395 protein-coding genes and 7 pseudogenes (2 of these 402 running past the window's edge) are annotated in these 457660 nt (G+C 67.8%); 179 read left to right on the top strand and 223 right to left on the bottom strand.

What is annotated here, in order from left to right:
• Positions 1-462, top strand: partial view of an ATP-dependent zinc metalloprotease FtsH gene (ftsH, locus tag MRS60_RS20150; protein WP_243566514.1) — the end only. The gene continues 1446 nt to the left of window position 1, outside the view; 462 of the gene's 1908 nt are visible here — the last part of the coding sequence; its start codon lies beyond the left edge, outside the window; it ends in the stop codon at positions 460-462.
• Between the two features lie 56 nt (positions 463-518).
• Here ftsH and MRS60_RS20145 read toward each other — a convergent pair whose 3' ends face one another.
• Positions 519-2312 (bottom strand): adenosylcobalamin-dependent ribonucleoside-diphosphate reductase, encoded by a 1794-nt coding sequence (locus tag MRS60_RS20145; protein ID WP_243566513.1) that lies wholly within the window; start codon positions 2310-2312, stop codon positions 519-521.
• 115 nt (positions 2313-2427) lie between these two features.
• On the opposite strand from MRS60_RS20145, the pseudogene MRS60_RS35185 reads away from it, so the two are divergent.
• From MRS60_RS35185 to MRS60_RS20110, 7 genes and pseudogenes are all read left to right on the top strand, one after another.
• Positions 2428-2532 (top strand): annotated as a pseudogene (locus MRS60_RS35185) (1-phosphofructokinase family hexose kinase); the annotation flags it as partial.
• A 117-nt stretch (positions 2533-2649) separates the two neighbouring features.
• Positions 2650-3438 carry a polysaccharide deacetylase family protein gene (locus MRS60_RS20135; RefSeq protein ID WP_243566511.1) on the top strand — a complete coding sequence of 263 codons (789 nt, stop codon included), beginning with the start codon at positions 2650-2652 and terminating at the stop codon, positions 3436-3438.
• A complete protein-coding gene (locus MRS60_RS20130; protein ID WP_243566510.1) occupies positions 3431-4678 on the top strand; it encodes a putative glycoside hydrolase in 1248 nt (415 codons plus the stop codon). The genes MRS60_RS20135 and MRS60_RS20130 overlap by 8 nt, the downstream gene beginning before the upstream one ends.
• The gene (locus tag MRS60_RS20125; RefSeq protein ID WP_432207845.1) at positions 4624-7002 is read left to right on the top strand and encodes an exo-beta-N-acetylmuramidase NamZ domain-containing protein; all 2379 of its coding nucleotides are present in this window, start codon (positions 4624-4626) and stop codon (positions 7000-7002) included. The genes MRS60_RS20130 and MRS60_RS20125 overlap by 55 nt, the downstream gene beginning before the upstream one ends.
• Before the next feature lie 336 nt (positions 7003-7338).
• On the top strand, positions 7339-7803 hold the full coding sequence (locus MRS60_RS20120) for a hypothetical protein (RefSeq protein WP_243566508.1): 465 nt from the start codon (positions 7339-7341) through the stop codon (positions 7801-7803).
• 13 nt (positions 7804-7816) lie between these two features.
• Positions 7817-7966, top strand: coding sequence for a BON domain-containing protein (locus MRS60_RS20115; RefSeq protein ID WP_235212438.1), 150 nt, complete (start codon positions 7817-7819; stop codon positions 7964-7966).
• Between the two features lie 91 nt (positions 7967-8057).
• The gene (locus tag MRS60_RS20110; protein WP_034179488.1) at positions 8058-8507 is read left to right on the top strand and encodes a CBS domain-containing protein; all 450 of its coding nucleotides are present in this window, start codon (positions 8058-8060) and stop codon (positions 8505-8507) included.
• 516 nt (positions 8508-9023) lie between these two features.
• On the opposite strand, the pseudogene MRS60_RS20105 reads toward MRS60_RS20110, so the two are convergent.
• From MRS60_RS20105 to tssJ, 19 genes and pseudogenes are all read right to left on the bottom strand, one after another.
• Positions 9024-9659, bottom strand: a pseudogene (locus MRS60_RS20105) (ISNCY family transposase); the annotation flags it as partial.
• Between the two features lie 178 nt (positions 9660-9837).
• Entirely contained in the window at positions 9838-11328 is a 1491-nt protein-coding gene (locus MRS60_RS20100) for an ISNCY family transposase (protein ID WP_243566507.1), read from the bottom strand.
• Positions 11329-11512: 184 nt separating this feature from the next.
• The gene (locus MRS60_RS20095; RefSeq protein ID WP_243566506.1) at positions 11513-16066 is read right to left on the bottom strand and encodes an RHS repeat-associated core domain-containing protein; all 4554 of its coding nucleotides are present in this window, start codon (positions 16064-16066) and stop codon (positions 11513-11515) included.
• 14 nt (positions 16067-16080) lie between these two features.
• Positions 16081-17346 (bottom strand): hypothetical protein, encoded by a 1266-nt coding sequence (locus MRS60_RS20090; RefSeq protein ID WP_243566505.1) that lies wholly within the window; start codon positions 17344-17346, stop codon positions 16081-16083.
• Between the two features lie 15 nt (positions 17347-17361).
• The gene (gene tssI, locus MRS60_RS20085; protein ID WP_243566504.1) at positions 17362-19566 is read right to left on the bottom strand and encodes a type VI secretion system tip protein VgrG; all 2205 of its coding nucleotides are present in this window, start codon (positions 19564-19566) and stop codon (positions 17362-17364) included.
• On the bottom strand, positions 19563-22214 hold the full coding sequence (gene tssH, locus MRS60_RS20080) for a type VI secretion system ATPase TssH (protein ID WP_243566503.1): 2652 nt from the start codon (positions 22212-22214) through the stop codon (positions 19563-19565). Before tssH ends, tssI begins: the two co-directional genes overlap by 4 nt.
• 12 nt (positions 22215-22226) lie before the next feature.
• Entirely contained in the window at positions 22227-23333 is a 1107-nt protein-coding gene (gene tssG / locus MRS60_RS20075; protein WP_243566502.1) for a type VI secretion system baseplate subunit TssG, read from the bottom strand.
• Positions 23330-25201: a type VI secretion system baseplate subunit TssF gene (gene tssF / locus MRS60_RS20070; protein WP_243566501.1), complete on the bottom strand. Its 1872-nt coding sequence runs from the start codon at positions 25199-25201 to the stop codon at positions 23330-23332. Before tssF ends, tssG begins: the two co-directional genes overlap by 4 nt.
• 4 nt (positions 25202-25205) lie before the next feature.
• A complete protein-coding gene (tssE, locus tag MRS60_RS20065) occupies positions 25206-25763 on the bottom strand; it encodes a type VI secretion system baseplate subunit TssE (RefSeq protein WP_243566500.1) in 558 nt (185 codons plus the stop codon).
• Positions 25764-25789: 26 nt separating this feature from the next.
• Positions 25790-26281: an Hcp family type VI secretion system effector gene (locus MRS60_RS20060; RefSeq protein WP_152865349.1), complete on the bottom strand. Its 492-nt coding sequence runs from the start codon at positions 26279-26281 to the stop codon at positions 25790-25792.
• Between the two features lie 47 nt (positions 26282-26328).
• Positions 26329-27837, bottom strand: coding sequence for a type VI secretion system contractile sheath large subunit (gene tssC, locus MRS60_RS20055; RefSeq protein ID WP_243566499.1), 1509 nt, complete (start codon positions 27835-27837; stop codon positions 26329-26331).
• Positions 27830-28384, bottom strand: a complete 555-nt coding sequence (tssB, locus tag MRS60_RS20050; protein WP_034179510.1) for a type VI secretion system contractile sheath small subunit — start codon at positions 28382-28384, stop codon at positions 27830-27832. Before tssB ends, tssC begins: the two co-directional genes overlap by 8 nt.
• A gap of 77 nt (positions 28385-28461) precedes the next feature.
• Positions 28462-29577, bottom strand: coding sequence for a type VI secretion system protein TssA (gene tssA, locus MRS60_RS20045; protein ID WP_243566498.1), 1116 nt, complete (start codon positions 29575-29577; stop codon positions 28462-28464).
• Complete coding sequence (locus MRS60_RS20040) at positions 29564-31924, bottom strand: serine/threonine protein kinase (RefSeq protein ID WP_243566497.1); 2361 nt, start codon at positions 31922-31924, stop codon at positions 29564-29566. Before MRS60_RS20040 ends, tssA begins: the two co-directional genes overlap by 14 nt.
• Positions 31925-31964: 40 nt before the next feature.
• Positions 31965-32657 carry a type VI secretion system-associated protein TagF gene (gene tagF / locus MRS60_RS20035; RefSeq protein ID WP_374955254.1) on the bottom strand — a complete coding sequence of 231 codons (693 nt, stop codon included), beginning with the start codon at positions 32655-32657 and terminating at the stop codon, positions 31965-31967.
• Complete coding sequence (tssM, locus tag MRS60_RS20030; protein WP_243566496.1) at positions 32654-36280, bottom strand: type VI secretion system membrane subunit TssM; 3627 nt, start codon at positions 36278-36280, stop codon at positions 32654-32656. Before tssM ends, tagF begins: the two co-directional genes overlap by 4 nt.
• Position 36281: 1 nt before the next feature.
• Entirely contained in the window at positions 36282-37616 is a 1335-nt protein-coding gene (locus tag MRS60_RS20025) for a DotU family type VI secretion system protein (protein ID WP_243566495.1), read from the bottom strand.
• A gap of 14 nt (positions 37617-37630) precedes the next feature.
• On the bottom strand, positions 37631-39028 hold the full coding sequence (tssK, locus tag MRS60_RS20020) for a type VI secretion system baseplate subunit TssK (protein ID WP_243566494.1): 1398 nt from the start codon (positions 39026-39028) through the stop codon (positions 37631-37633).
• Positions 39025-39540, bottom strand: a complete 516-nt coding sequence (gene tssJ, locus MRS60_RS20015; RefSeq protein ID WP_243566493.1) for a type VI secretion system lipoprotein TssJ — start codon at positions 39538-39540, stop codon at positions 39025-39027. Before tssJ ends, tssK begins: the two co-directional genes overlap by 4 nt.
• Positions 39541-40177: 637 nt before the next feature.
• Here tssJ and MRS60_RS20010 point away from each other — a divergent pair.
• Together MRS60_RS20010 and tagH are read left to right on the top strand one after the other, a co-directional pair.
• Entirely contained in the window at positions 40178-40564 is a 387-nt protein-coding gene (locus tag MRS60_RS20010) for a TssQ family T6SS-associated lipoprotein (RefSeq protein WP_034179517.1), read from the top strand.
• 48 nt (positions 40565-40612) lie between these two features.
• Positions 40613-42082: a type VI secretion system-associated FHA domain protein TagH gene (tagH, locus tag MRS60_RS20005; protein WP_243566492.1), complete on the top strand. Its 1470-nt coding sequence runs from the start codon at positions 40613-40615 to the stop codon at positions 42080-42082.
• A gap of 43 nt (positions 42083-42125) precedes the next feature.
• On the opposite strand, the gene MRS60_RS20000 is transcribed toward tagH, so the two are convergent.
• Together MRS60_RS20000 and MRS60_RS19995 are read right to left on the bottom strand one after the other, a co-directional pair.
• Positions 42126-42497: a DUF4430 domain-containing protein gene (locus tag MRS60_RS20000; protein WP_034179519.1), complete on the bottom strand. Its 372-nt coding sequence runs from the start codon at positions 42495-42497 to the stop codon at positions 42126-42128.
• 146 nt (positions 42498-42643) lie between these two features.
• The gene (locus MRS60_RS19995) at positions 42644-42910 is read right to left on the bottom strand and encodes a hypothetical protein (RefSeq protein ID WP_131948374.1); all 267 of its coding nucleotides are present in this window, start codon (positions 42908-42910) and stop codon (positions 42644-42646) included.
• Between the two features lie 163 nt (positions 42911-43073).
• On the opposite strand from MRS60_RS19995, the gene MRS60_RS19990 reads away from it, so the two are divergent.
• Both MRS60_RS19990 and MRS60_RS19985 read left to right on the top strand, forming a co-directional pair.
• Complete coding sequence (locus MRS60_RS19990) at positions 43074-43334, top strand: hypothetical protein (protein ID WP_243566491.1); 261 nt, start codon at positions 43074-43076, stop codon at positions 43332-43334.
• A 362-nt stretch (positions 43335-43696) separates the two neighbouring features.
• The gene (locus MRS60_RS19985) at positions 43697-44746 is read left to right on the top strand and encodes a hypothetical protein (RefSeq protein WP_243566490.1); all 1050 of its coding nucleotides are present in this window, start codon (positions 43697-43699) and stop codon (positions 44744-44746) included.
• An 82-nt stretch (positions 44747-44828) separates the two neighbouring features.
• Here MRS60_RS19985 and MRS60_RS19980 read toward each other — a convergent pair whose 3' ends face one another.
• The 9 genes from MRS60_RS19980 to MRS60_RS19940 all read right to left on the bottom strand — a co-directional run bounded on the left by MRS60_RS19980 (position 44829) and on the right by MRS60_RS19940 (position 55539).
• Positions 44829-46274 (bottom strand): NAD-dependent succinate-semialdehyde dehydrogenase, encoded by a 1446-nt coding sequence (locus MRS60_RS19980; protein ID WP_243566489.1) that lies wholly within the window; start codon positions 46272-46274, stop codon positions 44829-44831.
• Positions 46275-46427: 153 nt separating this feature from the next.
• Positions 46428-47726 (bottom strand): c-type cytochrome, encoded by a 1299-nt coding sequence (locus MRS60_RS19975; RefSeq protein ID WP_243566488.1) that lies wholly within the window; start codon positions 47724-47726, stop codon positions 46428-46430.
• 13 nt (positions 47727-47739) lie between these two features.
• Positions 47740-49974 (bottom strand): xanthine dehydrogenase family protein molybdopterin-binding subunit, encoded by a 2235-nt coding sequence (locus MRS60_RS19970; protein WP_243566487.1) that lies wholly within the window; start codon positions 49972-49974, stop codon positions 47740-47742.
• A 1-nt stretch (position 49975) separates the two neighbouring features.
• Entirely contained in the window at positions 49976-50431 is a 456-nt protein-coding gene (locus MRS60_RS19965) for a (2Fe-2S)-binding protein (protein ID WP_034179524.1), read from the bottom strand.
• A gap of 140 nt (positions 50432-50571) precedes the next feature.
• Positions 50572-50871 (bottom strand): putative quinol monooxygenase, encoded by a 300-nt coding sequence (locus MRS60_RS19960; protein ID WP_034179525.1) that lies wholly within the window; start codon positions 50869-50871, stop codon positions 50572-50574.
• A gap of 99 nt (positions 50872-50970) precedes the next feature.
• Complete coding sequence (locus MRS60_RS19955; protein ID WP_034179526.1) at positions 50971-52029, bottom strand: NADP-dependent oxidoreductase; 1059 nt, start codon at positions 52027-52029, stop codon at positions 50971-50973.
• A gap of 234 nt (positions 52030-52263) precedes the next feature.
• Positions 52264-52884, bottom strand: coding sequence for a TetR/AcrR family transcriptional regulator (locus MRS60_RS19950; protein WP_131948380.1), 621 nt, complete (start codon positions 52882-52884; stop codon positions 52264-52266).
• Positions 52885-52984: 100 nt separating this feature from the next.
• Positions 52985-54004 (bottom strand): DNA-binding protein, encoded by a 1020-nt coding sequence (locus MRS60_RS19945; RefSeq protein WP_034179528.1) that lies wholly within the window; start codon positions 54002-54004, stop codon positions 52985-52987.
• A 188-nt stretch (positions 54005-54192) separates the two neighbouring features.
• Positions 54193-55539 (bottom strand): PLP-dependent aminotransferase family protein, encoded by a 1347-nt coding sequence (locus MRS60_RS19940; protein ID WP_243566486.1) that lies wholly within the window; start codon positions 55537-55539, stop codon positions 54193-54195.
• Between the two features lie 133 nt (positions 55540-55672).
• On the opposite strand from MRS60_RS19940, the gene MRS60_RS19935 reads away from it, so the two are divergent.
• From MRS60_RS19935 to MRS60_RS19915, 5 genes are all read left to right on the top strand, one after another.
• Positions 55673-56077 (top strand): VOC family protein, encoded by a 405-nt coding sequence (locus MRS60_RS19935; protein ID WP_243566485.1) that lies wholly within the window; start codon positions 55673-55675, stop codon positions 56075-56077.
• Complete coding sequence (locus MRS60_RS19930; RefSeq protein WP_235212441.1) at positions 56074-56742, top strand: LysE family translocator; 669 nt, start codon at positions 56074-56076, stop codon at positions 56740-56742. The genes MRS60_RS19935 and MRS60_RS19930 overlap by 4 nt, the downstream gene beginning before the upstream one ends.
• A gap of 54 nt (positions 56743-56796) precedes the next feature.
• A complete protein-coding gene (locus MRS60_RS19925; RefSeq protein ID WP_243566484.1) occupies positions 56797-57642 on the top strand; it encodes a PhzF family phenazine biosynthesis protein in 846 nt (281 codons plus the stop codon).
• Between the two features lie 177 nt (positions 57643-57819).
• Positions 57820-58395, top strand: coding sequence for a DinB family protein (locus tag MRS60_RS19920; protein WP_243566483.1), 576 nt, complete (start codon positions 57820-57822; stop codon positions 58393-58395).
• 204 nt (positions 58396-58599) lie between these two features.
• Entirely contained in the window at positions 58600-59265 is a 666-nt protein-coding gene (locus MRS60_RS19915) for a cation diffusion facilitator family transporter (protein ID WP_175748408.1), read from the top strand.
• Positions 59266-59480: 215 nt separating this feature from the next.
• Here MRS60_RS19915 and MRS60_RS19910 read toward each other — a convergent pair.
• Positions 59481-59658 (bottom strand): annotated as a pseudogene (locus MRS60_RS19910) (helix-turn-helix transcriptional regulator); the annotation flags it as partial.
• Positions 59659-59848: 190 nt separating this feature from the next.
• On the opposite strand from MRS60_RS19910, the gene MRS60_RS19905 reads away from it, so the two are divergent.
• Both MRS60_RS19905 and MRS60_RS19900 read left to right on the top strand, forming a co-directional pair.
• The gene (locus MRS60_RS19905) at positions 59849-60283 is read left to right on the top strand and encodes a helix-turn-helix domain-containing protein (RefSeq protein ID WP_243566482.1); all 435 of its coding nucleotides are present in this window, start codon (positions 59849-59851) and stop codon (positions 60281-60283) included.
• Between the two features lie 2 nt (positions 60284-60285).
• On the top strand, positions 60286-61626 hold the full coding sequence (locus MRS60_RS19900) for a type II toxin-antitoxin system HipA family toxin (protein WP_131948386.1): 1341 nt from the start codon (positions 60286-60288) through the stop codon (positions 61624-61626).
• A 24-nt stretch (positions 61627-61650) separates the two neighbouring features.
• Here the strand turns inward: MRS60_RS19900 and MRS60_RS19895 are convergent, their stop codons facing one another.
• Positions 61651-62778 carry a 4-hydroxyphenylpyruvate dioxygenase family protein gene (locus MRS60_RS19895; RefSeq protein ID WP_217587128.1) on the bottom strand — a complete coding sequence of 376 codons (1128 nt, stop codon included), beginning with the start codon at positions 62776-62778 and terminating at the stop codon, positions 61651-61653.
• A 356-nt stretch (positions 62779-63134) separates the two neighbouring features.
• Between MRS60_RS19895 and shiA the strand changes: the two genes are divergently transcribed.
• Positions 63135-64442 (top strand): shikimate transporter, encoded by a 1308-nt coding sequence (gene shiA / locus MRS60_RS19890; protein ID WP_243566481.1) that lies wholly within the window; start codon positions 63135-63137, stop codon positions 64440-64442.
• A gap of 204 nt (positions 64443-64646) precedes the next feature.
• Positions 64647-65948 (top strand): UDP-N-acetylglucosamine 1-carboxyvinyltransferase, encoded by a 1302-nt coding sequence (locus MRS60_RS19885; protein ID WP_034179537.1) that lies wholly within the window; start codon positions 64647-64649, stop codon positions 65946-65948.
• 128 nt (positions 65949-66076) lie between these two features.
• Here the strand turns inward: MRS60_RS19885 and MRS60_RS19880 are convergent, their stop codons facing one another.
• The 3 genes from MRS60_RS19880 to MRS60_RS19870 all read right to left on the bottom strand — a co-directional run bounded on the left by MRS60_RS19880 (position 66077) and on the right by MRS60_RS19870 (position 67487).
• Positions 66077-66688 carry a hypothetical protein gene (locus MRS60_RS19880; protein WP_243566480.1) on the bottom strand — a complete coding sequence of 204 codons (612 nt, stop codon included), beginning with the start codon at positions 66686-66688 and terminating at the stop codon, positions 66077-66079.
• Positions 66689-66853: 165 nt separating this feature from the next.
• Positions 66854-67267, bottom strand: a complete 414-nt coding sequence (locus MRS60_RS19875) for a PIN domain-containing protein (protein ID WP_243566479.1) — start codon at positions 67265-67267, stop codon at positions 66854-66856.
• Positions 67254-67487 carry an AbrB/MazE/SpoVT family DNA-binding domain-containing protein gene (locus tag MRS60_RS19870; protein WP_034179540.1) on the bottom strand — a complete coding sequence of 78 codons (234 nt, stop codon included), beginning with the start codon at positions 67485-67487 and terminating at the stop codon, positions 67254-67256. Before MRS60_RS19870 ends, MRS60_RS19875 begins: the two co-directional genes overlap by 14 nt.
• Before the next feature lie 161 nt (positions 67488-67648).
• Between MRS60_RS19870 and MRS60_RS19865 the strand changes: the two genes are divergently transcribed.
• The gene (locus MRS60_RS19865) at positions 67649-68419 is read left to right on the top strand and encodes an IclR family transcriptional regulator domain-containing protein (RefSeq protein WP_072436791.1); all 771 of its coding nucleotides are present in this window, start codon (positions 67649-67651) and stop codon (positions 68417-68419) included.
• A 99-nt stretch (positions 68420-68518) separates the two neighbouring features.
• On the opposite strand, the gene MRS60_RS19860 is transcribed toward MRS60_RS19865, so the two are convergent.
• From MRS60_RS19860 to MRS60_RS19840, 5 genes are all read right to left on the bottom strand, one after another.
• Positions 68519-70819 carry an ATP-dependent DNA helicase gene (locus MRS60_RS19860; RefSeq protein WP_243566478.1) on the bottom strand — a complete coding sequence of 767 codons (2301 nt, stop codon included), beginning with the start codon at positions 70817-70819 and terminating at the stop codon, positions 68519-68521.
• Positions 70816-72510, bottom strand: a complete 1695-nt coding sequence (locus MRS60_RS19855; protein WP_243566477.1) for a VRR-NUC domain-containing protein — start codon at positions 72508-72510, stop codon at positions 70816-70818. Before MRS60_RS19855 ends, MRS60_RS19860 begins: the two co-directional genes overlap by 4 nt.
• 91 nt (positions 72511-72601) lie before the next feature.
• Positions 72602-73480, bottom strand: a complete 879-nt coding sequence (locus tag MRS60_RS19850; protein ID WP_034179543.1) for a MipA/OmpV family protein — start codon at positions 73478-73480, stop codon at positions 72602-72604.
• A 209-nt stretch (positions 73481-73689) separates the two neighbouring features.
• Positions 73690-74001 (bottom strand): hypothetical protein, encoded by a 312-nt coding sequence (locus tag MRS60_RS19845; protein ID WP_034179544.1) that lies wholly within the window; start codon positions 73999-74001, stop codon positions 73690-73692.
• Between the two features lie 303 nt (positions 74002-74304).
• The gene (locus MRS60_RS19840; protein ID WP_243566476.1) at positions 74305-74604 is read right to left on the bottom strand and encodes a hypothetical protein; all 300 of its coding nucleotides are present in this window, start codon (positions 74602-74604) and stop codon (positions 74305-74307) included.
• 142 nt (positions 74605-74746) lie between these two features.
• On the opposite strand from MRS60_RS19840, the gene MRS60_RS19835 reads away from it, so the two are divergent.
• From MRS60_RS19835 to MRS60_RS19825, 3 genes are all read left to right on the top strand, one after another.
• Complete coding sequence (locus MRS60_RS19835; RefSeq protein ID WP_034179546.1) at positions 74747-74998, top strand: hypothetical protein; 252 nt, start codon at positions 74747-74749, stop codon at positions 74996-74998.
• Between the two features lie 340 nt (positions 74999-75338).
• Positions 75339-75770, top strand: a complete 432-nt coding sequence (locus MRS60_RS19830; protein WP_243566475.1) for a CBS domain-containing protein — start codon at positions 75339-75341, stop codon at positions 75768-75770.
• A gap of 123 nt (positions 75771-75893) precedes the next feature.
• Positions 75894-76400, top strand: a complete 507-nt coding sequence (locus tag MRS60_RS19825) for a PRC-barrel domain-containing protein (protein ID WP_034179548.1) — start codon at positions 75894-75896, stop codon at positions 76398-76400.
• Between the two features lie 22 nt (positions 76401-76422).
• Here the strand turns inward: MRS60_RS19825 and MRS60_RS19820 are convergent, their stop codons facing one another.
• Both MRS60_RS19820 and MRS60_RS19815 read right to left on the bottom strand, forming a co-directional pair.
• Entirely contained in the window at positions 76423-77043 is a 621-nt protein-coding gene (locus MRS60_RS19820) for a DUF4142 domain-containing protein (RefSeq protein WP_034179549.1), read from the bottom strand.
• A 129-nt stretch (positions 77044-77172) separates the two neighbouring features.
• Positions 77173-79158, bottom strand: coding sequence for a hybrid sensor histidine kinase/response regulator (locus MRS60_RS19815; RefSeq protein ID WP_243566474.1), 1986 nt, complete (start codon positions 79156-79158; stop codon positions 77173-77175).
• A gap of 388 nt (positions 79159-79546) precedes the next feature.
• On the opposite strand from MRS60_RS19815, the gene MRS60_RS19810 reads away from it, so the two are divergent.
• On the top strand, positions 79547-80584 hold the full coding sequence (locus MRS60_RS19810; protein WP_105390016.1) for a sigma-54 interaction domain-containing protein: 1038 nt from the start codon (positions 79547-79549) through the stop codon (positions 80582-80584).
• Positions 80585-80614: 30 nt separating this feature from the next.
• Here MRS60_RS19810 and MRS60_RS19805 read toward each other — a convergent pair whose 3' ends face one another.
• Together MRS60_RS19805 and MRS60_RS19800 are read right to left on the bottom strand one after the other, a co-directional pair.
• On the bottom strand, positions 80615-82414 hold the full coding sequence (locus MRS60_RS19805) for a methyl-accepting chemotaxis protein (RefSeq protein WP_131948395.1): 1800 nt from the start codon (positions 82412-82414) through the stop codon (positions 80615-80617).
• Positions 82415-82758: 344 nt separating this feature from the next.
• A complete protein-coding gene (locus MRS60_RS19800) occupies positions 82759-83013 on the bottom strand; it encodes a DUF3562 domain-containing protein (RefSeq protein WP_243566473.1) in 255 nt (84 codons plus the stop codon).
• A 566-nt stretch (positions 83014-83579) separates the two neighbouring features.
• On the opposite strand from MRS60_RS19800, the gene MRS60_RS19795 reads away from it, so the two are divergent.
• Entirely contained in the window at positions 83580-84014 is a 435-nt protein-coding gene (locus MRS60_RS19795) for a hypothetical protein (RefSeq protein WP_105389990.1), read from the top strand.
• 528 nt (positions 84015-84542) lie between these two features.
• On the opposite strand, the gene MRS60_RS19790 is transcribed toward MRS60_RS19795, so the two are convergent.
• The 4 genes from MRS60_RS19790 to MRS60_RS19775 all read right to left on the bottom strand — a co-directional run bounded on the left by MRS60_RS19790 (position 84543) and on the right by MRS60_RS19775 (position 88288).
• Entirely contained in the window at positions 84543-85478 is a 936-nt protein-coding gene (locus MRS60_RS19790) for a universal stress protein (protein ID WP_034179554.1), read from the bottom strand.
• 247 nt (positions 85479-85725) lie between these two features.
• Positions 85726-86751, bottom strand: coding sequence for a DedA family protein/thiosulfate sulfurtransferase GlpE (locus MRS60_RS19785; protein ID WP_034179555.1), 1026 nt, complete (start codon positions 86749-86751; stop codon positions 85726-85728).
• Between the two features lie 187 nt (positions 86752-86938).
• On the bottom strand, positions 86939-87445 hold the full coding sequence (locus MRS60_RS19780; RefSeq protein ID WP_072436775.1) for a cupin domain-containing protein: 507 nt from the start codon (positions 87443-87445) through the stop codon (positions 86939-86941).
• Positions 87446-87808: 363 nt separating this feature from the next.
• Complete coding sequence (locus MRS60_RS19775; RefSeq protein WP_034179557.1) at positions 87809-88288, bottom strand: universal stress protein; 480 nt, start codon at positions 88286-88288, stop codon at positions 87809-87811.
• Positions 88289-88608: 320 nt separating this feature from the next.
• On the opposite strand from MRS60_RS19775, the gene MRS60_RS19770 reads away from it, so the two are divergent.
• Both MRS60_RS19770 and MRS60_RS19765 read left to right on the top strand, forming a co-directional pair.
• Complete coding sequence (locus tag MRS60_RS19770) at positions 88609-90723, top strand: PAS domain S-box protein (RefSeq protein ID WP_243566472.1); 2115 nt, start codon at positions 88609-88611, stop codon at positions 90721-90723.
• Positions 90720-91367, top strand: coding sequence for a response regulator (locus tag MRS60_RS19765; protein ID WP_034179559.1), 648 nt, complete (start codon positions 90720-90722; stop codon positions 91365-91367). Before MRS60_RS19770 ends, MRS60_RS19765 begins: the two co-directional genes overlap by 4 nt.
• Positions 91368-91445: 78 nt before the next feature.
• Here the strand turns inward: MRS60_RS19765 and MRS60_RS19760 are convergent, their stop codons facing one another.
• Positions 91446-91850, bottom strand: coding sequence for a lysozyme inhibitor LprI family protein (locus MRS60_RS19760; RefSeq protein ID WP_034179560.1), 405 nt, complete (start codon positions 91848-91850; stop codon positions 91446-91448).
• Between the two features lie 342 nt (positions 91851-92192).
• Here MRS60_RS19760 and MRS60_RS19755 point away from each other — a divergent pair, with 342 nt between their 5' ends.
• Genes MRS60_RS19755 through MRS60_RS19745 form a run of 3 tightly spaced genes read left to right on the top strand, consistent with a single transcriptional unit; the run spans position 92193 to position 94509 of the window.
• The gene (locus MRS60_RS19755; protein ID WP_175748425.1) at positions 92193-92795 is read left to right on the top strand and encodes a DUF1326 domain-containing protein; all 603 of its coding nucleotides are present in this window, start codon (positions 92193-92195) and stop codon (positions 92793-92795) included.
• Between the two features lie 23 nt (positions 92796-92818).
• A complete protein-coding gene (locus tag MRS60_RS19750) occupies positions 92819-93607 on the top strand; it encodes a DUF2182 domain-containing protein (protein ID WP_034180075.1) in 789 nt (262 codons plus the stop codon).
• Between the two features lie 8 nt (positions 93608-93615).
• On the top strand, positions 93616-94509 hold the full coding sequence (locus tag MRS60_RS19745; protein WP_051983617.1) for a DMT family transporter: 894 nt from the start codon (positions 93616-93618) through the stop codon (positions 94507-94509).
• 129 nt (positions 94510-94638) lie between these two features.
• On the opposite strand, the gene MRS60_RS19740 is transcribed toward MRS60_RS19745, so the two are convergent.
• From MRS60_RS19740 to lhpH, 4 genes are all read right to left on the bottom strand, one after another.
• Positions 94639-94968, bottom strand: coding sequence for a DUF4148 domain-containing protein (locus MRS60_RS19740; RefSeq protein WP_034179562.1), 330 nt, complete (start codon positions 94966-94968; stop codon positions 94639-94641).
• Positions 94969-95192: 224 nt separating this feature from the next.
• Positions 95193-96062 (bottom strand): PilZ domain-containing protein, encoded by an 870-nt coding sequence (locus MRS60_RS19735; protein WP_243566471.1) that lies wholly within the window; start codon positions 96060-96062, stop codon positions 95193-95195.
• Between the two features lie 79 nt (positions 96063-96141).
• Complete coding sequence (locus MRS60_RS19730; protein ID WP_243566470.1) at positions 96142-98721, bottom strand: penicillin-binding protein 1A; 2580 nt, start codon at positions 98719-98721, stop codon at positions 96142-96144.
• Between the two features lie 174 nt (positions 98722-98895).
• A complete protein-coding gene (gene lhpH, locus MRS60_RS19725; RefSeq protein ID WP_034179564.1) occupies positions 98896-99903 on the bottom strand; it encodes a trans-3-hydroxy-L-proline dehydratase in 1008 nt (335 codons plus the stop codon).
• Positions 99904-99992: 89 nt separating this feature from the next.
• On the opposite strand from lhpH, the pseudogene MRS60_RS19720 reads away from it, so the two are divergent.
• Positions 99993-101043 (top strand): annotated as a pseudogene (locus tag MRS60_RS19720) (RNA-guided endonuclease InsQ/TnpB family protein).
• Between the two features lie 92 nt (positions 101044-101135).
• On the opposite strand, the gene MRS60_RS19715 reads toward MRS60_RS19720, so the two are convergent.
• Entirely contained in the window at positions 101136-102257 is a 1122-nt protein-coding gene (locus MRS60_RS19715; RefSeq protein WP_243566469.1) for a branched-chain amino acid ABC transporter substrate-binding protein, read from the bottom strand.
• Between the two features lie 121 nt (positions 102258-102378).
• A complete protein-coding gene (locus MRS60_RS19710) occupies positions 102379-103116 on the bottom strand; it encodes a FadR/GntR family transcriptional regulator (RefSeq protein ID WP_034179566.1) in 738 nt (245 codons plus the stop codon).
• A 265-nt stretch (positions 103117-103381) separates the two neighbouring features.
• Between MRS60_RS19710 and lhpI the strand changes: the two genes are divergently transcribed.
• The 3 genes from lhpI to MRS60_RS19695 all read left to right on the top strand — a co-directional run bounded on the left by lhpI (position 103382) and on the right by MRS60_RS19695 (position 105687).
• Entirely contained in the window at positions 103382-104317 is a 936-nt protein-coding gene (gene lhpI / locus MRS60_RS19705) for a bifunctional Delta(1)-pyrroline-2-carboxylate/Delta(1)-piperideine-2-carboxylate reductase (protein ID WP_034179567.1), read from the top strand.
• A gap of 169 nt (positions 104318-104486) precedes the next feature.
• Positions 104487-104891: a response regulator gene (locus tag MRS60_RS19700; RefSeq protein ID WP_131948407.1), complete on the top strand. Its 405-nt coding sequence runs from the start codon at positions 104487-104489 to the stop codon at positions 104889-104891.
• 16 nt (positions 104892-104907) lie between these two features.
• Positions 104908-105687 carry a helix-turn-helix domain-containing protein gene (locus tag MRS60_RS19695; RefSeq protein WP_243566468.1) on the top strand — a complete coding sequence of 260 codons (780 nt, stop codon included), beginning with the start codon at positions 104908-104910 and terminating at the stop codon, positions 105685-105687.
• A gap of 53 nt (positions 105688-105740) precedes the next feature.
• On the opposite strand, the gene MRS60_RS19690 is transcribed toward MRS60_RS19695, so the two are convergent.
• From MRS60_RS19690 to MRS60_RS19665, 6 genes are all read right to left on the bottom strand, one after another.
• On the bottom strand, positions 105741-106091 hold the full coding sequence (locus tag MRS60_RS19690; RefSeq protein ID WP_034179570.1) for a hypothetical protein: 351 nt from the start codon (positions 106089-106091) through the stop codon (positions 105741-105743).
• Positions 106092-106247: 156 nt separating this feature from the next.
• Positions 106248-106487, bottom strand: coding sequence for a hypothetical protein (locus tag MRS60_RS19685; protein ID WP_034179571.1), 240 nt, complete (start codon positions 106485-106487; stop codon positions 106248-106250).
• Between the two features lie 16 nt (positions 106488-106503).
• On the bottom strand, positions 106504-106794 hold the full coding sequence (locus MRS60_RS19680) for a DUF1488 domain-containing protein (protein ID WP_034179572.1): 291 nt from the start codon (positions 106792-106794) through the stop codon (positions 106504-106506).
• Positions 106795-106925: 131 nt separating this feature from the next.
• The gene (locus MRS60_RS19675) at positions 106926-107324 is read right to left on the bottom strand and encodes a DUF488 domain-containing protein (RefSeq protein ID WP_034179573.1); all 399 of its coding nucleotides are present in this window, start codon (positions 107322-107324) and stop codon (positions 106926-106928) included.
• Positions 107325-107486: 162 nt separating this feature from the next.
• The gene (locus tag MRS60_RS19670; protein WP_243566467.1) at positions 107487-108689 is read right to left on the bottom strand and encodes an amino acid aminotransferase; all 1203 of its coding nucleotides are present in this window, start codon (positions 108687-108689) and stop codon (positions 107487-107489) included.
• Between the two features lie 46 nt (positions 108690-108735).
• Positions 108736-110121 carry an amino acid permease gene (locus tag MRS60_RS19665; RefSeq protein ID WP_243566466.1) on the bottom strand — a complete coding sequence of 462 codons (1386 nt, stop codon included), beginning with the start codon at positions 110119-110121 and terminating at the stop codon, positions 108736-108738.
• Positions 110122-110440: 319 nt separating this feature from the next.
• On the opposite strand from MRS60_RS19665, the gene MRS60_RS19660 reads away from it, so the two are divergent.
• The 4 genes from MRS60_RS19660 (at position 110441) to MRS60_RS19645 (ending at position 112652) form a co-directional block, all read left to right on the top strand.
• Positions 110441-110914: an Lrp/AsnC family transcriptional regulator gene (locus MRS60_RS19660; protein WP_034179576.1), complete on the top strand. Its 474-nt coding sequence runs from the start codon at positions 110441-110443 to the stop codon at positions 110912-110914.
• Positions 110915-111123: 209 nt separating this feature from the next.
• Positions 111124-111684: a PAAR domain-containing protein gene (locus MRS60_RS19655; protein WP_235212442.1), complete on the top strand. Its 561-nt coding sequence runs from the start codon at positions 111124-111126 to the stop codon at positions 111682-111684.
• 3 nt (positions 111685-111687) lie between these two features.
• Complete coding sequence (locus MRS60_RS19650; protein ID WP_243566465.1) at positions 111688-112320, top strand: type VI secretion system amidase effector protein Tae4; 633 nt, start codon at positions 111688-111690, stop codon at positions 112318-112320.
• The gene (locus tag MRS60_RS19645) at positions 112317-112652 is read left to right on the top strand and encodes a hypothetical protein (protein ID WP_034179578.1); all 336 of its coding nucleotides are present in this window, start codon (positions 112317-112319) and stop codon (positions 112650-112652) included. The genes MRS60_RS19650 and MRS60_RS19645 overlap by 4 nt, the downstream gene beginning before the upstream one ends.
• Positions 112653-112878: 226 nt before the next feature.
• Here MRS60_RS19645 and MRS60_RS19640 read toward each other — a convergent pair whose 3' ends face one another.
• Positions 112879-113736 carry an EamA family transporter gene (locus MRS60_RS19640; protein WP_034179579.1) on the bottom strand — a complete coding sequence of 286 codons (858 nt, stop codon included), beginning with the start codon at positions 113734-113736 and terminating at the stop codon, positions 112879-112881.
• A gap of 402 nt (positions 113737-114138) precedes the next feature.
• Between MRS60_RS19640 and MRS60_RS19635 the strand changes: the two genes are divergently transcribed.
• Both MRS60_RS19635 and MRS60_RS19630 read left to right on the top strand, forming a co-directional pair.
• Entirely contained in the window at positions 114139-115812 is a 1674-nt protein-coding gene (locus tag MRS60_RS19635) for a phospholipase C (protein WP_243566464.1), read from the top strand.
• Between the two features lie 100 nt (positions 115813-115912).
• Positions 115913-117334, top strand: a complete 1422-nt coding sequence (locus tag MRS60_RS19630; protein WP_243566463.1) for a cytochrome-c peroxidase — start codon at positions 115913-115915, stop codon at positions 117332-117334.
• A gap of 24 nt (positions 117335-117358) precedes the next feature.
• On the opposite strand, the gene MRS60_RS19625 is transcribed toward MRS60_RS19630, so the two are convergent.
• The 5 genes from MRS60_RS19625 to MRS60_RS19605 all read right to left on the bottom strand — a co-directional run bounded on the left by MRS60_RS19625 (position 117359) and on the right by MRS60_RS19605 (position 121749).
• Positions 117359-118090, bottom strand: a complete 732-nt coding sequence (locus MRS60_RS19625) for a class I SAM-dependent methyltransferase (RefSeq protein ID WP_131948416.1) — start codon at positions 118088-118090, stop codon at positions 117359-117361.
• 78 nt (positions 118091-118168) lie between these two features.
• Positions 118169-119479 (bottom strand): NAD(P)/FAD-dependent oxidoreductase, encoded by a 1311-nt coding sequence (locus tag MRS60_RS19620; RefSeq protein WP_243566462.1) that lies wholly within the window; start codon positions 119477-119479, stop codon positions 118169-118171.
• Positions 119476-120231, bottom strand: coding sequence for an amino acid ABC transporter ATP-binding protein (locus MRS60_RS19615; protein ID WP_217587056.1), 756 nt, complete (start codon positions 120229-120231; stop codon positions 119476-119478). Before MRS60_RS19615 ends, MRS60_RS19620 begins: the two co-directional genes overlap by 4 nt.
• The gene (locus tag MRS60_RS19610) at positions 120228-120884 is read right to left on the bottom strand and encodes an amino acid ABC transporter permease (protein WP_111018094.1); all 657 of its coding nucleotides are present in this window, start codon (positions 120882-120884) and stop codon (positions 120228-120230) included. The genes MRS60_RS19615 and MRS60_RS19610 overlap by 4 nt, the downstream gene beginning before the upstream one ends.
• Positions 120885-120972: 88 nt before the next feature.
• Positions 120973-121749 (bottom strand): ABC transporter substrate-binding protein, encoded by a 777-nt coding sequence (locus MRS60_RS19605; RefSeq protein ID WP_243566461.1) that lies wholly within the window; start codon positions 121747-121749, stop codon positions 120973-120975.
• Between the two features lie 160 nt (positions 121750-121909).
• Here MRS60_RS19605 and MRS60_RS19600 point away from each other — a divergent pair, with 160 nt between their 5' ends.
• Complete coding sequence (locus MRS60_RS19600; protein WP_217587054.1) at positions 121910-122701, top strand: IclR family transcriptional regulator; 792 nt, start codon at positions 121910-121912, stop codon at positions 122699-122701.
• A gap of 39 nt (positions 122702-122740) precedes the next feature.
• On the opposite strand, the gene MRS60_RS19595 is transcribed toward MRS60_RS19600, so the two are convergent.
• From MRS60_RS19595 to MRS60_RS19575, 5 genes are all read right to left on the bottom strand, one after another.
• Positions 122741-123193, bottom strand: a complete 453-nt coding sequence (locus MRS60_RS19595; protein WP_175748444.1) for a type VI secretion system amidase immunity protein Tai4 — start codon at positions 123191-123193, stop codon at positions 122741-122743.
• A 200-nt stretch (positions 123194-123393) separates the two neighbouring features.
• A complete protein-coding gene (locus tag MRS60_RS19590) occupies positions 123394-123741 on the bottom strand; it encodes a DUF1493 family protein (protein WP_105389973.1) in 348 nt (115 codons plus the stop codon).
• The gene (locus MRS60_RS19585) at positions 123734-124171 is read right to left on the bottom strand and encodes an STM2901 family protein (RefSeq protein ID WP_243566460.1); all 438 of its coding nucleotides are present in this window, start codon (positions 124169-124171) and stop codon (positions 123734-123736) included. The genes MRS60_RS19590 and MRS60_RS19585 overlap by 8 nt, the downstream gene beginning before the upstream one ends.
• A gap of 300 nt (positions 124172-124471) precedes the next feature.
• Positions 124472-125806, bottom strand: a complete 1335-nt coding sequence (locus MRS60_RS19580; protein ID WP_243566459.1) for a chloride channel protein — start codon at positions 125804-125806, stop codon at positions 124472-124474.
• A 234-nt stretch (positions 125807-126040) separates the two neighbouring features.
• Positions 126041-126502, bottom strand: coding sequence for a VOC family protein (locus MRS60_RS19575; RefSeq protein ID WP_243566458.1), 462 nt, complete (start codon positions 126500-126502; stop codon positions 126041-126043).
• Positions 126503-126811: 309 nt separating this feature from the next.
• Here MRS60_RS19575 and MRS60_RS19570 point away from each other — a divergent pair, with 309 nt between their 5' ends.
• Both MRS60_RS19570 and MRS60_RS19565 read left to right on the top strand, forming a co-directional pair.
• A complete protein-coding gene (locus tag MRS60_RS19570) occupies positions 126812-127954 on the top strand; it encodes a porin (protein WP_243566457.1) in 1143 nt (380 codons plus the stop codon).
• 215 nt (positions 127955-128169) lie between these two features.
• Positions 128170-128472, top strand: coding sequence for a DUF4148 domain-containing protein (locus tag MRS60_RS19565; RefSeq protein ID WP_034179597.1), 303 nt, complete (start codon positions 128170-128172; stop codon positions 128470-128472).
• A gap of 132 nt (positions 128473-128604) precedes the next feature.
• On the opposite strand, the gene MRS60_RS19560 is transcribed toward MRS60_RS19565, so the two are convergent.
• Positions 128605-129552, bottom strand: a complete 948-nt coding sequence (locus tag MRS60_RS19560) for a LysR family transcriptional regulator (RefSeq protein ID WP_034179598.1) — start codon at positions 129550-129552, stop codon at positions 128605-128607.
• A gap of 201 nt (positions 129553-129753) precedes the next feature.
• Here MRS60_RS19560 and MRS60_RS19555 point away from each other — a divergent pair, with 201 nt between their 5' ends.
• Together MRS60_RS19555 and MRS60_RS19550 are read left to right on the top strand one after the other, a co-directional pair.
• Positions 129754-131937, top strand: a complete 2184-nt coding sequence (locus MRS60_RS19555; RefSeq protein ID WP_243566456.1) for an FUSC family protein — start codon at positions 129754-129756, stop codon at positions 131935-131937.
• Between the two features lie 136 nt (positions 131938-132073).
• Positions 132074-132286, top strand: coding sequence for a hypothetical protein (locus MRS60_RS19550; RefSeq protein ID WP_152857228.1), 213 nt, complete (start codon positions 132074-132076; stop codon positions 132284-132286).
• Positions 132287-132412: 126 nt separating this feature from the next.
• On the opposite strand, the gene MRS60_RS19545 is transcribed toward MRS60_RS19550, so the two are convergent.
• Positions 132413-133522 (bottom strand): P1 family peptidase, encoded by a 1110-nt coding sequence (locus MRS60_RS19545; protein ID WP_243566455.1) that lies wholly within the window; start codon positions 133520-133522, stop codon positions 132413-132415.
• A gap of 64 nt (positions 133523-133586) precedes the next feature.
• A complete protein-coding gene (locus MRS60_RS19540) occupies positions 133587-134993 on the bottom strand; it encodes an APC family permease (protein WP_243566454.1) in 1407 nt (468 codons plus the stop codon).
• A gap of 132 nt (positions 134994-135125) precedes the next feature.
• On the opposite strand from MRS60_RS19540, the gene MRS60_RS19535 reads away from it, so the two are divergent.
• Positions 135126-135926 carry a helix-turn-helix transcriptional regulator gene (locus MRS60_RS19535; protein WP_034179603.1) on the top strand — a complete coding sequence of 267 codons (801 nt, stop codon included), beginning with the start codon at positions 135126-135128 and terminating at the stop codon, positions 135924-135926.
• A 187-nt stretch (positions 135927-136113) separates the two neighbouring features.
• Here the strand turns inward: MRS60_RS19535 and MRS60_RS19530 are convergent, their stop codons facing one another.
• Both MRS60_RS19530 and MRS60_RS19525 read right to left on the bottom strand, forming a co-directional pair.
• Positions 136114-136419 carry a panthothenate synthetase gene (locus MRS60_RS19530; RefSeq protein ID WP_034180078.1) on the bottom strand — a complete coding sequence of 102 codons (306 nt, stop codon included), beginning with the start codon at positions 136417-136419 and terminating at the stop codon, positions 136114-136116.
• Between the two features lie 188 nt (positions 136420-136607).
• Positions 136608-137285, bottom strand: a pseudogene (locus MRS60_RS19525) (cytochrome P450); the annotation flags it as partial.
• Between MRS60_RS19525 and MRS60_RS19520 the strand changes: the two are divergent.
• Positions 137246-137401: pseudogene (locus tag MRS60_RS19520) on the top strand (AraC family transcriptional regulator); the annotation flags it as partial. The pseudogenes MRS60_RS19525 and MRS60_RS19520 overlap by 40 nt on opposite strands.
• Positions 137402-137471: 70 nt before the next feature.
• Here the strand turns inward: MRS60_RS19520 and MRS60_RS19515 are convergent.
• A complete protein-coding gene (locus tag MRS60_RS19515) occupies positions 137472-137849 on the bottom strand; it encodes a nuclear transport factor 2 family protein (protein WP_243566453.1) in 378 nt (125 codons plus the stop codon).
• A gap of 306 nt (positions 137850-138155) precedes the next feature.
• On the opposite strand from MRS60_RS19515, the gene MRS60_RS19510 reads away from it, so the two are divergent.
• From MRS60_RS19510 to MRS60_RS19495, 4 genes are all read left to right on the top strand, one after another.
• Complete coding sequence (locus MRS60_RS19510; protein WP_243566856.1) at positions 138156-139040, top strand: LysR family transcriptional regulator; 885 nt, start codon at positions 138156-138158, stop codon at positions 139038-139040.
• Positions 139041-139204: 164 nt separating this feature from the next.
• Positions 139205-140137 (top strand): AEC family transporter, encoded by a 933-nt coding sequence (locus tag MRS60_RS19505; protein ID WP_034180081.1) that lies wholly within the window; start codon positions 139205-139207, stop codon positions 140135-140137.
• A gap of 124 nt (positions 140138-140261) precedes the next feature.
• Positions 140262-141194 (top strand): DMT family transporter, encoded by a 933-nt coding sequence (locus MRS60_RS19500; protein ID WP_243566452.1) that lies wholly within the window; start codon positions 140262-140264, stop codon positions 141192-141194.
• Positions 141195-141494: 300 nt separating this feature from the next.
• Positions 141495-141869, top strand: coding sequence for a COG4315 family predicted lipoprotein (locus MRS60_RS19495; protein WP_034179605.1), 375 nt, complete (start codon positions 141495-141497; stop codon positions 141867-141869).
• 150 nt (positions 141870-142019) lie between these two features.
• Here the strand turns inward: MRS60_RS19495 and MRS60_RS19490 are convergent, their stop codons facing one another.
• Together MRS60_RS19490 and MRS60_RS19485 are read right to left on the bottom strand one after the other, a co-directional pair.
• Complete coding sequence (locus MRS60_RS19490; protein ID WP_243566451.1) at positions 142020-143537, bottom strand: CoA-acylating methylmalonate-semialdehyde dehydrogenase; 1518 nt, start codon at positions 143535-143537, stop codon at positions 142020-142022.
• 49 nt (positions 143538-143586) lie between these two features.
• Positions 143587-144945: an aspartate aminotransferase family protein gene (locus MRS60_RS19485; RefSeq protein WP_152857215.1), complete on the bottom strand. Its 1359-nt coding sequence runs from the start codon at positions 144943-144945 to the stop codon at positions 143587-143589.
• A gap of 105 nt (positions 144946-145050) precedes the next feature.
• Here MRS60_RS19485 and MRS60_RS19480 point away from each other — a divergent pair, with 105 nt between their 5' ends.
• Entirely contained in the window at positions 145051-146004 is a 954-nt protein-coding gene (locus MRS60_RS19480) for a LysR family transcriptional regulator (RefSeq protein ID WP_131946782.1), read from the top strand.
• A 154-nt stretch (positions 146005-146158) separates the two neighbouring features.
• Positions 146159-146650, top strand: coding sequence for a 2,4'-dihydroxyacetophenone dioxygenase family protein (locus MRS60_RS19475; protein WP_243566450.1), 492 nt, complete (start codon positions 146159-146161; stop codon positions 146648-146650).
• A gap of 101 nt (positions 146651-146751) precedes the next feature.
• Here MRS60_RS19475 and MRS60_RS19470 read toward each other — a convergent pair whose 3' ends face one another.
• Positions 146752-147900 (bottom strand): epoxide hydrolase family protein, encoded by a 1149-nt coding sequence (locus MRS60_RS19470; RefSeq protein ID WP_243566449.1) that lies wholly within the window; start codon positions 147898-147900, stop codon positions 146752-146754.
• Between the two features lie 77 nt (positions 147901-147977).
• The gene (locus MRS60_RS19465) at positions 147978-148937 is read right to left on the bottom strand and encodes a GlxA family transcriptional regulator (RefSeq protein ID WP_105389961.1); all 960 of its coding nucleotides are present in this window, start codon (positions 148935-148937) and stop codon (positions 147978-147980) included.
• A 135-nt stretch (positions 148938-149072) separates the two neighbouring features.
• Here MRS60_RS19465 and MRS60_RS19460 point away from each other — a divergent pair, with 135 nt between their 5' ends.
• Together MRS60_RS19460 and MRS60_RS19455 are read left to right on the top strand one after the other, a co-directional pair.
• Positions 149073-149873: an SDR family NAD(P)-dependent oxidoreductase gene (locus MRS60_RS19460; RefSeq protein ID WP_034179612.1), complete on the top strand. Its 801-nt coding sequence runs from the start codon at positions 149073-149075 to the stop codon at positions 149871-149873.
• A 321-nt stretch (positions 149874-150194) separates the two neighbouring features.
• The gene (locus tag MRS60_RS19455; RefSeq protein WP_243566448.1) at positions 150195-151961 is read left to right on the top strand and encodes a sensor domain-containing diguanylate cyclase; all 1767 of its coding nucleotides are present in this window, start codon (positions 150195-150197) and stop codon (positions 151959-151961) included.
• Between the two features lie 73 nt (positions 151962-152034).
• Here the strand turns inward: MRS60_RS19455 and MRS60_RS19450 are convergent, their stop codons facing one another.
• On the bottom strand, positions 152035-153402 hold the full coding sequence (locus tag MRS60_RS19450) for an MFS transporter (protein ID WP_243566447.1): 1368 nt from the start codon (positions 153400-153402) through the stop codon (positions 152035-152037).
• Between the two features lie 182 nt (positions 153403-153584).
• A complete protein-coding gene (locus MRS60_RS19445; protein WP_034180082.1) occupies positions 153585-154544 on the bottom strand; it encodes an MBL fold metallo-hydrolase in 960 nt (319 codons plus the stop codon).
• A gap of 177 nt (positions 154545-154721) precedes the next feature.
• Between MRS60_RS19445 and MRS60_RS19440 the strand changes: the two genes are divergently transcribed.
• Positions 154722-156371, top strand: a complete 1650-nt coding sequence (locus tag MRS60_RS19440) for an IclR family transcriptional regulator (RefSeq protein WP_243566446.1) — start codon at positions 154722-154724, stop codon at positions 156369-156371.
• Positions 156372-157179: 808 nt separating this feature from the next.
• Here the strand turns inward: MRS60_RS19440 and MRS60_RS19435 are convergent.
• Positions 157180-157662, bottom strand: coding sequence for an Lrp/AsnC family transcriptional regulator (locus MRS60_RS19435; RefSeq protein WP_034179616.1), 483 nt, complete (start codon positions 157660-157662; stop codon positions 157180-157182).
• Between the two features lie 287 nt (positions 157663-157949).
• On the opposite strand from MRS60_RS19435, the gene MRS60_RS19430 reads away from it, so the two are divergent.
• From MRS60_RS19430 to MRS60_RS19420, 3 genes are all read left to right on the top strand, one after another.
• A complete protein-coding gene (locus MRS60_RS19430; protein WP_243566445.1) occupies positions 157950-158600 on the top strand; it encodes a LysE family translocator in 651 nt (216 codons plus the stop codon).
• 375 nt (positions 158601-158975) lie between these two features.
• Positions 158976-159404, top strand: a complete 429-nt coding sequence (locus MRS60_RS19425) for a YqaA family protein (RefSeq protein WP_034179618.1) — start codon at positions 158976-158978, stop codon at positions 159402-159404.
• Positions 159405-159568: 164 nt separating this feature from the next.
• Positions 159569-161551, top strand: a complete 1983-nt coding sequence (locus MRS60_RS19420; RefSeq protein WP_243566444.1) for a methyl-accepting chemotaxis protein — start codon at positions 159569-159571, stop codon at positions 161549-161551.
• 35 nt (positions 161552-161586) lie between these two features.
• On the opposite strand, the gene MRS60_RS19415 is transcribed toward MRS60_RS19420, so the two are convergent.
• The gene (locus MRS60_RS19415) at positions 161587-163239 is read right to left on the bottom strand and encodes an acyl-CoA synthetase (RefSeq protein WP_105389954.1); all 1653 of its coding nucleotides are present in this window, start codon (positions 163237-163239) and stop codon (positions 161587-161589) included.
• 168 nt (positions 163240-163407) lie between these two features.
• Between MRS60_RS19415 and MRS60_RS19410 the strand changes: the two genes are divergently transcribed.
• The 7 genes from MRS60_RS19410 (at position 163408) to MRS60_RS19380 (ending at position 173276) form a co-directional block, all read left to right on the top strand.
• A complete protein-coding gene (locus MRS60_RS19410) occupies positions 163408-164163 on the top strand; it encodes a Crp/Fnr family transcriptional regulator (RefSeq protein ID WP_034179621.1) in 756 nt (251 codons plus the stop codon).
• Between the two features lie 229 nt (positions 164164-164392).
• Positions 164393-167641, top strand: coding sequence for an efflux RND transporter permease subunit (locus tag MRS60_RS19405; RefSeq protein ID WP_243566443.1), 3249 nt, complete (start codon positions 164393-164395; stop codon positions 167639-167641).
• Positions 167642-167667: 26 nt separating this feature from the next.
• Complete coding sequence (locus tag MRS60_RS19400; RefSeq protein WP_105389952.1) at positions 167668-168897, top strand: efflux RND transporter periplasmic adaptor subunit; 1230 nt, start codon at positions 167668-167670, stop codon at positions 168895-168897.
• Positions 168894-170408, top strand: a complete 1515-nt coding sequence (locus MRS60_RS19395) for an efflux transporter outer membrane subunit (RefSeq protein ID WP_243566442.1) — start codon at positions 168894-168896, stop codon at positions 170406-170408. Before MRS60_RS19400 ends, MRS60_RS19395 begins: the two co-directional genes overlap by 4 nt.
• A gap of 22 nt (positions 170409-170430) precedes the next feature.
• Complete coding sequence (locus MRS60_RS19390; RefSeq protein ID WP_034179625.1) at positions 170431-171126, top strand: heavy metal response regulator transcription factor; 696 nt, start codon at positions 170431-170433, stop codon at positions 171124-171126.
• Positions 171123-172589 carry a heavy metal sensor histidine kinase gene (locus tag MRS60_RS19385; protein ID WP_243566441.1) on the top strand — a complete coding sequence of 489 codons (1467 nt, stop codon included), beginning with the start codon at positions 171123-171125 and terminating at the stop codon, positions 172587-172589. The genes MRS60_RS19390 and MRS60_RS19385 overlap by 4 nt, the downstream gene beginning before the upstream one ends.
• 99 nt (positions 172590-172688) lie before the next feature.
• Positions 172689-173276, top strand: coding sequence for a LysE family translocator (locus MRS60_RS19380; RefSeq protein ID WP_111018135.1), 588 nt, complete (start codon positions 172689-172691; stop codon positions 173274-173276).
• Between the two features lie 74 nt (positions 173277-173350).
• Here MRS60_RS19380 and MRS60_RS19375 read toward each other — a convergent pair whose 3' ends face one another.
• Positions 173351-174196 carry an AraC family transcriptional regulator gene (locus tag MRS60_RS19375; protein ID WP_243566440.1) on the bottom strand — a complete coding sequence of 282 codons (846 nt, stop codon included), beginning with the start codon at positions 174194-174196 and terminating at the stop codon, positions 173351-173353.
• Between the two features lie 171 nt (positions 174197-174367).
• Here MRS60_RS19375 and MRS60_RS19370 point away from each other — a divergent pair, with 171 nt between their 5' ends.
• A complete protein-coding gene (locus MRS60_RS19370; RefSeq protein ID WP_034179633.1) occupies positions 174368-175162 on the top strand; it encodes an SDR family NAD(P)-dependent oxidoreductase in 795 nt (264 codons plus the stop codon).
• A 28-nt stretch (positions 175163-175190) separates the two neighbouring features.
• On the opposite strand, the gene MRS60_RS19365 is transcribed toward MRS60_RS19370, so the two are convergent.
• The 5 genes from MRS60_RS19365 to MRS60_RS19345 all read right to left on the bottom strand — a co-directional run bounded on the left by MRS60_RS19365 (position 175191) and on the right by MRS60_RS19345 (position 180341).
• Positions 175191-175565 (bottom strand): hypothetical protein, encoded by a 375-nt coding sequence (locus MRS60_RS19365; RefSeq protein WP_051983619.1) that lies wholly within the window; start codon positions 175563-175565, stop codon positions 175191-175193.
• Between the two features lie 223 nt (positions 175566-175788).
• Positions 175789-176859, bottom strand: coding sequence for an AI-2E family transporter (locus MRS60_RS19360; RefSeq protein ID WP_243566439.1), 1071 nt, complete (start codon positions 176857-176859; stop codon positions 175789-175791).
• Positions 176860-176995: 136 nt separating this feature from the next.
• Positions 176996-178105: an NADH:flavin oxidoreductase/NADH oxidase gene (locus MRS60_RS19355; protein ID WP_243566438.1), complete on the bottom strand. Its 1110-nt coding sequence runs from the start codon at positions 178103-178105 to the stop codon at positions 176996-176998.
• Positions 178106-178246: 141 nt separating this feature from the next.
• The gene (locus tag MRS60_RS19350) at positions 178247-178933 is read right to left on the bottom strand and encodes a type 1 glutamine amidotransferase domain-containing protein (protein ID WP_034179637.1); all 687 of its coding nucleotides are present in this window, start codon (positions 178931-178933) and stop codon (positions 178247-178249) included.
• A gap of 394 nt (positions 178934-179327) precedes the next feature.
• The gene (locus tag MRS60_RS19345; RefSeq protein ID WP_243566437.1) at positions 179328-180341 is read right to left on the bottom strand and encodes a substrate-binding domain-containing protein; all 1014 of its coding nucleotides are present in this window, start codon (positions 180339-180341) and stop codon (positions 179328-179330) included.
• A gap of 218 nt (positions 180342-180559) precedes the next feature.
• On the opposite strand from MRS60_RS19345, the gene MRS60_RS19340 reads away from it, so the two are divergent.
• Positions 180560-182146 (top strand): glycoside hydrolase family 68 protein, encoded by a 1587-nt coding sequence (locus MRS60_RS19340; RefSeq protein ID WP_243566436.1) that lies wholly within the window; start codon positions 180560-180562, stop codon positions 182144-182146.
• A 167-nt stretch (positions 182147-182313) separates the two neighbouring features.
• The gene (locus MRS60_RS19335) at positions 182314-183960 is read left to right on the top strand and encodes a glycoside hydrolase family 32 protein (RefSeq protein ID WP_131948365.1); all 1647 of its coding nucleotides are present in this window, start codon (positions 182314-182316) and stop codon (positions 183958-183960) included.
• A gap of 119 nt (positions 183961-184079) precedes the next feature.
• Here the strand turns inward: MRS60_RS19335 and MRS60_RS19330 are convergent, their stop codons facing one another.
• On the bottom strand, positions 184080-184829 hold the full coding sequence (locus tag MRS60_RS19330; protein ID WP_243566435.1) for an SDR family oxidoreductase: 750 nt from the start codon (positions 184827-184829) through the stop codon (positions 184080-184082).
• A 139-nt stretch (positions 184830-184968) separates the two neighbouring features.
• The gene (locus MRS60_RS19325; RefSeq protein WP_034179642.1) at positions 184969-185886 is read right to left on the bottom strand and encodes a LysR family transcriptional regulator; all 918 of its coding nucleotides are present in this window, start codon (positions 185884-185886) and stop codon (positions 184969-184971) included.
• A gap of 215 nt (positions 185887-186101) precedes the next feature.
• Here MRS60_RS19325 and MRS60_RS19320 point away from each other — a divergent pair, with 215 nt between their 5' ends.
• From MRS60_RS19320 to MRS60_RS19285, 8 genes are all read left to right on the top strand, one after another.
• Positions 186102-187586, top strand: a complete 1485-nt coding sequence (locus MRS60_RS19320) for a PLP-dependent aminotransferase family protein (RefSeq protein ID WP_243566434.1) — start codon at positions 186102-186104, stop codon at positions 187584-187586.
• Positions 187587-187680: 94 nt separating this feature from the next.
• Positions 187681-188118 (top strand): carboxymuconolactone decarboxylase family protein, encoded by a 438-nt coding sequence (locus MRS60_RS19315; RefSeq protein ID WP_034179644.1) that lies wholly within the window; start codon positions 187681-187683, stop codon positions 188116-188118.
• Between the two features lie 10 nt (positions 188119-188128).
• Positions 188129-188548, top strand: a complete 420-nt coding sequence (locus tag MRS60_RS19310) for a cupin domain-containing protein (protein ID WP_243566433.1) — start codon at positions 188129-188131, stop codon at positions 188546-188548.
• A 299-nt stretch (positions 188549-188847) separates the two neighbouring features.
• Positions 188848-189546: a TetR/AcrR family transcriptional regulator gene (locus MRS60_RS19305; RefSeq protein WP_034179646.1), complete on the top strand. Its 699-nt coding sequence runs from the start codon at positions 188848-188850 to the stop codon at positions 189544-189546.
• Complete coding sequence (locus MRS60_RS19300; protein WP_243566432.1) at positions 189543-190505, top strand: HlyD family secretion protein; 963 nt, start codon at positions 189543-189545, stop codon at positions 190503-190505. The genes MRS60_RS19305 and MRS60_RS19300 overlap by 4 nt, the downstream gene beginning before the upstream one ends.
• The gene (locus tag MRS60_RS19295) at positions 190502-191452 is read left to right on the top strand and encodes an ABC transporter ATP-binding protein (protein ID WP_243566431.1); all 951 of its coding nucleotides are present in this window, start codon (positions 190502-190504) and stop codon (positions 191450-191452) included. Before MRS60_RS19300 ends, MRS60_RS19295 begins: the two co-directional genes overlap by 4 nt.
• Positions 191449-192603, top strand: coding sequence for an ABC transporter permease (locus tag MRS60_RS19290; RefSeq protein WP_131948358.1), 1155 nt, complete (start codon positions 191449-191451; stop codon positions 192601-192603). The genes MRS60_RS19295 and MRS60_RS19290 overlap by 4 nt, the downstream gene beginning before the upstream one ends.
• A gap of 10 nt (positions 192604-192613) precedes the next feature.
• On the top strand, positions 192614-194104 hold the full coding sequence (locus MRS60_RS19285; protein ID WP_243566430.1) for an efflux transporter outer membrane subunit: 1491 nt from the start codon (positions 192614-192616) through the stop codon (positions 194102-194104).
• 196 nt (positions 194105-194300) lie between these two features.
• Here the strand turns inward: MRS60_RS19285 and MRS60_RS19280 are convergent, their stop codons facing one another.
• Both MRS60_RS19280 and MRS60_RS19275 read right to left on the bottom strand, forming a co-directional pair.
• Positions 194301-195518 (bottom strand): porin, encoded by a 1218-nt coding sequence (locus MRS60_RS19280; RefSeq protein ID WP_243566429.1) that lies wholly within the window; start codon positions 195516-195518, stop codon positions 194301-194303.
• A gap of 477 nt (positions 195519-195995) precedes the next feature.
• Positions 195996-197060 (bottom strand): phytoene/squalene synthase family protein, encoded by a 1065-nt coding sequence (locus MRS60_RS19275; RefSeq protein ID WP_243566428.1) that lies wholly within the window; start codon positions 197058-197060, stop codon positions 195996-195998.
• Positions 197061-197440: 380 nt separating this feature from the next.
• Between MRS60_RS19275 and MRS60_RS19270 the strand changes: the two genes are divergently transcribed.
• A complete protein-coding gene (locus tag MRS60_RS19270) occupies positions 197441-198583 on the top strand; it encodes a glycerophosphodiester phosphodiesterase (RefSeq protein WP_105389932.1) in 1143 nt (380 codons plus the stop codon).
• Positions 198584-198650: 67 nt separating this feature from the next.
• Here the strand turns inward: MRS60_RS19270 and MRS60_RS19265 are convergent, their stop codons facing one another.
• A complete protein-coding gene (locus MRS60_RS19265) occupies positions 198651-200276 on the bottom strand; it encodes a rhodanese-related sulfurtransferase (protein WP_243566427.1) in 1626 nt (541 codons plus the stop codon).
• A 109-nt stretch (positions 200277-200385) separates the two neighbouring features.
• Entirely contained in the window at positions 200386-200952 is a 567-nt protein-coding gene (locus tag MRS60_RS19260) for a cysteine dioxygenase (RefSeq protein ID WP_034179655.1), read from the bottom strand.
• Between the two features lie 17 nt (positions 200953-200969).
• On the opposite strand from MRS60_RS19260, the gene MRS60_RS19255 reads away from it, so the two are divergent.
• Positions 200970-201944: a LysR family transcriptional regulator gene (locus tag MRS60_RS19255; RefSeq protein ID WP_243566426.1), complete on the top strand. Its 975-nt coding sequence runs from the start codon at positions 200970-200972 to the stop codon at positions 201942-201944.
• A 61-nt stretch (positions 201945-202005) separates the two neighbouring features.
• On the opposite strand, the gene MRS60_RS19250 is transcribed toward MRS60_RS19255, so the two are convergent.
• Positions 202006-203346, bottom strand: coding sequence for an acyl-CoA dehydrogenase family protein (locus tag MRS60_RS19250; protein ID WP_243566425.1), 1341 nt, complete (start codon positions 203344-203346; stop codon positions 202006-202008).
• Between the two features lie 298 nt (positions 203347-203644).
• Here MRS60_RS19250 and MRS60_RS19245 point away from each other — a divergent pair, with 298 nt between their 5' ends.
• The 8 genes from MRS60_RS19245 to MRS60_RS19210 all read left to right on the top strand — a co-directional run bounded on the left by MRS60_RS19245 (position 203645) and on the right by MRS60_RS19210 (position 211809).
• Positions 203645-204730, top strand: coding sequence for an LLM class flavin-dependent oxidoreductase (locus tag MRS60_RS19245; RefSeq protein WP_131948352.1), 1086 nt, complete (start codon positions 203645-203647; stop codon positions 204728-204730).
• A 20-nt stretch (positions 204731-204750) separates the two neighbouring features.
• Positions 204751-205590: a class II aldolase/adducin family protein gene (locus MRS60_RS19240; protein ID WP_243566424.1), complete on the top strand. Its 840-nt coding sequence runs from the start codon at positions 204751-204753 to the stop codon at positions 205588-205590.
• A gap of 33 nt (positions 205591-205623) precedes the next feature.
• Positions 205624-206658, top strand: coding sequence for an ABC transporter substrate-binding protein (locus MRS60_RS19235; RefSeq protein WP_131948351.1), 1035 nt, complete (start codon positions 205624-205626; stop codon positions 206656-206658).
• Between the two features lie 4 nt (positions 206659-206662).
• Positions 206663-207805 (top strand): ABC transporter permease, encoded by a 1143-nt coding sequence (locus tag MRS60_RS19230; RefSeq protein WP_243566423.1) that lies wholly within the window; start codon positions 206663-206665, stop codon positions 207803-207805.
• Positions 207799-208626 (top strand): ABC transporter ATP-binding protein, encoded by an 828-nt coding sequence (locus MRS60_RS19225; protein WP_243566422.1) that lies wholly within the window; start codon positions 207799-207801, stop codon positions 208624-208626. The genes MRS60_RS19230 and MRS60_RS19225 overlap by 7 nt, the downstream gene beginning before the upstream one ends.
• A gap of 50 nt (positions 208627-208676) precedes the next feature.
• A complete protein-coding gene (locus MRS60_RS19220) occupies positions 208677-209858 on the top strand; it encodes a c-type cytochrome (RefSeq protein WP_243566421.1) in 1182 nt (393 codons plus the stop codon).
• A gap of 37 nt (positions 209859-209895) precedes the next feature.
• Complete coding sequence (locus MRS60_RS19215; protein WP_034179663.1) at positions 209896-210849, top strand: ABC transporter substrate-binding protein; 954 nt, start codon at positions 209896-209898, stop codon at positions 210847-210849.
• 93 nt (positions 210850-210942) lie between these two features.
• Positions 210943-211809: an MOSC domain-containing protein gene (locus tag MRS60_RS19210; protein ID WP_034179664.1), complete on the top strand. Its 867-nt coding sequence runs from the start codon at positions 210943-210945 to the stop codon at positions 211807-211809.
• A gap of 278 nt (positions 211810-212087) precedes the next feature.
• On the opposite strand, the gene MRS60_RS19205 is transcribed toward MRS60_RS19210, so the two are convergent.
• The 3 genes from MRS60_RS19205 to MRS60_RS19195 form a co-directional block, all read right to left on the bottom strand.
• Positions 212088-213509 carry a sensor histidine kinase gene (locus MRS60_RS19205; RefSeq protein ID WP_243566420.1) on the bottom strand — a complete coding sequence of 474 codons (1422 nt, stop codon included), beginning with the start codon at positions 213507-213509 and terminating at the stop codon, positions 212088-212090.
• A gap of 79 nt (positions 213510-213588) precedes the next feature.
• Positions 213589-214260, bottom strand: a complete 672-nt coding sequence (locus MRS60_RS19200; protein ID WP_034179665.1) for a response regulator — start codon at positions 214258-214260, stop codon at positions 213589-213591.
• Between the two features lie 125 nt (positions 214261-214385).
• Positions 214386-215621: a multidrug effflux MFS transporter gene (locus tag MRS60_RS19195; protein ID WP_243566419.1), complete on the bottom strand. Its 1236-nt coding sequence runs from the start codon at positions 215619-215621 to the stop codon at positions 214386-214388.
• A gap of 102 nt (positions 215622-215723) precedes the next feature.
• On the opposite strand from MRS60_RS19195, the gene MRS60_RS19190 reads away from it, so the two are divergent.
• The 5 genes from MRS60_RS19190 (at position 215724) to MRS60_RS19170 (ending at position 222718) form a co-directional block, all read left to right on the top strand.
• On the top strand, positions 215724-217211 hold the full coding sequence (locus tag MRS60_RS19190; RefSeq protein ID WP_243566418.1) for a PLP-dependent aminotransferase family protein: 1488 nt from the start codon (positions 215724-215726) through the stop codon (positions 217209-217211).
• A gap of 208 nt (positions 217212-217419) precedes the next feature.
• Entirely contained in the window at positions 217420-218520 is a 1101-nt protein-coding gene (locus tag MRS60_RS19185) for an ABC transporter substrate-binding protein (RefSeq protein WP_105389921.1), read from the top strand.
• Between the two features lie 100 nt (positions 218521-218620).
• Positions 218621-220393 (top strand): ABC transporter permease, encoded by a 1773-nt coding sequence (locus MRS60_RS19180; RefSeq protein ID WP_034179669.1) that lies wholly within the window; start codon positions 218621-218623, stop codon positions 220391-220393.
• Positions 220386-221453, top strand: coding sequence for an ABC transporter ATP-binding protein (locus tag MRS60_RS19175; RefSeq protein WP_034179670.1), 1068 nt, complete (start codon positions 220386-220388; stop codon positions 221451-221453). The genes MRS60_RS19180 and MRS60_RS19175 overlap by 8 nt, the downstream gene beginning before the upstream one ends.
• 173 nt (positions 221454-221626) lie before the next feature.
• A complete protein-coding gene (locus MRS60_RS19170; protein ID WP_243566417.1) occupies positions 221627-222718 on the top strand; it encodes a porin in 1092 nt (363 codons plus the stop codon).
• A gap of 148 nt (positions 222719-222866) precedes the next feature.
• Here MRS60_RS19170 and MRS60_RS19165 read toward each other — a convergent pair whose 3' ends face one another.
• Positions 222867-223829 carry a quinone oxidoreductase family protein gene (locus MRS60_RS19165; RefSeq protein WP_243566416.1) on the bottom strand — a complete coding sequence of 321 codons (963 nt, stop codon included), beginning with the start codon at positions 223827-223829 and terminating at the stop codon, positions 222867-222869.
• A gap of 46 nt (positions 223830-223875) precedes the next feature.
• Complete coding sequence (locus MRS60_RS19160; RefSeq protein WP_034179673.1) at positions 223876-224127, bottom strand: hypothetical protein; 252 nt, start codon at positions 224125-224127, stop codon at positions 223876-223878.
• A 95-nt stretch (positions 224128-224222) separates the two neighbouring features.
• Between MRS60_RS19160 and MRS60_RS19155 the strand changes: the two genes are divergently transcribed.
• Complete coding sequence (locus tag MRS60_RS19155) at positions 224223-225032, top strand: AraC family transcriptional regulator (RefSeq protein WP_243566415.1); 810 nt, start codon at positions 224223-224225, stop codon at positions 225030-225032.
• A gap of 246 nt (positions 225033-225278) precedes the next feature.
• On the opposite strand, the gene hpaI is transcribed toward MRS60_RS19155, so the two are convergent.
• From hpaI to MRS60_RS19120, 7 genes are read right to left on the bottom strand one after another with little or no spacing between them, the layout of a single operon-like run.
• A complete protein-coding gene (gene hpaI, locus MRS60_RS19150; protein ID WP_243566414.1) occupies positions 225279-226085 on the bottom strand; it encodes a 4-hydroxy-2-oxoheptanedioate aldolase in 807 nt (268 codons plus the stop codon).
• Between the two features lie 7 nt (positions 226086-226092).
• Positions 226093-226896 carry a 2-oxo-hept-4-ene-1,7-dioate hydratase gene (hpaH, locus tag MRS60_RS19145; RefSeq protein WP_034179676.1) on the bottom strand — a complete coding sequence of 268 codons (804 nt, stop codon included), beginning with the start codon at positions 226894-226896 and terminating at the stop codon, positions 226093-226095.
• Between the two features lie 19 nt (positions 226897-226915).
• Positions 226916-227308: a 5-carboxymethyl-2-hydroxymuconate Delta-isomerase gene (locus MRS60_RS19140; protein WP_034179677.1), complete on the bottom strand. Its 393-nt coding sequence runs from the start codon at positions 227306-227308 to the stop codon at positions 226916-226918.
• A gap of 41 nt (positions 227309-227349) precedes the next feature.
• Entirely contained in the window at positions 227350-228198 is an 849-nt protein-coding gene (hpaD, locus tag MRS60_RS19135; RefSeq protein WP_243566413.1) for a 3,4-dihydroxyphenylacetate 2,3-dioxygenase, read from the bottom strand.
• Positions 228199-228248: 50 nt separating this feature from the next.
• Positions 228249-229712, bottom strand: a complete 1464-nt coding sequence (gene hpaE, locus MRS60_RS19130) for a 5-carboxymethyl-2-hydroxymuconate semialdehyde dehydrogenase (RefSeq protein ID WP_105389914.1) — start codon at positions 229710-229712, stop codon at positions 228249-228251.
• 22 nt (positions 229713-229734) lie between these two features.
• Positions 229735-230499, bottom strand: coding sequence for a fumarylacetoacetate hydrolase family protein (locus tag MRS60_RS19125; protein ID WP_243566412.1), 765 nt, complete (start codon positions 230497-230499; stop codon positions 229735-229737).
• Positions 230496-231185, bottom strand: a complete 690-nt coding sequence (locus MRS60_RS19120) for a fumarylacetoacetate hydrolase family protein (RefSeq protein WP_243566411.1) — start codon at positions 231183-231185, stop codon at positions 230496-230498. The genes MRS60_RS19125 and MRS60_RS19120 overlap by 4 nt, the downstream gene beginning before the upstream one ends.
• 153 nt (positions 231186-231338) lie before the next feature.
• On the opposite strand from MRS60_RS19120, the gene hpaR reads away from it, so the two are divergent.
• Positions 231339-231779, top strand: a complete 441-nt coding sequence (gene hpaR / locus MRS60_RS19115; RefSeq protein WP_034179682.1) for a homoprotocatechuate degradation operon regulator HpaR — start codon at positions 231339-231341, stop codon at positions 231777-231779.
• Positions 231780-231834: 55 nt separating this feature from the next.
• Here the strand turns inward: hpaR and MRS60_RS19110 are convergent, their stop codons facing one another.
• Entirely contained in the window at positions 231835-233049 is a 1215-nt protein-coding gene (locus MRS60_RS19110) for an SDR family oxidoreductase (protein WP_034179683.1), read from the bottom strand.
• Between the two features lie 648 nt (positions 233050-233697).
• Between MRS60_RS19110 and MRS60_RS19105 the strand changes: the two genes are divergently transcribed.
• Both MRS60_RS19105 and MRS60_RS19100 read left to right on the top strand, forming a co-directional pair.
• Complete coding sequence (locus tag MRS60_RS19105) at positions 233698-234042, top strand: DUF3564 family protein (protein WP_034179684.1); 345 nt, start codon at positions 233698-233700, stop codon at positions 234040-234042.
• Positions 234043-234464: 422 nt separating this feature from the next.
• Positions 234465-236360: a peptidoglycan D,D-transpeptidase FtsI family protein gene (locus tag MRS60_RS19100; protein WP_217586865.1), complete on the top strand. Its 1896-nt coding sequence runs from the start codon at positions 234465-234467 to the stop codon at positions 236358-236360.
• Positions 236361-236518: 158 nt separating this feature from the next.
• Here the strand turns inward: MRS60_RS19100 and MRS60_RS19095 are convergent, their stop codons facing one another.
• From MRS60_RS19095 to MRS60_RS19080, 4 genes are all read right to left on the bottom strand, one after another.
• Positions 236519-238237, bottom strand: coding sequence for a cation:proton antiporter (locus tag MRS60_RS19095; RefSeq protein WP_034179686.1), 1719 nt, complete (start codon positions 238235-238237; stop codon positions 236519-236521).
• Positions 238238-238443: 206 nt separating this feature from the next.
• The gene (locus tag MRS60_RS19090) at positions 238444-239868 is read right to left on the bottom strand and encodes a cytochrome c (RefSeq protein ID WP_243566410.1); all 1425 of its coding nucleotides are present in this window, start codon (positions 239866-239868) and stop codon (positions 238444-238446) included.
• Positions 239865-241643, bottom strand: a complete 1779-nt coding sequence (locus MRS60_RS19085; RefSeq protein WP_243566409.1) for a GMC family oxidoreductase — start codon at positions 241641-241643, stop codon at positions 239865-239867. Before MRS60_RS19085 ends, MRS60_RS19090 begins: the two co-directional genes overlap by 4 nt.
• Positions 241643-242383, bottom strand: a complete 741-nt coding sequence (locus MRS60_RS19080) for a gluconate 2-dehydrogenase subunit 3 family protein (RefSeq protein ID WP_105389907.1) — start codon at positions 242381-242383, stop codon at positions 241643-241645. Before MRS60_RS19080 ends, MRS60_RS19085 begins: the two co-directional genes overlap by 1 nt.
• Positions 242384-242984: 601 nt before the next feature.
• Here MRS60_RS19080 and MRS60_RS19075 point away from each other — a divergent pair.
• Positions 242985-243569, top strand: coding sequence for an RNA 2'-phosphotransferase (locus MRS60_RS19075; RefSeq protein WP_131948336.1), 585 nt, complete (start codon positions 242985-242987; stop codon positions 243567-243569).
• A gap of 12 nt (positions 243570-243581) precedes the next feature.
• Here the strand turns inward: MRS60_RS19075 and MRS60_RS19070 are convergent, their stop codons facing one another.
• Entirely contained in the window at positions 243582-243998 is a 417-nt protein-coding gene (locus tag MRS60_RS19070) for a DUF3995 domain-containing protein (protein WP_034179690.1), read from the bottom strand.
• A 322-nt stretch (positions 243999-244320) separates the two neighbouring features.
• Here MRS60_RS19070 and ald point away from each other — a divergent pair, with 322 nt between their 5' ends.
• Positions 244321-245436 (top strand): alanine dehydrogenase, encoded by a 1116-nt coding sequence (gene ald, locus MRS60_RS19065; protein WP_243566408.1) that lies wholly within the window; start codon positions 244321-244323, stop codon positions 245434-245436.
• A gap of 39 nt (positions 245437-245475) precedes the next feature.
• Here ald and polX read toward each other — a convergent pair whose 3' ends face one another.
• The 5 genes from polX to MRS60_RS19040 form a co-directional block, all read right to left on the bottom strand.
• On the bottom strand, positions 245476-247242 hold the full coding sequence (gene polX / locus MRS60_RS19060; protein WP_175748504.1) for a DNA polymerase/3'-5' exonuclease PolX: 1767 nt from the start codon (positions 247240-247242) through the stop codon (positions 245476-245478).
• 178 nt (positions 247243-247420) lie between these two features.
• Complete coding sequence (locus MRS60_RS19055; protein ID WP_034179693.1) at positions 247421-247813, bottom strand: TraR/DksA family transcriptional regulator; 393 nt, start codon at positions 247811-247813, stop codon at positions 247421-247423.
• Between the two features lie 304 nt (positions 247814-248117).
• On the bottom strand, positions 248118-249290 hold the full coding sequence (locus MRS60_RS19050) for a glycosyltransferase family 4 protein (RefSeq protein WP_432207844.1): 1173 nt from the start codon (positions 249288-249290) through the stop codon (positions 248118-248120).
• A 151-nt stretch (positions 249291-249441) separates the two neighbouring features.
• Positions 249442-250827, bottom strand: a complete 1386-nt coding sequence (locus MRS60_RS19045; RefSeq protein ID WP_243566407.1) for an undecaprenyl-phosphate glucose phosphotransferase — start codon at positions 250825-250827, stop codon at positions 249442-249444.
• A 32-nt stretch (positions 250828-250859) separates the two neighbouring features.
• Positions 250860-251642, bottom strand: coding sequence for a Crp/Fnr family transcriptional regulator (locus MRS60_RS19040; protein ID WP_175748506.1), 783 nt, complete (start codon positions 251640-251642; stop codon positions 250860-250862).
• 920 nt (positions 251643-252562) lie between these two features.
• On the opposite strand from MRS60_RS19040, the gene MRS60_RS19035 reads away from it, so the two are divergent.
• From MRS60_RS19035 to MRS60_RS19010, 7 genes and pseudogenes are all read left to right on the top strand, one after another.
• Complete coding sequence (locus tag MRS60_RS19035) at positions 252563-253345, top strand: Crp/Fnr family transcriptional regulator (protein WP_034179697.1); 783 nt, start codon at positions 252563-252565, stop codon at positions 253343-253345.
• A gap of 168 nt (positions 253346-253513) precedes the next feature.
• Positions 253514-253765, top strand: coding sequence for an acyl carrier protein (locus MRS60_RS19030; protein ID WP_034179698.1), 252 nt, complete (start codon positions 253514-253516; stop codon positions 253763-253765).
• Positions 253762-254016, top strand: a pseudogene (locus MRS60_RS35180) (acyl-CoA dehydrogenase family protein); the annotation flags it as partial. The gene MRS60_RS19030 and the pseudogene MRS60_RS35180, both read left to right, overlap by 4 nt.
• 462 nt (positions 254017-254478) lie before the next feature.
• Positions 254479-254958: an acyl-CoA dehydrogenase family protein gene (locus tag MRS60_RS35175; RefSeq protein ID WP_374955221.1), complete on the top strand. Its 480-nt coding sequence runs from the start codon at positions 254479-254481 to the stop codon at positions 254956-254958.
• Entirely contained in the window at positions 254955-255929 is a 975-nt protein-coding gene (locus MRS60_RS19020; protein WP_105389900.1) for an amino acid--[acyl-carrier-protein] ligase, read from the top strand. The genes MRS60_RS35175 and MRS60_RS19020 overlap by 4 nt, the downstream gene beginning before the upstream one ends.
• Positions 255926-256990: a DUF1839 family protein gene (locus tag MRS60_RS19015; protein ID WP_243566406.1), complete on the top strand. Its 1065-nt coding sequence runs from the start codon at positions 255926-255928 to the stop codon at positions 256988-256990. The genes MRS60_RS19020 and MRS60_RS19015 overlap by 4 nt, the downstream gene beginning before the upstream one ends.
• Positions 256991-257019: 29 nt before the next feature.
• Positions 257020-259470, top strand: a complete 2451-nt coding sequence (locus MRS60_RS19010) for a glycoside hydrolase family 2 protein (RefSeq protein WP_243566405.1) — start codon at positions 257020-257022, stop codon at positions 259468-259470.
• Between the two features lie 46 nt (positions 259471-259516).
• On the opposite strand, the gene MRS60_RS19005 is transcribed toward MRS60_RS19010, so the two are convergent.
• A complete protein-coding gene (locus MRS60_RS19005; RefSeq protein ID WP_034179702.1) occupies positions 259517-260908 on the bottom strand; it encodes a sigma-54 dependent transcriptional regulator in 1392 nt (463 codons plus the stop codon).
• A gap of 689 nt (positions 260909-261597) precedes the next feature.
• Positions 261598-262821, bottom strand: a complete 1224-nt coding sequence (locus MRS60_RS19000) for a glycosyltransferase family 4 protein (protein WP_081938393.1) — start codon at positions 262819-262821, stop codon at positions 261598-261600.
• Positions 262822-263037: 216 nt separating this feature from the next.
• Here MRS60_RS19000 and MRS60_RS18995 point away from each other — a divergent pair, with 216 nt between their 5' ends.
• Positions 263038-263700, top strand: a complete 663-nt coding sequence (locus MRS60_RS18995) for a GNAT family N-acetyltransferase (protein ID WP_243566404.1) — start codon at positions 263038-263040, stop codon at positions 263698-263700.
• Positions 263697-265277, top strand: a complete 1581-nt coding sequence (locus tag MRS60_RS18990) for a mannose-1-phosphate guanylyltransferase/mannose-6-phosphate isomerase (RefSeq protein ID WP_175748510.1) — start codon at positions 263697-263699, stop codon at positions 265275-265277. Before MRS60_RS18995 ends, MRS60_RS18990 begins: the two co-directional genes overlap by 4 nt.
• Positions 265278-265322: 45 nt before the next feature.
• On the opposite strand, the gene MRS60_RS18985 is transcribed toward MRS60_RS18990, so the two are convergent.
• From MRS60_RS18985 to MRS60_RS18965, 5 genes are all read right to left on the bottom strand, one after another.
• Positions 265323-266579 (bottom strand): right-handed parallel beta-helix repeat-containing protein, encoded by a 1257-nt coding sequence (locus tag MRS60_RS18985; RefSeq protein ID WP_243566403.1) that lies wholly within the window; start codon positions 266577-266579, stop codon positions 265323-265325.
• The gene (locus MRS60_RS18980; RefSeq protein WP_243566402.1) at positions 266572-267654 is read right to left on the bottom strand and encodes an acyltransferase family protein; all 1083 of its coding nucleotides are present in this window, start codon (positions 267652-267654) and stop codon (positions 266572-266574) included. Before MRS60_RS18980 ends, MRS60_RS18985 begins: the two co-directional genes overlap by 8 nt.
• A 109-nt stretch (positions 267655-267763) precedes the next feature.
• Complete coding sequence (locus tag MRS60_RS18975) at positions 267764-269116, bottom strand: oligosaccharide repeat unit polymerase (RefSeq protein ID WP_243566401.1); 1353 nt, start codon at positions 269114-269116, stop codon at positions 267764-267766.
• Positions 269117-269181: 65 nt separating this feature from the next.
• Entirely contained in the window at positions 269182-271449 is a 2268-nt protein-coding gene (locus MRS60_RS18970) for a polysaccharide biosynthesis tyrosine autokinase (RefSeq protein WP_243566400.1), read from the bottom strand.
• Positions 271450-271504: 55 nt separating this feature from the next.
• Positions 271505-272713 carry a polysaccharide biosynthesis/export family protein gene (locus MRS60_RS18965; RefSeq protein WP_131948323.1) on the bottom strand — a complete coding sequence of 403 codons (1209 nt, stop codon included), beginning with the start codon at positions 272711-272713 and terminating at the stop codon, positions 271505-271507.
• A 127-nt stretch (positions 272714-272840) separates the two neighbouring features.
• Between MRS60_RS18965 and MRS60_RS18960 the strand changes: the two genes are divergently transcribed.
• Positions 272841-273257 carry a hypothetical protein gene (locus tag MRS60_RS18960; protein WP_243566399.1) on the top strand — a complete coding sequence of 139 codons (417 nt, stop codon included), beginning with the start codon at positions 272841-272843 and terminating at the stop codon, positions 273255-273257.
• A 160-nt stretch (positions 273258-273417) separates the two neighbouring features.
• Here the strand turns inward: MRS60_RS18960 and MRS60_RS18955 are convergent, their stop codons facing one another.
• The gene (locus MRS60_RS18955; protein ID WP_243566398.1) at positions 273418-275274 is read right to left on the bottom strand and encodes a serine aminopeptidase domain-containing protein; all 1857 of its coding nucleotides are present in this window, start codon (positions 275272-275274) and stop codon (positions 273418-273420) included.
• Between the two features lie 639 nt (positions 275275-275913).
• On the opposite strand from MRS60_RS18955, the gene MRS60_RS18950 reads away from it, so the two are divergent.
• The 3 genes from MRS60_RS18950 to MRS60_RS18940 all read left to right on the top strand — a co-directional run bounded on the left by MRS60_RS18950 (position 275914) and on the right by MRS60_RS18940 (position 280978).
• Positions 275914-277170: an oligosaccharide flippase family protein gene (locus MRS60_RS18950; protein WP_034179711.1), complete on the top strand. Its 1257-nt coding sequence runs from the start codon at positions 275914-275916 to the stop codon at positions 277168-277170.
• A gap of 75 nt (positions 277171-277245) precedes the next feature.
• Entirely contained in the window at positions 277246-278325 is a 1080-nt protein-coding gene (locus tag MRS60_RS18945) for a glycosyltransferase family 2 protein (RefSeq protein ID WP_243566397.1), read from the top strand.
• A 451-nt stretch (positions 278326-278776) separates the two neighbouring features.
• Positions 278777-280978 carry a glycoside hydrolase family 3 C-terminal domain-containing protein gene (locus MRS60_RS18940; protein ID WP_243566396.1) on the top strand — a complete coding sequence of 734 codons (2202 nt, stop codon included), beginning with the start codon at positions 278777-278779 and terminating at the stop codon, positions 280976-280978.
• 87 nt (positions 280979-281065) lie between these two features.
• Here MRS60_RS18940 and MRS60_RS18935 read toward each other — a convergent pair whose 3' ends face one another.
• A complete protein-coding gene (locus MRS60_RS18935) occupies positions 281066-282325 on the bottom strand; it encodes an NAD(P)/FAD-dependent oxidoreductase (protein ID WP_034179713.1) in 1260 nt (419 codons plus the stop codon).
• A 104-nt stretch (positions 282326-282429) separates the two neighbouring features.
• Here MRS60_RS18935 and MRS60_RS18930 point away from each other — a divergent pair, with 104 nt between their 5' ends.
• A complete protein-coding gene (locus MRS60_RS18930; protein ID WP_105391225.1) occupies positions 282430-283149 on the top strand; it encodes a class I SAM-dependent methyltransferase in 720 nt (239 codons plus the stop codon).
• A gap of 48 nt (positions 283150-283197) precedes the next feature.
• Here MRS60_RS18930 and MRS60_RS18925 read toward each other — a convergent pair whose 3' ends face one another.
• Genes MRS60_RS18925 through MRS60_RS18840 form a run of 18 tightly spaced genes read right to left on the bottom strand, consistent with a single transcriptional unit; the run spans position 283198 to position 300093 of the window.
• Entirely contained in the window at positions 283198-283632 is a 435-nt protein-coding gene (locus MRS60_RS18925; protein WP_217586810.1) for an excinuclease ABC subunit A, read from the bottom strand.
• A gap of 13 nt (positions 283633-283645) precedes the next feature.
• Positions 283646-284071, bottom strand: coding sequence for a signal peptidase (locus MRS60_RS18920; protein WP_034179716.1), 426 nt, complete (start codon positions 284069-284071; stop codon positions 283646-283648).
• A gap of 32 nt (positions 284072-284103) precedes the next feature.
• Positions 284104-285342 (bottom strand): beta-ketoacyl-[acyl-carrier-protein] synthase family protein, encoded by a 1239-nt coding sequence (locus MRS60_RS18915; RefSeq protein WP_243566395.1) that lies wholly within the window; start codon positions 285340-285342, stop codon positions 284104-284106.
• Positions 285339-286568 (bottom strand): beta-ketoacyl-ACP synthase, encoded by a 1230-nt coding sequence (locus tag MRS60_RS18910; RefSeq protein WP_105391229.1) that lies wholly within the window; start codon positions 286566-286568, stop codon positions 285339-285341. The genes MRS60_RS18915 and MRS60_RS18910 overlap by 4 nt, the downstream gene beginning before the upstream one ends.
• Entirely contained in the window at positions 286568-287293 is a 726-nt protein-coding gene (locus MRS60_RS18905) for a 3-ketoacyl-ACP reductase FabG2 (RefSeq protein ID WP_034179719.1), read from the bottom strand. Before MRS60_RS18905 ends, MRS60_RS18910 begins: the two co-directional genes overlap by 1 nt.
• Entirely contained in the window at positions 287290-287793 is a 504-nt protein-coding gene (locus MRS60_RS18900) for a hotdog family protein (protein ID WP_072436623.1), read from the bottom strand. Before MRS60_RS18900 ends, MRS60_RS18905 begins: the two co-directional genes overlap by 4 nt.
• Position 287794: 1 nt before the next feature.
• On the bottom strand, positions 287795-288982 hold the full coding sequence (locus MRS60_RS18895) for a beta-ketoacyl-[acyl-carrier-protein] synthase family protein (protein WP_243566394.1): 1188 nt from the start codon (positions 288980-288982) through the stop codon (positions 287795-287797).
• Positions 288979-291384, bottom strand: a complete 2406-nt coding sequence (locus MRS60_RS18890; protein ID WP_243566393.1) for an MMPL family transporter — start codon at positions 291382-291384, stop codon at positions 288979-288981. Before MRS60_RS18890 ends, MRS60_RS18895 begins: the two co-directional genes overlap by 4 nt.
• Positions 291384-292058: a LolA family protein gene (locus MRS60_RS18885; protein ID WP_105391232.1), complete on the bottom strand. Its 675-nt coding sequence runs from the start codon at positions 292056-292058 to the stop codon at positions 291384-291386. The genes MRS60_RS18890 and MRS60_RS18885 overlap by 1 nt, the downstream gene beginning before the upstream one ends.
• Positions 292055-292477: an acyl-CoA thioesterase gene (locus MRS60_RS18880; protein WP_243566392.1), complete on the bottom strand. Its 423-nt coding sequence runs from the start codon at positions 292475-292477 to the stop codon at positions 292055-292057. Before MRS60_RS18880 ends, MRS60_RS18885 begins: the two co-directional genes overlap by 4 nt.
• Positions 292474-294081 carry an HAL/PAL/TAL family ammonia-lyase gene (locus MRS60_RS18875; RefSeq protein WP_243566391.1) on the bottom strand — a complete coding sequence of 536 codons (1608 nt, stop codon included), beginning with the start codon at positions 294079-294081 and terminating at the stop codon, positions 292474-292476. Before MRS60_RS18875 ends, MRS60_RS18880 begins: the two co-directional genes overlap by 4 nt.
• Positions 294068-295771: a glycosyltransferase family 2 protein gene (locus MRS60_RS18870; protein ID WP_243566390.1), complete on the bottom strand. Its 1704-nt coding sequence runs from the start codon at positions 295769-295771 to the stop codon at positions 294068-294070. The genes MRS60_RS18875 and MRS60_RS18870 overlap by 14 nt, the downstream gene beginning before the upstream one ends.
• Positions 295768-297459, bottom strand: coding sequence for an AMP-binding protein (locus tag MRS60_RS18865; RefSeq protein WP_243566389.1), 1692 nt, complete (start codon positions 297457-297459; stop codon positions 295768-295770). The genes MRS60_RS18870 and MRS60_RS18865 overlap by 4 nt, the downstream gene beginning before the upstream one ends.
• Positions 297456-298073, bottom strand: a complete 618-nt coding sequence (locus MRS60_RS18860; protein WP_243566388.1) for a hypothetical protein — start codon at positions 298071-298073, stop codon at positions 297456-297458. Before MRS60_RS18860 ends, MRS60_RS18865 begins: the two co-directional genes overlap by 4 nt.
• Positions 298074-298087: 14 nt before the next feature.
• A complete protein-coding gene (locus tag MRS60_RS18855) occupies positions 298088-298339 on the bottom strand; it encodes an acyl carrier protein (protein ID WP_034179728.1) in 252 nt (83 codons plus the stop codon).
• 3 nt (positions 298340-298342) lie between these two features.
• Positions 298343-298642, bottom strand: coding sequence for a phosphopantetheine-binding protein (locus MRS60_RS18850; RefSeq protein ID WP_034179729.1), 300 nt, complete (start codon positions 298640-298642; stop codon positions 298343-298345).
• Entirely contained in the window at positions 298617-299411 is a 795-nt protein-coding gene (locus MRS60_RS18845) for a lysophospholipid acyltransferase family protein (protein ID WP_034179730.1), read from the bottom strand. Before MRS60_RS18845 ends, MRS60_RS18850 begins: the two co-directional genes overlap by 26 nt.
• Positions 299395-300093, bottom strand: coding sequence for a beta-ketoacyl synthase chain length factor (locus MRS60_RS18840; protein WP_034179731.1), 699 nt, complete (start codon positions 300091-300093; stop codon positions 299395-299397). Before MRS60_RS18840 ends, MRS60_RS18845 begins: the two co-directional genes overlap by 17 nt.
• 497 nt (positions 300094-300590) lie before the next feature.
• Here MRS60_RS18840 and MRS60_RS18835 point away from each other — a divergent pair, with 497 nt between their 5' ends.
• Positions 300591-301178, top strand: coding sequence for an IMPACT family protein (locus MRS60_RS18835; RefSeq protein ID WP_034179732.1), 588 nt, complete (start codon positions 300591-300593; stop codon positions 301176-301178).
• Positions 301179-301444: 266 nt separating this feature from the next.
• Positions 301445-301735: an H-NS family nucleoid-associated regulatory protein gene (locus MRS60_RS18830; RefSeq protein WP_243566387.1), complete on the top strand. Its 291-nt coding sequence runs from the start codon at positions 301445-301447 to the stop codon at positions 301733-301735.
• Positions 301736-301790: 55 nt separating this feature from the next.
• Here the strand turns inward: MRS60_RS18830 and ppk2 are convergent, their stop codons facing one another.
• The 3 genes from ppk2 to ggt are packed head-to-tail and all read right to left on the bottom strand — an operon-like array spanning position 301791 to position 305031.
• The gene (gene ppk2, locus MRS60_RS18825) at positions 301791-302741 is read right to left on the bottom strand and encodes a polyphosphate kinase 2 (RefSeq protein ID WP_034179734.1); all 951 of its coding nucleotides are present in this window, start codon (positions 302739-302741) and stop codon (positions 301791-301793) included.
• Positions 302742-302798: 57 nt separating this feature from the next.
• Positions 302799-303278 carry a hypothetical protein gene (locus tag MRS60_RS18820; protein WP_243566386.1) on the bottom strand — a complete coding sequence of 160 codons (480 nt, stop codon included), beginning with the start codon at positions 303276-303278 and terminating at the stop codon, positions 302799-302801.
• Between the two features lie 31 nt (positions 303279-303309).
• A complete protein-coding gene (gene ggt, locus MRS60_RS18815) occupies positions 303310-305031 on the bottom strand; it encodes a gamma-glutamyltransferase (RefSeq protein WP_034179743.1) in 1722 nt (573 codons plus the stop codon).
• A gap of 398 nt (positions 305032-305429) precedes the next feature.
• Between ggt and MRS60_RS18810 the strand changes: the two genes are divergently transcribed.
• The 3 genes from MRS60_RS18810 to MRS60_RS18800 all read left to right on the top strand — a co-directional run bounded on the left by MRS60_RS18810 (position 305430) and on the right by MRS60_RS18800 (position 312044).
• Positions 305430-305954, top strand: coding sequence for a metal-dependent hydrolase (locus MRS60_RS18810; RefSeq protein ID WP_243566385.1), 525 nt, complete (start codon positions 305430-305432; stop codon positions 305952-305954).
• A gap of 225 nt (positions 305955-306179) precedes the next feature.
• On the top strand, positions 306180-310634 hold the full coding sequence (locus MRS60_RS18805; RefSeq protein ID WP_243566384.1) for a DEAD/DEAH box helicase: 4455 nt from the start codon (positions 306180-306182) through the stop codon (positions 310632-310634).
• 135 nt (positions 310635-310769) lie between these two features.
• Entirely contained in the window at positions 310770-312044 is a 1275-nt protein-coding gene (locus MRS60_RS18800; protein ID WP_034179746.1) for an APC family permease, read from the top strand.
• A 141-nt stretch (positions 312045-312185) separates the two neighbouring features.
• Here MRS60_RS18800 and MRS60_RS18795 read toward each other — a convergent pair whose 3' ends face one another.
• The 4 genes from MRS60_RS18795 to MRS60_RS18780 all read right to left on the bottom strand — a co-directional run bounded on the left by MRS60_RS18795 (position 312186) and on the right by MRS60_RS18780 (position 314841).
• The gene (locus tag MRS60_RS18795; protein ID WP_011355454.1) at positions 312186-312482 is read right to left on the bottom strand and encodes an XRE family transcriptional regulator; all 297 of its coding nucleotides are present in this window, start codon (positions 312480-312482) and stop codon (positions 312186-312188) included.
• Between the two features lie 71 nt (positions 312483-312553).
• Positions 312554-312913, bottom strand: a complete 360-nt coding sequence (locus MRS60_RS18790; protein WP_105391246.1) for a type II toxin-antitoxin system RelE/ParE family toxin — start codon at positions 312911-312913, stop codon at positions 312554-312556.
• A gap of 126 nt (positions 312914-313039) precedes the next feature.
• A complete protein-coding gene (pcaQ, locus tag MRS60_RS18785) occupies positions 313040-314026 on the bottom strand; it encodes a pca operon transcription factor PcaQ (RefSeq protein WP_034179748.1) in 987 nt (328 codons plus the stop codon).
• A 77-nt stretch (positions 314027-314103) separates the two neighbouring features.
• On the bottom strand, positions 314104-314841 hold the full coding sequence (locus MRS60_RS18780; protein WP_243566383.1) for a helix-turn-helix domain-containing protein: 738 nt from the start codon (positions 314839-314841) through the stop codon (positions 314104-314106).
• Positions 314842-314961: 120 nt separating this feature from the next.
• On the opposite strand from MRS60_RS18780, the gene MRS60_RS18775 reads away from it, so the two are divergent.
• The 3 genes from MRS60_RS18775 to pcaG all read left to right on the top strand — a co-directional run bounded on the left by MRS60_RS18775 (position 314962) and on the right by pcaG (position 317108).
• Entirely contained in the window at positions 314962-315525 is a 564-nt protein-coding gene (locus tag MRS60_RS18775) for a YiiX/YebB-like N1pC/P60 family cysteine hydrolase (RefSeq protein WP_217586789.1), read from the top strand.
• Between the two features lie 278 nt (positions 315526-315803).
• Positions 315804-316511 carry a protocatechuate 3,4-dioxygenase subunit beta gene (gene pcaH / locus MRS60_RS18770; protein ID WP_034179751.1) on the top strand — a complete coding sequence of 236 codons (708 nt, stop codon included), beginning with the start codon at positions 315804-315806 and terminating at the stop codon, positions 316509-316511.
• Positions 316512-316514: 3 nt separating this feature from the next.
• Positions 316515-317108 carry a protocatechuate 3,4-dioxygenase subunit alpha gene (pcaG, locus tag MRS60_RS18765; RefSeq protein ID WP_243566382.1) on the top strand — a complete coding sequence of 198 codons (594 nt, stop codon included), beginning with the start codon at positions 316515-316517 and terminating at the stop codon, positions 317106-317108.
• A gap of 458 nt (positions 317109-317566) precedes the next feature.
• Here pcaG and MRS60_RS18760 read toward each other — a convergent pair whose 3' ends face one another.
• Positions 317567-318346 (bottom strand): AraC family transcriptional regulator, encoded by a 780-nt coding sequence (locus MRS60_RS18760; protein WP_034179753.1) that lies wholly within the window; start codon positions 318344-318346, stop codon positions 317567-317569.
• 142 nt (positions 318347-318488) lie between these two features.
• Between MRS60_RS18760 and MRS60_RS18755 the strand changes: the two genes are divergently transcribed.
• Complete coding sequence (locus MRS60_RS18755) at positions 318489-319268, top strand: alpha/beta fold hydrolase (RefSeq protein WP_243566381.1); 780 nt, start codon at positions 318489-318491, stop codon at positions 319266-319268.
• A gap of 35 nt (positions 319269-319303) precedes the next feature.
• Here MRS60_RS18755 and MRS60_RS18750 read toward each other — a convergent pair whose 3' ends face one another.
• The 8 genes from MRS60_RS18750 to MRS60_RS18715 form a co-directional block, all read right to left on the bottom strand.
• Positions 319304-320131 (bottom strand): M55 family metallopeptidase, encoded by an 828-nt coding sequence (locus tag MRS60_RS18750; RefSeq protein ID WP_175748532.1) that lies wholly within the window; start codon positions 320129-320131, stop codon positions 319304-319306.
• Positions 320128-321210, bottom strand: a complete 1083-nt coding sequence (locus MRS60_RS18745) for a P1 family peptidase (RefSeq protein ID WP_131948702.1) — start codon at positions 321208-321210, stop codon at positions 320128-320130. The genes MRS60_RS18750 and MRS60_RS18745 overlap by 4 nt, the downstream gene beginning before the upstream one ends.
• On the bottom strand, positions 321210-322103 hold the full coding sequence (gene gsiD / locus MRS60_RS18740; protein ID WP_072436596.1) for a glutathione ABC transporter permease GsiD: 894 nt from the start codon (positions 322101-322103) through the stop codon (positions 321210-321212). The genes MRS60_RS18745 and gsiD overlap by 1 nt, the downstream gene beginning before the upstream one ends.
• Positions 322104-322110: 7 nt before the next feature.
• The gene (gene gsiC / locus MRS60_RS18735) at positions 322111-323031 is read right to left on the bottom strand and encodes a glutathione ABC transporter permease GsiC (protein ID WP_243566380.1); all 921 of its coding nucleotides are present in this window, start codon (positions 323029-323031) and stop codon (positions 322111-322113) included.
• A gap of 67 nt (positions 323032-323098) precedes the next feature.
• Positions 323099-324661 carry a glutathione ABC transporter substrate-binding protein GsiB gene (gsiB, locus tag MRS60_RS18730; protein WP_034179759.1) on the bottom strand — a complete coding sequence of 521 codons (1563 nt, stop codon included), beginning with the start codon at positions 324659-324661 and terminating at the stop codon, positions 323099-323101.
• A 129-nt stretch (positions 324662-324790) separates the two neighbouring features.
• Complete coding sequence (locus MRS60_RS18725; protein WP_034179760.1) at positions 324791-326677, bottom strand: dipeptide ABC transporter ATP-binding protein; 1887 nt, start codon at positions 326675-326677, stop codon at positions 324791-324793.
• Between the two features lie 25 nt (positions 326678-326702).
• Positions 326703-327701 (bottom strand): isoaspartyl peptidase/L-asparaginase family protein, encoded by a 999-nt coding sequence (locus MRS60_RS18720; RefSeq protein WP_204422756.1) that lies wholly within the window; start codon positions 327699-327701, stop codon positions 326703-326705.
• Complete coding sequence (locus tag MRS60_RS18715; protein WP_034179762.1) at positions 327698-328642, bottom strand: MurR/RpiR family transcriptional regulator; 945 nt, start codon at positions 328640-328642, stop codon at positions 327698-327700. The genes MRS60_RS18720 and MRS60_RS18715 overlap by 4 nt, the downstream gene beginning before the upstream one ends.
• A 467-nt stretch (positions 328643-329109) precedes the next feature.
• Here MRS60_RS18715 and MRS60_RS18710 point away from each other — a divergent pair, with 467 nt between their 5' ends.
• From MRS60_RS18710 to MRS60_RS18690, 5 genes are all read left to right on the top strand, one after another.
• Positions 329110-330381, top strand: a complete 1272-nt coding sequence (locus MRS60_RS18710) for an MFS transporter (protein ID WP_243566379.1) — start codon at positions 329110-329112, stop codon at positions 330379-330381.
• A gap of 27 nt (positions 330382-330408) precedes the next feature.
• Positions 330409-332829 (top strand): glycoside hydrolase family 31 protein, encoded by a 2421-nt coding sequence (locus tag MRS60_RS18705; RefSeq protein ID WP_243566378.1) that lies wholly within the window; start codon positions 330409-330411, stop codon positions 332827-332829.
• A gap of 113 nt (positions 332830-332942) precedes the next feature.
• Complete coding sequence (locus MRS60_RS18700) at positions 332943-334130, top strand: porin (RefSeq protein ID WP_243566377.1); 1188 nt, start codon at positions 332943-332945, stop codon at positions 334128-334130.
• A gap of 387 nt (positions 334131-334517) precedes the next feature.
• Positions 334518-336539, top strand: coding sequence for a BCCT family transporter (locus MRS60_RS18695; RefSeq protein ID WP_243566376.1), 2022 nt, complete (start codon positions 334518-334520; stop codon positions 336537-336539).
• A 61-nt stretch (positions 336540-336600) separates the two neighbouring features.
• A complete protein-coding gene (locus MRS60_RS18690) occupies positions 336601-336912 on the top strand; it encodes a hypothetical protein (RefSeq protein ID WP_243566375.1) in 312 nt (103 codons plus the stop codon).
• 96 nt (positions 336913-337008) lie between these two features.
• Here the strand turns inward: MRS60_RS18690 and MRS60_RS18685 are convergent, their stop codons facing one another.
• Positions 337009-337857: a class I SAM-dependent methyltransferase gene (locus tag MRS60_RS18685; protein WP_243566374.1), complete on the bottom strand. Its 849-nt coding sequence runs from the start codon at positions 337855-337857 to the stop codon at positions 337009-337011.
• A gap of 179 nt (positions 337858-338036) precedes the next feature.
• Here MRS60_RS18685 and MRS60_RS18680 point away from each other — a divergent pair, with 179 nt between their 5' ends.
• Genes MRS60_RS18680 through MRS60_RS18670 form a run of 3 tightly spaced genes read left to right on the top strand, consistent with a single transcriptional unit; the run spans position 338037 to position 341287 of the window.
• On the top strand, positions 338037-339500 hold the full coding sequence (locus tag MRS60_RS18680) for a metallophosphoesterase (RefSeq protein ID WP_204422751.1): 1464 nt from the start codon (positions 338037-338039) through the stop codon (positions 339498-339500).
• A 47-nt stretch (positions 339501-339547) separates the two neighbouring features.
• A complete protein-coding gene (locus MRS60_RS18675; RefSeq protein ID WP_243566854.1) occupies positions 339548-340996 on the top strand; it encodes a cytochrome-c peroxidase in 1449 nt (482 codons plus the stop codon).
• Positions 340997-341011: 15 nt separating this feature from the next.
• The gene (locus tag MRS60_RS18670) at positions 341012-341287 is read left to right on the top strand and encodes a hypothetical protein (RefSeq protein ID WP_034179770.1); all 276 of its coding nucleotides are present in this window, start codon (positions 341012-341014) and stop codon (positions 341285-341287) included.
• A 64-nt stretch (positions 341288-341351) separates the two neighbouring features.
• Here the strand turns inward: MRS60_RS18670 and MRS60_RS18665 are convergent, their stop codons facing one another.
• On the bottom strand, positions 341352-342836 hold the full coding sequence (locus tag MRS60_RS18665) for a PLP-dependent aminotransferase family protein (RefSeq protein WP_414436953.1): 1485 nt from the start codon (positions 342834-342836) through the stop codon (positions 341352-341354).
• A gap of 203 nt (positions 342837-343039) precedes the next feature.
• Here MRS60_RS18665 and MRS60_RS18660 point away from each other — a divergent pair, with 203 nt between their 5' ends.
• Positions 343040-343390, top strand: a complete 351-nt coding sequence (locus tag MRS60_RS18660; RefSeq protein WP_175748541.1) for a hypothetical protein — start codon at positions 343040-343042, stop codon at positions 343388-343390.
• Between the two features lie 400 nt (positions 343391-343790).
• Here MRS60_RS18660 and MRS60_RS18655 read toward each other — a convergent pair whose 3' ends face one another.
• From MRS60_RS18655 to MRS60_RS18625, 7 genes are all read right to left on the bottom strand, one after another.
• Positions 343791-344213 carry a DUF6691 family protein gene (locus tag MRS60_RS18655; protein WP_034179773.1) on the bottom strand — a complete coding sequence of 141 codons (423 nt, stop codon included), beginning with the start codon at positions 344211-344213 and terminating at the stop codon, positions 343791-343793.
• Position 344214: 1 nt separating this feature from the next.
• The gene (locus MRS60_RS18650) at positions 344215-344649 is read right to left on the bottom strand and encodes a YeeE/YedE family protein (protein ID WP_034179774.1); all 435 of its coding nucleotides are present in this window, start codon (positions 344647-344649) and stop codon (positions 344215-344217) included.
• Positions 344639-344989, bottom strand: coding sequence for an ArsR/SmtB family transcription factor (locus tag MRS60_RS18645; protein ID WP_105391262.1), 351 nt, complete (start codon positions 344987-344989; stop codon positions 344639-344641). The genes MRS60_RS18650 and MRS60_RS18645 overlap by 11 nt, the downstream gene beginning before the upstream one ends.
• Before the next feature lie 379 nt (positions 344990-345368).
• Positions 345369-346637: an NAD(P)/FAD-dependent oxidoreductase gene (locus MRS60_RS18640; protein WP_243566373.1), complete on the bottom strand. Its 1269-nt coding sequence runs from the start codon at positions 346635-346637 to the stop codon at positions 345369-345371.
• A complete protein-coding gene (locus tag MRS60_RS18635) occupies positions 346634-346867 on the bottom strand; it encodes a 2Fe-2S iron-sulfur cluster-binding protein (RefSeq protein WP_243566372.1) in 234 nt (77 codons plus the stop codon). The genes MRS60_RS18640 and MRS60_RS18635 overlap by 4 nt, the downstream gene beginning before the upstream one ends.
• Complete coding sequence (locus tag MRS60_RS18630) at positions 346864-347991, bottom strand: NAD(P)/FAD-dependent oxidoreductase (RefSeq protein WP_243566371.1); 1128 nt, start codon at positions 347989-347991, stop codon at positions 346864-346866. Before MRS60_RS18630 ends, MRS60_RS18635 begins: the two co-directional genes overlap by 4 nt.
• Entirely contained in the window at positions 347988-348920 is a 933-nt protein-coding gene (locus tag MRS60_RS18625) for a 4-hydroxyproline epimerase (RefSeq protein WP_243566853.1), read from the bottom strand. The genes MRS60_RS18630 and MRS60_RS18625 overlap by 4 nt, the downstream gene beginning before the upstream one ends.
• A 251-nt stretch (positions 348921-349171) precedes the next feature.
• Here MRS60_RS18625 and MRS60_RS18620 point away from each other — a divergent pair, with 251 nt between their 5' ends.
• The 5 genes from MRS60_RS18620 to ilvD all read left to right on the top strand — a co-directional run bounded on the left by MRS60_RS18620 (position 349172) and on the right by ilvD (position 356772).
• Positions 349172-350092, top strand: a complete 921-nt coding sequence (locus MRS60_RS18620; protein ID WP_059591384.1) for a dihydrodipicolinate synthase family protein — start codon at positions 349172-349174, stop codon at positions 350090-350092.
• Positions 350093-350322: 230 nt separating this feature from the next.
• On the top strand, positions 350323-351948 hold the full coding sequence (locus MRS60_RS18615; protein WP_243566370.1) for an APC family permease: 1626 nt from the start codon (positions 350323-350325) through the stop codon (positions 351946-351948).
• A gap of 76 nt (positions 351949-352024) precedes the next feature.
• Positions 352025-353617, top strand: coding sequence for an aldehyde dehydrogenase (NADP(+)) (locus MRS60_RS18610; protein ID WP_217590671.1), 1593 nt, complete (start codon positions 352025-352027; stop codon positions 353615-353617).
• Positions 353610-354632, top strand: coding sequence for an Ldh family oxidoreductase (locus MRS60_RS18605; protein ID WP_217590670.1), 1023 nt, complete (start codon positions 353610-353612; stop codon positions 354630-354632). The genes MRS60_RS18610 and MRS60_RS18605 overlap by 8 nt, the downstream gene beginning before the upstream one ends.
• 280 nt (positions 354633-354912) lie before the next feature.
• Entirely contained in the window at positions 354913-356772 is a 1860-nt protein-coding gene (gene ilvD, locus MRS60_RS18600) for a dihydroxy-acid dehydratase (RefSeq protein WP_152857685.1), read from the top strand.
• Between the two features lie 158 nt (positions 356773-356930).
• On the opposite strand, the gene MRS60_RS18595 is transcribed toward ilvD, so the two are convergent.
• Both MRS60_RS18595 and MRS60_RS18590 read right to left on the bottom strand, forming a co-directional pair.
• Positions 356931-357857 carry an SH3 domain-containing protein gene (locus tag MRS60_RS18595; protein WP_243566369.1) on the bottom strand — a complete coding sequence of 309 codons (927 nt, stop codon included), beginning with the start codon at positions 357855-357857 and terminating at the stop codon, positions 356931-356933.
• 32 nt (positions 357858-357889) lie between these two features.
• On the bottom strand, positions 357890-358321 hold the full coding sequence (locus tag MRS60_RS18590; protein ID WP_243566368.1) for a hypothetical protein: 432 nt from the start codon (positions 358319-358321) through the stop codon (positions 357890-357892).
• Between the two features lie 297 nt (positions 358322-358618).
• Here MRS60_RS18590 and MRS60_RS18585 point away from each other — a divergent pair, with 297 nt between their 5' ends.
• Together MRS60_RS18585 and MRS60_RS18580 are read left to right on the top strand one after the other, a co-directional pair.
• Positions 358619-360157 (top strand): sigma-70 family RNA polymerase sigma factor, encoded by a 1539-nt coding sequence (locus tag MRS60_RS18585; protein ID WP_243566367.1) that lies wholly within the window; start codon positions 358619-358621, stop codon positions 360155-360157.
• Between the two features lie 174 nt (positions 360158-360331).
• Complete coding sequence (locus MRS60_RS18580; protein WP_034179786.1) at positions 360332-361213, top strand: helix-hairpin-helix domain-containing protein; 882 nt, start codon at positions 360332-360334, stop codon at positions 361211-361213.
• Positions 361214-361268: 55 nt separating this feature from the next.
• On the opposite strand, the gene MRS60_RS18575 is transcribed toward MRS60_RS18580, so the two are convergent.
• On the bottom strand, positions 361269-361694 hold the full coding sequence (locus tag MRS60_RS18575; RefSeq protein WP_034179787.1) for a helix-turn-helix domain-containing protein: 426 nt from the start codon (positions 361692-361694) through the stop codon (positions 361269-361271).
• A 348-nt stretch (positions 361695-362042) separates the two neighbouring features.
• A complete protein-coding gene (locus MRS60_RS18570) occupies positions 362043-363557 on the bottom strand; it encodes an acetyl-CoA hydrolase/transferase family protein (RefSeq protein ID WP_243566366.1) in 1515 nt (504 codons plus the stop codon).
• Between the two features lie 653 nt (positions 363558-364210).
• On the opposite strand from MRS60_RS18570, the gene MRS60_RS18565 reads away from it, so the two are divergent.
• Genes MRS60_RS18565 through MRS60_RS18535 form a run of 7 tightly spaced genes read left to right on the top strand, consistent with a single transcriptional unit; the run spans position 364211 to position 371426 of the window.
• The gene (locus MRS60_RS18565; protein WP_243566365.1) at positions 364211-364891 is read left to right on the top strand and encodes a CDP-alcohol phosphatidyltransferase family protein; all 681 of its coding nucleotides are present in this window, start codon (positions 364211-364213) and stop codon (positions 364889-364891) included.
• Positions 364888-365697 carry a HalD/BesD family halogenase gene (locus MRS60_RS18560; RefSeq protein ID WP_034179790.1) on the top strand — a complete coding sequence of 270 codons (810 nt, stop codon included), beginning with the start codon at positions 364888-364890 and terminating at the stop codon, positions 365695-365697. The genes MRS60_RS18565 and MRS60_RS18560 overlap by 4 nt, the downstream gene beginning before the upstream one ends.
• The gene (locus MRS60_RS18555; protein ID WP_105391271.1) at positions 365694-366695 is read left to right on the top strand and encodes an HpnL family protein; all 1002 of its coding nucleotides are present in this window, start codon (positions 365694-365696) and stop codon (positions 366693-366695) included. The genes MRS60_RS18560 and MRS60_RS18555 overlap by 4 nt, the downstream gene beginning before the upstream one ends.
• Before the next feature lie 36 nt (positions 366696-366731).
• Positions 366732-367499, top strand: a complete 768-nt coding sequence (locus MRS60_RS18550; protein ID WP_034179792.1) for an NTP transferase domain-containing protein — start codon at positions 366732-366734, stop codon at positions 367497-367499.
• Positions 367496-369184, top strand: a complete 1689-nt coding sequence (gene aepX, locus MRS60_RS18545) for a phosphoenolpyruvate mutase (RefSeq protein WP_105391273.1) — start codon at positions 367496-367498, stop codon at positions 369182-369184. The genes MRS60_RS18550 and aepX overlap by 4 nt, the downstream gene beginning before the upstream one ends.
• A complete protein-coding gene (gene aepY / locus MRS60_RS18540) occupies positions 369181-370362 on the top strand; it encodes a phosphonopyruvate decarboxylase (protein WP_243566364.1) in 1182 nt (393 codons plus the stop codon). The genes aepX and aepY overlap by 4 nt, the downstream gene beginning before the upstream one ends.
• Complete coding sequence (locus tag MRS60_RS18535) at positions 370362-371426, top strand: 2-aminoethylphosphonate aminotransferase (protein WP_131948683.1); 1065 nt, start codon at positions 370362-370364, stop codon at positions 371424-371426. Before aepY ends, MRS60_RS18535 begins: the two co-directional genes overlap by 1 nt.
• Positions 371427-371637: 211 nt before the next feature.
• On the opposite strand, the gene MRS60_RS18530 is transcribed toward MRS60_RS18535, so the two are convergent.
• Positions 371638-372321 (bottom strand): glutathione S-transferase, encoded by a 684-nt coding sequence (locus tag MRS60_RS18530; protein ID WP_131948682.1) that lies wholly within the window; start codon positions 372319-372321, stop codon positions 371638-371640.
• 146 nt (positions 372322-372467) lie between these two features.
• Here MRS60_RS18530 and MRS60_RS18525 point away from each other — a divergent pair, with 146 nt between their 5' ends.
• Both MRS60_RS18525 and MRS60_RS18520 read left to right on the top strand, forming a co-directional pair.
• Positions 372468-373043, top strand: a complete 576-nt coding sequence (locus MRS60_RS18525) for a TetR/AcrR family transcriptional regulator (protein WP_034179797.1) — start codon at positions 372468-372470, stop codon at positions 373041-373043.
• A 174-nt stretch (positions 373044-373217) separates the two neighbouring features.
• Positions 373218-374027, top strand: a complete 810-nt coding sequence (locus MRS60_RS18520; protein WP_243566363.1) for a multidrug ABC transporter ATPase — start codon at positions 373218-373220, stop codon at positions 374025-374027.
• A 46-nt stretch (positions 374028-374073) separates the two neighbouring features.
• Here MRS60_RS18520 and MRS60_RS18515 read toward each other — a convergent pair whose 3' ends face one another.
• A complete protein-coding gene (locus MRS60_RS18515; protein WP_243566362.1) occupies positions 374074-375225 on the bottom strand; it encodes an acyltransferase family protein in 1152 nt (383 codons plus the stop codon).
• A gap of 329 nt (positions 375226-375554) precedes the next feature.
• On the opposite strand from MRS60_RS18515, the gene pip reads away from it, so the two are divergent.
• Positions 375555-376487, top strand: coding sequence for a prolyl aminopeptidase (gene pip / locus MRS60_RS18510; protein WP_105391278.1), 933 nt, complete (start codon positions 375555-375557; stop codon positions 376485-376487).
• 72 nt (positions 376488-376559) lie between these two features.
• On the opposite strand, the gene MRS60_RS18505 is transcribed toward pip, so the two are convergent.
• The 7 genes from MRS60_RS18505 to MRS60_RS18475 form a co-directional block, all read right to left on the bottom strand.
• The gene (locus tag MRS60_RS18505; protein ID WP_034179800.1) at positions 376560-376832 is read right to left on the bottom strand and encodes a hypothetical protein; all 273 of its coding nucleotides are present in this window, start codon (positions 376830-376832) and stop codon (positions 376560-376562) included.
• 184 nt (positions 376833-377016) lie between these two features.
• Positions 377017-378060 (bottom strand): transglutaminase family protein, encoded by a 1044-nt coding sequence (locus tag MRS60_RS18500; protein ID WP_217590662.1) that lies wholly within the window; start codon positions 378058-378060, stop codon positions 377017-377019.
• Positions 378054-380660, bottom strand: a complete 2607-nt coding sequence (locus tag MRS60_RS18495) for a circularly permuted type 2 ATP-grasp protein (RefSeq protein WP_243566852.1) — start codon at positions 380658-380660, stop codon at positions 378054-378056. The genes MRS60_RS18500 and MRS60_RS18495 overlap by 7 nt, the downstream gene beginning before the upstream one ends.
• A 214-nt stretch (positions 380661-380874) precedes the next feature.
• Positions 380875-384291: a DUF2126 domain-containing protein gene (locus tag MRS60_RS18490; protein WP_243566361.1), complete on the bottom strand. Its 3417-nt coding sequence runs from the start codon at positions 384289-384291 to the stop codon at positions 380875-380877.
• A gap of 93 nt (positions 384292-384384) precedes the next feature.
• Positions 384385-385380: a transglutaminase family protein gene (locus MRS60_RS18485; RefSeq protein ID WP_105391281.1), complete on the bottom strand. Its 996-nt coding sequence runs from the start codon at positions 385378-385380 to the stop codon at positions 384385-384387.
• An 8-nt stretch (positions 385381-385388) separates the two neighbouring features.
• Positions 385389-386330, bottom strand: coding sequence for an alpha-E domain-containing protein (locus MRS60_RS18480; protein WP_034179805.1), 942 nt, complete (start codon positions 386328-386330; stop codon positions 385389-385391).
• Positions 386331-386394: 64 nt separating this feature from the next.
• Complete coding sequence (locus MRS60_RS18475) at positions 386395-387810, bottom strand: circularly permuted type 2 ATP-grasp protein (protein WP_034179806.1); 1416 nt, start codon at positions 387808-387810, stop codon at positions 386395-386397.
• Between the two features lie 606 nt (positions 387811-388416).
• On the opposite strand from MRS60_RS18475, the gene MRS60_RS18470 reads away from it, so the two are divergent.
• The 10 genes from MRS60_RS18470 to MRS60_RS18425 all read left to right on the top strand — a co-directional run bounded on the left by MRS60_RS18470 (position 388417) and on the right by MRS60_RS18425 (position 401994).
• Positions 388417-389412 (top strand): LysR substrate-binding domain-containing protein, encoded by a 996-nt coding sequence (locus MRS60_RS18470; RefSeq protein WP_243566360.1) that lies wholly within the window; start codon positions 388417-388419, stop codon positions 389410-389412.
• A 720-nt stretch (positions 389413-390132) separates the two neighbouring features.
• Complete coding sequence (locus tag MRS60_RS18465) at positions 390133-390543, top strand: hypothetical protein (protein WP_034179808.1); 411 nt, start codon at positions 390133-390135, stop codon at positions 390541-390543.
• A gap of 63 nt (positions 390544-390606) precedes the next feature.
• Complete coding sequence (locus tag MRS60_RS18460; protein ID WP_131948677.1) at positions 390607-391392, top strand: hypothetical protein; 786 nt, start codon at positions 390607-390609, stop codon at positions 391390-391392.
• Between the two features lie 103 nt (positions 391393-391495).
• Complete coding sequence (gene pgaA, locus MRS60_RS18455; protein WP_243566359.1) at positions 391496-393823, top strand: poly-beta-1,6 N-acetyl-D-glucosamine export porin PgaA; 2328 nt, start codon at positions 391496-391498, stop codon at positions 393821-393823.
• Between the two features lie 15 nt (positions 393824-393838).
• Positions 393839-395929 (top strand): poly-beta-1,6-N-acetyl-D-glucosamine N-deacetylase PgaB, encoded by a 2091-nt coding sequence (gene pgaB / locus MRS60_RS18450; RefSeq protein ID WP_243566358.1) that lies wholly within the window; start codon positions 393839-393841, stop codon positions 395927-395929.
• Positions 395926-397197 (top strand): poly-beta-1,6-N-acetyl-D-glucosamine synthase, encoded by a 1272-nt coding sequence (pgaC, locus tag MRS60_RS18445; protein WP_034179812.1) that lies wholly within the window; start codon positions 395926-395928, stop codon positions 397195-397197. Before pgaB ends, pgaC begins: the two co-directional genes overlap by 4 nt.
• Positions 397175-397663: a Biofilm PGA synthesis auxiliary protein PgaD gene (locus MRS60_RS18440; protein WP_105392169.1), complete on the top strand. Its 489-nt coding sequence runs from the start codon at positions 397175-397177 to the stop codon at positions 397661-397663. The genes pgaC and MRS60_RS18440 overlap by 23 nt, the downstream gene beginning before the upstream one ends.
• A gap of 118 nt (positions 397664-397781) precedes the next feature.
• A complete protein-coding gene (glmS, locus tag MRS60_RS18435; RefSeq protein WP_105392168.1) occupies positions 397782-399605 on the top strand; it encodes a glutamine--fructose-6-phosphate transaminase (isomerizing) in 1824 nt (607 codons plus the stop codon).
• Positions 399602-400858: a hypothetical protein gene (locus MRS60_RS18430; protein WP_243566357.1), complete on the top strand. Its 1257-nt coding sequence runs from the start codon at positions 399602-399604 to the stop codon at positions 400856-400858. The genes glmS and MRS60_RS18430 overlap by 4 nt, the downstream gene beginning before the upstream one ends.
• Before the next feature lie 281 nt (positions 400859-401139).
• Positions 401140-401994: a c-type cytochrome gene (locus MRS60_RS18425; protein WP_243566356.1), complete on the top strand. Its 855-nt coding sequence runs from the start codon at positions 401140-401142 to the stop codon at positions 401992-401994.
• A gap of 155 nt (positions 401995-402149) precedes the next feature.
• Here MRS60_RS18425 and MRS60_RS18420 read toward each other — a convergent pair whose 3' ends face one another.
• From MRS60_RS18420 to MRS60_RS18410, 3 genes are read right to left on the bottom strand one after another with little or no spacing between them, the layout of a single operon-like run.
• On the bottom strand, positions 402150-403400 hold the full coding sequence (locus MRS60_RS18420; protein ID WP_243566355.1) for a Zn-dependent hydrolase: 1251 nt from the start codon (positions 403398-403400) through the stop codon (positions 402150-402152).
• A complete protein-coding gene (locus MRS60_RS18415) occupies positions 403393-403917 on the bottom strand; it encodes an L-2-amino-thiazoline-4-carboxylic acid hydrolase (protein WP_175748561.1) in 525 nt (174 codons plus the stop codon). The genes MRS60_RS18420 and MRS60_RS18415 overlap by 8 nt, the downstream gene beginning before the upstream one ends.
• Positions 403918-403936: 19 nt before the next feature.
• Positions 403937-405103 (bottom strand): branched-chain amino acid ABC transporter substrate-binding protein, encoded by a 1167-nt coding sequence (locus MRS60_RS18410; protein ID WP_034179819.1) that lies wholly within the window; start codon positions 405101-405103, stop codon positions 403937-403939.
• A gap of 177 nt (positions 405104-405280) precedes the next feature.
• Here MRS60_RS18410 and MRS60_RS18405 point away from each other — a divergent pair, with 177 nt between their 5' ends.
• The 3 genes from MRS60_RS18405 to MRS60_RS18395 all read left to right on the top strand — a co-directional run bounded on the left by MRS60_RS18405 (position 405281) and on the right by MRS60_RS18395 (position 406881).
• Complete coding sequence (locus MRS60_RS18405; RefSeq protein WP_034179820.1) at positions 405281-406177, top strand: LysR substrate-binding domain-containing protein; 897 nt, start codon at positions 405281-405283, stop codon at positions 406175-406177.
• Between the two features lie 126 nt (positions 406178-406303).
• A complete protein-coding gene (locus tag MRS60_RS18400) occupies positions 406304-406522 on the top strand; it encodes a ribbon-helix-helix protein, CopG family (RefSeq protein WP_034179821.1) in 219 nt (72 codons plus the stop codon).
• Positions 406516-406881: a type II toxin-antitoxin system VapC family toxin gene (locus MRS60_RS18395; protein ID WP_034179822.1), complete on the top strand. Its 366-nt coding sequence runs from the start codon at positions 406516-406518 to the stop codon at positions 406879-406881. Before MRS60_RS18400 ends, MRS60_RS18395 begins: the two co-directional genes overlap by 7 nt.
• A 30-nt stretch (positions 406882-406911) precedes the next feature.
• Here MRS60_RS18395 and MRS60_RS18390 read toward each other — a convergent pair whose 3' ends face one another.
• Positions 406912-407235, bottom strand: a complete 324-nt coding sequence (locus tag MRS60_RS18390) for a GNAT family N-acetyltransferase (protein WP_235212450.1) — start codon at positions 407233-407235, stop codon at positions 406912-406914.
• A gap of 65 nt (positions 407236-407300) precedes the next feature.
• Here MRS60_RS18390 and ahpC point away from each other — a divergent pair, with 65 nt between their 5' ends.
• Together ahpC and ahpF are read left to right on the top strand one after the other, a co-directional pair.
• On the top strand, positions 407301-407864 hold the full coding sequence (gene ahpC / locus MRS60_RS18385) for an alkyl hydroperoxide reductase subunit C (RefSeq protein WP_034179823.1): 564 nt from the start codon (positions 407301-407303) through the stop codon (positions 407862-407864).
• 119 nt (positions 407865-407983) lie between these two features.
• Positions 407984-409582 carry an alkyl hydroperoxide reductase subunit F gene (gene ahpF, locus MRS60_RS18380; protein ID WP_175748562.1) on the top strand — a complete coding sequence of 533 codons (1599 nt, stop codon included), beginning with the start codon at positions 407984-407986 and terminating at the stop codon, positions 409580-409582.
• A gap of 97 nt (positions 409583-409679) precedes the next feature.
• Here the strand turns inward: ahpF and MRS60_RS18375 are convergent, their stop codons facing one another.
• The 7 genes from MRS60_RS18375 to glnH all read right to left on the bottom strand — a co-directional run bounded on the left by MRS60_RS18375 (position 409680) and on the right by glnH (position 415867).
• Positions 409680-410492: an extensin gene (locus MRS60_RS18375; RefSeq protein ID WP_243566354.1), complete on the bottom strand. Its 813-nt coding sequence runs from the start codon at positions 410490-410492 to the stop codon at positions 409680-409682.
• 163 nt (positions 410493-410655) lie between these two features.
• Positions 410656-411210 (bottom strand): carboxymuconolactone decarboxylase family protein, encoded by a 555-nt coding sequence (locus tag MRS60_RS18370; protein ID WP_175748564.1) that lies wholly within the window; start codon positions 411208-411210, stop codon positions 410656-410658.
• Between the two features lie 36 nt (positions 411211-411246).
• Positions 411247-412581, bottom strand: coding sequence for an aspartate aminotransferase family protein (locus tag MRS60_RS18365; protein WP_175748565.1), 1335 nt, complete (start codon positions 412579-412581; stop codon positions 411247-411249).
• A 15-nt stretch (positions 412582-412596) separates the two neighbouring features.
• Positions 412597-413646 (bottom strand): C45 family autoproteolytic acyltransferase/hydolase, encoded by a 1050-nt coding sequence (locus tag MRS60_RS18360; RefSeq protein ID WP_243566353.1) that lies wholly within the window; start codon positions 413644-413646, stop codon positions 412597-412599.
• 20 nt (positions 413647-413666) lie between these two features.
• Positions 413667-414395, bottom strand: a complete 729-nt coding sequence (glnQ, locus tag MRS60_RS18355) for a glutamine ABC transporter ATP-binding protein GlnQ (protein ID WP_243566352.1) — start codon at positions 414393-414395, stop codon at positions 413667-413669.
• Positions 414392-415048 (bottom strand): glutamine ABC transporter permease GlnP, encoded by a 657-nt coding sequence (gene glnP, locus MRS60_RS18350; RefSeq protein ID WP_034179830.1) that lies wholly within the window; start codon positions 415046-415048, stop codon positions 414392-414394. Before glnP ends, glnQ begins: the two co-directional genes overlap by 4 nt.
• 66 nt (positions 415049-415114) lie before the next feature.
• Positions 415115-415867, bottom strand: coding sequence for a glutamine ABC transporter substrate-binding protein GlnH (gene glnH / locus MRS60_RS18345; RefSeq protein ID WP_034179831.1), 753 nt, complete (start codon positions 415865-415867; stop codon positions 415115-415117).
• Between the two features lie 585 nt (positions 415868-416452).
• Here glnH and MRS60_RS18340 point away from each other — a divergent pair.
• Positions 416453-416731, top strand: a complete 279-nt coding sequence (locus MRS60_RS18340) for a type II toxin-antitoxin system RelE/ParE family toxin (RefSeq protein ID WP_074803724.1) — start codon at positions 416453-416455, stop codon at positions 416729-416731.
• 49 nt (positions 416732-416780) lie between these two features.
• On the top strand, positions 416781-417092 hold the full coding sequence (locus MRS60_RS18335; RefSeq protein ID WP_065503714.1) for a HigA family addiction module antitoxin: 312 nt from the start codon (positions 416781-416783) through the stop codon (positions 417090-417092).
• Positions 417093-417126: 34 nt separating this feature from the next.
• On the opposite strand, the gene MRS60_RS18330 is transcribed toward MRS60_RS18335, so the two are convergent.
• Both MRS60_RS18330 and MRS60_RS18325 read right to left on the bottom strand, forming a co-directional pair.
• Positions 417127-417537, bottom strand: a complete 411-nt coding sequence (locus MRS60_RS18330) for a hypothetical protein (protein ID WP_105392157.1) — start codon at positions 417535-417537, stop codon at positions 417127-417129.
• 72 nt (positions 417538-417609) lie between these two features.
• Positions 417610-421149: an ABC transporter ATP-binding protein gene (locus tag MRS60_RS18325; protein WP_243566351.1), complete on the bottom strand. Its 3540-nt coding sequence runs from the start codon at positions 421147-421149 to the stop codon at positions 417610-417612.
• A 120-nt stretch (positions 421150-421269) separates the two neighbouring features.
• Between MRS60_RS18325 and MRS60_RS18320 the strand changes: the two genes are divergently transcribed.
• Positions 421270-422217, top strand: coding sequence for a LysR family transcriptional regulator (locus MRS60_RS18320; RefSeq protein WP_105392155.1), 948 nt, complete (start codon positions 421270-421272; stop codon positions 422215-422217).
• 35 nt (positions 422218-422252) lie between these two features.
• Here the strand turns inward: MRS60_RS18320 and MRS60_RS18315 are convergent, their stop codons facing one another.
• The gene (locus MRS60_RS18315; protein ID WP_105392154.1) at positions 422253-422624 is read right to left on the bottom strand and encodes an MAPEG family protein; all 372 of its coding nucleotides are present in this window, start codon (positions 422622-422624) and stop codon (positions 422253-422255) included.
• Between the two features lie 301 nt (positions 422625-422925).
• Here MRS60_RS18315 and alr point away from each other — a divergent pair, with 301 nt between their 5' ends.
• Positions 422926-424047, top strand: a complete 1122-nt coding sequence (alr, locus tag MRS60_RS18310) for an alanine racemase (RefSeq protein ID WP_243566350.1) — start codon at positions 422926-422928, stop codon at positions 424045-424047.
• A gap of 166 nt (positions 424048-424213) precedes the next feature.
• Here the strand turns inward: alr and MRS60_RS18305 are convergent, their stop codons facing one another.
• The 8 genes from MRS60_RS18305 to MRS60_RS18270 form a co-directional block, all read right to left on the bottom strand.
• On the bottom strand, positions 424214-425008 hold the full coding sequence (locus MRS60_RS18305) for an enoyl-CoA hydratase (RefSeq protein WP_243566349.1): 795 nt from the start codon (positions 425006-425008) through the stop codon (positions 424214-424216).
• A 148-nt stretch (positions 425009-425156) separates the two neighbouring features.
• Positions 425157-425609 (bottom strand): DUF3592 domain-containing protein, encoded by a 453-nt coding sequence (locus MRS60_RS18300; protein WP_243566348.1) that lies wholly within the window; start codon positions 425607-425609, stop codon positions 425157-425159.
• A 10-nt stretch (positions 425610-425619) separates the two neighbouring features.
• Positions 425620-426204 carry a hypothetical protein gene (locus tag MRS60_RS18295; RefSeq protein WP_243566347.1) on the bottom strand — a complete coding sequence of 195 codons (585 nt, stop codon included), beginning with the start codon at positions 426202-426204 and terminating at the stop codon, positions 425620-425622.
• A gap of 270 nt (positions 426205-426474) precedes the next feature.
• Entirely contained in the window at positions 426475-426840 is a 366-nt protein-coding gene (locus tag MRS60_RS18290; RefSeq protein ID WP_243566346.1) for a response regulator, read from the bottom strand.
• Between the two features lie 36 nt (positions 426841-426876).
• On the bottom strand, positions 426877-427836 hold the full coding sequence (locus MRS60_RS18285) for a chemotaxis protein CheX (protein WP_243566345.1): 960 nt from the start codon (positions 427834-427836) through the stop codon (positions 426877-426879).
• 22 nt (positions 427837-427858) lie between these two features.
• Positions 427859-428431 carry a hypothetical protein gene (locus MRS60_RS18280; protein WP_243566343.1) on the bottom strand — a complete coding sequence of 191 codons (573 nt, stop codon included), beginning with the start codon at positions 428429-428431 and terminating at the stop codon, positions 427859-427861.
• Positions 428428-429156, bottom strand: a complete 729-nt coding sequence (locus MRS60_RS18275; protein ID WP_243566851.1) for a methyl-accepting chemotaxis protein — start codon at positions 429154-429156, stop codon at positions 428428-428430. Before MRS60_RS18275 ends, MRS60_RS18280 begins: the two co-directional genes overlap by 4 nt.
• A gap of 22 nt (positions 429157-429178) precedes the next feature.
• Positions 429179-431557, bottom strand: a complete 2379-nt coding sequence (locus MRS60_RS18270) for an MCP four helix bundle domain-containing protein (protein WP_243566342.1) — start codon at positions 431555-431557, stop codon at positions 429179-429181.
• Positions 431558-431614: 57 nt separating this feature from the next.
• Between MRS60_RS18270 and MRS60_RS18265 the strand changes: the two genes are divergently transcribed.
• Both MRS60_RS18265 and MRS60_RS18260 read left to right on the top strand, forming a co-directional pair.
• On the top strand, positions 431615-431842 hold the full coding sequence (locus MRS60_RS18265) for a hypothetical protein (RefSeq protein WP_243566341.1): 228 nt from the start codon (positions 431615-431617) through the stop codon (positions 431840-431842).
• Between the two features lie 259 nt (positions 431843-432101).
• On the top strand, positions 432102-432785 hold the full coding sequence (locus MRS60_RS18260; protein ID WP_131946184.1) for an alpha/beta hydrolase: 684 nt from the start codon (positions 432102-432104) through the stop codon (positions 432783-432785).
• Between the two features lie 52 nt (positions 432786-432837).
• On the opposite strand, the gene MRS60_RS18255 is transcribed toward MRS60_RS18260, so the two are convergent.
• Positions 432838-434343 (bottom strand): amino acid permease, encoded by a 1506-nt coding sequence (locus tag MRS60_RS18255; RefSeq protein ID WP_243566340.1) that lies wholly within the window; start codon positions 434341-434343, stop codon positions 432838-432840.
• A 103-nt stretch (positions 434344-434446) separates the two neighbouring features.
• Positions 434447-435853 carry an aspartate ammonia-lyase gene (gene aspA, locus MRS60_RS18250; protein ID WP_034179844.1) on the bottom strand — a complete coding sequence of 469 codons (1407 nt, stop codon included), beginning with the start codon at positions 435851-435853 and terminating at the stop codon, positions 434447-434449.
• Between the two features lie 142 nt (positions 435854-435995).
• Here aspA and MRS60_RS18245 point away from each other — a divergent pair, with 142 nt between their 5' ends.
• The gene (locus MRS60_RS18245; protein ID WP_034179845.1) at positions 435996-436970 is read left to right on the top strand and encodes a LysR family transcriptional regulator; all 975 of its coding nucleotides are present in this window, start codon (positions 435996-435998) and stop codon (positions 436968-436970) included.
• A 106-nt stretch (positions 436971-437076) separates the two neighbouring features.
• On the opposite strand, the gene MRS60_RS18240 is transcribed toward MRS60_RS18245, so the two are convergent.
• From MRS60_RS18240 to MRS60_RS18220, 5 genes are all read right to left on the bottom strand, one after another.
• Complete coding sequence (locus tag MRS60_RS18240; RefSeq protein WP_034179846.1) at positions 437077-438141, bottom strand: asparaginase; 1065 nt, start codon at positions 438139-438141, stop codon at positions 437077-437079.
• A gap of 291 nt (positions 438142-438432) precedes the next feature.
• Positions 438433-438756, bottom strand: coding sequence for a hypothetical protein (locus MRS60_RS18235; protein WP_034179847.1), 324 nt, complete (start codon positions 438754-438756; stop codon positions 438433-438435).
• Positions 438757-438875: 119 nt separating this feature from the next.
• Complete coding sequence (locus MRS60_RS18230) at positions 438876-439898, bottom strand: DUF2891 domain-containing protein (protein WP_243566339.1); 1023 nt, start codon at positions 439896-439898, stop codon at positions 438876-438878.
• 19 nt (positions 439899-439917) lie between these two features.
• Positions 439918-440868 carry a DUF979 domain-containing protein gene (locus MRS60_RS18225; protein WP_034179848.1) on the bottom strand — a complete coding sequence of 317 codons (951 nt, stop codon included), beginning with the start codon at positions 440866-440868 and terminating at the stop codon, positions 439918-439920.
• Positions 440865-441554, bottom strand: coding sequence for a DUF969 domain-containing protein (locus tag MRS60_RS18220; protein ID WP_034179849.1), 690 nt, complete (start codon positions 441552-441554; stop codon positions 440865-440867). The genes MRS60_RS18225 and MRS60_RS18220 overlap by 4 nt, the downstream gene beginning before the upstream one ends.
• A gap of 344 nt (positions 441555-441898) precedes the next feature.
• On the opposite strand from MRS60_RS18220, the gene MRS60_RS18215 reads away from it, so the two are divergent.
• Positions 441899-442123 carry a hypothetical protein gene (locus MRS60_RS18215; protein WP_034179850.1) on the top strand — a complete coding sequence of 75 codons (225 nt, stop codon included), beginning with the start codon at positions 441899-441901 and terminating at the stop codon, positions 442121-442123.
• A gap of 49 nt (positions 442124-442172) precedes the next feature.
• Here the strand turns inward: MRS60_RS18215 and MRS60_RS18210 are convergent, their stop codons facing one another.
• Positions 442173-442601 (bottom strand): hypothetical protein, encoded by a 429-nt coding sequence (locus MRS60_RS18210; protein WP_105392143.1) that lies wholly within the window; start codon positions 442599-442601, stop codon positions 442173-442175.
• 345 nt (positions 442602-442946) lie between these two features.
• Here MRS60_RS18210 and MRS60_RS18205 point away from each other — a divergent pair, with 345 nt between their 5' ends.
• Positions 442947-443951, top strand: coding sequence for a chemotaxis response regulator protein-glutamate methylesterase (locus tag MRS60_RS18205; RefSeq protein WP_034179852.1), 1005 nt, complete (start codon positions 442947-442949; stop codon positions 443949-443951).
• A 58-nt stretch (positions 443952-444009) separates the two neighbouring features.
• Positions 444010-445077 (top strand): diguanylate cyclase, encoded by a 1068-nt coding sequence (locus tag MRS60_RS18200; RefSeq protein WP_034179853.1) that lies wholly within the window; start codon positions 444010-444012, stop codon positions 445075-445077.
• Positions 445078-445099: 22 nt separating this feature from the next.
• On the opposite strand, the gene MRS60_RS18195 is transcribed toward MRS60_RS18200, so the two are convergent.
• Both MRS60_RS18195 and MRS60_RS18190 read right to left on the bottom strand, forming a co-directional pair.
• Positions 445100-447349, bottom strand: a complete 2250-nt coding sequence (locus MRS60_RS18195; protein WP_131945701.1) for a putative bifunctional diguanylate cyclase/phosphodiesterase — start codon at positions 447347-447349, stop codon at positions 445100-445102.
• A 205-nt stretch (positions 447350-447554) separates the two neighbouring features.
• Positions 447555-448448, bottom strand: a complete 894-nt coding sequence (locus MRS60_RS18190; protein ID WP_243566338.1) for a LysR substrate-binding domain-containing protein — start codon at positions 448446-448448, stop codon at positions 447555-447557.
• Between the two features lie 198 nt (positions 448449-448646).
• On the opposite strand from MRS60_RS18190, the gene MRS60_RS18185 reads away from it, so the two are divergent.
• Together MRS60_RS18185 and MRS60_RS18180 are read left to right on the top strand one after the other, a co-directional pair.
• The gene (locus tag MRS60_RS18185; RefSeq protein ID WP_034179856.1) at positions 448647-449285 is read left to right on the top strand and encodes a hydrolase; all 639 of its coding nucleotides are present in this window, start codon (positions 448647-448649) and stop codon (positions 449283-449285) included.
• Between the two features lie 204 nt (positions 449286-449489).
• Positions 449490-450212: a haloacid dehalogenase type II gene (locus MRS60_RS18180; protein WP_105392139.1), complete on the top strand. Its 723-nt coding sequence runs from the start codon at positions 449490-449492 to the stop codon at positions 450210-450212.
• A 67-nt stretch (positions 450213-450279) separates the two neighbouring features.
• Here the strand turns inward: MRS60_RS18180 and MRS60_RS18175 are convergent, their stop codons facing one another.
• Positions 450280-451239 (bottom strand): LysR family transcriptional regulator, encoded by a 960-nt coding sequence (locus MRS60_RS18175; RefSeq protein WP_217590637.1) that lies wholly within the window; start codon positions 451237-451239, stop codon positions 450280-450282.
• Positions 451240-451396: 157 nt separating this feature from the next.
• Here MRS60_RS18175 and MRS60_RS18170 point away from each other — a divergent pair, with 157 nt between their 5' ends.
• The 3 genes from MRS60_RS18170 (at position 451397) to mmsB (ending at position 455464) form a co-directional block, all read left to right on the top strand.
• Positions 451397-452716 carry an MFS transporter gene (locus tag MRS60_RS18170; RefSeq protein WP_034179859.1) on the top strand — a complete coding sequence of 440 codons (1320 nt, stop codon included), beginning with the start codon at positions 451397-451399 and terminating at the stop codon, positions 452714-452716.
• 117 nt (positions 452717-452833) lie between these two features.
• Complete coding sequence (locus tag MRS60_RS18165) at positions 452834-454360, top strand: CoA-acylating methylmalonate-semialdehyde dehydrogenase (RefSeq protein ID WP_217590636.1); 1527 nt, start codon at positions 452834-452836, stop codon at positions 454358-454360.
• 213 nt (positions 454361-454573) lie between these two features.
• The gene (mmsB, locus tag MRS60_RS18160; protein WP_243566337.1) at positions 454574-455464 is read left to right on the top strand and encodes a 3-hydroxyisobutyrate dehydrogenase; all 891 of its coding nucleotides are present in this window, start codon (positions 454574-454576) and stop codon (positions 455462-455464) included.
• 131 nt (positions 455465-455595) lie between these two features.
• Here mmsB and MRS60_RS18155 read toward each other — a convergent pair whose 3' ends face one another.
• Positions 455596-455928: a hypothetical protein gene (locus MRS60_RS18155; protein WP_034179862.1), complete on the bottom strand. Its 333-nt coding sequence runs from the start codon at positions 455926-455928 to the stop codon at positions 455596-455598.
• A gap of 224 nt (positions 455929-456152) precedes the next feature.
• Positions 456153-457660: the 3' portion of a c-type cytochrome gene (locus MRS60_RS18150; RefSeq protein WP_243566336.1), read on the bottom strand. 910 nt of this gene lie beyond the right edge of the window; only the last 1508 of its 2418 coding nucleotides appear in the window; the start codon falls outside the window, past its right edge; it ends in the stop codon at positions 456153-456155.

Raw genomic sequence — 457660 nt, 5'->3', positions numbered from 1 at the left:
CGGCTCGACGTATTGCTTGGCGGGCGGGTGGCCGAGGAAATCGCGTTCGGCGACGTGTCGACCGGCGCGCAGAACGATCTCGAGCGGGCGACCGCGCTCGCCCGGCACATGGTCATGCAGTACGGGATGAGCGACAAGATCGGCCTGTCGACGTTCGACGACGCTGCATCGCAGGGCCGGGCGCCCGGCGTATGGACGCCGGGCGACGGCCGTTGCAGCGAACACACGGCGCAACTGATCGACGAGGAGGTGCGTGCGCTGCTCGAGGATGCGCACGTGCGGGTCGCGGCAACGCTCGGTGAGCACCGCGACGCGCTCGAACGGATTGCCCAGTGCCTGTTGCTGCACGAGTCGATCGATCACGACATGCTGATGGCGCTCATTGCGGGGCCGGACGATGCCGACGAGCCGGGCCGGCCCGCGGAAGCGGAATCGGCGGCGACAACGGGCGCTCCCGTCTGAACGGTTGCCCGCTTCGTGCCGAACTGCCGAACGCTTCCGGCCGGCTATCGTGTCGTTCAGCAGTTGATGCAGACGGTGCCGTCGCGCTGTTGCGCGGCGTCATCGGTGACGACCGACGCGAGCTGTGGATCGGGCCGGAACACCGTGATCCCCTTGAGCCGCTCGCGCCACGCCAGAAAGAACAGTTCGTCGACCTGGGAAAGCGAACACTGGCCGGGCATCGTCACGGTCTTCGAGATGCCGGCGTCGATGCAGGGCTGCAGCGCAGCGAGCATCGCGACATGATCGGCCGGTGCGATATCCGCCGCGGTGACGAAATAGTCGGGCAGCCGGACATTGTCGCCATGCAGTTCGCGAAACAGCCGGTAAGCGTGATTCTCGACACGAAACGGACGGACGCGTCCGCCCGCGGTGCGGACCATTCGACGCTGCGTCCAGCCGACGGCCGGTTCGATCCCGTTCGAACAGTTGTCGCAAAACGCGAGACTCACGCTGCCGGCCGGCGCGAACGACAGCAGATGGCTGTTGCGCAGCCCGTGCCGTGCGATCGCGTGATGCACCTTCAGCGGCAGGAGCATGCGGTTTGCGGGGCCGGCCAGATAGGCGGCCGGATCGTAGGCCGGAAACGCGCCGCGCTCGGCGGCAAGCGCGGCCGATGCGGCAAACGCATGCTCGCGCATCGTCAGCGCGATACCGCGCGCAAACGCGCGCGCTTCGGCGCTGTCATAGCGCAGCCGCAGCATCGTCAGCGCATCGCCAAGCCCCGTTACGCCGACACCGATGCGCCGCTTCCGGTGCGCCTCGCGCTCGTGCGCGGCGAGTGGCCAAGCGGTCAGGTCGAGCACGTTGTCGAGCATGCGTACCTGGATACGCACCGCATCGGCGAGCGTCGCGAAGTCGAAGCGTGGCTTGCCGTCGACACCGAACGGGTGGTGAACGAAGCGCGACAGGTCGATCGGCCCCAGCACACAGCTGCCATGGGACGGCAGCGGCTGCTCGCCGCACGGGTTCGTCGCGTCGATCCGCTCGTGTTCGCGCAGCGGATTCGCATCGCGGATCGTATCGAGGAACAGCAGTCCGGGCTCGGCGCTGTCGCGCGCGGCGTTGACGATCTCATGCCACAGCGTACGGGCCGGAACCGTCGCGTAAAGGTAACGCCCGTCCGGCTGCCGGGACGGTGCGCCGGACGCGCAATAGCGCGGCGCATCATGGACGAGCGCCCACGGCCGGTCGTACGCGACCGCCTCCATGAACGCGTCCGTGATGCCGACCGACAGATTGAACGTCGACCAGCGCGATCGTCCGCGCTTGGCCGTAACGAACGCGACCAGGTCCGGATGATCGCATCGCAGCACACCCATTTGCGCGCCCCGGCGCGGACCGGTGAACGGCAGCGCGCGGCACATCGCATCGAAGCGGTCGATTGCCGCGCACACGCCTTGTTCGGATGAGAGACGTCGCTGGTAAGCGTCCGCGGGTGGCACCGGCGAGAAGTCGTAGCCGATTCCGCCCCCCATCAGCAGCGTGTGCCGTGCGTCGTCGAGTGCGCGCTCGAGCGCTGCGTCGACGGCCTGCACGGGCATCTCGGCTGGAATCTCGAGTGGATGGACGAAGCAGTTGATCATCGTTCCGCCCGTCTGCGCGCCTGCGTTCGCGAGGATGCGGCCGGCGCCGATCGCCCCGCGCATCAGATTCAGAAAGAACGCGCGCTCGGCCTGCATGTGAAGCTCCGCCGGTTCGGCGAGCGACAGCGCATGGGCAACGCGCCGGAATACGGCTGCGTGGGACGTTTCGCCGGACTGCGCATAGCGTTCGGCGAACACGGTGGTGCAAAGCGACTGCTCGTCCATGGCGAGGCTCCGCGACGGCGAATGATTCACTGTAAGGGCCTGCCGGCACGCGTCGTTGATCGAGCGCAATCCGGCGCCTTTGCGGCATTGCTTGACCGCCGTCAACGCTGCGCCCGCGCTGGCAGCATCGGCTGCTTCGGTCGAGCATCCCGGCACGGCGCTTTGCACACGCGCCGATGTCGAGCGGATTCATGTCGAACTGGTTGCCGAAGCAACCTGACGCGGATGCCGCCAGGCACGTGCGCGGTATCGTCGTCGTGCGAACGGTTGTTGACCTGGCTCAGCGAGCGCGCGGCGCGATCGGGAAGAATAGGGCAGCGATTCCCCGAGGTGCGCCATGGTCTTACGCTTGATCGTCTGTCTGTTCGTTCTGTCGTGCGTGCTGCCGGCCGCGTCGGCCGACGCCGTCGTGCCGGCGCCGCAACGCGTGCTGATTCTCGTCTATCACCGGTTTGCAGCGGAGCGCCTGGATTCGATGACGGTGCGTACCGAGACATTCCGCAACCAGTTGCATGCGATCGAGGCAAGCGGCTATCGCATCGTGCCGCTCGCCGACGTGGTGCGCTGGCATGGCGGCCAGACGGATGCGGTGCCGGCGCGGGCGGTCGCGATCACGGTCGACGACGGTCACCGTTCCGTCTACGAGATACTGCGCCCGTTGCTGGCCCGGCACCCAATACCGGTCACGCTGTTCGTCTATCCGTCGGCAATCTCCAACGCCAGCTACGCGATGACGTGGGACCAGCTGCGCGCGCTTGGCGGATCCGGCGGAGTCGACATCGAGTCCCATACGTACTGGCATCCGAATTTTCACACCGAACGCGCCCGGCGCACCACGGACGACTACCGGCGCTTCGTGTCCGTCCAGTTGAGCCGCTCCCGCGAACGGCTCGAGTCCGAAACCGGCAAGCCGATCCGGCTGCTGGCCTGGCCATTCGGCGTCCACGATGAAGAAACCGACCAACTGGCCGCTCGCGAAGGTTATGTCGCCGCCTTCACGCTCGATGCGCGTCCCGTTCGGCTCACGGACCCGGCCATGACGCTGCCGCGTTATCTGATGACGGATGCATGCGACGCACGATGCATGAACGGATTGCTGCAAACCGCCGGGGGAAGCCATGATTGACCGCCTGATCGCCTGCGTCCTGCTGTTGCTCGCCGGTTTCGCCGCGCAGGCGGCACCGGTGGCGATCACGGTCGTCGATGCCACGAACGGGCACCCGCTGGCCGGTGCGATCGGCTATGCGTCCGGCGTGAGCCGAACCGCGGACGGCGACGGAGCGTTTTCACTGGAGGTCGAGACGACCGGTACACGCTTGAGCGTGCGTGCGCCGGGCTACGCACGAACCGAAGTCGAACTGACGGCGGCCGGGGTCACGCATACGATTCGCATGACACCCGTGCGTCCGAAAGCGGTCTACCTGTCCGCCTACGGCATCGCGGACCGTACGCTGCGCGACGCGGCGCTCGCGCTGCAGGGCCGCACGGCAGTCAACGCGTTCGTGATCGACGTGAAGGGCGATCGCGGAATGACCCCTTATCGCAGCGCGGCACGCGAAGCGATCGGCGCGGCAAGCGATCCGGCACCGCGCGTCGCCGACCTGGCGGGCCTGATCCGCACGTTTCATGCGCGCGGGTTGTACCTGATCGCCCGCATCGTCGTGTTCAAGGACGATCCGCTCGCGGCTGCCCGCCCGGACTGGGCGGTGCGCGATGCGGCCGGCGGGATCTGGCGCGATCGCGAGCATTTGCGATGGATCGATCCGACCGTGCAGGCGGCGTGGGCACACAACTTCGACGTCGCGGAAGAGGCGGCGAAGCTGGGTTTCGACGAGATCCAGTTCGACTACCTGCGCTTTCCCGATGCGAACAACCTGCGCTTCAGCGAGCCCAATACGGAAGCGAACCGCGTGGCCGCGATCACGGGATTCCTGGCGGGGGCGCGCGAGCGGCTGCGGCCGTACAACGTTTATGTGTCGGCCGACATCTTCGGCTACGTGTGCTGGAACGAGGACGACACGCACATCGGGCAACGGCTTGGCGCATTGGGCGGGGTGGTCGACTACATTTCGCCGATGCTGTACCCGTCGGGCTTTACGTGGGGCTTGCCCGGCTGCCGCAAACCCACCGATCATCCGGGCGAGATCGTCGAACGTTCGCTGACCGAAGCGATGCACCGCACGGGGCTCGCCGGCGTGCGCTTTCGGCCCTGGCTGCAGGCGTTTCGCGACTACGCGTTCGACCACCGGGAATTCGATGCGGATGAGATTCGCGCGCAGGTCGACGCCGCCGATACGGCCGGCACGGACGGATGGATGCTGTGGAATCCGCGCAATCGCTACGATCCCGCTGCGCTGCCGCGCTGACCGGCGCGCTGCTGCTCGCGCTGGCGCCCGTCTGCGCGCGGGCGGAAGTCGACCCGGCCGCGGCGCTACCGCCGGCCGCCGCGATCGACGCTGTCATTGCCGCCGAGATCGCCGATCGCCATCTTGCCGGCGCGGTCGTCGTGACGGGCGATGCGGACGGTGTGCGCGTACGTGTGGCCCGCGGCTTTCGTGTGACGGGCACGGCCGCCGAAGCGATGACGGCCGATACCGTTTTCGATCTCGCGTCGCTGACGAAGCCCGTGGCGACGGCCGTCGCCGTCATGCAGCTCGCGGAGCGCGGGGAGCTCGATCTCGATACTCCGGCCGCACACTACTGGCCTGCGTTCGCCGCGCGCGGCAAGGCGGACGTCACGCTTCGGCAGTTGCTCGCGCATACGTCCGGGCTGCCGCCCGGCGTGTCGTCGTCTCGCGCGCTGCGCAGCCGCGCGGCGGTGCTGGCCGACATCGTCGCGATGGCGCCCGATGCGCGGCCCGGCGCGCGCGTACGGTACAGCGACGTCAACTACGTGGTGCTCGGCCAGATCGTCGAGCGCGTGTCGCGACGGCCGCTCGACGCGTGGTGCGCGATGCACATATTCGCGCCGCTCGGCATGGCGAGCACGGCGTTTCGGCCGCCTGCGTCGTTGCTGGCGCGCGTCGCGCCCACGGTCGTCCGGGATGGCCGCCTGATCAGGGGCCGGGTGCACGATCCGATCGCCGCCGCGATGGGCGGCGTGGCGGGCAACGCGGGCCTGTTCGCGAGCGCGGACGATCTCGCGCGCTTCGCACGCATGCTGCTGAACGGCGGCACACTCGGCTCGGCACGCGTGCTGAGCCGCGCCAGCATCACGACGCTCGAGACGCCGGCCACGCTCGATGCCGAAGGCGACCTGCGCACGACCGGCTGGGCAGTCGCGGCGCCGCTCGTCGCGAACCGCTACCGGCTGCCCGCGGTCGGCGTGCTGCAGCATCTCGGCTACACGGGCACCGCCCTGTGGATCGATCCGGTGACGCGCCGCTTCGCGGTCGTGCTGACGAGCCGGCTGTATCCCGATGAAACCGGCACCGCCGCGCCGTTGCGCGAGCAGGTGCTCCGCATCGTATCGAGCGGGGCGGGGCCCTCGACGTTGCCGCAGATCGCCACGCGCGCACCGACGATGGCCGAGGCCGTCGCCCGTAGCGGCCGGCTGCCGGCATCGCACGGACCGGTGCTGGCCGGCATCGACGTGCTCGCGGCGGACGGATTCGCGGCCGTGGCCGGCAAGCGCATTGCGCTGATCACGAATCGCAGCGGCTTCGACCGGTTCGGCACGCGGACCGCCGACCTGCTCGCGCACGCGCCGGGCGCACGGCTCGTTGCGCTGTTCGCGCCCGAGCACGGGCTCGGCACCGACGTGGACGAAACGTTCGGCGACACGATCGATGCCGCGACCGGCGTGACGGTTCACAGCCTCTACGGCAGCCACCGCCGGATCGCCCCCGAGTTGCTCGCCGATGCCGATGTGCTGGTGATCGACCTGCAGGATGCCGGCGTACGCTTCTTCACTTACCTGGCCACGCTTGGTTATGCGCTCGAGGCGGCGGCTGCCGCGCATCGTCCGGTGCTCGTGCTGGACCGTCCGAATCCGCTGGGCGCGGATGTCGTCGGCGGCCCGGTGGCGGATCCGGGGCCGCGCACGTTCACCGGCTATTTCCCGCTGCCGCTTCAGCACGGGATGACGATCGGCGAACTCGCGCGCCTGTTCAATGACCGGATGCGAATCGGCGCCGCGCTCACCGTGGTACCGATGGCGCACTACGCGCGCGCGATGCGCTTCGACGCCACCGGGCTGGGCTGGGTGCCGCCGTCGCCGAACCTGCGCGATACCGGCGCGCTGTCGCTGTATCCCGAGACGGGGCTCGTCGAAGGTGCGGCGCTCAGTGTCGGGCGCGGCACCGCAACGCCGTTCGGCGTGGTCGGCGCGCCGTGGATCGACGGCCATGCACTCGCCGACGATCTTCGTGCGATGCGGCTCGGCGCGACCTTCGCGCCGGTTCGCTTCGTGCCGGCGGAAGGACCTTATCGCGGTGTACCGTGCGACGGTGTGCGCATTGCGCGACTGCCCGGCGCGGCAAAACCCGGCGAAATAGGGCTCGCACTTGCACTCGTTTTGCACCGTCGGTATCCCGGACTGTTCCGGATCGACGCGATTCGCGCGTCGGTCGGTTCGCGCGAGGTCGCCGACATGCTGGAAGCGGGGAGGCCGCTCGACGACATCGAACGGGTCGTCGACACGCAGACGGCGGCGTTCGCGCAAGCGCGGGCGGCGTTTCTGCTGTACTGAATCCGCCGCGCGGGCGCGTCGTTTGATACGCGCCGACGTAGGGCGAGTGCATTCAACCGAGTGTCCGGATAGGGCGCGAACGGCAATCCGAGGTGCTGCGCCAGGATCCGTCGCATGCTGTCCGCTTTCGTAAGACAACACCTCCATTCGCACTTTCGATTTTATCGACGGTGACACGCGGACCTGCTCGCCAGCAGAGCCACGCGCTCAACGTGACACGCAGGTTCGTGCGAAGGCGCTTCGTCTGGAGTTTGGGTGCATCCCGATCACCTTCGATCGATTGCTGACCTGCATCAAGAACGATTGGCCGACAAGCGCGAACATTGAGCGTTGTGCGTGGCGGTCAAGATCGACGTCGACACGGTTTCGTCCCGTTTGCGTCTTCACGTTCACGATACGGATCACATCATGCCCTCGACTTTCAAGGACACGGCCAATCACCCGATCATTTCCCGCTCGGGATCTGTCGCGCCTCATGGCGAACGGCCGGCCGATACGAATGCAGACAGGCTGCTTAGCCCCCATGAAATCGCGATCATGATGGTTCTCGCGAGCGAGCCGCGGTGCCGACCGGGCGACCCTGCCGATCTTCACTGCCTGGCCGAGCGTGGTCTCGTTCGGCTGGATACGACGTCGATAGCGGAAGCGCACGCCAGCCTGTCGACACACGGACGCCGGATCGTCCTGCGCCTCATTGAACCGGGCCGGACGGATCAAAGCCGCGGCGAGGCCGTAGCGGCCGCGCGCCGGACGACGCCGGTCGCGACATCTACCGCGCGCACGCACGGGCTTTCACACTGACCTGCATCAATTCTTGCCGGCGGTACTGCGCCTACCGTTGTTTTACCGGATGCGAAAAGGAGCCGACGATCATGATTCGCTGAGCGAACGGCAGCTTGTGTTCGATGCCGCCTGGCAGGCGCCGGGCGTGCGCGAAGTCGTCGATCGACTGTCGATCGCTTGATCGGTCAGGAGCAGGACAGACGTTGATCGACGGTCAAGGATGTCCGAGCCGCGGTGACGATTTGCGTCGCCCGGGACAACCAGGAGATGACATGAATGCTGCGATGCTCTGCACTCGCGATGTCGCCACGTGTTTCGCAACGATCACGGTCGTCGAGGCAGCCGAACGGATGCGCGATGCGCACGCTGGCGATCTGGTCGTGGTGCGTGAACGGGAAGGGCACCTTCTGCCGGTCGGCATGGTGACCGACCGCGACATCGTGCTCGCCGTGGTGAGCCCGGACGCGGAGGCGGGTGCGTTGTTCGTCGGCGACATCATGTCGGAACCCGTCGCGATCGCAAACGGCGACGAAGATGTCTGGCTGCTCGCAAAGCGCATGCGGCAGCATGGCATACGCCGGCTTCCGGTCGTCGGCGACGACGGCCAACTGGTCGGCATCGTCACGCTCGACGATCTGTTGCGTGCTGCCGCGGCGTTGCTCGACGAGTTGCGTCTCGTCGCGGCACGTCAGCCGTATTTCGAGGAGAAGCAGCGTGGGTAGCGCGCTCCGGCGCGCTTTCCGCTTTCCGATGCCGCGCCGCTGGCTTGCCGGCATCGGTCTTTGCGTACTGCTGTCGAGTGCCGTTACGTGGATCGGCGCGATTTACGACCACCCGATCAGCACGGCAATCGTTGACGGAATGAATACGGCGGAATGCGCGGCCGTGGGACAGCTGCGGGCAGGATCATTGCTGACTTCACCGATACCCGAGCACGACGTGTGCATGCCGCTTTTCGTTTATCGCGCGTCGTATGCCGACGCAGCGAGCAACGTGACGTCTTATCGCGCATGGATACTGGAGCAGCGCGTCGCAGAATTCTGGCGACTGATCGGATACGTGTTGCTGCTATCTGCAGCAATCTCGGCCGTCGTCGCGGTCTCGGCGGTGATCGTTCGTCGGCTGAGGTGACGGAGCGTGAAGGGCGGGGTATGGGCGCCGGGAAACCGGCAGGGACCGCACGCGGCAATGAACGGAGAATGGCGGTGGTGCAGCTCGGGCTGCGAAACGCGCTTGTGCTTGTCGCTGTCGGGCGCCCCAGGTTTGCCGTGCCGTTCGATGTACGCGCGCGTCGCTTCGAAGTAGCTGAAGGTCGATTCCGTCTGCGTGAAGTGCAGCATCATCAGCCGGCTCGTCGCGTCGTCCACATACACCAGCAGCGTGCAGGCTGGCGCCCGCTCCTCGAACCACCGATGGTCGTTGCCGTCGATCTGGATCAGTTCGCCGAGGCACGCCCGGCGCGCACGCGGCTGATAAATCTTCGGCGGTCGTTGCCGACGCGGAATCCATAACCCAGCCTCCGTCATTAGCTTCCTGACCGTCTCCTTGGCCAGCCGAATGCCGTGACACTCCCAGAGCTTCTCGCAGGCCAGCGTCGGCCCGAAATCGGCGTAGCGATCACGGATGATCGACAGCGCCCGGTCAGCGGCTCCTGGATCCAGGCGGCGGTTGCCGGGCTTCGACCGGTGTCCCGACACCAATCCCACCGGGCCGTGCTCACGTAACCGGGCGACCAGTCGGCGGACCTGCCGGCTCGTCAATTCCAGCCGTTCCGCTGCACGCCATGGTTTGAGCTTGCCGTCGGCTACGTCCTGAATGACCTTGAATCGGTCCAGCTCTCGCATCGTCATCGTGATCCGCTCCGTTGCAGCCATCGCAGCCTCCGGCGCCGGATACCCGGCGACCGGTCAGCTTACGCGGCCCGAAAGCGGACATTTCAATCTAGCCACTACACGATTTGTCATACCCGGATTCAGATGTCCACCTGCCAGCTATTTAAAAATGTCCGGTTTTAAGGTTGGTTTTGCAGCGTCTCTTTCTTCGCTTTAACCGTTACGCAGTGTCGAAGGTCGGCGCCTGAACGGGCAGGGCGCTTACGCTCGCTTCCTCAGCTTTTGCAGACCGACGGCCAGGTTTGTCCGCTGGCTTGGCGGTTTGACGACGTTGCGCCAGATCGACGATCACATGCTCGACGTCGGCCTGTGTGATCTTGCGTTGCTTCTTCTTACCCGGCTCGGCCTCGTTTCGGTTAGTCCGCGTCGAGTCGCCACGATGCGTTCGAGACGGCGCTTTACCGATTCGGCGGTTATCGCGTTGCGCCTGAAGCGCTTGCGCGACCTGCAACACATGGCTCAAACGCTTGTGCTCGACGACGGCACCCTGATCGATTTCAGCCAAACGATCGTACTGCCGGCAGCGCAGCACGCGATCGTCAGCACGGAGCTCGATCCGTCCATCCGGGTACTCCCACACCTCGATCTGCCGGTCGATCAGCTTCCTGTTCTCCGGCGTGTCGTCCAGTAAGTACATCACCCGGTCATACTGTACCGTCAGCGACTTCGTCACTTTCCGCGGCTCACGCCATGTCAGCACCACGTCCAGACTCTCGTCGGGCCGCAGCGGCCGGTGTGCATTGAAGTCGCTCTTCGGCGGCTTCGCGAAGCGTGTGTTGTAGGCGGCCATGAAGGAGGGCGCGTATGCGTTGGCGTCGGCCACCGTGTTAATTCCGCGCAATCGCATCTCCTTGACCAAGCGGTCCTGCAACGTCAGATGCGCGCGCTCGACGCGCCCCTTGGCCGAGCTGCTGTTCGCGCAGAACGTGTCGATGTTCAGCTCGTACATCGCGCGGCCGAACGGCGTCACACGGTTACCGGTCTTTCCTGGCTTCACGTTGCGGAATACGCTGGCCTTGTCGCTGTAGAACGCCCCAGGTTTGCCGTGCCGTTCGATGTATGCCCGTGTTGCCTCGAAGTAGCTGAACGTCGATTCGGTCTGCGTGAAGTGCAGCATCATCAGCCGGCTCGTTGCGTCGTCCACATACACCAGCAGCGTGCAGGCCGGCGCCCGTTCCTCGAACCACCGATGATCGCTGCCGTCGATCTGAATCAATTCACCGAGGCACGCCCGGCGCGCACGCGGCTGATAAATCTTCGGCGGTCGTTGCCGACGCGGAATCCATAACCCAGCCTCCGTCATTAGCTTCCTGACCGTCTCCTTGGCCAGCCGAATGCCGTGACACTCCCAGAGCTTCTCGCAGGCCAGCGTCGGCCCGAAATCAGCGTAGCGATCACGGATGATCGACAGCGCCCGGTCAGCGGCTCCTGGATCCAGGCGGCGGTTGCCGGGCTTCGACCGGTGTCCCGACACCAATCCCACCGGGCCGTGCTCACGTAACCGGGCGACCAGTCGGCGGACCTGCCGGCTCGTCAATTCCAGCCGTTCCGCTGCACGCCATGGTTTGAGCTTGCCGTCGGCTACGTCCTGAATGACCTTGAATCGGTCCAGCTCTCGCATCGTCATCGTGATCCGCTCCGTTGCAGCCATCGCAGCCTCCGGCGCCGGATACCCGGCGACCGGTCAGCTTACGCGGCCCGAAAGCGGACATTTCTATGTAGCCAAAAGCGGACATTTCAATCTAGCCACTACACGATTTAATTTCGATAATTCACGTTATGTCAACTAATATAGTCGTGGCGACGTGCATTACGGAGGCTGCACAACCCCACGATTACGGCGGCGCCCAGCCGATGCTCTTCGGCGCATTTGTGACCGTGCCAGTGGGTAAATGTCCGTACAATTCCCATTCCTCGGCCGAGCGCGTATGGACTGGAACCCCGCCGATTTCGATGATGCCGTGGCGAGTCACGATGACACCATGCTTTTCGCCGAACCAGTTGTCCATTTGATTTTCCCAGGCATCTTGCAGCCCGAGGCGTTCCGGCTCTCCGGAATGCTTGCTTGTAACGTGACCGGCTTCGATTGTCGGACCGTTCGCCCAGTTGATCAGGTCCTCATGCTTACGTGAAGGTGGCCGCGTGAATGCCTTGAGTTCGTTTCCCTGCGCGTCGCGCGCGAGAAGGAACCGCAGCGGATGGTTCGCTTCGGTCCAGATCTTTTCCAGTGCCCATTTTCTGAAATCGCTCTTGCAGTCCGTGCCAAGCGGATCGATCCATGAATACGGGTTCGGCGCATACATGTATGGGTTTTGCCCTCCTTTGAGACCAATCGGGTCCTGGCTGACAAAGCTTCCGGTAGCGGGATCGTAGTAGCGATACCGGTTGTATTGCAGACGCGACTCCTCGTCGAAATACTGTCCCTGCAACCTGAGCGGCTGCGTCATTGCCTGGGCGCTGACGCATGCTTCCGCGCCTCCTGTCGGGCCGTAGCGCGTTTCCCAAACACGCCCTCCCTGCAGATCATGCAGTCGCACGGGTGCCCCGTTGGGATCATTCAGGAAGAGATAGGCCGCCCGGGAGTGCGGCAATGCGTGTCCGGATGTCCGTGCAGACGCGACATCTGCCGTCCAGTCGCAGTGCACCGTTGCCAGCGGCCGAAACGTCTCCGGGTAGTAGACCCATTCACGCGCAAAAGCACGTGCTGGTGTCTGCCCGGCCGGATCGCCAGGCTTGCCATCTCCTGTGGTGTACTCGCTCACGAGCGCATTGCCGTCCCAGAAGAAGCGACTGGTACTGGACGGCTGCAGTTCCTTGCCGGCCGGCCCGACATGTACTGTTTTGCGCACGCGTCGCTGGAACGGATCGTATTCGTACCGTGCTTGGATACGCGCCTGCGTTCCCGCCATGTCGGCCGCCGCCGATCGTATCGCCACCGTTTCCTCCAGTTGACCCGCAGCGTCCCAACGCAACGTCAGGTCCTGTGTGGCGTCATGTCGGCGGATCAGGTTGCCCATGCGATCGTAGGCCAGATAGTGGCCATCGAATTCGCCTTCGCGGACCCACTGCGTCGCATTGCTGCCGATCGCCGTGCGGCGTTCGCAAACACGCGTCTTCAGTAGGTCGCCCGTTGAATCGCGAAGCAATCGGCGCAGACGCCCCCCGGGATCGAGGTGAGTTGTCAGACGCCCCATCGGATCGTAATGAAACTGCTCGACGTTGTCGTGAGCGGTCCGCCTTTCAACCATCTCGCCATTCGCATCATGCACGTACTCGCATGCGAACAGCACGTCGGTGGTCGTCCGCAGTGTCTGCGACGCAAGCTGGCCACCTGCCTCATGCGACAGTTCGCGCCACAAGTCCGTGCCCAGATGTTCAGTACGGATCCGGCCGAGCGAATCGCGTTCGAGGACGACCGGTGGTGCATCGTCGATCCGGATCGACGTGACCGCGTTCAATGTGTCGTACTCGTAGCGCACGACATGCTCGACGACCTCGCCGCCCGCAGCGAGTCGGGTTTTGCGTTCGGTCCGGTTGCCGGATGCGTCATAAGTGCTTGCGATCGTGAAGATATCGCCCTGCGTGTCGTCGCTCTGACGTTCCTCGATTACCCAGCCATCCGCGTCATAGCAAAATTCGACGCGGCCGGCCGGATTCCGTGCCAGTACCAGATCGCCGTGCGGACCGTACGCGAAGCTGTCCGTGCGCACGCCGTCATCATGCCCGGGGGTCGTCGCACGTTTCTGAACGAGGCGGCCGGATCGGTCGTACCGGTATTCGATGGCCTGTCCCAGCGGATCGACGCTGTGGAGCAGTTCACCTGATATCCCGTACCGGTAGCATCGCGTCTGCCCCCAGTAGTCCGTCTCCTCGACGATCCGGCCGACGGCATCGCGTTTGAATCGATACAGTTCGCCGCGTTCGTTGGCGACGCCAATCAGCCGCTGCTCGGTGTCATACCGATACTCCACAACGCCCCCGTCAGGCGCCACCCTCTTGCTGATCTGGCCCAACGCGCCATACTCCAGTTGCGTGAGCTGGCCATTCGGATCGCGAAAGTGCGTCAGGTTTCCGTCGGCATCGTAAGTACAACGGATTTCCTGTCCACCCGGCTCGATTGCCCGCGTCAGGTTACCGTTTCGATCGTATTCGTAGCAGCTCACCTGCCCCATTGCACTGACGGTCTGGATGATATTGGCCCGTGCATCATGGAGGTAGCGGGTGCGCCGGCCGAGCGCGTCGGCGATTTCCGCCAGATTGCCATCACGATCGTAGTCGAAGTGCGTCACCGCTCCTCGCGGCCCCGTATGCGATGCAAGTTGCCCATGACGGTTGTAGTCGTATCGTGAGCTTGCGTGCCCGGGTGTGGTTTGCTCGATCAGCTTGCCGTGCTCGTCCCATGCATAGCGCCACTGCCTGTCGCCCGGGGCGGTCAGGCACACCGGTCGATGGTCCGCGTCGTACTCGGCACGCACAGCGCTCCCGTCCGAAAACGTATGGCCAAGCAAATTGCCGTACGCGTCATACTCCCATGTGGATGTTCGCGCTGCGGGATCGGTGACGCCGTTCGTGCGCCCGTGCGCGTCGTATCGGTAACTCGTTACCCCTCCAAGTGGATCGATCCGCACGACGGGCAGACCGCGCTCGTTCGTCTGCAGGATCGTTAGGTTCCCGATCGAATCGGTGATCCGCGTTTCGCGATGGTCGATATCGTAGGAAAAGCGGTAATCGAACAGTCCATCCTCGCCCCACGCCCGCTCGACTCGCCACACTCCGTCGCGACGCGGGCGATAGCTATAACAGAAAGAGATTCCGCGGGGGCTCGCGTGATGGACCATCCGATGATCGTCGGCATACGCAAATCGATGCGGCTGGCCCATGGCGTCGAGGGCTGAAACCAGATTGCGGTTCCGGTCGTGCTCGTAGCGGACGAGTGGATGTCCGAGCCCCTCGCTGTCGACCAGCGTCAGCGCGGCGAGTTGGCCTGCGTGCGTGTCGCATTCGATCACGCGCCCGCTCGCCTCCTCGCCCTTCCACTCGACCACGCGCACGAGGCTGCTTTCCGGCCCGTACTCGAACGCCCAGGCATTCCCGTGGCGGTCGGTCATTCTGTTGAGAGGGAGCGCCAGCGCAGCGTTTTCCACAAGCTCCGTCACCGCGCGTTGCCATCCGGCGGGCAACGCGAATACATGTTCGATTCCGGTACGTGTGCGCAGGACGAGCCACGCGTCCCGTCGATACAGGGCATGGCCATATTGCCAGTCATGGACGTGTGCTGCCCATCCCGGTGCGTCCGGCATCGCATCGAAAGCGGTTGCGTGATCGGGGAAATACGCAGCGACCCCGACCGAATCTCCGTTCCGCGTCAGTTCGAGCCGGATGTCGGCGGGTGTCCGCCAACCCATGCCGACGGCGCCGCAATGCATATCGTGACTCGCGTAGTAGCGCTCCCAGACGAGCGGCAGGCGTCCGGCCACTGTGAAATCGTGCTGATGGACGATCACCTCGCCGGTGGTCGAATCGACGGGTTCCGCATCGAGCACCTTGCACCGCAAGAATCCCGATTTCAAATTCAGCTTGTCCGCCAGCGCCTTCGCCCACTTCGACCCTTGAAACGCCTTGAACAACCCCTTCGCCGCCGCAGCCATATTCATGACCGGCGGCCCGCCGACCATCACCGGACGCCCTGCCGGAATCGGCAGCATCACCGAACTCGGCATGGACGGATAAGTCCGCTCCGTATGCGCGCTGTTGTGACCGGGCGGCTCCATGCCGATCGACCAGCAGCTCAACGCCGGTAGCGCCATGAACGACATCGGATCGTTGTTGGCCAGTACCGTCCGGCTGCCCATGTACGACTCCGCGTCGTCCGAAGGGATGGGATCCGGCGCCGGCGGAGGTGCAAACGACTCCCCGAGCGGAAAATGCAGCCCCGGAACGTGATACGAATGCGTTCCGACCGTGGCCCGCATCAAGCCGTTCACGAATATCGGCCTGCCGGCGGCGCCTCCCATTCCGACGCCTGCGCCGAGCACGCTTCCAATGCTGCTCTGTAGTGCCGCGGCTTGCTGCTCGAGTTTCAGCCCCTCCGCAACGATCGCGTTGTCCTGGATATCCGTCAGCTTCCCCGATGCGAACTCGGCGGCATCGTCGAGCTTTTTTACGACGTCCGGATGATCCTCGAGATACTCACTTACCTTCTCCTGGACAATCGCCATCGCAATGCTGCCGACCACGCCCTTCGCCGCCTCGACATACTCGCGCAAATCGAGCATGAACCCGACATGCGGATGCGGCAGGAATACGGGCGTCGGACTCGGAGCGACCAATACGGAGTGGACGTCGATCCCGACGACAGGATCCAGATGCTTGACCGCCAGCAGTCCCACGTCGCCCTCCCCGCTCAGCGTCCGCCACGCAACGCAGCGACCTTCTCGCTGAGCGCATTGCGCCGCCGGTCCATTGAACCCAACTGCGAGACCATCCACTCGACGACGAGCGGCAGGTTGCTGTTCGCGCGCATCGGCTCGTCGATCATCAATCCCGCATCGAGTGCATTGAATCCCGCCTCCAGCGCATGCTCGCGCTCCCCTGCCCGCTCCCAGCACACGGCGCTCATGCGCCACGCCTCGACCGTCATCAGCCCGTCCTTTGCAGCCGTGGTCGACGCCGCCGCACGCTCATAGCAATACGCCGAGTGCGCGTAATCCTTGTGCGTCAGATGCACGCTCGCCTCGCCGAACAACCCGTTTGCAACAAGCTTGTGCCCCGCCGGATGCCCGGCCTCAACCGCACGCATCCCGCTGCTGGCCGCGCTCCGATAAGCATCGATCGCGCGCTCCCGATCGCGCCACTTCAGATACGCAGCACCGGCAATCAAATGCACGACGACACACTGATCAAACCACTGCTCGCGTTCCGCGACCTTCAGCGCAGCCGCACGCAATTCTTCGAGCCGCGACGGGTTACCGCCTTCGATCGTCTCGGTCAGCATCACGAAATGCCGTCTAAACTCACCACTCGGCCCGCGCTCGCCCGATTCCGCCAGCAATTCGCGCGGCACGCTCGCCATCGAATACTTGCCTTGTACAACGCGCACCGCAGCCCGATGCCGTTGCATCAACGCTGCAAACGGCGCGATATCGATACGCGGCACGACAAAGCGCACGCGCTCGCCAAGCTGCGGAGCGACCGCAATGATCGTCAGCAAGCCATCGATCCACTGCACCCATGCCGCGTCATCCCGCACTTTCGCCGGCTCCAGCACGAAGACCATCGACGGAAAAACATCCGGATGGTGCTGCATCAGGCTGTCGGCAACCGTGAACAGATACAGCAAAGGATTCTTGCCATCGTCGTACGGCGCTTGCCAGTCGGCTCGCACGCCTTGCGCATCGGACGCCTCACGCCGGCTGTCGTAGAACGCAATGAGCTCGTCCGTCAGCGCCTTCGCATAGCTCGATTCATTGACGAACGACGCACGCATCGTCCTGACCGCGCACGACGTTTCATCCTGAACCTGGAAATACAGCCGCACGAGCTGCGCATCCGTCTCATCGGTCTGCCAGATCATCAATCGTCCGTCGCGTTCCTTCGCGAAACTCATCCAGTCCGTATGCGCGTCCATGAACCTGCGCTCCACCGGATTGGTCGGCTGCCAGTTCTGCATTCGTGCGAACCTCCGTCACGGATTCAGTTTCAGGATCGTGCCTTCGACCGTATGCTCGCCCGTCGCCGACGACGTCACCGTCTTGCCGTTCACGCTGTGGGTGTCCGTGCCGGTCGATGCGACGTTGACACCTTGAATCGTGATCGTGCCATTGCTCATCATCACGATGCTCGACTTCCCGCAGACGAGCGCAAGCTGGTCGCCGGCATTGACGAGCACCTGATGCCGCACGCTCGTCGTATGGTTCGCGCCGACGCTGACGGTGTGTTCACCGCCGACCGTGAGCGTATGCGCGTTCGTAATCGTCGACGTGCGCGCACCGATTTCCTCGGTATGCGATGCTGCAACCAGCGTCTTCATGTCTTGCGATGTCGTTTGATAAAGCTGTCCGACGTTCAGCGTCTTGCCTTCGCCGATCGTTTCCGTCTTGCCCTTCGCAACCGTCTCGTTGTGAATGCCGCCGATGGTCGCGTCGCGATTGGCGGCAATCGTCACGGTTTCGTTTTGTCCGACCGTCCGCGTTCGATTCCCGACAACCCCATGCGTCTCGTTCGCCCCAATCTGTGCAACCCGGTTCTGCCCGATATTCACCGTCTCGTTCTGCCCGACACTCCGTTGCCGGTTGTTCTTCACCTGCATCGTTTCGTCGTTGCCGACCGTATGCGTATGGTTGTTCCCCACAGAAAGCGAATGATCGGCCTCCGTCTCCGCATCGAAATTCCGTTCCGCATGCATCCACAGCTGCTCAGCGCCCTTCTTGTCCTCGAAGCGGAACGCATTCGCATGCTCGGTCGTCCCGCCCGGCGACGACCGCGACAGCAGCCCGCTCTGCGTCGCACTCCCCGGCAGCCCCCACGGCGGCATCTTCTCGCCGTTATAAACGCGCCCCGTCACGATCGGCTCATCCGGATCACCGTTGAGAAAATCGACCACGACCTCATCGCCCACACGCGGAATCTGTACCCCTCCGAATCCACCGCCGGCCCACGGGCTCGACACTCGCACCCAGCACGACGAATCCTGGTTGCTCTGTCCATACCTGTCCCACCGGAACTGCAGCTTCACGCGCCCGTATTGATCGGTCCAGATTTCCTCACCCGGCGGCCCGACGACGGTCGCCGTCTGCGGCCCGTTGGTCCGCGGCCGCGGCGTCTCACGCGGCGACCGGAAAGGCAAACTCGACGGCTGCACGAGCATCATCGTCTGATGCACCACAGCCTCCGCGCCCTGATCGCTCGCATAAGCGTTCTCCTGAAAGCGGTACTGGCACCGCACGATCAGGTACTCGCGGTTCTGGTCGGCACGCGGGCAATGCGCGAGCGTAAACAGATAACCCGGCGCGGCGCCGCGCACATCCGTATCGGCACTCGCGCGTTCGTGCTCGGCCTGCTGTTCCTCGAGCCGCACGCGGCTGTAATGCGCGCCGGGCGCATCGTCGCGATAGCCGCCCGGCCACTCGAACGACGCGAAGCCATCGTGATCGTGGCCGCGCGGATCGACCTTCTGCGATGAAAGATCGGCGCGCGGCTTCGTATAGTCGTAGTCGGTGGTCTGGTGCTTGCCGACGCTCACCTCCTGCGCAGGCAGCCAGCCGTCGATGTGCTCTTCGTCGGCGATCGCGGTGCGGTCGCGCGCGATGTACGGAATCGTCTCGTAGCCGGGCAGCGCCGTATGCGACGACATCGCGTCGCTCAGCATCAGCGTATGCGTGTCCTCGGCGTGCCGGAACCAGTAATAGATGCCCTCGAACTCCATCAGCCGCGACACGAACGCGGCATCCGTTTCGTTGTACTGCACGCAATACTCGCGCGGCACATACGATTCGGCGAGGTGGTTCTCGATCGGAAAGCCGTACGTCGACAGCACCTCCTGCACGATCTCGGGCACGGTCTTGTTCTGGAAGATCCGGCAATCGGACCGGCGCGTCGCGAGCCACAGCCATGGGCGCACGACCAGCTCGTAGCCGTAGTGCCGCTCGGCACGCCTGCCCGCAAGCGATGCGCGCGCAACGATCCCGTTCAGGTAGCGCGTCGACTGGTCCTGCTGTTCGATCCGGACGGTCACAGGCTTGCCGAGCATGTCCTTCAACGACAGGCTATGGCTGTCCGCCAGCGCCTCGATCCGGAATTCGAACAGCCGGCCGAGCTCGTCGCTGCCGTCGAGCGTGTGGAATTTCAGGTCGTCGCCGTGCGGGCTGTCGAGAGTGAATACGCGATTCACGTCGTTGCCTCCTCGTCGAACCGGTAAGCGAATTCGCCGTCGGCCGCGCTGACCTCGATCGACGACAACGCGCGGCCTTCGAGCGTGGCCTGCAGGATCGCGCGGCCGATGCGCGGCATCACGGTGTGCGTGAGGATCGCGTCGACCATCCGGCCGCCGGATTCGATCGTCCGGCAGCGCTCGACGATCAGCGCGGTCGCCGCGTCGGTGCAGCGCAGCCGGATGCCGTGATGCGCGTCGATCCGCTTCTCGATCCGCCGCAACTGCAACGCAACGATCCGCGCGAGCGTCGCATCGGTGAGCGGGTAATACGGCACGACGGTCAGCCGGCCGAGCAGCGGGGCCGGGAACACGTCGAGCAGCGGCGCGCGCAGCGCATCGGCAAGCGTCTGTACGTCGGGCAGGCGCTCGGGGTCGCGGCAGAGCTGCATCACGCGATCGGCGCCGACGTTCGACGTCAGCAGGATCACCGTGTGCCGGAAATCGATGTCGCGCCCCTCGCCGTCCTCCATCCAGCCCTTGTCGAACACCTGGAAGAAAATCTCGTGCACGTCGCGGTGCGCCTTCTCGATCTCGTCGAGCAGGACGACGCTGTATGGCCGGCGGCGCACGGCCTCGGTGAGTACGCCGCCCTGCCCGTAGCCGACATAACCGGGCGGCGCGCCCTTCAGCGTCGATACGGTATGCGCCTCCTGGAACTCGCTCATGTTGATCGTGATCGCGTTGTGCTCGCCGCCGTACAGCGTGTCGGCCAGCGCGAGCGCAGTCTCGGTCTTGCCGACGCCGGACGGGCCGCACAGCAGGAACACGCCGTGCGGCTTGGTCGGATCGTCGAGTTTCGCGCGCGCGGTCTGGATGCGCTGCGCGATCAGTTCGACCGCATGCCGCTGGCCGACGACGCGTTCGCCGAGCGTATCGGCGAGCTTCAGCACGGCTTGCGTCTCGTCGCGCACCATCCGGCCGAGCGGAATGCCGGTCCAGTCGGCGACCACGGCCGCCACCGCGTGCGTGTCGACGGCGGGCAGCACGAGCGGCGCGTCGCCCTGCACGTCGGCCAGCGCCTGTTGCGCGGTCGCGAGGTGTGCCTGGATATCGGCGCGCGTGGCGGCGTCGAGTTCGCGCGACGGATCGTCGTCGAGCAACGCGGTGCGCGATTCGACGATCGCCGCCAATGCATTGCGTTCGGTTTGCCAGCGCACGTCGAGCTGGTCGAGCGCGGCCTGCGCGGCGGCAATGTCCGACTCGATCGCGTCGCGCCGCGCGGCGTCGCCGGTGCCGAGCGCGCATTCGCGCCCTATCCGCTCCTGCTCGACACGCAGGCTGTCGATGCGGCGGCGCGCGTCCTCGATCGGCGCGGGCACCGCATGCTGGCTGACGGCGACGCGCGCGCAGGCCGTATCGAGCAGGCTGATCGCCTTGTCCGGCAACTGCCGGGCGGGGATATACCGGTGCGAAAGCGTGACGGCGGCCTGCAGCGCGTCGTCGAGCACGAGTACGCGGTGATGGGCCTCGAGCTTCGCGGCGAGGCCGCGCAGCATGGTCAGCGCGGCCGCTTCTTCCGGTTCGTGCACGTGCACGAGCTGGAAGCGCCGTGTCAGCGCGGGGTCCTTCTCGATGTATTGCTTGTACTCGGACCACGTGGTCGCGCCGATCGTGCGCAGCAGGCCGCGCGCGAGCGCGGGTTTCAGCAGGTTCGCGGCGTCGCCGGTGCCGGCCGCCCCGCCCGCGCCGACGAGCGTATGCACTTCGTCGATGAACAGGATCGCCGGTCGCTCGGACGACATCGCTTCGTCGATCACGCCGCGCAGCCGGCTCTCGAACTCGCCCTTCACGCTCGCACCGGCCTGCAGCAACCCGATGTCGAGCAGGTACAGCGCGACGTCGCGCAGCGACGGCGGCACGTCGCCGGCAGCGATCCGCAGCGCGAAGCCTTCCGCGACGGCTGTTTTGCCGACGCCGGCCTCTCCGACCAGCAGCGGGTTGTTCTGGCGGCGGCGCAGCAGGATGTCGACGATCTGGCGGATCTCGGCGTCGCGGCCGACGACGGGATCGATCTCGCCGGCCCGCGCGCGGGCGGTCAGGTCGACGGCGAAGCGTGCGAGCGCCGAGTCGTCGGCGGGCGCGGCGCGCAACGCGTTGCCAGCCTTCGTAGCCTGCGCGGCCGGTTGTGCCTCGGGCGAGCCTTCGACGATCGATTCGAGTTCGTCGGCGAGCAGATCAGGCACGATGCGCTCGAATTCACGCGTGATACCAATCAGCACGTTACGCAACTGCGGTGTCTTCAGGATCGCGAGCAGCAGCACCGCGCCGCGAATCCGTGTCGCGTCGTATTTCAGCGTCGCATAGACCCACGCGCGTTCGACCGCGTCGTCGATGTGCACGGACAGGTCCGACACCGAGCCCGCGCCGCGCGGCAGCCGGTCGAGCGCGGTGACCAGCGCGCGGTCGATCGCGGCCTCGTCGATGTCGAAGCGGCGCAGCGCGCGCTGCAGGTCGCCGTCGGGCCGCTGCAGGATCTGCTTGAACCAGTGCGCGAGCTCGACATACGGATTGCCGCGCAGCCGGCAGAACCCGGTCGCCTGCTCGAGCGTCTCGTAGAGGAACGGATTCAGTTTTCCGAACAGGTTGACGCGGCCGATATCGGACATGGCGGCTCCCGTTTAGGCGGTTTCGCGATGAAGGGGGGCACCGCCACGCCGCACGTCGTAGCGGACGACGAGGTCGCGCGCGGGGCCCGGTTCGAGCCGCTGCCCGAGCCACGCGGTGCGGCCGATCCCCTGCCGCGCGCCGAGCGCGATCGCCGGCACCGCGTCGGCGGCCAGTTCGAGCTGCACGTCCCAGTCGAACTCGATGCCGACGTATTCGCGCACCCATTGCGCAAGCTGCCGCGCATGCGGGCCGCCCGGCAGGAAGCCGCGGTAGGCGTCGAGCGACAGCGGGCCGAGCACGATCCGGAAACGCGACTGCGCATCGCGCACCGCGACGCCGAGCGCGACGGCGCCGACACGCAACGTCGGCCGCGTCGCGCGGATCGTGCAGCGCTGCGAGCGCTCGATCGCGACCCACTGCGGCACGTGCTCGACGATGCGCACGTCGACGCCGAAATGCCGGCGCAGGATCTGCACGAGCCCTTCCGGGTTGCGTGTGTGCCGCACGAGATGGCCGGCATGGAAATAGCGTGCATGCGGCGCGAGCGTGTCGGCGGTTGCCGTGGCCGAGGCACCGGCTTGCGCGGCCGGCCTGTCGCCGTGCGCCGCGCGCCCGATCAGGCTCGCGATATAGCCGTCGAACCGTGCGCGCTCCGGGCGATCGAGGCTCACCGTCGGCTGCGCGTCGGCCCACGCACGGTAGAACAGCAGGATCAGCCGGTGATGGAACAGGTCCGCGAACGCGGCAAAGGTCGGGTCGTCGTGCTGCGCCGCGCGCTCGTGCGCGTATTCGGTCAGGTGCGTCGGCAGTGGCCCGTTCGGCCCGAACAGCCCGAAACCATGGATCGCGATGCGCGGCGGCGCGGTTCCGTTCTCGTGCACGCCGGCCAGCATCGACGCCGCGAATGCGAGCGACGGCTGCTGCCCGAGCCGCACCGGCTCGTCGCGCGGCCGCGCGGCATGGCCGAGCGGCGCGCGGCCGGGCGACAGCGCGTCGAGCCAGCGCAGCGCCTGGAACAGGTCGTAGCCGTGCGGCGCGGCCCGCAAGCGAGCCCACCACGCATCGCGGCGGGCGTCGGCGGCGGTCGGCTGCACGCCGGGCGTCGTGTCGCGTTTCATATCGCGGGCCGCCTGCCGATGCGCGCAGGCCAGTGCGCGAGCGTGCCGCGCTGCGCGCTGGTCAGCACGCATTCGGCGAATGCGTTGATCGACACATGGCGTGCGAAGAACTGTTCGAGCACCGCGCCGAGCAGGAACGGGCTGTCGCCGGAGAACGCATGGTCGTCGACGGTCACGTCGACCTGCACGCCGCGCCCGAACATCAGCGGCCCGAGCGCCGGCAGCCGGCGGAACACCGGCGAGAACGCGACGCGCTGCACGCCGTCGATCTGCCGGCGCATCGCGGCGTCGGCCGGGTCGGCATGCAGGCCGAGCAACTCGCGCAGCGCATGCGCGCCCTCGTCGTCGTCGAGATCGGTCAGCGTGTGGCGTGCCAGGCCGAGATGGCGGATCAATCGCCACGCGGTTTGCGCGTCGGCGATCGGCGGGCGCGGCCGCGACGGGCCGCGGATCGCGACGATGCGCTCGACCGGGGCCGACACGCGCAGCGTGAACGTGTTCGCGTCGCCGGGCGGCTGCAGCAGCACGAGATCGCGGTTCGTGCACAGCGTATCGGCGGACAGGTAGCGCATCGTTTCGTCGTACGGCGCACACTGGCTGTCGACGAGCGACACGTAGGTCTCGCTACCGACATAGCCGGTGCGCGTGCCGTTCGCGCGCGCCTGCGCGGACACCAGCCGCGGCTCGCGCCGCACCGTGTAGTACGCGCCGTGGTTGCCGTCGTCGCCGGCGAACGATGCGTGAAACGGCCGGAATTCGCGCGACTGCCCGTCGTCGCGCTGCTCGCTTGCGAGCCGCTGCACCGCATAGACCTCGTAGTCGAGCGGCCGGCTGCGGTCGACGACGACATGATGCTCGCGCGCGCCCGGCTGCAGCGGAATCCGATCGGCGCGGCGCGCGAACAGGTTCACGGCCGGCGTGCAGTTCAGCGCGAGATGGCGCGCGTCGACGGCCGCTTCGAGCGCCGCGTCGTGGCGATCGAACAGCACGGTCAGCTCGCACTCGTCGCCGGTCGCGCGCGCGAGCGCGGCGCGCAGCCCGCCGATGCTGAAGAACAGGAAGCGCGCCGGAAACGCGAAATACTCGCGCAGCAGCCGGTAGCCGTGGAAGCTGCGGCCGTCGTCGGGCAGGATCGCCTGCGCCGGATCGAAACCTTCGTGGACGATCGCGTCGGCGTCGAGCGTATGCAGCCAGCGCGGCGGCTGGGCCGGGTCGTGACACACGACGCCGAGCGCATGCGCGGCGATCAGTTCGAGCAGGTGCAGCGCGTCGCGCTCGGGACCCGCGAGATGGAACGTCAGCCGGTCGAGCGGCAGTTGCGACAGCTTCGCACCGCCGCGCGCCTTCAGCCGGATGCGCAGCGCGCCGCGCACGTCCTGCCGCGCCGCGACGGCGCCGCGCGGCAGCCACGACGGCGCGCCGGTGACGGTCGCATCGGTCAGTTCGAGCGGCCACAGCGTCAGGTCGTGCGCGGTACGGAATTCGCACGCGGTCTGCTCGGACGCGGCCGGTCGCGCGCGCAGCGCGGTGCCGGCCGGCAGCCGCCAGCCCTGTGCGAGGCTGCCTTCGTTCATCATCGGCGCGAACCGGACGATCGCCATCGACGGCAGCGGCGCGATATAGCCGGGATACACGGCATCGAGCAGCGCCTGCGTGAAGCGCGGGAATTCTGCGTCCATCTTCAGCTGCACGCGCGCGGTGAGGAAGCTGAAGCCCTCGAGCAGCCGTTCGACGTACGGGTCGGGCGGCCCCGATTCGTGCAGCCGCAGCCGCGCGGCGACCTTCGGGAACTGCTGCGCGAATTCGCCGCCGAGCTCGCGCAGGTAAGCGAGTTCGCGGTTGTAGTAGTCGAGCAGGCGCGTATCCATCGCGTCAGGCCCCCGCCGCGGATTGCAGCGACATCGCGCCCGTTTCCAGATCGAGGTCGGAGCGCAGCACGAATTCGAGCGGATGCGGGATCGACCACAGCGTGCCGCGGATCTCGAACAGCAGCACGTTGTGGCGCCGTTCGCCGGCCCGGCCGCCCGGCGCGTCGATCACGCTGTGCACTTCGACGCTGTCGGGCGCGATGCGCGGCTCGAAGCGGACGATCGCATCGCGGATCGACGCCTCGACCGACATCCGCTCGACGCCCGACATCGGCTTGCCGACGAGCGGCCGCATCCCGTAGTTCAGCACCGACGCCTGCGCGTGCGCGAACGCGGCCCAGTCGACGAAACCGTCCTCGGCGTTGCGCGTGTTGAGCAGCCACGCGAGATCGCGCAGCACGGCGGTGCGCAACCGCTCGGTGCCGATCCATTGCGCGCCGGGCGCTTCGGCCGCGCGCTGCGACGCGTCGTCGGTGAGCCGGTCGAGCAACGCGGGCTGCAGCCGGTCGCGCAGGCTGCCTTCCCGGCCCTCGCGGCCGTCGCGGGTTCGCGGATCGTCCATCGTCGTCTCCGTGCGTGCCCGCCTCGTCACATCTCGGTGTTTTCCTTGATGTTCCAGCCGACCGTCACCTCGGCGCCCTTGCCGCCGTTGTCGTTCTGCTGCCAGTACTGCTTCTTCACCTTCGCGGCCTGGAAGCCGTAATGCATCATCAGCCGGTCCGCGACGTCGCCCGGATCGATGCCCGCGACCTGCGCGGACGTGACGAGCACCTCCTGCAGCGTCACGCGCATGAATTCGACCTGCGTGCCGCCCGTCTTGCACGCCGAAATCTCGACCGACGACAGGTGCTTGCCGTTCGCGCAGTTCTTGATGATCGCTGGCGCGCCCTTGTCCATGTATGCGGAAACGACGAGATCGTTGAAGCTCGCCTTGCCCGCGTTGCCGCCGCTGCCGCTCGCCATCGCGCCCGGCTGGCTCGCGCCCCACGTGAACGACTGGATGTCGGTCCAGCCCTTGTGCTGCGCGTCCGCCGATTCGCCGGTCACGCCGTCCACCTTCATAAACATTGCCACGCCCATTGCCGTCTCCGTTTCGGTTCGAGGTCAGGTTGAATGCCGGTTGCAACTCATTCGTTCGCCGCCTTCGCGGTCGGCAGCCGCGAGATCAGCCGCAACGACACGGTGAGCCCTTCGAGCTGGTAGTGCGGCCGCAGGAAGAATTTCGACGTGTAGTAGCCGGGGTTGTCCTCGACCTCGTCGACGACCACCTGCGCGGCCGCGAGCGGCTTGCGCGCCTTGGTTTCCTGCGACGAGTTCACGGGGTCGCCGTCGACGTAGTTCATGATCCAGTCGTTCAGCCAGCGCTCCATGTCGTCGCGCTCGCGGAACGAGCCGATCTTGTCGCGCACGATGCACTTCAGGTAATGCGCGAAGCGGCAGCACGCGAACAGGTACGGCAGGCGGCCGGACAGCCGTGCGTTTGCGGTCGCGTCGGGATCGTGGTATTCGGCCGGCTGGTACAGCGACTGCGCGCCGATGAACGCCGCGAAATCGGAGTTCTTCCGGTGTACGAACGGCATGAAGCCGTTCTTCGCGAGCTCGGCCTCGCGGCGGTCGCTGATCGCGATCTCGGTCGGGCATTTCTGGTCGATGCCGCCGTCGTCGGTCGGGAACGTATGGCTCGGCAGCCCTTCGACCGCCCCGCCCGATTCGACGCCGCGGATCGACGAGCACCAGCCGTACTGCTTGAACGAGCGGTTGATGTTCGCGGCCATCGCGTACGCCGAATTCGCCCATGTATAGCGGTCGTGGTTCGCAGCGTCGGTGTCTTCCTCGAAGTCGAATTCGTCGACCGGATTGGTGCGCGCGCCGTACGGCAGCCGCGCAAGAAAACGCGGCATCGCGAGGCCGACGTAGCGCGAATCCTCCGACTGCCGCAGGCTGCGCCACGCCGCGTATTCGGTGTTCTGGAAGATCTTCGTCAGGTCGCGCGGGTTCGACAGCTCCTGCCACGAATCCATCTGCATCAGCTCCGGCGACGCGCCGGCAATGAACGGCGCGTGCGCGGCCGCCGCGATCTTCGACAGCTCGCCGAGCATCTCGACGTCGGGCGGGCTGTGGTTGAAATGGAAATCGCCGACGAGGCAGCCGAACGGCTCGCCGCCGAACTGCCCGTATTCCTCCTCGTAGATCTTGCGGAACAGTGGGCTCTGGTCCCACGCGACGCCCTTGTAGCGCTTCAGCATCCGCGCGACCTCGTTGCGCGACGCCGGCAGCGCCTTGATCTTCAGCAGCTCGTCGGTCTCGGTATGCGTGACGAGGTAATGCAGGCCGCGCCACGCGCCTTCGAGTGTCTGGAACTCGTCGTGATGCAGGATCTGGTTGATCTGGTCGGACAGCTTCCGGTCGATCTCCGCGATGATCTGCTTCACGCTGCCGTACGCGTCGGTCGTCATGCCGACCGTATGTTCGAGCGCCTGCTGCGCGAGCGTGCGCACCGCGCGCTCCACCGATTCGCGCGCCTCGGCCGTCTTCGGCTTGAATTCCTTTTGCAGCAGCGCGGCGAACTCGTCGTGCGCGACGGCCGGCTGCGCGGCGTCGCGCGTGTCGGCGCGGGTTTGGACGGGGTCATTCATCGCGGGCCTCCGGTTGGGTCGCATCGCCGCGCTGCGCGGATTCGTGAGGATTGCGCACGAGCGTCTTCAGCAGGTCGGGATCGTTGATCGCGCGCTCGATCAGCTGTTCGGCGCCGTGCTTGCCGTCCATGTACGACAGCAGGTTCGACAGCTCGGTGCGAGCTTCCAGCAGCCGGCGCAGCGCGTCGACGTTGCGCGCGATCGCGGCCGGCGAGAAATCGTCGATCTGCTCGAACGTCATGTCGACGTTGAGCATCCCTTCGCCCGTCAGCGTGTTCGGCACCTGGAACGCGACGCGCGGCGCGACCGACTTCATCCGCTCGTCGAAGTTGTCGACGTCGATCTCGAGGAACTTGCGCTCCGGCAGATCCGGCAGCGGCTCGGCGCGCTTGCCCGCCAGGTCGGAAATCACGCCCATCACGAACGGCAACTGCACCTTGCGCTCGGCGCCGTAGGTTTCGACGTCGTATTCGATCTGCACGCGCGGCGCCCGATTGCGCGCGATGAACTTCTGTCCGCTGCCCGCTGCCTTGGTTCTGTCAGTCATCGTCCACTCCTTCACGTCGATCAGGTTGCTCAGTACGTTGCCGCCGCCCGCGCGGCGGCTTCCTTAGTTCGTTCGTTTCATTCGCTTCGCTCGCCGCTCAGCAGGTCCAGTTTCGGCAGGCTCTCCGGCGCGAGATCGCGGATGATTTCGTAGAAGTCGAGCGCGAGCAGCCGCTGCGCACGCCGCAGCAGCAGCGGCGCCGGATGGCCCGGCTCGTGCAGCTCGAAATAGCGGCACATCTTGTCGAGGCCGAGCCGTACGTCGTCGCGGCTCGCTAGCTCGGCATCGCGCCATGCGTGTGCGTTCGGCATCGCCGCGGGCGCAACAGGTGTGACGCCGGCCTGCGATGCGTCACCGGATACGGCCTGCAGCGTGGAACCCGGATCGTCCAGCGCGTCCGGTTGCGGCTCGGGCACCGGCACTTCGCGCACGATCCGTTGCAACGCCTTCTCCGCATCGCCTGCATCGGGCGCCCACTCGCGGCCGAGCTTGTCGATCACGCACGCGCGGATCGTGTCCAGCGCTTGCAGCGCGGCGCGCGCGGCGTCGAGCGGCGTCGTGCCGTCGCCGCGCACGGCCGACAGCGCGGCAATCAGGCTCGCGCGGCCACCGGCTTCGTCGCGGCCGTCGAGCAGCCGTTCGGCATCGCGCACGCTCGGGCCGCCGTCGAACAGCGGCTGGCGGCGCGCCGCACGTGCGCAGTCGTGCGCGCCGGCCACGTCGGCGAGCGCGTTCATCCGCGGTGTCGGGTCCGGTTCGCCGTCGGCGTCGAGCCTTGGATGCAGATCGTCCCAGCGGCGCTCGAGCAGGATCGCGACGACCGCGAGCGCGTCCGCATAGCCGGGCATGCCGTGTTGCTCGATCCAGCTGCGCGCGAGGTGCGCGACGACGCGCAAGTCCTTCGTGCGTGCGGACAGCGCCAGCGCGAGCCGCTCGACCGCGCCCCAGTCGGGCGCCTCGGCCGGGATCACGGTGTCGCCATACTGCTGCTCGGCGCGCGGCGTCGCGCGCTCCTGCAACTGCAGGAACTCGGCGTCGTATTCGAGGTTCGCGCCGCACGGCGCATCGGGCGCGACGTCCGCGAGCAGCCGGCCGATCAGGTCGGCGCGCGGCGACGGCGCCGGCAGAACAGGCGACCCAGGGGAAAGCACGGCGGCGGCGAGTGCCGCCTGGCTGATGTCATTCGAATGCATAGTCAATGTTGATCGGTTTGCTGCCGAAATCGACCGCCACGGTGCGGTGCAACGGCGGCAGCGAGCCGTTGCGGATCTCGATCTGGTAGACGCCCGGCGTCAGCGACACGGAACGCAGCGGCGGGCTCGCGCCGCGCCGCGCGCCGTTCACGTACACGTCGCCCCACGGCCGCACGTTGAAGCGCACCTGGACGGTTTCCTGCGCCTTCGGCGGGCGCTGCTCGGCAGGCAGCACGTTCACGGCGGCGACGGCCGTATCGGCTTCCGACGGCGGCTTCGGCGCCGGGGCGGGCGTCGCCGCCGGTGATGCGGCCGCTTCCGACGGCGACACGCTGACGACGCGCTCCGACGTGTCGAGACTGCCGGCGGGCGCGATGGTCGAGCTGGAGCCGGATTGCGACGGGGCCGGGTTCGTGACGGTGGTCGCGACCTGCGGTGCGGTTGCGGCGGCGTCGACGGCCGGTGTGCTGGCCGGCGCGGCGGCAACTGGCGGCGGCGGAACCTGCGCCGACGATCCGGCCGGCAGGCTCGACGGCGGCACGACGATCGGCGTCGGTCCGTGCTGGGCCAGCGTGGTGTCCGGCGTACTGGCGGGCGACGACGTGCCGGCCTGCGGCTGGCTCGCGCCCGGTGCGGCCTCGTCGGCGACGCGCGCGGGACGCGACAGATAGTTTGCGGCGAGGCCGACGGCGATCAGTGCGACGAGCGCGCCACCGATGTAGGCCGGTATGCGGCGGCGCGATCCTGCGAATAAGGGGCTGCGTTGGGTACCGGACGGCGCGGATGCCCGGCTCGATGGCGATGCAGCGGGATGCGGTGCGGTCGTATCGGCGGCGCCGGCAGACGCGTACGTGTTCCCGTTCCCGTTCGTGTTCCCGGAATCCGCTGCGCTGTGCTTGCCGATGTCTGCGTCGGCACTCGTGGATCGTGTATCTGCTTCGTGGTGCGTATCGGTTCTTGCGGAGGCCGGCTCCTTTGCACGCTCAGCGTTTCCGTTCGGCGCACCGGATTCAACCGGCTTCTCCGCCGGCTGTGACGCATGCGAGGCCGACGATGCCAGCGCGCTCGTTGCCGCAATCGTGGCGCCCTCTGCAGCCGCCTTCGATGCTGAAGGCGCGCCGGCCTCCGGCTTGGCGCCGGACTCGGCAGGCGAAGCAGATGCGGTGTTCGTCGGTGCCGACACATCGTCCTGACGCTCAGGCGTTGACGACTGCACATCCGACGCAACCTTGCCCGAAGCCGTCCCGCCCTCGCCGATCGCAGCAGCAGCACCAGCAGCAGCAGCCGACGCGATGCCCGACGCAGCGGCACCCGCCGACGCCTCGCCCTTCCCTTCGCCGCCGCTGCCCGCATCACCCACCGGCGGCACGACCGCCGCGCCATACCCGGCACCCGTCCGGTCGAAGTCCCGCAACCCGAGCTCCGCCGCGAACGCCGCGACCGACTCCGGCCGATCGGGAATCCGCAGCTGCAGCGCATGATCGACGGCCGCGAGAAACGCCGGGCTGTACACCTCGCCGGCCGGCAACTCGCGCGACGCGAGCGGCCGGTACGTGTCCTTGATGCTGCGCACGACGGCCGCGGGCGGCAGTTCGCCGGTAATCATCGCGTGCATCACCGCGCCGAGCGCATAGAGATCGGTCCATGGCCCCTGGCTGAACGCCGGATCGTCGGTGTACTGCTCGATCGGCGCGTAGCCGGGCTTGATCATCATCGCGCCGTCGTCGACGAGATCGCCGATCCGTTTGCGCGCCGCGCCGAAGTCGAGCAGGATCGCGCTCCCGTTCGGGCGGATCAGCACGTTGTCGAGCGCCACGTCGCGATGGAAGCACTGCGCGCGATGCAGCGTGTCGAGCGCGCCGAGCAGCGCGCCGACGATGGTGCGCAGTTGCGTCTCGCTGATCCGCATGCCGCCGTCGAGCAGCTGCTTGAGCGTGCGCCCCTCGTAGAACGGCATCACCATGTACGCGGTGCCGTGGCTTTCCCAGAAGTGCAGGACCTTGACGAGCCCCGGATGATCGAATTGCGCGAGCAGGCGCGCCTCGTTGAGGAACGCGCCGCGCCCTGCGTCGAACGCCTGCGCGAACCGCTCGGAACGCAGCGACACCGTGTAGTCGCCGCCGCGCGTCGCGAGCATCGACGGCATGTACTCCTTGATCGCGACCGCGCGCCGCAACGTGCGGTCGAATGCGCGATAGACGATCCCGAAACCGCCGATCCCCAGCACCTCGTCGAGCTGCAGCTCACCGAGGCGATGGCCGAGCGGCAGCGGCCGCACCGTGAATTCGGATGCGTCGCCGCGTGTCGCCGTGTCGTACTCGTTGTCTCTCGATCCAGCGTCCTTCATGTCCACCTCTTGAAACCGTGTGCCTTCTGCCCGTCGCGCTTCAGCCGGGCTGTTGACCGCCGCCGAACAGCGTCAGAAACAGCGCGTTGTCGGGCGTGCCCGTATGCGCATGCGTGCGCAGCGGCGATCCGTCGGCACGATTGGTCCACCAGAAGCTGGTGCCGCCGTGCGGATCGAAATAGCCGGACAGCCCCGGCCACGCGGCCGGCGCCGGCTGCTCCGGCAGCGTCGCCGGCATGCCGTCGACGCGTTCCGCATGCCTGCCGCCGCCCGGCACGAGCCGCACGCGTTCCAGTGTCCGTTCGAGATCGCCCGGCGCGCGCGCATGGCGGATCGCGTCGAGCAGCGCATGGCCGACCTGCCAGTAGAACGCGTCGGCGGTGTCCGGCAGCCCGTTCCAGTAATCGGCCGCGCGCATCGGCAGCGTGACGATCACCGGGTAGTAGCGCCCCACGCGGTCGCAGCTCGGCGCGAGGCAGCCCGGCTGCACGCACGACGCGCCGGCGCCCGTCGGGATCAGGAAATTCCATACCGGCGCGACCGTGTAATGGCGCTCGATCTCGTCCGCGCCGCGCTGGCGCATCGCGGCCATCCCCTGCTGGAGCCAGCGTTCCCACCACAGCGCGAGCGCATGCGGCAGCCGGCTGTTCACGAAGTCGCCGGCGCCGGGAATCTTCCCGTACCAGGCCGGCGCGTCGCCGGCGGCGCGCGCGAGCGGCGGTGTGGGGCTCATGGCTTCGGAGGGCATGTAAAGGACTCCATCTGGGCCAGCCTGAACGGGTTGCGGACGCTGCCCGCATTCACCTGCAGCACGATCGGTTTGCCGTCGACCGTGAAGCGCGCAATCATCTGGTCCGAGCCGCGCCCGGCCGACACGGCCGCACGGTCGAACAGCCGGTGCAGCGCCCACGGCCCGCCGGTCGTGAAGCCGTCGGCCGCGCCGGCCTGCGCCGACACCTGCAGCCGCACCTGGTTGCTGCCGCGCGGGCCCGGCCAGTCCACCGCGCTCTGCACGAGCGGGCCGTGCGCGTAGCGGACGATCTGCCCGTCGACGTCGAGCACCATCTCCGTGATCGACGGGTCCATTTCGAGCGGCTGGATCTGCACCTTCAACTGCGCGGTGCGCGCCCCGCCGCCGAAATACGCGTCGCGGATCACCGCGGCCTTCTCGAACGACGCGAGCATCGCGGCCGCCGACGGGTCGGCGTCCGCATTGCGGTTCGCGAAGCGCCACGGGTGCGACGTCGTATCGACGATCGACTGCAGGTTCTTCTGGAAGAAATCGTCCATCAGGCCGCCCGGCGCGAACATCTGCGCGAAATCCGCCGGTGCGACGTCGCGCGACGATCCGCGCGCGAACGGATAGCGGCCCGCGATCGCCTGCCGGCAGAAGTCGCCGACATTCGCGCCGGCCCGCAGCGCGACGCTGCGCTGCTCGACGGTCGCGACGCTGCCGTTCGCGACGTTCGACAGGTCGTCGAGCACTTCGCGGAACGGCGTCGGCAGGCGGCCGGCCTGCGCGCGCAGCCGCGCGGGCGCGTCGGACGGCGGCGGTTGCGCACCGCTGCGCAGCGCGTCGTCGGTGGCCGTCAGGTACGTGTACAGCGCGTCGATCGACTTCAGCACCGCGTCGAATCCCTGCGCCTGGTCGCCGCTGCCCGGCGCGAACGCGCGCAAGCCGGCGAAGTGGCTGTCGACGATCTGCTCGGGGCTCGCGGGCGCCGCTGCGGACGGATTCGCGTCGCTGGCCTGGCCCGCGAAGATCTGCGACAGCGAACTGCGCGCCTCGTCGACCTTGTCCTGCGCACGCGCCGCCAGATTGCGCGCGCCGCCCGGCGCATCGCCGAGCGCCGTATCGCGCGCGAGCGCGACCATCAGCCGCGTGAGCGGCGAATCGGCCGACGACAGCGCACGCGCCACCTGGATGCTCTGCGCGAGCGTTGCGGTGCGTTGCAGCTTGATGTCGGCAAGATAGTCGTCCCAGATCTTCAGGTAGTCGTTCAGGTAGAGCTGGCGGATGTCGCGCGCCCACGCGGCCGCGTCGTTCGGCCCGGGGATCTCCGACAATCCGAGGTTCAGCACCCATACCTCTTCGCGCCCGTATGCTTCGACCTCGCCGGCCAGGCGCGGCGCGAACACGTTGCGATAGCCGTTGCGCGTATAGAGGCCCGGCACTGCTTCCGACAGCGGCTTGCCGCTCTGGCGCCGGAACACCAGCGACGCGTCGGGGCCGACCGCACGCGCGACGCTGAAGTCGAACGCGGACGTCGCCGGGCGCAGCGTGCGCGTGAGCTGCCGGTACAGCCGCTGCGAGAACGGCACCTGTCGCAGCCGGTCGCGCACGTCGGCCACGAGCCGCTCGTTCATCGGATACGGCGACACCGCGACGCGGTTGCCGAACAGTGCGGCGAGATGCGCGCGCAGCGCGGACCGTTCGGCCGGCGAGAAATCGGGCGGCAGCGAGCGCTCCATTTCCAGATCGACGACGGCCTGCACGAATGCGGGATCGTAGTGCGCGCTGTCGTACAGCATCAGGTACGCCTTCAGCGCCGCATACGCGTAGTCGGTTTCGTCGGGCCGCGCGTCGCGCAGCGCGGCTTCCATCCGGCTCGCGGCGATCGGCAGCAGCACGTCGTCGAGCGCGCGCCGGTACACGGCATCGACGGCTTCGTCGATCTTCTCGCCCTGGAACAGCCCCCACCGATATGCGAGCGGCGGATGCTGCAAGTCGACGCCGCCCGCATTCGCGAGCCCGCCGAGCGCGTCGAGCACGGGCAGCAGCCGCGCGATGTCGGACGCGTCGGAGAATTTCGCGCCGGCGATCCGTGAATCGACGGCCGGCACACGCGCGGCGATCTGGTCGAGATACGTGCGATTGTTCGAATAGCTGCGCAGCCACGCGACCAGCACGGCCACGCATGCGAGCGCAAGCAGCGCGTAGCCGGCTATCCGCAGCACACGCCGCTTCTGATGCCAGCGCAGGTCGCTGCCGGCGAGCGCGGCTTCGCGGAAGATGTGCTCCTGCAGCAGCGACTTCAGGAAGAAACTGCGCCCGGTCGAGCCGACCTGCGCGACCGGCGGCACGCCCTCGATCTTCAGGAAGCGCTTGATGCCGCTCATCACGCGATCGAACGCGGTGCCCTCCTGCGTGCCGCTCGTCAGGTAGACGCCGCGCAGCATCGGCATCGGCTCGAAGCTCGATACGGAAAACACCTCGGCGACGAACTGGCCGAGCATGTCCTGCAGGTCGGCGATCTGCTGCGGCAGCAGGTAGGTCATCTCGCGCTGGCGCGCATCGGTCTGCGCGGCGAGCAGTTCGGGCAGCCCGTCGTTCAGCCGCTGGTGCAGCAGCCGGTATTCGCGGTCGAATGCCGCGCGCAGGTCGAAGCCGGGCGCCTCGCTCTGCGCGAGCGGGAACGTGAAGCCCCACACCTGCGCGCATTCCGCGCGGCCGTAGCCGCCGAAATACTCGGCAAAGCCCGCGAGCAGGTCGGCCTTCGTCACGAGCAGGTACACGGGAAAACGGATGCCGAGCTGCGCGCGCAGTTCGAGCAGCCGCTTGCGCAGCACCATCGCGTGCTGCGTGCGTTCGGCTTCCGACGCGCCGAGCAGGTCGGCCACGCTGATCGTCAGCATCGCGCCGTTCAGCGGCTGGCGCGTGCGGTATTTCTTCAGCAGGTCGACGAAGCCTTTCCACTCGGCTTCGTCGAGCGCGCGGTTGCCTTCGTGCGTCGTATAGCGGCCGGCCGTGTCGATCAATACCGCGTCGTTCGTGAACCACCAGTCGCAGTGCCGCGTGCCGCCCACGCCGCGAATTGCCGCGCGGCCGAACTGCTCGGCGAGCGGAAAGCTGAGCCCGGAATTCACGAGCGCGGTCGTCTTGCCCGAGCCCGGCGCGCCGATGAACACGTACCACGGCAATTGATACAGATACTGGCGCGACATCCGGTCGAACCAGCGCGGCAGGCCCTTGCGCACGGCATCGGCTTGCCCGAAGCGGACCTTCTTCAGCAGCGTTGCGGCTTCGTCGAAGCGACTGCGCAGTTCGTCGAGCTGCGCCTTCGCCGGATCGTCGGCGGTGGCCGGCCCCGGCACGGCCTCGCGAAGCTGGTTCAGCAACTGCGCATTGAGGCGGCCCGCGCGCCAGCTTCGCCACGCGACACGCGCACCCCACGCGGCGAACAGCACCGCGATCGTCAGCCCGCGCGCCCAGCCGCTTTCGAGCGGCCGGATCTCGGCGAACGCGAACAGCGGGCCCGCGAGCCACACGAAGCACGCGAGCACGACGAGACCGGCGAAGGTCCAGATCTCCCGCGACGGCAACGGCCGGACGAAACGCGCGACAGCCTGGTTCATGTCAGTTCGCCCCCTGCGTCGCGCCGACGGCGGCGCTGCCGGGCGCCGGCAGCAGCGTGATCTCGACGCGCCGGTTCAGCGCGCGGTTCGCCAGCGAATCGTTCGGCGCGACCGGATCGAGCGTGCCGCGCCCTTCCGCAGCGAGCCGTTCCGGATGGTCGAGCCGCGCGGCGATCATGCTGCGCACGGCCTCCGCGCGTTCGCGCGACAGGTCCCAGTTCGACGCGAAGCGCGCGGTATGCACGGGCGTGTCGTCGGTGTAGCCGGTCACGCGCACGTTGCCGGGCACCTTGTTCAGCGCGTCGGCGACGCGCGCGAGCACCGGCACGTAGCGGTCGATCACCGACGTCGAGCCGGACTTGAACAGCCCGTCGCCGCGCAGCACGATCACGCTGCGATCGGCGTCGTCGCGCACCGACACGAGGCCGGCCGCGATCTCGGGTGCCAGAAACTTCGCGACGCGCGGCGCCGGCGCCGGGCGCGGCGGCGCCTGCGCGGGCTGCAGCTTTGGCACATGCAGCGCGTCGATCGACGCGAACAGTTGATCCGAATGCCCGGCAAGCGCGATGCGCAGCCCGACGAACACGCCGAAGCCGATCAGCAGCGCGAGCGCCACGCACACCCACAGCGGCACGGTGAAACGGCGCGCGACGTCGCGCGTGACGACGTCGCGCCAGTGCGGCGACAGCGCGGGATCGAATTCGCCGCGCACCGAACGGATCGTCTGCGCGAGCTGGCGCCGCAGCCCGTCGAGCTGCGCGTGGCCGTTGTCGAGCACGCGATAGCGGCCCTCGAAGCCGAGCGCGAGACAGAAATACAGCAGCTCGAGCAGGTCGAGATGCTGGCGCGGCTGTTGCGACAGGCGTTCGAGCAGGTGGAAGAACTTCTCGCCGCCCCACGTCTCGTTGTGGAACGACACGAGCAGGCTGTGCGACGACCATACGCTGCCGCCCCACGGCGTCAGCGCGGCCGCTTCGTCGAGCGCCGTGCACAGGCAGTAGCGCGCGCCGATGATCGCCTCGGACGGCACGCCGGCTTCCTGCGCGCGCGCCTCGAACTGCCGGATCTCGACGACGAGATGCTCGCGCAGCCACGCCGGGTTCGGATGATGGACGGTCGAGCGGATCTGCGGCACGAGGTTGAGCAACGGGTTCGCGGCCGCGACGAGCGGGTTCGTTCCGCTCGCGGCCCAGCGGCCCGGCCGCGGCTGCGTGGCCGTCGGCCCGGCCGCGCCGGAGGTACCGGATGCGGCGGCCGGATGCATGCCGCCCGGATTCGGCGGCACAAAGCCGCCCGCGCCTGCGCCGGTGGCGATCGAATCGGAAGAACTATTCATCGCGATGCCCGCCCTCACCCGCGGATCGCCCAGAACTCCATCGAGAGCCCAGGGAATTCGCCGGCGAAATGAAATGCGAGACCGCCGGAGCGCGCCAGTTGCTTCCACAGGTCGCTGCCCTTGTCGATCTCGAAGTACGTATGACCCGCGTGATACGGGATCTGCCGCGGTGCGACCGGCAACTGGCGCATCGTGATGCCCGGCAGTTGCAACTGCACCAGATCGCGAATCCGCTCGACCGGCCCGAGCTTCGCCTGCGCGGGAAAGCGCGCGCGCAGGCTGTCGGCCGGCACGTCCGCGCGCACCGCCAGCACGAAGCCGGCCGTGTCGCGCAGCGCCGGGTCGGCCAGCGTCGCGACCCGGATGCCGTTGCCCGCGTCGCGCAGCTCGATCTGGATTGCGTTCTGTTCGAGCACCGTCGACAGCGACCGGCGCAGTTCCGTCATCAGTTCCGCGAAACTCGTGCGCAGGTCGTCGTGCACGTAGACCGCGAGCGACTGCGGGCGGCGGCCGGCCGCCGTGAACGTGCTCAGGTCGCATGCGAGCTTCAGCCAGTCGCAGAACAGCGCTTCCGGATGCGTCGACACGTGCTGCTGCGCATGCCAGGTCAGTGCGAGATAACGGTTCACGAGCTGCAGCAGCAGGAAGTCCGCGACTTCCGACACGCCGCCGCGCCCCGGCTCCGACAGCCGTTCCGCGAGCGCCTCGCTGCGCTGCGTGAGCAGCCCGTGCAGCTCGCGCGCATACGCCAGCAGCACGGCATCGTGCTGCGCGACCAGCCGCGGCGGAATGTAGCCGTCGTCGACGAGCAGCCGCGCGTCGGTGCGCCGCTCGACGACCCGTGCGATGCCGAGCGCGTGCCAGTCGCCGGTCAGCTCGGCTTCGAGCATCAGCCGCACGTTCAGGCGCCCCGTCTGCAGCAGCGCGGGGCCGAGCGCGACCGCGTTCGCATCGGCCACTTCGTATTCGCGCACGACGTAGCGTGCGACGTCGGCGTTGCCGTTTGCGCCATTGCTACCGTTTGCTGTACCCGCACCGAACGACACCTCCTCGCCGCCGCCGCGCCACAGCGGCAGCGCAAGCACGACGAGCTGATCCTTCGCGTCGGCCGGTACGTCGAGCGGTTCGGGGAGATCGTCCGGATGCGACAGGTCGAACGGCGTACCGTCGCGCATCACGCCCGACGCGGCGCGCAGCGCGACCTTGCCGAGCGCGAGCTGCTCGCGATCGATTTCCAGCGTATCGAAGCCCCAGTAGAACCCTTGCAGCGGCAGGCAGCGCAGCGCGACGTAGCGTTCCCAGTGCCGTTCGAGCTGCTGGAAATGCTGCGGCCGCAGGAACATCCCCTCGGTCCATACCACGCGCTGGCGGAGGGCCGCGACCGGCGTCGCGGACATCGTCGGTTCGGTCATGGGCGCCCCTGCGCGTCGTTCAGTGCGATGCCGCCGTTCCGGACCGCGATCGACAGCTTCAGCTCGCCCGGCGACGTCTGCCAGAACTTGTAGAGGTTGAGCTGCTTCGCGCGCGGCAGCGGCACCGTCAGCCGCCAGCGGTTCTTTTCGAGCATCCGGTATTCGGCGACGACACCGATCGCGCCGGCCTCGACGTTGCCGCGATAGTGCAGCGTGCGCGATTCGCCCGGCCGCAGGATCACGCGGTCGGTGCCGAGCAGATCCGCGCCGAGTACGTTCCCGGGCTTGTCCTGCAGCGAGAAGAAATCCGCGCTGTCGAACGCCGACGCCGCGCGAAGCTGGAACACCTTCAGCACGATCGGCGAAGGCTTGCGATTCATGTCAGGGTTGACGTCCGGCGCAACGTCGACCGTGATCGCATACGGCACCGCGGCTGAGTGCTCCGTCGCGCCGCACCCCGGAAACAGCAATACGCATCCCCATACGATGAAACTGCTCGACCGCCATTGCATATTCCACCCTCGCCACCCAATAGCCATCCGCCGGTTGCCGAGTTCGAAACCGGTTGATCGGATTAAAAAGGGACAATTAATTGACCGGTAATTATGTGTTTGGCATATCCTTCCGCTGAAATTTTTTCCGGCAAATTCTTATCGTAAAAACCGGGGCAAATCATCCTGGATTTATGAAAGTTGAATTGTCGAGGTGAAAGGTAATTGAATCGAGATTGGTTATTAATCGAAAAAACTTACCCGACCGGTTCGCCGTGGCGGCCCGGTTCTATTGCATGGACACCTGTCGGATGGGCGTAGGGCGCAAGCCAGCCGGCCGCCGGGCAAGGGATGCTCGCGACGCTGATGGTGTGCCAGGCTGTTCGTGCCGCCCGAACGGACGGTCCGGTTTTTCGTGCATTGCCGAGCGCCGATAAAACAACTGACGAATCCGAAAAACACAGCGAACTATAGGTCGTTTTTTAGGATTAACAAGTGCTGAAGTTCGTAGTCTATTTTTCGATTTAAATGGAATCGGATCGTCCAGTTGAAACAAAACGTAACAGCGGCATCGATGCCGATGATTGGCACTAGAATCCAACAGCGCTTGTGTGCCACCTTTCACATTTTCCAATTACGCCGAATTTTCATTTCAAAAATGAAAGGCCGTTCATTGCTCGTTATTTTCCTCGGCGCCTTGTTGCTGGGGGCCGGCGGGTGCGGCACGTCCCCGACCCGGTCGGCCGCGCATGCGACGGTCGACAGCGCGCGCGCCGCGTACGCCGCCGGCGACTACGGGCGCACGATCGCGCTGCTGAGCCGCGCGAAGGAGATCGACGGCGCCGACACCGACACGCAGGTCGCCGCGCACAAGCTCCTCGCGTTCAGCTATTGCGTGACGAACCGCGTCGCGCAGTGCCGCGCCGAATTCTCGAAGATTCTCGACCTCAACCCGCGCTTCGACCTGTCCGCCGCCGAGAAGGGGCATCCGGTCTGGGGGCCCGCGTTCGAGTTCGCGCGCCGCAGACATGCGTCGTCATCCTGAACGAACCGGTTTCCACGCGAGCGCTTCATCCACCGAGCGACGTATGACATGCAACTGATCGTGATCGAACATGCCGGCGAACCGGTCGAAAACGACTCCTGCGAAGCCGTCGTGTTTCACCCGCCGGGCGGCACCATCGGCCGGGCCAGCGACAACCATCTGGTGCTGCGCGACGACACGCGGCAGATTTCGCGGCTGCAGGCGCTGCTGCAGGTCGGCGACGACGCGTGCCTGCTGAAGAACCTGAGCAGCGTGTCGACGATCGAGGTGAATCGCGAGCCGGTCGGCTATGCGCAGGAACGCCCGCTCAATACCGGCGACATCATCCGCATCGGGCCGTACGTGCTGCGGGCCGAACGCGACGACGGCAGCGACGCGCCGGTCATCGACATGGCGCCCGATACCGGCGGCGTGCACGTCGACAGGCGCGGCGCGCCGGAGGCGGCCGGATCGGCGCAGCCTTCGCCGCCCCCCTCGCCCTCGCCTTCGCGCGACGACACGAAAGGCGCCGGCAACCGGCTGTGGGCGCTGCTCCAGGATCGTCTCGCCCCGCGCGGCAAGGCGGCGGATACCGGCGCCGGGCCGGGCGGTCCTGCCCGCGCCGATGCGGCGCAGCCGGCGAACCGTGCCGCACGGCACGCCATGCCATCCGCGCCGTCGCAGCGCGACCTGGATCAGCTATCGACCGATCCGCTCGATCTGTTCGCGCAGTCGTCCGGCGATATCGGCGCGGCGGGCACGGCGCCGTCGGCCGATCGACGCAATGCGGATCGCGAGGCGTCGTCGTCCGCGACGCAGGCGGACCACGCACCCGAGTGGACGCAGCACGTGCGCGTGCAGCCGGCGGCCGCGCGCGCCGACGTGCGTCCGGTCGACGAACCGGCGCCGCAGGCCGCGCGTGCGCCGGCGCCGCCGACACCCGACGAATTGCTGAACGCGTTCTTCGAAGGTGCGGGGCTCGATACGGCCGCCGAATCGCATCAATGGTCGGCCGAACAGCTCTACATCGCGGGCCAGTTGCTGGCGCTGTTCGCGAACGGCACGGTCGAGCTGCTGTCGTCGCGCAGCATCCTGAAGCGCGAGGTGAAGGCGCACATGACGATGCTGCTCGATCGCGAGAACAACCCGCTGAAGCTGCTACCGGACGGCGGCGCGGTGCTGCGGCAGATGTTCGGGCTGCCGCTGCCGGGCTTCATGTCGCCGCAGAGCGCGGTCAGCGATGCGTTCCAGGATCTGCACGCGCACCAGATCGGCATGGTCGCCGGCATGCGCGCCGCGCTGATGGATCTGCTGACGCGCTTTTCGCCGCAACGGCTGCGCGAACGCGACGATGCGATGCGCTGGTACGAGAAGCGCGTGCCCGCGCTGTACAAGGCGCGGATGTGGGATCGCTACGCGGCGACCCATCGCGATACGGTGTTCGCGATCGAGGACGATTTCGCGTCGGTGTTCGGCAAGGCGTTTCTGGCGGCGTACGACGCGGAAGTGGAGAGCTATCGGGGGAGCGGCCGGCATTGAAGGGGCCGATGCCGGCCGCGTCGCATGGATCGCGCGACGACCGTCAAGCCAGCGGCGGATGAACCGCCTGCTTCAAGCCGCTCGAGTAGTGCTTGTAGTCCCAGGCCACGCTATCGCCGGGTTGCAGCGTGTAGACCGCACATGAGACGTCGGGCATCCGGCCGTTGACGAAATACACCCACCAGTAGCCGTTGCCGCCCTGGTTGGCCTCTACTCCACCCAAGGCCGTAATGAACAGGTTCGCGCCTGAACCCTGCGATTGCGGGTTGAGAGCGGGCGACACGCCGTCGGCCGTCAGCAGATCGAATACGGTTGTCACGCCGGGGGCAATCGCGATGCTGTCGTTCGCTTGCCACGGCGGATTGTGAAATTCCGAACCCCAATCGACGAATTGATTCGCTATCGAGTTGGCCATGAAGATATCTCCGTAGTGGTGGTTAATGCCTGAACTGCGTCCCTCTGCTCTTTTTCTTTGTTTGTTGAAAGTGCCAGGTTCTGACCTGGGTGCCTGAAAGCTGTATCGATCGTTTGCCGATCGCTCAATTCAAGCCGATCGCCGAATCACAGGCAGACTGTTTCAATCAGATGGCGTCGCTCGGTGATTGTTGCAAGTTCTGTCAGCATGATCCCCGTTTCGTATGGCGCATTTTCCGTTCTTCTATTACAGGCGCCTTTGCCGTCCGTGAAATCCTGATATTCGTACTGATCGGAGAATAGGCGATGGACCGCCCCCCCGCAATGACAGTCACTCGACTGGTCCGGGTTTGCTTCACCGCGGACGTTGCTCGTCACGACAAACAAAGGAACCCCGACGATCATCGGTGCCAACGGCGCGCTCGGTGTGGCGACTGCACGGTTTCGCCCGCGATGGCTGAAAAGTCATTTCCCGTCGCTTTAAAAAGATGGGCTTCAAACCGTGTCGCGCGTTCAGGATTGTCCCACTCGAGCCGGTCGTTGTTCCGCACGGATTGGCTGGAAGTGCGTCAGACAGGTGTTGAATGCACATTGGGAACTGGAATCTACTATTGAAGGGCCGTCGCCCCGATTCGACGGGGATTACGGACGATATTTTTCCCTGTTCCTCGTGCCGGGTTCTACACGAATTTCCTCACTGCTCAATCAAGAAGCGAGAATGAATGTCATTGGCGCCCGCATGCCGGAAGACAAGCACGATACCCGCACGATCGCCGTAACCTGCTCGGATGGCGGTCGCTACGTGATCGTCGTGGACGAGGCAACGATCACTCCGTGATCTGGATTCGAACCTGTCCGCATTTTTGTGGGCGAGGCAGTTGAAGAGCCTATGGCGCAATCGTCATTTCTCCATTACGCGCGCGTTGCCGTCCGTGAAAATCCCGATACTCGTATCGATCAGAGAATAGCCAATGGACCGGCGGCCCGTCATACCGCTCGGGCGTGACTGACGCACAGCGCCCCTCCGCTCCCCGGGCAGGTCACAACCGCTCGCCCCGAACGTCCCTTCCTCCTGTGTCCTTCGCCCGATGATGTCGGGCAGCGCTTTCGGCCCATAGGCCGTCTGCGTGCGCCTGCTTGTCGTTGACGCATGCCCGCTCGTGGGCCCTCTCCCATCCACGAAATCACTGGAGCCCGTTCATGGATATCGATCGTAAACTTATCGGCGGCACCCTGGGGATCGCCGCATGTTCGTTTGCCGCCGCACTTTCTTTCGCCACGCAGGCGCAGGGGGCGACCGCCTGCTATGCCGTCGGCATGCGCGGAGGGCCGCTCTACGTGACGTCGGATGTATTGCGCGACGCCGCGCTCAAGGTCGCGAACGCGCGAGTCACCGCCGCCGGGAATACGTCGTTGACGCCGGTAACGCCCCCGCCCGACCCGAAACGTTGCGACGGGGCGAACGATCACCTACCTGCAGAGGGTCCCGGCACCCGCAACTATTTCGGCAACGTCGTGAGCCCGTTGAAGTTCCTGCGTCTCGCAGCCTATCAATGCGCGGGAACAGGAGGCCAGAGTCAGTTCTTCTCGATGAACCAGGCCATTTATTATCGCCAGTGTGGCGGCGGGCAATACTCGAACTACATTCACTTCTGGGGACGCGCGTACGGGAACCCGAGCACGTGTTTCGCCAGCGACTACCCGACGATGTTTGCCAGGGCCACCAAAGACAGGAAGCAGGCGGACCTGCTCAACGCGATGAAGACGGTTTACTCGGGCGGCCTGAGCGGAACCGCCGCGAACGATCAGGCGCTCGGCAACGCGATGGCGGCGATCCTGATCGCCGAAAGCAATCGCGACTATCTGGTCAATCTCGAGAACTACATGCTGATGGACCTGGCCGACGTGAAGAAGGCCGCGCCGGAGCAAATCATCGGGGGCCACTGCGTGCCGAATGCCGGGTCCTGCCAGAACCGCGGCGAGTCGCAGAACGGCAAGCACCCGATCGCGTGGGGCGGAGCGCAGGAAGCGATGATGGTGAACGGCTGGGGTCAGGCGGCGGGTGCCAATAGCCGCTTCGGCATGATATTCGAAGGCAATCTGTCGGCCGAATGGGCAGTCGCGAAAGGAAAGGTCGCAAGCGCGGAGGTCGCTCAATGCGGCGCGGTTCCGCGAACCTACGGAGATCTGAACCCCGGCGAGCAGGACGCAGTGAAAGGCGTCTTCGAGGGCATTCTGCCGGCCCGCTGAGATTCGCCGCCGGTCAACGCGCGAAGAAAAGGCCGCCGCCCCCATACGCGGAAGCGGCGGCCTCGCTACGCTCAACCGGTTGTCAAACCGCCATCACCGTCACCGACTTCGTCACGAGATACGGCTCGAGCGCTTCCGGCCCGCCTTCCGACCCGTAGCCCGAGTCCTTCACGCCGCCGAACGGCATTTCCGGCCACGGCGTGGCCGGCTGGTTGATCCAAAGCATCCCGACTTCGAGGCGCTGCGTGAGCAGGTGCACGTTCGCGAACGAACGCGTGAACGCGTAGCCGGCCAGCCCGAACGGCAGACGGTTCGCTTCCGCGATCGCGTCCTCGAGCTTGTCGAAGCCGCGAATCGCCGCGACCGGGCCGAACGGCTCGTTGTTGAACACGTCCGCTTCGAGCGGCACGTTCGCGATCACGGTCGGCGCGAAGAAGTTGCCTGCCGAGCCGATCCGCTCGCCGCCCGTCTCGATGCTCGCGCCGACCTTGCGCGCGTTCTCGACCACCGACGCCATCGCGGTCAGCCGGCGCGGGTTCGCGAGCGCGCCGAGCGTCGTGCCTTCCTCGAGGCCGTTGCCGATCTTCAGCCCTTCGGCGTGCTTGACCAGCGCGCGCGTGAACTCGTCGCGGATGCTGTTGTGCACGAGGAAGCGCGTCGGCGAAATGCAGACCTGCCCCGCGTTGCGGAACTTCGCGCCGCCGGCGGCCTTCACCGCGAGCGCGACGTCGGCGTCCTCGGCGACGATCACCGGTGCGTGCCCGCCCAGCTCCATCGTCGCGCGCTTCATATGCTGGCCAGCCAGCGCGGCGAGCTGCTTGCCGACCGGCGTCGAACCCGTGAACGTGACCTTGCGGATCACCGGGTGCGGGATCAGGTACGACGAGATTTCAGCCGGATCGCCGTACACGAGGCCGATCACGCCGGCCGGCACGCCTGCGTCGACGAACGCGCGCAGCAGCGCGGCCGGCGATGCGGGGGTTTCCTCCGGCGCCTTCACGAGGAACGAGCAGCCGGTCGCGAGCGCGGCGCTCAGCTTGCGCACGACCTGGTTGACCGGGAAATTCCACGGCGTGAACGCGGCGACCGGGCCGACCGGCTCCTTCACGACCGTCTGCTGCGCGCCGAGGTTGCGCGGCGGCACGATCCGGCCGTACACGCGGCGGCCTTCGTCCGCGAACCATTCGATGATGTCGGCCGCCGACAGCACTTCGACGCGTGCCTCGGTGAGCGGCTTGCCCTGTTCCTGCGTCATCAACTGAGCGATCGCGTCGGCGCGCTCGCGCACCAGCGCGGCCGCCTTGCGCATCGTCGCCGCGCGTTCGTGCGCGGGCACCTTGCGCCACGTTTCGAAACCGCGCTGCGCGGCGGCGAGCGCGCGGTCGAGATCGGCGATGCCCGCGTGGGCCACCTTGCCGATCGTGTTGCCGGTCGCCGGGTTCACGACGTCGATCGTCTTGCCGCTCGCGGCGTCGACCCACTCGCCGTCGATCAGCAGTTGCGTATCCGTATAAGTCACGTTAGCCATCCAGACACCCCTACATTGCGTCGATAAAACGCGCGCTGCCGCGAGCGGCAGCGCGCCGGTTGACAGAAAGAGCAAAGCCGCCGGGGCTGACAACCACCCGGCGGTGCAGACGGCAGGCACACCGGCCTGCCGTCGTCCCGCATGGGGCCGCGCTCAGTGCGCGGCCGCCGTCGCCTTGCGGAGTTTCGCGACGTCCGCCGCCTGCACGGCCGGCGCGCCGTTGTTCCAGCCGGCGCGCATGAACGTCAGCACGTCGGCGATCTGCCGATCGTTCAACTGGTTCGAGAACGCCGGCATCGGATACGCGGACGGCACGCCGTCGATCACGAGCGTGTCGCTGCCGTTCAGCGTCACGTTGATCAGCGACGATGCATCGGTTTCGAGCACGTTCGGATTGCCGGCGAGCGGCGCGAGCAGCGGCGCGTAACCGCGCCCGTCCGCGCCGTGGCAATGCAGGCAGTAAGCGTTATACACCTTCGCGCCCGGGTCGGCTGCCGGCCGGCCCAGCACCACCTGCGTCGGCTTCGGATCGTAGCTGTACGGCGGCGCGCCCGTGCCGCCCGCGGCCGGCAGCGATTTCAGGTAGCGGGAAATCGCTGCCAGATCGTCGTCGCTCAGCGCCTGCGTGCTGTGGTTGATCACGCTCACCATCGAGCCGAACGCGGTCGCGTGGCGGTTCGCGCCGGTCTTCAGGAACTGCGCGACGTCGGCCTCGTTCCAGCGGCCGAGCCCCGTGTTGTGCTCGCCGGTCAGGTTCGACGCGAACCAGTTGTCGATCGCCGCGCCCGACAGGAACGCCGTGCCGCCTTCGTCGAGCGCCTTCTCCTGGAAGCCGACACCGCGCGGCGTGTGGCACGACCCGCAGTGTCCGAGCCCCTGCACGAGATATGCGCCGCGGTTCCACGCCGCATCCTTGCCCGGCTTGTCGGCGTATGGCGTCGTGTCGAGGAACACCGCGTTCCACAATGCGAGCGGCCAGCGCATGTTGAGCGGCCACGGGATGTCGGACGGCCGGTTCGCCTGCTTCACCGGTTCGACGCCGTGCATGAAGTACGCGTACAGCGCCTTCACGTCGTCGTCCTTCAGCTTCGCGTACGACGGATACGGCATCGCCGGATACAGGTGACGGCCGTCCTTCGCGACGCCCTTACGCAACGCGCTCGCGAAATCGGCTTCCGTATAGCCGCCAATGCCCGTGTCCGGATCGGGCGTGATGTTGGTCGTGTAGATCGCGCCCATCGGCGTGGCCATCTTCAGGCCGCCCGCGAACGGTGTGCCGCGCGGCGCGGTATGGCATGCGACGCAATCGCCGGCTTTCGCGAGATACGCGCCGCGCGCGACGAGCGCGCTGTCGGCCGGTGCCGCCTGCGCGGCGTGCGCGGCCGTGCCGGCCAGCAGCGCGGACAGTGCGAGCAGCGATGCACCGAGCGTGTTCAGGTTGAGGTTTCGCATGTTCGTCTCCCCCTCAGGCCGTCTTCAGCTGGTTGCCGACCGGCAGCTTGCGCAGCCGCTTGCCGGTTGCCGCGAAGATCGCGTTCGACAGCGCCGCCGCGGTCGCGGCCGTGCCCGGTTCGCCGATCCCGCCCGGCGCTTCGCCGCTCTTCACCAGATGGACTTCGATCGGCGGTGTCTCGTTGATTCGCATCATCCGGTAGTCGGTGAAATTGCTCTGCGCGACGCGGCCGTCCTCGATCGTGATCTCGCCGTACAGCGCGCCCGTGATCCCGAAGATGATGCCGCCCTGCACCTGCGCCTCGATCGTGTTCGGATTGACGAACATCCCGCAGTCCACCGCGCACACGACGCGCTTGACCTGCACCTCGCCGTCGTCCACCGCGACGTCGATGACGATCGAGAAGAAGCTGCCGAACGCGTGCATCACCGACACGCCGCGCCCTTGCCCCTTCGGCAGCGACGGTCCCCAGCCGGCCGCCTTGGTCGCGACGTCGAGTACGTTGAGCGCGCGCGGCGTCTTGCCGAGCAGTGAGCGGCGGTATTGCACGGGGTCGGTCTTGGCCTGCGCGGCCAGTTCGTCGATGAAGCTTTCGACGACGAAGGTGCTGCGCGTCGGCCCGACGCCGCGCCAGAACGCGGTCGGCACGTGGCGCGGCTCCTGCCGCACGTAGTCGATCAACTGGTTCGGCAGGTCGTATGGCAGGTCGGTTGCGACCTCCACCGCGTCGGGATCGACGCCGTCCTTGAACGCGGGCGGCGCGAAGCGCGCGAGAATCGACGAGCCGACGATCCGGTGCTGCCACGCGACCGGCTTGCCGTTCGCGTCGAGGCCCGCCGAGATCTTGTCGTAGTAGTACGGGCGATACATGTCGTGCTGGATGTCCTCCTCGCGCGTCCAGACCACCTTCACCGGCGCGCCGACCTGTTTGGCGATCTTCACCGCCTGGCCGATCATGTCCGTCTCGAGACGCCGGCCGAAGCCGCCGCCGAGCAGGTGGTTGTGCACGACGATCTTGTCGGGCGGCAGGCCCGTGAGCTGCTGCACCGTATCGCGCGCCCGCGTCGGCACCTGCGTGCCGACCCAGATTTCGCAGCCGTCGCCGCGCACGTGCACCGTGCAGTTCACGGGCTCCATCGTCGCGTGCGCCAGGAACGGCTGTTCGTAGACGGCGTCGATGCGCGTCTTCGCGTTCGCGAACGCCTTGCCGACGTCGCCGTCCTTGCGCGCGACCGCGCCCTTGCCGTTCGCGGCGGCCTGCGCGAGATCGGCGACGATGTCCTTCGTCGACACCTTCGCGTCCGCGCCTTCGTTCCACTTCACGACGAGCGCCGACGCGCCGCGCTTCGCGGCCCACGTGTGATCGCCGACTACCGCGACCGCGTTGTCCGCGCGCACGACCTGGCGCACGCCGGGGATCTTCTTCGCGGCCGTGTCGTCGACGCTTGCGACCGTGCCGCCGAACACCGGGCTGTTCACGATCACCGCGTACAGCATGCCGGGCACGCGCACGTCGAGCCCGAACTGCGCGGTGCCGTCGACCTTCTCCGGCGAATCGAGCCGCTTCGCGGGCGTGCCGATCAGCTTGAAATCCTCCGGCTTCTTCAACGCGACGTCCTTCGGCACCGGCAGCTTCGCCGCGGCGTCGGCCAACTGGCCGTACGATGCGCGCCGGCCGCTCGAAGGATGCTGCACTTCGCCGTTCGCGGCGCGACAGGATGCCGGATCGACATTCCATTGCTTCGCGGCCGCCGCAACCAGCAGCGTGCGCGCGGTTGCGCCCGCGCGGCGCAGCGGTTCCCATGCGTAGCGCACCGACGTCGAGCCGCCCGTGAGCTGGCCGCCGAGCAGCGGATCGAGGAACAGCTTCTCGTTCGGCGGCGCATGATCGAGCGTCACGCTCGACAGCGGCACTTCGAGCTCCTCGGCGATCAGCATCGGCAGCGCCGTATAGACGCCCTGTCCCATCTCGACCTTCGGCATCACCAGCGTGACCTTGCCGCCGCGGTCGATCTGCACGAACGCATTCGGCGCGAACACGCCGGCGCGCGCGGTTTCATCGCCGTCGCCGCCGATCACCGAACGGCGCGTGTCGTCGCCCGCCGCCGGCAGGCTGAAGCCGAGCAGCAAGCCGCCGCCCGCCGCCGCGCCGAGCGACATGCCGAGCTTGAGAAACCCGCGGCGCGACACGCCGGCGCCGGCCGCTTGCCCGGCGGCCTTGCCTGCTTCGATCAGTCCTCGCGACATGTCACGCTCCCTTGGCGGCTTGCTTGACCGCCGCGCGAATCCGGTTGTACGTGCCGCAGCGGCAGATGTTGCCGGCCATCGCCGCGTCGATGTCGGCGTCGCTCGGGTTCGGGTTCGATGCGATCAGCGCGGTGGCCGCCATCACCTGCCCCGACTGGCAGTAGCCGCACTGGACGACGTCGAGCTCGCGCCACGCCTGCTGGACCTTGTGGCCGGCCGGCGTCGCGCCGACGGCCTCGATCGTCGTGATCCTGCGGCCCGCGACGGCCGCGACCGGCAGCACGCACGAGCGCGCGGCGACGCCGTCGAGATGCACGGTGCACGCGCCGCATTGCGCGATTCCGCAGCCGAACTTCGTGCCGGTGAGGCCCACGACGTCGCGCAGCACCCAGAGCAAGGGCATGTCGTCGGGGGCGTCGACCGTGCGGTTCTCGCCGTTGATGTTGAGGGTGACCATTCAGCCTCCGGGGCCGTTGTATTGGGGAAGCGGCGCGCATGGCGCGCCGCGCGGGTCGTCGTTGTCATCGCCGTCGCGCGGTGCGCGACGGGTGCCGCGCGGCCCGGATGGGGGCGGGCCGCGGCGGTGGTCCTGCGTCGTTACTCGGCCACGTCGATGCCCGACAGCACCTTGATCACCGGCGGTGCCGTGAACCAGTCGGCCGACTTCGTGCGGAATTCGCCGAAATAAGGGCTGGCGAGGTGTGCGTCGAATGCGGCCTGATCGTCGTAGATCTCGTACAGGTGCAGGTTCGGCGAGCCGTCTTGCTCGCGGAACAGGTCGTAGCGCCGGTTGCCCGGTTCGGTGCGCGTCTTGACGACCATGCTGCGCAGTTCGGCCTCGGCGGCCTGCGCGTGTTCGGGTTTCAGGAACAGCGAAGCAATCACGTGAAGCGCCATCTTGTCACTCCTTTCGAAACGGAATCGAGCATGCCACAAGCCGGCGTCGCGCGACGCCAGCGTGCAACCGTGGTGTGTTTGTGTTGCCGTGCCGCAGCATCAGGCCAGTTCGTCCGGGCCCACGCGCACGACGACCTTGCCGAAGTTCTTGCCGGCCAGCAGGCCGATCAGCGCTTCGGGTGCGTCAGCCAGGTCGGGGACCACATCTTCCCGCGTCTTCACCTTGCCCTGCGCGACCCATTCGCTCATCTCCTTCAGGAACGGCGCATAACCGGTCGCATAGTGATCGAGGATGATGAAACCCTGCACGCGGATGCGCTTGCGCAGGATCGCACCCATCAGCGCCGGCACGCGATCACGGCCGGTCGACACTGCGGTGTCGTCGTATGCCGCGTCGTTGTAATGCGCAATGATTCCGCACACGGGCACGCGCGCATGGTCGTTGAGCAGCGGCCAGACCGCGTCGAACACGGCCCCGCCGACGTTCTCGAAATAGACGTCGATGCCGTTCGGACAGGCTTCCTTCAGCTTTGCGGCAAACGCCGGATCGCGGTGGTCGACGCACGCGTCGAAGCCGAGCGTGTCGGTCACGTACGCGCACTTGTCGGCGCCGCCCGCGACGCCGATCACGCGGCAGCCCTTCAGCTTCGCGATCTGCCCGACGACCGAGCCGACCGCGCCGCTGGCTGCCGCGACGACCACGGTCTCGCCGGCCTTCGGTTCGCCGATCTTCAGCAGCCCGGTGTATGCGGTGAAGCCCGGCATGCCGAGCACGCCGAGCGCGTACGACGGATGCGCGAAGTCGCGGCCGAGCGGAATCAGGTCGCGGCCGTCGGACAGCGCATAGTCCTGCCAGCCGGCGCCGGCAACGACGAGATCGCCTTCGCGGAACGCGGGCAGGTTCGACGACACGACGCGGCTGACAGTGCCGCCAACCATCACGTCGCCGAGTTCGACCGGCGCGGCATAGGACGGCGCGTCGCTCATCCGGCCGCGCATGTACGGGTCGAGCGACAACCAGACCGTGCGCAGCAGCACCTGGCCGGCGCCGGGCGTCGGCACGTCGCCGGATTCGGTGCGGAAGTTGCCCGGCGTCGGCGCGCCGACCGGGCGCGACGTCAGGATGATCTGGCGGTTTGCGGTCTTGCTTTGCGGCATGTGAGTCTCCGTCAACAGGAATAAACGTGCTTCGTGGGCACGATCGGATCAGGGATGGACCGACAGAAGGCGCGCACGCGTGGCAGCGTCGGCGGTCAGGCCGGCGTGGTTGCACGCGTGCGGTTGGAACAATCGGGACAGAGTAACGCGGAGCGAGGTATTCGTCATGCGTGGATAAGTAGACCAGTCGTCTAGAATCGGGGCAAAAACAAGGCGCGCCGATGCGCGCCCGGGTTACGACTGCGCTCCGTCATGCGCGGCCGGCGGCAGGTTGAGCATGCGCCGCGTTTCGGCCATCGCCCTTTCGAGCGGTTTGCGGTTGCGGTGAATCTTTTCCAGCAGCGTTGCGCCAAGCCACAGCTCGTAAAGGATCGCGGCCGTGTGCGGCGGATCGTCGACCGCACGCAGCGAGCCATCGGCGAGCCCTGCCTCGATGCCGCCCGCGAGCCGTTCGATGATCTGGCTCGTGCCACGCCGCAGCACCGCGCGCATCGCTTCCGACAGGTCCGACACTTCCGCGCCGAGCTTCACCGCGAGGCACTTGCCCTCCGGATCGTCCGCGCATTGCGTGTGCAGCCAGTTGCCCCAGTACGTCATCAGGCGCTCGGCGCCCGTGCCGGCCTGATGCTTGAGCAGGTTGTCGAGATGCGCGAGATAACCTTCGAAATACGCTTCGAGCAACGCTTCGCCGAATGCCTCTTTCGAGCCGAAGTAATGATAGAACGAGCCCTTCGGGATGCCCGCCGCGGCGAGAATCTCGTTCAGACCGACCGCCGAGAACCCCTTGTGGAGCATGATCGGCTTCGCGATATTCAGGATGTGCTGGCGGACTTCCGCGCCTGAAGATGCATTCATGATGGCGTATGGTAGCAACGATTAGACCGGTCGTCTAGTAATGCTGGGCCGGCATGTTGAGCGGCACTTTACCCGATCGCGACCGGACAATCGATCGCCGTCAGCGCACCGCTTCGTCGGCACGCTTCCTCGTGCGCGCCCGCCGCTCGCTTCGCTGTGCGGCCGGAGCCGTTTTCGTGCCGCGCAGCGGTGCCCGCCGCGCGAGCACAGTCATCTCCCGCCTCAACGCATCGAGCTCCTTGACGCGCGCCGCATCGGTCGCCTGCGCGCCGTCGAGCTGCCCCTGAAGCACCCCGCATCGATGCAGTGCATCGCCGAGTTGCGCCTGCAGCGCGGCGACATCCTTCCGCTGCTGCGCATCGCGCTGCTCGGCGCGCGATGCCGTCGCGTCGAGTTCCTTTTGCAGCCGGGCGGCGGCGAGCCGTTCGCGATCGATCTCCTGAAGCGCGCGCTTCTCCGATGCGCGCAAGCGTTCCTCGGCCCGGCCTGCGTCGTCGCGCAGCCGGTCGAGCTGGGTCGTGAAATCCGCACGCGCCTGCGCAAGTGCGCGGTCGCCTTCCGCGTTGTCGGCTTTCAGGCGCTCGATCTCCGCTTGCAGCGCGCGCCGCGATGCGTCGTCGGCCGCCCTCGCCTGCTCCAGTTCCTGAATGCGCACCTGCGCGGCCAGCAGCGCGGCCGTGCGTTGTTCGAGCGCGGTTTCGGTGCGGGCCAGCTCGGCCTGCAGCGTCGCGACTTCCGCGTTCGCCGCCGTTCGTTCGGCTTCGACTTCCGCGCGCAGTGCGTCGAGCGCGGCGGCCGCGTCGGTGCTCGAACGATTCCACAATGCCGCGACCAGCTCGCCGGCTGCCGCCTGCAGATCGGCCGGCAGGTCGGGATGTTCGATCCGCACGCGACTCTTTTCCCGCAGCTCGGCCCAGAACTCGCCGAGGACAGCCGTCGGCGTGCTCATGCTGCCCTTGCGGACGAGCTGGTACAGGCGGTTCGCGGTAGGTGTGATGCCGAAGCGGAAGAACAGCAGCGCGCAGACCTCGCGGTATAGCTCGCGGGTTTTCGGGAAGTCGGCCTTGAGGCGCTCGATTTCGGCGGTCAGGCGGGGTTCGTCGGCGGCGAGATCGGACATGGTGGGGTTTTGTCGGGGATTTCGTAAATAATATAACGTAAACCGTTAAATATCCAATTCTCGCTGCCTGATGATTTGACATTATTTCTATAATGTCGAGATGATCGAGGGGCGTGGCGCGTGGAATCGAAGCAGATCGTTTGCACGGTTTTGAGCCGCCAATTACCTCCGGCGCTCGTCCGGTGGCGTCAAGCGCGCTGCTTCAGCAGCCCCGCCAGAAGCGTCAGTGCTTCTGTCAGATCTTCGAACGACGGGCCGCCGAGGCAAAGTCGAATCCCGCTCGCCCGATCTTCCGGGTTCACCATCATGGATACCGGCGGGGTCAACTTGATGCGCATCGCTGCAGCGACGGATGCGACACGATTGGCAGCGTCACGCTCCATCGGCAGCCACGCGTTGTAGGCGCCGGGATGCGAGACCAGTTCGCTCGCGCCGAGCAGAGAGATGGCCAGATTGGATCGACGCCGCGCCTCATGGTGCAGATCCCGCTGGATCGAGGAGATGACGCCGGTGGCCAGCCATTCCTCAACCACTGCGCAAGAGAGCGGCGACGGCGCCATTGGCAGGTCCCGCAGCGCGTCTTCCGCTGCGTCGTCGAGTCCGGTCGGCAGCACGAGCATGCCGATCTGCAAACCGGGGCCAAGCGATTTGGACAGCCCGTTCACATGAAAGGTGATCTCGGGCGCCAACGCCGCAAGCGGCGGCAAAGCCGGCTCTGCCGACGCATAGACGCCGTCCTCGATGATCCACGCGCCCGCCCGGCGGCAAATATCCACGATGGCCTGCCTCCGTTCCGCGCTCATCGTTGCGGTGGTCGGGTTCTGCAGCGTCGGCGTGAGATAGACCGCCTTGCTGCCGGTCGATGCGGTGCCGTCGAGTGCGTCCGCCAGTGCCCCCGGCGCCATCCCTTGCGCGTCGGTGTCGACGCCTTGGATCCGATATCCGTTGCGCCGAGCCAGCGCGATCGCGCCAGGATAGGTGATCCGCTCGGTCAGAAGCAGCCCTTGCGAGCCGCAGGCAAGATCGAAGGCCAATGACAGCGCCTGGCGGGCGCCGCTCGTCAGCACCAGATGCGACGGTTCCACCATCAGGCCCAGCGTTTCGAGCCAGCGAGCCAGCACACGTCGGTGCTCCATATGCCCGGCGGGCGGGGCATAGAGATTGAGATGGTCCGCATCGATCTTGCGTGCGATCCCCGTCAATGTTCGCGCCAGCAAGCGAGCGTCGAGCATGGCTGGCGGCACATTGGACGAAAGGTCGATCTGGCGATCCTGATGCGCCTGGCGGATCGCCACGAAGGTTCCCCGGCCCTTGATGCTGCGCGTCAGGCCTCGCCGTTCAAGCGCGGCATAGGCTTTCGTCACCGTGCCAAGGCCGATCCCCAGTTTCAACGCGAGATCGCGATGAGCGGGCAGACGGTCGCCTCCCGTCAGCCGCCCCTCGACGATGTCGTCGGCCAGCGCGAGGACCAACCGCTCGGCGGTATTCGCGTCGATGTCGGCAAGCCGTGGTGACCAGGGAGATTGCAGGAGCATGTTCGCCGCCTAGATATTAGTGTCACGTGACACTATTTATATAAATGAAAAGAGTAACATGCGCGATGTGATTGGATGAAGTCATGCATTTCTGGAGGCGCCTGATCGCCATGACGGGCGCATGGAGAGTCAAATGTTCAGCCACGTAACTGTTGGGGCGCGTGACCTTGGGCGGGCAGGCCGTTTCTATGACGCGGTGCTCGCTCCGCTCGGACTGAAGCGTCGCGTCGTCATGTCCGATGGCGGGCCTCCGGCGCTTTGCTGGGTAATCGGTCAAGCGCCGCTGCCGCGTTTCTATGTCTACATCCCTTACGACGGCGAGCCGGCGACCACCGGCAACGGCAGCATGGTCGCCTTTCTGGCCCCGTCGCAAGAAGCCGTGAACACGGCCTACGCGAATGGTCTCGAGCACGGTGGGACGGGCGACGGTGCACCCGGGTTACGCCCCCACTACGGGGACGGCTACTTCGGCGCGTATCTGCGCGACCCCGACGGGAACAAGGTTCATATCGTTCATCGCGGAGACCTCCGGCCATGACGCTGGAGACGCCCCGCATCTCTGGAGAAACTCGAATGATCGCCAGTCAGATCGCACTCGCCTACGGCACCTATCTCATCGCCACCGCCAGCCCCGGGCCGAGCAACATGGCGATCATGGGAACAGCGATGCGCGACGGCCGTCTGCCGGCCCTCGTTCTGGCTGCCGGCGTCATCACGGGCTCGCTCTTCTGGGCGATCCTGGCGGCGACCGGCGTTTCCGCCGTGCTGGCGGCCTATGCCGAGGCGCTTTTCATCATAAAGATGGTTGGGGGTGTCTATCTGCTCTACCTAGCGTTCCGCACGGGCAGGTCGGCGCTGAAACCGGGCTCCGGCTTCGCGAAGATCGAACCAGGACGCTCGACACCTCGTTATCGGCGGCTCTATCGCCAGGGCATTCTCATGCATGTCGGAAACCCGAAGGCGGTTCTCGCCTGGATGGCAATCATGTCCCTTGGGCTTCAGGAGCACGCCCCCGGCGGCACCTTGCCGGCGATCATCGGTGGTTGCGCGTTCCTCGGCGTCATCGTGTTTGGTGGTTATGCGGTCCTCTTCTCGACCGCCCGGATGATCGCGCTGTATACCAGCCTCCGGCGCTGGATTGAAGGCACGCTATCCGCGGTGTTCGCCGTTGCGGGAGTCAATCTGCTTGCCTGGCAACGTTGATATTCCGGTTTGTCGGCGCCATCACGAACCGATCTGAATTGAAAGAGCGATGTCATGACCTTTGCGATCCATATGATCGATGTCTTCGGCGCCGGGCCGCTTTCGGGCAATCCGCTGGCGGTCGTCATCGGTGCCGATGCGCTGGCAACGGATGACATGCAGCGGCTGACGCGGTGGTTCAACCTGTCCGAGACCGCTTTTCTCTTGCCACCCACGCATCCTGAGGCCGACTACCGGGTCAGGATCTTCACGCTGGACAGGGAGATGCCTTTTGCCGGGCACCCGACGCTCGGCAGCTGTCATGCGTGGCTCTCGACGGGGCGCGTGCCGAAGAGCGAAGCGGAAATCGTCCAGGAGTGCGGAGCCGGGCTGGTTCCGATCCGACGCAATCACGAGCGGCTTTCCTTCGCCGCCCCGCCGCTGATCCGCTCCGGCGCGCCTGCACAGGATGAACTGGACCAGGCTCGGCGACTGCTGGGGATCGAATCCGGCGATGTCCTTGATGCCGCCTGGATCGACAACGGCCCCGGATGGCTGGGCATCAGGCTGGTATCGGCGGAGATGGTGCTTGCCCTCGATCCGCTCCGCAACTGGCCCGGCCGGATCGATGTCGGCGTTATTGGCCCTCATGCAACAGGCGGCAACGCGGCCTTCGAGGTTCGCGCCTTCTTCAGCGACCATCTGGGCGCTATCGTCGAAGACCCGGTCACTGGGAGCCTCAATGCTTCAATGGCGCAGTGGCTGTTCGCGACAGGTGTGGTTGAGGACGACTATGTCGCCGCCCAGGGGACACGCGTCGGCCGCCATGGCCGCATTCATTTGACCCGCGACGAGGCTGGCCAAATCTGGGTCGGCGGCAAGACGCGTACGCATGTCGAAGGCCGGCTCCGCGGCTTTTGAAAAGGCAAACGAGAAAGCGGCAACCTGATGTTCGGGCGAGCTGGCGCACATGACGCCTGTCCGGGTCGCCCCATACGCCGAACAGCTTGCTCGCAAGCCTGCTTGCCGGCGTGACGCGACAGTACCGGATCAACCTGAGCGTTGTCTGACGCTCGAAAACACGCAAGGAGTTTCAGCATGTCTGCCCCCTCGCAGAACCGGATTGCTCCATCCGTAACCACCGATCGCATCACACCGCCAGCCTCGGCAGCAGACACCTTGAGAATGCTGGTGCGCTACAAGTCCTGGGCGAATGGACTGACGTTCAAGAGCGTGATGGGCCTGCCGGCCGGCGAAGCCCTTCGGCAGAGACCGACACGGTTCGGAAACATGGTGCATACCTTGAATCACGTCTACGTGGTCGACGACATTTTCAGACATCATCTGCAAGGAAAGAAGCACACCTACACCTCGCGCAACACCGACCATACGCCCGCAGTTTCCGATCTTTGGAAAGCGGTTCAGGAAATGGACTGCTGGTACATCGATCTTGTCGACACCTGGTCGGACGTGGATCTTGCGAAAGCCGTTCATTTCGAGTTTGTTGGCGGAGGAGAAGGCGTCATGACCCGCGAGCAAATCGTGCTGCATGTCGTCAATCACGGCACCTATCACCGCGGTTTTGTCGGCGACATGATGTATCAGGTGCCTTTCGCGCCACCGTCGAACGATCTTCCCGTATTCATCAGGGATCACTATCGCGACGCTCGGTGAGCGCCTGTTCGGCCACTTGTCTCGCATCTGTGCCGGCCGCGGCCGCGGCCGCGCCCGGTGCGTGCGGATCGCTTCGCCGCGCTGCTGCCGTCGGCACGCAAGCATCGCCGACCGGTTGCGCCGCGGCCATCGCCTGTCATTGATCTGCCACCGTCGACCGGTAGCGTTCGGGGCTCACCCACTCTATCGACAGACGAATCCGCCATGCAGCGCACGTCGCGCGCCACGCCCCACGTTTATGCGGCCACGTCCCGCGCCCTCGCCGTCAGCCTCGCGATCAACCTGCTGCTGCTCGCCGTCGAGACGGCTGCGGCGTGGTCCGCGCATTCGTCCGGGCTGCTCGCGGACGTCGCGCACGCGGCGATCGATCTCGCGGCCGATGCCTTGATCCTCGTCGCATGCAGGCTCGACGCGCGCCTGCCGCCGGAGCGGCGCCCGACCTACGAGCCGCTCGCACTCGCGGGTCTCGGCGCATTGCTGGTCGCGACGGGCGCGCAGATGATCTGGCACGCGGTCAACCGGTTCGACACGCCGCCCGCCGTGCAGCCGGGCGCGACGACGCTCGCGCTCGTCGCCGTCACGCTCGCCGGCAAGGCCGTGCTTTCGCACTGGATGCTGCGCAAGGCGCGCGAGACGGGCTCAGCGCTGCTCGAGGCGAGCGGCTGGCATGTGCGTACCGATGCGTTGTCGGCGTTGCTGGCGGCGCTCGCGATGAGTGCGGCGCTGGTCGGCCTCGGCCGTCTCGACGACGTGGCCGCGCTCGCGATCGGCGCGCTCGTGATCCGCACGGGCGCCGGTTTCATCCGGCGCGGCGGTGCGCAATGGCCGATGTTGGCCGCGTGGGCGAATCGCTCGACGCGCGGTTCGTGAACGCGGTCGCCGTCGTCGTGCATGGCGCCGACGCGTGAAACCTCCGATACGCGCTATCGGTTATCGGCTGGGCGGAATGACAAAAAGGCTCGCGTCGTACGAGCGAGCCTCTTTTGCATGATGCCGTCATCGCCGTGTGTCACGCGAGGCGTTGACCGATGACGACGTGTCGCCAGACGAATGCCGGCCGACTCCGATGGATCGGCTACCCGAGACCCGAGCGGCACCACACTCCCGAGCAGGATCCGTACGAGCGTCGCCTGGCGCGTGGCACCCGTCTTCGAGAAGATCGCGCGCAGGTGCGTGCGCGCCGTGTTCTTGCTGATCCCCGGCTCCTCCGCCGCTTGCTCGAGCGTCAGCCCGTTGCAGCAGCGCGAGCGACGTCTCGGCGGGCGGCGCGATGCGGGGAGATGCGCGGGCGTCGTGCACGGCACCCGCCGTCACGAGGGTTGGTCGAGTTTTCGCATAACAGGTTATCGTTTGTTTTTGTGAAATACAGTCTTGGGTTTGTATTTTGACAATACATGCCATAGACTGTATTTTCCGATTACAAACGATCGCCTGTCATCCAGCGGAGCGCCCGATGGCCTTTCCTGTCCAGACCCTGACCCAGTTGCGCCCGATACTCGTCGGTTTCCGGAAATCCGCGGGGCTCACGCAGGCGCAATTGGCCGCCCGCCTGGGCGTCACGCAGCAATCCTATGCGCAGCTCGAAGCCAATCCGTCGGCGGTGAGCATCGAACGGCTTTTCAAGGTGCTGAACACGCTTGGCGTTCGCATGACGCTCGGCCTGGGCGCGCAGGATGATTCGGCGGAATCCGCTCAGCCCGATGCAGATGCCGATACTGATGCCGGCTCGGCGGCTCGCAAGCCGGCCGCGAAAAAGCGCATCCCGGACCCGGCGCGCGGTGCAACGGCAGCAAAAGCTCAAACCAAAACCACGTCCGGCGCCGCGCGCAAGCGGCCGGCGACGGCAGCACCGGGCAAGCCGCGGACCTCGAAACGGGAGGACTGGTGACGATGGCGCCGCGCGCCCGCCACGACCGGCTCGACCTGTGGATGAACGGCATTCCGGTCGGCTATTGGGAAATCCGGCGCGGCGTCGAGCGCCTCGTCTACCTGCCGGGCTGGCTCGACGATCCCCAGGGGCGGCCGCTATCGCTGTCGCTGCCCTTCACGCCCGGCAACCAGCCGCACCAGGGCGCGATCGTCGCCGACTACTTCGACAACCTGCTGCCGGACAGCGAGCCGATCCGCCGCCGCATCGCGCAGCGTTACCGGCTCGGATCGACGGCGCCGTTCGAACTGCTCGCGTCGATCGGCCGCGATTGCGTCGGCGCGATCCAGATGCTGCCGCCCGACGAGATGCCCGTTGACCTCGAGACGATCGACGGCGTGACGCTCGACGACGCAGCCGTTGCCGACGTGCTGCGCCACGCGACCGCCGCGCCGCTGCCCGGCCGCGGGGAGCCGGACGGCGACCTGCGCCTGTCGATCGCCGGCGCGCAGGAAAAGACCGCCTTGCTGCGTCAGGGCAACCGCTGGTTGCGGCCGTCGGGCAGCACGCCGACGACGCACATCTTCAAGCTGCCGCTCGGGCGCGTCGGGAACATGCAGGCCGACATGCGAACGTCCGTCGAAAACGAATGGCTGTGCTCGAAGCTCGTCGCCGCATACGGCCTGCCGGTCGCGCCGTGCGAGATCGGCCGGTTCGACGACCAGAAGGCGCTGATCGTCGAGCGCTTCGACCGGCGTCCTTCGCGCGACGGCACGTGGATCCTGCGGCTGCCGCAGGAGGACATGTGCCAGGCGACCGGCACGCCTTCCGGCGCGAAATACGAATCCGACGGCGGCCCCGGCATCGAGACGATCATGGGCATCCTCGCGAATTCGACCGACGCCGCGCACGACAGGATGAATTTCTTCGTCGCACAGCTCGTGTTCTGGGTGCTGGCGGCGATCGACGGCCATGCGAAGAACTTCAGCATCGCGCACCTGCCCGGCAATACGTACCGCAGCACGCCGCTGTACGACGTGCTGTCCGCGCATCCGATCATCGGCACACGCCGCAACCAGTTGCCGCCGCGCCGCGCGCGGCTCGCGATGGCCGTGTGCGGGAAGAACCGGCACTACGTGATCGGCGAGATCCAGCCGCGTCACTGGATCGCGCAGGGGCGGCGCGTCGGCCTGACCGAAGACGACGTGCGCGCCGCGATGGCGGCCGTTGCCGCGCGCACGGAGACTGCGATTGCCGAAGTCGCCGCGCAGATCCCGGGGGATTTTCCGGCGGATGTGGCGGACGCGATCTTCGACGGCATGCGTCGCCAGAGCCGCAAGCTCGGGGCGGGAGATGCCGTGTGAGGTTTGACGAGCGCCGCGAGCCGCTCAGCCCGCGTCGCGCGCGCGGGCGAGTGCCGCGAGGTTCCCTTCCCCGAACCCGTGGTGCCCCTTGCGCTGCACGATCTCGAAGAAGATTTCGCCGGGCCGGCGCTTGACGAAGGTCTGGAAGAACAGGCGCGGCACGCCGTCGCTGCCGATCTCGCCGTCGACCAGCACCGCGCGGCGGCGCAGTGCGTCGAGATCGACGCCATGCCCGGGCAGCCGCGCATCGACGTCGTCGTAATAGCGTGCGGGCGGCTCGATGAATTCGACGCCGTTCGCGCGCAGCGCATCGACGCACGACAGGATGTCGTCAGTCGACAATGCGACGTGCTGGACGCCCTCGCCCGGATGGTCGGGCAGATACGCGTGCATCAGCTCGGTACGCCGCGTGCCTTCCTCGTAGACCGGAATCCGCACCGCGCCGCACGGCGACACCATCACGCGCGATTCTTCCGACACGTGCCAGTGCGCGTCGATTTCGTGGATCTCGCGAAAATGCAGCAGGTCGTGGTAGAAATCCAGCCACTCCCGCATGCGCCCCGCGCCGACGGTCTGCGTGAAATGGTCGACCTGCTGCAGGCCGACGCCCGCGCAATCGAGATCGGTGTGTGCGGTCGCGATGTCGATCGGGCGGAAATCGATGTCGAAGATCGAGATGTCGCCGACCCCGCCGCGCTGGCCGTCTCGCCCGCGCCAGCGGTCGACGAAATACAGGTGCGAATCGCCGATGCCCTGGATCGCCGGGATCTTCAGCTCGCCGACGCCGACCCGCTCGCCCTCGAACGCCCATGCGCCGAGCTCGATCGCACGCTCGAACGCACGCCGTGCGCTGGCCACGCGCAGCCCGATCGCGCAGACGCCCATCCCGTATTCCTCCGCGTAGCGCGCGGCGAACGAATCGGGCTCGGCGTTGATCAGGAAATGCATCTGCCCTTGCCGGTACAGCGTGACGTTCTTGCTGACATGCCGCGCGATCGCCTTGAACCCGAGCTGCTCGAAGCGTTGCGCGAGCGCTTCCGGCACGGGCGCCGCGAATTCGACGAATTCGAGGCCGGCCATCCCGAGCGGATTGGCGGCCGGATCGACGACGGGCGGCGTATCGCTGGACAGGGGGTGGGAATTGCCGGGCATTCCAGTCTCCGGGGGCATGCGGTCGATGGGGATGGCGCCCGGCGCGGGCGGCATGCGCGGCCGATGTGGCGACCGGGCATCCGCTCCGAGCGGGCGAGTTTTCATGCTGCAGATTTTAACCAGATCGTTCACGGCGGCACACCCTGGCCGAACGGGATATCGTCGCGCCGCCTAGTGCAAACCCGAAAAGCGTTCGATAATCGCACGATATTGAACGATAATCGCGCACTTTGCCCGATTGGCCAATTGCCGCCATGCGGCGCGCCCCCTATTCTCCGTTCACTCATCGACTTCAATGCAGCATCGGACGCGGCGCCGCCACGATTCCACGATGCGCCGTACCAGGAGACACCGCCATGACCCCAACCTTCGACACCCTCGACGCCGCCGCAGGCGCCCGCGCGCGCAGCCAGGCGCGCAAGGCCGCGATCGGCAGCTTCGTCGGCGCCGTCGTCGACTGGTACGACTTCCTGCTGTACGGGATCGTCGCCGCGCTGGTATTCAATTCCGAGTTCTTCCCGAAAGTCAGCCCGACGATGGGCACGCTCGCGGCGTTCGCGACGTTCGGCGTCGGCTTCCTGTTCCGGCCGCTCGGCGGCGTCGTGTTCGGCCACTACGGCGACCGGCTCGGCCGCAAGCGGATGCTCGTGCTGACGGTGATGCTGATGGGGCTGTCGACGGTCGCGATCGGCCTGCTGCCGACCTTCGCAACCATCGGCTGGTGGGCGCCGGTGCTGCTGGTGCTGATGCGTGCGATCCAGGGTTTCGCGGTCGGCGGCGAATGGGGCGGCGCGGCGCTGATGGCCGTCGAGAGCGCGCCGAAGCAAAAGAAGGCGTTCTACAGCAGCGGCGTGCAGGTCGGCTACGGCGTCGGGCTCGTGCTGGCCACGGGCATCGTGTCGATCCTGAGCCACACGCTCGGCGAAGCCGCGTTCAAGTCGTGGGGCTGGCGCCTGCCGTTCGTGTTCAGCATCGTGCTCGTGCTGGTCGGGCTGTGGGTGCGCAAGAACATGGACGAATCGCAGGAGTTCGTCGAGAAGGTCGAGCACGGCAACCGCAAGCTGCGCCTGCCGGTGCTGGAAGCGCTGACGCGCCATCCGAAGGCGTTCCTGCTGATCATCGCGCTGCGGCTCGCCGAACTGTTCACGATGTATATCGTCACCGCGTTCGCGCTCAGCTATTCGACGACGAACCTCGGCATGTCGCGCGACCTGTTCCTGAACGTCGGCCTGCTGGTCGGCGCGGTGAGCTGCGTGACGATCCCGTGCTTCGCGTGGCTGGCCGACCGCTACGGCCTGCGCCGCATCTACCTGATCGGCGCGCTGATCGGCCTTGCATCCGCGGTGCCGTTCTTCATCGCGCTGGAGGCGCGGTCGATCGTGTGGATCGTGATCTTCTCGATCCTGCTCGCGAACGCCGCGCACGACATGGTCGTGAGCGTCCAGCAGCCGCTGTTCACCGAGCTGTTCGGCGCCGAATACCGCTACAGCGGCGCGGGTGTCGGCTACCAGTTCGCGAGCGTCGTCGGCGGCGGGTTCACGCCGTTCATCGCGGTCGGCCTGGTCACCCTGGCCGGCGGCTCGTGGCACCTCGTCGCCGGCTATCTCGCGGTGGGCTGCCTGATCTCGCTGGTGGTTGCCGCGCGGATGCGGGCAGCGCAGTGACGAAGTGAGCGCGTGGCCGGCCCGATCAGCGGCCGGCCATTTCTCCGCGTCGGCCGCCAGCCGAACGGCGGCACCTCTTCGCCCAACGTCAAACACCGTCAATCGCGCGCGCCGATCCCCCTTTTCCCTTCCGAACATTCCACGCCGCCCGCCGACCAATGGCATCATATGGGCCTACGTCAGTTACCGATACGCCCCCATATCATGTCGAATCTCATCGTCCACGGCGGCACTCCGCTGCGCGGGGACATCAAGCCGTCCGCGAACAAGAACGCCGTCCTGCCGATCCTGTGCGCCACCCTGTTGACCGATCAGCCGCTGCGCCTGGTCGGCGTGCCGGACATCACCGACGTGCGCAAGATCCTCGACATCTTCCGCACGCTCGGCAGCGACGTGTCGGTCGACTTCACGACGGGCCTGCTCGAACTCCACCATCGCAATACGAAGTTCGATCCGGCCGTCCACCGGCTGCCCGAGGCGATGCGCTCGTCGATCATGCTGATTCCGCCGCTGCTCGCGCGTTTCGGCGTCGCGCGCCTCGAGAACGACGTGAAAGGCTGCACGCTCGGCGTGCGCGAGATCGATCCGCACGTCGAGGTGTTCGAGCGCTTCGGCGCGCACATCGAGCGCACGCCCGATTCGCTGATCGTCCGCACCGACGGCCCGCTGACGGCCAACGATCACTGGTTCGACTACGCGTCGGTGACGACCACCGAGAACTTCGCGCTGTGCGCGACGGCCGCGAACGGCACGTCGACGCTGATGAACGCGGCGTCCGAGCCGCACGTGCAGGAGTTCTGCCAGTTCCTCGCGATGATCGGCGTCACGATCGAAGGCATCGGCACGTCGCGACTCTGCGTGACGGGCGGCGGCAAGCTCGGCGGCGGCGAATTCCGCTTCGCCGAGGATTTCCACGAGATCGCGACGTTTCTCGCGCTCGGCGCGATCACGGGCGGCGACATCACCGTGCGCAACTCGTCGCCCGAGCATTTCCCGCTGATCGACCGCACGTTCGCGAAGTTCGGCGTCAACGTCACGCACCGCGACGGCTGGTCGCGCGCGGAACGCGACGGCCCGCTGCGCGTGCGCCGGCCGTTCACGCAGAACATCCTGACCAAGGTCGAAGCCGCGCCGTGGCCGTACCTGCCGGTCGACCTGCTGCCGATCTTCATCGCGCTCGGCGTGCGCGCGGAAGGCAGCGCGATGTTCTGGAACAAGGTCTACGACGGTGCGCTCGGCTGGTCCGGCGAACTGTCGAAGTTCGGCGCGCACGTGCTGCTGTCGGATCCGCATCGGCTGATCACGTTCGGCGGGCTGCAACTGACGCCGGCGCGCGTCGAGAGCCCGTACATCATCCGCGTCGCGATCGCGCTGCTGATGGTGGCCGCGAGCATCGAAGGCCGCTCGGAAATCATGAACGCGCTGCCGATCCGCCGCGCGCATCCGCATTTCGTCGAGAACCTGCGCTCGGTCGGCGCGAACGTCGAGTGGACGAGCAGCGAATAATGCCGCTCCGGCGGGTGCGGCTCGCGTGAAATCGGCGCCGCATCCGTCTCCCCTCCTTCCCCGGCCGGCGTCGGCAGACTGCCCGGCAAGCGGCGCGCATTGAAGGATCGCCGCTTCGCTTCCAGGCGTTACTCTCCCTCCCCGCACTCGACGTCGCCCGCTCCCATGTGGTCGAAGCCGTAAAGCATCACGGCGGTCGTCCCGTGCGCGGGATCGCTCGGCCGCCTGCCGAGGCTGTCGTCGGTCGGGCTCGACGGATACTGGATGCTCGTGTCCATCAGGTTGTCCGGCTGCTTGCGCAGTTCCACTTCGGTCAGCTTGCGCCCTTCCGCGCGCGGCAATCCGAACGCCTTGCGCACGTCCGCCTCGTTCCACGTTCCCTTCAGCGTGACGGTGACCATCTGCAGGTCGCCATGCTCCCAGTCGAGCTCGACTTTCGTCGCGAGCGGATGCACGCGGGCCGCGAGCCGGTCGGGGAATGCGGGGCCTTCGTAATACGCGGTCGTGTTCTTGCATGCGTCGCCGGTGTTCCGGTACTTCTTCAGCGCGCAATTGAAGCGCTTGTCGCGGTAGGCGAAGGTCGTTTCGACGTAGCAGCCGAATTTCGGCGACGTCATGCGCGGCCATGCACGCACGTCGACGGTTGGACGAGTCAGCCCGGTGTCGCTTGCAGGACTGGCGCCGGCGAGCGCCGGCACAGCCGCAGCGAGCAAGGCCACCGCGAATTCACGAAATTTCATGTTGGGTTCCAAAAACGATGACCGCGTCTTCGATTTTCTGGAGCTGTGGTGCGTCAACGACGCGGCACTGTGCTACGAGCACAAGCAAATCGACGCGCATCGCCCGGCCTGATCGCAGCGCTCCATCAATGGGCATGTCGGCAGCGCGCCCGAAATTCCCGACGTTCAGGCGAACGGATTTCGCAGCACCGGTCCACCATCCACACGCAGGCCATCGTGCATGTCCTCGGTGTACAGGTACTCGCAGCCCTCGAGCGACGCGGCGGCGACGATGCACGCGTCATAGAATGACAAGCCATGTCGCTCCGCCAGCCTTCGCGCCAGGTCATGCGTATCGATCGTGACCGGTACGACATGGCACAAGCTCCTGATCGGTTCCAGAAACTGCGCCACGTCGCTCCACGGCATCCGCAATTTTCGGCTGCAAACGCTGGCGACTTCGTTCAGGACCTGGACACTGATGGTCGGCCGCCGAAGGAACAGCGCCTCCGCCCGATTCGCCTTGGTTTCGTCCCCGGACAGCAGATAAAGCACGACATTGCTGTCGACGAATGATTTTGCCGACTCAATCCCGCTCATTCGCATCGTCCCGGCTGAACTTGAAATCGGCGGGCAGCTTGCCCCTGAAACGCCGCAACCGTTGCAGCAGTTCATCGGCCCTCGGCTTGCGGCTGACGGCAAACACGCGCGGGCTATCGACCACGATCTCGATGTCGTCCCCTTCGCGGAGCTCCAGGGCTTCGACCACAGTGGCGGGAAGGCGGACGGCCAGGCTATTGCCCCACTTTGCGACCTGCATACGTACCTCCTTGGATATACATTGATGATTGTATATCTTCCGTATCTTGCCTGCAAAGACGACGCACAACGCATGCATATTGGAAGCTGCCGCCAGTCGAATCGCGCGATAATCGCCCACTCCCGCGCGATCACCGCGCATGACGGCACCGCTTCCCGACGATGAAAAAGCCCGAACTCGACCGACGCGACTGGATTGCCGGCCTCGAAAAAGGCCTGATGATCCTGGAAGCATTCGACAGCCAGCACGCGCGCATGACGCCCACGCAGGCCGCCGCGCGCACCGGCCTCACGCGCACGGCCGCGCGGCGCTACCTGCTGACGCTCGAATCGCTCGGCTACGTCTACACCGACGGCAAGCTGTACGGCCTGACGCCGCGCGTGCTGCGGGTCGGCTGGTCGTACTTCGACTCGGCGCGGCTGCCGCGCACGGTCCAGCCGTATCTGCAGCAACTGAGCGCGTCGTTGAACGAATCGGCTTACGTGAGCGTGCTCGACGGCTGGGAACTCGTGTTCATCGCGCGCAACGGCGTGTCGCGCGTGATGACGACCGGCTTCGTGCTCGGCGCGCGCGTGCCGGCGCCGCTGACGTCGCCGGGCGTCGTGCTGCTCGCGCACCATCCGGATCGCGAGGCCGTGCGCGCGTGGCTCGACGACACCGAACTGCCGCCGTTCACGCCGCACACGATCACCAACAAGGCGCGCCTGCTCGAACAGGTCGACCACGCGCGCGACGCAGGTTTTGCGGCGATCGAGCAGCAATTGCAGGTCGGCGTGCGCGGGATCGCGGTGCCGCTGAAGAATCGTCACGGCGAAGTCGTCGCCGCGCTGAGCACGAACATGCCGATCGGCACGGAGACGACCGACGCTGCCGTGCGGCGCGTGCTGCCGCACCTGCAGGAAGCCGCGCTGGCGATGCTGAACGTGCTGTAGCGTCCCCCCGGGCCCAAGGTGACGCCCGCTACACCGCTACGCAACGGATAGCGCCCCTTCGCCACAACCGGCAGTCTGCCGGCCGGGCATCTTCCCCCTTCACCCGATCCGCCACCACCGCGGCAGCAGATCGCGCACTTCCCGCCGCCGATAACGATCGTCGATCAGATGCACGACGCCTTCGTCGTGCTCGGTGCGGATCACGCGCCCGGCCGCCTGCACGACCTTCTGCAAGCCCGGATACAGGTACATGTAGTCGTAGCCGTTGCCGAAGCGCGCGTCCATCGCGCGCCGCATCTGCTCGTTGACATCGTTGACCTGCGGCAACCCGAGCGTCGCGATGAACGCACCGATCAGCCGTTCGCCGACCAGGTCCACGCCTTCCGAGAACGCACCGCCCAGCACCGCGAAGCCGACGCCGCGCCCGCCCGCATCGAAGCGCGCGAGAAACGCATCGCGCTCGCTTTCGGCCATGCCGGGCGCCTGCGCCCACACCGGCACGTCCGGATGGCGCGTCTGCATCAGCGCGACCACGCGCCCCAGGTAGTCGAAGCTGCTCAGGAAGCCGAGGTAGTTGCCGGGCCTCGCCGCGTATTGCGCGGCGATCAGGTCGGCGATCGGTTCGAGCGAACGGTCGCGGTCGCGCCAGCGCGTCGATACATGGCTCGCGACGCGCACCGTCAGTTGCTCGGCGCGGAACGGCCCGTCGACGTCGAGCCAGCCCGTATCGCCGGGCAGTCCGAGCGTGTCGCGGTAGAAATGGAACGGGCTCAGCGTGCCCGAAAACAGCACGGTCGCGCGCGCGGCGTCGTAGCGCGGCGCGAGAAATCCGGCCGGGATCACGTTGCGCACGCACAGCGTCGACTGGGCGCGGCGCCGGCGGCCGGCCGACGCAACGCCGTCTAGCGCCGGCTGGCGCGGCATCGGTACGCCGTGCAGCGTCGCGTCGAAGATCGACGCGCTGTCGAAGGCTTCGGCGAGCACGCCGAACTGGATCGCCTCGAAATGAAAGCGCAGCAGCGCGTCGCCGTTCGCGCGCGGCGTGTCGGTCAGGTGTTCGCCGATCGCCGCGACGAGGTTCTGCACGGCCGACACGATCGGGCCCGGAATGTCCGGATACGCCGCATAGCGTTCGGCCTGCGCGCGATTGACCGTGCCCCATGCGCGGGCGAGCCGGTCGAACGCCTTGCGCAGCGCCGCGGGCGCGGCTTCGCGCGCGGCCGCGAACGCGAACGGATCGAGCGACGCGCTGTACATCTTGCGCGCGCGGTCGAGCAGGTTGTGCGCTTCGTCGACGAGCACGCCGACGCGCCACTGGTTCTGCTGCGCGAGCGTGTGCAGCATCGCGCTGCCGTCGTAGTAGTAGTTGTAGTCGCCGATCATCATGTCCGACCAGCGCGCGAGCTCCTGCGCGAGGTAGTACGGGCAGACGTCGTGCGCGAGCGCGGCCGCGCGCACGGTATCGCGATCCAGCAGCCCGGCGCCGATCGCCGCGTCGCGCGCGGCCGGCAGCCGATCGTAGAAGCCTTGCGCGAGCGGGCACGATTCGCCATGACACGCCTTGTCCGGATGCTCGCACGCCTTGTCGCGCGCGACGAGCTCCAGCACGCGCAGCGGCAGCGCCGGCGTGCCGGCGCCGAGCGTCGTCGCCGCTTCGAGCGCGAGCGCGCGTCCGGGCGTTTTCGCAGTGAGGAAGAACACATGGTCGAGCTCGCCCTCGCCGCATGCCTTCAGCAGCGGGAACACGGTGCCGAGCGTCTTGCCGATGCCGGTCGGCGCCTGCGCCATCAGGCAGCGCTCGTCGCGAGCCGCGCGATAGACGGCGACCGCCAGCTCGCGCTGGCCGCTGCGGAACTGCCCATGCGGAAACGCGAGCGCGCGCAGCGCCGCATCGCGCGCCGCGCGATGGGCCGTCTCTCGCTCGGCCCAGCCGACGAAGCATGCGCACTGCTCGGCAAAGAACGCCGCGAGCGTGGTCGCGTCCAGCGTTTCCGTCAGCACGGTCTCGCGCTCGGACACGATGTCGAAATACACGAGCGCGACGTCGATTTCCGCGAGGCCGCGCGCGTCGCACATCAGGTGCGCATAGACCTTCGCCTGCGCCCAGTGCAGCGCGCGGTGGTTCGCCGGCATCGCGTCGAGGCTGCCGCGATAGGTCTTGATTTCCTCGATGCGGTTCGCCACGGGATCGTAGCCGTCCGCGCGGCCGCGCACGGTGAGCGTGCCCCACGTGCCCGTCAGCGCGATCTCGGTTTCGTAGCGCGCGCCGCGGTTCGACGTGACCGCACCGTGGCCGGCGATGCCTTCGAGCGCGGTCGGCGCGGGCGTGAAGCGCAGGTCGAGATCGCCGCGCCGCGCGGTAAACTCGCACATTGCCCGCACCGCGACGACGTAGCTCACGCGGACAGCCTCGCCGCGTCGGCTTGCGCGCCGCCCGCGCCGCCCCACTCGACATCGACGACGCGCACCGGCATGCCGTGCGCGACGCAGTATGCGAGCCAGCGCGTCTGGTTGTCCTGCAGCCGGTCTCCCGGGCCCTTCACCTCGATCAGCTCGTAGCGGCGCTCGCCGGGCCAGAAGCGGACGAGATCGGGCAGCCCCGAGCGGTTGCTGCGGATATCCGCGAGCAGGCGCGCGAACCACAGCCGCAGGTGCTCGGGCGGCAGGCACGCGAGCGCCTCGTCGAGCAGTTCGTCCGTCAGCACACCCCAGAACACGAACGGCGACTGCAGCCCCGCCTTCGTCGAGTAATGCCGGCGGATCGTGTCGCGATACGCGCCCGAATCGAGCTGCGCGAAACAGGCAGCGAACGCGTCCGCGCGGCGCGCGGCGAAATCGGGCGCGTGCAGGTCGGCCGGGCCGCGCTGGAACGGGTGGAAGAATGCGCCGGGCACGGCTGCGAACACGGGCTCCCAGCACAGCAGCCCGAACAGCGAATTGATCAGCGTGTTTTCGACGTAATGGACCGTCGACGCCGGCTGCGCGAGATGGTCGCGCACCGCGAATTCGACACTGACGAACGCGTCGGGGCGCGCCAGCACCAGCGTCTCGCGCGGCACGTCCGGCGCGGCGGCTGCACGTTCGACGCGCTGGCCGACGCGGCGCTGCAGGCGCGGCAGCATGCGCTCGACGCGCTGGCGCTCCTCGTCGCTCTCGAAACCGCCGCGCGCATCGAGCGCCAGCGCGAGCGCGTCGTCGTCGCGCCCGCAGCGCTCGAGCACGCGGATGCGCCGATGGCGGCTGCCGGGCCATGCGCTGCGCGTGTAAGCGTCGAGCGCGGCGGCCCAGTCGGCGCGGCGCTCGCAAGTCTGCCCGAGCGCGAACAGCAGCTTCGCGCGACGCGTCGCGAGCCACGGCTGCGCACAGCCCACCGCGTCGATCGCGCGCAGCAGGTCGTCGAACGGCAGATCGTCGGGCCACGCGTCGAGCGCGTCGCGACACATCTGCAGCGCGAGATACGCGTCGACGTCGTCGCGCTGCTGGAACGCGCGCGACGACGGTGCGATCGGCACGCTTTCGTACTGGAACACGCCGAGATCGGCGAGCACGAATTCGCTCCAGTCCTGATGCAGATTGCCGAAGAACATCAGGCGCAGCCGGTCGCACAGCGCACCGACCGTCACGCGCAGCACGCGATCATCGGCCTGCGCGCACCACGCGTCGAGCGACTGCGCGGCGTCGTGCGCGGGCCGCAGCCGTTCGAGCCATTCGGGCTTGCGCTCGCCCGCATGCGCGGCGAGCGACGGGAAGATGCGCAGCAGGTCGGCCTTGGTCGACAGCGCGAACAGCTCGTCGAGCGTCAGCGCGGGCGCCGGATCGACCCAGCCGAGTTCGACGAGCGGCGCGGCCGCATCGAGCGTGCAGCCGATTTCGTCGTACGCGAGCTTGCTTGCGCGGAAGTCGGACCCGCTGCGCATCAGCATCCGCACGAGCAGCGCGCGCGACGCCTGCGGCAGCGACGCGAAATCGCGAACGAACGCCTGCTCCTGGTGGTCGAGCAGGTCGTCGTAACGCTCGCCGAGCCAGGCCAGCGCGCGTTCGAAATTGGTCAGGTAGTAAAACGCCGGGGGCGTCGGCGAAGCAGGCGTCACGGGAATCGATCACTGTACGTTTGTACAGGTCGGAATCATATCAAATGTGACGGGAATTGCCGCACGCCACCGCCCGGCCAGGACGCAGGGATCAGAACTGGTAATTCACCGACATGTCGAACACGCCGTTGGTCGACTGCTGCGTGATCGGGCTGCGCGCCGCGCGGCCGACGAGCTGCTCGATCGCGCCGTCCATCGTCACGAACCAGTGCTTGTTCACGAACCAGACCATCGTCACGCCCAGGCCAGCCGACTTGATCCCCGCGCCCGACGAATAAGCCGGCAGCCCCGAGCGCGCGGCGGCGCCCTGGCTCACGCCGAACCAGCTGTTCATGTAGCGCGAGTCGGCGAACGAGACGGTCGGCCCCGCGAACCAGAAGAAGTTTTCGTTGCTGCCCGGCATCGGCATGTACGCGGAGAAATCGCCGGTCCAGCCGTTCGAGCCGCCGATGCTGCGGCGGACATCCGCGCGCAGCACGAGCGGGAATTCCTTCGAGATCACGTAATCGGCCGACAGCTTCATCACCGGCGCCGCGTTGATGTTGTCGAGGCCGTTCAGGTGGCCGAGATCGTCGGCCGAGCGGCGCCCGAGGTCATAACCGACCGACAGGCTCACGCGCCAGTTCGGCCCGCGCAGCACGTTCGCGCCCAGGCCCTCGCCCGTCGACAGGAAGAACAGGTCGCGATAGCGGATGTCGAGATTCGGGCCACCCATCACGCGATAGCGGTCGGAGCCTGCATAGCGCGGCTGCAGCGTCATCGCGGCGCCGACGCTGACCTGCCAGGTGGAGACGGTCGGATCGAACAGTTTCTCGAGCGGCACGCCTGCCGAGTATTGCCACTCGCCGAGCGGCGAAGGTGTCTGGGCCGACGCGTCGCGGGCGCCGGCCGCGGCGAGCGCCGCGCATGCCGACAAGCCGGATACGAACCGGCGTGCGCCGGGTGACAGTAACGGGCGGGCAACAGTCATCAAGGCGGTCTCCGTCGGTTGCGCGAAACGAACCTTAGGGAAAGCGCATCGCAGCCTCTTCGGCTGCAGCGGCTGGCAGGGCAACCGGCGGCGCGAACGTAGCGTGCGCTGAATTAACGGACATCCTACGCGACGCGCGCGCAGACGCAAAGCGCCCGCTGCACGCGGGCACTTTGCCTTCCGGAATGGATGGGGGAAGCGTTGCCGGATCAGAAACGCTCGACGTGATAGTCGCCGGCCAGCGCGGCCGGGCTGCGCGTCGACATCATCCGCGAGAAGCCGTCGGCGAGCCGCCCGAGCGCGAGCTGTTTCTGGCTGGCATCCCAGTGCGTATAGGTATCGTATGCAGCATCGTCGAACGATACGGTGACGGCGACCGGGCGGCCGCTGGCGCGAAAGCCGATATGCAGCACGCCGCCGGGCAACTCCTCGATGTGATAACGCAACGAGCGCGATTCGAAATAGCGGCCCAGCACCTGAGCGATCGCGCGCTTGTCTGGCGATTGCACGTGAATGTCCATGATGGTCCTCCTTTCAGTGGTCGTGCGGCCGGTTGCGGCGCACCGTGCCCGCCCGGCATCCGCATCGGCGGCGGGTGCGACGGCGGATCGCCGTGTGGCAGCCCGTCGGGCACGGGCGGATCGACGGGATCGTCGCGCCCGGGCTGCGTCGGATCGGGGTCGACGTCGGGTGTCGGTTCGGGGCGGTGCAGCGTGAATGGCGTCTTCATGTGACTCCTGCGCGACGGCGCGCATCTCGATGGCGCTGCGGCCGTGCGCAAGCGGCGTGCCCGTTGCCCGATCCGGACGGACGCTGCCGTGCGGTCAGTCGTCGTAGGCCGCCATCACCAGCCACATCGTGCGCCCTTCCGCGATCAGCCGCACCGCGAGCGCGAACGGATCGGACGGCGAGCATTGCGCGACGAGCGCCCGCTGCGCGCGTTCGGGACCGTCGTAGACGATGTCGCTCAGCTCGCGCACCTCGTCCTTGCCGTCGAACATGCGCCGTTCGGGCCGATAGACCAGCGATTCGCGCTTCCACGCGGCGAACCGCTCGCGTACGTGGCGGAAATCGCCGCCGCATACGTTCGCGTCGTAACGTATCCTTTCCTTGGTTGCATTCATCACGATGTCCTCTCGTCCACGCCGACGGCGCGCGGGTCATGCCCGTCGCACGGCCGGCTTCCGCCGGCGTGCAAGCGTCGTGCCGCCGATGCCGCGCGGGCACGGCGCTTGCGCCTGCATCAACGAACAAGGAGGTTCGACCATGAACGTTCACGCCCCCGGCCGCCGCGACGCCGTGTCACCGGCTGCCGGCCTGCTCAGGCTCGCCACGTCCCGCCCGCCGTCGGAAGACAAGAAGACGGAGGAGCGCATCGACGAAGGGCTCGAGGAGACGTTCCCGGCCAGCGATCCGCCCGCCGTCGGCGGTGCGACGCGTATCGACCCCGCCAAGCCGTCCGGCAAGCACGAACGTCGTGCGCCGCACGTCCCTTCCCCGCCCCGCGATCACGGCTGACGGCGGCACCCGGCTCGCGATGCGCTGCGGCGCATCGGCGGGCCGGCGAAATCCGGAGCGATCTGATGAAGATCCTTGAACGCCGATGGCATGAAATCAGCGGCGCCGCCGGCGTCGCGACGCTGGCGGCGATCGAAAGCGCCGTGGTGCTCGCGATCGTCGCGATGACCGGCATCGGCCACTGACATCGCTTGCCGCCCCCGTTCGCGACTGCCGCCGTGGAAGATGTACAAGCGGGCTGGCAAATTTCTCCGCCGTCCGGCCGACCAGGGCCGGCGGGCGCGGAACGCGCGCGGCACGGTATCTGCTCCCGAATCGATTCGCTCACGAAGGAGGCTTCATGTATCGCGTCAACGAGATCATGTCGCGCGACGTGGTATGCGTCGCGCCGACCGATACGATTCGCCAGGCGGCCGAACTGATGCAGCGCTTCGATATCGGCGTACTGCCCGTTTGCGACGGCACCGAACTCGTCGCGATCGTGACCGACCGCGACCTCGCGGTGCGGGCGCTGTCGCACGGCCATTCGTCCGATACGCCCGTGCTGGCGGTCGCATCCGCACCCGTGCAGTGGTGCGTCGAGGACGACGGCGTCGGCGACGTCCAGCAGCGGATGGCCGACGTGCAGTTGCATCGGCTGCCGGTGCTCGACCGCAGCCTGCGGCTCGTCGGCATCGTGTCGCTCGGCGACATCGCGACGCGCGCGGGCGGCCCTGAGCGCGACGAGCTCGCCAATACGCTCGAGGACGTGTCGCTGCCGCGTCGGCGCTGACACACACGCTCCCTCGTTCCGCACGACGGCCCGCTGCCCGGGTGCGACGCGCACACGCACGCACACGCACACGCACGCGTTTCGCGCGTGCGCCGCGTTGCCGTTTCGACCAGGAGGTTTTCGATGACAACGGACAAACCGTCGCGCGACGCCGCGCGCATTGTCGGCGCCGGCCGCCGCACGCACGCGGGCGGGCCGGGGCCCGACGTGATGGCCGCCCGCACGCTCGAAGGCGATCGCGTGCTGACGGTGGACGGCGACGACATCGGCAAGATCACCGACATCATGCTCGACGTGCGTTCCGGCCGGATCGCATATGCCGTCGTCGCGTCGCGCGGCGGGAGCGGAAGCGGCGACAAGCTGCTCGCGGTGCCGTGGAACGCGCTGATACTCGACGTCGAGCGCAAATGCTTCGTGCTGCCGGTTGCTGCCGAACAGGTGCGCGAAGCACCCGGCTTCGACAGGAACCGCTGGCCGGCCATGGCCGATCCGGCCTGGGCCGAGGCGCTGCACGCGTACTACGGCAGTGCGCCGTACTGGCTGATCGAGGAAGGCGAAACGGCGCTCGACTCGCCGCCGTACGAGGCGTCGCCGGGCGGCCCCGAAGACGAGGGCCGGCGCAAGCGTTGAAATCGGCCGGCTGCCACGCGATTCAGTGTGCGGCCGCCACCGTCTGCGCGAGCTTCCGCGCGGCGGCCAGATGCGCGTTCAGCGTCGGCAGCGCACGGGCCGCGAATGCGCGAAGCTGCGGGTCGCGGCCGTTGCGCGCCTCGGCTTCGTAGAGCCGGATCGCCGCCTCGTGCGTGCGCGGGCCCGCCAGCGCGACATAGGCCGTGTCGAACGCGTGGCCATCCTTGGTTCGCAATGCCGTCACCGCCGGATCGACAAGCATCCGCGTCTGGACCGGTACGCCCTTTTGCGCGCCAAGCTGCCGCAATTCGCCAGCGATGCGCGTGAGATCGTCGAGCATCCGGCGCGCGAACGCCTTCACGTCCGGGTTCGACGAGCGGTCGAGCGCGAGCTGGCTGGCCTGTCGTTCGACCTTGCAGAGCATCGCGGCCTTGTCGACGAATTCGGCATCGATGCCGGTCGGCCGCTGCGTCATGGCGGCCTCGTCGGCGGTCGGGCCGGGGCTGACGACACCCGGCGCGACCTGCACCGACGAAGCAGGCGGCGCCTGCGCGTGCGAGAGCGCGAACGCCAGTGTGCAGGCGGCGGCCAGTGCGCCTACCGCCGTCCGGCGTTCGTCCCGGTTCATCCGATTCGTTTTCATCCGGGGACCTCCGTATGCGAGACGGAGCGGGCCGGCCGCGCGGTTTTCCGTCACACGGGACGCTCGGCCGACATAAGGAAACCGGTCCATGCGCCGTTGCTCCACTCCACGCGCCCGCTGTGTCCGCTGCTACCGGTCGCTCACTTTCCCGTCGTGCGAATCGTCCGGCGCGACGTCGACGATCACGCCCGCCAGCGTCGACATGTCGACCGGCTTGCACAGATACGCGTCGAAGCCGGCGGCCAGCACGCGGTGGCGGTCGGCCTTGCCGGCGTGCGCGGTCACCGCGACGACCGGCAAGTGTCCGCCGCCGCCCGGCAAATGCCGGATGTGATCGAGCAGCCAGAAGCCGTCGCCGTCGGGCATCGCGAGATCCGACAACACGACGCTCGGCGGATGCCGTTCCACCGCGTCGAGCGCATCGTGCCCCGACTGCGCGGTCGATACCTGCGCGCCCATCGTTTCGAGTGCCGCGGCGAGGCTGGCGCGCGACGTCGCGTCGTCGTCGACGACGAGCACGCGCCGGCCGCCGAGCGCGGTCGCGGCCGGCCGGCCCGTCGTGCGCACCGGTTGTGCGGCCGGATCGTCTGCGTCCCAGCCGGCCGGCAGCGTGACCGTCACGGTCGTCCCTTGTCCGGCGCCCGCACTCGTTGCCACGACGTCGCCGCCGTGCAGTTGCGCGATGTCGCGCACGATCGACAGGCCGAGCCCGAGGCCGCGTTTCGGCGAAGCGGACGCGCCTTCGGGCCGGTTGAACGTTTCGAACAGGTGCGGCAGGTATTCCGCCGCAATGCCTTGCCCGGTATCGGCGACCGACAGCCGCACGAACTCGCCCGCTCGCGTCAGCGCCACGGTGATGCGCCCGCCCGGCGGCGTGAACTTGATCGCGTTCGACAGCAGGTTCGACAGGATCTGGCGCACGCGCTCGCCATCCGCCTGAATCACGCAGGTCGGCATCGTGTACTCGGTCGACAGCACGAGCCCGTTCGCCCGTGCCGTCGCGTCCAGTTCGCGCGTGGCGTCGCGCACGACCCGCACGAGATCGACCGGCACGTGTTCGAGGCGCAGCCGGCCCGTCGCGAGCGACGATGCGTCGAGCAGATCGCCGACCATGTGCGACAGCGATCGCGCGCTGCGATCGATCGCGTCGATCGCCTGTTGCGCGAAGCCCTGCCCGTCGACGCTGCGCAGCACCTCGACCCAGCCGTAGATCACGTTCACCGGCGTGCGCAGCTCGTGCGACACCGTAGCCAGCAGTTCGTCCTTCAGCCGGTTCGACGAGTCGGCCTGCGCACGCGCGTCGCGTGCGCCGCGCAGCGAACGCAGGTAGCGCTGTTCGCCGCGGCGGCGTTCGCGCGCTTCGCGCAGCGTCATCGACAGGCCCGTGCAGTTGCCCTGCGCATCGACGATCGGCGACGCGGCAAAGGTCGCACGAAAGCGGCCGCCGTCGCGGCGCACGCACAGCACGTCGAGCGGCCCGACAGGCGCATGCAGGTTCGCGAACGATGCGGGCAACGGATGCCGCTGCAACCAGCGCGGCGCGATCATCGAAGCGATGTCGCGCCCGGTCGCCTGCGCCGCGTCGATCCCGAAGATTCGCCACGCGGCCGGATTCCAGCTCGTGATCCGCCGCGCGGCATCGACCCCGACGATCGCATCGGGCGACGCGTCGACCACATGACGAAGCTGGCTGTCGTCAGGCGCGCTCGCCGCGGGCGCGGGCTCGCGGTGCGGCGAGCGAGAGTTGCCGCTGCCGTCGTCATCGATTTCGCGCAGACGATCGTTCGCGAGCAATGGCTTCACGGCCATCACGAGCACGCACTCGACGAAGCCGATCGCGACGAACGTGCCCGCCTGCGCGAGCAACGTGGCCAGCGGCATATCGCGCCACCACAGCGTGCCGATCACGGCCACGCTCGTCATGGTCGCGGCCAGGCCGCCGCCGAATGACGTCAGCCACGCGGCAGCCGCAACGGCCGCATAGAAAGGCAGCGGCGCAAATGGCGCGTGCTCGCCGACGACGCGAATCGCCCACGCCTGCAGCGCGGACGCCAGTCCGACGGCCAGCACGATCCATGCACCCTGCCGTAACAGCTCACGGTTCAGGGTCCTCATTGCATCCTTGCATCGCGCCGGCCCCCGTCGCGCGGCATCGTGCCGCTTGTCGGCCATCCGGCATTGTCGTCGAGCGTGCCGGGCGAGCATGGTGGTATCAGCAAGCAACATGCCCGATGCGGGCCTGGGGCGGTGTCCGGACCGAGGATGGTCGGACCGGCGTCATGCCGGCCGTCTGTTCGGCCGCAGCCGGTCCGGCACCGGTCGAAGTCGCGGTCCGCCCGGGAGGAATGCAATCGCAACCGGCTTTTTCATCGGGTTTCTGTAAAAAGGCGCCGGTGGATCGTTCCACGGGTTCGCGGAAAGACCGATGGGCGATTCCTTCCGCCCACGCCGCGCACATTGGAAATTTCTATTCAGCGGCACCTTCGCGGCCGTTTCGCTGTCGATGATAAATATTGCAATGAACGGAACACGTGATGCCGATTTTCAAAACGGCCCGCTAACGCCGATGGTCGAAACCGCAAACCGGTCGAAGCAGCGCGCAGACGGCCGCCGGCTGTCGGGCCGGTCCTCCGCGATGCGCACGCTGCTCGGCCGCATCGAGAAAATCGCGCCGACGCGCGCCAGCGTGATGATTGCCGGCGAAAGCGGGGTCGGCAAGGATATCGTCGCGCGCCGGCTGCACGATCTCAGCGCGCAGCGGGACGGCCCGTTCGTGCCCGTGAACTGCGGCGCGATTCCGCCCGATATTGCCGAGTCGCAATTGTTCGGGCACGAGAAAGGCAGCTTTACCGGCGCGATCGCGCAGCGGGAAGGGTTTTTCGAAGCCGCACGCGGCGGCACGCTGCTGCTCGACGAGATCGCGGAAATGCCTGCGGCGCTGCAGGTGAAGCTGCTGCGGGCAATCGAGTCGAACGCGATCGTGCGGGTGGGCGGTACCGAGCCGATTCCGCTCGACGTGCGGATCGTGTCGGCCACCCGCCACAATCCGGCCGACGCCGTGCGCGACGGCCGGCTGCGCGAGGACCTGTTCTATCGCCTCGCCGCGTTCGCGTTATACGTGCCGCCGCTGCGCCAGCGCGACGGCGACATCGAGACGATCGCGCTGGAATTCGTCGATACGCTGAACGCGCGGCACCGCTCGCACAAGCGGCTGACCGACGCGGCGATCGCGGCGCTGCGCGCGTATTCGTGGCCCGGCAACGTGCGCGAGCTGCACAACACGCTCGAGCGCGCATACATCCTGGCGGACGACGGCATCGACGTCGCACTGCCGAAGCAGGCGATGCCGCCCGACCGCACGTCGGAGAGCGCAATGGCGCTGCCGCTCGGCGCGACGCTGCACCACGCGCAGCAGCGCTTCATCGCGGCGACACTGCGTCATTTCGACGGCAACAAGCCGCGCGCGGCGAAAGCGCTCGGGATCAGCCTGAAGACGCTCTACAACCGGCTCGCGCTGATGCGCGACCGTGGCCGCTCCTGAGCGGCACGGCCGCGCATCCGGCGTGCCGCGTCATGCGACCTTGAACTGCCCGACCGTCGTCGCCAGCGCGTTCGCCTGCGACTGCAGCGCGGTTGCGGCCGCCGTCGACTGTTCGACGAGCGCCGCGTTCTGCTGCACCATTTCGTCGAGCTGCGTGACCGCGCGATTCACTTCCTGGATGCCGCGCGTCTGCTCGTTCGCCGCGTGCGTGATCTCGGAAATGATCGTCGTCACGTTCGACACGTTGGACACGATCTCGCGCATCGTGTCGCCGGCCTGACGCACCTGCCCGGACCCGGCCGACACGCTCGCGACCGTCGATTCGACCAGCACCTTCACTTCGCGCGCAGCCTGTGCGCTGCGTTGCGCGAGGCTGCGCACTTCCTGCGCGACGACCGCGAAGCCGCGGCCCTGCTCGCCCGCGCGCGCCGCTTCGACGGCCGCGTTCAGCGCGAGGATGTTGGTCTGGAATGCGATCCCGTCGATCACGCCGATGATGTCGCCGATCCGGCCCGACGCTTCCTCGATCTTCCCCATCGTCGCGACGACGTCCGACACGACCACGCCGCCGTGCGACGCGATCCGCGACGCGGCTGCCGCGCGTTCGTCGGCCTGGCCGGCGGCTGCCGCCGACTGGCCGACGGTGGCCGTGATTTCTTCCATCGAAGCGGCCGTTTCCTCGAGGCTCGCCGCCGCCGATTCGGTGCGCGACGACAGGTCCTGGTTGCCCGCCGCGATTTCGTTCGCAGCCGTGCGCACCGATTCGCTCGCGTCGCGGATCTGGCGCATCACGTCGTTCAGCTTGTCGATGAAGCTGTTGAACGAGCGCGCGATGTCGGCGACTTCGTCGCGGCCGTCGGCCGGCAGGCGCTGCGTCAGGTCGCCCGCGCCCGAGCCGATCGCGGCCATCGCCTGACGCACCAGCGACAGGCGGCGGAACGCGGTCGCGGTGATCGCGCCGATGATCAGCGATGCGACGCCGACGATCACGATCAGCGTGATCAGCGACGCGGTCAGCAGCGAGCGCATCCCGGCCGTCGCCTCGGTCTTGTCGAGCAGCACCAGCGCGTACCAGTCGGTGCCCGGCACGGGCCGCGCGCGCACCAGCTTCGCATCGCCGCCGACACCGACCTCGACGGGCGCGGTCGCGGCCGCGATCGACGCGGCGCTCGTCGCGCCGAGCTCGGGCGACACGTCGGCGACCGGCTTCAGCGTGAGCTTCGGGTTCGGGTGCGCGACGACGTGGCCGCTGCTGTCGATCAACATCCCGAAGCTCGCGGGCGTCGGGTGGATCGACTTCACGTTTGCGATCACGCTGTCCATTGCGACGTCCGCGGCGACCACGCCCTTCAGCGCACCGTCGCGCAGGATCGGCACCGCGAACGTGACGACCAGGTTGCCGGTGCCGGCGTCGACGTAAGGCGGCGTGACGACCGGCTTGCCGGCCTGCGCGGCCTGCTTGTACCACGGGCGGCCGGTCGGATCGTAGTCGGGTGGGATGCCGGTCGGGTCGGAGAAGCGGAACGTCTTGTCGGCATAACCCGCGTAGACGTTCGTGAAGCCGCCGGCCGCGGCCATCTGCTTGAACACAGGCAGCGGATCGGGAGCCAGCGCGGCATCCTGCAGCGACGCGATCATCCGGCTCCGGGTGGCGACCCAGTCGGCGATCCCGACCACGTGGCCGCTCGCGACGGAGGTCAGGTTGCGGTCGATCGCGTCGTCGTTGTACGAGCGTGCGATGAAGTAGTTGATCAGCGTGGTGGCGACGAGCGCGAATACGACGATGGCGACGCACGCGGCAAGGATGCGGGCGCGGATGGACGAGAACATGGCAACGACTCGGTAAGGGAGCGCGAACGCGCGGTGGACCAGTTCACCGTGTAAACGGCAAACGCGCCGCTTACTTGAGGCCGTTGTGACGATTCAGGGAAATGTACGACGAAAGGCGCCGCCGGCTGTCGGCGGATCGTCAGGAGACTGGCGTGCCTGACCGGTGCCCGCGCGCAGGTCGCCGGACGCGGCGACGGTGCCGACGGCCTCGTGCGCGGAAATCACCGGGCGTTTCGGGTTGGCCGGCTCGCCGTCGGCCGCATGCGTAAAGGTCGAGCGGAATTGGGCCGCGGCCCGGCGACGGATCGGGTAACGCCCGCGGCGTCAGCCGCGGCGAGCGCCCGTCATAGCCGATGGCTCGGGCGCGGATCGGATTCAGTGGGCTGTGTATCGGCCCGCGTGTCGCGGTCGAGATCGTCCTGCTGGCGCATCCGTTCGCGCAGGTGCCGGATCGCGAACACGTGGATGTAGTCGTGCACGCGCGCGCCGGACGACAGCACGCGCACTTCGTCGTCGAGCATCGCGCGCAACTGGTCTGCGCCGATCGCACGCTGTTGGGCGGCTTCCTTGAGTGAATCGAGCAAATTGTCCTTGGACATCGACGAACTCCTGACGGTCGAGGAACGAAAAGAAGACGGTACTGGAAGTTTAGAGACTGGACGGCTGCGCGGCATGCGGTGCGCCGGAGCATATTTGCGCGCGATCAACGGCACGTTGCGTGCCGCCGTGCCGATCCGTCTCCGGACCGGCTGCGCCTGGTTCGCGGCGCAAACCGCCCGCGAACGAAACTGGAAGCCCTGCCACGCCACCCCGGGGCGCGGCACCGGTCGACGGGCTGACGATGGAACGCCGCGCGATACCGATGCAGTTGGGGAACTTAGACCGGCCGAAATCATGCGTCAAGCGGCGTCTGCGGCCCCCCGCTCATTCGTCGGAACGAACGCGCCGGATCACGGCAGATAGCACCGTACCCGCCGATCGGCCGCCACGCGTGTCAGCGGATTCCGATACGCACCGCGCAATGCCTGACAGCGACTTCAGCGCCCGCTGCTTGGCAGCGCGTTGCCGCCGCCCGATACTGATGGCATGAACAAAGCGTTCATACCGGGTCATCGCCCAGCCGGCCATCGAGCCGGCATGCGGGGTCCGGCGCAGGAGACCAACCATGACACATCGCAACTTTGCAGGCCGGGACGGCCAGCGGCACGCGTCGGGCAATGCGCGCGCCCTGCCCGCCCGGGCCGGGTCGGCCGGCATCCGTCCATCCGACGATCTCGACACCTTGCTCGCGCTCGCACGCGAAGCCGGGCTGCTCGTCACGCTCGACGGGCAGATCGGCCGCGAAAAGTACCAGAGCGTCGCGGGGTCGGTACTCGCGCTGCAACGGTTCGCCGCGGCACTCTGTGCGCGGGCCGCGGACGACGCGCCGGCCGTTTCGGAGTCGCGCCGCAAGGCGCGCCCCGGCTGGCCGCATGCGAACCGGCTGCGCAATCGCACATGCGGCGTGTGCGCACCGTTGCATGCCGTGCGCCGACGCCCGCATGTACGCCGCAGCGCCGGCCGCCGGCACACTCTGCGGTCGACGCTTCGCACCCTCTGAGCGCGCACGCAGCAGGCACGGCACGGGGCCGTGCGATGGCCTAGCGCGACAGAAACTTCTACGAGGCTCGCGGCGTGCCGCCCATGTAAGGCGATGCCATGCATGCCGCGAGTGTCCGCCGGCCCGCATCGACTGCGCGCCATTAGGTGCGATGGCGTGCCGTTCCACACGGCGGCATTCACGACAATTCCTGCGGGGAAAAGAAATCTGACGGGGCCAGCAATGCGGAAAGCGGACGGGGTGACTCGCACCCCGCCCGTCCTCCAAGGCAGCGGTCGGCTGCCTACCCTCGTGCCAGAGAGTCCCTGGTCGGACGATGCGCCATGCAATGCGAGGCGCGGCTCCTGAAAAGGATGGGTCGGCGACCAACGTGCCGTCGATCGATGCCCGCGTTCATGCGCGACGGTCATTACATTTGCACGACAGACCTGCTGCGTCGGCGGATACTCCATAAATATCTCACGCGATGCGCACGACGTTTCTGACGCAGATCAACCGAAACCCGCTTCGTGCGCGACACCGCGCCAGTCACTCCGCGCCGCGCACGAGCAAGACAGGCACTTGCGCGAGGTGCGCAACGCGGCGCGCGACGCTGCCGATCAGCCAGGCGGCGATGCCGCGCCGGCCGTGCGAGCCGACCACCAGCAGTTCCGCGCGCCAGTGCACGGCGTCGCGCATCAGCGCATGGGCCACATCGTCGCTGGTCGGACGCGTTTCGACGATACCGCGCTTGGTCGGGTTACCGGTCGCATGGAACAGCGGACCGACCTTCGCGAGTGCATCCTCGCCCTCCGCACGGTACGCATCCTCGAGCGCGCGCACCGGCACGAAATCCGTCAGACGAACCGCGCGATCGATCACGTACGCCGCATACAGCAACGTCGTCGGCGCCGCGAAGCCGAGCCCGACACGCACCGCGTGCAGCGACGGCTCGCTGCCGTCGACCGCGAACATCAGCCGCTGTAGCGTGCCGTCCGACGGACGTGCATAGCCGGCCGGCACGATCAGCAGCGCGCAGCGCGCGCGTGTCGTCAGCGTGTCCGACATCGCGCCTTCGACGAGCCGCAGCAGCCCGTGATGCGGATTCGCGCCGACCACGAGCACGTCTGCGCGCCACGCCAGCGTGTCGTTCACCAGCGCATCGGCGACCGTGCCGCCCGTGACCGACGTATCGACGACGACCTGCTCGACCTCGATGCCGCTGTCGTCGAACAGCGCCGCGATCCGCGCGTTGGTGGCTTGCGCCTCGCGGATCATGTCCTCGCGCGCCGACGTCAGCAGCGCGTCGATGCGCGGGATGTCGGGCAATACGAGGCGCGGGTTGTCGATTGTGCAGACGATGCGCAATCGCATGCCGGGGCGCAGCAGTGTGCGCGCGTAGCGCGCGGCGGCCAGCGATTCGGGCGTCGGATCGACGGCCAGCGCGATTCGCGCGAGCGTCGGGATAGGCTGAGCAGGCTGCATGGCGAAGGCCTCCGTGCGTGTGCGTCGTCGCAGAACGACGACGGGAGCTTCGCGCGGAAGCGGCGTGCAGCGGCCGGGCGGCCGAACGGCTGGCACGGTCGCGGGGATCGCCGGGTGACCGCGCGAAGCGCGGACAAGCAATGCGTTCAGCATAGGCCGTCCGGCCCACGCGCGCATGATCGCGATCAACGATCGCGCAGGCCATGCCCGTGCCGCTTGCGACTTCGTCGGCACCGATGCCGTCGACTTATTTGGACAACGTCGCGCGCACCGTATATTCGCCTTCGAGCGCGCCGTGTTCGGGACGCACGAAATAGCGCGACGAATCGAGATCGGCCGGCAGTGGCTCGACCGGATAGCCGTGCTTCTCCCACGCATCGAGGCCGCCCTTCAGCGCCCGGATGTTGTGGATCATCTTCTTGCGCTGCATCTTCGCGATCAGGCGCTTCGCGGTGGCCTCGTTCGGGCACACGCAATAAACGACGATCGGCCGTTTCAGCATTTCCGGGTCGAGCAGGTCCGGCGAATCGAGATCGACCGGCACCGCGCCGGCGATCCGGTACGGCTCGCGTTCGCGAATCGCTTTCGGCCGCGCGTCGAAGATCAGCGGCGGCTCGTCCGACGTCATCATCTCGACGAGCTGCGGCGGCGAGATGCGCACCTGCGCGAGATAGCGGCGGAACTGCACGCGGCGCACCCAGCGGTACAGCAGGAACGTGATGAAGATCGCGAGGAACGCGTCGAGGATCGTGCCGCCGCTCGCGCGCACCCACAGCACGAACTGGACGATCTGGTCGTGAATGGCCGCGCCGCCGACCAGCCAGAACGCGGCCCACAGCGACGCGCCGGCCAGATCCCAGAACAGGAACACGCCGACGCCGATCGCGGTCGTGCCGAGCAGCGGCGCCGACACGAGGCCGAGGCCCGGCAGGAACTTGGACAGCACGAGCAGCGGCGCGCCGTATCGTTCGAATACGTTACGCGCGAAGCGCAGCGTCGTGTCGAGCGACAGCGAGAAGCGCACGAGGCCGTTCAGCAGGCGCCGGCCGCGCGTGCGGCCCATGAAGAACCACAGCGAATCGGCGAGCATCGTCGCACCGATCGCCGCCGCGAACATGCTGGCCCAGGACGCCTGCCCCATCGCCGCCATCGTGCCGCCGAGAATCAGCATCGGCACGGCCGGCACCGGCACGCCGAGCTGCGTGATCAACACGCTCGCGAACACGGCCCACGGGCCGAGCGACGATGGAATTGCAATGGGAAAGTGCCACACGGCGGCGCTCCTGGAAGACATGCGGGCCGCGCGACGGGGGCCGTCGGACCGGCTGCGCAACGGCCGCCGCGGCACGTCCGCAGCAGACCTTGTGCATCACGGGCATTCTAAACGGGTTTGGCCGGGATCGCGCGGAACACACGCCATCGGCGCGGGCTTCGGGCCGATGGTTGCACCGCTCTGACAATCACGCGTCCGGGCGCTGCGCGAGCCTTGCGACGTGCTCCGCGTAGTCGGGAAACGCGGCAGCCAGCGCGGCTGCGTCGGCCAGCTCGAATTCCGCGAACTCGAACCCCGGCGCAACCGTGCAGCCGACCAGCGCGACGTGCTCCGGCGACGCGCAGCGCGCGCCGAACCAGCGCCCGGCCGGCACAACCGTCTGGAACACGGTGCCCGGATGCGTGAGCGGGTTGCCGAGCCGGTGGATCGTCAGCCCGTCGCGCTCGTCGAGCACCCACACTTCGAGCGGATCGCCGGCGTAGAAATGCCAGACCTCGTCGGAGCGGATCCGGTGCCACGACGAATAAGCGCCGTCGCACAGCAGGTAGTAGATCGCGGTCGATGCGGCGCGCGGCGCGCCGTCGGCCGGACGCACGACCGAATCGGCCGCGCGGTAGGTTTCGCGGAAATAGCCGCCCTCGGGGTGCGGCTGCAGGTCGAACTGGCGGATCAGGTCGGTGGCGGAAATCGGCATGGCGGATGACGTCGGTAACGTGAGAAACCGGCATCCGGCTAGGGCCCGGTTCGTCGCGGATGCGACCGGGTGCCGCCGGATACCGCTGCGTCGATCGCCGCAGCCATGCGCGCGGCGAGGAAACGGACGTGGTCGATGCTGCCAGAACTGCGGGTCGGGATGCAACCCGCGGGCATGGAACGGCGGCCATGCGCGCACATCCGGGGCACCGTCGTCCGGACGACGCATGCGCCGAACGTGACAGGCGCACTCACGCGCGCTGCGCCGATCTGCGCGTCGCGCGTTCCATCAAACCGACATCCGGCAAAGGCGCGCGGCAGTCTCCTGCCCGCAACCGCTCATGCGTCAGCAACGCACCGCATGTCACGCGGTCGCCGGCGCGCCCCGCGTGCCCGGCTCGCTGTGCCGTACCAGCAGCACGGGCCGGTCGGCCGTGCGCAGCAGCGATTCCGCGACGCTGCCGAGCAGCAGCCGGCGCAGCCCGTGCCGCCCGCTCGTGCCCATCACGATCAGGTCGGCGTCGGTTTCGGCCGCCGTGCGCATCAGCACCGTGGCGACATCCTCGCCGTACGCGTCGAGCGCGCGCACGGTGCCCGGCACGTGCTGCTGAGCGAGTTCCGCTTTCGCAGCGTCGAGCACCGGCGTCGCGGCAGCGGTGGCCGCCGCATCGCCGTCGCGCTCGGCCGCGAAGCCCGCGTCGACGTCGACGAGCTGCGGCCGATGCTCGACGACATACGCGCAGGTGACCTCGCCGCCGGACGCCGCCGCGATCCTGATCGCCTCGCTCAGCGCGAGACGCGCGCTCGGGCCGCCGTCGAGCCCGACGAAAATCCGCTTGTACATGGTCCGTCCCTCCGACCGGGCACGCGTCGCGCGTTGTACGACGACGGCCCGTTACCGCAAGCCAACCCGGTGCCGGCTTGCCTGCCGAACAGTCTGCCCCACGTGCCGACGCGCTCGTTGACGCGCGTCAAGCGCGGCCGGCGCGCCCGCTGCTCCACGCCGTTTGCCGCATTTTCAGCTGACCCTATTACATAAAACGTGTAAAACGCGCACAATTTCATCTTCAAAATAGACGCTGTACGCAGCCGGTGCGAGTTTTGCCCGGTTTTGCCGCGCTGCCCGAGTGCTGCCGGCCGCCCCGACAACAGAATGGCCATCGAATGACCGCCAGTGGAACCCCAACGCGTGATTCCCGAGGGCCCACGCGCCTCCCGAGCATGTTACGCCAGCCGCTTGCGGCTGGCATCGTCGCGCTGTGCGCCGGCGCGGTGCTGTCGCTCGGCGTCGCGCTGCTGGTGCGCGAGCAGTGGCAAGGCGCCGTCCGTACGCGCTTCGAGCGCCGCACGACGCACGTGAGCGCGATGCTGCGCCACGAGCTGCAGTCCGGCGTCGCCGTGCTCGAAGGCGCGCGCGGCGCATTCAGCCTGGTCCCGGAAATGACGCCCGAGCAATGGCGCCGGTATGCGGAGACGCTCGATCTCGACAGCGGCCGCTCGCCGGTCCGGCAGATCGGCTATGTGCCGCTGCCGCCCGCGACACGCAGCGCCCTCGCCGGCTCGAAACCGATGCCGGGCGGCGCGCTCGCGGCCGCGGCGCTCAGCGCGCCCCCGTCGAGTTCGCCCGTCGTGCGCTTCGGCGCGTCCGACGCGGCGCCGCTGGCGCGCGCGCTGCAGACCGGCGACATCGCGCTCGGCGTTCACCCGGCCGACGACGACACGTCCCGCGACGCGCGCACCCTCACCCTGTTCCTGCCCGTGAGTACCTCGCCGCATGCGGCCGCCACGCCGTCCGGCACGCGCGAAGCCGGCGCCGACGGGATGCTGTTCGCGGCGCTGAGCCCGCGGCGCCTGATCGAGCGCGCGCTCGACGCGGAACGCGGGATCGACCTGTGGATGACCGCCGGCGGCGATCCGCGCGCGATCGTCAGCGTCGAGGCGACGACCGACGAGGCATCGGCTTCGCCCGACCTGCTGCGGCGCACCGACGTGCTGAATTTCGGCGGCACCGTGCTGACGCTCGCCTATTCCGCTGACGGCCGCCCGAGCGCAACCGGCGCGCAGCGCGCGGCCGGCACCGTGCTTGCCGCCGGACTGATCGCGTCGTTCGCGTTCGCGGCGCTCGTCCATGCGCTGATGCGCGGCCGGTCCGGCGCCACGGCCGATTCCGGCGCGAGCAGCCGCGGCATCCTCAACGAGGCGCGGATGATGGGCATTATCCGTTCGTCGATGGAAGCGATCATCACGATCGACGAAAAGCAGACGGTCGTGATCTTCAATCCGATGGCCGAGCAGGTGTTCGGCGTGTCCGCGATGGAGGCGATCGGCGCGCCGCTGTCGCGCTTCATCCCCGAGCGGTTCCGCGCCGCGCACGCGCGGCATGTCGACCAGTTCGGCGTGACGGGCGTTTCCGAGCGGCAGATGGGCCGCCAGCGCGTGCTGTTCGGGCTGCGCGCCAGCGGCGAGGAATTTCCGATCGAGGCGTCGATCTCGCAGATTCGCGACGCGTCGGGCAAGCTCTATACGGTGATGCTGCGCGACATCACCGAGCGGCTGCGCGCCGAGAATGCGCTGAAGCAATCGCGCGAGGAATTGCGCGAACTGTCGGCGAACCTGCAGAACGTACGTGAAGAAGAAAAGACGCGCATCGCGCGCGAGCTGCACGACGACCTCGGCCAGCAGCTCACCGCGCTGAAGATGGATCTGTCGGTGGTCGAGCAGCAGTTGCGCGTACCCGGCCGCGCGCAGCCGGACGAAGGCATGCTGTCGCACCTGCAGGGCATGCGGCGGCTGATCGACGCGACGGTCGCGTCGGTGCGGCGCATCGCGGCCGATCTGCGGCCGGTGATGCTCGACGATCTCGGCCTCGTGCCCGCGATCGAATGGCTCGCAAACGATTTCACGAACCGCTACGGGATCGATGTCGAGCGTCACATCGAAACGGGCGGCCTTACGTTCACCAGTGCGGGCGCGACCACGCTGTTCCGCATCGTCCAGGAAGCGCTGACGAACGTCGCGCGCCATGCGGATGCGACGCGCGTCGCGCTGCGGCTCGACATCGAGGACGGCTTCTGCGTGCTGCGCGTCGCGGACAACGGCCGCGGCGCGGCGCCCGGCGGCGCGGTCCACGAGGACAAATCGTTCGGCCTGATCGGCATTCGCGAGCGCGCGCACATGCTCGGTGGTACCGTGACGATCGACACCGCGCTCGCGCGCGGTTTCTCGATTACCGTCGCGTTACCGCTCAGTACCGTTCAACAGGAAACCCTCATCACATGATCAAGGTGCTCATCGCCGACGACCATACGCTCGTGCGCGACGGTCTGCGGCACATCCTCCAGAACGCCAGCGGATTCGAGGTGGCTGGCGAAGCCTGCGACGGCCCGTCGACGATCGCGCTCGTGCGTTCGACGCCCGCGCAGGTGCTCGTGCTCGACCTGTCGATGCCGGGCCGCAACGGCGTCGAACTGATCAAGCAGATCAAGGACGAGAAGCCCGCGCTGCGCGTGCTCGTGCTGACGATGCACGCGGAGCAGCAATACGCAGTGCGCGCGTTCCGCGCGGGTGCGTCAGGCTATCTGACGAAGGAAAGCGCGAGCGCCGAGCTGGTCGGCGCGGTCACGAAGGTGGCGTCGGGCGGCGTCTACGTGAGCCTCGCGATGGCCGAGCAGTTCGCGCAGAGCCTGAACGAGCCGGCCGAGACGCTGCCGCACCAGCGGCTGTCCGATCGCGAATTCGACGTGTTCCGGCGGATCGCCGCCGGCCAGACGCTGACCGAGATCGCACACGCGCTGTGCGTGAGCGCGAAGACGGTCAGCACCTACAAGACGCGAATCCTGGAAAAGATGCAGATGCCGCACGAAGCGGCGCTGGTGCGTTACGCGATGCGGCACAAGCTGCTCGACGAAACGGACGACGTGTAACGGACGACGTGTAGCAGCGGATGGCAGGCTTGACCGGCCGCGCGGCATGCGGCCGGTAACTGTAACGGTGCGTGACTTTTACCTGGCGGGCACCGGGCACGCGAGATCGCCTTCCTCGCAGGACAGATAGGCCTTCAGCGTTTCCGTACGCGCTTTCGTCAGATCGTCGAGGCAGGTCGATACGACCATCGGGTATACGCTGCCGCCCTCGGCGTTCGCGCTGGAGAAACCGCATTCGGCATCGCGGTATGCAATCCACGCGCGCTGCGCATTCACCAGTTTGTCGGCAAGCGGCCGTGCATCGCGCAGGCGCGCGGTGACGGCCTGATAGGTCCGGTTCAAATCCCCGTCGGATTTCTTGTACGCGCGATCGGCACACGCCGTCATCGTCGCCTGATCCGTTGCGTCCGCACAATTCGCCTGTGCATGAGCGACGTTCGCCGCCAGTGCCAGCGAGCACAGCAGACCGGTCAAGACACGCATGGATGCTCCTTGTTGTTCGTTGAAGTCGTGGAATCCGGTGCGGAGCCTGATGCCCCTGCCGCGCCTCGGCGCGCGGCGACACCGTCCGCGATGCTAGCGCACGCGCGTCCGCTTGTCAGCCGGCATCATGCTCGCGCGTCGGCTTGCATATCATCCACGCGCACCTACACTGGAAAAATTGATACGCCGCTTCAGGCCAGCGCTATCGCATCCATCCCGTCCCGCTTCCGCGCATTTCCCAGCGCATTTCGCGTTCGTGCCGCCGAGCGGGCATGACGTTTCGTCAGCCGGTTTCCTCTGCCTTGCGCAACGCGCAATCGCCATCGCTCTCTGGAGGAAATCATGAGCTATCACCTGGAAGGCCGTCTGCTCGAGGTCTGCAACTGTCGCGTACTGTGCCCGTGCTGGATCGGCGAGGATCCGGATTTCGGCGTGTGCGACACCATCGTCGCATGGCATGTCGACAAGGGCACGGTCGATGGCGTCGACGTCGGCGGCAACACGATCGCCGCGGTGTGCCGCGTGCCTGGCAATATCCTGGAAGGCAACTGGACGGCCGCGATCTACGTCAGCGACACGGCGTCCGCCGAGCAGGAGCAGGCGCTGCTCAAGGTCTACACGGGACAGGCCGGCGGCCCGATCGCCGAACTCGCGAAACTGATCGGCAAGGTCGTGTCGATCGAGCGCGCACCGATCCGGTTCGACGTCGAAGGCGCGCGCGGCACGCTGTCGATCGGCACCGACTATCACGCGGAACTCGAGCCGTACCTGGGCCCGAGCGGCGCGCAGACGACGCTGACCGACACCGTGTTCTCGACCGTGCCCGGCGCCCCCGTGTTCGTCGGCAAGGCGCCCGTCTACCGGTCGAAGAATGCGGCGATCGGCATCGACCTCGATCTGAAGAATCACAACGCGTTGCAGAGCACGTTCCTGTTCGACGCGTGAATCGCGATCGCACGGAAACGGCCATGGCAGCGTCGCTGCATCGGCGCCTGTTTCCGCTGGTGCTCACGAGCCTCGTCGGATTCGCGTGGGTCACGTTGTGGGCGTGGACGCGCAGTCCGTACGGGCGTTATCTCGAGCACGGCGACGGTGCCGCCTCCGAACCGTTCAGCGCACTTTGTCGCGCGCTGCCGGGCGGCGCGCTATGGCTGCCGGCCGTGTTCGACGCGGCGGCCTGGACGCTGATGATCCTTGCGATGATGCTGCCGACCACGCTGGCGCTGTTCGATGCGTTCGCGCGCGTCGTCGCGAACCGCCCCGACCAGGCGCGCCTGCTCGCGCTCGTCGGCGTCGGCTACGTCGTCGTGTGGAGCGGATTCGGCCTCGTCGCGCACGGGCTGCATGCACTGGTGCTGACGGGCGTCGCGCATGTGCCGGCGCTCGCGTGGCGCGGCTGGCTGATCGGCGCGGCCGTGTTTGCGCTCGCCGGCGCATTTCAGTTCAGTTGGCTGAAGGAACACTGCCTGGACCGGTGCCGCACCCCTTTCAGTTTCGTGATCAGCCGCTGGCGCGGCCGCACGCCGTTGCGGAACGCATTTGCGCTGGGCGCAAGCCACGGGCTCTTCTGCGTCGGGTGCTGCTGGGCGCTGATGCTGCTGATGTTCGTCGTAGGCGCCGGCAGTCTCGGCTGGATGCTGTCGCTCGCCGCGCTGATGGCCATCGAAAAGAATGCGGCGTGGGGACGGCAGCTCACGGCGCCGCTCGGCGCCGCGCTGTTCGGCGTGGCCATGCTGATCGTCGCGAACCACGCGTGAGGCCCGCAATGCGCCCGCCCGCCTCCGCATTCCCGCTGCACGTACGGCCGGGCGTGCGGGTCGCCGCGCTGACGTCCGTCGCGATGCTCGCATTCGCGTCGAATTCGCTGCTGTGCCGGCTCGCGCTGCAGGCCGGGCGGATCGACGCGGCCAGCTTCGGCAGCCTGCGCCTCGTGTCGGGCGCGCTGATGCTCGCGATCGTTGCCCGCGCGGGTGCGCGACGGCCCGCCCCGCCCGCGGACTGGCCCGCGGCGGCGATGCTGTTCGCCTATGTCGCGTGCTTCTCGTTCGCGTACCTGACCGTCAGTGCCGCAACCGGCGCGCTGATCCTGTTCGGCGCGGTGCAACTGACGATGTTCGCGGCAGGATGGCGCGCCGGCGAACGGTTCGCCCCGGCTGGCTGGGCCGGGTTCGGCGTCGCGCTCGGCGGGCTGCTGTATCTCGTGTCGCCGGGGCTCGCGGCACCGACGCCGCAAGGCGCGGCGCTGATGACCGTCGCCGGCATTGCATGGGGCATCTATTCGATACGCGGCCGCAAGCCCGCCGATCCGGTCGCGGCGACCGCCGGCAACTTCCTGCGTGCCGCACCGCTGGCGCTCGCGTTGAGCGTCGCGCTCGCCGCTCGCATGCGCGTGACGCCGGCCGGCGTCGCGCTTGCCGTGCTTTCCGGTGCGCTCACCTCGGGCCTCGGCTACGTCGTCTGGTATGCCGCGCTGCGGCACCTCACGGCCATGCGCGCCGCGGCAATCCAGTTGTCCGTGCCGCCGATCGCCGCGTGCGGCGCCGTGCTGTTCCTGTCCGAACAGCCGACCTGGCGGCTCGCACTCGCATCGGCCGCCATCCTCGGTGGCGTCGCAGCGGTGCTCGCGACCCGTGCCCGCCATGCGGGCACCGCGCCGTAATGCCAGGCCGGCGCACCGCGCTCGCCCCGGCTCATTCGGGTATGCGGAAACGAAAAACCCGTACACGGATACCGTGCACGGGTTTCGGGGGAACCTGCAAACCGGGCGCCGTTGCTGGCGCCGGCCGGCTTAGTGGCCGAAGTACACCGACGAACGATCGGCGGCGGCCGGCACGACCACGCGTTGGCCCGACTGCGACGTCGCAGCTGCATTCGCGCCGTAGCCCGTTGCGTCAGCCTGCGCGCCGGTGTTCTGCGCGGCAGCGATCTTTGCCTGTGCGGCCTGGATGTTTTCCGGGTAGTTCACCCAGTCGTTCGGGTTGTAGCCGGCCTTTTCGAGCTGGACCAGCTCGGCACGCACTTGCGCGCGCGTCAGCGGCTGCTGGTTCGATTGGGCGAACGAGACGACCGGTGCGGCCACCAGGGCGGCCAGTGCAACTGCCTTGATCAGCGATTTCATGATGCGTTACCTCCAGGATTGTTTTGTCAGGCGCGTCGGACTCGGGGTCGTTGCGCATGAGTAGAAGTCTAGGAGGCGCGACTATCAGGGTAAATACTTAAATCGCAAATTCACTGTTGACGGAAACCGTACAATTTCGCCGGAATAACCACAATCATCAGACGATTATCGGCATTCATGCGCCGAATGCTGCGATACGGCATCCGGCGCGCGCGGCCCACGCGTCAGCGCGATGGGTCGATATCCGCCGACGCCATCAGCCTGTCGAACAGCAGTGCCTTGAGGCGGACCAGGTCGTCGGCGCCGGTCTCGCCGAACGCCGCGTGATGCAGCGTCAGTGCCGGCGCCGCCGGATCGGCATGCACGGCCCGCACCGTGCCGTCGAGCGCCAGCTGCTCGACGCGGTCGCCCGCCGCGTACGGCAGCAGCACGCGCAACGGCTCGCCGGGTGCGGCGATCGTCCGGTCGAACGCGACCGACAGTCCGCTCAGGCTGATGTCGTGCACCATTCCGATGCCTTCCACCCCGTCGGCTCCACCCGTGCAGCAGGCCGCGATCCGCGCGGGCACGCGCGGCTCCGCGCGCGTACGCAGCCGGTCGACGAAACCGGGCGGCGACAGGATCATGAACGGCGCGGCGCCCGACACCTGCACCGACTCGACCGTCGCGCCGAAACGGGACACCGCGGCCCGGCCGATCGCCACCGCTTCGATGTCGTCGCCGCGCACGAAGTCGAACACGGCCGCCGGCTGCGGCTCGACGAACAGCGCGCCCGACGTTGCGACACCGATCAGCCGGAAGCGCTGCAGCGCGCGTGTCGTGCCGACCCGGCGGCGGATGCCGATCGCGGCACCGGCCGACAGCCCCATGCGCGGGGCTGGCGGCACCGGTGCACGCGGATCGGCATCGGCGTCATCGCGCACGCGCACGGGCCGGAAATGGTCGAACAGGAAAGCATGCTGCGCGGCATCGCTCAGCGTCGTGCCGGCCGGCAGCAGCGCGGCGCCGTCGGCATCGTAGAGATCGAAGCCGAGCGGAACGCCAACGGAGAGGTCGTCGCGCACGAGCGCGACGTAGTCGGTGGGAGGTCGCATCGGAGAAGCGCGGAACGACCGCGCGAGCTGTCGTGACACCATGATTACGGCAGCGTCGCGCGAAATCTGAACGGCTTCGTTACTGCGAGGCGCCCGTCGCGTCGGGAGCGACCGGCGCGGGCGGCTGGGCCGGCGTGGCGGCCGGCGCCGCACCGATGCCCGCACTGCCGTCGCTCGTCGTACTTGCGCCCACTGCCGGCGGCTGCGCCGTCTGCGGCTGCGATGCGCCTGGCGACAACGCGGCGGCCGATGCGGCCACTTCGGACGCCGGTATCCATTCCTCGACGATGCCGCCGGACGCCGCTTCGGGCGCCGATGCCGCCGACGCGGCCGATGCCGCGCCTTCGTCGGCCTCCGATGAAGGCGCCATGCGCTGCGTCCTGACTGGCGCGGGCGCCTTCGTCGGCTCGGGCCTGAACCACGTGTCGAACAGATCCGTCGCACGCTCGCGCAGCGACGCGAACCAGCCGGGCGACGGCTCGGTATCGAATTTCGCCTTCGTGTCGACGATCCGGGCGCGCTGCGCGCGCTGGAAGAAATCGCCGACGATCGGCAGCGCACTGTGCGCGCCCTGCCCCCAGTAATCGCTGCGCAGCGTCACGCGGCCGTCGTCGAATCCGACCCACGCGCCGGCGACGAGGCCCGGCTGCATCAGGATGAACCAGCCGTCCGCATTGTCCTGCGTCGTGCCCGTCTTGCCGGCTACATCGCCGCGAACGCCGAAGCGCGTGCGGATGCTGCCGCCCGTGCCGCGCGTCACGACATCGCGCATCACGTCGAGCAGCGTCTTGTCGGTTTCGGCGTCGAGCGCGCGCTCGGGCGGCGCCGGCGCGTACTCGGCGAGCACGTCGCCCTGGCGATTCTCGATGCGCGTCACCATCTGCGGTTCGACGTACAGCCCGCCGTTCGCGATCGTCGCGTACGACGCGACCATCTCCTTCAGCGTGACCGGGCTCGTGCCGAGCGCGAGCGACGGCACGCGTTCGAGCGGGCTTTCGCGCACGCCCATGTCGCGCGCGAGCCGCGCGACCGCCGTGGGCCCGACCTTCTCCATCACCTGCGCGGTGATCCGGTTGCGCGACAGCGCGACCGCGTCGCGCAGCGTCATCGGTTTGCCCGTAGGCGGCACGTCGTCGTTCGGCCGCCAGATCTCGCCGCCCTTCAGCGGGATCTCGACCGGCTGGTCGATGAACGTGTCGTCCGGCTTCATCCCGCCCGCGAACGCGGCGCCATAGACGAACGGCTTGAACGTCGAGCCCGGCTGGCGCCGTGCCTGCGCGACGTGGTCGAACGGCTCGTTGGTAAAGTCGCGGCTGCCGACCCATGCGCGGATCTGCCCGTCGCGCGGATCGATCGCGAGGAAGCCGGCCTGCACGTCGGTCTTCGTCTTGCACAGCGCACGCATGAAGCCGCGGTCAGCCGCGAGCAGCTTCATCGCGGCCGCGTCGTCCTTGCCGGCGTCCTGCGCGGCCTTGTATTCGGGCGACTCGCGCATGAAGGTGCGGAACACCTCGTTGTCGGTGCCGCAGCCGTCGCGGCCGCTCCACGCGTTGTTCGCGATGCCCTGCAACTGATTGCCCTGCAGCGTGAGCGCCTGCGTCGCCATCTGCTGCAGCCGCGAATCGATCGTCGTGCGCACGATCAATCCGTCCGAGTAGATGTTGTAGTCGTTGCGGTCGGCCCACGCGATCAGCCATTTGCGCAACTGCTGCGCGAAATGCGGCGCCGGCCCCGGCGGCTCCTTCTGGCGCTCGAAATCGATGCGCAGCGGCCGGCGCTGCAACTGCGCGAACTGCGCCGCCGACAGCTTGCCGTACTTCACCATCTGGCCGAGCACCGTGTTGCGCCGCTGCAGCGCGCGCTCGGGATTCAGCACCGGGTTGTAGTAGCTGTTGCCCTTCAACATCCCGACGAGCGTCGCGCTGTCGAGCACGTCGAGCTGGTCGGCCGACTTGTCGAAATAGGTGCGCGCGGCCATCTCGACGCCGTACGCGTTGTACAGGAACGGCACCGTGTTCAGGTAGGTCTCGAGGATCTGGTCCTTGCTGTAGACGGCTTCGATCTTCAGCGCGGTGATGGCTTCCTTCACCTTGCGCGTGAGCGTCGGCGCGCGGCCGATCTCGTCCGGATACAGGTTGCGCGCGAGCTGCTGCGTGATCGTCGAGCCGCCCTGGCGGCTGCCCGAGAACGTATGGAGCGCGGCCGACGCGGTGCGTTTCCAGTCGAGGCCGTGATGCTCGTAGAAGCGATGATCCTCGGTCGCGATCAGCGCGTCGACCATGTGCGGCGAGATCTGCTTGAGCGGCACCCACTCGCGGTTCGACGGCTTGAATTCGGCCAGCAGCTTGCCGTCGGCGGACAGCACCTGCGCCGGCTGGTCGACGCGCGCCTTGCGGATGTCGCCGATGCCCGGCGTGAACGGGATCAGCGCGATCACGTACAGCACGAACAGCACCGGCACGGCGGCGGCCGTGAGCAGCACGCCGCGGCGCGTGGGACGACGGAGATGCTGCCACGCGGCGGCGGCGAGAGGCTTGACCCTCGCGACGGCGGCAGCCGCGACGGGTTGGGCGCGCGCAACCCAGCTGGCACAGAAGTCACGCACTGACGACACGTTTCGGCGATTCACGCGGGTGGAGCTCGGCTGAAAAGGGTGCATCGTACCAAAACTCGCGCGGCCGGCAGGCCGTGGCGGCCGTGCGCCGGCGCGCACCGCACGGCTTCGCGACCGGTCGCACGCAAAAAAGGCGCGTGCCCCCGCAACGGGAACGACGCGCCAGGCCTGGTACGACAACCGGCTGGCCGCGCGACGGCGGCCGATCTGCGCCGCTGCTCAGCGCACGAGAAAACCGTAGGTCAGCGGATCGCGCTCGTCGACGATCCAGTTCGCGAAACCGCAGATATGCGCACTGCCTTCCACTTCCGGGATCACGGCCGCGATCTCGCCGACCGTCGTCTCGCGCAGCACGCGCCCCTTGAAGATCGTGCCGACGATCGATTCGTTGACGAGCGTGTCGCCGGCCGCGAGCAGCCCGCGCTGGTACAGCTGCGCGACGCGCCCGCCGGTGCCGGAGCCGGTCGGCGAGCGGTCGACCTCGCGATCCGCGAACACGCAGCAGTTCGCCTGCGTCGAGCCCGGATGGCGCGGCGCGTTCGCGATGATCGTGCCGTAGATATGGTTGATTTCCGGAATCTCCGGATGTACGACCGGGTACTTCGCGTTCGCGGCAGCCTTCACTTCCGCGCCGAAGCGGATCAGCTTTTCCACCGCCGATTCGCGCACCGGCAGGTCGAATGGCGCGCCGTCGACGTAGAAATAGAACGCGCCGCCATACGCGATGTCGCCGGTCACGGTGCCGAACGACGGCGTGTCGACCGACACGTCGCGCCGCCAGATGAACGACGGCACGTTGACGAAGCGCACGGGCCCCGCATGCTCGCCGTCCCACTTGACGAAGGCCTCGATGAAGCCGCACGGCGCGTCGATGCCGACCCGCGTTTCCGGCACCGTGCGCTGCACCCAGCCGAGTTCGACGGCCGCGGTCGACAGCGCGATCACGCCGTGCCCGCAATGGTCGCTGTAGCCTTCGTTGTGCACGAAGATCACGCCGAAATCGGCGTTCGGCGACACGGGCTCGGTCAGGTAGCCGCCGTACATGTCGGCGTGGCCGCGCGGTTCGAACATCAGCGCACGGCGGATCTCGTCGGCGTTCTCCTTGAGCCATGCGCGGCGCTGGACGATCGTGTCGCCAGGCAGGCGCGGCAGCCCGCTCGTGACGATGCGGAACGCTTCGCCGCCCGTATGGACTTCGACAGTGGAAAGGGATCGGGAAATTTTCATCAGATGCTCTGAGAAACCCCGTCCTTCAGGGCGGGGAGGAAAGGAGCGCCGCTGTTTGACAGCGGCATTCCAACGTTAAAATGACCGGCATGATTCTTGTATACCGCTACCGGGTGAAATCGCTCAACGGACTGCTTAACAAGCAGAGCCGTGCGGTGAACTACGTCTGGAACTTCTGCAACGACACGCAGAAGCACGCTCAAGTGGAGCAAGAAGTGGCCGACAGGTTTCGACCTGAACGTACTGACCACCGGCAGTAGCAAGGAACTCGGACTCCACTCCGGCACGATCAATGCGACGTGCGAGCAATATGCGAAGTCGCGCAGCCAGCACCGTCGCCCCTACCTGCGCTATCGCGGCAGGAAGTCGCTGGGCTGGGTGCCGCTGAAGGGCCGCGATCTGAAGCGCGAAGGCGACGCGTTCCGCTTCGCCGGCCACACCTTCCGCGTGTTCAGCAGTCGCCCGCTGCCCGACGGCAAGATCAAGGACGGCACCAACTTCGCGCAGGAAGCGCGCGGCAACTGGTTCCTGAATATCGCGATCGAGATACCCGATGTTCAGGCGCGCCCGATCCGCTCTGGTGTCGGCCTCGATCTCGGTCTGAAAGACTTCGCCACACTTTCGACCGGCGAGAAGCTGCCTAACGACCGGTTCGGCCAGCGCGCGGCCGAAAAGCTGGCGAAAGCGCAGCGTGCGCGAAAGCACAAGCGGCACATCGCGAAGCTGCACGCCAAGGTGGCGAGTGCTCGCGCGGACTTCCAGCACAAGCTCGCACTCGATCTGGTGCGACGCTTCGACTACATCGCGGTCGGCAACGTGTCGGCCGCCAAGCTCGCCAAGACCAGGATGGCGAAAAGCGTCTACGACGCATCCTGGTCGTCCTTCCGGGACAAGCTCCGTTACAAGGCGATGGCGCACGGGGCCACGTTCGAGGAAGTCGACGAAAGCGGTTCTACCCAGTCCTGTTCGGCGTGCGGGTCGACAGACAGCACGACGCGGCCGAAAGGTATCGCGGGACTGCGAGTAAGAGAGTGGACCTGCAGTGACTGTGGCGTCGAGCATGATCGTGATACCAACGCTGCGTTGAACATTCTCCGATGCGGGTGTGCATCGCCAGGTGTGGGAATCACCTCCTTTTAGGGAGGTGTTCATATAAGGACGTCAAGGTCGATCGAATGCGTTGAAACGAAGGACGGCGGCCAGGCCGCCGTCCGATGGCAGGCTGGCCGCGGTTACTTCGCGTACGGCTCGGGCAGGCCGTTGCGGATCACGTAGACGGACGTCGGCGCGCCCTTCAGGTCGCCGTTCGCGTCGAACGAATAGGTGCCCGCGACGCCCGCATAGTTCGACTTCGCGAGCTGCGCGATCAGCTTCGCCTTGTCGGTGGTCGTGCCGGCCTTGACCATCGCGTCGGCGAGCAGCTTCACGCCGTCGTAGTAGTTGACGCCATAGACCTGCGTATCCGTGTGATAGGCGTCGTGGTACTTCTTCAGGAATTCGCGCCCGGCCGGCGTCTTCTCGAGCGCGACGCCGCCCTGCGCGCAGTAGACGATCGATGCCGCATCGCCCGCCACCTTGCCCATGTCGGCCGAGCAGATGCCGTCGCCGCCGAGCAGCTTCGCGCGCAGCCCGCGCTGCTTCATCTGCTTGGCCATCGGCGCGCCCTGCGCCGCATAGCCGCCGAAGAAGATCACGTCGGGGTTGCCGGCCTTGATCTTGGTGAGAATGCCGAGGAAATCGGTGGCCGACGAACTCGTGTATTCCTGGTCGACGATCCTGATCCCGTTCGCCTTCGCGACGTTCATGAACTGCTCGGCGACGCCCTGCCCGTACGCGGTGCGATCGTCGACGACGGCCGCGGTTTTCGCATTCAGCGTCTTTGCGGCGAACGTGGCCATCGTGCCGCCGAGCTGCTCGTCGCTCGCGCCGATCCGGAAGATGTTCTTGAAGCCCTGCTTCGTGAGCGCCGGATTCGACGCAACCGGCAGGATCGGCACGCCCGCATTCGAATACACGCGCGATGCCGGGATCGCGACGCCCGAGTTGTACGGCCCGAGCACCGCGACGACACCCTTGTCGACGAGGTTCTGCGCGACCTGCACGCCGGCCTTCGGGTCGGCCTGGTCGTCGTCGGACAGCAGCTTGAACGTGACGGTCTTGCCGGCCACCTTCACGCCCGCCTTGTTGAGTTCGTCGACGGCAAGGCGCGCGCCGTTTTCGTTGTCCTTGCCGTTCGCGGCCTGCGGGCCCGTCAATGGCGCCGAATGGCCGATCATCACGACTTCCTGCGCGTGCGCGGAAGTCAGCGCGCCGGCGGCAACAGCCACCGAGAGCGCGGTAACGAGGTGTCGCATGATGTCTCCTGATTGGTTTTGTGTGAAACCAATGTAGGACACGCGTGGTCACATCGCAAGCAATTTCAAAATAATTTTAGCGATTCTGGTCATATTTCAGACCAGAACGAAGCCGCGCACGTCACTTCGGCGCGATGTCGCGCCGCACGCGGCGGATATGCTGCTCGACATAGAACGCAGCCGCATCGGCATCGCCGGACACGATCGCCTCGTAGATCAGCCGGTGTTCGGACACGTAGAGCCGGATTCGGCCCGCGTCGTAGATGCCGTCGTCCTTCAGCCGCTTCCAGAGCGGCTGGTCCATCGTCTTCGCGACCTCGTCCGCAATCTTCACGATCAGCGGGTCGCCGGTCATCAGCGCGAGCTGCCGGTGGAACAGCCGGTCGCTCTCGTTCCACAGCGCGCGCTGGTGCGGATCGTCGACGTCGGTGATGGTTTCCATCTGCGCGAGATAGCGCTCGGCGCCCGGGTCGGCGCGGCCGTGCGACGCCGCGAGGCGCGCGATCGCGGGTTCCAGGATCAGCCGCACGTCGAGCGTCGACGTCGGGCTGAAGTCGGCCTCGGACGCCGCACGCATGTCGCCGCGTTCCGCGAGCACGTCGAGCGGCGACGCGACGACGTAGGTGCCCGAATTGCGCTTCGTGAACACCAGCCCTTCGTTCTGCAGCGCGCCGAGCGCCTCGCGCACGGCCGGCCGGCCGACCTGGAACAGCACCGCGAGTTCGCGCTCGGACGGCAGCCGCGAATCGGCCGCGTAGCGCCCCGCGCGAATCTCGTCGCGGATCTTCTCGGCGACCTGCTCGTAGATCTGCAGCGGCCTGAAACCGCCTTCGAGTGATTCGGGACGCGCGGACATCATCGTTTGGCTCCTGCCCGGTCGCGGGCGTGGACTTGGAATGGGTTCGCACTATACCGGAGCGGCGCCGGCATCGAGACCACGGCGACCCTTCTGGACAGATATTAGAACCAAAAACGGCGCTTCGGTTTATTTTCCGGGTTGCGGGTGCGGTTGAAATTGGTATAGATTCGATCCACACTGCCTCCGTGTCACGGTATCCGGCAGCCCCTTGACGGGCGCGTCATGCGCCCGTCGCCCACGCTCACCGACACCTGCGACGTACACGATGACCGCCCTTTCCCGGATTCCCGTTTTCGATGCGGCCGACACGGCCGCGCTGCTCGACTACCCGGCGCTGCTCGCCACGCTGAGGCAGGCCGTCGCCGAGTACGCGGCGGGCGAGATCGTCAGCCCCGAACGCCTGGTCGTGCCGCTGCAGGCCGGCGGCGTGATGCTGTCGATGCCGTCGAGCGCGCGCGACCTTGCCACCCACAAGCTCGTGAACGTGTGCCCCGGCAACGGCGCGCGCGGGCTGCCGACGATCCTCGGCCAGGTGACCGCATACGACGCGACCACCGGCGAGATGCGCTTCGCGCTCGACGGCCCGACGGTCACCGGCCGCCGCACGGCGGCCGTCACCGCGCTCGGCATCGACGCGCTGCATGGCACCGCGCCGCGCGACATCCTGCTGATCGGCACCGGCAAGCAGGCGGCCAATCACGCGGAAGCGCTCGCGGCGATCTTTCCCGACGCGCGCCTTCACGTGCGCGGCACCCGCGCCGACAGCGCGGCCGCCTTCTGCGCCGCGCACCGCGCGCAGGCGCCGCGGCTCGCACCGCTCGACGGCGACGCGATTCCCGATGCGATCGACGTCGTCGTCACGCTGACGACGAGCCGCACGCCCGTCTACCGCGAAGCCGCGCGCGAAGGCCGGCTCGTGGTCGGCGTCGGCGCGTTCACCGCGGATGCGGCCGAGATCGACGCGAACACGGTGCGCGGCAGCCGGCTCGTCGTCGACGATCCGGCCGGCGCGCGCCACGAGGCCGGCGACCTGATCGTCGCGCAGGTCGACTGGCAGCAGGTCGCGTCGCTCGCCGACGTGCTGGGCGGCGCATTCGCCGTCGGCGGACCGCTGCTGTTCAAGAGCGTCGGCTGCGCCGCGTGGGATCTCGCTGCGTGCCGCACCGCGCGCGATGCGCTGGACGCGCGCCGGGCCGGCTGACCCGGCAGCAAAAACCGCCGGCCGCGTGAGCGACGCCGGCGCGGCATAGCAGTGCTCCGGCATTTCCCGTACGCGTTGTAGGAAACGCCCTACAACGCGTCGAAGCGGCCTACACCAACTTCCAATTCGGCCGATTTCATTTCCGGCGGCGCAACACGATACTGCCGGCATGAATGCCAGCTTGTCGCCCGCCACGCTCAGGGTGTTTCTCGTCGATCATGCCGCCGCCGTCCGGCAGCGGATCGCGCTGCTCGTCGGCGCGATTCGCGGCGTCGCCGTCGTGGGCGAAGCGGAAGACGGCCAGCACGCGTGGACGCAGATCCTCGGCAGCCGGGCGGACGTCGTGATCGTCGACCTGCGGCTCGCGGACGGCAGCGGCCTCGACCTGATCGGGATGCTGTCGAAGGCCGCGCCGCGCATCGTCACGATCGTTTTGACGAATCATTCGGCGCCGGCATTCAGAGAGGCATGCGCGACGGCCGGAGCCGACTACTTCTTCGACAAGACCGTCGAATTCGACGCCGCGTGCCGTGTCATCGAATCCCTGGTGCACGCTCGCGTGCATCAACCCTGACAAGCCGGAGCGACTCATGTCCACCGCCACCGCCTGCGCTGCCGACGTACTTGTCGCGCCCCGGCCGACGACTCCGCTTCGTGCGGTCACGCGCGCCGACGCCGCCAAACATCCCGCCGCACGCTGCTCGGCCTGCGCGATGCGCTCGATGTGCTTGCCGCCGCAACTGACGGCCGCCGAATACGGCCGGCTCGACGCGATCATCTGCACGACCCGGCAGGTTCGCCAGGGCGACGCGCTGTTTCGCACCGACGATCCGTTCCAGAGCATCTATGCGGTGCGCGCGGGTTCGGTGAAGACGGTGATGATGCATCGCGACGGCCGCGAACACGTGACGGGCTTCCAGATCGCCGGCGACACGCTCGGGATGGACGGCATCGGCAGCGGCCAGCACTGCTGCGACGCGATCGCGCTCGAAGACAGCGTCGTGTGCGTCATCCCGTTCGGTGCGCTCGAAGCAGCGTGCCGCGAGATCAAGCCGATGCAGCACTTCCTCTATCAGATGCTGAGCAGCGAGATCGTGCGGAAATCGAGCCAGATGCTGCTGCTCGGCACGATGTCGGCCGAACAGCGCGTCGCGCATTTCCTGCTGAACCTGTCGTCGCGCTTCGAGGCGCGCGGCTATTCGGCGACCGAATTCAACCTGCGGATGACACGCGAGGAAATCGGTTGTTATCTCGGGATGAAGCTGGAAACGGTCAGCCGGATGTTCTCGCGGTTCCATCGCGAAGCACTGGTCGAAACCCGCGGCAAGCGCGTGCGCATCATCGATGCGCAAGCGCTCGCGCGGGTCTGACTCGGGTCAGACGTACGCGCCGGCATCGTCCGCGAGGCATCGCGCGCCGTGCGTCACCGAGCCGTGCCATCGGTCGCCGCGTCGCGCAGCAGCACCCTGCCACCGCCCGCCTGCCACGCGATCAGCGCCTGTTCGGCCTGGGCGAACGCGCGGTGCAGCGCATCGTCCACGTCATCGCCGCTGCACGGCGGCAGCGGCCTGGGCGCCTCGTCGTGAAACACCAGGTCTAGCCGCACGTCGTATGTGCGCGCACCGTCGGCCGCCGCGCGCGATTCGATTGCGAGGTGACAGCCGTCGATCAGCGCGCGAAACCGTTCGAGCCGCACCAGTTGCGCGCCGGCTTCGGCTTCGATCGCGGCCGAACCCGTGAATCCGAGGCAGGCGATCTGCATGCCCACGCCCATGTCGTTTCTCCTGACGGGGCCGCCCGCTCGTCGACCGCCTTGCATGCACCGCCCGCGCCGAAAGGCGGCGGTGCGTATTTCCCGTGGCGCGGCGCGGATTCTTCGATCGCTGGCCTGCCGATAAGTCTGTCCGCACCTCTGTCGGCGCGGCACCGTTCATACGTTGAATACCTGCGACGTCTTCATCTCGATCCACGTCATTCCGGCCCGCAGCCCTTCGATCATCGCCTCGCGCTCGGTCGGATATGCATGGCTGTGCTCGAACGTATGATGAAAGCGCGCGGCGCCGCTGCCGTGCTCGACCGACACGCGGCAGCGGAATTCGCCCGATTCGCACGGGCGCGTCTCGACCTCGACCGACCAGTCGCGTTCGTGAATGTTGCCCTGCAGAGTCATGTGCCCTCCTGCGGTGTCAATCGCCGAGCCGGAAGTGGCCGCTGTGCAGCAGCACCGGTCGGCCGCCGATTTCCTCGAGCATCCGTCGTGCCATCGCTTCGATCGCCGGCCGGTGCGCGTCGAACGCGGCCAGCAGGTCGCGTTCGAGCAGCGACGGCGCACCGAAATGGTCTTCCAGTGCCTCGGCCGTGACCGCGCACTGCACGCAACGTCCGTCGACCAGCGCCGAAAACGCGACGACCAGGTCGCGCGCGCAATATTCGGCCGGCTCGGGCGGGAAGGTAATCTGCATCTGTCCGCTTGTCATTGTCGTGATGACTCCATGACGAGAGCATAGTGGCGCGCGCGGCCGCCCGCTTGACCCACGTCAATCGGTTCGCTGCACCGCACGATCGCAGTGCGGTATCGTGCCGCCGATTCAGTCCGCTTCAGTCCGCTTCAGTCCGCGTCGGGCTCGATCGCCGCGCCGCGCTCCGCGAGCAGCTCGCGCAGCACGCTGCGGTGGCAATGGCGCTCGTCGTCGCAGTAACAGCCGATCGAGAACGCGGTGGTCGCCGACAGCGCCGCCAGCAGGTCCAGCACCTTCGCCGGATCGCCATGCGCCATCTCCGCGCGGAAGTGGCGCTTGAACGCGTTCCATTCGGCGTCCGTTTCGGCCGCCTGCGCCTGCGCGACGAGCTCGGGGCTCGGCGACAGCGTCGGCAGCCATACATCATAGTAGTTGCGCGACGCGAATTCCGCCTTCGGTACGCCGCGCGGCGGCCGCCGCACCGTGCCGATCCGCAGGCCCTCGCCGGCCGCGCGCGGCGTGCCGAGCTGGATGATCCGGATGCCCATGTCGCCCCTCTGTCCTGTGTCCGATTCCGTGATCGTACCGCCGCGCCTGGGCACGCGTCAGCCGGGTAGCACGCATCGCGGCCGCGCAACAAAAAACCGGCTGCCTCCGCGACGGGAGACAGCCGGTTCGGCCGGCAGCGTTGCGCGCCGGGCGCGCGACGATCAGACGCCGCTCTTCAGCACCTTGCCGATTGCGTCGGCAACGATGCCGACGTTCGAGTCGTTCAGGCCCGCCACGCACATCCGGCCGGAACGCAGGATGTACACGCCGTGCACTTCGCGCAGCGCGTCGACCTGCGATTCGGTCAGGCCCGTGTACGTGAACATCCCGCGCTGCTTCACGTAGCGCGTGAGCGCTTCGCCGGTGACGTGGTCGCGCAGGCCGTCATGGATCGACTGGCGCATCCGCGCGATGCGGCGGCACATCGCCGACAGTTCCTCTTCCCACTGCTTGCGCAGCGCGGGCGTGTTGAGCACGGCCGCGACGACTTTCGCGCCGTAGGTTTGCGGGTTGCTGTAGTTCGAGCGCACGGCGCCGGCCAGCTGGCCGAGCACGCGCTCGGCCGCGGCCGCATCCTCGCAGACGACGCTCAGGCCGCCCACGCGCTCGCCGTACAGCGAGAAGTTCTTCGAGAACGAGTTCGCGACCAGCGCCGGCACGCCGCGGCGGGCCAGCTCGCGCACCGCGAACGCATCCGCATCGAGGCCCGCGCCGAAGCCCTGGTATGCCATGTCGACGAACGGCAGCAGGCCGCGCGCCTCGATCACGTCGATCAGCTTTTCCCACTGGCCTTCGTCGAGGTCGACGCCGGTCGGATTATGGCAGCACGCGTGCAGCAGCACGATGCTGCGCGCCGGCAGCGCGTCGATCGCCGCGAGCATCGCGTCGAACTTCAGGCCGCCCGTCGCCTCGTCGTAGTACGGATACGTGTTCACCGTGAAGCCGGCACGCTCGAAGATGAAGCGGTGGTTTTCCCAGCTCGGATCGCTGAGCCACACCTGCGCGTCCGGGAAGTAGCGCTTCAGGAAATCGGCGCCCACCTTCAGCGCGCCCGAGCCGCCGAGCGTCTGCAGGGTTGCGATGCGGCCGGCCGCGCGGGCCGGGTGATCGGCGCCGAACACGAGCGCCTGCACGGCGTCGCGATACGCAGGCAGGCCGACCATCGGCAGATACGGCTTCGGGCCGCTCTCGCGCTGCAGCGCGGTTTCGGCTTCGCGCACGGCGCCCATCACCGGAATCCGGCCTTCGGCATCGAAGTAGATGCCGATGCTCAGGTTGACTTTCCGGTCGCGCGGATCTTTCTGGAAGTTCTCGTTGAGCGTCAGGATCGGGTCGCCCGGGTACGCGTCGATGTGTTCGAACATGGCTTGAGTCGGTCTCGTTTGGAAGAATGATCGGTGGTGGCCTGCTTCAGCCTGCGGACGCGCTGTCGCGCACCGCATAGCCTGCATTCTTCTGACGGAAGCGATACCCGATCGCGAGCACCGCGAGCCATACCGGGATCAGGTACACCGACAGGCGGAGATCCGGCGTCAGGTACATCACGACGAGAATGCCGGCCATGAATGCCAGGCACAGGTAATTCGTGAAAGGATAGCCCAGACTGCGGAAGGAAGTCTTCTCCCCGGCTGCGCGCTTGGCCTGGCGGAACTTCAGGTGGATCAGGCTGATCATCGCCCAGTTGATGATCAGCGCCGACACGACGAGGCCCATCAGCACCTCGAACGCCTTGCCCGGCATGAAGTAGTTGACCAGCACGCACGCGCCGGTGGCGAGCGCCGACGCGCCGAGCGCGGCGAGCGGAATGCCGCGCTTGTTCACCGAGCACAGCACCTTCGGCGCATTGCCCTGCTGCGCGAGGCCGAACAGCATCCGGCTGTTGCAGTACACGCCGCTGTTGTAGACCGACAGCGCGGCCGTCAGCACGACGACGTTCAGCACGTTCGCGACCAGGTTGCTGCTCAGCGCGTGGAAGATCAGCACGAACGGGCTGCCGCCGCTGACGACCTTCTCCCACGGATACAGCGACAGCAGCACGGCGAGCGCGCCGATGTAGAAAATCAGGATGCGGTAGATGACCTGGTTGGTCGCGCGCGGGATGCTGTGCTTCGGATCGTCGGCCTCGGCCGCCGTGATGCCGACGAGCTCGAGCCCGCCGAACGAGAACATGATCGCGGCCATCGACATCACGAGGCCCGACACGCCGTTCGGGAAGAAGCCGCCGTGCTGCCACAGGTTCCTGACGCTGGCCTCCGGCCCGGCATTGCCGCTCGCGAGCAGCCAGCCGCCGAAGCCGATCATCCCGACGATCGCCGCGACCTTGATGATCGAGAACCAGAATTCCGTCTCGCCGTACGACTTCACGCTGGTCAGGTTGACCAGGTTGATGACGACGAAGAACACGAGCGCCGACACCCAGGTCGGCACGCCCGGCCACCAGTACTGCACGTAGATCCCGACGGCCGACAGTTCGGCCATGCTGACGAGGATGTACAGCACCCAGTAGTTCCAGCCGGACAGGAAGCCCGTGAAGTGGCCGAAATACTTGTTGGCGAAGTAGCTGAACGAACCTGCGACGGGCTCGTCGACGACCATCTCGCCGAGCTGGCGCATGATGAAGAACGCAACGATGCCGGCCACCGCATAGCCGAGCAACACGGACGGGCCGGCCATCTTGATCGTCTGCGCGATGCCGAGGAACAGCCCCGTGCCCAGCGCGCCGCCGAGCGCAATCAGCTGGATGTGCCGGTTCTTCAGCCCGCGCTTCAGGCCGTCGCTCTCGTTTCCAGAAACCATGTCTTCTCCACTCTGTCCGCCTCCGCCTGAAGCGGTGCGGCGCGCCTCGGTGTGCCGGGCGCTGTTTTTGCTGTGCCGGCGGCGTTCGTGGAGCCGCCGGGTTGGGGACTGCAATCTTCGCGTGGCGGCGCCCGATTCGCGTCGGCGTGCCCGCCAGACCGGCCGCCGACTTGTCGCCCACGCCGCATTGCTGCGGCCACACACGAAAATCCGGCGTCAGTTTAGCGTCGCGACGGCGAAATCGGGTTTCGTAACCCGTTCATGCAAACCCTACATTATGAGATAAGATTGCATCCAGGAGACAAATGAGGAAATAAAAATGCCTGAACCGGTTCTCGACCGCATCGATCGCCACTTGCTTTCGATCCTGCAGGAGAACGGCCGTGCGTCGAACCTCGATCTGGCGAAGGCCGTCGGCCTGTCGCCCGCGCAGACATTGCGGCGCCACCGGCGGCTGGAAGAGATCGGCGCGATCCGCCGCTACGAAACCCGGCTCTGCCCCGACACGCTCGGCTTCGGCGTCACCGCGTTCGTGCACGTGACGATGGAGCGCGGGCATATCCGCGACCTGTCCAAGTTCCAGAAGCTGGTGTCCGATCTCGCGCAGATCCAGGAGTGTTTTTCGGTGACGGGCGACATCGACTATGTGCTGAAGGTCGTCGCGCACGACCTGAAGGGACTGTCGCAGTTCCTGCTCGAAACGCTGATGCGGATTCCCGGCGTCAGTGGCGTGCATTCGAGCGTGTGCCTCGACGAGATCAAGTGCACGAGCGCGATGCCGGTTGAAGCGTGACAGCCGGCGCGCCGGCCGGTCATTCGCAGACGGGTGCCGGCGAGATCGACAGCAACTCGAGCACGTTGTTGCTCGCCTCACGTCACATCGCCGATGTTTAACGCATACGAACCGTCGGATCGATCACACGCAAATTCGAATTAGTCCCATAGACAATTTCTCCCTTGCCGGCGAATGTCTTCGATTCCTTAACGCAAAAGGAAACGACGATGCGCAGAACGGCAGCAAGAGACAGTGACTCGACAACAACCGGCGGATTCATCATTGCGGTCACGTCAACGATATTCGATAACGGTAAACGCGTTGCTTTGGACGGCGACGAGGCAACATGTGGCAATTGCAAAGGGGCGTTCAGGATTTTCGGCAGCGCCACGCGCATGAGTTGCCACGGTCGTAGAGTCGTTTTGAATGGCGACCCCGTGCTCTGTCCGTGTGGACAAAACAAGGTCATCGCAGGCGGCGACAGTCGAATTTTCTACGAAGCCGACAGCGGCACGTCCAGACAAGTAGCAGCAGCCCGCGAAGCTCAGCCACCTACATCGCCAACCCGATCTGCCGCGCCTTCCGGCTACGACGAAAAGCTGGTGTGTACGACACGCAAGTCGGTACTTGTCGGATATCCGTACCACATCGAAACGGCAGATGGCCGCACGTACGACGGCCGACTCGATCCAAGCGGAGAATTGCCTCGCATCGATACCGGCAACAAGCCCGATGAGTACACGGTTTATTGGGGCGACGAAGCCATTGAAAAACAATACGAGAGCTGACCGATGCCGAACAGGCCTACGAAGGTTCGCTCGAACGACACTAAAGGGTCCATCAAACCGGTAACGCTTCAGACGTTGTCATTTCGTGAACTTTGGAGCGCCTATCCGAAGAAGGATCCATACGATGATCCCACCGGCCAGTATGAGAACCAGTGCGCCATTCGCATGAGCGTTACGTTTCACCACATCGGAAGCGACATGAAGTCGTTTTCTCAGAAGGTGTTGAAACCGATGCCGGGGAAGAAGTCGCTAGGTCGTCTGATACTCGACGGGAAAGCAACAGCGACCCGCGCCTACGAGTTGGCCGAATGGTTGAAGCTTCACCCGTTCCTCGGCCTGGGCAAGCCGGAAAACATCACGGGTCAGGATTGGCAGCGCAAGATTAATGGCCGAACCGGTATCATCTATTTTTTTGGGTACTGGCGGCAAGAAGGGGATTCTGATGACGCGTTGAGCGGCGGCCATATTGACCTATGGAACAAAGATACCCTTACGCCATCTACCGCTTCGTTCTGGCGGTTTCGCATAGGCGTGCCGAGCATGATTAACCCTCTTGATTACCTTCGGGGTCGACGCGGGAATTGGTATTCAGATCTGGCCAACTCGAAAGAAATCCTCTTCTGGGAAGTTCAATGAAACGACTGGCTGTTGCAGTTCCAGGGTTCCTATGGGGTTTGCTCATCACATGGGCGTCCCTTTATACGTTCAGCCGTATTCATTGGCCTGCTCCGCCGTCGCATTCGACCGGCTGCAACGACATGGAACACTGCGCTCCACACGCAGTATTCATCGTCGGCCTGTTCGCCCTGACCTTGTGGCCTTCGGTCGTCTTTGGCGCACTCAATGCCTTCGCTTACCGACGTTGGTCATCGCGCAAGTGGGGCATCGCGTTCATTGCAACTACGCTATTTGTCGTGCTCTTTCATCTTGCGACCTACGCGACACCCGTGCCAGGTCTTTTCGGCTAAATCGGTCTACCGAAACGACCCGATGGGGTTTGTGCGCCGCCTCGCTTCCCTCTACAGATCTCTCCGAATACGGTTTGATTTGTTGCGTCAGCAACGATTTGATATATAGCGCTCGTGTGCGCGGGTCTTGCGGGCCAATCCATAGATGTTCGCGACAGCGATTCGACGCGATTTCCAGTGTCGAACTGGCGTTCACAACATACGCATTGCGCATCCCGGGGCGCCTTCAGCGCACCGCCTCGAACGCACTGATCAGCAACGCCCCCGCCGCAATCACCGCACATCCCATAGCACGGCGCGGCGTCAGCCGCTCGCCGAGATACACGCGAGCGATCAGCGCGGCGAACACCACGCTGGTTTCGCGCAGCGCCGACACCGGGCCCATCGGCGCGCGATCCATCGCCCAGATCACGATGCCGTACGCGAGCGCCGCGAACACGCCGCCGCACGCAGCCTTCGCCGTCTCGCCGACATCCTGCGTCAGCCGCAGCGGACCCGCGCGCAGCCGGTAGTACGCGGCCATCATCATGCCCGTCAACACGAACATCCACGCGGTATAGCCGACCGTGCTGCCGCTTTCCCGCACGCCGATCCCGTCGACCACGCTATAGGCCGCGATCGACACGCCGGTCGCAAACGCGGTCGGCAGCACCTGCGTCATCCGGTGCTTCGCGCCACGCCCGCCCTCCAGCCCGATCGCCAGGATGCCCGCGCAGATCAGCACGAGCCCGCCTTGCGCGCCGGCGTTCAGGTGCTCGCCCGCGAACGCCGCCGCGCCGAGCGTGACGAGCAGCGGCGCGGTGCCGCGCGCAACCGGGTAGGCGACGGTCAGGTCGCCGTGCTCGTAGGCGCGCACCAGCAGCAGCGTATAGACCACATGGATCACGGCCGATGCGACGACACAGAGCCAGCCCATGAGCGTGATCGGCGCGGCGGCAGGCAGGAACAGCAGCGCGAACAGCCCGATCGCGATCTGCAGCACCGTGGCCGACCGCAGCCGGTCGCCGCTGCTGCGGACGAGCGCATTCCATGACGCATGCAGGAATGCCGCACACAGAACGGCAAACAGAACGGGGATCGGCACGATGAATTCTCGGTAACGGTCGGCAACATGAAATCGTCGTCGCGGGGCATCCATCGTATGAATACGTCACACGATTGTCAAAAATGCGGTATCCACGGCATGACGCGCGAACCGGCCGACCGCGCCCTTTCGCCCGCCCCATGCGGCCTGCGCGGCAGGCGGCCCCGTGCGCCGCGAAATGTGTCTTCGTGGTTGCGCGCGGTCTGCCCCTTTCCGTTCTCTTTCGCACCGCGTTGCGCCGTAATGGAATCGATACCGCAGCGCAACCGTCGCGAAACCACTCCGTCCCCATATCTTCATACGCGACTGTTCCAATGCGCGTGCTCTCTCGCGAGCTCCGCGCCGAACCGACACGACGACGGGGCCGCTCTCACCATCGAAGGCCTTACCTGGAGTTTCCCGATGTTCCGTCAAGCCTTGCTCGTCACCGCCTGCGCAGCCGCAGCGCTTGCGCTGTTCGCCTGCGGCGGCAGCGACGATCCGACGTCGACGCCCGCGGTGTCGTCGCAGGATGCGCTGCAGACCGCCACGCCGATCAAGCACGTCGTCGTGATCTACGGCGAAAACATCTCGTTCGACCACTACTTCGGCACCTACCCGAACGCGACGAACCCGTCGGGCGAACCGGCGTTCACCGCGAAGGCCGGCACGCCGACGCCCAACGGGCTGACGGGCACGCTGCTCACCGCGAACCCGAACTTCACGAACACGGCCAACGGCACCGACGCGGCGAACCCGTTCCGCCTCGACCGCACGCAGGCCGCGACCGCCGACCAGAACCACGCGTACACAGCCGAACAGCTGGCCGAGGACAACGGCCTCGCCGACCTGTTCCCGAAATACACCGGCAAGGGCTCGTCCGGCGGCGCCGGCGCGTTCGGCACGAAGGGCCAGGTGATGGGCTACTTCGACGGCAACACCGTGACCGCGCTGTGGAACTACGCGCAGCGCTTCGCGATGAGCGACAACGCATACACGACGGTCTACGGCCCGTCGACGCCGGGCGCGCTGAACGTCGTGTCGGGGCAGACCAACGGGATGCAGATCGTCAAGACGTCGAAGCAGCCGTCGACGCTCGCAGCCACCTCGTACTACATCAACGACGGCCAGGGCGGCTTCACGATGATCAACGACGTCGACCCCGGCTTCGACGTGTGCTCGAGCACGACCGACCGTGCGATGATGACCGGCAAGAACATCGGCGACCTGCTGAACGGCGCGAAGATCACGTGGGGCGGCTTCATGGGCGGCTTCAACCTGTCGACGACCAACGGCAACGGCACGACGGGCTGCAGCCGCAGCACGATCGCCACCGCCGTGAACGCCGCGACGGCCGACTACATCCCGCACCACAACTGGTTCCAGTACTACGCGTCGACGTCGAACCCGCAGCACACGCGCCCGAGCTCGATCGCGGCGATCGGTTCGAGCGTCCAGACCGACGGCAAGACGGCGGAACCCGCGAACCACCAGTACGACAGCGACGACTTCTTCGCGGCCGTGAAAGCCGGCAACTTCCCGTCGGTCAGCTTCCTGAAGGCGCCGGCCGCGCAGGATGCGCACGCGGGCTATTCGGATCCGCTCGACGAGCAGGCGTTCGTGACGAAGGTCGTCAACTTCCTGCAGCAGCAGCCGGACTGGCAGAACACGGCCGTGATCGTCACCTATGACGACTCGGACGGCTGGTACGACCACGTGTACACGGCGCCGACCCGTTCGTCGTCCGACGCCGTCGACCAGGTCAACGGCAACGGCAAGTGCGGCACGGGCGGCACCACCGGCGTGAACGGCGGCACCGTGAACGGCCGCTGCGGCCCCGGCGTGCGCATTCCGCTGATCGTGATCTCGCCGTACGCGAAGCAGAACTACGTCGACCACACGATGATCGACCAGGCATCGGTCGTGCGCTTCATCGAGGACAACTGGCTCGGCGGCCAGCGCATCGGCGGCGGTTCGTTCGATGCGACGGCGGGTGACCTGCGCGGGCTGTTCGACTTCACGTCGAAACCGAACACGACGCCGCTGTACCTCGATCCGACGCTCGGCACGGCATTGAGCGCGGCGCCGTCGATCTGACCGGCATCCATTGACCGCAGGCCGGCGCATCACGCGCCGGCCGTTTCCATTTAACGCGCCGCTTCGTGCGGTGCCCGATTTCCGACCGACAACCGACAGCATGACAGCTCGCCCCGCGCTCCCGTCTCCCGACGCTTCCGGCACCCCCGCACCGCGTTCCCCTTCCCGCCTGCCGCGCCGCGCGGCGTTCGTGCTCGGCGCGGCCGTGCTCGGCTATGGCGCGTTCGCGGTCGCGTTCCCCGCGCGGGTACCCGCGGCGATCGGCACCGTCGTCGCCGGCTGGACGGGCGCGAATCCGCATCCGGTGGTGCTGCAGCGGCCCGCCGTGCAGCCGCTGTCGGCGGTCGCGCAGCTCGGGCGGGCGCTGTTCGTCGATCCGTCGCTGTCCGCGTCGGGCAAGCAGTCGTGCGCGTCGTGTCACAGCCCCGATCATGCGTACGGGCCGCCGAATGCGCTCGACGTGCAGCCGGGCGGCCTCGCGATGACGCAGCACGGGTATCGCCCGCCGCCGTCGCTGATGTACCTGTACCGCCAGCCGAACTTCAGCATCGGCCCCGATGCCGGTGAGAACGACGCCGCACCGAGTGTCGCGCAGCAGGCCGCGGCGGCCGCCGGCGTCGTCAAGGCGCAGAAGGTGGCCGGCACGTCAACCGCGCCGCAGCTCGTGCCGCAGGGCGGGATGTTCTGGGACGGCCGCGCCGATACGCTGCAGCAGCAGGCGTTCGGCCCGCTGCTGAATCCGGTCGAGATGGCGAATGCGAGCATCGACGACGTCGCGCACAAGCTCGCGCAGTCGTCGCACCGCGCGCAGTTCGAGCAGCTGTTCGGGGTGCGTGTGTTCGACAGCCCGCAGCTCGCGGTGTCGGAAGCGATGTTCGCGATCGCGCGGTATCAGGTCGAGGATCCGTCGTTCCATCCGTACAACAGCAAGTACGACCGCTGGCTCGAAGGCCGCGCGCGCCTGTCGCAGGCCGAGCTGCGCGGGCTGCGCCTGTTCAACGATCCGGACAAGGCGAATTGCGCGGGCTGCCACCTGTCGAAGCCCGGCAAGGACGGGCTGCCGCCGATGTTTACCGACTACCAGTACGAGGCGCTCGGCGCGCCGCGCAACCAGCAGCTTGCGCAGAACCGCAACGCGGCGTTCTACGATCTCGGCGTGTGCGGGCCGTTCCGCGACGACCTGAAGGACCAGACGCAGTATTGCGGGATGTTCCTCACGCCGACGCTGCGCAACTCGGCGACGCGCCAGGTGTTCTTCCACAACGGCGTATTCCACACGCTCGACCAGGTGATGGCGTTCTACAACGAGCGCAGCATCTCGCCGCAGAAGTTCTACTCGCGTGGCGCGGACGGCAAGGTCGACGAGTACGACGACATCCCGCCGAAGTACCGCGCGAACGTCGACGTGACCGATGCGCCGTTCGATCGCAAGCCGGGCGACAAACCCGCGATGACGGCGCAGGATATCAAGGATATCGAAGCGTTCCTCGGCACGCTGAACGACGAGCCGGTGCGGCACTGAGCGCCGCTTGACCGCCGCGCCGCGTCAGCGGCGCGCGCGGATGCAAAGGAAGGCCGGCGCCAGCGACAGCTCCGCATGGAGCCGTTCGGACGCGGCCTTCATCTCCGGCAGCGGCTTGGGTTCGACGAACCGGTCGAGCCGCCAGCCGCTGTCGGCCACCGCGTTCAGGATGTCGGCGAGCGGCCGCCGCCAGGCCTCGACATACGGCTTCGGCTCGCCGAAGCCCGACCAGTGAAAGCCGAACCGGGACGTGTCGAAATACGTGCCCTCGCCGCGCGTGCGTTCGTCCATCCAGTCGCGCATCGGATGCGCCATCGAGAACACGAGCGTCGCTCCCGGCCGCGCGACGCGCCGGAATTCGCGCAGCGGCGCTTCGAGGTCGCGCACGTAGTCGAACGCCAGCGAACACAGCACCTTGTCGAAACGGCCGTCGGGCAGCCAGTCAAGCGGCACCGACAGGTCGCCTTCGGCCACCTCGACCGCAAGACCCGCGCAACGCGTGCGGGCAAGCGCGACCATCTCCGGCGTCACGTCGAATGCATGCACGGTCGCGCCGTGGCGAGCGAGGTGCTCGCTGCAGATGCCGGGCCCGCAGCCGGCGTCGAGCACCGTCAGGCCGTCGACGTCGCCGAGCAGCGCCATCGTCGCCGGACGCTCGTACAGCGCGTTGTGCGCCTTGGTCGGCGCGATGTCCGCATAGCGTTGCGCGAAGCTCGCGTACGCGCGGCGGCCGGGTGGTTCGTTCGGATCGGTCATGCGGCATCCGTCGGCGGAAACTCGGAGTGTCGATTCTGCCCGATCGGACGACGAATGGCGACCCGCGTCCGCGCCCCGTCAGGAAAGGCTGTCGAGCAGCCGATACCAGGCCACCCCGGCCGCGATGTAGAAGCGCTGCAGCCCGTGAAACGGAATCGGCCGGATCGGCGTGGCCCGGAACGGCAGCGGCAGTTGCGCATCGTCGGACAGGTGCGCGGCCAGATGCTTGCCGAGCGTCGTCGCCATCGCGATGCCGCGGCCGTTGTAGCCGAGCGCGATCGTCACGCCCGGCGCGGGCTCGTGCACGTGCGGCATGAAATCCGCGGTGATCGCGACGCGCCCAGCCCAGCGGTATTCGAACCGGATGCCCTTCAGCTGCGGATACAGCAGCGTCGTCGCGCGCTCCAGATGGCGCCAGTCGCTCGTCGCGCGCGGTTCCGCGAACGGGCCGCGGCCGCCCATCAGCAGGCGGCCGGCCGAGTCGCGGCGGAAATACAGCAGCAGGCGCCGCGCATCCGATGCGACCTCGCCGCCGGCGAGAATGTCGCGACCGAGATCCGGCGCGAGCGGCTGCGTAGCGACGATGAAACTGTTCGCGGCGATCACCGACTGGCGCAAGCCGGGCCACAGCCCGTCCGTGTAGCCGTTGGTCGCGATCACGACGCGATCCGCCGACAGCGTCGCGCCGCCTGCCGTCGCGATCTGCCAACGGCCGTCGGCACGCGTCAGCCCTGCGGCGCGCGTCAGCCCGTGCACGACCGCCCCGCTCGCCTGCGCGGCGCGCACGAGGCCGCGCGTATAGCTGAGCGGCTGCACGCTGCCTGCGCGGCGATCGATCCAGCCGCCCGCGTAGGCGTGCGTGCCGAGCCGCCGAGCGACGTCGTCGCGGCCGAGCACTTCGACCGGTGCGCCGCGCGCGGCCCACTGCTGCGCACGGCGCGCGACCGTATCGAGCATCGCGGCGGTCGGCGCCGGCTGGATCCAGCCATGGCGACGCGCATCGCAGTCGATCGCGTGCCGCGCGATCAGGTCGAACACCGTGTCGGCCGCGCCGCCGACCACGCCGGCAAGCTGCTCGCCGGCCTCGTCGCCGAACCGGCGAATCAGTTCGTCGGGGTCGTATTTCAGCCCGGGGATCACTTGCCCGCCGTTGCGGCCCGACGCCCCCCAGCCCGGCTGCGCGCCGTCGATCACGCGCACGTTCGCACCGCGTTCGGCCAGGTGGAGCGCGGTCGACAGACCCGTGAAGCCGGCACCGACGATCGCCACGTCGCACGACGCGGACGCATCGAGCGCGGGGGTGTCAGGCGCTGGCGCGGCCGTCGCCGCCCACAGCGAATCCGGCCACTGTGAGTCTGGCCATGCAGGTGCCGGTTTCCTTTCGCTCATGTTCGATCCGGGTTGGCGGCGCCGTCCGACGCCAGCAGGCGGCGCAGGAATTCCTGCGTGCGCGGATGCGTCGGCTGCGTGAGCACGTCGCGTGCTGGCCCGCTTTCGCAGATGGTGCCGTCGTGCAGGAAGCACACGCGATCGGCCACCTCGCGCGCGAATCCCATCTCGTGCGTGACGACCACCATGGTCATTCCGTCGCGCGCGAGCCCGCGCATTACGCCGAGCACTTCGCCGACGAGTTCGGGGTCGAGCGCCGACGTCGGCTCGTCGAACAGGATCGCCTGCGGCTCCATCGCCAGCGCGCGTGCGATCGCGACGCGCTGCTGCTGGCCGCCCGACAGCTCGGACGGGTACGCATTCATCCGGTGCGCGAGCCCGACCTTGTCGAGCAGCGCGCGGGCCTGCTCGCGCGCCTGCGCGGCCGGCATCCGCCGCACGTGCACGGGGCCTTCCATCACGTTCTCGAGCGCCGTGCGGTGCGCGAACAGGTTGAAGCGCTGGAACACCATGCCAACCCGCATCCGCAGTTCGTGGATACGCGTCGAATGCGCATCGACCTTCACGCCGTCGATCGTGATCGAACCTTCGTCGTAGGTCTCGAAGCCGTTGATACAGCGCAGCACGGTCGATTTGCCCGAGCCGGACGGCCCGATCAGGCACACGACCTCGCCCTGCCGCACGTCGAGACTCACGCCCTTCAGCACCGCGTGCTGCTGGAAGCGCTTGTGTATCGAATCGATCCGGATCATGCGCCTCTCCTCAGCGCGAGCCGCTTGCCGAGCCGGTTCACGCCGAACATCAGCGGCAGGCCGAGCGCGAGATACAGCAGCGCGACGAGCGTATAGACGCTCATGTTCTGGAATGTCGACGACGCGATCAACTGGCCGGCGCGCGTGATCTCCGCGACCGTGATCGTCGACGCGACCGATGAATCCTTCAGCAGCATCACGAGCGTGTTGCCGTACGGCGGCAACGCGATGCGGAACGCCTGCGGCAGCACTACGCGCCGCATGATCATCGGTCCGCGCATGCCGATCGCGTGCGCGGCCTCGATCTGACCACGGTCGATCGCCTCGATGCCGGCGCGGAAGTTTTCCGCCTGGTAGGCCGAATACGCGATGCCGAGGCCGAGCACGCCGGCCTGGAACGCCGACAGTTGCACACCGAGATCGGGCAGCACGAAGTACATGTAGAACAGCTGCACGATGATCGGCAGCCCGCGGATCACGTTGACGATCGTGCTGCCGGCCGTCGACACGGCCCGGTTGCGCGACACCTTCAGCAACGCGAGGACCAGCCCGAGCACCGAGCTGAGCACGAACGCGCATGCCGTGATCTCGATCGTGACCACCGCCCCCTTCAACAGGATCGGCAGGAAATCGATCGCATTCTGAAAAAACATGAGGTCTCCTATGCGACAGCCGAGCGGGCCGCCGCAGCGGGTGCCCGCAAGGCGCGGGCGATACCGGCGTGGAACCGGGGGCCGGCGCTCAGCTCATGTGCCACTTCTGCAGGATCTGCTGCAGCGTGCCGTCGGTTTTCATCTTGCGGATCGCGCCGTTGAGCTGCTCGAGCGTCGCGGTATCGCCCTTGCGCACGATGAAGCAGACCTGCCCCTTCACGACGCTCTGGTATTCGGGCACGAGCCGCACCTGTCGGTTGACGCCGTGTTCGATCTGGTACGCGACGATCGGCTGGTCGGCGAAGCCGGCCTTGATGCGCCCGAGCGCGACGTCGCGCATGATGTCGGCGATCGAATCGTAGGTTCGGACTTCCTTGAAGATGCCCTTCTTGTTGAGCGCGTCGACGAACGCCGTGCCGACCTGCGCGCCGACCACCTGCCCCTTGAAATCGTCCATCGACGTATAGCGGCCCGGGTCGTCCGCCTTCACGATCAGGCCTTCGCCGAACGAATAGACCGTGTCGGAGAAATCGACGACCTGCTGGCGCGCCGGCGTCTTCAGCATCGCGGCCGAGATGATGTCGATCTTCTGCGTGGTGAGCGACGGGATGAGCGCCGAGAACACGGTCTGCTGCACGTCGACGCGAAACCCGGCCGACTTCCCGGCTGCCGTGATCGCATCGACCATCATCCCCTGGATCGAATTGCTCTTGACGTCGAGAAACGTGAACGGCACGCCGGTGGCCGTCGCGCCGACCTTCAGCGTCGGCTCGGCCGCGACGGCGCCCGCCGATCCCGCGGAAATGGCGATACAGGTGGCGAAACCGGCGGCCAGTGCGCCGAACTGCTTGATGAACGAAACCATGATGTCCCCTTCTCGAATAATCCGGTGCGCCGCCAGTCGCCAATCGACGTTGCGACGATGATCCGATCTTAAAACGAATCAAAAACATCGAAAACAGATTTTTGCGTATCGATATTCGATACGCTATGATTCGATATCGAATCGATCAAGCCCCTTGCTCATGGAAACTTTGCCCGATCAGTCGAACGACCTGCTGTTCAACCAGTCGCTGGAGAAAGGGCTGAACGTGCTGCGCGCGTTCAGCGCGAAGCGGCGCACGATGACGCTTGCGGAAGTGGCCGACGCGGCGGGGATGACGAAGAGCTCGGCACAGCGGATGGTCTATACGCTCGAGAAGCTCGGCTATATCCGCAAGCATCCGGTCACGCGGCGTTACCAGCTCACGCCGCACGTGATGCGGATCGGCTTCAACTACCTCGCGGCCGATACGCTGATCGACGTCGCTAATCCGTTCCTGTCCGAGCTCACGAACCTGACCGGCGAAACCACCAACCTCACCGAGCCGGACGAGGACGAGATGGTGTACGTCGCGCGTTTCGTGTCGACGAAGTTCGTGCCGATCCACATGCCGATCGGCAGCCGCATCCCGATGTATTGCACCGGCAGCGGCCGCGCGTTCCTGAGCGCGCTGCCGCCGGACGATGCGCGCGCGCGGCTCGACGGCATGGCGCGCACGCCGCACACGCCGCGCACGGTCACGGCGCTCGACGCGCTCGTCGCGCTGCTCGACGGCGCAAGGCAAGAAGGCTACGCCACCAATCAGGAAGAACTGTTCATCGGCGACATGTCGATCGCGGCGCCCGTGCTCGGCAGCCAGGGGCAGCCCGTCGCGGCCGTGCATGTGGTCGCGCCGACGAGCCGCTGGACGTTCGACGACGCGCGCCGCAAGCTCGCGCCGGCCGTGATCGACTGCGCGCGCGGCATCAGCAATTCGATCCGGACGCTCGAATAGCGTGCGCGCGTCGCTGCGTTGCACAGCGACGCTTGCGCGTCATTGCGGCTTCTGCGAGTTTTCCGTCCGATAGTTGCTGTTCGGGTGCAACACGAGTTTCTTGGCCGCTACGTCCAGTTCCTTGCTGTGGTACAGATCAGTGCATTTCAGGAAGTCGAACTTCACATCCTTCACTTCCGATTCGACGACCGGATTCCGGTAATCGCGCGCGAGATACTTCGCCACCAGCGAGTGAATGACATCCGGCGTGCGCTCCATGTCGTAGTAGGTCCAGTCGCGCAACGCGCTGGTGCTGCTGCCGATATCCTTGCTCGCGCCGGGCGCCTGCTTGTAAGCAGTCGCGAGACACTCCGCGAGCACCATGTCCTTGAAGTTCTGGAGGTAAGTGCGTGAACCGGCCTCCGGTGACGCCTGCGTTACATCCTTCGCCGATACCACCGCAGGATGCAGCACGACACACGTCAGTACGGTCGCGAGCCAGGCTCCCCTCATGACAGACTCCAGAAATTCACACGATCCGGACGATACCGTGCGCCGGGCTCGTTGAAGTAACAGTGGTCACGACACCTATTGCCGTTGATCCGAAAGCCTTTCGGCGAAGCTCAATGAAACACGTCGCGGGCCGGAATTCGTGACGGAAGGCGCGCACGCAAAAACAGGCATCCGGCCCGCAGCATGCAACGCCTGACGGATCATGGCTCCCAGCGCCCTCGCTCCATCGCCTCTTCCATCATTCCGAGCGTCAGTGACCGTCCGCCCAACGTCTCGCGCGCCTTGTTACTGAACGGAGATTTGACGACCGCCGCGAGGAACGATCCGATGCCGAGTTTCGCGGACGGGTAGTAATAGTGGATGTCGAACGCGGACAGGTCGACGCCAAACGTCACGGCCCATTGCCTGACGAGCTCGTCGATGTCGCCCGGCTCCAGGTCGAGATCGTGATAGAGGTCCGTGTCCCGCGTCAGTTCGGTTCGATCGACCGGAAGCCTGCCGACATCGGCCGTGATAAACGCTTCGAGACTCTTCCATGCGTCAGCCATACAGACGATCCTCGGGCTTCACCATGCTGTTGTAGGCGCTAACCGTTCGGTAAGTGATCAGCGATACATCCGTGGCCAGGATTACCCAACCAACTCCGGGTATCGCGCGCCCGACAAATGCGCCGATATTCCGTGTGAACTTGATGCGCAACATGATAAGACTCGTGAACGACGTAACGGTAGGCAAAATCCGGTGCTTCAGCTCGTACGGCAGCATACGACGGGAAACGACAGACGCGATGGAGGTGCCCTTGACGGCGTTCGCGAACTTGCCGCAAGTCGGGATGAAGCGCTGGCCCAGTAACACCATCGCAATACCGACCGCATCGTCTACACCCAACTCCTTGCCAGTCTCTTCGATGAAGATCAGGAAGAGCAATTCTTCACGGCTCAAGCCCTCGTGAATGCCGTACTTGTACGTATTCGCCATTTTCTCTCAGATAGTTTGAAATTGACCGAGCGGCCGAGGCTATCTTGAATGACACGGGGAGGGAAACAGGCTCACCGGGTCGACAGTTGCTACGAGAATGCGTCCCGGCACAATTGATCGATCTCTTGCTGTTCCGTTGAAGCAACTCCCGGCTTGCGCTCCCGATCGTTACAGCTTCGTCGTTCCGCGCGAGTCCCCACCGCAACGGCATGCGCCAGAACGAATGCAAATCGTTAATTTTCGGTGGCTTGCTGGCGACGAATGCGCTGGCGTTGTCCGGCCTTTGATCGCTCGTACGCGTTAGCGCGTCGCCGCCGAGTGTTCGCCCACCATCGCAATCGCCTTCGCCCGCCGCTCGCCCAGCCCCTCCGCAAACCGGTACGCAACAAGCGACCCGGCCACCGCAAGCAGCATCGGCACGAGGCTGTCGTGATTCGCGCGTGTGAATTCGAGCAGCAGCACGACCGCCGTGATCGGCATCTGCATCGACGCGGCGAGAAAAGCAGTCGCGCCGATCAGCGCACACCCGCCGATCGATGCGCCCGGCCAGACGAGACTCCACAGCCCGCCGAGCACGACGCCGAGCAGTGCGCCGTTCGCGAGGCCCGGCGTCAGCAGGCCGCCCTCCGCGCCCGCGCGCAGGCTGCCCGCCTCGATCAGCACCTTCAGCACGAGCAGCGTCGCCGCGAGGCCGATCGTCAGCGTGCCGTCGAAGCCGAGCGACGCCGGCCCCTTGCCGTTGCCGAGCAGTTGCGGAAACCGCATCGCGAGCATGCCGATCACCGCGAAGTTGACCAGCGCGAGCACCGGCAGCCGCCAGTCTTTCGGCGCGTTCGCCCGCGCGCGGGTCGTGAGCCGCACGAAGCCGTACGCGGCGAAGCCGAACAGCGGCCCGCAGCCGATCGACCAGGCGACGAGCGGCGTGCTCAGCGCGAACGCGGGAACCGTGTACTGGTGTTCGTTGCCGAGGCCGAGCCACGCGACGGCCGCCGCGATCGCCGACGTCACGACCGCGACGATCAGCGCACGCAGTTCGAACGTGCCGAGCAGCACTTCGAGCACGAAGATCGCGCCGCCGAGCGGCACGTTGTAGACAGCCGCGAGGCCGGCGCCGGCACCGCACGCAACCATCAGCCGGCAGTCGTCTGGCGTGAGCCCAGCGCGATGCGCGAGCTGCCCGGCAAGCAGCGAACCGATCTCGCGCGGCGCGACTTCGCGGCCGAGCGGCGAACCGAGCGCGACGGTGACGATCTGCAGCAGCGCGTGGATCGTCGTGCTGACGAACGGCATCCGCGGATCGGCCGCACGCACCGCGCGGCGAATGCTGACGAGCGGCCGGCCGTACCGGTAAAGCGCCCACCAGCCGCCGCCGGCGACGATTCCGCAGACGATCAGCACCGCGAGCCGGCGCAACGGATCGGCATCGGTCACGCCGGTGAGGAAGCTCTCGGTGCCGATCACGTGCGCGATGCTGTAACCGTACGCAATGTGCTGGATCGCATGCAGCAGCAACGCGAGCAGCATGCCGCCGAGGCCCGCGCCGACGCCGGTCAGGATCGTGACGACGGCCACGCGCGCGAACGGGCCGGCGGACGGGGAAGCGGATGCGGGAGCGGACGGGAGATCGAGGCGCATGAGGTCGGCGAACAGGGATCGAAAGGACGGCGCGCAACACGCGTGCCGTCGTCAGGACCGCATCGTAGGCTCGCGCCTCTCATGTGACAAACGTATTTTTCGAATCGACTCATGTATTTCATGAATACATGAGCATGGACGGCTTGTCGCCACATTCCGCATCAACCCGGTCGATCCGGATAAGTGATGTGCTCCGGTTCACGCCGCATCTATAGAAAAAGCACGCACCGCGCATCAAGACCAGCCTTCGAACGTCAGGCCCGTCTCGGCAGCCGCCTGCTCGGGCGTCACGTCGCGCACGTGCTGGCCGAACGTCCACACGTGCTGCTCCGGATCGCGCGCGCGATAGGTACGGTCTCCATAGAACTGGTCGGCCGGTTCCTGCAGGATTTCCGCGCCGGCCTGCCGCGCGTGTTCGCAATGCGCATCGAGGCCGTCGGCAAGCTGCACGTGCACGCTTTGCGTGTTCCTGCCGCCGATCTCTTGCGGGATCGCAACGAAATCGGCCCAGTGTCCGCCGATCATCACGACGCCGCCGCGATGCGTGAGCTCCGCATGCGTGACCTCGCCTTCAGGCGTACGGACGACGATGCCGCGTGCGAAGCCGAACGCGCGCTCCAGCCATTCGAGCGCGGCGCCCGGATCGCGGTAGTACACGGCGGCGCTGATCGGCGGATGGCGGTCGGGCTGGGGCATCGTGTGTCTCCGGTCGTGGGCACGAGAGGCTCATTCTCCGCGCGTCGGCCGAACCGATCAACCGCCGCGCCGCGCCCCGCGCATGTTGCAACGGCGCGACAGACGGCACGCCTCAAACGGATGCTGCCCGCGCGCGATAACGCAAAAACGACCGGCCTCGGGTGCGCGCGGCGCGTCGTGTCAGTTTTGTGAAGGACTCTTGCAGGATTCGGAAAGGTGCGCTCGCGGCCCAGGCGGCCTAGCGCGCGCCGTGCATTCCTATACTTGCGCCGAACTTTCGTTTCCAGTCCCACACGCAGGAGCCTCACCATGAAAAAAACCCTCATCGCCGGCGCTTGCGCGGCCTCGCTGTTCGCCCCGCTCGCCCACGCGCAAAGCTCGGTCACGCTGTACGGCCTGATCGACGCCGGCATCGCGTATACCAACAACGCAGGCGGCGCATCGCTGTGGCGCCTGACGACCGGCACGATCAACGGCAGCCGCTTCGGCCTGCGCGGCACCGAGGATCTCGGCGGCGGCGTGAAGGCGCTGTTCGTGCTGGAGAACGGCTTCAACGCGAACAACGGCGCACTCGGCCAGGACGGCAAGCTGTTCGGCCGCCACGCGTATGTCGGCCTGAGCGGTAACGGCTACGGCACGCTGACGCTCGGCCGCCAGTACGACACGATGGTCGACTTCGTCGCGCCGCTGTCCGCGACGGCCGGCGACTTCGGCGATGCGGGCTTCGCGCATCCGTTCGACAACGACAACCTGAACCACTCGCTGCGTATCAACAACGCGGTCAAGTACACGAGCGATACGGTCGCGGGCTTCAAGGTCGGCGCAATGTACGCGTTCTCCAACTCGACGAACTTCAGCGCGAACCGCGCGTACAGCGTCGCGGCGAGCTACACGAACGGCCCGTTGAAGCTGGCCGGCGCGTACCTGCAGATGAACGGCACGAAGGGCTCGACGAGCGCGAGCCCCGGCGCGACCGATTCGGCCGAGGCGAAGAGCGTGAACCAGGGCGGCTGGTCGATCGGCTCGGACCGCATGCGCTCGTACGGCGGCGGCGTCAGCTACGTGTTCGGCCCGGCGACCGTCGGCTTCGTCTATACGCGCTCGCAGTACGACAACACGGGCTCGTTCGGCTCCACCGGCCAGGTCGCGTTCAACAACTACGACGTGAACGTGCGTTATGCAGTGACGCCGGCCGTCAGCCTCGGCGCGGCTTACGTGTACACGGACGCCAGCGTGTCGAACCCGGACAGCAAGCACGGTACCGATCCGAAGTGGCACCAGGTCGACCTGCAGGCCGTGTACAAGCTGTCGCGCCGCACCGACCTGTATGCGGAAGCGATGTACCAGCATGCGTCGGGACGCGGCTACCAGGCGTTCATCAACGGTTCGGGCGGCGCGTCGAGCACGCCGAACCAGATCGTCGGCGCGATCGGCATGCGCACGCGGTTCTGACCGATGTGACGCCACGTCGCCCGCCGGCAACGAACCCGCGTTCGCACGCGGGTTCGGTCGCTGCGAGCGACGCGCGTCAATGTTGTTCCATCTGGAAGGCAGCCTGCCTGGAATCGGGGTTTTTGCGCGCACAAGCGCTGCGTAGACTCGTATCGAAGGTCGGGGCGCGCATCGCGCATCGAACCGAACGTCTACCCGTCACCCAGGAGAACCTTGTGAAATCGCTTGTCGTTACCGCCGCCGCTGCCGTCCTGCTTGCCGCACCGGCCCTGTCGTTCGCCCAGTCGGCGAAGTCGCCCGTCACGCGCGCGCAGGTGCTGCAGGAACTGGTCGACCTCGAGTCGGTCGGCTACAACCCGGCGCGCGGTGAAGCCGGCAACTATCCGGAAGACATCATGGCGGCGCAGGAACGACTGCAGGCGAAGCGTCTCGCGGAGCGGAAGGCTGCGCAGGCCGCATACGGCCCGGCCGGCGAGCCGGCAACCGAATCGGGCACGGCGGCGAAGCCCGCGCTGTGACGATGTGATGAAGCGCCCCGCCCGCATGAATCGTGTGCTGCGGGCGGCGCGCATGTTGCGTCTGCACGAAGAAGCGTGTCGTGCAATCACCGACCCACGCAACGTATCGACGTCCCGCTGCGCATCCGGCGCTCAGGCGGCCTGCGGTTCGCGGTCGATCGCGTTCAGCATCTCGACGTCGCGCGCGATCATCCCCGGCACCTGCGCGCGCAGCATCTCGACCCAGGTCCGCACCTTCGCGTCGACGAAGCGGCGCGACGGATACAGCGCATACACGTTCATCTTCTGCAGGATATGCGCGGGCAGCACGCGCACGAGCGTGCCGTCGCGCAGTGCGTCGATTGCCGAGTACAGCGGCAGCATGCCGATCCCGATGCCGTCGCGGATCGCGAGTGCGAGCGATTCGGCCGTATTGGTCTGCACCGGCCCGGCGACGTGGATCTGCTCGACGCCTTCTGGCCCTTCGAGCACCCATTCGTGCGTCGGGAACGCGGGCGTACACAGCGTCAGGCACGCGTGCGCGGCGAGATCCTGCGGACGGGCCGGCGCGCCGTGCCGTTTCACATAGTCGGGAGACGCGCACAGGATGCTGAACGTCGAGCCGAGCAGGTGCGATACCAGTTCCGAATCGGGCAGCGACGACGCGGTCACGACGGCCATGTCGCTCGTGCCGTCGAACAGGTCGGGCATGCGCTGCGACAGCGACAGTTCGATCGACACGCCCGGGAACTGCGCGTGATAGCGCGTCAGTGTGGGCAATACATAGTGATGGCCGACACTCGCGAAGCTGTGCATGCGCAGCACGCCGGCCGGCCGTTCGTGCGCGCAGCTCGCCTCTTCTTCCGCGCGGTCGACGTCGGCGAGGATCTGGCGGCAGCGCCGTAGATAGCTTTCGCCGGCCGACGTCAGCGCGAGGCGGCGCGTCGAGCGATTCATCAGACGGGTGCGCAGGCGCGCCTCGAGCTCCGACACCGCGCGCGACATCGCGCCCGTCGTCGAATTCAGCGATTGTGCGGCGGCCGTGAAGCTGCCGGTCTCGACGACGCGCGAAAACACCCGCATGTTTTGTAGGGTATCCATTCCTGTGAGCAACCTGTAGCGGAGCCGCTATTTTCCTCCACTGGATGCGACAGATTGTTACTCCGGCTGCAACTATCGTTTCCCGGCAGCTGCGTTAATGCGCGGGCGCCGCACTCCTACAATCGGCGCCTCACCAGTCGAACGGACCCGTTCGGATGCGCCGCGGCACCGTGCCCGGCCCTGCACGGGCCACCTCTTTTCATGAAGCCACAACCTGCGATCGAGCGAACTTCCATCGAACCGGCACGATGGAGAGCATGGCTTGATCCGCTCGGCGACGCGGCCCGCGACTGGGCCGTCAGCGACGGCTTGATCTGGCTGCACCTCGCGAAGACCGTGTTCGCGGCGCTCCTTGCGATGGGCATCGCGATGCGTCTCGAGATGTCGCAGCCGCGCACGGCGATGACGACCGTGTTCGTGCTGATGCAGCCGCTGTCGGGGATGGTGTTCGCGAAGAGTTTCTACCGCGTGCTCGGCACGGCGGCCGGCCTCGTCGGCGCGCTCGCGCTCGGCGGGCTGTTCGCGCAGCAGCCCGAGCTGTACATGGCCGGCATCACGCTGTGGATCGGCGGCTGCATCGCGCTGGCGGTGCGCAACCGCCACTTCCGCTGGTACGGCTTCGTGCTCGCCGGCTACACGGCCGCGCTGATCGGCCTGCCGGCCGTAATGACGCCGCAGACGCTGTTCCAGTCCGCGCTCACGCGCGCCGCGGAAGTTGCGCTCGGCATCGCATGCTCGGGCGCGGTCAGCGCGTTGATCCTGCCGCTCAGTTCCGCGAAAGCGCTGATGCGTTCGCTGAACACACGCCACACGACGTTCGCGGCGTTCACGGCCGGCGCACTCGCGGGCGGCGTCGCACGCGGCGATTTCGAACGGCGCTTCGCCGATTTCGTCGACGACATCGTCGGCTTCGAAGCGAACCGTGCATTCGCGTCGTTCGAGGATCCGCACATTCGCGCGCGCAGCCGCCGGCTCGCACGGCTGAACAGCGAGTTCATGAACGCATGCACGCGGCTGCATGCGCTGCACCAGCTCGTCAAGCGCCTGCGCGCGAACGGTTCGGACGCGGTGCTCGACGCACTGGCGCCGCACGTCGACGCGCTCGCGCAGCGGTTCGCCGCATTGCGCGACGAGCGGCAGCACGGCATCGCACCGGCCACCGGCGCGATGCTCGAACTGCGCCGCTTCCACGGCGCGTTGCCGAAGGCCGCGCGCGCGTCGCGGCGGACCATCGAGGAACACGCGGCCGGCGGCCTGCTCGATTTCGATACCGCGATCGAGCTGCTGTACCGCTTCATCGGCGAGTATCTCGGCTACGCCGATACCTACGCATCGCTCGACCAGGACGATCACGCATTCGAGCGCTCGGTCACGCATTACGCGGTGAAGACCAATTCGTTCTTCGTCGGCTTCGCGTTCCTGCGCACGGTCATCGCCGTCGGTGCGATGAGCGCGTTCTGGATCGCGTCGGAATGGCCGAGCGGCTCGCTCGCGGTGATCGCCACCGCGATTGCATGCGCGCTCAGCTCGACGTCGCCGCGCGCACCGAAGTTCGTCGCGCAGATGGGCGTCGGCGCGGCGTTCGCGACTGCCGTCGGCTACCTGTTCCTGTGCTACGTGTATCCGAACATCGACGGCTTCCCGCTGCTGTGCGCGACGCTCGCGCCGGTGCTCGGCCTCGGCGCGTTTCTCGCGATGCGGCCGGGGCTGTCCGGCTACGGGATCGGCTTCGCGGTGTTCTTCTGCCTGCTTGCGGGACCCGACAACGCGATCGCGTATACGCCCGAGGTGCTGATCAACAACGGGCTGGCCGTCGTCGTCGCGATGCTCGCGTGCTCGCTCGTGTTCGCGGTCGTGTTCCCCACCCACATGCCGTGGCTCACGGGCCGCATCGCGCACGATCTGCGCCGCCAGGTCACGCTTGCGTGCGAAGGCGCGCCGGACGGCCTCGCGCAGCGCTTCCAGTCGAGCACGCACGACCTGATGGCGCAGTTGCGCACGCTGCTCGTGCGACGCACGCGGCAGCATCGCGACGCGTTGCGCTGGATGCTGTCGACGCTCGAGGTCGGACATGCGGTGATCGACCTGCGCGACGAACTGCACGCGTTCTGCGAAGCGAAACCGCCGCAGATGCTGCGCTGGACCAGTTCGATCGACGCGGTGCTGCACGAGCTGCCGCGCTTCTTCGACGATCCGACGCCCGGCCACCATGCGCGCACGCTGAAATCGGTGAATCTCGCGATCCGCGCCGCTCAGCACACGCTGCAGGCGTGGTACGCCGTGCCCGACGAGCGACGCCGCATGCAGCGGATCGTCGGCTGCCTGCACTTCATGCGCAGCGCGCTGCTGGACAAGGACGCGCCGTTCAACCGGCATCGCCATTGAACATCGATGCGCGTGCAACGGGATCCTTGTTCCGAATGGAAATAAGCTCTACAGGCGCGGTGATTAATCTTTAAGCAGTGCGAGCCTATAGTTTCCTCACTGCCAGCGAGACTGGCACTCACCCAGGAGAAACAAAATGAAGCCGCTGCACCTCGCCCTCGTTGCCCTGTCGCTCGCCGCTGCTGTCGCCCACGCACAGCCGGCGCCGGCCGACGCCGCACCGCAACAGGCGAACCGCACCGAAGCCGTCAAGGCCGCAGGCCGCGTCGATCGTTCGCAGTCGAAGCAGGAAGACCCGAACGCCTGTGTCGGCCCCGTCAGCTTCTGCAACATCTACTTCGGCAGCTGAGCATGACGCCGCGTCGTCACGGCCAGGCCCGCATCGCCCGCATCGAATCCGCGGGCGGGCGGCGTACCGGCCGATCGCCGCACCGCCCCGATCCACGCCGCTTCGATTGAAGCGGCGCATGCCGTTTCAGGCGCCGCGCCCCGGCCGCCACCCCACTTCGCGCAACGCATCCAGCAAGCGCGCCTGCCCGAGCCCTTCGACCCGCGCACCGCGCGATTCGACGTCGCCGCCCGCGACGAGCGCATTCACGATCGCTTCCTCCACCGCCTCGGCCGCCGCGACGAACAGCGCGGAAATATGGTCGTTGTTGACCATCTTCACGCCGGTGGTCGGCGCACCCTTGCTGCCGTAGTTCGCCGCCGGCAGCCCGTCGTTGCCCGTTGCGAACGCAAGGAAGATGTCGCCGCTCGAATCCTCGGTGCCGCCGCCGACGCGTGCAAGCCCGACGCTCGCGCGCTGCGCGACGCGCGTGCATTGATGCGGCAGCAGCGGCGCGTCGGTCGCGATCGTCACGACGATCGAGCCCATGCCGGCCTCGCCTGTCGCGTCGGGCGCGCGAAACGGCGAATGCACGTGGCGCAGCACTTCGCCGACCGGATAACCGGCCACGCGCAGCATCTCGCGCACGCCGTAGTTCGCCTGAACGAGCGCGCCGACGGTCCAGCCGCCCGCATCGGCCGCAAGCACGCGCGACGCGGTGCCGATGCCGCCCTTGAACTCGTGGCAGATCATGCCCGTGCCGCCGCCCACGCCGCCTTCGGCAACCGGCCCCGACTGTGCGGCGGCCAGCGCGCGCTGCACGTGCGCGGCGCTCACGTGCTGCCCCCAGATGTCGTTCAGCAGCCCGTCGTAGGTTTCCATCACGACCGGCATGCACCAGTACACGCGGCCGGCCGCCGCTTCCCGCTCGTTCGCGACGAGCGCGTCGCGCACCGCGCCGACGCTGTGCGTGTTCGTATAGGCGATCGGCGTCGTCAGCAGGCCGGCCTCGCGGATCCATTCGAGCCCCGTTGCGTCGCCGTTGCCGTTCAGCACGTGCAGGCCGGCGAAACACGGCGAATCGTGCGCGGCGCCCGCGCGCGGCTCGATGACGGTGACGCCGGTGCGGATCGATGCGTCGCCGTTCTCGACGTTCAGCGTGCAATGTCCGACCCGCACGCCCGGAACGTCCGTGATCGCGTTGAAGCGGCCCGGCGTGCCGAGTCCGATGCGGATGCCGAGATCCCTCGTGCGCATGATGCAATTCCTCCAGTCTTTCAATGGTTCGGTGTGTCGGTGCTGCAACGTGACGATCCGGCGTTCAGAGCGCGCGGAATGCTTCGCTGTGGCGCGCCCAGACGACATACATCGCGAGTGCGGCAATCAGCAGCCCCGCGATGATGATCAGGTCGGTCGGCTTCGTCGCCGTCGCCAGAGTCGTGTAGAGCGTGTACGCGGCCCCCGCCACCGCGACGAGCGGCGTCACGGGCCACAGCGGCATCCGGTAGTGATGTTCGACGTCGCGGCGCACGAACCGGCTCGCGAGCGCGGCCAGCCCGACGACCAGGTAGATCAGCAGCAGCAGGTCGACCGTGAACGCGGTCAGCTCGTCGAGGCTCGATACGAACACGAGCCCCGCCGACGGCACCGCGAGCGCGAGCGTCGCGAGCCACGGCGATTCCAGGCGCGGATGGATCGTCGAGAATGCACGGTTGCAGGTACGCGACCAGAGCGCGTGCCGGCCGCTGCTGTACAGCAGCCGGCCCATCGTGATCACGATCGCGATGATCGCGTTGAACACCGACAGGAAGATCCCGGCGCTGACCACGCGCGACACGGCCGGGTTGCTCAGCGAACGCACGACATAACCGATCGGGTCGGCGCTTTTGGTGAGTTCCGTCAGCGACGGCGCGCCGAGCACGATCGCGGTGAGCGGAACCAGTTCGACGACGAGGATCACGAGCAGCGAATAGATCACGGCCTTCGCGACGTTGCGGTTGCCGCCGCGCAAGTCTTCCGCGAGGTATGCAGCGGAGCCGAAGCCGTTGTAGCAGAAGATTGCCGTGCCAATCGCGGGCACGATGGCGGCGAGCGTCGCCGGCACGAGCGCGTTGCCGCTCGCGACGACCGGCGCGATCAGCACGTCGGCGCCGCGATGCAGCGAGCCGAAACCGAGCCCCGCGATCAGCATCAGCACGCCGATCTCGACGACGAGGAACGCACCGGTGATCCACGCATTCGTCTTGATGTTGAGCATGCCGAGCAGGTAGCTGAGCAGCACGATCGTCAGTGCGACCGACTGGTTGCCGAAGTGCATGCCGAGCGCGTTGTTCAGATACGGCGCGGCGCCGCTCGCGAGCACGGCTGGAATGAACACGCTGACGGACAGCACCGTGATGAAGGTCAGATAGCCGGGCAGCGTGCCGAACACGCGCTTGGCCATCACGTATTCGCCTCCCGCGCTGCGATGCGCGGCGCTGAGCTCCGCATAACAGAGCGCGAATGCGAGCGCGAGCACGCCGCCGAGCAGGAATGACAGCACCGCGCCGCTGCCGGCCTGCTGGATCGCGAACGGCGCGATCACGAAGATCGAGCTCGCCGGCGTCACGCCCGACACGGTGATCATCACCGCGTCGCGCACGCTGAGCGTCTGCGACAGCGCGCGCGGCGCGTCTTCCGTTGCGGGCGCCGCTTGCAGCGTGCCCGTCGATTCCGACATCATCGCCATTTCGTTCTCCTGTGCTCCTATGCTGCACTTTTTTGAACGCCCATACTCGGGCCCGATTGATTGCGTGGCAGTCTAGGAAGCCAATTTCAGGACCGCTATTCCCCCTTCGTGTTACGCCCTTCCGGTGGTGGTATGGATCGTCTCTTCTCCGAAATCGCGATGCACCAGGCGCTTGGCCGCGCAATCGATCATCTCGGCCAGCCGCGCTTCTGGCGGTTCCTGGTGCTGCTGCTCAATGAGATGGCGCCGTTCGACAACGCGCTCGCGACCGCGATCGGCCGCGACGGCGTGCCGCTCGTGCTCGACGAATACGACACCGGCGGCACCGACACCGCGTCGCCGGTGCCGCTTTACCTGAATGGGTTATATCTGCTCGACCCGTTCCTGCAGGCCGCGCACGACGGGCTCGCCGACGGCTGCTACCGGCTCGAGGAAGTCGCGCCCGACCTGTTCCGGCAAAGCGAGTATTTCCTGAGCTACTTCCGCGATGCGGTCGGCGACGACGAAATCCAGATCCTCGTGCGGCCGAACGCCGACACGCTGCTGTCGCTGTCGCTCGGTGCAGCCGCGCGCTTCGACGTCGAGCCGCTCGGCAAGCTGACGGCCGCGATGCCGTGGGTGCTCGCGACGATCCGGCAGCACTGGCGGCTGGTCGGCGACGCCGCGCGCTCGACGCCCGACGCCGATCTCGGCGCGCGCGTCGAGCAGGCGCTTGCGCGCTTCGGCGCGGGCGTGCTGACCGATCGCGAGATGTCGATCGCGAGGATGGTGCTGCGCGGCAATTCGTCGAAGGCGATTGCCGAGCGGCTGGCGATTTCGCCGGAAACGGTGAAGGTGCATCGGCGGCATCTGTACGCGAAACTCGGGATCTCGTCGCAGCCCGAGCTGTTTTCGCGGTTCATTCAGGCGCTGGGAGAAGATGCGGCGGGATGAACGCATCGCGCAGCACGGATGGCAACGGGTGCGGAATCGTGCACTATCCGTGAATCGCCGCAGCCGTGGTCGTCCGTTCAAGCCGACACGGATGCGCCGCCGACAACACGACTGCCCGGAAACAGGAACCCGAACCATGCCGCCCGCCCGGTTTTCGGGCAGGGGCACGGTCATGCGCAGCGTCCTGCTACTTCCACTTCGCGCCGAGTTGCGCGAGCCCGGCGTTCCGGAGATCGTCCGGCAGCATCACCACGCGGAACTCGCAGTCTGCATTCAACATCAGGAACCACGGCTCCGCGAGCGCCGGGATCTGCGACGGGTCATCCAGATTGACGATCACGACCGCCCCGCGCCCGCCGCTCTGCTCAGTGAAATACACGGCCTCCGGCCTGACCGCTTCGAGTATTCGCGAGATCACGTCGCCGACGCTGCCGTCGCGCACCAGCGTGTTGAACGGCTCGTGAGGGATTCGTATGTTGAGAAGCATGCGCATGACCATCCTCCTTGGGCTCCGCCCGGCCTGGGCCCTTCAAGCATAGGTGCTACGCGACGCCGCGCCAGTGGCGCCGCAAGCAGTTGCCGGCACGCATTCACATTCCGACGATTCGATGACACCGCGTCGCGCAAACGGCAATCGCGCGCGCGATGCAGGCCGGGTCGAATCGACCGCTTATGCCCCCATCATGCGGAGACCGTATCGGCCGTCAGCCCCGTCGGTTCGATCGCCAGATGCAGCGCCCGCTCCGGCCGCAGCGTCACGTTCAACACCGCACGCGGCGGCGTCATGCCGGGCGGCACCGACAACACATGACGCTGCAGGATCATTGCGGCCACCACCGTCATCTCCGCCATCGCCAGATGCTGCCCGAGGCATACGCGCGGGCCGGTGCCGAACGGCATGTACGCGCCGCGCGGCAGCGCGGGCGCATCGTCGGCGAAGCGCTCGGGCCGGAACGCATGCGGCTCCGGAAACCATCGTTCGTCGAGATGCATGAGCTGCAGCGGCAGCATGAACAGCGTGCGCGCGGGAAACTGCCACGCACCCAGTGCGATCGGCCGCGATGCGCGACGGCTGATCAGGATCGGCGCGGACGGATACAGGCGCAGCGTTTCTTCGAGCGTCTGCGTCAGGTAGCGCAACGACGAGCGCGTCTCGGCGGACGGCGCGCGACCGCCCAGCACGCGGGAAACCTCGTCGCGCGCGGCGGCTTGCACGGCCGGATTCGTGGCCATGCACCATGCCCACCAGGTCAGCGCCCCGGCCGTCGTCTCGTGGCCGGCCAGGAACGCCGTCACGCACTCGTCGTGCACGGCCTGCAGCGGCCATTTGGGCCACGCTGGCGCTGGAAGAAGGATTCGCCGACCAGGCGCACCTGAGCCGCGAGGTCAAGCGCATCACGGGATTCTCGCCGAGCGAATTCACGCAACGCTTCATCGGCGACGAATCGTTCTGGATGTATCGGCTCTGGGTGTGACGCGGCGGCGGCCGATCCCGCCTGGTCATCCGTTTCGCGATGAACGGCCCTCTCGCGTCCGCCACTCCGCTCAACCGCGCGGTTCGACGAAGCCGCCATCGGGTGCAGTGTGCGGCACGTTCCAGCCGAAGTACACCTCGGCCTCGACGATCCGGCCGTCGCGGATAAGCAACCGCTCCGCGTTCCTGAATCGCCGACCGTCGCTCGTTTCGGCCTCATACACGACGAACACATGCTCGCCATGAACGGCAACGTCGACGAAATCGAAGTGCGCCAGCGTCACGCTGTTCGGCCAGCAGCGCCGGAAATACGTGTCGCGGTCGAGCCGGTTGTCGAGCGGGCTCGTGAAATGGAAATCCGGCGCGATCAGCGCTTCGATCGCGTCGCGGTTCTTGTCGGCATACGCGCGGTAGCTCGCGCGCGCAACGTCGTCCGGGTTCTGAAGCATCGTCGTGACCTCCTCGAAGAATCGGCGTGAGCCTCGCTCGCACCGGTGCAGATGTTTCGGCGAAATGCGCCCGTTGCCATCCACGCGAACCCGCATCGGCCGGCAGCCCGCGCTTTCCATCGTAAGCCGGCAATGCCGCGGTTGCCCGATTCGGCGGGCACGGGCATGATGTCCGCGAACTCGCCGGCCGCTTTTTTCCGCTGGTTCTCGCCGACCTCGCCGCACCTGTGCAGCGTGTCACGCGAACGCTGCCGCCGTCACGCGAGCAATCCGCATGCCGGCCCCGTCGCCAACGTCACTTCGTCCATGTCACTACGCGCATTCAGAACGCTGGTCGCCATCGCCCGATACCGGACCTTCGCACGCGCCGGCGAAGCCATCGGGCTCACGCAGTCGGCGGTGAGCCTGCAGATCAAGGCACTGGAAAGCGAATACAACGTGCAGTTGTTCGATCGTTCGCGCCGGCAGCCGGTGCTCACCGAAGCCGTCAACATCCTGCTCGCGCAGGCCGAGCAGGTGCTCGCGATGGTCGACCGGATTCCCGATGCGCTCAGCGACGAGAAGAAGCTCGTCGGCCGCCTGCGGATCGGCGCGATCCAGACCGCGCTGTCCGGCCCGCTGCCCGACGCGCTGCTCGCGCTGCGCAACTCACATCCGTCACTGCGCGTGCACGTATCGGCCGGCATGTCGGCCGAGCTGGCGAATCGCGTCGCGGCCGGCGAACTCGATGCGGCGATCACGACACGCCCCGTGCGCCCGCATCCGGCGGAACTGACGTGGACCACGCTGTACGAGGATCGCTTCTGGCTGCTCGCGCCGCCGGACCATGCGGAACGCGACGCGGGCACGCTGCTCGAAGCGCTGCCGTTCATCCGCTTCGACGCGCAGGCCTGGGCCGGCCGCATGATCGCCGCCGAGCTGCGCCGCCTCGGCGTGCGCGTGCGTGAAGAGATGGTGCTGGACAGCGCGGAAACGATCGCACGGATGGTGGCGCGCGGGCTCGGCGCCGCGATCGTCGCGCTCCCCGATGCAACGCTCGCGCGCCTGCCTCCCGTCACGCGCTTGCCGTTCGGCCAGCCGCAGATGGGGCGCGCGGTCGTGCTGCTCGAACACCAGTCGCGTCCGGCCGAGCGTTTCGCGCGTGCGCTGGCCGCCGAAGTCACCGCGTCATCGATGAGGATTTCTCATTGAACACCCGATAATTAACAATTATTCCTGTTGCTTGCGCGTGTTAACTTGGCGGCATCGTCACTCTTTCGATTGCGAGTCGCCATGTTGCCCGCCGGATGGATTCCCGCGTCGTTCCGCCGCTCCGCCTGCCAACCGGTCCGCACGGCCGGCGTGAAGGCGCGCCGATGATCGGCCCGGTCCTGCTCGCGCTGGCGCCGGTCGCGCTGCTGGTCGCGTTCGGCCACGGCCTCCGGCGCACGGGTTTCATCGCCGAAGCGTTCTGGCCGCAGGCCGAGCGGCTTTGCTACTACGTGCTGCTGCCCGCGCTGTTCGCGGACGGCCTCGCGAACGCGCGGCTGCAAGCGCTGCCTGTTTTGCCGCTCGCGGCAGCGCTGGTCGGATCGACCGCCGTCGCCGCGGCGCTCCTTCTGCTGGTCCGTCGGTTCGTCCGGGTCGACGGCGCCGGCTTCACGTCCGTGTTCCAGGGCGCGGTGCGCTTCAACAACTATGTCGGCACCGCGCTCGCCGCCGGGCTGTTCGGCGCAAAAGGCATCGCGCTCGCGGCCGTCTGCGTCGCGGCGATCGTCCCGACCGTCAACCTGATGTGCGTGCTGGTCTTCGCGCGGTATGGCGACACGCGGCTCGGTGCGGGCGCACTCGTGCGGCAAATCCTGTCGAATCCGCTCGTCGTCGCGTGTGCGCTCGGGATCGCGATGCAGGCCGGCGGTCTCGCATTTCCCGCTGCCGTCGAGCCGGCCGTGCGCGCGCTCGGCGCCGCGTCGATGCCGCTCGGCCTGCTGTGCGTGGGCGCGGCGCTGAAATTCGATGCGGCCCGTGCGTGGCTGCAGCCGGTGTGCATCGCGTCGGCGTTCAAGTTCATGGCGATGCCGCTGATCACGCTCGCGGCCGGCCGCCTGTTCGGGCTCGGCGATGCGGCGCTGACCGTCGCGCTGCTGTTCCAGGCGCTGCCGACGTCGTCGGCGTCGTACATCATGGCGCGCCAGCTCGGCGGCGACGCGCCGCTGATGGCCGGTATCACCGCGTTCCAGACGGTCGCCGCGGCGCTCGCGATGCCGGTCGTGCTGACGGCGCTCGCGTCGGCACCGGTATTTCGCTGACAGCGCGGCACCCGGCCCCATCCCCGCTGAATCAACCGGCAGGCCAGTTGTCGCACGGTTCGACATCGTCGGCCGCGCGCGGTCGTGCACGCATTGCCTCGCCCCCTTCGAGATGCCACGACACATGAACGCTCCTGCCCCGCCCGCCGGCATCGTCGCCACCCGGCCGAATGCGGCCATCTACGTGAAGCTCACGCTCGTCGCGCTGTTCTGGGGCGGCACGTTCATCGCGGGCCGGATCCTGGCCGCGTCGATGTCCGCGACTTCCGCGGCCACCGGCCGCTTCGCGATCGCCGCGTTGCTGCTGGTCGCGCTGACGTGGAAATTCGAAGGCGGTCTGCCGACGCTGAGCGGCCGCCAGATTGTGACGACCTTCGCGCTCGGCGCGACCGGCATCTTCCTGTACAACGTGTGCTTTTTTGCGGCGCTCGCACGGATGCCGGCCGGCCGCACCGCGCTGTTCGTCGCGCTGAATCCGGTCGCGACCGCCGTGCTGTTGTCGGTCGTCGTGCGGGAACGCCTGTCGCTGTCGCGCTGGGCCGGCATCGCCGTCGCGCTGTTCGGCGCGCTGATCGTGATCAGCCGCGGCGAACTGCTGAGCGTGCTGACCGATCTCGGCAATACGTTCGGCGCTGGCGAACGTTACATGCTGTGCGCGGTGCTGAGCTGGGCCGCCTACACGGTGATCGGCCGGCGCGCGCTCGATGGGCTGTCGCCGCTCGCGGCGACGACGTACGCGACGCTGTGGGGCCTCGCGCTGCTGGTCGTCGCGCATCTGTTCGGACCGGGCGCGAGCGGCGGCACGCCGCTGACGTGGCAGGCCGTCGTGTCGATGATCTATCTCGGCGCGATCGGCACCGTGGTCGCGTTCGTCTGGTATTCGCAAGGCATCCGCGAACTCGGGCCGGCCCGCGCGGCCGTGTTCACCAACCTGGTGCCGGTGTTCGGCGTGCTGCTGTCGGTCGCGCTGCTCGGCGAACCGCTGTCGCCATCGATGCTGGCCGGCGGCGCGCTCGTGATCGCGGGCGTTGCGCTGACCAATCACACACGGCGCTGACGCATCGGCACACGCCATGCAGGCTCGGGGACGGATCCCGAATACCGGATTGCGACGGCACGCGCAGCGCCGTTGCGCGACGCCTACGCGCCGCCAATACGCGCCCCGACTTTCTCGCAGCCCCGCCAAAAACCGCCTATCGTGAATGAAGCGCCCCGTTCGCTGCCATCCGGCCCTGAGTCGCTCGCACCGGCGGCAACGGCACCGCGCTCCGGCACCATTCATCGCGATCGTCGCGCCCGCTCGCCCGCTCGCCCGTGCGCACGATCGCGGCCGCCCACCGGATTACAGGAGGCATTCATGAAAGCCGCGCTGCTCGTCAGCTCCGCCCTGCTCGCCATCGCGTCCGCCACGGCCTCGGCCCAAGGCTCGATCACGAAAGTCGAAAACGGCGCGCTCGTCGCCGCGAACGGGATGACCGTCTATACCTTCGACAAGGACAAGCCCAACGCCGGCACCAGCGCATGCACGGGCCAGTGCGAAACCTTCTGGCCGCCGTACAAGGCCAGCGCGACCGACGTTCCGGTCGGGCCCTACACGATCGTCAAACGCGACGACGGCAGCCCGCAATGGGCGTACAAGGGCAAGCCGCTGTACTTCTTCTCGAAGGACATGAAACAGGGCGACCGCAACGGCGACAACTTCAAGGACATGTGGCACGTGGTCGCGCCGTAAGCGTTGTTGCGCCGTTGTCCGCGCAATCGGCGCGGACGTAAAAAAGCCCGCCCGGATCGTGGTCAATCGGGGGCGGGCCTTCGTATCTTTCACGCGGCCACATCGCATCGCCAGCCGACAGGCCGGCGACGCATGCAGCCGAAATGCGCGTCAGCGGTTCGACGGGAAGCTGAACACCGTCCCTTCGCGCACACCGGCCGACGGCCAGCGTTGCGTGATCGTCTTGCGCTTCGTGTAGAACCGCACGGCGTCCGGGCCATAAGCGTGCAGGTCGCCGAACAGCGAACGCTTCCAGCCGCCGAACGAGTGGTACGCGACGGGCACCGGCAGCGGCACGTTGATGCCGACCATGCCGATCTGGATGTTGTCGCTGAAGTAGCGCGCGGCCTCGCCGTCGCGCGTGAACAGGCACGTGCCGTTGCCGTATTCGTGCGCGTCGATCAGCGCCATCGCCTCGTCGAGCGACTTCAGGCGGATCACGCCGAGCACCGGCCCGAAGATCTCGTGCTGGTAGATCGGCATGCCGGGCTTCACGTTGTCGAACAGGCACGGGCCGAGGTAGTAGCCGCCGTCGTGGCCGTCGACCTTCACGCCGCGGCCGTCGACGACCAGCGTCGCGCCGGCTGCCACGCCCGCTTCGACGAAGCCCGTCACCTTGTCGAAATGCTGCTGCGTGACGAGCGGGCCCATGTCGATGCCCGCGCCGTTGCCCGGGCCGACCTTCATCTTGTCGATTTCCGCCTTCAGGCCCGCGACGACCTGGTCACCCGTGTCGTCGCCGATCGCGACGACCAGCGGGATCGCCATGCAGCGCTCGCCGCACGAGCCGTACGCGGCGCCCATCAGTGCGTTCACCGCGTTGCCGATGTCCGCGTCGGGCATCACGACCGCGAAGTTCTTCGCGCCGCCGAGCGCCTGCACGCGCTTGCCGTGCGCACAGCCGGTCGAGTAGATGTATTCGGCGATCGGCGTCGAGCCGACGAAGCTCACCGCCTTCACACGCGGATCGGTCAGGATCGTGTCGACCGCTTCCTTGTCGCCGTTCACGACGTTCAGCACGCCCGGCGGCAGGCCGGCCTCGAGCGCGAGCTCGGCCATGCGCAGCGTCGACGACGGCGTGCGCTCGGACGGCTTCAGCACGAACGTGTTGCCGCATGCGACGGCCATCGGCCACATCCACAGCGGCACCATCACCGGGAAGTTGAACGGCGTGATGCCGGCCGCCACGCCGAGCGCCTGGAACTCGCTCCACGAATCGATCGCGGAGCCGACGTTCTTGCTGTGCTCGCCCTTCAGCAGCTCGGGCACGTAGCTCGCGTATTCGACGTTCTCGATCCCGCGCTGCAGTTCGCCCATCGCATCGGCGAGCACCTTGCCGTGCTCGGCCGTGATCAGCGCGCACAGCTCGTCGGCGTGCTCCTCGAGCAGCGTCTTGAAGCGGCTCATCACGCGGGCGCGCTTCAGCGGCGGCGTGTTGCGCCACGCCGGGAACGCGGCCTGCGCGGACGCGATCGCGGCTTCGACGGTCAGCTTGTCGGCGAGCCCGACGCTCTTGTGCGATTCGCCGGTGGCCGGGTCGAACACCGGCTGGACGCGGCTGCCGCCGTCGACGCGCTTGCCGTCGATCAGGTGGCCGACGGTGGAAGTCACATTGCTGTCGTGTTTCATCGTTCAGGCTCTTTCGTGAATTCGGTTGTCGCTTGGGGTGGGCCGCGGCTCAGTCCACTTCGTTCAGCGCGTCGGACAGCGCATTGACCAGGTTGTCGATCTCGCGCTTTTCCGAGATGAACGGCGGCGCGAGCTGGATCGTGTCGCCGCCGTAGCGCACGTAGAAGCCCTTCGCCCAGCAGCGCATCGCGATCTCGTACGGGCGCCGCGCCGGTTCGCCCGGCAGCGCCGCGATCGTCAGGCCGGCCGCGAGGCCGTAGTTGCGGATGTCCGCGATGTGGCGCTGGCCCTTCAGCCCGTGCACGGCCGCCTCGAAATGCGGCGCGAGATCGCGCACGCGGGCTACCGCGTCTTCCTTCACGAGCAGATCCAGCGCCGCGACGCCGGCCGCGCATGCGACCGGATGCGCCGAATACGTGTAGCCGTGCGGGAATTCGAGCATGTACTCGGGGCCGCCTGCCGCCATGAACGTGTCGTAGATTTCCTTCGTCGCGATCACGCCGCCGAGCGGCTGCACGCCGTTCGTCACCTGCTTCGCGAAGTTCAGGATGTCCGGCGTCACGCCGAACGCGTCGGCGCCCGTCATCGCGCCGGCACGGCCGAAGCCCGTGATGACCTCGTCGAAGATCAGCAGAATGTCGTGCGCGGTACAGATGTCGCGCAGCCGCTTCAGATAGCCCTTCGGCGGCACGACCACGCCCGCCGAACCGGAGAACGGCTCGACGATCACGGCCGCGATGTTCGATGCGTCGTGCAGTGCGATCAGATCGAGCAGGCGGTCGGCCAGCTCCGCGCCGTGTTCGGGCATCCCGCGCGAGAACTTGTTCTCGGCGAGTTGCGTGTGCGGCAGGAAATCGGCGTCGAGGCCCTGGCCGAACAGCTTGCGGTTCGGCCCGATCCCGCCGACCGAGATACCGCCGAAGTTCACGCCGTGGTAGCCCTTCTCGCGGCCGATCAGGCGCGTCTTCGTGCCCTTGCCCTTCGCGCGCCAGTATGCGCGGGCCAGCTTCAGCGACGTGTCGGCCGCTTCCGAGCCCGAACCCGTGAAGAACACGTAGTCGAGGCCGGCCGGCGTCAGGTCCTTGATCTTGTTGGCGAGCTCGAACGACTTCGGATGGCCGAACTGGAACGCCGGCGCGTAGTCGAGCTGCGCGACCTGGCGGCTCACGGCTTCGACGATTTCCGTGCGGCCGTGACCGAGGCCCGTGCACCAGAGGCCCGACAGGCCGTCGAAGATCTTGCGGCCTTCGGCGTCCGTGTAATACGCGCCCTGGCCCGACACGATCATGCGCGGATCGGCCTTGAACTGGCGGTTGGCGGTGAACGGCATCCAGTGCGCGTCGAGCCAGGCGGCGTCGGTGCGGATAGTCGGGTCGTCCTGCTGCGCGGCGGTGGTGATGTCGGTCATGTCGGTCGGCGCGGCGCGCCCCTCCTTCTTGTGATGATGTTGCGCATTGTCGGGAGGCCAATTAGTCTCTTCAATATCGCAATATCAATGTTCACTTGCGCAACTATGCAAGCAAAGAAACCGAAGAGCCGCGCGCTGCTCGGGCAGCTCAGCGACATGGATCTCCGCCTGCTGCGGGTCTTCAAGGGCGTCGTGCAGTGCGGCGGGATGGCGGCGGCCGAACTGGAACTGAATATCGGCATCTCGACGATCAGCCGGCACGTGAAGGATCTCGAAACGCGCGTCGGCCTCGTGCTGTGCCGGCGCGGCCGTGCGGGCTTCACGCTGACGCCCGAGGGCCAGACCGTGTACGAGGAGACGCTGCGGCTGCTCGCGTCGATGGAGGCCTTTCGCAGCAGGATAGACGGTATTCACGACAGGATGGGCGGAGAACTGCACGTCGCGGTGTTCGACAAGACGGCCACCAACCCGAACGCGCGGCTCGGCGACGCGATCCGCCAGTTCGCGGACGAGGCGCCCGACGTCGCGCTGAACCTGCATGTGGCATCGATCAACGAGGTCGAGCGCGGGATCATCGACGACAGCTACCAGGTCGGGATCATTCCCGCGCACCGCAACTCGGGCAGCCTCGTGTATTCGGAGTTGTTCGACGAACGGATGCTGCTGTACTGCGGCCGCCAGCATCCGCTCTACGATGCGCCGCACGGCAAGCTCACGTGGACGACGATCCGCAACCATGCGTTCGCCGGGCTCGGCTTCCATTCGCCGAACATGGAACTGAGCCATCGCGCGAAGCTCACGCGCAGCGCGACCGCGTCGGACCAGGAATCGATCGCGACGCTGATCCTGTCCGGCCGTTATCTCGGTTTCCTGCCGGACCATTACGCGGAAAGCTTCGAAAACAAGGGGCTGATGCAGCCGATCGCGCCGCACCGGTTCAACTACCGGTGCCGGTTCGTGAGCCTGCTGCGGCGCTCGCCGCGGCCGTCGCGGGCCGCGCTGCTGTTCCAGTCGTGTCTGGAAGCCGCGCACGACGTGAAGGCGCGGCCGGCGGCGTAGCCGGCGCGACGGTCCGCCCCGCGCCGGGCCGCGCGGGAACGGCGTCGCGGGCATCGCGTTCAGCGCCGTGCGCCGCACGTGAACCGCCACCGTTCAGCCGCGCGATCCGGCTCTGCGATAATGCGGGCTCCCCATTTCCGCTCCGCCTCCCGCCATGACGCAGCCGCCCGCCCCGCTCTCCACCGACCTGCCGCCGATCTCGTGCCTGCCCGGCGACGCGCTGCCGTGGCTGCCGATGAGCGCCGACCTGCCGGGGCTGGCGATCAAGTATCTGCACATCAATGCGGCCGAGGACACGCTGACCGCGCTGCTGAAGATGCCGGCCGGCGGCACGCTGCCGCGCCATCGCCACGACGGCGAGGTGTTCGTCCATACGCTGCAGGGTGCGTGGCGCTACCTCGAGTACGACTGGATCGCGCAAGCCGGCTCGACGGTGCTCGAACCGGCCGGCTCGGTGCATACGCCGCAAACGCTCGGCGCGCCGGGCGAGGATGTGATCACGCTCAACGTGATGCGCGGCGATCTCGTGCTGCTCGACGACGACGGCCGCGAGACCGCGCGCGAGAATTGCCGCGTCGCGCTGCTGCGCCAGCGCAAGCACGCGCGGACGGCGCCGGACGACGCGGTGGCGTTCGTCACACGGTAAGACAGGCGGCATCGTCGCGTCACGATCCGCATGGTGCCGGCTCTCGCTATGCGCGGATGGCCGCCTGCGCACTTCGCCAGCTTCCCCGGCCTACCCGCGCATTACCGAAAACGCCGGAAAAATCGCCGAATATCGTTGGCCAGCAGATCCGGCTCTTCCATCGCAGCAAAATGGCCGCCGCTCGGCATGTCGGTCCACTGCACGACGTCGAACACCCGTTCGAGCCAGCTGCGCGGCGGGTGGCTGATTTCCTTCGGAAAACGCGCAAACGCGACGGGCACCGCCACGCGTTGCCCGGCCGCGAAGCGCATTGGCTGCAACCGGTTTTCCCAATACATCTGCATTGACGAGCCGATGCAGCCGGTGAACCAGTAGAGCGAGATTCCGGTCAGCAGCGTGTCGTTCGAAAACCGCCGTGCGACGTCGCCGTCGCAATCGCTCCACGAGCGGAATTTCTCGGCGATCCACGCGGCCAGCCCGGCCGGCGAATCGTTGAGCGCGACGGCCAGCGTCTGCGGCTTCGTCATATGCATATGCGCGTATCCGCCTTCCAGCGCGGCCCATTCGCCGCGCTGCGTCACGAAGGCCTGTTCGTCCTCGGTCAGCGGCGAAGCCGCGTCGGTCGGAGGCTCGTAGCTGCCGGGCAGGTAGTTCAGATGGATGCCGTCCACCACGTCGGCATGTTGCGCGCCGAGCGCAATCGACACGCCTGCGCCGAGATCACCGCCTTGCGCGCCGAAGCGGCGATATCCGAGACCGGACATCAACGCCGCCCAGCGGTCGGCGACCTGAAATGCCGACATGCCGGGTGCCGCGGGCGCCGGCGAGAACAGGAAGCCCGGCAGTGACGGTACGACGACGTCGAACGCATCGTCCGGATCGCCGCCGAACGCCGCCGGGTCGCAGAGGCGGTCGATCAGCGCGTCGAATTCGAATACGGAGCCCGGCCAGCCGTGCGTGACGACGAGCGGATAAGGCCTCGGCCCGACGCCGCGTCGATGGATGAAATGCACGCGCTGCCCGCCTGCGTCTGCGACGAACTGCGGCAGCCGGTTCAGCGCACGCTCCACCGCACGCCAGTCGAAGCGTTCGGCCCAGTACGCGGTCAGTTCGCGCAGCCACGCGCCGTCGACACCCTGCTGCCACAGCCCGGCGGGTGTCAGCATCGGTGCGCGCATGTCGCGCAGGCGCCGGCGCAGGTCATCAAGCGCGTGATCGGGAATCGCAATGCTGAACGGGGCGGCGTACATCGTGTCTCCTCGCGAAGAATATCGACGGGATTCTGCGCTATTTTTCCGGCCCGCGACGAACGGCTCGCGCCCACGCGTCAGCCTGTTTCCCGCTCGTCCGCCCGCGCGTCGCGCCGCATCGCCTGCGGCGGCACACCGAACCCGCGCACGAACGCCTCGCGCATGTGCCGGCGGTCGCGAAACCCATTCTCCTTCGCGATCACATCGAGCGGATGCCGGCTCTGTTCGATCATCAGCCTTGCGGCTTCGAGCCGCAGCCGCTCGATCGCCTTCGCGGGCGACTGCCCCGTTTCGAGCGTAAACACGCGGCTGAACTGCCGCGGGCTCAGGTGGACGGCATCGGCCAGATCCTCGACGGTCAGCGCGCGGCCGAGGTTCTGCCGCGCGTAGTTCAGCGCGTTCTGGATCCGGTCTGATTTCGGCGCGAGATCGAGCATTTCGGAATGCTGCGACTGGCCGCCGGCCCGGCGCTGGTGCATCACGAGCTTGTGCGCGACCGAGCGCGCGGCATCGGCGCCGAGATCCTTTTCCACCATCGCGAGCGCGAGGTCGAGGCCGGCCGTCATCCCGGCCGACGTCCAGATCGGACCGTCGACGATGTAGATCCGGTCTTCCTCGACGCGAATCTCCGGGTAATGCCGCTGCATGTCGCGGCCGAACGCCCAGTGCGTCGTCGCGCGGCGCTGCGCAAGCAGCCCGGCCTCGGCCAGCACGAACGCGCCCGTGCAAATGCCGGCGATCCGCCGTGCGCGCGCGTTCGTGCGGCGCAGGAACGCGACCACGCCGGCCGGCGCCGGCGAAGCGAGCGGATCGTTGACGCCCGCGACGATCCACGTATCGACGTCGAGCCGCCCGCGCAGCGCGCGCGTGGCGACCGACAGCCCGAGCGACGAGCGCACATCGCCGCCGTCGACCGAATAGTTGTCCATCACGTAGAACGGCTCGCCCGCGCCCATGTTCGCGTACTCGAACACCGACTGCGCGGCAAGCGCCATGATCTGGAAACCGTCGCTGATCAGAAAGCCGATTCGGTGCATGCGTGCTCTCCAGTCCGGGCGTGCGTTTGGCCCGATGTCCTGAATCATACCCATCTACGTCATTTGTGTCGCAGCGATTCGAAGCCAGAATGCATTCACGCCATTCGGCCACTTCATCGAAAACGGAGCGACATCATGACTCAAGCACATCGCGGTACCGCCCTCATTACCGGCGCGTCGTCGGGCATCGGCGCGATCTACGCGGACCGGCTCGCGCGCCGCGGCTACGACCTGATCCTGGTTGCGCGCAACCGCGACCGGCTGGCCGCCCTCGCCGAGCGCATCACGAACGACACGCGGCGCAGCGTCGAGATCGTCGACGCGGACCTCAACGACCGCGCGGCGCTCGCCGCCGTCGAAACGAAGCTGAAGCAGGACGCGAGCATCACGCTGCTCGTGAACAACGCGGGTGTCGGCACGCACGCCCCGCTGCTCGACAGCGACGTAGACGCGATGACGCGGATGATCGACCTGAACGTGACCGCGCTCACGCGCCTCACCTATGCGGCCGTGCCCGGCTTCGTCGCCCGCGGCCGCGGTGCGGTAATCAACATTTCGTCGATCGTCGCGATCTCGCCGGAAACGCTGAACGGCGTGTACGGCGGCAGCAAGGCGTTCGTGCTCGCGTTCAGCCAGTCGCTGCACCATGAGCTCGCCGGCAAGGGTGTCCAGGTGCAGGCCGTGCTGCCCGGCGCGACGGCCACCGATTTCTGGCAGACGGGCGGCCTGCCGATCGAGCACCTGCCGAAGGAAATCGTGATGTCGGCGTCCGACATGGTCGACGCGGCGCTGGTCGGCTTCGATCGCGGCGAACTCGTGACGATTCCGTCGCTGCACGCGGCCGAAGAATGGGATGCGTACGAGGCCGCGCGCCAGACGATGGCACCGCACCTGTCGACCGATACGCCGGCGCCGCGCTATGCGGCGGCGCGCTGATTCCTGTTTCCGCTTCTCCCCGATCCGATGATGTTCGGCGACGCATTTCCGCACGCGGGTTGATGCGATCGTTCGTCTGACGAAAAGCCCGGCGCCGGCGCGCCGCGATGCCGCCGGGGATTCTTTCCCCGGCGGCGCAAATAGGCGTCGTCGAGCGCCGATTCCCGCGCGCTTGCCATGTACTTTTCGCAACAGTAAGCTCTACCGCTGCAGTCTCCGAAGCAGCGCCATATCGGGCGCAATCCGTCCGATCATCCGGGCAATCGACCGTTGCGGAATTCGACCATGCGGCTTCGTATGTGCACCACCGAGACCGGCAGCATGCCCGTCTCCCCGCCTGTTTCCCCGCGCATCTCGGCCGACCGTTCGCCGGATCTTCCGGCACTCCCCGAACTCGAAACCGTATGCCGCGTGGCACGCGCGCATTTCGGCACGGCCGGCGCGTTCGTCGCGCGCGCCCAAGCCGGCGCGCAATGCTTGCTGGCGTCCGATGGGACGCTCCCCGCAACGCTTCCGCCGGATACCTTCCCGCCAGGCGTCGAGCGAGATTCGCCTGCCGGCAGACGGCTCGTCGTGCCCGACGTGGGCAACGGCCCGTTTCACACGCCGCAGGTCGTCGCAGCCTGCGAACTGGCCGCGCCCGACGGCACCACGCTCGGCGCGCTGTGCCTCGCCAGCTACACCGGCCTGGCACTCGACGCCACCCGGCGCGCATTCCTGCACGACCTCGCGTCGCTCGCGGAACGCGCGTTCGCTCGCGCCATCGCGGAAGCCGCGTTGCGCGAACGGCTCGGCATCGTCGAGGAGCACAGCACGCTGACGACGCTCGCGCTGACCGAAAGCGGCACCGGCGTGTGGGATCGCAACGTGGAAACCGGCGAGATCCATTACTCGCCGACCTGGAAGGCGATGCTCGGCTACGCGCCGCACGAGCTGAGCTGCCGGATCGAGGATGCGTACGAGCGGCTGCATCCGGACGATGCCGACGACGTGAAGGCGGCCATGCTCGCGCACTTCGAGCGCCGGACCGACAGCTACGAGGTCGAGCACCGCATCCGCTGCAAGGACGGCACGTACAAGTGGATCCGCAGCCGCGGCAAGGTGATCAGCCGCGACGGCAACGGCCGCGCGCTGCGCATGGTCGGCACGACCACCGACATCACGGCGCTGCGCGAACTCGCCGCGCGGCTGCGCGACTCGGCCGCGCTCGTCACGGATCTCACCGACCAGGTTCCCGGGCTCGTGTTCCAGCTACGGCAGGCGGCCGACGGGCGCCGCACCTTTACCTATGCGAGTGCGGGTATCAGCGACATCTACGAACTGACACCGGAGCAGATCGCCCGCAACGCGGAGGCGGTCGAGACGCGGATCCATCCGGCCGACCTGATCGCGTATCGGCAATCGCTGCATGAGTCTTCCGCGCGACTGACGCCGTGGCGCCTCGAATATCGCGTGCTGCTGCCCGGCCAGGGCCTGCGTTGGCGCGAAGGCGATGCGCGCCCGCAACGCATGGCCGACGGCGGCACCGTGTGGCACGGCGTCATCACCGATGCGACCGAGCGCAAGCGCATCGAGGCCGAACTGCAGCGGATGGCGACGACCGATCACCTGACGCAACTGTCGAACCGCCACGCGTTCATGCGGCAAAGCGAAGCCGCGCTGCGCGGCGTGCGCGCGACCGGCCGGGCCGCCGCGGTGCTGATGCTCGATCTCGACCACTTCAAGGCGCTGAACGACCGCTGGGGCCATCCGTTCGGCGACCGCGCGCTCCGCCATTTCGCGCGGCTGCTGCTCGCGGAAACCGGGACGGACGGCATCGTCGGCCGGATCGGCGGCGAGGAATTCGCGATCGTGCTGCCGGGATCGGACCTCGATACGGCGATCGCGTTTGCGCGGCGCCTGCAGCAACGCGCGATGCTGGCGCGGCTCATGCATGAGGATCAGCAGGTCGAGTTGACCGTCAGCATCGGCATCGACGCGATGCGCGAGTCGGATGTCGGCGCGTACCAGTCGCTGTCGCGCGCCGACAAGGCGCTCTATCTCGCGAAGGATCGCGGCCGCAACCGGATCGAGGTGTATCGGGCGTAATCGAAGCGGTACGGGCCACCCGCGTCGAACCGGACGGCAACGACACCAGCCGCGCGATTGCCCGACCTCACGATCAATGTTGTGCTTCCGCTCGTACGAGCGCGGCTTCGCCCTTCACGCCGAGCATCAGCGCGACACCGCTGGCGACCAGCAGCGCGGCCAGCAGGTACACGGCGAGATCCATGCTGCCCGTGCGCGTGCGAATGATCCCGATCACCCACGGGCTGACGATGCCGCTCGTGATCCCGATGCTGCTGATCAGCGCGATCCCGGCCGCGGCCGCGTTGCCCGACAGGTAGCGGGTCGGCACGGCCCAGAAGATCGGCAGCGCGGCGAAGATCAGCGTCGCCGCGATCGACAGGCACGCGAGCATCGCCGCGAAGCTGTGCAGATGCAGCGTCAGCGCCGCGAGCGCGAGCCCGCCGCCGATGGTGCAGCACGCGAAGTGCTTGCGGCGCTCGCCGGTGCGGTCCGAGCGGCGCGCGATCAGGATCAGCCCGACCGCACCGACCGCATTCGGCACGACCGTGAAGAGGCTCACGGCAACGACGTCGGTCACGCCGAAGTCGCGAATCATCAGCGGCATCCAGAAGTTGAGCGTCAGCGACGCGCAGGTCAGCGAGAAATAGATGAACGCGAACAGGTACACGCGCGGGTTCGCGAGCGCAGCCACGAGGCTGCGCCCGTCGTGCGCGCCGCCGTGCCCGCGGCCGTCCGCGCACAGCGCGGCGACGCGCGCCTTTTCATCGGCCGTGAGCCAGGCGGCGTCCTGCGGCCGGTCGACGAGGAACGAGAACGCGGCGAACGCGAGCAGGATCGCCGGTGCACCCTCGATCGCGAACATCCATTGCCAGCCGTGCAGCCCGAGCACGCCGCTCATGTCGCGCATGATCCAGCCCGACATCAGGCCGCCGAGCACGCCGGCCACCGCGACGCCCGCGAAGAACACCGAGATCGCCGCCGCGCGCCGGTTCGCGGGGAACCAATAAGTCAGGTACAGCACGATGCCGGGGAAGAAACCGGCTTCGAACACGCCGAGCAGGAAGCGCAGCACGTAGAAATGCGACGGCTGCGACACGAACATCATCCCCGTCGACGCGATGCCCCACAGCAGCATGATCCGCGTGAACGTGCGGCGCGCGCCGAAACGCGCGAGCAGCAGGTTGCTCGGCACTTCGCAGAACACGTAGCCGACGTAGAACACTGCGGCGCCGAGGCCGTACATCGCATCGCTGAAGCCGAGATCGTGCTTCATCTGCAACTGCGCGAAGCCGATGTTGATGCGGTCGAGGAACGACACGACGTAGCAGAGGAACAGGAACGGGACGATCCGCCACGCGATCTTGCGGAACAGCAGCGCGTCGCCGGATTCGGACGTCGATGAGGATACCGAAGCGCTCGCGGACGCGAGCGTCGCTTCGGCGGGAAGCGATTGGGGCATGTCTCTCTCCAAACGGGCCGCGCGATTCGAGCGCGCAGCAGTCTCCGAGGGCGTGCATGCGCCCTGCTTTCTTGTGAGACCGGATATGGCTGCCGGAACCACGGCGCAACGCCGCAGCGGAACCCGCAGCCCTCAGGGAAACGGCGACGCGTTCAGACGAACGCCCCGCCGCCGTGTGCCGCTCAGTCTTGCAGCGCGGCCCACATTTCCTTGTCGCGCTGCGCAGTCCAGATGCGCGGATGCTTGATGCCGCTCGCCTCGTCGAACGCGCGCGACACGTCGAACGGCAAACAGTGCTCGTAGATGAACACGTGGCCGAACTTCGGATCCATCGCTTCGCGCGTGAGCGCCATCGACGCCTTCAGGTCGAGATTGCGTTCCACGGCCTTGCGGCCCTGCGCGAGCAGCGTCGTGACGAAATCCTTCGTGTAGTCGAGGCCCTTGTTCACGTCGGCCGGATTCAGCAGCGCGGGGCCGCGGCCCGGCACGAGCTTCTCGGCGCCGAGCGCGCGCAGCGCCTCGAGCGTGGCCGGCCACTGTTCGAGCTGCGCGTCGCCGCAGTAGCACGCGGCGTCGTATTCGACGAGGTCGCCCGAGAACAGCACCTTCTGCGACGGCAGCCAGACGATCGTGTCGCCCTTCGTGTGGCCCGAGCCGACATGCATGATCTTCACTTCGAGCTTGCCGAGGAACAGCGTGATCTCGCGCTCGAACACGAGCGTCGGCCAGGTCAGGCCGGGCACCGTCTCGACGCCGGCGAACAGGCGCGGGAAACGCTCGATCTCCGACTTCATGTCGGCCTCGCCGCGCTCGACGATCATCTCGTACGTGCCGCGGCTCGCGATCACGTGCTGCGCGCCTTCGTCGAAATACGCGGACGCACCGAGCACGCGCACCGCGTGGTAATGCGACAGCACCACGTGCTTGATCGGCTTGTCGGTCACGCTGCGGATCTTCGCGATCAGGTCCTGCGCCATCGCGGGCGTCGCGGTCGTGTCGACGATCAGCACGCTGTCGTCGCCGATGATCACGCCCGAGTTCGGGTCGCCCTCGGCGGTGTACGCGTACGCGTTCTCGGACAGCTTCGTCCAGGTGACTTTCTTCTCTTCCAGATCGGCTTGGGAGGCGAATGCTTTGGCCATGTTGCGTTCCGTGGCGGCGAGCCATGTGTTGAGGGGTGTGAGCGGATCATCTTCTCGCATCGATTATTTGTCAATGACAAAGTCGCTTGCTATTGTCTAATACGGGTAAACCTGCGGGCTGGCGCGATAAATGGCGTCGGATACCATGCGGGGTTTCGTCAACGGAAGATTCATCGCGTGCAGAACCACGAAGTCAGCGCGGACGATGCGCCGCCCAAGGCGCAGCGCGGGATCCAGAGTGTCGAGGTCGGCGGCCGGCTGCTCGACGCGCTCGCGCGCCGGCGCAAGCCGCTCGGCCTGTCGGAGCTGGCCGCGGCAGCCGACCTGTCGACCGCGCAGGCGCACACCTATCTCGTCAGCCTGACGCGGCTCGCGCTCGTGAAGCGCGACGCGATCACCGGAAATTACGAGCCGGGCCCGTTGTCGCTGCGGCTGGGGCTGATGTCGATCGAGCGCCAGCCGGCCTACCGCGCGGCGCTGCCCCACGCGGCGCGGCTCGCGGAAGCGGTGGGCTTGAGCGTCGCGCTGTCGGTGCCGGGCGTGCTCGGCCCGACGATCGTGCGCATCGAGCACGGCGGCTATCCGCTGCACGTGAACCTGCACGTCGGTTCGGTGATGTCGCTCGACACGACGGCGACGGGCCGCGTGTTCCGCGCGTTCGGCGATCCCGCGCAACTCGACGCGATGGCGGCCAGCCAGGCCGGCGCGGGCGACACGCTCGCGGGTGCCGAAGGCACGCAACCCGCGCAGGATGCCGGAGCGCAACTGGCCGCGCTCGACACGATCCGCGCGCGCGGTATCGAACGCAGCGTCGACCGGCCGAGCCCCGGCGTCAGCGCGATGTGCGTGCCGGTATTCGACGCGCACGGGCGCCTGCAGCTCGCGTTGACGGTGATCGGTTCGAGCGGGTCGATCGATGTCGGCTGGGATGGCCCGATCGCGACCGCGTTGCGCGATGCGGCGCGGCAGGCTACCGCGTCGCTCGGCGCGGCAGTTTCGGAACCGCCGCCCGCCCCCTCGGCGGGCGCACCGCGCGTGCCGCCCGCGCTGGCCGACGACGCGAAAGCGCAGCGCGGAATCAACGCGCTCGACAGTACCGGCGAGCTACTGCTCGCGCTGGTATCGGCGGGCCGTGCGCTGCCGCTGCGCGATCTCGCGGCGGCCGCCGGCATGCCGGCGGCAAAGGCGTTTCCGCATCTCGTCAGCCTGCAGAAGATCGGCCTGCTGAGCCGCGACGACGCCGGCTGCTTCGACGGCGGCCCGCTCGGGCAAGCGCTAGGCCTGATCGCGATGCAGCGCGTGTCGCCGACGCGCGATGCGGAAGCCGAGATCGTCGCGCTGGCCGCCGCGACCGACATGAGCGTGGCCGCCGCGACGCTCGGGCCGCTCGGCCCGACCGTGATCCGCCTCGAGGAATCGGCGCGGCCGCAACACGTGAGCCTGCAGGTCGGCACCGTGATGTCGCTCGTCAATACGGCGATCGGGCGGATCTTCGCGGCCGGCATGTCCGACGACGTGCTGGCCGACCTGCTCGCCGACGAGCCCGTACGCCTCGCCGGCAGCGGCCCCGCGCAGGCCGACGACGCATTCCGCGCGCGGCTCGCGGCGATCCGCGCGGACGCGCTCGATTTCGCGTTCGACGCGCCGGTGCCGGGCATCGCGACGGTCGCCGCACCCGTGTTCGACCACACCGGCAGCATCCGGCTCGTGATCGCGATCATCGGCTCGTCGCGCGGCTTCCCGCGCGGGCCGGACAGCGACCTCGCGCAGACGCTGCTCGCCGCGACGCGGCGGCTGTCGTGGCGGTTCGGGTGGATCGGCCGGTAATCGGCGCGTCGCCGCTGCCTTCCTCCCCGTCGCTCGATTCCCCTCTCTTTCTCCTTGCAAGGCCGTGCTTGCCGCGGCCTCGTCGCGCCTATCCGCGACCGGACGGACCGCTCCAATTCATGTTGCGAAGCAGCAACACAAATTGTCAGTAATTCTCATATAACGAAATCGCATTTCACAAGACGGTGACGTTTCGCTATGATTAGGGTTATCCCTAACTCGCCACCTATATGGGGCTTCGTCATGCAAACGTCTAATGTCTCCGATCGTTCCACCCAATCCACTGGCTGGCTCGCACGTGTTGGCGAGCTGCTTGCAGAAGCCTGGCAGCTCCACCTCGAGAACTGCGAAGTCATCGCCGAAGCACACGCGCGCCTTCCGCGCTAAGCGGAACGACCGGCCGCGAGCCGGCGGCACGACAACCTGCCTGATCCGCTTGCCGGGACGCGCGCCGCAAGGCCGCTGCGTCCGGCATCGGAATACCGCGCAGGTCGTGTGGAAACAGGCCGGGCTTGTTCCGGCCGAATGCGCTCCCCGCGTCGGAAGCTCGTCGAGATCGCTTTGAGGTCCGGTGCCGATCGGTATCGGCGCGGTTTTGTCTGCCGGTTGCCCGGACGGGCTACCGTTATCCGGTCGGCGCGCGATTGCGCCTGATCGTTGCGGACGGAAGATTCATCCGTTTTGTCTGCCCGCGCGCGGCTCCACGCCGAACGCCTTCCCTGGCGGCCGATCGCCGGATTTCTCCGCGCCATCGCGCAGTTGCATGCGCCGTCGTTTCAACGACGGCCGCGCCTCCTTCTCCGCCCCCTCACACCTGGATCGAAGGCACATCCTTCATGCAGCGCAACGCGAACATCGAGCGGCTGTGACGGATGCTCGAGATCTTGTACAGCTTTTCGCGCAGGAACCGCTCGTAGCCGGCCGTGCCGTCCACGGCGACCTTGATCCAGTAGTCGTATTCACCCGACACCAGATACGCCTCGAGCACTTCCGGCAGCGCCGCCAGTTCCGAGCCGAAACGCGCGAGCGCGTCGTCTTCGTGGCGATCGAGCGTGACTTCGAGGATCACGATGTCCGCATAGCCGAGCATGCGCTGGTTGACCAGCGCGACGTAACCGTCGATGTAGCCGTCGACTTCGAGTTGCCGCGTGCGGTTCCAGCACGCGGTCGTCGACATGCCGATCTGTTCGGCCAGTTCGGCGTTCGACAGCCGTGCATTTTTCTGCAATGCACCAAGGATCTTGCGGTCCTGATTGTCGAGCGTTTTAGGCGTGCGTTCGCGGGTAGCCATGACGAGAAGAATCTTCTACTTAAAATCGTCATTCTATCTGAACAGGATTCCGGTTTCAGGCCCGTTTTACTGGAAAACAGGAAGCCTTTTAACCGGCCCGCTTGATACATTTTCTCCATGCCTGTTGCCCGGCACGCTCCCCGCGACAACCCCTTCGCACCGGGACGCACGGCCGCAATCACGAGTTGCGGTGCCGGACAAGCAGGCATGCGATTCCCCGCCGCCCGCACGCCTATCCGACCGCGTGCGGAGCCGGTGCCTGCATCCCCGTTCTCGCACTTCCCGTCATGTCGTTCAGGCTTTATCTGTCGTTCCTCGCTGCTTCCGTCGTTCTCATCTACGCGCCCGGCCCCGTCAACCTGCTCACGATGAACCAGGCGCTGCGCGCCGGCTGGCGCCGCGCGCTGCCGTGCGTGTGGGGCGGCACGCTCGCCGTGCTGCTGCAACTCGCGCTGACCGCGCTGTGCCTGAATTCGCTGGTTCATATCGACGAGCACGCGCTCACCGTGCTGCGCTGGGCCGGCGCCGCGTATCTCGTGTGGCTCGGTGCCAAGCAATGGCTCGGCCGCTCGCCGGTCAACGCGCCCGCCGCATCGGCGGAAGCCGGAGCCGCGATCGTCCCGCAGGACGCCGACACCGGACGCGCGCTGTTCTGGCGCGGCGTCGCGACGTCGGGCCTGAATCCGAAGACGCTGCTGTTCTTTCCGTCGTTCTTTCCGCAGTTCATCAGCCCGAATGCCGACTGGAGCCTGAACCTTCAATACCTGCTGCTCTCCGCGACGTTCGCGCTGCTGTTCGCGGGCGGCGTCGCGTCGATGGCGCTGTTCTCGCACCGGCTGAGCCGCGCGTTGCAACGGCCGGCGCGGATGCGCGCGATGAACCGCGTGACGGGCGGGCTGCTCGTCGGGATGGGCGCGATCATGGTCGGCTGGAACTGAGCAAGCAGCGCAACCTCGAACGGCCGCGGCTGCTGAAACCCGATACGGTTTTTCCGCCGCCGCAGCTCGCGGGCGCGCTCAACGACGAACCCGTCGGCAAGTTGGTGATCTCGCATCTATTGTTCGGGACCGCCGATGCCGCGTGCCCCAGTGAACCGCTGACGCAGTGACGCAGTGAGCCATTGAGCCGCTAAACCGCTGAATCGTTGAGCCGCTGAACTGCCAAACCGCCAAACCACCAAACCACCAAACCACCAAACCACCAAACCACCAAACCACCAAACCACCAAACCACCAAACCACCAAACCACCAAACCACCAAACCGCCGACAGCATGCCCCACGGCGGCCGGCATACGGCCGGTACAATCGCGCGATGTCCGAATTGCTCACTTACGGCGGCCTGTTCGCCGTGTCGATGGTCGCCGCGACCCTGTTGCCGCTCCAGTCCGAAGCCGTGCTCGCCGGCCTGCTGCTCGCCGGGCGCGAACCCGTGTGGGCGCTGGTGCTCGTCGCGAGCATCGGCAACGTCGCCGGCTCCGTGATCAACTGGGCGCTCGGGCGCGGCATCGAGCATTTCCGCGACCGCCGCTGGTTTCCGGTCAAGCCGTCCGCGCTCGCGCGCGCCGAGCGCTGGTATGCGCGCTACGGCCGCTGGTCGCTGCTACTGAGCTGGGCGCCGGTGATCGGCGATCCGCTGACGATGATCGCCGGCGTGCTGCGCGAGCCGCTGCCGACCTTTGTCGCGATCGTCACGCTCGCGAAGGTCGGCCGTTACCTGGCCGTCGCGTGGCTCGTGACGTAATAACGGTACTGACGGTACTGACGCGACCTTTCCTCCGTCGCTGGCGCCTGCTCGCGCCGCCACCGGCTCCGCACCGCTAAAGAATTCGCCGAAGCTGCCGTATTCCTTACGGTGTGCGGTGACGCGTGCGTTCCGCCCCTCTCCCTCCCCACTCAGGATGCCGTATGAGATTGACCCAATTGGGCCGGGTGAGCGTCGGCGCGCGTCTTGCCGCGCTGGCGTGCGCGCTCGTTGCACTGCTGTTCACCGTTTTCGCGTGGGCGCTCGCCCATTTCGCCAGCCAGCAACTCGCGGACGAGGCGCACGCGCGAATCTCCGACAAGGAGCAGTCGATCCGTGCGATGGTCGAGATGTTCGACAAGGCACTGTCGGCCGAAGCCAGTCGCTCGATGTCGCTGTTCGCGAGTTTCCTGCCGGCCGATTTCTCGCTCGACCCGGCGCGCACCGTCGACATCGGCGGCGTCGCCGCGCCCACGCTGTCCGCGGGCGGCCAGCCGCTCGACCTCGACTACTCGATTCCCGACCAGTTCCTGAAGAAAAGCGGCGCGATCGCGACGATCTTCGCGCGCGACGGCGACGATTTCGTGCGCATCACGACGTCGCTGAAGAAACAGGACGGGGCACGCGCGGTCGGCACGCGCCTCGATCGCGCGAGCCCCGCGTACGCGCCGCTCGTCGCCGGGCGCAGCTACACGGGCCTCGCCAAACTGTTCGGCCGGCAGTACATCACGCAGTACAAGCCGGTCACCGATGCAACCGGCCGCGTGATCGGCGCGCTGTTCGTCGGTCTCGACGTCGGCGCGGAGTTGCAAGTCGTCCAGGACGGCATCCGTGCGTTGAAGGTCGGCGAGAACGGCTACTATTTCGTGCTCGACGCGTCGCCGGGCGCATCGCGCGGCACCTTCGTCGTCCATCCCGATGCAGCCGGCCAACGCGCCGACGACGCGCGCGCGCCGTACACGCAGATGCTCGCGGCCGGCCACGGCCGGCTCGCGTATACGTCGGCCGACCCGGCCGCGCACGACAGCCAGCCAACCGCGAAGTTCGTGTCGTTCACGACGATTCCGCAGTGGCAGTGGCTGGTTGGCGGCATCGCAATCGACGACGAACTGCTCGCCGGCATGCGCACCCTCCGCGACCGCTTCCTGATGATCGCCGGCGTGCTCGTCGCGGCGTTCGCGGCGCTGTTCGTCGTGGTCGTGAAGCGCGTCGTGAGCCGGCCGCTCGATGCGGCGGCACGCGCGTCCGAACGCTACGCTGCGGGCGACCTCAGCGTGCGGATTCGCGACGGCGAGGCGGCACGCGGCGCCACGCGCAACGACGAGATCGGCCGGCTCGTGCAGGCGGTCGACGGGATCGGCGACGGCCTGGCGCGGATCGTCGCGCAGGTGCGCAGCGGCTCGGCCGACATCGCGCGCGGCATGGTCGGCATCGCGGCCGGCAGCGGCGACATCGCCGCGCGGATCGCGACGCAGGCGAGCAGCGTCGAACAGACGGCGGCCAGCATGGAGCAGATCACGGCCGCCGTGCAGCAGAACGCCGAGCACGCGGCGCAAGCGAATGCGCTGGTCGCGAACGCATCGACCGCCGCGACCGACGGCGACGCGGCGGTGCAGCGCGTGGTCGCGACGATGGACGAAATCGGCCGCGCAACGCGCCGGATCGCCGAAATCACGGGCGCGATCGAAGGCATCGCGTTCCAGACCAACATCCTGGCGCTGAACGCTGCCGTCGAAGCCGCGCGCGCGGGCGAGCACGGCAAGGGCTTCGCGGTGGTCGCGGCCGAAGTGCGCGCGCTCGCGCAGCGCAGCGCGGCCGCGGTCAAGGAAATCGACGCGCTGAGCGCCGAATCGTCGACGACCGTCGAACAGGGGTACCGAATCGCGGACGCGGCGCGCGGCACGATGCGCGACATCGTCGCCCGCGTCGATCAGGTCCGCACGCTGATCGGCGAGATCAGCTCTGCATCGCGAGAGCAATCGACCGGCATCGAGCAGGTGAACCAGGCCGTCACGCAGATCGGGGAAGCCACGCAGCAGAACGCGACGCTGATCTCGGACGCCGAGCGCGCGGCCGTCGCACTGCGCGACCAGGCCGCGCAACTGTCCGAAGCCGTCAGCGTGTTCCGGCTCGAACGCGACGCATGAGCGTCGACCGGCGGCGGCCGGTGGCCGCCCGCCGTCTACTTCTTGTCGCCCGCCAGGTCGATCGCCTTGTCCGACCCGACCGCATTGCGCAGCTGGAACTTCTGGATCTTGCCGGTCGACGTTTTCGGCAGCTCGCCGAAGCGCACGACCTTCGGCACCTTGAAGCCCGCGAGCAGTTGCCGGCAGTGCGCGACGATCTCCTCCTCGGTCGCGCGCGCGCCTTCGCGCAACTCGACGAACGCGCACGGCACCTCGCCCCATTTCGGGTCGGGCATCGCGACGACGGCCGCAACCGCGACGGCCGGATGCCGGTACAGCGCGTCCTCGACCTCGATGCTCGAGATGTTCTCGCCGCCCGAGATGATGATGTCCTTGCGGCGATCCTTGATGCGGATATAGCCGTCCGGTGTCAGCACGCCCAGATCGCCGGTATGGAACCAGCCGCCGTGGAACGCCTCGTCGGTCGCGTGCGGGTTCTTCAGGTAGCCCTTCATGCAGATGTTGCCGCGGAACATGATCTCGCCGAGCGTCTCGCCGTCGGCCGGCACCGGCGCCATCGTGTCGGGATCGAGCACCGTCGCGCCCGCTTCGAGGTGGTAGCGCACGCCCTGGCGCGCATTGAGCCGCGCGCGCTCTTCATCCGGCAGCGCTTCCCAGTGCGCCTGCTTCGCGCACACGGTCGCGGGGCCGTAGACCTCGGTCAGCCCGTACACGTGCAGCAGGTCGAAACCGATCTCCTTCATCTTCGCGATCACCGCCGGCGCGGGCGCCGCGCCCGCGACCATCGCGTGCACCGTGTGGTCGATCCCTTCGCGGAATTCGGCCGGCGCGTTCGCGATCGCGCTCTGCACGATCGGCGCGCCGCAATAGTGCGTGATGCGTTCGCGGCGAATCAGGTCGAATACCGTCTTCGCGTCGAACCTGCGCAGGCACACGTTCACGCCCGCGCGCGCCGCGACGGCCCACGGGAAGCACCAGCCGTTGCAATGGAACATCGGCAGCGTCCACAGATACACCGCGTGCTTCGGCATGTCCCATTCGAGGATGTTGCTGATCGCCGCCAGATACGCGCCGCGATGGTGGTAGACCACGCCCTTCGGGTCGCCGGTCGTGCCGGACGTGTAGTTCAGCGCGATCGCATCCCATTCGTCGGCGGGCGGCGTCCATGCGTAGTCGGCATCGCCGCCGGCGATGAACGCTTCGTAGTCGGTCGCGCCCGCGAACCGGTCGGGATCGGCCGGCATCGCATCGGCGACGCTGACGATCTTCAGGCCCGGCACCTCGAGCGCAGCACGATGCGCGAACTCCGCGTATTCGGTATCGACGATCAGCACCTTCGCCTCGCCGTGACGCAGCATGAACAGCACCGACGGCACGTCGAGCCGCGTGTTGATCGTGTTGAGCACCGCGCCGGCCATCGGCACGCCGAAGTGCGCCTCGACCATCGCGGGGATGTTCGGCAGCATCGCGGCGACGGTGTCGCCGCGCTCGACGCCGGCCCGCGCGAGCGCGCTCGCCAGCTGCTTCGCGCGCGTGTAGGTCTCGCCCCACGTGCGCCGCACGTCGCCGTGCACGATCGCGAGGCGCTCGCCATAGACTTCCGCCGTCCGGACCAGGAAGTCGATCGGGGTGAGCGGTACGTAATTGGCATCGCGGCGGCCGAGCCCGGCCTCGAACATCTGCGTCATGATCCTGTCTCCCGTGTTCTGTCGACCGGGGTGCATGCACCCCGGATCGTTTTGATGTGGTTCAATTGCCGACAGCCTAACGGGCGTTATTGTGAGCCGTCTGTCATCGAAACGACAGAGTGCCTTTCGAGCGCTGCGCGTTATCCCTAACCTCGCAAACCCTCACCCATGCACGACCACCACGTTGCGCCGCCCGACGCGGCCGCCCTCCCGGCCGACGCGCTTCCCGAACCGGGCCCGTTGCCGGCGCTGTCGACGCTGTTCGGCCAGTGCGCGTGGTTCCGCACGCTCGCGCCCGAGCACCAGGCGCTGGTGCTCGCGCAGTCGCACGTCGAGCAGTGCGAGGCCGGCGACGTGATCGCGCACCGGCTCGCGCCGTCCGAATACTGGATCGGCGTGCATCGCGGGCTGCTGAAGCTGGCGATCTTCAATGCGTCGGGGCGCGGCTGCACGTTTTCGGGCGTGCCGTCGGGCGGCTGGTTCGGCGAAGGCAGCGTGATCAAGCGCGAGCTGCGCAAGTACGAGGTCGTCGCGATCCAGCGCTCGACCGTGCTGTTCGTGCCGGTCGACACGTTCCATGCGCTGCTCGACACGAGCCTGCCGTTCACGCGCTTCGTGATCCACCAGTTGAACAACCGGATGGGCGAATTCATCGCGTCGATCCAGAACAGCCGGCTGCTCGACGTCGACGCGCGCGTCGCGCAGTCGCTCGCGCAGCTTTTCAACCCAGCCCTGTACCCGGACACCGGCCCGTCGCTGTCGATCTCGCAGGAGGAACTGGGGATGCTCGTCGGCGTGTCGCGGCAGCGGATCAACCAGGCGCTGCAGCAGCTCGAGAAGCTCGGCGCGCTGCGGCTCGCGTACAACCAGATCGAGGTCGTCGATCTGGGTGCGCTCGCGCGCTTCGGGATGGAGCAGATCTGAGCGCGGCGCGATGAGCGAAACCGCCACCGGCACGACGTACGCTGACGTTGCCGCAGCCGTTCGCGGGTCGCAGCGGGCGCACGTATTTCGTCAGCAGAATCGGCCGGCGGCGACCGCGCGCCCAACCTGACAATTCCGCCAGTTTCGCGACAGTAACCCGTTCCACGCCGACGCCTATCATTCGGGTTCCCTTCACCGACGCCTGATCACCGCCTGTCCCGCTGCCTCCATGTGGATCGTCAATCTCGCGCTCAGGCGCCCCTACACGTTCATCGTCATGGCCATCATGATCGTGCTGGCCACGCCGCTTGCGCTGATGCGCACGCCGGTCGACGTGCTGCCCGCGATCAACATCCCCGTGATCAGCGTGATCTGGAATTACAGCGGCTTCTCCGCGACGGAGATGACGAACCGCATCACGGCCGTGCATGAACGGATCCTGACGACGACCGTCAACAACATCCAGCATGTCGAGTCGACGTCGCTGCCCGGCATCGCGGTCGTGAAGGTGTTCCTGCAGCCCGGCGCGAACGTGCAGACGGCGATCGCGCAGACGGTGTCGTCCGCGCAGGCGATCGTGCGGCAGATGCCGCAAGGCGCGACGCCGCCGCTCGTGATCACCTATTCCGCGTCGAGCATCCCGGTGATCCAGCTCGGGCTGTCGAGCACGACGCTCAGCGAACAGTCGCTCGCGGACATCGCACTGAACTTCCTGCGCCCGCAACTGATCACGATTCCCGGCGCGCAGGTGCCGTTCCCGTACGGCGGCCGCACGCGCGTGGTCGCGATCGATCTCGATCCGCAGGCGCTGCTCGCGAAGGGCCTCACGCCGGCCGACATCGTCAACGCGGTCAACGCGCAGAACCTCGTGCTGCCGACCGGCACCGCGAAGATGGGCCAGACCGAATACCGGATCGACACGAACGCGTCGGCAGACACGGTCGCCGACATCAACAACCTGCCGATCCAGACCGTCAACGGCGCGACGACCTACCTGCGCGAGGTCGCGTCCGTGCGCGACGGCTTCGCGCCGCAGACCAACGTCGTGCGCCAGAACGGCCAGCGCGGCGTGCTCGTGTCGATCCTGAAAAGCGGCGACGCGTCGACGCTCAAGGTCGTGTCGGACCTGAAGGCGCTGCTGCCGAAGGTAATTCCGACGCTTCCCGAAGGGCTCACGATCACGCCGCTGTTCGACCAGTCGGTGTTCGTCAACGCGGCCGTCCAGGGCGTGATCCACGAGGCGTTGATCGCGGCCGTGCTGACCGCGATGATGATCCTGCTGTTCCTCGGCAACTGGCGCAGCACGCTGATCATCGCGATCTCGATTCCGCTGTCGATCTTCACGTCGCTGATCGCGCTGTCGGCGCTCGGCGAGACCATCAACATCATGACGCTCGGCGGGCTCGCGCTCGCGGTCGGGATCCTGGTCGACGACGCGACCGTCACGATCGAGAACATCGAGCGGCACCTGCATCTCGGCATGCGCCGGGCCGCCCCAAGCGTGCCGAGCGCCCCCCTCGGGGGGCAGCGACCGAAGGGAGCGTGGGGGTCGTCGTTCAGTACGGACCTGCACGAGGCGATCCTCGAAGGCGCCGGCGAAATCGCGGTGCCCGCGTTCGTGTCGACGCTGTGCATCTGCATCGTGTTCGTGCCGATGTTCTTCCTGACGGGCGTCGCGCGCTTCCTGTTCGTGCCGCTCGCGGAAGCCGTCGTGTTCGCGATGCTCGCGTCGTACGTGCTGTCGCGCACGCTCGTGCCGACGCTTGCGATGCTGCTGTTCCGCCCGCAGCAGGCGAGCACGGGCCCCGATCATGCGACGTCGCGTTTCGCACGCCTGCATCATGCGTTCAACGACGCGTTCGAGCGGCTGCGCGCGTGGTACATCGTGCTGCTGAGCATGCTGCTCGTGCGGCGCCGCTTCTACGCGATGTGCTTCCTCGGCTTCTGCGTGCTGTCGACGGGCCTCGTGTTCGCGCTGGGCCGCGACTTCTTCCCGAATGCCGATTCCGGCAACATCCGGCTGCACATGCGCGCGCCGACCGGCTACCGGATCGAGGAAACCGCGCGCCTCGCGGACCGGGTCGAGCGCGTGATCCGCGAAGTCGTGCCGCCCGACGAGCTCGGCGCGATCGTCGACAACCTCGGCCTGCCCGTCAGCGGCATCAACCTGTCGTACAGCAATGCCGGCACCATCGGCACGCTCGACGGCGAGCTGCTGATCGCGCTGAAGCCCGGCCACCGCGCGACCACGCATTACGTACAGACGCTGCGCAAGCTGCTGCCCGAACGCTTCCCGGGCGTCGAATTCTTCTTCCAGCCGTCGGACATCATCACGCAGATCCTCAACTTCGGTCAGCCGGCCGCGATCGACGTGCAGGTGCTCGGCAACGATCTCGCGAGTAACATGACTATCGCGAGCAACCTGATGAAAAAGATCAGGCAAATCCCCGGCGCCGTCGACGTGCACGTGCTGCAACGCAACGACGAGCCGACCCTGCTGGCCGACATGGATCGTACGCGCATGCAGCAGCTCAACCTCTCCGCGCAGAACGTCGCGCAGAACATGCTGATCTCGCTGTCCGGCAGTTCGCAGACGACGCCGTCGTTCTGGATCAACCCGAAGACGGGCGTCCAGTACCCGCTGCAGATCCAGACCCCGCAATACAACATCTCGTCGGTCGACGACCTGCTCGGCACGCCGATCTCGGCCAGCGGCCGCAGCGGCATGCCGCTGCAACTGCTCGGCAACCTCGTGCAGGTGCGCACCGCCGCGAATCCGGCCGTGATCACGCACTACAACATCCGCCCGGCGATCGACCTGTACGTGAGCGTCGAGGGCCGCGACCTCGGCTCGGTCGCGGGCGAGATCGACCGCATCGTGTCCGACACGCGCGCGAGCCTGCCGCGCGGCACCGAGCTGACGATGCGCGGCCAGATCGAGACGATGCGCACGTCGTATATCGGCCTCGGCGCGGGTGTCGCGATGGCGATCGTGCTCGTCTACCTGCTGATCGTCGTCAATTTCCAGTCGTGGCTCGACCCGCTGATCATTATCAGCGCGATGCCGGCCGCGCTCGCCGGCATCGCGTGGATGCTGTTCATCACCGGCACGCACCTGAGCGTGCCCGCGCTGACGGGCGCGATCATGACGGTGGGCGTCGCGACCGCGAACAGCATTCTCGTGGTGTCGTTCGCGCGCCAGCGGCTCGCGGCCGGCGCGCCGCCGCTCACGGCCGCGCTGGAGGCCGGCGCGACGCGGATCCGGCCGGTGCTGATGACGGCGCTCGCGATGATCATCGGCATGGTGCCGATGGCGCTCGGTCTCGGCGAAGGCGCCGAGCAGAACGCGCCGCTCGGCCGCGCGGTGATCGGCGGGCTGCTGTTCGCAACCGTTTCGACCTTGCTGTTCGTGCCGCTCGTGTTCGGCGGCGTGCATTCGCGGCTGGCCCGCCGGCGCGCGCGCCAGGCCGGACACTGACTTTCGCCTATAGACCCGGTCAATTCATGGAAGAGAAACATCACAGCTCCGTCGGCATCCAGGTGGACGAACACGGCATGCACCTGCCGACGCGCACGTCGGTGTCGCGGCGCGGGCGAATCGTGCTGATCGTGATCGGCGTGCTGCTGGCCGCCGGCGCCGCGCGCACGATCGTCGTCAACGTGCTGAACCGCAACCGGCTCGACGCGGTCGCCGTGCAGAACACGCGCCAATACGTGAACGTCGTGCGCCCGACCGACGCGGCCACCGGCGGCAAGCTGACGCTGCCCGGCACGCTGCGCGGCTTCGTCGAGGCGCCGATCTACGCACGCGCGAGTGGCTATGTGCTGCGCTGGCAGGCCGACATCGGCGCGCACGTGAAGCAGGGGCAAGTGCTCGCCGAACTCGACACGCCCGAGCTGAACCAGGAACTCGCGCAGGCCACCGCGCAGCGCCAGCAGGCGCAGGCGGCGCTCGCGCTCGCGAAGACGTCGTTCGACCGTGCGCAGCAGTTGCGCCAGCGCGATGCGGTGTCGCAGCAGGAACTCGACGATCGCCAGGGCGCGTTCAACCAGGGCACCGCGAACCTCGCCGCGGCCGACGCGAACATGCGCCGGCTCACCGAACTGAAGGGCTTCCAGCGGATCGTCGCGCCGATCGACGGGATCGTCACGCAGCGCAACGTCGACGTCGGCGATCTCGTCAGCTCCGGCAACGCGGGCCGCTCGCTGTTCACGGTCGTGCAGGCCGACCGGCTGCGCCTCTACGTACAGGTGCCGCAGGCGTATGCGCAGCAGGTGAAGGTCGGCCAGCACGTGAGCGTCGCGCAGTCCGAGCTGCCGGGCCGAAGCTTCGACGGCACGATCACGCGCACGTCCGGGTCGATCGATGTCGCGACGCGTTCGCTGCAGATCGAGATCACGCTGCCGAACCCGGATGCACGGCTGCTGCCCGGCGCATACGTGCAGGCGACGCTGCCGATGACGCCGGTCGGCCGCCTGCAGATCCCGGCCAATACGCTGCTGTTCCGCGCCGAAGGCCCGACGGTCGCGACCGTCGACGCGAACGGCCAGGTCCGCCTGAAACCGGTGACGGTCGTGCGCACGATCGGGCAGACGCTCGAAGTCGACGGGCCGATCACGCCGAACGACCGCCTGGTCGCGAACCCGAGCGACGCGCTCGCGAACGGCGACCCGGTCGTCGTGTCGACGCCGGCGGCCAAACCCGCATCGGCCGTCGCGGGGGCAAAGTCGTGATCGCGAAACGCGCCCGCGTGCGGCCCGCGGCGCTCGCCGCCGTCATCGCGGCGGCCGCCCTCGCCGGCTGCACGGTCGGCCCCGACTACCGGCGCCCGGCCGTCGATACGCCGGCCGCATGGCGGCTCGACCCGGCCGACGCGTACTGGCACCCGGCCGCGCCGGCCCGCGCGCCGCTCGATCCGGCATGGTGGACCGCGTTCGGCGATCCGCAGCTCGACGCGCTCGAAACCGACGCGCTGCGCAACAACCAGAACCTGAAGGCCGTCGCCGCGCGCTACGACCAGGCGAAGGCGACGCTCGCATCGGTCGCGTCCGCGCAGTATCCGGCGGTCGGCCTGAACGCGAGCGGCCAGCGCTTCAAGATCTCCGCCGACCGGCCGCAGACCAACTACGCGACGCGCAGCATGTCGACCGTGCAGAACGAGATCCAGGTCGGCGCGAGCGTCAGCTACGAGCTCGACCTGTTCGGCCGCGTGCGGCGCAGCGTCGAATCCGCGCAGGCGAGCACCGAGCAGGCGCACGACGATTTCGCGAACGCGCGCCTCGTGCTGACCGCCGATCTCGCGTCGAGCTATTTCGCGCTGCGCGAACTCGATAGCGAGATCGACGTCGTCAAGCGCTCGATCGACCTGCAGCAGAAGGCGCTCGACTACGTGAGCGCGCGCCATGAACTCGGCGCCGTGTCGGGCCTCGACCTGCTGCAGCAGCGCTCGCAGCTCGACGCAACGCGCACGCAGGCGCAGTTGCTGATCCAGCAGCGCACCCAGGTCGAAACCGCGATCGCGACGCTGGTCGGCACGCCGGCCCCCGAATTCTCGCTGCCGCCGCGCGTGGTGCCGATCAACGCACCTGCGCTGCCGACCGGCATGCCGAGCGACCTGCTGCAACGGCGCCCCGACGTCGCGTCGGCCGAGCGCGCGATGGCGGCCGCGAACGCGCAGATCGGCGTCGCGCGCGCCGCGTATTTCCCGCGCATCGCGCTGTCGCCGGACATCGGCTGGGATGCGACGCGCTTCGCGAGCCTGTTCACCGTGCCGGCGCTGCTGTGGTCGGTCGGCGCGTCGGTCAGCCAGCCGCTGTTCGAAGGCGGCAAGCTGAAGGCCGGCGTCGATTTCGCGCAGGCCGGTTATGCCGCCGCACAGGCCGGCTACCGGCAGACCGTGCTCACCGCGTTCCAGGAGGTGCAAAATGCGGTGACGGGTCTGTCGGCGCTGGCCGACGCCGCGCAGCAGGCATCGGCGGCCGTCGACGACGCGCGCAAGCTCGTGTCGCTCGCACAGGACCGCTACGCGGGCGGCCTGACGCCGTTCATCGACGTGCTGACGGCCCAGCAGCAACTGCTGACGAGCGAGCGTCAGGCCGTGCAGATCCAGGGCCAGCGTGCGGCGCTCGTCGTCTTTCTCGCGAAGGCGCTCGGCGGCGGCTGGGACGGCGGCACGACGAGCGGCCCCGCGCCGTCCGACGTCGCGGCGGCCGGCCCGCAGCCCGCCGCAAGCGTCGGCCCCTAACCCGGTTACGCGGAACAACAACATGAAAGTGCTGATCGTCGAAGACGAACCGAAAGTCGTCGAATACCTGAAGAGCGGCCTGACCGAGGAAGGCTGGGTCGTCGACACCGCGCTCGACGGCGAGGACGGCGCGTGGAAGGCCGTCGAATTCGACTACGACGTGGTCGTGCTCGACGTGATGCTGCCGAAGCTCGACGGCTTCGGCGTGCTGCGCGCGTTGCGCGCGCAGAAGCAGACGCCCGTCATCATGCTGACCGCGCGCGACCGCGTCGACGACCGCGTGCGCGGGCTGCGCGGCGGCGCCGACGACTACCTGACCAAGCCGTTCTCGTTCCTCGAACTGATCGAACGGCTGCGCGCACTGACGCGCCGCGCGCGCGTGCAGGAATCGACGCTGATCTCGATCGGCGACCTGCGCGTCGACCTGATCGGCCGCCGCGCGACCCGCGACGGCACGCGGCTCGACCTGACCGCGCAGGAATTCCAGCTGCTCGGCGTGCTCGCGCGGCGCAGCGGCGAGGTGCTGTCGAAGACGACGATCGCCGAACTCGTGTGGGACGTGAACTTCGACAGCAACGCGAACGTCGTCGAGACGGCGATCAAGCGCCTGCGCGCGAAACTCGACGGCCCGTTCGCGGACAAGCTGCTGCACACGATCCGCGGGATGGGCTACGTGCTCGAGGCGCGCGAGGACGGCGACACCGAGAGGCAGGCATGAAACGCTCGATCGTCCTGCGGCTGTCGGCGATGTTCGGCATCGTGTCGCTGCTCGTGTTCACGCTGGTCGGCTGCGGGCTGTTCGTGATGATGGAGCGCCAGTTGTTCGCCGAGCTGCGCGCGACGCTCGATACGCGCACCAAGGTCGCCGAGATGATCGTGTCGCATGCGACGACGGCCGCGCGCGGGCGGCTCATGCAGGAAAAGCTGGCCGACCTCGAACCGCCCGACGGCTCGACGCGCTATCAGGTCGACAGCACGAACCCGGCATTCCGCTTCGGTACGCCGGTGAACGGCGTGCCCGTCGATCCGCCGTTCGGCGCGTTCCAGCGCTACGCGCTGAACGACAGCAGCTACGACGTGATGACGAAGACCGTCACGGTCGCCGGCAACGGCGAGCGGCCGACGCTGAAGCTGATCGTCGCCAGTTCGTGCGAGCGCACGCAGCGGATGCTGCGCCGTTTCGGCTTGACGCTCGCCGCGCTGATCGCCACCGCAACCGTCATCACGCTGCTGCTGAGCCGCGCGGTCGCGCGCTTCGGGCTCGCGCCGCTCGACCGGCTGTCGCAGGACGCATCGGCGATCAGCCTCGCGAACCGCCGCCAGCGGCTGCAGACCGACGCGCTGCCGGCCGAGCTGCGCGATCTCGCCACGTCGTTCAACGGCGCGCTCGAGCGCATCCAGCAGACCTACGCACGGCTCGAGGCCTTCAACGCGGATGTCGCGCACGAGCTGCGCACGCCGGTCAGCATCCTGATCGGCCAGACCGAGGTCGCGCTGACGAGCCGCGATCGCTCGGTCGACCGGATGCGCCAGACGCTGCAGTCGAACCTCGAGGAATTCGAGCGGCTGCGCGTGATCATCAACGACATGCTGTTCCTGTCGCGCAGCGACCGCGGCGAACGCGCGACCGACCTGAAGGACGTGTCGCTCGCCGACGAAGTGCGGCGCATGCTCGACTTCCTCGAAATCCCGCTGGACGAAGCGCAACTGCGCGCCGAACTGCACGGCGATGCGCGCGCGGCCGTCGATCCGTCGCTGTTCCGCCGCGCGATGACGAACCTGCTGATCAACGCGATCCAGCATTCGGCGCCCGGCGCGACGCTGCACGTGACGATCGCGCGCCGCGACGCGCTCGTCGAAATGTCCGTTGCGAACCCGGGCGAGCCGATCGATCCCGTGCAGCGTTCGCACGTGTTCGAACGCTTCTACCGGCTCGAGGAAGCGCGCGCGAACAGCAAGGAAAACCACGGGCTCGGGCTGTCGATCGTCAAGGCCGTGGCCGAGATGCACGGCGGCAGCGTGTTCGTCGCATGCTCGGGCGGCATCAATACGTTCGGTTTCTCGGTGTCGACGCAATCCTGCGCGGGCGGCCCGCCGCGCCCGGCCGATGCAGGCGATGCAGCCGGCTCGGCCGATCCGCGCGACACGCGGCCGACTCACGCGCCGCGCGCGCTGCACTGACGGCGGCCGCGCGCCGCCGAGGGTTGTTTTCTTCAATACGGGCCGGTGCGGCTCCCGTAGTCTCGATGCGACTTTGAACATTTCGCATGGAGACACCTGATGAGCATGCTGGTTTCGATGGCCGCGTTCGCGCTGGCGTCGTCGATCACGCCCGGTCCCGTCAACATCGTCGCGCTCAGTGCGGGCGCGCGCCACGGTCTCGGCGCGAGCCTGCGTTATGCGGCCGGCGCGACGCTCGGCTTCGTCGCGCTGTTCCTGCTGATCGGCCTCGGGCTGCACGCGGCGCTGGTGCGCTGGCCCGTGCTGACGACCGCCACGCAGTGGTCGGGAATCGCGTTCCTGCTCTATATGGCGCTGCGGCTCGCGCTCGACGACGGCCGGCTGTCGGCCGACCCGAACGTGGCCGGCCCGTCGGCGGCGGCCGGCGCGGCAATGCAGTGGCTGAATCCGAAGGCGTGGCTCGCGTGCGTGGCCGCGATGGGTGCGTATGCGGCCGATGGCGACCGCGCGCAGGTCTGGTTATTCGCCGCGCTGTATCTGGTGATCTGTTTCGCGTCGATCGCGTGCTGGGCGTATGCGGGCGCATCGCTGCGGCACCGGCTCGCGAACGCGCGGCGCATGCGCGTGTTCAACCGGCTGATGGCATTGCTGCTCGCGGGCAGCGCGCTCTTTCTGCTGGACGTATAGTCGGCCGGCTCGCGGGGCCGGTGCTTCGGCGCATCGACGGCGCAAGCGCACTCCGCACTCCCCCGCCCTGCCGCTCAACTCATCGCGCTTCGATACTGCCCGGGCGTCGCGGCCGCGATCCGCCGGAACGCGCGCTGGAAATGCGCCTGATCCGCGAAGCCCGCGTCGAGCGCGACGTCGGCGATCGGCCGGCCGCGGCGCAGCTCCGTGCGGCCGTACTGCACGCGGCGATCGATCAGGAACGCATGTGGCGTCATCCCGTAGCGCGCGTTGAATGCGCGGATCAGGTACGACGGCGACAGGTCCGCCGCCGCGCAGATCGCATCGAGCGTGATGCCCTCGCGGCAATGCGCGGCGATGTAGTCGGCCGCACGCGCGAGTTTTGCGTTGTCGTCCGCGGGGCGCATGCCGGGCAGTTCGCGATCGAGCGCGCCGTGCAGTTGCGTGAAGAATTCGACCGCCGCGCTCTCCTTGCCGAGCGGATCGATGCCGGGCGACATGAGCGTGCGGTAGAAGCCGCCAAATTGCGCGAACAGGTCGCGCCGCTCCGTCAACTTCGGCGAAAAGCCGTGAAAATCGCCGTTCGGATCGCGACCCAGCGAATGCTGCAGCCGCGCGAGCCATGGAACGTCGACGTAGACCATCCGGTACGCCCATGCGTCGGGGCCATACGGATTGCATGCGTGAACCTGCTCCGGATCGATGATCACGAGCACGCCGCGCCCGACGTGTTCGTTCGTCGCGCCGTTCACGTAGGTGCTCGTGCCGCCGACGATCGCGCCCAGCGAAAACGTGTCGTGCGTGTGCTTCACGTAGCAGATCGCGCGCCCGTCGTCGACGGTGCGCGCCTCGATGAACGGCAGCGCGGCATCGCGCCAGAACGGCGACGGTACGGCGGATCGGTTGACGGGACGGCTCACGCTGCGGGCTCCTGGTTCGGGCGGCGAACGCTCACCGTACAAGACTGTGCGGGCCGATGCAACCGGCACGTTGCAGCTTCGAAGCCGAATCGCGCCGTTTCGCCTAAGCTTTGAAATCCGGCCGCCGCGACACGCGCGGCGGTTCCCGTTCACTCCTCTCCCGTCACGCTCATGCACATCGATCTGAAAGGCAAGACCGCGGTCGTCACCGCCTCCACCGCCGGCATCGGGCTCGCGATCGCCGAAGGGCTCGCACGCGCCGGCGCGCGCGTCGTCGTCAACGGCCGCAGCGACGCATCGGTGCAGTCCGCGCTGATGCAACTGCGCGCCGCCGTGCCCGACGCGAGCTTCGACGGCGTCGCCGCCGACCTGTCCGACGCGGCCGGCGTCGCGCGCGTCACGCAGCACACGCCCGATGCGGACATCCTCGTCAACAACGCGGGCATCTACGGCCTGAAGGCGTTCTTCGATATCGACGACGCCGAATGGGAACATTACTTCCAGATGAACGTGATGTCCGGCGTGCGGCTCGCGCGGCATTACCTGAAGGGGATGATCGAACGCAACGCCGGGCGCGTCGTGTTCATTTCATCGGAATCGGGCCTGAACATCCCGGTCGACATGATTCACTACGGGTTCACGAAAACCGCGCAACTGTCGATCGCGCGCGGCCTCGCGAAGCTCGCGGCCGGCACCCATGTGACCGTCAACTCGGTGCTGCCGGGGCCGACGCTGTCGGAAGGCGTGCGCGCGCTGCTGAAGGAAACGGCGGACAAAACGGGCCGCAGTATCGAAGACGTGGCCGTGGATTTCGTGCGCGATCATCGCTCGAGCTCGATCATCCAGCGACCGGCGACGCCCGAGGAAGTCGCGAACCTGGTCGTGTACGTATGCTCGCCGCAGGCTTCGGCGACCACGGGTGCGGCGTTGCGCGTCGACGGCGGCGTGGTCGACACGCTCGCCTGACCGCTCACGCGCGGCGCACGCCGCCGCGCTAGCGCGAAGCGGCCTTGTCCGGCTGGAGCGTGCCCTTTCGATCGGCGTCCATGCAGGTATCGAAGCCGTATTGCGTGACGACGCCGGCCTTGTCGAATACGACGAAGTAAGGCCGGTGATCGTTGCCGTGCTCGATGAAGTAGTTGTAGCAGACGCCGCTGCCGTTGCGGACCATCCATACGCTGCGCGGGTTGCCGCCGGCGCGCACGACATCGGCGCGCGTCGCGCCATGCCGCGATGCGGCCCGCGCGAGCGGCGTGCGCGAATACGAGAACGGCAGCCACGGGTCGAACCACGCGCAGCCGTGCAACATCAGGCAGCCGGCCGCCAGGGACAGCGTCGCCGCGGGACGGGACATCGAAATCAATCGCATGCTTGGGGAATTCTGCTGCGCCATGCCGGCGTGATCGAAAACCCCATGCTACTAGACCTTTGGGTCCGGATCGAAAAGAAATGTAGAGATCCGTATGCAAACCCCTGCCCGGCATGCCGCGCGTGCAAGCCGAATCGTTGCCGATCGTTGCGGCCGGCGCATGCTTGCACGCGCACCCATCCCGCCGCGCCGATCCATCGAATCAGCGCGACGGCGGGCATCGTCACGCAATCCATTCGGTCCACAGCATCGTCAGCACCGTCATCAGCGCGGGGCCGACGAACAGGCCAATCAGGCCGAACGTCTCGGCACCGCCGAGGATGCCGAACAGCACGAGCAGGAACGGCAGCCGCGCCGAACTGCCGATCAGCACCGGCCGCACGAAATGCTCGGCGACGAACACGACGACGAAACCGAGCACCGCCACCACGACGGCCCACATCGTCGCGCCCTGCACGAACAGCCACAGCGCCGCGCCGCAGAACACGATCGGCGCGCAGAACGGCAGCATCGCGGCAATCGCCGTGACGAGGCCGAGCAGCGCCGCATGCGGGACGCCCGCGAGCGCATAGGCGACGCCAAGCAGCGCACCCTCGCCGAGCCCGACGACGACGAGCCCCGTCACCGTGCCGTACACGGCCTTGACCATGCGCTCGATCAGTTCCGCGCCGTTGCGCCCGAACGCGCGCTGCCCGCCCTGCAGCAATGCGCCCGACAGCTTGTGGCCCGCGCGCAGGATCACGAACAGCGTGACGAGCATGAAGCCGAATTCGAGCAGCGCATGCGCGAGCTTCGTGCCGAACTGCCGGCCGAACGCGAGGAATTTCTCGCTGTTGACGCCGTGCATCGCGCTGGCCGCATGCAGCGGATGACCGAGATTGGCCTGCCACCATTCGGTGATCTGCGCCGACCCGTAAGGCAGCCGGCCGACGACCTCGGGCAGCGGAATGCCGTTGTCCTGGATCGTACGCAGCCACTCGCGCAGATCGTGCGCCTGCCCGATCGCCTGGGTTGCCGCGACGGCGATCGGCAGCACGACGAGCAGCGAGACCGCCGCCGTGATGACGAACGCGTTGACCGTTGGCCGGTTGCGGAACAGCCGGTGCGATTCGAAGCGTTTCAGCAGCGGCCACATCGCGATGGCGATCACGCAGGCCCACGCGATGGCGGGAATGAAGTCGCGGATCACCCACAGCGCGAGCACCAGCAGCGCCGCATACAGCGCGACGCGAGCGATCTGCTGCGCGCGCGGCTGAGCGGCGGACTCGGGAGACGACGGCACATGTGCGTCCATGGCACCTCTGTCGAAATGGAAAAATGGCGGTTCGCGCAGGCAACCGGCCTGCACGAACCGCCATTCTATCCATCGGCACCGGATCGGCGGCGCGCATCATGCGCGGGCCGCCCCGGCGCTACGCTGCCGCGCCCGCTCAGGCCACCTTGTCGGCGATCCGGTAACGCTCGAGCCAGTGTGCGTACGGCGCGGGCAGCGTCCACGACGGGCGCTCGACGCCGAGCTGCTTCGCCGCGTAGTACGGCCAGTGCGGATCGGCCAGATGCGCGCGGCCGACCATCACGAGATCGAGCTGTTCTTCGGCAACCACGCGGTTCGCCAGTTGCGGCGTGTCGATCCCCCACGCGGACGACACCGGCAGCCCGGCCTCGCGGCGCACGCGCTCGGCGATCGGCGCGAGGAACGCCGGGCCCCACGGAATCCGTGTGTCGGGCGTCGAGAAGCCGACCGACACGCTCAGCATGTCGAGCCCTTCCCGCTTCATCCGCTGCGTGAGCGCGATCGACTCGGCGAGCGTCTCTTCGTCGCGGCCGTCGTATTCGATCACGCCCAGGCGCGCGGTCAGCGGCAGATGCTCGGGCCATACCTTGCGGACCGCCGCGAGCGTGTCGACGAGGAAACGGCCGCGATTCTCGGCCGTGCCGCCGTATTCGTCGTCGCGCCGGTTCGAATGCACCGAGAAGAAGCTCTGGCCGAGATAACCGTGCGCGAAGTGCAGTTCGAGCCATTCGAAGCCCAGGTCGCGCGCGCGCTTCGCCGCTGCGACGAAGTCGGCCTGCACGCGGGCGATGTCGTCGTGCGTCATTTCACGCGGCACCTTCGGCAGATGCGCGCCGAACGGCACGGCCGACGGCGCGATGGTCTGCCAGCCGCGCGGATCGCCGTCGGCGATATGGTCGTCGCCTTCCCACGGACGGTTCGCGCTCGCCTTGCGGCCCGCGTGCGCGATCTGGATGCCGGGCACCGAGCCGGCCGCCTTGATCGCCGCGACCGACGGCGCGAACGCTTCGGCCTGCGCATCGTTCCACAGCCCCGCGCAGCCCGGCGTGATGCGCCCTTCCGGCGACACGGCCGTCGCCTCCGCGATCACGAGGCCCGCGCCGCCGCGCGCGATGCCGGCCAGATGCACGTGATGCCAGTCGTTGACGACGCCGTCTTCGGCGACGTACTGGCACATCGGCGGCACCGCGATGCGGTTGCGCAGCGTGACATCCTTGAGTTTGAACGGTTCGAACAGGGCAGACATCCACAACTCCTTTGCTTGGTTCTACGAAATGACCGGGAACTCGCCGCGCGTCGCGCACGGCAGAACGATGCGGGCCGTCGTCGGCGCGGCTGCGCCCGGCGACGGATACGGAACGGCGCCGGCCCGGCCGGCGCCAGGTGCTTACCGGTGGCCGAGCTTCGCGAGCAGCGCCTCGGCGGCAGGCGCCGACGACGCGGGGTTCTGCCCCGTGATCAGCAGCCCGTCGGTGACGACATGCGGCGCCCAGTCGGCGCTGCGCTCGAATTCCGCGCCGTTGGTCTTCAGCATGTCCTCGACGAGGAACGGCACGACTTCCGTCAGCTCGACGGCCGCTTCCTCGCTGTTGGTGAAGCCCGTCACGCGCTTGCCGCGCACGACCGATTCGCCGGTTGCCGGGTTCTTCACGTGACGCAGCACGCCCGGTGCATGGCAGACGGCCGCGACCGGCTTGCCGGCCGCGAGCGTGCGTTCGATCAGGCCGATCGAATGCAGATCCTCGGCGAGATCCCACAGCGGGCCGTGGCCGCCCGGGTAGAACACCGCGTCGTAGTCGTCGGCCGACACGTCGGTCAGCTTGCGCGTCGAGGCGAGTTCGGCCTTGGCGGCCGGATCGGCGTCGAAGCGGCGCGTCGCATCGGTCTGCGCGGACGGATCGCTGCTTTTCGGGTCGAGCGGCGGCTGGCCGCCCTTCGGCGAAACCAGCGTCAGCTCGACGCCCGCATCCTTGAATGCGTAGTACGGCGCGGCCAGTTCCTCGAGCCAGAAGCCGGTCTTCTTGCCGGTGTCGCCGAGCGTGTCGTGCGAGGTCAGGACAACCAGAATCTTCATGATCGAAACTCCTTCGAAAATGGGGGAACGGGGCCGTGCGACCGGAGTCGGTCGGCACGGTGCGCCTGTCGGTTAGTCCGCTATGGCGCGTCAACGTGCGACTCGCGTATCCGAATGCCGTACGCGCCTATTAGACCAGTCGTCTAGAAAAATCCCAAATAAAACGACGGCGGTCGCTGCACGATCGGCATCGCAGCGCGAAATGGCAATTTCGCGTCTTCGTTGGCACGCGTCAGCGGACGTCGTCGCATTCACGGGACGGATGATATCCGCGGATTAGACCAGTCGTCTAGAAAATGGCCATTCGCCCCTGTCGCCGTCATGGCTTTTTCGACCGGGCGCGATCCGGCAACGTCCGCCACCGATCGCGCCCCGCCCGGGCCCGTCGCGCCGGCTAGCCGCGTAACGGGCCGTCGGTATCGCCGGCCTCGATTACCGGCGCCTCGAGTCGATGCTCGCGCACACCGTCGTCCAGCCGTCTCAGCATCAATTCCGCCAGCGCGCGTCCCGACGCGTGCCCGGTCGGCTGGATGACGGCCGTCACGCGATGCGGATGCGCGATGTCCGGCGGCACGCCGTCGTAGACGATCAGCGAGATGTCCTGCCCCAGCCGCAACCCACTGTCCGCGAGCGCCCGAAACGCGCCGCCGCCCGCGATGTTGTTGTCGACCAGCAGCGCCGTCGGCCGCTCGGCGCGCGCGAGCAGCGCCCGCGCGGCCTGCAGCCCGCCGTCGTGCGTAAACGTGCACTCGACGAGCAGCGCCGGATCCGGCTCGATATCGGCCTCGCGCAATGCCGACAGATAGCCGGCGCGACGCTGCGCGGCGAAATTCAGCGCCAGCGGCGCGCTGATCATCGCAATGCGCCGATGCCCGAAACCCGTCAGCCGGCGGACGGCATCGCGCGCACCCGCCTCGTTGTCGAAATCGAACCACGCATACGGCGCGGCCGTTTGCGTGCGGCCGTACGCGACGTACGGAAACGCGTTCGACTGCAGGTACCCAATGCGCGGATCGTCGACGAGCGTGCGCGCGACGATCAGCCCGTCGACGAGCTTGCCGTCGACGATCCGCCGATAGGTGTCCAGTTCCGCATTCGGCCGCGCCGACGCGATGATGAAATCGAGATTGCGCTCGGCCAGCCGCTCGGTGATGCCCGCGACGACCTCGCCGAAACGCGGATCGCCGAGATCGCCCGCACCGAACGGATAGACGATCCCGATCACGTCCGCGCGCCCGGTCGCGAGCCGGCGCGCGGTCGGGTCCGCCACATAGCCCATTTCCCGGGCGACCTTCGTCACGCGCTCGCGGGTCGCCTCGCTGACGTCGTCGTAACCGTTCAACGCACGGCTGACCGTCGTCCGCGACAGCCCGAGCGCATCCGATAGTGCCTTCAGGTTCACCTTCACCGTCGCTCCTCGTTTTCGCCGGTCCGCCAGGTCGCCCGGATTCCCAGACGCCGGATGCCCGAACACCTTAATCGGGTAATTATTTCCATTTGGTAAGCATTACCGTCAAATAAATATCTTTTGCGTTCCAAACCGGTTTGAAATAGTATCCAAACCGGTTTGGACATCGATGCCACCTTCAGCCGTTCCCTTTCACCGTCAATTGAAATAACGCCGAGATGACACACTTTCCTTTTTGCCGCGCGACTGCGGCCAAACGTTTGCTGTTCGCTGGCGCGGCACTGGCCGCCTTCGCGTCCGCTTCGTCCGTCACGCACGCGCAGAGCGCCGGCGCCCCCGCGCCCACGCCGCATACGCAGCAGGCCTACGATCCCGAAGGCAACTTCACGATGCGCTGGACCCGCGCGGACATCCGCCAGATCGTCGCACAGTCGCACACGGCCGGCGCCGACAGGAACTCGCTGCCGCAAGCGCTGACGATGCCGGACATCCCGCAGGATTTCCCGCTGATCAACTCGAACGTGTGGGTCTGGGATACCTGGCCGCTGGCCGACCTGCGCGCGAACCAGCTCAGCTACAAGGGCTGGGAGGTGATCTTCTCGCTCACCGCCGATCCGCACGCGGGCTACACGTTCGATGACCGCCACGTCCACGCGCGCATCGGCTTCTTCTACCGCCGCGCGGGCGTCCCCGCGTCGCTGCGCCCCGCGAACGGCGGCTGGACCTGGGGCGGCCACCTGTTCCCGGACGGCGCGAGCGCCAAGGTGTTCGGCACCGCGCCGATGACCAACAACGCCGAATGGTCGGGTTCGGCGCGCCTCACGCACGGCGACAACGTCAGCCTCTACTACACCGCGACGTCGTTCAACCGCTCGGCGCCCGGCGGGGCCGACATCACGCCTCCGCAGGCGATCATCACGCGTGCCGACGGCCACATCCACGCCGACGACAAGCACGTGTGGTTCAGCGGCTTCGACGATCACAAGGCGCTGCTGCAGCCGGACGGCAACTACTACCAGACCGGTCAGCAGAATACCTACTTCTCGTTCCGCGATCCGTTCGTGTTCACCGATCCCGCGCACCCGGGCAAGACCTACATGGTGTTCGAAGGCAATACGGGCGGCCAGCGCGGCGCACGCACCTGCAACGAGGCCGATCTCGGCTACGCGCCGAACGATCCGTACAAGGAAGATCTCAACGCGGTGATGAATTCGGGCGCAGTGTATCAAAAGGCCAATGTCGGCCTTGCGGTCGCGACGAACCCGCAGTTGACGGAATGGAAGTTCCTGCCACCGATCCTGTCGGCGAATTGCGTCGACGACCAGACCGAGCGCCCGCAGATCTACCTGAAGGACGGCAAGTACTACCTGTTCACGATCAGCCACCGTACGACGATGGCCGCGGGTGTCGACGGGCCGGACGGCGTGTACGGCTTCGTCGGCAACGGCATCCGCAGCGACTTCCTGCCGCTGAACGGCGGCAGCGGCCTCGTGCTCGGCAACCCGACCGACTTCTCCGCACCGGCCGGCGCGCCGTATTCGCAGGATCCGAATCAAAACCCGCGCGAATTCCAGTCGTATTCGCACTACGTGATGCCGGGCGGGCTCGTCGAGTCGTTCATCGATGCGATCGGCCCGCGGCGCGGCGGCACGCTCGCGCCGACGGTGAAGGTCAACATCAACGGCACGTCGACGGCGGTCGACCGCGCGTACGGACGCGGCGGGCTCGGCGGTTACGGCGACATCCCGGCGAACCTGCCGGCGACGGGCGCCGACCACAACGACGGCCCGGGCACCCGCCCGTAACGGGTCCGTAACGGCCGCGGCGGGCACCGCCCGCAAGCGCTGAAGCGGCGCATATCGCGCGTGTCGCGTGCGCGCCGCTTTTTTTCTTCCGCAGATCGCGCGTGCCGCCTTTGCAAGCGGCACGCGCCCTCCTTTCCCGCTTCGCGCGCCGAAGCACGGAACCCCGCATGAGATCGACGTTTTTCCGCTTTTCCTTCCGGATCGCCCGGCTGCTGCTCGCCTGTGCGGCGGGCGCCGCCTGCACGCAGGCCGCCGCCGCGCCCTGCGCTGCATCGACCGAAAACGGCACGCCGCAATGGCGCCCCGCGCTGCATTACACGCCGCAGCGCAACTGGATGAACGATCCGAACGGGCTCGTCTACGACAACGGCCGCTACCACCTGTTTTATCAGTACAACCCGCTCGGCAACGACTGGGGCAACATGTCGTGGGGCCACGCGACCAGCACCGATCTCGTTCACTGGCGCGAGCAGCCGGTCGCGATGCGCGCGAACGCCACCGAGGAAATCTTCTCCGGCTCGATCGTCGCCGACACGCACAACACGTCGGGCCTCGGGTCGCCAGGCAAGACACCGCTGGTTGCGCTCTACACCAGCGTCTACAAGGACGGCTCCGGCCACGCGCCCGGCACGCAGGCGCAGTCGCTCGCGTACAGCGTCGACCATGGCGCGACGTGGCAGCCCTACGCGCACAACCCCGTGCTCACGCTCGATCCCGAATCGAAGCAGTTCCGCGACCCCAAGGTGTCGTGGTACGCGCCCGGGCACTACTGGCTGATGACGACGGTCGTCGCCGATGCTCAGGTCGTCAAGCTCTATCGCTCCGACGACCTGATCCACTGGTCGTTCCTGAGCGACTTCACGTTACCGGACGTGCCGCATGCAGGCGCATTGTGGGAGATGCCCGACCTCGTGCCGCTGCCGCTCGACGGCGATCCCCGACACATCAAGTGGGTGATGATCGTCAATGTGAATCCGTGGTCGATCGCGGGCGGCTCGGGCGCGATGTATTTCGTCGGCGACTTCGACGGCCGCACGTTCACGCCCGATCGCGTCGCGCCGGCCGGTTCCGATCCCGCCCGATTCCGCTGGGTCGATCACGGCGCCGACTTTTATGCCGCAGGCACCTTCTCGGGCGCGCCCGGCACTCGGCCGGTCGCGATTGCGTGGATGAGCAACTGGGATTACGCGGCGAAAGTGCCGACCACGCCGTGGCGCGGCGCGACGACCCTGCCGCGCGAGCTGGCGCTGAAGACGATCGACGGCGAACCCCGGCTCGTCGCCGCGCCGGCCGCCGCGTTCGACGCGTGGGCGGACGGCCGGCCCGCCGTGCACGAAGGCGAGCTCGCGGTCGAGTCCGCCACGCGCGAGCTGTCGGCTGCGACGCGCGGCGTCGCGCAACGCATCACGGTGACGATTGCGCCGCAGCGCGCGGCACGCGCGGGCCTGATCGTCCGGCGCTCGGCGGACGGCACGACCGGCACGCGGATCGTGTACGACACGGCGAAACGCACGCTGACGCTCGACCGCTCGCAGTCCGGCGAAGCGAATTTCGCCGGCACGTTCAGCCGCGAGCACATCGTCGACCTGCCGCTCGAACACGGGCAACTGCGGCTCGAAATCGTCGTCGATCGCGGGTCGGTCGAAGTGTTTGCGAACGGCGGCCGCGTCACGCTCACCGACCTGATCTTTCCGCCGCTCGACGCGGACCGCGTCGCGGTGTTTGCCGAGCACGGCCGCGCAACGTTCTCGGGGCTCACGGTGACGCAGCTCGAAGCCGGCGGCGATACGCGTAACGCCTGCACGACGCGATAGATGCGATAGATGCGATAGGTGCGGTAGGTGCGGTTCGAGAGCGTCGCCCTTCCCGCATGTGACGGGGACCGTCCGCGCGGCGTTGCGCCGGCCGGTGCGGTCCCCGCCGGTGTTGCGGCTCAGAGCAATCCCATCCCGCCCGACGCGATGATCTCCGCGCCGACGATGAACGCGGATTCCGGCGCGCTGAGGTGCAGCACCGTCGACGCGATTTCGTCCGGCGTGCCGAACCGGCCGACCGGGACGAGGCCCTTGATCTTCTCGGCCGTCTCGTCGAGCGTTGCAGCATCGAGCCCGAGCTTGCCGTACAGCGGCGTCTGAACCGGCCCCGGGCTCACGACATTCACGCGCACGCCGTGCGGCAGCAGTTCCGTCGACAGCGTCTTCGCGAACGAATTGACGGCCGCCTTGCTCGCCGCGTACACCGACGAGCCGGGCATCCCGATATGCGCGTTGATCGAGCCGTTGATCACGATCGAGGCGCCGCGGTTCAGCAGCGGCACCAGCGACTGGATCTGGAAATACGCGCCCTTCACGTTGGTGTTGAACACGAGGTCCCACATCGCCTCGTCGCTGTCGGCGAACGGCGCGAGTTTCGCGACGCCCGCGTTGATGAACACGGCGTCGAGCCGCGCGCCCGCGGCGGCGATCGCGTCCGCCAGTGCGCGGGCCGACGCGACGCTGCCGGCCTCGTTGCGGATCGCGAGCGCGCCATCGCCGAGCGTTTGCCGTGCGGCTTCCAGCGTCTGCGCGTCGCGCCCGGTGATGATGACCCGCGCGCCTTCGGCTGCGAATGCCTTGGCGGCCGCCAGGCCGATGCCGCTGTTGCCGCCCGTGACGAGGACCGTTTTTCCTTCGAAGCGTTGCATGATGTTCTCCTGTGAACCGGTGAGTTGACCGTGAACACAGGATGCGCGCGGCGACCTGTATTGCCGTACGACGCGCGCGGCGAACATGTTCGAAATCGTCGAACGTGTTTGAGCGGGCAATTCGCCCCCTTTTCCATGCTCAGCCAGTCACGTCGATCCCGTCGAGCAGGCGCTGCGCGAGTCTGGGTTCGCGCAATTGCTCCAGCCACCATTGCAGCGCGCGGCCGTCGCGATCGCCGTGCCACGCGACATACAGCACGTTCGGTTCGCGCGGGTTGGCCGTCTGTTTCTCGACGAGTTCGCCGCGCGCGAGCAGCGACGCCACGCGCCGGCGTGGCACCCAGCCGACGCCGAGCGCGTCGCGCTGCGCGAGGATCTTCGCGCGCATCGACGGCACCGCGAGCACGGCCTGTCCGCCAAGCAGGCCATACGCGCGGCCGGCCGCGCGCCGCGACGAGTCGGCGACGACGACCGCACGATGCGCGCCGATCGCGTCGCGCGTCAGCGCGTCGCTCGCGGATGCAAGCGGATGGCGCGGCGACACCGCGAATACCCATTCCATCGCACCCAGCTCGAACCATTTGAAGCCGGGGATCGCCGGCGGCTCGTTGGTCGCGCCGACGACCAGATCCGCGCGACCGTCGCGCAGCGCTTCCCAGGTGCCGCCGAGCACCTCGTGCGTGAAGCGCAGCGACACGCCCGAATCGAGCGCGTCGAACGCGCGGACGACCGGCAGCAGCGTGTCGAACTCCAGCACCTCGTCGCTGACGATCCACAGCCGGTCCTCCCAGCCGCTCGCGACCTGCCGCACGCGCTGGGTCAGCCGCGCGACGTCCAGCGCCAGCCGCGCCGCCTCGTCGGCCAGCAGTTGTCCGGCCGGCGTGAGCTGCAGGCGGTAGCCGCGCCGGTCGAACAGCAGCGCGTCGAAACGCGTTTCGAGCTGGCGCGCGGCGTGCGACACGGTCGACGGCGCCTTGCCGAGCCGCGCGGCGGCGCGCGACAGGCTGCCGGTCGCGCGGATCGCGTCGAGCAGCGCAAGTTCGTCTTCGGACAGCATGGGGTCGCTCCGGTTCGGGGTGGGTCTGGGATTGTCGTGGCTCCCGTGGATCGTAAGGCAGCGGCGGGCGGCGGTCCAATCGGACGGCGTTCGATGCGGCGGATGGGCGAACGGGTGTCGTACGCAACATCCCGCCAACCCGAATCCGCGCGCCGGCGGCATACTGGCGGTACACCATTTCTGGCAAAACAGCATCAATCGAGGTAACCACTGCGATGGACATCGCGATCCGCATCGAAGGCCGCCACGACCTGACGGGGCAAATCTTCCGGCAACTGCGCACCGCGATCGTCGACGGGCGTCTCGAAGGCGGCGCACGGCTGCCGTCGACGCGCGATCTCGCGAAGCAGCTCGGCGTATCGCGCAAGACGACGCTCGACGCGTTCGAGCGTCTCGTCGCCGAGGGCTACCTGAATACGCGTGCCGGCGACGGCACGTTCGTCGCCGACGGCCTCGCGCGCGTGCCGCACGCCGCGGCCATGTCGGCGCCGTCGCTCGTCGAGGCCACGCCGCGCATCGACGCGGTCGACGCACGCGCGCTGTGGAACGACCTGCCCGACGCGCTCGCGATGCCCGCGCCGCAGGATTCGCCCGGCTTCGACTTCCGCGGCGGCGTGACCGACAAGACGCTGTTCCCGTTCGACGCGTGGCGACGCTGCCTACACCATGCACTACGCCAGCAGGCGCGCGGCCCCGGCCAGTACCACGACCCGGCCGGCGATCCGCAGCTGCGCGGCGCGATCGCGCGCTACGTCGCGTTCAGCCGCGCGGTCACGTGCAGCTGGGACGACGTGCTCGTCACGCAAGGCGCACAGCAGGCGCTCGACCTGCTCGCGCGCGTCGTCGTGCGGCCCGGCGACGTGGTCGCGGTCGAGGACCCGGGCTATCCGCCGGCACGCGCCGCGTTCGCGTCGCTCGGCGCGACGGTGATCGGCGTGCCGGTCGATGCGCACGGCCTCGTCACGGAACGGCTGCCCGACGAAGCGCGCCTCGTCTACGTGACGCCATCGCACCAGTTCCCGCTCGGGATGCCGATGACGCTGGAGCGGCGCATCGCGCTGCTCGAATGGGCGCAGCGCCGCCGCGCGGTGATCATCGAGGACGACTACGACGGCGAGTTCCGCTTCGAAGGCCGGCCCGTGGAATCGCTGAAGAGCCTCGATCGCACGGGCCTCGTCGCGTACGTCGGCACGTTCTCGAAGACGATTTTTCCCGAACTGCGGATCGGCTACGCGATTCCGCCGCGTGCGCTGCGCGGCGCGCTCGCCAAGGCGAAGCAGATCGTCGACTGGCACACCTGCACGCTGACGCAGGCGGCGCTCGCGCGCTTCATGCTCGAAGGCGATTTCGCGCGGCACCTGAAGCGCGTGCAGAAACATTACGATGCGCGCCGCAAGATGCTGATCGCGCATCTGCGCGGCGAACTGGCGCCGTGGTTCGACGCGATCGTGCCGACCGCCGGCATCCACCTCGCCGCGCACCTGAAGCCGGGGCTCGACGAAGCGGCGCTGGTCCGCGCGGCGCGCGAGAAGGACATCGGCCTGTACGGGATCTCGGCGTTCCATGTCGGCGTGCCGGTCCGCGCGGGGCTGCTGTTCGGCTATGGCGGGATCGACGCGCTGCGCATCGATGCGGCGCTCGCGAAGCTGGCCGGGCTGCTGGGTTCGGGCAGTTTCGGTGTCCCGGCACTGGTTACCTGAATTTCCATAGAATTGGCTATTCAAGCAGGCCAATCCGGGTCTTAAAGTGGGTCCTGTCGCGCCACCGTGCGCACCAACCGAAAAAGGACCTGCCATGCAACCGCGCCTGAACTTCTATACCGCCAGCCCGAATGCGATCAAGGTGATGCGCAACGCCGAGGACTTCATCGCGAAAAGCACGATCGAGAAGCCGCTCGCCGAACTCGTCCGCCTGCGCGCGTCGCAGATCAACGGCTGCGCGTTCTGCGTCGACATGCACACCAGCGACGCGCGCAAGGGCGGCGAAACCGACCGCCGTCTCGCGACCGTCGTCGTGTGGCGCGAAACGCCGTTCTTCACCGAGCGCGAGCGCGCGGCGCTGGAATGGACCGAGGCGCTGACGCTGGTGGCCAGCAATCACGTACCCGACGCCGTCTGGGAAGCCGTGAAGCCGCACTTCAGCGACGAGGAGCTGTTCGACCTGTCGATGCTGATCGCGACCATCAACACGTGGAACCGCTTCGCGATCGCGTTCCGCAAGATGCCCGAGTAAGGAGACGACGATGATCCGCTCCACGCTCCAGCGAGCCGCCCTGTGCGCGGGACTCGCGCTCGGCGCCGCGTTGCCGGCCGCCGCCCATGCACACGACGCCGGCGACAACGTGCACGCGATCATGCGGCAGGTCGTGCCCGAAGCGCCGGGCAAGCTCGTCGTCGTCGCGACCGTCGACTATGCGCCCGGCCAGGCTTCCGACGCGCACCGGCACCTCGGCTCGGTGTTCGCGGTCGTGTCGAAAGGCGAAGTGCTGTCGCAGGTGAACGGCGGCCCGCTGCATCGCTACCGAGCCGGCGAAGGCTGGTACGAGGCGCCCGGCTCGCGTCACCAGGTGTCGCGCAACGCGAGTGCGACCGAGCCCGCGCAGCTCGTCGTGTTCGGTCTGACCGGCGAACACGAGCCGCTGAAGTCGCCGATCGATCAGTGACGACGTTTCGGGGGCGCGTGCCGTTGCGGTCCGTGCCTCCGTTTCGCGACCGGTTTTCCTTCCGGTTCCGTGCAGTTTCTCTGCCTTCTCCGCTGCTTGTCGCTGCTTCCCCTCCGCTGTTTCCCCCCGCCATTTCCCCATTAGCCGCTCCCTACACTCCACCGCCGGCACACGGCCTTCGGCCGCACGCGCTGCTTTCCCGCTCGTCCGCGCCGCCATTCGACGCGCGTCTGATCTCGATCAACGCCGGCGAAAACCCTTCCTTGAAATTAACTAACTCATCAATTAGCGTCGTCTGCATGAACGCGAAATCCACTGTCGCCAGGCCGCGCGGGCGCCGCCCGTCGGTGGACGATTTCGACCTGCGCGACCACATGCTCGACGTCGCGATGCAGTTGTTCGCCGAGCACGGCATCGCCGCGACGACGGTCGCGCAGATCGCCGCCGCCGCCGGCGTCACGTCCGCTATGGTCCACTACTACTTCACGAACCGCGAGCAGTTGCTCGACGCGATCGTCGAGGAACGGCTCGCGCAGGTCATCGCGTTCGTGTGGCGGCCGACCGAGCCGCAGATCGAGAACGATCCGTTCGCGCTCGTCGCCGAACTCGTCGACCGCTTCTTCGACGTCACGCATCGCATGCCGTGGCTGCCGTCGATCTGGCTGCGCGAGATCGTCCATGAAGGCGGGCTGCTGCGCGAGCGGATGGTCCGGCGCATTCCGCTCGAGCATGTCGGGCGTTTCGCCGAACGCATCCGCGCCGCGCAGCAGGCCGGCACGCTGAACCCCGCGCTGGAACCCGCGTTCCTGTTCCATTCGATCATCGCGCTCGTGATGCTGCCGCTCGCGACCGCGAAGCTGTGGCAAAGCGCACGCGGCCTGCCGCCGATCGATCGCGACGTGCTGCACCGGCACGTCCGCGCGCTGCTCGGTTCCGGCCTGCGGCCGCCGGCCGCCGCACCGCGTGCGCGGACGCGCTCGCCGCGGAGGCCGTCGTGAACGCGGCCCGCGCGCTGCCGCTCGCGCTCGCCACCGTCGCGCTGCTCGCCGGTTGCGGACGGTCGACGGACAATGGCGCGACCTACCAGGGTTATGTCGAAGGCGAATTCGTGTACCTGTCGTCGTCGCAATCGGGCACGCTGACGCAGTTGTCGGTCGCACGCGGCCAGGCCGTCGCCGCCGGCACGCCCGCGTTCTCGCTCGAAGCCGCGAACGAAACGGCCGCGCTGCTGCAGGCACAGCATCAGCTCGCCGCGGCGCGTGCGCAGCTCGCCGACCTGCAGACCGGCAAGCGTCCGCCGGAAGTCGCCGTCACGCAGGCGCAGCTCGTGCAGGCCACCGCGCAGGCCGCACGGGCCGCCGCGCAACTCGCGCGCGACGAACGCCAGTACGCGGCCGGCGGCCTGTCGAAGCAGCAGCTCGACGATTCGCGCACGTCCGCGCAAACCACCGCCGCGCAGATGCACGAACTGCAGAAGCAGGTCGACGTCGCGCGCCTGCCGGGCCGCGCGCAGCAAGTCGCCGCGCAGGCCGCCCAGGTCGACGCCGCGCAGGCCGCAGTAGCCGAAGCGCAATGGAAGCTCGACCAGAAGCGCGTCGCCGCACCCGCCGCCGGACGCGTGTACGACACGCTGTACCGCGTCGGCGAATGGGTGCAGGCCGGCAATCCGGTCGTGCAGATGCTGCCGCCGCAAAACCTGAAGGTGCGCTTCTTCGTGCCGGAAGCCGCCATCGCATCGCTCGCGCCGGGGCACGCGGTCGCGATCCACTGCGACGGCTGCGCGGCCGACGTGCCTGCGCGCATCACCTACGTGTCGAGCGAGGCCGAATACACGCCGCCCGTGATCTACAGCAACGAGAGCCGGACCAAGCTCGTGTTCATGATCGAGGCGCGCCCCGCCGTCGCCGACGCACCGAAGCTGCATCCGGGCCAGCCCGTCGCCGTGAGGGTGCAATGAACGCGCCGGCCGCTCCGTACGCGATCGACGTCGATCGCCTGAACAAGCGCTTCGGCGACAAGCACGTCGTGAAGGACGTCTCGCTGCGCGTCGCGCGCGGCGAGATCTTCGGCTTTCTCGGGCCGAACGGCAGCGGCAAGACGACTTCGATCCGGATGATGTGCGGCCTGCTCACGCCCGACTCGGGCAGCGGCACCTGCCTCGGCTACGACATCGTGCGCGACAGCGCGCAGATCAAGCGGCACGTCGGCTACATGACGCAGCGCTTCTCGTATTGGGAAGACCTGTCGATCCGCGAGAATCTCGATTTCGTCGCGCGCGTGTACGGGATGCCCGACCGCAAGGCGGCCGTCGCGCGCGCGCTCGACGGGCTCGGCCTCGCGGGCCGCGCGGACCAGCTCACGGGCGCGCTGTCGGGCGGCTGGAAACAGCGCCTCGCGCTGGCGGCGTGCATGCTGCACGAGCCCGAACTGCTGCTGCTCGACGAACCGACCGCCGGCGTCGATCCGGCCGCGCGCCGCGACTTCTGGGAGGAACTGCACCGGCTGGCCGCGCAAGGGATTTCAGTGCTCGTCAGCACGCACTACATGGACGAAGCCGAGCGCTGCCACAAGCTCGCGTATATCGCGTCCGGCGAACTGCTTGCGCAAGGCACGTCGGCGGAGATCGTCGCGTCGCAGCACCTGTCGACCCGCACGATCACCGGCGAGCACCTGACCGAACTGTCCGCGCGGCTGCGCACGATGCCGGGTGTCGATCAAACCGTCGTGTTCGGTTCCGCGCTGCACGTGAGCGGCCGCGATCGCGCCGCGCTCGACGCGACGCTCGCGAGGGTCGCGAGCGACGATGCGTCGCTGCAGGTCGCACCGATCGACACCGGGCTCGAGGACGTCTTCATCTACATGATGGGCCGCGCATCCGGGCCGCCCGGCGGAGCATCGTCATGAACGCGTGGGCGGGCCTGCGCGAATCGTTCTCGGTCGCGCGCTGGTGGAGCATCGTGCTGAAGGAATTCCTGCAGTTGCGCCGCGACCGCGTGACGTTCGCGATGATCGTCGGCGTGCCGATCATCCAGCTCGCGCTGTTCGGATTCGCGATCAACACCGATCCGAAGCACCTGCCGACCGCGGTGATCGTCGCCGATTCGAGCCCGTTCGCGCGCAGCTTCATCGCCGCGATGCGCAATTCCGCGTACTTCGACATCGTCGAGACGCTGCCGGACGAAGCGGCCGGCCGGCATGCGCTCGCCCGCGGCGACGTGCAGTTCGTGCTGAGCGTGCCGGCGGATTTCTCGCGGCGGCTGCTGCGCGGCGAGCGTCCGTCGCTGCTCGTCGAGGCGGACGCGACCGACCCCGTCGCAACCGCGTCGGCGATCGGCGCGCTGCCGGGCCTCGTGCAGCCCGTCGCGAACAAGGACCTGACGGGGCCGCTCGCGCACCTGAACGGCCGCCCGGCCGCGTTCGACGTCGTACTGCACCGGCTGTACAACCCGGAAGGCATCACGCAGTACAACGTCGTGCCGGGCCTGATGGGCGTGATCCTGACGATGACGATGGTGATGATGACGGGCCTCGCGATCACGCGCGAACGCGAGCGCGGCACGATGGAGAACCTGCTCGCGACGCCCGTGCGGCCGCTCGAGGTGATGACGGGCAAGATCGTCCCTTATGTGTTCATCGGGCTGATCCAGGTGTCGATCATCCTCGTCGCGGCGCGATTCGTGTTCGTCGTGCCATTCGTCGGCGGCGTGTTCGCGATCTACCTGTCCGCGCTGCTGTTCATCGCCGCGAACCTGACGGTCGGCATCACGCTTTCATCGCTCGCGCAGAACCAGTTGCAGGCGATGCAGCTCGCCGTGTTCTATTTCCTGCCGAACATCCTGCTGTCCGGTTTCATGTTCCCGTTCGCCGGGATGCCGAAGTGGGCGCAGTTCATCGGCAACCTGCTGCCGCTCACCTACTTCAACCGCCTTGTGCGCGGCATCCTGCTGAAGGGCAACGGCTGGGCCGACCTGTGGCCGTCCGTGTGGCCGGTCGCGCTGTTCACCGTCGTCGTGATGAGCATCGCGCTGCGCTTCTACCGGCGCACGCTCGATTAGGTGCCGCACGATGAAACCGGCTTCGCATCGCGCCTCCCTCGCTGCCCGCGGCTTTACGCTGGCCGCCGCTGCGCTGCTCGTCGCCGGTTGCGCGGTCGGGCCGGATTTCCGCATGCCGGACGCACCGGCCACGCAGCAGTACACGCGCGACGAGCCGCCCGTCACGACGGCGGCCGCCAGTGGCCCGGCCGGCGGCGCGCAGACGTTCGCATCGGCCGCGCACACGCCGCAACGCTGGTGGACGCAGTTCGGTTCGGAACCGCTGAATCGGCTCGTCGACACCGCGTGGCAAAACAGCCCGACGCTCGCCGAGGCCCGTGCGCGGCTCGACGAAGCGCGGCAGAACCATGCGGCCGAAGCCGGCGCGACGATGCTGCCGCGTGTCGACGCGAACCTGTCCGCCACGCGCGAGAAGGTCGACATCGCCGCGTTCGGGCTGCCGGGCAACGTGCCGAATCCGGGGCCGTTCACGCTGTACGACGCGTCGGTCAGCGTGTCGTACGTGCTCGACGTGTTCGGCGGCAACCGGCGTGCGCTCGAAGCGCTGCGCGCGCAGGTCGACTATCAGGCGTACACGCTCGACGCCGCACGCTTGACGCTCGCGGGCAACGTCGTCGCCACCGCGATCCTGCGCGCGTCGCTCGCGCAGCAGGTCGCGCTCACGCAGCAACTGGTCGACGCGCAGGCGCGGCAGTTGCGCATCGTCGAAGCGCGCTTCGCGGCGGGCGGCGTGTCGCGGGCCGACGTGCATGCGCAACGCGCGCTGCTCGCGCAAACGCAGGCATCGCTGCCGCCGCTCGCGGCCCGCCTCGCGCAAGCCGGCCACCGGCTCGCGATCCTGCTCGGCGCGCCGCCGTCCAGCGTCATGCTGCCCGACCTCGCGCTCGATGCACTCGTGCTGCCGCGCACGCTGCCCGTCACGCTGCCGTCGACGCTCGCGCGCGAACGGCCCGACATCCGTGCGGCGGAAGCCATGCTGCACCAGGCGAGCGCGAACGTCGGCGTGGCCACCGCGAACCTGTATCCGCGTTTTTCGATTTCGGCGGGGATCGGCTCGGAGCGCACGCGCATCGCGGATATCGTGAGCGGGTTGAATGTGTGGAACGTCGGCCTTGGTCTTGCGCAACCGCTCTTTCACGGCGGCGAGCTGCGCGCGAAGAAACGCGCGGCCGAAGCGGCGTACGACGCCGCGTTCGCGAGCTATCGGGAAACCGTGCTGCAGGCGCTTCAGCAGGTAGCCGACGCGATGCGCGCGGTCGAGCACGATGCGACCGAGCTGCAGGCGCGGGACACGGCCGCGCAGGAAGCGGCGGCACGCAACGCGATTGCCGGCGACCGTTACGCGGCGGGCGGGATCAGCACGTTCGACCTGCTCGACGCGCAGCGGCAGACGCTGCAGACGGCGCTCGACCGCACTCGCGCGCAGGCCGATCGGCTTGCCGATACGGCGGCGCTGTTTCAGGCGCTGGCGGGAAGCTGGATGGATGATGCGGCGAAGTGACCGGCAGGATGGCGTTGGCACCGGCCGAACACCGCTGGTCTGCACGCCAGGCACCGCGTGAGCCGCGCGCTTCCGGTCGATGCCGGCTGGTGACGGAACCCGGAAGATCCGCAAAGCGCGCACCCAATAAAAAACCGGCCCGAAGGCCGGCTTTTCATACCGCGTGCCGTGAGCGGCGCTCGCGCGCCGCGCGACATCAGAAGCGGTGGATCAGGCCGACGCCGGCAGCGATCTGGTTCTGCTTCGAACCTGCGCCCACGCCGTCGCCGATCGACGTCGTTGCGGTGATGATGCCGCCCGTCGGGGTCAGCGTGTTGCCGCTGGCGTGCTGCCAAGCCTCAACCGCGTACAGGCCCGTACGCTTCGACAGGCTGTAGTACTGCGACAGCGTGACCTGGTGATACTTGGCCGAGCTCGAGACACCGTTCGACTGCGTTGCCGCCGTGTACGAGTAGCCTGCCGCGAAGTCCCACTGCGGCGATGCCTTCCAGTGCAGCACGGCGCCTGCCGTGTTGAAGATCGCCGTGTTCTTGAAGCCCGAACCCGTACCCGGGATGTACTGAACGTTCGAGTACGACGCCGAAATGTCCCACGACGGCGTGAACTGGTAGCCAGCCGTCACGGCGATACGCTGCTGCGACTGGGCGAACTTGTAGCCATTGTTGATCGACGAAACGGCCGGCTCGTTGCCGTCGCCCGAAGGCGTCAGGCCGTTCTGGACCGTCGAGTTCGCGCCCCACACGCCGCCGCCGAGCGTCGCGTTGTTGACGCGCTGATAACCGACCGCGATGCCTGCCGGGCCGTTCAGGTACTGGATCGCCGCGCTCCACGTCGAGCCGCGGTTGAAGCTGCCTGCCACGCCGCCGAGCGAATACGAACCGCCGACCGTGAAGCCGTAGAACTTCGGCGACATGTAGACGAGCGAGTTGTTCGCGCGGTAGCTGGTGTCCAGCGAATCGATATCGCCCGGGTGCGCGCCGTAATAACCGGTCAGCCAGGTCGTCGGGCTATACGGCGACAGCAGCGTGTAGTACGCGGTGTACTGGCGGCCCGCCGTCAGCGTACCGTACGCTGCGTTGGACAGACCGACCCACGCCTGACGCGTGAAGATGCCGTTGGCCCACTGCGACGAGCCGTTGTTCGCGTTGAAGCCGGCTTCCAACTGGAAAATCGCCTTCGTGCCGCCGCCGAGATCTTCGCTGCCCTTCAGGCCGAAGCGGCTGCCTGCCCAAATGCCGGTGGCCATCTGCACCTTCGAGTGACCACCCGTGGTCGCGCCGACTGCCGACGAGTTGTTCTGCCAAGCGATGGCGTTATCGACGATACCGTACAGGGTCACGCTGCTCTGGGCGTGGGCGGCGGTAGCGGCTGCGAGACCCGCTGCCGTCATGGCGAAAGCGACGCGCTTTTTCATTGATTCTCCGTCCTCAAAGAATGATTTCTTTTCTGGTGTGGTTTTATGACTGACACATGTGCGAGTACATGCCGGGGCAATTCTGACGGATTACCGATTATTTCCCAACACGCGCAGTCGGTCATCGTATGATCGACGCAACGCGCGGGTTCACCAAGCAGTTACATAACACCTGAAAACGCTTACGCGGCGGGCATTTCCGGCATTTCCCGGTGAAAACCCTAGCTTTACATTTTTACGGGCGCAACGCGACCGCCCCATGTCGTCAGACGCCTTCGGCAAAAATCATCTTACAAATGCGCGATCGCAGCTGACGCCGCGATTCACGCCGCCGCGCAGGATCGCTGACGTTCATGACAGCCACATTTCGAGAAACGAAATCATGAAAACGTTTCAGTCCGCGCGCGGGAGATCGGACGGGAGCGGCCCGGCGAACGCGGGCCGAAGGACGATGCCGGCGCGGTGCGCCGGCGACATTCAACGCAATGCCGGCGAGGCCAGCTGCGCGTTCACCGCATCGGCGAGTGCGGTCATCCGCGCACGGATCGCCGTGTTCGAGCCGACCAGCGCGAGCGACGACGCCATGATCCGGTAGATGCGTTTTCTCGGCACCTTGGCCGGCTTCGCCGGGTCGAGCCACGCATCGTGGCCGGCCAGCAGTTCGAGCGTTTCGAGGCCGATCATGATCGGCCACAGGCACGCGAGCCGCAGCCGCACGAAGCGGCGCGGAATCGCGAGCGTATACAGGCATGCATCGCGATACTGGTCGAGCGTGATGCGCAGCAGGTCGACCAGCACGCCGCGCGCGCGCGCCGACGCGTCGGGCTGCATCAGGTCGGCAACACCGAGCCCGTGCGTGCGCAGCACGTCGTCGGGCAGGTAGCAGCGGCCGATGCGCAGGTCCTTCGCGCAGTCGCGCAGGATGTTGGTCATCTGCAGCGCCTTGCCGAAGCGGATGCCCTTCACGCGCATGCCCGGCAAATTCCAGCCGCGCGCGGCACGCGTGTGCGCGCCCGTCATGTCGGTCCAGAACTCGCCCACGCAGCCCGCGACGAGGTACGTATAGCGGTCGAGCATGTCGCGTGTCGGCAGCGACGCGACCTGCCCCGACTGTTCGTCCGGGAACGTGCGCAGGTCGAATTCCATGCCCGAAGTCAGCGTCGCGACGACCTTGCGGATCGATGCGCGGTCGGCGTCCGGCTGCGCGCGCAGCAGCGCAAGCATCGGCTCCATCGAGCCGAGCAGCACGTGCTCGTGCGAATCCGTCTGCATCCGCGTCACGTCGTCGAGCGAACGCGACAGCGCCGCGCCGTCGCCGAGCCGCTCGACCTCGTCGCGCAGGTCGGTCAGCAACGCCGCCCGGCGATCGGGCGCGACGAGCGCGGTATCGGCAATCGTGTCGGCCGCGCGCGCGAGCAGGTACGCGAGCCCGACCGGGTCGCGCATGCCGTCGGGCAGCACGCGCAGCGTCAGGTAGAAGGAGCGGGAAACGTTCTTCAGCAGGTCGCCGAGCAGGTAGGCGGAATCGGTTCGGGTCGTCATGTGTCGGGAAAAATCGGCCGGCGCGGGCCCCGGACGCACACGGGCGCCGGGCGCCCGCGCCGGCCCGCGAGTCGCCGCATCGTCGCGCCGCGCGGGCGTCGGCCCGGGCGCTGCGATGCAAAATTCCCGCAAGTTTAGTGCATCCGGCGCGCGGCCTGCCTGCGACGGCCGGAATGCGGCACGCACATCGATGCTGCGCCGCTCCCCGCCGCCGTCATCGCACCTCCGAACAAAACGGAAAGGCCTGAGTAATACATATGTAATTATTCGATGCGACGATCGCGTCCCGTTCGATTCCATACGGCACGGCACGACAGCCGCGCCGGCGGAGCGAGCGCCCTTTCCGACTTTTCCGACTCCCGTTTCGAAGGTTCATCGACATGTTCTTCACGCGCCCTAGCGCCCTGCGCTACGTCCCGTTCGCCTGTGCCGCCGCCTTCCTGCTCGCCGCGTGCGGCGGCGACGAGCTGACGTCCGATCCCACGCAGCCGATTTCCGCGAAGGTCCAGGTGGTCGGCCATCGCGGCGCGAGCGCGCTGCGCCCCGAACATACGCTCGCGTCGTATCGCAAGGCGATCGAGGACGGCGCGGACGTCATCGAGCCCGACCTCGTGTCGACACGTGACGGCGTGCTCGTCGCGCGCCACGAGAACGAGATTTCGGGCACGACGAACGTGTCGGCGCTGCCGCAATTCGCAAGCCGCAAGGCGACCAGGACGATCGACGGCGCGCAGCTCACGGGCTGGTTCACCGAGGATTTCACGCTCGCCGAGCTGAAGACGCTGCGTGCGCGCGAGCGCATTCCGCAGATCCGCCCCGCGAACACCGCATACAACGACCAGTTCGAGATTCCGACCTTCGACGAGATCGTCGCGCTCGCGAAGCAGATGTCCGCGCAGACCGGCCGCACGATCCACCTGTATCCGGAAACCAAGCATCCGACCTACTTCCAGTCGATCGGCCTGCCGCTCGAGGATCGCCTCGTCGATGCGCTGCTGAAGGATTCGTACACGTCGCGCACGGCGACCGTCTACATCCAGTCGTTCGAAGTGGCGAACCTGAAGACGATCCGCAACCGGATCAAGTCGAGCCAGCCGAACTGGAAGCTCGTGCAGTTGATGGACGACGCCGGCCAGCGCCCGTACGACTTCGTGAAGGCGAACGACAAGCGCACCTACGGCGACCTGTCGACGCGCGACGGCATGCGCGAGATCGCGACCTATGCGAACGGCGTCGGCCCGTACAAGACGTCGATCATCGCGGTCGCCGCGGACGGCACGCTGCAGCAGCCGACGCCGTACGTGCGCTACGCGCACGAGGCCGGCCTCGTCGTGCATCCGTACACGTTCCGCCCGGAGAACAACTTCCTGCCCGCGTCGCTGAAGGACGGCGGCACGCCGGCCACGCGCAACACGGCCGGCTCGGTGCGCGAGATCCAGGCCTACCTGCGCGCGGGCATCGACGGCTTCTTCACCGACGATCCGGCGGTCGGCCGCACGGCCGTCGATACGTTCAAGCGCTGATCGTGCTGAACGTGCGGAGCCGAGTGCGGCGCACTGCGTGCCGCCGCGCCCGGCTCCGCCGTATCGGTCAGATCACGCTGAAGTGGTGCGTGCCGTCCCGCTTCAACTGGTCGACCAGCCCGTATTCCCAGTCGAGATACGCCTGCATCGCGGCAGCCGCGTTGTCGGTGCCTTCGTACGGGCGCCGGTAGCGGTCGACGCGCGGCGACGCGAGCCGCGTCTCGCCGCTTTCGAGCGGCAGCCCGGCATCGATCCATGCAGCCGTGCCGCCGGTCAGCACCGAAATGTCGGCCGACGCCGGCAGCAGCGCGCGCGCATCGTCCGCCGCGAATCGCGCGAGCAGGCTCGATCCGCACGTGAACACGTAGCGCTTCGCAGGCGGGATCGCTGCGAGCGCGTCGCGCAACTGCGCGCGCACGACGAACCACGCGCCCGGAATATGGCGCTTCACGTAGTTCGCGCTCGCCGTCACGTCGACGATCGCGAGTTCATCGGGCGCAGCTTCCTTCAGCCAGCCCGCGAGCGTCGCGGGCGACACGTCGGTCGCGGGCGGCGTCGCCGGCACGTCGCGCGGCGGCTGGCCTTGCTCGCCGAACGCCGCGGTGCCGGCTGGCTCCACCACGCGTACATCCCAGCCCATCTGTGCGAGCCACGACGCGGTCATGTCCGCGCGCACGCCATCGTCGTCGGCGAGCACGATCCGCGCGCCGCGCACGGCCGCGTGATGGTCGGTCTCCTGCACGAGCTGGCCGCCCGGCGTGCTCAGGAAGCCCGGCAGGTGGCCGGCTTCGTATTCCTCCGGCGTGCGCACGTCGAAGCGGTACAGCGTGCGGCCCGGCTCGTCGAGCGCGGCGACGTCCGCGAGCGCAATGCGCGGCACGCCCGCGCGTTCGGCCACCGCGCGTGCAGCCTGGCGAGCCTCGGCGCGCTGCGTCGCATCGATCTCGTCCGGAAAGCGGCGCGCGGCGCCGTGCTCGAGCGTCTGGCCGGCGAGCGTCCAGCCGATCGTGCCGTTGCGCAGTGCCGCGACCGGGTTCGGCAGCCCCGCGTTGACGAGCGACTGCGTGCCGATGATGCTGCGCGTGCGGCCCGCGCAGTTGACGACCACCTGCGTCGCCGGATTCGGCGCAAGCGCGCGCACGCGCAGCACGAGTTCCGCGCCCGGCACGCTCGTCGAGGTCGGGATGTTCATCGTCTGGTATTCGTCGAAACGGCGCGCGTCGACGATCACGACATCGGCCTTCGCGTCGATCAGCGCCTGCACTTCCTGCGCGGACAGCGACGGCGTATGCCGCTCGGCCTCGACCCATTCGCCGAACGACTTGCTCGGCACATTCACGTCGATGAACAGTTCGCCGCCCGCGGCCAGCCAGCCCGCGAGGCCGCCGTCGAGCAGCCGCACGTCGGTATAGCCGAGCTGCGCGAGCTTCGCGGCCGCGCGCGGCGCGAGATCCTCGCCGCCCGCTTCGCCGAACACGACGATCGGCGTGTCGCGGCGCGGAATCCGCGTCCATGCGTCGAGTTCGAGCTTCGACAACGGAAAGTTGGCGGCCCACAGCGGGTGGCCCTGCGCGTACGGATCTTCCTCGCGTACGTCGATCAACGCGAGCTCGTCACGGGCAAGCAGGCGCGCGCGCACGTCCTGGTACGACGCGGCGGGAAAGCGGGAGGTGGAATCGGCGGATTGCGTCACGGGGTCTCTGTCTGATTCTGTTGAAGTCGGTGAAGAAAGGAAAGCGAATCGGATGAATCTTCGGCCTGCCGGCACGCGCCCGCAACGGGCCGCGCCTGCGGGCGCCGCGTCAGGCGTTCGAATAGCCGGACACGAAAGGCTTCACGGTGCCGTCGTCCAGGTACACCGCGCGCTCGACCTTGCCGATGTTCGCGCCGTACACGTGGATGCTGATCGATACCTGGTCGGCGAATGCGTTGGTCACGCGATGGACGTCGCCGATGCGCGGCGACACGGCCTCGACCTCGCCCGGTTGCAGCCGCACGGCTTCGCCCGCCGGCACGGGCTTGCCCGCTTCGTCGAACCGGTACGGCTGCGAGAACTCGCCGCCGCGCAGCATCCCGATCAGCCCCCACACCGTGTGGTTGTGGATCGGCGTCGTCTGGCCGGGTCCCCACACGAAGCTGACGACCGAGAACCGTTCGTCCGGGTCGAGATGCAGCAGGTATTGCCGATAGCGCACGGGATCGGGCTGCGCGAACGCGTCGGGCAGCCAGTCGTCGTGTTCGACGAGCGCGGCGAGCAGCGTGCCGCCCTCGTCGAGGATGCGCGCCTCGTTCGCGCCGGACGCGAGCAGCTCACCCAGACCGTCGACGAACGGACGCAGCGGCGTCTGATGCAATGAAAGCGTACTCATCGGCTGCCTCCTCGAATATGATGCCGAATATGATGGATCGTCATGATGCACCCGAAAGACCATGCAGAACAAACATGAAAATTAGCGATATCGACGCTTTTGCAGCGGTCGTCCGCTGCCAGACCCTGAGCTTGGCCGCGGCCGAGCTCGGGATGACGCAGCCCGCGATCACGCGGCGCGTCCAGAATCTCGAGGAAGCGCTCGGCGTGATCCTGCTCGATCGCAACACGAAGCCGCCGCGCCCGACCGACATCGGCCGGCAGGTATTCGAGCAGTGTCGCGCGATCCTGCGCGAAGTCGATGCGCTGCGCGAACTGACGGCCGGCCGGCAGCCGCCCGCCGGCGAATTCCGGATCGGGCTCACGCAGGGGCTCGGCGAGCTGATGCTGCCCGCGCTGATCGCCGAACTCGCCGCGCAGTGGCCCGCGCTCGCGACGCAGGTCACGACCGCGTGGGGCGGCATGCTCGTCGAGCGCGTCGCACGCCGCGAGCTCGATGCGGCGCTCGTGTTCCTCGCGCGCGAGATGGTGCTGCCGCCGTACGTCGAAGGCGAACGGCTGCTGGCCACGCGGCTCGTCGCGGTCGGCCGCAAGGGCGACTGGCCGCGCCGCAGCTACCGGCTCGCCGATTGCCACGCGCGCGGCTGGGTGCTCAATCCCGACGGTTGCGGCTTTCGCGCGGGCCTGCGACGCGCGCTCGACGCACAGGGCCTGCCGATGCCGGTCACGCTCGACGCCTACGGCCGCGACCTGCAACTGCAGAGCGTCGCGAACGGCTTCGGCATCGGGCTGATGCCGCTGCCGCTCGTCGAAGGCAGCCCGCTGCGCGACGCGCTCGAGATCGTGCCGCTCGCCGATTTCAAGCCGCAGATCGATCTGTGGCTGCTGCGCCGGCGCGATGCTGCCCGCTTCGACGCGCCGCTCGCGGCCGTCGCCGCGCATGCGCGCGCGGCGTTCGCGTTGCCCGAGCAGACGCACGGCCAGGCTGCGTGACCGTACGGGGCGGCGTCTGCTTCGCGCCGCCCTGTTTGTTTCCCCCGCAGCGCCGCACCGCTCACGCATCGTTTCGGCCGCGTTCGACCTCGGTGCGTGACGCCCCGCCCGCCTCCGCTTTCGTTTCACCCCGGCTTGCCGCCGCTTCAAGCACCTCACGCCCCGCCGCCACCGCGATCGCGTCGTCCTGCGGCGTATGCACGCGGCTGCACAGCACGTCGCGATAGTGGCGTTCGAGCGGATTGCCGCGGCTCAGCCCATGATTGCCCGACAGCTTCAGCGCCTGCTCGACCGCGCGGATCGCGTGCTCGGTCACGGTCCGCTTGACGAGGCCGCTCGTCGTGACCGACGGCGCGTTGCCGGCGTCGGTGCGTGAGATGTGATCGTCGAGCAGCACGCGGTTCGCATGCAGCCATCCCTCGATTTCGCCGACCGCCTCCTGCACGCGCGGCAGCGTCGCGAGCGGCGCACCGAGCCCGCTCGGTGCACGCGTCGTCGCGAATCCGACCAGCCAGTCGCGCGACGCGCGCGCCACCGCGTCGTACAGGCTGCCGAGCAGCGCGACCATCCACGCGTGCTGGTCGGCGTGCGCATCGGCATCCGCATGCGTCGCGGCCGATACGGCCCACGCGTGCGGCGCGCGCACGTCGACCGCATGGTCGGCCGGCAGCCGCACATCGTCGAATACGACTTCGTGACTGCCCGATGCGCGCAGGCCGAGGTGATTCCAGCTTTCGATCACGCGGATGCGGTCGCCGTCGGCATCGCGGTCGCGCGGCACGAGAAACACGCCGACGCGCGGCTCCGGTTCGTCGGTACGCGCCCACACGGCCAGCCAGCGCAGCGCGGGAATCCCGGTGCTGTACAGCTTGTGGCCGGACAGCCGCCAGCCGTCGCCGTCGCGGCGCGCGACCGTCTCCGGCAGGCCGCCGCGCGACGGCGAACCGAGCGCCGGCTCGACGCGCAGCGCGTTGATCAGCGCGCCTTGCGCGACCGCGCTGTCGAACACCGCGCGCCGCACCTGGGCAGGCCAGCGGCTGTCGGCACGGCCGAGCGCGCGATGCTGCAGATACGTCATCGTCAGCACCAGCGCGGTCGCCGGATCGGCGCGCGCGACGGCGGCCACGATCCGGCTCGCCCGCGCGAGCGTCGCGCCCGCGCCGCCGTGTTCGCGCGGCACGACCTGCGCGATCAGCCCCGCGCGATGCAGCCGTGCGAAGTTCTCGTGCGGAAAACGGCCGTCGACGTCGTTGCGCGCGGCGTCGGCGGCGAGTTCGGGGGCGAGGCGGTCGAGCAGCGCGGCAATGCGCGCGTCTTCTGCAGTGTCAGCGTCGTCGGCAAGCAGAAGGCGCAGCGAAGGCGGCTGCGACGACGGTGAGGAAGCGGCAAGGCTGGCGGACATCGAGACGGATTCCCTCGGTAATGCACAAAGGCACAAAAGCGGCCACCGCGGCACCAGCCGCGATAGCGGTGATCGATCGCCACGCGGCGCGGTTTCGCGTGAAGCCGGCGATGCGTAACGCGCACCCGCCCGATCGTTCGTGAGCCCACAGCGTATGCGCAACGCACCGCCACCCAAACCATGCAAATCTGATATTCAAATCGGGATTGATTATTTCCATTCCGCATGATCGCGGCGTTAACCTGCGCTCCATTCCTGCCCGGCCGTGCGCCGGGCCATCCCTGCACCGGAGACCCAGATGAGCGTCGAATTCATCGGCATGATCCAGAGCCAGAAGCAGTCGGAAATCCACCCGGCGTCCGGCCCGGTGGTCGATCCCGACTATGTGCGCGACTTTGCGCGCGCCCACGAAACGGCCGGCTTCGACCGGATCCTCGTGCCGCATCACTCGACCGGCCCGTCGGCGACGCTGACGATCGCGTTCGCGGCGGCCGCGACCGAGCGCATCCACTTCATGCTCGCGCATCGCCCGGGCTTCACCGCACCGACGCTCGCCGCGCGGCAGATCGCGACGCTCGACCAGTTCAGCCGCGGCCGGCTCGCCGTGCACTTCATCTCCGGCGGCTCGGACAGCGAGCAGCAGCGCGACGGCGATTTCCTCGACCATGACGCGCGTTATGCGCGTACCGACGAATACCTCGGCATCCTGCGGCGGATCTGGACCGAAGCGCAGCCGTTCGATCACGACGGCGCGCACTATCGGTTCAAGCAGGGTTTTTCGGAAGTGAAGCCGTTCCAGCAGCCGCATGTGCCGATCTACTTCGGCGGCGCATCGGAAGCCGCGCTCGCGGTGGCCGGCAAGCACGCGGACGTCTACGCGCTGTGGGGCGAATCGCTCGACCAGGTGCGCGACCTGACCACGCGCGTGCGCGCCGAAGCCGCGCAGCACGGCCGGCAGGTGCGTTTCTCCGTGTCGTTCCGCCCGATCCTCGCCGCGACCGAGGACGAAGCGTGGGCGCGCGCGCATCGCATCCTCGACGAAACGCGGCGGCTGCGCGAAGCGGCCGGCCTCGGCGCCGGCGGCCCGCAGCAGAGCGAAGGCGCGCGCCGCCTGCTCGCCGCGGCCGAACGCGGCTCGCGCGTCGACAAGCGGCTGTGGACCGAGATCGCGAAGCTCACCGGCGCGCGCTCGAACTCGACGGCGCTCGTCGGCACGCCCGAACAGGTCGCCGATGCGCTGCTCGACTACTACGACCTCGGCGTGACGACGTTCCTGATCCGCGGCTTCGATCCGCTCGAGGATGCGATCGACTACGGCCGCGAACTGATTCCGCGCGTGCGCAGCGCTGTCGCCACGCGCGACGCGGCGCGCCGCGCGGCCTAACGCAAACGGAGCCGCATGCCATGTCCGCCGTCCTCGCCACGCCCGTCCGTACCGCCTCGGGCCTCGTGCTCGCCGAAGCGCCGCGCCAGCATTTCTGGTTCGACCCGCCCGCACCGCGCATCGACGTCGCCGCCGAACGCCGCCACCGGCAGGAACGGCTCGCGGCCGCATTCCGCCTGTTCGCGCGCTACGGTTTCGCGTCCGGGCTCGCCGGCCACATCACCGCGCGCGATCCGGAACTGCCCGACCATTTCTGGGTGAATCCGCTCGGCGTGCATTTCTCGCAGATCAAGGTGTCCGACCTGCTGCTCGTCAACGCGCACGGCGAAACCGCGATCGGCACGCGGCCGCTGAACAAGGCCGCGTTCGCGATCCACGCGGCGATCCACGAAGCCCATCCGCACGTCGTCGCCGCCGCGCACACGCATTCGACCTACGGCAAGGCGTGGTCGACGCTCGGCCGCCCGCTCGATCCGCTCACGCAGGACGCGTGCGTGTTCTACGAGGATCACGCGCTGTTCGACGACTTCACGGGGATGGTCGTCGACACGAGCGAAGGCGCGCGGATCGCGCACGCGCTTTCGAAGCCGGACGGCAGCACGCACAAGGGCGTGATCCTGAAGAACCACGGCATCCTGACGGCCGGCCCGACGGTCGAGGCCGCCGCGTGGTGGTACATCGCGCTCGACAACGCCGCGCACACGCAGTTGCTGGCCGAAGCGGCCGGCACGCCGCAGCCGATCGATCACGCGACCGCGCGCCACACGCACGGCCAGATCGGCGGCCCCGACGGCGCGCTGCATGCGTTCGAAAGCCTGTTCGCGCGCGTCGTCGCCGACGAACCCGACCTGCTCGACTGAGCGCCCTTCCGCAAGACCGGAGACCAGACCACCATGACCCAACCCACCGCACCCGCGCCGGCCATCGCGCACGACGACAAACGCCGCCGGCTGCTGCGCGCGGCCGGCGCCGCCGCGCTCGCCGCGCCGGCGATCACGCTCGGCCGCAAAGCATGGTCCGCGCCGCCGCTGAAGAAGCTCACGTTCGCGTGGAACCAGAACGCGTTCTGCCTGACGCCGATCGTCGTCGCGCAGGAGCGCGGCTTCTTCGAGAAGAACGGCCTGAAGGTCGACCTGATCAACTACAGCGGGTCGACCGACCAACTGCTCGAATCGATCGCGACCGGCAAGGCCGATGCGGCGGTCGGGATGATCCACCGCTGGCTGAAGCCGCTCGAAGCCGGCTTCGACGTGAAGATCATCGGCAGTTCGCACGGCGGCTGCGTGCGGCTGCTCGGCGCGAAGGCGGCCGGCGTCACGACGCTGCAGGCGCTGAAGGGCAAGACGGTCGGCGTCAGCGATCTCGCCGCGCCCGGCAAGCATTTCTTCTCGATCCTGCTCGCGAAGAACGGGATCGATCCCGAGCGCGACATCACGTGGCGGCAGTATCCGGCCGACCTGCTCGGCGTCGCGGTCGACAAGGGCGAGATCCACGCGATCGCCGACGGCGACCCGAATCTCTTTCTGCTCGAAAAGCGCAGCAACGGCGCGTACACGGAACTCGCGACCAACCTGTCCGGCGAATACGCGCGCAAGGTGTGCTGCGTGATCGGCGCGCGCGGCGATCTCGTGCGCAACGACCGGCCGGCCGCCGCCGCGCTCGCGCGCTCGATCGTGCAGGCGACCGAGTTCACGCACGACAACCCGAACGAGGCCGCGAAAGTATTCGCGAAGTATTCGCCGAAAATCAGCCCCGACGACCTGCGCAAGCTGTACGCGACGCTCACCTACACGCATCACCCGACCAACGTCGACCTGCAACAGGAAATCGCGTTCTATGCGGACGATTTCCGCCGCATCAGCGTGCTGAAGAAAAGCACGGACCCGCAGCGCTTCGCGCAGCAGGTCTATGCGAACGTGCTGGGGTGACGCGATGTCGACGATCGAACATGCTTCCCCTGCGCGCGCTGCATCGGCACCGGCCGGCGGCGCCGCTGTCTCCGCTGTCTCCGCTGTCTCCGCTGTCTCCGCTGCATCCACTGCCTCCGCTGCGTGCGCGCGCATTGCCTGCACGGCCTGTGATGCCACGCTGGCCACCGAAGCCCGCCGCGCCCGCACCTGGCCGACCGGCATCGTCGCCGCGTTCGCATGGGCCGCGCTCGGCGCGCTCACGCAACTGTGGCCGAACCGCGTCGTCGGCTTCACCGACTGGGCGTACACGGACACGTTCGCCACCGCAGCATGGTCGATCGCCGCGTTGCTGCTCGCCGTCGCGACGCTCGGCCATTTCGTTCCCGCGACGCGCACGCGGCTCGCGCGCGTGCGTCCGGCCGGCCCATGGCTCGTCGCGCTGCCGCTCGTGCTCGCCGCCTGGGAAATCGTCACCGCGAAAACCGGCTGGCTGCCGACGCCGTTCTTCGCGCCGCCGCAGGCGCTGATCGAGGTGTATGTCGACGACTGGCCGCGCCTGCTCGGCAGCGCCGGCAACACGCTGAAGCTGCTCGCGCTCGGGTTTGCGTACGGCGTCGCGGTCGGTTTTGCCGTCGGCGTATCGATCGGCTGGTCGCGCCGGATCGGCTACTGGGTGCATCCGGTGCTGCGCGTGCTCGGCCCCGTGCCGGCCACCGCGCTGCTGCCGCTCACGTTCTACTTCTTCCCGTCGAGCTATTCGGCCGCCGCGTTCCTGATCGCGCTGTCGACCGGCTTCCCGGTCGCCGTGCTGACGTGGTCGGGCGTCGCGAGCGTCAACAAGCAGTATTACGACGTGGCCCGCACGCTCGGCGCGAACGCGCGCTTCCTGGTGCTGCGCGTCGCGATTCCGGCCGCGCTGCCGCACGTGTTCGTCGGCATCTTCATGGGGTTGAGCGCGTCGTTCACGGTGCTGGTCGTCGCCGAGATGATGGGCGTCAAGTCGGGGCTCGGCTGGTACCTGAGCTGGGCGCAGGGCTGGGCATCGTACGTGAACATGTATGCGGCGCTGATCGTGATGGCGCTGCTGTTTTCCGGGCTGATCGCGCTGCTGTTCGCGGTGCGCGACCGCGTGCTCGCGTGGCAGAAAGGAACCGTCAAATGGTAAGCGCCGCCGTACTCGAACCATCCGTCTCCGCTTCGCCCGCCGCTTCGTCCACCATCACGGCGCCGCGCGGCGCGCGCATCGACATCCGCCGCGTAAGCCATGCGTTCGACGGCCCCGGCGGCCCGCTGCCGGTGCTCGACGACGTCACGCTGTCGGTCGCGGCCGGCGAATTCGTCGCGCTGCTCGGCCCGAGCGGCTGCGGGAAATCGACGCTGCTGCGCCTCGTCGCGGGCCTCGACGCCGCGCGGCAAGGCACGATCGCGCAGGACGGCGTGCCGATCGAGCGCCCCGATCCGTCGCGCATCGTCGTGTTCCAGGACCCGACGCTGTACCCGTGGCGACGCGTGCGTGCAAACGTCGCGCTCGGCCTCGAAGCGCGCGGCGTGGCGCGTACCGCGCAGCATCGCGTCGACGATGCGCTCGAACGCGTCGGGCTGCAGGAATTCTCGAACGTGTTTCCGCATCAGTTGTCCGGCGGGATGGCGCAGCGCGTCGCGCTCGCCCGCGCGCTCGTCAACGATCCGCGCCTGCTGATTCTCGACGAGCCGCTCGGCAAGCTCGATTCGCTGACGCGGCTCACGATGCAGGCCGAGCTGACCGCGCTGTGGCAACGCGACGGGTTCTCCGCGCTGCTCGTCACGCACGATGTCGAGGAAGCGCTGTTCCTCGCGCAGCGCGTGATCGTGTTCGGGCCGCGTCCGGCACGAATCGTCGCCGAATTGCACGTCGACCTGCCCTACCCGCGCCATCGCGGCGACCCGCGCCTCGCGGAACTGCGTCACGACGCGCTGCGGCATCTCGGGCTGGATGCGAGCTGGTAGATGCAGGGTGCCGTTCGACGCTTGGGCGCCGCTCGGCGGCAACGCGGCCGATGAACGCGCCGCCGTTCTCCGACTGGGCGCTCGCATTCCTGCAACTGCTGTATCGCGCGCAAATCGCGTTGGCGCGCATGCTGCATGCGGTCGGCCTGACGGGCGATGCCGACGGTCAGGCCGCATGGCCGTGGGCGCACCGGATCGCACTCGAGACGCTGCGCATCGACGCGGGACTCACGCGGCAACTCGCGTTCGCCGGTGCGGAGACGGCGCTGGCCGTCGTGCTCGCCTGCATCGCGCTCGCTTCGCGAAAGTGGCGTTTCGCATCCGCGATCGCCACGCTCGCCGTTGCATGGTTCGCACCATGGCCGCCGTCGTCGCTGTGGCTCGCGCCCGCCGTGCCGACGAGTTTCCAGCGCGATCCCGCGCCGTTTTCGGTGACGAACGTGATGCGCGGCGCGCATCTGTATGCGCAACACTGCGCGGCCTGCCACGGCGCGGACGGCCGTGGCGAAGGCCCGCTCGCGGCCACGCTCGCGCACTGGCCGCCGACCTTTGCCGGCTCGCTGCTTGCGCGTCGCCTCGACGGCGAACTGTTCTGGCGCGTGCGCCACGGCACGCGCGACGAACACGGCGCACCGACGATGCCCGGCTTCGCCGCGACGCTCGGCCCTCAGGACACGTGGGCCGTGCTCGACTACCTGAAAGCGCTCTCTGCAGGCAGCGGCGCGCAGGCCGAAGGCGCATGGCCCGTGCCCGTCCCGCTGCCGGCGCTCGACGTGCGCTGCGGCAGCGCGGCGCCGCAACCGCTCGATCGCTGGCGCGAAGGCCAGCGCGTGCGCATCGTCGCGCTCGCACCGGGCGTCGCACCACCGCCGGAAGACGCGCGCTGGCAAACCTTGCTTGTCACCGCACGCGGCGCGGCCGTGCCGCCGGCAACCGGTACGCGTGCGAACTGCGTCGCGTCGACACCCGATGCATGGCTCGCGTTCGCGACGATTGCCGGCGTCGCGCCCGACGCACTCGGCGGCACGCAACTGCTCGCCGACCGGCGCGGCTGGCTGCGGGCGCGCGCGCTGCCGGGCAGCGCCGGCTGGTCGGATGCCGACCTGCTGTGTCGTTCCGATGCCGCTGCTCGGCCGGCCGCGGCCGCCGCGAACGGCGACCCGCTGACCGCGCTGCTGCTGCGCGTCGACGCGGAACCCGTCCGCGACGTGCAGGCCGGGCTCCCGCACTGAATTCCCGAACCTCTCCTTCGATCAACCGAACTTCACGATGAATCCGACCCGACGCCATTTCCTCGCCCAGGCGAGCGCCCTCGCCACGATCGCCGCGGCACCGGCCGCGCTGCGCGCGCAATCGGGCGTACGGCCGCTGCTGCGCGCCGGCGACCAGAAAGGCGGGCTGCGCGCGCTGCTCGAAGCGGCCGGCGAACTGAACGGCCTCCCATACGACATCGCGTGGACCGAGTTTCCGGCCGCCGCGCCGCTCGCCGAAGCGCTGAACGCGGCCGCCGTCGATTGCGGGCCGATCGGCGATGCGCCGGTGATCTTCGCGCTCGCATCCGGTGCACGCATCAAGGTAATCGGCGCGAACCGTTCCGATCCGTACGGCACGGCCGTGCTCGTGCGGCCCGACGCGGCACTGAAAGGCGCGGCCGACCTGAAGGGCAAGCGCATCGGCACCACACGCGGCTCGATCGGCCACTTCGTCACGTTGAAGGCGCTCGACGCGGCCGGACTGCCGCCCGATGCCGTGTCGTTCCGCTTCCTGCCGCCGGCCGACACGATGCTTGCGCTCGCAACCGGATCGATCGACGCTTGGGCGACGTGGGAGCCTTACACGGCGCTCGCCGAAACGAGCGGCCGAGCACGCGTGCTCGTCAACGGCCGCGGGCTGTGGTCGGGCCTCAGCTATCTCGCGGCGACCGACGCGGCGATCGCGTCGAAGCGCGACGTGCTGCACGATTTCCTGCGGCGCGTCGTGCGCGCCCAGACCTGGTCGTACCGGCATGTCGACGCGTATTCCGCGGCGCTCGCACGCATCATCGGCATTCCACCGGCAGCCGCGAAGCTGCAGTTCGAGCGCCGCAACACGCGCTGGCTGCCGATCGATGCGACGGTGATCGCCGAACAGCAGCGTACGGCCGACTTCTATCTGAAGGCCGGGCTGCTGCGCCAGCCGCTCGACGTGCGCACCACCTTCGACGCGGGTTTCCCGCTCGCATGACCGGCCGCGCGGCGGTGCGCAACCGCCCGAACGGCTTCCGCACGATCTGGCACAATCGCGCTTCGACCATCCACGTCATGCGAAGCCAGCGCCATGCCAGCCATCAGCGAACTTTTCGTCTACCCGATCAAATCCTGCGCCGGCATCGCGCTGCCGCGTGCGCAACTGCTCGAAACGGGCCTCGCATACGACCGTCATTGGCTGATCACCGATCCCGACGGGCAGATGATCACGCAGCGCACGCACCCGCGCCTCGCGCTGATCCGCACCGCACTCGACAGCGATGCACTCGTGCTGAACGCGCCGGGCATGCACGAGATCCGCACGCCGCTCGACGGCGACGTGTCGCCCGCCACGCCGAAAATGGCCGCGACCGTCTGGCGCGACACGGTCGACGCGATCGACACGGGCGCCGAAACGGCCGCGTGGCTCACCGAATTCCTCGGCATGCCGACGAAGCTCGCGCGCTTCGGGCCTGACGCGCGCCGCGGCTGCAACCGAAAATGGACCGGCGAGATCGATACGCACACGCAGTTCGCGGACGGCTATCCGCTGCTCGTGATCGGCCAGTCGTCGCTCGACGACCTGAACGCACGGCTCGCCGCGAAGGGTGCGCCGGCGATCCCGATGAACCGCTTCCGCCCGAACATCGTCGTGTCGGATCTCGATGCATACGAAGAGGATTTCGTCGAACACCTCGACACCGACGGCGCGACGCCGGTGCGGCTGCGCCTCGTGAAGCTGTGCACGCGCTGCCCGATGCCGACGATCGATCAGGTCACCGGCGCGCCCGATCCCGCATGGCCGCACGAACCGACCGACACGATGCAGACCTATCGCGCGAATCCGACCTTCGACGGCGCGCTGACGTTCGGCATCAACGCGATCGTCGTCGAAGGCGCCGGCGGTTTCCTCGAAGTGGGCCAGACGCTCGAAGCCGAGATCGGGTTCGGCGATTGAAGCGCGCTCACGGCACTGTATAGCCGTCGCATCGTCGCCCCGAACGCGAAGACCACTGCGACGCCGAGCATCGCGGCGCTGCCACAATGAATGCGCTGCGCGTGCCGCGCCGTCGCAGCGGAAAAGGATGCGGTAGTGGAATTCACGGAAATATCGTGACGGTCATCGGGCCTCGGCGCGCATAGCGCCGGCACGCTTGCCTGCATGTCGGCTTCGGCTTCGCAGCCTACCTTGCCGCGGGGTCTCCGGCCTGTCTCAGGCCTGTCTCAGGCACGTCGTCACGCCGCGCCCGGCCCCTCCTCGTTCGCCGCCGGCAGCCGGATCGTCACGACCAGCCCGCCGCCCGCCGCATCGGCAAGCATCACGCTGCCCTGGTGCACGCGTGCGATCTCCCGCACGATCGACAGCCCGAGCCCCGTCCCTTCGACCGTCTGCGTCTTGCTGCCGCGATGGAAGCGCTCGAACACCGCGTCACGCTCGTCCGCCGGAATGCCCGGCCCGTTGTCGATCACGTCGAGCTGCGCATGCTCGCCGTCGCGCGACACGCGCACCGTGATCACCGCGCGGTCGCCCGCATAGCGGATCGCGTTGTCGATCAGGTTGCCGATCATCTCGCCGAGCAGGTCGGACTGCCCGTGCACGCTGACGTCGGCCTCATGCTCGAAGCCGAGATCGATGTCGCGCGAGCGTGCGACGGGCGACCAGTCGAGCGTCACGCTGCGCGCGAGCCGGTGCAGCGCGACCGGCTTGTGCGCGACCGCGTGGCCGCTGTCCGAATCGAGCCGCGACAGCGCCAGCAGTTGCTGGACGATCTTCGCGGCCTGCCGCACCGCGCCGTTCGCGCGCCGCAGGTGTACGTCCGCGCGCGGCTGCTCGTCGGGCCGCAGCGCGAGCTCGACGCCGGCCTGCACGGCCGCGAGCGGTGTCTTCAGTTGATGGGCCGCATCGGCGAAGAAGCGGCGCCGCGCGACCTGCATCCGCTGCGTGCGGCCGATGTACTGGTTGATCGAATCGACGAGCGGCGCAAGCTCGCTCGGCATCGCGCCGGTGTCGAGCGGTGTCGGGTCGTCCTCGCTGCGCGCGGCGACCGTCGCCGACAGCCGGTTCAGCGGCCGCAGCCCGCGCCCGACGCCGAGCCACACGATCCCGAGCGCGAGCACGACGAGCAGCCCTTCCTGCAGCAGCGAACCCACCAGGATCTCGCGGGCGAGCGCCTGGCGCGCCTCGATCGTCTCGCCGACCATCACCCACACGATGCGCGACTGCGCGGTCGGCACGTCGTGCACCGGTATGCGCAGCGCGGCCATCCGCAACTGCTCGCCGCGATAGACGACGTCGTAGTAGCGCGTGACGAACAGCGCGCCGTCGCCCGCGTCGCGCCCCTGCGGCGGCGGCAGGTCCGGGTAGCCGGTGATCGTGCGGCCGTTGTCCTCGCGGATCAGGTAGTAGATCTTGCCGCCGTCGCTCGATTCGAGCATTTCGAGCGCGAGATACGGCAGGTCGACCTCGATCTCGCCGTCGTTGAGCCGCACGCCTTCGCGGATCGACTTCAGCGACGACGACAGCGTGCGGTCGAACGCGACGTGCGCGGCGCTCATCGCGCGCTGGTACGTGAGCCACGAGTCGAGCGCGAGCAGGCCGAGCAGCGGCAGCAGCAGCCACAACGCGACCTGCGTGCGCAGGTTCGGGCGGGTCACCATGGTTCCCGCCGGGCCGCCCCAAGGAAGCCATGCGCCCCCTTGGAGGGCAGCGAACACCAGTGAGCGTGGGGGTCGTAACTCATACTTCCTTCGCTTCGAGCAGATACCCGAGCCCGCGCAGCGTGACGATCGCGACGCCCGTGTTCTCGAGCTTCTTCCGCAGCCGGTACACGTAGATCTCGATCGCGTCGGCGTTGACCGACTCGTCGAGCCCGAAGATCTTCTCCGACAGCGTTTCCTTGTTGATCGCACGGCCGTTGCGCAGGATCAGCACCTCGAGCACCGAGCGCTCGCGCGGCGTGAGCGACAGCGGCTCGCCCGCAAGGTGGAAGCTGCGGTCGATACTGTCGTACGAAAGCGGCCCGCATTCGACGCGCGAATGCTCGTGGCCGAGGCTGCGCCGGATCAGCGCGCGGGCGCGCGCTTCCAGTTCGGTCAGCTCGAACGGCTTCGCGAGATAGTCGTCGGCGCCGAGATCGAGCCCCTTCACGCGATCCTCGACCGACCCGTGCGCGGTGAGGATCAGCACCGGCACCGGATTGCGGCGCGCGCGCAGCCGCCGCAGCACCTCCAGCCCGTCGAGCTTCGGCAGCCCGAGATCGAGGATCACCAGTGCGTAATCCTGCGTGCGCAGCACGTGGTCCGCCGCCTCCCCGTCCGCCATGTGATCGACCGCGAAGCGCGCGGCGCTCAGCGCGTCGTTCAGCGACTGGGCCAGGTTCGGATTGTCTTCGACGAGCAGCACACGCATGGGGATTCCGGTAAGGTCAGCGACAGGCCGCTACATTACATGATCCTTTCCATGTCGACGCCTCGCGGAAACACCGGTTGCGCCGCCCCGGCGAACCCGCAGCGCCCGGGATGGACGACCGCCGCTCATCGCTCGGCAGCGGGACGGCTCCCCGTCGCGAAACGCGAACCGCCGATTACGTTCCGCTCGCGAAGACCGACGACCACCGCCAGGAACGCGACGCTCGCGCCGACCGTGACGGCAATCATCGGGCGGGCCGTACCATCCGACAGCCACGCCAGTACGCCGCCGCACGCGGCCGTGATCGCCATCTGGATAAAGAAGAAGAGTCCGGACGCCGTGCCGGCGATCTTCGTGTACGGCTGCATCACCGCGAACTGGCAGGCCGGAATCGCGATCCCGACGGCGATCATCACGACGAACATCGGCACGACGAGGGCCGCCAGTGCCGTGGGGGCGATCGCACCGCAGCCCCACAGCGCGATGGCGCCGACCAGATTGACGCCGGCCGCCGCCGCGATGACCGAATCGGCTTTCCAGCGGCCGCTGGTCCGCGCGAACACGCTCGAACCGATCAGGTAGCCGAGCACGGTCAGGCCGAAGATCGCGGCATAGACCGGGCCGGACACGCCCATTTGCCGCTGGAACAGCGTCGACGATTCCGCAATGAACGGATAGTACGTGCAGTAGGCGAAGCTGATCGCCAGCGAGTAGCGCAGGAAGCGGCGCTCGCGCAGCAGGCCGGCATATGTCCCCAGGAGCCCGCACCCCCGCGCCGGACGCGCGTCGTTTTCACGGGTCTCGGGCAGGTAGCGCAGCACCATCGCCGTCGCGACCAGCCCGCCCGCCGCCAGCCATCCGAACACGCCGCGCCAGCCGAGCCACTCTGCGACCGCGCTGCCGGCCAGCGGCGCAAGCACCGGCGACAGCGCCATGCCGGCCGAGATGCGACCGAGCATCGTGGCCTGCATCGCGGTCGGAAAGCGCTCGCGCACGATGACGCGCCCAATCACCGTTCCGCTGCAGCCGCCCAGCGCCTGGAAGATCCGTGCGGCAATGATCGCCGGGATGCTGGTCGACAGCGCGCAGGCAACGCTCGCGATCGCGTAAAGGCACAGGCCGCCGAGGAGAACGGGACGGCGGCCGTATCGATCGGACAACGGCCCCGACACCAGCATCGACAGCGCATACCCGACCATGTACAGGGTCAGCGTGAGCTGCAATTGGGCGTCGGTGCCGTGCAGCGCGTCAGCCATCGCAGGCAGCGACGGCAGGTACGCGTCGATCGTGACTCGCGGCAGGCACACGACGAGCATCAACAGGAACAGCCAGCCCCACTGGGGCAAGGAACGCGTCTTCATGCGGTGAGTCCGTCTCCGGTCGAATGGGTGTGGTCGACAGCAATCTAAGGGGAAAGTGATATAAGCTGAAGGACCATTAAATCGACCATCTACTAGACCACTATGCCGCGAGGCAAAGCCGCGATTCCGCTTGATCTGCCGTGCCCTTCCGGGCTGTCGGCCGGCAACCCGCAGTCGAAGCAGGCGTGCATTGCCGACGCGATTCGCGATGCAATCCTGAAGCGCCTGCTTCCCGGCGACAGCTCGCTGCCGTCCAGCCGCACCCTTGCCGCACGCTGGGGCATCGCAAGGGGAACTGTTGAAGCGGCGTACGACCTGCTGTGCTCCGAGGGCTACATCGCACGCACGCGCGGCTCCGGGTCGCGGGTCTGCGCGATGGTGCCCGACAGCTATCTGCGCGCGGCCGCGCAGTCGCGCGACGGCAGCCCCCGCCGCCCCGACGCGTGCCCCGCGCCGGCCGGCGCGACGGATGCGGCCGCGCCGGAACATGGCGTGCGCCCCGGCGTCCCGTTCGTCGCGCGGCTCGCCGATCCCGGCCTGATGCCGATGCAGCAATGGAAGAAGGCGCTCGGGGCAAGCCTGCTTGCCGCGACGGCGAACGACCTCGGTGCGACGCCTGCGCAAGGCGTCGAAAGCCTGCGCGCCGAAATCGCCGCGTACCTGCGGGAATACCGCGGCATCCCGTGCGACGCCGGCGACATCTTCATCACGACCGGCATCCGGCATTCGATCGACCTCGTCGCGCGAACGCTGCTTACGCCCGGCTCGACTGTGCTGATGGAAGATCCCGGCTATGCGTCGGCCTGGCAGATTTTCACGATGGCTGGTGCGACCGTGATCGACGTGCCGGTCGATCGGGAAGGGATCGACACGTCGTCGCTGGATCGCCATCCCGATGCGCGCGCGGCGTACGTGACGCCCGCCCATCAGGCGCCGCTCGGCGTCACGATGTCGGTGTCGCGCCGGCTCGAACTGCTCGACTGGGCGCAGCGCAACCGGGCATGGATCATCGAGGACGACTACGACGGTGAGTTCAGCTACCAGGCCGCTCCGCTACCGGCGCTGAAATCGCTCGACGCATGCGATCGCGTGATCTACTGCGGCTCATTCAACAAGACGCTGTTCTCGGGGCTGCGCATCGGCTTCATGGTCGTGCCGGCGGAACTGCGGCCAATGCTGTCGGCCGTGTGGCACGCGACCGCGCGCTCCGTCGGCGTGGCGCCCCAGCTCGCGCTGGCCCGCTTCATCGCGCACGGCGATTTCGCGAAGCACCTGCGCGCCAGCCGCCACGCGTATCGCCAGCGGCGCGACATCGTGCTCGACCAGTTGGCGAAGCACGCCGGCGGGCGGTACACGGTGTCCGGCGAGCACGCCGGATTTCATTTCGTGCTGTGGCTGCCGCCCGGGGTGGACGACGCATCGTACGTCGCGCAGGCCCACGCGGCCGGCGTCGAATTGCAGACGATCCGCGGATTCTGCCGAAGCGCCGAGTGCGAAGCGGGCGTCGTCGTCGGGTATTCGGCACTGACGACCGCGCACGCGCGGCATGGCGGCCGGATCCTCGGCAAGCTGCTGGCGCAACCCGCATGACCGTCATCGCCGCGTCCCGCGGCGACTCGCTTCCCTCTCCATCGAACCACCCCGCGCGCCGCAAAAACCGCGGCCGCCGCCGTTTCGACCTCGGGAAATCCATGACACAAAGGACGCGATTGTGAACAGGAATGAAAGCAGGCTGAAAGTGCCTCGCAATTAACATCCGCGTCACTCGAACAACATCTATGGGTAACTGGAGGAAGACATGCCGTTTGCACCGAAACACCTCGCCGCCGCGCTGGCGATCGTCCTGGGCACTGCCGCCGGCAGCGCCGTCGCGCAGGTTCCGGCCGGGTATCCGGGTAACTACCAGGGCGTGATCGACGCCGCGAAGAAGGAAGGCAAGCTGATCGTCTACTCGACGACCGACACGGGCCTCGTGCGTCCGCTGATCAAGGACTTCGAAAGCGTGTACGGCGTCAAGGTCGAGTACAACGACATGAACAGCACCGAGCTGTACAACCGCTACATCAGCGAAAACGCGGCGAGCAGCACCAGCGCCGACGTGCTGTGGAGCTCGGCGATGGACCTGCAGGTCAAGCTCGTCAACGACGGCCTGATGGCGTCCTACGATTCGCCGGAAAGCCCGAACGTGCCGCAATGGGCGCAATACCAGAAGCAGGCGTACGGCACGACCTTCGAGCCGCTCGCGATCGTCTACAACAAGCGCCTGATCCCCGAGAACGAAGTGCCGACGACGCGCGCGGACCTGATCAAGCTGCTCACCACGCAGGCCGACAAGTTCAAGGGCAAGGTCACGACCTACGACATCGAGAAATCGGGCGTCGGCTTCAACTACCTGACGCAGGACGCGCACGTGAACGAGAAGGTCACGTGGGAACTCGTGAAGGCGATCGGCGCGACCGGCCCGAAGCTGCAGTCGAGCACGGGCGCGATGATGGAGCGGATCTCGTCGGGCGAGAACCTGATCGGCTACAACATCATCGGTTCGTATGCGTACGCGAAGGCGAAGAAGGACAAGTCGATCGGCTATGTGTTTCCGAAAGACTACACGCAGGTCGTGAGCCGCCTCGCGACGATCTCGAAGAAGGCGAAGAACCCGAACGCCGCGAAGCTGTGGGTCGACTACCTGCTGTCGAAGCGCGGCCAGACGCTGATCGCGAACCAGGCGAACCTGTACGCGATCCGCGCGGACGTCACGGGCGAAACGTCGGCGGCGAGCCTGTCGAAGGAGCTCGGCGATTCGCTGAAGCCGATCCAGATCGGCACCGGCCTGCTCGTCTATCTCGACCAGTCGAAGCGCCTTGCCTTCCTGAAGCAATGGCAGCAGGCGATCAAGCGCTGATCCGCTGACAGCGGGCCGCCCGCCGCACATCGCGCGGGCGGCCGCTTCCCCTTACCGACTTCCTAGAGGCGGCCATCCGGATGGCCGCAGGGGCGAACTCATGCTTTCAACCAGCACACGCGGAACGGCGCCGGCCGTTGCGCCCACCACCGGCCAGGGCGGCGCGATTCCCGCGCTGCCGGTCAACCGCCTGCAGCCGCTCGCCGGCATGCTGCGCTGGATCGTCGTCGCGGTACTGACCGTCGCGGTCGCGCTGCCGCTCGGCTTCATCCTGTTCCAGAGCCTGCTGTCCGCGCCGTTCTTCGACGCGAACAAGACGCTCGGCATCGAAGGTTTCCGCTTCATCTTCAGCGATCCCGACTTCTGGTCGGCCGTGAAGAACTCGTTCATCATCGCCGGCGGGATGCTGTTCATCTCGATCCCGCTCGGCGGCATCCTCGCGTTCCTGATGGTGCGCACCGACCTGCCCGGCCGCCGCTGGCTCGAACCGCTGCTGCTCACGCCCGTGTTCGTGTCGCCGATGGTGCTCGCGTTCGGCTATGTGGTCGCGGCCGGCCCGGTCGGCTTCTACTCGGTGTGGTTCAAGGAACTGTTCGGGGTGCAAAACGTGCCCTGGAACGTGTATTCGATCTTCGCGATCACGGTGATCGTCGGCCTCACGCACGTGCCGCACGTGTATCTGTATTCGTCGGCCGCGCTGCGCAACCTCGGCTCGGACGTCGAGGAAGCCGCGCGCGTGACGGGCGCCCGCCCGTTCCGCGTCGCGCTCGACGTGAGCCTGCCGATGACGATGCCCGCGCTGCTGTTCGCCGGCGTGCTGGTGTTCTTCCTCGGCTTCGAGGTGTTCGGGCTGCCGCTCGTGCTCGGCGATCCGGAAGGCCACCTCGTGCTCGCGACCTACCTGTACAAGCTGACCAACAAGCTCGGCGTGCCGTCGTATCACCTGATGGCCGCGGTCGCGGTGTGCATCGTCGCGATCACGTTCCCGCTCGTGCTGCTGCAGCGCCGCCTGTTGAAGACCGCGAACCGCTTCGTCACGGTGAAGGGCAAGGCGGGCCGCGCGACGGTGCTGCCGCTCGGCGTATGGCGCTGGGTCGCGCTCGCGATCGTCGCGCTGTGGCTGATGCTGACCGTGATCGTGCCGATCTCGGGCATCGTGCTGCGTGCGTTCGTGACCAACTGGGGCGAAGGCGTCGCGCTCGCCGAGGTGCTGACGCTGGCGAACTTCATCGAGCTGTTCGAGCAGGACAACCTGGTGCGCGCAATCGTCAACACGCTCGGCATCGGCGTGATCGGCGGTGCGCTCGCGGTCGGCTTCTACTCGCTCGTCGCGTTCGCCGGCCACCGCCGCCCCGACTGGGCGACCAAGCTGCTCGACTATCTGGTGCTACTGCCGCGCGCGGTGCCGGGCCTGCTCGCCGGTCTCGCGTTCCTGTGGATCTTCCTGTTCGTCCCCGGCCTGCGCGAGCTGAAGAACTCGATGTGGAGCATCTGGATCGCGTACACGGTCGTATGGCTCGCGTACGGGATGCGGCTCATCCAGAGCGCGCTGCTGCAGGTCGGCCCCGAACTCGAGGAAGCCGGCCGCAGCGTCGGCGCGACGCGCAGCCGCGTGTCGCTCGACGTGACGCTGCCGCTCGTGCGCTTCGGCCTGCTCGCCGCGTGGCTGCTGATCTTCATGATCTTCGAGCGCGAATACTCGACGGCCGTCTACCTGCTGTCGCCCGGCACCGAAGTGATCGGCGCGCTGCTCGTGTCGCTGTGGGCGACCGGCGCCGTCGACCAGGTCGCCGCGCTTTCTGTCATCAACATCGCGATGGTCGGCGCCGGTCTCGGCGTGGCCCTGCGCTTCGGAGTGAAACTTCATGGATAAGCTCATCGTCGACGATCTGCATCTCAGCTACGGCGCCAATCCGATCCTCAAGGGCGTGTCGTTCGAACTGAAGGCCGGCGAAGTCGTGTGCCTGCTCGGCGCATCGGGCAGCGGCAAGACCACGCTGCTGCGCGCGGTGGCCGGCCTCGAACAGCCGTCCGACGGCCGCATCCAGCTCGACGACCGCGTGTTCTTCGACGGTGCGAAGCGCGTCGACCTGCCCGTCGAGCAGCGCTCGCTCGGCCTCGTGTTCCAGTCGTACGCGCTGTGGCCGCACCGCACCGTCGCCGAGAACGTCGGCTACGGGCTGAAGCTGCGCCGCGTCGCACCCGCCGAACAGAAGCGCCGCGTGCAGACCGCGCTCGACCAGCTCGGCCTCGGCCATCTCGCGGAACGCTTTCCGCATCAGTTGTCGGGCGGCCAGCAGCAGCGCGTCGCGATCGCGCGCGCGCTCGTCTACAACCCGCCGGTGATCCTGCTCGACGAGCCGCTGTCGAACCTCGACGCGAAGCTGCGCGAGGAAGCGCGCGCGTGGCTGCGCGAACTGATCGTGTCGCTCGGGCTGTCGGCACTGTGCGTGACGCACGACCAGACCGAAGCGATGGCGATGTCCGACCGCATCCTGCTGCTGCGCAACGGCCGCATCGAGCAGGAAGGCACGCCGGCCGAGCTGTACGGCGCGCCGCGCTCGCTGTACACGGCCGAATTCATGGGCAGCAACAACCGGATCGACGCGCGCGTCGCCGCGATCGACGGCGAATGCGTGACGCTCGCCGGCGACGGCTGGGAGCTGCGCGCGCTCGCGCGCGACACGTTCGCGCCGGGCCAGGACGCGCAGGCCGTGATCCGCCTCGAGCGCGTGCAGGTCGCCGACGGCCCGGGCGCGAACCGGCTGCAGGCCGACCTCGTCACGTCGATGTATCTCGGCGACCGCTGGGAATACCTGTTCCATTGCGGCGACATGCGCCTGCGTGCGTTCGGTCACGTGCCGCGCGCGGCCGGCAAGCACTGGCTCGAATTCCCGACCAACGACTGCTGGGCGTTCGCGAAAGCGGGCTGACCCGATCGCGGCGGCCCGCGCGCCGCCGCGCCTGCGCACCGCGCGCCGCGCACCGCGCATGTCGCGCCATGCGACGACATGCAGGTCCGGCGGACGTCTTGCGGCGTCCGCCGCGGCTCGTTGCGCGCAGCACCTGTTTCACCCAACCCACAAGAACCAAGGAGACACCGTCAATGAAGTCACGCGCAGAACGTTCGATTCGCACAGTAGTCCTCACAAGCTCGGCCGCCGCGGCCTGCATCGCCGCCCCCGCCGCGCACGCGCAGTCGTCCGTCACGATGTACGGGATCATGGATGCCGGCATCGAATACACGAACCACGCGGCGCCGCAGGGCGGCAACTCGTTCAAGCTGAAGTCCGGCAACAAGAACACGTCGCGCTGGGGCTTGCGCGGCGTCGAGGATCTCGGCGGCGGGCTGAAGGCGATCTTCCGCCTCGAAAGCGGGATCGATCTCGCGAACGGCGCCTTCGACGACGGCCCCGACTCGATCTTCGCGCGCCGCGCGACGGTCGGCCTGAAAGGCAAATGGGGCGAGCTGTCGCTCGGCCGCAACTTCACCGTCACCTACGACTACATGCTGCCGTTCGACCCGATGGGTTACTCGCAGAACTACTCGTGGGCGACCTCGTCGATGGCGACGGGCGGCCGCAAGGACGGCCTGTTCACGCGCTCGTCGAATGCGGTGCGCTACGACGGCGAATTCAGCGGCTTCAAGTTCGGCGCGCTGTACGGCTTCGGCAACGTGCCGGGCAGCGTGAAGACCAGCTCGAAATATGATTTCGCGCTCGGCTACGAGACCGGCCCGTTCGCGGCGGTGGTCACGTTCGACCGGCAGAACGGCGCGGCCGACAGCGTCACGCCGGCTGATACGGTCAACTACATCCAGGGCATCCACGCTGGCCTGAGCTACGACTTCGGCAACCTGAAGACGATGGCGGGTTACCGCAATTACAAGCGCACGTTCCACACGACGGCAGCAAACCAGCTGAGCGATATGGTTTGGGTCGGCGGGTCGTATCAGTTCACGCCGGCGTTCTCGCTGATCGCGGCCGTCTATCACCAGAACATCAAGGGCGGCACCGACGCCGATCCGACGCTCGTGTCGCTGCGTGCGAACTACGCGCTGTCGAAGCGCACGGTGCTGTACGCGGCCGGCGCGTTGGCGATCGCGAAGCACGACCAGAAGGTCGGCGTGTCGCGCGATTTCGCGGGATACGGCACGACGCAGGTTGGTGTAACGGCGGGGATTCAGCAGCGGTTCTGAGCCTGATGCGGCGGGTGGCGACGGGTGTGTTTCGCCCGCGACCGCCCTGCTTTCCCCGCATGCGCGGCGGCATCACGACGGATAGCCGGTTGTCGCCGCGCAGCTCGTTCATCGCGCCGAGCCAGCCCCGCTGCGGTTCGGTCGCCGTTCACTCGCCGCGCATCGTGAACACCGTGCGCACGAGACTGTCTGTATCGCCCCAGTGTTCGCCGACAGCCGACAACGGCACGGTGCGCGTCTCGATCGCCAGCCGCGCAGGCCCGGCCGCGTCGAACACGCCGCGCACGGAGTCCAGCAAACGCGGCAGCGGCACGCTGCCGAGGCCGCTGCCCATCAATTCGATTGCGGTTGCGCGCAGCACCGCGCCCGGCAGCAGCACGTCCGCGCCGCCGATCGAGCCGATCTGCACGAAACGCAGCCGGCGGCCATCGGGCGTCGCCTTCGCCGCGGCAACCAGCAGCGTCTGCGCGCTGGCACCCCACAGATAGTCGAGCACGACATCCACGCCCGCGCGCAAATGCGGTTCGAGCGCACGCGCCAGATGCGCGTCGTCCTGCTGCAGCGACACGACGGCGTCCGCGCCGGCGTTCAGCAAAGCGTCCAGCGCGGCCGCGTTGCGGCCTGTCGCGATCACCTTCGCGGCGCCGAGATGCTTCGCGATCCGCACCGCGAGCCGGCCCGACGTACCCGTTGCGCCGTTGACGAGCACCGTCTCGCCCGCGACGAGCCGCGCGCGTTCGGTCAGCGCGGCCCACGACGACATCCCGGGAATCGCGATCGCCGCGGCCGTGACGTCGTCGAGCCCTTCCGGCAGCGGCACGCACTGCGTGTCGGGCGCGATCGTGCGCTCGGCCATCGCGCCGAACGGCGCGGGGGCGCCGAAGAAATAGACGCGCTGCCCGTCGTCGCGACGGCCCACGCCGTCGACGCCGACGACGAACGGATAACGGCGATCCGACGAGTAATGCGTGCCGGACGCGCGCCCCTGCGCGATCCGGCTCAGCGCGGACGCCGCCACGTCGATCAGACTGTGGCCCGGCATCGCGCGCGGCGGTTCGAATTCCATATGGACGGGGCGCTCGCCGGCGCCCTTCACGACTGCGGCTTTCATGGTGGCTCCTTGAATCGGGGATCTCGATAGACGGTTTCGGCTGACGTCAGCGTGCGTCGAGCCACGCGCGCAGCGCCGGATCACGCACTTCCATCACGTCGAACAGGCCGAGCGCGCGCAGCGCGGGCAACGCATCGATCGCGTCGGCTTCCGCGCGGGCCCGGTCGGCGGGCGTGGCGCCGGGATCGGTCAGCACGCGCGCGTTGACCAGAAACGCGCCGACGGTGCCCTTGCGGATCGTCGTTCCGCCGGCATCGATCCGGTCGGCATGGTCGGGAAGCATCTGTTCGGCTCGCATCGTGTCGTACTCCGGTTGTCATCGATGGACGCAGTGTAGGCGTGCGAAGCCGTCCGATCTCCGGTATAACAGCCATTCGATACCGCTATCCGGCCATGTCCGATCCGCTCCTGCCCGCCCGATTCATCACGTCCGACGACGGCCCGTTCGTCGTCGCCGCCGCCCTGTCGCAACGCGACCCGCGCGTGACCGCGCCGCACTCGCATGCGCGCGGCCAGCTCGTCGGTGCGCTGAGCGGGCTGCTGACGATCGGTCTCGACGACCAGGAGTGGGTCGTGCCGGCGATCCACGCGATCTGGATTCCGCCGCATTGCCGGCATTCGCTGCGCTCGTTCGGGCCGATTTCCGGCTGGTCGGCATTCGTCGCCGAAGCGCGCTGCGCGGAGTTGCCGGATACGCCGCGCGCGATCCGTGCGTCGCCGCTGCTGCGGGAAGCGGTACAGCGCGCCGCGAGCTGGGACGGGTCGGAACTGAATGACGCCCAGACGCGGATCGCCGATGTGATCCTCGATGAAATCGCTGCTTCGGAAGTCGAATCGCTGAGTCTCGCGCGGCCTCGCGACGCACGGCTCGTGCGTATCACCGACGCGCTCGCCACGAACCTCGCGGACAACCGGCGGCTGGAGGAATGGGCCGAATGGGCCGGCATCAGCGCACGAACGATGAGCCGCCGCTTCGTCGCCGAGACGGGGCTGACGTTTGCCCAGTGGCGTCAGCAGGCAAGGTTGCTGCGAGCGCTGGAGAAAATCGCCGACGGCGTGCCGGTGACGACGATCGCGCTCGATCTCGGGTACGACAACGTGAGCGCGTTCATCGACATGTTCCGGCGGGCGCTGGGGACGACGCCGGGAAAGTATTTGGAAGCGGGAACATCAGAAGTCAGGATAACTAGAAGTCAGTCGTAACCCATCCCCAAGGCTTGCGCCTGCGCACTCAATTCCGCCATCACATCCGCGATCGCTTGATCGCATTCTGCCCCGCAACGCGTCAGGACAACGGCGCGGACACGTCGACGAGCCGCCGCACCGCGATATGGGATCGCATTCAATTCAAGCGATGTCAGCCGGTCCCTTTGCGAAACCTTTTGCCAATTCCCCGATTCGTCAGGTAGTGCGTCTGCGTTGCGTGGCATATCTGTCGCCGCCCCTCGCTCAATACGTCGTGTCACCATTCTTTTCCGTCGGTCGGGATACCCCCTTGAACTGCGCCGCCAACCGCTCTGCACTCCTCGCCAGCAGCGTCGTATCGACCCCGACCGCGACGAACAGCGCACCCGCTTCGAGATACCGCCGCGCCGCCGCCTCATCCGCACTCAGAATCCCCGGCGCCTTGCCGGCCGCCTTGATCGTCCGGATCGCGCCGTCGATCGCCGCCTGCACGTCCGGGTGCCCCGGATTGCCGAGATGCCCGAGATCGGCCGCCAGATCGGCCGGCCCGATGAACACGCCGTCGACGCCGTCGACGCACGCAATCGCGTCGGTCGCATCGAGCCCCGCGCGCGTCTCGACCTGCACGAGCACGGCCATCTCGTCGTTAGCGCGATGCAGGTAGTCGCCGACGCGATTCCATCGCGACGCGCGCGCCAGCGCGCTGCCGACGCCGCGAATCCCGTGCGGCGGGTAACGCGTCGCGGCAACGGCTGCGCGCGCTTCGTCGGCGCTCTGCACCATCGGCACCAGCAGCGTCTGCGCGCCGAGATCGAGCACCTGCTTGACGATCACCGGATCGTTCCACGGCACGCGCACGACCGGGTGCGACGGATACGGCGCGATCGCCTGCAGTTGCGCGAGGATCGTCGGCACCGTGTTCGGCGCGTGCTCGCCGTCGATCAGCAGCCAGTCGAAACCGGCACCCGCGACGACTTCGGCGCTGTACGGGTTTGCCAGCCCGAGCCACAGACCGACCTGCGCATCGCCGCGCGCGAGCGCGGCCTTGAAGACATTCGAAGGAATCTGCATCGCTCGCTCACTCGAAGTAGCACTGGATCGTCCCGAGCGGGCCGTAGTCGACGCTGAACGTGTCGCCCGGCCGCGCCGCGCACGGCCGCGTGAACGAGCCGCCGAGCACGATCTGCCCGGGTTCCAGCGCGACGTCGAAACGCGACAGACGATTCGCGAGCCACGCGACGCCGTTCGCCGGATGATTCAGCACGCCGGCCGCGACGCCCGTTTCCTCGACCACGCCGTTGCGCGACATGATCGCCGCGACCCAGCGCAGGTCGACGTCGTGCGGCTTCACCGGCCTGCCGCCGATCACGACGCCTGCGTTCGCCGCGTTGTCGGCGATCGTGTCGAACACCTTGCGCGGCCGTTTCGTATCGGGGTCGATCGACTGGCTGCGCGCGTCGATGATCTCGAGCGCGGGCACGACGTAATCGACCGCGTCGTACACGTCGAAGATCGTGCAGTTCGGGCCCGAAAGCCGCTTGCCGAGCACGAACGCAAGTTCGACCTCGACGCGCGGCACGATGAAACGGCCGGTCGGGATCGTGCCGCCGTCCGCGAAGAACATGTCGTCGAGCAGCGCGCCGTAGTCGGGTTCGTCGATCTGCGACGTGTTCTGCATCGCCTTCGATGTGAGGCCGATCTTGTGCCCCTTCAGCGTGCGGCCTTCCGCGAGCTTGAGGGTCACCCACGCGCGCTGGATCGCGTATGCGTCGTCGATCGTGATGTCGGGATGGTCGAGCGAAATCTGGCGGATCTGCTTGCGCTCGCGCTCGGCGTCGTGCAGACGTTGCGCGAGCTGGTCGATGATGGCGGTTTCGAGCATGGTCGGATCGGGAATGGGGTCAGCCGGCTCGCTTGTAGCGGGCGTGGATGTTGTTGTGCTTGTACGAGCCGCTTTCGCTGAACTCGGTCAGCTCCATCGACAGCGCGAGATAGCGTTTCGCGTACAGCTCGGCGAAATGGGCCTTGATCGCGTCGAACAGCGCATCGCACGCGGCTTTCTTCGTGTCGTCGCTGCGGCCCGAGCCGATCTTCAGCGTCACGTGGACGAACGCGTCGTCCTCCGTGCCGTCGGCGACGCAGTAGTCCTGCAGTTCGATCGCGCGCGAGCGGATGCCGCCGGTCGGGAACACGCCGCCCTGCGCGATCAGCGTCGCGTTGATCGTGCGCAGCAGCGCGGGAATGCGCGCGTCGTCGCGGATGTTCGCGGTGTATTCGACGACGATGTGGGGCATGGCAAGTCTCCGGTCGGATGTTTGATGCGGGACCGCGGCGTTCAGGGCAGCGGGAAGATCGCGTTGATCTGCCCGGTGCCCGAACTCGCGAAATAGTCGGTGACGATCTCGACGGGTTTGTCGTAACGATCCCAGCCGAGCAGGCCGAGCAGCATCGCCGTGTCGTGCATGCCGCCTTCGCCGTGGCAATGCGTGTTGTACTCGGGCAGCATCGCGCAGAAGGTCTTGAAATCGCCCTGCTTCCACAGCTCGACCACGCGCAGGTCGACTTGCCGGAAGAATTCGCGGCTGATCTGGTGGATCGATTCCTCGGGGCTGCCGTTGTCGTTGAAGCGATGCGACAGCGAACCGCTCGCAAGGAACGCGACGTTCGAATCGCTTTTCTCGATCGCTTCGAGCAGCGCCTCGCCGAAGCGCCGGCTTTCGTCGAGCGTGTGCCACATGCACCAGCCGGCGATCGACACGACCTTGAAGTGCTGGTCGCCGTTCATGTAGCGCATCGGCACGAGCGTGCCGTATTCGAGTTCGAGGCTGTCGATCTCGTGTGCGCGCGTCGCGATCCCGCGTGCGCTGGCCGTCTCGGCGATCAGCCGGCCGAGCGCCGGATTGCCCGGATACGCGTACTGCATGTCGCGGATGAAATGCGGCAGCTCGTTGCTCGTGTACGTGCCGGCGAACCGCGCATTGCAGTTCACGTGATAACCCGCGTTGACGAGCCAGTGCACGTCCGACACGACGATCGTGTCGACGCCGAGCGCACGGCAGCGCTCGCCGATCAGTTGATGGCCGCGGATCGCCGCTTCGCGGCAGCCGTGATGCCTGCCGGGCATTTCCGACAGGTACATCGACGGCACGTGCGTGATTTTCGCGGCGAGGGACAGTTTGCCCATCGTTCAAGTCTCCATATCGTTCGTGCTTCCGGCGAAACGACCCGCGCCCGTTACACGCCCCAGCGCGGAATGTGATGCGAACCCATCGAGATGCACACGTTCTTGATCTCCGCGAACACTTCGAAACTGTACTCGCCGCCCTCGCGCCCGGTGCCCGACTCTTTCACGCCGCCGAACGGCTGGCGCAGGTCGCGCACGTTCTGGCTGTTCACGAACACCATCCCGGCCTCGATGCCGCGCGCGAGGCGATGCACCTTGCCGACGTCCTGCGTCCAGATGTACGACGCGAGGCCGTACGACGTGTCGTTCGCGAGCCGCAGCCCTTCTTCCTCGTCCTCGAACGGGATCAGGCACGCGACCGGCCCGAAGATTTCTTCCTGCGCGATGCGCATCCGGTTGTCGACGTCGGCGAACACGGTCGGCCGCACGAAGTTGCCGTTGCGCAGATGGTCGGGCAGGCCCGCCGGCTTGTCCGAACCGCCCGCGACCACGCGCGCGCCTTCCTGCTCGCCGATGCGGATATAGCCCGTCACCTTCTCCCAGTGCTGGCGCGTGATCATCGCGCCAAGCTGCGTGGCCGGATCGGACGGATCGCCGACCACCAGGTTGTTCGCGCGGCGCGAAAATTCCTGCACGAAGCGGTCGTAGATCGTGCGCTGCACGAAGATCCGCGAGCCCGCGGTGCAGCGTTCGCCGTTGATCGAGAAGATCGTGAACAGCGACGCATCGAGTGCACGATCGAAATCCGCGTCGTCGAAAATCAGCACCGGCGACTTGCCGCCGAGTTCCATCGAATACTTCTTGAGGCCCGCGCGCTCCATGATCCGCTTGCCCGTGACCGTGCCGCCGGTGAACGACACCGCACGCACGTCCGGATGCCGCACGAGCGCGTCGCCGGCGGTCGCGCCGTAGCCCTGCACGACGTTCAGCACGCCGGGCGGAATGCCGGCTTCGAGCGCGAGCCGGCCGAGCTGGTCGGCCGTCAGCGGCGACAGCTCCGACATCTTCAGCACGGCCGTGTTGCCGAGTGCGAGGCACGGCGCCGTCTTCCAGGTGGCCGTCATGAACGGCACGTTCCACGGCGACACCAGCGCGCACACGCCGACCGGCTGGTACAGCGTGTAGTTCAGCATCTGGTCGTCGACCGGATAGGTGCGCCCGTTCATCTGCACGCACACTTCCGCGAAGAAGTTGAAGTTCTCGGATGCGCGCGGAATCAGCTGCTTGCTCGTCTGCGCGATCGGCAGGCCGGTGTCCTGCGTCTCCAGCGCCGCGAGCATCGGCACGTTCTTCTCGATCAGCTCGCCGAGCTTGCGCATCAGCTTCGCGCGCTCCTTCGCGGGCGTATTCGCCCATTTCGGGAATGCTTCCTTCGCCGCGCGCACGGCCGCGTCGACTTCGGCCTCGCCGGCCGACGCGACGTCGGTGATCACGTCGCCCGTCGCGGGATTCAGCGTCGTGAAGGTCTCACGGCTCTCGACTTCGCGGCCGTCGATCCAGTGCTTGATGGTCATGGGTTCTCCTTGGGCGACGGGCTCAGCCGGCGCGATAGTAGTCCGCTTCGGCGACGATCGTGTTCACGAGCCGGCCGATCCCTTCGATTTCTGTCACGACCTCGTCGCCCGGCTGCGTGTCCGCCAGCCCCTCGGGCGTGCCGGTCAGGATCAGGTCGCCCGGTGAGAGCGTCATGAAGCTGCTGATGTGCTCGATCAGCGCCGGCACGTCGAAGATCATGTCGCGCGTGCTGCCGCGCTGCGTCTCCCGGCCGTTCACGGTCGTGCGCAGCATGAGGCCGCCCGCGTCGCCGATCTCGTCGCGGCTGACGAACCACGGCCCGAGCGGCGTGCAGGTGTCGCGGTTCTTCACGCGCAGGTTCGGGCGGTAGTAGTTCTCGAGATAGTCGCGGATCGCGTAGTCGTTCGCGACCGTATAGCCGGCCACATAGTCGATCGCCTGCGCGCGGCTCACGTTGCGCGCGGGCCGGCCGATCACGACGGCCAGCTCGCACTCGTAGTGCATGTGGGTGGCATCCGCCGGACGCACCGTGAGCGACCGGTGGCCGATGAACGTGTTCGGCCCCTTCAGGAAGATCAGCGGCTCGCTCGGCGCGTTGAACGCGAGTTCCTTCGCGTGGTCGGCGTAGTTGAGGCCGAGCGCGAACGTCGTGCGCGGCGCGACGGACGGCAACCATGCGACCGTCTCCTCGGCAACCACGCGCCCGGTATCGAGGCGGATCGCGCCGTCGCCGGCCGGCTCGGCCGCATGCAGTGCGCCGTTGTAGATCACGCGCGCCGTCTTCATCGTGTCTCCTCAGCAATCAGCGTATGCCGCAGCGTGCCGATGCCGGCCGCGGCGATCTCGATCGTGCTGCCCGCGCGGGCGCGCGGTGCGCCGCCGGCGACGCCGAGCAGCAACACATCGCCCGCGTCGAACGACATGAACGCCGTCACGTCGGCGATCAGTTCGCGCACCGGGCGAATCAGCGTCGAAGTCGACGCCGATGCGGCCACCGCGCCGTCGATCCGCACGGTCAGTGCGAGCGCGTCGACATCGGCCAGTGCCGCAGCCGGCACGATCGCCGGGCCCAGCGGGCAGAAACCGTCGCGACACTTGAAGCGCACGGCCGGACGGTAGTAATCGGGATGCGGCACCGACACGTCGCTCGCGAGCGTGAAACCGTGCACGCAGTCGAGCGCCTGCGCGGCCGGCACGTGCGTGGCACGCCGGGCGAACACGACGGCCACCGACGCACCGATCTCCAGCGCGTCGACGCCGGCCGGCACGACGACGGCCGCGCCGTCGGCCGCATGCGTGTTGGCCGGCTTGATGTAAAGGATCGGTGCCTGCGGCGGGCGGCCGTAAGGCGGTGCGTTCACCGCATCGCCGAGCGCGTCGAGCGCTGCGCGCTCATTCAGCAGCGCACCGTAGACGGTACCGATGGCAACCGGCAACGGCGGCGCCGCGGCGGTCGTGCAAGACAGCTCCATGCGTCATTCCCCTGCCGCGCGTCGCGGCGCATCGTCAATAGTTAATATCTTAAGTAAACAATCGGGTGCTGGCAACCTCGATTACCCTGATACGCGAAATTCAGCACCTTCGGCTGTTAAGATTGATGCGTCCCCGTCCACTGTCCACCCCCGATGAACCGTACGCTCGACCATCGCAACCTGGCCATGCTGCTGCTCGAGGCCCGCGAAACGCTGATGGGCCTGTTCCGCCCCATTCTCAAGGAATTCGCGCTGACCGAACAGCAATGGCGGATCATCCGCGTGCTCGACGGCGAGCCGGCGCATGCGCTCGAAGCGGGACAGATCGCGCGGCGCTGCTGCATCCTGAGCCCGAGCCTCACGGGCGTGCTGGAACGGATGGAGCGCGACGGGCTGATCACGCGCACGCGCGCGCAGGAGGATCAGCGCCGGCTGCTGGTCAGCCTGACGCCGCAAAGCAGGAAACTCGTCACGGAAATCGGTCCGCGCATCGACGAGCAATACCGGCAGCTCGAGTCGCGCTTCGGCCAGGACGGCCTAGAAGACATCTACCGCGCGCTCGACCGGCTCATCGAACTCGGTGGCAACGCGTGATGATGGTGCCCGCTCCCGCCAGCCGCGGGAACGGGCGCCGGTGCAGCGCCGGCGGTCAGTGCATCGCGCCGCGCATCAGCTCGGTCACGGCAACGCCGCGCGACGTGCGCATGCATTCCTCGACGTAATCGATGAACGGCAACGGCTCGAAATCGATTTCGTCGCGCACGCGGCTGTTGTCGAACACGCGATCGACCGTCGCGAATTCCGCGCAGCGCTGCAGCGCCCGGCCGATCACACGCTCGAGCGCCGGATCGGGCCGCCCGAGCACGTCGCGCACCACCAGCGGCAGCTCGGCCGGCGCGCACGCCGCGTAGCGCGGCGCACCCGTCATCCCCGCCGCCTCGTCCATCGCGCGCACGATCTGCGCGACCTGCGGCGCCTCGTCGCCGGCCGACACGTGATAGAGATCGTGCGCGAGCGTCGGCTTGACGGCCAGCAGCATCGTCGCGCGCGCCACGTCGTCCACCGACACGATGTCGATGCGCGTCATCGGCCGCGCGGTGAAGCGGCGCGCGGCATGCGCAAGCCGGAACATCCAGAACGAATTCGGCGCGGGCCGCGTGCCGAGCACCGTGTGGCCGACGACGTGCGACGGCCGCACGACGACGAGCGGCAGCCCGAGCGCGCGCAGGCGCTGCTCCGTTTCCGCCTTCGCATGCAGGTAGTCCGCCGCGAGCACCGCGCCCGGCAGGCCTTCGCCGTGTTGCGCGACATCGTTCGCCGCGTCGTCCGCCGCGACTTCTTCGTGCACGATGCCGCCGCGCCCCGCATGCGCATAGGCCGTGCCGACGTATACGAAGCGCTGCAGACGCGGCGCCCGTGCGAAGCGTTCGGCGAAGCGCACCGAATCGGCGATGTCCGCCTGCAGGTGCGCGCCGTCGGCCGGCGACGCATGGCCGGCGCAGTGGATCACGTGCGTCGCGCCGGCGAGGCGCGGCGCGTCGGCGCCCTGCCATACGTCGCCGAGCGCGCCGACGATCACGTTCGCGTCGGTCAGGCGCGACGCCCAGTACGGCGTCAGTCCCGCGCGCAGCGCCGCTTCGCGCAGCCGCGCGACGGCGTGGCCGCGGTCCTGCGCGCGCACGACGCACACGATGCGTTCGAGCAGCCCTGCATTGACGAGCGCCGTCAGCACGGTACTGCCGATGAAGCCGGTCGCGCCGGTCAGCACCAGCCGCCCGACGTTCGCCGCCGCGACCGGTGCGCTGGCCGGCGACACGAGGCTCGTCCGCCAGTTCAGCGACAACGCGGTTTTCCAGATCAGCACGATAGTCTCCTTCGAAGAGTCGACCGGGCGGCGCAGCGCCTGCGGTTGCGGGCTGCGCACGGCTCACCGGCCGGGCCGGGGCTGACGCGCGCCCCGGCAGTCCCGATCTGGCATACGGCCCGCGATCGCGTCGATCGCACCTCTGGCACGAGGCGGCGGCAGCCGCCGAGGACGGGCGTCCGCGGCACAGGATCGGGAAGTTCCCAGTGTGGGGCCCGATCGCGTGCAAGTCTGTCCCGAAAGTTTCGTGAAAGTGTGCCGATTTGTGCGCGATTGTCGGAGTGTGTCGTTCCGGCCGCGCCGTCAAAACGCTGAAACATCGGGTCGGACCGCATCCCGGCAGTGCCGGATTGCGTCGATCGGCCCGGTTCCGGCGGCGGCCCGAGCGCGACAGATCGACGCGCCCCCGGCCATGTCATCCCATGTCTCGAACGTCGCCGATGCTTGCGTCGACACCGCAAGCGCTGATGCCACGTGCGTTTGCGCGCGCCGCCGAAATGTCCGCGGATCGTCAGACGTCGTTTCATCTGAAACCGCAATGGACTCAGTATCGATTTATTGCGGATTATCGCTTGCGTTTCACACCAGTCTATCTAGACTATTCAAGTCCAAACGGTCAAATTCGTCCTTTTTTCAGGAGACGATCCAATGCGCCTCACCATTCGAATTAATGGCAGCGAATCGGCAACCCGGCAATCCTTCGCGGTACTGTGGGTGGATACCGACGAGGGACTGTGGTCGCGTGAGGCACATCAGGGCATCGATCTTCCGACTTGGGGCAAGGTCCGCGACGTCGAGGGCGCAATGGCGCTCTGCGCGGCCGACGGCGGGAAAGCCGTATGCCAGTTGAAGGGGCTGTCGTTCGGTGCGACGCAGCGCGAACAGGGCCCCGCCGTGCTTGCAGGCAATCACGCGGGCGCGTGGCGGCTGCAGGCCGTCGATCGCTGCACGACCCAGCCGGAATACCGGGAATTCATTTCCGTCGACCGATAGAAAATTTTTTACATATATCGTCTACGGGTTTCGGGTTTATTCCAGTTTCAGAGATAGTCATTTCGATATTCAGAATTAACGGCGCCTCATTCTGGGGCGCTTTTTATTTTCCGCCATTAAAAAAATAACCGAGGGACGGGCAATTGATCGCATCCGGGCGACGGCTGCGATCAACCGGTAGCGGATGCCGCACGCCCGGATCGATATGCTGCCGATCGCCCGTCGCCCAGCGTCTGACGCGGCGCTGAAAAATCCGCTCGCGCCCCTCCTTTCCAGCCCCCTTTTCAGCGCTTTGCCGGTCGGCCGCAGCCGCCTTTTCACGGGGCCGGAACATACTTTCCCCACACGGCGTTTACTCATTTATTACAATCGCATTATTCAGACTGACCAGCCGCCGTCCGGCGGCCCGACCCGGCCATTGCATGAGCGTGAAAAAGAAGACCCACCCCGCCGATCCGTACTCGGCCGCGACGAAGAATCCGATGCTCGCGTCGCGCCTGCCGATGTGGCGCTCGAAGCTGGTCGTGATCGTCGTGTTCCTCGCGTTCGCCGCGCTGCTCGCGCGCGCCTTCTGGGTGCAGGTCGCGAACCAGGATTTCTACGTCGGCCAGGGCCAGAAGCGCTACCAGCGCACGATCGAGCTCGACGCGATGCGCGGGCGCATCGTCGACCGCAACGGCGCGATGCTCGCGGTCAGCCTGTCGACCTATGAAATCTGGGCGAACCCGAAACAGGTCGCCGATACCGACTATCCGCAGATCGCGAAGCTGCTCGACCTGCCGCTCGTCGAGGTCAAGCGGCGCCTCGGCAACGACAAGACGTTCGTGCTGCTCAAGCGGCAGGTCGACGCGGACACCGCGGGCCGGCTCGACAAGCTCGCGATCGACGGCATCACGCAGATCGCCGATTCGAAGCGCTTCTACCCGGAAGGCGAATCGGCCGCGCACGTGGTCGGCTTCACGAACGTCGAAGACAAGGGCCAGGAAGGCGTCGAACTCGCGGCGAACGCGCGCCTGTCCGGCACGTCCGGGCAGCGCGAGGTGATCCGCGACCGGCTCGGCCGCATCGTGTCGGACACGCGCCCGCTCGTTCCCGCGCAGCACGGCGCGACGATCGAGCTGACGATCGACCGCCGGATCCAGCAGCTCGCGTTCAGCCAGCTCAAGGCGGCAGTGATCGAGAACAACGCGATCGCCGGCAGCGTCGTCGTGCTCGATGCGCAGAACGGCGAGATCCTCGCGCTCGCGAACTACCCGACCTTCGACCCGAACGACCGCGCGCGCCTCACGGGCCAGCAGTTACGTAACCGCGCGGTGATCGACACGTTCGAACCCGGCTCGACGATCAAGCCGCTCGTCGTCGCGCTGTCGATCGACGAGCGCAAGGTCACGCCGAACACGATCATCAACACGTCGCCGGGCACCTACAAGATCGGCCCGGCCGTGATCCACGACACGTCGAACCACGGGTCGCTGACGGTGTCGCAGGCGCTGCAGAAGTCGAGCAACGTCGCGCTCGCGAAGCTCGCGCTGAACCTGCCCGCCGAAACGATCTGGAACAAGTACCAGGAATACGGGATCGGCCGCGCGCCGGAGCTGACGTTCCCGGGCGTCGCGTCGGGCCGGCTGCGCGGCTACAAGCGCTGGCGGCCGATCGAGCAGGCGACGATGGCGTACGGCTACGGGCTGTCGATGTCGCTGCTGCAGATCGCGCAGACGTATACGGCCTATGCGGGCGACGGCACGCTGCACCCGGTGTCGCTGCTGAAGAACGGCACCGACCAGCAGACGATCGACGCGCATCGCGGCCACCGCGTGACGTCGCCGCAAACGGCCGCGTCGATCCGCTCGATGCTCGAGATGGCGGTCGGCGAAGGCGGCACGGGGCGCCGCGCGCGCGTCGACGGCTACCGGATCGGCGGCAAGACGGGTACCGCGCGCAAGCAGGTCGGCGCGACCTATGCGAAGGGCAAGTACCGCGCGCTGTTCGCGGGGATGGCGCCGATGAGCAACCCGCGCCTGATCGTCGCGGTGATGATCGACGAGCCGCGCGGCAAGGGCTACTACGGCGGCACGGTGGCCGGCCCGGTGTTCGCGTCGGTCACGAGCGGCTCGCTGCAGCTGCTCGGCGTGCCGCCCGATGCGCCGGTCGAACCGGAGAAGCCGCAGCCGGCCAAGGCGGTTGCACCGCAGAAGACGGTCGAGGCGCCGAAGGCGGCGGCTCAACCGAAAACGGCTGCCGCGCAGAAAGCCGCCGCACCGTTGAAGACAGCCGCACAGCCCGGCACGACCGTGCCGACGAAGGCGGCGGCAAGCTGAAGCCGCTAGGCGGGCGATGCGGCATGCCGCACCGCCCGCGCTCCAACTCCGTCCCCCGCTTTCATCCCACTTTCCAGGAGCGCCCCGCATCACTTAAGCGTTCCGGCTGCACACTCCTGCAATTCTTTCGCGCTGCGGGCGGTCTTGCCCGCGCACCGTCAATGCGCCGCCGCCGCTACCGGCTTCACCATCCTGCCGAGCACATGCTCGGTCATCCCGCGCGCGAGTTCGGTCTCGCCCATGAACACGGTGCCGATGCCCTCGCTCGACAGCAGCGCGGCCTCGTCGCCGCTGTTCGTGCACAGCACGACCTCGAGCGTCGGGTTGAGCGTGCGCGAGATCTCGACGATCTGCCGCACGTCGAACACGTCCGGCAGCGTGACGACCAGCATCCCGGCGCGCGCGATATGCGCCTGCACGAGCACGATCGGCTCGATCGCGTCGCCGGACACGGCCGCGATGCCGTCGGCACGCAGCTTCTCGACGAGCTCGCGGTTCTGCTCGACGACGACATACGCGATCCCGCGCTCGTCCAGCGCATGCGCGATCCGCGTGCCGACCTTGCCGTAACCGACGATCACGACCTGCCCGGTCAGGTGCGTCTGCGGCGTCGACATCGGCAACGCGGCGAGCGGATCGTCGCGCGCCTCGAGCTTGCGCGCGAACGCCGAATGCTTGCGGATCCACGCGAGCGCCGGATCGATCATCGCGAACAGCAGCGTGTTCATCGCGATCGAGATCAGCGCGACCGCCAGAATCAGGCTCTGCCCCTCGGCCGACAGCAACCCGAGCGCGCGGCCGAGCCCCGCGAGGATGAACGAGAATTCGCCGATCTGCGCGAGGCCCGCGCCGACCGTCAGCGCGGTATTCAGCGGATAGCGGAACGCGATCACGAGCGCGACCGCCGCGAGCGTCTTGCCGACCAGCACGATCGCCGCGACCTCGATCACGTGCAGCGGCTCCTCGATCAGCACCTTCGGGTCGAACAGCATCCCGACCGAGATGAAGAACAGCACCGAGAACGCGTCGCGCAGCGGCAGCGTCTCGTCGGCCGCGCGACGGCTGAATTCCGACTCGCGCATCATCATCCCGGCGAAGAACGCGCCGAGCGCGAACGACACGTCGAACAGTTTCGCCGCGCCGAACGCGATGCCGACCGCGGCCGCGATCATGCACAGCGTGAACAGCTCGCGCGAGCCCGTGCGCGCGACGAGCCACAAAATGCGCGGGAATACGCGCTTGCCGACCACGAGCATCAGCGCGATGAACGCCGCGACCTTCAGCATCGTCACGCCGAGCGTGCCCCACACGCTGCCGCCGGCCGCCTGCACGTCGCCGGGCGGCGTGCCGCCGAGCAGCCCCGCGACGGGCGGCAGCAGCACGAGCACCAGCACCATCACGAGATCCTCGACGACGAGCCAGCCGACCGCGATGCGCCCGTTGACCGTCTCGACGAGCCCGCGCCCTTCGAGCGCGCGCAGCAGCACGACGGTACTCGCGACCGACAGTGCAAGCCCGAACACGAGCGCCGCACCGAGGCTCCAGCCCCATGTGAGCGCGAGCCCGCCGCCTAGCAGCGTCGCGACGGTAATCTGCACGACGGCGCCCGGCAGCGCGATCTTGCGCACCGCGAGCAGGTCGCCGAGCGAGAAATGCAGGCCGACGCCGAACATCAGCAGCATCACGCCGACTTCGGCGAGCTGCTGCGCGAGCGACAGGTCGCCGACGAAACCGGGCGTGCCGGGGCCGATCACGATCCCGGCGAGCAGATAGCCGACGAGCGGCGGCATTTTCAGCAGCGACGCGAGGTAACCGAAGATCATCGCGAGACCGAAACCGGCCGCGAGCAACGCAATCAGGCTGACGTCATGGGGCATCCCCCCTCCCAAGTTCTTGTAACTATTTAGTAAGGTTCAAGATTGGAAGGATAAGGGATGAGGCGGAACAATGGCGCGCCGCCGTGAAAATTTCACGTGGTGGCGCGCCTTTGCGGGGTGCAACCCCGGCGAAACGACAGGCGCCGCGTGGGCTCGGCGGCGCCTTGAAGCGGTTCGGACAGGCGGGGCGTCGCCCCGCCGCCCCGTCAGCGCGACGCTTGCGGGAACCGCGCGCCCGGCGGCGGTTCGGGGCGGGTCGACGGCACGCTCTTGCGCACCTTCGCGACCTGCGCGGCCGTCACCGGCGCGCCCGTGTTGCCCCAGCTCGTGCGCACGAAGTTCGACACGTCCGCGACTTCCTGGTCCGACAGGCGCCAGCCGAACGGCGGCATCGTGAAGGTCGACGGCGCGGTGTGCGTGCCCTGCAGCGCACTGCCCTCCAGCACGACGTGGATCAGCGACGTCGGATCGCCGCCCTGCACGACCGGGTTGCCGGCGAGCGCCGGGAACACGCGCGTGTAGCCGTGGCCGTCGCTGCGGTGGCACGCCATGCAGTTGTCGCGATAGACGGCCGCGCCCGGTTTGCTCGCGTCGCCGGTCTGCAAGGCCTTTGCGGCAGCCGCGTCGTACACGTGCGGCTGCTCGCCCTGCACGCGCGGCGGCAGCGTCTTCAGGTAGCGCGCGATCGCATTCAGGTCGTCGTCGGTCATGTGCTGCATGCTGTGGCCGACCACGTCCGTCATCCCGCCGAACGCGGCCGTGCGCAGCGTGCGGCCGGTCTTCAGGAACTGCACGATCTCGGCTTCGGTCCACGTGCCGAGCCCGGTGCGCGGCTCGCCGCGCAGGCTGGTCGGCACCCAGCCGTCGATCGCCGCGCCGCCGGCCAGGAAGTCCGGGCCGTCCGCGTCGGTCAGCCCGCGCTCCTGCATCGTCGGCGCGCGCGGCGTGTGGCATGCGCCGCAGTGGCCGAGACCCTGCACGAGATACGCGCCGCGTGCGGCCACCGGGTCGGTGTACGGCGCCGCGTCGAACGGCTTCGGCGACGGCGCGAACATCTTGCGCCAGATCCCGAGCGGCCAGCGCATCGACAGCGGCCACACGATGTCGACCGCGCGGTTCTCGTGCTCGACGGGCGCGACGCCGTGCATGAAGTACGCGTACAGCGCCTTCATGTCGTCGTCGGTGAGGCGCGCATACGACGGGAACGGCATGGCCGGATACATCGTGTCGCCGTTCTTGCGCACGCCCTCGCGCACCGCGCGGGTGAAGTTCTCGAACGTCCAGCCGCCAAGTCCGGTTTTCGGGTCCGGCGTGATGTTCGTCGAATAGATTGCGCCGATCGGCGTGTCGAACTTCAGTCCGCCCGCGAACGGCTTGCCGCCGCTCGCGGTGTGGCACGCGATGCAGTCTCCCGCGCGGGCCAGGTATTCGCCGCGCTTGACGAGGTCCGCGTCGGCGGATCGGGCCGCGGGCGCGGCCGCCGGGCCCGAAGCCGCCGCAGGCGCGACCGCCGGTTGCGCGAAAGCCGCGGTGCCCGCGAAGCCGAACGCGGCCCAGGCCGCGCCGGCCGCCAGCGCGCGCCGCACCGGGGAAAGGCGGCGCGCGGCGTTGTGGTTCATCATCCTCTTCATACGGTCACCAGCGGGGCGGGATTTTTCAGGTATTGCTCGCGGATCGCGCGTGCCGACCAGTAGGCCAGCGCCGCGATGATCCCGGTCGGGTTGTAGCCGATGCCCTGCGGCAGCGCCGACGCGCCCATCACGAACACGTTGTGCACGTCCCAGCACTGCAGGTAGCGGTTCAGCACGCTCGTCTTCGGGTCGGTGCCCATGATCGCGCCGCCGACGAGGTGGGTCGTCTGGTACGCGCGCGAATCGAAGTGCTTGCCGAACTCGCGCGTCGACACGCCGATCGCCTTCGGCCCCATCGCCTCCGCGATCTTCTTCATCTGCCCGGTCACGTACTGCGCCATCCTGATGTCGTTGTCCTTCCAGTCGAAGGTCATCCGCAAGAGCGGCTGGCCGTACGAATCGCGATAGGTCGGATCGAGGTCGAGATACACGTCGCGGTACGACATGTTCGTGCCATGCGCGTCCATCGAGATCGTGTGTGCGTAGTAATCCTTGACGGATTTCTTCCACGCCGAACCCCACTGCGGCGTGCCGGGCGGCGTTGCGATGCCGCTGATCGGCTTCGCGCCGGCCTGGTTCACCCACAGCGGCGAGCCGCCGACGAAGCCGAGCGGGCCGTGGTCGAAGTTGTCCGCGTTGAAGTCGTCCACCGCGACGCCGTTGCCGCCCGCGCCGATGAACGGGTTCGTGTAGGTGTCCTTGTCGAAGAATGCCTTGATCGTCGACAGGTTCTGGTACGCGAAATTGCGGCCCACGACGCCTTCGCCGGAGATCGGGTCGTACGGCTTGCCGATGCCCGACAGCAGCAGCAGGTGCACGTTGTGGTACTGGAACGCGGCGACGATCACGAGATCGGCCGGCTGGTGCACTTCGCGTCCGGCCGGGTCGACGTAGGTGACGCCCGTCGCGCGTTTCTTCGTGTCGTCGAGGTCGACGCGCAGCACGTGGCACTTCGAGCGCAGCTCGAAGTTCGGCGCCTGCTTCAGCGCGGGCAGGATGTTCAGGTTCGGCGACGCCTTCGAGTACATGTAGCACGCGTAGCCGCTGCAGTAGCCGCAGAAGTTGCACGGGCCCATCTGCACGCCGTACGGGTTCGTGTACGGGCCCGACGTGTTCGCCGACGGCAGCCGGTACGGATGCAGGCCGAGCGACTGCGCCGCATCGAAGAAGCGCTGCGCCGAATAGGTATTGAGCTGCGCGGGCAACGGGAAGTTGTTGCTGCGGTTCGCCTCGAACACGTTGCCGTCGCCGACCACCTTGCCGCCGACCTTGTACGCCTGCCCCGACGTGCCGAACACCTTCTCGGCGAAATCGAAATGCGGCTCGAGCTCGTCGTAGCTGACACCCGTATCCTGGATCGTCATCCCTGCGGGGATGAACTTCTTGCCGTAGCGCTCTTCATAGTGGCTGCGCAGGCGCAGTTCTTCCGGCGTGATCCGGAAGTGCACGCCCGACCAGTGCAGCCCCGCGCCGCCGACACCCTCGCCCGGCAGGAACGCGGCGAGCTGCCGGTACGGCAGCGCGGTGTCCTGCACGCCGTGGCGGATCGATACGGTCGTCTTCGACAGGTCGACGAACAGCTTCTTGCGGACGTTGTAGGTCAGCTCGTCGATCGTGTTCGGATACGCGCCGTCCGGATAGGTGTCGCGATACTCGCCGCGCTCGAGCGCGACGACCTTCAGGCCCGCTTCGGTCAGTTCCTTCGCGAGAATCGCGCCGGTCCAGCCGAAGCCGACGATCACCGCATCGACATGCGGTTTTTTCTCTGCGGCCATCAGGTGCGCTCCCCGTTGATCGAGACGGGGCCGTACGGATAGGGCTTGCCGTTCTGGTTGACGAAATCCATGAAGTCCGCGCGCGCGCCCGGAAAGCCGATCATCTTCCACGCGGCCATGTCGTGATTGCCGCCGTGAACCGGGTCGCAGAAGTAGCCTTCGCGCGTGTTCTGCAGCAGCTGGCCGAAGAACACGCCGGGCGGCACGTCGTCGATCTGCGCGCCGCCCTTCTCCAGCGCGCCGAGCACGGTGTCGCGCGTCGGCGCGTCGAGATCCGCGAACGCGTTGCCGTGGGCCTTTTCGCAATAGCGGTTGACGGCCGCGATGCCGAGCCGGTAGATGTCGCGCGGCACGAGCTTCAACTGGTAGCCGAGCTCGGGCACGCCCTGCTGAAACGGCCCCTGCATGTACCACGTCGCACCGTGCGCATACGGCGTCTCCATCTGGCGGTCGATGAATTCGGGCACGCCCGATTCGAGCGCGCCGGGGCCTTCGGCATCGGCCGGAATCAGCCGGTCGACGGCAGCCTGGACGAACGCCCACTCCTTCGCATCGAAGAAGGTCGGCTTGTACGGGGCGCGTTCGGCGCTGGCGGAAGCGGCGGGCGCGTTGCCGGCCGTCGTCGCGGATGGCGACGACGCGCGCAGGTCGCAGCCGGCGACCGACGCGATCGGCACGAGCGCGACCGACGTGCGCAGGAAACGGCGGCGCGAGTTGGGTTTGTCAGGTGGCGTGGACATGGTCGGATGTTGATCGTTGGGGATCGGGGGCCGGACGCGCGCATTCCGCATGCGGCGGGTCCGGCACGGCAGCCATGCCGCATGCGGCTGGCCGTCCTGTTCATTCGTGTGTTGCGAACAACCTCGATGCGGGCGCCGGCCGCGCAATGCGCGACGGCGCCTTCATGCAGCCGCGTGCGTTGCCGGTTCCTCCGGCGGCGCGGATCGACCTCTTCGCGGGCCTGATCGTCGGACAAATACCGGCCTGTCGGCCTGGCTCTGCCCGCCATCGCCATGACCGTGATTCAACCTGGACGCCGCGTTTGCCGCAGCAAGCGCGACGCGCACAGGCCCTCTTTCGGGTCCGGCGACGAGTGCCGCGAATTATATATGGAACCGGTTCCATTGCGAGATGGTTCGATGCAATTCAATGCATCGAAAATTGCAACAATTGAAAAATCCGGAACCCGGAATGCGCAAGGATGGCGCGCTCGCCGGCCGAGCCGCACGCCGGGCAGGCGATCGGCCTGCGTCGGGCGGAGCCGACGGCTGTCTCTTTCCAGCCACGCGGCGCAACGCGCCGGTGCCGGTTTGCACCGCGGTCTGGTAGCCTCCGCGTCTCATGAATACACAGAAGAACAAACCGCTGGCGCCCGACGCGATCAGCATCAGCAAATACCTGAGCTACCTGCTGCGCCACGAACCGCAGGCGATCGGACTGCAACTCGACCCGGAAGGCTGGGCCGGCATCGACGAACTAATTGCCTGCGCCGCCCGCCACGGGCGCCAACTCGATCGCGCGACGATCGAAACCGTCTGCGCGACCAGCGACAAGCAGCGCTTCGCCCTCTCCGACGATGGCCAACGCATCCGCGCGGTACAAGGCCATTCGACATCCGTCGTGCAACGCCGGTATCCGGCCGCGCAGCCGCCCGAGCGCCTCTATCACGGCACCGCGACGCGCTTCCTGGATTCGATTCGGGCGCAAGGGCTGAAACCCGGCGCCCGTCATCACGTGCATCTGTCGCCGGACATCCGGACTGCATTGGCCGTCGGCACACGCTACGGCGTGCCCGCGATTCTCGAAGTCGATGCGCAGCGCATGCACCGGCAAGGCCATACGTTCTTCGTCGCCGAAAACGGCGTATGGCTGACCGATGCCGTGCCGGCCGAATATCTCACGCAGATCGACACGCCGGCGCGCTGAGCCGTACGCCGTTCACCACGGCCAGAACATCGACGCGAGGGATAGCGCAAGCGCCGCGCAAAGCGGCGAGTAATACAGCGTGTCCATCCGCGCGAAACGCGACCCGCGAACCCGCTTGAAGAAGCCGACATAGCGGAAATCGCCGACGGCCCGCACCGCGAAGATCAATGCGAGCGCAACGACCGCGAATGCGATCGTGCCGGGATACGTGTTCCGCCCCAACCAGCCGGCACGCGCGGCGACCACGCATGCGCCGGCCAGCAGCGCCGCCGCGATGGCAAACGTGCCGACGGCGGTCGGCCGCAGCAGCGGCATGCCGTCCTGCTCCGGAATGGCCGCACGCTTGCCGAGCCGCCCGCCAAACGCCCAGTAGGCGTGAACGAGCGCGATCGCGCAGAGCGTCGGCACGCTGAAATACGCGCCGGTCATGTCGGTAAATGTCCTCGTCTCGTTGTCTCGTCGTTTTGCCGGAAGATTCCGGCACGCGGCCCCGGCCCGCGACACGCAAGACGATACCGAAACCCGGCAGTGCGCGCATTGCGACGTCCGGTCGCAACCCGCCACAGTGCGTGCTGCGGTGCAATGCGCACGCATCATCGTGCCGGCCGCCCGCTTGACTTCCCTCAACGCACTACTACGCTGGTATTCCAGTACTGCAGTCGGCATGCCCCTGCGCAACCGGCCGCACGCGCATCGTTCGCCGCGCGGCGCACATGCACGACAACGATAACGAAGGCCATGGAGGCGACTCATGCTGATCGGTGTGCCGAAGGAGATCAAGAACCACGAATACCGCGTCGGCCTCACGCCGGCCGGCGCGCGCGAACTCACGCGGCACGGCCATGCCGTGCTCGTCCAGCGCGGCGCGGGCACGGCGATCGGCCTGCTCGACAACGACTACACAGCCGCGGGCGCATCGCTGTGCGACGGCGCCGACGAAATCTTCGCGCGCGCCGACATGATCATCAAGGTCAAGGAGCCGCAGCCGGCCGAATGCGCGATGCTGCGGCGCGGCCAGATTCTCTATACCTACCTGCATCTCGCGCCCGATCCCGAACAGGCGGCCGCGCTCGTGAAGTCAGGCGCCGTCTGCATCGCGTATGAAACCGTCACGGCGCCCGGCGGCGGCCTGCCGCTGCTCGCGCCGATGAGCGAGGTGGCGGGACGCATGTCGATCCAGGTCGCGGCGACCCACCTCGAAAGCCCGCGCGGCGGCCGCGGCGTGCTGATGGCCGGCGTGCCCGGCGTGCCGGCCGCGCATGTCGTCGTGCTCGGCGCGGGCGTGGTGGGAACCGGTGCGCTGCAGATGGCGGTCGGCCTCGGCGCGCGCGTCACCGTGCTCGACAACAACGTGAACCGCTTGCGTCAGCTCGACCTCGTCTTCGCCAACCGGATCACGACCGTCTGCTCGAATGCGCATACGATCGACGAAGCCGTGCGCGAAGCCGACGTCGTGATCGGCGCGGTGCTCGTGCCCGGTGCATCGGCGCCGCGGCTCGTCACGCGCGACATGATCGCGACGATGCGCACGGGCGCCGTCGTCGTCGATGTCGCGATCGACCAGGGCGGCTGCTTCGAGACATCGCATGCGACAACGCATGCGGACCCGACCTTCGTCGTCGACGGCGTCGTGCACTACTGCGTCGCGAACATGCCCGGCGCGGTCGCGCGCACGTCGACCTTCGCGCTGAACAACGCGACGCTCGGGCATGCGCTTGCGCTCGCCGACAAGGGCTGGAAGCAGGCGATGACCGACGATCCGCACCTGCGCGCGGGCCTGAACGTCTGCAACGGACACATCACGTACGAAGCGGTCGCGCTGGCGCTCGGCCTGCCTTATGTGCCGGCCGCCGGCGTGCTGGCATGACATGAACGCACGGCTGGCAGCACGCGTTGCCAGCCGTCTTCACGCGCCCTTCGACCGGCTCCGCTTCGACCCGCCGCCCCCACCCATCGTGCGCGCGAGCAGCGGCCGCAGTTGCGCGAGCGTGCGCGTGTTGAGCACGTCTGGCCGCGTGAGCCAGCCGCGTCGCGCCTGATCGACGCCGTACGCGAGGTTGTCGAGTTCGTCCGCGCTGCACGCATCCGAGCCGATCGCGACCGGCACGCCGGCCTTCGCGGCCTCGCGGCACCAGATGTCCGGCAGGTCGAACCGCCGCGGCTGCGCATCGAGTTCGACGAAGCAGCCGCGTGCCGCGGCCTGCGCGATCACGCGCGGCACGTCGAGCTCGCATGCGTCGCGCTCGCCGAGCAGGCGGCCGGTCGGGTGCGCGAGTATCGTGAAATGCGGATGGTCCATCGCGCGCAGCATGCGGTCGGTCTGCGCGGCGCGCGACAGGTCGAAGCCGTCGCGCACCGCGCCGACGACCAGATCGAGCCGGCCGAGCATCGCGTCGGGCATGTCGAGACTGCCGTCCTCGAGAATGCCGGCTTCCACGCCCTTGAGCAGCACGAAATCGTCGAACGACGCATTGATGCGATCGATCTCGTCGAGCTGCCGCGCGAGCCACTCGAAGGTGTTGCGGCCGCCGCCGGCAGGCGGTGCCCGGTCGGTGACGGCCAGGTACGCGAGCCCGCGTGCGCGCGCCGCGTCGGCCATCGCACGCAGGCCGTCGCGGCCGGCCGACGCGTTCGTATGCGCATGCAGGTCGCCGTGGATCTGCTTGCGCTCGACCAGCGCCGGCAGCGTGCCCGCGCGCGATGCGTCGATCTCGCCGCGATTCTCGCGCAGTTCGGGCGGCACGACGTGCAGCCCGATTGCATCGTAGACCGACGCCTCCGTCGTGCCGGCAATCCGCTCGTCGCCGCGAAACACGCCGTATTCGTTGATCTTCAACCCGCCGGCCTGCGCGATCCTGCGCAGCGCGATGTTGTGCGCCTTCGATCCGGTGAAGTAGACGAGCGCCGCGCCGAACGCATCGGCGTCGACGACGCGCAGGTCGACCTGCAACCCGCTGTCGAGCACGACGCTCGACTTCGTCTTGCCGTGCGCGAGCACGCGCGCCACCTTGTCATAGCCGACGAACGCGTCGGCGACCGCAACCGGATCGCGTGCAGTGGCGAGAATGTCGAGATCGCCGACCGTCTCGCGGCGGCGGCGAAAACTGCCGGCCGGCACGACCTTGCCGACGCCTGCCACCGCGCGCAGGCGTTCGAGCAACGGCGTCAGCGCTTGCTCGGCAGCCGGCAGCAGGAAACGCTGCGGTTCGCGCTGCAGGCGATCGTCGATCGCTTCGAGCAGATGCGCTTCGGTTTTCGCGCCGAAGCCCGGCAACTCGCGCACGTGCCCGCTCTTCGCTTCGACGCGTAGCTGTTCGAGCGAATCGACGTGCAGTGCGTCATGCAGCGCCTTCACGCGTTTCGCGCCGAGCCCCGGTACGTCGAGCAGCTCGACGATCGCGCCCGGCAGCGCGTGGCGCAGTGTTTGCTGCAGTTCGCAGGTGCCGGTCGCGGCGATCTCGCGCAGCTTCGACGCGAGATCGGCCCCGATCGACGGAATCTTCCCGAGATCGTCGCCGTTCGCGATCATCGTCGGAATATCGCGCCCGTAGTCGGCAACCGTCCGTGCGGCGTTGCGGTAGGCACGCACGCGGAACGGATTGGCGCCCTGGATTTCGAGCATGTCCGCGATCTCGGCGAACACGGCCGCGCACTCGGCATTGTGGATCGGCATGATCGGCGTGGCTCCCTTCCACGTGGATGGCGCCGCACGCGTGCGCGACGGCGTCTGCCCGCCCGGCGCCGCATGTCGACGCCGCCGGGCGCCCGTTCGTCATCCTACGCCGGCCGCGCAGCGCGTGCAGCGCGTGCAGCACGAAAACGGGATCGGGATTGCGACCACGACCGCGACGTCAGAGCGATGCGCGCGGTGTCGTCGCGTAGCGTCGCTCGTAGACCGACTGGCAGTGCGTGCAGCGCTCGGCGGTCGGGCGCGCGAGCAGGCGCTCATAGTCGACCGGTGCATCGCAATCGATGCATTCGCCGTAGCTGCCGTCGCGCATCCGCAGTTGTGCGCGTCCGATCGCACGCAGTTCGGTCAGCTTCATGCCGATCAACGCATGATCGACGTCGACGAACAGATCCGCGTTCGCCTCGTCGCCCTCGTCCGGCGACGCGCCGGCAAGATCTGCATAGGATTCCGACGCGCGCTGGTCTTCGCTCGTGCGGATCTCCGCACGCAGCGTCTGCTCGCTCTCTTTCAGCCGCTGTTGCAGCATCTGCCGTTGTTGTTGGTCGAGCGCCATGGCCGTCTCTCCTGTTCCGGGTTCCGCGCGGAAAGTGTGGCGCGCGGTGTCGCGCCGGTGCGCGGCGGATAGACACGACCGGCGCCGCCGCGCCCGGATATGCGCCCGGACGCATGCAGCGCCGGATGCATTCGACGCAGGATAAACCCATTGAACACGCGTGTGTTGACCGTAATCAGCGCGGCGCTCGCCGCATGCTTGCGGAAACTGGGGACGGACGCGAAAACGCGCCATCGCCGGATTCGTCTGATGCAAACGCCGTGAGGATCGCTCGATCCGCAGCGCAACATGACGTCATCGCACGTCAGGCATCGGCACGAACGATATCGAGCAACGCACGCGCCGAGCGCTGCCAGCTGTAACGCTGCGCATGCTCGCGGCCCATCGTGCGCAGCCGCGCACGCAGTTCCGGATCGTCCATCACGCGCGCGATCGACGCCGCGATATCCGGCGGCGAATACGCATCGCAGAACAATGCCGCTCCGCTGCAGACTTCCGGGAGTGCGCCCTCGTGCGACACGACGACGGGGCAGCCGCACCGCATCGCCTCGAGCGGCGGCAGCCCGAACCCTTCGTACAACGATGGAAAGACGAAGCAGCCGGCATGCTCGTACAGCGCCTTCAGTTCGCCGTCGGTCACGTAGCCGGCCCACGTGATGCACGGGTCGTCTTCGCGCAAGCCGGCCGCCCGTGCGCCGAAGATCTTCGCATTGGCGCCGCCCGCGATCACGAAGCGCAACGTCGGATGCGACTCGCGCATCAGCGCGATCGCGGCAAGCGCGCGCACGAGATTCTTGCCGGGCGCGAGCGACCCGACGAACAGCACGTAGCGGTCCGTCTCCAGATTCAGCCGCGACATCACGCCGGGGTCGGCGTCGATCCGGTCGATATGATCGACTGCGCCCGGCACGACCGACAGGCGTGCGGGCGGCACGCCAAGCCGCGCGGCCAGCCGCGCCCGAGAAAAATGCGAGACCGTCACGATATGGCGCGCGCGCCGCTTCAGGATCGAGAACGCAAAGCGATACCACAGACGGAACGCGAGCGAATAACCGGCCGGCAGATCGAAAATCGCCGCATCGTGAATCATCAGCAGTTGATCGCGCTTCGCCAGCGGCCCGATGTTGCACAGGCTCAGCAAGGTCCGGCCGCGCGTCGTGCGCGGCAGCGTCCATTGCTCCCAGAGCGCGCCGTGGCGGCGACCGGAAGTCTGCGACCGCGCGCCGGCCGGCAATGCCGCCGGATCGTGATCGGACGGCACGACCAGCGCCGGCGCATCGTCGGCGTTCGCGATGCGCGCGAGCTCGGCCGTCAGTTCGTATGCCACCCGCTGAACGCCCGTCATGCGCTGCGCAGTGAATTTTCCGTTGATTGCGAGGCCGCGCAACCGCGCGGTGTGCGCGGCTGCGCCGACGCCCCGTTTCGCGCGCGCTTCCTGCAATACCGGTGCGCCTCGCTCCCGAATCGACGTTGACATGATCGTGACTGTTCCGATGGCTGCGGCGCGATTGCGCCGCCGGACACCCCGTTGCGCGGGATGCTGCTGTGCCGTCAGTGTGTCCGCCGCCTGCGATCCGGTCGGTACGTTCGACCGCACAACGCACCGCTTTCCGGACGATTCGCGATCCTCAGAAAGCGTTGCGCCCGATGAAGCCGCGCACGACCGTCAACAGGATGATCTTCATGTCGAACCAGAAGCTCCAGTTCTGCATGTAGAACAGATCGAACTTCACGCGCGCGGCCATCGCCTCGACCTTGCGCGTCTCGCCGCGATAGCCATTCACCTGTGCCCATCCGGTGATGCCGGGCCGCACACGGTAGCGGTACATGTAGCAGTCGATCAGCTGCCGATAGAAGTCGTCGTGCTCGATCGCGTGCGGACGCGGCCCGACGACCGACATCTGCCCGAACAGCACGTTGAAGAACTGCGGCAGCTCGTCGAGCGACGTGCGCCGCAGGAACGCGCCGACGCGCGTGATGCGCGAATCGTTGCGCGACGCCTGCCGCAGGACGCCCGGCTGTACGCGATGCACGCGCATCGTCCTGAACTTCAGGATGTCGAACTCGCGACCGTCGACACCCTTGCGGCGCTGCCTGAACAGCACGGGCCCCGGCGATGACAGCTTGACCGCGATCGCCAGCATCGACAGCAGCGGCAGCAACGGAATCAGCACGCCGAACGCGAACAGCCGGTCGAACGCGAACTTCGCCCACAGCTCCGGCGCGGAGCGCGGCGTGGTCGCGAGATTGATCGCCGGCATGCCGAGCACGTCGGTTGCCGAGCGATCGACGACGGCCATCTGCCGCACGTCGGGCAACAGCCGCAACTCGACGAATTCGTCGCGCAGCTCGCGCACGATGCGCTGGATCCGCCATTCGTGCGACATCGGCAGCGTGAGCCACACCTCGTCGATCGCGCCGCCGCGAATCATGTCGCGCAACGCATTCCAGTCGTCGATCACTTGCACGCCGCCGATGCCGCCGGCGGCGGCCGGCGCATCGTCGTCGAATACGCAGGCCGCGACGAACGGGCCATTCGACGCAAGCTGCATCCGCTCGATCGCGACGCGCCCGTACGCGGTTGCGCCGACAACGGCGACACGGCGCTGCCGCGCGCGCGGGTCGTCACGCGTCAGCGCGAGCGCCAGCAGCGCGGCGCGGCCGAGCAGCAGCGCCGCGTCGCCGGACAGCACCGTGCGCACGATCCAGCGTGTCGTGACCGTGCCGCCGCGGTTCATGATCCACATCGCGGCCGCCACCGTCAGCACGCTCGCGCAGACGACGGCCACCATCGTCTGCGTCAGTACGTGCGTGCCGCCATGCGGCGCCACGCCGCCGCGCACGGTGCGCAGGTAACGCGGCAGCAGCGCCACGGTCAACACGCACAGCAGCGCGATCGCACCGCGCTGCGCATCGGACAGCTCGCGCCACGCAAGGCCCGACGCCGCCTGCGCAGCGAGCGCCCCCGCCAGCACGAGCAAGACGTCGGCCGCCGCGATCGCGGCACGCCGCATCGTAGTCGTTCCACCGGACCTCGACTGCATCGTCACGCACCGTGTGCCGGGAAACCGCAACGTACCTCCTGGATGCGGGGGCGCACCGGAGTCGACCGCGCATTCCCGCGCGTGCCGAGCAAGCGGCGATAGTCGGCACGAATCAGGTCGTAGCATTCGCACGCGTGATGTTCGAGGCCGTCGCGGTCGAGCACCGTGATGCGGCCGCGGCGCTGCCGGATCAGCCCGGCTTCCTGCAGGTTGCCGGCCGCTTCCGTCACGCCTTCGCGCCGCACGCCGAGCATGTTCGCGATCGTTTGCTGCGTGACGGCCAGCTCGTCGCCGTCGATCCGGTCGTGCGCCAGCAGCAGCCAGCGGCTGAGCTGCTCGCTGACCGAGTGATGCCGGTTGCACAGCGCGCTGCGCGAGATCTGCGCCATCGCCGCCTGGCAGTAGTTGAGCAGCAGACGGTAAGTCTCGGGCGACCGTTCGAATTCGGCGCGCATCACGCAGGTCGGTACGCGATAGGCCATGCCGCCGATGCGCACCTCGACCCGGTTCGACGCGGCGACACCGCCGACCAGCGTGCCAAGCCCGACCACGCCCTCGCGGCCGACCACCGCCACCTCGACCATCGCACCGTCCTCCATCAGGTGCTGCACCGACATCATTGCCGTCGTCGGGAAATGCAGATGGCGCATCGGCTCGCCGACCCGGTCGAGCATGCCGGCCTTGATCCTGACCAGTTCGAGGTGCGGTGCGATGGTGCGGATGCTGTCCTCCGGGAGGGCGTCGAGGATGGCATTCGCCGAGTAGCTCAAGTGAAGATGAAGCATGTCTGTATCCCTTTTATGTCCGCGCCGCGTGCAGCCGCATGCACGGAACTCGTTATCGCGATGCGTGCCCGGACGCTCACAGCGGTTGCGGCCCACAACCCTGAATCCGGCTGCCCATCGGCTTGTCACTTCCGGATTGAGTCGACCGTCCCGTTTCGACACGCCAGCCCGAATAAGCGATTTACGTGCCAATACCCGTCCGTCCTTAATATATGAATCACATTCGATTTAGATCGACCGAATAACCCGCCTAAAACGGAAAAAAGCGTCTCATTTCCGGACACTCTTCCGCGCGACGGACACCGTTCCGCATTCGACTGATCAATTTGCGCACCGGATCGGAGCCGCCGCAGCGGTGCCATGAGGCTTGCCGGTCATATACTTACAGCCGATTTTCAATTGTTTCCGTGATGTGCCGGACAGCACGCGCCAGCGCTGCCCCGCTTCACACGGTCGTTTGAAACTGTCTCAAATTTGAATCGGCACACTAATTCCAGGCTCTGTCCGATACCGCACATATCGCATGCAAGCCATTGATTCTTAGAGAAAGTCGCGCAATCCCCGTTTATTTGTCAAATAATGTTCAATGCTCGCGCGACAATTTCCCTGTACGATGCGTGGCGTCGGCCGATTGATTCCCGATCGACATTGAATGATCGACCAGTCTGTCATTCCAATCGCGGATGATTAATTTCATGACAAATGAATCATTAAATCCGGATAACGTTTGCGCCCAATCAAAATCGTCAAATTTGGTGAAATGACGCAATGTGAAATTGGTTGAATTCAATTGCGTGCTAGCCTTTGCGCAGCATCGTCATTCGAATTTCGATGAACACAAGTCCGCACGAGCGTGCGAAATTCCCTTTTTCGGGAGTATCGCCGCGACAGTGCGCGCCGCCACCCTACGAGGATGCGCCGTGACTCACCAGGCCCCCGACGTCGTCGCGCACGCGAACGGCATGATCGAGCTTTCCCACAGCTTCGATGCGAACCGGTTTCTCGCGGCCATCGACCGCGACGAGCTCGCCACGCTGGTCCCCCACCTTCAACTCGTTCACCTCGAATCGGGGCAGGTGCTGTGCGAACCCGGCGAAATGCTCGCAGCCGTCTACCTGCCCGTCACGACGGCGATCTCGCTGCAGTACGTGTCGTCCGGCGGCATGACGCTGGAAGTCGCGGAAATCGGCAGCGAAAGCGTGGTCTGCGACGACGTGATCGGCGGCAGCGGCCGGATGCCGTGCCGTGCCGTCGCCTGCCGCGACGGCTTCGTCTACCGGCTCGACCGTCGCGTGTTCGCGGCCGCGTTCGACGCATCTCCGGTGATCCGCCATCTCGTGTTCGTCTGCGTGCGGCTCTTGATGGCGCAGGTATCGCAGATCACGTTCTGCAGCCGTCATCACGTGCTCAAACATCAGTTATGCAGATGGTTCCTGCTGGCGTACGACCGTACGCGCAGCATCGAGATCCAGGTGACGCACAGCATGCTGGCACAGATGCTCGGCGTGCGGCGGGAAACGGTCACCGATGCCGCCGGCGAAATCCAGAAGCTCGGCCTGATCCGGCAATACCGGAGTTCGATCGAGCTGGCCGACCTCGACGGCCTCGAGAAGATGTCGTGCGGCTGCCGCGCGATCGTGCGCGACGAGATGAAACGCATCCTGTCGGCCGATTCGGGCGTGCCGGCCGCATCGCGTGCCTGATTGCCGCGCCGATTCGTGCGACGCCTGCATGCGGGGTTAGCGGTTTGTAGGGTGGCGAACAGAACGCCGGGCGTGCGAATGGTCTACTGATGCCGGACTGCCGGGGGGATGTCAGCGCAATGTGCGCGTCCGCCCCAGCGGACGACACCACGCACGCCGGAGCCGCACGTGAAAAACGAAATCAGAACCATCCTCAAGCACGTCGCCCACCTCGAAGCCGCGATCGATTCGATCGGCGACGGGGACGACCTCTACGAAGCGGGCCTCTCCTCGCTCGACACGATCCAGTTGATGCTCGCGATCGAGAAGCAGTTCAACGTCGAGATTCCCGACGAGATGCTGAACCGCAACCTGTTCCGCAGCATCGACGCGCTCGCGGACACGATCGCCACGCTGCAACGCACCGAGCATTCCGCATGAGCGCGCTGCTTCCCGAACTCGCGGCCGACAGCGAATCGCATCGGCTCGACGAGGCCGCGCACGCCGTCGCGCAGATCGCCGCGCAGCACGCGGATGCGGTCGACCGGGACGCGCGCTGCCCCGTCGAGGCGATCGAGGCGATGCGCGCGCGCCGGCTGCTGGGCGCGATGGTGCCGACCCATCTCGGCGGCGCTGGCGCATCGCTGGAAGACATCGCGTCGGCCTGCTCGATCCTCGGCCAGGCCTGCGCATCGTCGGCGATGGTGTTCGCGATGCACCAGATCCAGGTCGCCTGCATCGTCGACCACGCCGTCGACCAGGGCTGGCACAAGCTGTTCCTGCAGCAGCTCGTGCGCCACCAGTGGCTGCTCGCGTCGGCCACGTCGGAAGACGGCGTCGGCGGCAACCTGCGCGCGAGCCAGTGCGCGCTCGAAACCGACGGCAGCGAATTCCGGCTGCGCAAATCCGCGCCGACGATCTCGTACGGCGACTATGCGGACGGCATCCTCGCGACCGCGCGACGCGACGCGGACGCGCCGGCTTCCGAACAGGTGCTCGTCACGCTGCTGCGCGACGGCTATACGCTCGCGCGCCGCGGCGAATGGGACACGCTCGGGATGCGCGGCACCTGCAGCAACGGCTTCGTGCTCGACGCACAGGGTGCTGCCGTTCAATGCCTGCCGGTGCCGTTCGCGAAGATCGCCGAGGAAACGATGGTGCCGGTCTCGCACATTCTGTGGGCCGCGGTCTGGATCGGCGTGGCCGGCGACGCGTTCCATCGCGCGCACCAGTTCTTCCGCGCGCAGGCACGCCAGACCGATGGCGCACCGTCGCCCGCGTCGCGGCGCATCGCCGAATCGCTCGAGCTGATGCAGGCGATGCAGGCCCGTGTCGACAACGTGCTGCGGCTTCATGCGAATACGTCGTCCCGCTCGTGGTCGGCCGGCATGGCCTGGGCCGCCGAGATCAACACGCTGAAGACCTACGTGTCGTCGACCGCGCTGGAAGTCGCGCAACAGGCGATGATGATCTGCGGGATGGCCGGCTACAAGCAAGGCACGCCGTTCAGCATCGGCCGCCACATTCGCGACCTGCACGCGGCGCCGCTGATGATCAGCAACGACCGCATTGCCGCCAACACTGCGAGCCTGCTGCTCGCGCTGCGTCCTGCGACGCTGGAGAAACATTCGTGAACGATCGCCTCGCCGTGCCCTCCGCCGCCTCCTCTCCCGCCGACGCGCCGCTCGACCGCGCGGGCGTCAACCCGCTGCGCGATGCGCTGATCGACGCGGGCCTGCTGGTCTCGACCGGCATCCAGGGCCTGTTCGGCCGCAGCGAACGGTTCGAGCGCGTCGTCGAAGCGCTCGACGCGTTCGTCACGCGCCTCGGTGCGGATCAACAGGCCGAAGTGCTGCGCTTCCCGCCGGCGATGAGCCGCACCGAATTCGAGCGCAGCGAATACATGAAGAGCTTCCCGCAGCTCGCGGGCAGCGTGCATGCGTTCTGCGGCGACGAGCAGCAGCACCAGCGCCTGTTGCAATGCCTCGATCGCGGCGACGACTGGACGGAAAACCAGAAGCCGACCTACGTCGTGATGACGCCGGCCGCGTGCTACCCGGTCTATCCGGTCGTCGCACGCGCGGGTGCGCTGCCCGGCGACGGCCGGATCGTCGACGTGTTCTCGTACTGCTTCCGCCACGAGCCGTCGCTCGATCCGACCCGCATGCAGTTGTTCCGGATGCGCGAATACGTGCGAATCGGCACGCCCGAACAGATCGTCGCGTTCCGCGAGACGTGGATCGAGCGCGGCACGCGGATGATCGACGCGCTGCGCCTGCCGAACGCGATCGATCTCGCGAACGACCCGTTCTTCGGGCGCGGCGGCAAGATCGTCGCGAACAGCCAGCGCGAGCAGAACCTGAAGTTCGAGCTGCTGATCCCGATCGAGCACGACGACCGCCAGACCGCGTGCCTGAGCTTCAACTACCACATGGACCATTTCGGGCTGCTGTGGGACATCCGCACCGCGACGGGCGACGTCGCGCATACGGGCTGCGTCGGCTTCGGCCTCGAACGGCTCACGCTCGCGCTGTTCCGTCACCACGGCTTCGACATCGACGCGTGGCCGCGCGACGTCCGCGACGTGCTGTGGGGCACGCCATGAGGTTCGTTTCCCGCGACGGCGAAGACGCGTCGTTCGACGACGTGCGCCACCGTGCGCGCCACTACCGGCCGCACGCGCTGCACAGTCAGGAGATGGTCTGGAAGCAGACCAACTGCTACGTCGACATGTGGCTCGAGGTGCTCCGGTGGTGGGGCTTCAACCCGTACGCGGCGCTGCCGTTTACGATCGCGCTCGATTTCGAGGGCGACCAGTTCACGTTCTTCAAGTTTCCGCACGACGAACTGGAGCGGCTCTACGGGATCGTCGTGCAGGAGCACTCGATCTACGAGCCGCTCGACCAGCACATCGAAACGCAGGTCGCGCGCGGTCACCTGATGATCGTCGAGGTCGACGCGTGGTTCCTGCCCGACACGCGCGGCAGCAGCTACCGTACGCAGCACACGAAGACGACGATCGGCATCGACGCGATCGACCGCGCGAAGCACCAGATCGGCTATTTCCACAACAGCGGCTATTACGTGGCCGAGGATTTCGACTACAACGGGCTCGTCGGCGGCAGTTCGCCGATGACGCTGCCGCCGTATGTCGAAATCGCGAAGCGGCGCTTTGCGCCGCTCGACGAGCGCGCGCTGTGCGACGCATCGCTCGCCGCGCTGCAGCGCCACCTGCGGCGCCTGCCGGTCGTCGATCCGATCGCGGCATTCCGGCGGCAGTTGCAGACCGATGCGAAGACGCTCGCCGATGCGCCGCTCGAACACTTCCACGCGTACTCGTTCAATTCGGTGCGGCAGCTCGGCGCGAATTTCGAACTGTTCGGCCATTACGCGCGCTGGCTGCAGGCCAGCGGCTGCGTCGGGCCGTTCGCCGAGATCCGCGCCGCGTGCGACCGCATCGCGTCCGAAGCGATGGTGCTGGAGTTCCGGCTCGCGCGTGCCTGCGCACGCGGCAAGGAAGAACGCGGCGATTCGACGCTCGAAGCGATCGGGGCCGCCTACGTCGACCTCGTCGCCTGCGCGCGGCAGATCGGCTCGCCGCCGCGGCACGTGGCGCCCGCGACGCCTGCGCGCAGCGACGCGGCGCCCGTGCCGGCCATGCGGTGACGCGCGCGCGTGCCCTGCCCGCGTGGTCGATGCTGGCGACGGCCGCGGGCGCCGCGCGGGAACCGCGCGATCTTCCGGCCGACGGCGACGGCTGGATCGCGGCGCCGGTGCCCGGCACGGTCGCGCAGGCGCTCGCGCTGGCCGGCCGGCTCGACGAAGCGGCATCGCTCGACGAACGCGATCACTGGTACCGGATCGAGCTGCGCGGTCGCGGGCCGCGCGTGCTGCGCTTTCACGGCCTCGCGACGCTCGCGCAGGCGTGGCTCGACGACACGCCGATCCTCCGCTCCGACAGCATGTTCGTCGCGCACGACGTTCCCGTATCGCTCGACGGCACGCACCGGCTGACGCTCTGCTTCCGCGCGCTCGCGCCGCACCTGCGCGACGCACGCGCGCCGCGCCGTGCGCGCTGGCGCACGCGGCTCGCAGAGCCGGCGGCGCTGCGCACGGTCCGCACGTCGCTGTTCGGACACATGCCCGGCTGGTTTCCGCCATACGTGCCGGCCGGCCCGTGGCGCGCCGTCGACGTACTCGATCCGGCCGACGGCTTCGTTCCGGTCGACTGCGACCTGCGTGCTCGCATCGAAGGCGACACCGGCTGGCTCGATGCCGAACTGACATTTGCCGCGCCGCTGCCCGACGCGCTCGCGGCGCGACTGTCGTGCGGCGAACACCAAGCGACGCTCGAACGCGCCGGCGCCGACCGGCTGCGCGCAAGCGTCGCGGTGCCCAATGTGCGCCGCTGGTGGCCGCATACGCATGGCGAGCCGGCACTCTACGAGATCGCGCTGCATATCGGCGACGAACGGCGGTCGCTCGGCTCGACCGGCTTCCGTACGATCGAGATCGATGCCGGCGCCGACGGCAAGGGATTCGGGTTGCGCATCAACGGCGTGCCCGTGTTCGCGCGCGGCGCATGCTGGAGCAGCGCCGCGCCGCTCGCGCTGCACGCGGACGACGCGACCTACGGCCGCCTGCTCGGGCTCGCACGCGATGCCGGCTTCAACATGATCCGCGTCGGCGGCACGATGACCTACGAGGCCGACGCATTCCATGCGTGGTGCGACCGGCTCGGGCTGCTGGTCTGGCAGGACTTCATGTTCGCGAACTTCGACCATGCGCTCGACGATCCCGCGTTCGCGGACAACGTCGACCGTGAAGCCGATCAATTCCTCGCGCGCCACGGCGCGTCGCCGTCGCTCGCGGTGCTGTGCGGCGGCAGCGAGATCGCGCAACAGGCGGCGATGTCGGGGCTCGGGCCGAAGCAGCGCTTCCTCGAGCTGACCGCCGAGCGGCTGGCCGGCCATGCGGCGGCGCGCCGGCCCGACGTCCCGTACGTACCCGATTCGCCCGACGGCGGCGTGCTGCCGTTCGCGCCGCGCGAGCGCGTATCGCACTACTACGGCGTCGGTGCGTACCTGCGCCCGCTCGACGATGCGCGCCGCGCGGACGTGCGCTTCGCGAGCGAATGCCTCGCGTTCGCGAACGTGCCGTGCGATGCGACGCTCGCCAGCCTCGGCTGGCCCGGCGTACACGAGCCGCGCTGGAAGGCGGCCGTGCCGCGCGACCCCGGCACGTCGTGGGATTTCGAGGACATTCGCGACCACTATCTGCAGACGCTGTACGACGTCGTGCCGGACCGGCTGCGGCGCGAGGATCCGGCACGTTACTTCGAGCTGTCGAGGGCCGCGATCGCGGACGTGATGCGCGACACGTTCTCCGAATGGCGGCGCACCGGCTCGCGCTGCGCCGGCGCGCTCGTGTGGCAGTTCCAGGATGTCATGCCGGGTGCCGGATGGGGTGTGATCGACGCCGCGCACCGGCCGAAATCGGCGTGGTATGCGCTGCGCCAGGTGCTGCAGCCCGTGCAGGTGCTGCTCGTCGACGAAGGCTTGAACGGGCTCGACGTGCATGTGGTCAACGAGCGTCCGGCGCCACTGTCGGCGGCCGTCGAACTGGTCGCGCTGCGCGACGGCCGCACGCCGGTCGCGCGGGCCGGCTGCCCGGTACGGATCGCCGCGCACGACACGATACGGATCGGCTCGGCCGAGCTGCTCGGCCGGTTCTTCGACTGGACTTACGCGTACCGTTTCGGGCCCTGCGAACACGACACCGTCGTCGCGACGCTGCGCGCCGACGACGGCACGCTGCTGTCGCAGGCGTTCCATTTCCCGTCCCGCACGCATCCGGCCGTGCTGGCGCGCCGCGAACTCGGGATCGAAGCGTGCGTGTCGCGCACCGGCGATACGTGGCACGTCGACATCGACACGCGGCACGTCGCGCGCCACGTGCAGATCGACGCGCCGGGTTTCATGCCGCGCGACGACTGGTTTCATCTCGCGCCGGGCACGCCGGCGCGCGTCGCGCTCGTTCCGCTGGAAACTGCCGGGAAGATTCAGGATGCAGACGGCGGGCCGCCTGCCGTGGAAATCCGCGCGGTAAACGCTGCGCGAACGGTGCGCGCCACGCCGGCCGGTTGACGAACGCTCGCGGGCTCGATGCACCGCGAGCGTCCCGTTTCGAACGTCAGTCGGACGAACCCGTGCCGCGCGGCCGCTCGATCCCGTACGCTTCCATCCAGCGATACAGCGTCGCGCGCGACACGCCAAGCTCGCGCGCCGAAGCCGCGACGCGCCCGCGCGTGCGCAGCAACGCGGTTTCGATCGCCTCGCGCTCGATCGACTTGCGGATGTCGGCCACGGACGGCGACGCCGCATCGAGACAGTATTCGAGCTCGAGATCCCGCGCTGTGATCAGGCGCCCTTCGGTCATCACGACCGCGCGGCGCACGCGGTTGATCAGTTCGCGGACATTGCCGGGCCAGTCGTGCTTGTAGAGTGCGGTGATCGCGTCCGTCGAGAAGCCGCGCACGCGATGACGCGCATCGCCGCGGAAGCGTTCGAGCATGTGGTGCGCGAGCAATTCGATGTCCTTGCCGCGCGCGCGCAGCGGCGGCTGGTCGATGCGCATCACGCACAGGCGGTGGAACAGGTCCGCGCGAAAACGCCCTTCCTCCATCGCGCCGCGCAGGTCGACGTGCGTCGCCGATACGATCCTGACATCGACCGGCACCGGATCGCTGCCGCCGAGGCGATGGATCGAGCGCTCCTGCAGAAAACGCAGCAGGCTCGCCTGGCTCTCGTGCGGCAGGTCGCCGATCTCGTCGAGCAGCAGCGTGCCGCCGTTCGCGGCCTCGACATAGCCGATCTTGCGCGCGTTCGCGCCGGTAAACGCGCCGCGTTCATAACCGAACAGTTCCGATTGCAGCAGATGCGGCGGAATCGCGCCGCAGTTGACCGCGACGAACGGGCCGTTGCGCCGCTCCGAATGACGATGGATCGCGACGGCCGTCAGCTCCTTGCCGGTCCCCGTTTCGCCGAACACGAACACCGGTGCGTCGGTGCGCGCGAAGCGCCGCACCGTGTCGAACAGCCGCAGCATCGCGCTGCAGGTGCCGACGATGCCTTTCTCGTCCGATTCGAGCTGTTCGCGGTCGCGCGCAAACAGGCACTCCATGCCGTAAGCATGGCCGACCGTATCGGCGATCCGCTGGTGCGACGCGGGCAACGTGACGTAGTCGAAGCAATAGTCGCGCAACAGCGCGCGCACGTTCGGGGAAGCGGTCTGGCCGACGTCGACGAGCGCGACCCACACGACGTCGCGCATCGATGCACAGGTCGACGCGATGCTGCCGATCGCATCGGCATGGCCGCCGCTCAGGTCGAGAATGCCGCAGGTGATTTCGCCGGGCGTGTTGCGCAGCTCGTTCGCATGCTCGACGATCGACACCTTCCAGTCGCGTCGGGCCAGTTCCTTTCGCAGCATGACGGACGGCGACTGCGTCCAGTAAATCAGCGGACGCTGCCCGTTACCGCTTCCCCCGCCGGCGCTCTTATCGCGCGTTATTGGCATATTCATAACGAACCATCACTTTCTCCACTCCGCGAACCGTTCGCGTGCGCTGCGGCCGGCGGCGCATGGCCGCCTGTCCGCGCTGCGTTTCCGCAGCTTTGGCGAAGATCGAAACTGCACACGGCGAGAGCCCCGGAGGTCGAGCCGGATGTCATCCGGCCTCGTTGTCATCGAACTCGAAGAGAACGCGCGGCCGCGGGAGCCACGACGTTCCGGCTTTGATGCGACGCGCCGTCAGGCGGGGCACGTCGGCAAACGGCAAATCCGTCCGCAGGTGCGTCGCGTCATACACGACAGTCGCGCCCGATGCCGAACCGGATGGCCGCCAACCCGCTCCCGGAATGACCGCCGCATTTCATCCGTTCGTGAATCTACACCCCGTTTCGAGATGGCCGTGTTACCAAAAGATAAACATGATTCAGCCCATTACGCCACCGGTCGGCCCGCACAACACACCTTTGACCACTGAAATTTGATTATCTATGACTATTCCCGTCAATCAGTGGCAAATCCCACTTTTCGGCAAGATCGCTACGTCCATTGCCCGCGATTTTCTCCGAAATCCCGGAATAAATCCGGACGTCCCGCTCGGCGAGTCGATAATCGCGGCGCGCATGCCCCGCCGGCACCGCACGGCGAACGCACGCGCCCGAGTCGTCCGTTACAGCGTCGTAACCAAACGCCGGCGCCGCCGGTCAGGTCCGCAGTGCCGCCTCGCGTTGCCGGGCCTGCCGATCGTGCAGGCTGCCACGGGCCGAAACGTCGTCGCCCGGCGTGAAACCGGCGGTGCCGGCCATCTCCTCCTGCAATGCAGCATAACCGTCCATCACGAAGCGCGTGAGCTCGCCGCGGAAACGCGCCGAGCCGAAGCATTCTGCATTTGCGCGGCACGCGTGCGGATCGAACGAACCGCGCGGCAATGCTTCGAAGCGGGCCAGCGCATCGACCAGCGCGTCGACCGTCTGCGCGCGGTAGAACAGGCCCGTCGCACCGGCACACGGCCACGCGCGCACCGACTCGCGCACACCGCCCTTCCCGTAAGCGATCACGGGCGTGCCGCACGCCTGCGCCTCGACCGGCGAAATGCCGAAATCCTCTTCCGCCGCGAACACGAACGCGCGTGCGCGCTGCAGGTGGTCGTGCAGCACGTCGAACGGCTGGTAGCCGAGCAGCGTGACGTTCGGCCCGGCAAGCGCGCGGATCTTCGCCATTTCAGGCCCGTCGCCGATCACGACGAGACGGCGCTCCGGCGTACGCGAAAACGCGTCGACGATCAGGTCGATCCGCTTGTACGGCACGAGCCGCGACGCGGTCAGGTAGAACGCGTCCTTGTCCGTACGCAGCGACAGATGGTCGACGTCGACCGGCGGATAGATCACCGTCGCCTCGCGCCGGTAGGTCTTGCGGATGCGGCGCGCGATGAAGTGCGAATTCGCGGCCACGCGATCGACGCCGTTCGCCGAGCGCGCATCCCAGTTGCGGATGTAATGCAGCAGCGCCCGCGCGATTGCCGATTTCGGCCCGCGCGCGAGCCCCGCCTCGTTCAGGTACTGGTGCTGCAGATCCCACGCATAGCGCACCGGCGAATGCACGTAGCTGGCGTGGAACTGGTCCGGGCCGCTCAGCACGCCCTTCGCGACCGCATACGAGCTCGACAGCACGATGTCGTATTCCGACAGGTCGAACTGTTCGATCGCAAGCGGAAACAACGGCAGATAGCCGCGGTAGCGCTTGCGCGCGAACGGCAGCTTCTGGATGAAGGACGTGCGCACCGCGCGGCCGCGCAGGCAGTCCCGATCCTCGAGGAAATCGACGAGGCTGTAGATATCGGCCTGCGGAAAGCAGTCGATCATGTGCGCCAGCACGCGTTCGGCGCCGCCAGGCACGACCAGCCAGTCGTGAACGATCGCAATCTTCAAGTACTGCCCCTGGTTCTTCATTCACGTTCGATGTCGGCAGACCGCGCAGTGCGGCCGCCGTGACGTGCCAATTATCGGAAAGCCTCGGCACGGCCGATGTGTGCTACCGCACATTGCGCCGCTGTCGGCGCGCGCATTGCCGTGCAGCACGCCGGCCGCGCGAAACCGCAGCGTGAGTGCGCTTTCGAACAGACCGGCGCGCGCGGCATCCGCATCATGACCATTGCCGCACCGCACGGAACGAACGCGTCCGTGCGGTACAGCGTGCAGAAGGCTTCACGCGAGGACCGCATCATGGAATGGCATTGTTGTGAATTCGAACATCTGAGCGCCGTCGATCTCTATGCAATCCTGCGCGCGCGCAACGCCGTGCTGGTGGTCGAGGACGCACACACGCATCTCGACATCGACGGCAAGGACGCCGGCGCACTGCACGTGTATGCAAGCGTGCGCAACGGCGACACGGCGGAAGTCGCGGCCTACGCGCGCATCCTGCCCGGCGACGACATCGATCCGGATGTCGTGATCGACAAGGTACTGACCAGCGAGGCGTGTCGCGACGGCGATACGCTCGAACGCCTGATCGAACGCGCGCTGACCGCCGCGCTGGCCGCATGGCCGGACGCGGCGCTCCGCACGCACGTTCCCGCGCCGCGCCAGGCGTTCTACAAACGCTTCGGATTCCGCAAGGCGTACGGCCCGTATCTCGAACAGGGCGCACCGTTCGTCGGCATGATCCGGCCGGCCGATCGCGCCGCCGGTGCGCTGCGTCAACTGCTGTCCCGGGACGTTTCGACGCCCCGGCCCCGAAACGAAGACGTGCTCGCCGACGGCCGCGCGCACAACCGGCTGCCCGCCGATACCGGAGCCAATCGATGACCCGCACCCTTCGCCCGGTTCCCGAACCCGACCTGCCGCGCATCCTGCCGGTCATCCTTGCCGGCGGCTCGGGCACGCGCCTCTGGCCGCTGTCGCGCGAGCAGTTTCCGAAACAGCTGATCGAGCTGACCTCGAACGAATCGCCGCTGTCGGCGACGGCGCGCCGCCTGAACGGCATCGCGAACGCGTCGCTCGGCGACACGCTGCTGCTGGTGTGCGGCGAACAGCATCGCATCATGAGTGCCGCGCAAGTGGCCGACCGTGCGGCGCCGGCGCGCATCCTGCTCGAGCCGGCCGCACGCAACACGGCACCGGCGCTCACGCTCGCCGCGCTCGACGCGAGCGCGCTCGCGGACGATCCCGTGCTCGCGGTGATGCCGGCCGATCACGTAATCGCCGATGTCGGCGCATTCCAGGACACCATCGCGCGCGCGGCGCGTTACGCACAGGAAGGCGCAATCGTCACGCTCGGCGTGCTGCCGCGCCGTGCGGAAACGGGCTACGGCTATATCCAGGTCGGCGAGCCGCGCACCGGCCGCCACGGCGGACAAGGCGGCTATTCGATCGGGCGCTTCGTCGAGAAACCCGACGCGACGCTCGCCGAACGCTACCTGCAGTCGGGCGACTACTGGTGGAACAGCGGGATTTTCGTCACGCGCGCGTCGGTCTGGCTGAAGGCGATCCGCGCACTGGCGCCCGCGATCCATGCAGCCTGCGAAGCGGCGTGGCGCGCGGGCGTCGCCGAGGATCCGTTCTTCCGGATCGACGCGGCGGCGTTCGACGCCTGCCCGTCCGACTCGATCGACTACGCGGTCATGGAGCGCCTTGCCGAAAGCAGCGAGCTCGGCATCGAAGGGATCGTGGTGCCGCTCGCGGCCGGCTGGTCGGACGTCGGCACCTGGGATGCGATCTGGGAAATCATGCCGAAGGACGATCACGGCAACGTCGCGCGCGGCCCTATCGTGTTCGAGGACACGCAGGACAGCTTCGTGCGTTCGGAGGGGCGGCTCATCGCATGCGTCGGGATGAAGGACGTCGTCGTGATCGAAACGCCCGACGCGGTGCTCGTCGCAAACAAGCACGACGTGCAGCGCGTGAAGAACATCGTCGCACGCCTGAAGAGCGACCGGCGTCCGCAGGCGAGCGAGCACCGCAAGGTGCAGCGTCCGTGGGGGCACTACGATTCGATCGATCTCGGCGAACGGTTCCAGGTGAAGCGGATCGTCGTCGAGCCCGGCAAGCGGCTGTCGCTGCAGATGCACTACCACCGTGCGGAGCACTGGATCGTCGTGCGCGGCACCGCGAAGGTGACGCGCGGCACCGAGACGTTCCTGCTCAGCGAGAACGAATCGACGTACATCGCCGTCGGCGAGGTGCATCGCCTCGAGAATCCCGGCCGGATTCCGCTCGAGATCATCGAGGTGCAATCCGGCAACTATCTCGGCGAAGACGATATCGTGCGCTTCGACGACCAGTACGGACGCGCCGTCGTCGACGCGCTGCCGGAAACGCGTGCGGTGCCGCTCGCTTCGCGGGAACCGCATGAGCGGGTTGTGGAAGGAGATATCGTGCGGTAAGCGCGTTAAGCGCAGGCCGTGCCCGCCGGCGCGCGCATCGTGTCGTCAATCGATGCCGCGCTGCGACCAGCGTGCCTGCCTCAGCGATTCGCGCACGCGCGGCAACTGCGACGTGTCCGCGCCCACCGTCACGCCTGTCGCGAGCGGCTGTACGACCGCCGCCCCGCACTGCCCCACCTTCGATCCTCCTGCATTCGGGTGGCCCGCGGCGCAGCCGCCACCGCCCACCTGCACCGGCATCCCGCCGATCGCGGACAACCGGTTATCCGCGATCCGGTATTGCGACACGTTTCCCCATACGCGAATGCCGGCGAACCGCGCGCGCGACACGCGGTTGCCGACCACGACCACGCGCGTCACCGAGCCCGACCACGTACTGACGTCGATCGCGGCCTGCTGCGTCAGCGGGCGCGGATCGGTGCGCGCGGTCGCGGTCTGGATATCCGAGATCTCGTTGTTCTCGACCAGCACGCCGGACGCGCCGTAGGTCCGGAAGCTGTCCTCCTGCGCGACCAGAATGCCCGCGCTCACCTGCACGTTGCGCACGATGTTGTTCGCGATCGTCACGTCCGCGCCGCCGACCACCGTGATGCCGCGCCCCCACACATTGCCCTCGAGCGAGTTGCCGGTAATCAGCACGTTGCGGCTGAGCACGCCGTCGCCCTGGTAGCTCACCACCGCAATCATGTCGTCGCCGGTGCCGCGCACGACGTTACCCTGCACGAGCACGTTGCGCGCGCCGTGCGTGATGTGGATGCCGTCCGCCAGCGTCGCCAGCACCTCGTTGCCGACGATCGCGACATCCGCTCCGCCGAACACGAAAATGCCGCCGCCACCGCCGTCGATCACGTTGTCGAGCACCTGCACGCCGCGCCCGGTCACTTCGATCTTGGTCGATTTCGGCGTTTCCATCCGCGTCGAGCCGGTTCCTGCGAGCCTGAATCCGACGATCGTCGTGCCGTCGCCGCGCATCTCGATCGTCTGGTCGTCCGGCACGGTCGCGATCAGCGTCGCGCCGTAACCCGACAGCACGACCTGCGCTTGCCGAACGACGAGCGAACGGCCGACGATGTAGCGCCCCGGCGCGAACACGAGCCGCTGGCCGGGATGCAGCGCGTCCAGCGCGCGTTGCAGCGCGTCGGCCTGGTCCGCGCCGTCGGGTGCGGGGTCGACATGCGCATCCGGCACCATCGCGTGGATCGCGCCCTGCGCCGCGGCGTGCACCGCCAGCGCGGGACTACCCATCGCCCATACGCCGAGCATCGCGCAGCAGAGACGGGAAAGGCATCGGCGTCTACGCATGCCGGCCGCTTCCACGCGTGTCATGCGGCCTGCGGGCGCACGACACGCGCCCCGGCCACGACGGAAATCCGGCCAGCCGAGCAGTCCCCGTGCGCAGCGCGATCAGGTAGACCGCCATCGGAACCGCCAGGCCGGCGAGCGTGCCGAGCACGAGATGCGTCGCGAGGCTGCTGACGCCCGCGCGCATCAGCACGATGCGCACGCCGCCCATCACCACGATATGCATCAGGTAGATCGGCATCGACGCCCACCCGACCGCCACCAGCCACCCGGCCCGCGCGGGGGACGACGCATACCGGTACGCAAATTGCAGCATCAGCGCGATGCCGGCGAACGCGGCGGGCACGGCCCAGATGCTCGTTGCACCGCCCAGGCCGTGCGCCAAAACGACCGCCGCGACGAAGACCGCCGCCGTCACCGCGCATGCGGCGCGATCGCTGTGGCGTTCGAGCCAGCCCGGCAACGCGCGCGCTGCAACGACGCCGGCCACGAAGAACGGCCAGTTCATCAGCGTCGTCGACAGGATGCCCCATTGCGTCGCCGCGCCGATGGCCAGCCCGAGCACCACGCTTGCAATGAGCGCGCCGCGGATGCGCGGCGGCATCGGCACCTGCGCAAGCGCAGGCACCCGCCGCGCAAGCAGCCAGACGCCGATCATGCAAAGCATCAGCGCATACAGGAACCAGAACTGCGCAAACGGCCGCCAGCCGATCGCCAGCAGGTCGGCGAGCGTAAACGGATGATTGGTGCCGTGCGACGCCATCGCGATCTGCACACCGCCTTGCAGGACCGACCACATCAGGTACGGATAGACGATCGTCCGCACCTTCGCCCCGATGAACCGGTGCGGCGCGCTGCGCAACGAGCCGCAGACGTGCAGCCCGGACAGGAAGAAGAACAGCGGCATGTGGAACGTGTAGATCACGTAGTCGATCCATTCGAACACGGTATCGGGCAGGCCCGCCGGCACGAGGCCCGACGAGGCGGCTCCGCGCAACACGTGTCCGTAGACGACAAGCATGATCCCCGCGCCACGGGCGACGTCGAGGCTGGTTTCGCGTGCGGTCGTAGTCATGTGAGCGGTCGATGCGGCGGCCCCGTCAGGGCCCGCGCGCGTTGAGAGTGGTCATGAGACGCTCCACTCTATGCATGCCGGCGGCGAAAGACTGTGGGCTGGGCGACAGTTAGCCGATATCGCGCGCATACCGGATCGCGGCGACGCGCGCGGCTGCCGGCGACGCCCGTTGCGGGCGCTTCGCGAACCACCGGAACACGACGATCAACAGCACGACCGGTACGAAGTTGCGACCGCTGAACAGGTTCGGAATCCGCAGGATTTCCATCAGCGACACATAAAGCACCGCGTGCGCGCAGCACCAGAAGCCGTTCCCGCTCCGCCAGCCCGCATAGCCGCGACCGAACACCCAGCCGGCAAACGCCGCGTTCAGCAACCCGAACCAGCCCCATTCATAGAAGTGGACGAAGATGCCCGACGGATTGTTGAACTCGGGGTCGGCGTAGCTGTTCAGGAACAGGTCGAGACTGTCGCCCGAATCGAGCCACGGCTGCAGCGTCGCGCCGACCACCGGGAAGCGCAGCAACCAGTCGAACGTGAACATCGGATGCCCGCTGCCCCAGCCGAGCACGTTGAGGATTCCGGCGCCGTTGTTCAGCGACGTCGAGTAGTACAGGCCCAGGCGTTCGAGCGCGAAATCGAAGATGTTGTCGTAGATGTTGATGTAGTAGGTTTCCCACGAACGGTTGTATTCGTTCACGATGAACAGGCCGAGCAGCAGCGGAATCGCCGCATACGGCCCGAGCGCCAGGAGCCGCGAACGCTTGCGGCCGAACCGGAACCGCACGACCATCAGCGCGAACGGCAACACCACCTCGATGATCGCGAGCCGCTCCGCGAAGATGAAGCTGCGCAGCAGCGTCAGCACGGTGAGCACGGCCAGGTACGCCTTGTAGCGGTTGAACCCCTTGACCGGCGTCCGGAACACGTAGAAATACAGCGCGACGAACGGCGCCGTCGCCTGCGTGAAGGTGCTCAGGCCGGTGACGCGCCCTTTCAGCTCGATCAGCTCGAACGTGTTCGCCGTGCCGGACAGGAACGACAACAGCACAGCCGGATGCGCGAGGATGCCGCTCATCATCACGAGATAGCCGAACAGCGCGAGCGCGAACACGAAATCGAGCACGCGCGGCGACAGCTCGACCGGCCCGTCGTCCGGCACGCGCCGGAACTGCGCGTCGGTCGCCGCGAACCACGCGGACGCGGTCAACACCAGCAGGAACAGGCCGCCCGCGAACGCGGCGTAGCCGTCGAAATAGATGCGTGCGATCGACTTCTGATCGCCGAGCAGGCCGATCGACAGCATCGCGTACAGCGGCAGGATGAAGATCAGCACGAGCCGCGCCGGATCCTCCCACCAGTAACCGGCGTAACCGGCAGCCCGGGCGGCGCGCGCCGCCCGGCGCACCGTCGCCGGCTGTCGCTGCCGCACGCGCACGCCGGCCCCCACTCGTTTGTTCATGATGTCCGTTCCATCGCTACCCGTGCGCGCACCGCGCGAACCCGCCGGCGTCACGCGTTCGCCGCTCAGCGCGCTGGCGGCCGCGCCGCCATCACGCCAGCGTAGCCGGACGCGGCCTGATGGGTGTTCGCATCCGTGTAACCGTAGTCGTACCGTCCCGGGCTGCCCTTGAAGTCGTTCAGGATCACGCCGCGTACGTCGATATGCGCGTGCTCGAGCCGTCGCGCACTTTCGTCGAGCTCGGTCAGCGTCGTCACGCCGCTGCGCGCGACGAGGAACACGGTCCCGGCCAGGCGTCCGAGCACCAGCGCGTCGGCCACCGGCAGCAGCGGCGGCGCGTCGATCACGACCATGTCGTAGCGCGCCGCGACGCGCTCGATCAGCTCGGCGAGCGCGGGTTGCAGCAGCAGTTCGCCCGGATCGGGCACGACGTTGCCCATCGGCATGAAATCGAGGCCGGGCGTCGCATCGCGCTTGATCGCCTGGTCGAGCGCGTGCGTGCCGGCGACCACATCCGCCAGGCCCGGCGCGCGGCTGTAGCGAAACCGCTCGTGCAGCGAGCCCTTGCGAAGGTCCGCGTCGATCAGCAGCACGCGCCGCTTCGCGGCGCCCACCAGCGACGCGAGATTCGCGGCGACGAACGACTTGCCGACGCCCGTCGTCGGCCCCGAGATCAGCACGACACGGTTCGGTGCGTCGGACATCGACAATTGCAGCGCCGTGCGGAAATTGCGCATGCTTTCGAGCGCCGCGCCCTCCGGGGCGCCCGGCGGCTCCGGCGTGCGCGCGCCGCGCCGCCGCGCTGCTTTCGACGGCGGCACGGCTGGCTCGGACACCGGGCTGTGCGGCACCGCCGCGAACACCGGCAGGCCTGTCGACCATTCGATTTCCTCGACGTCGCCGACCGTGCCGGCGACACGCTGCCGCACGATCACGACCGCGGCGCCGGCCAGCAGGCCGAGGATCAGCGACGCGATCACGGCCATCCCGCGATGCGGCCCGGTGGGCGTCTCGGCGACCTTCGCGGCATCGACGATCCGCACGGTGCCGGTCTTGCTGGCCCGCGCGAGGATCATCTGCTGGCGCGTGTTGAGCAGGTTCGTGTAGAGCGCGGTATCGACGGCCACGTCGCGCTGCAGCTGCAGCACGCCCTGCTCGACGGTCGGCAGCTGCTGGATCTGCTTGCGCACCGTATCGAGCGAATGCTGTGCGTCGGCGAGCTGCGCGTCGACCGCGACGACGGCCGGATGCTTCGGCATGAACCGGGTCAGCAGCTCTTCGCGGCGCTGCTGCAGCGTCTGCACGCGCGTCTCGATGTCGACCGACTGCTGCCGCAGCGCCAGCCCTTCGTCGCTCGTGTTGACGGTGCCGTGCGACGCGCGGAACGCGTTGAAGCGGCTTTCCGCCTGTTCGAGCTGCGCCTTCAGTTGCGGCAACTGCGCGTCCATGAAACGGATCAGCTTGTCGGCCGCCGCGGACTTGCGCTGTGTGTTCTGCGCCAGATACGCGTCGCCGACCGCGTTCAGCACGCGGCTGTCGTGCACGGGATCGGTACCGTCGAGCGTCACGCCGATCATGTTCGACTGCTTGCCGCGCTCCGAGATCAGCGCGTTCTTCTGCAGCCACGCCGTCGCCTCTTCGTCAGCGTAGCGCGTCAGGTCGAAGCGCGCGCCGGGCTCGCCCGCGACGCCGCGCACGAACACGTCGAGCGGCCCCTGCGGCGTCTCGACGTGCAGCGGCTGGCCGACCCTGCCCTGCCATACCGGGCCCGTCCTGCCGAGCAAGCCCGTGCGCTGCAGCGTATAGGCGCCGTCGTTGCCGACGGTCAGCGCGAAACGCTTGCCGAGGAAACGCTTCGGCACGTCGAAGGTCGGTACGTCGATGCGCTCCGTGCCGTACACGTAACCGCCCGGCAGCGGCGACGACAGCCCGTCGGCCGCGTTCACGAACCGCCAGCCGACGATCGGCAGGTAATGCGGCCGCGCGTCGACGGCCAGATTGGTATCGTCGACCGCCCGCGCCATCACCGCGCGCGATTTCAGCACCTCGATCTCGGTCGATGCATCGGTCTTCAGGTCGAACACCGACGACGGATCGCCCGGCGGCGAGTTCGGCTTCGACTCGGTCGGACTCTGCTCGACCTGGAACAGGATGTCGGTCCGGTAGACGGGACGCGCGCAAAGCGCATAGACGGCCCCGGCAAGCGCGCCCGCGAGCGCCGTGCACAGGATCAGCCGCCGGCCGCCGACCAGCATGGTCCAGTAGCGGCGGTACGGATAGGACGGCCGCAACGCGGGCCCGTCGTGCGGGTCAGGCAGGGTCAGGGAGTTCATGCAGGATCAGTCCCGTAGGCGCGACGAATCACGATCGCGAAATCGGTCACGAGGTTCACGGTGAAATGGCCTTGGCCGTCAGCGCACCCTGCGCGGACGACGGAATCAGCAGGTTGACGACACGGCTCCAGCGCACCAGCGACGACGCATCGACGAACACGACATCGCGACGCTCGAGCGGGAACCGGTCGGCCAGCGCGAACGAGGCCGGCGAACTCCCGTCGAGGTGAAAGACCTGCGGCCGGTTGCCGGGCCCGCGCCGCACCACGTACACCTGCCGCGCGTCCGCCGTGTACTGGCTGACGCCGCCCGTGTCGCCGAGCGCTTCGCCGAGGCTCATCCGGCCGTCGGTCAGTGTCAGCGTCGCCGGACGCGACACTTCGCCGAGCACGAACACCTTGCTGTCGCTCGCCGCGCGCACGCGCACGAGATCGCCGTCGTGCAACAGGATGCTGGTCGGGTTGATGCCCGCGGCCAGCATGGCCGGCAGGCTCACCATCACGGTCTTGTCGCCGCGCGTCACCGACACCTGGGAGCGGTCGGCCGTCGCGGTGAAGCCGCCCGCGCGGTCGATCGCCTCGGGCAGCGTCATCGGCATGTCGTTGACGATCTGCAGCCCCGGCGTGCGCACTTCGCCGTCGAGATAGACGCGCTTGCTGCGGTATGCCTGGACGCGCACCGCGATCTGCGGCTTGCGCACGTATTCGCCGAGCCGCTTCGTCAGCACCGCGCGCGCCTGCGCCTCGGTCAGCCCTGCCACGTGCACGAGGCCCGCATAGGCGAACTGCACGCTGCCGCTCGCGTCCACCGTATAACCGGTCGCGACCGAGCTGGCGCCGACGCTGTCGCCGCCGCCCGTGGTCTGGGTCGTCGGCAGGTTCAGTTCCGGGTGATCCCACACGACGATGCTCAGCACGTCGCCGGGGCCGATCACGTATGGCTTCGGCGTGCCGAACAACTGGCGGATTTCCGCGTCGACGCTGGCCGACCGTGCCGCATGCTGCTGCTCGACGAACGCCGGCGTGATCTCGATCAGATCCTCGCCCGCTACGTTCTGAACGCCGTCGAGGCCGCCCGAACCCGATGCATCGGCACCCACACGCGCATTCGCGTCGCGTTCGGCAGGCGCGCGATACGTCATGCCCGGCGCCAGCGCGCACGCGCTCAGCGCGCACACGGCGGCCGCCAGCGCCACGCGCGACAGCCAGCGCGTGCGTGACAGCAGCCTGCCGGCCGTCGATTCCTTTTGCGTCGTCGTTGACATGGTGTCCTTCCGAAACTGTGCGGTAACCCGCCAAACGCGGCGGGCTCCGGCATTACGCTTGCCAGCGCGGCTCGCCATGCGGCGCCGCGCCTCCCTCGTCACCGCACGTCATTCCGTACGATTCGTCATGAACTGCTCTTCGTCACTTTCGTCACTTATATCGCTCGTCTGCATCCTGTCGGCCGGTTTCGCGTGCGCCGCCGATGCGCAATCCGTGCGGTCCGACCCGGCCGACGCGCCGGCCTTCGCATCGTCGGCGCTGATCGCGCCGGCCCCGCTGCAGCGTTCGGCGCAAACCGCGACTGCCGGCATCGCAACCGCGGCATCCGATGCCGCGGTGCCGGACCTTGCGCTTCCCGGCATTCGCACCGCCGCGGAACCGGCATCGCGCGCCCGCAGCACGCTGCGGCGGCCGCTCGTGCCGGGCCGTCCGAGCCGCCCGAAAGCGGCCAGCGCGCCCGCCGACGACCTGTGGCGCAGCGACACGCTGTACGCATCGCCGTACACGACGTCGCCCTATGCGCAGCCGGGCGATCCGGACTGATGCGATCCGGCCGCTCATGCACGGGCGCGACGGCGCCTGCACCGATACACGATTGGACACCGCCGCGACCGGCGCGTCTGTGAGCGAGCCCACCGAACGCCGATCTTCATACGAAGCGGCGATCGCACCCCGTAATCCGCGCATCGCGACGCGATGCGCGTCACGAACTTTCGACCGATACGTTCGCGTACGGCCGCCCGGCTGCGTCGGGTGCCGACGGATCGGCGACGCGTGCGGCCGGCCAACCCGGGTCGCCGCCCAGCGCCCGCATGCAGAGATCGATCACGGCGGCCGTTCCCGCCGCGCCGTACAGCGCGTGGTCGACCTGCGGCATCAGGTGCAGCCGCACGTGGCGCGAGCGCCGAAACGCGCACTCGACCGCGCCGAAGTGGCGCCGGACGTCGTCGATGCCCGGATCGAGCGCGCCGTACACGAGCATCGTCCACACGTTGCGCTGCGCAAGTTCGCGCATCACGCCGCGCGGCGTGCCGGCACGCGGCTTCCAGCCGACGCGCGCGGCCGCCGCCTTCACCGGCACGCTGATGCGCGCGATACCGTTCGCCGCCACCGCGCGCAGGATCGGACGCAGGTCGCGCCGCTCGGCGACGAGCCGCTTCCAGCGCCGCCAGTCGCGCACCGACAGCCAGTAGCCGCGCACCGAGTTGATCCGCTGCTTCTGCGCCGCTTCGAGCGTGAGTCCGGCCGGCCACACGAAGCGCGCGAGATTGATCGCGATCACGCCGCCGAGCGACGCCGTTTTCACCGCCGCATGCAACGCCGCGTACGCGCCGGAACAGATGCCGGCCGCGATCACGTCCGGATGGCCGATCGCACGCAGCCAGTCCGCCGCCGCCGCGACGTCGTCGATCGCCTGCGGCGAATACACGACGCCCGACTGGTCGTCCGGCGCACCGGGCCCGCTGTCGCCGACGCCGGTCACGTCGATCCGCAACGTCGTCACGCCGGCCCGCGCCAGTGCGCGGGCGATGCGCACGCCGAAGCGCCCCTCGCCGCTGCGCGGATTCGTCGACGTGTTCGCGATCACGAGCGCCGGGCCGACCGGCGTTGCCGGCCGCGTCCCCGCCGGACGGCACAGCACGCCGACCAGCCGGCCCGGGCCGACCGCGACGACCTGCTCCGTCATGTCGCTCATGTCGAGCGCGACGGCCGACTCGCCGCTCCACGTGCCGACCGTGTGCGGTGAAACGCGGGCGACGACGGCCGTATCCGGTGCGCGCCCGACGATCCAGTTCACCAGCGCGTCGATCGCCGCGTGCGGCAGGCGCGAGCGCGTGCCGTCCAGCATCGTCGTCGGCCATTCACGGAACGGATCGCACGTCACGTCCACGCCGCGCGCCAGCAACGCGTCGCGCAACGCAGGCCCGTCGCCCTGCTCCGGCTGGATCAGCAGCATCGCACCGGGCAGCGCCGGCGCGTCGCGCACCGCGTCGCACAGATCGATTGCCTTCAGCGCGTCGACGAAATCGGCCGGGTAGCGATGCCCGAGCACGTTCATGCACGATTCGTCGCGGTGCGCGACGCGGATCGCGGGCGGCATCGTATCGAGCCACTGGCGATGCACGAACGACAGCTCGCGCAGGTATGCACGGCCGCGCACCACCGGCGACAGCGCCACCATCGCATCGACGCGCGGCGACGCGTGCCGGCCCGCGCCCGAGGCGGCCAGCATCGCGAACAGCGCACCCGCGCGGAGGCCGACGAGCGTCAGCGCGGTCACGCCGGCTTCGTCGCGCAGCAGGTCGATCGCGTGATGAATGCTGTCGATGCTGGCGGCATGCCGTCCGGCGTCGAGATCGTCGCCCGCGGAATCGCCGGCGCACGGATAGTTGAACCGCAACACCGTGACGCCCGCGCGGGCGAGACGCTCCGCGATCGCCCGCATGAGCTTGTGCGTCCACGCGGCCTCGTGACCCAGCGATTCGCACAGGATCACGCCCTGTCCCGTCTGTCCTTCGTGCAGCCACCCCACACAGCTGCCGAACGTTATCGGTTTCACTCGGTACTCCTCGGATCGGTATTTGTTATTCCATGCGCACGCGCGCCGGCGGCTCCACCGGATTGCGCGGCTGCGCGATTCCCGCGACGGGCCGGCGACGGCAGGAAGTCCGGCTGCGGTCTTCCGCCGCGCCCCTGCGCGGCCCGCTCGCCGTGTTCCATGCGCCGCACTGCCCCACGCGCGAGCCGGCCTCGCGCAAGCGCGCGCCGACCGGCATGCGTGACATTCGCCGCGTTGCACCGGCTTCATCCGCTCGCGGGCCGGTCGTGCTGCCGGTTGCAGGCTTCGCCTGCATCACATCCGCCGCGGACGAAACAGTGCGTCTGATTAGATCATTCGGCCCGATCGGCCTTCGGTGCGCCAGCTTACAAATGCATTCATCACCGCGGCGATACAACACGGCGCGCACTTTCGCGATTCGTTCCGCCCGTGCGAATGGAATCCGCGAACGGTAGGCTCGCGAACAATGCGTCGCCGCGCGGCCCGTATCATGGCCGCCATACGATGTGACGTAGCCGTGCCGGCCTCGCCGGAACGGGTCGCGAATCCTCGCAGCCGGGTCAGCGCCGACCGGCCGCGCATCCGCACGGCAGCACGCAACCCGCCGCCATGCGATACCCAACGGCGCCGACCGAGCGAATGTCAAACCTCAAGAAGAACTTCCTGCTGCTGCTGACGCTGCAGATTTCGATGTATGCGGTGCCGCTGCTGATCGCGCCGCTGCTGACGCACGCGCTGGGCCCGGAAGGCTATGGCCAGCTCGCGTTCTCGCTCGCGGTCATCGCGTATCTCACCAACTGCACGAGCTACAGCTTCGACCTGACCGCGACACCGCGCATCGCGCTCGCCCGCGACGACCGCGCCGAACGCTCGCGCATCTTCTGGGCGACGCTGTACGCGCAGATCGGGATAGCGGCCGTCTGCTTCGTCGTGCTGGTGGTGCTGACGCTCGTGATCGGGCGCTTCGGCGAGGATCGCGACCTGCTGCTGATCGGGTTCGGCATGGTCGCCGGCGTGGCATTCACGCCCGGCTGGTATTTCCAGGGCATGGAGAAGCTGCGCGCGCTCAGCCTGATCCTGTTCGTCGGCCGCGTGCTGAGCCTTCCCGCGATGTTCGCCGTCGTGCACAGCCCGGCGGACATCGATCGCGCGATGATCGTCAACGCCGCCGTGCCGCTGCTGTCGGCGATCGCGCTGGCCGTCTACCTGTATCTCCATCGAGAAATCGACTTCGTGCGCGTCGGCGTTGCCGACATTGCCGAATCGCTGAAAGGCGGCTGGCAGGTGTTTCTCGCATCCACGTCGATCGCGTTCTACGCATCGACCAACACCGTGCTGCTCGGCTTCGTGTCGGGCAACGTCGCGGCCGGCTACTTCGCCGCCGGCGACAAGCTGATCCGCGCGGCGCTCAGCATGCTCCAGCCGCTGAAGGCCGCCACCTATCCGCGCATCAGCTACCTGATGCGGCATGCGCGCAACGACGCGTTCTCGTTCCTGCGCAAGCTGTTCGTCGTGCAGGTCGTGATGGTGCTCGGCATCTCGCTGGTGATTTTCTTCGGTGCGCCGCTGGCGGTGCGCATCCTGTACGGCCCGTCGTACGAACCGACGGTTCACGTGTTGCGCTGGATGGCGTTCATCCCGTTCATGGCCGGCATGACCGACCTGTTCGGCGTGCAGACCATGCTGCCGCTCGGCATGAAGACGGCCTTCACGCGCATCCTGATGTCGTCCGGTATCCTGAACATCGTGCTGCTGCCGGTGCTCGCGAAGTATTTCGCCGAACTGGGCGCCGCCGCCGCCGTGCTGCTCGCGGAGGCCGCGGTTGCCGCCGCGCTCGCGGCCGTGGTCTATCGCGCCGGCATTCCGCTGCTCGGCAGCTCCGTTGCGCGCCGCTAGCATGCGGCCGCATGACGGCGCGACGCGGGCCGCCCGCGCCGGAAGACTCGAACCCGCTTCACCGGGGAGCTGCTCATGGCAGACCTGACCATTGCAATCTGCAACTACAACCACGGCGCCTATCTGCGTGCCGCGATCGACTCCGCGCTCGCACAGACCGCGGACGGCATCCGCGTGCTGGTGATCGACGACGGATCGACCGACGATTCCCGCGACATCATCCGCTCGTACGGCGAGCGCATCGCGGCGGTCTTCCAGGAGAATCGCGGCCAGGTCGCCGCGTACAACCGCGCGCTCGAGCATGTCGCGACCCGATACGTGATCCTGCTCGATGCGGACGACCTGCTCTATCCCGACGCCGCCGCCCGCGTGCTGGCCGCGTTCGCGGCCGGCGACTTCGTGAAGGTGCATTTCCGGCTCGACGTGATCACGCGCGAAGGCGCCGCAACCGGCGTCACCGTCCCGCAGTCGGGCGTCGACACGGATTGCGGGCGCCTGCTGCGCACGGGCTGGCTGTATCCGTCGCCGCCCGCGTCGGGCAACGCGTACCTGAGCGACGCGCTCCGGCGCATCTTCCCGGTGCCCGTCACGGCCGACAACCTGCACGGTGCCGATTTTTATGCGATCTACGGAATCGCGCTGCTCGGCGCCGTCCACATGATCGACGCGCCGCTTGGCGGTTATCGCGTTCACCAACCGGCCGCACACGCCGCCGGCGACGCGAACCGCGATACCGCCGATCTCGCGTTCGCCAATGCGGAAGACGCAGCCACGGGGGCGTCGAAGGCTGAACGCCGATGGTCGACGCTGCGCACGATTGCCCGCTCGCGGCTTCACGAAGCGCTGCCGAGCGAACCGTTCGATTTCTCGATCGAAAAGGCCCGCTTCGCGAGCACGCTGTACCGTGCGCCGCTCGCGCGCCGCTGGCGCTGGTTCCTGTCCGATTCGGGCCGTTACTGGCATACGGTGCTGCGCAATCCGTTCTGGCGCCCGTTCAAGAAACTGGCCGTCGCCGGGCTGTCGCTCGCATGCCTGCTGCCATCGTCGACGCTCAGCGACCGCGCGATCCGCTACATCGCCAATCCGCTCGCCCGCGCCCGCAAGTCGTCCGATCCGCGCACCGCACGCGATCCAGGATCCCGTACCGCCGGATGACGGCAGGCTCCGTCGATTCGATGCGCACGCAACGAACCGCACCTGCTGCTTCGCCACACTCCCTGCGCAAACGCCCATACGCAGGCACTTCTTACCCTGCTGCACAGCCGCAATCGGGAACGATGACCGTCTTTTCGTCGCATCGCGCGACCGTACCGAATAAAGATCGTACGTATCGGTAGAAACACCGATGCTGTAGTCGAACTACATTCATACCATTAGTCGCTGCTGAGAGTCGCTACATCCGATTCGGCAGCGTCGGACGGCCTGCGCGTCGCCGTCCGCGTTGACCGGTCGAGCCCAACCGGCCGTAACGATTCCCCGCCTGGCCTGGCATGCCGACGCGCAACCACCCTGCATCGCCAGCCGAATGCGTCCGGTGCGAATCCACCGGGCGTGCGCAGCTCCAGACATCATCCGAACAACGAGCAATACGATCATGGAGAGCAACATGCGGGACAAACTCTGGCCGGCCGTCGTGCTGGCAGCGACCCTCTGCACCACCGCCTACGCGGGCAACGCCGATTTCAACTCGCAGGGCGACGCCGCCGACGCATTTGCGTCGGCCGCCGCGCAACGGCGCGCCGACCTGCTCGTGCGCAAGATGACGCTCGACGAAAAAATTCAGTTCATTCATTCGCAATACGAAATGTCGAAGGTGCCGGGCGGCGGCGCCGGCTACATCCAGGGCGTGCCGCGGCTCGGCATTCCCGATCTCAACATGGTCGACTCGGCCACCGGTTCCGGCAGCACGTCGCAGGCCAGCACGACGTTTCCCGCGACGATCGCCGTCGCCGCGAGCTGGGATCGCCGCCTGTCGTACGACTTCGGCAAGCAGGTCGCGATCCAGTTGCGCGCGCAAGGGTTCGGCATGGGCCTCGCCGGCGGCACCAATCTCGCGCGCGAACCACGCGGCGGCCGCCTGTTCGAGTATCTCGGCGAGGATCCGCTGCTCGCTGGCGACCTGCTCGCCGAACGCACGCTCGCGACGCAGCGGCAGAAAGTCATCGCGACCATCAAGCACTACGCCGGCAACGAACAGGAGCACGGCCGGATGGGCGGCAACACGCAGATCGACGAACGCACGCTGCGCGAACTGTACCTGCTGCCGTTCGAAATCGCCGCGAAGCGCGGGCGGCCAGGCAGCGTGATGTGCAGCTACAACCGCCTGAACGGCACGTATGCATGCGAGAACAATCACCTGCTGAACGACGTGCTGAAGAACGAATGGGGCTTCCAGGGCCAGGTGCAGTCCGACTGGGGCGCGACGCACAGCACCGCCGCCGCGATCAACGCCGGGCTCGACGAGGAAGAAGACGTCGGGCCGAGCGTGTACCTGACGCCGGCGGCCGTCAAGCAGGCGATCGCGAACGGCTCGGTGTCGACCGCGCGCCTCGACGACATGGTGCGCCGCAAGCTCGCCGTGATGATCCGCGTCGGCGTGATGGACGATCCGGCCAAGGGCGGCGGCACGATCGATTTCGCGGCCGCGAACCGGTTCGCGCAAGCCGCCTCCGAGCAGTCGATCGTACTGCTGAAGAACGACGGCAACCAGTTGCCGCTTGCCGCGTCCACGCTGTCGCGTATCGCCGTGATCGGCGGCCATGCCGATGCGGCCGTGCTGTCGGGCGGCGGCTCGGGCAACACGCGCGATCCGGTGACGGGTTCGTTCGCGGGCTGCGGCGGCCTGACGTTCGGGTCGTCGACGGGTTGCAGCTGGTGGCGCAATCCATGGCTGAAGGTCGACGTGCCGATCGTCGCGGCGATCCGCGCGCTCGCGCCGGCCGCGCAGGTCACGTACGCGGGCAACAGCGACCAGCAGTCGCCGTTCCGCGCGTACACGCAGCAGGAGATCGACCAGGCCGCCGCGCTCGCGGGCCGTTCCGACGTCGCGATCGTCGTGGTCGCGCAGCCGTCCGGCGAGGATTTCGGCGAACTGCAAAGCCTGAGCCTCGCGAACCCGTCGAACCAGGATGCGCTCGTCGAAGCCGTCGCGCGCGCGAATCCGCATACGATCGTCGTCGTCCAGAGCGGCAATCCGGTGCTGATGCCGTGGAAGGACCGGGTGTCCGCGATCGTCGAGGCGTGGTATCCGGGCGAAGCCGGCGGCAAGGCGATCGCGAACGTGCTGTTCGGCGCCGTCAATCCGTCAGGCAAGCTGCCCGTCACGTTCCCGGCGCGCGACCAGGATTCGCCGACGTGGGGGCAAAACGGCGCGTTCGACAACGATCCCGTCTACGCGGAGAAGCTGAACATGGGCTATCGCTGGTATGACGCGCGCAACATCAAGCCGATGTTCGAATTCGGCTACGGGCTGTCGTATACGCACTTCGCGTATTCGGGGCTGTCGGTGTCGCGGCAATGGGACGGCTCGCTGAGCGTCGCGTTCACCGTGCGCAACGACGGGCGCGTCGCCGGTGCGGAAACGCCGCAGGTCTATCTCGGCGTGCCGTACAAGGACGAGCCGCCGAAGCGGCTGGTCGGCTGGGAGAAGATCCGGCTGAATCCGGGCGAGGCGCGGCATGTTCGCGTCACGGTGTCGCCGCGGATGCAGAGCGTGTGGGATACGTCGCGCAACGGCTGGCGCGTCGTGCCGGGCGGGACGGTGTATGTCGGCGCGTCGTCGCGCGATATCCGGCTGCAGGGCAACTGAGCGTCGATGAACCGACGGGGGCGCCGCACATGACGTGCGCGGCGCCCCCGCATTTGCTCATCTGCCGACGATCTTCAGCGGAACCGTTCAATCGGCGCGCTGCTCCGGCCGGGCCGAGCGACAGATTTCGGCAAGCACATCGAGACCACGCGCCGGCTCGCGCACGAACGGATTCGACTCGTCCCATGCGTAGCCGGCCAGGATCGAGCAGATCATCCGTTTGACTTCCGGCGCCTTGTCCTCGTGGAAGACGATGTCCTGCAGATCGCCGGAATACCAGCGTTCGACGAATGCGCGGAACGTATCGATTCCCTTGCGCAGCGGCGTGCCGTAGTCGCGCTGCCAGTCGACCGTCTCGCCGCGCAGGTGGCGCTCGAGCGTCGCGACCGCCAGATGGGACGACCGCAGCGCGATCGTCACGCCCGACGAGAAGATCGGGTCCAGGAACTCGCCCGCATTGCCGAGCAACGCGTAACCGGGACCGTGAAGGCGCTCGACGTTCGACGCGTAGCCGCCAATGTGCCGCACCGGCATCACGAACGGCTTGCTGCCGACGAGGCGCGCCAGCGTGGGTTCGGTCTGCAGCAACTCGCGCAGCAGTTCTTCTCGATGCGTGTCCGGCACGTCGAGGAAAGCGGCCTCCGCCACGCAACCGACCGACGAGCGTCCGTTCGTCAGCGGAATCATCCAGAACCACACGTCGCGCCGCTCGGGATGCACCGCGATGCAGATCTTGTCGCGATCGGTCGATCCCGCGGGCAAGCGATCCTCGACGTGCGAGAAGATCGCCGCGCGCATCGGCAGCCGCGTCGGCGCCTCGAGATCGAGCAGGCGCGGCAGCACCCTGCCGAATCCGCTTGCATCGAGCACGAACGACGCGTGCACGCGGTAATCGCACCCGGCTTCGTCCACGACCTCGAGCGTCGGGCGATCGCCCGGCACAAACGCGCGCACCGTGTGGCCGAATCGCACGTCGGCACCTTGCCGAGCCGCGCAGCGAATCAGCACGTCGTCGAACGTGGCGCGCTCGACCTGATACGCCGTCCCCCATCCTTCCGTAAACTTCTCGCGAAAATCGAACGACGACATCCGGTCGCGATGCACGAAGTACGCGCCGTTCTTGAACTGGAACCCTGCCTCGACGACCGCCTGCAGCATGCCGGCCTCGTCGAGATAATCCATGCTCTGCGGCAGCAGGCTTTCGCCGATCGAGAAGCGCGGAAAGTGCTGGCGCTCGAGCACCAGCACCGACCGTCCGGCCTTGCGCAACAGCCCCGCTGCAACCGCGCCGGCAGGTCCTGCGCCGATGATCGCAACGTCGACCGATTCCGATTTCATTTCATTCATGCTTGCCTTCCATCCCGGTTCATCGGGCAGGTTGATTCTTTACGCCGCAATTCGGCGATGCAAACTACAATAACCGTTCAACAAAAGATACCAACGAAAGGCACATGACCGCTTATCGCACGCGCACGTCCACTTACGTTCCCGAAACCGCATTCGGCATCTGGTTTCTTCGCACGCACACCTGGGAACATCATGTGCTTCGCGTGGCCATCAATGACCTGAAGCGGCTCGTCGCGGCGCCGTTGCCGAAATCGCCCGTCATCCTCGATGCCGGCTGCGGACAAGGCAAGTCGTTTCGCTTGCTGAACGACGCGTTCGCTCCCGGCAAGATCGTCGGGATCGACTGCCACGACGAATCGCTTGCGCACGCGTCGGAAGCAGCCCGGCATTGCGGTGCCCCCGTCGAATTGCGGCATGCCGATTGCGCGAGCATTCCGCTCGCCGACGCAAGCGTCGACGTCGTTTTCTGCCACCAGACCTTCCATCACCTCGTCGAACAGGAACGTGCGCTGGCCGAGTTCCATCGCGTGCTGAAGCCGGGCGGCGTGCTGCTGTTCGCCGAGTCGACCGATGCCTATATCAAGTCGTGGGTCATCCGGCTGTTGTTTCGACATCCTATGCAGGTTCAGAAAAGCGCGGACGGCTATCTCGCGATGCTGCGTGAAACCGGCTTCGCGTTCGACGCCCGAAACGTGTCGTTTCCGTATCTGTGGTGGAGCCGCGCGAAAGACTTCGGCCTGCTCGAACGTATCGGCCTGCACCGCCCGAAGCCCGGCAAGCGTCGCGAGACGCTCGTCAACGTCGCCGCACGCAAGCCGGCCTGAACGGGGCCCGCCATCGGGCGGCCCTCGTTCAGGCTCGCCCGCCGCGCGTCAGTGCTTCAGCGTCACGACCTCGCCCGTCAGCGCCACGCCGGCCACGAATGCGCCCGCACCGCAGGTAAAGTCGGTCGTACTGCTGCGCAACACGTTCCGGTAGTTGCTCTTGATCCCGACGACAGCGTTGCCGCCCTCCTTCCGCGCTCGCGCTTGAAGCTCGAGTGCCGCCGACAGGAACACGTGCTGGCACGCGGCCTCATCGCTCTTGCCGAACGCGTTGGTCTTCTTGTTGGTCGCGAAGGTGCCGTACGACTTGACGATCTTCGGGTGCGACTGATCGCCGAAATAGAGCGCGACATCGCCGCCGAGCGTGTCGCCCTCGCTCGTCATCGCGCTCTCGATCGGATAGTTGCCGACAGAATCGCGCGCATGAGCCTGCGACATCGCCAACGTGCCGATGAGCAGCGAGAATGCAATCCGGTATTTCATGCCGTCCTCCGTGTCATTGCTTGTCGAGCAGCACGACGTCGCCGGACACCGCGATCGCGCCGGCGCTGCCGCTCACGCCGCAGGTGTACTCGGTCGTCGAATCGGAACGCTTGTCGTGAAAGCGCGTCGTCACGTTGATGACCGCATTCCCGCCATGATTCTTCGCATATTCGCGCAGACGGTCCAGCGCCGTGCTCAACGCCTGTTCGCACGTCGGCTGTTCCGCTTCGGTCGCACGCCGCACGCGCACCGACTCCGAACGCGGGCCGATGCTGGTCTTCACTGCCGGATGAGCTTGCGCTCCGAAATACAGGCTGACACCCGACGCATCCGGCGCCGTCGCCGACGCGGGCAGCGGCAGCGAACGAACCACGGTGCCGCAGCCCGTCAACAACGTCGCCGCGATCAGCATGCCGGCCAGATGTGCTTTCTGCTTCATTGTTCTTGTCCTCTCAGCTCAGTAGGTTCACTTCAATCGCCTTTCCAGGCATCCAACAACACACTTGCGCAGCTCCCGCCGAACCCGAACGAGATCGACAGCGCGCGCTCGATCCGCGCGGTGCGTGCTTCGCGCACCAGCGGCATCCGTCCGAGCGCCGGATCGGGCTCGCCCTCGACCGCCGTGCCGGCAACGAAGCCGTCACGCATCATCAGGATCGTGTAGATCGCCTCGTGCGCCCCGCTCGCGCCGAGCGGATGACCGGTCATGCCTTTCGTCGACGAAAACGGCGGCACGTGGCCGCCGAACACGTCGGCAAGCGCCTTCAGCTCCTCGACATCGCCAAGCGATGTCGACGGTGCGTGCGTGTTCACGTAATCAGGCAGTCGTCCACTGCCTTCGATCGCCATGCGGATCGCGCGCGCGATCCCCGCTGCGTGCGGCGTGGCCATGCCCGCACCATCCGTGCCCTGGCCGAACCCGGTCAGTTCCGCGTAGATTCGCGCGCCGCGCGAGCGTGCATGGTCGAGCGACTCGAGCACGAGGATGCCCGCCCCCGACGCGATCACGAAGCCGTCGCGGCCGCACGCGTATGGCCGCGACGCCTGCGTCGGCGTGTCGTTGTAACCGGCCGACAACGCGCCCATCGCGTCGAACATCAACGTCATGTTGTCGTGGAGCGCCTCGCTGCCGCCCGCGAGCACGATGTCCTGGCAACCCGACCGGATCAGCTGCATCGCATGCCCGATCGCCAACGCACCGCTCGTGCACGCGGAAGACGGCGAATAGGACACGCCCTCGATGCCGAACAACTGCGCGACGCACGCCGACGCCGTGCTGCTCATCGCACGCGGGACGATATAGGGCGGCGTCTTGTCGATCCCGCGCTGCGCCGCGATCGCCATCGCGTCGTCGTAGTCGGCCATCGAGCCGATGCCCGAGCCGATGATCGCGCCGGCGCGCGGCGAGCGCAGCGTCGCGGGATCGAGCCCGGCATCGCGGAGTGCCGCGGCCGCGGCATGCGCGCCGAAGCGGGCGGTATCGCCCATGAAGCGTTCGTGCTTGCGCGCGAACGGCGCAGCCGCATCGACACTGGCGACGCCCGCGACCTGGCTGCGGAAACCGCGTGCACGCCAGCGGTCGACGCGACGGACAGCGGAGCGGCCGGCACGCAGCGCGGCCGACACGTCGTCGAGCGAATTGCCCAGACACGACACGATGCCGAGCCCCGTGACGACGACGCGCGCCGGCGCGTAACCGGCTGCGCTCACGCGACGCCCCTGCGGAAGATCAACGACGTGTTGATCCCGCCGAAGGCGAAGTTGTTGCTCATCGCGAACTCCGCGTCGATCGCGCGCGCGCCGCCGACGATGTAGTCGAGCGAAGCGCAAGCCGGATCGACGTTATCGAGGTTGAGCGTCGGCACGTACCAGTTGCGCTTCATCATCTCGATCGTCCACCACGCCTCGAGCGCGCCGCACGCGCCGAGCGTATGACCGACATAGCTCTTCAGCGAACTGATCGGCATGTTTTCGCCGAACACCGATGCCGTCGCATGACTCTCGGCGACATCGCCGCGATCGGTCGACGTGCCGTGCGCATTCACGTACGCGATCGCCGCCGGATCGAGCGACGCGTCGCGCAGCGCAAGCCGCATCGCGATCGCCATCGTTTCGGCGGTCGGCTGCGTAATGTGTCCGCCGTCCGAATTGCAGCCGAAGCCGACGATCTCGGCATGGATCGTCGCGCCACGCGCGAGCGCATGTTCGTATTCCTCGAGCACCAGCGTCGCAGCCCCTTCCCCGACGACCAGACCGTCGCGGCCGACGTCGAACGGCCGCGGCGTCAGTGCGGCGGCATCGTTGCGCGTACTGGTGGCATACAGCGTGTCGAACACTGCGACGGCCGGCCCCGACAACTCTTCGGCCCCGCCTGCGAGCATCAGTGCCTGCTTGCCGGCCGCGATCGCCTCGTAGGCGTAACCGATCGCCTGGCTGCCGGACGCGCACGCCGACGACGCCGGCACGATGCGGCCCTTCAGATCCCAGAACAGGCTGACGTTGACGGCCGTCGTATGCGGCATCATCTGCACGTAGCTGTTCGACGTCACGTCGCGCATCGAGCCGGTCTCGAGCATCGTGCCGAACGCGCGGATCGGCTCGACCGAACCCGACGACGAGCCGTAAGCGACGCCCATCCGGCCGTCCTTGATCGACGGATCGTCAGCGAGCCCGGCATCGGCGAGCGCGAGTTCGCTCGCCCGCACCGCATACAGCGACACCGGCCCCATCGACCGGGTCTTCTTGCGCGGGTACCATGCCGGCGCCGCGAAACCCGGCAACGGACACGCGAGCCGCGTATGCAGCGACTCGTAGCAGTCCCACTCCTGCATGCGCTGCACCGCGTTGCGCCCGCCACGCAGGCGCGCCTCGATTTCCGGCCATGTTTCGCCGAAAGCGGTCACGCCGCCCATTCCCGTCACGACGACTCGCTTCATCACACCATCCCGCCGTTGACGCCGATCACTTGCCGCGTCACATAGGTCGCCGCATCGGACATCAGGAATCCGACCACCGCCGCCACTTCGTCGGGCTGGCCGACACGTCCCATCGGCACGGTCTGCAGCGCGTGCTCGAGCGGTACGTCATCGAGCATGCCGGTGTCGACGAGGCCGGGGGCAACGCAATTGACCGTGATGCGTCGCGACGCCAGTTCGACCGCGAGCGCCTTCGTCGCACCGATCAACCCGGCCTTCGCCGCGCTGTAGTTGACTTGTCCGCGATTGCCCATGACGCCCGATACCGACGCGATCGTCACGATGCGGCCCCCGGCGCGCAGCCGCACCATCGGCATCGTCAGTGGATGGACGACGTTGTAGAACCCGTCCAGCCCGGTTTCGATCACGACGTCCCAGTCCTCGTCCGTCAGCGCGGGAAACGCGCCGTCGCGCGTGACGCCGGCGCTGCACACGATGCCGTAGTACGCGCCGTTCGCTGCCACGTCAGCCTCGAGCTGCTGCCGACAGGCCGTGCGGTCGCGCACGTCGAACTGCAGCACGCCCGCCGTGCCGCCCTGCTCGCGGATCGCGGCCGCGACGGCTTCCGCCTGGTCGCGACCGCTGCGACAGTGAACCGTCACGGAGAAGCCGTCCGACGCGAGGCGCATGGCAACGGCCCGGCCGATACCGCGGCTCGCGCCGGTCACGAGTACTCGCCGAGTCATGAGTTGAAACTCCCTTCGATAAAAGACTGAAAATCGTCCGGCTGGTACACCTTGACGATCGCCTCCGCGCAGCACCGATCGCCTGCATGGATCGCGCATTCGTAGGCGCCGTGCCCTTCGTCGCCGCGCAGCAATTCGCGCGCGGTGATCCGCAATGCCGTGCCGGCGTCGAACGCCGCCCGATGCGCGGTGTACCGGTTCGCGCCGAGCAGCACGCCCGGTTTCGCGCGCCCGCCCGCATGCCGTGCGAGCAACCCGACGTGCGCGGCAATCGCCTGCGCCATCAACTCGATACCGATCCACGCCGGCATCGCACCGTCGTCGCCGGCATACCAGGCATCGTCGCGCACGCTCGCGGCCACCTCGATCGCCGTTTCCGAACAGCGTTCGATCGCGTCGAGCAGCAACATCGTGCCGCGATGCGGCAGCACGTCGAGCACGTCGCAAACGGCGATCTCCGCACCGTCGTGCAACGTTTCGGTGAGCGAACCGGTCTGCATGTCAGCTCCCCAAGATCAGGCTGGCATTGCTGCCGCCGAAAGCGAACGAATTGCTCATCACATACTGTCCCGATGCATCGCCGGCCAGCCGGCGTTCCGTTTGTACGAGATCCAGCGCCGGCAACGCCGGATCAGCGTCGCCGTCCCAAACGTGCGCCGGCAGCGACACCCCGCGCGCGAGCGTCAACCAGCCGAATCCGAGTTCGGTCGCGCCCGCCGCGCCGAGCAGGTGCCCCGTGAGCGGCTTCGTTCCGCTCGCGGGTACGCCGGCGGGAAACACCCGCGCGGTCACGCGCGCTTCCATCTCGTCGTTCAGGCGCGTTGCCGTCGCATGCAGGTTCACGTAGCCGATCGCGGACGGCGTCACGCCCGCATCGGCGAGCGCCGCGCGCAGCGCGTCCTCGGCGCCGAGTCCGGCCGGGTCCGGTGCCGAGATGTGATGCGCGTCGCTCGATTCGCCGACACCGGCAAGCCGCACCGCGGCTTCGTCGCGGCTCATTACGAACACGGCCGCGCCTTCGCCGATGGTGATCCCGCATCGGTTACGGCTCATCGGGTTGGTCCGCGTCGGGCTGACCGATTCGAGCGACGCAAAGCCTTGCAACGTCATCTCGCACAGCGAATCCGCGCCGCCGACGATCACCGCATCGCACAGGTTCAGGCGCAGCAGGCGACGCGCCGCCGCGAACGCCTTCGCGCTCGACGTGCAGGCTGTCGACACCGTATAGGCCGGTCCTGCCAGGCCCAGCGCCGCCCGCACGAACGGTGCGGCGGTCCCGATCTCCATCTGCCGGTAATCGAATCCGGGCGGCATCGCGCCGGTCGCCGCTCGCTGCGCGAACGCGTCTTCGGCCGCGCGGATGCCGGACGTGCTGGTGCCGATCACGACGCCGATCCGGCGCGGCCCGTAACGCGCCACCACCGCATCGACGGCAGGCGCGATCTGCGCGAGCGCGGCCAGCAGCAGGCGGTTGTTGCGGCAGTCGAAATGCGTCAGTTGCGCGGGCGGCGCGATATCGAGCGGCGAGCGCACCTGCCCGACCCAGCCGCGGGAGGGTTCTGCCGCGTGCGGGCCCATGCCTGGCGACACGCCGGTGCAAAGTGCTGCGGCGATCTCGTCGACGGACCCGCCGAGCGCATTGACCATGCCGAGTGCCGACAGATAGACGGGCGCCTGTGTCGGGTTCATGCGCGATTCTCCGTATGGGACGGCGTCGCGAGCGGCGCGAACAGTACCGAAAACACGATGCCCAACGCGAGCGTCGTACCGAAGCTGCGCAATGCCGGCATCGCACTCACGCCCAGCATGCCGAACGACAGCAGCGTCGTCGCGGCGGACAGCAGCACACCGGTCCAGACGGCGCCGAGATCGGCCGCGTCCCGCATACCCCCTTCGCGCAGGAACACCGCGTAATTCGCGCCGACGCCGAGCACCAGCATCAGCGCGAGCCAGTTGAATAGAGTCAGCGGCACGTTCGCATAGCCGAACACGGCCAGCGTCAGGCCGATCGCCAGCACGACCGGCAGCGTCGTCGCAAGACCGCCGCGCACGCCATAACGCCACGCCAGCAGACCGGCGACCACGACGAGCGCGCCGGCGAGCCACAAGCCGCTGTCGATGCGGTACGCACCGAACAGCCTCGACACGCTCGCGGCCTTGTCGACCCAAGTCACGCCCGGCAGGCCGCGTGCGATCGCTTCGAACGAAGCGACATCCGTCGCGTCGGCCCGTTCGGGAATCGCAATCGCCGCGTACACGGGATTGCGCTCGCCCACCTTGCCGAGCCACAGATGGCGGAACGGCGCCGACCATTGCGCGGCCAGCCACGTGTCGACGGACAGCGATGCCCGCCCGTCGCGAGCGAACGCGTCGATCCACGCGCGCGCGACATCGTCGCGGAATCCTGCTTGTTCGAGCGTCGCGCGCAACGCCGCCGGATCCGCGAACACGCGTTCGGCCAACACCGCGCGATTGCGCGCCTGCTGCCGCGCCGACGGCACGAATGCCGCGATCGACTGGACCCGGCCGACATGCAGCGGCGCCAGCGACGCAACGAGCGAGGCCGATCGTTCGAGCACGTCGTCCGGTGTCGCACCCTGGACCACGAAGAATCTGGCCGTGTTCTCGAGGCCGACCGCCGCGCGAATTTCGCCCTCCTGGCGCACCAGGTCCGGATCGCGCTGGATCAGCAACTGGATGTCGTCGTCGCTACGCAGCGCGATCCAACCCGGCACCGCGACGAGCGCGAGCAGCACCGCGGCCGCCATCGCACGCCGCCCGCCCAGCACGGACCGCCAACCTGCCAGCACGCGCGCGGCACACGCGAACACGCGCGCGGGCGTTCGCTTCGGCGCCTGTGTGAGCATCAGCGGCAGAAACCCCGTCACGGCCGCGAACGCGGCCGCAATGCCGACCATCGCGAAGCAGGCGATCTGCTTCAGTGCCGGAAACGGCACCCACATCAGGATCGCGTAGCCGAGCAGGCTCGTCGCGAGCGCGACCGCGAGCGCAGGTCGCACGGCAGCCGCGCCCCGTCGCGCGTCCCATTGCTTTCCGGCGGATAGATGAACGACGAAATACTGGATCGAATAATCGACCGCTTCGCCGATCAGGCTCACGCCGAACACGAGTGTCAGCAGATGCAGCTTGCCGAACACGAGCAGCGTCGCCGCGAGTGCGCAGGCGATGCCGAACGCCGTGGATGCAAACGCCAGCACCAGCAGGCGCGGCGTGCGGAACACGCTCGTCAGCAGCAACGCGATTCCGACGAGCGACACTGCGCCGATCACGTGCACGTCGCGCTCCGCGCTCGCGCGCGCGGCTTCCGCGTAAAACACCGCGCCGGCACGATCGATTCGCGCGCCCGGATAATCCGTGCCGACCGAGCGCTCCGCATCGGCGGTCGCGTTGCGCACCGCCTGCTGGACTTTCGATTCGTATGCCGAACCAGCCAGCGACGTCATCACGAGCACCCCCGTGACACCGTCGCGGTGCGACACGAGCATGCCGTCCTCGAGCGCGAGATTCGACGTTGCCAGCGGCAGGCCCGCGAGCCAGTGCTGGAGCCAGCCGAACGGATCGTCCGCGACGGCGGTCGGCAGGCCGTCGGCCGGCGGCCCGTAGAGTCGCCGGGCCAGTCGGTCGGCAAGCGCTGCGTCGCCTCGTTCGAGCGACGCGCGGTCGGCCTCGGTCAGCAATCCGAAGCGGGCCGGCAGATAGGTCGCCGCGATCCGCGACACGTCGAACGGGGGCACCTCGACCGTCACCGAGCGAAACGCGCCGCTGTGCGCGAGCCGGGCACCGAACTGCTTTGCGGCGGCTTTCGCGCGCGCGGCGTCGCGGTCGGTCACCAGATAGACGGTGCGGCCGCCGAGCATGTTGCCGATCGTCTCGACCGCCTTCTCGGCCACCGGATTCGCCTCGGTCGCGGGGAGCAGCGCCAGCAGGTTCGTCTGCAGCGGCGACGGCCCCATGAAACGCCAGATGCAGTAAAGCGCGACGACGAGTGCGACCAGCGCCCACGCGGCGCAGCGCAGCCGGCGCCGGGCAAGCCTGGCCGGGACGTCGATCGCGTCGCGCGTCTCGCTCATCAGCGCGTCTCCAGCCACGCGCGCTCGGCCGGCGCGGGACCGTCCACCGGCGTCGCCCGCGTGAATTCGAGCGTGGTTACGTTACCGTTCGCGAACGTCATGTCGAGCCGGCCGAGATACGTGCCGCCGCCCATCTCGATCGTGCGGACCGCCTGCGCGAGCTGCGGCTGGTTGGGTCGAAGGAGCATCTGCCAGCGTTCGCGCGTGCCGCTCGCTTCGACGTCGAATTGCGCGTACAGCGCCGACAGATCGCCGCCGAGCATGTCTCTCATCATCCGCGACACCTGCGCGACGCCGCGGCCATTGCCGTTCGGTGCGACAAGCCTGCCATCGGCCCCGACTTCGCGCACGCCGCCATCGGTAATCACGTAGGTCGCCTGGTACGGCGTCCGGATCCGCCACACGACACCCGACGCTCGATCGAACAGCATCGAGCCCGTGCTGACGAGCGGCTGCTTCATCGCCGCGAGCGTCTGGGTCTGCCGAAAATCGGCGCGGATTGCGCCGACGCGCGCCAGCCTCGCCGCGATGTCGGACACGAGCGCGGTGTTCTCGGGCCGCGCCGCAGCCGGCGCTGTCGACGCGGCCGGAGCCGCGTGCGCAATACCCGCAACGAACGTCGCGCATGCGCCGAGCGCCGCGAGAAATCCCCGGTAGCCTCTGTTCGTCGTCATCGCACTTGCACCCGTTCGATCAACGCTGCCGGCGAAACGAACTGCAACTCGCGCGTCGCGGCGTCGATGGCCAGCTGGACCGTGTACCCTTTCGTCAGGCGCTCGCCCGACCCGGCATCGACGATTTCGTAGCCGATCCTCAGCCGGTTCTCGAATTCGAGCAGCGTCGTGCGCACGTCGAGCTGCTGGCCGTAGGCCGCCGGCCGCACGTACTTCAGATGCGCTTCGACAACCGGCCACATGTAACCCGACGCCAGCATCGCCGGATAGTCGTAGTCGATCATCCGCAGCAACGCCGCGCGTCCGCTTTCGAAATACTTCAGATAGTGGCCGTGCCAGCAGACGTTCATCGCGTCGACGTCGTGAAACGGGACTTCGACACGGGCCGTCGCCGTCAGCGGCGCTCCAGGCGCACTCATGCGGCCTCCCTGCAAGACGATGCACCGATCGGCTCGCAGGCGGCGAGCCGGGCAGTCAACGCGCGCAGCTCGGCCTCCAGCGGCCGATCCTCCACCACCAGCGGCGAACGGCTGCCCACGTCGTCGACGAACGCGCGCAGCACGGGCGACAGCTGCGTGCCGGCGGCATCCCGCTGGCGCAGCCGCACGGCCTGCACGGTCGCGAGCACATGCGCCGCGGCAACCTGCTCCGTCAGCGCGAGCACGCGCAGGCAATCGCGCGCCGCGATCGTGCCCATGCTCACCTTGTCCTGGTTGTGCGATTCCGTGGAGCGCGAGAACACGCTTGCCGGCATCGTGTGCTTCAGCGCTTCCGCCGTCCATGCGGATGCGGAAATCTGCACCGCCTTGTAGCCGTGATTGATGGCCGCGCGATCGCCCGTTGCGCCGGTCAGGTTGCGCGGCAAGCCGTTGCTGAACTTGTCGTCGACGAGCAGCGCGAGCTGGCGATCCATCAGGTCCGCGAGATTGGCCACCGCTGTTTTCAGCGCGTCCATCGCGAACGCGATGTGGCCGCCGTAGAAATTCCCGCCGTGCAGCACGCTGCCGTCGTCAGGATCGATCAACGGATTGTCGTTGGCGCTGTTCAGCTCGTTCTCGACATCGCGACGCACCCATGTCAGCGCATCGCGCGTCACGCCGATCACATGCGGCGCGCAGCGCACCGAATAGCGATCCTGCAGACGGCGCCCCGGCGTGTCGTCGCGACCGGCCAGGTCCGCGCGTATCCATGCCGCCGCGTCGGCCTGCCCTGCATGCGGCTTCGCGTCGAACAGCCGCGCGTCGAAGTGCGCGGCGCGGCCGTCGAGCGCGACGGTCGTCAGCGCGGTCAGGCGCGCGGCGATGCGCGTCAGGTTGTCGGCGCGCGCGAACGCGAGGCAAGCGAGCCCCGTCATCACCGCCGTGCCGTTCATCAGCGCGAGGCCCTCCTTCGGCGCCAGTTGCAGCGGCGCGTGGCCGATCGTGCTCCACACATCGCGCGCGTCGCATTCTGCGCCGTCGAACAGGACGGTGCGCTCGCCGGCCAGCGCGGCCGCGACATAGGACAGCGGCGTCAGGTCGCCGCTCGCGCCGACGGAACCTTCGGACGGAATCCGCGGCAGGATCCGATGATTCACGAGGTCGGCCAGCCGTTCGAGCAGCATGAATCGCACACCTGAATAGCCGAACGCGAGCGAATTGAGCCGCGCGGCGACGATCGCCAGCGTCTGCTGCGCATCGAACCAGTCGCCCATCCCGCATCCGTGATAACGCGTCAACTGCAGCGGCAGCGCCTCGACGAGCGACGGCGGCACGTCGACAACACATGCGTCGCCGTATCCGGTGGTCACGCCATACAGGATCCCGCCACCGGCGAGGTAATCGCGCAGCCGCGCGGCGCCGCGCTCGATGCGCTCGCGCCAGCCGATGTCCGCATTCAGCTTCACCGGTGCGCCGGCGCGGGCGATTGCGACGACATCCTCGATGGTCAGATGCCGCGCGCCGATCACGACCGGCGCATGGGCCGTTTCGGACCGCGCCGCGGCAGGCGTGTGCAATTCGTCGGTCACGTTATGTTCGGCCATGCGGACCTCCATCGGGCCGCGCCCAGAAATCGAAGAAATTGAACCATTGGTAGGGAGCCTTGCGGCAGTAATGCTCGAGCCGTTCGGCATAGCGCTGCGCCCATGCGGCCACGTGTCCCGAGCGTTCGCGGCGCGGCAGCTCGATGCGTTCGGCGAACGGTTCGAAGTAGAGCCGATGACCGCGCCCTTCCTTGAGGCAGAAGAACAGGTAAACCGGGCATTCGAGCGCGTGCGCAAGGATGTACGGGCCCTGTGCAAACGGCGCGGCGGCATCGAGAAAGCACGCATCGACCGTCTTGCCCGCATCGTGCGGCGGCACGCGATCGCCGACGATCACGAGCAGTTCGCCCGCATCGATGCGCGACTGCATCATCAGCGCCGTGTCCGGCCCGAAATCCGTCACCTGGACGAGTTGCTTGCCGAAATCCGGGCTCGTCTTCGCCAATATCTCGTTGAAGCGCTGCGCGTGTTCCGTATAGACCACCGCTGTCACTTTCGTATGCGCGTCGCGCAATGCAAGTGCCCGCGTCATCTCCAGATTGCCGAGATGCGCGCCGATCACGAGCGCGCCGCGCCCGCTGGCGGCCAGGGCATCGAACGCCGACGCGTCGTCGAAGCGCACGTCGAATTCATCGAGGCGGCCGGACCACGCGACGAACTTGTCGAAGCCCGATTGCGCGAACGCGAGCATGTGCCGATACGCGGTGCGCCAGCCCGGACGCGGTGCCGCGCCGCCCGCCTCGCGCAGGCGTGTGAAATAGGCGTTCGAAGCGACGCGCGCGGTGCGGTTGGTCAGCACGAAGTAGCCCACGATCAGATACAGCCACATCGACGTGATGCGCGTGCCGAACCAGCGGCAGCTCAACGCCAGCAGCGCCATCCCGACGCGGCTGCCGCGTTCCGGCATGCGCCACCACGACTGCGCCCCGCCCGCGCCCGGCGCGCCGCGCCGCCGGCACAGCCGACGCGCGATCAGCCACGGTGCGCGCGCCAGCATGCCCAGCGCCAGTCGCGTATGGCTCGCGCTGATGCGCACGTTGTCGCGCAATACATCGAAATGCGACACGCCGTCTTCCGGATAAACGACACGCGTCGGAATCGTCCTGAACGTCAGGCCGCGCCAGTGAAGCCGTACCAGCACCTCGCTGTCGAACGCCATCCGCTTCGGCATCGGCACCGCGTCGATCAGTGTGCAGACCGCATCGACCGGATAGAGACGGAATCCGCACATCGCATCGGGAATATCCAGCGACAGCGTCTCGATCCAGACCCACACGTGCGTCAGATAGCGACCGTACAGGCGGGCTTTTGGCACGCTTGCATCGAAACATGGACGGCCGAGCACGACCGCGTCCGGTTCCGCTTGCGCGGCCGCGACGAACTTCGGCACATCGGCCGCGTCATGCTGCCCGTCGGCGTCGATCTGGATCGCATGCCGGTAACCGCGGTCGCGCGCCGCGCGCAATCCGGCCATCACCGCCGCCCCCTTGCCGCCATTCACCGGCAGCCGCAGCAAGGTCATGCAATCCGCATACCGCACGGCGAGCCCGGCCAGTGTCCGCTGCGTCGGCCCGTCGCTGCCATCGTCGACCACGATGATCGGCAGTCCGTGCACGGCAAGCCGCGCGAGCGTATCGCCGATCGCGTCGCGATGGTTGTAGATCGGGATGACGATACAGACGCCGGTCATTGCACCGCCTCGCCATAAACGAGCGTACCCGACGTGCATTCGCGCGGGCCGCGCCGGAACGCAAAACGCACGCAACCGCGTGCCGGATCGTGCGCGAGGCGCAGCGCGAGCACGGCGCCCGGCGGAACCGGCGCCTTGAACTTCAGATGATCGATCGAGCGGACCGCGAGCGCCGTATCGAACGCGCGGCCGGCAAGCCGGGCGGCCCAATCGATCTGCACGACGCCGGGGAGAATCGGCATGCCGGGGAAATGACCGTCGAAATGCGCGAGCGCCGCCGGCACGCGCAGCTCGTAATGCAGGCTGTCGGCGTCGCGCCACTCGGCCAGCAGTTCAAAACCCTCCGCCGTCGGTGCGAACGCGGCCGCGAGCGCCGACGCCGGCAGCTTGCCGCGCGCATCGAACGGCATCGTGCGGCGGAACCGCCAGTAGCGCGGCAACGCGGCTGCGTCGAAATACTCGCCGAGGTCGTGCCGCAACGCCGCGGCGAGTGCCACGCGGCCGTCGGTCTTCAATATCTGGCGGCCGGTGTCGGTCAGTACCGCGACCACGCCGATGTGCGCGCGCGATGTGCCTTCGACAACCGTCGCCGCAGCCTGTCCAATGTACGGATGCTGGAGAATCCGCGTTTCGAGTTCGGGCAGCGACACGCGCTTGCCATCGAGCTTCACCACGCGATCGCGACGCCCCGTCAATTCGAAACGTCCCTGCCGATCGAAGCGCGCGGCATCGTCGGTGCGATGCCAGTCCTCGTGACCGAGATGCGCGGAGCGCACGATCAGCGCGCCGTCGTCGTCGCGACGCACATCGATTCCCGCCATCGGCTGCCACGCACTCGTCAGATCCTGACGGCGCCACGCGATGCCGCCCGTCTCGGTGCTGCCGAATATCTCGAACGGCGCGGCGCCGAAGGCCGCCGAATAAACCGACGCCGTTTCCGCCGGCAACGGGCCGCCCGACGAGAAGAACAGGCGCGGCGCGGGATCCTGCATCGGAAAACCCGGCAATGCCGGCCAGCGCATCAATTGCGACGGGGTCGATATGACGATGGCGTCGCCGTATGCCGCGAGCCGCTGCTGCAGTTGCTGCGGTTCGAGCACCGACGCGCGGTCGAACGCGCGTCCGACCGCCAACGGCCACAGGATTCTGAAAAGCAGTCCGTAGATGTGATGATGCGGAACGCTCGACAGCGCGGCCGCCGCGCCGACCTGCCCGCCCCATTCGCGTTGCAGCGTCCGTACCTCGGCATCGAACTGCGCCAGCGACTTGCGCACCGGTTTCGCGGCACCGCTGCTGCCCGATGTGTAGAGCGTGATCGCCGCGTCCGGTGCGATCGCGCGCCCAGCGGCCTCGATGCCCCCCACGTACTCGCGCGTGCATTCCGCCAGCGCCGCCGCGTCGAGCAGCAGATCGTACGCGTGCGCGAGTTCGTGCAAGTAACCGGGAGCCGCACTGGCCGGAATCACCGTTTCGTTAGCCGTCGCCATCGCGGCGAAGAACGCGCATGCGAAATCGTATGGATCGTCGACACAGACCGCGACGCGACGCGCACCGGCGGCTACGATCGTTCGCGCGATCGCTTCCGTACGGGCGCGCAAGTCGGCCAGCGTGAAATATGCGCCACCGTCGCGGCAAATGATCGTAGCCACGTCCGCGTCGGCGCGCAGAAGGTCGCACAGCGCCATCATGCGACGTCACCCCCGCCGGAGCGCGCCGTTATGAACAAGCGACGCCAGAGCCATTCACCGGCGAGCAACGCACCGATCAGCACGTACACGATCGCGCCGTTATAGAGCGCCCACGCGGACCGACTCCAGTACAGCGCCGTATAGATGGAAAACCCGCCATTCACGATGAAGAACGCACACCAGATCTGCGTGACATGCCGCGTATAGCGAACGATCGTCCGGCTCGGCTCGGGATACCGCAGCCGCGCGAATTTCTCGATCATCGTCGGGCCGCGCTGCAGCGTCGCGCCGAATGCAACCAGCAGGCCGGCGCTCACGCACGCCGGATAGAAACGAAGCAGCCGCTCGCTGTCCGTCACGGCGATCGCGAGCGACAGGAGGGTCAAGGCGCCGGCCACGCACCAGTCGTGCGCGGAGAGCCGCTTGAGCGCCATCGCGAGCGCCCCTTTCCCGACCGTGCGCTGCACCCACAGCAGCACGAACAGCAGGCAGCCGACATAGCGCGGCGTCAGCATCTGCCACGCGAACAGGATGACGAGCGGATACGCGAGCGCCAGCGCCACTCGCGCTGCAACACCGACCCAACGCGGCCGGACAGTGCCGGTCACTCGCATATGCGCAACCGATGTCATCCGGCGCGTGCAAGCAACGCGTGAACCGCGGCAATCACGTCGCCGACGGTTCGCACCGACTTGAACTCTTCCGGCTTGATGCGCTGGCCCGTCATTTCCTGAAGCTTGATGGCGAGATCGACTGCATCGATGCTGTCGAGATCGAGTTCGTCGAACAGATGCGTATCGGCAGTCACGCGCTCCGGTTCGATCGCGAAGTTCTCGTGAAAGATGGCGCGGATGCGCTCAAGGATTTCTGCGTCGGTCACGTGTCACACCCCTTTTGCCGGCACGGCTTCCTGCGGCGCGTGATGCGCCTGCTGACTCACGATGAACGCGGCCAGCGTATTGATCGAACGAAAATGCGCCTTCGCGTGCTCATCGTTCGCCGCGATCGACAGTTGAAATTTTTTGCGCAGCATGATCCCGACTTCCAGTGCATCGACCGAATCCAGTCCGATTCCGTCGGTCGAGAAAAGCGGCACGTCGTCACCGATATCGTCGATGGTCATGTCGTTGAGATCGAGCATCTCGATCAGAAGCTGCTTAATTTGCAGTTTTAAAGTATCCATGCCGAAACAGGTGTTGGGTAATGTGCGTTTCCACTTCGTGCGCGATAGTGCGGGCTGCGATCGATGGCGCCACAGCGCCGCCAGTCAATCCATCCGTATTCATCGGATCGAGCACGTCGATCCGCATGCGGAATGCGCGCGACGGCACGTGATACCAGCGCAGCGTCTTGGTGAATACCGGCGGATCGCAATCGATCAGCACCGGCAGGATCCGGACGCGCGACTGCAGCGCCATGTGCGCGAAGCCGCGCGAAAACGCGTGCAGACGGTCGCCGCCGGGGCTGCGCGTGCCCTCGGGGAAGATGATCATCGTGTAGCCGGCCGCCAGTTGCCGCGCGCCGGACTCGACCAATTCGACGGCATCGGCGTTGCTCACGTATTCGGCCGCCCGGACGATACCCCAGAAGCATGGATTGCCCCAGTGCCCGCGCTTGACCACGCAGCATGCTTTCGGCGTCAACGACAACAGCACCATCACGTCGAGCCAGGTCGGATGATTGGCGACGACGATTGCCGGACCATCTTCGACTAGGCGCGATACGCCGGACACTTCCAGCCGCATCACGCCGATGCGTTGCAGCAATGCGACCAGCAGACGAAAGAAGTAATGGATAACAAACGTTACGACTCGCTGACGCGAGCGGCGATGCGGCCACAGCGCCGCGGCGGTGATGGCGACCAGCGAGAAAACCGATCCGCACAGCACGAAGAAGGCCAGGCTGGCACCGGTCGCGAAGAGCCGCCAGCCGAAATCAAGCCGCGCGATCATGCCAGCTCCAGCGCCAGTACGCGTCGCCGCCGCGCCATGTCGTGGCGACACGTTCGGCCAGGCAATGCCGGACCGCCGCGCTCTGCGTATCGGCCTCCACACCGCCCGCCGTCGGCGAATCATTTGCGCAGTCGATCGCGACGTCGCAGGTCAAGTAGCCGGCCGGCGCGGTCGCGTCGACCAGGATCGCGATTCCCCCGCTTTGCGGATCGTCCCCGACATCGCCGTAGACAGCGTCGGCCGGCTCATGCGCATGAACGAGCAGCACCGGCGACACGGAAGAGGTTTCGTATTGGCAGAATGCCTCAAGCAGCGCATAGCCGAGGGTTTCGTGCCCGGCGGCGACTGCCGTCGCAGGCGATCGGTCGCGACGGGCGATACCGAAGATGCCCGTGACCGCATTGAGTACCGACAGGCTGAAGGCCGTCGGAGAAACCGGCTCACCGGCCTGAATAGCATCGAGAATGGTTGTCGTGCGCGCCAGTTCGCCGTGGCGTGACGCAAATACCACGCGCAATGCCCCCGTCACGTCCGCACAGTCGCAAGCGGCCTGCAGCGCGAGCCGCGATAACCGGCTCAATCGACGACGCACCATCGGATCGAGGGCTTCGACGCCCGGCACCCCCGCGGTCGAAATCGACGTCCATCTGGCGATCGGCATGGTCCAATGCAAATCAGCCATTATTATTCTCGATTAGACTTGTTTTCTTTGGGGTTTTTCGTATTCCGCGTCACCGGGTGTCCGACGGCCGATTGCTATTTTCGGCCGAAACGCGCAGACAACACGGCATGCCCATCGGGAAAATAAAGGAAAATCGCCGGACAACGCAGCAGCCGGATTATCAATCAGCATTACTTAACCACCGGCATTCCGGTGGGGCCGAACTGTAACAGACGTGTTACAAAAAATCAACATCGGACGGCGGTGAATCCGGGGCATTTAATATGGTTTGTCAATCGGCCAAAATTTCGCCTCGTCCAATATTGTTCATGATAAGCAACGCGCACCACGCGCCGGTTCGGCCGAGCATAGGCCGGAAGGCAATTCGCGGTGAGATAAAATGCGGAGCACACCGAGTATCCGCCGGCCGTTTGACGGTCCGCCGACGCCCGCCATTTCAGCCGCACCTCAAAATTGACTGCCGTGACCCCGATGCTGGATCGCACGCCCTCCCTTCGATGAGTTATACGCTCGCCACCGCCACCACCCGGGAACTCGAGATCCGCAAGAGCCGCTTCATCGCGCACGCGATTCCCGTCGACGACCGCGACGCCGCGATGCAGGTGCTGCAGCGCCTGCGCAACGAGCATCCGACCGCCACCCACGTTTGCTGGGCGTTGCTGGCGGGTGGCCAGTCGGGCATGTCGGATGACGGCGAGCCGTCGGGCACCGCGGGCCGGCCGATCCTCGAAGTGCTTCGCCATCACGATCTCGACGGCGTGCTCGGTGCGGTCGTGCGCTACTACGGCGGCGTGAAGCTCGGCGCGGGCGGGCTGGTGCGTGCGTACACCGATGCGATCGCATCGGCGCTGCTCGATGCCGAGCGCGTCGAACGCATCCGCCAGACGCGGCTCGCGATCGAGATCGGCTATCCCGAGGAAGCGCGTGTGCGCCGCTGGATCGAACAGGCCGGGTATGAACTGGTGGACAGCGCGTACGGGATGACGGTGAAGCTCGTGATCAAGCTGCCGGAGACCGCCGAGGCCGATGCGAGAACCGAGCTGTTCGACCTGACGCAGGGGCGGTCGGGGTTTCCGGAGCTGTAACGAACCGACGCGCCTCCTCCCGCCTCGCCATCACGGCCTCATGCAAATTCAGCCGAAAATTCAGATACGTCCGATAGAAAAACAGCGCGCCGAATCTTAATCTCACCGGGTTCCCGGCGACACGCTCCGCAAATGCCTTGTCGGCAGGTCGGAGCACGCAGCATGAGATGCGCCTCCGGCCAACGCAGTACGCCATGGCCGGGCGTGCTGCCATGCAGCTCACCACGCGTCGCCAATAATCAAATCAGCCACGGGATAACGGACGCATGCAGCAAATCCAAAAACTGCAAGCCCAGCTTGCAGAACTCGATCAGCGCATCAAGGCGGCACGGTGCCGCGAACGCAATGTGGTGCTGGAGCAGGTGCGCAAACTCGTCACGAGCTACGCGCTGACCGCACGTGAAATCTTCGGTCACGGTTACAGCGACCGCGCGAAGCTGTTCACCGTCGGCGTGAAGTATCGCGACCCCGTGTCGGGCGCAACGTGGAGCGGGCGCGGCCGCGCACCCGCATGGATTGCCGGGCGCGACCGGGCCGCCTTCCTGATCCGGGAGTAACGCGCGCCGCCTTGCGCGGCTCGCCCCTCGGCGCCGCCCCAACCCGCCCGGCCGCTCAGTAAATATCCGGCACGATCATGTTGTCCGGCACCGGCCGGCGGATGTAATCCTCGTGATGCTCGCGCTGCGGCAGATCGATCGTCGGGCGCGGCACGTCGTGATACGGCACCTGGCCCAGCAGGTGGTGGATGCAGTTCAGCCGCGCGCGCTTCTTGTCGACCGCCTGCACGACCCACCACGGCGCCTCGGGAATATGCGTGCGCTGCAGCATCTCTTCCTTCGCGGCCGTATAGGCCTCCCAGCGGCGGCGGCTTTCGAGGTCCATCGGGCTCAGCTTCCACTGCTTCAGCGGATCCTGGATCCGGGCCTGGAAGCGCACCTCCTGCTCGTGATCCGTGATCGAGAACCAGTACTTGACGATCTGGATCCCGCTGCGCACGAGCATCTTCTCGAACTCGGGCACCGAACGGAAAAACTCCTCGTACTCGTCGTCGGTACAGAAATTCATCACGCGCTCGACGCCCGCCCGGTTGTACCAGCTTCGGTCGAACAGCACGATCTCGCCGCCGGCCGGCAGATGCGCGACATAGCGCTGGAAGTACCATTGCGTGCGCTCGCGGTTGTTCGGCGCGGGCAACGCGGCGACCCGGCAGACGCGCGGGTTCAGCCGCTGCGTGATGCGCTTGATCACGCCGCCCTTGCCCGCCGCATCGCGCCCTTCGAAAATGACGATGAGCCGGTGCCCGGTGGTCATGACCCAGTCCTGCAGCTTCACGAGTTCGCCCTGCAGCCGGAACAGCTCGCGGAAATACTCCTTGCGCGCCTCGCGACGCTCCAGCGAGAACAGCAGGTCCTCGCCGTTGTCGAAGCGGCGGTCGTCGAGTTCCATCTCGAGCTCTTCGTCGTAAGCATCGACGAGGTCTTCCTCGAAGCGGCGCTGACGCGTCTCCATCGATTCCATATCGGTGAGGTTGTCGGTCTCGGTGCGGGTATCGTTATCGCCCATGGGGCCTCCTTCCATCATTGACGCAGCCTAACTCGGCCATTATCTCAGTGTCGCGCGTCAATTTGATGAAAACCGCCTGGCTAGCACCGGGTTCGTCGAAATGTCGAGCGTATTCGATGCGAGCGTCCGGTTCGGCTGGCTGATGTCGAACGTAATCTTCGTACGCATCGGGATGGAGGTAACCATCCCGGTGATACAGAACCGGCGCGTGATCTGGTAGCTCGCGCCGACGGCGAACACCGGCGCACGCATTCTCTTGATATTTGCCGATACGTTCGGTCTACCCCGACAGCATTCGATTAAGCATGGTTGGCACGAGACATCACCGCCCACGGCTTTGTATCGATGTTCACTGAAACTGACGCCCCCATGAAGCCCGCCGTCATGGCTAGACGCTGCGCTCGTCAACATGAACGGCCGACACTGAATCTGGCACGTGGCATTCTGCTTGCCGAGATGGATGAGCACGCACGCGACGCCGAACAAGCCGCGCACAAAAAAACGCCGGGCATCGGCCCGGCGTTCGTCGATGCACAAGCGGCCGCCATTCGCGACCGCACGCGCCCAGTCAGTGAATCACCCGCGTCACCCCGCGCCCGCGCGGGTCGGCCATCGCCTCCGGCGTCTTGCCGTCGATCTTGATCACCTGGATGTCGCCGCTGAAGTCCTGCCCCTTCAGCGTGTAGCCGCGCGCCTCGATCTGCTTCGCGAGTTCGCCTTCGATCGGGTGGTACGGCTCCCAGAAGATCGTGTTCGGCGGCAGCAGCTGGTGATGGAAGCGCATCGCGCCGACGGCTTCCTTCAACGGCATCCTGAAGTCGTAGATGTTGTTGATCACCTGGAAGATCGACGTGAAGATACGCGAGCCGCCCGGCGTGCCGATCACGAGCGACACCTTGCCGTTCCTGGTCATGATCGTCGGCGACATCGACGACAGCGGGCGCTTCTTCGGTTCGATCGCGTTCGCGTCGCTGCCGACCACGCCGAACATGTTCGCGACGCCCGGCTTCGCGGAGAAGTCGTCCATCTCGTCGTTCAGCACGATGCCCGTGCCGTCGGCGATCACGCCCGAGCCGAAATAACCGTTGATCGTATACGTGTTCGACACCGCGTTGCCCCACTTGTCGACGACCGAGAAGTGCGTCGTTTCGGCCTTCTCCGGCATCGTGGTGCCAAGGCCCGGCTGCACGCTCTTCGTGTCCGACGGCTCCTTCGGATTGACCTCGCCCGCGCGCTTCGCGATGTACGCGTCGTCGGTCAGTTGCGCGATCGGCACCTTGTAGAAGTCCGGGTCGCCGAGATACTGCGCGCGATCGGCGAACACGCGCTTCTCGATTTCCGCGACGAGGTGGATGTACTGCGGCGAGTTGAGCTTCACGCCCTCGAAATCCTGCTTGCGGTCGGCCTTCATCTTCAGCAGCTGCACGAGGCCGATGCCGCCCGAGCTCGGGGGCGGCGCGGTGATCACGTCATAGCCGTTCCACTTCGCCTGCACCGGCTGGCGCCACACCGCGCGGTATTGCGCGAGATCCTCGGTGGTGATCAGCCCGTTGCCGTCGCCGGTCTTCATCGAAGCCGCGATCAGCTCGGCCGTCTTGCCCTTGTAGAAACCTTCCGCGCCGTCGTTCGAGATTCGCGTCAGCACGTCGGCGAGATCGGGCTGCTTGAAGTTCACGCCGGCCTTCAACCCGGAGAAGTACTTGTCGAAGTTGGTCTTGCCGCCGAACTCCTTCGACGCGTCGACGCCGCGCTGCGCGAGCTGCTCGTCGACGACGAAGCCGTCGCGCGCATAGTGGATCGCCGGCGCGAGCACCTGCTTCCACTTCAGCTTGCCGAAGCGCTTCTGCGCTTCCCACATGCCCGCGACCGTGCCCGGCACGCCGACCGCGCGCGGGCCGTACAGGCTCATGCCCTTGACGACGTTGCCGTCCTTGTCGAGGTACATGTCCTTGGTCGCGGCGAGCGGCGCGCGCTCGCGGTAGTCGATGAAGTACGGCTTGCCGTCCTTGTAGATCGTCATGAAGCCGCCGCCGCCGATGTTGCCGGCTTCGGGATACGTGACGGCGAGCGTGAATGCGATCGCGACGGCCGCGTCGATCGCGTTGCCGCCTTCCTTGAAGATCCGCTCCGCGGCATCCGCGCTGTACTTGTCGGCCACCGCGACCGCCGAGCTCGTCAGGACCGCCGGTTGCGGACCTTTCGCATAGACGGGCGCGTTCGGCAGGAAACCGATGCCGGCCACCGTCGCGAGCACGACCGCGGATGATTTGAAGCGATTCAGCGTAGTCATTGCATGTCCCCCATGTGGATCTCCTTCAGGCAGGAAAAGCACCTGTCCGTTTATAGCCGCAGGCGCGCCGACGGCCATATGCCGGTTTCGTAGTATAGGGGGACAAAAAGGGTCGAACACGCGACGCGGCGCGAAAGCCCATCGATCGGGTGCGTCCGGTCACGCAGCAGCGCAGCAGCATGCATACGAACCGGTCGAAATTGCATGCGGTACGCGTCATCACGCAACGCACAAAACGGAAAGTTGCGAACTGCGCCGCATGCAACACATGCATACAAAAAAATCTGCGGACGAGCCGCCCGTTGCCCAGCCCGATCTGAGAAGATGGCGCCCCGCTTTCGCGCCGCATCGTTTTCTTTCGCTCACGCTCCGCTTCACGTTTCTTCGTCTCATTCCCTATGGCATCACACAATGCGCATCATGCGTCCGGCTTCGCGGCCGGCGTCGCCGCCGCCGTCCTCGTCGCACAGACCGGCGCAACAGGCCCGTGGCACGCAGGCATGCTCGCCGCGTTCGCATCGGGCGTCGCGGGCGGCACCGCGCCCGACTGGCTCGAAGTCGCATGGTGGACCCGCAAGCGGCGGCTGTGGATCACGCACCGCACCATCACGCACTGGGGCATCGGCTGGATCGCGCTGCTCGCGCTCGGGTGGCATGGGCTCACCCATCATCCGCATCCGCTGTGGGCCGCGCCGCTGTTCGGCTTCGCGTGCGGCGGCGTGATGCACCTGCTCGCCGACTGGCCGAACCCGCTCGGCGTGCCGTGGATCTGGCGGCGCCATTCGCTCAACCTGTGGAACAGCGGACATTGCGACCTGATCGTGGTGGCCGCCGCATGGGGCGGCACGCTGTGGCTCGCGCAATCGCTGTGGACACGCGCGCCGCTGCTCGAACACTGGCTCGGCTGGCTGCATCGCGTGTAGTCGCGTGTAGTAGTGTTGCTTCGGCGCGATATCGGCGTGCCGGCGCGCACGCAACTTTACGTCCATCGTTGAAAGTGCGATGCGGGCCCCCATCTCGATCTGAATCGTCGACACGCGTGCCCGAACGGCACGCGATGCCCGGCACGCACGCGCGACGTCTGGCACACTGACGATTCGATTCGCGCGCGATCCGTCCGCGCGCTCGCACCCCATTTCAACGCTCCGATGGACGTCACCGCTACCCGCCCTGCCGCCAGTGCGCTCGACGTGTTCCACCCGGCCGTCGCCGCGTGGTTCCGGCGCACGTTCGCCGCGCCGACCGGCGCGCAGGCGCTCGCGTGGCCGCACATCAAGGCCGGCCGCTCGACGCTCGTCGCCGCGCCGACCGGCTCCGGCAAGACGCTCACCGCGTTCCTGTGCGCGCTCGACGATCTGGTGCGCGATGCGCTGTCGCACGACGGCGCGCTTCCCGATGCGACGCTCGTCGTCTACGTGTCGCCGCTGAAGGCGCTGTCGAACGACATCCACGTGAACCTCGACGCACCGCTCGCCGGCATCGGCGAATCGCTCGCGCAACTCGGCCTGCCGGTGCCGGCGATCCGCACCGCCGTGCGCACCGGCGACACGACGCAGGCCGAGCGCGTCGCGCTGCGCAAGCGCGCGCCGCACATCCTCGTCACGACGCCCGAGTCGCTGTACGTACTGCTGTCGTCCACATCGGGGCGGCAGATGCTGTCGAACGTGCGCTCGGTCATCGTCGACGAAATCCACGCGCTCGCATCGTCCAAGCGCGGCAGCCATCTCGCGCTGTCGCTCGAACGTCTCGACGCGCTGGCCGGCCATGCGCTGCCGCGCATCGGGCTGTCGGCGACGCAAAAGCCGATCGACGCGGTCGCGCGCTTCCTGGTCGGCGGCCCGGCCGATGCGCCGCGCGACTGCACGATCGTCGACACGGGCCACACGCGCGAGCGCGACCTCGCGCTCGAACTGCCGAACGTGCCGCTCGAACCCGTGATGGCGACCGACGTGTGGGAACAGATATACGACCGGATCGCGGGGCTCGCGGCCGCGCATCGCACGACGCTGGTGTTCGTCAACACGCGGCGCACTGCCGAGCGCATGGCGCGCCATCTCGCCGACCGGCTCGGCAAGGAAGCGATCGCCGCGCATCACGGCAGTCTCGCGAAGGAGCACCGTTTCGATGCCGAGCAGCGCCTGAAGCGCGGCGAACTGAAGCTGCTCGTCGCCACCGCATCGCTCGAACTCGGCATCGACATCGGCGATGTCGATCTCGTCTGCCAGGTCGGCTCGCCGCGCGGCATCGCGCCGTTCCTGCAGCGCGTCGGCCGCTCGGGGCACCACGTCGGCGGCGTGCCGAAGGGCCGGCTGTTCCCGCTGTCGCGCGACGAACTCGTCGAATGCGCGGCGCTGCTCGATTGCGTGCAACGCGGCGAACTCGACACGTTGAGGATTCCCGAAGCGCCGCTCGACGTGCTCGCGCAGCAGATCGTCGCCGAAGTCGCGTGCACGGAATGGCAGGAGGACGCGCTGTATGCGAGCTTCACGCGCGCGGCGCCGTACGGGAGGCTGACGCGCGAGCGCTTCGACGAAGTGATGAAGATGCTCGCCGAAGGCTTCACGAGCCGCCGCGGCGTGCGCGGCGCGTACCTGCATCGCGACGTGGTCGGCGGTACGGTGCGCGGGCGCCGCAACGCGATGATGACCGCGACCACGTCGGGCGGCACGATCCCCGACATGGCCGACTATGCAGTGCTGCTCGAACCGCAGGGCATCCAGGTCGGCACCGTCAACGAGGATTTCGCGATCGAGAGCCTGGCCGGCGACGTGTTCCAGCTGGGCAACCAGTCGTACCGGATCATTCGCGTGGAGACGGGCCGCGTGCGCGTCGAGGACGCGCAGGGCCAGTCGCCGAACATTCCGTTCTGGCTCGGCGAGGCGCCGGGGCGCAGCGACGAGCTGTCGGCGGCGGTCGGCCGGCTGCGTGCACGGCTCGACGGGCTGTTCGCCGACGGCGACCGGCAAGCGGACATCGGCGGACGCAAGCGCGCAAGCAGTAACGCCGCGAGCAAGGCGGCAGCCAAAGCGGAAACCGCAACAGGCACCGCGATCGCCCCCGCCGAAAGCCGCCTCGCGCCGGCACTGCGCTGGCTCATCGACGATCTCCACCTGTCGCCCGACGCCGCGCACCAGATCGCCGACTACCTCGCCCGCACGCGCGCCGCGCTCGGCGCGCTGCCGACGCAGGACACGCTCGTGATGGAGCGTTTCTTCGACGAATCGGGCGGCACGCAGCTCGTGATCCATTCGCCGTTCGGCAGCCGCATCAACCGCGCGTGGGGGCTCGCGCTGCGCAAGCGCTTCTGCCGCAGTTTCAACTTCGAGCTGCAGGCCGCCGCGACCGACGACGCGATCATCCTGTCGCTGTCGCTCGCGCACAGCTTCGCGCTCGACGAGGTGTGGCGCTACCTGCGTTCGGCCAGCGCCGAGCACGTGCTGGTCCAGGCGCTGCTCGACGCGCCGATGTTCGGCGTGCGCTGGCGCTGGAACGCGACGACCGCGCTCGCGCTGCCGCGCTTCACGGGCGGCCGGCGCACCGCGCCGCAACTGCAGCGGATGAAGAGCGAGGATCTGCTCGCGACCGTGTTCCCGGATCAGGTCGCGTGCCTCGAGAACATCGTCGGCGAACGCGAGATACCGCATCACCCGCTCGTCGACCAGACGCTCGACGATTGCCTGCACGACGCGATGGACACCGACGGCTGGCTCGCGCTGCTGCGCCGGATCGAAAGCGGCGCGATCGAGCTCGTCGCGCGCGACCTGCCCGCGCCGTCGCCGCTCGCGGCCGAGATCCTGAACGCGAAACCCTACGCGTTCCTCGACGATGCGCCGCTCGAGGAACGCCGCACGCAGGCCGTGCAGTCGCGCCGCTGGAGCGATCCCGAATCGGCCGACGATCTCGGCGCGCTCGACGCCGACGCGATCGATGCGGTGCGCGACGAGGCATGGCCGCTCGTGCGCGACGCCGACGAAATGCACGATGCGCTGCTCACGCTCGCATGCGTCGCCGACAGCGAAGCACAGGCCCACGAAGGCTGGCCCGACCGGCTCGCGGAACTCGCGGAGCGCCGCCGCGCGACAAAACTCGTCGCGCCGGAGGGCGCCGCGCTGTGGGTGCCGGTCGAACGGCTCGTATGCCTGCGCGCGCTGCATCCCGACGCGCGCGTGGCGCCGGCGCTCAAGGTGCCGGCCGCCTGCGCGCAACCGTGGGAAGCCGATGCCGCACTCGTCGACGTGGTCCGCGCGCGGCTCACCGGCTTCGGGCCGCTTGCGCTCGACGCGATCGCGACACCGCTCGGCCTGCCGCCGGCGTCGATCGCGACGGCACTCGCGGCGCTGGAGCGCGAAGGCTATGTGATGCGCGGCCGGTTCACGCCGGGTGCGATGACGGACGAATGGTGCGAACGCCATCTGCTCGCGCGCATTCATCGCTATACGGTGAAGCGGCTGCGCCGCGAGATCGAACCGGTCGAGCGCGCCGACTTCATGCGCTTCCTGTTCCATTGGCAACACCTGACGCCGGACACGCGCGGCACGGGCCGCGACGCACTCGCGGCCGTGGTCGAACAACTCGAAGGCTACGAAGCCGCGGCAAGCGCGTGGGAAGACGCGCTGCTGCCCGCACGGCTCACCGACTACATGGCGGGCGGCCTCGACGAGCTGTGCCGCTCGGGCAAGCTCGTGTGGACCCGCATCGGCGCACCGGCGCGCACGGCCGGCACGCCTGTGAAGACGACGCCGATCGTGCTGCTGCCGCGCCGCCACCTCGCCGCATGGCAGGCACTGCGCGACCCCGACGCGCAACCGGCGCTGTCCGCGCGGGCCACGCAGGTACGCGACGCGCTCGCCGCGCACGGCGCGATGTTTTTCGATGCGCTGCTCGACGACCTGCACATGCTGCCCGTCGAACTCGAACAGGCACTCGGCGAGCTCGTGTCGGCCGGCCTCGTGAATGCGGACAGCTACGCGGGCCTGCGTGCGCTGCTGAAGCCGGCCGTCAAGCGCAGCGCGACCTATGCGCCGCGCACGCGGCGCGGCGGCGCGCTGATCGGCGGGATGGACGATGCGGGCCGCTGGGCGCTCGTGCAGCGTCACGCGCCGCCGGACGATGCGCCGACGCCGAAACGCGGCCCGGCCGCGACCGATCCCGACGCGCTCGAACACATCGCGTGGACGCTGCTGCGCCGCTACGGCGTCGTGTTCTGGCGGCTGCTCGAACGCGAGGCCGACTGGCTGCCGAGCTGGCGCGAACTCGCGCGCGTGCTGCAGCGCCTCGAAGCGCGCGGCGAGATTCGCGGTGGACGTTTCGTCGCCGGGCTCGCGGGCGAGCAGTTCGCGCTGCCCGAGGCGATTCCGATCCTGCGCGAACTGCGGCGGCAACCCGGCGACGGGCAGTACATATGCGTGACGGGCGCCGACCCGTTGAATCTCGCCGGCACGCTGCTGCCCGGCGACAAGGTGCCGGCGCTGGCCGGCAATCGCGTGCTGTTCCGCGACGGCGTGCCCGTCGCATCGCTCGTGTCGGGTTCATTCCACTACGCGCCCGAACTGTCGCCCGCCGCGCGCGAGGATGCGCGCCTGCGGCTCGCGCGCCACTGCTGACATCGGCTGACAGACGGCGCAGCGCAGACTACTGATCGCCGGGCCGCGCTGCCGCCATCGTTCGGGTAGCATCGTGCGATTGACCGCGCGGGCTCCCGCGCCCACACACAACAAGACTTCCGGAGACTGCCGCTCATGCCTGCGCATGCCGACTCGCCCGCCGCTCATCACGCGGGCTCGCTGACCATTTTCCAGGGTGCCGCACTGTATATCGGCGCGGTGCTCGGCACCGGCGTGATCGCGTTGCCTGCGCTGGCCGCCGAGGTCGCCGGCCCGGCGTCGCTGCTCGCGTGGGCTGCGCTCGTCGTGCTGTCCGGGCCGCTCGCGGCCACCTTCGCCGCACTCGGCGCACGCTATCCCGACGCGGGCGGCGTGTCGACCTACGCACGGCGCGCATTCGGGCCGAAGGCGGCGGCGATCGTCGGCTGGTGCTTCTACTTTGCGGTGCCGGCCGGCGCGCCGGCCGCCGCGATGTTCGGCGGCGCGTACGTCGCGGCCGTCACGGGCGGCGGGCACACGACGGTCATCGTCACGGCTGCCGCACTGATCGCCACCGTGTCGGCCGCGAATGCATTCGGCGTCACCGTATCAGGCCGCATGCAGCTCGTACTGTCGGCACTGCTCGTCGCGCTGCTGCTCGCCGCGGTGCTGGCGTCCGCGCCGCATGCGCGCACCTCGAACCTGCAGCCGTTCGCGCCGCACGGCTGGCTCGCGGTCGGCCAGGCTGCCGCGCTGCTCGTGTGGAGCTTCGCCGGCTGGGAAGCGATCACGCATCTCGCGGCCGAATTCCGCCGGCCCGCGCACGACATGCCGCGCTCGGCCGGCATCGCGGTCGTGGTCGTCGGGTTCCTGTATCTGTCGGTCGCCGCCGCGAGCGTGACGGTGCTCGGGCCGTCTGCAGGCGCATCGGGCGCACCGCTCGCCGAACTGATCGCGGGCGGCATCGGCGGCCACGCGCAGGTGCTCGCGGCCGCGGCCGCGCTGCTGCTCACGCTCGGCACGATGAACGCGTATTTCGCGGGCGCGGCCAAGCTCGGCGCGGCGCTCGGGCGCGACGGCGCATTGCCCGCGTGGCTCGCGCAAGGCAGCCAGGTCGGCGGCGTCCCGCGCCGCAGCCTCGGCGTGATCGCCGTGCTCGCGGCCGTCGCGCTGGCCGCGACGACGATCTCGGACGTCGGGCCGAAACCGCTCGTGCTCGTGACGTCCGGGTGTTTCGTGATGGTGTATGGGCTCGGTGCTGCCGCCGCGCTGAAGTTGCTGCCGCGCGGCGGCATCGCTTACCGCTGCGCGTGGATTTCGCTGGTTGCGGTTGCCGGGCTGTTCCTGACGACGGGCTGGTATCTGCTGTGCCCGCTGCTGCTCGCGGGCGGCGCGCTGCTTTATCTGCAGGTGACCGGGCCGCGCAAATGACCCGCCGAATGCGCCTGGGCCGACGCCTGCCCGCTCACGGCGACGCGCCGGTGACTCGCAGGCCGGATCACCGGCCAATTCGCTGCACGCATCACGCGGACGATCGCCGCAAACCGACCGCGCGCCGTTTCGTCACGCCGGTCAGGCCGGCACCAGCTCGAAGCTGAGCCGTTTGCCGAGTGCTGCGGCCGCGCTCGCGAGCGTCGCCAGCGTGAGGCTCGTGTCGGTTTCGTCGAGCAGCCGGTTGAGCGCGGCACGGCTGGTTTTCATCCGCGCGGCCATCGCGGTTTTCGTGATGTGCTGCGCCTTCATTTCCTGCCCGATCTGCCACGCGATCACGCGCTTGATCGCGGTGGCGGTGGCCGCTTCGAGATTGCCGTCCTCTTCGAGGAAGGTATCGAAATCGCTGCCGATATGCGGGTTGTTCGTGGTCGTCATGTCGTACTCCAGTGCATGGCGTTGCGGCTGCCCGACCGTCGGAGACGGTGCGTTCCGGCGCAACCGGGAATTCAAATGGCGTGCGTCAGCGCTGTCAGGCGCGCGACGGTGACGTCGAGATCGTCCGACGGCGTGGCCGGCGACTTCTTGATGAACCCGTGCAGCAGGACCATCGTGTCGCCGACAACCGTGAAGAGGACACGAGCGTTGCGCGTGGGCAGCACGATCCTGATCTCCCACAGATCCTTCGCCATCTTCCGAACCAGTGGCATGCCGAGCGGCCAGCCGAATTGAACGGTTTTGATCTCTTCGCCGATCGCCCTTCGCTCCGCGCGCTCAAGCGCCTTGAGCCATTCGCGTACCGGCTCGTTGCCGCATGCCGTGCTGAAGAACCGCACGCCGAGCGTGACCTGAATCTGCTGTCTCGCCATCGTCTTGTCACCGATCGTACCAAAAACGATACGATATGCCAAGCACCGCGAGGACGGCTACTGGCCGGATGGCCAATCCGGAAACGGAGAAAAAGACTGAGCCGGGCTGTCGCCCGGCACGAAGGATCAGCGATCGCCGCGCCCCGGCTTGCGCGCGGCGCGTGGCGTCCGGTGCGGGCGCTTGTCGCCGAACCGCGACCGCGCGATGTCGCGCACGGCATCGATCAGCGTCCGTGCGACCGGCGACGGCTGCGCATCGGTGCGCAGAATGAGCCCGACCGGCTCGTCGGTACCCGCGGACGGCAGCGGCAGGCGCGCCAGCGCACCGGCCGACAGATCGTATTCGGCCGCGTAGAGCGGCACGAACCAGACCGCGTCGTTCTCGAGCGCCAGCGCGCGCGCGACCGAGACCGACAGCACCTCGATGAACGAATCCAGCGGCGGCACGCCGCATGTGCCGAGCAGTTGCTCGGCCGACTGGCGGATCAGCGTGCCGTACGGCGGCAGCACGACCGGATAGCGCGCGAGCTCGGTGGCCGGCGCCGTGCTCGACAGCAGCGGGTGCCCTGCGCGCACGACCGCGACGAGCGGCTCGTTGTACAACTGCTCGAACGCGAGCCCGATCATCCGCTCCGGTTCCGACAGTCGCCCGATCGCGCATTCGATCGCACCGGACTTCAGGCGCTCGAGCAGATCGGCGTTCGCGGCCGTCGCGATCCGCACGACGATGCGCGGCCAGCGCTCCGCCAGCGCCTTCATCAACGCGGGCGCAAGCGATGCCGCGACAGTCGGCAGCATGCCGATTTCCAGCGTCGCGGCAGCGGCCCCGCCCTCGCGCGCGAGCAGCCCGACACCCTGCCGCAGCGCCAGCACGCACGCATTCGCGTGCGGCATGAACAACTGCGCTTCGCGGGTCGGCTGCGCGCCCTGCCGGCCGCGCTCGAACAGCTTCACGCCGAGGATCGCCTCCAGTTCGGCGATCGTCTTCGACACGGCCGGCTGCGTGATCGACAGGCTTTCGGCCGCCTTCTGCACGCCGCCCAGCTGCGCGACCGCGAGAAAGCACTGCAGGTGCCGAAACTTGACGCGGCCGTCGGCGATACGGTTATTCATAACGGGTGGTTATGCGAATGACGATGAAATGCCATTTTGCATAACTTTCCGGATAAGCCCAAGCATTCGGTGACACGTCACGCGGCACGCCGCAGCGCATGGAAACCGGTCGGCTCCCAGACCCGCTTCGCGATCAGCAAGCCCGTCCCGTGCTTCTGCCCGAGCGGCGCTGACGACGATTCCGCATGCAGCGCGGCCGCCTTGCTGCGCAGCCGGCGCAATTCCAGTTCGAGTTCCGCGGCGGCCGCCTCCGTCAGCATCCCTTGCGAGAACGTCATCGTCTCGCCCGCGCCGTCGAAACGGCTGTCGAGGAAATCGCCGAGCGCGTGCGCATGGAAATAACGACGGATCGGCCCGCCGGGCAGCCAGTCGAAATCGCGCGCGACGCGCACGCGAATCCGGTCGCCCGGCAGCAGCGCGACGACATTCATCCGGTCGAGCATCAACAGGTATTTCACGCACTCGGCCTTCGTCAATCGATAGGCCGACACGATGTCCTGCACGGTCCAGTAGTTGATCGCGCAGACGGCGACGAGCAGCAGCTTCTCGTCCGACACGAGCAGCGCCTCCTGCTGCTCGGTCAGCACGTGCAGCCTCGGCGCCGACGCCGATGCCTCCTGCACGAGCTCGGCCAGCGTATAGCCGAGCAACTGCGCGATCTCCGCGACGCGCTCCAGCGTAAAGCGGCCGCTCGCGAACAGCCGCTTCACGCTCGTCTCGGAAACGTCGAGCGCACGCGCCACGTCGCGGTAGGTCATTCCCTGCGCCTTCAACTGGCGCTTCAGCGTTTCGATGAGTTGGGCGGTTTCGGTCATTTTGGTATCGAAAAACGATGCTCAAGGTCGGATATTAGGCTACCTCCGCATGAAGATGAACACTTTTGGATACTTGTCTGCATAATCCGCTCCGTCCTGTCACTCAACGACGGAGCCGAAATGGCCACCCGAACCGAAACCGCCGCTTACGAACCGCAGCACACCGCACCGCGCGATGCACGCGACACGGATCGCACGATGCCGCTCGCCACCGTCCGCACGCTGGCCGCCGGCGCGCATGTCGGCGATCTCGTGTTCATCCGTGTGCCGGCCGGCTCGCCGCGCAACGCGGCAGGCACGACGGGCGCATGGGCCAATCGTTTCGGCATCGTCGTCGATACGTCGGGCGACGAACCCGTGATCGCCGAGCCCGCGTTTGCGTGGACGAAGCTCACGCCGCTGTCGCGCTTCGTCGCCCATGCCGACGGCGGACGCATCGCGCTGGCGCGCCGCGTCGCGGCACCGACCGCCGACGAGCAGCGCCGGTTGCATGCAATGGCCGAACAGCGGATCGACGCTTTGCTCGGCAACCGCTTCAACCTGCGGGTGCGGCGCGGGTTCTGCGCGCAGTACGTGAACGATGTGCTCGGCGCCGACCGGGCCGCGACACCGGCCGCACTGCTGCGCAGCGGCACGCTGTCGCTCGAATTCGACGGGATCGTGTTCGATCCCGGCCACAAATGACGACGGGCAGGCTCGGGGAGGCCGGATAACAACAAGAACAAAAGACAAAAAATAGCGACGGGCTGGCTGGAGGGCCGTGCACGGGGTCGTCACCGACGACGCAAAGCCCGATCGCTTTCATCCGCCGGACAGGCATCCTGTCCGGCGGATTTTTCATTGGCGCATCGCACATAACGAATGGTTATGCTTCTCGCGAAAAAAGGTCATTTTTCATAACTTCCTGGATTGGCTAAAGTCCTGCCATCGCACTTCGCGAAATACCTATCAGGAGACGCCCGATGGATTCCCCCACGATCCTCACGCCGCGCGACTGGCCGTCGCATCCGGCCTATGTCCACCCCGAATACCGCTCGTCGGTGAAGCGCGGCCCGACCCGCCCGCTGATCCCGCTGAAGGACAAGCTGCGCGACCAGTACGCGCCCGTCTACGGCGCTGAAGATCTCGGCGCACTCGACCACGACCTGACGAAGAATGCCGTGAAGAACGGCGAGCCGCTCGGCGAGCGCATGGTCGTCACGGGCCGCGTGCTCGACGAAGGCGGCAAGCCCGTGCGCAACACGCTCGTCGAGGTGTGGCAGGCAAACGCGGCCGGCCGCTACGTGCACAAGGTCGACCAGCACGACGCGCCGCTCGACCCGAACTTCCTCGGCGCGGGCCGCTGCCTGACCGACGACGAAGGCCGCTACCGCTTCCTGACGATCAAGCCCGGCGCGTATCCGTGGGGCAACCATCCGAACGCGTGGCGCCCGAATCACATCCACTTCTCGCTGTTCGGCGATTACTTCGGCTCGCGTCTCGTCACGCAGATGTACTTCCCCGGCGACCCGCTGCTCGCGTACGACCCGATCTTCCAGGGCACGCCCGAGGCCGCGCGCGATCGCCTGATCTCGCGCTTCTCGATGGACATCACCGAAGAAGGCTATGCGCTCGGCTACGAATTCGACATCGTGCTGCGCGGCCGCGACGCTACCCCGATGGAGCGCTGAACCATGACGACGCTGAAGCAAACCCCTTCGCAGACGGTCGGCCCGTACTTCGCGTACGGCCTGTGCCCGCAGCAATACGACTACGACCTGAAAAGCCTGTTCACGCCGACGATCGCCGCGTCGCACGCCGAAGGCGAGCACGTGCTGCTGGTCGGCCAGGTGTTCGACGGCGACGGCAACGTCGTCGGCGACGCGGTGCTCGAATTCACGCAGGTGGACGGCGCGGGCCGCTACCCGACGTCGCGCGGCGACATCGCGAAATCCGGCTTCACCGGTTTCGCGCGAGTCGGCACGGGCACCGATGCGCAGCACCGCTTCGTCGTCGAGACGGTGAAGCCGGGCCGCATCGCCGCCGACGAAGCGCCGCACGTCAACGTGACCGTGATGATGCGCGGGATCCTCTCCCATGCATTCACGCGCGTGTACTTCGACGACGAAGCCGCGGCGAACGCAGCCGACCCCGTGCTGAACGCAGTGCCGGCCGAGCGCCGTGCGACGCTCGTCGCGAAACGCGACGCGCAGCCGGGCCGCCCGATCGTCTACCGCTTCGACATCCGCATGCAGGGGCCCGACGAGACGGTGTTCTTCGACGTTTGACGCACGTGCCGGCACAGGCCGGTTCCGGATGCAGACGCACCGCCGCGTGGCGCGATACCGACAGGCATCGCGCCACGCGGCGTTTTTTCTATCCAGTCGCAATCTTTCGATGCTGCGCCGCAGCACACCGGGACACAGTTGCCGATGTCCGTTGCTCCGGCCTTCTGCCCCCACATCAAACGCGCGATTGAAACGCATGCTGCGACAGCACATGAATCGTCGGGCCGACAGGATATCGTTTGCGCGTTATGCGGCGTATTCTTTGGTATCCACAACGAGCCAGCAGGATTAAATCTAAAAGAGAAATAATCTCGCAGGCAATGCGCGACACCAGCCCTGCTGGCCGTGCGCGTTTTTTTTCTGACCGAGTGCCTTTAAACGCGTCTGACCGAATCGGGCAGGCGCGTATTTTTTTGCGGCTGTGACGGACGAACGGGCGTGGCGCCGACTCCTTCCGCCTAGCGCCGAATCTCCAGATACCGGCTTGGCGTGTCGCCCAGAATGCGGCGAAACGCCGACGTGAACGCGCTCGCGCTCGCATACCCGAGATCGAGCGCGACGCGCGTCACCGGCTGCCCGTCGCTCAGGCGGGAAATCGCCGCGAGCATGCACACCTGCTGGCGCCATGCGGCAAAACTCACGCCCGTCTGCGCGCGGAACTGCCGCGTGAACGTGCGCCGGCTCACGCCCGCGTCGGCGGCCACCCGGTCGAGATCGGCCGCGATCGACGGCGACGCGAACAGGTGCCGGCACACCTTCGCGAGCCGTGCGTCGGCCGGCAGCGGCGCATGCAGCGACAGGCGCGGCATCGTCGCGATTTCCGCGATCAGCAGCGCCATCAGCTTGCCCGCGCGGCCGTCTACGTCGTACATGGCCGGCAGGTCGATCGCATCGTCGATCAGCTGCCGCAGCAGCGCGGACACGCCATACACGCCGCACTGCCCGGGCAGGCCGGCCTCCTGCGCGGCGTCGCCGGACACGAACGCGTTGAGCATCGTGACCGGCCCGGTCATCGTCATTTCGTGCCGCACGCCGGCCGGTACCCAGCATGCGCGCTGCGGCGGCACCAGCCAGCGGCCGTGCGGCGTCGACACGCTGATCGTGCCGCGCGACGCGAACGCGAATTGCCCGCGCCCGTGCGCGTGTTCCGGAAACGTCGTGCCCGCCGCATAGTCGTTGGCGGTTACGACCACGCTCCGGGGAATGTGTTCGTAGGGATCTAGCAGCGTATTTCTCACGGCCCGAATTCCATCATCAATGACCCGATATCGAAGGCGGGTCTCCTTCGATCGATCTACGATCCGCTCCACGCTTGCGCGACCTGACGGCCGCAAGACCCGCCGGCCTGATCGGCCGGATTGCAACCTCATCGGAGCGGACATGCCGAATACGTTTCATCGCGTGGGGGACGGCCCTCACCCTGTTCTCGTGCTGCACGGCTGGTTCGGCGACGCCCGCGCGTTCGAACCCGTCGAAGCGTGGCTGTCGCGCGAGCACTTCAGCTATGTGTTCATGGACTACCGCGGCTACGGCCGCATGCGCGACGCACGCGGCGACTACACGATCGACGAGATCGCCGCCGATGCCCTCGCGCTCGCCGACGCGCTCGGCTTCCCGGCCTTCAGCCTCGTCGGCCATTCGATGGGCGGCATGGCGATCGAGAAGATCGCCGCCGTCGCACCCGACCGCGTGCGCGCGCTGGTGCCGATCGCGCCCGTGCCGTGCGGCGGCCTGCCGTTCGACGCCGAGCGGCGCGCGCTATTCGAGCGCGCCGCCGACAATCTTGCCGATCGCAGGACCATCATCGATCGCAGCACGGGCGGCCGGCTACCCGCCGCCTGGGTCGAGTGGAAAGCCGCGTATTCGGCAGCCTGTTCGTCGCCGCACGCGTTCGGCGCGTACTTTCGCGCGTGGGCCAATACGGATTTCAGCGACGGGATCGTGGGCGTCCATCCGGTGAAAGTGCTGATCGGCGAGCACGATCCGGCGTTCGACGCGGCGCTGATGGCGCGAACCTACCTGCGGCGCTATCCGCGCGCCAGCGTCGACGTGCTGCGCAACGCGGGCCACTATCCGATGAACGAGACGCCGCTCGCGCTGGTCGCGGCGATGGAGGCGTTCCTGCTCGCCGCGACGGCACACCCCGCCGCCATCGACTGACCCGCCGCACGCAAGCGGCATCGTTGCGGCACGCATCACCGCAGCATGAACGACATCGCCGACAGGCTGTTCAGCGTGCGCACCACATGCTCGACCGACGGCCCGTCGAAGCGCAGCGTCACCGCATCGACGCGCTCGAGCGACGGCAGCACGCAGAACAGGTCGGCCAGCGCGGCCGTCTGCACGCGCAGCGTGCAAGCGGCCGGCGCGGGCCGATGAGTGCCGGCGCGCAAGCCCGCCGACAGCGCGTGCGCGACCGTTTCGCGCGCGGCGGTCGCGATGCGCGCACACGACGCGGCAGGCGTGAGCGTGTCGCCGCTCGATGCGCCGCCGGCCGTCTTGACCGTCTCGAAACGTGCGTCCGGAAACAGCGGCTGCGTTTCCTCGGCGAACACGTCGTCGCCGGTTGCCAGTACGACGTGCGCGCCATATTCGCGCGCCAGCGCGCCGTACAGCCCGGCTTCGCCGAGCTCGACGCCGTTCAGCCATACCTGCGTGAACGCGAAACTGTTGATCGTGTGCGCAAGCACGCCGCGCGTCTGCGATTTCGCGTGATAGCCGATCATGAACACGAGGTCCGGCTGCTGTTCGAGGCCCGCCATCATCCCGAGCGTGCGCGGCTTGCCGAGCACGACGCGTGAGCGTGCATCGAGCCCGTCGGGCAGCAGGTTGCGATAGCCGCCATGCGAATCGTTGACCCAGACGGCCTGCGCGCCGCCCGCGAACGCGCCTTCGATCGCCGCGTTCGCCTCGGCGGTCATCCAGCGGCGCGCGCGCTCGTATTCCGGATTGCCGGCGCGCGTCTGCTCGGTGGCGAATACGCCGGCGACGCCCTCGATGTCGGTCGAGATCAGGATCTTCATGACTGGGTAAGACGCCCTTCGTTGTGTTCGTTGAACAGATGATCGAGATCGGGCACAGCATCGCGCAGCGATTGCCGCACGTGGCCGTCGCGCCCGGCGACCGTCACGGCCTGCAGCAATGCATCGGCGATCGCATGCTCGACGCTTTCGGCCGCGGCCATGAACAGCGGGTCGAGCGCTGCATCGGCCACGAGGGCCGGCAGCGCGATGGTCGACGCGTCGTGCGCGATCGTGTACGCGGTCGAGAATGCGAGCGCGATGTCGCCGCTGCCATGCCCGTAGACGGAACCCGTGCGGGCCAACCCCGCGGCCGCGCGGCGTGCGAGCCGCGACAACTGCCGCGCGTCGAGGGGCGCATCGGTCGCGAGCAACAGGATGATCGAGCCCTGCTCGGGGGGCGCCGCGTGCGCAGCCCCGGCCGCACGCCGTTGCGCGACGATGCGCCCGAGCGGCACGCCGCCGAGCGTCAGCATCGGCAGCCGGCCGAAATTCGCGAGCACGAGCGCGCCGACCGTATAAGGCCGGCCGGCCGCGACGACGACGCGCGACGCCGAACCGATCCCGCCCTTCAGGTCGAAACACGACATCCCGCGCCCGGCGCCCACCGCGCCGCGTGCGACGTCGCGCGACGCGGCGCGGCATGCGTCGTCGTAATGCGCGGCGGTGACCGCGAACGCCTGGATATCGTTTAGATAACCGTCGTTGCACTCGAACACGAGCGGATTGACGGTCGGCCAGTCGCGGCCGACCTGCGGATTCGCGGCGATCGCCGCGCGGATCTGCGCCTGCGCGACCGCGCCGACGCCGAACGTGTTGGTCAGCGCGATCGGCGTATCGAGCGTGCCGAGCTCGTCGACCTGCACGAGCCCGACGCTCTTGCCGAAACCGTTGATCACGGCCGCGCCGGCCGGCACCTTGCTGCGGTACACGTCGCCCTGATGCGGCTTCACGACGGTCACGCCGGTCTGCACGTTGCCGGCATCGAGCGTGCAATGGCCGACCGTCACGCCCGGCACGTCGGCGATCGTGCCGCGCGGCCCGGCCGGCTGCGTCGCGGCCCACATCGGTGCAGCTGGCATCAGCGGCGCTCCAGCTTCGGATCGAGCGCGTCGCGCAGCCCGTCGCCGAGCAGGTTGAACGCGAGCACGGTCAGGAAGATCGCGAGGCTGGGGAAAATCGCGACGTGCGGCGCCGTCACCATGTCCGCGCGCGCCTCGTTGAGCATCGCGCCCCACTCCGGCGTCGGCGGCTGCGCGCCGAGCCCGAGGAACGACAGGCTCGCGGCCGTGATGATCGACGTGCCGATCCGCATCGTGAAGTAGACGACGACCGACGACACGGTGCCCGGCAGGATGTGCCGCATGATGATCGTCCAGTCCGACGCGCCGATGCTGCGTGCAGCTTCGACGTAGGTCATGTGCTTGAGCATCAGCGTGTTGCCGCGCACGAGCCGGGCGAACGCCGGAATGCTGAAGATTGCGACCGCGCAGATCACGTTGATCATCCCGTTGCCGAGAATCGCGACCACGCCGATCGCGAGCAGGATGCCCGGGAACGCGAACAGCACGTCGGCGATGCGCATCGTGATGCGATCCCACCAGCCTTCGTAGTAGCCGGCGAGCAGCCCGAAGACCGTGCCGATCAGCGCGCCGAGCGCGACCGAGAAGAAGCCGGCCGCGAGCGAGATGCGCGTGCCGGTGACGATCCGGCTGAAGATGTCGCGGCCGAGCGAATCGACGCCGAACCAGTGCACGGCCGACGGCCCCGCGTTCAGTGCGTCGTAGTCGAAGTAGTTCTCCGGATCGAACGGCACGATGTGCGGGCCGACGAATGCCAGCACGACGAGCGCCAGCACGAAGCCGCCCGCGACGAGCGCCACCGTCTGCTTGCGGAACTTGCGCCAGAATTCGCGCCACGGCGTGCGGATCGCGGTCGATGCGGCAGGCGCCGCGGTCTGGACAGTCGCGTTCATACGCGCCTCACTTGAACCGGATGGTCGGGTTGATGACCGCGTACAGCACGTCGACGGTCAGGTTGATCAGAATGAATTCGAGCGAGAACAGCAGCACGATCGCCTGGATCACCGGGTAGTCGCGCATCGTCACCGAATCGACGAGCAGGCGCCCGAGTCCCGGCCAGTTGAACACGGCCTCGACGACGATCGAGCCGCCGAGCAGGAAGCCGAACTGCAGCCCCATCATCGTGACGACCGGGATCATCGCGTTGCGCAGGCAGTGCTTGAGCACGACCATCGGCTCGTGCACGCCCTTCGCGCGCGCGGTGCGCACGAAATCCTCGTTCAGCACCTCGACGAACGACGCGCGCGTGAAGCGTGCCATCACGGCCGCGACCGCGGCGCCGAGCGTCACCGACGGCAGCACGTAGCTCTTCCACGTGCCGTCCGGCACGACCGGCAGCCAGCCGAGCTTCACCGAGAAGATCTCCATCAGCAGCATGCCGAGCGCGAATGCGGGAAACGAGATGCCCGACACCGCGATCGTCATACCGATGCGGTCGGGCCAGCGATTGCGCCACACCGCCGACGCGATCCCGATCGCCATCCCGAACAGCGTCGCCCACGCCATGCTGACGAGCGTCAGCAGCAGCGTCGGCATGAAGCGCTCGCCGATCTCGGTCGATACCGGCCGCTTGCTGCGCGTCGACACGCCGAAGTCGCCGTGCGCGATCTTCACGAAGAAGTTCGCGAACTGGGCTGGCATCGGCTTGTCGAGCCCGAGATCGGCGCGCACGAGCGCGACCGTCGCGTCGTCGGCTTCGGCGCCGGCCGCGAGCCGCGCGGGATCGCCCGGCAGCAGGTGCACGAACAGGAACACCAGCACCGCGACGATCGCGAGCGTGGGCAGCAGGCCGAACAGGCGTTTGATGATGAAATTCAGCATAGGGCACCGAACCAGTGCGGCGCGCCGGCATCCCGCAGCCGGCGCGCCGTGACGCGCGCGAACGCGCTTATTTCAGCGAGATTTCGTCGAAGTTGAACGAACCGTCCGGCATCACGTACATGCCTTGCAGGCGCTTGCTGCGCGCGTAGACGATCTTCTCCTGCACGAGGAAGATCCACGGCGCGTCGGCCCAGATCTGCTTCTGTGCGGTGGCGTAGTACTCGGCCTTCTTCGCGCGGTCGGTGGTCGCCAGCGCCTTCTCCAGCGCGTCGTCGAAGATGCCGTTCTGGTAGTACGCGGTATTGAACAGCTTCGGCGGCTTCGACGCGGACGCGAGCAGCGGCGTCAGCGCCCAGTTCGCCTCGCCGGTCGACGACGACCAGCCGATGTAGAACATCCGCACCGGTGCGCTCGCCGGGTCCTGCGCGCTCTCGACCTTCGCGACGCGCTCGCCCGATTCGAGCGCCTGCACCTGCACCTTCACGCCGACCTGCGCGAGCTGCTGCTGGACGAACTGGATCACCTTCTGCGACGTCGTGTTGTTGTAGCCGGACCAGAGCGTCGATTCGAAGCCGTTCGGATAGCCTGCCTCCTTCAGCAGCGTGCGCGCCTTCGCCGGGTCATACGGCCAGGGGCCGGTCTTCGTCGCATACTCGACACCCGGCGGCACGACGCCCGGCGCCGGCGTCGCGAAGCCCGAGAACGCGACCTTCGCGAGCGCATCCTTGTTGATCGCGTAGTTGAGCGCCTGGCGCACCTTCGGATTGTCGAACGGCTTCTGCAGCGTGTTCAGCGAGATGTAGCGCACGACGATCGACGGCCGCTCGATCACGTCGAGCTTGGGATTGGTCTTCAGGTCCGCGACCTGCTCGTACGGAATCCGGAACGCCAGATCCGCCTGGCCGGCCTTCATCAGCGCCGCACGCGTGTTGTTGTCGATCACGGGCTTCCAGTCGATCATGTCGATCTTCGGATAGCCCTTCTTCCAGTAGCCGGCGTATTTCTTCACCTTCATGTCGTCGGTCTGCTTCCACTCGACGAACTCGAACGGCCCGGTGCCGACCGGATGCAGGCCGATCTCGCGGCCCCATTTCTTCAGCGCCGTCGGCGAGATCATCACCGCGGACGGATGCGCGAGCGTGTTGACGAACGCCGAGAACGGCTCGCGCAGCGTGAACCGCACCGTGTAGGGATCGACGACCTCGGTCTTCTCGATCACGCGGAACAGGTTGTAGCGCTTGAGCTTGTTCGCCGGATCGGTCACGCGGTCGAACACCACCTTCACCGCGTCCGCGTTGAAATCGGTGCCGTCCTGGAACTTCACGCCCTGGCGCAGCTTGACGGTATAGACCTTCGCATCCGGCGACGCCGTATAGCTCGTCGCGAGCACGTTGACGAGCTTCATGTCCTTGTCGAAGCCGAACAATCCCTCGTAGAACGACTTCGCGGCAGCCTGCGACACGGTGTCGTTCGAATCGTACGGGTCCATCGTCGTGAACGTCTCGCCGACCGCGATCACCGCGGTTTGCTGCGCGAATGCGGGCAGCGCGGCCGACAGCGCGAACGCGCTGGCGCCCGCGACGATCAGCGCGCGCGGACGGAACATCGGGAACGAATGCGGCTTGTTCATCTTGTTTGGCTCCTGTGGATGATTCGGTAACGCGTGGTGGAAATCGCGGCGTGACTGCCCCCGCTCGGGAAAAAGACGCCGTTGCCTTGCTCGTGCGCAGCTGCGGTCCATATGCAACCTCCCGCGCGTTCAGTACGCGCCGCCGACGCGATGCGTCGCGACGTAATGATCGGGACCGACCGCGACGAGCGGCGCAACCACCGGCTCGTCGCCGACCGCGCGGATCGGGCTCGGAATTTCGTCCGCCGCGAGCTGGCGCGGCGCATGCCGGCGCGCGGGGTCGGCCACGGGCACCGCGCTCATCAGCTTCTTCGTGTACGGATGCTGCGGCGCTTCGAACACCGCGCGGCGCGGGCCGATCTCGACGATCTGGCCGAGATACATCACCGCGACGCGATGGCTGACGCGCTCGACGACGGCCATGTCGTGCGAGATGAACAGGTATGCAACGCCGAGCTCGCGCTGCAGATCGAGCATCAGGTTGACGATCTGCGCCTGCACCGACACGTCGAGCGCCGACACCGATTCGTCGGCGATCACGACCTTCGGGTTCAGCGCGAGCGCACGTGCGATCGCGATCCGCTGGCGCTGGCCGCCCGAGAATTCGTGCGGATAGCGGCGCGCGGCCTCGGGCGGCAGGCCGACCTTGTCGAGCAGCCAGTCGACGCGCGCCTGCGCTTCGCGGCCGCTCGCGACGCCGTGCACGAGCAGCGGCTCCATGATCGAGAAACCGACCGTGAGGCGCGGATTCAGCGACGCGAACGGATCCTGGAAGATGAACTGGATGTTCCGGCGCAGCGCCTGCAGGTCCGGGCCCTTCAGCGCGCTGATGTCGCGGCCGTCGAATTCGATCGAGCCGCTTTGCGATTCGACGAGGCGCAGCAGCGAACGGCCGGTGGTCGACTTGCCGCAGCCCGACTCGCCGACCAGCGCGAGCGTCTCGCCCGCGCGCAGCTCGAAGCTCACGCGCTCGACCGCATGCACGTACTGCGACACGCGGCCGAACACGCCGCTCTTCACCGGAAAGCGCGTGACGAGATCGCGTACGCGCAGGATCGGCGTCGAAGCCGGGTCGACGGGCGGCTGCACATCGTCGTTCGCCGCAGGCGCGGCGCTGGTGCCGTCCACCTTCAGCAGCGGGAATTTCTCGGGTATGTCGGTGCCCTGCATCGAGCCGAGCCGCGGCACGGCCGCGAGCAGCGCACGCGTGTAGCGATGCGCGGGCGTCGCGAAGATGCGCTCCGATTCGCCCTCCTCGACCTTCTCGCCGCGATACATCACGAGCACGCGGTCGGCCACTTCGGCCACCACGCCCATGTCGTGCGTGATGAAGATCACGCCCATGTTCATCTCGTCCTGCAGCCCGCGAATCAGCTGCAGGATCTGCGCCTGGATCGTCACGTCGAGCGCGGTCGTCGGCTCGTCGGCGATCAGCAGCGCCGGCCGGCACGACAGCGCCATCGCGATCATCACGCGCTGCCGCATCCCGCCCGACAACTGGTGCGGATAACGCACGAACACCCGGCGCGCTTCCGGGATGCGCACGAGATCGAGCAGCCGCAGCGCTTCCGCGCGCGCTTCGGCCGCGCTTTTCGACTGGTGCAGCGCGATCGCCTCGCTGATCTGGTCGCCGACCGTAAACACCGGGTTCAGCGACGTCATCGGCTCCTGAAAGATCATCGCGATGTCCGAGCCGCGGATGCCGCGCATCGTCGCGGCGCTCGCCTGCGCCAGATCCAGCAGCGCACCGCCGCGGCGCCGGAACGCGATCCGGCCGCTCGTGATCGCGCCGCCGCCATGCTCGACGAGCCGCATCAGCGCAAGCGACGTGACCGACTTGCCGGAACCCGATTCGCCGACGATCGCGAGCGTCTCGCCGCGATCGACGTGAAACGACACGTTGCGCACCGCGTCGAACGTCGCGCCTTCGCGGCGGAACGTGACCGACAGGTCGTCCACGGCGACGACGCGCTGCTCGGGCAGCGCCAGGCCGGACGGGTTACGGCTCGAAGTCATGCGTATCTCCTCGTGCGATCCGGAATCAGGCTGCGTCGTCGCGATAGATGCCGACGACAGGCGCTTCGCCCACACGCGCGTAGCCGCGGTACATCCCTTCGGTGTTGAACGGCATCGCGACGTTGCCGTGCGCGTCGACCGCGATGATCCCGCCGCGGCCCGCCAGGCGCGGCAGCTTGTTCATCACGACGTCGTGCGCGGCGTCGGCCAGCGACGCGCCGCGATACGCGATCTGCGCGGCAACGTCGTGCGCGGTCGCGAGCCGGATGAACGTCTCGCCGGTGCCCGTCGACGACACTGCGCAGGTTGCATCGTCCGCATAGCAGCCCGCGCCGATGATCGGCGAATCGCCGACACGCCCCGGCTGCTTGTTCGTGATGCCGCCCGTCGACGTCGCCGCCGCGATGTGGCCGTGCAGGTCGCACGCGACCGCGCCGACCGTGCCGTGCTTGCGGTCCGGATCGAGCGGTTCGGCCGGCTGCGGCTGCGATTGCGATTTGCCGAACGCGAACGTCGCCGCGTCGTGATCGAGCATCATGCCGGCCGCCGCGCGCGCCTTGAGCCACTGCGCGTGACGCGCTTCGGTGTCGAAATAGCCGGGTTCCGCGAGTTCGAGCCCCTGCGCGGCCGCGAACGCATCGGCGCCCGCGCCGGCGAACAGCACGTGTTCGCTCGCCTCCATCACGCGCCGCGCGGCCAGCACGGGATTGCGCACGCGCGTCGCGCAGCAGATCGCGCCGGCGCCGAGCGTCGCGCCGTCCATGACCGCCGCGTCGAGCTCGTGCTTGCCTTCGGCCGTATACACGGCGCCGCGTCCGGCGTTGAACAGCGGGCAGTCCTCGAGCATCCGCACCGCGACGGTGACGGCGTCGAGCGCGCTGCCGCCGTCGGCCAGCACCTGCTGCGCGGCCTGCAGGATCGCGGTCAGTTCGGCGCGGTACCGGCGTTCGGTTTCGGTATCCATCGCATCGCGCAGGATCGTGCCTGCGCCACCGTGAATCGCGACGATCGCGGGAGAAGTCATGATTTTTTCGGACGGGGGGAAGAAGGGTTGGCGGCCGACAGCGCCGCTTGCGGCTGCACGAGCCACGGCAGCAGGAATTCGGTCATCTCGGCGGCGGACTTCGCGGACCGGTGCGTGCGCAGCGCGACCGCGTCGATCAGCGCCTCGATCATCGTGAGCACCGCCGCTTCCGACGTGGCCGCGAAGCGCCGTTCGGCCTTGACGTACAGGTTCAGCGACGCGATCGGCGCAAGCGGCGATTGCGGGCCGTCGGAGATGCCGAGCACGCGCGCGCCGCGCGCCGCCGCGCGGCGGGCCAGCTCGATCGTGTCCTTCACGTAGCGCGGAAACGCGAGCGCGATCACGAGATCGCGCGAGTCGGCCGTATACAGGCGCCGCGCCGCGTGCGACGGGCCGCCGAGCAGCGCGAGCGACTGCACGCTGTCGTGACACACGGACAGCCCGTGCTCCATCAGCCCGGCGAGAAACGCGCTCGACCCCGCGCCGAGGATCAGCACGCGCCGCGCGCCGACGATCGCCTCGACCGCAGCCTCGACATCGGCCGCGTCCAGTTGCGCGCGCGTGTTCTCGATGTTCGCGACGGCCTGGTCGAACACCGCGTCGATCCATGCCGCGCCGCGCACGCCGGACTCCTGCTCCTGCGCCGAGCGCAACCGCTCGACCGGCCCGAGCGTCGCTTCGAAGCCGCGCACGAGTGCCGCGCGCATCGCCGGATAGCCGTCGAAGCCGAGCGCCTTCGCGAAGCGGTTCGCGGTCGCGATCGACGCATTCACGGCCTGTGCGAGTTCGTCGATCCGCATCGTCGCCGCGCGAAACGGATTCGCGAGCACGAATTCGCCCATGCGCCGGTGGATCGGCGTCATCAACGGCATCGCCGACGCGATCCGCTCGGCGATCGCGGGTTCGTCGTGACTGGCGTCGTGCGAAACGAGAGGCGTCATGCGAATGGTTGTTGCAAGGAAGATGAAAATCAATTTACACAATCCGCAACCGAGAAAAAAATAAATTTTCATCAGGGTTGTCACGTCCCGTCCTGCGCCCACGGATCGCCAGGCCATCGCACAGCCCCGCCGCACGGGCTTTGGCACGCAACCGCCATGCGCTTCCACCCACGCCGCTCCCCCTCTCCTCGGGAAAACCCCGAGCACGTTCATTCGAATGCAAATTCACGTTGACCGGATTCGCATTCGAACATAGGATGTTCGAAAATGATCAGTCGTCAGATAACATCTGTATCCAGCGACGACTAAATGTTCGCTCGAACAGCGTCATTTCGATGAAAACCGGTAAAATCGGCGCCCATCAAGATCGGACATCGTACAAATAAGCTGAAAAAGCCTCCCTGACCGGACGGCTTGCATGGATCAGGCAGGTGCCGCATGCCCGCCCTGCCCAACAGGAGACAGCAGTGAAAACAGTCAAGGCGTTGCGCTGGTGGATCATCGTGCTCGTGTGTCTCGGCACGATCCTCAACTACCTCGCACGGAACTCCCTCGCGGTGCTCGCCCCCGAGCTGAAGCAGGTATTCGCGATCTCGACGCAGCAGTATTCGTACATCGTCGGCGCATTCCAGATCGGCTACACGATCATGCAGCCCGTGTGCGGGTTCATCGTCGACCTGATCGGGCTGCGGCTCGGGTTCGCGCTGTTCGCGATGCTGTGGTCGGTGGTCGGCGTCGCGCACGGCTTCGCGTCGGGCTGGCTGTCGCTCGGCATCCTGCGCGGCTTTCTCGGGCTGTTCGAGGCCGCCGCGATTCCGTCGGGGATGAAGGCCGTCGCCGAATGGTTTCCCGATCGCGAGAAATCCGTCGCGGTCGGCTACTTCAACGCGGGCACGTCGCTCGGCGCAGCAATCGCGCCGCCGCTCGTCGTGTTCATCTCGATGCGGTTCGGCTGGCAGTCGGCGTTCATGGTCACCGGCGCGCTCGGCTTCGTGTGGGCCGCGCTCTGGTACACGCAGTACCGGTCGCCGGCCGATCATCCGCGCATCACGTCGCAGGAGCGCGCGCTGATCCGCGACGGCCAGGCCACGATGCCGCCGGTGTCGAAGCGCCGCATCCGCGACGTCGTCACCGCGCGGCGCTTCTGGGCCATCGCGCTGCCGCGCTTTTTCGCCGAACCCGCGTGGCAGACCTTCAGCTTCTGGATTCCGCTGTACCTCGCGACCGAGCGCCACATGCCGCTCACGCAGATCGCGATCTTCGCGTGGATGCCGTTTCTCGCGGCCGACGCCGGCGGCATCGCGGGCGGCTATCTGTCGCCGTATCTCGCCAACCGCTTCAAGCTGCCGCTCGTGTGGTCGCGCGTCGCCGGCGTCGCGCTCGGCGCGGTGCTGATGCTCGGGCCCGCGATGATCGGCCTCGTATCGTCGCCGTACACGGCCATCGCGCTGTTCTGTGTCGGCGGCTTCGCGCACCAGATGATCTCCGCGCTCGTCAACACGCTGTCGGCCGACGTGTTCGATTCCGAGGAAGTCGGCACCGCGAGCGGCTTCGCCGGGATGGCCGCGTGGATCGGCGGACTCGGCTTCTCGCTGCTGGTCGGCGCGCTCGCCGACAAGATCGGCTATGCGCCGCTGTTCGCGTGCCTCGGCCTGTTCGACCTCATCGGCGTTACGCTGCTCGCGGTGTTGATCCGCGGGCAGTCGAAGCAGGAACGCCTGCTCGCACGGCACGCCTGACATTCGCTCTCACCAGGAATCGCATTCATGACTTCGCTTCTTCATCCGCCCGTGTTCCGTATCGCCGCCCGGCACGCGAACCGCCTGCTGCTCGCGTCCGACGCGGGCGCGACCCTCGAGATCTTCGTGCTCGAGGACGACATCGTGCGCGTGCGCGTGCTGCCCGATGCGACGGCACGCAACCCGCGCACGTGGTCGATCGCGCCGGGCCTCGACGACGTGCCGCTCGACGGGCGCGACCGCCTCGACCTGGACGGCTTCGCGCTTCCTTCCTGGAGCCTCGCCGAAGACGACGACGGCCTGCGCATCGAAACCGCGCAGATCCGGCTCGCGGTGCGCTGGCAAGGCGGCCATTGCACGTGGTCGATGCGCGGCGCGGACGGCGCATGGCGCGTCGCACTCGCCGACCGCGCGACGCAGGCGTACAACTTCGGCTGGTGGGACGACCGCGCGTATCACTACGTCGCCCGCGAGCGCGGCGACAAGATGTTCGGCCTCGGCGAACGCGCGGGCGACCTCGACCGCACGGGCGCGCGCTTCGAGATGCGCAACATCGACGCGATGGGCTACAGCGCGAAGCACACCGACCCGCTTTACAAGCACATCCCGTTCTACATCACGTGGTCGCCCGCTGCGTGCCAGGGCTTCGGCCTCTTCTACGACACGCTGTCGGATTGCTCGTTCGACATGGGCCGCGAGCTCGACAACTATCACGGCCCGTACCGCTATTTCGTCGCCGAGCACGGCGATCTCGACTACTACTTCATCGCGTCGCCCGATACGCCGCTCGCGGCCGCGCGGCGCTTCACGTGGCTCACCGGGCGCCCCGCGCGCACGCCGAAATGGGGCCTCGGCTATTCGGGCTCGACGATGAGCTATACCGATGCGCCGGACGCGCAGCAGCAGATGAACCAGTTCGTCGAGCAGTGCGACGCGCACGACATCCTGTGCGACTCGTTCCACCTGTCGTCGGGCTATACGTCGATCGGCGCGAAGCGCTACGTGTTCAACTGGAACCGCGACAAGTTTCCCGACGCGAAGGGTTTCGTGAAGCACTACCGCGACCACGGCATCCGCCTGTGCGCGAACATCAAGCCGTGCCTGCTGCGCGACCATCCGGCGTTCGACGAGGCCGCAAAACGTGGGCTGCTGATCCGCTCCGCGTCCGGCGAGCCTGCGTGGGTGCAGTTCTGGGACGAAGTCGGCGCGTATCTCGACTTCACGCAGCCGGACGCGTACCGCTGGTGGCGCGAGCAGGTCACCTCGGCGCTGCTCGAATACGGGATCGAGTCGACCTGGAACGACAACAACGAATACGAGATCTGGTCACCGGATGCGATCGCGCACGGCTTTGGCCAGCCGTTCCCCGCGCGCGAGGCGAAGGTGCTGCAGACGATGCTGATGATGCGCGCATCGCGCGACGCGCAGCGCGCGCATGCGCCGACGCAGCGGCCGTTCCTGGTGTCGCGCTCCGGCGGCGCCGGCATGCAGCGCTACGTGCAGACCTGGTCCGGCGACAACTACACATCGTGGGAAACGCTGCGCTACAACCTGAAGATGGGCCTCGGGCTCGCGCTGTCGGGCGTGTCGAACATCGGTCACGACATCGGCGGCTTCTCCGGGCCCGCGCCGTCGCCCGAACTCCTGCTGCGCTGGGTGCAGTTCGGCATCTTCATGCCGCGCTTCAGCATCCACTCGTGGAACGACGACGGCACCGTCAACGAACCATGGATGTATCCGGAGATCGCCGCGCAGGTCGCATCGCTGATCAAGCAGCGCTACCGGCTGCTGCCGTACCTCTATCACCTGCTGTGGCTGTCGACGACGCGCTACGAGCCCGTGCTGCGGCCGACCTTCGCCGATTTCCCCGGCGATGCGCGCTGCTACGACGAGTGCGACGACATGATGCTCGGCGACGCGCTGCTGGTCGCGCCGGTCGTCGATCCCGGCTGCACGGAGCGCACGGTCTACCTGCCGTCGGGCGCGCGCTGGACGTGCTGCGCGAGCGCGCAGTCGTTCGACGGCGGCGCAAGCGTCACGCTGCCCGCACCGCTCGATACGCCGGTGATGCTGCTGCGTGAAGGCCGCGTGCTGCCGCTGAACGTCGCGGACCAGCATTTCGGCGCGCGCGGCGACACGCGCGGCTTCCTCGTCGCGCCGCGCATCGAGGACGGCGTCGCGTACGGCGAATGCGTCGAGGACGACGGCGAGACGGAAGCGTGGCGCGACGGCGAATACGGACTGTGGCGGATCGAGACCGGCCGCGAGGCGTCGGGCGCGCTCGGCGTGTCGGTCCGCTGGGACGGCCGACCGGCCCGCCCGGCCGACCGCGTCGAGATCCTTCTGCCTGCATCGCTGCAAGGCCCGCTCGCCGTCCGCGGCGCGCGCGTCGAGCAGGATGTACAGGACGGCGCCTGGCGCCGCATCGTCGTCGCGTTCGATCACTGACCGCGCACGCCGCACCGATCGGGCGGGCCGTTCGCGCGGCCCGCCCCCCGCCACAGAGGAGGCACTTCAGCCTCCCGCCCCGTTGAACTGATGAAGAGATCTGGAGATCGACAATGAAAGCACCCGCCAATCGCTATGCAATCCTGATTTTATCGGCCGCATCGCTCGGCACGACCGCTGCCCGCGCGCAGAGCAGCGTGACGCTGTACGGCGTCGTCGACGATTCGATCGCGTACGTGAACAACCAGCAGGGCCATTCGAACATCTACATGCGCGACGGCAACCTGTATGCGTCGAAGTTCGGGCTGCGCGGCGACGAGGATCTCGGCGGCGGCACGCACGCGATCTTCGACCTGCAGTCCGGCTTCAACCTGAACAACGGGGCGCAGGCCGCCGCCGGCACGATATTCAATCGTCAGGCGTTCGTCGGCCTGCGCAACGCTCGCTACGGCACGCTGACGGCCGGCCGCCAGTACACGCCCTACTTCCTGTTCGTCGGCCCGTACGCGTCGAGCAGCTGGCTGACCGGCGCGACGGGTGCGCATCCGGGCGACATCGACGGCCTCGACACGACGATCCGCGTGAACAATTCGGTTACCTATACGTCGCCGACCTTCGCCGGGCTGAGCGCGAGCGCGATGTACGCATTCGGCGGCATTGCCGGCTCGACCGGCAAGGGCAACACGTTCAGCGCCGCGCTGCGCTATGCGAACGGGCCGGTCGGGATCGCGGCCGGCTACCTGCGCATCAACAGCTCGGGCTCGTCGGCAGGCTTCCTGAATCCGGCCACCGCGTCGTCGGGCAGCTTCGCGGTGTCCGTGCTGAACCAGGGCTACCTGACCGCGAAGGCCGTCGAGCAGGTCGCGGCGGCCGGCAACTACACGCTCGGCGACCTGACGATGGGCATCAACTATTCGAACGTGAAGTACCTGCCCGGCAACGGCTCCGCGTTCACCGACACGGCCGTGTTCAACACCTACGGTGTGCTTGCCGCGTACCGCTTCACGCCGGCGTTCTCGGTGGCCGGCGCATTCGCATACACGTTGGCATCGAAGGCGAACGGCGTCGCGAGCGCGGCCCGCTACCAGCAGTATTCGCTGAAGGAGTCGTACAGCCTGTCGAAGCGCACGACGCTCTATGCGCTGCAGGCGTACACGCATTCGAGCGGGCAGACGCTCGGCGCGCAAGGTGCCGGCCACATCATCGATGCGGCGCCGATCGTCGGCGATTCGCAGCAGCTCACGCCGTCGACGACGCACGGCCAGTTCGTCGGCATGGCCGGGATCGCCGTCACTTTCTGAGCGCCCCCAGACCTGTCGCTTCGCGCCAGGCCCCCCGAGGGGGGTCAAGAAAACTTGGGGCGGCCCGGCGTTTTCTTGAGAACCCGCACCGCAGCGCCTTCAGTGCGCTGCCCGCACCCCGGACGATGCGCATTGCACGCGCCATCCGGGCGCCCGAGGCCCGGCGTCCACCGGGCTTTCCACGTCCCGTCCGCCCGCCACGCAAACCGCGCGGGTGTTCTCGATCGCCGCAATACCTTACAATCCGTCAGGTTTTTCCCTTCTGCATGCTCCTTCTTGCAGTCCTGACACCGCGGTACACTCGACGCACGCCGTAGCAGGGTCCGCCGCGCAATGTGCGCGCCGGACGGCGTCGCGCCTCGTTGCGCCCACAACTGGATGCCCGACATGCCAGATTCCCGTCCCTCCCCGCGCACGACATTCAAGCCGCAGGTCGTCCTGCCCGCGCTCGCGGTCATCGGTGCACTGCTGGCCGTCTGTGCGCTGCTCCCGAGCGAAGCCGGCACGCTGTTCTCCGCCGGCCAGCAATGGGTCGTCATGCGCTTCGACTGGTTCTACGTCCTGGCCGTCACCACGTTCCTCGTGTTTCTCGTGCTGATCGCCGCGAGCGATTTCGGCAACATCCGGCTCGGCCCCGACGACGCCGAACCCGAGTTCAGCTTCGTATCGTGGACGGCCATGCTGTTCGCGGCAGGCATGGGCATCGGCCTCATGTACTTCGGCGTCGGCGAGCCGATGCAGCACTTCCTGAAGCCGCCGACCGTCGACCCCGGCACGCCTGCCGCCGCACGCGAGGCGATGCTGATGACCTTCTTCCACTGGGGCTTCCATGCGTGGGCGATCTACGGGCTGATGGGGCTCGTGCTCGCGTACTTCGGCTTTCGCTACAACCTGCCGCTGACGCTGCGCTCGGGGCTGTATCCGGTGCTGCGCGAGCGCATCAACGGCTGGATCGGCCACACGGTCGACGCGTTCGCGCTGGTCGGCACGGTCGCCGGCATCGCGACCACGCTCGGCTATGGCGTGATGCAGATGAGCGCGGGCCTGCATACGGTCGTCGGCTGGGAGACCGGCAGCAATCTGTTTCGCATCGGGCTCGTCGCGATCGTGGTGCTGCTCGCGGGCCTGTCGGCCGCCAGCGGCCTCGACAAGGGCGTGCGCCGGCTGTCCGAGCTGAACCTGCTGCTCGCGTTCCTGCTGCTCGCGTTCGTGGTCGTCGCGGGCCCGACGGCCTTCCTGTTCCGCGCGCTCGGCGACAACATCGGCCAGTACCTGTCGAATCTCGTCGACCTGTCGTTTCGCACCTATGCGTATGCGTCGCCGCGCGAGGAAGGCTGGTTCGGCGGCTGGACGATCCTCTACTGGGCGTGGTGGATCTCGTGGTCGCCGTTCGTCGGCATGTTCATCGCGCGCATCTCGCGCGGCCGCACGATCCGCCAGTTCGTGATCGGCGTGCTGCTCGTGCCGACCGCGTTCAACCTCGTGTGGATGACCGTGTTCGGCAACAGCGCGATCTGGCTCGACACGCACGGCGCGGCCGGCGCGCTCGCGCAAACGGCCACCAACGTCGATGCGCTGCTGTTCCGCTTCTTCGATTTCCTGCCGTTGTCGCAACTGCTGTCGATCGCCGCGATCGTGCTGATCGCGGTGTTCTTCGTCACGTCCGCGGATTCGGGCGCGTTCGTGATCGACCAGATCGCGACGCGCGGCAACGCGCATTCGCCCGTCTGGCAACGGCTGTTCTGGGCCGTGCTGCTCGGCGTGACGGCCGCGGTGCTGCTGGTCGCCGGCGGGCTCGGCGCATTGCAGGCGATGACGCTGATCGCCGCGCTGCCGGTCGCCATCATCATGCTCGCGCTCTGCTACGGGCTGTGGCGCGGGCTCGCGGCCGACCGCGCGCACTATTCGCAGGAGATCGCGCCTGCGGCGAGCTACTGGACCGGCCAGCACTGGCGCCACCGCCTGACGCACATCCTGCGGCAGACGACCGAGGCCGAGGCGCGCCAGTTCGTCGCCGAGACGGTCGAGCCCGCGCTGCGCAAGGTCGCCGATGAACTGCGCGCGAGCGGCGTCGATGCGCACGTGCAGCGCGACAGCGACGACGCCGTGCGGCTCACCGTGCCGACCGCCGAGCATCGCGATTTCGTGTACGGCGTGCGCGTGACGGTGAAATCCGCGGCCGCGTTCCTGGTGCGCGAGGCAGCCGAGCCGGAAGCAGCGCGCGCGCACGTGTATGGGATCGTCACGTTCTTCGAGGACGGGCGGCTCGGCTACGACGTCGAATACCTGCGCGGCGACGAAGTGATCGCCGACGTGCTGCGCCAGTACGAACGCTACGTGTCGCTCGCGGCCGACAAGCGTACGCATCTGCTGAGCCGCGCACCGGGGCACGCGACGGAGGCCGAATGAGCGCGCACGCCGCCGCCCTTGCTGCGCCGCGCCGGTCCGCCACGTCCGACCGAGCCGCACGATGAACGGGCTTCTGCAAAGCCGCGCCGCCGACCTTGTCGCGCTCGGCACGCTCGCCGTGCTTTATCTCGGCGGAACCGGCATCGCGCTGTGGCGGATTCGGGCCGCGGCGCCGCGCGGCAAGGCCTACTGGATCGTCTGCATGGCGCTGCTGGCCGGCGGCGCCATCGCGATGGGCGGCAACCTGTCGCCCGTGCCGAACAGCGGTGAAATGCCGCCGGGTTTCGCGCTCGGCGTCGAAGCCGTCCTGCTCGGCCTCGCGCTGGTTGCCGGAGGTTGCGCGTGGCTGATGCTGCGCGCGAGGAAACGCTGACGCGTACATGTCGCGCGGCGCTGTTGCGTCGTGCGCGAACAGCAATGCGCAGGCCGGCAGGCGGCCCTTTCCTGATCCGCCTTTTATCGCAACGCGTTACGCGGACGGCGCGCGCGCCGTCACGAGCCAGCAGGCCGCGTCGAAACACACCTCCGTGCCGTGCACGTAACGCTCGAACGCGACACGCACCTTCTCGACCTCGCTCCGCCGCGTCGCCTCGTCCGTCTCCAGCAGCGCGAGCCCGACCGGGCCCAGCCGCGCGATGTAGTCGTCCAGCGCGGGCTCGGGCAACACGCACGCCCTGTCGACCGGCTCGATCGCAATATCGGCCCAGCCGCTGTCCGACAGCACCGACGCGATCCGCTGCCGGTCGCCGAACGCGAACTGCCCCGGCGCGCCGGGCCGGCGCGCGGGCAGGTTCGGCAGCAACGGCGCGGCGGCCCGCTCGGCCGTCGTCATGAACGGGTTGTCGGCCGCGCTGCGCCACGCGACGAACCGCATCTGCGCGTCGGACCGCGCCGCGTGCCGCAGATTCGCGAACGCCCGGACCGGGTCGTCGAAAAACATCACGCCGAGGCGCGACACGATCAGGTCGACGCTCGCGGGCTCGAACGCATGAGTCTGCACGTCCGCGCACACGAAGCGGGCATGAATGCCGCTGCGTTCGGCGCGCGCCTGCGCGGCATCGATCATCCGGGCCGAGATGTCGATGCCCGTGCATTGCGTGTCCGTGCCGAGCCGGCGCGCGATCGCAAGCGTGACCGCGCCCGTGCCGCAGCCGACGTCGAGCACGCTGCGCGCTGACGACGCGGCCGCCGCATCGGCGAGCAGCGCCTCGAACGGCTCGAACATCCGGTCGAGCAGCGCCTGCGCATCGACCCATGCACGCCCCGACGGGCCGTTCCACAGCGCGGATTGTTCGTCGTTGGGCCGGTTGGTTTCCATCGTCGATTCCCCTTTTGGTTCGTTGATCATAAAGCGCACTGTGCTGCTTCAAGCCGGCTTGAGGTCAAGGCCTCGGCCGCGAATCCCGGCGCGTAGGCGAGCACCCTGCCGCGCCCCGGTTTTTCACATTTCTTACATTCGTGCTGCGTATCGTTGACGACTTTCCTACGGTGCCTCCCATGCGACGACTCCTCCCGCGCGCACTGCTCGCGCGCTGCGCCCCCCTTGTTGCCCTCGCCGCGCTGTCCGCGTGCTCGAACCACATCGATTCGCCGGCCGACCCGGCCAGTGCGTCGGTCAACGTCCAGGCCGCATGGGTCGAGATCGGCGACGCGAACCAGGCGATCGCGCGCGTCATCACGAACTACACCCCCGCGTCGGCCGGCGATCCGCTGTGTCCGCAACTGACCGTCGACGGCAAGCTGTCGCGCATGACGCTGCGCGCCGGCGCCGCGACCCCGGCCCAGCGGCCGACCGCCAGCGACCCGGCCGATTCGAAGCCGTCGAGCTTCCCGGTCTCCGTCTGCGAAACGACGTTGCCGGCCGATGCGCAGGCGGCGAGCGTCGCGGGCCGCACGCTGCCGCTGCCGAAAGCGCAGCCGCAGCGCATCGCGATCATCGCCGACACCGGCTGCCGGATGAAGAAGGCCGACAACGCATGGCAGGCGTGCAACGACGCGACGGTCTGGCCGTTCGACACGATCGCGGCCAGCGTCGCGAAGCTGTCGCCCGACCTGGTGCTGCACGTCGGCGACTACCACTATCGCGAGAACGCATGCCCGCCGGATATCGCCGGCTGCAAGGACAGCCCGTGGGGCTATGGCTGGGATACGTGGCAGGCCGACCTGTTCCGCCCGGCGGCACCGCTGCTCGCGAAGGCGCCGTGGGTCGTCGTGCGCGGCAACCATGAGGAATGCGCGCGCGCAGGCCAGGGCTGGTACCGCTTCCTCGATCCGCGCCCGTATTCGGCCGCCCGCTCGTGCGACGATCCGGCCAACGACACCAACGCGAACTATTCGGAACCCTATGCGGTGTCGCTCGGCGGCGGCTCGCAGGTGATCGTGTTCGACACCGCGAAGGTCGGCCGCACGCCGCTCAAGACGACCGACGCACAATTCGGCATCTACCAGAAGCAGTTCCAGACGGTGGCCGCGCTCGCGTCGAAGGCCGGCATGACGACGACGATCTTCACGAACCATCATCCGATCCTCGCGTTCGCGCCGATCGCCGGCAGCACGCCCGCACCGGGCAACCTCGCGCTGCAGTCGGTGATGGCGAGCCTCAACGCGCAGGCGTACTACCCGCCGGGCGTACACGTCGCGCTGCACGGTCACGTGCACGACTTCCAGGCGATCAACTTCTCGTCCGGGCACCCGGCGACGATCGTGTCCGGCAACGGCGGTGACAACCTCGACGTTGCACTGCCCGACCCGTTCCCGGCCGGCCTGACGCCGGCACCGGGCGCCGTGATCGAGCGGCTGTCGCACAACAACAGCTTCGGCTTCCTGATCATGGAACGCCGTGCGGCACCCGCGACAGGCTGGGTGTTCCGTGCGTATTCGGCGGCGGGCAAGCTGCTCGCGTCGTGCAACCAGTCGGGCACGACGCTCGCCTGCGACAAGACGGGGTTCATTGCGCCGTGAGTGAAGAGGTTCGATGTGACGGCCGCGTTGCGCGCGGCCGGCAAACGCTGCATACGCTTGCCGCGACCGTGCTCGCCGGCCTGGCGCTGGCGGCGCACGCAGCGCACGCCGCGCCGTCCGCAACGGTCCTGCTCCCCGGCGCGCCGCCGTCGCGCGTCGTCGACACGATCGGCAACGGCACGCCGCAGGTGACGGGCAAGATCGACGCGGCCACCGCGCGCTTCGCGCCCGATCCGACGCTCGTCGCGCTCGGCCGCCGGATCTTCTTCGACCCGCGGCTGTCCGAGCCGCGCGGCATGTCGTGCGCGGGCTGCCACGATCCGGGCCGTGCGTTCGCGCCGACGCTGTCGGCGGCTTCGCTCGCGGGGCCCGGCGTGCCGGAAGGCAGCCGGCCCGGGCGCTTCAGCCGGCGCAATGCGCCGTCGCTGCTTTATGTGCGCTACGTGCCGCGCCGCCACTTCTACCAGGACGACGATGCGCCCGCGCCGTCGCCGTTCGGCGGACTGTTCAGCGATGGCCGCGCGGATACGCTCGCCGAGCAGATCCGCGGGCCGCTGTTCGATCCGAACGAGATGAACAACCGGTCGCCGGCCGCGCTGCTGCGCAAGGTCAATGCGACCGAACTCGCGCCCGATCTCGCCGCGCGCTTCGGCACGCCGGTGCGGCGCGATCCCGAGCAACTCGTGCGCGCGCTGGGTTCGGCCGTGGAGGCCTATCTGCAGAGCGACGAGATGGCGCCGTTCACGTCGCGCTTCGACGCGTTCCTGCGCACCCGCAAACCGCTCGCACCGGCCGAGATGCGCGGCCTCGCGCTGTTCCGGAATCCGGACAAGGGCAACTGCATGACCTGCCATACGCTGTCGGACACGTCGAGCCGCCCGGAGCGCTCGCTGTTCACCGATTTCGGTTATGACGCGATCGCCGTGCCGCGCAACCGCGCGCTGCCTGCGAACCGCGATCCGAGCCATTTCGACAACGGGCTGTGCGACACCGCACGGCGGCTGCGCTGGCCCGAGCCAACGCAATGGTGCGGCTACCTGCGTACGCCGGGGCTGCGCAACGTCGCGATCAAGCAGACCTTCATGCACAACGGCGTGTTCACGACGCTGCGCGACGCGGTCGCGTTCTACAACACGCGCTCGACCGACCCCGGCTTCTGGTATCACGGCGCCACGACGTTCGACGACGTGCCGGCCGCCTATCGCGGCAACATCAACGTCAACTCGACGCCGATGAACCGCCGGCCCGGCACGCCGCCCGCGCTGACCGACGCGGAAATCGACGACATCGTCGCGTTCCTCGGCACGCTGACCGACGCGCGCTATACGGGCATCGCCGCGGCTGCTCCCCTGCCGCTCCCGCTGCCAGGATTTCCAGATCGCCGGACCGCCGAACCACCGCGCCGGCGCGCTGACCCTGGCCGAACGGCCAGTCGCAAGCGCACCCGCTTGCGGCCGCCGCAAACACTGGTTATATTTACAGTACTGTATTTATGAACAGTGAGGTGCGCGATGGAACATCTGGTCCGTATCGTCAACGACACCGATCGCCAAGTGCTGGCGTGGCTTCGCGCCCAGGTCGGCGACGCCCGCGTCGAGCGCGCGGCGCGCCAGCTCGGGCATACCCGCAAGCCGTTTCCGTCGGCCGTCTGCCGGTATCTGGGCATGAGCGCGCCGGCCACGCTGCGCCAAGCCGAACGGCCGCGCGTCGCACGCGATTTCTCGGTCGGCGATCGTTACCTGTCGTTGATCCGCCAGCACCTCGCTTCGCACTCGGCAGGCCGCTGACATGACGTCCCGCCGCTGCGGCGCGCGGCCGGCCGGAGCGATCGCGCGCCGGCCGCTGTCGTGCTTATGCAGCAGCAGCCGCGTCGCGTATCAGGCGGCCGAGCGTTTCGAAAGCCGCCTCGTGCGCCGCATCGAACACGCGCGTGCACGCAAGCCGGATATAAGCGTCGAAGCGGTCGGAATTCGAGAAGATCGAACCGGGTGCGATCTTGACCCCGTGCGCCAATGCGGCGTCGAACAGCGCGTCGGAGCGCACGCCTTCCGGCAACGCGATCCACAGCAGCATCCCGCCCGGCGGCTGGTTCATCCGGGTTCCGGCCGGGAAATGCCGTGCAATCGCGTCGATCGTCACATCGCGCTGCACGCGCAACTGTTCGCGGAACCGGCGCAGATGGCGATCGAACGCGCCCGAGCCGACGAATTCGGCGGCAACGGCCTGCAGCAACGCAGCGTTGTGCCGGCTGTGCGCGAACTTCAGCATCTTCACGCGCGCATGCCAGCGCCCCGCACTCATCCAGCCGAGCCGCATCCCGGGGGCCAGCACCTTGTTGAACGACGGGCAGTAGATCACCGTGCCGTCGCGGTCCCATGCCTTGGCCGGCTTGACCGCCTGCGGCGCCTCGACGAGCTCGCGATACGGCTCGTCCTCGATCACGGCCACGCCGTGGCGCGAGCACAGCGCGACGAGCGCGGCCTTGCGTTCGTCGGGCATCACGCAGCCGAGCGGGTTCTGCAGGTTCGGCACGACGACCACGGCCCGAATGTCCGGATACGCGGTCAGCGCCACTTCGAGCGCCTCGATCGACAGGCCGGTCGTCGGGCTGGCCGGGATTTCGAGCGCGCGCAGGCCAAGGCTTTCGAGCAGCTGGATCAAGCCGAAGAACGCCGGCGATTCGATCGCGATCGTGTCGCCGGGGCGCGCCACCGCGCGCAGCGCGAGATTCACCGCATCGACGCCGCCGCTCGTCGACATCACGTCGTCCGGCGACACGGTCACGCCGTACGACAGCGCGCGTTTGGCCATCGTCTGCCGGAATTCGGGCGAACCGCCGACGGGCCCCGCGTCGGTCAGCAGCGTCGGCTTGCGCCGCAGCAGCCGGATCGCCAGCGCCTGCAGGCGCTCGGTCGGATACAGCGCAGCCAGCGCGGACGCACCGCCGAGATTCAGCGCATCGGTTGCCGCATTCGCACGGTCGATCACGCGCGACACGCGTTCGTGCAGGCCCGCGAACGGCGGCTCGACACTCAGCGGCGGGCCTTCGCTTTCCGGCAGCGTTTCGAGCACGGCCGACGCGCGGCGCCGCACGAAGTAGCCCGAGCGCGGCTTCGCCTCGCACCAGCCCGTATCCTCGAGCCGCCGGAATGCCTGGATCGCGGTCGACAGGCTCACGCCGTGCTGCGCCATGAATGCGCGCACCGACGGCATCCGGTCGCCGGGCGACAGCGTGCCGGCCGCGATGATGCGGCGGTAATGTTCGGCGAGCCGTTCGTAAAGCGGCTCGCCGTCCATCGGCAAAGGCGTGCGGGATGCGTCGGCGAAAGGCGTCATGCGGGCCATCGTGCCCGCGCGTCCGAGTGCACGCCAGATACAGATTCCGGGAAAAACCACCGATACAGCGACGCAAAATCGGCGCCTGCACCGCAACAGATTCCCGTCCCCTGAATCTGTCGTGCCCGCGCCTGTTTCCCTAACCTGACTGCACGCCGTCGCCTCGCCGTCGCGAGGCCGCGCAACCAGGAAAAGGGATCGCCATGCGGACGCAACATATCCGGCTCGACGCCGGGCAAAGCCACTTTGCGTGGTTCGACAAGGGCAGCCAGGTGATCGTGCTGGACGGCGCGCTCGCGATTACGCTGCGTCACGGCGGGCTCGACTGGCTGCCCGATGCGCCGCAGTACATTCGCCGGGTGCTCGACGAAGGCGAATGCCTGGTGCTCGAGACGGCCGGTCACGTGGCGTTGTCGGCCGGCGGTGCCGGTGCGGTCAGCACGGCGGTTGTGGAGCCTGCTGGCCGCAGAGACGTGCTCGCGGCGTGCAGTGCGATCCTGCGCCGGCTGTCCGGGCGGGTGCGCGGCAGCCATCATGGGCGAGAGCATTCCTGACGTCGCGATTTGCCGATTTGCCGATTTGCCGATTTGCCGATTTGCCGATTTGCCGGTTTGCCGGTTTGCCGGTTTGCCGGTTTGCCGGTTTGCCGGTTTGCCGGTTTGCCGGTTTGCCGGTTTGCCGGTTTGCCGGTTTGCCGGTTTGCCGGTTTGCCGGTTTGCCGGTTTGCCGGTTTGCCGGTTTGCCGGTTTGCCGGTTTGCCGGTTCACCAATTCATCGACTCACCGATTCACCGATTCACCGTTGCACCGATTTGCTGATTCACCGACACGTGGAGACGGCCACGCAGCCACCGCATCATCGCGGCAACGAGCGACCGCACTGCGCTCCAGCCATCCTCATCCGAAGAAACCGCGTCGTCCGCCGCTGCCTGCCCGGCACGCGGCGGCCATCGAATCACCGCACGTTCCTGCGGCGCTCGACCCACTCGAATATCGCCATCCCCGCCAGCATCGCGACGACGAACCCGATCCCCTTGGCCGACCCGAAGCCGATCGACACGATCGCGGGCCCCGGGCAGAACCCGGCCATCCCCCAGCCGATGCCGAACACGGCGCTTCCGGCGACCAGGCGCACGGTGATCGTTCGCAAGGCCGGCAACTGCATCGGCAAGCCGAGCCACGACCGCGTCCGGCGTTTCGCCCACGCGAACGCGAACACGGCCACGCCCATCGCACCGGCCATCACGAACGCGAGCGACGGATCCCAGCGGCCCGCCAGGTCGAGAAAGCCGAGCACCTTCTGCGGATTGGCCATGCCCGACACGATGAGGCCGACGCCGAACAGCAGCCCCGCCAGAAACGCGAATCCTGCCTGCATGTCAGCCTCCCAGCACGTGCCGCCGCACGAATACGGTCACGAAGCCCGCGATCATGAAAGTCGCGGTCGCGACCACCGAGCGCAGCGCACCGCGCGACATCCCGCACACGCCGTGGCCGCTCGTGCAGCCGCCCGCGTAGCGCGTGCCGATCCCGACCAGCAGCCCGGCCGCCAGCAGCTCGGGCCAGCTTGCGTCGACCTGCGGCGTCAGACCGGCTCCGACGACGCGCATCGCGATCGGTGCGGCGATCAGCCCGGCGACGAATGCGACGCGCCAGTCGCGCTCTCCGGAACCCGCCGTGAACAGGCCGCCGACGATTCCGCTGATGCCGGCAATCCGGCCGTTGAACGCGACGAGCCACGCGGCGGCGAGCCCGATCAGCACGCCGCCGGCCAACGACAGCCACGGCGTGAAATGAAGCGTATCAAGCTGCATCGCGCGTCCCCTTCGCGGCCGGGCCGCAGAACTGCTCGTACAGCACGCCCATCACCGCGATCGCGGCCGGGCTGTCGAGCGAATAGTGGATGTTCTTGCCTTCGCGGCGCGTGCGGACCAGCGCGTTGTCCCGCAACACGCCGAGTTGCTGCGACAGCGTCGGCTGGCGGATATCCAGCGTCGTCTCGAGATCGCTCACGCAGCGCTCGCCCTGCGACAGTTCGCAGAGCAGCAGCAGCCGGTCGGGATTCGACAGCACCTTGAGGAACGCGCAGGCCGATTCGGCGGCTGCACGCATCTGGTCGGGCTCGGGCAGCCCGGCGGGAAGATCGTGGTTCATCGGAGCGGGATGACAATTAAAGAACAAATAATATATCAATTCATATAATGTTGCTTCCTGCTATTTATCCATCGGCGACCTTGCGCCCTCTTCGCTCAGGCTTGGTCGCCGGCGATCGCACTCGAGACCGACGCACGCGTCGCATCGGCGCGAACCATGCCTAGCGCCAGCATCCTGCCGAAAAACGCGAGAGCCAAGGCGCGGTGTCGGTGTACCGGTACCCTGAACCCCGACAGCGCGAATCGCGCGGCCGTGGCCGTGGCCGCGACGATCGAATGCCTGCACGCAGGCGCGGCGCCTCAGGCACGTAGATGGGGGAAAGCGAAGATGAAGTAAATGGCGCGGCCCGGCGCAAACCGGGCCGCTTCGCCGCGACGCGTCACGCGCCGTCGCAGGACGCCGTGCCGTCGAGCATCAGCGTGCCGACCCGCGCGGGCACGAGCGGCGTACGCGGCACCGGCGGCGTCCAGCCGAACAGCGCCTGCGCGGCCGCACCGCAAACGCGGCCCTGGCACGCGCCCATCCCGCAACGCGACTGCAGCTTCGCAGCCGTCCAGCCCGGCTCCTGCGCGACCGCATCGAAACGCACATCCTCGCAGCGGCACAGCAGCGTATCGGGCCGCGCAAGCCGGCGGATCGGCTCGCGGATCGCGAAACGCTCGCGTACGGCATCTGCGAAAACCTGCCAGTGCGCGCGCCGCGCGACGAGCGCGGCCAATGGCGCCGTCTGCCCGGTCGCCGCATAACCGGCGATTTCGCCTTCGACCATCGCCAGCTCGCTGCCGCCGACGCCCGTACACTCGCCGGCCGCGAAGCACCCGTCGCGGCTCGTCCGCTGATGCGCGTCGACCGCCACCGCGCCGTTCTCGATCCGGCAGCCGAGATGGCTCGGCAGCACGGTGTTCGGCACGAGGCCGAAGCCGCACGCCAGCCGGTCGCAGTCGACGTCGAACTCGCGATCGCCGTGGCGAATCCGCACGCGTTCGAGCCGCTTGTCGCCGAACGCTGCGACGACGTGCGCGTCCGGCCGATAGGCGGCCGTGAAGAGCTTCGCTGCTTGCACAAGCTTCGACGGCCAGCGCCACAGCCCTGCCCCGAAGCCGGCCACGTCGCCCCATGCGGCCTGTTCGAGCACATGCGACACGCGCGCGCCGGCCTGACGTGCCGTCGCCGCGCTCGCCAGCAGCAGCGGCCCGCTGCCCGCGATCACCGTGCGCTGCCCGCGCACGTCGAGGCCGTACTTGATCAGCGCCTGCAAGCCGCCCGCGCCGGTGACGCCCGGCAGCGTCCAGCCCGGGAACGGCAGCAGCAGCTCGCGTGCGCCGCAGCACAGAATCAGCGTCCGGAACTCGAGCAGCAGCCCGCGCTCGTCGTCCTCGAGCAGCAGCGTGCCCGGCTGCGTTTCGGCGACGATGCGTGTCCCTGCAAGGTGCGTGACGTTCGGCTGCCGCAGTACGGTGAGGCGTTCGGCCGCGGCCTGCACCGGCGTGGCCGCTGCGCCTTGCCGCCAGATCTGCCCGCCCGCCCGCGGGTTGTCGTCGACGATCGCAACCGTTGCACCGCTTTGCGCGGCGGCCTGCGCGGCCGACAGCCCGGCCGGGCCCGCCCCGACGATCGCGACGTCGACACTCAGTCGTTCCTGTTTCATCGTGTGCGCTCCACCTGCATCCCGTCGCGGCACAACGTCTGGCAGGCCAGCCGGCGGCGGCCGTCGATCGTCATCCGGCACTCCTGGCAGATGCCCATTCCGCAAAACGGCGCACGCGCCGCACCCGTGCACGACACGCGCGTCGTGTCGTCGCCGCTCGCCGCGACGGCGGCCGCGACGGTCGCGCCGCCGGCCACCGTCAGCGCGCGGCCGTCCAGATGAATGATCATGTCAGCGCTCCGGCTACGGGGGACGCGGTCAGAAAGCGTCCCGGCAAATACGGTTCGATATCGATGGGCGGCCGTTCGCCGGCCATCTGTGCGGCGACGAGCCGCGCGCTACCCGGCGCGGTCGTCACGCCGAGCCCTTCGTGCCCGACCGCGAGCCACACGCCCGGCCGCGCCGGGTGCTCGCCGAGCAGCGGCAGGCCGTCGGGGCTCGCGGAACGGAAACCTGTCCATGAACGGATCCCGTTCAGGTCGGCCAGATCCGGCAGGTAGCCGACCGCGCGATGCAGCATCCGTGCGAGCACGGGCGGCTCGACGCGCGCGTCTTCGGTGTCGAACTGGCGCGACGAGCCGATCAGCAACTGGCCGGTCGGCCGCGGCTGCACGTTGAACGCGACCGACGTGCCGTCGCTCGCATGCGCGCTCGCCGCATAACCAAGCTCGACGAGCTGGTGCGACACGTGGCCCGGATAGCGGTCGGTGATCAGCAGGTGGCCCTTTTTCGGGCGCAGCGGCAGCTCGGGCAGCAGCGTGCGTGCCGCGACACCGTTCGCGACGACCACGCGTTCCGCGCGTAATGTGTCGCCGCCCGCGAGCGTCACGCGCGGGCCGTCGACCGCAACGGCCCGGTCGCGGCGCAACGTGATGCGCGGGGCGCGCTGCAGCAGCCAGTTCGCGGTGACGGGCGCATAGAGGATCGCGTCGCCCGGAATCTTCAGCGCGCCGCCGAGCCCCGCGCGCAGCATCGGCTCCAGTTGCGCGAGCGTCGCTGCGTCGATCAGCTCGCCGGCCACGCCGTGCGCGGCAAGCGTCGCCTGCTTCGCGCGCGCGAGATCCATTTCGTGCGCGTCGGCCGCGAGCCACAACGTGCCGCAGTTGCGGTACGCGCAGCCTTCCGGCATCTCGCCGCTCAACGCGCGCCACAGTTCGATCGAGTAATGGCTCAGCGCGAGCTCGGCCGCGTTGTCGTCCATCGCGACGAGGTGGCCCATCCCCGCGCCGGTCGCACCGCCGCTCGCGTCGTCGACGACGAGCACGCGCAGCCCGCGCTGCGCGAGTTCGTGCGCGCACGCCGCGCCGACGATGCCGGCGCCGATCACGACGACGTCGGTCCTTGCGTCGCTCACGGCGCGATGCCCCAGCCGAACGGATCGTCTTCCTCGATCAGCAGCGTCGCTTCCGCGCTCAGGTGCGCGCTGCCGCGAATCGTCGGCACGATGCCGCCGTCGGCCTGCTCGTAGCTGGCCTGGAACACGCTGCCGATCACGCTCGCCTGCCGCCACACGGCGCCCGGCGCGAGCTTGCCGTCGGCCGCGAGACACGCGAGCTTCGCGCTCGTACCGGTGCCGCACGGCGAACGGTCGTATGCGAGGCCCGGGCACAGCACGAAGCTGCGGCTGTCGTGCTCGGCATCGTCGGCGAACAGCTCGATATGGTCGATCTCGCCGCCGTTCGCGCCGGTGATGCCCGCGCGTTCGAGCCCTGCGCGCACGGCCGACGCATACGCGGTAAGCGCCGCGACGTTGTCGCCGGCGACGCGCTGCCCGTGGTCGCTGATCAGGAAGAACCAGTTGCCGCCCCATGCGATGTCGCCCTTCACGGGGCCGTAACCGGGCACGTCGACCGCGACACCCTTCGCGTGGCGATACGCGGGCACGTTGCGCACGCTGACCGACAGGTCGTCGTGCAGCGTCGCCTCGACGGTGCCGACGGGCGTTTCGATCAGATGCACGCCGGGCCGGATGCGCCCCATGTGATGCAGCGTGCGCACGACGCCGATCGTGCCGTGCCCGCACATGCCGAGATAGCCGCTATTGTTGAAGAAGATCACGCCGGCCGCCGCGTCGGGCGATACCGGTTCGCACAGCAGCGCGCCGACCAGCACGTCGCTGCCGCGCGGCTCGAGGATGCACGCGGTGCGATAACGATCGTGCTCGCGCGCGAGCACGTCGCGCCGCTCGGCCATCGTGCCGCTGCCGAGCGACGGAAAACCGGACACGACGAGCCGAGTGGGTTCGCCGCCCGTGTGCGAATCGATGATCTGGATGCGCTTCATCATGAGCCGTCCGAAGTGGGGAAAGGAGCATAGCTTCCTCCGTCGCGCGTCCATCCGCTTGTGGCTTTTCGATAAGGACGACGACGAAATCGGCATAGTGCGAGGCGCCCTTCGCGCACCGGGCGGCCGCTGTGCCGATTTCGTCATTTTGCTCCGCGATACAACTCAAGCGTGATGGGCATTTGCGCGGCGATACTGGTTGCCACACCGACACACCTGTCGGCCGACCGATACGAACGTAGGAGATTTCAGTGAGCCGCAAAGCCATTCAGTGGACCGGGGTTTTCCCGGCCGTCAGCACCCAGTTCAAGCCGGACTTTTCCCTCGACATCGACGCCACCCACCGCGTGGTGAAGAACCTGGTGAACGACGGCGTGTCGGGCCTCGTGGTCTGCGGCACGGTCGGCGAAAACACGTCGCTGTCGACGAGCGAGAAGCTGCAGGTGATCGAAGCCGCGCGCGACGCGGCCGGCGGCAAGATTCCGGTAATCGCCGGCATCGCCGAATTCACGACCGAATTCGCGCGCAACACGGTGCGCGAAGCGCAGCGCGTCGGCGTCGACGGCGTGATGGTGATGCCCGCGCTGGTCTACTCGGCGAAGCCGCATGAAACCGCCGCGCACTTCCGCGCGGTCGCGACCAGCACCGACCTGCCGGTGATGGTCTACAACAACCCGCCGATCTACAAGAACGACGTGACGCCCGACGTGCTGATCGCGCTGCAGGACTGCGAGAACATCGTCTGCTTCAAGGATTCGTCGGGCGACACGCGCCGCTTCATCGACCTGCGCAACGCTGTCGGCGATCGCTTCGTGCTGTTCGCGGGCCTCGACGACGTCGTGGTCGAGAGCATCGCGGTCGGCGCCGAAGGCTGGGTGTCGGGCATGTCGAACGCGTTCCCGAAGGAAGGCGAGACGCTGTTCCGCCTCGCGAAGCAGAAACGCTTCGACGAAGCCCTCGCGCTGTACCGCTGGTTCATGCCGCTGCTGCACCTCGACGCGCGCCCCGACCTCGTGCAGTGCATCAAGCTGTGCGAAGAGCTGGTCGGCCGCGGCAGCGCGGTCACGCGTCCGCCGCGCCTCGCGCTGCAGGGCGACACGCTCGCGGAAGTGAAGGCAATCGTCGCGAAGGCGCTCGAAACGCGCCCGGCGCTGCCCGACGTCGGTCTCTGACCGACTCCCTCTGCGGCGGCGCAAGGCTTTCCCCCTCGCGCCGCCGTCTCCGGTCCGGCATGGCCTGCGGGCCCGTTCGCCCCGGCGCCCGCCTGCGCCGCACGTGAACGGCCCGCGGCCCGCCCCGGTCGTTCGAACCGGGCGACGCCGGCCGGCAGGCGTACGCCGCTGCTCCGTCGGAGCGCGGCGCACCAGACGCCTGCACCGATATCCCCCCAGGAGACAAGCCCATGCCAGGCCAAGGCAACGCTCACCCGTCCGTCCCGCTTTCCCGTGCCGTGCACCCCGACGCGGGTCACGGCAAGTTCAAGAAACAGTTGTCGCTGACCGATCTCACGTTCATCGGTCTCGGCGCCATTTTCGGTTCGGGCTGGCTGTTCGCCGCGAGTCACGTGTCGACGATCGCGGGCCCGGCCGGCATCTTCTCGTGGCTGCTCGGCGGCTTCGCGGTGCTGCTGCTCGGCATCGTCTACTGCGAACTCGGCGCCGCGCTGCCGCGCGCGGGCGGCGTGGTCCGCTACCCGGTGTTCTCGCACGGCCCGCTGCTCGGCTACCTGATGGGCTTCATCACGCTGATCGCGTTCTCCAGCCTGATCGCGATCGAAGTCGTCGCCGCGCGCCAGTACGCGGCCGCGTGGTTTCCGGGCCTCACCGTCGAAGGATCGAGCGACCCGACGACGCTCGGCTGGCTCGTGCAGGCCGCACTGCTCTGCTTCTTCTTTTACCTGAACTATTCGAGCGTGAAGACGTTCGCGAAGGCGAACAACATCATCAGCATCTTCAAGTTCATCGTGCCGCTCGCGGTGATCGGCGTGCTGTTCACGTTCTTCAAGCCCGCGAACCTGACCGTGCACGGCTTCGCGCCGTTCGGCATGCCGGGCATCGAGATGGCCGTGTCCGCCGGCGGCATCATCTTCGCGTACCTCGGGCTCACGCCGATCGTGTCGGTCGCGAGCGAGGTGCGCAATCCGCAGCGCACGATCCCGATCGCGCTGATCCTGTCGATCCTGCTGTCGACGCTGATCTACGTGCTGCTGCAGCTCGCGTTCATCGGCAGCATCCCGACCGCGATGCTCGCCGGCGGCTGGCACGACATCAGCAAGGCGTTCACGCTGCCGTACCGCGACATCGCGCTCGCGCTCGGCGTCGGCTGGCTCGCGGTGATGGTCGTCGCCGATGCGATGATCTCGCCGAGCGGCTGCGGCAACATCTACATGAACGCGACGCCACGCGTGGTCTACGGCTGGGCGAAGACGGGCACGTTCTTCAAGGTCTTCACGCGCGTAGACGAAGCGTCGGGCATCCCGCGCGCGGGCCTGTGGCTCACGTTCGGCCTCGCGATCTTCTGGACGATGCCGTTCCCGTCGTGGGAAGCGCTGATCAACATCGTGTCGGCCGCGCTGGTGCTGAGCTACGCGGTCGCGCCGGTATCGGTCGCCGCGCTGCGCCGCACCGCGCCCGACCTGCCGCGGCCGTTCCGCGCAAGCGCGTTCGGCATCACCGGCCCCGCGTCGTTCGTGATCGCCGCGCTGATCGTCTACTGGTCGGGCTGGAGCACGGTGTCCTGGCTGCTCGGCCTGCAGATCGTGATGTTCGTCATCTATCTCGCGTGCCGCCGCTGGGTGCCGACCGCACACCTGAGCCTCGCCGAACAGGTGCGCTCGTCCGCGTGGCTGATCGCGTTTTATGCCGCGATGATCGTGCTGTCGTATCTCGGCGGCTTCGGCGGCACGGGCCGGCTCGCGCATCCGTACGACACGGTCGTCGTCGCGGCGGTTGCGCTCGTCATCTACTACTGGGGCGCGAATACCGGCATCCGTTCCGACAAGCTGCAGCTCGACGACGACGAGGACTGACGCACCCGCTCCCTCTTCGCACCATCACTCCGGCCGGGCGCGCCATGCCCGGCTACTGTTTTTTTCGAGGAAAACCATGCAACTCACAGGTCAGCTCCTGATCGGCCAGTCCGCCGTCGCCGGACAGAACGGCACCCTCCACGCGATCGCCGCCGCGACCGGCGAGCCACTCGAACCCGCTTTCGGCGGCGCGAGCCTGCACGACCTGGAGACGGCCTGCGCGCTCGCCGACGACGCGTTCGACACGTATCGCGAAACGACGCTCGACGCGCGCGCCGCGTTTCTCGACGCGATCGGCCGGCACATCATGGCGCTCGGCGACGACCTGATCGAACGCTGCGTCGCAGAAACGGGCCTGCCGCGCGCACGCGTCGAAGGCGAACGCGGCCGCACGGTCGGCCAGCTCGCGCTGTTCGCGTCGCTCGTGCGCGACGGCGGTTTTCTCGACGCGCGGATCGATCCGGCGCGCCCCGAGCGCAAGCCGCTGCCGCGCGTCGACCTGCGCCTGCGCAACGTCGCGGTCGGGCCCGTCGCCGTGTTCGGCGCGTCGAACTTCCCGCTCGCGTTCTCGGTCGCCGGCGGCGATACGGCCTCGGCGCTCGCGGCCGGCTGCCCGGTGATCGTCAAGGCGCATTCCGCGCATCCGGGCACGTCGGAACTCGTCGGCCGCGCGATCCAGCAGGCGGCGCGCGAATGCGGGATGCCGGCCGGCGTGTTCTCGCTGCTGTTCGACGCGTCGCGCGAGATCGGCCAGGCGCTCGTCGCCGATCCACGCATCAAGGCCGTCGGCTTCACCGGCTCACGCCGCGGCGGCGTCGCGCTGATGCATATCGCGGCCGCGCGCCCCGAACCGATTCCCGTCTATGCGGAAATGAGCTCGATCAATCCGGTGCTGCTGTTTCCCGCCGCGCTCGACGCGCGTCACGATGCGATCGCGCCGCAGTTCGTCGCGTCGCTCACGCTCGGCGCGGGCCAGTTCTGCACGAACCCCGGTCTCGTGCTTGCCGTCGACGGCCCCGCGCTGCGCGCGTTCGAAGCCGCGGCGGCCGATGCCGTGCGCGCGGCGGCCGCGCAGACGATGCTGACGCCGCACATCCACGCAAGCTATGCGCAAGGCGTCGCGGCGCTGCGCGGGCACGACGCGGTCGAATTGCTGGCGGAAGGCGTCGAAGGCAGTCGCTACCAGGCCCGCGCGGCGCTGTTCGCGACGTCGGCCGACGCGTTCATCGCGCGCCCCGAACTGCGCGAAGAAGTGTTCGGCCCCGCTTCGCTGATCGTGCGCTGCCCGGATGCCGACACGCTGCATCGCGTGCTGAAGTCGCTCGAAGGCCAGTTGACGATCGCCGCGCATCTCGCCGACGGCGACGCGCCGCTGTTCGCCGCGCTGCGCCCGACGCTCGAGCGCAAGGCCGGCCGCATTCTCGTCAACGGCTTCGGCACCGGCGTCGAGGTCGGCCATGCAATGGTGCACGGCGGCCCGTTCCCGGCGACGTCCGACACGCGCACGACGTCGGTCGGCGCACGCGCGATCGAGCGCTTCCTGCGCCCGGTGTCGTACCAGGACCTGCCGGACGCGCTGCTGCCGGACGCGATCCGCGATAGCAATCCGCTGAACGTGCCGCAGCGCATCGACGGCGTGCCCGCGCCGCGCGAGGTGAACCATGTCTGAGCAAACCGCCGAAGTCGTCCTGTCACTCGACGAAGTCCATGCGCTCGCGCTGCGCGTGCTGACGCACAACGGGATGTCCGATGCGCATGCGCGGGCGATCGCCAACGTGATCACGCAGGGCCAGCGCGACGAATGCCATTCGCACGGCGTGTACCGGCTGCTCGTCTGCGTACGTTCGCTGAAGAAGGGCAAGGTCGATCCGCAAGCGGTGCCGACGCTGCGCCGGCTGTCGTCGTCGATCGTCGCGGTCGACGCGCATCGCGGCTTCTCGCTGCTGAGCTTCGAAACCGGGCTGCCCGTGCTCGCCGAGATGGCGAAACAGCACGGGATCGCCGCGATGGCGATCAACCACTGCTACCACTTCTCCGCGCTGTGGCCCGAGGTCGAGGCGATCGCGGCCGAGGGGCTGGTCGGCATCGCGATGAACCCGAGCCACAGCTGGGTCGCGCCGGAAGGCGGCCGCGAACCGGTGTTCGGCACGAACCCGATCGCGTTCGCATGGCCGCGCCCGGATGGCGAGCCGTTCGTGTTCGATTTCGCGACGAGCGCGATCGCGCGCGGCGACATCGAGCTGCACGCGAAGCAAGGCAAGGCGATTCCGCCGCACTGGGCGATCGACGCCGACGGCCAGCCGACCACCGATCCGAAGGCCGCGCTGCAGGGCGCGATGCGCACGTTCGGCGGCCACAAGGGCTCGGCGCTCGCGGCGATGGTCGAATTGCTCGGCGGCGCGCTGATCGGCGACATGACGAGCCGGGAATCGATGGATTTCGACGAAGGCGTCGGCGCGACGCCATGCCACGGCGAGCTCGTGATCGCGTTCGATCCGAAGGTGTTCCTCGGCGACGATCTCGACGCGGGGCTCGCGCGCGGCGAGCGGATGTTCGGGTCGATCGTCGCGCAGGGCGCGCGGCTGCCGTCGCAACGGCGGTTCGACGCCCGCGCGCGCAGCATCGCGAACGGCGTGCGGATTCCGCAGGCGCTTTACGACGAGATCCTGACGCTGCTCGACTGACGCCGGAGCGCGGGAGTGGCGCGGCTGGATCGTCGATAAAAGCGCGATCCGGCCGCCTCTCGAACCGGCCGCGCGGGCGTGCCGCAACCGCCCGCGCGTTGCGCGCCGCGCCGGCCGCACGCGCCGCTTGCCGGCCCCGCGGGCGCCACGCCCCCGGCGGCTGTGGGATAATCGCCCGGTTTGCCCAGGGCGCAGCTCAAGAGGTTGTTCGCACGGGCGCGAGAGAGGCCTTTATTCCCGTGCCTCCACCCTTTTCCGCGATATTTCTTCAGCAACCACGATGCCCACTTACCGTTCCAAAACCTCCACCGCCGGCCGCAACATGGCAGGTGCGCGCTCGCTGTGGCGCGCCACCGGCATGAAAGACGACGATTTCTCGAAGCCGATCATCGCGGTCGTCAACTCGTTCACCCAGTTCGTGCCCGGGCACGTGCACCTGAAGGATCTCGGCCAGCTCGTCGCGCGCGAGATCGAGGCTGCCGGCGGCGTCGCGAAGGAATTCAACACGATCGCGGTCGACGACGGCATCGCGATGGGCCACGACGGCATGCTGTATTCGCTGCCGAGCCGCGACATCATCGCCGACTCGGTCGAATACATGGTGAACGCGCACTGCGCGGACGCGATGGTGTGCATCTCGAACTGCGACAAGATCACGCCGGGGATGCTGATGGCCGCGATGCGCCTGAACATTCCGGTGATCTTCGTGTCGGGCGGCCCGATGGAAGCCGGCAAGACGCGCCTCGCTAACCCGGTCACCAAGACCGTCGAACTGAAGAAGCTCGACCTCGTCGACGCGATGGTGATCGCGGCCGACCAGTCGTATTCGGACGCCGACGTCGCCGAAGTCGAACGCTCGGCCTGCCCGACCTGCGGCTCGTGCTCGGGCATGTTCACCGCGAACTCGATGAACTGCCTGACCGAAGCGCTCGGCCTGTCGCTGCCCGGCAACGGCACGGTGGTCGCGACGCACGCCGATCGCGAGCAACTGTTCAAGCGCGCCGGCCGCCGCATCGTCGAACTGACGCGCCAGCACTACGAGCAGGACGATGAACGCGTGCTGCCGCGCTCGGTCGGCTTCAAGGCGTTCGAGAACGCGATGACGCTCGACATCGCGATGGGCGGCTCGACCAACACGATCCTGCACCTGCTGGCGATCGCGCAGGAAGCCGGCATCGACTTCACGATGAAGGACATCGACCGCCTGTCGCGCACCGTGCCGCAGCTGTGCAAGGTCGCGCCGAACACGAACAAGTACCACATCGAGGACGTGCACCGCGCAGGCGGCATCATGGCGATCCTCGGCGAGCTCGAGCGCGCCGGCAAGCTGCACACCGACGTGCCGACCATCCACGCACCGACGCTGAAGGATGCGCTGGACCAGTGGGACATCGTGCGCACGCAGGACGAAGCGGTCCGTACGTTCTACCTGGCCGGCCCGGCCGGCATCCCGACGCAGGTCGCATTCAGCCAGAACACGCGCTGGCCGAGCCTCGACCTCGACCGCGCCGAAGGCTGCATCCGCTCGTACGAGCATGCGTTCTCGAAGGAAGGCGGCCTCGCGGTGCTGACGGGCAACATCGCGCTCGACGGCTGCGTGGTGAAGACGGCCGGCGTCGACGAAAGCATCCTCGTGTTCGAAGGCTCGGCTCACGTGACCGAATCGCAGGACGAAGCGGTCGAGAACATCCTGAACGACAAGGTCAAGGCGGGCGACGTGGTGATCGTGCGCTACGAAGGCCCGAAGGGCGGCCCCGGCATGCAGGAAATGCTCTACCCGACCAGCTACATCAAGTCGAAGGGGCTCGGCAAGGCATGCGCGCTGCTGACGGACGGCCGCTTCTCGGGCGGCACATCGGGCCTGTCGATCGGTCACTGCTCGCCGGAAGCGGCAGCGGGCGGCGCGATCGGCCTCGTGCGCGACGGCGACCGAATCCGCATCGACATCCCGAACCGCACGATCGACGTGCTGGTATCGGACGAGGAACTGGCGCGCCGCCGCGAAGAGCAGAACGCGAAGGGCTGGAAGCCGGCGCAGCCGCGTCCGCGCAAGGTGTCTGCGGCGCTGAAGGCGTACGCGAAGCTGGTCATGTCGGCCGACAAGGGCGCGGTGCGCGACGTGTCGCTGCTCGACGACTGACGGGGCGGTCTACCGACGACGGGCAACCGGCGACGGACAGTCCGCTCGGGCTGCGGCGCCACGCAACCGCCCGGCCGCCCGCTCGCCTGATCCAGAAGCCGCTCTCCGGAGCGGCTTTTTTTCGTCCTGCGCGCGGAGAAATCGCGGGGCTGGTACGGTCAATGACGGTATTCGTCGGTACCGCCGCCACCGCCGCCACCGCGGGTACCGCCGCCGTTTCCGCCGCCTTGCGGCCGCGCGTAACCACCGCCACCGCCGCCACCTCCCTGATGCACGGGCGGCATCGGACGGGCTTCACCGCCCGGTGCGGGCGGCGGGCGCAATACGGCCGGCGGCGGGCCCGCCGGACGGGCATTGCCCGGCGCGGCCTGCATCGGTGCAGGCGCAGGTGCCGCCGGCGCCGGCATGCGGTTCGCTCCGTTCCAGCCGCCGCGCGTGGCCGACGGCTGCGCATCATGCGGCGCGGGCTGCGGGCCGCCCGGCGCGGCCTGCATCGGTGCAGGTGCAGGTGCCGCCGGCGCCGGCGTGCGGTTCGCTCCGTTCCAGCCGCCGCGCGTGGCCGACGGCCGTGCATCATGCGGCCCCGGCGGCGGGCCGCCCGGCACGGCCTGTATCGGCCCGCCCGGCCGCGGACGGCCCTGTCCCGGCGGGAACCCGCCGGGGCCGAGCCGCGGTTCCGCGCGATGCGCCCAACGATCGCGGTCGTGGTACCACGGGCGGTGCCGGTAATAACGATCCCAGTACGCGCCGATCGCGAATCCGGTCACCGGGACCCCGATGATCGCGCCGTATTCGAGCAACGGCACGTAGTTGCCCTGGTACGGATACTCGAGCAACTGCGCATCGATCCAGCCGCGCACGCCCGGCAGCGCGACGTCGCACCACGAGTAGTCGCTCAGGCAGCCGAATACCTCCAGCGCCGTGTCGGGCGGGATCTGCGCGACCACCGGATAATCGGGCGCCGGCCCGGCGTACAGCTCGGCCGGCGAGTTCGTGTAGGCGCTGCTCTGCGCATCGGCGACGCCCGGCGCGGCCGCGAGGCCAAGCAGGACGACGCACAGACTTCGGACAATCGTGTTGCTCATGATGCTCTCCCGCGCGGCCCCGCCGCGCGCCCTCAGTGCCGATGGCCGCCGCCCCAGTGGCCGCCGCCCCAATGCCCGCCGCCCCACGGACGATGCCAGTACCCGCCGCGCCCGCCCCGGTACCCGCCGCCCCAACGGCCCCAGAAGCCGATCGTGACGGGCGGCCCGTACCAGCCGGGGTAGTACGCGGGGTACGCGGGGTAGTAGTACGGATACGGCGGCGGCACATAGGCCGGCGCGACATACACCGGCACCGGCGCAACGACGTCGGCCGGCGTATCGGGGGCCGGCGAAAGGGCCGCGCCGGGCGCGGCCGGTGCAACCGGGATCTCGCGCTGTGTTACCGTGGCGGGCGCCGGCGCGTAATAAGGCGCATACCCGTACGGGCTCGTGTAGTAGCAGCCGCCGAGCGTCAGCGCGGCCAGCGCGATGACGGCGGGCCTCGCGGCGGAAATCGGGTTCATCTCGTGCTCCGGCAGAATCCGCGCGCCGCCGCCGGGCGCGCGCCTGACTCTAGCTTACGTCCCCTGCAGATTTCCGCGGGTATGATCGGTTACTTTTTGTTTCCTGCACCGGACGGTCGTGCGGGCATACCCCATGCTGCCTGTCTGCCGCGCCCGCATTGAAGTTGGCGCAGATGCCCTCAACTTGAACGATGTCAGGCTGACCGGCGCGGACGAGCGTTCGCGGACACACGGCGGCCCGAAACCGGCGGACTTCGGTCCGCCCCCGACAGGAGCGCGGCCCACGCCGCCATCGACATGACTACGCCACGCCCCACTCCCCGGGCGGACACGCCGCTCGATCCGATCATCCAGTTGCTGGCGCTCGCCGGCGAACAGGGTTATCTGACGCACGCCGACCTCGTCGACGCGCTGCCGCCCGAAAGCGACAGCCCCGACGCGCTCGACGTCGTGCGCGCCGCGCTCGCCGACATCGGCATCGCCGTGCTCGACGAGCCGGCCGCGCCTGCGCCGTTCGCCGGTACGGCACCTGTCGATGTCGATCGCGACACGCTCGACGAAGGCCGGGCCGTGCTCGGCGATCTCGCACGCGGCACGAGCGCATCGACCGATCCGCTCGCGCTCTACATGCGGCGCATGCAGGCAGTACCGCTGCTCACGCGCGAAGGCGAAATCGTGCTCGCCCGCGAAATCGAGACGGGCCGCCACCAGGTGCTGCACGCGCTCGCCGGCTGTCCGGCGGCGGTCGACGCGCTGCTTGCGCGTCACCGTGCAACGGCGGGTGCCGCCGGCGCAACCGGATCGCCCGACGACGACGACGGCGACACGCCCATGCCCGCCAGCTACGACGCGCTGCAGGCAGCCGTGTCGGCGCTGCGCGGCGCCTTGCTTGCGCATGGCTGCCGTTCGGCCGAATACCGCGACGCGCGCAACCGCGTGGCCGCGCTGCTCGGCACGATCGCGTGGGTCGCGCCGGCCGTCGACGACGCAAGCCGCGTCGTGCGCGCGCTCGCGGCAGCCCCGCACGACGCCGCAGCGGGCGAAGCCGCCTGCTTCGACACCGTCGCCCGCCGTGCCCTCGCGGCGGCGCTGACCGACGGCCAGCAGAAAGTGCACGACGCGACCCGCGCGATGCTCGAAGCGAACCTGCGGCTCGTGCTGTCGATCGCGCGCAAGTACATGAACCGCGGCATCGACCTGCCCGATCTGGTGCAGGACGGCTGTGTCGGCCTGATGCGCGCGATCGAGAAATTCGAATACCGGCGCGGGTTCAAGTTCTCGACCTATGCGACCTGGTGGATCCGCCAGGCGGTCGCGCGCGCGGTCGCGGATCGCTCGCGCACGATCCGCGTGCCGGTGCACGTCGGCGACCAGTACCAGCGTGTACGGCGGCATGCGCTGCGCTTTCGCCAGCACACCGGCCGCCAGGCAACGCCTGCCGAACTCGCGGCCGAAACCGGGCTCGACGAGGACAAGGTGCGCGCGGTGCTCGCGCTGCCCGCCGAGCCCGTCTCGCTCGACACGCCGCTGCCCGACGCGGACACCGGCCTCGTGGACCTGATCGAGGATCAGGCGTCGGCCAGCCCGTTCGAGCAACTGGCCGACACGCGCATGCGCGAATGCGTGACGTCGCTGCTGCGGTCGGTCACGCCGGCCGAGGCCGACGTGCTGCGCCGGCGGTTCGGCCTCGGCGGCGCCGAGCCCGATACGTACGACGCGATCGCGCAGGACGCGGGCATGTCGCGCGAACGCGTGCGGCAGATCGAGAAACGTGCGCTCGCCGCGCTGCGCACGGCCGCCGAGGCCGAGAACGCGCAGTCGTTTCTCGACGCGTAAGCGCGACGCACGGTCGTGCCCACATGCGGCACGACCGTGCGCTTCGCGCCTGTGCTACGTTTGCCATTGACGTGCGTCAAGTTTTGTTCGTCGCGCGTCGCGACAATGGTCAAGAGCCGACCGGCGCATCGCTCGCCGCGTCCATTCCGTTTGCGCTTCCCCGGGTCCCTCGCCATGCAGTCGACCGCCAGCCAAACGTACGAGGAAAACCGGCACATCGCGGCATGCCTGCGCGAGGCCGCGCAGTGGCTCGCCGATCAGGGCGCGAACCCGTACCGGGTCGCTGCGTACCGCGCGTCGGCCGCTACGATCGATGCGCTCGACCGCAACATCCGCACCTTGTTCGAAGCCGGTGGCGTCGACGCGCTGGGCGCGCTGCCCGACATCGGCACCGGCGTCGCGCAGGCGATCGCCGAACTGCTGGTGACGGGACGCTGGCGCCAGCTCGACCGGCTGCGCGGCGATACCGAGCGGATATCCGCATTCGAGGCCGTGCCGGGCATCGGCCACGCGCTCGCGCTGCGCATTCACGACGCACTGCACATCGACACGCTCGAGGAGCTCGAACGCGCGGCCCGCAACGGCCAGCTCGAAACGATCGCGGGCGTCGGCCCACGGCGCGCGGTCGGCATCCGCACCGCGCTCGACGACGTGCTGAGCCGCCGCCGGCGCTGGCAGGGTCACATGCAAGACGCCGGCCCCGGCACTGAGCCGCCCGTCGAGCTGCTGCTCTACATCGATCGCCAGTACCGCCACAAGGCCGCCGCCGGCGTGCTGCCGATGCTCGTGCACCGGCGCCTGAACGCGGACGACTATGTGCCGCCGCCCGTGATGCACATGACGAAAGGCGGCTGGCATTTCACGGCGCTGTGCCAGCATGCCGCCGCGCGCACGCCGGAATCCGGCCACACGATGGACTGGGTTTCGCTCTACTTCTACGATGCCGTGCAGCGCGAACACCAGCGCACCGTCTTCACCGAAACGTTCGGCTCGCTCGTCGGCAAGCGCATCGTGCGCGGGCGCGAGATGGAGTGCCGCGTGTATTACGCGGGATGAGTCATGCGTCGGCCGCTTCGCTGACGGCGAATGCCGCATTGCGCCAGCCAACCGCTTACGCGCCGTCCGCCTTCGTGCGGCGCGCCGGATGACGATGCGCGGCGATGCGCAGCAGCTTCTGGAACGACGGGCATTCGAGATGGTTCTGCGCCGGGCACACGGCCGCATGCCGCAGCGCATCGCGCACGGCGCCGAGACGGCGGATCGTGCGATCGAGTTCGTCGGCCTTGCCGTCGAGCTTCGCGCGATCGATCGCGGGCCGGCCGTCCGCGCCGACCATCGCGAGGATGTCGTCGAGCGAAAAACCGGCCTCGCGGCCGAGCGCGATCAGCGCCAGGCGCTCCAGCACCGACTCGTCGTATTGCCGCCGCAGCCCGTGCCGGCCGGTCGGGACGATCAGCCCCTTTTCCTCGTAGTAGCGCAGCGTCGACGCGGGCAACCCCGTGCGCCGCGCGACGTCCGCAATGTCCAGACGGCTCATGCTTGACCTCAAGTGAACTTGAAGTTGCAAGATAATCGCCCGACTCCGTAAAGACAAGCGTGGACCGCCATGAAACCGCTGAAACCGACTCGTATTCCGCTGCATCGCGCAGCTTTCCCCGTTCGCCGCGGAGATGCGCGATGAGCCCGCCGGACGTCCTGCTCGACCTGCTGCCGATCGGCGCGGGGGCTCTATCTGGCGGCGTTCACGCTCGCGGCGCTGGCCCGTTGAGCACGCGGCTTTGCGGGAGCCATGCCGGGTGGGGCCGGCTCGGCCGGCCGTCGCAGAAACCTGCGACGCGCCGCGCCTGTGCCATGCATCCATCCGACGCGCCCGCTTCGCGCCGCGTCAGGCCTTCATCGTTCCCGTGCGCACGTAGCGCTCGTGCCACGACAGCGCCTCGGCGAGCAGGTGCGGCGTGTGCTTGCCGAAGCTTTCGCGCGACGCTCGCTCGAAGTAGTCCTCGAGCATCGGCCGGTAATCGGGGTGAGCGCAGGTCGCGATGATCTTGCTCGCGCGCTGCTTCGGCGACAGGCCGCGCAGGTCCGCGAGGCCCTGCTCGGTGACGACCACCGCGACGTCGTGCTCGGTATGGTCGACGTGGCTCGCCATCGGCACGATCCGCGAGATCGCGCCGCCCTTCGCGGTACTCGCCGACATGAAGCACGACAGGTAGCCGTTGCGCGCGAAGTCGCCCGAGCCGCCGATGCCGTTCTGGATCTTCGTGCCCATCACGTGCGTCGAGTTCACGTTGCCGTAGATGTCGGCCTCGATCATCCCGTTCATCGCGATGCAGCCGAGGCGGCGCACGAGTTCCGGATGGTTGCTGATCTCCTGCGGGCGCAGCACGATCTTCTCGCGGAACGTCGCGATCTCGTCGGCGAAGCGCTGCACGGCGGCCGGGCTCAGCGACAGCGCGGTAGCCGACGCGAAGCTCAGCGTGCCGTCGTCGAGCAGGTCGAGCATGGCGTCCTGAATCACTTCGGTGTACGCGGTCAGGTTCGAGAAGCCGGCCGAGCTGAGTTCCGCGAGCACCGCATTCGTGATGTTGCCGACGCCCGACTGCAGCGGCAGCAGGTTCTCCGGCAGGCGGCCGCGCTTCACTTCGTGGCGCAGGAAGTCGATCAGCTGCAGCGCGATCTGCTTCGACGTCTCGTCCGGCGCGGAGAACGCGTTGCTGCGATCGGGCGCGTCGGTCTCGACGATCGCGACGATCTTGTCGGCCGGGCAGCGCAGGTACGGCTCGCCGATCCGGTCGTCGCTCTTCGTCAGCGGAATCGGCTTGCGATGCGGCGGCAGCGCGGTGCCGTAGTAGACGTCGTGCATCCCGTCGAGGCCGAGCGGCTGGCGCGAGTTGACCTCGAGGATCACGTGCTTCGCGCGTTCGAGCCACGTCTTGTTGTTGCCGATCGATGCGGACGGAATCAGCAGCCCGTCCTCGCGGATGCCCGCGACTTCGACGATCGCGACGTCGAGATCGCCGTACAGCCCGAACCATGCGTATTGCGCGACGTGGCTCAGGTGGACGTCCTGGTAGTCGACTTCGCCGCTGTTGATCTTGTCGCGCAGCGTCGGGTCGGACTGGTACGGCAGGCGCATCGAGATGCCGTTGGTGCGGGCGAGCGCGCCGTCGAGTTCCGGCGCGGTCGATGCGCCCGTCAGCACGTTGATCCGGAAGTCCTCGCCGCGCGCGTGCGCCGCGTCGATGTGGGCGGCAAGCGCGGCCGGCACGGCCTTCGGATAGCCCGACCCGGTGAAGCCGCTCATGGCGACGGTCATGCCGGGACGGATCAGCGCGGCGGCTTCGTCGGCGGTGCGGACGAGCGAACGCAGGGCGGGAGCGAGGATGCGTGATGAAGACATGGCTGGTTTCTGACGCTTTGGTCTGTCGTTGACGTCGCGGGGGGTGTCTCCTGAGCGACATGAAGCCCTTGGGGCCGCAAGATGCGGCCGGCACCACAGGCACGGTCGGAGTATCGCAGAGGCGACCGCCGCGAAATGTCCGCCGGATGCAAAAGATCCTTGCCGGATTTGCCGGGTATCGAACGACCGTTCTGTGACAGGCGGCCTCAATGAACCGGATGCACGCGAAAGGTGCACGAAAGCATCGGGACGAATGACCGGTCGCCGATCGCCAACCTTCGCGAATCTATCGGCGGATTTCCATTGCAATTTGCCGCCCGCCGATCGGCAATTGTCGATACGGATGCGGCGCGGCCAATTGTCGCCCGATGCATCTATTCCCGGCCTGACGCATGTCAAGATCGCACGCGCCGCGCGCCGTCCGCCGGCATGCGCGAAAAGCACCGCCGCACCGGCCTTCGAGGCCCGTCCGCCCTTGACAGCCGCGCGATGCGAACCACACTGGAATACGGGCCCGGCTGCCGCGTTTGCGCGCCCTTTCCCACGCTTGGTTTTCGACTGGCCGCGCCCCGCAAGACGCGGTAACACTCCCGTATGTCAGGACATTGATCGAATAAAAAGCAACAAATTACAATTCCGTATATATTTCGCCGATGGACCAAAGAAAAACCGCCACACGATCCGAGCCCCCCCTGCCACGCACCTGGGATGCGCGGCTCGCGCGCTCGCTCGTCCGACCGCTTGTCGATACGCCGGTCACCCCGAATCACCTCACCACCCTTCGTCTGATGATTGGCCTCGCCGGCGCCTGGTGCCTCGCGCACGGCGGCTTCGGCTGGAGCAACGCAGGCGCGTTCCTGATCGTGCTGTCGAACTTCGTCGACCACACCGACGGCGAGCTCGCGCGCATCAGCGGCAAGTCCAGCAAGATCGGTCACTTTTACGACCTCGCGGCCGATGCGCTCGTGACGATCGCGCTGTTCGTCAGCATGGGCCTCGGCATCGTCGCCCAGGGCGGCCGGATGGCCGCGTCGCCTGTGCTGCTCGGCGCGGTGGCCGGCGCGGCCGTCGCGCTGATCTTCTTCCTGCGCATGCGGATCGAATCGATCGCCGGCAAGGCCGGCACCAAACAGGCATTCGCCGGCGGCTTCGAAACCGAAGACGTGCTGTACCTGCTGCCGATCGTGACGCTCGTCGACGGCGTCGAGCCGTTCCTGCTCGCGGCGTCGATCGGCGCCCCGCTGTTCGCCGCATGGGTCGTGATCGACTGGTGGCGCATCGTCCGGCGCGGCAACCTCCCGCAGAATTCAACCGAAATCCAGGCTTCCAAATGACTCCGAGCACGCGCGACGACTCCGTGCTGAGCCCGGCACGCCCCGCGCCTGCGCGCGCGGCCGCGTCCGACCCCGATCGCACCGTGGCCGACTGCGTCGGCCGTCTCGACCTCGACCGCCTGCGCGGCGACTACACGCGCCAGGGGTCGTTCCTGTACCTCGACGCCTTCCTGCCGGCCGACGCGCACGCGAAGCTCGCGGCCGCCGCCCGCGCGATGCAGGCCGGCCTGAACCGCAATTACCTGCCCGGCCACAAGCAGGGCGGCAGCGTGAGCCGCCATACGATCGACGAGCAGGCGCCGTACATCGCCGAGCTATATCGTTCGAAGGCGCTGATCGGCTTCCTCGAGAAGCTCACGGGCGACAAGCTGATGCTGTCGCCGGACGACGATCCGCATGCGTACGCGCTGTATTACTACACGAAGCCCGGCGACCACATCGGCTGGCACTACGACACGTCGTACTATGACGGCCGCCGCTACACGCTGCTGATCGGCGTGATCGACGAATCGTCGTGCCGCCTCGACTACGAGCTGCACACGCGCAACCCTGACGTGCCCGACGAACCGGGCTCCGTGCAGATCGCCGACGGCGGCATCGTGCTGTTCGACGGCGACAAGCTGCGCCACCGCATCACGCCGCTCGGCCAGAACGAGATGCGCGTGTCGCTGACTTTCGAATACGTGACGAACCCCGGCATGCGGCCGTGGAAGCGCTTCATCTCGAACATGAAGGACGCGATCGCGTATTTCGGTTTCCGCCAGGTGTTCAAGCAACTGGCCACGCGGCGCACGGCCGGGTCATGACACGCGCCGGCCTGATCCTGCTGTCCCTCGGGACCGCACTCTTCGTCGCACTCCTTGCATGGCAGGGCGTCGGCGCGGTCGCGTCGACGTTCCTCGCGGCCGGCTGGGGCCTCGCGCTCGTCGCGGCGTTTCACGTCGTGCCGCTCGTGATCGACGCGATCGCGATCTCCGTGATGTTCCGCCGCGGCCAGCCGGGCGCCGAGCTCGGCAACGCGCTGCGCGCGCGCTGGGTCGGCGAATCGGTCAACAGCCTGCTGCCCGCCGGGCAGATCGGCGGCCCCGTGCTGATGGTGCGCCACCTCGCGCAGCGCGGCACGCGGATGGCCGACGCGGCGGCCGCCGTCACCGTCGGCACGACGATGCAGGCGCTCGCGCAGATGGCGTTCGCGCTGATCGGCATCGCCGCGTTCAGCCTGTATGCGACGCACGAATCGGTCGCGCACCTGCGCACGCCCGCGCTGATCGCCACCGGCGTGCTCGGCGCGCTCGCCGCGCTGTTCTACGTGGCGCAGCGGCGCGGGCTGTTCGGCCGCGGCCTGCGCCTCGCGTCGAAGCTGCTGGGCCCGCGCGACTGGTCATCGCTCGCGACCCGCGCCGACGCGATCGACGACGCGGTCGGTGCGCTGTACCGCGATCGTGCGAGGGTCGCGAAGACCTTCGCATTGAGCCTCGTCGGCTGGATCGTCGGCACCGCGGAAGTGTGGCTCGCGCTGCACTTCCTCGGGCACCCGGTGAGCTGGCTCGACGCGCTGCTGCTCGAAAGCGTCGGCCAGGCGATCCGCGGCGCGGCCTTCGCGATCCCGGGCTCGCTCGGCGCGCAGGAAGGCGGTTACCTGCTGCTCGCGCCGCTGGTCGGACTGCCGCCCGACGCGGCGCTCGCGCTGTCGCTCGCGAAGCGCGCGCGCGAACTCGCGCTCGGCCTGCCCGGCCTGCTCTATCTGCATTTCAGTGAAAGAAACTGGCAGCGGCGCCGTGCGCCGCAGCCGCTCGCCGACTGATCGTTCAGATCCGCCGGCTTTTTGGTTGGAGAACCCATGCGAGCCATCATTCTTGCGGCAGGCCTCGGCTTGCGCCTGCAACAACCGCCCGAGGCGCAGTTCCCGAAGTGCCTGCTGCGCTTCGACGACGTTTCGCTGCTCGAGCGCCATCTGCGTGTGCTCGACGCCGTGGGCGTCGACGAGATCGTGCTCGGGCTCGGCTTCCAGGCCGGGAAGGTCGAGCAGGAATTGAAGCGCCTCGGCCGTCAGGCCGAGATCGTGCTGAACGAGCGCTACGACCTCGGCAGCGTGCTGACCGTGCATACCGTCGCCGATGCGATGACGCGCGGCGGCGACGTGCTGCTGATGGACGCCGACGTGCTGTATGACGAGAACATCCTGCACGCGCTGGTCGCCGATCCCGACAAGGCGGTCGATCGCCTGCTGATCGACCGCGACTTCGAGGCCGGCGACGAACCCGTCAAGCTGTGCGTGAAGAACGGCGTGCCGGTCGAGCTGCGCAAGCAGCTCGCGGTCGACCTCGACTACGACACGATCGGCGAATCGGTCGGCTTCTTCCGCTTCACCGAAGGCACCGCGCGCCGCCTCGCGACGATCGTCGCGGGTTACGTCGACAGCGGCCGCGCGAACATGCCGCACGAAGAAGCCGTGCGCGACCTGCTGCTCGAAGGCGGCCATTCGTTCGACGTCGCCGACGTCACCGGCTCGCCGTGGATCGAGATCGACTTCCCGAACGACGTCGCACGCGCCACCCAAGAAATCCTCCCCCTGATTCAACGCACCACCGCAGGAGCCGCACGATGAACGCACGCGAACCCAACTTCACCGAATCGCGCAGCGCGCGCCTGCGCCGCATGCTCGTCAGCAGCGACCTCGAATTCCTGATGGAAGCACACAACGGCCTGTCGGCGCGGATCGTCCGCGAGGCCGGCTTCAAGGGGATCTGGGCATCGGGCCTCGCGATCTCCGCGCAGTTCGGCGTGCGCGACAACAACGAGGCCAGCTGGACCCAGGTCGTCGACGTGCTCGAATTCATGGCCGACGCAAGCGACCTGCCGATCCTGCTCGACGGCGACACCGGCTACGGCAACTTCAACAACGTGCGCCGCCTCGTGAGGAAGCTCGAACAGCGCGGCATCGCCGGCGTCTGCATCGAGGACAAGCAGTTCCCGAAAACGAACAGCTTCATCGACGGCGAGCGCCAGCCGCTCGCCGAGATCGACGAGTTCTGCGGCAAGATCAAGGCCGGCAAGGATTCGCAGACCGATCCGGACTTCTCGATCGTCGCGCGCGTCGAGGCACTGATCGCGGGCTGGGGGATGGACGAGGCGCTGCGCCGCGCGAACGCGTATGCGGAAGCCGGCGCCGACGCGATCCTGATCCACAGCAAGCTGTCGCGCCCGGACGAGATCCTGCAGTTCGCGCGCGAATGGAGCGGCAAGGCGCCGCTCGTGATCGTGCCGACCAAGTACTACAGCACGCCGACCGACGTGTTCCGCCAGGCCGGCATCAGCACCGTGATCTGGGCGAACCACCTGATCCGCGCATCGGCTTCCGCGATGCAGGCCGTCGCGCGCGAGATCCACGAGAACGAAACGCTGATCAACGTCGAAGATCGCGTCGCGTCGGTCAACGAGATCTTCCGCCTGCAGGACGCCGACGAATACTCGGCAGCCGAGCGCATCTACCTGTCGTCGTCGTCGCGCGCGTCGAATGCGGCGGTCGTGCTCGCCGCGAGCCGCGGCAAGGGGCTCGAAGCCGTCACCGAAGACAAGCCCAAGGTCATGCTGCCGGTCGCCGGCAAGCCGCTGCTGCGCTGGCTCGTCGACGGCTTCAAGAAGCAAGGCGTGAACGACATCACCGTGGTCGGCGGCTATCGCGCCGACGCGATCGACACGTCGGGCATCAAGCTCGTCGTCAACGAGCGCCATGCGCAGACGGGCGAGCTCGCGTCGCTCGCGTGCGCGACGGAACGCCTGACCGGCGACACCGTGATCTCGTACGGCGACCTGCTGTTCCGCAGCTACATCCTGCGCGACCTCGCCGAAAGCGAGGCCGAATTCAGCGTCGTCGTCGATTCGTCGCTGACGGAGCCGACCAACCAGAGCGTGCGCGACTTCGCGCTCTGCTCGGCTGCGGACGATCGCGGCCTGTTCGGCCAGAAGACTTATCTGCAACGTGTATCGAGCGACGTCGCCGCAGGCACGCCGCACGGCCGCTGGATCGGCCTGCTGAACGTGCGCGGCGCCGGCGTCGATCGTCTGAAGGCGATGCTCGCGACGCTGCAGGCGCGCGACGATTTCGACACGCTCGACATCCCGATGCTCCTCAACGAACTGATCGCCGCCGGCGAGAAGATCGAGGTGCAGTACGTGCACGGCCACTGGCGCGGCGTCAACGATCTCGAAGACTTCCGCCGCGCGGGCGACTTCGCGCACGGCCAGACGCCGCTGTCCGAACCGGGCGCCGGCAACGGGGGCGCGCAATGATCGAAGCGGCCCAGTTCGTCGAGGCCGCGCGCGAACGCGGTTTCGACTGGTACGCGGGCGTGCCCTGCTCGTACCTGACGCCGTTCATCAATTACGTGCTGCAGGACCCGACGCTGCACTACGTGTCGGCCGCGAACGAAGGCGACGCGGTCGCGCTGATCGCGGGCGCGACGCTCGGCGGCAAGCGCGGGATCGCGATGATGCAGAACTCGGGGCTCGGCAACGCGGTGAGCCCGCTGACGTCGCTGACCTGGACGTTCCGCCTGCCGCAACTGCTGATCGTCACGTGGCGCGGCCAGCCTGGCGTCGCCGACGAGCCGCAGCACGCGCTGATGGGCCCGATCACGCCCGCGATGCTCGACACGATGGAGATCCCGTGGGAGACGTTCCCGACCGACCCCGAACAGGTCGGCCCGGCGCTCGACCGCGCGATCGCGCACATGGACGCGACGGGCCGCCCGTACGCGCTCGTGATGCAGAAAGGCAGCGTCGCGCCGTATGAACTGAAGGCGAACCCGGCGGCGAAGCCGCGCGCGCATGTCGCCGCGCAAGCGTCGTCGCATGCCGCGTCGGCCGACACATGGCCGACCCGTCACGACGCGCTGCAGCGCGTGATCGCGCACACGCCGGTCGACTCGACCGTCGTGCTCGCATCGACCGGCTTCTGCGGCCGCGAACTCTACGCGATCGACGATCGCGAGAATCAGCTGTACATGGTCGGCTCGATGGGCTGCGTGACGCCGCTCGCGCTCGGCCTCGCGCTCGCGCGCCCCGACCTGCGCGTGGTGGCCGTCGACGGCGACGGCGCGGCGCTGATGCGCATGGGCGTGTTCGCGACGCTCGGCACCTACGGCCCGGCCAACCTCACGCACGTGCTGCTCGACAACGGTGCGCACGAATCGACGGGCGGCCAGGCGACCGTGTCGCAGCATGTGTCGTTCGCGGGCGTCGCAGCCGCATGCGGCTACGCGTCAGCGGTCGAAGGCGACACGCTCGACGTGCTCGATGCGACGCTGGCTGCGCCGGGCGACGGGGTGCAGTTCGTTCGTCTCGCGATCCGCACCGGCGTGCCCGACGGCCTGCCCCGCCCGACCGTCACGCCGGTCGAGGTCAAGACTCGTCTGATGCGGCACATCGGCGCCGCGCAGGCCGAAGCCCACGCTGAAGGAGCCCTTTGATGCTGCTGCTGAACCCCGGCCCGGTAACGCTCACCGAACGCGTGCGCCGCAGCCTGCTGCAACCCGACCTGTGCCACCGCGAAAGCGAATTCTTCGATCTGCAGGACGAAGCGCGCGCGCGCCTCGTCGCCGCCTACGAACTCGATCCGGCCGAATGGGCGGCCGTGTTGATGACGGGTTCCGGCACGGCCGCCGTCGAAAGCATGATCGCGGCGCTCGTGCCGCAGGATGGCAAGCTGCTCGTGATCGAGAACGGCGTGTACGGCGAGCGGATCGCGCAGATCGCGACGCAGTACGGGATCGCGCACGACGTGCTGAAGCATGAATGGATGCAGGCGCCCGATCTCGCGCAGATCGCCGCGCGCCTCGACGCGGGCGGCTATTCGCACGTCGCGGTGATCCATCACGAAACGACGACGGGCCGCCTGAACGACCTCGGCGCGATCGCCGATGTATGTCGTTCGCGCGGCGTGAAACTGCTCGTCGACGGCGTCAGCAGCTTCGGCGCGGAAGCGATCGACTTCGCCGGCGGCGACATCGACGCGGTTGCCGCGACTGCGAACAAGTGCCTGCACGGCGTGCCGGGCGCGGCGTTCGTGATCGTGCGCCGCAGCGCGCTCGCGAAGGCGGCGAGCCGCACGTACTACCTCGACCTCGGCCGTCTCGCGAAACTGCAGGACCAGCGCAACACGCCGTTCACGCCGTCCGTGCACGCGTACTACGCGCTCGTCGAGGCGCTGCGCGAATTCGACGAAGCCGGCGGCTGGCGTGCGCGCCATGCGCATTACAAGGCGCTCGCCGACCGGGTGCAGGCCGGGCTGGCCGCGCGCGGGATGCCGCTGGTGCTGCCGGAGGGGGCGTCGTCGGTCGTGCTGCGCGCGTACCGGCTGCCGCAGGGCGTCACGTACGAGACGCTGCATGACGGCCTGAAGGCGCGCGGCTTCGTGATTTATGCGGGGCAAGGCGGGCTGTCGAAGGAACTGTTCCGGATCTCGACGATGGGCGCGATCGAAGCGGCTGATGTCGATCGGTTGCTGGATGGGTTTACCGAGTTGACGCGGTAAGCGGCTGACTTTTCTCGTCGACCTAAGGCCCGTGAGGGCCTTTTTTGTTTTTCGCGGATTTTCAACACGGTCTGCGGCTTGATGAAGCGCTGGCGTCGTCCGGCCATCCTGCATCGATTGCGCAGACCAGTCGTCGAAGTCGAGCAGGCCGGTCGCCTTGGCTTTGCAACCAAAGATCCATCATTGATGACGGTCGGCCACGGCTGCGATTTCAGGCGAACGCCGGCTGGTTCTTGACGCTCGGGCGTTCCCGCATTCTCGTGTACCAGGCAAGAAGGGCTTCGCATTCTGCAGGCACGGGCAGCTTCACGATCGACGCAAAGACCAGGCCGCCAATCAGGGTGATGTCGGCCATCGAGAAAGCATCCCCGGCGACAAACAGCTGCTTTTTCAGAACGCCATTGAAGTAGCGCATGCCCCTCAGGGCTTTGTCGCGCTGACGAAACCCCCATTCGGCGTTCTGATAGAGCTCGACGTTGGGCCCAAGCCCTGGCGTGGCATGGTGGAAATAGACACTGATGGCATCGAGCACCTCCAGCTCGGCGCGCTTGCTCATCATGTGGATCACGCCCTTTTCGAGCGCTGTCCTGCCGGTCAGCGTGGGTGCGCCATCGAGCGTATCGAGGTATTCGGTAATGGCGGTGCATTCGGCGATGCAGGTTCCGTCGTCGAGTTCGAGGACCGGCAGCGTGCCCGAGTAGTTTTTCTCGGCGATGAACTCGGGCCTTTTGTGCTCCCCCTTGTAAAGATCGACCATCACGAACTCGACGCGCGATTGCAGATTTTTCTCGGCCAGGGCGATACGGACGCGTGTCGGATAAGGCCCTTCGGGGAAATCGTAAATCGTCATGATCGGAAGCGTGGTCACGTCAAAATTAATGGTTCTGGAAGTCATGCTTGCCTCGCTGTGCACTCTGTTACATGGAATCGGACAATATGGGGACGTATTGCCCACGACGGCTACCTAACGTTCGTTAGGTTTACGGTAGAGGCTATACTCCCCTGTGTCAACAGTCATTCCAGTTTGCGGAGGCGGTAGTAGTGAAGAACGACTCAGGCTTGAACTCCAGGGAGCGAATCCTGGTGGCTGCCACAAAGATTGCGCAGGCGCACGGCTACAGCGGCTTGAATTATCGTGATCTCGCTGAGGATGTCGGCATCAAGGCTGCGAGCATCTACCATCACTTCGCAAGCAAGGCCGATCTCGGCGCAGCGGTGGCAAGGCGTTATTGGGAAAACTCGGCAGCTACCCTGGATGCGCTTTTGGCCGAATCCGCGGATCCGATCGACTGCCTGCGCCACTATCCCGATACGTTTCGCAAGGCGCTTGAGAGTGGCAATCGCATGTGCCTCTGCAGCTTCATGGCCGCGGAATCCGATGACCTGCCGGAATCGGTGACGAAAGAGGTCCAGACCTTTGCCGACGTGAATGTTGCGTGGCTGAGCCGGGTGCTGTCCGCCGCGGCCGTGGTCAGCGCCGAGGATAGCGAGCGACGTGCTCGCGCCATCTTCGCAGCCATCGCCGGCGCTCAGCTCATTGCCAGGAGTCGCTCGGATATTTCGCTCTATGACGGGCTAATTGAAAGCTATCGCGTTGCTGGTCTTCTGCCGGCATAGCAGTAGCAGGAAACTCGGGCTACGCGGACTCATGTACCGGCCACTTTTTCGCAGGGAACGGACCTACGAACATCGGATCCGGCGTCACCTTCAATGTCGCTTCATGGCCGAACACCGACGCTCTACCCCGCGCCCTCAGAAAATCTTCGAAGAACCCCTTTCCCCATCGAGACCATGAAAATCCGTCGCTTCGTTCCTTTATTGGCGCTCGCCGCCGCGCCCGTCGTTCACGCCGCCGACAACCAAACGTGCGGCGACGATACCGTCACGACCATCGCCCGCTGGGCCGGCATCGCAAGCGCACGCATCGCCACGCGCGACGCTGACCGGCTCGTCGTCGCGTCGGCGTGCAAGGTCATGCCGAACGCACCGGGCACGACGATCGCGGCCGTCGCGTTCGATTCGCTGCCTAAAAGCAAGGACCCGAACGAAAACAGCAAGCTGCAGGTCGTCGCGCTCGTCGAGGGCGGCAAGGTCGTCGCGGCCGAGCGGTCGGTGGTTCAGGAAGATGCAGCGACGGAGATCGACGCAAGCAGCTATCGCATCGACACCGCACCGTACCGGCTGTCGCCCGACGTGCGTGCGTTCGGTGTCGTGTTCACGAGCAGCGCGCGTGGGCCGAGTTGCCCCGATGCCGCTGCCAGCGAAGAACTGACGCTGTGGGTACGCGAAGGCAACCGCATCCGCCCGGTGTTCGGCACCAACCTCTACGGCTGGGTCAGCAGCGAAGGCACGGCCTGCGGCGCCGGCGTCGGCGATGCGCGCAGCGAGGACGCACGCATGACGATCGCCGTCGAGAAAACGTCGAGCCACGGCTTCGCGGACTTGTCGATCACGGCCCGCATCACGAAGACGCAGCGCAAGGACGGCGAATATTCGGACACGGGAAAGCGAACGGCGCGTACGGTCGTGCATTACGACGGCAAGTCGTATGGCATCGACATGTTCCGAACCTTCTGGTATCCGCCTTCGGCGATGAAGTGACGCTGCGATCGCATCGCACTGCCCTGCCCGTTTGCTCGCCGTCGGCCTACTCCACCACCTTCGGCCCGATCGCATCGGTCGGCGCCGGCATCCGCAGTGCGTCGTCGCGCACACCTCGCGCCTCACGCGCCATATACCGATCCTTCAACCGCTGGAACGGCTTCTCGACGAGAAAATAACTAGCCGTCGCGGCCAGCAGCGCCCACACGATGCCGAGCGGAAACGCATGCGCGACCGGCAGATCCGGATTCGCGAACGGCTGCTGCCACAGATAAAGGCTGAACGAGATCGTGCCGATGAACACGACGGGCCGCGCGCGCAGCCAGCGCGCGCACCAGAACTCGCTGCGGAAATTCAGCACGACGATCACGATCGCGATCAGCGCGGCTTCGAGCGTCACGCCGTACGTCGCGTTCCAGAAGCCGCCGAGCCGATGTTCGGCGAGCGGCATGCCGAGCAGCACGATGAAGACGATCGCCGTCACGATCTGCGTCTCGCCGCGCCACGAGCGGATCCACGCTTCGAGCCGTTCGCGGTTGAGCGACGCATAGCAGCCGATCAGGATCGAATCGACGCCCGTGTGGAGCATCATCCCGAGTTGCCCGCGCAGCGCCGGCGCAGCGAAATACGTGACGGTGCGCACCAGCGGCACGATCAGGATCAGCGCGGCCAGCCAGCGCGTGCCGCCGCGGCGGGCGCCGTACACGAACAGCAGCGGCCAGAACCAGTAGAACTGCTCCTCGAGCGCGAGCGACCAGAAATGGCCGAGATACCACGCGCCATCCGGATGCAGCGCGTTGTCGCCGGTCAGCCCGAACCACGCCGAGTAATTCCACAGGTGCAGCGCGGCATACAGCCACTGCCGGCGATCGACGTCGAACCAGCCGGCGAAGGCCACGATCGCGACCGCCGCGAGATAGACGTAGCAGGCCGGCCAGATCCGCAGCGCGCGGCGCACGTAGAACGACGTCAGCGCGATGCCGCCCGTGCGCGCGAACTCGGCGCGCAGCACGTTGGTGATCAGGAAACCGCTGAGGACGAAGAAGATCAGCACGCCGAGCCGGCCGTCGGCGATCAGCCGCAACGGCGTGTACCAGCCCGTGTAGCCGCCCGGCAGCATGTGCTCGGCGTGTCCGATAACAACCATCGACACCGCGACGGCGCGCAACCCGGTCAACTGCGTGACGCGATGGTTCATCGGCTGGTTCCCGTTGGCACGGTAAAGGAGCAGGAGATAGACCGGCGCCCCGATTCGGCGCACCGATATGCCGCCGGGATTTTGTATGAAAAATATCGGAATGAAATTACTTCAAAAATCCCGGAGCGGACACCGGCGATGGCGCGCCGTCTGGCGAGCCGACGTCCGCGACGGCAAATGGGCATAATGACAAGCCTTGTCCGGCGGCGGCCGGTCCGATGCCCACGCAACGAGTTTTTGCGGCGCCGCAATACCCCCGTACCGTGCCCCGCCCGCACACCGGCCCGCGCCTCGTCCGCCTCCTGTCGACCCTCACCCGGAGCCTGCCTGTGTACCCACCGATCGAACCCTACGCCCACGGCCACCTCGACACCGGCGACGGCCATCGCATCTACTGGGAGCGCTGCGGCAACCCGGCCGGCAAGCCCGCCGTGTTCCTGCACGGCGGCCCCGGCGCGGGCTGCAGCCCCGACCATCGCCGCTTGTTCGATCCGGAACGCTACGACATCCTGCTGTTCGACCAGCGCGGCTGCGGGCGCTCGACGCCGCATGCGAGCCTCGAGAACAACACGACGTGGCATCTGGTCGCCGACATCGAACGCCTGCGCGAGATGGTCGGCGCCGAGCAATGGCTCGTATTCGGCGGCTCGTGGGGCAGCGCGCTGTCGCTCGCGTACGCGGAAACGCACCCCGAACGCGTGAGCGCGCTGATCGTGCGCGGCATCTTCACGATGCGTCGCGCGGAATTGCTGTGGTACTACCAGGAAGGCGCGTCGTGGCTGTTCCCCGACCTGTGGGAAGCCTTCGTTGCACCGATTCCGGAGGCCGAGCGCGGCGACCTGATGGCCGCCTACCATCGCCGGCTGACGGGCGACGACGAAGCCGCGAAGCTCGAAGCCGCGCGCGCATGGAGCATCTGGGAAGGCCGCACGATCACGCTGCTGCCCGATCCGGCGCTCGCCGAGCACTTCGCGGACGGCCACTATGCGCTCGCGTTCGCGCGGATCGAAAACCACTACTTCGTCAACAAGGGCTTCGTCGAAGAAGGCCAGTTGCTGCGCGATGCGCATCGCCTTGCCGGCATTCCGGGCGTGATCGTGCAAGGCCGCTACGACATCGCGACGCCCGCACGCACCGCATGGGACCTGTCGAAGGCGTGGCCGGACGCGACGTTCGAGATCGTGCCCGGCGCCGGGCACGCATACAACGAGCCGGGGATCCTGCAGGCGCTGCTCGCGGCGACGGACCGGTTCGCCGCGTAATCGACGCAACGCAAAACGAAACGCAATGCGGCGCGTGCGGCCATGCGTGCCGGCACGCGCCGCGCCGCCCGATCAAAGCGCGGTTTCGACGATCGTCCTGCCGCTGATCGCCCGCTCGACGAGCTGTTCGTCGCCGACCTTGCGGATCGCGTCGTCGAGCAGCCCTTCCGGTTCTTCGGTCGCCACCTTCAGCAGGCCCGACAGGCCGCGCGCGTCGAGCACCACCAGCGTCTCCATCGAATCCGCGCGGCTCACGAGCACGCGGCGCAACGCCGGCCCCGCGCCGAAGCTCGCGCAAAGCGCAATCGTCTCGCTGCCGAGCGTGTAGTCGAAGTTCTTGATCATGATCTGTCGCCGTTGCTGGGGAATGGCGAGGCGCGACGGTGCGGCGCCGTGACGTCGACGCACCCGCGCGTGCCGCCGGCGCCGGACCGAGGCTCGATCCGTTCGCCGACACGACCATGCTAGGCGTGCAGAATTAACGAATACTTAAACGGCGAATCGCCCGGGCGGGCGGCATCGCGCGACATCACGGCGTGTCGAGCGGCTCGACCGTCACGCCGACCTTCAGCTCCTGATCCGCGCCGCCGCCGCGAATCACGCCGCGCAGCGGCGTCACGTCCGCATAGTCGCGGCCGATCGACAGCATCACGTAGTCGTCGCCCGGCGCGCGGTCGTTGGTCGGATCGAGCTGCAGCCAGCCGTTGTCCTCGGGCCACGCCGGGTCGTACACCTCGACCCACGCATGCGACGCGTCGGCGCCGATCAGCCGCGGCTGCCCGGGCGGCGGCTGCGTGAGCAGATAGCCGCTCACGTAACGCGCGGCCAGCCCGAGCGAGCGCAGCGCGCCGATCATCACGTGCGCGAAATCCTGGCAGACCCCCTTGCGCAATCGCAGCGCATCGAGTGCCGAGGTCGTGATGTCGGTGCTGTTCGGCGTGTACGCAAACTCGGCGTGCACGCGCCGCATCAGGTCCCATGCGGCCTGCACGAGCGGCCGCTGCGGCGTGAAGCTCGCGGCCGCATACGCGGCGAGTTCGGCGTCGCACGCGACGTGCGGCGAAGCAAACACGAATTCGCTCGCCGCGTCGTAAGGCTGCCCCGCACGGAACCGCAAGCGATCGCGCACGGCTTCCCATGCAGTCGCGTGCTTTCCGTCGGGATGCGCGATCGCGGGCGGCGGCTCGCCGCGCGCACCGAGCGACCACACGGGCGGCGTCACGCGCACCGTGCTGCGGCTGCGCACGAGCAGCGCGTCGTGCGGCTGGTTCAGCGCGAACGATGCGCGCGCGTTGCCAAATGCGTCGATCTCCGTGCAGATCGATTCCGGCGCGGGGTTGATGTCGAGCGAGAACGACAGCACCTGTTGGCGCGGCGTCGCGAGCGGTTGCAGGCGCGCCTGGTGCTGTGCCGATTCGACGCGCGCCGCGTACCGGTATTCGGTATCGTGCGTGACGCGCAGCAATCGGCCGGGCGCAATGGCGGCCGGTGCGGCAGGCGCCGCCGGTGCCGCTGTCTGTCGTCCGTTGCCGGAACCGGGCGGCGTTTTCGTCGTGCCTTTCGTCGTCACCATAGCGTCCTGCCCGCCTCGCGCACGTGGCTGAAATAGCGCTCGCCGATCCGGTTCGACAGTTCCCAGACCGCCTTCGCCGTCGCGTCGAGCATGCCGAGCAGCTTGTCGTGCCGGCCGCCGTCGGCGGTCTCGCACAGCTCGTGCAGCGACCACGCGGGCACGTTCGGAATCGTCTCGGCCAGCTCGGACAGCGCATAGCCTTCGCTGCGCTCGACCTTCGCCAACCGGCCGCGCAGCGCCTGCACGACCCAGCCGAGCGAGCGCGGGTTGTCGGTATCGAGCACGACGAGCGACAGCAGCGGCGCGACGTCGAAGCCGCGCTGGAACCGCGAGCGGAACGTGATCGTACTGTCGAACAGCTCCAGCACGAGCTCGAATCCGTCCTGCCGGTATACGGCGCCTTCGTCGAATGCGAACTTCAGCACGCTGCACAGGAAGTCCAGCCGGTCGATCTGCCGGCCGATCGACAGCAGCCGCCAGCCGTCGTCGCGCGTCATGTTGTCGGTCTGCGCGCCCGTGATCGCGCCGAGCAGCAGGCCGAGGCGCTCCAGCAACTGCAGCGCCTCGTTGCCGATCTGCTCGTCGGCTTCCGGATGGTCGGCGCTGTCCGCGAACAGTTGCGTCGCGTCGTCGATCAGCCGCCACTGATCGCTCGACAGCCGTTCGCGGATCGCGGCGGCCGCGCCGCGCATCCCGAACAGGCACGACGCGATTCCCGACGTGCGATCCGCGCCGCGCGTCAGCGACGTCGCGAGCGCGTGCAGGAACCCGCGCGGCGCATCGACGGCGTTCGGCGCGTCGGCCGCGATCAGGCCCGTATCGCGGCACAGCGTGTCGAGCAGCTCCAGGTGCGCGGGGCTGTCGACGTCGTCCTCGCCGCGCAGCCGTTCGAGCGCGGCGCGCGCGAGGCGCATCAGGTTGGTCGCGCGCTCGGTGTAGCGGCCCAGCCAGAACAGGTTCTCGGCCGCGCGGCTCGCGATCGCGCGCGGCCGCTCGACGAGGTCGTCCGGGCCGAGGTGCGTTTGCAGCAGCGTCGTCGAATCGACGATGCCTTCGGTCATCACCCACGTATCGACGGTGCTGCCGCCGTGCGGCATCGGCGCGTTGAACAGCGTGTCGCGCGTGCCGACCCGCGACAGCCCGCCCGGCAGGAGCCGCCAGCGCTGCGCGCCGTCGGCGAGCGCGAACACGCGCAGCAGCAGCGGCTTCGGCACGATGCGCGCGCCGCCGTTGCCGTCGGGCGTGCCGTGCCCCGGCCAGGTCGGCGCCTGCGACAGCGGCAGGTCGGCCTGCACCGTATAGTGTTCGGGCCGCGCGAGTATCCGCGCGCGCCAGTCGGCAAGCTGCGCCTGCGTGAGCCGCGCGCCGATCACCGGGTCGAACGGGCCGCCCGCCTGCACGTCGGCCGGATACGACGCCTTCACGATGCCGCGCGCGAGCTGCGGCAGCGCGTCGTCGCACGCGGCCGCCTCGCCGCACCACCACGAATGCACGGCCGGCAGCGTCAGCGTTTCACCGAGCAGGCCTTCCGCGAGACGCGGCATGAAGCCGAGCATGGCCGGCGATTCGAGGAAACCCGAGCCCGGCGCGTTCGCGAGCAGCACGTTGCCGGCGCGCACGGCCTGCAGCAGCCCCGGCACGCCGAGCATCGAATCGGGCCGCAGTTCGAGCGGATCGAGCCACGCGTCGTCGACGCGCCGCAGGATGCCGTGCACGGGTTCGAGCCCGCGCAGCGTCTTCAGGAATACGCGGTTGTCGCGCGCGGTCAGGTCGCCGCCTTCGACGAGCGTGAGGCCGAGGTAGCGCGCGAGATACGCATGCTCGAAATACGTCGCGCTGTGCGGCCCCGGCGTCAGCAGCACGATCCGCGAATTCCTGGCGGCCGGGCTGAGCGCCTGCATGCTCTGCAGCAGCGCGCGGTACGCGGACGCGAGCCGCTGCACGCGCAGCCCGCGAAACCCGCGCGGAAAGAGCCGCGACACGATCAGCCGGTTTTCGAGCAGATAACCGAGCCCGGCCGCGCCCTGCGTGTGCTGCGCGACGATCCGCCACTGCCCGTCCGGGCCGCGCGCGAGATCGAACGCGACGACGTGCAGCCATGTATCGCCCGGCACGCGCGCGCCGCGCATCGCGCGCAAGTAGCCCGGATGGCCGGTCACGAGCGCGGGCGGCAACAATCCGCGCTGCAGGATCGTCTGCGGCCCGTACAGGTCGGCCATCGTCGCGTTGAGCAGCCGCACGCGCTGCAGCACGCCGCGTTCGATCGCAACCCAGTCCTCGGGCGTGACGATCAGCGGCAGCAGGTCGAGCGACCACGGGCCGGCCGCGCCGTCGCCGGCACGCTGCTCGTGCAGCTGGTAGAACAGGCCGTTCTCGCGCATGCGCCGGTGCAGCGCATCGGCACGGCGATCGAGGTCGGCCACGCCGTCGCTGCCGATCGATGTGAAGAAACTGCGCCATGCGGGCGCGAGCGCAGGCGCGTTCAGGCCGGCCGCGCTGCCGCGCAGTTCGTCGTAACGGCCGGCGGCGGCCGGCGCCGCAAGCGCGGCGGCCAGTTCGGCGGCGTCCGGCTGCGCGCCGGTATCGAATAGCGTGGGCATCGCGTCGGGGTCGGCGAGATGGTCGGAGTGAATGGGCTGCACGGTGTCGTTTCGTCGTCAGGGCGCGGCCGCGCATGCACGCCGCCGCACGGGCGGCGGGCCGCGGCGCGCGGCCGCAATCTGCCCGCATCCTAGCATTCCGGCGGGGGCGCGACTTCCCGCCGCGCCGGGAAATCGCGAACCGCGCATCGTCGTCCGCCCCGTCATCGGCCCGTCACGGCCGCCGCAAGTCGAGCGTGAACGGGAATTCGCGGCTCGGCGCGGCGGCCGACACGTCCATCCGCCCCGGCGTGTGCCCCATCTCGACGAAGCGCGCGAGCCGGCGGCTCTCGGCCTCATACGCATTGACGGGGAACGTCGCGTAGTTGCGCCCGCCCGGATGCGCGACGTGATAACGACAGCCGCCGAGCGAGCGCTGCAGCCACGTATCGACGATGTCGAACGTGAGCGGCGCATGCACGCCGATGGTCGGGTGCAGCGCCGACGGCGGCGACCACGCCTTGTAGCGCACGCCCGCGACGTATTCGCCGACAGTGCCGGTCGGCTGCAGCGGCAGCGCGCGGCCGTTGACCGTCACGACGTGCCGGTTGTCGTTCAACCCCGTCACGCGCACTTCGAGCCGTTCGACCGACGAATCGACGTAGCGCACCGTGCCGCCGGGCGCGCCCTCCTCGCCCATCACGTGCCACGGCTCCAGCGCACCGCGCAGCGACAGCTGCATCCCGTTCACCGCGATCTGGCCGAACAGCGGGAAGCGGAATTCGAAGTGCGGCGCGAACCACGCCGGATCGAACGCGAAACCGGCGTCGCGCAGTTCGGCCAGCACGTCGTCGAAATCCATCTGAAGGAATGCCGGCAGCATGAAACGGTCGTGCAGCGCGGTGCCCCAGCGCGTGAGCGGCGTCGTGTACGGCGCGGCCCAGAAGCGCGCGACCAGCGCGCGCAGCAGCAATTGCTGCACGATGCTCATCCGCGCATGCGGCGGCATCTCGAACGCGCGCAGTTCGAGCAGGCCGAGGCGGCCGGTCGACGAATCGGGCGAATACAGCTTGTCGATGCAGAACTCGCTGCGGTGCGTGTTGCCCGTCACGTCGATCAGCAGGTTGCGCAGCACGCGGTCGACGAGCCACGGCGGCATGTCCTGCCCGTAGAGCAGCTTGTTGCGCTGGATCTCCGCGAATGCGATGTCGAGTTCGTAGAGCTGGTCGTTGCGCGCCTCGTCGACGCGCGGCGCCTGGCTCGTCGGCCCGATGAACAGCCCGGAGAACAGGTACGACAGCGACGGATGGTTGTGCCAGTACGCGATCAGGCTCGCAAGCAGGTCCGGGCGGCGCAGGAACGGGCTGTCGGCCGGCGTCGCGCCGCCGAGCACGAAGTGGTTGCCGCCGCCCGTGCCGACGTGGCGGCCGTCGACCATGAACTTTTCGCTGCACAGCCGCGACTGCCATGCGGCGTCGTACAGGAATTCGGTGTGATCGACGAGCTCGTCGAAGCTTGCGGCCGGATGGATGTTCACCTCGATCACGCCGGGATCGGGCGTCACCTGCAGCAGCTTCAGCCGCGCGTCGCGCGGCGGCGGATAGCCCTCGAGCACGAGCTTCACGCCGAGCGCGTGCGCAGTCAGCTCGATCGCGCCGAGCAGTTCGAGATAATCCTCGAGCGCGGCGAGCGGCGGCATGAACAGGTACAGGATGCCTTTGCGCACTTCGACGCACAGCGCGGTGCGCGTGATCCACGCGGCCGATTCGAAGCGCTCGGGCCGGCGCTGCGGGTCGTGCGCATGCGCGGCATGCCGCGCGCTGGCCGTGTCGTCGCCGCGCCATTGCATCACGGTCTGCGCGGACGCTTCGCGATGCACGCCGGCCAGGTAGCGCGGCGCGTCGGCCGGGCCCGCGTAGCGCGCGCGGATGGCGGCGGCTTCCGGCAGCGCATCTCGCGGCGCGAACGGATCGCGCTCGACCAGATACGGATGGTCGGCGCGGGCGGCCCACGGCAGCGAATCGAGCGGCAGCCGATAGCCCATCGGCGAATCGCCGGGTACTAGGTACATCCGCTCGTCGCGGAAGAACCACGGGCCCGTCTGCCAGCGCGGCCCGTCGAGGCCCGGCTCGTCGTCCGTACGCTTGACCGGCAGCACGTAGCCGACCACGCTGTCGAGCTGCTGCTCGAACACCTTGCGCAGCCGCGCGCGTTCGAGCTCGTCGTCGAGGCGCGAGTCGAACGGATCGACGTTGACGGGCAGCCGGCGTTCGCGCCACAGGTAATACCAGACGTCCTCGTAGCCGGGGCGGATGAATTCGTCGGTCAGGTTCAGCCGCGCGGCCAGCGCGTCGATGAAGCGCTTCGCGTCGTCGGTCGTATACGCGGACGGCTCGCGCTCGTCGGCGAACAGCGACGGATCGTGCCATACCGGCTGGCCGTCCGCGCGCCAGAAGATCGACAGCGCCCAGCGCGGCAGCTGCTCGCCCGGATACCACTTGCCCTGCCCGAAATGCAGGAAGCCGCCGTCGCCGTATTCGGCGCGCAGCCGCTGCACGAGCTCGGTCGCATAACCACGCTTGGTCGGGCCGAGCGCATCGGTGTTCCATTCGGCGCCGTCGCGATCGTCGATCGACACGAAGGTCGGCTCGCCGCCCTGCGTGAGCCGCACGTCGCCGGCCGCCAGCGCGCCGTCGACCTGCGTGCCGAGCGTGCGCACGGCATCCCATTGCGATTCCGTATACGGCTTCGTCACGCGCGGCGATTCGTACACGCGCGTCACGGCCATCTCATGCTCGAACGACACCTCGCATTCGTCGATCAGCCCTTCGACCGGCGCGGCGCTGGTCGGCTGCGGCGTGCACGCGAGCGGGATATGCCCTTCGCCGGCGAGCAGGCCCGACGTCGGATCGAAGCCGATCCAGCCGGCACCCGGCAGGTAGACCTCGCACCATGCGTGCAGGTCGGTGAAGTCGACCGACGTGCCGCTCGGGCCGTCGAGCGATTTCACGTCGGGCGTGAGCTGGATCAGGTAGCCCGACACGAAGCGCGCGGCGATGCCGAGATGGCGGCAAAGCTGCACGAGCAGCCACGCGCTGTCGCGGCACGAGCCGGATGCGAGTTTCAGCGTCTGTTCGGGCGTCTGTACGCCCGGCTCCATCCGCACGAGGTAGCCGATGTCGTGCTGAAGCTGCTGGTTCAGCGCGACGAGGAAGTTCACGGTGCCGGCCGGCGTGCGGTCGACGCCGTCGACATACGCGCGGAACAGCGGCGACGCACTCGTCTGCGGATCGCATGCGAGATACGGCGCGAGCTCGGTCTTCAGCGCATCGTCATAGCTGAACGGGTATTGGTCCGCGCTCGCTTCCAGGAAGAAGTCGAACGGGTTGTACACCGACATCTCGGCGACGAGATCGATCGTGACCTCGAAGTACTCGGTGCGCTCCGGAAACACGAGCCGCGCGAGATAGTTCGAGAACGGGTCCTGCTGCCAGTTGATGAAGTGCTGCGCGGGCTCGACCGTCATCGAATACGCGAGGATCGGCGTCCGGCAGTGCGGCGCGGGTCGCAGCCGCACGACCTGCGGGCCGAGGTTGACGAGCCGGTCGTAACGGTAGCGGGTGGTGTGATGCAGCGCGACGTGGATGGACATGGGAGCTCGATTCGGGTTGGATCGGCCGCGCGCGCCGCGTCGCTGTCGACGCGGCGGCCCGGCATGGCGGATTCGGCGAAAGCGCGCGTCGCGTCAGACGAGTTCGGGCGTCTGCACGACGCTGATCTCGACGCCGACGGCCGTCGCACCGAGCCCCGTCACCGGCTGCGCGTCGCGATAGTCGAGGCCGACCGCGATGCGCACGTAGCGCTCGTCCGGGCAGCGGTTCATGAACGGATCGAACCCGACCCAGCCGAGCCCTTCGACATAGGCCTCGGCCCATGCATGGCCGGCCGGCTGCTGCATCAGCGCGGCGGCTTGCGGCTGCGCGCCGAGCGCCGCCTGCGACTGGCCCTGGGACTGAGTCTGCGACTGCGACTGCGCGGCATGCGACGCGCCGAGCACCTGCTGCATGCCCTCGCCGCTCTGCAACGCGAGCGCTTCCTCGTCGTCTTCGTCGCCCGCGTTCTGCTTCGCGTCGGCGATGCGCTGCATCGCGCTGTCGGCGAGCACGTAGCCCGAGATATAGCGGGCGGGAATCTTCAGCGCGCGCGCGGCCGCGATGAACGCGTGCGCATGGTCGCGGCTCGTGCCCTCGCCGCTTTGCAGCGCGGTTTCCGCATCGACGGGCGCGTCGGCGGCCAGGTTCGGCGCGTACGCAATGCGGCCGTGCACTTCAGTCATCAGCCAGTGCAATGCGTCGAGGCCGTACGGCTCGATCGGCAGCGCCTGCGCGAGTGCGCGCACCGTGTCGCCCGCCTTCGTGAGCGCGGTCTCGCGCTCGAAGATCCACGGCGGCGCATAACCCTCGGGATTGCCGAGAATGCCCGCGCGGTCCTGGGTCTCGACGACGCCGGCCGCGACGACGACGATCTCGGCCTTCGCGCCGCGGTCGTGACGCACGAGGTCGATCCGGTTGCCGAGCCCGTCGGCGTACGACAGCGTCGGCTCGACGCCGTCGATCGTGACCTGCCACGCGCGCACCGTCTGCCCGGGCCCGGACTGCGGGCGCAGCCGCAGCCGTTGCAGCGCATGGGTGGCTTGATCGTCGAACTGATAACGCGAAATGTGTCGGATGGCGAGTCGCATGGCTAGTCTCAGTCGAAGTTGTAGGCCTGGGCGATTTCGAGCCCGAGGCTGTTGTTACGGCCGATGAAGTCGGTCAGGAACTCGTGCAGGCCGCTCTTGAAGATCCGCTCGACCGAGGTATCGGACAGCATCTGCAAGATCTTCGTGGCCGTGTCGTGACACGGGTGTGTCACGCCGTAATCCTTCGCGAGCAGGTTCAGGCTCGATACGACGCGCCCGTAGCAATAACGCAGCGAACGCGGCATGCGGCCGTTCAGGATCAGGTAGTCGGCGATGTTCATCGGCTTGTACTGCACGTCGTACACCCAGCGGTACGAACGGTGCGCGGCCACGCAGCGCAGGATCGTCTCCCACTGGTAGTTGTCGAGGATCGTGCCCACGTGCGACACCGACGGCAGCAGCAGGTGGTACTTCACGTCGATGATCCGCGCGGTGTTGTCCGCGCGCTCGACGAACGCGCCGATCTGCGCGAAATCGAAGATTTCGTTGCGCAGCATCGTGCTGTAGAAGCTGCCGAGGATCAGCGCGGTTTCGCGCTTCACCTCGTCGAGTACCGCCGGCAGCTCGCTCTCCGGCACCGGCCGCTCGAATGCGCGGCGCAGCGCGAGCCACGCGCCGTTCACGCTCTCCCACGCCTCGCGCGTGAGCGCCGTGCGCACCATCCGCGCGTTCGAGCGCGCGGCCTCGATGCACGACAGCACGCTCGACGGGTTGTCGCGGTCGCGCAGCAGGTAGTCGGTCACGGTATCGGCCGCATACGCGTCGTATTTCTGCCGGTAGCCGTCGTCGGCGCCCGAGCTGACGAGCACCGACGACCATTCGGCCGGCGCGTCGGACGTGCGCGTGAGCGCCATCCGCAGCCCGGCATCGACGATGCGCGCGATGTTCTCCGCGCGCTCGATATAGCGGTACATCCAGTAGAGACCGCTTGCAGTACGTCCCAGAAGCATCTCGTGTCCACTCCGTCTTCGTTCGGTTGGCGCGCCGGCTCCGGCGCGCGCGGTCGTGTCCGGCTCAGTCGGCCAGCACCCAGGTGTCCTTGGTGCCGCCGCCCTGGCTCGAGTTGACGACGAGCGAGCCCTCCTTCAGCGCGACGCGCGTGAGCCCGCCCGGCGTGATGCGGATCCGGTCCGACACCAGCACGAACGGGCGCAGGTCGACGTGGCGCGGCGCGAGGCCCGCTTCGGTCAGGATCGGCGTCGTGGACAACGCCAGCGTCGGTTGCGCGATGTAGTTCGCGGGCCGCGCACGCAGCTTCGCGGAAAACGCCTCGAGCTCGGCCTTCGACGCGCACGGCCCGACGAGCATCCCGTAGCCGCCCGAGCCGTGCACTTCCTTCACGACCAGTTCGTCGAGATGCGCGAGCACGTATTTCAGGCTGTCCGCATCGCCGCAGCGCCAGGTCGGCACGTTCTCGAGCAGCGCCTTGCGGCCCGTGTAGAACTCGACGATCTCCGGCATGTACGAGTAGATCGCCTTGTCGTCGGCGATGCCGGTGCCGGGCGCGTTCGCGATCGTGATGTTGCCCGCGCGGTAGACGTCCATGATCCCCGCGACGCCGAGCACCGAATCGGGGCGGAACGTGAGCGGATCGAGGAACGCGTCGTCGACGCGCCGGTACAGCACGTCGATCGGCTGGAAGCCTTCGGTGGTGCGCATCGCGACGCGGCCGTCGATCACCTGCAGGTCGCTGCCCTCGACGAGGTGCACGCCCATCTGGTCGGCGAGGAACGAATGTTCGTAGTACGCGGAATTGTGGATGCCGGGCGTCAGCACGGCGATGGTCGGGTTGTCGGCGTTGCCGCCCGGCGGGCACACGGCCGCGAGCGACTGGCGCAGCATCTGCGGATAGGTCTCGACCGGGCGCACCTTCACCTGCTGGAACAGCTCGGGGAAGAGCTGCATCATCGTCTCGCGGTTTTCCAGCATGTACGACACGCCGGACGGCGTGCGCGCGTTGTCCTCCAGCACGTAGAACTCGTTCTCGCCGGTGCGCACGATGTCGACGCCGATGATGTGCGTGTAAACGTTGCCGGGCGGCCGGAAGTCGATCATCTCCGGAATGAAGGCTTCGTTGTGCGCGATCAGGTGCTTCGGCACGATGCCCGCGCGCACGATCTCCTGGCGGTGGTAGATGTCGTCGAGGAACGCGTTGAGCGCCATCACGCGCTGCTCGATGCCGAGCGACAGCCGGCTCCATTCCGAACCCGAGATGATGCGCGGGACGATATCGAACGGAATCAGCCGCTCGGCGGCCTCCGCGTCGCCGTAAACGGCGAACGTGATGCCCGTCTTGCGGAACACGCCCTCCGCATCGTGGGCTTTCTGGGCGAGGCTCGCGGGATTCTGCGTGTCGAGCCATTGCTTCAGGCGCGCGTAAGGCGCCCTTACCATGTCGCCGGATTGCAGCATTTCATCGAATGGCTTCATCGATCTTTTCTCCATCGATCGTTTTCCCCGGCATTGCGCATGCCGGACCGGCGTAACAATTACTCTGCAAGGACCGTGCCTTGCGATATCCCCCCTTTTGCGCCGCGCCGGGCATGCCCGCGCGGCCTGCCGCACCATTACGGTGCGGTACGCGACGCCGATGGCGGCATCGATGCGCCGCGATCGCGCACGGCCGATGCTGCGCCGCGTCTGCCGAACATAGTTCTCCCGCGTGTCACGAATGTGCAATCTGCACTGCACAAAAAGACGGCCCGCCCGGAGCGCCGGCCGCCGGATCGCCGGCCGCCTGCACCGAAGGGCGGGAAGGCGGGCCGGCACGCGCACCGCGCGGCCGGCCCTGGGGAAGTACCGTCTGCGGCCGCACCGGCAGTTCGACGCGATGAACTAACCGGTTAGCCGGGTCCGGCACCTCAACGCTATGCAGCCGTAATCCCGCCGACAACGCCCATGCATATTTCGACTGACACCCATCGAAAAAAAACATCGGGACGACCGACGCGAGGCGCGGTACGCTAGAAAATTGTTGCAGCGAAGCGGCGCCGCCGCCGCCCTCCCGGCGCCCGACTATAAAAAGCGAAGATCGAAATGGAAGCAAAGTGGCTGGAAGATTTCCTGAGCCTTGCGGATACCAAGAGCTTTTCCCGTGCCGCGCGTAACCGGCACCTGACGCAGTCTGCATTCAGCAGACGAATCGCCGCACTCGAAACCTGGATGGACGCGAAGCTGGTCGACCGGAGCATCAACCCGATCACGCTGACGCCGGCCGGACAGATGTTCCGCGGGCTCGCCGCGGACATCCTGCGCAGCATGTATGCGGCGCGCAATCTCGTGAACGGCTACGACCAGTTCGCGGCCAGCGACCAGGTCGTGCGTTTTGCCGTCGCGCACACGCTGGTTTTCACGCTGTTTCCCGAATGGCTCAAGCAGCTCAACGGCGAGGTCGGCCACGTGACCGCGCGCGTGAACGCGGTGAACGTGCCGGAAGGCGTGCAGCAGCTCGTCGAAGGTGAATGCGACCTGCTGCTCGGCTATCACCATCCGCAGTTACCGATCGTGCTCGACCCGAACCACTTCCCGTTCGTCAGCCTCGGCGTCGAGCGGATCCTGCCGGTGTCGACGCCCGACGCGCGCGGCAAGCCCGTATTCCAGCTGCCGGGTACGCCCGATGCCCCGCTGCCGCTGCTCGCCTATTCGTCGGGCGCGTTTCTCGGGAACATCGTCGAGATGCTGCTGCTGAATGCGACCGAGCCGTATGTGCTGCACCGGTGCTTCGAGACGCATATGTCCGAGGCATTGAAGGGCATGGTCGTGGCCGGGCACGGGATCGGCTGGCTGCCCGAAAGCTGCGTCGAGAAGGAGCTCGCGGACGGCACGCTCGTATGCGCGGGTTCCGGGGACTGGATCACCGAACTCGAAATCCGCCTGTATCGATCCGCGCGCAAGCGCGGGCTCGCGGCCGAGCAGCTGTGGAGCTACATCATGAACCGGCCGCGCACGGCGACCGAAGGCGCGAGCGGTGCCGAGCAAGCGGCCGCGCCGGCGATGCGCATCGCGCGGCGAAGCGCGGGCGGCAGCCGCTGACATTCGCGTCCGCGCCGTGCGCGTCAACGGCGCGGGTGCGGGTGCGATCCCGGGCAATGCTGCGTCCGCGTGCCTGTGGGTCGCGCCGCTTCATATCGAACGCGGCCTCCTTTCCTGCAGCAATCGGCAATCCTGCCGCAGCCCGCGAAATCACTTTGCAGGCATGGAATCGATATCGAATAAAATGCAAACGTTTGCGATTCAAAATAGCATCCTTTAAGCCCGTCGCGCCGATCCCGAATATCTCTTCTTATTTTCATATCAGAAATACCCTGTTACAGAACAAATAAAAAGTTTCTATTTGCATGTAACGAAACGAATATCAAAAAAGATGTCTCGCCCCATTTAAAATCGCGTAACCTGTGTCTGAAATTCATCGATTCGCCTCGAACACAGGCGCAAAACTTTCTTTTATCAGTCATTATTTTTCGGTACGAACTTCAATACCTCCGACTTGATTCAATGCGTGCTCGATCAGCCGTACCGAAAGCAATATTCATATCTGGCAATATCGACTTTCTTCAGCGGTAAGCGGGTCATACAAATCTGTCGCAATCCTGTTTAGATAATATCTTTCAGAGCCGTTCCATTCAAGCCACACGCGGTTGTTGATTCAAAATCCATCGTGTATCAATAGCGTGTCGCAAAAAGAATGTTGGAAAATTTGACTCGGAGACCCGGAATAAATGCGCTGCCATTGATTCCGGACGGGAGGTTGCAATGTCTTCCTCGTTTCGACAACATGCTCGCCCTTTCCTGAGCGTCGTCGTATCCGCGCTCTGCCTGAATGCCACGGCCCAGACACCCGCGTCCGGTTCCGGCTCAGGCCGCTATGTGATTTCGTATATCTGCGGCGATGCACAAATCGACGGTACCGCGCCGCTTCCCCCCGACGGCCGTCCGTACAACCTCGGCGTGTCGTTCGCGTCGGCCCGGACCGGGCAACCGCTTGCCAACGTACAGGTGCGCCTGAGGCGACACGGCCGCGTGCTCGTCGAATTCAACGCATCGGGATCGCGCTGCCTGTTCAGCGTGCCCGACGCGAGCTACCGGGTCGAAGGGACCTACCAGGGCGCCACGCAGTTCGCGATCGTCGAAACGGGCGTACTTACCACGCAGTTGCGATGGTGAGCGCCGCCTGAAGCCGCTCCGATTGTGTCATTCACCACAACGTATCGAATCGAGGAGCATCGAATGACTCGCGCAGAACGACCGGACGACCCGCCCGCCAGCCAGTCGAAACCCTCCTGGGGTCCCGGCAAGAATGCCGCACTCAGCTTCGTCGCGTTTGCCACGATCTTCGGCGTCTTCGCGTATGCCGAGCGCGGCACGGCGCTCGGCCATGCAAGCGTGACGCACGACTTCTCCGGCGTGATCGCAACCGCCGTCGGGAAATACCGCAACGCGATCGTGGCCGCGACGTCCCGCGCAACCGCTGCGTCCGGCGTGTCCGGAACATCGGCCGCCCCCGGGCCGGCGCCGACGATCGCACAGGCCGCCACTCCGCCCGCGCCGCCGGGGCCATCCGCTGCTGCAGCGCCGCCCGTCAAGCTCGCGGCCGAACCGGAAGCCGCGCCGCGGGCAGCGTCCCGCGCCGCCGCGAAACACCGCCAACCGTCGCATGCGCCACCCGTGAAACTCGCGGCCAATACGCATGCCGCGCCGGCCCATGACCGCGCCAATGCACGGCTCGGCGATGCGCATCGCGCACCGCGAACCGAGACGCTGGCGGGCACGAGAAAGCGCATGGACCTCGCGCCGAAGCCACAGTCGTACGGCACCGACACGGCACGCATGCAGACGGCAAGCGTCACGCACGCGGAACTGGAAGGCGCCCGCGCGCTGGCAAAGGCGCGCTGGTGCGCGCAGATCGACGAATGGAACTGTGTGGAGCAAAACGCAAGTCGGGCGCTCGCGATCGACCCGACGAACAGCGAATCACGTGCGTTACTCGGGCAGGCGATCCGCAATCGCCTGTAAGCCGGTTCCGCATGACCGGGCCCTCGCCGTCCGGCAGCATGGCGAGCGACGGCGTGCATCGTCGGGGGCAACCGATGTGATCGTTTCGAAGTGAGGACATACCGTGGCCAACAATCGTAAACAACAATGCACCACCGTCGCCCCGTCCAGCCGGCGGATCCTCCTGCATGCGCCGCTCGTGTTGCTGCTCGTCGCGTCCGGCCCCTGCTTCTCCGCCGAAGGCGACACGGAACCGGGCAGCGTCGGCGAAATCGCCGGAACCAGCGGTACGCCGGATCCGAAGCCGCCGGGCGCGCCGACACCGGGCACGCTCGCGCCGGACGCGCCACCGCCGAATGCGCCGACCCCGATCGCGCAGGCCGCGAGTGCCCAGATGCCGAATGCCCAGGCGCCCGCAGCCCAGACGCCGACACCGCAGACACCCGGCACGCCGATGCCGAATGCCCAGGCGCCGGGTGCCCAATCACCGGGTACCCAACCCCCAGGCGCCCAGATCCCCGACGCGGAAACCCCGAACGCGCAGATGCCCGACCTCCGCACCGCCGATCCGGCCACCGTCCGCAACGACGTGTTCGGGCTCGCGTCGAGCGGCGGCGCGGTCATGGCGCTGGAGGAAGCGAAAGCGCGCCCGGACGTCTTCTCCGCCGTCGATCTCGCGCAGCTCGAGGAACTGTCGATTCGCCAGCAGGTGCGCGGCGGACGCGACAAGTCGCGCTCGATGACGAGCGCCGACCGCTTCGACGGGCTCGACAGCGCATTGCGCGCCGCGGACGACCTCGACAAGCGGATGCCCGCCACGCCCGAGTATTCGCAGGTCAGGACGGCGCTCGCCGGCGACCGGACGATCGCCTACGCCGCGCGCGGCGAAATGAAGACGGCCGTCGCGACGTTCGAGACGATTCCGCCGGATGCGGAAATCTCGATCGACGCGCTGGCGGCCGTCGGCGACGCGTACCTGTACCTGAGCGAACCGGGCAAGGCCAACGCCGTGTACCAGCGCGCGCTGACGCAGGCGACCGCATCGCCGACGGACCGTGCGACGCGCGGCTTCCTGTACGGCGCGCGCACGCGTCCGATCGAATTGCGCGAGGGGCTGTTCTGGTCGTACGTCGACCAGGCACGCGCGGCGGATGCGAGCCGGGTGCTCGACGACATGGGCAAATCGCTGCCGCCGGCCAACCAGGTGCGGACCTGGGGGCCGGAAAACGACGACTACCTGCGCTACTACCGGCTGCAGGCGCAATACCTGATCTATACGGGCCGGGTTGAAGAAGGGATCGCCGCGCTGGAAAAGCTCGAGAAGGAAGTGCCGTTCAATGCCGAGGTCCGCGCCGCGCACGCCGACGCCGTTTCGGGCCAGTCGCATCCGCGCCAGGCGATCGCGATGTATCGCGCGTCGCTGACCGACCACCCTGACAACGTGGAAATGCTCGCGGGGCTCGGCCGCGCATCGCTGACGGCCGACGACTACGCGACCGCGAAGAGCGTCGACCAGACCTTCGGCAACACGTTCCCGGACAGCGGCTCCGTGCGCGCGTTCAAGCGCGACTACAACGCGTACCGCAGCCCCTTGTTCACGACCGACCTGAGCTTCGAGCACGGCAACAGCGCACTGGCCGACAACAGCTTCTCGTCCGACAGCTATGTGTATTCGCAACCGTTCGGCGACAACTGGCGCGTGTTTTCCCACACGTTCTTCGGCCATGCGCAAACCGACGCCGGCAGCGTCAGCCGCACGCGCACGGGTGTCGGCGGCGACTACCGGCACGGGCCGCTCACGATCCAGGGCGAAGTCACGCGTTCGTTCGGCAGCGACGGGCGCACGGGCGGCCGCGGCTCCATCACGTACAACCTCAACGATTACTGGACGGTCAGCGGCGCGCTCGACTCCAACGACAACTCGCTGCCGTGGAAGGCGTATCTCGCGCACATCTGGGGCCGCTCGGCGAACGTCGAGGTCGTGTATCGCCAGAACGACCGCCGCGAAGTCAGGCTGAGCTACGGCGTGAGCCGCTACAGCGATTCGAACCTGCACCAGGAGATTTCCGCGACGGGTACGCAGCGCGTATATACGTCCGCGAACCAGCTCGTCAACGTGTCGCTGAATCTCGGCACCGACAGCAACACGCGGCGGGACGCGCCCTACTTCAGCCCGGGCCGCGACTACGCTGCCGCGGCGACCGTCATGCATCAGCTGACGCTGTGGAAGAAGGGCGACATGTCGTTGCAGCAGCGCTTGTCGGCGTCCGGCGGCGTATACAACGAGCGCGGCTTCGGCACCAGTCCGCTGTGGAGCGCCCGCCTCGCGCACACGTGGACGTTCAAGCACGACATCACGCTGACCTACGGCGTCGAGGTCAGCAGCCATGCGTACGACGGCCAGCGCGAGCGTTCCGAAACCGGCTTCCTGTCGCTCAACCTGCCGTTTTAGAAAGGAGCTCGAACGATGCAATCCAGACGGTTCTTCATGTGCGGATGCCTCGGCACGTTTGCGGCCTGTTCGTTGTTCCCGGGCGTGACGAATGCGCGGATGATCGACCTGCTGCCGCCGTCCGATCCCGTCGACGGCAAGACGTTCCGCGTGATCTGCCTGCACGACGTGCGCGACAACCTGCTGTCGACGTTCGCCACGTCGACGATGGTCGATCCGTACGCGGTCGACACCGGTACGCTGACCGCCATCTTCTCGTGGCTGCAGACCAACAACTATCACACCGTCACGGTCAAGCAGATCGAGGCGTCGCGGCACGGCGGCAAGCCGCTGCCGCCGCGCGCGGTGCTGCTCACGTTCGACGACGGCTACCGCAGCCACTACACGAAAGTCCTGCCGCTGCTCGAGCGCTTCAAGTATCCGGCCGTGATGGGCATCGTCACCGCATGGATCGACGCGCCGCCGGATACGCCGATCCGCATCAGCGACAGGGTCCAGATGCCGCGCGACTACTTCATGTCGTGGGACGAGGTGCAGAAGGTCGGCAAGTCGAATCTCGTCGAGCTCGCGTGCCACACGCACAACCTCCATCACGGCGCGGTCGCGAATCCGCAGGGCAACGAGTTGCCGGCCACCACGTCGCACCTGTACCTCCAGAACGAGAAGCGCTATGAAACCGATGCGGAGTTCGAAGCCCGCGTGCATGACGACCTTCAGACATGCGTGCGGCAGATTCGCGAACGCACCGGCATCGTCGCACGCTCGATGGTCTGGCCATACGGCGCGGAAAACCAGCCCGTGCGCAAGATTTCGACGTCGCTCGGCATGGACATCCAGTTCAGCCTCGACGCCGGCCCGAATACGCCGGACGTGCCGCTCGACCGGCTGCGGCGGATCCTGATGATGTACGACGTCGACATCGGCGGGTTCGAGCGGTCGATGCGCGAGCCGGCGACCAACCGCGGCGACGTCGACATCCCCGAGCGCGTCGTGCAGGTCGATCTCGACCAGGTCTACGATCCGGATCCGGCGCGGCAGGAAACGAATCTCGGCAAGCTCATCGAGCGCATCTACCGGATGCAGCCGAAATCGGTGTACCTGCAGGCGTTCGCCGATCCGAAGGGCACGGGCGTCGCGGAATCGCTGTACTTCCCGAACCGGCACCTGCCGATGCGCGCGGACCTGTTCTCGCGCGCCGCGTGGCAGCTCAACACGCGCGCCAACGTGCAGGTGTACGCATGGATGCCGGTGCTGGCGTTCCGCCCGCCGGCCGACAAGCATCGCGGGCTCGAGGCCGTCAGCGCATACGGCGGCGCGCCCGCGCGCGAAAACGGCTCGCGCGTGTACCGGCTGAGCCCGTTCGATCCGCAAGCACGGCTGATGATCGAGCAGATCTACGAGGATCTCGGCAAGTACGCGTCGTTCGGCGGCATCCTGTTCAGCGACGACGCCGTGCTCGACGATTACGAGGATGCGGGCCGGCACGCGCTGAGCACGTATTCGCAGTGGGGGCTGCCGGCCGACATCGGCAAGATCCGCGCGACGCCGGACCTGATGAGCCGCTGGACGCGGCAGAAGACGCGCTACCTGATCGACCTGACGCGCCAGCTCGAACAGATCGTGCTCGCGAACCAGAACGCGGGCGACGTGCTGACCGCGCGCAACATCTTCGCGCTGCCGGTGCTGAAGCCCGAGTCCGAAGCGTGGTACGCGCAGAACTACGACGATTTCCTCGCCACCTACGACTTCGTCGCGCTGATGGCGATGCCGTACATGGAACAGGCGCCGGACCCCCAGCGCTGGATGGACCAGCTCGTCGGCGCCGTCCGCGCGAAACAGCGCGGCCTCGCGCGCACCGTGTTCGAACTGCAGTCGTACGACTGGCGCGAGCGCAAGGACATTTCCGGCAGCGCGCTGATCGCGCAGATGCGGCGGCTGCGCAGCAAGGGCGCGGTGAACTTCGGCTACTACCCGGACAAATTCCTGAACAACCAGCCGGATCTCGACACGATGCGCGACGTGATGTCGCTGAAGTCGCGGCTCGATCCGACGTCGATCAACGCGTTGATGCACGGGCAGCATCCGCAGGGGACGAAGACACCATGACGACCCACAGCATCATCCAGCGCCTGCAGGATTTCGTCTTCTACTACCCGTTCTTCATGTCGTATCTGTGGATGATCGGCGGCGTCGTGCACTACTTCCTGCTCGAAGAGGGTCGTGTGCTGTCGACGCGGACGATCGCGTCGAGCGGCATTCCGAAGATCTCGATCATCGTGCCCTGCTTCAACGAAGCCGCGAACGCGCGCGCCGTGATCGGCCACCTGAACGCGATGCAGTACCCGAACTACGACATCATCGCGGTCAACGACGGCAGCAAGGACCGCACCGGCGAGATCCTCAACGAGCTGGCCGTGGAGATCCCGCGGCTGCTCGTGATCCATCACGCGCGCAACGAAGGCAAGGCGGTCGGGCTCACGACCGCGGCGGCCGTATCGAACGCGGAATACCTGCTGTGCATCGACGGCGATTCGCTGCTCGCGCACGACGCGATCGGCTGGATGCTCGAGCACTTCCTGACCGATCCCGGCGTCGGCGCCGTGACCGGCAACCCGCGCATCCGCACGCGCACGTCGCTGCTCGGCCGCATGCAGGTCGGCGAATTCTCGTCGATCGTCGGGCTGATCAAGCGCACGCAGCAGGTGTACGGCCGCATCTTCACGGTATCGGGCGTCATCACGATGTTCCGCAAGACCGCGCTCGCCGACGTCGGCTACTGGAGCTCGGACATGCTGACCGAGGACATCGACATCAGCTGGAAACTGCAGTGCCGCGACTGGCGCGTTGTATACGAACCGCACGCACTGAGCTGGATCCTGATGCCCGAAACGGTGAAGGGGCTGTACCGGCAGCGGCTGCGCTGGGCAAAAGGCGGCATCCAGGTGCTGATGAAGTATGCGGGCACGCTCGCACGGCCGACGCAGATGATGATGTGGCCGCTGTTCGTCGAATACCTGATCGGCATCGCATGGGCCTACTCGATGTCGTTCATCCTGCTGCTCGCGCTCGTCGATGTCTTCCATCCGTTGCCGCTGGACTGGCACGTATCGGTCGTGCCGCACTGGCACGGGATGCTGCTGGTCGCCACCTGCATCCTGCAGCTGATCATCGGCAGCATGATCGACCGTCGTTACGACGAAAAACTCCTGATGTATTTCCTGGACACCGTCTGGTATCCCGTGGCCTTCTGGCTGATCAGCATGATCACCACCGTCGTCGCCCTGCCCGCCGTCGTGTTGCGGGGCCGCGGCAAGCGGGCCGTATGGGTCAGCCCCGACCGAGGCATTCAACATGAAGAACGCACCGATTATTGACCTTTCCCTGCGCACGCCGCGCGAAATGATCGCCGAGCGCGGCCGCATCATCGGGTTCGTGCTGGTCGTCTGGTTCCGTCTCGTGCGGCCCGCGCTGGTGGGCGCCGTGTGGGCATCGATCTGCATCTACACGTACCGCTACCTGCTGCCGTTCAACGAGGCCGAGATGCCGATCGAACAGATCGTGTTCTACGCGACCTGCATCGCGATCATCGCGGGCACGACCGTCACGTGGCTGATCGCGGGGCGCGTCGTGCATCCGCTCGCGTACCGGCTGCGCGTGTCGAAGATGCTGCGGCGCTCGGCCAGCGCGAAGGTGCGCGCGGTGCCGCCGACCGCGCTGGCCGGCGCCCGCCGGCGCGGCGTGCGGCGCACGACGCGCATTCTCGTCGCGTCGCACGACGCGAACGGATCGATTTCCGGCATCGAATGGGTAGCCCATGCGGGGCCGCCGCCCCGCGAGTAGGTCAGCGGAGACGCGCCGCCGCACACGGGACGGCATCCGTGCAGCGCGGCGCCGCTCCTGACGCCGCGCTGCCGTGCATCGCCGGCAGGCCGGCAACTTCTTGTGGACGAGGTGAATCATGTGCGGAATCGTCGGAGCAAGCGGCATCGGCAATCAGGTGCCGCAACTGGTCAATGCGCTGAGCCGGCTCGAGTATCGCGGCTACGATTCGTGCGGCATCGCCGTGCAAGGCAACGGACGCCTGCTCAGCGAACGCACGCTGCGGCGCGTGACGGACCTGCAGGATCGCGTGCTGACGCTCGGTCTCGAAGCGCAGACCTGCATCGCGCATACGCGCTGGGCGACGCACGGCGCACCGTCGGAAATGAACGCGCATCCGATCATGTCGGGCGACACGATCGCGGTCGTGCACAACGGCATCATCGAGAACCACGACGCGCTGCGCGCCGAGTTGCGGCAGCGCGGCTACGCGTTTCGCGGCGAAACCGACACCGAGGTGATCGCACACCTGATCCACAGCCTCTATCGCGACGACCTGTTCGATGCGGTCATGCGCGCCGTCAAGCGGCTGCACGGCGCGTACGCGATCGCGGTGCTGAGCGCGCGCGAGCCGCAGCGCCTCGTCGCCGCACGCGCCGGCTCGCCGCTCGTGATAGGCATCGGCGCCGAACAGAACTACCTCGCGTCGGACTGCGCGGCGCTCGGCGACCTGACCGACCGCTTCGTCTATCTGGAAGACGGCGACGTCGCGCTGATCACGCCGGAACGCATCGCCGTGGTCGACTCGGGCGGCCACGAAGCGCAGCGCCCGCTGTGCCACGTGAAGGCGCGCGACGGCGACGCCGCGCTCGGCCCGTACCAGCACTTCATGCAGAAGGAGATCTTCGAGCAGCCGAAGGCGATCGCCAGCACGCTCGACGGCATCGACACGATCTCGCCGGCGCTGTTCGACGAGAGCGAAAGCACGCGCGCGCTGCTGTCGCGCGTTCGGAGCGTGCTGCTGCTCGGCTGCGGCACCAGCTACTACGCGGGCCTGACCGCGAAGTACTGGCTCGAAAGCATCGCGGGTGTACCCGCGCAGGTCGAGATCGCCAGCGAATTCCGCTACCGCGACACCGTGGCCGATCCGCGCACGCTCGTGGTCGGCATTTCGCAGTCGGGCGAGACGGCCGACACGATCGGCGCGATCGAGCGTGCACGCGAGATGGGCCAGGATCTGTCGATGGCGATCTGCAACGTGGCAACCAGCACGATCGCTCGCAACGCGCCGCTGCGGTTCCTGACGCGGGCCGGCATCGAGCTCGGCGTCGCGTCGACCAAGGCGTTCACGACGCAGCTCGTCGCGCTGTTCGTGCTGACGCTGACACTCGCGCAATTGCGCGGCCGGCTCGACGCCGCGCAGGTCGCGATGCACCTGAAGCAGTTGCACGCGCTGCCCGACCGCATCAGCCACGCACTCGCGCTGGAAACGCAGATCATGGGCTGGGCCGCGAAGTTCGCGCGCACCGAGAACGCGCTGTTCCTCGGGCGCGGCATTCATTTTCCGATCGCAATGGAAGGCGCGCTGAAGCTCAAGGAGGTGTCGTACATCCACGCGGAAGGCTATCCGGCCGGCGAACTGAAGCATGGCCCGCTCGCGCTCGTCACGAGCGCGATGCCGGTCGTCACGATCGCGCCGGACGACCGCCTGTTCCAGAAGCTGAAGTCCAACATGGCCGAGGTGCGCGCGCGCGGCGGGCGGCTCTACGTGCTCGCCGGCAACCAGCTCGCGATCGACGCCGATCGCGATACGCACCTGATCCGCGTGCGCGATTCGGGCGACCAGCTGTCGCCGATCGTCAACGTGATCCCGCTGCAGCTGCTCGCGTATCACGTCGGCTGCGCGCGCGGCGCCGACGTCGACAAGCCGCGCAACCTCGCGAAATCGGTGACCGTCGAATGACGGGGCGAACGCGCGCGGCTCGCCGCGTCGCGGCTGCGCTGTGCGGCACGTACTGCGTCGTCGCGGCGCCGCCGTCGGCGCTGGCCGCCGCACCCGTCGTGCATACGGTCACCGTGCAGGGCCCGGCAGCGCCGCAAGACACCGGCGACTCGCGGCGCTTCATGCACGGCATCGGCGTGGCCGATGCGGGCAACGGCAAACGCTGGGTGTTCTTCAGCAGTTCGGGCATCGTGCCGCGCGGCGCGATGCGCAACGGCAACTGGCCGCACGACGTGTACGTCGGCGAGTGGCTGCCCGGCAAGCCGCACCTGCTGCGCGTTCGACCGTTCATCAGCCGCCCCGAGGCGCAGGAGCCCGTGTCGATCGCGCAGAACGCGCGCGGCGACATCTTCGTCACGTTCGAGGACGGCTGGAACGCGTCGCAGGAAGTCAGCCAGCGCTACGGCGTCTACCGCCGCGACCTGAAGCCGATCAAGCCCTACCCGAACGACGTCGAGCCGGGCGGCCACTCGGGGCATGTCGCGACGGCGGGCGAACGCTTCGTCGTGTTCTATTCCGCCGACTGGATCGACGGCGGCGGCGTCGACAACCTCGGCACCGGCAATGGCGTCTACCTGAAAACCTACGATGCGGCCGGGCGCGAGCTGAACCATGTCGCGGTCGCGCCGCACCGCCGCGAATGGTGGCCCGTGATCGCCGGTTCGCCGCGCAACGCGCTGCTCGTCTGGCAGAAATTCATCGAAGGCAGCACGGACGCGACGCTCGAATACGCAATGTTCGATCCGGTCACGGCGAAGCTCGACAAGCTCGGGCCGCTGAACGGCGCGATCCGGTACTACGTGTATTCGTCGGCCTACGTGCCGGCGATCGACCGCTTCATCGTCGTCGCGACGACGGCGGACGATCGCGGCGTCGCGATGCTGATCGACCCGAACGGCCGCCGCACGGCGACGCTCGACTGCCTGCCGGCGTCGGTGCGCGAATCCGGCATCGGTGTCTCCGGCACGCATGCGTATGTGCCGACCCGCGACGGGCGGCTGCTGACGCTGGCACTTGCGCCGGCGGACATTTCGGTGAGCGGCGCGCAGCCCTCGCCGATTCCGTGGGGCACGACGGGCATTGCCGGTTTCCCGGCGCAAGGCACGGCGATGCATTTCGTATCGCTGACGCCGTCGGGCGCGCGCGAAGCCGATTTCGAACCGCAGCGGGACGCGCCGTTGTCGAAGAACGACGTGCCGTGTGCGAATCATTGACGGCGGTCCGGTAACGGCAATCTCGTGAACGCGGGCAGTCCGCGTGCGCCACCCTGCCTTCGTTTTCTCCCTGCCCGAACCGCGCTACGGCAACGCCACACCAATTTGGCGGCCCGGTAGCCGGACATGCTGTCGCGGGCCTGTCCGATCGTAGCCACCCAACCTTTCCCGCACCGAAGTCGCCAGCGCCGCGCGTACCGGATAGACTGTCGCCCGATTCCTTCCATCGGCCGCGGCTTCCATGTCCTGCCGCCGCCGGAACGCCCCTTCCCGGAGAACGAATGCTGAAGCGCCAGTGGTTTTCGCTTGTGCTGCTGACGGTTTGCCTGATCGGACAACGCGCGTCGGCCCAGTCCACGCTAGAACTCGACATCGACGGCACGGCCCGCACCCTGACGCGGCAGATGCTGCTCGCGCGCCCCGATGCGACGGAGATCCACGTGCCGCGCGACATCGCATACGGCCGGCCGATGACGTTCCGCGCCGTGCCGTTCGCCGCGCTGCTCGGCGACACGCCGCTGCCGGCCGACGGCGTGCTCGAAACGCGCGCGGCCGACGGCTTCGCCGCGCAACTGCCGCTCGATCTGGTGCGCCGCCGCGCGCCGGCCGGCGCCGTCGCATGGCTCGCGATCGAGGATTCGGCCCATCCGTGGCCGAAGCTGCCCGGCAAGCAGGTCAGCGCGGGGCCGTTCTATCTCGTGTGGCTCGGGCCGGACGCGTCGTCGGTGCGCGGCGAGCAGTGGCCCTACCAGATCGTGCGCGTCACGATCGAATCGTCGCCGGTCGCGCGCTGGCCGTCGCTCGCCGTCGATCCCGCGTTGCCCGCAAGCGATCCGGCGCGCGCGGGCCAGCACCTGTTCGTCACGCAATGCCTCGCGTGCCACCGCGTCGACGGCGCGGGCAGCAGCCATGCCGGCCCCGACCTGAACGCACCGATGAATCCGGTCGACTACTTCCAGCCCGCCGCGCTGCGCCGCTACATCCGCAACCCGGCGTCGGTGCGCGACTGGCCGGGCCGGAGCATGCCGGCGTTTCCGCCCGATCAGCTGAGCGATCGGGAGCTCGACCAGATCGTCGCGTATCTCGCGTATATGGCGCGGCGCAAGGCGGGCAAGGAACGCACGGCCGGACAATAAAAGGCGTTGATGACGTCAGGCGACACGCCGTTCGCCATCGCATCGATCGAGGCCGCGCAGACGCACCCGCTCAGGGCAATGGCCTTGCTGAACGGCGATCCGAACGCGTGCGAACTGCCGGCGAACACCCGCCCGCCGGGCCGCCTTTGTCACACTCAGGCTTCCTGCGCGCTCTGCAACACCGCGCGCAACAACACGTCGGCACCCGCCGCCGCCCATTCGGGCGTAATCGCTTCGGCCTCGTTGTGGCTCAGCCCGTCGACGCACGGCACGAAGATCATCCCGGTCGGCGCGACGCGCGCGACGTAGCACGCGTCATGCCCCGCACCGGACACGATATCCATGTGCGACAGCCCGAGCGCCCGGGCCGCGTCACGCACCGCGTCGATGCAGCGCGGCGCGAACGGTATCGGCGGGTACTTGAAGATCTGCTCGATCTGCGCACCGAGGCCGTTCTCGTCCGCCACGCGGGCGAGTTCCGCGCGTAGCGCCGCGTCCAGTTCGTCGAGCACCGCATCGTCGAGATGGCGAAACTCGACCGTGAAGAAACAGCCGCCCGGCACCGTGTTGCGCGAATTCGGCCGCGCTTCGATCATCCCGACCGTCGCGCGCGCGTACGGCGCGTAACGGCGGCCGAGCACGTCGACGAACGAGATCATCCGCGCGGCGCCCACCAGCGCATCGCGACGGAATTCCATCGGCGTCGTGCCCGCGTGCGCATCGACACCGGTGAGCGTCACCTCGTACCAGCGCTGCCCCTGCCCGGCCGTCACGACGCCGATCGTCTTGCCGGCCCGTTCGAGAATCGCGCCCTGTTCGATATGCAGTTCGTACGCGGCATGCACCGGATAACCGCCGACGGGCTCGGCGCCCGCGTAGCCGATCCGCTCCAGTTCCTCGCCGATCGTCCTGCCCGCGCTGTCGGTGCGCGACAGCCCGTAGTCGAGCGTATAGACGCCCGCGAACACGCCGGCCGAGATCATCGCCGGCGCGAAGCGCGAACCTTCCTCGTTGGTCCAGATCACGACGTCGATCGGGCGCTCGGTTTCGATGCCCGCGTCGTTCAGTGCGCGTACGACCTCGAGCCCGCCGAGCACGCCGTAGATGCCGTCGTAGCGGCCGCCCGTCGGCTGCGAATCGGCATGCGAGCCCGTCAGCACCGGCGCGGCATCGGGATTGCGTCCCGCGCGGCGCGCGAACACGTTGCCCATCCGGTCCACCCGCACCGTGCAGCCGGCGTCGCGCGCCCACTGCACGAACAGGTCGCGCGACTCGCGATCGAGATCGGTCAGCGCGAGACGGCAGACGCCGCCCTTCGGCGTCGCGCCGATCTGCGCCATCCGCTCGAGCGACGCCCACAGGCGATCGCCGTCGACGCGCGGCGCATTCACGTTGTCGTCACGCATCGCCGTTCTCCGGCGCGGATTGCAGTGCGTAGCGGAAATCGCAGCGCTTGCCGCCCTGCATGATCGTGCTCGTGCGCGTCAGCGCGATGTTCGGCGCATAGCCCTGGATGAAATAGCTGTCGCGCGCGCAGCTCAGCAGGTGGCCGATTTCGCCGAGCCCCATCGCGTGATACATCTCCGCGTAGCTGCAGCGATGTACGTCGTAGTCGTAGTGCGCGTCGTCCGCGCGCCGCACCTCGACGTCGAGCGCGTCGTCCTTCTCCCACAGCACTTGCAGCGCGATGAACGACTTCACGTTCGTGCCGCCAGGCTCCTGCGCGGCGAACGTGCGGCCCGCGTCGACGGCCGCGCCGCGCACGGCTTCCGCGATCACGGCCTGCGCGCGCTCGGCGCCGAACTCGCGCTTCATGATCTCGTAGATCGGCTTGATGATTTCCGCTTCGATGCGGCGCCGCGCGAGGATTCCGAGGCGCGTGTCCTCGGGTGCGGCGGCGGATGTCGGGGTCGGTTCGGTCATGGGGATCGTCCGTGTCGTTTTATTTGGTCGTGGTGCGCGTGCCGCCGAGCACGTCGACGACGCTCCACTTGCCGCCGCGCACCTGGTAGATCGTGAAGGCCGGGTCCTTCAGGTTGCCTTCGCCGTCGAACGCGATCCGGCCCGTCACGCCGGGCCGGTCGATCGCGCGGACCGCCGCGACCAGCTTCGCCGGCTGCGTCGTGCCGGCCTTCTGCGCGGCTGCGATCAGCGTGGCCGCCGCGTCGTATGCGAACGGCGCGTGCAGTTCGATCGGTGCGCGGAAGCGCGCCTGGTACTGCGTGTCGAACGCGTTGCCGCCCGGCATCCGGTCGAGCGGCAGGCCCGGTTCGAGCGCGGTCACGCCGTCGCCGTCCTTGCCCGCGAGCGACAGGAAGGTCTGGCTCACGAAGCCGCCCGCGCCGAGCAGCGGCGCGTTCACGCCGAGCTGGCGCATCCGGCGCGCGATCGGCGCGGCCTGCGCATCGAGGCCGCCGAAGAACACGAGATCCGCGCGCTTGCCCTTGATCGCGGTCAGCACGCCGCTGAAGTCGGTCGTCTTGTCGTTCACGTACTGGCGATCGACGATCGCGCCGCCGTTCGCCTGCACGCCCTTGATGAACTGGTCGGCCAGCCCCGCGCCGAACGACGTGCGATCGTCGATCACCGCGATGCGCTTCGCCTTCAGCGTCTTCACCGCATACGCGCCGGTGAAGTTGCCGCCCGCATCGTCGTGACCCATGATGCGGAACGCCGTTGCGTAGCCCTGCTGCGTGTATTGATGGCCGGTGGACGCCGGCGCGATCTGCGGAATGCCCGCATCGCGGTAGACGCGCGACGCCGGCACGCTGCAGCCGGTGTTCCAGTGACCGACGACGCCGATCACGTGCTGGTCGACCAGCTGCTGCGCGACCGCGACGGCCGTGCGCGGATCGGACTGGTCGTCGGCCGCGACGAGCTTGTAGACCACCGGCTTGCCGCCGATGGTCGGATGCTTGGCGTTCGCGTCGTCGATCGCGAGTTGCGCGCCGTTCTGCAGGTCCTTGCCGATACGTGCGGACGGGCCGGTGAGTGGCGCGGCGAGACCGATCAGGACCGTCTGCGGCGCGGACTGCGCGAACGCGGGAACGGAAGCGACCAGGGCGGCCGCCGAGAAAACGAGGCTGGCGTGAAGGAAGGCGATTTTCATGTGCGGGGATCGGTGACTCGAATCAAAACATGAAAAATATTAAATATTCAGCACCCAAACCCCAAATACCCAATTGTTGGATGCTTATGCCGTTCTCGACACATTAACCCAACACACTGTAAATACACGATATTTTATTGTTGCCGCTTACCCTGACTTTTCGATAAAATTCGACACATGAAAAATATCGAACAATTGCCGCACGATCCGCCGTTGCGCGCGGTGCGTGCGTTCGAAGCGTTTGCGCGTCTCGGGTCGGTCACCGCGGCGGCGGGCGAACTCGACATCACGCCGTCGGCGGTCAGCCATCAACTGCAACTGCTCGAAGCATTCATCCAGACGCCGCTGACGGTGCGCGAGGGCCGGCTGCTCGCGCTCACCGACGAAGGGCGCGACTACTACCGCTCGATCAGCGCCGCGTTCTCGGTGCTGCGCAGCGCGACGCGCTTCGTGCGCGACCGCTCGTCGCTGCGGCAGATCACCGTCAGCCTGATTCCGCTGCTCGGCATCGGCTGGTTCATTCCGCGGTTGCATTCGTTCCTGGCCGACAACACGGATGTCGACGTGACCGTGCTGTACGCGCATCACCGCAATTACCGAAGCGATGCGTCGGACCTGTCGATCCGCTTCGGCACCGGCGACTGGCCCGGCTATCGCTGCGAGCGGCTGCTGCCGGGCGCGATGGTGCCGATGTGCAGCCCGTCGTTCCTGAAGCGCCACGGGCCGTTCCGCACGCCGGCCGATCTCTCGCGCGCGCCGCTCGTGCACGACGAGGATCGCAGCACGTGGGTCAACTGGCTGCAGGGCGCCGGCGTGCGGCATGTGTCGCATGCGGTGGGGCCGATGTTCGAAGATGGTCAGCTCACGTTGAGCGCGGCGCGCGCGGATCTCGGCGCCGCGCTGCTGCGCGCGCCGCTGGTCGAGCGCGAACTGGCGAACGGCGAACTCGTGAAACTGTTCGATCACGCGCTCGACGACGGGCGCGATTACTACCTGTGCACGCGCGAGGACGCGGACATGCCGGACGGGGCACGACGGCTGGCGGAGTGGTTGAGGAAGATGGCGGGGATTTGAGCGAAGGCGCCCTGTCGCTTGCCGGACAACGGTTTACGCGAAGGCGCCTCCCGCCGCACCCAGTCCGGGTCTTGCATACCCTCGATCTGGTATATATGATATGCATATCATATATCGGAGGCTGTCATGAGCCGAATTCTGGTTGATCTGTCGGATGGCCAGCTCGACGAGTTGGCCGTCATCGTCGAGACTGAACGTCGTCCCCGCGCCGCGATCATCCGCGACGCGATTGATGCCTACATTGCCCTGCACAAGCGCCCGCTCGCCGACGACGTATTCGGCCTCTGGAAAGATCGCACGGTCGACGGGCTCGCGTATCAGGAGGAAATGCGCTCGGAATGGTAAAAGCTCTCTTCGACACCAACATCCTGATCGACTATCTGGGTGGCGTGGAATCCGCCCGCGCGGAGCTAGGCCGCTATGACTATCGTGCGATCAGCACGATCTCGTGGATGGAGGTTCTGGTCGGCACGTCCGCACGTAACGAAGCGCCGACTCGCGCATGGCTCTCGTCATTCGATGTCATCGCGCTCGACAGCACGGTGGCGAATCGTGCCGTGATCATTCGCAAGGAACGCCGCATACGCCTGCCCGACGCGATCGTCTGGGCATCGGCGCAAGTGAACGGGCTGCTGCTCGTGTCGCGCAACACGAAAGACTTCCCTCCCACCGAACCCGGTGTTCGAATGCCGTATCAGATCTGAGCCGATAAGCGCGGCGGCAATGCAAATGCGTCAACTCGACGTAGACAAGCCGAACCGCTTCTGCAAAAAGTATCGCGTGTGCCCCGCCGGAAAATCGGCTAACTCGCCGAACACGACGTAGCCGAATCGCTCATAGAGCCGCTTCGCATCGGGATTGAAGGTGTCGATCCACGCGGCTGCGCACCCTCGTTCCGCCGCGACCTGTTCCGCGCGCACGAGCAGGCCGGACGCGTATCCCTGGCCGCGCGCGTGCTCCGCGACCCACAGCCACTGGACGAACAGCCATCCCACCCAATCAAGGGCCGGAAGCAGATAGAAATTCCCGATGCCCCGGATTGAAACAAGCAATTTCACAAAGTCAGGGTGAACCCGGATACTGGCAACACTCCACTCACCACTGACGCAAAGGAAACCACCACATGCCGATCATCAACACCCAAATCAAGCCGTTCAAGGCAACCGCATACCACAACGGCGAGTTCGTGCCCGTCTCCGAAGAGAACTTCAAGGGCAAGTGGTCCGTCGTCGTGTTCTACCCGGCCGACTTCACGTTCGTCTGCCCGACCGAGCTGGGCGACCTCGCCGACCGCTACGCGGAATTCCAGAAGCTGGGTGTCGAAATCTACGGCGTGTCGACCGACACGCACTTCACGCACAAGGCATGGCACGACACGTCGGACACGATCGGCAAGATCAAGTACCCGATGATCGGCGACCCGACGCTCACGCTGTCGCGCAACTTCGACGTGCTGATCGAGGAAGAAGGGATGGCGCTGCGCGGCACGTTCGTGATCAACCCGGAAGGCGAGATCAAGCTGTGCGAAATCCACGACAACGGCATCGGCCGCGACGCAGGCGAACTGCTGCGCAAGGTGCAGGCTGCGCAATACATCGCGGCGCACCCGGGTGAAGTGTGCCCGGCCAAGTGGACGCCGGGTGCGGAAACGCTGACCCCGTCGCTCGACCTGATCGGCAAGATCTGACGATCGCGCCGCGCGCCTCGCACGAGGCGCGCGACGGCGGGCCGCCGCATCGCGCGGCCCGCGCCCTCCTCCGGCACGACGTGCCCGACCATAATCATTAATACGGAATCCGAAACGCCATGCTCGACGCCAATCTCAAGAACCAACTGAAAGCGTACCTCGAAAAAATCACGCGCCCGATCGAACTCGTCGCCTCGCTCGACGACAGCGCGAAATCGCAGGAACTGCTGGCGCTGCTGAACGAGATTGCGTCGCTGACGGATCGCGTGACCGTAGCCGAACGCCGCGACGACGCCGAGCGCAAGCCGTCGTTCTCGATCGGCGAGCCCGGCAAGCCGGCCGGCATCCGCTTCGCCGGCATCCCGATGGGCCATGAATTCACGTCGCTCGTGCTCGCGCTGCTGCAGACCGGCGGCCACCCGATCAAGCTCGACGACGACGTGATCGAACAGATCCGCGCGCTCGACGGCGACTACGCGTTCGAGACGTATTTCTCGCTGTCGTGCCAGAACTGCCCGGAAGTCGTGCAGGCGCTGAACGTGATGTCGCTGATCAACCCGCGCATCCGCCACGTCGCGATCGACGGCGCGCTGTTCCAGAATGAAGTCGAGTCGCGCCAGATCATGGCCGTGCCGACGATGTTCCTGAACGGCGCATCGTTCGGCCAGGGCCGCAGCAGCGTGAAGGAAATCCTCGCGAAGCTCGATACGGGTGCGAGCGAGCGTGCCGCGAAGTCGCTCGAAAACAAGCCGGTGTTCGATACGCTGATCGTCGGCGGCGGCCCGGCAGGCGCGGCCGCGGCCATCTACTCGGCGCGCAAGGGCATCGCGACGGGCGTCGTCGCAGAGCGTTTCGGCGGCCAGGTGCTCGACACGATGGCGATCGAGAACTTCGTGTCGGTGCAGGAAACCGAAGGGCCCAAGTTCGCGACCGCGCTCGAGCAGCACGTGAAGCAATACGACGTCGACATCATGGACGTGCAGCGCGCCGACGCGCTGATCCCGGGCGACGTGCACCAGATCCGCCTCGCGAACGGCGCGGTGCTGAAGGCGAAGACGATCGTTCTCGCCACCGGCGCGCGCTGGCGCGAAATCAACGTGCCGGGCGAGCGCGAATACCGCAATCGCGGTGTTGCGTACTGCCCGCACTGCGACGGCCCGCTGTTCAAGGGCAAGCGCGTCGCGGTGGTCGGCGGCGGCAACTCGGGCGTCGAAGCCGCGATCGACCTCGCCGGCATCGTGAAGGAAGTCACGCTGATCGAGTACGGCGCGCAACTGCGCGCGGACGAAGTGCTGCAGCGCAAGCTGCGCAGCCTGCCGAACGTGACGATCGTCACGCAGGCGCAGACGACCGAGCTGACCGGCGACGGCAGCAAGCTGAACGGGCTCGTCTACAAGGATCTGCGCTCGGGCGAAACGCAGCGCATCGATCTCGAAGGCGTGTTCGTGCAGATCGGCCTCGTGCCGAACACCGAATGGCTGAAAGGCACGGTCGAACTGTCGAAGCACGGCGAGATCGTCGTCGATGCGCGCGGCGCGACGTCGGTGCCGGGCGTGTTCGCGGCCGGCGACGTGACGACGGTGCCGTTCAAGCAGATCGTGATCGCGGTCGGCGAAGGCGCGAAGGCATCGCTCGGCGCGTTCGACCACCTGATCCGGCAGGACGTGACGCCGGCGGCAGCCGCTCAGCCGCGGGCCGAAGAAGCGGTCGCTGCTTAACGCGCGTCAGCGCATCGTCGCAACGGTTTGTCTCTCTTGGCCCCGCATGCCTTGGTCGGCATGCGGGGTCCTTTTTATTCGGAAGCCGAGCGCGTGGTTACTTGGTCGAGGTTGAATCGCCGTTCGCCGGCACTGGCGTCGTCGACTTCAAACTGCTCGACTGCCTGACCAGTTGCTCGGTCATCGCGGCGGCAACCGGATTCGCGCCCGACGACGAACCGCCCTGCCGATACGAACCGGAACTCGACGACGTCGACATCGACGACATCGGCGGCGGCGGCAATGACGGATCGAGCTTCGCCGACTCCCTGACGAGCTCGGCCGTCTCCGGCGTTTCGGATTTCGTTGCGGATTTTGTTGCGGCAGGTGCCGCGGCCGCGTGGCGTTCGAGGCCGTCGCGCTTGCGCGGCGCGCGCTGCGTGACCTGCGCCGGGGCAGCCGGCTGAACCGGTTGCGCCTGCTGTGCGGCCGGCGGGGTCGAATCCTGCGCATCGACCGTCACGACGTTGACCTTCGGCGGCGGCGCGCTCGGTTTCGTCACCGGCTGCGCTTTCTCGCTGACAACCGGAACGGCGGGGACAGATGCAGGTGCGGCGCTGACGCGCGCGGGTGCTGCCGGTGCAGGCGCCGGTGCGGTCACCGTTGCGGCGGGAGGCGGCGGGACAGCCGCCTGTTTCGGTGCCGTATCGGCATGGGCTGCCGTCGCGGCAGCCGGTGCCGGCGGCGCGATGGCGCCCTGCACCGCGTGATCGTTGTTCGCGGGCGCCGCAGCAACCGGCGCGGACGAATCGCCGATGCCGGCGTCTTCGATCGCACGGTGGTCCGCGCGCAGGAGCATCACGTATGCAGTGCCGGCTGCGGCTACCAGGAGCCCTCCGGCGATCATCAAGGTCTTGCGGGTACTCGTCATGCTTGCTCACCGATCATATCGACGTGAACAAGCCATGATACGCGGCCACCGGCCGTTGATCCCGCATGAATACATTTGGTTGCATTGATGCCGGCGGCGCGATCGTCAGACGTATCGCGGCCGCCGTTCCGGCACGATCAATACACGGCCGCTTGCACGGCGATTACTCCGGAAACGGCAAATCGGTTTGCCCGTCCGCGCGCATGCCGAACGTGTTCAGCGTCATCGCGACGAGCGCGTAATAGCCGAGCAGCGCAACGAGATTCACGACGGTTTCGTGACCGAAACGCGCTTCCGCGCGCGCGAACGTCGCGTCGCTGACGCGCCGCGTGTCGTACAGCTCGCTCGCGAACGCATGGATCAGCGCATCGTCGTCCGACTCGAATGCAGGTTCGACGCCGCGCCGGATCGCGTCTGCGGTCGCGGCCGGTACGCCCGCGTCGAGTGCGATCGGATGGTGGATGTGCCACTCGGCCTGCGAGCGCCAGCGCGCGGCCGTCACGAGAATCGCGAGCTCCGACAGCCGCAGCGGCAGGCCCGTGCGATAGCGGCAGAACGCACCGAGCTTCTGCGCGTGCTGGGCCAACTCGGGGCTCGCGATCCAGCCGAGAAACGGCCCGTTCAGGTTGCCGCGCGGGCCGCTGAGTATGTCGGCCAGCACGGCCTTCTGCGCGTCGGAGGCCGACGCGGGATCGAACGGTGGCAGTCTGTCTGTCATGGTGATGATCCGGTGAGGTTCAGTGCATCGATGCCGTCACGCGCCGGCCGCGGCGAGCGCCGCGTCGATCGCGCCCGACAGCCGCTCGACGATCGTATCGATCTGCTGCGCGGTGCAGATGAACGGCGGCGCGATCAGGATGTGATCGCCGTGGACGCCGTCGATCGTCCCGCCCATCGGATACACCATCAAACCGCGCTGCATCGCTTCGCGCTTGACCGCCGCGTGCAGCTTCAGCGCGGGATCGAACGTCGCCTTGCTGTCGCGATCGCGCACGAGCTCGACGCCGACGAACAGCCCGCGGCCGCGCACGTCGCCGACATGCGGGTGCGCACCGTAGTGCTCGCGCAGCGACGCGCGCAACTGCTCGCCGCGCGCCTTCACGTTGTCGAGCAGTTTTTCTTCGGCGATCACGCGCTGCACTTCGAGCGCGGCCGCGCACGCGGTCGCATGGCCGAGATACGTATGGCCGTGCTGGAAGAAGCCCGATCCGTCGACGATCGTCCGGTAGATGCGGTCGCTGACGAGCGTCGCGCCGATCGGCTGGTAGCCCGCGCCGAGCCCTTTCGCGATCGTCAGCAGGTCGGGCGCGACGCCGTCTTCATCACACGCGTACAGGTAGCCCGTGCGCCCCATCCCCGACATGATCTCGTCGAGAATCAGCAGTACACCATACTTGTCGCACACCGCACGAATCTTCTTCAGGTACGTGCGCACCGGCGGCACCGCGCCGGCCGTTGCGCCCACCACCGTTTCCGCAACGAACGCCGCGACGTTTTCCGCGCCGAGTTCGACGATCTTCTGCTCGAGCTCGTCCGCCAGGCGCTGCGCATACGCTTCGTCGCTTTCTCCCGCCTGCTGGTCGCGATACGCATAACACGGGCTCACGTGATGCGCTTCGATCAGCAGCGGCAGGAACGGCTCGCGCCGCCACGCGTTGCCGCCGATCGCGAGCGCGCCGAGCGTGTTGCCGTGATAGCTCTGGCGCCGCGCGATGAAATGGCGGCGCTGCGGCTCGCCCTTCTCGACGAAATACTGCCGCGCGAGCTTCAGCGCGGCCTCGATCGCCTCGGAGCCGCCCGATACGAAATACACGTGTTCGAGGCCGGCCGGCGCGCCGTCGACGAGCCGGTCGGCCAGTTCCTCGGCCACGTCGGTCGTGAAGAACGACGTATGCGCGTACGGCAGTTGCTGCACCTGCCGCTTGATCGCGTCGATCACGCGCTGGTTGCTGTGGCCGAGACACGAGACGGCTGCGCCGCCGCATGCGTCGATATAGCGTTTGCCGGTCGAATCGATGATCTCGATGCCGTCGCCTGCGACGGCAACGGGCAAGGTCGCGCGCGGAGCGCGATGGAAAACGGTCGTCATGCGTTGCCTCATGGATCAGGACGCGCCGTGCGCGCGCCCGGACGGCACGATGCGCGTCGCGAAGCGCTGCGTGCCGTGCTGGTGAATGGTGAAATCGATCGCCGCCGCGCCGATCGCGAACACCGCGGTCGCGAGCGTGTTCTCGTCGTCGGGGTCGGCCGGGTCGTCGCGGTAGATCGGCAGCCCTTCCGGCGCGCGATCGCCGAGCACGCGCAGCAGCGCGGCTTCGTCGATCGCGTCGATACCGGGCGTCAGCGCATCGACGCGCCGCTGGCGGTCGGCCGACGATTGCGTGACGATCTGTGCTTCCGCTTCGCAACCGGGATGCACGAGATGGTTCGCATGACCCGCGAGCCGCGCGACATCGATCACCGAACAGCGCGCGGCGCTCGCTTCGATGCTCAGCAGCCGCGCATCGCCGGTCGCGCCGAGCGTGTGATGAAAGCCGCTCGCGCGTGCATGCAAGCGCAGTACGTCGGCCGCCGCGTCGAGCGACGTCGCGTCGAGCACGGCGCGTGCGAGGATCATCCGCGGCACGCCTGGTGCCGGCGTGCGAATCCGCAGATTGTTGATCGCCTGCGCGATGCCCGCGCGGTTCACGGCAAACGTATGGCCCGGCAGCGAACCGGGGTAGTAGAAACTGATGAAGCCCGGCTTGCCTGCCGGCTGCACGTCGACGAGCAGGCAGCGCTCGCGCAGGAACGGGTCGCCGTCCTCATTGTGCGCGATCCAGCGGGTGCCGTCCGCGCCGCGCGCGGCGAGCGTCGTGCAACCGTCCGGCGCGTTGTGGATCAGCTCACCGCGGCAGTTCCACAGGAAGATGTCCTCGGCCGGCCAGCCGATGCCCGCCGCGATCCCGTCCAGTTCCGCGACGAGATCGGGGTACGCGGCCAGCGCGGCCTGCCGCAGCGCATCGACGAACGGATGGCCGCGCCAGCGGCGCACGGCCTGCCACGCGCTGCTCTGCTGCATGTACGCATCGAACACGGGACGAGCGAGCTCGCCGAGGCGCACGCCGATGTCGAACGGCGCGCCGGCGATGACGGGGGTAAGGGAAAGCGGCATGTCGAATGTTTCGGTTTCGGTCAGGACACGTGTTTCAGGAACTCCTTCAGGCGCGGCGTCGGCGGCCGGTCGATCAGGTCGACCGGATGGCCGTCCTCGGCGATGCCGCCCTGATCCATGAACAGCAGGCGCGTGCCGACCCGCTTCGCGAAGCCGATCTCGTGCGTGACGACGATCATCGTCATCCCTTCGGTAGCAAGATCCTGCATCACTTTCAGCACTTCGTGGCGCAATTCCGGATCGAGCGCCGACGTCGGCTCGTCGAACAGCATCAGCCGCGGCCGGATCGCGAGCGCGCGCGCGATCGCGACGCGCTGCTGCTGGCCGCCCGACAGCTCCGACGGGTAATGATTCGCGCGCGATTCGAGGTCGACCTTGTCGAGCAGCGCCATCGCCTGGTCGCGTGCTTCGGCGCGCGATGCGCCGCGCACCTGGGTCGGCCCGAACATCACGTTCTCGAGCGCGGTCATTTGCGGAAACAGGTTGAACTGCTGGAACACCATGCCGGCTTCGAGCCGGATGTTGCGGATCGTCGTCGCGTTGCCGCGCACGCTCTGGCCGTCGACGAGCAGTTCGCCGCCGGTGATTTTCTCGAGCGCGTTGACACAGCGCAGCATCGTCGATTTGCCCGACCCCGACGGACCGATCACGACAACCACTTCGCCCGCGTCGATCTTCAGGTCGATGTGCTTCAGCACCGGTACGTGGCCGAAGCTCTTCGACACGTTCTGGAATTCGATCATGCTCATAGGATCCTCATCCGCTTTTCGACGAGCCGCAGCGTCAGCGTCATCGCGCCGGTCAGCAGCAGGTAGATGACAGCCACCGCGCTCCAGATCTCGACCGCCTGGAAGTTGCCCGCGATGATTTCCTGGCCCTTGCGCGTCAGTTCGCCGACGCCGATCACGATGAACAGCGACGTGTCCTTCAGGCTCACGATGCACTGGTTGCCGAGCGGCGGAATCAGCCGCCGGAACGCCAGCGGCCCGACCACCTTCAGCAGCACGCGCGGCATCGACAAGCCCATCGCGAGCCCCGCTTCCGTCAGCCCCTTCGGGATCGACAGCAGCGCGCCGCGCACCACTTCGGCGAGATACGCACCGGAGTTCACCGTGATCGCGATGATCGCGGCCGTCAGGCCGTCGATGCGGATGTGCGCGAGCAACGGCAGCGCGAAATACAGGAACATCACCTGCACGACGATCGGCGTGCCGCGAATCAATTCAATGTAGACCTGTGCGAGCACGTTCATCGCCTTCGGTCCGTATGCGCGGAACATGCCCGCGATCATCCCGACGATGAAACCGCCCACCAGCCCGAAAAATGCGATGAACACCGTCAACCGGACCCCGTCCATCAGGTCCGGCAACGCCGCCCAGATCGCCGACCAATCGAAATTCACTTGTCGCTCCCCGTTCGATTCAAGACCGGCGCGGCCGCACGGCCGCGCGCTGTTGCGGCGTCACGCTCACATCTTCGGCGGCTCGGCGCCGAACCACTTCTTGTAGATCTGCGCGTAACGGCCATCGGCCTTGATCTTCACGAGCGACGCGTTGACCTTCGGCACGAGCGGGCTGCCTTTCGGGAAACCCATCCCGTACTTGTCGCCGCTGACCGGCTGGCCCGCGACCTGCACCTTGCCCTTGCCTTCGTTGTTCACGAAGAACAGCACGTTCGGCGTGTCGTGCATCGCCGCGTCGACACGGCCGGCTTCAAGCGCGAGGTAGGCCTGGTCGATGTTCGGGAACTGGCGGATTTCCTTCGGCTTCAGGTGCGCCTTGATCCAGTCGATCGTCGCGGTGCCCGTCTTCGCGGCGATCACCTTGCCGTTCAGGTCGTCGATCGACTTGATCGTCGTGTTGCCGGTCTGCACCATCGCCGCGAGGCCGCTGTCGTAGTACGGCGCGGAGAAGTCGATCGCTTTCTTGCGCTCCTCCTTGATCGTCATCCCCGACAGCGCGACGTCGATGTTCTGCGTCTGCAGCGCCGGGATCAGGCCCGCGAAATCCATCGGCTGGATCGTGTATTTCCAGCCCTGGTCCTTCGCGATCTCCGCCCACAGGTCGAGATCGAAGCCGACGTACTTGTCGCCCTGCTTGAACTCGAACGGCATGAACGACGTATCGGTGCCGACGACGAGCGTCTTGGTATCCGCGTGCGCGAGGCTTGCGCCGAGCGCGGCAACGGCCGCGACGGCTTTCAGGAAGGAACGGCGACTCATGGTTTCTCTCCGCATGATTGGGCGATGTTGCCGGCCAGCCGGCCGGCGGGAACGACGACATCAAGCAGCACCGCAACATGCGATGTCGAATTAGACATTGGCGCAACATGTGTTGTCAACGGCGATACTACGACAACAAAAAAGTACGCAACGGGGAATTTCATCGAGACAAACCCGGGCCGCGCGGGCCCGATAGATCGGAGGAAAGCGGCGGATGGCGGGCGAAATGCACGGGCCGGGGGGGGCATGCCGCGCAGCTCCCCTGGGGCAGCCGCCCCCTTGGGCTTTCCGAAGCCCACCCCTCAGAGTTGCCAACAGCGCACGATCGGGCGCGGGAATGAGGCGGGGCCGTGTTCGGGCTCCAGCGGCAGGGCCGCCCTAGAGGCGTTGTACGACGGTAATGGATGAACGGATGCGCGGGCGCCGCCCCGCAAAACTCGGCGGATTGATGGGGAGCAAATCCGTCGAGGTTGATCGCATTCACAACACTTGTAACGCGTAACGTTACAGGCTATACTTGCCTTGCGTCTTGTGCGAGACGCTTTGATTCACCGCAAAAAGGGGCTTCCACCATGCGTAATTTCTATGATCAAGAGCTTTCGCCATAAAGGCATTCAGCGCTTCTTTGAATCTGGCTCCACAGCGGGCATTCAAGCGGCGCACATGAGCAAACTTAAGCGGCTACTGTCTGCGTTGAACCGGGCGAAAAGCCCGAACGACATGAACCAACCGGGGTGGCGGTTGCACCCTTGGAAGGGAACCGGCGACGGTGTATGGTCGGTCGACGTGAACGGAAATTGGAGGTTGACGTTCGAGTTCGATGGGGAGGATGCAGTCCTCGTCGATTATCTCGATCCTCACTGACAGGCCGCCTCTACTACGGATCTACAGTACAGCGTTCATTACAACGGCTATGTCCATCATGTTTGACCCGCCGCATCCCGCGGCAATCCTTCGGGAAGATGTGCTTCCGGCACTGAACCTGACGGTGACTCAAGCGGCAGAACAACTGGGCGTTTCGCGCGTCCAGTTGTCCCGTGTTCTCAACGAAAGGGCGAGTATCTCGCCCGATATGGCGCTACGCCTCGAGCAGTGGCTTGGTGCGGAGCGCGGCGGCCGAGCTGATTTCTGGCTCGGCATGCAATTGGACTATGACCTGTGGCAGGCACGAAAGCATGCGCCGACGAAGGTTAAGCCTGCCCCTTCAGAGGCAGTGCGTGCTTAACGAGAAACCGGCTTTGGTCCGGATCCCTGTTCAGTTAAAGCCCGCCTTGCGCGGGCTTTTTTGCTAATGACTCGTCGTCCACGTCTTCCGGTCGCACGTAGATGGCGCCCTTATCGATCGGCGCGACGTAGTAACCGCGTGCGGTCAGTTCGATCCTGAAGTCGCTGAATACCTGGAACAGCTCGTTATCGCACGGCAAAGACGTGAACTTGAGATCGACACGTTCCCCGGTTTCATACGACGTTCGGAAGAGTCGTGCGGGGGCGGCCCTGAGGCAGAAGTCTGAAGGGAAGGTCGCGGCGGCGGGTGCGGCCGCCACGACGGCCGTCCAGTGCAACGCGTGTGGCAGGATGACGACCGCGCCATCGCCGCCGCCCGCACATCGGTTCGCGCGGACGGCCGGCGATTCAACCAGGCGCCTTGTCGGGACGACCGTGCGCGCCAAGCCGGCAACCGCCGGCGCGGCTCAACGCAGGTTGCGGGATGCGCGCGGCAGCGCCGAGCGACGGCGCGTCGCTCACGCCGCCACCCCACTCGCCTGATGCGACACGAGCCGCGCATACGCACCCTGCCGCGCCATCAGTTCCGCATGACGCCCGGCCTCGATGACGCGGCCCTGCTCGATCACGAGGATCGTGTCGGCATTGCGCACGGTCGACAACCGGTGCGCAATGATGATCGACGTCCGCTGAGTCATCAGGTCGTCCAGCGCCGCGCGGATCTGCTGCTCGCTGATCGTGTCCAGGTGGGACGTCGCCTCGTCGAGGATCAGCACCGGCGCATCCTTCAGGAACGCACGCGCGATCGCAACGCGCTGGCGCTGCCCGCCCGACAGCTGCACGCCGCGCTCGCCGACGCGCGTCGCGAGCCCGTCCGGCAGCCGCGCGACGAAATCGCCGAGCGCCGCATGATCGATCGCACGCTGCACGTCCGCGTCTGAAGCGTCGCTCGCGGCGAGCCGGATGTTCGCTTCGAGCGTATCGTTGAACAGATAGGTATCCTGCGCAACCAGCGCAATGTGCTGCCGCAGGTCGTCGAGCCGCAGGTCGCGCAGGTCGACGCCGCCGAGCGTCACGCGACCATGCTGCGGATCCCAGAAGCGCAGCAGCAGGCTCGCGACCGTCGACTTGCCGGCGCCCGACGCGCCGACCAGCGCGACCGTGCTGCCGGGCGGCACCTCGAAACTCACTCGGTCGATCGCGGGCACGCCGCGGCCCGGATACGTGAAGCGCGTTTCCTCGAAGCGCACCGCCGGGTTGCCGGGCATCGGCTGCGTGCCGTCCGTCACAGTCACGGGCTCCTTCTCGAGCGCGCGCAACCGTCGCGTCGACGCGATCGTGTCGGCGAGCTGGCGCGCGACCTGGCCGATTTCGGCAACCGGCATGAACGCGGCCACCGCGACCAGCACCAGCAGCGGCAACGACTCGCGCGGAAACCAGCCGCGCGCGCACAGCAGCGCACCGAGCGCCGCGACGGCCAGCCCGCCGAGCCCGCTCGCGATTTCCAGCGCGGCGCTTTGCGTCGACAGGTCGTCGAGCAGCTTCGCGCGCTGCTTCCGGTACGCATCGACCTCGGCCACGAACGCTTCGCGCCGGCGCGCGATCGCCTGGAACGCGGTCAGCTCCGCGAGCCCCTGGATCGTTTCGGTCAGGTGCGCGCCAAGCTGGCCGAGCGCTTCGCGCGCGCCGGTGCCGAGCCGGTCGACGTCGCGGCGAGCCAGCACGGGTGCCAGCCCGGCCCACAGCAGGAACGGCAGCAGCACGAGCGCGAGCGGCCACGCGACCGACGCGAGCAGCACCAGCACGCCGGCCGGCACGAGTACCGCGACGAACGCGGGCGCCAGCGTATGCGCATAGAAATACTCGACCGTCTCCACGTCCTGCGTCGCGAGCGCGACGAGATCGCCGGAACGGCGGCGCAGCAGCCCGGCCGGCGCGAGGCGTTCGAGCGTCGCGAACAGCGCGATGCGCATTTCCGCGAGCAGCCGGTATGCCATGTCGTGCGCGAGCCACGATTCGAGCCAGTGCAGCACGGCCGCCACCGGCGCGATCGCGAGCAGCGCCACGACGAGCGCGGTGCTCGCGTGACCGGCCGACACGGCGCCGACCACCAGCGCGCCGATCACGCCGACGCCGATGAACGCGAGCACGCGGCCGATCCCGAACAGCACGGTCAGCGCGACCTTGCCCTTCCATGGACGCACGAAGCGCAGCAGCGTCCGCAACGTTTCCGGCCAGCCGATCGTCGCCGCGTCGTCGTTCAGCGGCCTGACCTGCGGGCCCGACGACGCACGAGCGGTGGCGCCGGCCGTCGCCGCCGCGCCGACCGTTTCGGCGACTGCCTCCAGTTGCGGCCCCATCAGCCGGCGATACGGGCCGTCGCGCGCGATCAGCGCCGCGTGCGTCCCTTCGTCGACCACCTGCCCCTGGTCGAGCACCAGGATGCGGTCGGCGCCGATCACGCTGGACAGCCGGTGCGCGAGCACGAGCGTCGTTCGCCCGCGCGTGAGTCGGTCGAGCGCCTGCTGGATCAGCGCTTCGTTTTCCGCGTCGACCGACGACAGCGCCTCGTCGAGCAGCAGGATCGGTGCATCGCGCAGCAGTGCGCGGGCAATCGCGATGCGCTGGCGCTGGCCGCCTGACAGCATCAGCCCGCGTTCGCCGATGCGCGTCGCGTAACCGTCGGGCAGCGCCGAGATGAAATCGTGCGCGTTGGCGTCGCGCGCGGCCGCGATCATGTCCGCGTCGCTCGCGTCGGGGCGGCCGAGCCGCAGGTTGTCGGCGACGCTGCCGTCGAACAGCGTCGCATCCTGCGCGACGACCGCGATCATCTCGCGCACCTGGTCGGCGCCGAGCGTGCGCACGTCATGGCCGCCGATGCGGATCGCGCCGCCCTGCGCATCGTGCTGGCGCAACAGCAGGCGCACGATGGTCGACTTGCCCGCACCGCTCGGGCCGACGATCGCCACCGTTTCGCCTTCACGAACCGAGAAGCTCAGCGCCGCATGCGCGTCCGCACGGCGCCCCGGATACGCGAAGCTGACGCGGTCGAACGCGATCTCCGGCCGCAAGCCCGTCACGCGCGGCGCGTGGGCGGCCGGCGCGTGGCTGCCCGCGTCGAACAGCGCGTGGATCGCATTCGCCGCCGACTGGCCGATCATTCCCTGATGCAGCACCGCGCGCAGGTCGCGCAGCGGCCGGAAGATTTCGCTGCCGGCCATCAGCACGATCAGCAGCGCCTCGAGGCTCATGTCGCCGTGCCGCACGCGCCACGCGCCGACCGCGATCGCCGCGGCCGCGCCGAGGCCGGTGCCGAGATCGGTGAAGAGCCGCGTCAGCAGGCCGAGCGCGAGCACCCAGAACGTGCTGTCCGACAGCGCGCGCGCCTTCGCGGCCAGCTTCGCGCCGAACGCGGTGCTCTGCCCGAACGCCTTCAGCGTCGGCAGGCCCTGCACCGCATCGAGAAACTCCTCGCCGAACGCCTTGAAGGCGGCCGAGCGTGCGAGCGCCGCGCGCCGGTCGGCGCGATGCACGAGCTGCGGCAGCGCGAGCGTGACGAGCGCCGCGACCAGCAGGATCGCGGCCGTCGGCACGTCCCACCACGCGAGCACCGCGAAGATCATCACCGGCGCGCACGCGGCGATCACGAGCTGCGGCAGGTAGACGCCGAAGAAAATCTGCAGTTGCTCGACGCCGTCGACGACGGTCAGCATCACGCCGCCCGTGCGTTCGCCGCTGAACCATGCGGGGCCGAGCGCGGCGATCCGGTCGAACAGCCGCGCGCGCAGCGTGGCTTGTACGCGCCCGGCCGTGTGCTGCGCGAGCACCGTGCGGCGATGATCGAGCCACGCGCGCAGCAGCACGCAGGCCGCCGTTGCAACGACGGCTTCGACGATGCTGCGCACCGGCGCGTCGGAAAAGACCAGCGCCAGCACGCGGCCGAGGAACACGAAACGGAGGATGCCGACACCCATCGCGAGCAGCCCGAGCGCGACCGCCGCGGCCACCCGCCCGCGCAATCCCGCCATCATTGCCCATAGTCGTCGGTCGAAATACATGAAGCCCTCCAGTCGGTGTTTCGGTGCGGTTTTTCTTGACCGGATCGAGGCTACCCGCGCGGCCCGCGCGCGGCAAAAGATGATTTTTCAACGGGTGTTGAGTCAACTACAATACCCCGCATGTCGCACCTTCCTCCCCTCAGCGCACTGCGTGCTTTCGAGGCGGCTGTCCGCCTCGGCGGGTTCGCGCGCGCGGCGGCCGAGCTGAACGTATCGACCAGCGCGGTCAGCCACCAGATCCGTGCGCTCGAGGAATCGCTCGGTGCACGGCTGCTCGAACGCAGCACGGGGCTCGGCGGCATCGGCCTCACGCCGGCCGGCGCACGCCTGCTGCCGGCCGTCAGTGACGCGCTGTCGCGCCTGACCGACGCCTGCGCCGAGATTCGCGGCACCGCGCAACGGCTCACCGTTTCTGCCAATGCGCCGTTTTCGTCGATGTGGCTCGCACGCCGTCTCGCGGAATTCTCGTCGCTTCATCCCGAAACGCCGCTGCATGCCGTCGTGCTCGAAGATGAACCGGATTTCGCGCGCAGCGGCATCGATCTGGCTATCGTGCACGTGCCCGCGCACCGGCTGCGGGCCGACGACGACGTGCTGATGCGGGAGACCGTGTTTCCGGTATGCAGCCCCGAGCTGTATCCGTATGCATCGGGGTACGTGTGCCGCTCGCGGCTGCTGCAGGAGATGCACGAAAACAGCCCCGAGATCGACTGGCGCAACTGGGCATCGGAGTTCGGCTTGCCGGACGATTTCGAAACGAAGATCGTTCGCTACAGCAGTTTCAGCCAGGTGATCGGCGCGGCGGTGGGCGGTGCGGGCATCGCGCTCGGCCGCGTGCCGCTCATCGAGCCCGAACTGCGCAGCGGGCGTCTGGTGCCGCTGGTGCCGGGCCTCCAGCGCGATGCGTCATGGCGCTTCGTGCTGCGCCGCCATCCGTCGACGCGGCACCGGCTGCTCGATCCGCTGATAGCGTTCCTGCGCCGCGAAGCGGATGCGCCGCCGTTCGTCGCCAAGATCGTTGCGCCCGCATCCAACGACAGTCACGCGCGCGGCGCGGGCGGCGCATAACAGCGCCGGCACGCTAGGGCCTGCTCACCGGCCGCTCACGGCGTGGCAAAGAACAGCGCGACGACGCACGCCATCCCGCCGAACCACACGAGCGAACGCAGCGACGCCCAGTTCAGCAGGTACATCAGCGTATAGACGACGCGGATCGCGACGAAACCCATCGCGAGCTGGTCGACGTGATGCGCGTTCGCGCCGTTGTGCCACGCGACCACCAGCGCGGCCGTGAACAGCGCAAGCGCTTCCCACGCGTTCTGGTGCGCGGCCTGCGCCCGCGCGCGCCAGCCTTCGAGCTTCGCCAGGTAGTCGCGCGGCGTACGGTTGTCGTAGCCCTTGCGCGCCTTGGCCAGGAACGTCAGCGGGAACGGCAACAGCGCCACGATGAACAGGCACAGCTGGGACGTCGTCATCAAAGTCTCCTCCTTTATGATTACATTGCCCAATGACAAGATCGCCGAGAGCTTAGCATTGCGCCGTGCCGTTCGCGCACCGGTTTTCTAGACGGGAGACTCGGCTGCACGGGCCGCCGACGGCTGCGGCCGGCGTGGTCCGCCACCCAAATTTCCACCAAATCGTCGACAAATACGTTAATTAAAACTGGTCGAACACCAATAAGATAGCGCTCAACACTGGCTTGGCGCATAACCGCGCCAGCCTGCCGATCCGGGCGCGCCGCCGCGCGCCGAACGACATCCGACCCGAGCCATCACCATGCCCCGTCCCATCGTCGCCCTTATCCGCCCCGACGCCATCCGTCACAACCTCGACTTCATCCGCCGCACCGCCGCGCAATCGCGCGTGTGGGCCGTGATCAAGGCCAACGCATACGGCCACGGCATCGAGCGGATCTACCCGGGCCTCGCGGCCGCCGACGGCATCGGTCTGCTCGATCTCGACGAAGCCGTGCGCGTGCGCGAACTCGGCTGGGACAAGCCCGTGCTGCTGCTCGAAGGGATCTTCGAGCCGGCCGACGTCGAGCTGGCCGATCGCCACCGGCTGACGGTGGCCGTGCACTGCGACGAGCAGCTCGACCTGCTGATCGCCGCGAAGCCGCGGCAGCCGATCGACATCCAGCTCAAGATGAATTCCGGGATGAACCGGCTCGGCTACCGGCCCGCCGCGTTCCGCGCTGCGTGGGAGCGCGCGGCGAGCGCACCGTCGATCGGCAGGATCACGCTGATGATGCATTTCGCGAACGCCGACGAAGGCGAGGTCGACTGGCAGCTCGATCAATTCGATGCGACCACGGCCGGGATTCCGGGCGAGCGCTCGGTGTCGAATTCGGCGGCCGTGCTGTGGCATCCGCGCGCGCACCGCGACTGGGTGCGGCCCGGCACGATCCTGTACGGCGCGTCGCCAACCGGTGCGGCGCGGCATATCGCCGACACGCCGCTGATGGCCGCGATGACGCTGACGAGCAAGATCATCGGCGTGCAGACGCTGTCGCCGGACGAAACCGTCGGTTACGGCCGCCGCTTCACGGCCGACCGGCCGATGCGGATCGGCGTCGTCGCGTGCGGCTACGCGGACGGCTATCCGCGCCACGCGCCGACCGGCACGCCGATCGCGGTGGACGGCGTGATGACGCGCGTCGTCGGCCGCGTGTCGATGGACATGCTGACCGTCGACCTGACACCGTGCCCGAACGCGGGCATCGGGTCGAGCGTCGAGCTGTGGGGCGACCAGGTGAAGGTGGACGACGTCGCGGAAGCCAGCGGCACGATCGGCTATGAGCTGATGTGCGCGCTCGCGCGCCGCGTGCCGGTCGTGATCGTGCCGCCGGGCGCATCGACCGCGCAGCCGGCGCTGCGGACCGGGAGCTACGGGCGCTGACCGCGGTCGATGCTGCGGCGCACTACCGCGCCGCCGCGCATGCCGCTTCACTTGCGGGCCGCCTCGGGCGGTCCGTTTGCGTTCCGGCGGACGGGAAACCCGAGCCGGAGAATACGCGTGTGTTACAGCCGTTCCGCTCCGCTCGACCTGCCTATCCGGCGGTGTACTACGAACGCCACGTCGGCTTCCGCTTCTCGAGGAACGCGTCGATCCCTTCGCCCGCATCCTCTTCCATCATGTTGCGGGCCATCACGTCGCCCGCATACGCATACGCTTCATCGAGCGGCAACTCGCGCTGGCGGTAGAACATCTGCTTGCCGTGGCGCACCGCGGCCGGGCTCTTCGCGACGATCTCCGCGACCTTGCGCGCGACGGCCGCATCGAGCGCGTCCTCGGGCACGGCCTCGTTGACGAGCCCCCACGCGGCGGCCGTCGCCGCATCGACGAAGCGCCCGGTCACGAGCATGTCGAACGCGCGCTTCGCCGTGACGTTGCGGCTCAGCGCGACGGCCGGCGTCGAACAGAACAGCCCGACGTTGATGCCCGATACCGCGAAACGCGCGGTGTCGGCCGCGATCGCCAGATCGCACGCGGCGACGAGCTGGCAGCCGGCCGCCGTCGCGATGCCCTGCACGCGCGCGATCACCGGCACCGGCAACGCGCGCATCGCGAGCATCACGCGGCTGCACTGCGCGAACAGCGCGCGGTAGTAGTCGAGTTCCGGCTTGCCGCGCATCTGCCGCAGGTCGTGGCCCGCGCAGAACGCCTTGCCTTGCGCGGCCAGCACGACGCAGCGCACGTGCGGATCGGCCGCCAGCACACCGAACGCGTCGTGCAGGCTCGCGAGCATCGCTTCGGACAACGCGTTGAACTGCTGCGGCCGGTTCAGCCGCAGCGTGACGACGCCGTCGCGCACCTCGCGCAACAGGATCGGCTCGGCAGTCTCTTGATCGGGTTCCATGATGTTCCGCTCGACGGGGTTCGGCAGGATTGGGGGCGGCACGAACGGGCAGCGATGGTGCACGCGCGTTCGCGGCGTACCAATGAAATGGTCCTCCACATTCCGTGCGGCGTCCAGTCGCGTGGCACCGGCGCCGGCGCTCAAGCGCTCAAGCGCGCGTGCGCCCGCTGTGCCATGCGCGCACGCCCGACCAAAGGTGCCCGATACCGGCCAGGAAAAAGACCGCGCCCATGACACCAAAGGTCAGCACGTCGCCCCAGATCGCGCCGAACGTATTCATTCGCGCGGTCATCGCGGGCGCCTCCGGCGCGTAGCGCACCTCGACCGTCGCGCCGTCCTTCACGCTGACGTCGCCGCCCTGCGGGTATTCGACATGCTCGCCCGCGAGCGTCGTGAACGCGATCTCCGGATGATGCGGGCCCGCGTTCAGCCTCACGACGTGGCCCGGCACGACGACCGACGTCCGCAGGAACTCGCGCGTCGATTGCGCATACATGACGACGCCGATCAGCATGCACGCGCCCACCACGGTAAAAAAGACGCCCTTCACGATCAGCCTCTCCGTGTGCTGTGCGGTCGCGTGAGACGATGCTGGCACCATGTCGCCAGCCCTACGGGCGTGACTGATGGAACGACACGTCGATCTTCGACGGTGTCTTGCAACGGTACATCACGCCGTGCCCCGCTTCGTCGGTCACACCTTCGTACGGGCCGTTGCAGCCCGTGACCTTGTAAGCCGCGAACGGGATGCGCTGGCCGTCCGTCGGCCGGACCAGCACCGGAATACGCGCGGTCGGGCCAATGCCGATCATGCTGACGAGCACCATGCGCGAAGCATCGATCGGCGCGGCGGAGCGCACATACGCCGTGCGCCCCTTCTCGTCGGTCGTGCCTTCGACTTCGAGCTCCTTGGTGTTCCGGGCCGCGCTCGTGTAAAGCGCAAATGCATAGCGCGTATTCGGCAGCACCCGTTTCGTCGCGGGATCGTGCAGCACGAAATAGCACCCGTTGGCTCCCCCTCCGGCCGACACCTGCCCGTCGGCTTGCGTGCGATTGCACGTGTACGACGAACCGCTGTCGGCGGCGGCCTGCTGTCCGGCCTGCTGCCCGGTGCTTGCGCATCCGCCCGTCAGCGCGGCCACCAGCGCCACGCATGCGCCTCGCGCGGGCGCTGCCTGACCGATTTTGATTTTCATTGGAATCCCGTTCCCGACTGTTATGGATGCCGGGCGTGATGCGCATGACGCGCAGGCACGCCGCCCTCGGCATCCGGCAGGATACGGATATCGCAGTGCGCTGTAAATTGCGCGCGCCATTCGCCGCTATCAGGCACTACCCGCCGCTCGCGACGCGCGCGATCGTCTCCGCAGCCAGATGTGCGCGGCGGCGCGCCGTGGCGGCCGCGCAACCCGAGCCGCAGCGTCGAACGCGGAACCGGTATCGGGCCCGCTCCAGCCCGATGCGCGTCAGCCCGCGAGCTTCTTCAGCGCGTCGAGCACCGCGTCGCCCTTGAACGGCTTCACGATCCAGCCCTTCACGCCGGCCGCCTTGCCGCGCTCCTTCATCGCCGGGCTGCTTTCGGTCGTCAGCATCACGATGTTGACGGCCGTGTTCGCCAGTTCGCCGCGGATTTTCTCGACCATCGTCAGGCCATCCATGTTCGGCATGTTCACGTCGCTGATCACGAGGCGCACGCCGGGCGTCGCCTTGAGCTTCGCGAGCCCGTCCTTGCCGTCGACGGCCGTCGCGACGTCGAGCCCGTGATTGCGCAGGAAGCCCGCGACCTCGTCGCGCACCGTGCCCGAATCGTCGACCACCAGAATCTTTGCCATGTCGTATTCCCCTTCCTTTCTTTCGGACTTCAAAATTCAAAACAGTTCGAGTTCACCCGATTCGACCATCGGCCCCACGTCCTGCATCGATTCGCGGAAATCCTCCGGCGACCAGCTCAGGCTGAACACGAAACGCTGGTCGAGACAGACGAAGCGCCCCGATGCCGGATCGGTCATCCGGTACTTGAAGCAGAGCTGCGGACAGTCGCCGCCGAACGAAATGAACTTCTGCTTGTGATTGACGACGAGCGGCACCTGCACCGGATGGCGCGCGAGCGCCTCGGCATCGCCGAGATAGCGGTTCTTGAACGCGCCCCATACGAGGTTGGTCAGCTCGCCGAGCACGCTGTTCACGTCGCGGAAATCCGGCGCGCGGCCGTCGCCACGCGTGCCGCCGATCATGTCGAGCAGCGGCTGCTCGCTCGTCTGCAGCAGCATGTAGCCGCGGCACCACGCGCTTTCGAGCGCGATCAGGCTGAACACCTCGCCGAAGATGATCTGGTCGCGGACGATGCACGGCGTCTCGTGCTCGATCGTCATGCCCGGGAACAGGCTGTCGATGCGCGCCTCGGTGATCTCCGAGATACCGCGCACGAGCGCGTTCGGATAGTCGCGGCCGAACAGGTATTCGTCGATCGCGCGCTTGAGCGGCGTCATGTCGTCCGCGGCGTAGGCCGCGCATGCCACCCGCGCGAGCGCGTCGGGCAGCCCGTCGCGCGAAGCGAGCGATTCGCGGCGCAGGATGATCGGCAGCTCGGGCCGCAGCGCGTCGATCTGCGTCGCGATGATCGCGCTCTCGACCGGCGAGCCGCCGTAATCCTCGGCGAGCAGGATCGCGCCGAGATCGATGTTCGAGCGCAGCACCTTCAGCAGCCGGCTGCGCCGCACGGTCAGGCCGACCAGGTTGTGCTCGTCGCAGAAACGCTTGATCGCATCGGCGTGCGTGCGGCTGTCGTCGAGCACGAGCACCTTGCTGACGGGTTGGTCTTCGGTCATCTCAAGGGATCCTCATGGTCGATCAGAACAGTTCGAGCTCGCCGCCGGTATCTACCGCGGCCGTTTCCGGCACATGGAAATCGACCGGTGCGTTCGCGCACACGCACAGCGTCGCGCCGACCCGCACGTCGCCGTCGAGCGTCAGGTCGTAGGCGCCCACGTAATCGGGTGCGAGCGCGGGCAGCCAGTCGATGCTCGCGCCGCTCAGCAGGGAAGGCGTCGACATCCCGAGATCGGGAAACGACACGGTCAGCGCCTGGTTGATCGCACCGCAGCACAGGTTCGCGACTTCCATGAATGCTTCGGGCAGCGGCCGCTGGCCGCTCGTGCCCGCCGTCGCGCCGGCAAAATGGCCGCGCGTCGCATCGTCGTCGCTGAAGCGCAGCGCGAGCAGCAGGCGGAAATGCAGCGCCGATATCGTCAGTACCACGACGTACTCGGGCACCTTCGGTTTCGATCGCGAAGTCGCGCGCGCGGAATCGGGCGCATCGCCGGCCGACGGCCGGATGTCGCACGCGCCGCCGGACGCGAGCCGCGTGCGCGCCGCGTCGAAAAAGATCCGCTCGAAGCCGGCTCTCGCCTGCGCGCTGATCACGCCGCCGCTCCTTCGATCCGCGCGTGCAGCTGCCCGGCCAGCGTCTCGACGGTCGCGAGCGCGGCCGTGATCATCTTGCCGCCGGCCTGGATGTCCTGGAACGTCGCGGCCGTCACGAGATCGTTGCGGTTCAGGCTGTCGCGATAGCTGTTCGACAGCTGCTGCGAGCGTGCGGCCAGCCCGCGCACCTCGCTTGCGACGATCGAGAAGCCGCGCCCGGCCGTGCCGGCGCGCGCGGCCTCGATCGACGCGTTCAGCGACACGATCGACACGTGCGCGACGATCGCCGACAGCTCCTGGTTCTTCGCGCGCATGTCCTGGTTCTGCGTGGTCAGCGAGATCATCTGCTCGTGCCAGCGCTCGAACGTGCCGGCGAGCCCGCGCAGGCGCGCGGCTTCGTCGGCGATCTTCATCGCATGCTGCGCGAGCGCGGCGCGGTCGGCCGACAGCGCCTGCAGCGCGTCGCGCTGCGTACCGGCCGCGGATGCCTCGCGCGCCAGCGCATCCTCGAGCTGCGCCTCGCGTTGCGCCCATGCGTCGGCGGCCTCGGCATGTGCCGACGCCGCTTCTGCCGCCCTCGCAGTGGCGGCATCGAGCGCGCCGCGCAACGCATGCGCGTCGCGTTCCATCGCCGCGACGAGCCGCTTGCGCGTCACGCGAAACGCGATCGCCGCCGCCACCGCGACGACGAAGCCGCCAGCCAGCGCGGCGGCAATCGGGATCATCCACGCCTGCACGATCACGCCGTCACTCCGCTGCACCGACGTCTGCAATGCGCTCGTGCGCGGCGCCGTGACCGGCACCGTCCGCCGCGAAGCGCGCCGGCAGCGACACGATCGTCTCGAACGCGCGATACGGCGCGCCGACGCGATCGTCGGTGAAGCGCAGCGCGATGTCGCCGCCGTCGCGCTTCAGGAAGTTGCGCACCGCGTCCATGCCGACGCCGCGCCCCGACACCTCGGTTACCGCGTGCGCGGTCGAGAAGCCCGGCCGGAAGATCAGCTCGGCCACATCTTCGTCGGTGAGCGCCGCTTCGTTGCCGGCATCGATCCACCCGCGCTCGCGCGCGATGCCGCGAATCCGGTCGAGCGCGAGGCCGCGGCCATCGTCGCTCAACACGAACCACAACTCGCCGCCGCCGACGCCGACCGCGATGTCGATCGTGCCGGACGCCGCCTTGCCGGCCGCGCGGCGCTCTTCGGACGATTCGATCCCGTGGTCGATCGAATTGCGCAGCAGGTGCATGAACACGTTCTTCAGCGTCGCGCCGATCTCGCTGTGCACGCGATGGCCGTGGCTGTCGATATGCACGACGGGAGCCGGCTTGCCGAGTTCGGCCGCGAGCGACGGCAGCGACTCGATCACGCCGCCGAGCGCATCGCCGATGCCCTGCGTGCCGAGCTGGCTCAGCATGCGGCGCACGGCATCGCGTGCCGCCTGCCAGTCGGCCGCGTTCGTCGGATCGGCGCCGTCGAGCACGCGCAGGCTCTCGCTGATGTGCGCGCGTTCGACCATCAGGTAGTCGGCGCCGCCCTGCGCCGGTTCGCCGCTGCGGCCGAGCGTGACCGCGTTGATCGTCGCGTAGCGTTCGACGGCATCGCGCACGCGCGCCAGATCGTCCATCAGCGCATCGCGGTTCCACTCGGGGCCGCCATCCGCGCGGCGCAGCGATTCGTATGCCTGCTCCGCTTCGTGGACGATGTTCGTCAGGTGCTGCAGGCTGTACGTGCGCGCATTGCCCTTGATCGTGTGCATGTTGCGGAACAGCGCCGCGACGATCGAGTGATCGGCGCGCTCGTGCTGGCGGATCATCCGTTCGTTCTCGCTGAGGAAGCCCTTCGCGCTGTGCACGAAGTCATGGAACTTGTCCTGGCTGATCGACAGGATCTCGCCGATCATCTCGAGGCGGCGCTGCTGCTCGCCGGCCTGCGCGGTCAGCTCGCGAATCTCGGTCACGTCTCGCACGCACAGCATCAGGCGCACGACGGTATCGGTCTCGTCGGTGATCGCCGACCAGCTCAGGTCGAGCCATTTCTCGCGGCCGTCCGGCATCCGCTTCGCGACTTCGTTGACGAGCAGGTGCGCGTTGAATTCGAAGTTCATGCTGTCTTCGCCGAGGCACGCGTGCACGGCCGCATCGACCTGCGAACGCGCGTCGGCGCCGATCGCCGAATCGTCGAACACGAGCGCCATCAGGTCGCGGCCGGCGATGTCGTTCGTCTCGAAGATGGTTTCGAGGTACGCCGAATACTCCGCGTGCACGACGCCGCCTTCGACGACGGTCAGGATCCCCTGCTGCATGTTCTGCAGCATCGCCTGGATGTCCGCCGTCTTCTGCTTGAGCTGCGCGGCGTTCTCCTGGATCTTCTCGATCATCCCGTTGAACGCGACGATCGAATGGCCGATCTCGTCCATCCGGCCCACCGGCACGCGGCGCGTGAAATCCTGGCTCGTCGCGATCTCGCTCATCATCGTCTGCATCCCGATCAGCGGACGCGTGATCTGGCGATACAGCACGAAGCCGAGCGCGGTCAGCAGCACGATCACCGTGCCGGCAACGCCCGCGATCGCGGTTGCCGTCGTCGCGAGCATCCCGTTCAGCGCGCTGATCGCGTCGTCCTTCTGGCGGTTCTTCTCGACGCGCAGCGTGTCGACGATGCTTTCGAGTTCGTCACGATACTGCGCGACGTTCGCGAACAGGTAGGCCTGCGCCATCTCGGCCTTGCCGTCGGTCTTCATCTTGACGGTGTCGTCGATCGCCGCGAAATAGTTCGCGGCGCTGTCCTTCGCCTGCGCGACGAGGCCTTCCTGCGCGCGGCCGACTGCCGATCGCGCCTGCGCGTCGAGCGCGGCGCGCAGCGCGGCCTGCTTCGCCTTCAGCTCGTCGCGCGCCTGCGCGGCGGTATTCGCGTCGGGCGCGTAGACGAGCGTCATCGTCGCGATCTGGATGTTCTTCACATCGGCGACGAGATCGGCCGACGCGAGCGCGCTCGGCACGATGCCCTGGGTGACCTGGCGCACCTCGGACGCGCTCTTGCGCGTCTGGTACACGGCATAGATGCCGATCGCGGACAGCGCGAAGAACGTCAGGACGACTAGCAGCGTAATGCGATGACGGATGGTCATGAGTACAGCTCCCCGCAGCGATCCGGCTTCGACCGCCCATTTGTCTAATGAAAGAATATGAGCGCCGAATTATCGGGGATGGTGCATGACTGTCCGATGACCGTTAATCAATCGATCATTGAGGAAATTGGAATGATTAATTGCAGCGGGAAAAAGCTAAAGTTTTTCGCGGGTTTGCCGTTAACCTCCGGGCTTCAGCGCCCATGCGGCTGCTGGCTTTTCCGAATCGACGGAGTAGCGGATATTCATTGTTTTATTCGCATTCCGGCAATTCAAAATTATTGAATATCGGCAAGACGTTTGCGCATTATCGATTAACCGGTTTGTTTCGGCGTCTTTATATAATCGATGCGTCGTTCGCGCACGAGAAATCAGGAACGCTTGGTTCAGCCGAGCCTCCCGGCCCCGCCGCGATCACCGCGTCGCGAATACTCGCGCGACCGGATTCATTCCTCGCAGGAAATAATCAATCGCCACCCGGCGATTCACCTCCCCGTCCGCACGCTCTAGACTGTCGCATCGTTCCCCTTTCCGGACCCACGCGATGACCGACGCCCTGCCGCTGACCACCGATCCCGATTCGGGCCTCCAGTACCGGCTGCGCCCGGCTGCCGGCCGCCCCGCCGCCCGCCTGTTGCTGCTGCATGGCGTCGGCGGCAACGAGACCAACCTGCTGAACGTGGCCGATGTGATCGATCCGCGCATCGAGATCGCGTTCGTACGCGGCCCGCTGACCTTCGGGCCCAATCAGCACGCGTGGTTTCCGGTGCGCTTCGGCCCGAACGGCCCCGAAATCGATGCGGCCCGCGCGGACGCCAGCCGCCTCCAGTTGATCACGCTGCTGCATGCGTTCCGCGCGCGGGACGGCGCGGGCTCCGCGCTGCCGGCCGTGATCGCCGGCTTCAGCCAGGGCGGCATCATGAGCGCGAGCGTCGGCCTCACGTCGCCGGCCGACGTCGTCGGGTTCGCCGTGCTGTGCGGACGCATCCTGCCGGAAATCGATCCGCTGATCGCGCCGCGCGACGCGCTTCGCCCGTTGCACGCGCTGATCGTGCATGGCCGCTTCGACGACAAGCTGCCCGTCGCATGGGCCGGCACCGCCGATGCGAAGCTCACGGCGCTCGATGTCGCACACGACACGCGGCTGTATGCGGCCGGGCACGAATTGACTCAGGAAATGGCCGCCGATTTCGGCCGATGGGTCGGCGAACGCACCGGATTGAACTGACCGCACCGGGGGCGCCTGCCCGCGAACGGACCGGCGCCCCCGGCGCGTACCGTCACGCGTTCCGCGCAGGATCCGCGACGGCGCGCACGACCGCAGGCGCCGCAACCGCCCGCTCACGCTCGGCACCGCGCTTCGCGAGCTTCCAGCCGATCACCAACGCGAGCACGACAACCGGAATCGTCGCGACGGTCCACGTACCGCCCGGGTAGTCGAACGCCATCAGCACCAGCACGCCGACGAGGAATGCGAGCGTGAGCCACGACGTGAACGGCGCGCCGGGCATCCGGAACGACACGGCCTTCAGCTCGCCGCGATCGACCGCGCGGCGGAACAGGATCTGGCTCATCACGATGAAGCCCCACGTCGTGATGATCCCGAGCGACGCCATGTTCAGCACGATCTCGAACGCCTGGGCCGGCACGATGTAGTTCAGCGGCACGCCGATCGCATTGATCGCGACCGTGATCAGGATCCCGCCGTACGGCACGCCGCGCGCATTCATCCGCGACACGAAGCGCGGCGCCGACCCGCCCATCGCGAGCGAGCGCAGCACGCGCCCGGTCGAATAGAGGCCCGAATTCAGGCTCGACAGCGCGGCGGTCAGCACCACGACGTTCATCACCGTGCCGACGTACGGCACGCCGAGCTTGCCGAAGAACGTGACGAACGGGCTTTCGTGCGCGCTGTATGCGGTCCACGGCAGCAGCAGCGTCAACAGCACGACCGAACCGACGTAGAACAGCGCGATGCGCCACATCACGCCGTTGATGGCCTTCGGCAGCACCTTGCGCGCATCGGCGGTCTCGCCCGCCGCGACGCCGACGAGCTCGATGCTCGCATACGCGAACACGACGCCCTGCACGATCAGCACGGCCGGCAGGATGCCGTGCGGAAAGATCCCGCCGTGATCCGCGACGAGGTGAAGCCCCGGCATCTGGCCGGCGACCGGATGGCCGCTCGCGAGGAACACGGCGCCGACCGCGAGGAACACCGCGAGCGTGCCCACCTTCACGAGCGAGAACCAGAACTCCATCTCGCCGAACACCTTCACGCCGATCATGTTCATCACCGACACGATCCCGAGCGCGCCGAGCGCGAACACCCACTGCGGCACGTCCGTGAACACGGCCCAGTACTTCATGTAGATCGCGACCGCGGTGATGTCGACGATGCCGGTCGTCGCCCAGTTCAGGTAGTACATCCAGCCCGCGACGAACGACGCGCGCTCGCCCATGAACTCCCGCGCATACGACACGAAGCTGCCGCTGGTCGGCCGGTGCATCACGAGCTCGCCGAGCGCGCGCATGATCAGGAACGCGAACACGCCGCAGACGAGATACACGAGCGCCAGTGCGGGCCCCGCGCTTTGCAGGCGCCCGCCCGCGCCGAGAAAGAGGCCGGTGCCGATCGCACCGCCCATCGCGATCATCTGCACGTGCCGCGGCTTCAAATGCTTCGCATAACCGGCTTCGTGCGACGCGAACATCGCGTCGGGATCGGCATGACGGGAATCCGCGCCGCCGGCCGTATCGGCCGGCCGCTCGCTGGTGTGTTTCATGTTGAGTCTCCGTGTATTGATGTGTCGCGCCCCGCTCCGGGGCGCTTTTTGAACGGCCGCGCGCGGGCCGCCGGCGGCACGCGCCGGCGCCGCGCGGCCGGTGTCAAAGCACGCGCGGCCGGATCAGTGCTTCGGGCTGCAGCGCGTCGTCCAGTTGCGCATCGGTCATCAGTTCGCGCTCCAGCACGACCTCGCGGATCGACTTGCCGGTCGCGTGCGCTTCGGCGGCCACGGCGGTCGCGCGCTTGTAGCCGATGTACGGGTTCAGCGCGGTCGCGAGCGCGACCGAGCGCTCCATCGTTTCGCGCAGCCGCTCGGGATTCGCGGTGATCCCGCTCACGCACCGCTGCTCCAGCGTCGTGCATGCGGCCGTCAGGTGGCTGAAGCTGCGGAACAGCGCGCTGGCAATCACCGGCTCGAATGCGTTGAGCTGAAGCTGTCCGGCCTCGGCGGCGAAGGTCACGGTCAGGTCGTTGCCGAACACCTCGAACGCGACCTGGTTGACGACTTCCGGGATCACCGGATTCACCTTGCCCGGCATGATCGACGAGCCGGCCTGCACGGGCGGCAGGTTGATCTCGCCGAACCCCGCGCGCGGGCCGCTCGACAGCAGCCGCAGGTCGTTGCAGATCTTCGACAGCTTTACGGCGATCCGCTTGAGCACGCCCGAGACCTGCACGAACGCGCCGCAATCCTGCGTCGCCTCGATCAGGTTCGGCGCGGTGCTCAGGTCGAGCCCGGTAATGCGCCGCAGCGCCGCCAGCGCCTTCTCCGCATACTCCGGATGCGCGGTGATCCCGGTGCCGATCGCGGTCGCGCCGAGATTGATCTCGCGGATCAGCCAGCCGGCTTCCTGCAGCCGCGCGATGTCTTCGGTCAGCATCACCGCGTACGTCGAGAATTCCTGGCCGAGCGTCATCGGCACCGCGTCCTGCAACTGCGTACGGCCGAGCTTCAGCAGGCCCGCGAACGCGTCGGCCCGCTCCGCGAACGCATCGCGCAGCCGCGCCATCGCCTCGAGCAGGTGTTCGACCGCGAAGCACGTCGCGATCCGGATCGCGGTCGGATAGACGTCGTTGGTGCTCTGCGCGAGATTGACGTGCTCGTTCGGATGCAGGTATTCGTACTGCCCGCGCGCGTGCCCCATGATTTCGAGTGCGCGGTTGCAGATCACCTCGTTCGCGTTCATGTTGGTCGACGTGCCGGCCCCGCCCTGGATGACGTCGACGACGAACTGGTCGTGCAGGCGCCCTTCGCGGATCTCGACGCACGCGGCGGCGATCGCATCGCGATACGGCTGCGGCAGCAGCCCGAGTTCGCAGTTGGCGTCGGCCGCGGCTTCCTTCACGGCCGCGAGCGCCATCACGAAGTACGGCAGCGTCGCGATACTGCGGCCGGAAATGTCGAAATTCTCTTTCGCGCGCAGCGTATGAACGCCGTAGTAGGCCGCATCCGGAATGCTTCGTTTACCTAAAAGATCCGCTTCGACGCGGAAGCCGTTTTCTGCCATCGTGCCCCTCCTGGGTGTCTCGTGCCGCTCGTCGTGCGCCGCTTCCCGACGCGACGGGTTCGCATTCTATGCCTTTGCAAAAACAAGCTCGCCTCTGTATTATCGAAAGCGGTTTTGCGTGGAATGCAACAACGAGAATCGAATGAAGAAAGGCATGAGAGAGACAGGCATCGATCACCTCGGCGCGATGCGCGCGTTCGTGAGAGTGGTCGAAACGGGAAGTTTTTCGGCGGTCGCGAAGGAGATGCACGTGTCGACGTCGACCGTCGCGCGCAAGGTGACGGCAATCGAGGAGGCGCTCGGCGTCGCGCTGCTGCACCGTTCGACGCACAGCGTGACGCTGACCGAGGCCGGCCACATCTACCTGGAGCGCGCCGTCACGCTGATCGCCGATCTCGACGACACGCTGCGTGTGGTCGCCGAGCTGAATGCGCAGCCGAGCGGCCCGCTGAAACTCACCGCGCCGGTCGCGTTCGGCCGCCGTCACCTCGCGCCGCTGATCGCGCCGTTTCTCGCGCGCTACCCGACGATCCAGCTCGACGTGCGGCTCACCGACAACCACAACGACCTCGTGGCCGGCGGCTTCGATCTCGACATTCATGAGGGCGAGAACTACCTGGACAACCTGGTCGTCCACCGGCTGTCGCGCAACGACAGCATCCTGTGCGCAGCGCCCGGCTATCTCGATCGCTGCGGGCGCCCGTCGGCGCCGGACGACCTGAAGCACCACAACTGCCTGCGCTACGTGCACCCGGAAGGCGATCCACGCTGGGATTTCGTGCACGGCGACGTGCGGCACAGCGTGCTGCCGGCCGGCAATCTCGTCACCGACCATTCGGAGCTGCTGCTCGAAGCGACCTGCGCGGGGCTCGGCATCGCGGAGTTCGAGATCTGGCTGGTGCGCGACCTGCTCGCGAGCGGGCAACTCGAAGCCGTGCTGCCGCGCTACCGGCTGCAGAACCGGCTGACCGGCGAATTCATCTACATCGCGTATCTGGCGAACCGGCGCAGCTCGGCGAAGCTGCGCGTGCTGAAGGACTTTCTCGCGGAACATCTCGCGCAGATCGGCGAGCTGTCGGACGTCGAGCTGGCGAAGATTCGCGGCGCTCGCGCGTAGCGCGCGCGTTGGCGTTCGCGTTCGCGTTCGTGCCGATCAGCTAGCGGGCGGACGCCGATGCGCGCAGCCCGGTTCGCGGGCGGCGGCATCGGCGCGGCGGCACCGCTCAGGCAGGCTGCAGTTCGAACGGGAACGTGGCGTGCCCGATCTCGACGCCCTGCGTATTGAGCATCCTCGGCCGGTGGAAGCCGGCCAGTTGCGCGCGCTGCACGAACGTACCGATCTGCAGCCGATCGAGAATCTCGCTGACGACCATGTACAACACGTCGAGATTGCCGTCCTCGATCTTCACCGAGATGCCGAGCGCACCGTCGGCGCCGAGCCGCCGCGTGTTCTCCGAGGCACGCACGCCGATCCCGTAGCACGCATCGGCGCCGAGCTTGCCGACCACCTGCCCGTCGAACGCGTTCATCAGCACCGTGCAATAGCGCCCGTCACCGGCGACCAGTTCCGGATGCGCCGTCATCGCACGATGAATGCGCGCCAGCGCGCGAACGCGATCGCTGATCTCGCCGCCGCCCGCCTCCACCTTGTCCGCGCCGTCGGCCAGCGATGCGTAGAGACGCGCCAGCCGATCCAGCGAGAACGCCGGCGTCGGCAGGTTGCATCCATCGATCGCCCAGTCGACTTCGTCGTCGCGCAAGCCGCACGCGTCAGCCACGACATGCTTCACGCGCACCTGCATCGGATGGTCGGGCAGATGGTAATCGGCCATCGCGGCGCCGATCGCCTGCGCGCCGGCCAGCATCCCGACGTGCTTGCCCGAACAGTTGCTGCAGACGCCGGTCGGCGTGTAGTCGCGCTTGATCCACGACCGGTACACCGCGTCGGACAACGGCGGATGGCCGCCGCAACGCAAATCCGATTCGTGCGCGGCGACCTTGGCGAGCATCGCCCGCGTGCGTTCGATGTGCCGGTCCTCGCTGCTGTGCGACGCACACATCAGCGCGATGTCCGCGTCGTCGAAGCCGAAGCGCTCGGGCGCGCCCGTCTCGATCACCGACAGCGCCTGGGCCGGCTTGGCCGCCGAGCGCGCCAGCGTCATCCGGAACGGATCGCCGAACCGGGCCAGCAACCTGCCGCTTGCATCCACCACCGCCACATGGGCGACGTGCGTGTTCTCGATCGCATTGCCGCGGTACGTGACGACCGCTGCGCGTTGGATGTCCATCGTGTCCTGTCTCCTCCTTGCTCGGGCCTGGTTGCCGGGGCCCGTCCAACCGGTACGGAAGTGTATCGAGTCGCCGCCGCCGCGCGCCGGCCGGGCAATGGAAAGCGGTGTTGCATGCCACGCAAAGGCAGCCTCGTTGCGACCAAACCTGACCGATTCAGCACAAAACCATTCAAATTCATTTCTGTTGCGCACACCATTCCGGGACGCACGCCGCCCCCGACGGCGCAGACATACGCGCGAACCTGCCGGCGTGCCGCCAGGATGATGCAGCCGCACACGTCCGCACGTTCACGCGAGGTGGTAGCGCAGCCAGAAGGTTTCGCGGCATGCGTTGTCGAACGTCAGCCGCGACGGGCTGATCGGCTGCGCATCGGGATGGCGGAGCACGTCGTAGTCGATCCAGCATTCGGCGCACAGCAGGTCGGACGGCGCTCGGTCCTGCTCGACCGAGCGGCGCACGATCGCGCCGTTGTCGAAGCGATATTCGGTTTCGTCGCGCGTGACCTCGACATCGTCGTCGGTCCAGCGGTCGTGCGACGTCGCATGCGACACGATCGACACGGGGCCGGCGAGCCCGTGGATCGCGGCGACGTAGGAAATGAGCTTGTGCATGGCGAAGAGGCGAACTGGCGGATGGCCGCTTCGCGCGATGAATGCGGCGCGAAGCGGACCGAGCGGCGAGTATAGCCGCGCGCCGATGACCTTGCCGCCGGCGGGGTTTCGCTCGCGCGCTACGCTTCCAGCGCAAGCAACGCGAACGTCGCGAGCCAGTGCTCGCCCATGTAGTCGCCGGCCACGTGCGCGAGCGCGCTCGCGAGATGCCGGCCGGCCGCGTCGAGCAGCTTCGCGCGCCGCGCGTCGCCTTCCCGCAGCGCGCCGGCAAGCGCACGCTGGCACCACGCGCGGCTCAGGTTCAGCCCGTCGAGGTGCGCGATCTTGCCGTCGCTGCGGTCGCTGACCGTCGCAGGCTCGAACAGCGTCGCCGGCTCGCCGTGCGCGAGATCCGGCAAGAAGCGCGCGAACCAGCCGTCGAATTCGGCCGCCGGCAGCACGCGCCGCATCAGCTCGGCCTCCATCAGCGCGGGCGACAGGAATTCGTCGCCCGACGGCTCCCACGCCTGGCACGCGACGTCGTTCAGGTGCCAGCGCTTCGCGGTGTCGACGATCAGCGCCGCGAGCCCGTCGCGCTGCGTGTCGCGCGCGAAGTCGAGCGTGAGCGCCAGCGCGAACGCGGTGTTGAAGTGCGTGCCGACGCGCAGCGGATAGGTCGCTTTCGGCAGGAAGGTCTCGAAGCGCGACACGAACAGGTCGGTGAGCGGCGCCATCGTTTTCGCCCAGCGCGCGGCCTGCGGCAGCACGCCCTTCAGCGCGAGCCGCTCGAGTTGCGCGGACAGCGCGAGCAGCCACGCCCAGCCGTACGGCCGCTCGAAGCCGCTGTTGTGCGGCAGCGCGAGATACGCGCGCTCGCCGGCGACGTTCGCGTCGGTGAAGTGCGCGTCGACGATCGCGACGATGCGCTCGGCCTCCGGCAGCGCCGGATAGCGTTCGAGCACGCGCAGCACGAGCCAGTAGCCGTGCACGCACGAGTGCCAGTCGTAGCTGCCGTAGAAGATCGGATGCAGCGCACGCGGCCCCTGCACGTCGTGCGGGCCTTCGAGCGAATGCGTGAGCTTGTTCGGATATTCGCGGGTCAGGTGCGCGAGCGCGAGCGACGCGAATTTCGACGCGAGTTCGGGCGTGAGTCGATCGGTCATGAGGATCTCGTCCATCGAGTCAGAAGCGGAATACGAATGCGTACATCAGCAGCGTGTTCACGGCCAGCAGCAGCACGGCCGTCGGCCATTGCGCCTTGATCACGCCGTTCTTGTCCTTCAGTTCGAGCAGCGCCGCCGGCACGATGTTGAAGTTCGCGGCCATCGGCGTCATCAGCGTACCGCAGAAGCCGCTCAGCATCCCGATCGCGCCGACGATCGCCGGGTTGCCGTGGAACTGGTGGACGATCAGCGGCAGGCCGATGCCGGCCGTCATCACCGGGAAAGCGGCGAAGCCGTTGCCCATGATCATCGTGAACAGCGCCATGCCGACCGTGTAGGCCGCGACGACCGCGAACGGCGAATCGATCGGCACCCAGTCCTTCACGAGCCCCGACACCACGCCGCCGACACCGGCGACCGCGAACAGCGCGCCGAGCGCCGCGAGCATCTGCGGCAGGATCGCGGCCCAGCCGACCGCGTCCATCGTGTGGCGCGCTTCCTTCAGCGCATGCACGGGCGAATCGCGCAGCGTCGCGAGCGCGACGACGAACGCGACGATCGTGCCGAGCACGAGCGAGATCAGCGTCACGCTCTTCGGGTCGACGAACGGCACGCGCTTCAGTGCGAACGTGCCGATCAGCGTGACCACCGGAATCAGCAGCGCGGGCAGGAACAGCCGGTTGCCGAAGCGCTGCGCGAGGGTTTCGCGCCGCACGGCCGCCGCTTCGCCGGCTTCGACCGACTTGCCGCGCCCGAGCTTGCCCGAGCCGGCGATCACCGCGAGCCCGATCGCGAGGCAGCCCGTCACGAAATGCGGCAGCAGCGCGCCGAACAGGAACGTGACCGCATAGATCGCCCAGAACGCGAAATTGACGACGCGCCGCGGGTTGGTGCGGTCCGTCAGGTTGAAGCATGCAAACGCGGCGAACATCAGCCCCGCGAGCGTGTACAGCGATTCGAGGCCGATCATCGCGCGCCCTCCTGCGCCAGCAAGCCGCAGCCGCGCGCGAGCCGGCGGTCGAGCAGCGCGAGGCGCGTGCAGTGGATCAGCAGCGCGGCGATCGCGGTCGGGATCGCCCATACCGACAGGTGCAACGGCTCGACGACGATCCCGTTCTGTTCGAGAAAGCCCTTGATCAGCAGGATCGACTGGATCGCGATGAAGATGTCCTCGCCGAAGAACACGGCGATGTTGTCGACGCCCGACGCATGCGCGCGGATCTGCTGGCGCACCGACTCGGGCAGTTCGCCGTGCCGGTCGACGGCGGCGGCCTCGGCCATCGGCGCGATCAGCGGCCGCACCATCTGCGCATGGCCGCCGAGCGACGTGAGGCCGAGCGCGGCCGTCGCCTGGCGCAGCACGAAGTACAGCATCAGCACGCGGCCCGTGGTCGCCGCCTGCACGCGCGAGATCATCCGCTTCGCCTGCTCCTTGAGCCCGTTGCGCTCGAGCAGCGCGATCACCGGCAGCGTCAGCCAGATGAGGCCCATGTAGCGGTTTTCGGTGAACGCCTTGCCGAACGCGCTGACGATGTCGACGAGATTCAGCCCGCCCGCCAGCCCCGTCGCGAGCCCCGCGATCGTGACCACCAGCAGCGCATTGAAGCGCAGCGCGAAACCGATCACGACGATCGGCACCCCAATCAGCACCAGCATTGCTCCTCCTTGTGTTGGACGCGCGGCGCCTGTGCAGCGGCCGCCTGCCCGGTTTGGACCGGGCTCTGACCGCGAAATCTAACACGAGACTTTATCGATAAAAAGTCGACGATTTGCCGGTTCGGGTAAACGTTGAAGCATGCGGACACCGTGCACGGGCCATGTGTCGGCAGTGTTTCATCAGAGGAATACATCGCCGGTCGGGCGGCGCGGCCGCACGCGTTGCGGCATGCGCTTCCTCGCATTCGCGCGGCCGGCGGCCGCCGGCACGGGCCGCCGCGCGTGGCGGAGCCCCGGTGCGCCGACTAAACTGGAAAGCATCTGCAACGTACGGGAGAGCCGCCATGATTGACGTATTCCAGACCATCGGCAGCCGCGCGTTCTCCGCTCATCTGGCGAAGGACGGGATGGTCACGCTGATGGAACAGCGCCATGAAGTCGACCGCGTGACGCTCGCGACCGCCTATGCCGCACTCGTCGAGGAGGCCGAGCAGGAATCCGACCTGCTCGACGCGACGGTCGAAGGGATGATGCGCGCGCTGATCCAGGGGTACGCGCGCAGCCATTGACGGCGCGGCCGCGCATCCGGTGCGCGGCCGGGTGCCCGGTGGCGTGCCGCTATGCGGCCGGCGTGCCGGCGCCCGCGCCGAACCAGCGGCCCGCGCGCATTTGCCCGTAGTCGGCCTGCGTGAAGATCCTCAACAGGTTCGATACGGCGCCGTTGCTGTCGCGGTCGAGCTGTGTCAGGAACGCTTCGACCTCGTCGCGGCCGGCAAACAGGATCGTGCTGAAGTAGCGTTCGCGCTCGGCGTCGGACAGGTTCGTCGCGCGCAACTGGTACGGATGATGAAGCGCCGCGAACAGGAAGTAGTAGCGCTCGGCGTCGTCGCACAGCACGCGCACCGCATCGGGCTCGACCGGAAACTCGCGGTAGAACGACGCGTGCCCGCTCTCGATGTCGATCCGGTACAGCAACCGGCCGTCGCGTTCGATCACGACCGGCGCGTATGGGTCGCGGCTGACGAGCGTGGTGTCGGGCGCAGCCATCCGGTTCTCCTCGTTCCTGTTGTCGAAGCCGGCACGGTAACATGCGTGCTTCGGCGGCCTGCCATGCCGAGATCGCATGGCCCCGGTATGCACGACTGCGCCGGCCCGGTTCCGTTAGCGGCCGGAAATGCCGCATCGTCATAGAGGAAACTCACTGAAACGGCGCAATGCGCAAATTTTTCGATTGCCGCCGCCCGCGCCGCATGACAGCATTCGGGGCGTCGCCAACCAAAAAGAATGCCGTGCCGCCCGGCCGCAGATGCCGCCCGTCGGCGCCGAACAGGCAGCCCCTTCCATGAACCCGGCCTACCTCCAACACTACGAACCGACCGGAGAATTCCGCTTGTGAACATCGGCATCGTCAACGACCTCCCGCTTGCCGTCGAGGCGATGCGCCGCGCGATCGCGCGCCGGCCCGAGCATCGCGTGCTGTGGGTCGCGACCGACGGCGCGCAGGCCGTCGAACTGTGCGCCGCGCAGCCGCCCGACGTCGTGCTGATGGACCTGGTCATGCCGAAATTCGACGGGATCGAAGCGACGCGGCGGATCATGCGATCCGAACGACCGTGCGCGATCCTGATCGTGACGAGCTGTATCGGCGCGAACGCGTGGCGCGTGTACGAGGCGATGGGCGCCGGCGCGCTCGACGCGGTCGACACGCCGCGGCTCGGCGATGGCGCGGCCGGCGACACGACCAAATTACTGCTTGCGAAGATCGACCAGATCGGCCGCCTGCTCGATGCGCCCGGCGGCACGCGCGTTGCCGGCACGACCACCCGCGCCGGCGGCGGCCCGCTGGTCGCGATCGGCGCATCGGCCGGCGGCCCCGGCGCGCTCGCGTCGATCCTCGGCGCGCTGCCGGCCGATTTCAGCGCACCGATCGTGATCGTGCAGCACGTCGACCGCGCCTTCGCCGAAGGCATGGCGCAATGGCTCGACGGCCAGACGCCGCTCGCCGTGCGCGTCGCGCGCGAAGGCGACCGCCCGCAGCCGGGCGTCGCGCTGCTCGCCGCGACCGACGATCACCTGCGGATCACGCATGCCGGCACGCTCGAATACACGCGCGAGCCGGCCGCCACGCCGTATCGGCCGTCGGTCGACGTGTTCTTCAACAGCCTGACCGAGCACTGGCCCGGCCGCGTGATCGGCGTGCTGCTCACCGGGATGGGGCGCGACGGCGCGATCGGCCTGAAGGCGCTGCGGATGAAGGGCTACCATACGATCGCGCAGGACGAGGCGACGAGCGCCGTGTACGGCATGCCGAAGGCGGCCGCGACGCTCGGCGCGGCGCGCGCGATCCTGCCGCTCGGCCGCATCGCGGGCGAGCTGGCGGCGCTCGCGCGAATCTGATCCCGACGATGAACACGCGCAACACCCATGCCTGCCCTTGCAACAACCTGCATCGATCATGACTAGCGACCTGACTCGCCCGCCGGGCGGCCCGTACACGCCGCCCGTCGACGTGCCGGCAATGGTGTTGCTGGTCGACGACCAGACGATCGTCGCGGAAGCCGTGCGACGCGCGCTCGTCGACGAGGAAGGCATCGACTTCCACTACTGCCCGCGCTCGGACGACGCGATGGCCACCGCGATCGAGACGCGGCCGACCGTGATCCTGCAGGACCTCGTGATGCCCGGCACCGACGGGCTGAGCCTCGTGAAGACGTACCGCGCGAATCCGGCGACGCGCGACGTGCCGATCATCGTGCTGTCGACGCAGGAAGAGCCCGTGATCAAGAGCGCCGCGTTCGCGGCCGGCGCGAACGACTACCTCGTGAAGCTGCCCGATCGCATCGAGCTCGTCGCGCGCATCCGCTACCACTCGCGCTCGTACCTGAACCTGCTGCAGCGCGACGAGGCCTATCGCGCGCTGCGGCAATCGCAGCAGCAGCTGCTCGAGGCCAATCTCGAACTGCGGCGCCTCACGCACTCGGACGGGCTGACCGGGCTGTCCAACCGCCGCTATCTCGACGAATACCTGGCCGCCGAATGGCGGCGCGGCACGCGCGAGCGCAGCGAGCTGTCGCTGCTGATGATCGACGTCGACAATTTCAAGCTGTACAACGACACGTACGGGCACGTGTCGGGCGACAGCGTGCTCAAGCAGATCGCGTCGACCATCGAGCGCTGTCTCGGGCAGTCGGGCGATCTCGCCGCGCGCTTCGGCGGCGAGGAATTCGCGGTCGTGATGCCGGCCACGTCGCCGGGCGCCGCGCGGCTGCTCGGCGAGAAGATCCGTCTCGCGGTCGAGGCGCTGCGGCTGCGGCACGCGCATTCGTCGACGGGCAACACCGTGACGATCAGCATCGGCGGCGCGAGCATCGTGCCGGCGCCCGGCCTGCCGACGACCGTACTGATCGAGGCCGCCGACCGCGCGCTGTACCGTGCGAAGCACGAAGGCAAGAACCGCGTCGAGATCGATACGTCGGCACCGCCGCCAGGCGCCGGCGGTTTCGGCGCGCCGCGCGACGACTGAGCCCGCACCGCGCAATCCGCGCTCACGCGGCGCCGAGACGGCGCGCGTAGTCGTTCGCTTCCAGCGGCCGGCTGAACAGGTAGCCCTGCTGCATGTCGCAGCCGATCTGCTGCAGGAACCACGATTGCGCCTGCGTCTCGACGCCTTCGGCCGTGACCTTCATCCCGAGCGAATGCGCCATCGCGACCACCGCCTGCGTGATCGCGACCGAATCGTGATGATCGGGCACGCCCGATACGAACGAGCGGTCGACCTTCAGGTTGTGCAGCGGAAAGCGCTTCAGGTACGCGAGCGACGAATAGCCTGTGCCGAAATCGTCGACCGAAATCCGCACGTTCATGTCCGTGAGCGCTTCGAGCATCGGCAGCACGGTGTCCGTGTCGTTCATCAGCAGTCCTTCCGTGATCTCGAGCTCGAGCGCGGACGGATCGAGCCGCGTTTGCGCGAGACAGCGGCCGACCGATTCGACGAGCCCTTCGTGGAACTGCCGCGGCGACAGGTTCACGGCCAGCATCAGGTCCGGCGCGATCGTGCGGCGCCATTCGGCCATCTGCCGGCACGCGGTTTCGAGCACCCACTGGCCGATCGCGACGATCAGCCCCGTATCTTCGGCGACCGGAATGAATTCCGCGGGCGACATCGGCCCGAGTTCGGGGCTGGTCCAGCGCAGCAGCGCCTCGGCGCCGACCGTGCGGCCGCTGCGCGCATCGACGACGGGCTGATACGCGAGCCGCAGCATGTCCGACGCGAGCGCGCGCCGCAGCGACTGCTCGACCGCGAAGCGGCGCTGCAGCCGCAGGTTGAGCTGCGCAGTGAAGAACGTGAAGTGGTTGCGGCCGCGCTGCTTCGCGTCGTACATCGCCGAATCGGCGTTGCGCATCAGCGTGACGGCGTCGTCGCCGTCGCGCGGCGCAGCGCTGATCCCGATCGACACGCCGAGCCAGTACTCGTTGTTCGCGATCTCGAACGGCTTCGCGATCGCGTCGATCACCTCGCGTGCGAGCACCGCGAGACAGTCGGGATCGTCGCAGTCCTCGACGAGGATCACGAACTCGTCGCCGCCGACGCGCGTGAGCGCATGCCGGCCGCCCGCGCAGGCTTCGAGCCGCGCCGCGACGCTGCGCAGCAGCGCGTCGCCGGCATCGTGGCCGGCCGTGTCGTTGACCTTCTTGAAACCGACGAGATCGATGAACAGGATCGCGACGCGCGCGGGCCCGGCCGCCGCATCGTGCCGGCCGAACAACTCGCGCATCCGGTCGCCGAGCCAGCGGCGGTTGTAGAGGCCCGTCAGCGCATCGCGCGTCGCCAGGTAGCGCAACTGCTGCTGCGCTTCGCGCACCGGGCCGATGTCGTTGAACGACACCAGCACCGAGTCGGCCTGCGTCTCGCCCGGCTTCACGATCGGCACCGCGTTGCCGCGCACCCAGATGATGTCGCCGTCCGCCAGGCCGAAGCCGACCGTGTAGCCGAGCTGCGGCGTGGCCGTCACGAGCGCGATCCGGCTCGGCCAGTCGTCCGGCGCGATCGGCGTGCCGTCCTCGTGCAGCTTGCGCAGGATCACCGTCGACAGCCGGCGGCCGACGAGGTCGCCCCTCACGCGCATCATCCGGTTCGCGCTCGGGTTGCTCGCGACCACGACGCCGTCGCGCGACACGACGAGGATTCCTTCGTTCAGGCTGTTGACGACGAGCCGGTGATGTTCCTCGCTGCGCGCGAGCTGCCGCACCATCCGGTCCTGGTGAACCGCGAGGCCGACGCTGTTGCCGATATCGCGCAACAGTGCGGTTTCCTCGTCGCTCGGCCGGCGCGGCGTGCGGTGATAGACGGCGAACGCGCCGAGCACCGTGCCTGCCTCGTCGAGGAACGGCACCGACCAGCACGCGCGCAGGCCCAGCGGCAACGCGACGGAACGGTAGTCGGCCCACAGCGGATCGGTTTCGATGTCCTCGACGGCGACCATCCGGCGCTCGTACATCGCCGTGCCGCATGAGCCCGCCGCCGGTCCGATCGACGCGCCGTCGATCGCGGCGCTGTACTGCGCGGGCAACGACGGCGCCGCGCCGACACGCACGTGCACGCCGTCCGTATCGAGCAGCAGGATCGTGCACGATGCGCCGTCGCCGAGCAAAGTCTCGGCGCGCCGGCAAACTTCGATCAACAGTTCCGGCAGCGGTGTGTTGCGCGTGATCAGCCTCAGCACGCTCTGCTCCGACGCGAGCACTTCCGCGGCGAGCCCGAGGCTGTAACGAGAACTTTGCGGTTCGGTATTCAAGTTGAATCCTGCCGTCAGTCCGATCGGGTCTGATGCGCCCGATTCGTTTTCGATCCTTCGTGCCGTTTTCGCTCCGGGTTTACGCGGATGCCCGGTGCGCCCCGTTGCGCGCCGAGCCAGAACGCGCCGAAATGTATTTAACACCAATCCGTGACACCCCGCGCGTCCGCGCGCATCAGGGCTTACGCGCGGTTGATGCGGCCCGTCAATCCTTCCGGATGTGTTCGGCCAGGAAGTCGATCAGCAGACGCACGCGCGGCAGCAGCCCGCGCCGCGACGGAAACACCGCGTGCATCACGCCGCCCTTCGGCGCCCACCCGGGCAGCACGTCGACCAGCGTGCCGTTACGCAGGTCGTCCTCGACGACCATGCACGGCAACTGCACGATGCCGACGCCGTGAATCGCCGCGTCGCGCAGCGCATGCATGTCGTCGGTGATGAAGCGCGGATGATGGCGCAACTGCGTGTGCTCGCCGTTCGGCCCGACCAGTTGCCACACGTGATGCCGCGCCGGCCCCCAGTCGAGGCTCGGCGCGCCGGCCAGCTCGGCCGGGTCCGACGGCGCGTCGCGCCCGTTCAACCATTGCGGCGCGGCTACCAGCCGCTGCGGGCTGTCGCCGAGGATGCGCATCACGAGATCGCTGTCCTCCAGCGGCGGAAAGCGCACGCGCAGCGCAAGGTCGAACCCTTCGCTCAGCAGGTCGACGCGGCGGTTGGTCGCCTCGAGATGCACCTGCACCTGCGGATGGAGCACCATGAAGCGCGCGACCAGTTCGCTCACGCGATATTCGAGCAGCGCGGTCGGGCAGCTCACGCGGACGATGCCGCGCGGCTCCGCGTGCCGGCGCTCGATCACCTCGCGCGCGGCGTCGGCCTCGACCAGCACGGCGAGGCAGCGCTCGTAGAATTCGCGCCCGGTTTCCGTCACCGTGAAATGACGCGTCGTGCGCTGCAGCAGCCGCACGTCGTACTTCGCCTCCAGCGCCGCGATACGCCGGCTCAGCGTCGATTTCGGGACATCCAGCGCGCGCCCGGCCTGCGTGAACCCGCCATGCTCGACCACCTTCACGAAATAGTAGAGGTCGTTCAGGTCATCCATGATTGTTCCATTCATAGAACACTGACGGCATTTTAAGGGACTGGAACGCAGGTTGTTGCATGAATAGCATCCTGTTTCGACTTGGATCGATGTTGTCGCGGCGGCCGGGATTTTTTCCGGTCGACTCCGTCGGCTACCCGACCGATTCACCAAGCTCGAAGCTCCCCCTCACTTCCTGCACTGTCTCTGGAGGCAACCATGGCAAGCGAACCGATTCGCGACCCCGCGAACGACCACCTGCTCACCCCGCAGAATGCGGCGTTCATCGTCATCGACTACCAGCCGGTCCAGGTGAACTCCATCGCGTCGATGGATCGCCAGCTGCTGATCAACAACATCGTCGGCGCGTCGAAGGCGGCCGTCGCGTACGACCTGCCGATCGTCCATTCGACCGTCAACGTGAAGACGGGCCTGAACAAGCCGCCGATCCCCCCACTGCGCGCGGCGCTCGAAGGCTATCCGACCTACGACCGCACGAGCATCAATTCGTGGGAAGACGTCGAGTTCCGCAAGGCCGTCGAGGCGACCGGCCGCAAGAAGCTGATCATGACCGCGCTGTGGACCGAAGCGTGCCTGACGTTCCCGGCGCTCGACGCGCTGAAGGCCGGCTACGAGGTGTACGTGGTCGTCGACGCGGTCGGCGGCACGTCGGTCGCCGCGCACGAAGCCGCGCTGCGCCGCATCGAGCAGGCCGGCGGCCGGATGATCAGCGTCGCGCAACTGTTCTGCGAGCTGCAGCGCGACTGGGCGCGCAGCGCCACCGTGCCGGCGTTCGTGAACCTGTTCATCGAAACCGGCGGCACGGCCGGCATCCAGTTCTCGTACGACAGGAGCTGACCGGCCCGACGCGCGCGGCCGCCGGTGTTTTCCGGCCGGCGGCCGCGCCCTTGCCCTTCCCCCGTTCCGGCGGCACCAGGAAGACATCGCGGCCCCGCCAAGCCGCGTTTTCGTATCCGTGATTCAATGTCGATCGAACCGGCGTCGCGCATTCCGGCGGCACGGCGATGTGTGTCCTCATCGAACGACCTTCACTGGATCACCATGACGAACCCTGCCGAAATCAAGGCGCTCGTTTTCGATGTCTTCGGAACGATCGTCGACTGGAGAAGCGGCGTCGCACGCGGCGCCGCGACCTTTCTGGAACGCCACGCGCCGGCGCTCGATCCGTTCGCATTCGCCGATGCGTGGCGCGCCGAATATTCGCCGTCGATGGAAGAAATCCGCAGCGGCCGCCGCCGCTACGTGCGGCTCGACGTGTTGCATCGCGAGAACCTCGTGCGCACGCTCGACCGCTATGGAATCGTCGACGTGCCCGACGCGGAAATCGATGCGCTCAACCTCGCGTGGCACAGCCTCGACCCGTGGCCCGACGCCGTCGCCGCGCTGCACCGGCTGAAGCGGCGCTTCATCATCGCGCCGCTGTCGAACGGCAACATCCGGCTGATGGTCGACGTCGCGAAACGCGCGGGGCTGCCGTGGGACGCGATCCTCGGCGCGGAAGTCGTCCGCGCGTACAAGCCGTCGCCGCAGGTGTACAGCGACACGGTCGAGATTCTCGGCGTCGCGCCGGCCGAGCTGTGCCTGGTCGCGGCGCACAACGGCGATCTCGCCGCCGCGCGCCGGCTCGGGCTGTCGACCGCGTTCGTGCTGCGGCCGACCGAACACGGGCCCGGCCAGACGACCGACCTGGAAGCCGACGATGCGTGGGACTTCGATGTCAGGGACCTGAACGAACTCGCGGATCGGCTCGGCTGCCCGGGTTGAATGCCGGCTGCGCGGTTCGCCCCTTCGCCGCGAGCGCAGCGCGAATCGCCACCGCTTCCGTCACCCGCTATGCCGGCTCGCCGACGAATTTCAACGTCCCCGACTCCCCCATCAGCAATTCCCGGTTCGCATCCGCCGCCGCGCGCAGGTAATCCCACAGCGCGGTCACGCGCCGCAGCTTGCGCAGATCCTCGCGGCAGGTCAGCCAGAAGCACCGCGTGACGACCACGTCGTCCGGCAGCACCGGCACCAGCGCCGGCTGCGTGGCCGCCATGAAGCACGGCAGGATCGCGAGCCCGCCGCCCTGCAGCGCCGCGAAATATTGCGCGATCACGCTCGTCGTGCGCAGCCCGGCCGTCGCGCCCGGCACCGCGCGGTCCAGGTACAGCAGCTCGTTGCTGAACGCGAGATCGTCGACATAGCTGATGAACGCGTGCCGCGCGAGATCGTCGGTGCATGCGATCGGCGCATGGCTCGCGAGATAGTCGCGCGTCGCGTAGAGCCGCAACTGGTAGTCGCACAGCTTCGTGACCACGTAAGGCCCGCGCTCGGGCCGCTCGAGCGTGATCGCCAGGTCGGCCTCGCGCTTCGGCAGGTTGACGAAATGCGGGACCGGCAGCAGGTCGACCGTCACATGCGGATGCGCGGCGCGAAACTGCGCGAGCTGCGGCGCCAGGAAAAAGCAGCCGAACCCTTCGGTCGACCCGATCCGCACGTGGCCCGACAGCGCCTCGCCGGTGTTCGCGATCTGGTCGCATGCGGACTGCACGGTCGTCTCCATCGCGTCCGCATACGCGACGAGCCGCTGCCCTTCGGCCGTCAGCGTGAAGCCGCCGGAACGCGACTTGTCGAACAGCAGCGTGCCCATCGCGGCCTCGAGCGCGCGAACGCGCCGCGCGACGGTCGTGTAGTCGACCCCGAGCCGCTTCGCGGCACCGCTCGCGCGCTGCGTGCGCGCGACTTCGAGGAAAAAGCGCAGGTCGTCCCAGTTCAGGTTGCCGGAAACCGGCTCGGTGGCATGTCGCATCGGCGAGGAAAAAGGGGCTGGAGTCTCCGGGCCGGCCGCCGATATGCATAAATGCACATCCAACCGGTTTCTTTATCGGTACATCATGAATCTGCGCATAACTATACTCGACCGTGACCTGCGGACCATGAGCCGCGGCACCCACCACGGAGACACCATGCAGACCCGATCCACCCTCGATGAGCATGCGACAGTCGCGACGCCGGCCCCCGCCCGCACCGCGAAGCACTACCTGCTGGCCGGCTGGGCCAGCATGGCCGGCACGACGATCGAGTGGTACGACTTCTTCCTCTACGGCACGGCCGCCGCGCTCGTGTTCAACCGCATCTTCTTCCCGTCGCTGGACCCCGTCGTCGGCACGCTCGCCGCGTTCGGCACGTTCGCGGTCGGCTTCATCGGGCGGCCGATGGGCGGCATCGTGTTCGGCCACTTCGGCGACCGGATCGGCCGCAAGTCGATGCTGATGATCACGCTGCTGCTGATGGGCGTGCCGAGCATGATCATCGGGCTGATCCCGTCGTACGACAGCATCGGCTACTGGGCGGCCGCGCTGCTGATCGCGATGCGTTTCCTGCAGGGGATGGCCGTCGGCGGTGAATGGGGCGGCGCGGTGCTGATGGCCGTCGAACACGCGCCGAAGGGCCGCAAGGGGCTGTTCGGCAGCCTGCCGCAGACGGGTGTCGGGCTCGGCCTGATCCTGTCGTCGCTCGCGATGGCCGCGGTGGCCGCGCTGCCGGAAGCGGACATGCTGTCGTGGGGCTGGCGCGTGCCGTTCCTCGCGAGCATCGCGCTCGTCGGCCTCGGCTGGTTCATCCGCGCGAAGGTGCCCGAGTCGCCCGACTTCGAGAAGATGCAACGCCAGGGCAAGGCCGAGAAGTCGCCGGTGACGGCCGCGCTGCGCCGCCATCCGCGCGAAGTGCTGACGATCGTCGGCGCGCGCGCCGCCGAGAACACGTGGTTCTACATGGTCGTCACGTTCGCGCTCGCCTACGCGACGCAGCAGCTTCATCTGCCGAAGGCCGAGATGCTGCACGCGATCACGGCCGGCGCCGTGCTGTCGCTGGTCACGATGCCGCTGTGCGGCCACCTGAGCGACCGCATCGGCCAGCGCCGGATGTTCGCGATCGGCCTCGTGCTGATGTGCGCGTTCGCCGCGCCGTTCTTCATGATGCTCGGCACGCAGCAGACGTCGTACGCATGGTGGGCGATCGTGCTCGGCCTCGGCGTCGTGTTCCCGATCCTCTATGCGCCGGAATCGCTGCTGTTCGCGCAGCAGTTCCCGGCGGAAATCCGCTACAGCGGCATCTCGCTGTCGGTGCAGCTCGCCGGCGTGATCGGCGGCGGCTTCGCGCCGATGATCGCGACGTCGCTGCTCAAGGCCGGCGGCGGCCAGCCGCATTACGTGATCGCATACCTCGTCGGCTTCGGCGTGTTCGCGCTCGTGTGTACCGCACTGATGCGGCCGCCGCGCGCCTGAGCACGCCGGCCGGCATCCGTCCGAACCCGGTTCGTCCTGCTGTCCGCCGCGCCTGCACGTGCGGCGGATACAGGCTCCCTTTTTGATCGCAACACCGCTTCCTTCCCGGAGATTTCCATGAACGCCGCAGTTCCCCAGACCACCCTCGCCCTGCCCACCGCCAAGCTGCTGATCGACGGCGCGTTCGTCGAATCGCAAAGTGCCGAATGGGGCGACATCGTCAACCCCGCGACGCAGGAAACGATCGGCCGCGTGCCGTATGCGACGCTCGACGAGGTCGACGCCGCGATCGCGTCCGCGCAGCGCGCATTCCAGACGTGGAAAACGACGCCGATCGGCGCACGGCTGCGCATCATGCTGAAGTTCCAGGATCTCGTGCGCCGCAATCTCGAACGGATCGCGCACACGCTGACGGCCGAGCAAGGCAAGACGCTGCCCGACGCGCAGGGCGACATCTTCCGCGGCCTCGAAGTGGTCGAACATGCCTGCTCGATCGGCACGCTGCAGCAAGGCGAATTCGCGGAGAACGTCGCGGGCGGCGTCGACACCTACACGCTGCGCCAGCCGATCGGCGTGTGCGCGGGCATCACGCCGTTCAACTTCCCCGGCATGATCCCGCTGTGGATGTTCCCGATGGCGATCGTCTGCGGCAACACGTTCGTGCTGAAGCCGTCGGAGCAGGACCCGCTGTCGACGATGCAGCTCGTCGAACTCGCGATCGAGGCCGGCGTGCCCAAAGGTGTCCTGAACGTCGTGCACGGCGGCAAGACGGTGGTCGACCGCCTGTGCACGCATCCGGACATCAAGGCGATCTCGTTCGTCGGCTCGACGCGCGTCGGCACGCACGTGTACAACCTCGGCAGCCAGCACGGCAAGCGCGTGCAGTCGATGATGGGCGCGAAGAACCACGCGGTGGTGCTGCCCGATGCGCACCGCGAGCAGACGATCAACGCGCTCGTCGGCGCGGGCTTCGGCGCGGCCGGCCAGCGCTGCATGGCGACGTCGGTCGTCGTGCTCGTCGGCCCGGCGCGCGACTGGCTGCCCGAGCTCGTCGAGAAGGCGAAGCGCTTGAAGGTGAATGCGGGCGCGGAAGCCGGCACCGACGTCGGCCCGGTCGTGTCGAAGGCCGCGAAGGAACGCATCCTGTCGCTGATCGACGAAGGCGTGAAGGCCGGCGCGAAGCTCGAACTCGACGGCCGCAACGTGAAGGTGCCCGGCTACGAGCGCGGCAACTTCGTCGGCCCGACGATCTTCTCGGGCGTGACGACCGACATGTCGATCTATACGGAAGAAATCTTCGGGCCGGTCGTGGTCGTACTCGAAGCCGACACGCTCGACGAAGCGATCGCGCTCGTCAACCGCAACCCGATGGGCAACGGCGTCGGGCTGTTCACGCAGAGCGGCGCGGCCGCGCGCAAGTTCCAGAGCGAGATCGACATCGGCCAGGTCGGCATCAACATCCCGATTCCGGTGCCGGTACCCTACTTCAGCTTCACGGGCTCGCGCGGCTCGAAGCTCGGCGATCTCGGCCCGTACGGCAAGCAGGTCGTGCAGTTCTACACGCAGACGAAGACGGTCACCGCGCGCTGGTTCGACGACGATGCGACGGCCGGCGGCGTGAACACGACGATCGCGCTGCGCTGATAGATATGCATGCGGCCGGACCAAGCGTCGAAACGTCAGGTCTGGGCGCCCGCGAAGCATGGGACCGGACCAAGCGCTGAAGCGCCAAGTCCGGTCGACCGCGAAGCATGGGACCGGACTAAGCGCTGAAGCGCCAAGTCCGGTCGACCGCGAAGCATGGGACCGGACTAAGCGCTGAAGCGCCAAGTCCGGTCGACACACAGGAGACTGCACATGGAAATCGCATTCATCGGGCTCGGCAACATGGGCGGCCCCATGGCCGCCAACCTGCTCAAGGCCGGCCACGCGCTGACGGTGTTCGACCTCGACGCGAACGCGGTGAACGCCGCGGTGCGCGCGGGCGCAACGGCGGCCGGCTCGCCGCGCGACGCGGCCGCGCGCGGGGCGGTCGTGATCACGATGCTGCCGGCCGCGCAGCACGTGCGCGCCGTCTACCTCGGCGACGACGGCGTGCTGGCCGGCGCACGCGCAGGCGCAACGCTGATCGACTGCAGCACGATCGACCCCGGTACCGTGCGCGCGGTAGCGGAAACCGCCGCGCAGCGCGACTTCCCGCTCGCCGACGCGCCCGTGTCGGGCGGCACCGGCGGCGCGCAGGCCGGCACGCTGACCTTCATGGTCGGCGCGGACGCCGCGCTGTTCGAGCGCATCCGCCCCGTGCTGCTCGACATGGGCAGGAACGTCGTGCATTGCGGCGGCACAGGCACCGGGCAGATCGCAAAGATCTGCAACAACCTGCTGCTCGGGATCTCGATGATGGGCGTATCGGAAGCGATGGCGCTCGGCGCTGCGCTCGGCATCGAGCCGGCCGTGCTGGCCGGCATCATCAACACGTCGACCGGCCGCTGCTGGAGCTCGGACACGTACAACCCGTATCCGGGCGTGAACGACGCGGCGCCGGCCGCGCGCGGTTATGCGGGCGGTTTCGCGGCGAACCTGATGCTGAAGGATCTCGGGCTCGCGACCGAAGCCGCACGAAGCGCGCACCAGCCGGTGTGGATGGGCGCGGTCGCGCAGCAGCTCTATCAGTCGATGAGCCAGCAGGGGCTCGGCACGCTCGACTTCTCCGCATGCGTGAAGCTGTACGAGGCACAGCCGGCATAGCCTGCGCAGCCGACGCCGGACGTGCGCCGACCCGCGATGCGCTTGCGCGTATCGCGGGTCGGATTGCATCCGGGGAAGGAAAACGCAGGTGCCGCTTCAGGCGGCGGTCGCACGGCAATGCCGCGAGCCGTTCAACCGCGCGGGTTCGACGCCGTCTCGAAGGTCGGATGGCACTCGAACGCGAGTTCGGAGCGTGCGTCGACACGGCGGCCGCCGGTCAGCGACTCCTGCTTCATGCTCGCGCGCATCCCGCGCTGCGTGCAGTAGTTGGTGGCTTCGTTGACGGCCTTCTCATGGGCATCGGCCCACGTCGTCGACACGCCGACCGTGCGCGTCGTCACGGTGAATACGTTCGGGTTCGACGTCGCGGTCACGTCGGAAGCGGTTGAACACGCGGCGAGCAAGCATGCGGCAGCCGCGACGGTCAACCATCGCAGGGTTCGAAAAGAAACTGACATGGACATGAGGGCAGGCACACGTCGGCCCGACGTGCATTGAACAACATAGGCGACAGTATGCCTGCCCGATCGCCGGAGATCATGCCCTTTTCAGTGAACACATTGTTTCGAATGGTTAAACGATGGCCGATGCAGGCAAGATTTACAGCCCGGCGCCGCGCCCGTTTTCATCGCGCAAGTAGTTTTGCCCGGTCGTCGCGCCATTTCGTGCCCTCACGCTCGTGCGCCGGTCAATGCACGCGCTCCTGCCTGATCCTCGCCGATGCTTCGGCCAGGTTGCGCCACGCCGGCTGCCCCGGCGCATAGCGCGCGCGAATGTACGCGGCGAGTTCGGCCATCTGCCGATCGTCGAACGCGTCGCCGAAGCCCGGCATGTAACCGAGCCGGTCGGTGGCCGGCTGGTCGATCCCGTGATGCAGCACGCGCAGCAGGTTGTCCGGCGCCGCCTGGCTGACGCTCGTGTTGAGCCCCATCAGCGGGCGCACGCCGAAATGCCCGACGCCGCCCGATTCCGCGTGACAGACCGCGCACGCCGCGTCGAACGCGCGGCGGCCGTTCTCGAGGCCGAGCGTCGCGACGGTTTCCGCACCGCGTGCCTGACGGCTGGCCGCGTCTGCGGCCACCGCGGCGTCGACGGGTGGCGACAGCGACGCAAGGTAGTGCGCGATCGCCCGTACGTCCGGCTCGGGCAGCGACGCAAGCCCCGCGACGACGGGCGCCATCGGCCCGGCCGCGACGCCGTGCTGCGCGGAGAAGCCCGTGCGCAGGTAGTCGAACAACGCGCCTTCGGTCCACGGCACCGGTGCGGCCGGCGACGCGACGAGCGGCGGCGCGACCCATCCTTCCGCTTCGCCGCCCGACAGGTACGCGAAGCCGCCCTTCTCCGCGCCCAGCGCATTGCGCGGCGTGTGGCACGCGCCGCAGTGCCCGGCGCCGTCGACCAGATACTTGCCGCGATTCCACATCGCGGAGCGTGCCGGGTCCGGCGCGAACGGCCGCGCGTCGTGAAACAGCCAGTTCCAGCCGGCGACGAGGCGCCGCTGGTCGAGCGGGAACGGCAGCTTCGTCTTCGGCGGCACATGCTTCACCGGCGGCTGCGACATCAGGTACGCATAGAGCGCGAGCAGGTCCGGCTCGCTCAGCTTCGCGAACGCCGTGTACGGGAACGCCGGGTACAGGTGCGTGCCGTCGCGCGAGATGCCTTCGCGCATCGCGCGTGCGAACGCCGGATACGACCATGTGCCGATGCCGGTTTCCGGATCGGGCGTGAGGTTCGTCGTGTAGATCGTGCCGAACGGCGTATCGAGCGCGAGCCCGCCCGCGTTGGTCGCGCCGCCGGGCGCGGTGTGGCATACCGCGCAATCGCCGGCGATCGCGACCTGGCGGCCGCGTTCGAGCATCGCCGCGCTCCACATCGCGCCGTCCGCGCCGCCGGGTGCGACAGGCGCGATCGGCGCGGGCCCCGGCAGGATCGCGCACGCGAGCCCGATCAGCCCGCCGACCACGCCGCCCGCGCCGCCGCCGGCCAGCCAGCGGCGCCAGCGCGAAACGCGGCGCGGCCCGACATGCGGCCCATCGCCGGAATCAGCCGGCGCCGGTTGCGCGAGGGCCGCGCGAATGCGCTCGGCATCGAACGGCGGTGCGCGAAAACGCACGCCCGTCGCGTCGTACAGCGCATTCGCGATCGCCGCCGCGGCCGGTGCCGCCGCCTGCTCGATCCGGCGCGCATCGTGCGCGG

It is taken from the genome of Burkholderia pyrrocinia (assembly GCF_022809715.1).
GTDB lineage: Bacteria > Pseudomonadota > Gammaproteobacteria > Burkholderiales > Burkholderiaceae > Burkholderia > Burkholderia pyrrocinia_C.
The sequence above is the reverse complement of the archived record's forward strand: the minus strand, read 5'-3'. Positions and strand labels throughout refer to the sequence as shown.

What these genes read in the sequence shown, in the direction of transcription:
- MRS60_RS18795 (WP_011355454.1), bottom strand. Translation starts at nt 312,482, where the DNA reads ATGACGACCACGAACAACCCGCATATCGGCAGCGATTTCGATACCTTC.
- MRS60_RS19050 (WP_432207844.1), bottom strand. Translation starts at nt 249,290, where the DNA reads ATGTCAACGTCGATTCGGGAGCGAGGCGCACCGGTATTGCAGGAAGCG.
- MRS60_RS19730 (WP_243566470.1), bottom strand. Translation starts at nt 98,721, where the DNA reads ATGCACCCTTTTCAGCCGAGCTCCACCCGCGTGAATCGCCGAAACGTG.
- tssM (WP_243566496.1), bottom strand. Translation starts at nt 36,280, where the DNA reads ATGAACCAGGCTGTCGCGCGTTTCGTCCGGCCGTTGCCGTCGCGGGAG.
- MRS60_RS18405 (WP_034179820.1), top strand. Translation starts at nt 405,281, where the DNA reads ATGAAAAATATCGAACAATTGCCGCACGATCCGCCGTTGCGCGCGGTG.
- MRS60_RS18430 (WP_243566357.1), top strand. Translation starts at nt 399,602, where the DNA reads ATGACGGGGCGAACGCGCGCGGCTCGCCGCGTCGCGGCTGCGCTGTGC.
- MRS60_RS19735 (WP_243566471.1), bottom strand. Translation starts at nt 96,062, where the DNA reads ATGCGACCTCCCACCGACTACGTCGCGCTCGTGCGCGACGACCTCTCC.
- MRS60_RS19850 (WP_034179543.1), bottom strand. Translation starts at nt 73,480, where the DNA reads ATGACTGTTGCCCGCCCGTTACTGTCACCCGGCGCACGCCGGTTCGTA.
- MRS60_RS19410 (WP_034179621.1), top strand. Translation starts at nt 163,408, where the DNA reads ATGCACGACCACCACGTTGCGCCGCCCGACGCGGCCGCCCTCCCGGCC.
- MRS60_RS19175 (WP_034179670.1), top strand. Translation starts at nt 220,386, where the DNA reads ATGGATAAGCTCATCGTCGACGATCTGCATCTCAGCTACGGCGCCAAT.
- ald (WP_243566408.1), top strand. Translation starts at nt 244,321, where the DNA reads ATGCTGATCGGTGTGCCGAAGGAGATCAAGAACCACGAATACCGCGTC.
- MRS60_RS19070 (WP_034179690.1), bottom strand. Translation starts at nt 243,998, where the DNA reads ATGACCGGCGCGTATTTCAGCGTGCCGACGCTCTGCGCGATCGCGCTC.
- MRS60_RS19380 (WP_111018135.1), top strand. Translation starts at nt 172,689, where the DNA reads ATGAGCATGCTGGTTTCGATGGCCGCGTTCGCGCTGGCGTCGTCGATC.
- MRS60_RS19415 (WP_105389954.1), bottom strand. Translation starts at nt 163,239, where the DNA reads ATGACGCAGATGTTCGAGGCCGGGCTCGGCCGCCGCGATGCCAATTAC.
- MRS60_RS18340 (WP_074803724.1), top strand. Translation starts at nt 416,453, where the DNA reads ATGATCAAGAGCTTTCGCCATAAAGGCATTCAGCGCTTCTTTGAATCT.
- MRS60_RS18965 (WP_131948323.1), bottom strand. Translation starts at nt 272,713, where the DNA reads ATGTCAACGACGACGCAAAAGGAATCGACGGCCGGCAGGCTGCTGTCA.
- MRS60_RS19170 (WP_243566417.1), top strand. Translation starts at nt 221,627, where the DNA reads ATGAAGTCACGCGCAGAACGTTCGATTCGCACAGTAGTCCTCACAAGC.
- MRS60_RS18325 (WP_243566351.1), bottom strand. Translation starts at nt 421,149, where the DNA reads ATGTATTTCGACCGACGACTATGGGCAATGATGGCGGGATTGCGCGGG.
- MRS60_RS18165 (WP_217590636.1), top strand. Translation starts at nt 452,834, where the DNA reads ATGAACGCCGCAGTTCCCCAGACCACCCTCGCCCTGCCCACCGCCAAG.
- MRS60_RS19865 (WP_072436791.1), top strand. Translation starts at nt 67,649, where the DNA reads ATGAAAAAGCCCGAACTCGACCGACGCGACTGGATTGCCGGCCTCGAA.
- MRS60_RS20090 (WP_243566505.1), bottom strand. Translation starts at nt 17,346, where the DNA reads ATGCAGAACTGGCAGCCGACCAATCCGGTGGAGCGCAGGTTCATGGAC.
- MRS60_RS19695 (WP_243566468.1), top strand. Translation starts at nt 104,908, where the DNA reads ATGTCCACCGCCACCGCCTGCGCTGCCGACGTACTTGTCGCGCCCCGG.
- MRS60_RS20025 (WP_243566495.1), bottom strand. Translation starts at nt 37,616, where the DNA reads ATGAATAGTTCTTCCGATTCGATCGCCACCGGCGCAGGCGCGGGCGGC.
- MRS60_RS19915 (WP_175748408.1), top strand. Translation starts at nt 58,600, where the DNA reads ATGCAGCGCACGTCGCGCGCCACGCCCCACGTTTATGCGGCCACGTCC.
- MRS60_RS19620 (WP_243566462.1), bottom strand. Translation starts at nt 119,479, where the DNA reads ATGAGCGAAAGGAAACCGGCACCTGCATGGCCAGACTCACAGTGGCCG.
- pgaC (WP_034179812.1), top strand. Translation starts at nt 395,926, where the DNA reads ATGACGACCCACAGCATCATCCAGCGCCTGCAGGATTTCGTCTTCTAC.
- MRS60_RS19635 (WP_243566464.1), top strand. Translation starts at nt 114,139, where the DNA reads ATGTTCCGTCAAGCCTTGCTCGTCACCGCCTGCGCAGCCGCAGCGCTT.
- MRS60_RS18335 (WP_065503714.1), top strand. Translation starts at nt 416,781, where the DNA reads ATGTCCATCATGTTTGACCCGCCGCATCCCGCGGCAATCCTTCGGGAA.
- MRS60_RS19250 (WP_243566425.1), bottom strand. Translation starts at nt 203,346, where the DNA reads ATGTCCGCCAGCCTTGCCGCTTCCTCACCGTCGTCGCAGCCGCCTTCG.
- MRS60_RS18285 (WP_243566345.1), bottom strand. Translation starts at nt 427,836, where the DNA reads ATGACCGAAGACCAACCCGTCAGCAAGGTGCTCGTGCTCGACGACAGC.
- MRS60_RS18370 (WP_175748564.1), bottom strand. Translation starts at nt 411,210, where the DNA reads ATGACAGACAGACTGCCACCGTTCGATCCCGCGTCGGCCTCCGACGCG.
- MRS60_RS18375 (WP_243566354.1), bottom strand. Translation starts at nt 410,492, where the DNA reads ATGACGAGTACCCGCAAGACCTTGATGATCGCCGGAGGGCTCCTGGTA.
- MRS60_RS18845 (WP_034179730.1), bottom strand. Translation starts at nt 299,411, where the DNA reads ATGATCGCGCGGCTTGATTTCGGCTGGCGGCTCTTCGCGACCGGTGCC.
- MRS60_RS19485 (WP_152857215.1), bottom strand. Translation starts at nt 144,945, where the DNA reads ATGACCGACATCACCACCGCCGCGCAGCAGGACGACCCGACTATCCGC.
- MRS60_RS19875 (WP_243566479.1), bottom strand. Translation starts at nt 67,267, where the DNA reads ATGAGCGGGATTGAGTCGGCAAAATCATTCGTCGACAGCAATGTCGTG.
- MRS60_RS18925 (WP_217586810.1), bottom strand. Translation starts at nt 283,632, where the DNA reads ATGAAATACCGGATTGCATTCTCGCTGCTCATCGGCACGTTGGCGATG.
- MRS60_RS18810 (WP_243566385.1), top strand. Translation starts at nt 305,430, where the DNA reads ATGGCATCACACAATGCGCATCATGCGTCCGGCTTCGCGGCCGGCGTC.
- MRS60_RS18605 (WP_217590670.1), top strand. Translation starts at nt 353,610, where the DNA reads ATGTCTGAGCAAACCGCCGAAGTCGTCCTGTCACTCGACGAAGTCCAT.
- glnQ (WP_243566352.1), bottom strand. Translation starts at nt 414,395, where the DNA reads ATGAGCATGATCGAATTCCAGAACGTGTCGAAGAGCTTCGGCCACGTA.
- MRS60_RS19315 (WP_034179644.1), top strand. Translation starts at nt 187,681, where the DNA reads ATGCAACCGCGCCTGAACTTCTATACCGCCAGCCCGAATGCGATCAAG.
- MRS60_RS18225 (WP_034179848.1), bottom strand. Translation starts at nt 440,868, where the DNA reads ATGATCGGCCTCGAATCGCTGTACACGCTCGCGGGGCTGATGTTCGCC.
- MRS60_RS18980 (WP_243566402.1), bottom strand. Translation starts at nt 267,654, where the DNA reads ATGACTACGACCGCACGCGAAACCAGCCTCGACGTCGCCCGTGGCGCG.
- MRS60_RS19320 (WP_243566434.1), top strand. Translation starts at nt 186,102, where the DNA reads ATGGACATCGCGATCCGCATCGAAGGCCGCCACGACCTGACGGGGCAA.
- MRS60_RS19505 (WP_034180081.1), top strand. Translation starts at nt 139,205, where the DNA reads ATGATCGGCCCGGTCCTGCTCGCGCTGGCGCCGGTCGCGCTGCTGGTC.
- MRS60_RS18485 (WP_105391281.1), bottom strand. Translation starts at nt 385,380, where the DNA reads ATGCGACTCGCCATCCGACACATTTCGCGTTATCAGTTCGACGATCAA.
- MRS60_RS19600 (WP_217587054.1), top strand. Translation starts at nt 121,910, where the DNA reads ATGGAAACTTTGCCCGATCAGTCGAACGACCTGCTGTTCAACCAGTCG.
- MRS60_RS18415 (WP_175748561.1), bottom strand. Translation starts at nt 403,917, where the DNA reads ATGACCGAACCGACCCCGACATCCGCCGCCGCACCCGAGGACACGCGC.
- MRS60_RS19800 (WP_243566473.1), bottom strand. Translation starts at nt 83,013, where the DNA reads ATGTCCAAGGACAATTTGCTCGATTCACTCAAGGAAGCCGCCCAACAG.
- pgaB (WP_243566358.1), top strand. Translation starts at nt 393,839, where the DNA reads ATGCAATCCAGACGGTTCTTCATGTGCGGATGCCTCGGCACGTTTGCG.
- tssF (WP_243566501.1), bottom strand. Translation starts at nt 25,201, where the DNA reads ATGGATACGCGCCTGCTCGACTACTACAACCGCGAACTCGCTTACCTG.
- MRS60_RS18645 (WP_105391262.1), bottom strand. Translation starts at nt 344,989, where the DNA reads ATGAACCACGATCTTCCCGCCGGGCTGCCCGAGCCCGACCAGATGCGT.
- MRS60_RS18945 (WP_243566397.1), top strand. Translation starts at nt 277,246, where the DNA reads ATGGCAGACCTGACCATTGCAATCTGCAACTACAACCACGGCGCCTAT.
- tssA (WP_243566498.1), bottom strand. Translation starts at nt 29,577, where the DNA reads ATGCATTCGAATGACATCAGCCAGGCGGCACTCGCCGCCGCCGTGCTT.
- MRS60_RS18870 (WP_243566390.1), bottom strand. Translation starts at nt 295,771, where the DNA reads ATGACCGGCGTCTGTATCGTCATCCCGATCTACAACCATCGCGACGCG.
- MRS60_RS19090 (WP_243566410.1), bottom strand. Translation starts at nt 239,868, where the DNA reads ATGAAGAGGATGATGAACCACAACGCCGCGCGCCGCCTTTCCCCGGTG.
- MRS60_RS18290 (WP_243566346.1), bottom strand. Translation starts at nt 426,840, where the DNA reads ATGGCAAAGATTCTGGTGGTCGACGATTCGGGCACGGTGCGCGACGAG.
- aepY (WP_243566364.1), top strand. Translation starts at nt 369,181, where the DNA reads ATGATCGAAGCGGCCCAGTTCGTCGAGGCCGCGCGCGAACGCGGTTTC.
- MRS60_RS19770 (WP_243566472.1), top strand. Translation starts at nt 88,609, where the DNA reads ATGACCGCCAGTGGAACCCCAACGCGTGATTCCCGAGGGCCCACGCGC.
- MRS60_RS19900 (WP_131948386.1), top strand. Translation starts at nt 60,286, where the DNA reads ATGGCGCCGCGCGCCCGCCACGACCGGCTCGACCTGTGGATGAACGGC.
- MRS60_RS18215 (WP_034179850.1), top strand. Translation starts at nt 441,899, where the DNA reads ATGATTGACGTATTCCAGACCATCGGCAGCCGCGCGTTCTCCGCTCAT.
- MRS60_RS20130 (WP_243566510.1), top strand. Translation starts at nt 3,431, where the DNA reads ATGATTGACCGCCTGATCGCCTGCGTCCTGCTGTTGCTCGCCGGTTTC.
- MRS60_RS18615 (WP_243566370.1), top strand. Translation starts at nt 350,323, where the DNA reads ATGCCAGGCCAAGGCAACGCTCACCCGTCCGTCCCGCTTTCCCGTGCC.
- MRS60_RS18190 (WP_243566338.1), bottom strand. Translation starts at nt 448,448, where the DNA reads ATGGATGACCTGAACGACCTCTACTATTTCGTGAAGGTGGTCGAGCAT.
- MRS60_RS18480 (WP_034179805.1), bottom strand. Translation starts at nt 386,330, where the DNA reads ATGCTTCTGGGACGTACTGCAAGCGGTCTCTACTGGATGTACCGCTAT.
- MRS60_RS18535 (WP_131948683.1), top strand. Translation starts at nt 370,362, where the DNA reads ATGCTGCTGCTGAACCCCGGCCCGGTAACGCTCACCGAACGCGTGCGC.
- MRS60_RS19515 (WP_243566453.1), bottom strand. Translation starts at nt 137,849, where the DNA reads ATGCTTCAGAACCCGGACGACGTTGCGCGCGCGAGCTACCGCGCGTAT.
- tssB (WP_034179510.1), bottom strand. Translation starts at nt 28,384, where the DNA reads ATGACTGACAGAACCAAGGCAGCGGGCAGCGGACAGAAGTTCATCGCG.
- gsiC (WP_243566380.1), bottom strand. Translation starts at nt 323,031, where the DNA reads ATGCTGAATTTCATCATCAAACGCCTGTTCGGCCTGCTGCCCACGCTC.
- MRS60_RS19630 (WP_243566463.1), top strand. Translation starts at nt 115,913, where the DNA reads ATGACAGCTCGCCCCGCGCTCCCGTCTCCCGACGCTTCCGGCACCCCC.
- MRS60_RS19710 (WP_034179566.1), bottom strand. Translation starts at nt 103,116, where the DNA reads ATGATGTCCGCGCGTCCCGAATCACTCGAAGGCGGTTTCAGGCCGCTG.
- hpaD (WP_243566413.1), bottom strand. Translation starts at nt 228,198, where the DNA reads ATGGGCAAACTGTCCCTCGCCGCGAAAATCACGCACGTGCCGTCGATG.
- MRS60_RS19530 (WP_034180078.1), bottom strand. Translation starts at nt 136,419, where the DNA reads ATGCGCATGCTTCTCAACATACGAATCCCTCACGAGCCGTTCAACACG.
- MRS60_RS19670 (WP_243566467.1), bottom strand. Translation starts at nt 108,689, where the DNA reads ATGTTCGAACACATCGACGCGTACCCGGGCGACCCGATCCTGACGCTC.
- MRS60_RS18640 (WP_243566373.1), bottom strand. Translation starts at nt 346,637, where the DNA reads ATGAAACAGGAACGACTGAGTGTCGACGTCGCGATCGTCGGGGCGGGC.
- MRS60_RS19650 (WP_243566465.1), top strand. Translation starts at nt 111,688, where the DNA reads ATGCCGAACAGGCCTACGAAGGTTCGCTCGAACGACACTAAAGGGTCC.
- MRS60_RS20040 (WP_243566497.1), bottom strand. Translation starts at nt 31,924, where the DNA reads ATGAAGGACGCTGGATCGAGAGACAACGAGTACGACACGGCGACACGC.
- MRS60_RS18695 (WP_243566376.1), top strand. Translation starts at nt 334,518, where the DNA reads ATGCCAGATTCCCGTCCCTCCCCGCGCACGACATTCAAGCCGCAGGTC.
- MRS60_RS19595 (WP_175748444.1), bottom strand. Translation starts at nt 123,193, where the DNA reads ATGAGGGGAGCCTGGCTCGCGACCGTACTGACGTGTGTCGTGCTGCAT.
- MRS60_RS19660 (WP_034179576.1), top strand. Translation starts at nt 110,441, where the DNA reads ATGCCTGAACCGGTTCTCGACCGCATCGATCGCCACTTGCTTTCGATC.
- MRS60_RS20100 (WP_243566507.1), bottom strand. Translation starts at nt 11,328, where the DNA reads ATGGCTGCAACGGAGCGGATCACGATGACGATGCGAGAGCTGGACCGA.
- MRS60_RS19230 (WP_243566423.1), top strand. Translation starts at nt 206,663, where the DNA reads ATGTCGACGATCGAACATGCTTCCCCTGCGCGCGCTGCATCGGCACCG.
- lhpI (WP_034179567.1), top strand. Translation starts at nt 103,382, where the DNA reads ATGACCGCCCTTTCCCGGATTCCCGTTTTCGATGCGGCCGACACGGCC.
- MRS60_RS19335 (WP_131948365.1), top strand. Translation starts at nt 182,314, where the DNA reads ATGAGATCGACGTTTTTCCGCTTTTCCTTCCGGATCGCCCGGCTGCTG.
- MRS60_RS18520 (WP_243566363.1), top strand. Translation starts at nt 373,218, where the DNA reads ATGAAAATCCGTCGCTTCGTTCCTTTATTGGCGCTCGCCGCCGCGCCC.
- MRS60_RS18175 (WP_217590637.1), bottom strand. Translation starts at nt 451,239, where the DNA reads ATGCGACATGCCACCGAGCCGGTTTCCGGCAACCTGAACTGGGACGAC.
- MRS60_RS18680 (WP_204422751.1), top strand. Translation starts at nt 338,037, where the DNA reads ATGCGACGACTCCTCCCGCGCGCACTGCTCGCGCGCTGCGCCCCCCTT.
- MRS60_RS19460 (WP_034179612.1), top strand. Translation starts at nt 149,073, where the DNA reads ATGACTCAAGCACATCGCGGTACCGCCCTCATTACCGGCGCGTCGTCG.
- MRS60_RS19190 (WP_243566418.1), top strand. Translation starts at nt 215,724, where the DNA reads ATGCCGCGAGGCAAAGCCGCGATTCCGCTTGATCTGCCGTGCCCTTCC.
- MRS60_RS18910 (WP_105391229.1), bottom strand. Translation starts at nt 286,568, where the DNA reads ATGAAGCGAGTCGTCGTGACGGGAATGGGCGGCGTGACCGCTTTCGGC.
- MRS60_RS18490 (WP_243566361.1), bottom strand. Translation starts at nt 384,291, where the DNA reads ATGTCCATCCACGTCGCGCTGCATCACACCACCCGCTACCGTTACGAC.
- MRS60_RS19815 (WP_243566474.1), bottom strand. Translation starts at nt 79,158, where the DNA reads ATGAGGACCCTGAACCGTGAGCTGTTACGGCAGGGTGCATGGATCGTG.
- MRS60_RS19240 (WP_243566424.1), top strand. Translation starts at nt 204,751, where the DNA reads ATGTCCGCCGTCCTCGCCACGCCCGTCCGTACCGCCTCGGGCCTCGTG.
- MRS60_RS20125 (WP_432207845.1), top strand. Translation starts at nt 4,624, where the DNA reads ATGGATGCTGTGGAATCCGCGCAATCGCTACGATCCCGCTGCGCTGCC.
- MRS60_RS19330 (WP_243566435.1), bottom strand. Translation starts at nt 184,829, where the DNA reads ATGCAACGCTTCGAAGGAAAAACGGTCCTCGTCACGGGCGGCAACAGC.
- MRS60_RS19500 (WP_243566452.1), top strand. Translation starts at nt 140,262, where the DNA reads ATGAACGCTCCTGCCCCGCCCGCCGGCATCGTCGCCACCCGGCCGAAT.
- MRS60_RS18500 (WP_217590662.1), bottom strand. Translation starts at nt 378,060, where the DNA reads ATGGTGACGACGAAAGGCACGACGAAAACGCCGCCCGGTTCCGGCAAC.
- MRS60_RS18665 (WP_414436953.1), bottom strand. Translation starts at nt 342,836, where the DNA reads ATGACGCCTTTCGCCGACGCATCCCGCACGCCTTTGCCGATGGACGGC.
- pcaG (WP_243566382.1), top strand. Translation starts at nt 316,515, where the DNA reads ATGACGACGCTGAAGCAAACCCCTTCGCAGACGGTCGGCCCGTACTTC.
- MRS60_RS18360 (WP_243566353.1), bottom strand. Translation starts at nt 413,646, where the DNA reads ATGCCGCTTTCCCTTACCCCCGTCATCGCCGGCGCGCCGTTCGACATC.
- MRS60_RS18210 (WP_105392143.1), bottom strand. Translation starts at nt 442,601, where the DNA reads ATGGCTGCGCCCGACACCACGCTCGTCAGCCGCGACCCATACGCGCCG.
- MRS60_RS19200 (WP_034179665.1), bottom strand. Translation starts at nt 214,260, where the DNA reads ATGCGTGTGCTGCTCGTCGAAGACAATCCGAACCTGGCCCAGTCGCTG.
- MRS60_RS18255 (WP_243566340.1), bottom strand. Translation starts at nt 434,343, where the DNA reads ATGAAACACACCAGCGAGCGGCCGGCCGATACGGCCGGCGGCGCGGAT.
- shiA (WP_243566481.1), top strand. Translation starts at nt 63,135, where the DNA reads ATGACCCCAACCTTCGACACCCTCGACGCCGCCGCAGGCGCCCGCGCG.
- MRS60_RS18495 (WP_243566852.1), bottom strand. Translation starts at nt 380,660, where the DNA reads ATGCCCACGCTATTCGATACCGGCGCGCAGCCGGACGCCGCCGAACTG.
- MRS60_RS19780 (WP_072436775.1), bottom strand. Translation starts at nt 87,445, where the DNA reads ATGCCGATTTCCGCCACCGACCTGATCCGCCAGTTCGACCTGCAGCCG.
- MRS60_RS18305 (WP_243566349.1), bottom strand. Translation starts at nt 425,008, where the DNA reads ATGGAACCCGATCAAGAGACTGCCGAGCCGATCCTGTTGCGCGAGGTG.
- MRS60_RS18595 (WP_243566369.1), bottom strand. Translation starts at nt 357,857, where the DNA reads ATGAGCAACACGATTGTCCGAAGTCTGTGCGTCGTCCTGCTTGGCCTC.
- MRS60_RS19075 (WP_131948336.1), top strand. Translation starts at nt 242,985, where the DNA reads ATGAATACACAGAAGAACAAACCGCTGGCGCCCGACGCGATCAGCATC.
- MRS60_RS20145 (WP_243566513.1), bottom strand. Translation starts at nt 2,312, where the DNA reads ATGGACGAGCAGTCGCTTTGCACCACCGTGTTCGCCGAACGCTATGCG.
- MRS60_RS19830 (WP_243566475.1), top strand. Translation starts at nt 75,339, where the DNA reads ATGTATCGCGTCAACGAGATCATGTCGCGCGACGTGGTATGCGTCGCG.
- MRS60_RS18560 (WP_034179790.1), top strand. Translation starts at nt 364,888, where the DNA reads ATGACTCCGAGCACGCGCGACGACTCCGTGCTGAGCCCGGCACGCCCC.
- hpaH (WP_034179676.1), bottom strand. Translation starts at nt 226,896, where the DNA reads ATGCTCGAAACCGCCATCATCGACCAGCTCGCGCAACGTCTGCACGAC.
- MRS60_RS18940 (WP_243566396.1), top strand. Translation starts at nt 278,777, where the DNA reads ATGCGGGACAAACTCTGGCCGGCCGTCGTGCTGGCAGCGACCCTCTGC.
- MRS60_RS19540 (WP_243566454.1), bottom strand. Translation starts at nt 134,993, where the DNA reads ATGGCGATGATGTCGGAATCGACGGGCACGCTGCAAGCGGCGCCCGCA.
- MRS60_RS18850 (WP_034179729.1), bottom strand. Translation starts at nt 298,642, where the DNA reads ATGGATACTTTAAAACTGCAAATTAAGCAGCTTCTGATCGAGATGCTC.
- MRS60_RS18670 (WP_034179770.1), top strand. Translation starts at nt 341,012, where the DNA reads ATGGAACATCTGGTCCGTATCGTCAACGACACCGATCGCCAAGTGCTG.
- MRS60_RS18180 (WP_105392139.1), top strand. Translation starts at nt 449,490, where the DNA reads ATGACGAACCCTGCCGAAATCAAGGCGCTCGTTTTCGATGTCTTCGGA.
- MRS60_RS19015 (WP_243566406.1), top strand. Translation starts at nt 255,926, where the DNA reads ATGAGGTTCGTTTCCCGCGACGGCGAAGACGCGTCGTTCGACGACGTG.
- MRS60_RS19795 (WP_105389990.1), top strand. Translation starts at nt 83,580, where the DNA reads ATGACACATCGCAACTTTGCAGGCCGGGACGGCCAGCGGCACGCGTCG.
- MRS60_RS19210 (WP_034179664.1), top strand. Translation starts at nt 210,943, where the DNA reads ATGCCAGCCATCAGCGAACTTTTCGTCTACCCGATCAAATCCTGCGCC.
- MRS60_RS18555 (WP_105391271.1), top strand. Translation starts at nt 365,694, where the DNA reads ATGACACGCGCCGGCCTGATCCTGCTGTCCCTCGGGACCGCACTCTTC.
- MRS60_RS18270 (WP_243566342.1), bottom strand. Translation starts at nt 431,557, where the DNA reads ATGACCATCCGTCATCGCATTACGCTGCTAGTCGTCCTGACGTTCTTC.
- MRS60_RS19950 (WP_131948380.1), bottom strand. Translation starts at nt 52,884, where the DNA reads ATGAATGCATCTTCAGGCGCGGAAGTCCGCCAGCACATCCTGAATATC.
- MRS60_RS18950 (WP_034179711.1), top strand. Translation starts at nt 275,914, where the DNA reads ATGTCAAACCTCAAGAAGAACTTCCTGCTGCTGCTGACGCTGCAGATT.
- MRS60_RS19775 (WP_034179557.1), bottom strand. Translation starts at nt 88,288, where the DNA reads ATGTACAAGCGGATTTTCGTCGGGCTCGACGGCGGCCCGAGCGCGCGT.
- MRS60_RS19445 (WP_034180082.1), bottom strand. Translation starts at nt 154,544, where the DNA reads ATGGCCAAAGCATTCGCCTCCCAAGCCGATCTGGAAGAGAAGAAAGTC.
- MRS60_RS19645 (WP_034179578.1), top strand. Translation starts at nt 112,317, where the DNA reads ATGAAACGACTGGCTGTTGCAGTTCCAGGGTTCCTATGGGGTTTGCTC.
- MRS60_RS19205 (WP_243566420.1), bottom strand. Translation starts at nt 213,509, where the DNA reads ATGGTGACCCGCCCGAACCTGCGCACGCAGGTCGCGTTGTGGCTGCTG.
- MRS60_RS19935 (WP_243566485.1), top strand. Translation starts at nt 55,673, where the DNA reads ATGTTCAGCCACGTAACTGTTGGGGCGCGTGACCTTGGGCGGGCAGGC.
- MRS60_RS19220 (WP_243566421.1), top strand. Translation starts at nt 208,677, where the DNA reads ATGAACGCGCCGCCGTTCTCCGACTGGGCGCTCGCATTCCTGCAACTG.
- MRS60_RS18745 (WP_131948702.1), bottom strand. Translation starts at nt 321,210, where the DNA reads ATGCCAGCTGCACCGATGTGGGCCGCGACGCAGCCGGCCGGGCCGCGC.
- MRS60_RS19700 (WP_131948407.1), top strand. Translation starts at nt 104,487, where the DNA reads ATGAATGCCAGCTTGTCGCCCGCCACGCTCAGGGTGTTTCTCGTCGAT.
- MRS60_RS18185 (WP_034179856.1), top strand. Translation starts at nt 448,647, where the DNA reads ATGGCAAGCGAACCGATTCGCGACCCCGCGAACGACCACCTGCTCACC.
- MRS60_RS19010 (WP_243566405.1), top strand. Translation starts at nt 257,020, where the DNA reads ATGCTGGCGACGGCCGCGGGCGCCGCGCGGGAACCGCGCGATCTTCCG.
- MRS60_RS18685 (WP_243566374.1), bottom strand. Translation starts at nt 337,857, where the DNA reads ATGGAAACCAACCGGCCCAACGACGAACAATCCGCGCTGTGGAACGGC.
- MRS60_RS18835 (WP_034179732.1), top strand. Translation starts at nt 300,591, where the DNA reads ATGAGTTATACGCTCGCCACCGCCACCACCCGGGAACTCGAGATCCGC.
- MRS60_RS18715 (WP_034179762.1), bottom strand. Translation starts at nt 328,642, where the DNA reads ATGACGCCTCTCGTTTCGCACGACGCCAGTCACGACGAACCCGCGATC.
- lhpH (WP_034179564.1), bottom strand. Translation starts at nt 99,903, where the DNA reads ATGAAAATTTCCCGATCCCTTTCCACTGTCGAAGTCCATACGGGCGGC.
- MRS60_RS19495 (WP_034179605.1), top strand. Translation starts at nt 141,495, where the DNA reads ATGAAAGCCGCGCTGCTCGTCAGCTCCGCCCTGCTCGCCATCGCGTCC.
- MRS60_RS19535 (WP_034179603.1), top strand. Translation starts at nt 135,126, where the DNA reads ATGGATCGTCTCTTCTCCGAAATCGCGATGCACCAGGCGCTTGGCCGC.
- MRS60_RS18400 (WP_034179821.1), top strand. Translation starts at nt 406,304, where the DNA reads ATGAGCCGAATTCTGGTTGATCTGTCGGATGGCCAGCTCGACGAGTTG.
- MRS60_RS19045 (WP_243566407.1), bottom strand. Translation starts at nt 250,827, where the DNA reads ATGCGGCGTGCCGCGATCGCGGCGGCCGACGTCTTGCTCGTGCTGGCG.
- MRS60_RS19340 (WP_243566436.1), top strand. Translation starts at nt 180,560, where the DNA reads ATGACACACTTTCCTTTTTGCCGCGCGACTGCGGCCAAACGTTTGCTG.
- MRS60_RS19405 (WP_243566443.1), top strand. Translation starts at nt 164,393, where the DNA reads ATGTGGATCGTCAATCTCGCGCTCAGGCGCCCCTACACGTTCATCGTC.
- MRS60_RS18625 (WP_243566853.1), bottom strand. Translation starts at nt 348,920, where the DNA reads ATGAAGCGCATCCAGATCATCGATTCGCACACGGGCGGCGAACCCACT.
- MRS60_RS19215 (WP_034179663.1), top strand. Translation starts at nt 209,896, where the DNA reads ATGAATCCGACCCGACGCCATTTCCTCGCCCAGGCGAGCGCCCTCGCC.
- MRS60_RS18885 (WP_105391232.1), bottom strand. Translation starts at nt 292,058, where the DNA reads ATGACGACGAACAGAGGCTACCGGGGATTTCTCGCGGCGCTCGGCGCA.
- MRS60_RS19980 (WP_243566489.1), bottom strand. Translation starts at nt 46,274, where the DNA reads ATGGCTAACGTGACTTATACGGATACGCAACTGCTGATCGACGGCGAG.
- MRS60_RS19905 (WP_243566482.1), top strand. Translation starts at nt 59,849, where the DNA reads ATGGCCTTTCCTGTCCAGACCCTGACCCAGTTGCGCCCGATACTCGTC.
- MRS60_RS18780 (WP_243566383.1), bottom strand. Translation starts at nt 314,841, where the DNA reads ATGACCGAAACCGCCCAACTCATCGAAACGCTGAAGCGCCAGTTGAAG.
- ilvD (WP_152857685.1), top strand. Translation starts at nt 354,913, where the DNA reads ATGCCCACTTACCGTTCCAAAACCTCCACCGCCGGCCGCAACATGGCA.
- mmsB (WP_243566337.1), top strand. Translation starts at nt 454,574, where the DNA reads ATGGAAATCGCATTCATCGGGCTCGGCAACATGGGCGGCCCCATGGCC.
- MRS60_RS19965 (WP_034179524.1), bottom strand. Translation starts at nt 50,431, where the DNA reads ATGGTCACCCTCAACATCAACGGCGAGAACCGCACGGTCGACGCCCCC.
- tagH (WP_243566492.1), top strand. Translation starts at nt 40,613, where the DNA reads ATGCAACTGATCGTGATCGAACATGCCGGCGAACCGGTCGAAAACGAC.
- MRS60_RS19610 (WP_111018094.1), bottom strand. Translation starts at nt 120,884, where the DNA reads ATGTTTTTTCAGAATGCGATCGATTTCCTGCCGATCCTGTTGAAGGGG.
- tssG (WP_243566502.1), bottom strand. Translation starts at nt 23,333, where the DNA reads ATGAAACGCGACACGACGCCCGGCGTGCAGCCGACCGCCGCCGACGCC.
- MRS60_RS18750 (WP_175748532.1), bottom strand. Translation starts at nt 320,131, where the DNA reads ATGAAGATCCTGATCTCGACCGACATCGAGGGCGTCGCCGGCGTATTC.
- MRS60_RS19845 (WP_034179544.1), bottom strand. Translation starts at nt 74,001, where the DNA reads ATGGACATTCACGTGCAATCGCCAGACAAGCGCGCGATCGCTCAGGTG.
- MRS60_RS18300 (WP_243566348.1), bottom strand. Translation starts at nt 425,609, where the DNA reads ATGGTGCCAGCATCGTCTCACGCGACCGCACAGCACACGGAGAGGCTG.
- MRS60_RS18895 (WP_243566394.1), bottom strand. Translation starts at nt 288,982, where the DNA reads ATGAACCCGACACAGGCGCCCGTCTATCTGTCGGCACTCGGCATGGTC.
- MRS60_RS18790 (WP_105391246.1), bottom strand. Translation starts at nt 312,913, where the DNA reads ATGGCGAGACAGCAGATTCAGGTCACGCTCGGCGTGCGGTTCTTCAGC.
- MRS60_RS18235 (WP_034179847.1), bottom strand. Translation starts at nt 438,756, where the DNA reads ATGCACAAGCTCATTTCCTACGTCGCCGCGATCCACGGGCTCGCCGGC.
- MRS60_RS19260 (WP_034179655.1), bottom strand. Translation starts at nt 200,952, where the DNA reads ATGAGTACGCTTTCATTGCATCAGACGCCGCTGCGTCCGTTCGTCGAC.
- MRS60_RS18655 (WP_034179773.1), bottom strand. Translation starts at nt 344,213, where the DNA reads ATGCAGGCAGGATTCGCGTTTCTGGCGGGGCTGCTGTTCGGCGTCGGC.
- MRS60_RS19430 (WP_243566445.1), top strand. Translation starts at nt 157,950, where the DNA reads ATGTCGTTCAGGCTTTATCTGTCGTTCCTCGCTGCTTCCGTCGTTCTC.
- MRS60_RS18320 (WP_105392155.1), top strand. Translation starts at nt 421,270, where the DNA reads ATGTCGCACCTTCCTCCCCTCAGCGCACTGCGTGCTTTCGAGGCGGCT.
- MRS60_RS19305 (WP_034179646.1), top strand. Translation starts at nt 188,848, where the DNA reads ATGAACGCGAAATCCACTGTCGCCAGGCCGCGCGGGCGCCGCCCGTCG.
- MRS60_RS19270 (WP_105389932.1), top strand. Translation starts at nt 197,441, where the DNA reads ATGTTCTTCACGCGCCCTAGCGCCCTGCGCTACGTCCCGTTCGCCTGT.
- MRS60_RS19245 (WP_131948352.1), top strand. Translation starts at nt 203,645, where the DNA reads ATGAGCGTCGAATTCATCGGCATGATCCAGAGCCAGAAGCAGTCGGAA.
- MRS60_RS19105 (WP_034179684.1), top strand. Translation starts at nt 233,698, where the DNA reads ATGCGCCTCACCATTCGAATTAATGGCAGCGAATCGGCAACCCGGCAA.
- MRS60_RS20110 (WP_034179488.1), top strand. Translation starts at nt 8,058, where the DNA reads ATGAATGCTGCGATGCTCTGCACTCGCGATGTCGCCACGTGTTTCGCA.
- tagF (WP_374955254.1), bottom strand. Translation starts at nt 32,657, where the DNA reads ATGAGCCCCACACCGCCGCTCGCGCGCGCCGCCGGCGACGCGCCGGCC.
- MRS60_RS19450 (WP_243566447.1), bottom strand. Translation starts at nt 153,402, where the DNA reads ATGCCCCAATCGCTTCCCGCCGAAGCGACGCTCGCGTCCGCGAGCGCT.
- hpaR (WP_034179682.1), top strand. Translation starts at nt 231,339, where the DNA reads ATGAACCGTACGCTCGACCATCGCAACCTGGCCATGCTGCTGCTCGAG.
- MRS60_RS19750 (WP_034180075.1), top strand. Translation starts at nt 92,819, where the DNA reads ATGGCAGCGTCGCTGCATCGGCGCCTGTTTCCGCTGGTGCTCACGAGC.
- MRS60_RS19805 (WP_131948395.1), bottom strand. Translation starts at nt 82,414, where the DNA reads ATGTTCTCGTCCATCCGCGCCCGCATCCTTGCCGCGTGCGTCGCCATC.
- MRS60_RS19755 (WP_175748425.1), top strand. Translation starts at nt 92,193, where the DNA reads ATGAGCTATCACCTGGAAGGCCGTCTGCTCGAGGTCTGCAACTGTCGC.
- MRS60_RS18230 (WP_243566339.1), bottom strand. Translation starts at nt 439,898, where the DNA reads ATGACCGATCGACTCACGCCCGAACTCGCGTCGAAATTCGCGTCGCTC.
- MRS60_RS18425 (WP_243566356.1), top strand. Translation starts at nt 401,140, where the DNA reads ATGCTGAAGCGCCAGTGGTTTTCGCTTGTGCTGCTGACGGTTTGCCTG.
- MRS60_RS19435 (WP_034179616.1), bottom strand. Translation starts at nt 157,662, where the DNA reads ATGGCTACCCGCGAACGCACGCCTAAAACGCTCGACAATCAGGACCGC.
- MRS60_RS18985 (WP_243566403.1), bottom strand. Translation starts at nt 266,579, where the DNA reads ATGCGTAGACGCCGATGCCTTTCCCGTCTCTGCTGCGCGATGCTCGGC.
- MRS60_RS18410 (WP_034179819.1), bottom strand. Translation starts at nt 405,103, where the DNA reads ATGAAAATCGCCTTCCTTCACGCCAGCCTCGTTTTCTCGGCGGCCGCC.
- MRS60_RS18725 (WP_034179760.1), bottom strand. Translation starts at nt 326,677, where the DNA reads ATGACTTCGAGCCGTAACCCGTCCGGCCTGGCGCTGCCCGAGCAGCGC.
- polX (WP_175748504.1), bottom strand. Translation starts at nt 247,242, where the DNA reads ATGCCGATCCACAATGCCGAGTGCGCGGCCGTGTTCGCCGAGATCGCG.
- MRS60_RS18700 (WP_243566377.1), top strand. Translation starts at nt 332,943, where the DNA reads ATGAAAGCACCCGCCAATCGCTATGCAATCCTGATTTTATCGGCCGCA.
- MRS60_RS19555 (WP_243566456.1), top strand. Translation starts at nt 129,754, where the DNA reads ATGAAGCCACAACCTGCGATCGAGCGAACTTCCATCGAACCGGCACGA.
- MRS60_RS19685 (WP_034179571.1), bottom strand. Translation starts at nt 106,487, where the DNA reads ATGACTCTGCAGGGCAACATTCACGAACGCGACTGGTCGGTCGAGGTC.
- MRS60_RS19930 (WP_235212441.1), top strand. Translation starts at nt 56,074, where the DNA reads ATGACGCTGGAGACGCCCCGCATCTCTGGAGAAACTCGAATGATCGCC.
- MRS60_RS18775 (WP_217586789.1), top strand. Translation starts at nt 314,962, where the DNA reads ATGGCCACCCGAACCGAAACCGCCGCTTACGAACCGCAGCACACCGCA.
- MRS60_RS19085 (WP_243566409.1), bottom strand. Translation starts at nt 241,643, where the DNA reads ATGGCCGCAGAGAAAAAACCGCATGTCGATGCGGTGATCGTCGGCTTC.
- MRS60_RS19870 (WP_034179540.1), bottom strand. Translation starts at nt 67,487, where the DNA reads ATGCAGGTCGCAAAGTGGGGCAATAGCCTGGCCGTCCGCCTTCCCGCC.
- ggt (WP_034179743.1), bottom strand. Translation starts at nt 305,031, where the DNA reads ATGACTACGCTGAATCGCTTCAAATCATCCGCGGTCGTGCTCGCGACG.
- MRS60_RS18800 (WP_034179746.1), top strand. Translation starts at nt 310,770, where the DNA reads ATGCCTGCGCATGCCGACTCGCCCGCCGCTCATCACGCGGGCTCGCTG.
- MRS60_RS19665 (WP_243566466.1), bottom strand. Translation starts at nt 110,121, where the DNA reads ATGGTTTCTGGAAACGAGAGCGACGGCCTGAAGCGCGGGCTGAAGAAC.
- MRS60_RS18275 (WP_243566851.1), bottom strand. Translation starts at nt 429,156, where the DNA reads ATGATCCCGATTGCCGCCGCGCTGGCTGGCGGCTTCGTCGTCGCGGTG.
- MRS60_RS19125 (WP_243566412.1), bottom strand. Translation starts at nt 230,499, where the DNA reads ATGAAGACGGCGCGCGTGATCTACAACGGCGCACTGCATGCGGCCGAG.
- MRS60_RS18975 (WP_243566401.1), bottom strand. Translation starts at nt 269,116, where the DNA reads ATGAACAAACGAGTGGGGGCCGGCGTGCGCGTGCGGCAGCGACAGCCG.
- MRS60_RS19360 (WP_243566439.1), bottom strand. Translation starts at nt 176,859, where the DNA reads ATGGACGCACATGTGCCGTCGTCTCCCGAGTCCGCCGCTCAGCCGCGC.
- MRS60_RS20060 (WP_152865349.1), bottom strand. Translation starts at nt 26,281, where the DNA reads ATGGGCGTGGCAATGTTTATGAAGGTGGACGGCGTGACCGGCGAATCG.
- MRS60_RS18565 (WP_243566365.1), top strand. Translation starts at nt 364,211, where the DNA reads ATGGACCAAAGAAAAACCGCCACACGATCCGAGCCCCCCCTGCCACGC.
- MRS60_RS19480 (WP_131946782.1), top strand. Translation starts at nt 145,051, where the DNA reads ATGCAAGCAAAGAAACCGAAGAGCCGCGCGCTGCTCGGGCAGCTCAGC.
- MRS60_RS19455 (WP_243566448.1), top strand. Translation starts at nt 150,195, where the DNA reads ATGCCCGTCTCCCCGCCTGTTTCCCCGCGCATCTCGGCCGACCGTTCG.
- MRS60_RS19580 (WP_243566459.1), bottom strand. Translation starts at nt 125,806, where the DNA reads ATGCGCCTCGATCTCCCGTCCGCTCCCGCATCCGCTTCCCCGTCCGCC.
- MRS60_RS19740 (WP_034179562.1), bottom strand. Translation starts at nt 94,968, where the DNA reads ATGAAATCGCTGATCAAGGCAGTTGCACTGGCCGCCCTGGTGGCCGCA.
- MRS60_RS19585 (WP_243566460.1), bottom strand. Translation starts at nt 124,171, where the DNA reads ATGGCGAATACGTACAAGTACGGCATTCACGAGGGCTTGAGCCGTGAA.
- MRS60_RS19225 (WP_243566422.1), top strand. Translation starts at nt 207,799, where the DNA reads ATGGTAAGCGCCGCCGTACTCGAACCATCCGTCTCCGCTTCGCCCGCC.
- MRS60_RS19385 (WP_243566441.1), top strand. Translation starts at nt 171,123, where the DNA reads ATGAAACGCTCGATCGTCCTGCGGCTGTCGGCGATGTTCGGCATCGTG.
- MRS60_RS19655 (WP_235212442.1), top strand. Translation starts at nt 111,124, where the DNA reads ATGCGCAGAACGGCAGCAAGAGACAGTGACTCGACAACAACCGGCGGA.
- MRS60_RS18465 (WP_034179808.1), top strand. Translation starts at nt 390,133, where the DNA reads ATGTCTTCCTCGTTTCGACAACATGCTCGCCCTTTCCTGAGCGTCGTC.
- MRS60_RS19280 (WP_243566429.1), bottom strand. Translation starts at nt 195,518, where the DNA reads ATGAAAAAGCGCGTCGCTTTCGCCATGACGGCAGCGGGTCTCGCAGCC.
- MRS60_RS18935 (WP_034179713.1), bottom strand. Translation starts at nt 282,325, where the DNA reads ATGAATGAAATGAAATCGGAATCGGTCGACGTTGCGATCATCGGCGCA.
- MRS60_RS19715 (WP_243566469.1), bottom strand. Translation starts at nt 102,257, where the DNA reads ATGCGACACCTCGTTACCGCGCTCTCGGTGGCTGTTGCCGCCGGCGCG.
- MRS60_RS19745 (WP_051983617.1), top strand. Translation starts at nt 93,616, where the DNA reads ATGCGCCCGCCCGCCTCCGCATTCCCGCTGCACGTACGGCCGGGCGTG.
- MRS60_RS19880 (WP_243566480.1), bottom strand. Translation starts at nt 66,688, where the DNA reads ATGAAATTTCGTGAATTCGCGGTGGCCTTGCTCGCTGCGGCTGTGCCG.
- MRS60_RS19470 (WP_243566449.1), bottom strand. Translation starts at nt 147,900, where the DNA reads ATGTACGCCGCCCCGTTCAGCATTGCGATTCCCGATCACGCGCTTGAT.
- MRS60_RS19255 (WP_243566426.1), top strand. Translation starts at nt 200,970, where the DNA reads ATGATGCCGAATATGATGGATCGTCATGATGCACCCGAAAGACCATGC.
- gsiD (WP_072436596.1), bottom strand. Translation starts at nt 322,103, where the DNA reads ATGAACGCGACTGTCCAGACCGCGGCGCCTGCCGCATCGACCGCGATC.
- tssE (WP_243566500.1), bottom strand. Translation starts at nt 25,763, where the DNA reads ATGGACGATCCGCGAACCCGCGACGGCCGCGAGGGCCGGGAAGGCAGC.
- MRS60_RS18705 (WP_243566378.1), top strand. Translation starts at nt 330,409, where the DNA reads ATGACTTCGCTTCTTCATCCGCCCGTGTTCCGTATCGCCGCCCGGCAC.
- gsiB (WP_034179759.1), bottom strand. Translation starts at nt 324,661, where the DNA reads ATGAACAAGCCGCATTCGTTCCCGATGTTCCGTCCGCGCGCGCTGATC.
- MRS60_RS18550 (WP_034179792.1), top strand. Translation starts at nt 366,732, where the DNA reads ATGCGAGCCATCATTCTTGCGGCAGGCCTCGGCTTGCGCCTGCAACAA.
- MRS60_RS18240 (WP_034179846.1), bottom strand. Translation starts at nt 438,141, where the DNA reads ATGGACATCCAACGCGCAGCGGTCGTCACGTACCGCGGCAATGCGATC.
- MRS60_RS18265 (WP_243566341.1), top strand. Translation starts at nt 431,615, where the DNA reads ATGAGCGCCGAATTATCGGGGATGGTGCATGACTGTCCGATGACCGTT.
- MRS60_RS19680 (WP_034179572.1), bottom strand. Translation starts at nt 106,794, where the DNA reads ATGACAAGCGGACAGATGCAGATTACCTTCCCGCCCGAGCCGGCCGAA.
- glnH (WP_034179831.1), bottom strand. Translation starts at nt 415,867, where the DNA reads ATGAGTCGCCGTTCCTTCCTGAAAGCCGTCGCGGCCGTTGCCGCGCTC.
- MRS60_RS18155 (WP_034179862.1), bottom strand. Translation starts at nt 455,928, where the DNA reads ATGTCCATGTCAGTTTCTTTTCGAACCCTGCGATGGTTGACCGTCGCG.
- MRS60_RS18865 (WP_243566389.1), bottom strand. Translation starts at nt 297,459, where the DNA reads ATGATGGCGCTGTGCGACCTTCTGCGCGCCGACGCGGACGTGGCTACG.
- MRS60_RS18505 (WP_034179800.1), bottom strand. Translation starts at nt 376,832, where the DNA reads ATGATCAAGAACTTCGACTACACGCTCGGCAGCGAGACGATTGCGCTT.
- MRS60_RS19590 (WP_105389973.1), bottom strand. Translation starts at nt 123,741, where the DNA reads ATGGCTGACGCATGGAAGAGTCTCGAAGCGTTTATCACGGCCGATGTC.
- MRS60_RS19195 (WP_243566419.1), bottom strand. Translation starts at nt 215,621, where the DNA reads ATGAAGACGCGTTCCTTGCCCCAGTGGGGCTGGCTGTTCCTGTTGATG.
- MRS60_RS18575 (WP_034179787.1), bottom strand. Translation starts at nt 361,694, where the DNA reads ATGAGCCGTCTGGACATTGCGGACGTCGCGCGGCGCACGGGGTTGCCC.
- MRS60_RS19420 (WP_243566444.1), top strand. Translation starts at nt 159,569, where the DNA reads ATGAGATTGACCCAATTGGGCCGGGTGAGCGTCGGCGCGCGTCTTGCC.
- ahpF (WP_175748562.1), top strand. Translation starts at nt 407,984, where the DNA reads ATGCTCGACGCCAATCTCAAGAACCAACTGAAAGCGTACCTCGAAAAA.
- MRS60_RS19550 (WP_152857228.1), top strand. Translation starts at nt 132,074, where the DNA reads ATGAAGCCGCTGCACCTCGCCCTCGTTGCCCTGTCGCTCGCCGCTGCT.
- MRS60_RS19975 (WP_243566488.1), bottom strand. Translation starts at nt 47,726, where the DNA reads ATGCGAAACCTCAACCTGAACACGCTCGGTGCATCGCTGCTCGCACTG.
- MRS60_RS19040 (WP_175748506.1), bottom strand. Translation starts at nt 251,642, where the DNA reads ATGCTTCATCTTCACTTGAGCTACTCGGCGAATGCCATCCTCGACGCC.
- MRS60_RS19560 (WP_034179598.1), bottom strand. Translation starts at nt 129,552, where the DNA reads ATGGATACCCTACAAAACATGCGGGTGTTTTCGCGCGTCGTCGAGACC.
- MRS60_RS19465 (WP_105389961.1), bottom strand. Translation starts at nt 148,937, where the DNA reads ATGCACCGAATCGGCTTTCTGATCAGCGACGGTTTCCAGATCATGGCG.
- MRS60_RS19810 (WP_105390016.1), top strand. Translation starts at nt 79,547, where the DNA reads ATGATAAATATTGCAATGAACGGAACACGTGATGCCGATTTTCAAAAC.
- MRS60_RS18920 (WP_034179716.1), bottom strand. Translation starts at nt 284,071, where the DNA reads ATGAAGCAGAAAGCACATCTGGCCGGCATGCTGATCGCGGCGACGTTG.
- MRS60_RS19055 (WP_034179693.1), bottom strand. Translation starts at nt 247,813, where the DNA reads ATGGCGCTCGACCAACAACAACGGCAGATGCTGCAACAGCGGCTGAAA.
- MRS60_RS18890 (WP_243566393.1), bottom strand. Translation starts at nt 291,384, where the DNA reads ATGAGCGAGACGCGCGACGCGATCGACGTCCCGGCCAGGCTTGCCCGG.
- MRS60_RS18200 (WP_034179853.1), top strand. Translation starts at nt 444,010, where the DNA reads ATGACTAGCGACCTGACTCGCCCGCCGGGCGGCCCGTACACGCCGCCC.
- MRS60_RS19425 (WP_034179618.1), top strand. Translation starts at nt 158,976, where the DNA reads ATGTCCGAATTGCTCACTTACGGCGGCCTGTTCGCCGTGTCGATGGTC.
- MRS60_RS18470 (WP_243566360.1), top strand. Translation starts at nt 388,417, where the DNA reads ATGGAAGCAAAGTGGCTGGAAGATTTCCTGAGCCTTGCGGATACCAAG.
- MRS60_RS19835 (WP_034179546.1), top strand. Translation starts at nt 74,747, where the DNA reads ATGAACGTTCACGCCCCCGGCCGCCGCGACGCCGTGTCACCGGCTGCC.
- MRS60_RS19390 (WP_034179625.1), top strand. Translation starts at nt 170,431, where the DNA reads ATGAAAGTGCTGATCGTCGAAGACGAACCGAAAGTCGTCGAATACCTG.
- aspA (WP_034179844.1), bottom strand. Translation starts at nt 435,853, where the DNA reads ATGGCAGAAAACGGCTTCCGCGTCGAAGCGGATCTTTTAGGTAAACGA.
- MRS60_RS19945 (WP_034179528.1), bottom strand. Translation starts at nt 54,004, where the DNA reads ATGTCCGATCTCGCCGCCGACGAACCCCGCCTGACCGCCGAAATCGAG.
- MRS60_RS19570 (WP_243566457.1), top strand. Translation starts at nt 126,812, where the DNA reads ATGAAAAAAACCCTCATCGCCGGCGCTTGCGCGGCCTCGCTGTTCGCC.
- MRS60_RS18570 (WP_243566366.1), bottom strand. Translation starts at nt 363,557, where the DNA reads ATGTCTTCATCACGCATCCTCGCTCCCGCCCTGCGTTCGCTCGTCCGC.
- MRS60_RS19080 (WP_105389907.1), bottom strand. Translation starts at nt 242,383, where the DNA reads ATGTCCACGCCACCTGACAAACCCAACTCGCGCCGCCGTTTCCTGCGC.
- MRS60_RS18805 (WP_243566384.1), top strand. Translation starts at nt 306,180, where the DNA reads ATGGACGTCACCGCTACCCGCCCTGCCGCCAGTGCGCTCGACGTGTTC.
- MRS60_RS19760 (WP_034179560.1), bottom strand. Translation starts at nt 91,850, where the DNA reads ATGCGTGTCTTGACCGGTCTGCTGTGCTCGCTGGCACTGGCGGCGAAC.
- MRS60_RS19350 (WP_034179637.1), bottom strand. Translation starts at nt 178,933, where the DNA reads ATGAAGATTCTGGTTGTCCTGACCTCGCACGACACGCTCGGCGACACC.
- MRS60_RS19970 (WP_243566487.1), bottom strand. Translation starts at nt 49,974, where the DNA reads ATGTCGCGAGGACTGATCGAAGCAGGCAAGGCCGCCGGGCAAGCGGCC.
- MRS60_RS19885 (WP_034179537.1), top strand. Translation starts at nt 64,647, where the DNA reads ATGTCGAATCTCATCGTCCACGGCGGCACTCCGCTGCGCGGGGACATC.
- MRS60_RS18990 (WP_175748510.1), top strand. Translation starts at nt 263,697, where the DNA reads ATGACCCGCACCCTTCGCCCGGTTCCCGAACCCGACCTGCCGCGCATC.
- MRS60_RS19960 (WP_034179525.1), bottom strand. Translation starts at nt 50,871, where the DNA reads ATGGCGCTTCACGTGATTGCTTCGCTGTTCCTGAAACCCGAACACGCG.
- MRS60_RS19985 (WP_243566490.1), top strand. Translation starts at nt 43,697, where the DNA reads ATGGATATCGATCGTAAACTTATCGGCGGCACCCTGGGGATCGCCGCA.
- MRS60_RS18690 (WP_243566375.1), top strand. Translation starts at nt 336,601, where the DNA reads ATGAACGGGCTTCTGCAAAGCCGCGCCGCCGACCTTGTCGCGCTCGGC.
- MRS60_RS18590 (WP_243566368.1), bottom strand. Translation starts at nt 358,321, where the DNA reads ATGAACCCGATTTCCGCCGCGAGGCCCGCCGTCATCGCGCTGGCCGCG.
- MRS60_RS19285 (WP_243566430.1), top strand. Translation starts at nt 192,614, where the DNA reads ATGAAACCGGCTTCGCATCGCGCCTCCCTCGCTGCCCGCGGCTTTACG.
- aepX (WP_105391273.1), top strand. Translation starts at nt 367,496, where the DNA reads ATGAACGCACGCGAACCCAACTTCACCGAATCGCGCAGCGCGCGCCTG.
- MRS60_RS19355 (WP_243566438.1), bottom strand. Translation starts at nt 178,105, where the DNA reads ATGTCTGCCCTGTTCGAACCGTTCAAACTCAAGGATGTCACGCTGCGC.
- MRS60_RS19765 (WP_034179559.1), top strand. Translation starts at nt 90,720, where the DNA reads ATGATCAAGGTGCTCATCGCCGACGACCATACGCTCGTGCGCGACGGT.
- hpaI (WP_243566414.1), bottom strand. Translation starts at nt 226,085, where the DNA reads ATGCAGATTCCTTCGAATGTCTTCAAGGCCGCGCTCGCGCGCGGCGAT.
- MRS60_RS18585 (WP_243566367.1), top strand. Translation starts at nt 358,619, where the DNA reads ATGACTACGCCACGCCCCACTCCCCGGGCGGACACGCCGCTCGATCCG.
- MRS60_RS18660 (WP_175748541.1), top strand. Translation starts at nt 343,040, where the DNA reads ATGCGGACGCAACATATCCGGCTCGACGCCGGGCAAAGCCACTTTGCG.
- MRS60_RS18720 (WP_204422756.1), bottom strand. Translation starts at nt 327,701, where the DNA reads ATGACTTCTCCCGCGATCGTCGCGATTCACGGTGGCGCAGGCACGATC.
- MRS60_RS18610 (WP_217590671.1), top strand. Translation starts at nt 352,025, where the DNA reads ATGCAACTCACAGGTCAGCTCCTGATCGGCCAGTCCGCCGTCGCCGGA.
- MRS60_RS19165 (WP_243566416.1), bottom strand. Translation starts at nt 223,829, where the DNA reads ATGAAAGCCGCAGTCGTGAAGGGCGCCGGCGAGCGCCCCGTCCATATG.
- MRS60_RS18515 (WP_243566362.1), bottom strand. Translation starts at nt 375,225, where the DNA reads ATGAACCATCGCGTCACGCAGTTGACCGGGTTGCGCGCCGTCGCGGTG.
- MRS60_RS20010 (WP_034179517.1), top strand. Translation starts at nt 40,178, where the DNA reads ATGAAAGGCCGTTCATTGCTCGTTATTTTCCTCGGCGCCTTGTTGCTG.
- MRS60_RS19840 (WP_243566476.1), bottom strand. Translation starts at nt 74,604, where the DNA reads ATGAATGCAACCAAGGAAAGGATACGTTACGACGCGAACGTATGCGGC.
- MRS60_RS19605 (WP_243566461.1), bottom strand. Translation starts at nt 121,749, where the DNA reads ATGGTTTCGTTCATCAAGCAGTTCGGCGCACTGGCCGCCGGTTTCGCC.
- MRS60_RS19675 (WP_034179573.1), bottom strand. Translation starts at nt 107,324, where the DNA reads ATGGGCATCCGGATCATCCAGCTCGGCACGCCGCGCGCGGCCGGCGAG.
- MRS60_RS18295 (WP_243566347.1), bottom strand. Translation starts at nt 426,204, where the DNA reads ATGAAAATCAAAATCGGTCAGGCAGCGCCCGCGCGAGGCGCATGCGTG.
- MRS60_RS19690 (WP_034179570.1), bottom strand. Translation starts at nt 106,091, where the DNA reads ATGGGCGTGGGCATGCAGATCGCCTGCCTCGGATTCACGGGTTCGGCC.
- MRS60_RS18440 (WP_105392169.1), top strand. Translation starts at nt 397,175, where the DNA reads ATGAAGAACGCACCGATTATTGACCTTTCCCTGCGCACGCCGCGCGAA.
- MRS60_RS18260 (WP_131946184.1), top strand. Translation starts at nt 432,102, where the DNA reads ATGACCGACGCCCTGCCGCTGACCACCGATCCCGATTCGGGCCTCCAG.
- MRS60_RS18900 (WP_072436623.1), bottom strand. Translation starts at nt 287,793, where the DNA reads ATGCAGACCGGTTCGCTCACCGAAACGTTGCACGACGGTGCGGAGATC.
- MRS60_RS19005 (WP_034179702.1), bottom strand. Translation starts at nt 260,908, where the DNA reads ATGAATATGCCAATAACGCGCGATAAGAGCGCCGGCGGGGGAAGCGGT.
- MRS60_RS19140 (WP_034179677.1), bottom strand. Translation starts at nt 227,308, where the DNA reads ATGCCCCACATCGTCGTCGAATACACCGCGAACATCCGCGACGACGCG.
- tssK (WP_243566494.1), bottom strand. Translation starts at nt 39,028, where the DNA reads ATGACCGAACCGACGATGTCCGCGACGCCGGTCGCGGCCCTCCGCCAG.
- MRS60_RS19790 (WP_034179554.1), bottom strand. Translation starts at nt 85,478, where the DNA reads ATGCAGCCTGCTCAGCCTATCCCGACGCTCGCGCGAATCGCGCTGGCC.
- MRS60_RS18315 (WP_105392154.1), bottom strand. Translation starts at nt 422,624, where the DNA reads ATGACGACGTCCCAGCTGTGCCTGTTCATCGTGGCGCTGTTGCCGTTC.
- MRS60_RS19235 (WP_131948351.1), top strand. Translation starts at nt 205,624, where the DNA reads ATGACCCAACCCACCGCACCCGCGCCGGCCATCGCGCACGACGACAAA.
- MRS60_RS19820 (WP_034179549.1), bottom strand. Translation starts at nt 77,043, where the DNA reads ATGAAAACGAATCGGATGAACCGGGACGAACGCCGGACGGCGGTAGGC.
- MRS60_RS19295 (WP_243566431.1), top strand. Translation starts at nt 190,502, where the DNA reads ATGAACGCGCCGGCCGCTCCGTACGCGATCGACGTCGATCGCCTGAAC.
- MRS60_RS18860 (WP_243566388.1), bottom strand. Translation starts at nt 298,073, where the DNA reads ATGCGAGTGACCGGCACTGTCCGGCCGCGTTGGGTCGGTGTTGCAGCG.
- MRS60_RS18970 (WP_243566400.1), bottom strand. Translation starts at nt 271,449, where the DNA reads ATGAACTCCCTGACCCTGCCTGACCCGCACGACGGGCCCGCGTTGCGG.
- MRS60_RS18460 (WP_131948677.1), top strand. Translation starts at nt 390,607, where the DNA reads ATGACTCGCGCAGAACGACCGGACGACCCGCCCGCCAGCCAGTCGAAA.
- MRS60_RS18530 (WP_131948682.1), bottom strand. Translation starts at nt 372,321, where the DNA reads ATGACTTCCAGAACCATTAATTTTGACGTGACCACGCTTCCGATCATG.
- tssJ (WP_243566493.1), bottom strand. Translation starts at nt 39,540, where the DNA reads ATGCAATGGCGGTCGAGCAGTTTCATCGTATGGGGATGCGTATTGCTG.
- MRS60_RS19310 (WP_243566433.1), top strand. Translation starts at nt 188,129, where the DNA reads ATGATCCGCTCCACGCTCCAGCGAGCCGCCCTGTGCGCGGGACTCGCG.
- MRS60_RS19120 (WP_243566411.1), bottom strand. Translation starts at nt 231,185, where the DNA reads ATGGAGCTGTCTTGCACGACCGCCGCGGCGCCGCCGTTGCCGGTTGCC.
- MRS60_RS18365 (WP_175748565.1), bottom strand. Translation starts at nt 412,581, where the DNA reads ATGACGACCGTTTTCCATCGCGCTCCGCGCGCGACCTTGCCCGTTGCC.
- MRS60_RS19955 (WP_034179526.1), bottom strand. Translation starts at nt 52,029, where the DNA reads ATGCCGCAAAGCAAGACCGCAAACCGCCAGATCATCCTGACGTCGCGC.
- pcaQ (WP_034179748.1), bottom strand. Translation starts at nt 314,026, where the DNA reads ATGAATAACCGTATCGCCGACGGCCGCGTCAAGTTTCGGCACCTGCAG.
- MRS60_RS19475 (WP_243566450.1), top strand. Translation starts at nt 146,159, where the DNA reads ATGACGCAGCCGCCCGCCCCGCTCTCCACCGACCTGCCGCCGATCTCG.
- MRS60_RS18650 (WP_034179774.1), bottom strand. Translation starts at nt 344,649, where the DNA reads ATGCAGCTTGATACGCTTCATTTCACGCCGTGGCTGTCGTTGGCCGGC.
- ahpC (WP_034179823.1), top strand. Translation starts at nt 407,301, where the DNA reads ATGCCGATCATCAACACCCAAATCAAGCCGTTCAAGGCAACCGCATAC.
- tssH (WP_243566503.1), bottom strand. Translation starts at nt 22,214, where the DNA reads ATGTCCGATATCGGCCGCGTCAACCTGTTCGGAAAACTGAATCCGTTC.
- MRS60_RS18475 (WP_034179806.1), bottom strand. Translation starts at nt 387,810, where the DNA reads ATGAAGCCATTCGATGAAATGCTGCAATCCGGCGACATGGTAAGGGCG.
- MRS60_RS19625 (WP_131948416.1), bottom strand. Translation starts at nt 118,090, where the DNA reads ATGACCGATCCGAACGAACCACCCGGCCGCCGCGCGTACGCGAGCTTC.
- ppk2 (WP_034179734.1), bottom strand. Translation starts at nt 302,741, where the DNA reads ATGGGCGATAACGATACCCGCACCGAGACCGACAACCTCACCGATATG.
- MRS60_RS18960 (WP_243566399.1), top strand. Translation starts at nt 272,841, where the DNA reads ATGAACTGCTCTTCGTCACTTTCGTCACTTATATCGCTCGTCTGCATC.
- MRS60_RS19940 (WP_243566486.1), bottom strand. Translation starts at nt 55,539, where the DNA reads ATGCTCCTGCAATCTCCCTGGTCACCACGGCTTGCCGACATCGACGCG.
- MRS60_RS19290 (WP_131948358.1), top strand. Translation starts at nt 191,449, where the DNA reads ATGAACGCGTGGGCGGGCCTGCGCGAATCGTTCTCGGTCGCGCGCTGG.
- MRS60_RS18840 (WP_034179731.1), bottom strand. Translation starts at nt 300,093, where the DNA reads ATGGCTGATTTGCATTGGACCATGCCGATCGCCAGATGGACGTCGATT.
- tssC (WP_243566499.1), bottom strand. Translation starts at nt 27,837, where the DNA reads ATGAATGACCCCGTCCAAACCCGCGCCGACACGCGCGACGCCGCGCAG.
- MRS60_RS19370 (WP_034179633.1), top strand. Translation starts at nt 174,368, where the DNA reads ATGCACATCGATCTGAAAGGCAAGACCGCGGTCGTCACCGCCTCCACC.
- MRS60_RS19895 (WP_217587128.1), bottom strand. Translation starts at nt 62,778, where the DNA reads ATGCCCGGCAATTCCCACCCCCTGTCCAGCGATACGCCGCCCGTCGTC.
- MRS60_RS19100 (WP_217586865.1), top strand. Translation starts at nt 234,465, where the DNA reads ATGAGCGTGAAAAAGAAGACCCACCCCGCCGATCCGTACTCGGCCGCG.
- MRS60_RS18880 (WP_243566392.1), bottom strand. Translation starts at nt 292,477, where the DNA reads ATGAGTGCGCCTGGAGCGCCGCTGACGGCGACGGCCCGTGTCGAAGTC.
- pcaH (WP_034179751.1), top strand. Translation starts at nt 315,804, where the DNA reads ATGGATTCCCCCACGATCCTCACGCCGCGCGACTGGCCGTCGCATCCG.
- MRS60_RS19925 (WP_243566484.1), top strand. Translation starts at nt 56,797, where the DNA reads ATGACCTTTGCGATCCATATGATCGATGTCTTCGGCGCCGGGCCGCTT.
- MRS60_RS19615 (WP_217587056.1), bottom strand. Translation starts at nt 120,231, where the DNA reads ATGATCCGGATCGATTCGATACACAAGCGCTTCCAGCAGCACGCGGTG.
- MRS60_RS35175 (WP_374955221.1), top strand. Translation starts at nt 254,479, where the DNA reads ATGGTGCCGGTCTCGCACATTCTGTGGGCCGCGGTCTGGATCGGCGTG.
- MRS60_RS18420 (WP_243566355.1), bottom strand. Translation starts at nt 403,400, where the DNA reads ATGCGTGACGACAACGTGAATGCGCCGCGCGTCGACGGCGATCGCCTG.
- MRS60_RS19185 (WP_105389921.1), top strand. Translation starts at nt 217,420, where the DNA reads ATGCCGTTTGCACCGAAACACCTCGCCGCCGCGCTGGCGATCGTCCTG.
- MRS60_RS19510 (WP_243566856.1), top strand. Translation starts at nt 138,156, where the DNA reads ATGTCACTACGCGCATTCAGAACGCTGGTCGCCATCGCCCGATACCGG.
- MRS60_RS18995 (WP_243566404.1), top strand. Translation starts at nt 263,038, where the DNA reads ATGACCATTGCCGCACCGCACGGAACGAACGCGTCCGTGCGGTACAGC.
- MRS60_RS19365 (WP_051983619.1), bottom strand. Translation starts at nt 175,565, where the DNA reads ATGCGATTGATTTCGATGTCCCGTCCCGCGGCGACGCTGTCCCTGGCG.
- glmS (WP_105392168.1), top strand. Translation starts at nt 397,782, where the DNA reads ATGTGCGGAATCGTCGGAGCAAGCGGCATCGGCAATCAGGTGCCGCAA.
- MRS60_RS18395 (WP_034179822.1), top strand. Translation starts at nt 406,516, where the DNA reads ATGGTAAAAGCTCTCTTCGACACCAACATCCTGATCGACTATCTGGGT.
- MRS60_RS19325 (WP_034179642.1), bottom strand. Translation starts at nt 185,886, where the DNA reads ATGCTGTCCGAAGACGAACTTGCGCTGCTCGACGCGATCCGCGCGACC.
- MRS60_RS19545 (WP_243566455.1), bottom strand. Translation starts at nt 133,522, where the DNA reads ATGCGCACGAGGGATCTCGGCATCCGCATCGGACTCGGCACGCCGGGC.
- MRS60_RS18930 (WP_105391225.1), top strand. Translation starts at nt 282,430, where the DNA reads ATGACCGCTTATCGCACGCGCACGTCCACTTACGTTCCCGAAACCGCA.
- MRS60_RS19095 (WP_034179686.1), bottom strand. Translation starts at nt 238,237, where the DNA reads ATGCCCCATGACGTCAGCCTGATTGCGTTGCTCGCGGCCGGTTTCGGT.
- MRS60_RS19275 (WP_243566428.1), bottom strand. Translation starts at nt 197,060, where the DNA reads ATGACGACCCGAACCGATTCCGCCTACCTGCTCGGCGACCTGCTGAAG.
- MRS60_RS18635 (WP_243566372.1), bottom strand. Translation starts at nt 346,867, where the DNA reads ATGATCATTCATCTGGACGGCCGCGCGCTGACGGTGGCCGGCGGCGCG.
- MRS60_RS19920 (WP_243566483.1), top strand. Translation starts at nt 57,820, where the DNA reads ATGTCTGCCCCCTCGCAGAACCGGATTGCTCCATCCGTAACCACCGAT.
- MRS60_RS18220 (WP_034179849.1), bottom strand. Translation starts at nt 441,554, where the DNA reads ATGCTGGTGCTGATTGGGGTGCCGATCGTCGTGATCGGTTTCGCGCTG.
- MRS60_RS18905 (WP_034179719.1), bottom strand. Translation starts at nt 287,293, where the DNA reads ATGACTCGGCGAGTACTCGTGACCGGCGCGAGCCGCGGTATCGGCCGG.
- MRS60_RS19180 (WP_034179669.1), top strand. Translation starts at nt 218,621, where the DNA reads ATGCTTTCAACCAGCACACGCGGAACGGCGCCGGCCGTTGCGCCCACC.
- MRS60_RS18245 (WP_034179845.1), top strand. Translation starts at nt 435,996, where the DNA reads ATGAAGAAAGGCATGAGAGAGACAGGCATCGATCACCTCGGCGCGATG.
- MRS60_RS18170 (WP_034179859.1), top strand. Translation starts at nt 451,397, where the DNA reads ATGCAGACCCGATCCACCCTCGATGAGCATGCGACAGTCGCGACGCCG.
- MRS60_RS18580 (WP_034179786.1), top strand. Translation starts at nt 360,332, where the DNA reads ATGCAGTCGACCGCCAGCCAAACGTACGAGGAAAACCGGCACATCGCG.
- MRS60_RS18875 (WP_243566391.1), bottom strand. Translation starts at nt 294,081, where the DNA reads ATGGCCGAACATAACGTGACCGACGAATTGCACACGCCTGCCGCGGCG.
- MRS60_RS19160 (WP_034179673.1), bottom strand. Translation starts at nt 224,127, where the DNA reads ATGCGAGCCGAACAGATGCTTCCCGACCATGCCGACCGGATCGATGCC.
- MRS60_RS18755 (WP_243566381.1), top strand. Translation starts at nt 318,489, where the DNA reads ATGCCGAATACGTTTCATCGCGTGGGGGACGGCCCTCACCCTGTTCTC.
- alr (WP_243566350.1), top strand. Translation starts at nt 422,926, where the DNA reads ATGCCCCGTCCCATCGTCGCCCTTATCCGCCCCGACGCCATCCGTCAC.
- MRS60_RS19400 (WP_105389952.1), top strand. Translation starts at nt 167,668, where the DNA reads ATGGAAGAGAAACATCACAGCTCCGTCGGCATCCAGGTGGACGAACAC.
- hpaE (WP_105389914.1), bottom strand. Translation starts at nt 229,712, where the DNA reads ATGACCATCAAGCACTGGATCGACGGCCGCGAAGTCGAGAGCCGTGAG.
- MRS60_RS18830 (WP_243566387.1), top strand. Translation starts at nt 301,445, where the DNA reads ATGCAGCAAATCCAAAAACTGCAAGCCCAGCTTGCAGAACTCGATCAG.
- MRS60_RS19575 (WP_243566458.1), bottom strand. Translation starts at nt 126,502, where the DNA reads ATGCCCCAGCCCGACCGCCATCCGCCGATCAGCGCCGCCGTGTACTAC.
- MRS60_RS19155 (WP_243566415.1), top strand. Translation starts at nt 224,223, where the DNA reads ATGTCCGATCCGCTCCTGCCCGCCCGATTCATCACGTCCGACGACGGC.
- MRS60_RS19490 (WP_243566451.1), bottom strand. Translation starts at nt 143,537, where the DNA reads ATGAAACACGACAGCAATGTGACTTCCACCGTCGGCCACCTGATCGAC.
- MRS60_RS20135 (WP_243566511.1), top strand. Translation starts at nt 2,650, where the DNA reads ATGGTCTTACGCTTGATCGTCTGTCTGTTCGTTCTGTCGTGCGTGCTG.
- MRS60_RS20000 (WP_034179519.1), bottom strand. Translation starts at nt 42,497, where the DNA reads ATGGCCAACTCGATAGCGAATCAATTCGTCGATTGGGGTTCGGAATTT.
- MRS60_RS19825 (WP_034179548.1), top strand. Translation starts at nt 75,894, where the DNA reads ATGACAACGGACAAACCGTCGCGCGACGCCGCGCGCATTGTCGGCGCC.